Origin of the sequence: Flagellimonas nanhaiensis (assembly GCF_003382275.1) — a bacterium.
GTDB classification, from domain to species: Bacteria; Bacteroidota; Bacteroidia; order Flavobacteriales; family Flavobacteriaceae; genus Flagellimonas; species Flagellimonas nanhaiensis.
The window spans coordinates 749,244-1,210,616 of sequence record NZ_QTJX01000001.1 but is presented as its reverse complement, the minus strand read 5'-3'; the positions used below and the strand labels follow the sequence as shown (position 1 = coordinate 1,210,616).

Genomic DNA, 461,373 nt, shown 5'->3' with positions numbered 1-461,373 from the left:
CCTCCATCTACAGATTTATAAAGTCCATCCCCAACAGATACACTATTTCTGGTCCAAGTTTCACCTGTTCCAACATAAATAGTATTGTCTGGGTCATTGGGGTCTAGGGCAACCGACCCAATGGACTGGCAATAGTCGTCAAAAATGGGATTGAACGAAACCCCAGCATCACTGGATTTCCATACCCCTCCACCAGCTGAACCGGCATAAATAATACGGCTGTTGGTTGGGTGCACCGCCATGTCGTTGATTCTACCACTCATCAAGGCCGGTCCTATGTGACGCGCCTTTAGGTCTCCGAACAATTGTTTGCCCTTAATGCTTGCCAAAGTCTGCTGAGCATTAACGAACAGTCCCGCTAGCATTAAAAATGCTAGGGAAACAATATACTTTCCTTTCATTTTAGATTGATTGTTGTGATATGGTTACTCTTTTTCCTCTGCAATATCTTCTGGGAATGCAAATTCCGAAGCTTCCACAGTTGGATTGAGCTCAATGTTCTCCAGGGTCATCGTAAACATAAGATTACCATCTACATATTGCGTGGTTGAATACGGAAAATATAGACCATCAACTTCTTGATAATCGCTCATCACGGTTTTGGACATTTTGCCTTTGGCAGGACCTGTTCTAACCATTGCCTCCACAGCAATCGGTACAAAGTCTTCTGTGTCAAAATAGTAGAAAGAAACATCTTCCTCCTCGACCCCGTCAACGGTTATTGGCTCTTTTACCAATTTGACCTTAAATGTATCCGCACCTTCCATAGTTTCGGTGCCAAGTAGCTCAACGGTGTAGCCTTTGTCCTTGTAGTCCATGAAAGAATCTGGAAAATCATTGGTGTTCAATTTAAAGTTGGCTGTTTGTTCAGCGTCACTTTTCTCGGCTTTCATGGTCATGAAATTTGTGTTCCAGAGAATTTCGCCATCATAAACCCCCTGCTTGATTTCTTTTCCTTGAAATGTGAAAGAAAACATCTGTCGGCCGTCCTTGAGTTGAACCATCGAGATTGGAAATTCAAAACCCTGTTGACTACCGGTACCGTCAAATTTGAGTCCTTCCAATTGTTTGAAGTTGTCAGCGCCTCCTATGTTCTCAAAATAGTTGCTAAGGATTTCATCAACGCTTTGGGCTTGAGTAGGAGCAGCAAGTGCCAATGTTAATGCAAGAAATACAGTTTTGATTGTTTTCATTTAATAGGTTTTTATTTGAATTACATTGTTAGTAAGCTCAATATGGAAAATGTTACAATTTAAGGAATTAATGTAGTAATCGATAGTTGCTTTGCCAGTTTCCCTCTTACTTATAATCCGTAACTTTATAGGATAAAGCTTGTATATGAAATTTGGTAAGGTAGACCACCCAGAACTGATAGATTTCACGTTTCCAGAAGACCACCCGGATACCGAAGTGGTATTGGCAAGGTATAAAGATATTGGAGAAAGCAAAATATTTGTGGGCTGTGCCAAATGGAACAGACAGGATCTGAAGAATTTTTATCCAAGAGGAACCAAAGATGAACTGGCCTATTATTCCGCTCAGTTTAATAGTATTGAGCTCAATGCTACATTCTATAGAATTTTTCCTGGGGAACAATATGAGAAATGGTATGACAAAACTCCGGAAAACTTCAAGTTTTTTCCTAAAATGACCAATGAAGTAAGCCATTTGCGAAGACTTAACGATAAGGTGTATGATATTGTAGATCGCTATCTTGAGGTCACTTCACTTCTAAAAGAAAAGTTGGGGACCATTTTTGTGCAGTTGCACAACAACTTTGGGCCGAAGAATTGGGACAGGGTAGAGCAGTTCATTAAGTATTGGCCAAAAGAATTCCCTCTGGCCATAGAGTTTAGGCATACGGATTGGTTCAACGATGACAAAGTTTCCCAAGAGCTATATCATCTATTGGAGGAGAATAACATCGCAAATATTCTTGTGGACACAGCGGGTAGGAGAGATCTTATGCATATGAGACTTACCAACAATGAAGCTTTTATTAGATATGTTGGAGCAAATCATGAATCTGACTATTCCCGCATGAACGATTGGATAGACCGGCTTGAAACCTGGAAGGCAAAGGGATTGAAAAACGTCCATTATTTTGTTCATCAAAATATAGAATTGGAATCCCCTTTGTTATCAGCCTATTTTATAGAAAGACTCAACAAAAGATTGGATTGCGGGCTTACCATTCCACAAACCTTGATTCAACCCCAAAGCAAATTATTCTAATAGGATTTCGGTTTGTAATTCCTTAATCTAGGTGGAAATAATTATTTAGTTGTCACCTGCGAGTGTCGAATTATTCTAAAATGATAATTCGGTTATCATTCCAAGGTAGTTTCTATTGCAAATCTTGGTTATGGGCTAACTTTGCAGCATAATCATTGACTAAAATTTCCTGCAATGCGTTTTCATACCAGAAAATGGGTAAAACCCGAAGATTTAAATGCCAACGGTACCTTGTTTGGAGGTAAAGTACTGGCTTGGATTGACGAAGAGGCCGCACTTTACAGTATTATTCAATTGGAGAACAAAAAAGTTGTCACAAAATACATGTCCGAAATCAATTTCATGAGCACCGCCGCTGAAGGCGATATTATTGAAATTGGCATTGATGTCATCAAATTTGGGGTCACTTCAATTTCCTTGAACTGTGAGGTAAGAAATAAGATGACCCATGAGAGTATTGTTACCGTTGACAACATCATCATGGTAAACCTGGACGATAAGGGAAACCCCAAACCGCATGGTAAGACCAAAATAGAATACGTTAAGGACCGATTGGCCCAAAAGGAAAAAGAAGAGGAGGGCAGGCCTTAGTTAAAGGCCTGCCGCTATACTCTGAACTTCGTCCAAAACTCTAAGGAGGTTTTCACCCCATAGTTTGGAGATTTCTTCTTCTGTGTAACCACGTTTTACCAATTCCAAAGTAACGTTGAAGGTTTCTGAGGCATCAGACCAGCCCTCGATACCGCCACCACCGTCAAAATCGGAACTGATACCAACATGATCAATACCTATGAGCTTCACCATATAATCGATATGGTCTACAAAATCAGATACATTAACTGCAGGAGGAGCACTTGAATCTTTACTGGCAAGCTCCCTCGCCAACTTGGTGACTTTAGGATAAACTTTTATAAATGCTTCTCGTTGTTCCTTGCTCAGAGAGGAGAACTGAGAACGTTCGTACCAATCCACTCCCAAGGAATCTGCAACACTTTTATATATTTCTTTCATATGGGCTGCACGAGCTTCATGCTTTTCGGTATGCAAATAAGAACTGAATGCTACGGTCTGAACCACACCACCATTTTCTTTCAATGCCAAGAGTTGCTCATCATCCAAGTTCCTGCTGTGATTGCATAGTGCCCTGGCGGAGGAATGGGAGGCTATTATTGGGGCTTTTGAAAGTGCTATCATTTGCATCATAGATTCTTTGGAAGGGTGGGAGATATCAATCATCATTCCTAATCTATTCATCTCATTTACAGCTTTTTTACCCAGGTCACTTAAACCATTATGAAGCCAAATGCTATCTTTTTCACCGGTATTGGAATCGCAGAATTGGCTATGTCCATTATGGGACAATGAAATATACCTTGCTCCGCGGGCATGGTAATCTTCAAAATTGGCAAGATCTTCTCCAATTGGGTAGGCATTTTCAACACCGATCATGGCAACTTTTTTGCCAGATTCCGTGATTCTTCGAACATCATCTGAAGTAAGGGCAAGTTCAATTTGGTCAGGAGCATAGGTATCACAAAGTCTATGGATAGCTTCAAACTTTGCCATGGCATTTTCAGAAGCCTTTTGGTATCCTTCAGTGGTCAACGAATCTTGACCTGTGTAGACTATGAGCCAGGCTACATCCAGTCCACCTGCGTCCATCTTGGGTAGATTAATCTGTGTATCAAGGTTTTGTGTGTAATTGATACTATCAGTAAAGTTTTTCACATTGATGTCATCATGGGTGTCAATTGTGATGACTTTGTCATGTATTCTTTGCGCTTTTTCTTCAAGGGTCTCGGTTTTATCTTGTTTTTTTTCAGCGCAGGAAAATAAAAAAATAAGGGAGCAGAAAGTGTAGAGGTATTTCATGTTAAAAATTTTATACCTACAAATAAAGCAATTTGACAACAAAAAGCATGGGGTAGAGAACATTAAATTGTAATGTCTGTGTTTAATATACATTTTTAGTGTACTAATCATAAACAAAACTAGTTTGGGGGTAAGGGAATTATTGAGGTACCTGGAAAAATTGGAAATTGGATTGAGCAGTTTTTCATATGAAGAGCTGGGTATCGTAGAAGCCGGAGAGCTTAAAAAATCGTTCGAAGTTTTCAAAAACGGCCTAGAGGATAAGGTTTTTGGCATTTCTGAAGTGAGACAACTAGATCAAATATGTCAGGAAATGGGAATTGAACCTTCTTCTTCCAACAAACTTTTGGAGAGGCCCCAAAAGCAGCTAAAACCATCTGAAAAGTTATTCTCCCTGATTCAATCCTTTGAAAACACCAAGCTCACCAAAGAACAAAAAGAGTTGGTTGCCCAACTAAAATCAGTTGCTGGGGATTTAGAAAAATCCCAAGACATGGCCAATCCAGATGAAGTTGCTCGCATGGAAATAAAAGTACTGGAGACCAGAATATCATCCCAAAAAGTAAATCTTAAGCCTGTGCTGGAAGAGTGCATGGGGCAAATGGAGCTTCTGGAGGAATTCATTAGGATATACAAGCAAAACATTCTTGAATTCATTGGAAGTCTAAAATTGAATCAGGAAATGCAGAACCTTAAGGGAATCCAAGTGGCATGTCAAAAAGTAATGCCCAGTTTGCGGATGATGAATACCGTTGAACTGTTGGACATTGTTAAACAAATGGACACTACCTGCAAGTCTGACAAGGATTATAAATATTTGAAATTCCTATACGACCATTTCTTAATGGAATATCCCAAAGTGGAATCATTGCTTGATTATGAGATCAAAGCCCTGAAAAATATGTAGGGACAAACTAAACATCATGGAAGATAATACCTTACCGGCATATCACCAGAGTATCTTTCATCAGTTGTTTGAACACGCCTCTGATATAGATTGTAAACTTTTGCTCCTGGACCAGATTTTGGAATTCGGGGACGTAAAGGACCTTGCGCTTCTGGAAAAGTTGAAATCATCGGAAAATCCAAAGATTAAGGATAAAGCCCTTAAAACCTATGAAGGTTTGCTTCATAAACTCCGGGTTGCCCCTAAAGATGAACAAAAACGTTTTTCTATGGACCTATGTTTTATCTACGATGAATTCAATGTACGCCCTGCTCGAATAGACAAAGATTTAGATCTCAATTTTGAGCTGAACTTGGACATTTTTGAAACGGATGACTAGAAAATATAAAAGCCATTCTTTTATCTGGAACGTTTCACAACTCAAAATCACATTTTCACCACAAATTATTGTATAAGCATAATCTTTCAAATAGGTTTACGTTAGTAAGTAAGACCCCAAAATAAACCATAGAATACCATGTTGTACGATACCTACGGAGAAGAATATTTGGCATTTCTACAAGAATTGAACGAAATCCTAAGCGTGAACGAATTGGCTGAATTGGATTACCTATAGCAAACACCGAAAAAAGTTACCCCATGAAAAATACCAACAACGAAAACACGGCGTATTTGAACTTTATTCAGGATTTGAATAACATACTCGTGGAATCTGAGATCAACCAACTGAATTGTCCTTGACGACTTGAGTTAAGTGAATATCATAAAAAAGGGAACGTAGCTACGTTCCCTTTTTTATTTGTCTTTATCCAAGATAGGATTTTAAGATTTTACTTTTAGAGGTATGCCTTAGTTTACGTATTGCTTTCTCTCGTATTTGACGTACTCTTTCCCGTGTAAGGTCAAAAGTGCTTCCAATTTCTTCCAAGGTCATAGATTGTTGGTCACCGATACCGTAGTATAGTCTGATCACATCTGCTTCCCTTGGAGATAATGTGTCCAGAGCACGATTGATCTCCGTATTCAGGGATTGGTGCATTAGACCCCTGTCGGGTTTTGGCGAATTTTCCACATTAAGAACATCATACAAACTTGAAGTTTCGCCTTCTTTCAAGGGAGCATCCATGGAAACATGTCTTCCTGTATTGGATAGCGACTGTTTCACTTCAGAAATGGTCATATCCAGTTCCTTGGCAATTTCCTCTGCGGATGGAGGCCTTTCATGGGCCTGTTCCAAATAGGAGAACGTTTTCTTGATTTTGTTGATAGAACCTATTTTGTTCAATGGGAGTCGTACCACTCTGGATTGCTCGGCAAGTGCTTGAAGGATGGACTGGCGAATCCACCAAACGGCGTAGGAGATAAATTTAAATCCCCTGGTCTCATCAAACCTTTGTGCTGCCTTGACCAGACCAAGATTACCTTCGTTGATTAAATCGGGCAGTTTTAACCCTTGGTTTTGGTACTGTTTTGCAACGGAAACTACAAAACGTAGATTGGCATTGGTCAGTTTTTCAAGGGCAGCTTGGTCACCAGCCTTTATCCTTTGTGCCAATTCCACTTCTTCTTGGGCAGTGATCAAATCAATCTTACTAATGTCCTGAAGGTATTTGTCTAGGGATTTGGACTCACGGTTAGTGACTTGCTTGATGATTTTTAATTGCCTCATGGATATAATTATGGTTACTGGTGAATATAGCTTACATAATAGTGCATAAAATATTATTTTCCAAGCGACATTTGTTATTGTTATCAAAATGTTATCAGTAGATTGGAAATTATTTGTTGTTGTAACGAGTGTTGATAGAATCTTAATAGAATTCAAATAAAACCCCGTTACTTGAATCCAAAAAACTCCTAATTTTGTAAGGTTTGTTAATTGATAACCCTATAACCCAATTTCTTTGGAGGTAAAAAGAGCGGAAAGCAAAAAAACACTTTACGATTACCAACAAGAGGATCTTGAAAAAATTTTCAAGCACCTCAATGAACTTCCACAGGGGACCAACATTTTGTACCAATTGCCCACCGGAGGGGGAAAGACCGTGGTTTTCTCCGAAATAACCCGAAGGTATACCCAAAATACGGGCAAAAAGGTCATGGTGCTCACCCACAGAATAGAATTGAGTAAACAAACCTCCAAGATGCTCCACGGTTTTGGGGTTTCCAATAAAATTATCAATAGCGAGGTCAAGGAACTGTACGACCAGGAGGAATACATGTGCTTTGTGGCCATGGTGGAAACCTTGAACAATAGACTGCAGGAAGAAAAGGTGGTCATCAATAATATTGGTCTGGTAATTATAGATGAGGCCCATTACAACTCCTTTAGAAAACTGTTCAAGTATTTTAAGAACTCTACCATTTTAGGGGTTACGGCCACACCTTTAAGTTCCAACATCAAGCTTCCTATGAAGGACCACTACAAGCATTTAATCATTGGGGAGTCTATAAAATCCTTGATAGAAAAAAGGTTTTTGGCCAAGGCCAACCTTTATAAATACGATGTAAGTCTTAAGACTTTAAAACTTGGAATACATGGTGACTATACCGTAAAATCTTCGGATGAATTCTATGGTAACCACAGTATGTTGGGTAAACTTGTATCTGCTTATGAGGAGATTGCCAAGGGAACCAAGACCCTGATTTTCAACAACGGAATCAGTACCTCGTTGTATGTGTATGAAACTTTCAAAAAGGCAGGGTACAACATTCGTCACTTAGACAACAAGAATTCGGCCTCCGAAAGACGGGAAATATTGGATTGGTTTGCCACTACGCCCAATGCAATCCTGACTTCGGTAAGTATACTAACCACCGGTTTTGATGAACCTACGGTTCAATCCATTATTTTGAACAGGGCCACTAGGTCCTTGACCTTATATTTTCAAATGATAGGGAGAGGGTCCAGAATTTTGCCCAACAAGGATGAGTTCAGTGTAATAGACATGGGTAACAATATTGCACGATTTGGGCCATGGGATGCTGCAGTGGATTGGCAGGAGATTTTCCATTTTCCTGATTTTTATTTGGAGAACATTAAAAATGACGAGGAGATTGAGCGAGACTTCGTTTATGAAATGCCGGAAGAGCTTAGAGCAAAATTTGGCAAGTCTGAAGATATTACATTCGATGTAAAAGAGGAGTACAAGAAAATATTTGCACAAGGAAGAAAGTCCAAGGAAGTTTTGGAAAAAAGTATCGAACAGCATGCTCAAATCTGTGTGGAAAACAGTGAAGATGTTTTTGATGCAAGACTTTTGGCCAAGGAACTCAAGGATGAAATCTCCTATAGGGTAAAACAGTATTCTTATTGCATCATGAACAACACCAAAAACTATAAAGAGTGGTTGGAAGAAGATTATGAGCGTAAATTAAGGTCCAGCATCTCTAAAAAGTTTGCAGCTTTGATGTAGTAATTCTGATTTTTATATCTGCTTCCTGACACCTGAACTTAGTTGAAATGAACCCAATCCTATTGATTATCGGGCATGTGTGGCCAGAACCCAGTACCACAGCTGCGGGAAACAGAATGGAACAATTGATCCATGCTTTCCTTGATTTTGGTTTTGAGGTGGTATTTGGATCAACGGCAGCAAAGTCCAAATATAGTTTAGACCTAGTGGGAATAGGAGTGAGGGAGGTTGAGTTTAAATTGAACCATCCTAGCTTTGATGACTTCGTAAAAGAACTTAAGCCCAATTATGTGGTTTTTGACAGGTTTATGACAGAAGAGCAATTCGGATGGCGGGTTTCTGAGCAAGCACCAGATGCAGTTAAAATTCTAAATACAGAAGATCTACATTCGCTCAGGAAATCAAGGGAGGAATGCCATCGGAAAGATGAGAAATTCTCCCTAGATCATTGGAAAGATCATTCCATGACCTTGCGGGAGGTGGCCAGTATTTATCGTTCAGACCTTACCCTGATGATTTCATCTTTTGAGACACAAATCCTAGTTGATGAAATAGGTATTCCAAAGAATTTGTTGTTGCATCTACCTTTTATGTTGGAGCGTCTATCTAAAGAGGAAATCTCCAGTTGGCCAAAATTTGAAGAACGAAAGGATTTTATCTGTATTGGAAATGGAAAACACCAACCAAACATTGAAGCCATCAAAACTTTGAAGAATACCATATGGCCTATTATCCGAAGAAGCTTGCCAAAAGCTAAGCTGCATGTTTACGGGGCTTATTTGCCTCAGCAAATCATTCAGATGCATAAACCACAGGAAGGTTTTGAAATCAAAGGTTGGGCAGAGGATTTGGGCCAAGTTCTAAAAAATGGCAGATTGCTTTTGGCTCCATTGTCTTTTGGTGCCGGAATCAAAGGTAAACTGGTAGATGCTATGCAAAATGGAACCCCAAGTGTTACGACATCTTTGGGAGCTGAAGGTATGCATGATGATTTACCTTGGGGAGGATGCATTACGAATGAATGGGCAACTTTTGCACAAAGTGCCCTAGAACTTTATCAAAATAAGGACGAATGGGAGCAAAGCCAAGCCAATGGAATTGCCATAGTACAAACCCATTACCAAAGGCAATCACTTCAAAAAACGCTCTTGAACCGTTTAAAGGAATTGCAGGAACAGTTGCCCAAACATCGAACTCAAAACTTAGTTGGACGTTTATTGAGCCAACAAGAGCGGACTGCAACTAAATATATGGGGAAATGGATTCAGGAAAAGAACAAGCATTAACCCTTTAGGGTTATATCCGAGCTTTTGCAATTCAAAGATTGGGATGCACAATGCCCTTAAAAAAATCGAGATAACGGTATTGGCATTGACATCCCTATTGGTCACCAAACCTCCAATATCCAAGGCATCGGGTAATGTATGGCCTCCATTTATAATATCGTAGAATACAAAAGGGGCACCTTCGTCACAATTCACAAATTCGTATTTGGTAACGGTTGAATTGTCGTTCGAATCAGTATCGGGTAAATCTGTAACTATCGGATTTAAACCGCAGTTGGATTGTTGCGCAAAAAAAACTATTGACCCTTGGGTCGATTCAAAGGACACAGTTTTCGAACTACGGTAACGTCGTTTGATCCATGAATCATAAAAACAGGGACTTTATAAGATTGATCACAGCTTGTTTTCTGGGGCAGCTCACATCCTAGCATGACAAAAAACCTCCATTTGAAAAACCCGTGGCATACACCCGTTTTAAATCAATCGTGTAATTTTTATCCATATAATCAATAAGGTTATTTACGAAAGCCACATCTTTGGTGCCCGTACCAAATTGGGTGTCCCATTGGGTCGCCACACCTCCAAACTAGATTATTGCGAACAATTGTGGTCTTAAAGAAAGCTGACCTTTTTTAGTGTTATGTTGACTGAATCTGATTGTTTTGTGGTTTCTGGTACTACCAGTTTAAGAAGAACCATTCCGCCTGGGTTTAGTTTACCTTGTGTAGCGATCAAAAAGTTTCCAATATTATCTGATGGATAAAGCGCAAAAGAACCCAATATATTTTCTGTGCCGTTTTCAAGATGGAATACCTCAACAGCAATTGAATGCAGCTTTGGGTTGGTAACGTCCACAACTTGGATTTTTATGAATTCACTTCCCTTACCATCTTTGTCCGAACCAATCTTTTGCCGGTAGCTAAGATGCCCCAAGTTTAAATTAATGGTTTCCTCCTCTTGTGTTTCCACAATATCAACAATTTCCTGATTGGTTTTATCCGGATTAGAGCAAGATTCAACAGAATTATAAAAAAATGAAAAAATTGCAATTGCCATAATCTTGGTGACCATGCGAACTATTGTTTTGTTTCTATCTCAATTGGTGTTACTATAATTTCTAATTCATTGAGGATTAGTTTACTCAAATCCTCACTCAAAGTCCGTCCACTTATAGCCACCGGAACCAGTTGCACGGATATGGAATCATTGTCGGTCAACAACTGGTTTTGTCTCAATTTCCTAAGGGTCGGAGTAATGTTTACCAAAAAATTCGGTTGATGTCTTTTATGACCTGAACCATGAAACTCGTTACTTGTTTTATTCGTGCCAAAAAAAGCAAAACTTCCCGCAAAATGAACATCTTCAATGGATGAAGCTAGGTTTGCATCTGGCATGTTTATATAAACCCTTACAAAAAAGTCGTTTGTTGGCGGCAAGTCCTCATATTTGACGCTGACAAAAATGTTCTCTTCAAAATTCGGTTTATTCAAGATACGGGAAAAATTACTGCCAGAAATATTTTTAACACTGGAAAAAGGAGTTAACAAACTAATCGAATCTCTATCTGATAGTCGCATTCTTTGTTTGATATCCATTTTGACATTGGTTCCTTCCCGAACTCTTTTTTCAATTTTTTTGAACTCTCTATTACTGGCAATGCTAAAAGTTTCATTAGAATCTCCAATAGCACTTGTTTCATATTGATAACTGAGTAATGGTAATACCGTGGTAAGGGCTGCCGACATAGTGACAGGGTTTCCCTCACCGTCCACAAAGTGGTCCCATTCGGTCCCTCCCCATGCGGTATCGTTGGGATTGTCATTTTCCATTTCAATGTTCCATTTTGCCCAGCAATAATCAACCATACAATGGTGGTTCCAAAAAATTGGGTCCAACGGTGAGCCTCCGGTTACCATAGTTTGCCCCACTACACTATGAACTGTGTTGTGGGGAGTGCCTTCTATTTGAGAGCTGAACGTAAAAAAGTTGGTGTCATCAAAAATAGTATTAAGTGCATCATCTGAAACCGCCCAAACGTTGGAAAGGTCGTTCGTGTTTCTTGATTCAAAAAGAGCACTACTTGTATCTTGATATGCACTGTGGATGCCAGGATTTTGGTTCCAATTCCAATAGGGGAGACCAAAATCTGGATTACCTGTTAACTCTTGACAGATTTTCTCGAAAAAATATAAATATGCTCTATGCCATGAGAAGAAATGATCAGTCCCGTGCTGACATTGATTAAATCCTCCTGCGATGGTTCCATGAATTGTTGCTTGGTTAATCCAGCTTCTGGAATCAGTTGAAGGTAGTCCCTTCATCAGTTGAACCGCTTCCCTATAGGTTTCAATGTCAGCATCCACTTCTGGAGACCCTGTTCTTAATCGACGCCTAATAGGTCTATTACGTATCTTTTCCGCACATCCCTCACATCCTCCCAAGGTTAATCCTGAAACAACACCAAGACTTACCAACCCCAAACCCTTAATAAATACCCTTCTATCAAGGGAATTAATTTCGTTATTAAAATCGCCCATACCTTTTAGTTTTTTGTATACATCTTTAAGTTATTGAATTCCCTAAGTTTTGTAAGAAAAATTGTATGAATTGAACTTTTTTATGTGTAAATGGTTGTTATTTAGAGTTTTATATATTGAATAACCAGTTACCCATTTTATTTATCTTGCTCTATCTATAAGGAATTTAGATTGTCTGAAGCATGGCATCGTATAATCCACTTATGTTCTTCTCAATTTGGTTAGTGGGGATTGTGTCTAAAAAAGGGAAACGTAAAGTAATTGAAATCATAGGACAGACATGATAATCTATTAAGACTATTCACTAATAAATTAAAATTGCTTTTAATCCCATATTTTTGCTTCACTAGATAATTGTTACCATGAAGAATATTGATTGGCAAACTGCCATAGAATTTGAAGATATAACCTATAAAAAATGTGACGGAGTAGCACGTATTGCTTTCAATCGTCCGGATATACGCAATGCTTTCCGGCCTAAAACAACCAGTGAACTCTATAAAGCTTTCTATGATGCCCAGGAAGATACTTCCATTGGAGTAGTATTGCTTTCTGCTGAGGGGCCTTCTTCAAAGGATGGAAAATGGGCTTTCTGTAGTGGTGGAGATCAAAAGGCTAGGGGACATCAGGGCTATGTGGGGGAAGATGGTTACCATAGGTTGAATATTCTGGAGGTACAACGATTGATAAGATTTATGCCCAAAGTGGTCATTGCCGTAGTGCCCGGTTGGGCAGTTGGGGGCGGACATAGCCTTCATGTGGTTTGTGATATGACCCTGGCCAGTAAAGAACATGCCATCTTTAAACAGACCGATGCCGATGTCACCAGTTTTGATGGAGGATACGGGTCTGCATACTTGGCCAAAATGGTGGGACAGAAAAAAGCCCGCGAAATTTTCTTTTTGGGTCGAAACTATTCCGCTCAGGAAGCTTATGAAATGGGAATGGTGAATGCGGTAGTACCCCATGCGGAATTGGAAGATACGGCATACCAATGGGCCCAGGAGGTGTTGGCTAAATCACCAACTTCCATAAAAATGCTAAAGTTTGCCATGAACCTTACCGATGATGGTATGGTAGGTCAACAAGTATTTGCTGGTGAAGCTACACGTTTGGCATATATGACCGATGAAGCTAAAGAGGGTAGAAACGCGTTTTTGGAAAAACGAAAGCCCAATTTCGGGAAAGATAAATGGATTCCGTAGTTCAATGGCCAATAGACAATGAACAATTATAATCTTCGCTCATGAAGCAGAGCTAACGAATTTTCGAGATAATTTGTGCAATTCGTGTCCTCCTGTTAAATTAAAAGTGCCTTAAACCAAAAAGAGCCTTGCCACTTGGGTCAAGACTCTTTTACGAGAACACTATATGAAAATGAAAAAATTTACTTTCTAATTAATTACATGGTAAATGTACCACCAGTGTTTCCGTAAATGAAATTATTGTTGTGAAGTGATACTTTATTGTGGTTTGCCGTCATTTTTGGCATATCACATCGATTTAGTGTATAGATTTTACGATAGCTGACAATATTTTATTGGCATCAAATTCAGGTTCTTCTGCCAATCCAGTACGTACAACAACCAAATCCTTGGAGGGAATCACAAACACATGTTGCCCTTGATAGCCATTACATGAGAACAAATCCTTTGGAACATCAGGGTATTTCTCTTCCGCATTCAACCAAAAATGTGCTCCGTATTCCCCGTTGGAGTGTAAAGTTGGTTCGGTAATGTAATCCACCCAGCCTGCGTCAAAAATCTGTTCACCATTCCAGCTTCCTTTATCAAGATAAAGCTGTCCAAACCGTGCCCAATCCCTGGTGTTTGCCCAAGCGTATGAAGATCCTACATAATTTCCGGCAATATCAGCTTCAAGTACCATGGAGTACATCCCAATTTTATCAATAAAGGATGAGTATGGGAAATCCAGATATTCCTGATGGCTTCTAAACTGCTGCCTTAATATACCCGAAAGTAGGTTAGAGGTCCCTGAAGAATAGTTCCATATCTCGGTGGGTTTGGCAACAGGTTGTTTTTCCTTTTGCAATTGGGTCATATCGCTTTCCAAAAACAACATTCTAGTAACATCAGAAATCTTGGTGTAGTCTTCTTGCCACTCCAATCCACTTTGCATTCTTAGGAGATGGTTTAAGGTTATCTCTTTTCGGTCATCCTCCTGCCATTCTGTAATGGGAGCTGGCCAATCCATTTCAACCTTGCCTTGGTGCTCCAAGACCCCAAAACATGTGGCCAACACGCTTTTGGTCATAGACCACCCTAAAATTGGAGTTTCGGGAGTAAATCCATCAATGTATTTCTCTGCCAATAAGTGACCTTTGTAAAGAACGAGCATGGTACGTGTCTTTTGTGCTTCGGGATTGGCAAAAGCCAAAGCAAAGGCCTTATTGAGCTGGTTCACGTCCACATTGGAAAACAATGTATCCTTTGGAGTTGCCTGTCCATAGGGATAAGGCACGGTATCCAATGGTCTATTCCTATTTGGTTTGATGGTGAGTTTATTGGGTTCATATTCATCATTTATCAAAACAGTTCCCAGTCCTTCTCTAAAAACGGCCTTACGTTCCATAAATCCATAAACCTTGGATGATGCAGATTTTTCATCCTGATTTACTTCCGTATCTGCCAATTCTATCATGGGAACATTGTTGTCGTTCTGGTTCATTGACGCAGCGGAGCGTTCAGCAACAAATACACCAGAAGCCATATTTTTGGCAGCATATCCAGAAATAATGTTCAATTTGGAATAGTTTAGGTAGATAACCACTCCTATCACCACAACTAGGAGTAGGAGCGTACGCTTAAGTAGTTTCATGATCAAGATTTATCGTATTTTTCTGCTGCTAAATATAAGCATTAAACCTATGTCCAACCTTGGAATGATCATAGAAGAAAGAAGCCGTGATATCGGAGATTTTATCGTAGGCAGACTGATTCCTTTTCGAAAAAAGAGAATGATAGGTCCGTTTATATTTATAGACCACATGGGGCCTACCCAACTTGGTCCAACCAAATATATGGATGTGGACCAGCATCCCCATATTGGGCTGTCCACCCTGACCTTTATGTTGGAGGGAGAGATATTGCACCAAGATAGTCTAGGTACATATCAACCTATTAAACCTGGCTCAGTGAACTGGATGACTGCCGGAAAAGGGGTCACCCACACCGAAAGAACGCCTGGCGCATTACGCAATGGCACCACTTTTACTGCACACGGTTATCAAATATGGGTGGCTTTACCCAAGGAACTGGAAGAAATGGAACCTGAGTTCCATCATATTGAGGGTGATAAGCTCCCCAAGTGGAAAGATGGAGAAACAGAGTTTACCTTGGTAGCTGGAGAGGGTTATGGAAAAAAATCCCCAGTACCTACATATTCTCCGCTATTTATGGTGGAAGTTAAGAATGTGTCCCAGTATGCTCTTAATGTAAACGGAAAATTAAAAGGAGAAATCGGTATTTGTATTGTAGAAGGAGGCCTAAAGGCCTGTGATGAAAAAGTAGGTAAGGGAAATATCTTGGTTTCTAAGGTAGAGGACACTTGTAAATTAGAATTGGAACCCAATACCCATCTAATATTGTTTGGGGGTGAGCCCTTTCCGGAGGAAAGACACATCTACTGGAATTTTGTCTCCTCAAGTAAGGATAAAATAGAGGCTGCAAAAAAGGCTTGGAAGGACAAGACTTTTCCCATGATGAAAAACGATGATACCTATGTTCCGCTGCCCAAATAAACCAAAGAATATGTAATTTTAGAATAGCAATCATACTTTCATCCTTTTGAAGCAAATATTTCTTGGTTTCGTTCTTTTGATTTCTTGTAAGGAAGCTCCCATTCCCGAAGAAAAACCAATGAAGGAGTTAGAGTGGATAGCCCATGAAGTTACCGCCTCAGCGTACAATTCGGTAGCATGGCAGACAGATAGCATAGACCCTAACATTGCCGCTTGGGGGGATACCCTAAAACCTGGAATGAAATGTATTGCCGTGTCCAGGGATTTAATCTCTTTGGGATTGACCCACAACACCATGGTAAAAATCGATACTTTTCCAGATACGTTCTATGTAAAGGACAAAATGCACAGGAGATGGAAGAACAGAATCGATATTTACATGGGGCAAAATGTAAAAAAGGCAAGAAATTGGGGAAAGAAAAAGTTGTTCATATGTTATGCCGTTCCTTTAGATACATCTACTACAAATATTATAAAATGAAAATTAGGCTAATGTTTGCTTTTTTAGCAATGTTTTTAGTTTCGTGTTCCTCGAGTAAGTCCATTGTGGACATCCCTATACTTTTTGATGAGCAGCGTGTTGAGCTAACCAAGGAGTATTTATTGAATCGATATAACCTTCAGCAAGAATCGCCTACAATAGTCCCTAAAATGGTTGTTTTGCATTGGACCGCTATCCCAACCCTTAAAAAGTCTTTTGAAGCCTTCAACAGACCCACATTGCCCAATTGGCGACCGGACATAGAAAGTGTGAGTGGGCTCAATGTTTCTTCGCATTTTTTGGTGGATCAAGATGGAACTATTTATAGGCTGATGCCCGAAACAACTATGGCAAGGCATACCATTGGCCTTAACCATTGTGCAATTGGAATTGAAAATGTGGGCGGCACAGAGAACCTACCATTGACCCGGAAGCAATTAAAGTCCAACATTTTTTTAGTGAACTACTTAGCTTCAAAATATGACATAGAATATGTCATTGGTCATCAAGAATATACCTTATTTGAAAGTCACCCGCTTTGGCTGGAAGTGGATGATGGCTATAGAACCGAAAAAACCGATCCAGGATTGGATTTTATGAACAAAGTTCGAAAAGCAACTAAAAAACTTAACTTTAAACCCGTTCCATCAAAATAGTACTATGTTGACCAGAATACTCTTATTGCTATTGGCGATTACCACACTTAGTTCAAACGCCCAAGACCTTACTTCAAATCTATATGAAACCTATGCCACTTATAAAGAGCCTTCTTTAAATAAAAGAAGGATTAAACACCATCAAATTCAACCGTTGATTCAGAATTTTCAGGCCAATCCCAAATTTCACGTAAAAAAAGTGGGAGAATCCATAGAGGGTAGAGGATTGCATCTGATAAGTATTGGATCTGGAAGTATCAATGTCTTTTTGTGGTCGCAAATGCACGGAAACGAACCCACGGCCACTCAAGCTATTTTTGATATTCTTAATTTTTTGGACGCCCCTGAATTCGAGGAAGAAAAACAGGAAATACTTTCCAATTTAACACTACACTTTTTGCCCATGCTCAACCCAGATGGGGCAGAAGTGTTTCAAAGGCGAAATACCTTGGGCATAGACATCAACCGGGATGCTTTAAGGCTGCAGTCACCTGAAGGAAGGACATTGAAACGGGTCAGGGATAGTCTTGAAGCTGATTTTGGATTCAACCTGCACGATCAAAGCACCTATTACAATGCGGAGCTTACAGATAAGCCTGCCACCATTTCTTATTTGGCAACGGCTTTCAATTATGAAAAGGACATCAACGAGATACGCTCCAATGCCATGAAGGTCATAGTCTACATGAACAACATCATCCAAAAATATGCACCAGGACAAGTAGGTCGCTATAGTGATGATTTTGAACCTCGCGCCTTTGGCGATAACATTGCCAAATGGGGGACCAGCCTTATTTTAATTGAGTCAGGAGGGTATGCAAATGACCGGGAAAAGCAGGAAATTAGAAAATTAAACTATGTTTCTATCCTTTCCGCTCTTTACACCATAGCTAAAGATTCCTATAAAAATATACCCATTGAAGATTATGAAAAGATTCCAAGAAATGACCGCAAGCTTTTCGATTTAAAAATTGAGAACGTCACCTATGAACTCTTGGGCAAGGACTATATTTTGGATTTGGGCATACATCGACAAGAAGTTGACCTCGAAGGTCATAACCATTTTTACTACAAAAGCTCACTTGTTGATCAAGGGGATCTTTCTACCTATTTTGGATACGAAACTTTTGATGCATCTGGTTACAAAGTAGTGGCCCCAAAGATCTATCCAAGATCAATGAATACCAATACCAGGGCTTTGTGGAATGCTGAAGGAAGTCCCTTTAAATCGGGTTATGGATATTTCAAAACCGATTTCCTTCCCCCAATTCCATATTCTGAACTTCCTGGACATTTTATTTCTGATACCTATACTGTTCCGGACTTTATTCTAAAACCAGGGGTGAATCCCACATTCTTTCTGGAAAAAGGAGGTGTACTCACACATGCAGTTATAAATGGCTTCTTAATCGACCTTTCAAAGCCGATTGAAGACCAAAACTTTGGGAATGCACTGATTTTACGTTAATATCCAAATTGAATGTTCATGCTAAATCCATAAATCATCAAAAGGATAAACATGATAACTAGTGTACATACAATGGATAGGAATAGTGATAACACTAAACTTTTGTAGCCATTGGAGAGAGGTCCAATCGCACTGTTCTGAATAATTTCTTTGATTACACCCATAACATTTTCTTTGAGTTAAACCTTATTGTTGCCCTTTAAGGTGTAATTAGTTGTTGTCTATATTAATTAAACAACCGTTGGTCTAAAAACCCTACTATGTTTGGGTCTTTACTCGCTGGAATAGGACAAGATTCGTTATCTTAAAAGCTCAAATAATCTATACAAACATGAAATATCTTGTACTAGCACTTCTTAGTCTTGCATCCTTTCAAATGGGCAATGCCCAAGAAACCTCAATTGATTTGTTCAACGGCAAAGATTTGGATGATTGGGTAAAACACGGAGAGGAAAAATGGTATGTTGAAAATGGAGAATTGGTCTGTGAAAGTGGTCCCAAAGCAGAATATGGCTATTTATCCACCAAGGCCAATTATAAGAATTTTGATTTGACCCTGGAATTCAAACAGGAAAATGATGGTAATAGTGGAGTATTTTTCAGATCTACTTTTGAAGGCACTAAAGTGAGTGGATGGCAGGTGGAAGTTGCTCCGCCACAAAAACATACAGGTGGAATTTATGAATCCTATGGAAGGGGCTGGTTGATCAAACCTGACGCAGAAAAAGATAAGAATCTAAAAATGGGCGAATGGAACACCATGAGAATACGGGTTCATGGAACTAGTGTGACCACTTGGCTCAATGGAGTAGAAATGATAACCTTGGACGACGAAAAAATTGGCCAGGGGGAAGGAGCAATCGCTCTTCAAATCCATGATGGCGGAGGAATCAAGGTTAAATGGAGAAACATTAAATTGAAACCCATACAGGTTCAATAAAAAACTTAGCCGTGATTTAGTCTAGTATTTTGCAGGAGTGACTACAAAGCTTCTGTATTCCACAGGACCATGGTCTCCTTGAATCATAAAGGAACCTGGTTCCCCTTCTTTGCTGTCAAGTGCTCCACCGGTTATTCCCGGTATGGTCTGGTCATTGATAACAGTACGCCCGTTAGCCACAATGGTCACCCTACGACCTATAAGGGTTATATCGTAGGTTTGCCATTCACCTGCAGCTTTAGCAGCATTTTCATTGGGCTCTAAAAAGCCGTAGACCCCACCAAAATAGATATCCATAGGGTCCAAGCCCATGTTGTCCGCTATCTGTACCTCATATCTCCCTCTAAGATAAATTCCACTATTACTCTTTTCTGGGTAACGAAATTCTACGTGAAGTTTGAAATTTTGGAATTTTTCGTCAGAAATCAAATTTGAGCCTGCTTCAGGATTGATTAAAACTCCATCTTTGATCACCCATTGCTTTTTTTCTCCATCAGTGTGCCAACCACTTAAATCCTTACCATTAAACAATTGTATAGGCTCGCCCCAAACAGGGTCTTCGACATACGCCATTTTTGGAGCTCTAACCCCGGTCCATTGTACCACACTGCCATCGGTATAAACCATGGAACCTTTCAGGTTTCCATCTATCAATTCGCCGTTAAAGACCATATCACTGCCTTCAGGCTCCCATTGGCGTGGAATACTAAAACTGAATTTGGAGTCGCCCTCTGTCTTAATTTCTGAAATAGGTCGTGCACTTCCAAAAGCAAATACAAAACGACCGATCAAAGTTTCATGTCCTGAATGCCTAATTTCCAGCCATGATGGAACCGTTTTGCCATTGAACTCCATTTCCAAATCCCACCTGCCTTCTAAGGGATTTATGGTTTGGGCTGATAAATTCAAGGACAAGCTTAGAAATACAATAGCGATAAAACGGTACAAAGTCATGTTGTGAAAATTTAGAAGAGCCCCAAGATACGGGATATTTGTACAACCCCATAACTCAAAGATCAGAAAACAACACTATTCACACCCTCCAATAAAGTCATTGGCAGAAAACTTGGTTTGGACCGCTCCTTGGAGGCCTCCGTGAGTTAATTGAATGACCAGATTGTTGTCCCCGCTACCATCTCGTTTAGGGGTACAATACTCGAACAGGTAAAAGCTATTGGCCTGTTCTGACACACGCTGGGATATCTGGTTGAATGTAGCTTCTAACTCTTCCTTGTTATTGGCAAATACACTAGCGGTCTTCCCAATTTCCTCCAATATGCCCGTGTCAATTTCTGCACCAAGCCCAATGGTGAAATAGGAAATGTTTCTATTGGCATTGTTGACAGCACGAAGAGCCTCGGCTTGAGTAAATCTGGAAGCTTGGTCAGTTCCATCTGTAAACAGCACAATCGATGCTGCTCCAATTATGGAATTCTCGTTGTTGGATTTTATTAACCCCTCAGCAATAGCTGTGGATTTGATTACCGCACCGTACAGGTCCGTGGAAGGGTCGTTGCTAATATTCGTGTCAATTCCGTTTATAGCGGATATTAATTCGGTAGCGGATGAAGTTGGTTCATTTAGAAGATGTAGTTCATCTTCACCATCAAACCAATAAATTGCCATTTTAAAGGAATCCGGTGTAGAATCGGGCATAACGTTGTCGATAAAACTCGTAGAAGCGGATTTTAATTGCTCCAAACTTCCTTGCAGAACACTATTGCTTAAGTCCAACACAAGTAAGGTGTTATTTTGAAAAACTTGGGAATTGGATGAAATTCGAGCCTTAGATTCGGAAGAGGAAATAGTTTTGAAACAATCATCGTTTCTTCCTTGCTCATAAATTTTGAACTCATCAGCGGTCAATCCTGAAATGGGGTTCCCTGACACATCGGATACTTTAAAAAGTATGGATACTTTCCCGGGTAGGGTAGTGTATTCATCCTGGATGGACAACAACAATTCGTTTTGTTCAAAACCAAGACAGTCATCGGGTTCTTTGCCCAATCCCAGTTCGCGTTGATTGATATCAAAACTGACATCGTCATCCGCATTACCACAGGAAAAAACGGAAGCTACCAAAAGAAGTGCAATGAACTTGCGTACATTTTTCATTTTCAAAGAATTTGAGGTTCTTCTTGAAAAACGTTGAATTTCTGTGAAAATTACCTAGAGATTGAGTAATAGCTTTAAAGAAACGTTAAAAAAAGTTGGTCCTTGTTAAAAAAAACGCACTCAGTTCAAATTTTGGTAACTTCAACAAAACTAAAACTCAATTCGACAACTATGCCAACGTATCAAATCAAAGTCAATGGAACTTCCAAAACAGTTGATGTTGCGGAAGACACTCCGGTATTATGGGTGCTAAGGGATCATTTAGACCTTGTGGGCACCAAATATGGATGTGGAATAGGCCAATGCGGAGCCTGCACCATCCATGTTGATGGAACTGCTATGAGAAGTTGTTCGCTGACCTTGGCCCAGATTGATGGAAAATCCATAACCACAATTGAAGGATTATCCGAAGATGGAACACATCCGGTGCAAGAAGCCTGGAAAGAAGTGGATGTTCCTCAATGTGGATATTGCCAAGCAGGTCAGATTATGACCGCCTCAGCGTTTTTGGAGAGCAACCCAAACCCCAGCGAGGAAGACATTGAAAATGCCATGCACGGTAACATTTGCCGTTGCGCCTCCTACACCCGTATCAAGAATGCAGTCAAGATTGCTGCGGAAAACATGGGTTGATCAAACCATTAACTTTTACTTAAAAACTCAAAAATGTCTACAAATAAAAACAAAACATTAAGCAGAAGGGCCTTCATGCGAAACACTTCTCTGGCCGGAGGAGGGTTGGTCATAGGCTTCAATCTTTTCCAGGCGTGCAAACCTAAGGTAGTTGCTGAACCTACCATTGACTTGGCCTCCCTAGATTACAATGATTTCAATGCTTTCATAAAGATTGCGGACAATGGTGCAGTCACTATTTTCTCTCCCAACCCTGAGGTTGGTCAAGGGGTGAAGACCTCTATGCCCATGATTATTGCCGAAGAGCTAGATGTGGCATGGAAAGATGTATACGTAGAGCAGGGAATCTTGGATACTGAAAATTACACAAGGCAGGTTGCCGGAGGTAGCCAATCCATTCGCTTTGGGTGGGATGCTCTACGTCAGACCGGAGCGGCCGCCAAACAGATGTTGGTAAGTGCAGCCGCAGCCAAGTGGGGCGTTGACCCATCAGAATGTTCAGTAAGTGAAGGTGTAATTACCAACGCAGCAGGGGAGACCTTGGGCTATGGTGATGTGGTGAATGAGGCTTCTTTGTTAGAAGTTCCAGACCTTGAAGAAGTTGCGCTCAAGTCGCCCAAAGATTATAAGATTATTGGCAAGGACGCATCCAATGTGGATATTGACAAGATCATTACCGGAAAGTCCTTATATGGAATGGACTACAAAACGGAAGGAATGCTTTATGCAGCTGTTCTTAGACCTCCCGGATTTGGTCAAACATTGGTTTCCTATGACGATTCCAAAGCTAAAACTATGCCCGGTGTGGTCGATATCATTAAAATTGGGGAGAAGTTGAGGGGACTCTTTGAAAAGGACCAAGGATTTAGCAGTAAAATATCTTCAAGTGATAAAGTTGTTGTGCTTGCCGAGTCAACCTGGCAGGCCCTAAAGGCCAAAGAGGCCATCGTTGCAGAATGGAAGGACGATACCACCATGGAAAGCACCGAAAAGCATGAAGAAATATTGACCGACCTATTGGATAATGGTAAGTTTGAGACCAGACGCTCCGATGGAAATATCAAAACAGCATTTGCGCAGGCCGACCAAATTTTGGAACGGACGTACGAGTCTCCTTTCTTGCCTCATAGCTGTATGGAACCTATGAATTTTTATGCCAATGTTACCAATGAAAAAGTGCACTTGGTAGGTCCCATACAAACTCCAGAATGGAAAGCAGGGTTGGTTTCCCAGATGTTGGATCGCCCCCAGGAAGAAATCCTTATGGAAATGACTCGTATTGGTGGAGGTTTCGGAAGAAGGCTTTATGGGGATTTTGTTATGGAAGCCGCTGAAATCTCAGATGCAATAAGAAAACCGGTCAAGGTTGTTTACAGTAGGGAAGATGATATGAATGCGGGGGTGTACAGGCCTGCCATCAAATACAGGATCAAAGCTGGTATTAAAGACGGCAAAATCACAGCATACCACCTTAAGGAAGCTGCCATAAATGATAATATGTATGGACTTATTCCTAATTTTTTCCCAGCAGGTGCCATAGAAAATTATCAGGTCGATTCGGTTGCTTATGATAGTAATATCACAACTGGAGCTTGGCGTGCACCTTATACCAACTTCCTTGCTTATGCAGAGCAGAGTTTCTTTGATGAATTGGCAGAATTGATGGAAGTCGATAAAATCCAAATGAGATTAGACCTGCTCGATAAGGTAAAACCGGAGGAAGACGAGCGCATACAGTACTCACCAGAACGTATGAAGGAGGTAATCAACGTAGCTGTTGAAAAATCAGGTTGGGGAACCAAACCTTCAAACGTCTATCAAGGTTTTGTAAACTATTACTGCCATAACTCCCACGTAGCCGAAGTAGCTGACGTAGAAATTGAAAACGGAGAACCAGTGGTCAAGAAAATAACCTGCGTGGTTGATTGTGGAATAGTCATCAATCCTGTGGGTGCACTGAACCAAATTGAAGGAGGGGTTCTAGATGGAGTAGGGCATTCCATGTATGGGGAACTTGCATTTGCAGATGGGAAACCTGTTGCAACCAATTTTGATAGATATAGGCTGCTCAGAATGCGTGAGGCTCCCGAAGTGGTGACCTATTTAATAGAAAATGAACACTCTCCAACAGGTTTGGGAGAACCAACGTTGCCACCAGCAGGAGGTGCAATTGCCAATGCACTTAAAGCAGCAACAGGAAATAGACTTTATAAACAACCATTTATCAATACACCTGAACTTTTAAAAATACCAGAAAAAGAAATTATAGGTTGATTAAATGACGATACTCTTATTTGGAATTACAAAGGACATCGTGGGAAGTCCCACGTTGTCCGTTCCAACATCCAATATTTCAGGAAAAAAAGTCCCAAATACAGTCAAAGAACTCAAAACTTATTTGGGAAAGAACTATCCTGAACTTAATAAATTATCTTCTTTGGCTGTAGCTGTGAACAATTCTTATGCTGAAGATGATACAATCATCAATTCTTATGACGAAATTGCGCTTATCCCTCCAGTTAGCGGAGGATGATAGCGGGGCAAAATTTTAGAAGATTTATGCTGATAGACAATCACGGAAGAAAAATCAATTATCTGAGACTTGCGGTTACAGACCGATGCAATCTTCGTTGTAATTATTGTATGCCCTCAGAAGGTATTGATTTTGTGAAGAACGATAGGTTGCTCACCATACCTGAACTGATTCAGACCAGCAGGGTTTTGGTTTCTCAAGGCATTGACAAAATCAGAATAACCGGAGGTGAGCCTTTTGTACGAAAGGATTTGATGATTTTATTGCGAGAACTCAGCCAGATGGATGGGCTAGATGAAATTTCGGTCACTACAAATGCCACCTTGATTGGTCCTCATATAGACGAACTCAAGGAATTGGGGATTAAGAACGTGAATGTAAGTTTGGATTCCATCAATAGGGAAACCTTTGAACGCATTACCCGAAGAAAACAATTTGACACGGTCCACAATAACCTCATAAGACTAATTACGGAAGGGTTCAATGTCCGGATTAATTTTATAGTACTGGATGGTCAGAACGAACAGGACATAATTCCGATTTTGGAACTTATGAAACATTACAATGTGTCTGTTCGCTTTTTGGAAGAAATGCCATTTAATGGCGGGTCTAAGGAATTCAACCAGATTAAATGGAACTACAAGGCCATTCTGAAACATATTGCTTCGCAATACCCTGATTATAAAAAGATTGAATCTCCGAAGACTTCAACCTCCATCAACTATAAGATAGATGGACATAAGGGAACTTTCGGAGTGATTCCATCCTTTAGCAGAACCTTTTGCGGAAGTTGCAATAGACTTCGAATAACTGCCACAGGGGATGTCATCACTTGTCTATACGGGAAACCTAAGGCCAATCTCCGTGATATCATCAGAAAGGAAAAAAATGATGAAAATATCAAGGATACCATTCTCAAAGTAATTGGCAACAGGGCCAAAACAGGTTTTGAAGCCCAAAATGAACACACCAATACCGTATTCCATAATTCAATGACATCAATAGGAGGCTAGTTGTATCGGCAAAAAGGCGTAATTTGGGGAGATGAAGGGAGAAAATGATATGATTATGAAAAACAACACGCCAAAACTTAATGGTTTGGTGCTAGCTGGGGGCAAAAGCACCCGGATGGGGTCTGACAAAGGTCTATTGACTTATCATGGGGTTCCACAACAAGAATATCTGTACAAATTACTGGAACAAATCTGCGACAACGTTTTTCTCAGCATTCGCCATGAACAAGAAGCGTCTGTCCCAGAAGGCTTTAATGTAATCCCAGATAAAAACGAATACCGAGGGCCTTTTAATGGAATTTTGAGCGCTCACGCTCATGACCCAGATGCAGCTTGGTTGGTCCTTGCTTGCGATCTTCCGCTAATAGACCTAGAGACGTTACAACAATTGGTTTCTGAAAGAAACAGTAACAAAGTCGCCACTTCATTCGCAACAAATAAGACAAAGCTTCCGGAACCATTGATTACCATCTGGGAGCCCGATAGTTTAAAGAATGCCATCGAGTACCTTAAATCGGCAGAGAGCAGTTGCCCGAGGAAGTTTTTGATCAATTCGGAAACGGAACTTGTTCATCCTGAAAAGGATGAGGTGCTTTATAATGCCAATTCCATTTCTGATTATGAGTTTGTAAAATCTAAAATTGTCTGACCTATGGACTCCAGGTATATCCGACAGACCCAATTGAAAGATTTTGGTCCAAAAGCCCAAGAAAAGTTGGCCAACAGTAAAGTGTTGGTTGTTGGTTTGGGCGGATTAGGGATACCTGTGCTGCAATACCTCAATGCCATGGGAGTGGGCACAATTGGTCTAATGGACCAGGATGCGGTGGAGCTGCATAATTTACAGCGCCAGGTGCTCTATACCGAAAAGGATTTGGGAAGAATGAAATTGGAGGTGGTCCATGAAAAATTGACGCATCAAAACTCTCAGACCCAATTTGTTTTGCATGATAGCTTCCTAGTTAAAAGCAACGCATTGGAAGTAATTAAAGATTACGATGTGGTAATCGATGCCACGGATAACTTTCCTACACGGTATTTGATCAATGATGCCTGTGTTGTACTCAATAAACCGTTCATTTATGGCGCATTGCATGGTTTTGAAGGTCATGTAAGCGTGTTTAATTACAAGGATGGACCAACATATCGTTGTCTATATCCAGATATGCCGGGAGATGAGGAAGTACCCAATTGTAATGAAAATGGGGTTTTAGGGGTGGTTCCCGGTATTATTGGAACACTGCAAGCCCTTGAAACGGTAAAAGTACTTGCGGAAATAGGAGATGTGCTATCCGGAAAATTGTTGGTTTTTGATGGATTAAACCATCAATTTGCGAAAATTGCTTTCAAGACAAAAGTGGAAAATAAGGCCATTAAAGAACTTCAAGAGTCTTATGATATTTCAGACTGTGATATAGTACCAACGATTGACCCGGAATCTTTTCTTTCCGTAAGAAAAAAAGATGGTCAATATCTATTGATAGATGTAAGAACGACTCAGGAGTTTGAAGAAAATCATTTGGAGGATGCCATTAATGTACCATTGGACCAAATAGATTCGTGTGCATCGGTTCTAGAGAAAAAGAATACCGTTTATGTAATCTGTCAGTCTGGAAAACGTAGTAAACTTGCGGTAAAGAAATTACAGGCTGGTTTCCACAATGTCAGTTTTTACCATATTTCTGGAGGAATGAACAAAATGACAAGCCTATGTCCTTAACACCTGGCGATTTTGTATTGCTCACATTGGCTTTCTTTGTGGTAGCAACCTTGTACTCCGCGGTAGGTTTTGGGGGAGGGTCAAGTTATTTGGCTATCCTCACCTTGGTTATAGCGAGTTTTTTCGCAATACGTACAACAGCATTGCTGTGCAATCTTGCGGTAGTTTCGGGAAGCTGTCTTCTTTATTATAAAAATGGACATCTACAGTTCAAGAAATTTCTTCCATTCATTATAACCAGTATTCCCATGGCATTCTTAGGTGCTGCGTTCCGATTGAAAGAACAGGTTTTCTTCATTCTATTGGCAATGGCCTTGATTGTTTCGGCGGTTGCCCTTATCTATCAAACTTTAGCACTTAAAACCAATTTAAGTGTCAAAAAATATCCCGTTTTCACTCCTTATGTCATTGGAGCCGGAATAGGCCTGCTATCTGGTTTAGTGGGTATTGGGGGCGGAATTTTCCTGGCCCCGGTACTGCACCATATGAAATGGGACAAACCCATAGTGATAGCTTCGCTGGCCAGCTTTTTTATTTTGGTCAATTCCATTTCCGGTATTGGAGGATTGTTCGTAAGCGATTCCTTTGAGATATTTTGGCCCGAAATCTTAGGGTTGCTTTTCGCGGTCCTACTTGGCGGACAGCTGGGCGTAAGGTTGAGCATCAGCAAACTATCAGCTAAACGAATTAGAATGTTGACCGCTTTCTTGGTACTTTTTGTGGGAACAAGGGTATTATTGAAAAACGGATTGCAAATAACCCTCTTTACATGATTTCTTTTGAAGAAGCGTTGCAAAAAGTGCTTGCTTTAACGGCCAGTTATGGAAATGAAAGCATAAAGCTCGAACATTCCTTGGGGAGAATTTTGGCGGAAACCATTGTGGCCGATAGAGATTTTCCTCCATTTAACAGGTCTACCAAGGATGGTATCGCAATAAATTTTGATGGGCTGAAATCCCAAAATCAACAACTGAAAGTAGAAGGAATAGCTCAAGCGGGGAATCCACAACTCAGTTTGAAGGATACTTCAGCCTGTATCGAGGTAATGACCGGAGCTATCGTTCCGAACAATGCGGATACGGTGGTCATGTATGAGCACACGTCCAAACAAAAGGACGGCTTTTCAGTTGATAAACCCATTGCCAAGGGACAAAATATTCATCCTCAAGCAAGCGATATCGCCATGGGTGAAGTTTTATTGCATCCAGGTGAAATCGTGACAGCTGCGGAAATTGGAGTTTTGGCTTCTGTTGGCAAAGCAGATGTAGTTGTAAAAAAGACGCCAAAGATTGCCGTAATTTCTACAGGAAATGAATTGGTTGATGTTTCTGAAGTTCCTGAACCGTACCAAATTCGAAAATCCAATTCCCATACCGTTGCGGCACTGTTGCAAAAAGAAGGAATCCTGGCAGATATCCATCATATCTTGGATGATCCGGCCACTATAAAAGAAAGGTTGGCTTCCTGTATTCATGGGTATGATGTCCTGATTTTAAGTGGAGGAGTTTCCAAAGGAAAATATGACTATTTACCAGAGCTATTTGAAGAATTGGGAGTAAAAAAAATATTTCATAGGGTACGACAGCGTCCCGGAAAACCATTTTGGTTTGGAAAGCAGGATCAAACACAAACCACCGTTTTTTCTTTTCCAGGAAATCCAGTATCCACCTTTGTAAATTACCAGGTCTATTTTAAACCATGGCTTAACAAAACTTTGGGAGTGCAAACACCGCAATTTGCCGTAATTTTAGAAGGTACAATTACAAATAAAATCGACCTTACCGTTTTTGTGGGAGTAAAAACCACTTTAAAAAATGGAACGTTATACGCCCAGCAGGTATCTACAACAGGATCTGGAGATTTGATTGGATTATCTAAAATAGACGGAGTGGTTCAACTTAATCCAAATGAAGCCAAGGAAAAAGATGATATAGTTCCCTTTATCCCCACCAAAAGTATCTTTTGATATGACACATGAATTAAAGAATATCATCCAGCAGTATCAACAAAGAAAACACGAACAGGCTGTTTTGGCAACTGTAGTGGCTTTGGATGGGTCTTCCTATCGTAGACCCGGAGTTAGAATGCTCATTTTTGAAAATGGGGACATGGTAGGTGCGGTCAGTGGGGGATGTGTTGAAAAGGAGGTATTGAGACAGGCCCAGGCCGTGTTTTCAAATGGGGTTTCAAGAATAATGATATACGATGGAAGGTATCGCTTAGGGTGCGAAGGAATACTCTACATTCTCCTGGAAGTTTTTGAGCCTAGCGAATCCTTCATAACCCAATTTTGGAAAACCATTGAAAAACGGGAATCATTATTTATGAGTTCATACTACAAAAAGGAGTTAAGCGACCATAAAGATTATCATACAGTATTTAGATTTAATGATAAGATGTTTCCTGTTTCGGAAAGAAAAGTGGCTAACAACCCTGAACTTTTGATTTTTGAACAGGAATTAGACCCTTGTTTTCAATTGATTATTATTGGAGCCGAGCATGATGCCGTCCAATTATGCAAATTTGCGTCAATGACAGGTTGGGAAGTCACGGTTGTTGCCAATCCAAGGGAGGAAAAGACAGAAAACGATTTTCCGGGAATCCACAAATTGGTTCTTGTCGAACCGGAGGCCTTCAGTCCAGAACTGGACGATCAAACCGCGGTAATGGTAATGACCCATAGTTTTGTAAAAGACCTTCAATATGTTATTTCGCTCAAAGAGCAAAGAGGAGCTTATATAGGATTGTTGGGGCCATTCAAAAGAAGGGAAAAGTTATTTCAAGAGCTATTTGAACGTCATCCAGATATTTCCGAAGATTTTTTAGAGAGCATTCATGGTCCCGCAGGTATGGACATTGGCGCGGAGACCCCGCAAGAAATATCTATATCCATTTTATCCGAGATTTTATCTGTCGTCAATAAAAAGGAACCTAGTCTACTAAAGCATAAACTGGGGAAAATCCACACTTGATTCATGGCGGACTCCATAGCTATTTTGATTTTGGCAGCGGGTTCATCTTCAAGAATGGGAGATGAAATCAAACAACTGCTACCCTGGAAAAACTCCACTTTTCTGGGACATGCCATAGCTCAAGCTAAACAGGTGACGGATTCTACATATGTTGTGTTGGGGGCTAATATGGACCTGATTAAAAGAAAACTTCCTCAAGGAACTTCTACAATAGAAAACCCAAATTGGAAAAATGGAATGGGAAGTTCCATCTCAATAGGAGTGGAGTACATACTAAAACAAACGCGAGACCTTGATGGACTGTTGATCATGACAGTGGACCAACCGCTGCTGGATGCAGAATATTTGAATGAAATGATAGCCAATTTTAAAACAAAGGAGTATAAAATTGTAGCTACTTCCTACGGTAAGCGCGCTGGGGTACCAGCAATATTCCATAAATCTATGCTGAAGGAGCTTATTTCACTACATCAAGATTATGGCGCCAAACATGTTATTTCTGAAAACATAGCTCAAACCAAAATGATGTCGGCATCAGGTAAGGAAATCGATATTGACACTTTAACAGATTATCATAATATAATAAACTGATTTACAATATGATGAAATCTTACATCTTTACTTTTACTTTAGCATTTTTCTTTTCTAATTTTTCAGGCATTTCCCAAGAAATGGGTTTTGAAGAATATAATCCAACATCGACTCTCAAAGTATCTGAAAACCCTGTAGAACGAGCCAAATTCACTTTCATAGACGTGCATAGCCACCAGTTTAGGATGGCCACACAGGATCTTTCAACGTTGATAAGGGATATGGACCAACTCAACATGGGGATTATGGTGAACCTAAGCGGTGGTTCCGGAAAAGAATTACGGGACAAGTTAAAGAATGTAAACACGCATTATCCCAATAGGTTTGTGGTTTTTGCTAATGTAGATTTTAGCGGCGTAGGCAATTCCAATTGGGGAGAGCAGGCTGCTGCCCAACTGGAGTTGGATGTTAAAAGTGGTGCTAAAGGCCTAAAAATCTATAAGAGCCTCGGTCTCAGAAATAATGATGTTAATGGGAATCGTATTGCCATTGATGACCCGCGATTGGACCCTGTTTGGGCCAAATGTGGTGAGCTTGGAATTCCTGTATTGATTCACGCTGCGGATCCAAAATCATTCTGGGACCCAATGGACAGCAAAAATGAACGCTGGTTGGAGTTAAAAACTAGGCCACGTAGAAAACGTTCAGACGATAATCCGGCACCATGGCAGCAAATTATTGATGAACAACATAGAATGTTCAAAAAACACCCCAAAACAAAGTTTATCAATGCACATATGGGTTGGTACGCTAACGATTTGGACAGGCTAGGGGAGCTGCTCGATGAAATGCCGAACATGTCGGTTGGTATTGGTGCCATTATTGCGGAATTAGGACGTCAACCTAGAAGAGCAAAGGAATTTTTCATTAAATACCAGGACAGGATTCTATTTGGCAAGGACAGTTGGAAACCCGAAGAGTTTCCAACCTATTTTAGAGTTCTGGAAACAGCGGATGAGTACTTTCCATACTATAAAAAATATCATGCATTCTGGGCAATGTATGGGCTGGATCTACCCGATGAAGTTTTGAGAAAAGTGTATTTTGAGAACGCATTGAACCTTATCCCAGGTCTGGATAGATCATTGTTCAAGGGCTGATGAATTTCCTCGAGGCGTTTTTTTAGAATCCAGATTTAGGGTTTCCAAATCTTGAAAAATACCACATGAAACCTGCTTTTTGACCAATGTTCGGGTTTTCTTTCGCTTGACAAGGGCTTCTATTTCTTTGTTTAGGAATTGCATAAAAGCGTTTTAGCTTCAAACGGATTTTTAGGGGACTTATTTTCGGTCCAATCTACTTTCAACGTATTCCAATACTGCCATCCAACTCATCTTCAAGATCAATGCAGCAGCAGGCAGGTTGTCTTCTTCCAATGCCTGTACAATGGCTTCATTCTGATTGTTCAAAAGTGAATGGAAAGAAGAATCCTCTCCAAGCCCACGTTCGTAGAACAGGAGTCTCATCTTTAAATCTTCAAGGATTTGTAGCAAAACTTTGTTTTTACAATTTTGGACAAGAAGACCATGAAATTCGAATCTATGTGAGATAGCATCCTTAGAGTTGCCTGCAATCTCCATCTTTTTGTGATGAGTTCTTAAGGTGTTCAAATCCATTTTTGAAAATGAAGAGGCTTCTAGGGCCATCATTTCCAGCTGTGCTGTCATCTCGTAGAGATCTCTGGCTTCTTCCTTGCTCAATCGGGTTACCAAGAACCCTCTTTTGGGGACCGCTTTTATGACCCTAGCATGCTCCAACTGACTGAGCGCTTCTCTAATAGGCGTAACGCTTACCCCAATTTCCCTGGAAAGTTTGGCCAAGTTTATTGTTTTTCCAATAGGAAGCTCGCCTTTTTGTATTTGCCCGAGTAAATAATCCTTTACCGAGTCCCGAAGCACCAAAGATTGTGTCATATCCAAATATACACAATCGTATACGATTCATACATAAACTGAATCTTAGGGTCTGGTTATTAATAACTTAGGGCAAACAGCAAAAAACACTATTATGAAAACTACCATCCGACTGAGTTTATTTTTATTTCTTTTTTCCGGTATTCTATTCGCATGCAGCAACAAATCTGATGATTATGAGCCCCCACGCGAGGAGGAAGAACAACAGATAGCAATGGACAGCATAAATTCTGCTGAATCACGTAGGATTGAATTGAGCAATTAAATCTTTATTACCTTTTTTGCCCTAGATCCAAATCTTCATGTCTGTAGCCAAAGTGTATTCATCTATATGAACATCCGGATGGGTATTCCCTAAATCAATGCCTGACCGGAAGCCATAGGTTTTGAAAATATTTCCTTATTTTTCCTAAACCTAATTAGTTGAACACTATAAATCCCTTCGATTCTATGAGACTGCGATACCTTTCGGTTTTTTTATTCCTTCTTTTTTCCTGTAAACAAAGTGAAACTGTACAGATTACAAGTCTATATGACACGCAATTGTTCAAAGATGTGCAGCTCTCATCAATTTTTGAAGACTCCAAAACCTTTGTGGATCTAGTCCCAAAAAAGAATTTTAGAGAGTTGGAAGCTCTTTATTTAGATGAGAAGGACAATCAGGATTTTAGTTTGAAGGATTTTGTGGATAGAAACTTTGAAGATCATTCCATGAAAGCCTTGGAATTTGAAACAGATACCACAAATACTATGTACGAGCATATTGCGCTTATGTGGGACAAATTGACCAGGGAGCCCGATGCCCATATTCCTAATTCCTCCAGAATCCCATTACCAAAAAAATACGTGGTTCCAGGTGGTAGGTTTCAGGAAATCTATTATTGGGATAGCTATTTCACCATGGAAGGGCTTTTGGCGGATGGCCGAGATGATTTGGCAAAAAACATGGTGGACAACTTTAGCTTTTTAATCGATTCCATTGGGTTTATACCTAATGGTACACGCGATTATTATCGAACTAGGTCACAACCACCTTTCTATGCCTTAATGGTGGATGCTTTGTCCAGAAAAGATGAAAACGTGGTACTGTACTATTTGCCAGAACTCGCCAAAGAATATGATTTTTGGATGCAGGGCAGTGAAAATGTTGTTCAGGCAAGGCCACAAAACCATGTGGTGGACTTAGGAATAAATGTGTATTTGAACAGATACTGGGATAAAGGAGATTCACCCAGGCCAGAGGCGTATAAAGAAGACTTGCACTTAGCGAGTTCAATGGAGTCGGACACCTTGAAAAAAGCCCTCTATAAAAATTTAAGGTCTGCTGCAGCTTCAGGATGGGATTTTAGCTCAAGATGGTACGGTAAAAAAGATGAGTTCAATTCTACCGAGACCACATCGATCCTACCAGTGGATTTAAATTGCTTGACGTACTTCATGGAGCATATGTTGTACAGGGCAAGTTTGCTTAAAGGTGATGATGAGGCTAAAAACGAATTTTTCCAAAGATCTCAATCAAGGAAGGCGGCCATCAGACAATATTTCTGGAACGAGGATACTGGATATTTCCATGATTACAATTTTGACCGGGAATCCCTCACGCCAGAAATGACCTTGGCAGGGGCGTATCCCTTATTTTTTGGCTTGGCAACAAAAGAACAGGCTGAAAAGGTTAAAAATGTATTGATGGAAACCTTTCTAAAAGATGGGGGATTGGTGACTACCTTAGAACATACCGGGCAGCAATGGGACGCTCCAAACGGTTGGGCTCCCTTACAATGGGTAGCTGTTAACGGGCTCCTGCGCTATGGTTATCAAAAAGAGGCCTCCGAAATAATGCAACGATGGTTGGCACTCAATGAAAAAGTATATAAGAACACCGGAAAAATGATGGAAAAATACAATGTGGAAGACCTTACCTTACTTTCTGGTGGTGGCGAATACCCTAACCAAGATGGATTTGGTTGGACCAACGGTGTGGCAGTGGGATTCAAGAAAATCTTAAGCGAATTGGAGGCACAAAACAATTAGTACGGAGTGTAAGTTTCGTGTTTTTAGGTAGACTGATTTATTCAACCCATCAATCAAAAAATGGCAAAGTCCCTTTTGTTCATTCCTGACATTTCTGGATACACGAAGTTTATCCAAACTACCGAAATTGAACATAGTCAACATGTAATTTCTGAACTTCTTGAAGTTTTGGTCAATGCAAATACTCAAGAATTGAAATTGGCTGAAATTGAAGGGGATGCACTCTTTTTCTATAAAGAAAACGAAATCCCTTCCCAGGAAAATCTCCTCGCACAGATTGAATCCATGTTCACTGCATTCTATAGCCATCTCAAAATGCTGGAAAAGAATCGCGTGTGTCCCTGTAATGCGTGTGCTACAGCTCCCAATCTTCAATTAAAAGTGATTGTGCACAGCGGGACCATTCAACATATAGAAGTCCAGGGAAACAGAAAACCTTTTGGCAAACAAGTTATAGAGGCCCATAGGTTGCTTAAAAACTCTGTTGAGAGTGATAATTATACTTTGATTACCAGAAGTCTAGCATTGGATATTATGCTTTCACCATATTATTCAAGTAAGATTTTCAGGTTTAGGCAAGGTTCTGACTCCTATGATGATGCACAAGTGGAATATATATATTCCATTATTGATCCCAAAGAACTAAGACTTAAAACGTTTCCGGAACCCAAAAAGCTACATTTTGATTACCCTCCCCATTTAGTTGTGAAAAAGGATTTTCCGATCACTTCGGAAAAACTTATGGAATACGTGACCAATTATTCATATAGAAAATATTGGCAAGATGGGGTGGACAAAGTGGAATATGACGGAAATGAGGTAACCCGATTGGGCACTGAGCATACTTGCGTAATCAATGGGAAGCATCTGAATTTTATAACGGTGACAAAAGATGTTCCAGAAGATGTATTGGTATACGGAGAGTTGGCCACGAGTCCTATATTTTTTGATGAACTGGTACAGTTCTATGTATTCAAACAAGTATCTGAAAATGTGTGCGAGCTTTCAGTTGAAACCTTTTGGAAGGTTAAGTCGCATATAAAAAGGATATTCTTGATGCCTATGATCAGAAAATCGTTCCGTAAAAACCTAAACCATGGTTTAGAGGGTTTGTACAGCTTTGTTGTAAAAGAAATGGGTGAAATTGATTGATGGCATCCATTCTACCACCTCAATTTTATTTCCTGAACATTCATAAATTAGATGGAATTAAAAGCAACTGTAATTTTGACGGAATCAGCAGGATACTCCAAAACTCCCTTAGCCAAGAAATTGGGAATCAAAGAGAATTTTAAGATTGTTCTCTATAATTCTCCATCACATTATTGGGATTTGTTCTCGGATTTACCAGAAAATATTCAAATCATTAAAAAACCGAAGGAGCAGACCATTGACTTCGTACATCTATTCTGTACTTCACATAAAGAACTTATCAAAACCGTCTCCAAGTACCATGTTTCAATCAAGAAAACTGGTATGTTATGGGTAAGTTGGCCCAAAGGAACATCAAAAATCAAAACAGACCTTAAGCGTGATATGATAAGAGAGCACCTTCTTTCAGTTGGGTTGGTGGATATAAAAGTAGCTGCTGTCGATGAGGATTGGAGCGGACTAAAATTTGTATACAGGTTGAAGGACAGAAACTAATCCATTCTTTTTCTGCATTGTACGACTTTTTTCACATTTTTTTTAGAATTAAGGCAATCCCTTTTGGTTATCTTTCACTGCTAATTCAACCTAAAATTCATTGTATGAAATTACACTATCTTAAATTCTGCTCTTTTCTTCTTTTAACCCTTACTTTTCTATTTCAAATTCAAGCCCAAAAACCAGATTCAACTACGTTCAGTGGATTGGAATTTAGGAGCTTGGGTCCTGCTTTGACCTCTGGTCGTATTGCAGATATAGCAATTCATCCCAAGGATGAAAGTGTTTGGTATATTGCTGTTGGTTCAGGAGGAGTTTGGAAGACCATCAATTCTGGTACAACCTGGAAACCAATTTTTGACAAACAAGCTACTTATTCAATTGGCTGTGTTACCGTTGACCCCAACAATCCTAGCACCGTCTGGGTTGGTACAGGGGAAAATGTAGGAGGAAGGCACGTAGGATTTGGAGATGGTATCTATGTTAGTCACGATGAAGGAAAAACTTGGAAGAACATGGGGCTTAAAAAGTCCGAACACATTTCCAAGATTATTGTACACCCAGAAAATTCCAATATTGTTTGGGCTGCCGTTCAAGGCCCGCTTTGGAGTAAAGGTGGAGAACGTGGTCTATACAAATCCGCAGACGGAGGAAAAACCTGGAACAAAACACTGGGTAACAATGAATGGACCGGTGTTACCGATTTGGTGATGGACCATACAGACCCGAATACTATCTACGCTGCTACTTGGGATAGACATCGCACTGTGGCTGCCTACATGGGTGGGGGACCTGGCTCTGGAATCCATAAAAGTATAGATGGTGGGCAGACCTGGACTAAATTGACCAATGGTATTCCAAAATCAAACCTTGGAAAGATTGGATTGGCTATTTCACCTTTCAACAATGAAATAGTTTATGCGGCCATTGAGTTGGATCGTAAAAAAGGTGGTGTCTTCATGTCATCAAACCAAGGGGCATCATGGAGCAAGCAATCCGATGCCGTTTCCGGAGGTACAGGACCACACTATTATCAAGAACTGTATGCATCTCCACATCAAAATGGAAAATTGTATTTGATGAGCAACACCGTACAAGTCTCCAATGATCACGGTAAGCATTTTGAATTCATGAACGAAGATAAAAAGCATGTGGACAGTCATGCCATGGCATTTAAGAAATCCGACCCGGATTATGTACTTTTTGGAACTGATGGAGGTTTGTATGAATCATTTGACCTAACCAAGACATGGAGGTATTTTGGAAATCTTCCACTTACCCAATATTATAAAATTGCTGTTGATGACGCTGCACCATTCTATAACATTTATGGAGGTACGCAGGATAATGGTTCTCACGGAGGACCTTCCAGAACAAAGAGTAGTTTAGGCATTCTAAATTCTGATTGGTGGATTACCTTGGGAGCAGATGGACATCAATCGGCTACCGAACCTGGCAACCCGGACATTACCTATGGTGAATTTCAACAAGGTTGGCTATGGAGAATAGATCAGACCACTGGCGAGACCGTGTACATACAACCACAACCGTCTGCTGGAGAACCTCATGAAAGGTTTAATTGGGATGCTCCAATTTTAGTGAGCCCACACAACCCAAAACGCCTTTATTTTGCTTCTTACCGTGTTTGGAAATCAGATAACAGAGGGGACGATTGGACCGCAATTTCTTCGGATTTGACAAGAAATGAGGAAAGATTGGCATTGCCCATTCTGGGTAGACAGCAAAGCTGGGACAATCCTTGGGATGTTGGAGCAATGTCCAACTACAATACCATAACATCACTTGCAGAATCTCCTTTGCAGGAAGGACTGATTTATGCCGGAACTGATGATGGAATCCTTCAGGTAACCGAAGATGGCGGTAGTAGCTGGAGAAAAATAATGTTGGGTAGCATAAAAGGAGTGCCCAATAGAGCTTTTGTCAACGATGTTAGGGCGGACCTCTATGATGCCAATACAGTTTATTTGGTACTGGACAACCACAAAGAGGGTGACTTTAAGCCCTATCTACTAAAAAGTTCAGACAAGGGAAGAACATGGACCTTCATGAATGGTAACCTTCCTAAAAAATTGATTGCCTGGAGAATCGTTCAGGATCATGAAAAGAGAGGTTTGCTGTTCGTTGCTACGGAATTTGGGGTTTACTTTACCCAAAATGGTGGTTCTAGTTGGACAAAATTGGATGGTGGCCTACCAACTATTTCCTTTAGGGACATTACAATTCAAAGAAGGGAAAATGATTTGGTAGCAGGTTCTTTCGGACGGGGAATTTATGTATTGGACGATATGTCCGCATTAAGGGAAGCTGATGCATCAACGTTGGCTAATCCAACCCTGTTCAAAGTAAGACAGGCATATTGGTATATGGAAAAAGACGGTGTATATGGACAAGGTAACTCTCAGTATGTAGCGGACAACCCTCCGTATGGAGCTACGTTTACCTATTACCTTCCTGAAAAACTAAAAACCCTGAAGGAATCCAGAAAAGAGAAGGAAAAAAGTCTCAACAAAGCAAAAAGCAATGTCTCCTTCCCAGGTTGGGATGCTTTGGAGGATGAGACCAATCAGGAGAAACCTGCGATTGTTTTGTTGGTGAAAGACGGCAATGGCAATGTGGTTAATACGGTAAGCGGAAAGAATAAGAAAGGATTCAATAGAGTTTCTTGGGATCTAACCTATGCGAATAGAAGCGGGATATCCCTGGATGCATCGCCAAGGGGAGGGGACAACTTCCTAGGTTCACCCTATCTGGCTACTCCAGGAAATTACTCCGTGGAACTTTATCAACGTCTAGATGGAGAGCTAAAACTGCTCTCAGGACCTCAAACTTTTGAGGTGAAACCCCTTTCAAAAGGAGCTTTACCTTCCAAACCAACTTCCGAAATTGATAATTTTAGAAATCAGTTCCAGGATTTCCAGCAAGATTTGACGGCAACTACACATGTTTTAGACAATCATCTATTAAAAGTAGACGCCATGAAACGCGCAATGGACGAAGCTCAAAGACCCACAGCAGCACTTTCTTCTAAGATTTACGCGGCTAAGCAACAGTTGTTGGAGATCAACAAGCAGCTTAAAGGAAATCCGGCCAAAAATGAAATAGGGGAACGAAATTCGCTATCTGCACAAGATGGAACTTTTATTGGAATTGTTGCGTTGCGGAACACCTATGGACCTACAGGAAACCAAAAAGCGGCTTTCCAAAGAGCTTCAAAACAACTGCAGGATCTTAAAAAGGAGCTTACGGTATTGGTAAAGAATACTATACCTGGACTAGAGTCTGAGCTCAAAGCGGCCGGCGCACCTTGGATTGAAGGTCAAGGTTTGATAGAAGACTAGTCTTTTTATGAACTCTGTATCAATGATTATATTCCTTTTCATGTTTTCGGTGTTTGGGCTATCCGCCCAATACACCGAAGCTGATTGGGAGGACAGGGATACGTGGATGAAAACAGATTTTTTGTTACAAATGGCCGGAGTAGAGGCCGGGCATAAAGTAGCTGATATTGGTTGTCATGAAGGCTATTTAAGTATCCGTCTTGCTGAAAGAGTACGTGATAATGGCAGGGTTTATTCCGTTGATGTGCGCTCCGACCGTCTTGAAAAACTTCGTACAAACGCAAACACGAGAAATCTAAAGAACATCGTTACCATTTTAGGAGATTACGACGATCCTAAACTACCTGAAAGGGAATTGGATTTTGTTTTTATTATCGACACATATCATGAAATGGAGTCGTACAATAAAATCTTGGGACATGTGAAAAAATCCCTTAAACCTGGAGGTAAATTGATGATTCTGGAAAAACTAAAGGATTGGGTCAGGAATAAATCACGGAAGGAGCAAGTAGCTTCGCACTCCCTAGGACCCGAATATGTCCGTGAAGAACTGGAAGAAGCCGGTTTTTCCTTGATCTCAGAGATACAGGACCATGGTGACTGGGAGAAAGAAAACAATAAACAGATGTGGGTTATTCTGGCAGAAAAACCAAAATAATATTATCCCTTAAGGTCTTTTTGTGTAAACAAAACTTTGGATGCCAGGCAAATCTTCACCAACATCGTTCACCAGGGTTCCGTTTAAGATGCTAAAGGTGCCCAACACACTACTTCCGGAGAAAACAACCTGTGCATTGTTGGCCGTCCAAGTACCCGATACTGATGTGGAACCCGAGCACTGTGCAATAAATTGGCCATTGGTCAATTCGGTAACGGTAATGGTCGTTTGTTCATAACTGTACGATAGGTCGCCGTCTATCAACAAGGTGCCTGAAATGCAATCTACTTCATCCACAAGGTTGGCAGATGATGTGCCATCCATATCTACATCCTGAGCTGAACTCACGTTGACTTCGGTTAAATCCCAAATGCCTGCAACATCCAGGTTAACATTTTGAGCGTTTCCACCATCATCATCGCTACACGAGACGGCAAGTGACAAAAGTGCTGTTAACAGAAAGATATTCCTTAGGTTTTTCATAGCTGCAAATTTTACTATTGTAAAATAACACAATTCCGACCAAAAATTTTTAAGTGATCTGTTATTTTATCGATTAAACATTAAAAAAAGTACTAAAGCAATACAGCTTACGTTATTGGAGCGTAACCCAAAACTAAACATTATGAACAGACTGCTGTATAATTTCTGCTCCGTGGCAATGATTGGTCTTGCGCTATTCTTCATACAATCCTGTAGTGAAGATGCAAAAGCATTGGAAGATGATGCGCAACTTTCCCAAACAGAATTAAGGACAATTTTGGAAACTGATGAAATTTCTGGCGTCGCAGATAACGCATTGGCGGAACTTTTTGCCAACAATTCTATATCCGGAAAGTCCATCAATACCAACGAATGCTATACTGCAGAATATTCAGAAACCGGTTTTGTAGCCACATTCAACAATTGCGTGCTCAACGGAACTGATAATGTGAATGGAACCTTGACCGTAACCTATGAAATGAGCAATGAAACCATTTCTTATATAGCTGCCTATGAAGATTTTTATGTTGGTACCATAAAAATAAATGGGACCCGTAGTTTTACCATAAATGGTGATCTGAATCAGAACATGATTTCTTTTTCAGTAACCAGTGCTATTGAGGTGGAGATGGAAGATGAAAGCATAATCACTGAAAACGGGACCAAGACCTTTGGTTTTTCTTTTAGTGAAGATTTAGAGAATACCCAATTCACCATTGCTGGTAATTGGACAGTGGTTTATGATGGAAATACGTATTCCATAGAGACAGTAAATGATTTACAAGGTTCGCTTACTTGTGAATATTTGACCACAGGCAGCATGATCGTTGAAAAGAATGGACTTGAGATCACTGTGGATTTTGGAGATGGAGAGTGCGATGACCAAGCTACCGTAATCTACCCTAATGGCGCAACAGAGGAGATAACGCTATAACAAAACCTGCTATGAAATTGTAAGGCACCGATTTTATCGGTGCTTTTTTATTTTTAAGAAAGATAGTTTCCCTAAATCTGCCAATATTTTCTTTTACTGGTTTGGTTATATTTATGGAATTGATTTTGACAGTATGATTAAAGAGATTGTGCAAGCGCAGAACGCTTTTTTTGACACCCAACAAACTAAGGATGTTGCTTTTAGAAAACAGTATTTGAAGAAGCTGAAAAGGGAAATACTTTCTCAAGAGGATGCTATTTGTGATGCACTTTATGCTGATTTTAAAAAACCAAAGTTTGAATCTTTGGCCACGGAGACCCAAATGGTGTTGGCTGAATTGGGTACTGCCATAAAGAATGTGCAGTATTGGAGCAAACCGGAAAGGGTAGAGGGGTCTTGGACCCATTATCCGTCTTCGGATTGGATTTATTCAGAGCCTTACGGTAAAATATTGATTATTTCTCCTTGGAACTATCCCTTCATGTTGACCCTTGCACCTTTAATAGGCGCGTTGGCTGCAGGAAACACTGCTGTCCTAAAACCATCAGAATTTAGTTCCAATACCTCAAAAATTATAGCACAGATAATTAAAAACGTCTTTCCGCCAGAATATGTGACCGTAGTGGAAGGTGGGGTATCTGTTTCTCAAGAGCTTTTGGCTCAACGTTGGGAATATATCTTCTTTACTGGAAGTACTAATGTGGGTAAAATCGTGTACAAAAGCGCTGCTGAGCATTTAACACCGGTGACATTGGAACTCGGGGGAAAGAACCCGTGTATTGTGGATGAAACAGCTTCTATTAAGCTGGCCGCTAAACGAATAACCTGGGGAAAACACATCAATGCCGGCCAAACTTGTATTGCTCCCGACTATATCTTGGTTCACACTTCCAAGAAAGAAGCGTTGACAGAAGCTTTGAAGCAAAACGTTGCACGATTTTATGGGGAAGATGTTCAAAAATCCGCTGACTTTGCACGTATCACTACCGAGAAGCATTACTTAGGACTCAAAAAGATGCTCGAAGGGCAGAAATTGCTATTCGGGGGACAATATAATGATGATGAACGCTACCTAGAACCCACTTTGGTAGATGAACCTGATATGGGCAGTACTTTGATGCAAGGAGAAATCTTCGGGCCAATATTACCTATCATTTCATATGAAACCGATGAAGATTTGCACAGGTATATTTCCCATTATGAAAAACCGTTGGCGCTCTATGTGTTTTCCAACAATGGAAAATTCAGCGAGCGAATCATAAACAAATATGCCTTTGGTGGCGGAACCATTAATGACACCGTTGTACAGATCAGTAACAAGAAATTACCGTTTGGCGGTGTGGGTCACTCCGGTTTTGGGGGATATCACGGGAAACATTCCTTTGATTTGTTCTCCCATAAAAAAGGTGTGGTAAAAAGGGCAACTTGGTTGGATGTGCCCTTGCGCTATGCACCTTATGGCATTCCAGAGCGATTTATAAAACTCTTTAAATACTTATTTTAAATGTTATACTTATTATAATCAAAAGTTAAACACCTAGGAAATAACAGTATTCCTACTATATCTTTAAGGAGATTGATTAAGTAACCTAAAATTGCAGTATGAATACGAAAAAAAACAAATACCAGATTTTGGTATTATCCGACCTTTCTCCCGATTCTAATATTTCTCTTCTAAATGCCGTAGAGCTTGCCAGGACAATTAATGCGTCTGTGGAAGTTCTTCATGTAAAGGCTCCTCTTGATGTTGTAAAGGGCGATAACCAGTTATCTGCCATTCGCACTATCCACAAAGACAACAGAAGTACAGAGTCTAGGCTTCGGTCACAGATTGAAGACGTAGTGGCAAAGGCAAATATAGCCGTAGCCCACAAAATTGCCTATGGTAATGTAAAATCAACCATTAAAAATTACTTGTCCGAAAAACAACCAGATATCGTAGTCCTTGGAAAACCCCAAACTGTATTGGGAAAACTATTGGACAAAGGAGTCACGAATTTTGTGCTTAACGAGTGCAATGTCAATGTTCTTATTTCTGGAGATGAAATCAAACAAGGAGGGTTTAAAGATCTTTCACTTGGCTTTTATGGTAGGAGTATTTCTGATATGAATCAATCAGAACTTCTGGATGACCTAAACAAGCAAACTACTAAACCCTTACGAATGTTCAGTGTAAATGATGGGCAAAACGCATCTGAAGAAAATAGTACCGAAGGTGAGAGAAGGAATATAGTTTCCTATGTTTTCTCAGAAGGTAAGAATGCTCTTGAAGGAATTGTTTCCTATGTCAAGAAAACCAATACTGAGTTGTTTTGTATTTCATCGGAGAGTGCCAAAGGAATTGGTCTTATGCCTAACACTACCAAACAAATGGTTAGGCGTTTGAACATACCCATCTTGGTGATGCGCTAAAATAATCTAGTAACCATTAGTAGTATTTCCCCTGGTCGTTTAGTCTTAAGTTGATGTGAATTAATTTTTTAAAGACTTAGTTGATTAAGATATAATTTCTTGTTATTTTTATATGTTCAAACATATGAACATAATAATATGAATATAGACCATACAAGTTCTGTTCCTTTACATGCGCAGGTAGAGCAGCTGTTACGTGAGCTTATTAAGGAAGAACGATACATTCAGGGAGAACCCTTGCCCAAAGAAGTCGATTTGTCCAAACTATTGGGGGTGGCAAGAAATACCATTAGGCAAGCCACCAATAAATTGGTCTATGAAAATGCTATTGTAAGAAAAAAGGGGGTAGGGACTTTTGTGGTGCCCAACAGTCTTAGCACCAAACTAGACAATTGGTCCAGCTTTACTGCGGAAATGACCCAAATGGGAGTACAGCTCAAGACTTACAGGATGGAAGCCTCTTTTGTAAAAGCAGATGTTGAACTTTCCAAAGTATTAAACATTAAAGAGGACAAGGAAGTTCTTGAACTTACTCGGTTGCGAGGTGATGAAGATGGCCCCTTCGTTTTGTTTTATTCATACTTTCATCCGAGGGTGGGATTAACGGGCAAGGAAGATTTTAGCAAACCGCTTTATCAAATACTTGAAACAGATTATGCTACCCGTGCAGTTACCTCTCAAGAAGAGATCAAGGCGATAGCTGCCGATGAATTTCTCTCACAAGAACTCCAAATACCATTTGGAGCACCATTGCTTCTAAGAATCAGAAAAGTACTCGACCCCGGAAACCGAATTATTGAATACAATCTGTGCTATTACAGAAGTGACAAGTTCACCTACACCATTGATATCCATAGAAACCAATGAGTGAACAAAAAAGAAAAACCACACAGTTCCTTGTTCCGGATTCCGTAATGGCATCAGATAAGGGACGCTACGACATATACCCTTGCTTTAAACTTGATGCCGGCCAAATTCATATCGGATATGAGCAGTTGGCATCGTACATGCTCAAGCATAAAACCATTGTTATTGATGGGTATGTAGGTGTGTTCTGGGATGATTTGTGTAGTGGGCTCAACTCATATTTCAAGAAAAAGGGAATCCATGTTCGGTTTCATGATGTTGCTTCGGCCTTAAAGGAGAGCTCCCAAATAGATGCTTTAATTGAACCGTTTTTAGGAGGAAATGACCCAATTTTTGGTACAAGAACCTCGCTAGATATTCTTGATTTCTTTAACAAGCAAGATTTGGAGGCCATAGTTCCCGACCCGGAAGCTCAGCTTAATATAATTTACGGACCTGGGGCTGCCTTGTGTCAATGGAATGCTCCATTAGTTTATGTGGACATCCCTAAAAACGAGCTTCAATTTAGAATGAGGGCAAAGGCCATTGCCAATCTTGGTGCTGAAAAACCATTGGACAACCCCAAAGAGATGTACAAACGCTTCTACTTTGTGGACTGGATTGTACTCAACAAGCACAAACAGCAGTTGGCAAACCATATTGATGTGTTTGTGGATGATCAAAAACCACAACAGCCTATGTGGACCAAAGGGGAAGCTATGCGAACTGCTCTAAAGGAGATGAGTCAAAATTTCTTTAGGGTCAGGCCATGGTTTGAACCAGGGGCCTGGGGAGGAACTTGGATGAAGGACCAGATTCCAGGGTTAAGCCAAGATGTTCCCAACTATGCATGGTCTTTTGAGCTCATTACCCCAGAAAATGGATTGTTATTGGAGGACGATGGCAAAATATTGGAGTTGTCTTTCGATTTCTTGATGTTTCAAGAGTACGAAAACGTACTAGGAGAGGCTGCGAAGTATTTTGGATATGAATTTCCAATCAGATTTGATTATCTGGACACCTTTGATGGAGGAAATCTGTCCATTCAAGTACACCCACAACAAGATTACTTTGTAAAAGAGTTTGGTGAGAATTTCACTCAGGATGAATGCTACTATATTCTGGACGCAAAAGAGGATGCCAAAGTCTATTTGGGTTTCAAAGAGAGAATAGAGCCTGCCAAGTTTAAGAACGAACTAGAAACAAGTCAAAAACGTGGCAATGTAGTGGAGATAGCCAATTATGTCCACTCCATGAAGGCGGAAAAGCATGATTTATTCCTTATTCCAAACGGCACCATTCATGGTTCTGGAAAGAATAACATGGTTTTGGAGATTAGCGCTACGCCCTACATTTTCACTTTTAAATTATATGATTGGTTACGGGTTGATTTGGATGGAAAGCCAAGGCCCATCAATATTGAAAGGGGCTTTGATAATTTGGACTTCACCCGCACGGAATCAGTAATAGAAAGAGAGTTTATCTCCAAACCTCAAATAATCAATCAAGGAAAAAATTGGAAGATAATCCATTTACCAACCCATAAAGAACACTTCTACGAAGTGTATCGATATGAATTTGAGGATACAATGGAAATCAATACGAACAATCAATGTCACGTGCTTTCAGTTGTGGAAGGTACTTCCGTAATGCTGGTTACATCCAAAGGAATAAAACAACGGTTCAATTATGCTGAAACCTTCGTGGTTCCTGCTGCGTGTGATTCCTACAGCTTGATCAATGAGGGAGAATTGCCTTGCAAGGTGGTGAAAGCATTTGTGGATATCGGAAAAATACAATTCCAAAGGAATTGAAAAACATACTGTTTAAAATATCAACTGCAAAAACACTAAGAAATGGAAAGGAACAGGTTTAACTTTAAAGTGTATACACTGCTTGTATGCATATTCACATTAACTAATACGATTACGGCTCAAAAAGATTATTTTGCCGGTTATGATGAGGCAATAGCAGGAACAAACTTTGCCTATCACTCACCAAACTCCTCCAGTGATCAAGCTTTATTACTAAGGGCTGATAAAAATTTTGACGCCTTGGAGTGGAAAACGGAAGCAATTCCGCAGGATTATAAAAACAAGACAGTTTCCTTTATTTGGCTCTATGCCTTTGACGTTCGGCCAGATGCAAAAACATTCCATTTATCTGTGCAAGGAAACAAATTGCTCTCTTTTTCAGGTCCCACCAACAATGATGTTGAAGATGTGGAAATCCAAGGAGCCAATAAGAGCCGACTTGTTTTTAGACGTACCATGGAGGACCGACATGGAGATCAAATGGGTTTTGCCATTTTAACGCTTCCTACCAAAACCATAGAAAAAGGAAAACCTGTAACTATTAAAGTTAGCGCTACGGACGCTCAGAGCAATGCTTGGTATATGACCTATAAAGTTGCTCTAAGTGATAAGTCTTCTGCCTTTCAGCTGAATACTGTAAGCAAAAAGGATGGCGATTTATTCAGTACCATCCGATTTAACATCATTCATCTAGGGCCACCCACCAGTGTGGACATTATGGTGGACAATGACCAAAAACAGTTTCCCTTGAAACCGGGATTGAATGAACTGGATTTTACAATCCCTAGGGTTCAACAGCCTTCGACTGCAGTAGCAAAAATAACCAGAGGCAATAGGGTAGAGGAAAAGGTAATTGACTTAAAACCGGTAAAAGAATGGACAGTTCATCTGGTTCAACATAGCCATACAGATATTGGATATACCCGACAGCAATCTGAAATCCTGGCAGAACACCTAAGATATATTGATGATGCGTTGGATTTTTGTGACCAAACCGATGATTATCCTGAAAATGCAAAATTTAGATGGACCTGTGAGGTTTCATGGACGGTCAGGGAATATTTAAACAGTCGCCCAGCTGAACAAGTTGAGCGATTGCTCAGGCGAATTCGTGAAGGTAGGATAGAGGTGACTGGGATGTTCTTCAATTTCTCCGAAATTGTGGATGAGACAGCCCTAGCAATTCAAACACAGACTATAAAACAATTCAAGGAGCAAGGAATAGATGTCACTGCTGCAATGCAGAATGATGTGAACGGGATTGGTTGGTGCATGGTAGATTTCTATCATGACACTGGAGTAAAGTACCTTACCATGGGGCAACATGGACATAGGGCACATGTTCCGTTCAACAAGCCAACCTCGTTTTGGTGGGAATCCCCATCGGGAAACAAATTGCTTGCCTTTAGGAGCGATCATTATATGCACGGGAATACTTTGGCACTTACTTCAGGAAATATGGATGTGTTCCGTAACAATTTATCAGAATATCTATTTGACCTAGAATCCAAAAACTATCCTATGGATAGGGCGGCACTTCAATTCTCGGGCTACCTAACAGATAATTCGCCTCCATCAACAAAAGCTTGTGATATTGTGAAAGCATGGAATGAAAAATACGAATGGCCCAAGCTCAAGCTTTCTTTGGATAGTGAGTTCATGGTGTATTTGGATAAGAATTATGGGGAACAGCTGGATACGAAAAAGGTGGCGTGGCCAGATTGGTGGACCGATGGCTTTGGCTCTGCCATGAATGAGACCAAGACAGCAAGAAAAACTCAGGCCAATATGATAGCCACTATGGGGTTGATGACCATGGCCCAGGCTTCAGGTGCCAAAATTTCAGAAGAAGTGCTCAACGACATGTATCAATGCTATGACAACCTGTTGTTCTATGATGAGCACACCTTTGGAGCGGACGAAAGCATCTCCAATCCTGACGGGGAAAATTCCATAAACCAATGGCGGCAGAAGCTATCCTATGTTTGGTCTGCCAACCAACAATCCAATTTGTTGCGAGAAAAGGCAATCGGCTTGATTCAACCTTATGTAAAAAAATCAAAGGAACCTAGCATAACAATATACAATACACTCAACTGGGAACGTTCCGGAGCGGTGGAAGTATATATCGACCATGATAAACTGCCACTTGATAAAGAGGCAAAAATTGTAGATGAAAATGGAAATGAGGTACCTGCACAATTACTAAGAAGTAGAAGTGATGGAAGCTATTGGTCCATTTGGGTCAAAGATGTTCCTCCGCTTGGATTTACCACATATAATATTGAAGTAAATGACAATCCACTTAAGAAAAAAGCGGAGGAGGTACCCGCTTCCAATATTTTTGAAAATGACTTTTATAGAATTACGTTAGACCTTTCCCAAAACGGAATTGCTTCTATGTACGATAAGGTATTGCAGCGTGAATTGGTTGATAAGGGCAGCACATACAAGTTGGGAACTTTGATTTACGAGCTTTTGGCAGATCGCCGTGAAATGGAAAGATTAACCTACCAGCTGAGAGATACCGTTTACAAACCCCTCAATAAAGAAATTTTGACCTTGTCCGATTTGAAGGTTACCGGAAGCAAAAATGGGAGTATTTGGAAAAGCCTTTTCCTTAATGGACAGATTCCTAAATGTGCAGATGAAGAAGGATTGGATATTGAGTTGAGGCTTTACCATCAAACCAAAAAAATGGAGCTTCTGTATAGAATGAAAAAGCTTGAAAACACCAATGCGGAAGGAGTGTTCATTGCATTTCCGTTCACCTCTCAAAATGAAGGTAAGCTTTTGTTCGAAGTACAGGGAGGTGTAGTAGAACCAGGGGTGAACCAACTGGAAGGTACTGCATCGGATTGGAATACCGTGCAAAATTTTGCAACTGTAAAGAGTAATGATAGTCAGATAGTTTTCTGTACCGGGGATGTGCCTTTGGTACATTTTGGTGGAATCAACACAGGGCGATACTATTACAAGCGCCCATTGCCAAACAGCCATATTTTCTCTTGGGTATTGAACAATTATTGGGTGACCAATTTTAAGGCAAGTCAAAAGGGAGAGTTAAAGTGGAAGTACCAAATTACTTCCTCAGAAGACAATTCCTCGTCATTTGCAACCCGATTTGGAATAGAAAATCGTGTTCCCATGATTGCACGGGCCTATTCGGCCGGAACGGAGAAAGGTTCCAAACAATCTGCAGAATCTATAATTGATCTCAATTCACCCAAAAACCTGTTGTTGGTTAACTCTAGACCTTTTGAAGATGGAAAAGGAATCTTATTGCAAGTACGAGAAACTGAAGGAAAATCTGCAGTGTTGGATTTGGCCAAGGTTTTGAACAATCCCAATATTACTTCGGCAAAAGAGGTCAACAGTTTGGGAGAAGAAATACAGGAGCTACAAGGTTCGGTTAAAATGGAGCATTTTGAGACAAAGTTCATTGTTCTGGAGTTAAAATCTTAGTAAAATGGCATAACTATAAGAGGGTAGAAGTGGAGCGATTAACCTAACGGGGCCTTGATTCTATTGTAAATGATGTATTTAATCTTTACATTGCTTATATGAACAAGCATGTACACCGGGAGATTACACCATTATCACAAGATGATAGTTTTTTGGTTTTTGACAGGGTCAAATCACACTTTGATTTCCCTATCCACTTTCACCCGGAATATGAGCTTAACTTTATCTGGAACGGCAAAGGTGTCCGTCGGATAGTGGGGGACAGCATGGAGGAGATTGACAATATTGAACTTGTATTGGTAGGACCCAATCTAGAGCATGGGTGGCAGACCCACAATTGCAAAAGCGATAAAATCTACGAGATCACCATTCAGTTCCATAATGACCTGTTTGATGAAAAGCTGCTCTCAAGAAGAATATTTAAGTCCATAAAAGAACTTTTACAACGTTCCAATCGTGGGGTGCTTTTTTCCAGCAAAACAGCTAAAGATTTGAAAACAAGAATCTTGTCTCTTTCTAAAATAGACAACATGGACTATTTTATGGAGTTGTTGTCCATATTACAGGATCTTGCCACGTCTAGGAATCAGGTACAGTTATCCACCTATAGCTCTTCCATGAACGATGTGTTTGAAAACAGTGACCGTATTAAAACGGTCTATGATTACATACATCAAAATTTTGGACGGAAAATTACCCTTGCGGAGATTTCCGAATTGGTGAATATGAGCCCAGTGACCTTTAATCGATTCATTAAAAAACGTACTGGCCGCACCTTTATTGAATATACCAATGAGACCAGAATCAGTTATGCTTCAAGATGGTTGATTGAATCAAACATGAACATTGCTGAAATTAGTTACAAATGCGGGTTTAATAACATTGCCAATTTCAATAGGATTTTCAAAAAGATCAAGAAATGCACCCCTAGTGAGTTCAAAGAAGAGTTTGAGGGAATCAAAAAGGTGCTTTAGCCTAACAGTTTAATCAAGAAGCCGTATTCAACATAATGCAAGCCCTAGTAGAATGATAAGGTGCTTTCCACATGCTTACTTTGTCTTCCTCTGTATAGGGATTTCCATTCTCATCAACCCTAAAATGCCATTCTCCATTTTTATGATCGATCAAATGGTTTTTGGTAAATTCCCAAATGGATAGGGAAGTGGAAATGTATTTCTCGTTGTCTGTAAGCTCGTAGACATACTTTAAACCAACCATGGCTTCCAGTTGTGGCCACCAATGTCTGTCGGTATCCACTTGGCCATTTTTTAAGTTTTTTTCATTGATAACACCACCATCCGAAGCAATGGCTTCCTTCATGAAAGTATCAGCTACCTTTATGGCCGTCTGCTCAACATTATCCAATAATTGATTATTCCCCAAACGTTTTGTAGCTTCTATCACCAACCAGGCCGTTTCAATGTCATGTCCATATGAAATGGTGCTACTCAATAGATTCCAATTAAGATCAAAGAATAGTTCGTAGTGATTCTCTTTGTTCAAGAATTTTTCCTGGAATAAAAGAACAAGGTCGTAAAGTGATTTTTTAAGCGAGTCACTGTTATGAATGTCCGCGAGTCTAGTGTAGGCCTCAAGAATATGTAAATGAGTGTTCATAGTCTTGGCAGCATTCATATCCTTTGTGCTCAGCCTCATATCAGAAATTGGAGACCAATCTTCATTGAAAGCCTCCAAGTACCCGCCATTCATTTCATCCTTTGCAGTTTTTTCTATCGTTTCAAAAAGCTCTATGGCCCATATTTTGGAATCTTCATCTTTAGAAAAAGTATAGTACTCTGAAAGTGCGTAAATGGCAAAGGCCTGGGCATAAATCTGTTTGCGACCGTTAATGGGTGCTCCGGTATAGTCCAATTCCCAAAAAACACCATTTTGAGCACTGTCCTTGAAGTTGGTTTTTAGGTAGTGATAAGCCCTATCGCAAACAGCTCGGTATTTATCTGTTCCTAAATAGTTGGATGCTGCACTAAACGACCAAAGAATCCGGGTGTTCAGAATGATTCCTTTCGGGGATTTGGTAATCACTTTGTTAGTATGGTCAATTCTGCCCAGAAATCCATCATGTTCCCGATCAATAGTTTCATTGGCCCAGTACTCTAGAATGCGGTCCAGCTCTGCTCTTAATTCGGATTTAAGCTGTTTGTAAGCATTAATCATCAATACAAAACCCTTTGTTTTTTTCAATCAATTCAAGAACGGTCTTCACTGAATTTGCAGAAGTGAATTTATCCTCTGGAGAGTTCATCACATAATCCACTAGTTTGTCTACCGTGGAGACAGCTACGTGCATTCTGGTATCTGAAGAAGCATAATAAATGTATACCGTGCCATCATCATCGGCTATCCAACCATTGGCAAATAATACATTGGAAACATCTCCTGTGCGTTCACCATTGATTGGTGCCATAAAATGACCTGCAGGTTGATGGCTGACTTTTGAGATATCCTCCAGTTTGGTCATGAACATGTACAATGTATAGCGCAAACCAGCGGCGGTTTTACGAACTCCATGGGCCAAATGCAGCCAGCCTTTCTTTGTTTTGATGGGAGCTGGTCCCTGACCATTTTTTAGTTCATAAACCGTATGGTACCTTTTATTATTTATGATTTTCTCATTTTTTACTACTGGGTTGGTCATGTCATCAACATACCCCAATCCAATTCCACCTCCGCTTCCCACGTTGATAAATCCGTCCTGAGGCCGGGTGTAAAGCGCATATTTTCCATTTACAAATTCAGGGTGCAATACTACGTTTCGTTGCTGCCCTGAATCTGAGACCAAATCGGGCAACCTTTTCCAGTTTTTGAAATCCTTTGTACGAACTATCCCCGCATTTGCAATCGCCGAGCTAGTGTCCTCCGACGAAGCGTTGGGGTCTTTTCTTTCAGTACAGAAAATACCATAGATCCAACCATCTTCATGCTCCGTTAGCCGCATATCATAGATATTGGTATCGGGGTTTCCCGGAATTTCGGGAATAACGAATGGCTTATCCCAAAACCTAAAACTATCAATTCCATTAGGGCTTTCTGCCATGGCAAAAAACGATTTGCGGTCATTACCTTCAACTCGCAAGCACAAGAGATAAGCTCCATTACGTTTTATGGCACCCGCATTAAATGTGCTATTGAACCCAATGCGCTCCATCATAAAAGGATTGGTCCCTACATTGAGATCGTATCTCCAATTCAGTGGTATATGATCTGGTGTCACAATAGGGAATTCATATCTATAGTATATGCCATTTGACTTATTTAACGGTATATTCTTTCTTTCCAGAAGTCTTTTATGTTCTTCTTTCAACTTTTCGAAATAGTCTTGAGGGGCTATGTTCATATAAAATTTTAATCTAGTTGTTGGTTTAATCTATTCCACCAGTATTTTTTGAGCAATACTATACATATTGCCAAAATCACCAATGAAACATACATTTCAGTGTTTTTCCTAAAAATTAAATACATAGGAATTATGACCAGGGCAGTTTGCGCTACAATTCCGATAAGTACATTGAACATATCCCTGCCAAATTCAGTATTCTTGGAAATATCTGGATTTTCTTTGGCCACTTTCTCATGAATTGGTTTCCAAAACCCCCATGGCCTTACATTTATATAAAAAGATGTGAGGGTTTTCTCGTCTGTTGGTGGCGCGGAATAGGTGCCGATGATACTTCCGACCAAAGAGGCGAATAACAATATGGGAAACAAATATAGCTCCAGGACATCTGGAAAAAGTTCTGGAATGATAGCTGCACTGACAAGACCTGCCACCATTCCCCAGAAAAAGCCCTCTCCGTTAAACCTCCACCAATGCCATTTAAGAACATTAGCCCCAACATAACTCCCATATAATACGGAAACGATCCATTGAAGCACGGCATTAACATCTTCCGCGAAAAACCCTAAAACTATGCTGATTATCACCACGATTATACCAAAGAAGTAATTCATGTTCCTTATTTTCTTGCTGGATGCATCAGGATTTTGATACTTTAAGTATATATCATTTACCAGATAAGCCTGCGCAGCATTGAGTGTTCCGGCAAAGGTTGACATAAATGCAGCAATCAATCCAGCAAGCAGTAGTCCTAGAAGACCCATTGGAACAAATTCGATCATTGCTGTGGGTAAAATCAATTCAAAATCTATATTCCCGGCTGCATTCATCAAATCCAGTCTTTCATAATATATCAATGCCAAAGCAGCAAAACCCGCAATCATGAGATAACGTATAGGCATTAAAACCACTGAAACAAAGGCACTCATCTTTGATGCTTCTGCAGGAGATTTTGTTGAAAGAATCTTTTGCATATCGTAGTTGGGTGCAGGGCCGGCAACACTGACCAATATTCCTTTAAAAACCATCATCATAAAGAATATGGTGAAGAGCCCGAAACCATCAGATCGTATTTTGTCGTTTACTTTGGGAATAATATTGGTCCAATCCAGGTTGAGTTCCCAACCGAAGAATGGATTCATCCAGCCATCGGGCACGTTCAAAGGATTGCTTCCAACTGCCTGATAGCCTATGTATGCTATAACCAAGCCAGAAACGGTCATGATACTGAATTGTACCACGTCGGTCATCACAATTCCGGACATACCTCCCAATAAGGAGTAGAAAACAGCAAAAAAAGTAAAAATGGTACCATAAAAGTGTGGCACGTATTCAAGTGGAATATCAAACGGTATGTAACTACTTATGGACTCCCATGGGACAAAAATCTCAATGAACTTTCCGAGACCAATAAATCCATAGGCCAAATATCCCAAGCACATGATCAATGCGAAGACCACAACGATCAAATGCGAACGCTTGGCACCTTTACCAAACCCAAATCGGGTTCCAATCCATTCTGCTCCTGTGGTAACGTTAGAACGTCTTAACCATTTTGAAAGGTATACCATCAAGAAAATCTGGTTGAACACCGGCCATAACCATGGGATCCAAGCACTTTTGATTCCATAGACGAACATTAAGGTCACCAACCAAATAGTCCCCGAAATGTCAAACATCCCAGAGGCGTTCGACAATCCCAGCATGTACCAGGGAATGGATTTTCCTCCCAACAGATAAGCATCCTTGCTTTTCTGGGCATTTTTTTTAACGACGAGTCCGATGACCACAGTGGTCAATAAGTAGACTGCAATTATGACGATATCACTTGTAGAGAGCACTGATCAATACTTTTTAGATGCTTGTAAATCACGTAACAATAAGATTTCTGGAAATTTACTGAATCTCAAGAAGTCTGTTCCGCTTACATGTCCAGGATACGGAACATAATGATGGGTCTTATTGGCATTTCTCCAAAAAAGCACCCACGCAATCCCAGATGATCCAATTTGCGGATAGAGTACCTGGGTGAACCATTCTTCATTAGGGATTTTCTCAAACCCTGTTTCGGTAAAGGCGTAAAGTTTGTTTTTATCTGCAGCTATCTTTTTGAGTATTTTAATGTTGCCTTGAAGATTTTCTATGTACTCGTCCGAATCGTTATGATCATAAATATCAATCCCCAGAATATCAACATATTCGTCCCCGGGATAGTATTCAAGATAAGTTTCTTCACTGTCAACTATATTAGGAGAATAGGTGTAGAGAATTTGATTTAAATCATGATGGTCTCTTAAAAGCGTGACCGTTTTCCTCCATAAAGAAATATAATCCTGTACGGAACAACTGGCTTCTCCCCACCAGAACCAATCTCCATTCATTTCATGAAAAGGCCTTAAAACAATGGGTATGGGTCTTCCTCTGTATTTCAAGGATTTAATGAAATTGGCCAACTGACCGACCCAATCTTCATATTTTTTCCAAACCTCTTGGTTTCTTAAGATTTGGTCTACTGCCGGCTCCACGTCCCAAGAATCACCATCTGTGACAGGATTGTCCAGATGCCAACTAATTGTGATTATTCCCTTTTTAGAATACGCCTCAATAATCACTTCCTGAATGGCCTTGAAAGAAAGTGAATCAAGATTGTTTCTAAGGCCATGTTCAATATGTCCCAAGTCAAAGCCATATACTGCAGGGAAATCACCTGTTGTCTTTTGAACGTCGCTTTCAAAAATTTTGGATCCTACGTTGTATTTCCAACCAATACCGTATCCAGGAGAATCTTGGTGACCCAATAGGATTCCCTTTTTTGATGAAAAAAAGAGTTTTTTATGAAGCTTTTTGGTGGTCCTGGAAGGTTTGGCGTCGACCAAATCAGGTTTAGTGTACACCTCATTATAAAGTGGCTTGCAAGAGCAGACCCAAATTAAGACCATTGGTAAGATCAGAATCTTTCTTGAATAAATTTTGAATGACATACTAGTTTCATTGTGGTTGGTTGGTGTTCAGTAGAGCTCACAATATATGAATCAAATATACGTAGGGCCAGTAAAAACTAATGATATTATTTAATCAAATAAATAAAGAATATTTTCAGGTTATCATATCCAATCTTCGAAGATATAAAACATAAACTTTGTTTATACATCTGTATATCAATGATATAAATACTTTGTTTTTGATTTAGAGCCGTGCTTTTTTTAACATGATATCATCTTTTCATCCCAAATGGACAACCAAAATAGCATCTTGTATCACTTTATTATGAAATAGATTTTATCCACAATAGCAATAAAAAGGGACTAAAATGTATGGTATGTTATTTATTGGCTTAGTAATCATGTATTTCATTCACACTTTTTCCTTTTGATGATTATTTGAACATGATTGCCGATTAACAAAATATTATACTATAAAATGATTAAATAGTATTATTCGGAGTCAAGGGGTTAAAATAAATTTGTTTGTGCAAAGCACTTGATATTTAACAATACCATAGTTGCATTCATCGAAAATTACGAACCAAACAATTTTGACTCAATGATTATGCGAAATTCTAAATTTAAAAAGGATATGGCGCCTAGCGTCTATATCGTCTTTATTTTATTTGCATTATTGTCCCAAATGGCTCTTTCCCAGAATAGGGTTAATGGAGTTATTACCGATGCCAACAACATGGGGATTCCGGGTGCGAATATTATAGAAAAAGGCACTTCCAATGGTGTCGTCTCCGACTTTGACGGAAACTATACAATCGAGGTTGGTGACAATGCCACTCTTGTAGTAAGTTATGTTGGGTTTGTCACCAGAGAAATCCAAGTGAATAACCAATCAACAATCAATGTTGTGCTAAATGAGGATTTAGAACAGCTTGATGAGGTAGTGGTAATTGGTTATGGCACACAATTGAAAGAACAGATTTCTGGTTCCGTGGCCTCTGTGAAAGTTGAGGAGCTAACCAAAATACCGCAGGTAAGTGTTGACCAGTTGATTCAGGGTAGGGCAGCAGGTGTGGCCATTACCCAAAACAGTGGTCGACCCGGAGGGTCTGTATCTGTTCGTATTCGTGGTGTGGGTTCCATCAACGCCTCTTCGGAACCTCTTTACATTATCGACGGTGTTCCTGTTTCAGGTGACGCCAATAATCTATCAGGAAGTGGTATAAGTGTCGATAATAGTTCGGGTCCATTATCATCCTTAAACCCAAACGACATCCAATCCATTGATATTTTAAAGGATGCCTCCGCAACGGCAATATATGGTTCAAGGGCTTCCAATGGGGTGGTTATTATTACCACCAAGAGTGGTCGTAAAGAATCTGGAAAGTTGACCTATAACGGATATACGGCGTTTCAACAACCAACCAATATTCTGCCAGTACTCGATTTACCTGGGTATGCAGAGTTACAGAATGAAATGCGACGGGTTTTTCAGCAACAACCCAGATTGGAATTTGCCGACCCAAGTATATTGGGTACAGGCACCAACTGGCAAAAAGAGATTTTCACCGATGCCATTTTGCAAAACCATCAACTGTCTTTCTCAGGAGGTTCTGAAAAAACACAATACTACATGTCTGCTTCTCTAACAGATCAAGAGGGTATAATAGAAGGTAGTGGTTTTCAAAGGGGCAGTGCCCGCGTCAATTTAGATACCCAGATTTATGACAACCTAAAGGTTGGTGTTAATATAACAGCAAGCAGGACCGATGAAGATTTGGTTGCCAATGGAAACTCAAGAGGACTTGTTGCGCTTGCACTAAGAAATAACCCAGAGACCGCCGTGTTTAATCCTGATGGTTCTTTTGCAGGTCCAATAACAGCAGAGCAGATAGCTTTGGCCGTGCCTAACCCCATTGCACAACAGCGAAGTTTAGAAAATGACCTTAGAAGAGATGTTATTTTGGGAAGCGCATATGCGGAATGGGGGTTTGCAAAAAACCTAAAATATAAGATTCAGGTTGGGGGTAACTTCACCCGTGAGAAAAACAGGCAATTTCAAAACTCTTTTTCATATGGGGCCATTAGCCTGAATAATCCACAACTTACTGAACAGACTGTTGACAACACTTATTCCATTGTAACAAATACTTTAACGTACAACAATAGATTTGGAGACAAGCACGACTTAACATTATTGGGAGGTCACGAAACACAACGAAGCTCCTATGACGGAATAAGAGCATTGGGTATTGGTTTTGTTGATGAACGATTTAGTACACTCAATAATGCTCAAACATTCAACTCAACTCAATTTAAAGGAAGTAGTGCTCTAGAATCATATTTTACCAGGGCTATTTACTCTTTTGACAGCAGGTATAACATTACCGCTTCATTTAGGGCGGATGGTTCGTCCAAGTTTGCGGAAGGAAACAAATGGGGTTATTTCCCGTCGGTTTCGGCGGCTTGGAGACTTTCAAATGAGTCTTTCATGGATGGCTTTGATGCTATTCAAAACATAAAAATTTATGGAGGGTATGGAGAAGTTGGTAACCAAGATTTGCCCAACAATCCAGATTTATCCTTATTAGGACCTACCATTACAGATTTAGGAACTGGATTTAGGGTCACCAGCTTCGGAAACCCGGATGTAAAATGGGAAACTTCCAAGCAGATCAACCTTGGTCTTGATTTTTCTTTGTTCAATGGCAATGTAAATACCAGTGTTGAAGTATATCGGAAATTAAGTAGTGACTTCCTGTTCAGGTTGGCACTTACAGATTTTGTCCTTGGAGGAAACTCAAACCTCAACGCGGGATCAGTCCTACCGCCATTTGTAAATCTTGGAGAGATGGAAAACAAGGGAATCGATGTAACACTAAATGTAAATGCAATAACCACGGAAGACTTTTCTTGGAACTCTACACTGACTTTCTCCCACTATAAAAACGAAGTTCTTGACCTTAATGATGTAACCGCTTTTGGTAATGCCAATCTAGATGATACCGTAGAGACCCTTACCAGGACGGTTGTTGGTGAGCCCATCGGAGTTTTCTACGGCTATAAGGTCGAAGGGCTTTTTAGGTCATTGAACGATTTAAACAATGCCCCTGTACAATTTGGCCAGCCAGTTGGTGATGCTTCCTCTGTGGGCCGAACATGGTTGGGAGATATAAAATTTCAAGATGTCAATGGTGATGGGGTAGTGGACGGCAATGATCGGACTGAAATCGGAAATCCTCATCCAGACTTCACCTTTAGTATGCAAAACAACTTCAGTTATAAGGGATTCAATCTTGGAATCTTTTTACAGGGCTCATATGGCAATGAAATTTTCAATGCAATAAACAGGTCGCTTACCGGTACCAATTTAACCTTCCGCAATCAACTAGATTCGGTATTGGATTATTGGACCCCGGCTAATCCTGATGCCACCCATCCAAGATATACCTTGAACCAAACCCCTAACATTTTTATTTCAGACAGATACATTGAAGATGGTTCATATTTACGGATTCAAAATGTACGGCTTGGATATACGTTCCCATCAAAACTATTGGAGAAAACTTTTTTCAGCAGTTTAAATGTATACGGATCGGTTCAAAACCTATACACATTTACCAACTATTCAGGATATGATCCTGATGTAGGGTCATTGGGGCAGAATCCAATACTTGCAGGTATCGACAATGGTCGTTATCCCTTGCCCAGAACGTTCACTTTTGGTGTTGATGTAAGCTTTTAACAAAATAAAAATCGCTATTATTATGAAAATCAGTTTACTTAAGTCTTTGTCTGTTTTCCTTGTTGCTACAATGATGTTGATATCTTGTAGTAAGGAATTCCTTGATCGTCCACCGGAGGACACACCCAGTTCAGCAGACTTTTTTCAAACAGAAGCACAAATACAAACCTCTACCAATGTGCTTTACAATGTGCCTTGGTTTGATTTTGTAACAAATTCGGCTTGGTGTATCGGAGATCTTTCCGGGGGTACCGGAAGAACTTGGGACCCTAGAAACCAAAGTTTTGAACTATTTGACGTAACTGGAAATCTAAATACGTTACAAAGAGCCTGGGGTTCCCTTTGGGCTGTTGTCGCACATGCCAATACGGTGATCAATGAGGTTCCTGAAAGGGCAAATGCAGATGTCCCCCAAGCGGTAATAAACAATGCAGTAGGCGAAGCCAGGGCTATGAGGGCCATCTCTTATTTTTATTTGGTAAGAATATTTGGTTCTGTACCCATTATAGAAGATAACGTAGAATTGGTGGATGACACCTACATTCCAAGACATTTGGTTTCCGACGTCTATACTTTTATAAAAAATGACCTCAATTTTGCCATAGATAACATTTCGCATAACAAATCAAGTGAACCTGGCAGAATATCCAGCAATGGAGCAAAAGCTATGCTTTCTAAGGTACACTTGACCTTGGGTGAATATTCATTGGCCTACACACTTTCTTCGGAGGTTATAGCTTCCGGTGAGTTTAAACTTTTGGGGGGAACCGCAGAAGATGGCACTTCAGGGAGCTACAATGACCTGTTCTTGACAGCCAATGATAATAATCTGGAAAGTATTATCGCCTTGCAATGGACGGGCAGTGGCAATTTTGGAGAAGGCAACGGCGTACAAAGTCTCTACGCATTATCTGGAATCACGGGATTCGACGATGGCTGGTCCGCAGTTGGACCTTCTTTGGACCTTCAAGATACCTATGAAGATAAGGTTGTAGATCAGCGTTACAAGGCAACCATTATGGATCCAGATTCCTTTTACCCAGATTTAAACGGAGGATATACTGCACCTGGTCCAGCTGGCTGTAATGCACAAGGAACCAACGTGGCCATCAAAAAGTATGTTGTAGGAACACCAGCCAATAATGGTGGTGGGGTGAGAAACAGTTATGCGAACAATACATATCTTCTGAGATATGCGGATGTTTTGTTGATTCACGCAGAAGCAATCATTCAAGGAGGAGGAGGTTCTGTTGCCGAAGCAGAAAGCTCTGTGAATAAAATAAGAAACAGGGCTGGACTTACATCAATTTCCAATCCAACATTTGAAGATGTATTTAAAGAACGTAAGCTCGAATTTGCTTTTGAAATGGAGCATTGGTACGATGCCATTAGAAGGTCGGATGCTACAGCCTATTTGTCCTCTATCCAACGTGGTTGGTTCAATGATACTGATAGAGGGGCCTCAGGTGGAATAACGGATAGGTTTGTGAATGTTACAGAAGACAAACTGATATTCCCCTATCCAACAAATGAAACCATCAACAACCCAGGGCTTTTAGACCCGCCTGTTCCTTACTTTAATTAAAAAATTATGAAAACTAGAAAAATTCCATCGGTATGTATCTTGGCCATGTTGTTGATTTTGGGTCTGGGATGCAGCAATGAATTCAACCAACCTGACCCCATAAATCCAGGGGATAGTGGACCCCCTGTTATTAATTCCGTAACGGACGTGAACAATAGTTCAACCGTACAGACCGGAGTTTTGGGCAACACCATAAATATTAAAGGGCAAAACCTCAAGGATATTGTGTCCGTAAAATTCAACGGATTTGAAGCTACGGTTAATCCCAACTTTGCCACTCAAAGTGTCATTGTACTTAGCGTTCCTCTTGGAGCTCCGGTAATTGGCTCAAACAAACTCATCGTAGAAACATTGCACGGAGTAGCTGAATATGACTTCTCTCTACTGAACATCTCAAGTTTTTCAGAACAAATCATTGATGGAGTCAGTGCCGTAATTCTTGAAGGAGGAGATTTTAGCGGAGCGTCTTCTGCAGCTTTTGTAAATGGCGTTGGTGTGGACGGACCGTTTGAAGAAATCAGCACGGACATTATAAGCGTTTCAGAAGAGCAACTTACCATTGCAGTTCCAGGCGGAATTGTTCAAGGGTTCGTGCAAATAGAAGTTAATGGTGCCATAGCACAGTCAACTTCATATGGCTTTAATTATCCCATTTTTACGGATGCAATCATCAATGATTGGGACCTTGGAGGTTGGGATGGCACCCAGGTACTTTCCGATGAAGTTACCCTAGGGTCTACATCAATTCGTAGAGATAGTAACAATTGGGCCGGACTTACGTTCACGGCAACTGATGCTACAGAAACATTGAGAATAGCTGATTTTAGTGCGCTAAACTTTCAGATATTTCCAGGCAATGACCAGACCGTAAGGGTTGCCTGTGCCCTCAATGATTTTGATACCCAAATAGTTCTTGATTTGGTTCCAGGAGAATGGAACAGTTTCAGTATTCCCTTGACCGATTTTTACGCACCAGGTACTGCTCCTGAAACCATTACCAGAATTGATTTTCAAGAATTCTCGGGAGGAACCGCACCATTCCTGTTCTACTTGGACCAATTTGGACTGATTCAATAAGGAGGACTCAAACATTAATAAGATGATTATGAAATATATCAAGTATAACAAAATAGCAGCCTTATTTGCCGTTGGAGCGGCGCTCCTAACATTTAGTTCTTGTGAAGACGATGAAGAGGTGTTTCCGCAGTCAAGTACACCAACGGAGAACATTACCCAAATATTGGCTCGCACTTCTGAAGCATCAACACTGTTGGGAGCTTTGGAACAATTTGATTTGGACGATGTCCTTGCCAATAGTACTACATTCACACTGTTTGCGCCAACCAATTCGGCATTTAGTGGAGTAGATCTAACCGCAATGAACGACAGTATTTTGAGAAATACATTGTTGAATCATGTGTGGAATACCAATACCGCGGATTTGTCATCAAATCTTCAAAAAGGGTACAGGCTGACCATGGCAACTGGGGTAGATGGAAGAAACCTTAGTTTCTTTGTCAATACGGATAGTCCAATGACGTTCAATGGTGTAGCCTCTCCAGTACAAGGAATGTTTGACCTGGGTGCAACCAATGGAGTAGTCCATATGGTGGACAATGTACTTTTAACTCCAGATGTGGTGGACCATGTATTGGCCAACCCTGAATATTCTTCCTTGGCTGCCGCTTTAGCCCAAGTCGAATTGGTAGAAACCTTAAAAGGAGGAGGACCTTTCACAATTTTTGCTCCCGATAATGCAGCTTTCGAAATGCTCATGGCTCAATTAAATGCAGCATTTGGTTGGACTAATTTATCTGATATACCCGATGAAATATTAACAGATGTATTGCTCTATCATGTTGTTGTGGGTGGTAATGTTACTTCCAATGAAGTTGACGGGGAAAGCTTTGAAACAGCACAAGGGGAGTCATTTTCAATCGATGGAACTTCTATCGATGATGCGTCTGAAACAAACGCAGAGATCAATCTGGTAGATGTTCAGGCCACAAATGGTATTGTACACGGAACGGACAAAGTTTTATTGCCTGATACTGTATTTCAACAAGTGCTCGGCGCAACCCTTGATTTAGCTGCAAGGTCAGAGGACCGAGGGTTTACTTCCTTATTGGCAGCAGCAGAGCTTGCTGGTCTTGCTGAAAGCTTAACCACGGAAAACCTTACGGTCTTTGCTCCAAACAATGAAGCCTTTGACGCTCTGTTTGCAACCATAGACAATTTTAATTCTCTGGACGATTTTGATACCCCAGAAGAAATTGAAGCACTAAGAAAACTATTGGAATATCACCTATACGTCGGCACATTGGTAGAATCAGAACTTACGGATGGTAGCTCTGTAACTACTTTACTTGGAGACACTTTTAGTGTAAGCGCTACAGATGTTATTAGGCTAAGCCCATCATTTACTGATGCTATCCCTTCCCAAGTGGTCAATGCCAATATTGGAGCTACCAACGGTATTATCCATGAATTGAACAGGGTCCTTGTTCCTGTTGAATTATTGGATGCCCTCGGTATTGAAGTTGCTGGTGATTGCGATGGTCCACATCCGGTCACAGACGTGGATTTGGTATTCTTTGATTGGGATGGTAAAGACCCATGGTGGGGTAATGTACAAGCAGAGAATGATGGTTCCATTTCAAATGATGGCTCCAGTTACGGTAGGGCCAACTTCCAAACCGGGGGTACAGGATGGCAAGATTTATTTTGGAGAAATGACCCAAGTACGTTCAACGGTGCAGCCACAGTGGGCAGTAATCTGAATGATTATGTACTGAAATTTGATATCAATGTGTTAGAACCCATAAATGCGGGAATGTTCAGGATAAGGTTCAATTCAGGTGGCAATGGAGGAGTAGATTCTTTCTACGATTGGGCGCCTTGGAACGATACCGGTCAGCCATTTGACACAGACGGATGGCAGACCATTGAAATTCCGTTGACAGAACTGGGCCAACCTGATTTTAGCTTGGTAGATAACGAGTTTGGGATGGCATTTGAAGGTGCCGACATTCTATTGAACTTTGCTATTGACAATGTTCGATTTGACGAACCCGGTTACCAGTGTGGTGGGCCAGACCCCGTAGATGACCCAAACTTGGCGTTCTTTGATTGGGATGGTAAGGATCCATGGTGGGGGAATGTACAAGCGGAGAATGATGGCGCCATATCTTTGGATGGATCCAATTATGGTAGGGCCAACTTCCAAACCGGAGGTACGGGATGGCAAGATCTTTTCTGGAGGAACGATCCAAGTACTTTTAACGGAGCAGATGTTGTTGGAAGCAATCTGAACGATTATGTTTTGAAATTTGATTTGAATGTACTTGAGCCCATAGATGCTGGAATGTTCAGGATAAGGTTCAATTCAGGCGGCAATGGAGGAGTAGATTCTTTCTATGATTGGGCCCCTTGGAACGATACGGGGGAACCTTATGAAACAAACGGCTGGATTACGGTGGAAATCCCCTTAACCGATTTGGGACAACCCGACTTCAGTCTTGTGGACAACGAATTTGGAATGGCGTTTGAAGGTGCCGATATCCTATTGAACTTTGCAATTGACAATGTTAGATTTGAAGAAAAATAAGAGTTGAGTTAGTTTAATTTTAAGGATTCCCACAGGATTTTTGTCCGTGGGAATCTTTCATGAAACCCTCTATGAAGACGATTACCTCGTTTTTTTTGATTCTTTGCCTAGCCGTTGGATGTTCTTCATCCGAAGGAAAAGGTATGGAACAACCCATGGACGACGTCACAGGGGAAAATGAAAACCCAGATGGTAATGGTCAGGACCCAGACGGACCAGATACGGGTAATACAGGCTCCTTTTTATCCGTTGTAGAAGAATTTGGTCAATTGTCCGTAACCGGAAATAAAATGGTGGACCAAAACGGAAATTCCGTTCAACTTCGAGGAATGTCCTTGTTTTGGAGTCAATGGATTGGAAAATATTATACTCCAGAAGTTGTAGCCTGGTTAAAAGATGACTGGAGGTGCACAGCGGTAAGAGCAGCTCTGGCAGTTGAGCATGAAGGATATTTGGAAAACCCTGAGGTAGAAAAACAAAAGATTTTTGCCGTGGTTGATGCGGCCATTGCCAATGGACTTTATGTCATTATTGACTGGCATGACCATCATGCAGAGGACCATTTAGAAGAATCCGTGGCATTTTTTGGCGAGATGGCAGAAAAGTACGGTGACTATCCAAATATTATTTACGAAACCTACAACGAACCTTTAAACGTGTCTTGGAAGAATGTATTAAAACCTTATCATGAAGCAGTGATATCTGAAATTAGAAAGTATGATTCGGATAACTTGATAGTATGTGGCACGCCAAATTGGTCCCAGGATGTTGAGGATGTGATTTTTGAAAAGCTAGATGACCCAAATGTCATGTATACCCTGCATTATTATGCAGCAACCCACAAACAGGAACTTAGGAACAAGGCGCTGCTCGCCATCAATAATAACATCCCAATCTTTGTTACGGAATATGGGGTTAGTGAAGCCTCGGGTGATGGTTCCATAGATGGCACTGAGGCAGAAACATGGTGGAATTTCTTGGATGAGTACAACATATCACATCTGAACTGGTCCATTGCAGATAAGGAAGAACTTTCCGCAGCCTTAAAACCAGGGGCAAGTACAATAGGGGGATGGGCCTTAGACGACCTAACTACTTCTGGAACAATGGTACGTGAGCATCTCAGAGAGAAAAACAAAGCTTATTAAGATGACGAATCATTCGAACTTAATGAGGCAATCCGTATTAACGCATAGCTTTAAGTATGTGGTTTCGTTCTTTTTGATTCTTCTCAGCTTTTCATGCTCCAAAGAACCAGATGAAGAAACCTTTTTAAGTGGCAATAAGTCCTTATTTTCATTCTCGATAAAAGAATTACCGGACCTGGACTTTTCAGGACTGAACCAGAACCAACTGGAGGCCAGTATGACCAATCATTCCGATATGACCAAATTGACAGCCGTATTTGAAGTTTCTAAAGGTGCCACGGTCTATATTGGCGAAACGGTTCAGCAATCTGGGGTTACAACCAATGATTTTAGCAACATGGTCACCTATAAAATAAAGGCGGAAGATGGAAGCACTACTACTTTTAATGTTTCCATTCAACCCTATATTAACCAAGCACCTACAGCTGATGCTGGTAGTGATTTGGTTTTATATCTGACCACAGGGGCAAGCACGGCATTGGTAACATTGGATGCTTCGGAATCCACAGACCCTGAAAACCACGAGTTGACCTATGAATGGATTCTCGATAACAATCTGATTGCGGAATCCAGAACAGCAGAAATCTCATTAGGTTTGGGTGTTCATGAGGTAACTCTGAAGGTGATCGATAACGAGGGAGCATCACATACCGATACTGTTACCGTTGAAATTCGACAAATGGGGGATTATTTACCAATTGATTCCAATGCAACCCAACAAACCAAAGATGTTTTGAACAATCTTGCGGCTCTGGCCATGGGAGATACATTTGCCTTTGGGCAAGAGTTCCCACTTTCCTTCCAGTTGAATGCTTTGAACTATGATTTGAGCACCTCTGATTGTAAGGATGTATCTGGAGACCATCCGGCTGTGTACGGTATTGACCCACATTACATGCTCTACAAAAGTGCATCGGAAAGGCAATTGCATATAGACGAAGCAAAGGCTGCGTATGAAAACGGTTCTGTGGTCACTTTCGACTTTCATCAAAGAAGCAAAACCGATGGTGAAATTTATTTTAATCAGATTACATCGGAAACCGATAAAAGCCTCATGCACGACATTGTTAACGACATGAACAACGCCAGAAGCTGGTATTTTGGAGAACTGGATGAGATTCTTGACATTATCAACAATGAATTGGACTTTACCATAGTCTTTAGACTATTTCATGAAATGAACGGAGGCTGGTTTTGGTGGGGAACCCAAGCAACCAATCATTCTCCTGCTCTATATGTCGACTTTTATCGTCTTACGGTTGACTATATCAAAGAACGATCAAATCATGTGCTTTTTGCTTGGTCACCAGATAAAACCCTGGATACTTCATATTATCCAGGAGACAGCTATGTTGATGTTGTTGGAATCGATTTCTATAATCCAAATAACATCGACCTAAAACAAAGGTTGATCGAATTGACAGATTTTGCCGAACAGCACAACAAAGTGGCTGCCCTTACCGAAACAGGTCAGCAACAGTATGTTTCCAACAACCCCGATTTTTGGACGGACAATATCCTCTCTGTAATAGAAGAGGGGGGAAGCGAAATAAGAATTGCATGGGTGTTGGCATGGTTCAATGCTCCATGGGATGGTAGCCAGGATAATTTGTTCATTCCAAATGCTCAGAGTTCACAACAAGTGAAAGACGACTTCATTACGTTCAAAAATAATCCAAGGACTTTGTTTCAAGAGGACATAAAAGCATTGAACATCTATGGTCCTGCTAACAGCAATTAGCCAAAAGTGGTTAGTTGATTTCTTCTACTCCAATTTCAATTGACGATTGTGTTTTAAAGATTTGGAGAGGTCCATTATTATTTCCAACAAGTAAATAGGGGATTCCTCGTAGATTTATCTTTTTTATCACCTTGGTGTTTTCATCCAAATGAAAATCTTTACTTGGTGCAGGAACCAACTTGCCTTTGTTGTTTAACAAAATATATCCAGAATTACCGTCATATCGAATGGTTTCCACCTCAGTTTCATGAATGGCCCCAACACCAATCACATCCAGGTACCCATCTTTATTGAGATCAACCACTTCAAAATCTAGAGTGGGTCCTTTTTGGGCTGCATTCGGAAGACTTTTCAATTCAAAATTTCCATTTCCGTTATTGATCAGCAAGCTGGAATGAAAAGTTTTCGCTTCGGCATGATAGCTTTTTTCTAGAATATCGGCTCCATAAATATCCTGCAATGAAGAATTGGCAAAAGCTTTGTATGACTTAAATTTTTGATCGAGGAATGGGTTTTGTTGGGTTGAGCATTCCTTACCTCGGGTAGGTACAAGCCTCCCTTTGTATTCTTTGCTCAAAATCATATCAAAGCTTTCATTGTCATCAAGGTGGCTGGCATAAACATGTAACGGTTTTTCAGCGGTAGGATGAAATTTGTTGTTCTTTCCCAAATTCCCAATCAAATAATCATCATCTCCATCGTTATCAATATCCAATATTTCAATACTTTGCCACCACCCCTGCGAAACTTTTACTCCATCAATAGGCAACAAGGAAAAGTGACCGCCTGTGTTTTCAAAAACTGAAATGGGCATCCATTCTCCAACTACAATCAAGTCTTTGTCACCATCCTTATCGTAATCGGAAAAAACCATATCGGTAATCATACCAACGGTTTCAAGTTCTGGAGCTATCCTTTGAGTAGCCTCGGTAAAAACGCCACTGTTATTTTCTAAAATGTATGACTTTGGTGGTAAGGGATATTTTTTGCCTATCAAGCGTCCGCCAACAAATAAATCCAAATCCCCATCATTGTCGTAATCAATTGATATTACCTTTTTTGTAGCAATGAGCATTTGGGGTAGGGTAGTGGTCGTTGAAAAATTACCTAAACCATCATTTTTGTAGAGTACATCCTGCAAAGAAGGGTCATTTTCATCAAATTCATAGCTTCCGTTTGTGGCGTAAAGGTCTAAATCACCGTCACCATCACAATCAAACAAATGCAGTCCCAATGTTTCCTGTTCGGCATGTCGTTCAAAATCCGGAGTCTTTTTCTTCCTGAACAGACCATTTTTTTCTTGAGTAAATAATACAACCGATTGCCCTTGAGCCCCAGAGACAATGACATCATCCAGTTCATCATTGTTTACATCTCCCACTTCAATATCTGGCCCTAATTGTGAAAGTTTCTGAGGCAACAGCACTTGATTTTTAAAGTCATCATAGATTGGTTCAGTATGCTCAAAATCAATTTCTAGTGCACTTTTATCAATAGCTTTCAGATACTCTTTTCTAACTAGATTGTTGTTCTGACGTGAAGGTTCCATAGCATTTTTCTGATGCACTACAAGGATTTGGTTTATTCCTTGATTCTGAAGAGTTGAAATGGTGCTGTCTGGCCATTCAACCACAATGGACTGTACTTTATCCACATTCCCCAAACCAAAATGCAAAGCATCTTTCATTGCGGATTGATACCCTCGGGCAAAGTAATTTGTTTTGAGCTGATGCCCATTTTTCGTGACAATCTTAACCTTTGCCCCAATGGCATCAACATTCTTTTGTTTTCCTTTTAAGGACAGCTTTATAAAATTGTGCTCCTCTGAATTATTTTTGAAGATAGAAGCTACATCCGAAGAATTATTGAGGACCAGGTCAAGGTCGCCATCATTGTCCAGATCTCCGTAGGCCGCTCCGTTGGAGTTCATGGGAATGTCAATACCCCAGTGTTCAGAAACATTTTCAAGTTCAAGTTCCCCTTTGTTCTGAAAGATGTAATTGGCCATTTTTTCTCCTGGCATAAGTTGCTCCAGCTCCTCGATACCCATGCGTGGATTAGCCTGAATGGTAGGGCGGAGGTTCACCCGGAAATCTTGATTTCCCAAGTCCTTTTCAATACCATTGCTGATAAAAATGTCTTTATAGCCATCATTGTCAAAATCTGCAATCAAAGGCCCCCAGCTCCAATCTGTTTTGGAAATTCCAGTGAGTTGTGCAACTTCACTAAAATTACCTTTGCCTAGATTTAATTGTAATACATTGGACATGTAAGGGTAGTGGTAGTTGGATTCTACCATATACTGGAACCCACGGCTATCCATGGTCGCCATATTTTCCTTACTTCGTAAATGGTCCTCTGCCAACATATCCAGCACCACCAAATCTGGCAAAAGATCGTTATTGATATCAGCATAATCTGAACCCATGCTGTTGTAGGAAATGTGATCGAACATCCCCAGTACATCATCGGTGAAAGTGCCATCTTGATTATTGATATAAATATGATCGGGTTGAATAAAGTCATTGGCAACATAAATATCTGGCCAACCATCCTCGTTAAAATCTCCAATGGCCGCACTAAGTCCCCATGCTTTGTTTCTCAGTCCTGATTCTTCAGTGACATTGGTGAAAAATCCATCATCATTTCTAAACAATTGGTCTGAAAATTCATCGATATAGGCCCAATTGACCTTTGAATCAATTTTTCGAACATTGTTGAAATCAGATCGATGATTTACCAAATACATATCCAAATCCCCATCCTTGTCATAATCAACAAAGTAGGATTGAATGGAAAATCCTGAGTGGTCAATTCCCCATGCCTCGGCCTCATCTTTAAACGTAGCATCACCCTGATTGATAAAAAGCTTGTTTTTTCGCAAATTGGAATCTTGCAACGCGCCTGATTTGCAAACGTATATGTCCAGATGCCCATCATTGTTGAAATCCATAACATTCACGCCGGTGGTCCAGCCCAATTCATCAGAAACCCCAGCCCGAACGGTAACATCTTCGAACTCAAAATCGCCCTGATTCAGGTATAGTTTATTGGAATTTTGGTTGGATGTAAAATAAATATCCAACAACTCATCATTGTTAAAGTCACCTAGAGCAACCCCACCACCATTGAAAATATCGAGATAATTTAAAAAATTGAATGTATTGGTCTGTTTGACCTTATTGATGAAATCTATACCGGTTTTAGAGGCTGGCAGCAGTTCAAAACGAGGAGTGGACGATGCATTTTTTGTTTCATTGGATTTTTCGCAGCCAAAAAAGACTGTCATCAACAAGACCGAAAAAAGGCAAACTCGCTTCAAGGTCATGACAAATAATTATTGGTAGCTATTAAACTTTTGTTTAAAGAACTTACCTTGCCTAGATGGGGTAAACTTTTTGTCTGTATACATGTTCGGTGCCCAATCCATATCAAATACCCAAACTACATAGGAAATTTGCCTTTGATCGCAATATTGGGTAATTGCCGTTCCGTAGGATTCGTCGCTGATTACAGGCACATGGGCTCCAGGATCTTCAGGGCCGCAAAATCCCATTTCGGTCAATATAATAGGGTAGTTGTTCTTTGCGAACCCCCAATCGCGTGTCCATTTTTCCTCCCAGGGTTTCGCCCTTTTTTGAGGGTAAGGGTGGCTCACATAGCCAATTCCTTCTATATCTAGTGGGCTGAATTTCAAAGGGGTTAGATCGTATGCCCAATTGAACCCCGCAACCAAGGGAATGCCTTCTCCGCCATTGGCTCTGATAATAGTAATGGCCTGTTTATTAAAGGCTTTCCATGAATCCCAATCAAGTGCGCCAAATCTGTTCTGGTCCGTAGTGGGCTCATTGAAAATCTCATAAAAAGCTACAGTGGTGTTTTTACCGTATCGTTGGGCAATGGTACGCCAAAAATTGAATGTTTCTTTTTGGGTCGTATCATAAATGTCCAAAAGATAAATACCAGTGTAAAGATTACCGATACTATGCCAGTCTATTACCACATAGATCCCAAGTTCACCAGCCCATTTTATGCCGTCATCGAGTAGTTTCAAGTACTCCTGCAATCCTCTGTCCCGAACTCGTTTGGGGTGTACTGGAAAGCGCACCAAATTTGCTCCCCAGTCCTTGATTTCTTCAAAGTACTGCTTAGTCCACAAACCATCGTTCTTGAGCTTATCGGGATCGCTGGAGCTCATTCCTCGAAATACAATAGTATCTCCCTTTTGATTAACAAAACTGTTCCCTTTAACTGTAATACGGTCCAAACTCTGTTGGGCTAAAATTGTACTAAAAGACAATAAACTTGTACATGCTAAAACGAATAGTTTTAAATGAAGTCCCATTTTGCTGCAGAATTGATTACAATCAAAGCTAGCTAAAAATGAAACTGTTAGACGATACTATTTTGTCATTTTGACATCGAAAATTTATCCTTGCCCAATTATTCTGAGCCAATAACAACAGAGACAAGACCGGTTTCAGCTATGAATCTGTCGATTGTAACAAGGAAGATCTTATCGGCAATTGTCGAATCCGTTTACCAGTTGCCGCATAAACTGCGTTAAGAACTGCTGGAGCAACCCCTGGAACACCCACTTCTCCTGTTCCACTGGGTGTATCCGTACTTTCCACAATATGAACATCAATCTCCGGAGCATCTGAAATCCGCATTAAATCGTAGGTATCGTAGTTACTTTGCTGTACGTGACCATGTTCCACGGTAATTGCATCTTTTAATGTAGCTGAAAGGCCCCATAAAATACTGCCTTCAATCTGGGCCTTCACCTGACTTGGATTCACAGCCAGACCACAATCAATCACAGCAGTAACCTTGTGTACTTTAACTTGATTATTTGTCATGGATATGTCCGCTACCATGGAACAGTAGCTTGTGTTGTAGCTTATGGCCGAAACACCCTGATAAATTCCTTCACTTTTTTTGCCCCAATTGGACTTTTCTGCTACCATTTCCAAGGTGTTTTTTAGTTTTTCAGGATAGAAGTCATCACCCACCCAGGGCAATGCCTTCTGTTCAACTATTTTGGCATTTTCCAATAATTTGATTCGAAATTGAAGCGGGTCCTCCTGGGCATTATGCGCCAGCTCATCCATAAAACATTCCATGCCCAACCCCCAAGGATGCGCATAGACGCTACGCCAGGAAGCTCTCGGCAACAACCAATCATCTTTGTATTTCAAGTAGTCATAAAAAGCAATGGGCACACTGTATGGGTAACAGCGATAGCCGCCAGGTCTACTAATAGAGCCTCGGTATTTAATGGCAGTGGGAAAGTTGTTAGTGTCTAACGATGCTTGCCAATAATCCTTGCAAATAGGATGGTATTTGGAGGTCAAAAAGGTATCCTCACGACTCCAGGTAACTTTAACCGGAACCCGAACTTTTTCAGATAGAATTACAGCTTCCTCCACATAATCGCAGAAATAACGTCTTCCAAAAGCACCACCAGAGGGCTGATTATTTACTGTTATTGCTGCTAAGGGTAATTCCGTAAGTTCCGCAATGCGATCTCTTGTCAATTGAGGAGATTGGGTGCCGGCCCAAACCTCTACTTTATGTCCGCGATGATAAGCCGTTGCATTCAATGGTTCCATGCAGGCATTGGCTTGATGCGGGGAGTCGTAGGCTGCAGAGAAGACTTTTCTACCTCCCTCAAACAAAGCAGTGGCATTTTGGAGATCTACATTGGCCTTGCTATTGGTTTTGTAGTCATCCTCTAGTTCTTTTTGGACATCTTGACTGGATTTTAGTCCATTTATACCCATTTCCCATTCAATCTTCAGGGCTTTTTTACCTTCAAATGCAGCCCAGGTGCTTGTAGCCAATACTGCAACTCCTGGTCGTACACCTCCTCTGTAATCTGTTGCTTGAACTTCAGTTGGCTCAACCTCCAAAACTTCAACCACACCAGGAACTTTTAATGCCTCCGAAGCATCAAAAGAAGATAGTGAGCCTTTCCAAACAGGACAGCGTTCAATGGCCGCATATAGCATATTGGGCAATTTCATATTGATGGAGTAGGGGGTTGTACCGTTTACGGCCATCCTTGTTTTGGGGCCTTTTATTGGTTTTCCGATGTACTTGAAATCACCAAACTCTTTCAGTTTGATTTCCCGCGGAGCGGATAATGTTGATGCAATGTCCAAAACGTCCCCGAAAGCAAGTTTTTCTTCATCATTTTTTCTATGGATAAATCCATCCTCACAATAACATTCATCAGTGTCAATTTGCCATTTTTGTGCTGCTGCAGCAATCAAAAGTTCTCGGGTTGTAGCCATTGCTTCTCTAAGAGAAGACCATACAATTCTGAGTCCATTGCTTCCTCCGGTATCTTGCAAATTGCCGTAACGCTCGGCACTTCCTTGCCCAAATTCTATTTTTAATGTATCCATGGACGCACCCAGTTCGTCAGCAGCAACCATGGCCAGTCCTGTAGAAGTGCCTTGGCCCAATTCGGATTGGCTACAAATAAAAGTCACGGTATTGTCCGAACCAATTCGGATAAAAAAGTTAGGCTCCCAATCAAATGCCGATTCTTTGGTGGTTGTGCATGCCAGTGGAAGGTAAGTGCTCAGTAGAAGGCCTCCACCGGCCAAGGAAGTAATCTTGAAAAAATTTCTTCGTTCCATAATACGTTTTTCCTAGTTATTGTTTTGGTCTAGACTGTCGGCTGCATTTTTTATAGCCTTCCGAATACGGGTGTAGGTGCCACATCTGCACAAGTTTCCATTCATGGCCATATTGATGGCCTCATCATTGGGATCACTGTTTTTGGAGAGCAGGGCAGCGGCACTCATCATCTGACCACTTTGGCAATACCCACACTGGGGTACATCAGCATGGTACCAAGCTTCTTGAACGGTTTGAAGAATGGGGTTTCCTTCGGCACCTTCTATAGTAGTAATCTCTTTTCCCTCCAACGCACCAATGGGAGTGATGCAGGAACGAACCGCTTCACCATCTATATGCACTGTACAGGCACCACAAAGGCCTTTTCCACATCCATACTTGGTTCCGGTCATATCCATAACATCCCGAAGTGCCCAAAGAAGGGGCATGTTGTCATCCGCATTTACCTGCAGTAGTTGACCGTTAATCTTTAAATTTTTCATAAAAAATTGAGAAGTGATTTAACGTTTATGATTGAAATTATAAATTGAGCGCGTTAATCACCCAAGGTCCTTCACAAAGGAAAAGGATAAGCAGTCCCAAAGGTTTTTTTAGGACTGTTAGTTTTTTCGGATTCCTTGAATCTGAAATAAATTTTGATGGATCTTGATACAACCATAAAACATGGATATCTGGAGAATCATTATTGCCGTTGTCTGCGGAATAGCCATTTGTCAAGGTCTATTTCTTAGCTTTTATATTTTGGCAAAGAATACCAAGAAGTTTACGCCGATTGTTTTTTTAAGTTTGATGCTTTTGGCATTGACGCTACGGATATCAAAGTCGTACTATTACTATCTATTTTCGGAAGTGCCTTTTTGGACCGTGATGTTAGCTTTGGCGGGGCTTTGGGCCATAGGGCCTTCGTTTTGGCTGTATACCTTGTCCAGCAAACCCAGTAAACTCCGGAAGGCAGATTATTTTCATTATCTGCCTGCAATATTATTGGTGATAAGCAGCTTTTTTTCCGATTCCAGCTGGAAGGTGATTTCGTTGTACAAAATAGGAGCGTTACTTGTGTTTTCGTACGCAGTGACCAGTTTTATATTCTTTAAATATGGAGATTGGAACGGCAACCGAAAGCGGTTTATCCTCTTCGGAAGTAGTGTAGGGGCTATAGCTTTGATTTTTGTTTTTCAGTCTTATCTAGCTAACATTCAGGGATATACCATCGGGAATATCCTGACCTTGGTTATCCTGTATGTAATCAATTTTATGCTTTTGAAGGACCGTAAGTTGTTGCAAATCAACAGGAAACCAAAAAAGGAACAGTCCGAAGTGTTGGACAGTATTTATGAAAAGATCACTGTATTATTTGATAAAGAAAAGGTTTACCGCAGAAAAGGGTTGACCTTGACGAATCTATCCCAAGAACTGCAACATCCAATATATTTGATTTCACAAGCCATTAAGGAACACCGAGGTGTTAAGTTCAATTCATTTGTGAATTCATATCGAGTTATAGAGGTTAAGAACAGACTGCAAGACTTGGAGGCCAACGATAAGATTGAAGTCATAGCCAAGGAAGTTGGTTTTAGCAGTACATCGTCTTTATACAAAGCATTTAAGGAACAAACCAATGTAACGCCACAAGCTTATCGCAAAGAGCATGTGAACTTGGCACAAACTCAATGCAAGTAGATATATAACATAAAAATATGGAGGAGAAGTTTATCGTGGGGTTTTCCAGGTTATAAATATTCTATTTGACATAATACAAATTATAGTACAAATGTATTGTTTTGGTTTCTCAGCTGTTTATCCATTTGTAAGCTATAATTCTATTATGTAAAATATCCCTCAACCTTTCGTCATTTATGGGAACTATGAACAGGGTCATGAAACATTCCCTAGCGGTCGGCTAACGCCGCATCTTTTCATTTGTATCTATAATTTGCCGTTATGTAAAATAGCCGCTCGGCCAACAGCATATTGCTTTCATAAAAAGTAAATGCCCTTGCATTTATTTTTATACGCAATTCTCAGCCACTTGGCCAGTGCCATTAAAAGCTCAGCTTTTCGTTTCTATTAAAACCTTTGGTTTACTGGAAAATTTGAAGAAGAAAAATTTCACGGACTGTTCGTTAGCATGTCGCAAAAGCTAAAATTTTCTCTTTGAGCAAAATTCTTAGCACTTGCTCACATCCTCATTTGTTTATCTGTAAATAAATTTGTTTCTTAAAGTAAGAATTCCTTTATTTAAGTATCCCTCATATTTAATCTGAAAAACCATTTTAATAAAGCTTATAGATATGAGATTTAGCACTTTTTTATTAATAATCTTCTTCTTTGTCTCTTCAAAAGGAATATCTCAAATCCGAACTGTAAAAAAGACAAAAATACCCTTGTCTAAATTGAAATGCTCACAGAAAGTTATTGATTATTCTTCCAATTTTAAAGAATTTAAAGATGATTTAAAGTACTTTAAATGGAATGAGTTCACCGGAGATAAATACCAAGACCAGTTAAACTATGGCATGATTGATTTATATGTTTTTCCAGATGGTAATTTTAGTGCAACAATACCTTATACAGCTACAGCATATTCATTTGGCGCGAGGCATAGTAAGCCTTATTTCATAATAGGTCTTGTATTTTTTAATAGTAAAGGAAGAAAAATAACAGAGAGCGATGCAAATGCCTATATCGTTAACTGTGGTTCAGGTGAAATCAAATTAACTGGCAATATTGAACCCAATTTTTACGATTTGATAGATGATGTAAATCTTTCTACAAAAGGTTGCTTTTTTGTCTGTCGTTGAGATTTGTCAGCAGAGTTTCTCCAAAATATATTATTAGATACACATATTTTTCTTTCATTTTTGTAGTAATTATCCTTATATTTATAGTCATAGTTTAATTCCTCCCCCAATAATAAATCTATAAATATGAAAGTTTACGATTTCCCTAGTATGGAGGGTTATGAGGATGATAATGCTGATTATTTAAGTGAGGAAAAAGGTGAAGACATTACCTCGAATAGCATAAACACTTTTACATATTCAGTAGACAAATCCAATTCAATATGGATTGTAACATTTAATAACGCCGCCAAAATCAGACATCACACTTCAAAGCTTTTTGTGCCATTTTCAATTTATAATGTAAGACCAAATGATAAAGCTAATGTAAGGCCTAATCAATGGCTGGAAGCGTATATATTTCACAATAATCGTTGGATTTGGTCTCTGTTGGGTGATGCAGACCATAGGTGATTTTACCTTTATTAGATTAAAAAATATAAATTATGTCGGACAACAAAAATTCAACATGTATTTACAATGGCAAGGAGTACTCTGATGGCTCTACGGTATGTCAAGGTGGGACTTTACATCAATGTAGAGATGGTCGATGGGATAATCTAGGTACCGCTTGCAAGGAAAATACTGATGGTTAGTCATTCTTTTTTCTTGATAAAAAAGAAACAAAAAATCAAGAAGAAAATATGCTTCCTCGCTCCCTTTGTGTCTTCATAGCTTCGCTATGTGGGCATTTCATGCTCCAACACAAAGCCGAGGGCAATCGCTCTTTGTGTTAGCCACAAATTCACTCCCCTACTCGCCCGCATTTTCTTCTAGCCATCGCTTCATTAATTCTAAATACAGAAGTATCTTAAACCCTGTAATAATTTACTTATATTTTATTGGCTAACCAAAGTATGTAATTGATGTTAAATCAATCCTTCACAAAGGAGACATTCCAAGAAATTTTTGACAGAGAAAATCGAAAAGGAAAGAACATTGAAAAACTTTTCAAAGAGGAATTTTCCGATAGTCTGGAACAATTGAAATTGATTCAAGCAAAAACATTGGAAATTAGAAATTCTACTGATTCCGAACATAAAAAGCTACTTTATCAGGAAAGAAAAACACTAAGAAGTGACCGTGATGCCCTAATTAAGAAAATTCTGGACGAGTCAACTAGAGATTTACCGGTGAAGATTAATAATATTCAAATGAACCATGGCCCTAGACTCGGAAAACCCACCTTTATATTGGAAAAAAATCTAGAAAACTATTTTATGTCCAAAAAGGTTCAATGGAATTTAGCTAGAACATACAAGGTAAAACAAGCAAACAGATATGCTATTGTAAGTCAACTGATAAATACCTTAGAGGATAAATTTCCAAAATATGTTGTAAGAACTGACATAAAATCCTTTTACGAAACCATACCGCAAAAACCTCTCCTTTCAAAGATAAATGATGACCATTTGCTCAGTGTGCTTTCAAAAAAATTCATTAATAAAGTTATTGAAGAGTATAATAGATTAACTGGTCAAGTTGGAGCTTCTAACCCAAAAGGTGTTCCTAGGGGTGTTGGCATAAGCCCTTATTTATCGGAGCTTTACATGCGTATTATTGACAATGAAATCAGATTGCTTGATGATTTAGTTTATTATTCTAGATATGTTGATGATATCATCGCAGTTTTTGTTCCAGCGGACAAAGCAATCTCAAATTTGCAGCTAGGAAAATATAAAACTAAACTACTACAAGTCATTAAAAACAGGCATCTAGATGTAAATATCGAGAAAACACACAGCTACAATTTAACAAAGGGCATCGATATGCTAAATCTTAGGAGCTTTGAACTTCTTGATGACAGAATTATAGCCAAAACGATTAAGGCGAATCCCAAATCAATCAACTATTTAGGATGCAGTATAGGGTCTGTAAAAAACTTATACAAATTTTCGGATCCGACAAAGAGAGAAAGAACTACAATAGAATTGTCCGTAGACCTGTCCGAAAAGAAAATTTTGAAATACAAGGAAAAGATAAAAAGTGCTTTTGATGATTTCAAAAATAAACGATTAAAAAATGAACGTCGTGCGTTTAAACTATTGAAAACGCGAATTCAATTTTTGTGTACTAATACCAAATTAAGAAATAATAAGGCCAATGTATTGATAGGTATATATTACTCTAATCCATTTGTTAATAATCCATCCTCCTTTGATATTCTAGATAAATATTTTTATTGGCATATATACAGAGCGGGTTTACTACTTGACCAAAAAAACGAACTAAAGAAGTTAAATTTTAAAGAAGGCTTTGACTCTAAACGCTTCATCAGATACCCATTAAAAAAAGAGGTTTACAAAAATCATAATGCAAAAAGAACTGATGAAACCAATAAAACAAATAGAGGCATAATAAGATTTGGTTTGAAAGAGATTAATTCAGTTTGGAAAAAACATTGAGCTGTGAAAAAGTCCAGACAACATATCGGATACAAAAAAGAAAGAGTGGTAATATCTGATGTTCTTCCATATGAGGTGCCACCATTTTTTTCGAATAGACATTTCTATGATTTTTTGACCAAACACAAAGTTGAGTTGGCAAATGTCAACAATGGAATAGAACTAAGATTCCAAAAAAATTCATCTAAAACGCTTGAGAGAATTGTAAAAATTGTATTTGGTCTCGGGTTTCAAAAAGTTGTAAAGTATAATGACGAAAAAAAATATAGGTATTACAAATTAAGAATAGAAGAACTTCAAAAAATTCCCTACAAGTTCAGGATTTCTCATAAAAACCATGATTATAGGGAACTAGCAGTAATACACCCTATTAATCAATTGATGTTGGTGTCTTTTTACGATAAGTACAAAAATGACATTTTATATTATTCAAATAGAAGTAAATACTCTCTTAGAAAACCTGATAAAGTCGCTTCTTTGAAATATTTCAGAGACCCTACCTTTTCAAAAAACAGAATCAAGAATCCAGAAATTGAAATAATAGAAACTAGTGATAAAGAGTACAAAGGACTTAAAACATTTTTCTCATATCAGACTTACAGCAACATATATAAGTTTTACGAATCAAATGAATATCATAGGGCTGAAAAGAGATTTAACAAGCTCTTAAAATTCGATATTTCTAGATGTTTTGACAGTATTTATACCCATTCATTGTCTTGGGCATTGACAAATAAAAAAATTGTCAAAGACAATCTTTCCCCAAACAAAAATACTGTTGGTGGTGTATTCGATAAGCTAATGCAATTAATGAATTACAATGAAACAAACGGTATTTTAATAGGGCCTGAATTTTCTAGAATTTTTGCGGAATTAATTTTACAAAAAATCGATGAATTAATAGAAAAGCAACTGCAATACACCTATAAAGTCGAATACGATATATATCGCTATGTTGATGACTATTTTGTATTCTATAATGAAGACAGAGTTAAGGATGAAATACTTGAGTTGTTTAAACTTGAATTGAAGGAGTTCAATTTGTTTTTTAATGAGTCGAAGACCGAAGAGATTGAAAAACCAATCATAACCAATATAACCATTGCAAAAGAGAATATTAGGGAATTAATAGAAAACACTGTCATTTTCAAATTTCTTGACGCGGATGATATACCGAGAACCGGAATCAAGTACTACGAATCTAGAGATGTAATTACCAATTACAAAAAAATCTTGGCTTCTACTAATACGTCGTATAAAGACCTTCAAAACTATTTTTTAGCAACAATTTTCAACAAAACCAAACAACTAATTAGAAAGTTTCAGTCAGAAGAAAGAAAGTTGATTAATTATTTAATCAAAGAAAAAGAGCTGAGACAAAGCTTGGACAATCCAGAAAATACAGATGAGGAAAAAAATAGAATTCGTGAAGAGATTGGTACGTTAACAGAAAAAAAAGAACCTCTAAAAAAAATAATTGAAAAGTATCATAGACAGCTTTTAAAAAAATTCCTTGAAATTATTGAAATAACCTTTTTTGTCTATTCAGTTTTACCAAGAGTCAGTTATTCAATTAAAGTTTGCCATATCATATTCAGAATTATTGATTTTGTCAAAAATCAAGAGAAAACAAGAATTGGCCTATTGCAGAAAACCGAATATTCCTTCATATTGGATGAAATCATTATTGCTTTCAGCTTTGATAATAAACATACCATATACAAAAGTATTTATGATGGAATAAATATTGTTCTAAATAAAAATCGCTCAACTGTCCATTCCGAAATTGAAACCCTTTATCTCCTGGCAGTTTTAAATGAATTAGGAGAAAATTACGAGTTATCGGAAAAGACTTTACTGAATCATTTTAAAAAAGAGATTGAGGGTGGAATGTCATATTTCTTAATAGTCTCATTATTACATCACATTCAAAAAAAGACTAAATATGATGGTCTAAGAAATATTTTAAAAGAGAACATAAAAAAGAAATTTAATAGTTTTGAATCAAGAAAAGCTGAGGATACTTTGCTTTTAATCGACGTTCTTACTTGTCCTTTTATAGGTAGTTCAGACAGGGATACAATTGAGTTCCGAAAAGAGGTTTTGGAATCGATTAAATTTTTTGAGTCAACCCTTTCGGAGCCAGAAAAAGAGTTAATTGTCAATGAATTGAGCTCATTTCAAGCTAACTGGTATGCAAAATGGGAAGGTTCTGACTTGGGTAGAGAGCTTAATACCAAAAGAGGGCATAACGTATATTAAAATATATGGCGCAATATCAAATTTGATTATTTGATTGCTCTAAAACCGTTATTTACTAATTGAGGAATTAGCACACACAAGCGCCTTAAACTTTTTTATAAGGTTTTGAAGGCAGGGGTTGAGTCCCTGCCTTTTTTTGATTCAACACACTCAGATATATTAAGCTTTGAGTACAGAAAGTCTAGAAGATAATTTCAATAAAAAATTGACATGAACAACTGTTTGAGACACACAATCGAAAATGTGCTTTTTAGATAAGCCCAATACTTTGTTTTCGATACTGCCAGATAGCATTCCTTGCAAACCATCTACGTGGCCTTCCAGAGAATTTACATCGAAGTAGTCATCAATTATGGCAATAATTTCTAGAATTGCTTCCTTTTGTTTTAAGTCTTCTACGTTAAGTTCCTTTTGTAATTGTTGATACCATTCATCATGGATTTGGTTTTTTCTTGTAGACATAAAGAAAATTTTAAATGCGGAGTCACCCCGTCAGCCCTGTCTACACAGTCTAGGACTGGAAGCGGTACTTTCGTGGCCGCTGGACTTGTGAGCGACTCCTTATCGATAAATAATTGTTTTAGAATTTTCCTAAAACCGTGTAGACGTAGTAAAGATACAAATGTTTATTATATCCCATTCCACACACATTACCCTCCCCTCCTACCTCGGGTCGTGTAAAAAGTGTTCCATTGCTTTTTTAAAGAAGCTCTTAGAAGAAATTTTTCAGGAGATTCTCGGTAAACTTTCGCTTTTACCAAAGCTCAAGTTACATAACGCTGTACATTATGAAACATTAATATTCCATAATTAGCCATTATGTAAAATTGCTTTGAAAGTCGTTTCTTATTTGAGATTCCTTACATTATGTACAAATGATAAAAATCAACCCCAGAACAAGTCTGGGGTCGTTAAAATCTTTCTATGCTTTATGTCCTGTAAAATCAATTTAGTTTTTGGCAAATGCTGGTACAACCGTTTCAAAAATGGGTTTCATGATTTTGTCATCATCCCGGTCATAACCTGATATCACAATAGTTAAATCAAGTTCTTCTACAACTATCACACGTTGTCCACCACCACCCCAAGCCAAGGTCATATCATAGGTTTTGTTTCCAACCTGTACTGGGGTATAGTACCAAAAATAGCCATAGAGATAATTTTTGGGCATCCAATCTATTGCCGGCCTTACTATACCACTGGTAGCTTTTTCCAGATAGGCTTCAGAAATAAACTGCTCTCCATTAAGTTTGCCCCTGTTTTGCACCAAATGTCCAAATTTGAGCATATCGCGAGATGTGATTCTGGCCTGCCACCCTGCTTGCGGTAATCCACTTACGTGTTTTGACCATTCATAATCGGTAATGCCAAGGGGGTCAAGTAACTCCTTTTTAATAAAGGCCTCAGCTGATCCTGGCACCACTGCATCGATTACCGTCATGACCAACATGGGGTTAAAATTTCCGTACAAATAGCTTTGAGTTTCATCAGTAATAGGTTCAGAGTGTTCAAGTAAGGTTTGAACCAACCCCTGCCCTTTCAAGCGAATGGAATCATTTTCAATTTCTTTCCATTTTTCTCTGTCTATGGTCAATCCCCCTTGCATGGTCAACGCTTTGTGCAGTGTGATTTTATCAGCTCCTGGTGTGAATTTTGTAAGGTCGAGGTCTTTCAAGAAATGGATCAAAGGCTTGTCGAGATCGTCCATACTTAAATATCCCATTTCAATGGCCCTACCCAACACCAAACTGGTATACCCCTTTACGGCTGAGGCTTGTCCGTGTGGCAAATTAATACGCCCCTTTTTGTAATAGGATTCATATACCAATTTGTTCTTATGTGAAATAAGTAATGCATCGTAATTACCATATTTGCCCTCAAAAATCTCTTGGGATACTTCTAGAATGGTGTTTTGGTCTTTGTTGCCTACCGATAATTTTCCAACAGAAAGGCCATCTTTTCTATCCTCTGGAGCTTGATTAATATAGGGGTTGTTTAAGAGCGGAATGGACCAGAATGAGATGTCGTTGTCATCACTTGCAATAGGATTCAATGCAGATGACAACCAAGAAACACTGCGAACCGCTGTCATAGGGAATGCCCCACTATGGCTGCCATTCATCACTTCTTTTAATACGGACAAACCGCCATCTCTTCTATCATTCAACAATTTAACAAACTCGTCGATGGGTTCAGTCACCGATTCGTCCTCTAATGAGCCATACGCAATAAAAACATTGGCATTTAGGCTCGAGTTTCTATTTGAAGACTCGTAAGGTCCAATCTTGGTGTTTAGTTCCTTTAAGTATTCCAATTCATCTTTAACCGTTGGACTACCAATGATGTAGTTGTTAAAGGTATCAGGCTGACTCATTAGTATATAGGCGCCAAATTCACCACCTAGTGAGTATCCAAAATAAGTGCGACTGTTTGGGTCCGTGCGATACGTTTTGTCCACATATGTAATGACCTCATTGCGGATAAAATCGAGATGATTATTGGCTTGGCCCAATTGGTATTTTTCTTGAATTTCAGGATTGCTATGTTCGCTCATCGAGTAATCACGAAACCTGCTCACATGCGCTCCCCTTTCGTTTTTCAAATCTTCATTGATATCCAATTGCCAGGAAATTCCAACTAGAATAATATCTTCCAACAGGTATTCTGTAGCACCAGACAGCATTTCTAGATGCCACACGGCATCGGTATAATAAAGGACAGGATACTTTTTATCAGGGTTCTCGGCATAATCTTCTGGCAACTCTATATAAAGTTCATAGTTCCGTTCTGTTTTTGTGTCTTTTATAGGGACCACCCGAATTTGGGGTAATTCTAAAGAAGATCCTGCCGTTTCGTTTACACTATTTTTCTGTGTAAACACATTGTTTGTTGTAATAAGAAGTAGTACTAGTAACCCTTTGGTTATGCTTTTCATTGTTTATTATTTATAACTGCGCGATAAAAGTATCCTATAAACCATACCTTGTACCGTAAACAGGATAAGCATAGCAATTAAATGATGAAATCATTTCGTCATTGATATAGGCGGCTCATAAGAAATTATGAGAGTTTGTATTGCAACGCAGTACTTTTGTTCTTTATTAATGGGATTCATGATAAAAAAGTCTTTGAAGAATACCATACTCATCAACCTGGGTGCCTTTTTGTTGGTGCTAATCCTGGAGCTATTAGGTGGATGGATGCTTGTAGATAAATATGACACGCTTTATTCCTTTTATTTATGGGGACTTGGTTATACTATCAGTATTATGACAGTTATATGGATAAATCATTTTGTTCTTATCCCATATCTTTTTGATAGGAAAAAATATGTTTTATACGGATTCCTGCTTATTGGAGCCATATTTCTAGGAGTCAGTATAAAAATATATCCGAAGTTCAGCTGGATTGGTATTACTAAAATGTCTTCTTTTCTTATTTACACTACAGGTACCGGTATGGCCGCTTTCTTTTTAAGGAGAAGTGCACTCATGCAAAGACAAAAGGAAGAAAAAGAAAAATTGCAACAAGAATTGGAATTGAACTACCTAAAGGAACAGGTAAACCCACATTTTTTATTCAATTCATTGAATAGTATTTATGCTCTTTCCAGACAGCAATCCAAGGAAACTCCAGAGGTTGTCATGCAACTTTCAGAATTAATGAGATATCAATTGGAAAGTGCTAAAAAAGACTTTGTTTCACTTAAAGAAGAGTTGGAGTTTATTGAGAATTATTTATTGCTTGAAGAAAAACGGTTGAGCAAACGGTGTGCCATTGAATTTTTAATTGAGGGAGAATCATCAAACTATAAAATAGCGCCGATGCTGCTCATACCTTTTGTTGAAAATGCGGTTAAACATGGGGCCCAAGCCACCAATGCGCAGAGCACTATTGATGTGAATGTTTCCATAAAAAATTCCACGCTTCACGTTCATGTTGTAAATTCAAAACATAATGTAGCATCCCAATCGACAAGAATGGGAACGGGACTCGAAAATGTGCAGCGGCGTCTGAATTTATTATATCCGAATGCCCATGTTTTAAAGATCAATGATACGGAGACAGCCTATCATGTAAATTTAACCATTAACATAACGGACTAGTTGGAATGATTAAAATTGCCATTGTTGATGATGAACAGTTAGCACGTGAAGTGCTAGAGGAGTATTGTTCCAAAATAGACAACTTTGATTTGGTCCTAAGTACCGGGAACCCTATTGAGTTCGTTAATTTTATTCAGCAGCATAAAGTTGATCTCGTTTTTTTGGACATTGAAATGCCTGAACTCAATGGCATGGGAATTTTGCGTTCTATGATACAATCACCTAAGGTGATTTTAACAACAGCATATTCTGAATATGCCTTGGAAAGTTATGACTTTGGTGTGGTGGATTACTTATTGAAACCAATAAAACTTGAGCGCTTTTTACAAGCAATAAACAAAGTTACAGCTTCAACAATAGCAGAACCCAAACGGAATAAGAAACAAGAAGAACTTCCCATAAAGCATGATGGATTACCGATTACCATTCCGCTGAAATCAATTCTCTACATTCAAAGTTTTGGGAATTATTTAAAAATTTTTACTGATACCAGAATGTATCTTATTACCGAGACCCTTATTAATATCACAACCTTATTATCTGAAAATTTCCATCGTACACATAAATCTTATATTGTCAATTTGGACAGAATTACAAAAGCTACCCGAACGTATTTATTGATTGAGGATAAAAAGGTTCCTGTGAGTGCTATGTATAAGGTGGTGGTTTTTGAAAAATTGGAAGCTTTAGCAAAGCTGTAAATACTGATTCTAAAGCGTCATTCCATACACATTACCCTCCCCTCCTACCTTGGGGTCGTGTAAAAAGTGTTCCATTGCCTTTTTTGAAGAGAGTTTTCAGAAGAAATTTTCAGGAAGTTCGGTTCAAAATTTACCAACGCTACAGCTGGCTCCTACCTCAAAAGGCCACAAGACCTTTTTCATCCTGCCGTATCAAAACTCAAGTTGTATAACGTTGCACGTTTTATAGTACACGATTTACCGGTAAGTAAAGAGGAGGTTTTCAATTGAAAGCCTTATTTATGAACCAAGAGCGCATTGTTATGAATCCTGCAAATGACATTTCAAAAAGTACAGTCTAACATTTTAAAATGTACAAGTAACATCAATTTCCAATCTATAATTTGACAAAGAGAATTTACCGGAACAAAAAAATAAGAAAAATTTAATGGTTTGCTCTGATTTCCCTTAAAAAGCTTCTGTTTGAAATAAGATTCCAATTTTCTCCATTTTCTGGATCATTTTGTGTTTCTCTTTTTAAGTTTGGAGCCAGGCCCTCGCTTTTTTGTCAATCTGATTAACTAGACCGCTCAAAAACTTTCCAGGACCAATTTCAATAAATTCAATAGCTCCATCCTCTATCATGTGAAGAATGGTATGGCGCCACATTACAGGCGAGGTTAATTGATCAATTAAATTTTTCTTTATTTCTAAAACATCATTTACAGGTCTACCTGCTACATTCTGATAGATAGGGCACGTCGGTTTTCTGAAATTTGTTTTTTCTATAGCTTGAGTGAATTCATGAACTGCAGGCTCCATGAAAGGTGAATGAAAAGCACCATTGACTGTTAGTTTAAGAACTCTATCAGCACCATGCCTTAATTTTTCGCTGACTTCTTCCAATGCTTTCATTTCGCCAGAAATTACTACTTGGTTCAGGGTATTATAATTTGCTGGTACTACAACACCATCAACTTGTTTACATATGTTTTTCACAATAACATCATATAGACCAACCACCACTACCATGCCAGTGTCTTTAACGTTACATACTGATTGCATAGCAGATGCGCGAGCCTTGATTAGTTTCAGGGCTGATTCAAAGTCTAAGGATGACACTACAGCTAAGGCAGATATCTCACCTAGGGAATGACCTGCGACCATATCGGGTCGAAAATTAGCCCCTAAGATTTTTGACTGGATATATGAATGCAAAAAAATAGCAGGTTGCGCAAATGTTGTCTGTTTCAATTCTTCAGCCGATCCATGAAACATAGCTTCAGTAATTGAAAAGCCCAAGAGCTTATCAGCATGTCTAAAATATTCTCGTGCTAGGGCTGAGCTTTCGTACAACTCCTTTCCCATACCTGGGAACTGAGTTCCTTGCCCTGGAAATAAATAAGCACGCATAAATACAATTGATAATTACAATAATGTTGATACTTGCTTAAAATTTAAAATTTATTCGACAAAGACCTGATAAAGAATGTTGTAAAGAAAATTCTACCGAAGTATAAATCTTATCCAAAACTCTTATGCTGATTCATTCCATACAATTTCTCCCCCCCACTCTGCAAGTTCATGAAAAGGTTTTTCAGATCTTCCCTTTTAATGGTGTACCAAAGCAAAATTACATAGCACGAAAACATTATAGTTCAAATGTATTTCATCCATTAAGACACTCATAATGTGGTTTTATTTGGGCAATCGGTTCTTTATGGTTGCGATTTGCCCCATATGATTGGCCGAATGTTCCATTACGTGATACCAGATATAATGGTAGTTGAGTCCCTCTTCTATATTTGAAGCAAACCAATCATCATCTTTGGTTTTGAGCTCTTTCAAGGTTTTTTCCCTGATTTCATCCCATAAATCTAAATAATGCTTAATAGGTTTACCTTTAAGTATATTTCTTACTTCTTCGTTAAGTTCACCTGCAATACCAAATCTCACAAGCTCATCTTCTGTCCATTCCCGCCCCTTTAATGTCGCGGTCTGATAATAAGATTCCGTGGACACCAAATGCATAATCAATGATCCTATGCTATTGGCATCAGCATCATACAAAAAATCAATTTCTGATTGGTTCAGGTCTTTAACTTGTTGGGTAATTCTATCTTTTAAATCTTCTAGCATGTAGACCATTAAGCCAATCTTTGGCGAATAACCCTCGACTGATTTCAGCTCCCCTTGGGCGTTCAAAAGGATTATTGGCAGCAATAGTAGTATGGATGCGACTTTTGTTTTCAGGGATCTCATAGAGCTATTTTCAAATCAATATCTATTTCAAAGATATTATATAATCCCTCCATATAGTACAAATGTATTGTTCAGTATACGGTACAGAATATTTTTTTAATTTTCCTCTAGGGAATTAAGAAAACAAATGAACATTCAAATTCAGAGCAAATTATTCATACGAACAAATCAAATAAAACAAGAAAGACAATCCATTTGGTTTCTTCATGGGTTTGCTGATTCTGGGTTGGCTTATAAGGAAGTGTTCGATTCCCCACTTAACGAAGACTTCAACATCTATGTAATTGATTTGCCAGGGTTTGGTGTTAGCCCAATCAATTCAGATTATGTTTCAATTAAAGAGCAAGCCAATCTTATATCGAACATAGTGGAGAAAGAAACATCCAATCAAAATAAAGTGAATTTGGTTGCCCATTCTTTAGGAGCATTAATAGGTACATGGACATGCCAAAACCTACGAGAAAAAGTAAACTATTACTTCAACATTGAAGGGAACCTGACAGAGGCGGACAGTTATTTTTCAAGTAAGCCTACCAAATTTGAATCTGAAGCGGAGTTTGTCGAGTCGTTCAACAAAGAAATATTTGAGAGGGCAAAATCTGAAGAACGGTATAAAAGGTATTATTGTAGTTTAAGGCTTGCGGAACCAGATGGGATGTGGAATTGGGGCTTGACCAGTCAAGAACACACAATAGGTAACAAGTGTGGAATTGAATTCAAGGAATTAGCGTGTAAAAAAGTCTATATATGGGGTGATGTTGATACTCCCAAAGAAACCCAAAAATTCATCAAAGAAAATGAAATTCCAAATCGATTGTACAAAGGTATCGGCCATTGGCATATGGTGGAAAATCACACACAATTATACAACGACATAAATGAAAAATTAAAAAGTGCTTAGGCCAAGTGTGAAGTGTTCATGTATCCATACAGGCTCACTCCATTTAATTGAACAATAGTAATTAAGTGGGATAATGTTATCAATGGTAAAAAGGACCAACAGCTAAAGCGGGAGACTATTGCTCAGGTACCAGGCGGATAAGTCTACCAGGACCTTCTACTGCAATATAGAGGTAACCGTCCAATCCCATTTGGGCGTCACGTACCCTGCCGATACCCTCCAACAGCTCTTCATGACTTATAACTGTGTTACCATTCATCTTTAGACGATGGAGGTATTCGAATTTGAGTGAGCTGACGAACAGGTCATTTTTCCAATTTCCATAAAAGTCGCTTGATACAAATGTCATTCCGCATGGAGCAATGGAAGGGGTCCAGTAATAAACGGGCTGTTCCATGCCATCCAACTCCGTAAGATCTGTAAAGGTAGTGCCATCATAATTGATTCCGTAGGAAATAACCGGCCAACCATTGTTATCCCCTGCTTCCAAAATATTGATTTCATCCCCTCCTTGGGGTCCATGCTCGCCTTCCCATAGCGCTCCGGTTTCAGGATGTAAGGTCATGCCCTGAGGATTGCGTGTTCCGTAGGTAAAAATGGAATTGACGGCTCCGGCGGTGTTATAAAAGGGATTATCGGTAGGAATTTGACCATCGTCATGGATACGGTGTATTTTTCCATGGGCATTGCCTAAATCCTGGGGGTAAGCATCCCTATTCCCACGATCACCTACGGAAACATATAGATAACCATTGTTATCAAATACCAATCTTGAACCATAATGGTGAGAACTGTTGAGATACGGAAGTGCCGTAAATATGTTCTCCACATCAACCAGATTGTTACCTTCAAGCCTACCTCTTGCCACCGCTGTTGTCCGCTCGGATCCATTGTCGGGATTGATACGGGAATAAGATAGATACACTAATGCATTGTTTTCAAAATCTGGATGTATCAGTACGTCCAACAATCCTCCCTGCCCTTGTGAAGCAACAGCTGGGACACCAGAAACTTCTGTAAGTTCCTTATTGTTATTTACCAAGAACAACCCTCCCCCACGCTCGGTAACCAAAATTTCGCCTGTAGGCAATTGTTCTATCCCCCAGGGAATGCCGGGAATCTCATCGGTTATGGTTTCCAATCGGAAAGTAAGGTCATCGGATGAGATCAAACCTGATAAATCTGGGTTCTCCTCCTCCAACATTGCTTTGGTTTTCCCATCGATTTCGGTAAGTATGTAGTTGGTCAAATCTTCAATGGCCTGCTCGCCCAATGCAGACCCATATGCCGGCATACCATTGCCTGCATACCCATCCGTTATAGAATTTATAATATCTTCCATAGAATCACCGTAGGTCCAATCGCGTTCCACAAATGAACCCAGGTCTTGGCCATGGCAACCTCCACAGTGGTTTCTATAATTGAGGGCTGCATCTCCTAAATCAACAATTTCATTGTCAGGATCCTCTTCGGGTACCTCGGGATTCTCCGAATTGTTACAGCTTAACACGATTGACAAAAACAACAGCAATACCAATTTCATTGTTGTTTTTAACCATTTGAAGACATACTTTAATTGGAAAGTTATTTCAGAAAACTGATTTGAGGTGATTGGGGCCATAACACTTTGTGCATCAACGTTACATTAATGTAACGTTGATTATTAAAATAAAGTATGGGATTGCAAGTCGAAATACATTCAACATCAGCAGATTACGTGAGCTACAACAAGATATATTTTACTAGAGCTTGTTTTTAATCTCAACTAAAACCGCTTTCAATTCTTCATAACGTTCCATTACATCTTTGCCAATGGTTTGATCAGCACCATTCACCATATTATAGAGATATGAGATTTGTGCTATCAACATTTGCTGTGGATAGGCTCCTTCTTCATTCTTAAGCTGTTTTAATACTGTTTTTATATCTTCCAATCTCTCACTATTGGTTTTAGTCTCCAATTCTTTGGATTCTTTTTCCAAGCTATCTTGCAATAACCGGGCCTCGGTCAAAAGCATAATGACCTTTTGCTGCATATCATATTGTTCATCAAGTGATGAGGCGGTCATACCACTCTCTTTTACCCTAGGGTCCAGCAATACTTCAAAGTCCTGGCTCATACTTTTGTCTCCTACTGTAAGTTTTGCTGTATAGCTTCCTGGAGGTAGCATAGGTCCGTTTTTGTAACGCTTTTTCTTCTCTTTGTGCCATGCTCCTTTTCCAAGCAGATTCCATTCAAACCGATTTAGGCCTTTCTTAGCTTCCAATTTTTTGTTGACATAACGAAAGGTGGAACTCAAGTTCATGTCCTCCTCTTCACTTACTGAAGATTTCAGCTGTGTGCTATCACTTAAAACCGTAGCAACCAATGCTTTCTTGGCATCAAAAATTTCCAGTTTCAAATCTTTTGCAGATTCAGGCAAATAATAATCAATATAAACCGCTGTTCTGGGATATTTAGGAAAGGTATTGCCTGAACGTACCTTAGGGTAGCGATATCGAATAGTGGTATCTGGTTTAAAAAGATGTGGATTTTCTCCTAGCTTGGACATCACTTCATCACGCAGACCGGTGATGTTATCCAAAATCCAAAAACCGCGCCCCATAGTGCTTATGATTAAATCACCCCTAAAGATTTTTAGATCGGTGATCGGTGTCACGGGAAGGTTTTGTTGAAAAGACTGCCAGCTATTGCCATCATTGAACGAAACATACATACCATATTCAGTTCCGGCATACAGCAAACCTGGTTTTACAGGGTCTTCGCGCAACACTCGAGAAGTATGATCATTAGGGATTCCGTTGGACTCCGTACTCAATAAAGTCCAAGTGGAACCATAATCATTGGTTTTATAGAAATATGGTCGAGGATCACCCAATAGATGCCTATCCACAGCAATATAAGCTGTGGCTACATCATGTTTTGATGGTGCAATGGACTCTACCCTACCTCCTTTTGGTAATTTCTTCGGAGTTACATTCTGCCATGTTTTGCCCCCATCTTTGGTCAATGAAACCACGCCGTCATTGGACCCAGTCCAAATGAGGCCTTCTTGTATACTGGATTCTCTAATGGAGTACAAGGTGCTGTAATACTCCTCTCCTGTAATATCTCGTGTTATCGGACTTCCGGAAATTACTTGTTTGTCCGCTTCAAAAGCGGTCAAATCTGGAGAAATGGTTTCCCATGAATATCCATCAGAATCGGTTTTGTGTAGAAATTGTGATCCATGGTACACCACATCGGGGTTATGTGGCGAAACATGTACTGGAGCGACCCTTTGAAAGCGGTATTTCAAATCCTTCGGATTGTGTCCGTATATATTGGTTGCACCTACATAATAGCTCTTTTCTACCCCGGTTAATTTATTAAAGACTCCAAAACGCCCTTTACAATTGGCATAGACTATATTGTGATTTCCTGGTTTGGGTACCGCGGGACCTGTTTCACACCCGCCTGTATTTATTATCCAAGCTGAACCAAGATTTTGTACTGCGCTGGGCGGAAAGCTGGGTACCGCAATGGTAGTATAATTGTCTTGCTGACCGGCATATAACCAATATGGGTATTGGTCATCCACTTCAACCTGATACAGTTCTGCTGTAGGTTGGTTAAACTGTGTAGACCAGGTTTTGCCACCATTGAAACTTACATTGGCCCCACCATCATTCGCCTGAATCAATAATTGAGGATTGTTCGGATTCAACCAAATGTCGTGGTTATCGCCATGGGGAACTTGCATTTCTTTCCAAGTTTTCCCGCCATCTGTTGATTTGATCAGTGGATTGGCATTGGAATATACGATATCCGGGTTTGTGGGATCCAACTCCACATTGGTATAATAAAATGGTCTGTTCACCAAGCGAATATCATCGGAAATATGCTTAAACGACTTTCCTTGATCTACAGATTTATAAAGTCCTTGTTCTCCCTTAGGTGCTTCAACAACGGCATATAGGATGCTAGAATTGGCAGGAGAAACCGCCAAATCTATCTTGCCAATGGTATTCTTGGGCAGTCCATTTTCAAGTTTTGTCCAATCTTTACCTCCATTGACGGATTTGTATACGCCCCCCTCCTTTTTCGAGCCTCCCGATATAATCGTCCAAGGCTTACGTTGGGCCTTCCATGCTGCGGCATAAATAACGTTAGGGTTCCCCGGTAATAATTCGATGTCTGAAAAGCCCACTTCATCAGAAACGAACAGCACCTTTTCCCAGTTTTCCCCTCCATCTGTAGTTTTAAATACACCCCGCTCAGGATTGCTCTTAAAAGCATTGCCAATGGCAGCAACCCAAACTACATTACTGTTGGTGGGGTCTATTTCCACAGCACCGATTTGACCTACATTTTTAAGTCCAATATGTTCCCATGTTTTACCTGCATCAATCGATTTGTATATGCCCTTTCCACTAATGACATTACTACGCAATCCATCGGAACCTGTACCTACATACACAATGTTTGGGTCGTTTTCCGCTACTTGTATCGCCCCTATGGATGGAGTGTCAAAAAATCCATCAGAAATATTGTTCCAAGTGGTTCCGTAGTCTTCTGATTTCCATACACCACCACCTGAAGCGCCTAGATAAAAAGTGCCAGGTTGCATTGCTACTCCAGTTACTGTTGTAACGCGGCCACCTCTGGCCGGCCCTACCGTACGATATTGAAGGGCTTCAAAATCTTGTGAAAACAAGGTTGCACCAGTGGTAAGAAATAATACCAAGAGTAATTTTAGCTGTAGAGGGAGGTTTGTTGCAGTCATGAAATATGTTGTGGTATGTCTTTTATTCTATTGATACGGGTTACTTTTCCAAAGGACTTTAAAAGCTCTTTTCTTGATTCTAAGGCTTCAAGTATACAATATAACTTTATTGTGTATTTGAACGGAGTTAAATTCTTGATTTTCAATCTTCAATAATATAAGTCATGGCGTAAATATCATCAATAAGCGAGATAGAAACGTCAAGATCAATATAACAAACATAATTCATATACATCAGTCTTCTTTTAAAAGAGGGTCGTTTCTTATTATTAGAGTTTGTACTTGTTTTTGACCTTCTAATTGTAAGGTGACTTTAAGCTCGCCTTCGGTAGCCTTAGCGAGTCCCAACGAAGAATCTACCTCGAGTGTGTTTAACAATTGGCTTATAATTCGCCTTTGAACTACTATAGAGTCTTTCGCATTTTTAAATTTCTCAATTGTATTTCTAAGCCTCGAGCTTGTTGAGTTCTGTAGAACTTTATCAAAAGCCGTATTGAGTTGTGTCAACTCATCCTCAGTATATTCCATAGCATCGAATTCTCGATTCCATAAAAATTTATTGAACCCGGGTTTTGCCTTAAGCTTCTTAGTGAATTTTCGTCCTTCGCTATCCTCAATCATCAGCTGTAAATCTTTATTGGCATGAGCCTCATTTACGTAATAATAAATCAATGCATCCACTTCAAAACGCGCTCGAGGAAGAGAGGATACCGGACGGATAACTTCCGGATTGTCACCCCCAAACCAAAAATGACCTCTTTGACCACCCCTACTCACATTTTCCCAAAGCGTACTTGTGGGTTGTTCAAAAAGATAAAAATCAGAATTGATGACATCAGTATTCAATTGTTGTAGCGCATGGATATTATCCATTACAAAAAGACTTCGTCCATGGCTTCCGGCAATTAATGAGTGATCTCTTGGGTGAATTGCTAAATCATAAACACTTACCGTAGGCATCTCTGGCATGAATTTAAACCAGTTCAATCCTCTATCTATAGAGGCCCATACTCCGGTTTCTGTGCCAATAAACAGCAAATTCGGATTTACCAAATCCTCACGAACTACTCTTATCACCATATCAGATGGTAGACCGTTGGTTATTCTGTTCCAGGTCTTTCCAAAATCTTCGGTTACAAACAGATACGGTTGGTTATCATCGCTTCGGTGACCGTCAAAAGAAAGGTATGCTCTACCCGCTTCATGGGAGGAAGCCTCAATTCTGCTTACCCATGTGCCCTCTGGAACACCTTTTATGTTGGCTCTAAGCGGCTTCCAATCGACCCCTCCATTTTGGGTAAGGTGAACAAGGCCATCATCGGTGCCTGCCCAGATAATACTTTCATCAATTGTGGATAACGAAAGTGTACTTATAGTACAATGAGTTTCTGCTCCGGAATTATCGGGGGTTAACCCTCCACTTGCTCTGTATTTTGTTTTTTCAGGGTGGTTGGTTGAAAGGTCAGGGCTTATCAAGTTCCAACTTTTGCCATCATCGACCGATTTAAACAAATGATTACCTGCCAAGTATAAATTCTTGGATTTTAAATCCATCTGGAAAGGAGCCGCCCAATTGTACCGAAATAAGCGCATTGTATCTATTTCTTCTTTTGAGTAGTAGCTTTCAAGATTTGAGATTGTACTTTTCCTGGGTTTAATACTCGATATTCTATGTGTTACGGGATCGTACTTGTTTAAACTTCCATTCTCAGAAGAAGTATATAGTTTGCGCCAATCGTCAGGGTCAGATTCAGTATACTGCCCATCACCCCAATGCACTTTCCAATTGGAATCGTTTAAAATACCTCGTATGTCCCTTGAAAAACTGGATGTGGCATAAAACCCGTTATCTTGGAGTCCTCCATAAACATAATAGGGATCTCGGTAATCAAACCCAATTCTATAGAATTGGGCAATTGGAAGATTGTCGAATAATTGGAATTTTTCTCCATGATCATGGGTAATCGACATTCCTTTGTCAGCTCCTAAATAATACCTGTCGGCATCTGTAGGATCGAGCCACATAGCATGAAAATCACCATGTACTTCTTCATCTTTGCTGCCATTTCTGAAAGTTTTTCCTCCATCCTCAGAAACCCTGTAAGATGTAGTCAGTAAATAAACCCGTTGATCATCATTAGGATTGATTCGGATCTGGCTATAATAGAAAGGTCTGTTATTATAGGTATTGACATAGGTCCAGCTTTCACCTCCATCTTCGGATCTGTAGACTCCCGAGCCTGGCTTTTGCAAATCATCTGTTTTTTCAGCTTCAACCAAGGCCATCAAAATTTTTGGATTCTTTCTATAAATGGCCAATCCTATCCTACCTGTTGCCCCTGATGGAAGTCCATTTTTCAATTTCTTCCATGTCTTTCCTCCATTTGTTGTTTTGAAAATACCTCCATTGTCCCCTCCACTTTCAAAATGCCATGGCTGTCGCAATCGCTCATAAAAAGCAGCATACATAATGTTGGGGTCATTGGGATCTATGATTAAATCCGTACAACCTGATTTTTTACCTTTAGGTAATCCCTTTTTTATCTTTTCCCAAGTTTTCCCTCCATCCTTGGTTCTAAACAAGCCTCTTTCGCCATCATATCCCCATAAATGTCCAATGGCACAAACACAAGCTTCCTCTGGTTTGTTAGGAATGGTCTGGATTCTGGCAATTTGATGTGTATCGTTCAAACCTACATTTTGAAAAGTTTTTCCACCGTCTTTTGACAGGAATACACCATCGCCCCACGAGACACTATTCCGATTGTTGGCCTCACCGGTGCCTACCCAAATAATGGAAGGGTCTTGCTGGTAAACCGCAATATCGCCAATTGATGCAGTTGAATAATTATCGAAAATTGGCTTCCAGGTAGTCCCGGCATTTTCGGAATACCAAACCCCACCCGAACCTGTGGCCATGAACACTTTTCTAAATTGATTGTCCAGGGCTTCAATATCAACAATTCGTCCTCCCTGATTCGCAGGACCGATATTTCGCCACTTAAAAGTAGCATCAATGCCTTGTACAGATTGGGAAATCGAAGTAAATGAAATACTGAATAGCAGGATAACGAGGTAAATTTCTCTCATGGCGGACAGCTAGAATTAGTTAGGGTTATTTAGTTTGAAAGCTGACAAAAAAGATAGTTATTCTGAAGGCATAAAAGCATTCCAATTTTAAATGTTTTTGCAATCCAATTTCTATCGTGCTACCCCTCTTGATATGCCCTTTACAATTACACAATTGGTTTAAGGTGATGGGACATGCAATGTGAACAATAAAACAGTCAATAGGAATAAAATATATTAAATTCGTGCAGCAGATATTATATGAATAAATGAAGAAAATAACTTTATTGTGTTTGGCTGTTGGAGCTGTATTTATGAGCTATTGTCAGACAAATGTCATATCGACTTCTTTTTATAAAGATGTCACAAAAACAAATTTACCCTACCAAGATTTGCAGGCGTTGTCCATGGACGCCGGAATTGCTGATTTGGACAATGACGGGGATATGGACATTCTAATTGCCAATGAGCATAAACCCAATATTTTGCTTATCAATGATGGCACTGGAAAGTTTACCAATGAAAGTGCCCTTCGGATACCACAAGTTGATCATGATAGTGAGGATATTGGGTTTGCCGATTTTGATTTGGATGGAGACTTGGATATTATCATAGTAAGTGAAGACGATAAGACCAACGAGTTATATTTGAATAACGGAGACGGTACTTTTACAGATGGAGGAAGTCGGATTCCTGTTACGGGCACCTCCAATTCTGTAGTTGTATTTGATATCAATAAAGATGGTGCTGCCGATATCCTGATAGGAAACAATGGTCAAAACAATCTTTTGATCAATGATGGAAAGGGATTCTTCAATGATGAAACTACCCAACGATTTGGTGAATTTGTTGATGTTACTCAAGACCTTACCCTTGCCGACATAGATAATGATGGAGATCAAGATTTGTTGGTGGGCAATGAAGATGCCAATCGTATATTGATCAATGATGGGAATGGTTTTTTTGCAGATCAATCCTTGGATAGGTTGCCGTACCGCTCGGAACCGGAGGAAACCAGAGAGGTAGATGTAGCAGATATCGATGGTGATGGTGACCTGGACATTTTATATGGAAATGTTGAAGCTTTTGTAAATAATGCACTGCGTCAGAACCGATTGCTCTTAAATGATGGAAATGGATTTTTCTCGGATATAACCAAAACCCATTTACCAAAAGATAACAACCGTTGTTTTGGAGTCGCTTTTTTAGATATAGACCATGATGGGGATACTGATATTATGACCGGAAACACCAACGGCCCTCAATTTGGAGGCAATTCCCCTTTTAGTGTCTATCTGAATGACGGAAATGGAAAATTCAGTGATGCCACTGGTAAATTAATTCCCGAAAATATTATAGGAAAAGGTTTTGATATAGATTTTGTGGACTTAAACGGAGATGGTATCAAAGATCTGTTCCTGAGTAACCGTGGGTCACAGGATTTTCTGCTTTTTGGAAAATAAATAACCATCGTTTCCATATAAAACGAAATCGGGCAGAATGAATTAGATAACTCTTAGGAAAAGTCGTTTGAGGACAATTCTGCGGTCAATTTCTCGAGCATTTTCACCCCTTTTTCCAATTGCTCTTTAGCAATATATTCGTCAGCACGGTGCGCCTGTGCTATGGAGCCAGGTCCGCAAATAGCTGATTGAAATCCTTCATTGGCAAATTGCCCAGCTTCCGCGGCATAAGAAACAGTGTCCCATTTAGAATTACCGGATATACGTTTAATTAAATCTACTACATCATCATCTGCTTTGGTATCCAAATGAGGTACAGGAGGATGGTGTTCAATGGTCTTGATCTCGAATCCTGGGAAAATCGCATGCAACTCTTGTTCACGTTGTCGACAATAGGCTTCAAATTCATCAACTATGGATTGTATATCGTCCATAGGAATAGTGCGCAGGTCCCAATAAAAATGTGCTTTGTCCGCAATCACGTTGGGAGCAATCCCTCCGTTGACTAAACCAATATGGATACTGGAGTGCGGTGGATGGAAACGGTCATCCAAACGTTTATCAGCAATCAATTGGTCCATCTTCGCTTCCAACCAGAGAATTAAACGAGCAGCTTCGTGAATAGCACTCACTTCTTGTTTTATTCGACTACTGTGTCCAGCAGAGCCATTGACGTAGGTCTCTAAAATATAAATCCCTTTTTGACCCACAATGGGTTCCATCAAAGAGGGCTCGCCAATAATGGCATATTTTGGTGTCTCCCGATAATGAGTGTTGATTGCCCTAGCCAATTCCGGTGCTGCCAAACAACCTACTTCCTCGTCATAGGAAAAAGCAAAATAAATGGGTTTTTTTAAGTTGGCGTTTACCATCTGGGGTAATGCAGCCAAGCAGCAAGCTAAAAATCCTTTCATATCGCAGGAGCCTCTACCATATAGTTTTCCATCGCCTTTATCCGTAAGGGTAAAGGGATCGGTGGTCCACTCCTGCCCTTTCACCGGAACCACATCAGAATGACCGGAAAGAATGACACCCCCATCAACTTCTGGTCCAATTCGGCAATGCAAAGAAGCTTTGTCACCTTCTTCATTGGGTACTAAATTTACTTCGATACCATAAGATTCAATATGGTCTTTTATCCAATGGATAATACTTAGATTACTCTCGCCTCCAAGCACAGGAAACGAAACCAATTTTGCAAGAATACTTTCAACGGTCATATTAACTATAATTTGTTGCCACAGCTACTATCAGGGCCAAAAAGGCAATACCAAACAGGCTGATTAAAACGGGAAATATAAAACGAATCCATCTGTCAATGGGTACACGACACATACTGAGCATGGCAATAAGTCCACCTAAAGTTGGATTGACAAGATTGGACAATCCATCTCCTATTTGAAAAGCCAGAATGGTAATTTGTCGGGTAAGGCCCAAAGATTCTCCCAAGGGAAGCATAACAGGCAAGGTGGCCAATGCCTGTCCACTACCGGATGGGATAAAAAAGTTGATTACAGTTTGGGATATGGACATACTTATGGCTGAAGCATATAAAGGTAGATCCTGTAACAAAACCGAGAGTTGATAGGAAATGGTATCGCTTATGTTGCCCATTTCCATAAGCACTTTGATTGATGTTGCAAAACCTACCATAAAAGCACCAGGTGCTGCCAACCCCACAGCTTTTAGTAATGTCTCACTCATATTTGTAGCACTCATTCTTGACACCAGACCACAGAGAAGGGCAATAACCAAGAAAACCGCAGAAAGTTCATTGATGTACCAATGCAGATTGAATACTCCATATAAAATGGTCAACAGGCCTGTGACAAAAATGGCTATCACCAACCAATTTTTTCCGCTCAATCGATATTCATTTATGGGTCTTGACAACGTAAGTTCTGATACATCGAGCCCTTGACCCAAACTTTTGGAAGAATCTATTGAAATCTTCTTGAAATACCTCACATTATAATAAGCCATGATACTAAGTGCGGTGAAACAAAGTGCACTACGAAGTAAGGCTCCAGAAAACATGGGAAGCTCCGCGATTTTATGTCCTGTTCCTACGGTGTATGGGTTTATCGGCGAAAGTCCAAAGCCTATGGTCATGGCCCCAACCGAAATACCCGCGGCAAGAATCAAATCCCCTCCCAGAGCAAGGCTCAATACTGCTGCAATGGGGACCATGGCAATGTTGTTTTCATATCCTACGGCAACACCTAATATTCCATAGATAAAGGTCATGATCACAATAATCGTGAACTTGTTTTTCAAACCCATTTTGTTCACCAAGGTGCCAACGGCATTCTCAACTGCCTTGGATTTTTCCATAAAACCGAACATGATTCCACCTGCAAGGACAATGAAGATAATCTCAACCGCTGCTTTAAACCCTAGGGGTATGGCTTTGAACATGTCCAGAAATCCAACAGGTGTTGAAGCAATGGTTTTGTATGAATTGGGAACCACGGTATTTCGTCCATCAACTAAAACCCGTTCATAGGTTCCGGCCGGAAGGATATAGGTTAAAATTGTTACCAATACAATAATGCTGAACAGCATGGTTATGGCATGGGGAATACGTTTAAAAAATGATAGACTTTTGGGCTTCGGTTTGCTCATATATCGATTCAGAAAACTATTAATTAAGGCTTAGGATTGACTGTGGAAGATCTTTATGGTGTATAATCAATATCCAGCTGCTTGCCCATCTTTGCGACTTTCGGAAGCTCCATGATACACCTTGTTTTCATCATCCCATAAGATTGCCTGATAACCACCATAGATACCACGGGCGGTACCGATTTTATGGCCTTTATCCATCAGACCTCGTAATGTTGAATATGGTATTCCCGATTCAACCCTTATTAAGCCGGTATCTTCTGTAGTTTTGCCCATTGGACTGGCTCCTCCGGTATGGTCCCATCGTGGGGCATCTCCAGCTTCCTGAATGTTCATGCCAAAATCCACAAGGTTCATTACAATTTGCGTATGGCCCATAGGTTGAAAATCACCACCCATCACCCCAAAACTCATGAAAGGTTTACCATCTTTGGTAATAAAGGCAGGAATAATGGTATGGAAAGGACGTTTACCTGGTTCGTATGTGTTGGCTTGACCACGCTTTAGACTGAAAAGTTCTCCTCGGTCTTGCAGCATAAAACCCAATTTTGGTGGCGCCATGCCTGACCCCATACCACGATAGTTACTCTGTATCAAGGAAATCATGGTACCCTCTTTGTCCGCTACTGTCATGTAGATGGTTTCTCCTGAAGAGATTTCTCCGGCAGTATATTTTCCCGCACGTTTCCCAATTTGTTCTCTTCTATCTTTAGCGTATTCATCCGAAAGCAACTCCTCTACTGGAACATCAAAGAAATCCATATCTGCATAGTACTTTGCACGATCTTCAAAGGCCAATTTCTTGGCTTCGGTAAAAAGGTGAAGGTGTTCCGTACTTCCAAATTCTATGTTAGAAAAGTCATAACCTTCCAATATCTGTAGCATTTGAAGTGCCGCAATGCCTTGTCCGTTCGGAGGCAATTCCCAAACATCGTACCCCCGATAATTAATGGAAACTGGTTCTACCCATTCCGATTTATGTACCGCAAGGTCCTTCGCAGATAGGAAACCACCTTGTTCTTTTATGAACTTTCCGATGGTTTTTGCGATATCACCTTTGTAAAAAGCATCACGCCCTCCTTCAGCAATTTTTCTATACGTATTGGCCAAGTAGGGGTTCTTATAGATTTCCCCTTCATTGGGCAGTATTCCACCATTTTGGGATTTATAGGTGTCCTCAATGTTCGGAAACCCTTTGGATTCAAAAAAAGGAACTGTACGCTGTATGTACCAGGCAATAAGCTCGGTCAAGGGAAAACCTTTTTCAGCATAATCAATTGCCGGGGCCAGAATTTCTGTCATGGGTCTTGACCCAAATTTTTCATGTAGCTCAAACCAACCATCGACTGCTCCGGGCACACTGACAGGCAAGGGACCGTGCGACGGAATCTTGTCCATTCCTTGTTCTTCAAAATAGTCCAAACTAAGTTTTTGTGGTGAACGTCCACTAGCATTAAGGCCATACAACTTTTTGGTTTTTGCATCCCAAACAATTGCAAATAAATCTCCTCCTATTCCACATCCTGTGGGTTCCATAAGTCCCAATGCAGCATTAGCTGCAATAGCTGCATCAATGGCATTACCTCCACTTTTAAGGACATCAAGTCCAATTTGGGTGGCCAGCGGATGGCTTGTGGCAACCATTCCATTTTGTCCCAATACTACAGAGCGTGTTGCAAAGGTTTCACCGGTAATCCGGTCTTGGGCAATTGAATATTGAAAAAAAAGAAAGGAAGAAAGCAGATAGAGGTAAATGTTTCTCATCGTTGTTTTTTAGAGCTTCCTAAAATACAAAAATCAGAAATGAAACTCGTCCAAGAATTTTAATCATTAAAAGACTTTGTTCCTATTGACCATTATTTTAATCACCGCTTACTATATGAAGAGGGTGTTGTTCCCTCGAATTTTTTAAAGGCACTGTTAAAGGAAGATAAACTACTAAAGCCCGAATCAAATGCAATGGTCGATATCTTGTAGTTTTTGCCAGCATCACCCAAAAGCATTCTTTTTGATTCCTGGATCCTGTGATAGTTTATAAAGTCATTAAAGTTTTGTTTGGCGTATTGGTTGATTACTTCAGAGGTTTTTTGAGTGCTTTTACCTATCAATTTACTTAAGCTAGAAAGTGAGATATCTGCTTCCAGAAACATTTTATCCTCTACAACTAGTTTTGATATTTGGGCAAATAATTGGCTGTCATCATTCTTTTTAAAAACACTTCCATCAATATCGGTCACTTTTAATTGGAACGCCTTAAAACTCAAAAAATACACCACCATGGAATACATAATGGGCCCTACAACATAGGGAACTGCATCCTCTATGATATTCAAAAAATAGGATACCCAAATAATAGCCAAACCAATGACCAATAGCCTTAACCATGAGATGATTACCTTCTGGGATTTGGTCTGTTGTTCCTTGGGATGGTTTTTCTTTACTTTTTGCACTAATCGATTGGCAACCAAAATGTAAAACGCAAAATGTAAATAAATAAAAATTAGTACACTTGAAAAGACAATAATGACCCCTTTACTATTCGTCTCAAACCAATTTTTGGTTACAAAAAAGCTGGATATAAACAATAGTATGAAAGGAGCTAGTTCCAAAAGATAGTACTTTGGCAATTTAAAGTTCACCTCTGTCATTCCTGAAACATACCATCTTACCAAGGGACCTATCAACAATAGAAAGGCCAATCCCGCAAAAATGAATATTGGTTCTAAATCTTCACCAAAATTCAACATAACGGACTTCCCAATCCTAAAAGCCATAAAGACCAGAATCAATGCAAGAAGATAATTAGCTGTTGTTTTCTTCTTTTTTAGAAAGCCTAGATAAATAGCAAATGCAAAACCGTGTAAAAGTCCTGCACTGCTAATAATAACAAGAAGTATATCTGAAAAATTCAACAGCTAGTTTCTTCAAATTTAATTAAATCTCGTTTCTTCTAGATTCACATTTTTTTGCATAAGACACTAACCCAATCATGTTGAAGAATTGCCCAACCTCACCTTTCATGGCAGAAATTATGCTATGTTTTGCTATTAAAACTCTATTTAAAGGTTTCTTTTCTTCAACCATTATAGCCTCAAGCAGTTCCCTTGCCTTTTGTTTGCCTTCGGTTTTGTAAACAGAAAGAACTTTTACAGCATTTTCCTCATCAGTCTTGGCCCTGGGCTTTGGAGTATATCCCATTTGTTTTATCATACTTTCGGCCAAGCTCCACGTTGACCACGGGTTTTGGCCTGTAATCAAATTCTTGTCATGGCTGATTTTTTCCAGATACATAGCACCTTCATCAAAATTAGCTCCGCGTTCAGTCAATTTATCCTGCAAAAGAAATGGGAATATGGATTCTGCATCTGATATTAAAAGTAATTCCTCTTTGTTGGTGAATCCGCTTACATTTTTGTTTTCCAAGAGCGGGCGTCCGTTATCCAAGGTTACATTGACCAATGCAGATGGCCCATGGCATACCGCCCCGATAACTTTGTTTGATTGATAGTAGTTTTTTAGTAGGGACTGAATTGATTTGTTATCCGGAAAATCAAACATAGCTCCTTTTCCACCAGCAAAAAATACCGCCTGATAGTCCTCGGGTACTACATCTTCCATTTTAATGGTATGCCTGGTTTTGTATTGAGCAATTGAATCGTTTAAAAATGCGTAATCAAAAGCTCCCATATCTTCATCATCAATAACTACAGGTGGCTCCCCTCCTTCTGGGCTTGCAATGTCCACTTCAAAACCATTAGCCTTGAAGATATAATAGGCGCGTGCCAATTCGGTTAGTTCATACCCTGTGGTTTTACCGCTGTTGCCCATCGTCCCTGCACTTGTGACCACCGCCAATATCTTACCTCTAACTGGTATAATATTTTCTGATAAATAAGATAAATCTTCTACTTGGGATAATTCTATTTTGGCATCTCTGGAGGGTATTAAGCTTTTAAACCAGAATCCAAAGGAAACTATGATTACAATTAAACTGACTATAAAAATGGATGCCCATTTCAGAATTCGATATTTTTTAAACATAACAGATTATTTAAGATTCTTGGCTAAATAACCCCAAGAAGCCCATAAATACTGTCTGAATGATAATTCCGTCAGAGTAAAAGGTCATTTTACCGAATCTGTCCCATATCTATCTCTCCAACTTTTCCAAATTGGAAAAAACCATATTTACGTTTTCATCTACAAGTACGTGCATGCAACCCCTAAAGGGTTTTATTGTCTTTTTGAAAGGAAAATTAAGTACGGATATTTAAGATGTCTAAAGACGTATGCTGCTTTATCCTGATAAAAAAACAATACAAGAGTAGTATGACACAAGAGATAATAGATGGACTAGTCTTGTAAACTAACCCGAACAGCATTCATGCCTTTCTGGCCTTTTTCCAATTCAAAGGTCACTCTATCGTTCTCATTGATTTCATCGATAAGGCCAGAAATGTGTACAAAATATTTTTCTTGAGTTTCTGAATCGGTAATAAACCCGAAACCTTTAGAATGGTCAAAAAAAGCAACCTTGCCCTTACGAACTGGGTCAAGTTCCTCCTCGCTTTCTTCTTTTTGGGGAATACCCAACACTATCTCAGAAGCATCAATCTCCTCTTCCCCTGTTGGTTCAGGGGGTGTTTCCGTAAGATTGCCGAATTTATCAACATAGGCAAAGGGTATGCCCGCGTCGCCTTCTTTGGCTTCCGCCCTTCTGGCTTCTTTCTTTTTTTGTTTTTCTTCGCGCTTTTTTTGCCTTTTCTTTTCTTTCTCTCGTTTACTAAAAGTTTGTTGCGATTTTGCCATTTATTAATTTATGCCGTTAAGGTAGTTGATTTATTTACTAATTCGGTATTCTTGGAAATAAAAAAGCCCATCTATTTAGATGGGCTTAAAAAATTTGGAATATATGTCTTTAGATGACCCTTACGTTTACCGCATTCAATCCTTTTTTTCCTTGTTCTAAATCAAACTCAACTTGGTCACCTTCGCGAATTTCGTCGATTAATCCAGAAACATGTACAAAGTGCTCTTTGTTTGCACCTTCTTCACTAATGAAACCAAAACCCTTGGTGTCATTGAAGAACTTTACTGTTCCTTTACTCATTGTTATTATTTAAGATTAAAGCACAAAGGTGAGGCTAATTATCCGGTATTCAGCTATTTCTTATTGAATTAATTTGATTATTTCTAAAAGTCATAACCATTCATACTATATATTGATAAGCTTTCGGGTAGGTTATAATTCTCCATCTTGAAATGTACTTGGCAAAAAATAAACATCTAAGAAATTGGGAACACTACTGTAATTCTTATTTTTAGAAAAAACAATCAAATGGTCCGAACCACTCTTTTAGCTTTTCTAATATTGATGCTGTGTATGGCTTCCTGTAAAACGGATAAAAAAACAGAAAGTCCCACCTGGCGGACCAAAAAGTTGGCGAAGGAAAACCAAGTGCATAATCAGCTAATGGATATTGAAAAGGAACAGGGCTGGGCACTACTATTTGATGGTGAGACCTTAAATGGTTGGCATCTATACAATAATCCGGATTCTACACGACTTTCCGCATGGGAAGTACGGGATGGCAATCTTTTTTGCAATGCCACCGATGAAACCAAAGTTTTTGGGGATTTGGTAACCGATAAAGAATACGAAAACTATGAACTGGTATTTGACTGGCAAATGTCCCTCAGGGGAAACGGAGGTGTTTTTATTAATGTACAGGAATCACCAGAATACAAGGCTACTTATCAGACCGGACCAGAATACCAGTTGTTGGAACCGGCCCATATGGATACCAAAACTCCCCTGAAACGTCCTGGCTGTCTCTGGGGGTTGTCGCCACAATTGAACGAAGTGGAGGCCAATGCAACAGGACAATGGAATACGGCTAGAATTGTGCAAAAAGATGGAAAAATTGAATTCTATCTTAATGGAAAATTAACCGCCAAAGAAGATTTTACTTCTGAAAATTGGAAAAATAAAGTCGCAGCTTCTGGTTTTAAGGATTCACCTGGATTTGGCAAAGCTACTCGTGGTAGAATAGCTCTTCAAAACTGGTATTTTGAATCTTGGTTCCGCAATATGAAGATTAGGGAGCTGTAATTATATTTTGAGGAACACATTGAACAATTGGTCTAGTAGACCCCATAAAGAATTGTGTTTAAAGAATATTTTCAGAAATAAAATTGTAGAATTCTGAAGCTTATTTTATTCCTATTTTTGAGCCAGTAAAATGAAAGAAAGACCAAAAAACCTTAAAAAATTTGGAACCTTTGGCGGGGTATTCACCCCTACCCTGTTGACCATTCTAGGGGTCATCATGTACCTGCGTCTTGGATGGGTTGTTGGCAATGCCGGGCTTTTGGGTACATGGCTCATTATTGCCATTTCATTTTTGATCACACTTTGTACCGCACTATCCATGTCTGCCATTACCACTAATATTCGTATTGGTGCCGGTGGAGCTTATGCTATCGTATCACAAGCCTTAGGGCTTGAAGTTGGAGGCAGCCTGGGCATACCTCGTTATATTTCACAAGGTCTGGCCGTGACCATGTACATTTTTGGTTTCAGGGAAGGTTGGATGGGCATTTTTCCCGACCATAATGCCTTTCTTGTTGACATCATCGTATTTGCCATACTGATTGCCATCGCCTATATCAGTGCCAATTTGGCCATTAAGACCCAATTTATCATCATGGGGATTATTACGCTCTCTCTAATTTCCATAGTTATTGCCGCTTATGAAGGCTCTATGACCATACCCACAAGTGATGCCCTAAGTTGGGGGTCGTTTAAGGGCTCCGTTGAAAATGGATTCACAGGCAGTGATTTTTGGCTGGTCTTTGCCGTCTTTTTTCCAGCCGCTACGGGAATAATGGCCGGAGCCAATATGTCCGGAGAATTAAAGGACCCTAAACGAAGCATTCCCACAGGTACGCTTTGGGCCATTGGGGTAAGCTTTGCCATTTATATGTTCGTTGCTTTTTGGATTTCTAGAAGTGCTTCGGAAGAAGAATTGTTGAACAACTACTATATTATGGTCGATAAGGCCTTTTTTGGTCCCTTGATCATAGCAGGAATTCTAGGAGCTACTTTTTCTTCGGCCTTGGCCTCCATTGTGGGTTCTTCGCGTATTCTGTATGCTATGGGCGAACATAAGGTACTCCCCTTTTCCAAGTTTTTGGCCGGGCAAAGCAATAATGGGCAGCCCAGAAATGCCATGATGGTAACGGCGACGCTAATTTTTATCACACTTTTACTCCGAAACATCAATGCGGTCGCCCCGTTGGTAACCTTGTTCTTTTTGATTACCTACGCAATGATCAATATTGTGGTCATCATAGAACAGCGATTGGGCTTGATCAGTTATCGCCCTGTTTTTAAAATACATAAGCTGGTGCCCTGGTTTGGGCTTGTCTCTTCGGTTTTTGCCATGTTTATCATCAACCCTAGTGTAAGTTTGATTTCCATCGCCATTGTTTTGATGGTCTATTGGTACTTATCAAGACAAAATCTAGAAACCCCTTTCGAGGATGTTCGTTCAGGTCTGTTCTTTTCGTTTGCGGAATGGGCTGCCAAACATACTTGGGGGATGAAAAAAATGCAGCAACGGGCATGGAAGGCCAATTTAATGGTTCCTGTTCGAGATGTTAACGGTCTCCGGGGAACTTTTGAGTTTTTGCGAAACATTGCCAAACCCCGAGGTTCAATAAAACTATTGGGAATTGAAGGCTATTCCGAACAAAGTACCTTGGCAAATGAGTTGGAGTCCATTTCAAAATCGTTTTACCAGAAGGGTGTATTCTCATCCTCTGCTGTCATTCATACCGATGAATTTGCCAAAGGAATCAATTATAGCAGCCAAGCACTACAGGGAGCCTTTTTTAGACCCAACATCATTTTCTTGAACCTGCAGAACCATGATGATTATGAAAACGAATTGTGTCCTGTCATAGTAGAGTCCATTCGATTGGAAGTTGGGGTGCTTCTATTTTTAGCACATCCAAAGGCGCTGTTCGGGCAGCGGAACATCATCAATGTTTGGGTAAGCGATCGAAGATCTAATTGGGATTTAGGTTGGGATATTGGAAACCTGGACCTTTGCATGCTCATCGCCTATAAACTAAAAATGAATTGGGGGGCACGGATTCGAGTTATTACGGTAATCAAAAACCCTAAGGAGAAAGCAAATGCCACTAAGTTTTTGCATAGATTGGTGAATTTGGCTCGACTTCCCGAAACACTTACGGAAGTACATGTGGGCGATTTCAATACGATCGTGAGCAATGCCCCTACCGCCGACCTGAACATTTTTGGGATGGACGCCGACCTTAAGTTCGAGTTTGTAAAGACCATGTCGGACAAGACCCAAAGCTCCTGCTTGTTCGCCCGGGATTCCGGTCATGAAAGTATCCTAGCCTAAAAAACCTCGTTGAGCAATTGCTGTAAACTGGCCCACGATTTTTGGTCAGCTTCCGCGTCATAGGCCAATGGCAATTGAAACTTTTCCCCGTTGGCATCGGCTGCTTTGGACGTAAAGCTATGCTTTACACCCGGGTACGAAATATATTCATAGGTGGCACCGATAGAATCCATAGCCGACGTAAATGCCGTAATGGACTCTGGGCTTATAAAAGGATCATCCGCACCATTGCAGACCAATACATGGGCTTTTAAATCTTTATTTGGCATAACTGGCAAGGTAACACCACTATGAAAAGCTGCAACAGCATCAAGGTCTGCACCGCTATTGGCCATGGTCAATACCACACTTCCTCCAAAACAATACCCAATGGCGGCCATTTTTTCAGCATCCACGGACTCGTGCTGCTTTAGCAGTTCAACCGCCGCATTGAAACGTGCCGTTGCCTCGGGCAGGTTCTGCATTACGCTCATGGCAAACTTTCCCGCGTCATCAGGGTGGTCCGCCTGTTTTCCGTCCCCGTACATATCCACGGCAATGGCGGTGTAGCCAAGCTCGGCCAACATATCGGCGCGTTCCCTAACATATTCATTATGGCCCCACCATTCATGTACTATAAGTATTCCTGGGCGCTTTCCCTCCAGGTTCTCGTCATAGGCAATATAGCCTTTGAGATTGGTAGAATCTGAAGCATAGGAAACTTCAACTCCCTTTACTTTAACGGCCAGTGTTTCTGGCTCGCTCTTAGGTTCGGTTTTCTGCTTACACGAAGCGATAAGTACAAGGGCAACAAATACAATGGAAGTGGCAAATGGTTTCATTATGAAGTGGTTTTTATGTTATAAAAGTAGTGATTGCCAGCAATAGATGCGGTGTAAATTACCTTAAATTGACCGTGCCCTCTTTTTTAAGGATAGTTTATGTATTGAAAAGCCCCTTGCATTATTCCCCCAGTTCCCTTAAATTTCGGGTCGCCTACCAAATCGTATATTTACAACCATGAACGTTAGACTCACCAAGGAACAGAAGATCAAGGTGCTCAACTCCGAGGACATTTTTGCCATTATGCAGCAGGTGCTGCTGCGCGAGAACAAGATCCGCCGCAACCAGGAGCATTTTTGGGTGGTGGGCCTCAACAGTCTCAACAAGATCTTGTTTGTGGAGCTCATTGGCCTGGGCGCCCATAACCGGGTGAGCGCAGAACCGCCCGATGTCTTTAGAATGGCGATCTACAAACTGGCGGTAAAACTGATCTTGGTGCACAACCACCCCAGTGGCTCCTACCGGGCCACGGACTCTGACATTACCTTTACTGACCATATGCTCAAAGCGGGCAAACTACTGCAGGTGGAAGTACTGGACCATTTGGTGATCACTGAAACGGGCTATACCAGCTTTGCTGACCAAGGCGTGATGGACCAACTATTAAAATCTGGCCTCTTTGAGATCATGGGGCCGGAACGCCAAGAACTGGAAGCCTTTAAACTGGAAACGGAGCGCAAACGGGCCGAAAAGGAAAAGGCTTTGGAGATTGCTAAATCTTTAAAAGCAAGTGGCATGTCCGATGCCGATATCAAGAAGCATACGGGATTGAGTATGAAGGTGATTGGGGGGATGTAGGAATCAGATTAAGTCCGAAAAATACCGCCGGTCGTTTCAAAATAACTATTTGTCAGCTTTCATCTTTACGGAATTTAAAGGAAAATATTTACCTGTAGGATCTTCATGGTTATAGGTCTCTATAATACCCTTTTCCTCCAATTTATAAAACATGTCCCAGCTACTGCTAATATCATAACCTCTGTCTGCAAGTACTTTTTCAACTATAAATCTGGAGCCTACAAATCCATTTTCCCTTTTAGCTGCACTACTTAAACACTCTTTCAACGTAGCTAGAAAAATGGCTTCGTCTGTAATTCTATAACCACTTTCGGCAATAGCCTCTGAAAGTTCAAATTGCTCATTAAAAACACTTTTAAAACACATCTTGAACTTTTCCTCCTTTCTGATCTCTTTAAATATTGGCCATTCTTTATACTTTAATTTATCAATTTCGTCACTCTGCGAGCCTAAACGAGACATACTTAGATAAGCATTCTCATAATCATTTTTCAAAACTTGGGTAGCAAGTTTAAATACGTCATTACATGCTGACCAATCTTTTTCATCTAAAATTTTAGCACATTGTTGGGAATCTCCCGACCATTTATAGGCTTGCGCTCGATTCAATAATAGGCGCAGCTGAAGGTCTTGTGAACTATAATCCTTGATATATTTATTGAAAAAGTCCAGTATTCTTATAGCAAGTTCATATTCTCCTTTATGAATCAATTCATATGAAAGATTCACAATGCTTGAATCAGCTTCTTCCAAATTTTCAGGCAAAAATTTTCGCCAAACTGTTTGGGCTAGTAGAACACCTATTTCGAACACACATTTGAAAGCTTTTTCAAAATAACTCGGCCCTACCAATAGATTATCTTCTAGTTTAACTTCTTCCTCAAACTTAACACCATTCTCATGACAAACTCTAAGATATTGATTTGTGACTTTCCCATTATTATGAACAAACAGATTTCTTCTCTCTGTCAGTTCAATAAAGTCTGACCAACTACTAATTTTATCTCTTATTTTTCCTATTTTGTTTTCAAACCAAGTCAACTGATTACTGTGTGACCCTCTTAAAATAGCATCAATTTCTTTCTCTATGATAAAATCTCGGGCTTCCTGAACACTCCCCAAGTCAACCAAATTGGAAAATGTCAATTTTTTATCAGATGCATCTATTAATTCCGGCTTAACAAAGTACATTGCTCTTATTAGTCCACCGAGAAATGAATCGTATTGACTTACCAGAGATACAATGAAGTTACGCTGAATAATTTGATGAGCAATATTTGAATAGTTAACCTCTTTTCTGAGCTTCTGGTTACGCCTTAAATGTTCTTGCTTTACAATATAGAATGTCTTTCCGTTCTTTTTCTCCTTCTTACAATTTCTTTCCAAAAAATCTTGATGAATTTTTAGACTTTTCTTAAGCGTTTCTTCTATTGTTCCTAAAACTATAGGGAGATTAATTGACAAACTTTCAATGTTTTCAACAAATACTTCAATGTTTTTATTGAAAGAATGCTTTTCATGGGTCTGAATATCTTGATTTTCCAAAATGTGAGTATAGTTAACCTCTATAAACCTATTAAAAAACTTTCGTAATTTCATAGTTTTTCCTACAAAAACAAAAAAGTCCATTTAACATTCCAATACAAAAAACCCACCTAAAAGATGGGTCGTAAAACGTAGCTTTCCTATGCAATCAGGATTTTAAGATCTGTATGGCGGTATCGGCCAGGGCTTCATTAAGCCCCACCGTGGCACTGGGCTGTACCAATTTGGCCTTCATGGGGGCCGGGAGGCTGTTCAACGTCTTGTCATCATCAATGATCACAAAGTGATCTTCGTTCCTTTTGTTCCACCACCGTATAAGTTCTTCCTTTCTGTTCAGGTGCAACGTATTTGTCCTGAGCTTTTGGATGTTTACGTTGCGCAGACCTCTGGTGGAGAATATGTTCCGCCATTTTTTTATGGGATAATTGGACTTGTGCGATGTGGTCAATAGAATCCCCGCGCCTGTTTCAGAAATTATTTTCTGCAGGCTATTGGTCGCCTTACTGCTGAACCTTGGAAAACCATCATCCTCGAATTCGGGCCTTTTCCAATTGCTGTTGGGAACCATTACTCCATCTATGTCCAATAATATCAACATGTTGCAAAGTTAATCCATATTTTATAAATCGTCGAAAGTACTTTCATCCACACCATTCAATTCGGCATCCCTTTTATTATGTTCCTTGATCTGGTCCTCATCTTCATAATCTTCCTCAACTATATTGATTTTTGACCATTCATGATCCATCGCGCTTTTGGGTATTTCCCATTCAATCTGTTCAATTTCAATCTTGACCAGTTGGGAACAGATGTATCGGTGGTGGCCGTTCACAATACGGGAACCTTTCACCTGTATTCCACCAAATTGTATTCCAATCTTCATCTTTTTATATATCCTTTGTAAGATGGGCAGGCACAGTGCCCCTTGTGTCGCTGTCAGGCTTAACGAATTGGAATTCAATAGCTTTTTAACGGTGTGTAGGTCAATTTCTTGCATTCGGGACGGATTGAAGTTCTCAATATATGCTTTTTGAGCTAATTTTTTTCATCAATCCAATTGTTTTGGGTGCTCTCCCTCTATGTTGGAGTTGACCACCCATTTCTCCTCATACATGGAAGAATACTCGATCAGTATAGCAAAAGGAAACTCGTAGGACTCAGTGATATTTAAATACTCCTTAATTTCATCTTCGCGGTTCTGGTTGTACTCATAGGTAAAGAGTCCTATGGTCTCCGATGCGGGTACAGCCTCCCCCACTTTTAGTTCTGTGACCTGGGAAAAGACCCCATATTCCTTTAGTTTGGGATATACCTCATCAAAAAACGTGATAATGTTATCGTATCGCTGTCCTTTATCGAGTATGTTGTTCGATTGAACTATGGCAGGTCCTAATCCATCATTACGTACGGTCAAGCTCAAATTAATCCTAACGGAACTAACAGAATCTGTGGCACTCATGGTCACGGTCTTGTTAATGGTCTTGCTGAAAGTCAACCTAGGTCTTACAGATAGCCTGCTCTGTTCTTTCAACAAGTTGGTTTGATATAAAAAAATGAACAAGGTCAATAAACTGATCAATATAGCGGATAGCCCTATCAATCTATCCGCATTAAAGCTGGTCTTTTTTTTCATGGTACAGAATGGCACTTATGTAGCTAATATACTTAAAGAATCCGTACCCTTTTTCTGCTTTGGCGTATAGATCAGCAAGTGTTTATTCTTTGCCCTTCTTGGGCAGGATCTCACTCAGGGATTTTAACCGCAGTTCTTTTAAAAGGGTGGTCAGTGCGGCCACCTTTGCGGTGTTCACGGCCTTAAAGTCCTTGTATATAGTGTAGGGCACGCCTCCCACAAATGCCAAGGCCTCATCTGGCCCCACTATTTTTTGGGTGGAGCTTCCATCATTCATATAATACAATTTCATAAAATGAAATTCTATAAGCTCCAATAAGGTGTAATAGTTTTCTATCTTTTTGTTCCCGTTCCTGTCCTTTAGATACGTGTTCAATTTTTTATATCGTGAAGGCGAGTTTTTTTGGTTCATGTCCGCAGACAATTGATTGATAAGGGAATTAAACCCAATGGTCAAAAAAATATAACTCTTGTTCACCTCATCCACAGCTGTGGCATCCTGTATGTTTTTGTCTGCATAAATTACGGCCTGTGGGGCGTAATGCTGTATCAAGGTCAAATAGGAGACCAACCCAATTTTTTTGGATTCTTCGTAGATGTCCAGAGTTTCAATGTTACTTTGGGCCATTGAAGCAAGGCTATGGAAAAGAATCAGTGCACAGAAATATTTTTTCATTTTTGATGGTTTAATTCGTTGGATATCAATTGTAGAACATTACTCAATGTACTATCTCCACAGTCATGTCGGCAATGACCTCATCGCCACAGAAGACTGTGACCTGGGTATAGGGCACATTGTGCATTTTGTCGTACCGAACAGGTTTCCAGACCATTACTCTTGGCCAAATACCGGGTTTTTGATGCAGAAACAGATCTAGCAACAAAATTTGGGGATTGATTCCCTGGGGCTGTTTGGGAATGAGTATGGGTTCCACGCCCGGATTTGGCACCAAAACCTCCCCGACCACGTGAAAATCATCCGGGGGTGGCGGCATTTTGTTGACCCATGCATACCAATCCTTTGATTCTGCTCCATTGCAGGGAATTACCAAACTTTCTGTTTTTTCTTCTTCCATGATGTTGAATTTTAATTACGTTATTTCATTTTTCGACTAAAAATGACCTGTGCTACTTCAAGTCCATATTGACAGCATTGTCCAAACATCCAATTCCAGAAGAAAGTGGACCTTAAACACATGCCATACTTGGACAATTATGGTGTTGGGGGAAGAAAATTAAGTGTAAGCACCTGACAGTTAAATATATAGATTAGTTTTAAAAATCCATTATAGGGAAACCTTAAAAATTCTGGGGTTTTTCTGCAGTTTCAAGCGCTTTGCCACTCCTAACTCTTACGGATTGACAAAAAGTGGGCTATAATCATTCATCTCGGGTAAAGGGCACAAACCGAACGGCCATCAGGTTCTTTTTAACAATCTTGTTTTTCTTTTTAGTTACCAGCACCAAATTACGGACACGGTTGTGTGGTCCCACTGGAATAATCAGCCTACCCCCCACTTTGAGCTGATCAATCAAAGGTTGGGGAATGTATTCGGCACCTGCTGTCACCATAATGGCATCAAAGGGGGCTTTTTTAGGCCAGCCGTTGTAACCATCCCCACTCCGTACCATCACATTGGTATATTCCAAACGAGCCAACGTCTCTTTGGCCCTTTGGGCCAGTTCGTCAACAATTTCAATGGTATAGACGGAGTCCACAATCTTACCCAACACAGCAGCTTGATATCCTGAGCCCGTCCCGATTTCCAAAACCCTATGTTTTCCTTTTAGTTGGAGAGATTGGGTCATAAAGGCCACGATATAGGGTTGGGAAATGGTCTGTCCCATACCAATGGGTAACGGATTGTCGTTATAGGCATAGGGTTTCATTTCTTCCGGAACAAATTCATGCCTGGGTACGTTTAACAGCGCATAGAGCGTTTTGTAATCCACTATACCCCGAGCCTTGATCTGGGCATCCACCATCTGTTTTCTTTTGGATGTATAATCTTCCTGGCCCAAGATGCTATTGAACACTAAAAAAACAAACAGTACAATGACAGTCAACTTGTCCATAGCCTTTAAGTTACAAAAACCAGGCTCCCAAGTCAATGATTTAGAGCATAGACAATCGGATTACTCTACAAAATCATTGGGCAGTAGATAATATCCAAATATAGCCCCAGAAATAAACAACAGTACCTGCCATAAAATCGCTTCAAATACATCTTTATAAATACTACCGAAAATCACCAGAAAACTGGTTATCAGCAATACTGCAATAACCTTGTTCAAACTTGAAATGGTGTTCATTTTCTGTACGCGGGGAAAGAATATCTGAGCTGTAGCCAGTCCCCATAACCATGTGACGACAAAATATTGGTGGGCTGCAGCCTCATGAACAATCAAACTGAACGTTGGAAATTCATCCTCTTCGTTGATTACAAAAAGTACGTCAAGTGCAATAACAAGCACAAATATGATAATCACGATACGCTGTACCCGCTTTAAATTATCATGTAATAAGAAGGTTTTTACCCTTTGGTTGATATTTTCACCTACATTTTTTGACATGGCTATGGATTATAGTTCATAGAAAAGAAAAAATGGCCAAACAAAATGCCAAATACCAACAACAATAGTTGGTGCTTGGCCTTGATCTTGAATTTGATCAATCTGCCAATCCCAATTAAAATGAGTGACATCGCAATAATGGCCGCTACACTCCATTCGGTTTTTTTGATGATGGGGTTTTCGGAACCGAAAAAGAAATGGCCGGTAAGTACACCCCACAAAAATGTTATGAAAAATAGTTTTCCATAAGCCCATTCGCGTAGTCGGGCCTTTACGGTGTCCCCTTCAACGTCATTGGTATTGAGGAAAAATTCCATGCCCATCAAAAAAATCAAAAGTGCCAATAGAATGGATGGGACCAAGGAATCAAGCTCTCGAAAAATTTCAGTTCTTTCCATTTGATGGTTGTTTTATTGTTTAAAACCTTCCCAGTTTGTTCTTCAAAAAATTGGGGCTGCTATCAACCTCTATTTCGAGCCAAACGGGTAAGTGATCACTCATTTGATTTCGCTTCCAATACGTGTTGAAATACTTTTTAAAAGCTGCATCGGAGGTCAAGGTTGATGGATCATCTTTGTGTTCTAGCATTAAATCATGGTATTTGGCTATTTCCGCATCAGTATTCTTGTACACATAATCAAACAAGTGGAATACATCACCTCTTTCATTTCCCGCCTCATCGGTACTAATAGTAAAATAATCGTGTACATTCAAAAAGATGCGATCATAAATCTGGTTAAGACTAGTGTTGGTAAACTTTCCATGGAGTCCATCGCTTTCCAAAAAACCTTTATCGGTAAATAGGTCCACAATATCATCGTCATCTTCGTACAGATTAGTATCACCTAGGATAATCATGTTGCGGTCCTCAAATGGTGCATTTTCCAGTTTTTCTTCCAATAGATCTAATAGCAATCTGACTTCCTCCTTACGTATCTCTTTGTCATCGCTTCCATCTCCAGGATGCAAATGCAGGCTTACAATTGAAAATTTTCTCCAACCGCTTTCAAATCCCGTAAAAGCGGGTGTCCTCTTTAATTGTTTAATAGCGGGATTATCGGTTATCATTTCCGGAGGAATTACCAACTCTCCTGCCAAACCGGAGTGCGTAACCCTTCGGGAGTCGTAAATGAAACCAAATCGCTCATCGTTGCCGGCACTACCTTCGGTAACATCACTGATGGTATATTTCCAATCGCTACCGAGTAGTTTCATTACTTTTTTAAACTGCTCCAAATCACCATTGATTTCCTGTATGGCCACAATATCAAAAGCATTGATAATCTCTGCGATGTAATACAGGGATTCTGAGGTACGATCTAACAGTCTTCCGAAGTTTTTTATGTTCCATGAGGCGAGCAACAAATTTCGGTCCACTGTTTTACTGGGAATTTTGTCCAGAATTCCCTTTTTCAGTTCAAGAATGTTGGCTATGGTCCGTTTTTTGTCCTTATCCGTCATTTCCCGTTCATAATTGTTATCCGGATCTAACATAATCAGGGAATACCGGTCGTTGGTCAATTCTATATCCGGTCTTAGGTCATTGTACCACATGATTCCATTTTTTAAGGTTTATTGATGAAGTTTATTAGCTCGGCGTTTGCCTTAATCAAGGCAAAGTGTTTGGGGGAAGAGAACAACACTCTTTATCGCTTGCTTAAATATACATTTTGAAGATCAAATACAGTTACACAAAAGCCTTAGAATTTCTGGGGTTTTTATTTAGTGTCTCCTTTCTTGGCACATGAACATCAGTGTACGAGTTTTTGGTTAAATTTTGGCTATGTTTATATCCAAAGTTTTACCATAAATATTCAACTCAAATGAGAAACCGATTTTTAATATTCCTGCTGGTCCTTACCAATTTGGCAACCGCACAGTTCAATGCAACCGAAAAAAGAATAATCACGGCTGTTGATAAAAGTAATGATGAAGGCATAGAACTCTTAAAAACCATTGTGAACATTAACAGTGGCACCATGAATTTTGAAGGAGTAAAAGAGGTTGGAAAAGTATTGATCGATGAATTTCAGGGTATGGGAATGCAGGCAGAATGGGTAGATGGCTCTGATTTTGGAAGAGCTGGCCATTTGGTTGCAAGACAACAGGGAAAAGGTCCAACATTTCTTTTAATTGGACATTTGGACACTGTTTTTGAACTGTCCAGCCCGTTTCAAGAATATAAAATGCTGGATAACAATGTCATCAACGGACCCGGCGTCAGTGACATGAAAGGTGGGGATGTGGTCATTGTTCAGGTATTGAAATCACTAAGAGACGCCGGAGTACTGAAAAAAATGAACGTTGTCGTAATTATGACGGGCGATGAGGAACTTAGTGGAACACCCATTGAGTTGTCCAAAAAAGATTTGGTAGATGCAGCAAAGGAAGCTGACATAGCTTTGGGTTTTGAAAATGGTGACGGAAAATTGTCCACAGTAAATGTCTCCAGAAGAGGGTATACCGGATGGCAGCTTACCGTAGAGGGAACTCCAGCACATTCTTCCAGAATATTTAGCCCCTCCGTTGGCTCAGGGGCAATTTTTGAAGCTTCAAGAATACTCAACCAGTTCTACGAAAGTTTATCCAAAACAGAGTTTTTGACCTTTAACCCAGGTATGATGCTGGCCGGTACATCCGTAGATCATGATCAAAAAATGGATGGAGGAAATGCCTATGGCAAAAGCAATGTAGTGGCCAAATATGCTGTGACCACTGGAGATATAAGAGCACTTACACCAGAGATACATGATAAGGCCATGTCCACCATGAGAGACGCAATCAATGAAAACCTTCCTGGAACTTCTGCCAAGTTGCAATTTGATATCAGCTACCCTCCTTTTGCTCCCACTGAAGGCAATAAAATGTTAATGGGCTACCTGTCTGAGGTAAGCAAGGAAATGGGTGTTGGAGAAGTTTCCTTTGTGGACCCAATGGACTCAGGTGCTGCTGATATTGCCTTTGCGGCTCCCTATGTTAAAATGGCAATTGACGGTCTGGGCTTTGGAGGTGGTGGGGATCACACCTATGATGAGTTCGGCAATCTTGATACCTTGCCTATACAGACAAAAAGAGTGGCCATTTTAATGTACAGACTATTCTCGGGAAAATATAAGCTTCAATAGTGTCTTTACTCAATACACTATGAGAAGCTGAAAGTCAAATTAAAAAATAACCTTGATTCCGTTACTCAACATCTGTACCGCCATCATAACCAATAGCATGCCCATTAGCCTTTCTATGGCGGCCAAACCACGCTCTTTGAGTATCCTGTATAAAAAGGGCGCCATGAGCAACAAAATAGCTGTCATTGCCCACGCAATGATGACAGCAAAAAACCAATTGGTAATCTGATGTGGTTCATTTTTGGTCATTAGAATCAACATGGCCAATACTGAAGGGCCCGCTATCATCGGGATTGCAATAGGGACAACAAATGGCTCTCCCGAAGGCTGTTTTCCAATTACGCCTTCAGAACGGGGAAAAATTAAACGAAGCCCAATTATTAGTAGTATAATACCCCCCGCTATAGTAACCGACTCCTGCTTGATATGCATGAAATCTAGAAGTGCCTCACCGGTAAACAAGAACAAAATCAAGACCCCTAGGGCAATGAAAAGCTCTCTCAAAATAATTATTCTTTGCCTTTTTGGACTAATTCCCTTGAGTACCGAAAGAAGGATGGGGATATTACCTAATGGGTCCATTAGAAAGAACAATAACACAGCTGCCGCCCATATAGAACCTCCTAGATTTTCCATATAAAAGTTATTATTAAGTCTATTTGGCAACAAATGTACAGATTAGTTGTGGTACACCAATCAGGGTCAGAATATTATGCAATAAGAAAGTTTAGAGTATAATTTAAACGGATTTATAAGTGTTTAGATGGCAATCAATTCATTAAAATTGGCCATGTAGTTCTACAAAACGCTCAAGAATCTTTTGAGGCACAGGGGTATCAACCTGTCTAGCAGCTTCAATCAGTCTATTGGCTTCTTCTGGTTTAAAATAGCCATGGTTTTTATACGTCTTAATACGTAACTCAAATTCTTTGGCATCCGCCTCAGGATGAAATTGTGTCGCGTAAATGTTTTTCTTGACCCTAAACATCTGCACTGGACAAGGGCCAGAAGCACATAGTAGTATGGCTCCAAGAGGAATGTCGTCACAGGCTTCCTTATGCCCTACCCTTGCTATGAACTGATCGGGTAGGCCTTTTAAAAGAGGGTCGTTTGCCCCTTCTTCTGTTATCGTGACTTTTACACTGCCTATAGGCTCTGCATATTTCTCTGAAATGACAGCGCCGCAATAATTTCCCAATAGTCCGTTGCCAGAACATGCTCCCAAAAATGGAAAATCCCTGGAAACTACTTCATCAAACAAGTTCTTGTAAAATGCCTCTATAGCCTTTTGTGTCTCGCTTTTTAGTTCTGGGTCCAAACTAATATCGAAAGGACTTCCTCCCGCGATTATTGCACTATACTCGTTGAGGTGCACGGTTGGTATTCCTTGCTCCAATCTAACCCTATCGACTTGGTTTTTATGAAGTCCGCCTACTCGTAATATGGCCTTGAACTCGCTATCGGCAGTTGCGTCTTCGGGTCGCATTTGTAAAATGAGAATCTTTTTCATAGTAAGAATTGACCAAGTGAAGGAGGTTCACTATAAGATAAGCAATATTGAACAAATAGATAGGAATGGGTCTTATTGCTGCGCCAACGACTTAATATGGGCAAATATGGAAACTCCATTGATAACGGTTTCCACCTCGGTATCCATCATTTTTATACCTTTTACATCATTGACCTTGCCTTTTGGAGACACAGCTATGATATTGTAAAACACCCCTTCTTTGGAAATAGCCCGTAAATGAACAAGGTTTCCGGACTTGCTTACCCCTTTAACATCCCAAATCTCTCCATCTTTGGTAATAGCCTTGATGTCAATGATAGTACCATCGTTATCAATGGCTTTAACGGGATAAAAACGATCTCCTTGCTTGACTATCAATTTTATAGGGAGTCTTTCCCCATTAACAAGGGCCTTTACATTTAGGAAGCTGGTGTCATCATAGGTTTGTATTGCCTTAACATCGTGTTTTGTTCCGTTTTTATCTATGGCCTTGATATCAATAAACTTTGCTTGTGGCCGAAAAGCTTTGACATGCCAGTATATTGGAAATTGTTCCTCTTCTTTTTTTTCAATTTGAGCATTTATGGAGGGTACACCTAGGCAAAAAAGAATCAAATAGGCAAGACCTCGTGTAACTAAGGTTTGTTTGTTGACATTCATGATTAGCTGTTTTTGAAACTAATAAGATATCAACCTTATCATAGATTTCATATGACAAAAGTCATTCTGAATCCTGCTTCCCCACTACTCCAAGGTCTGTTTCCATTTGGTCAAGAATCAAAAAACAAGAAACACCCCTTTAAAAGGGGTGCTTCATTCAAACAACTGCCAAATTTAGCCCTAGGGCCAAAATCTTTAAAAATTCAATATACTATGGATTCGTTCCAACAACTCTTTTAGCATGGAGTCCTCTAAGCTATAATCGTTTAAACTCATCCTTGGGTCTTGAAAGCTGATACTTGTACCCTCTTCCATATCCTGCAATACTATCTTCATGGGAATGTCATTGATGGCCAACGGATCTAATTCCATTATCTGAGCAATATACTTGGGTTCAAAGAACAGCAACTGCCGTAATGCAGGAATAGTAATCCCGTGTTTGGCCACAATTTCTTGAGTGTTTATTTCATGAAGGAGTAAAAAACCCTCCTCTACAATTCTTTTTTTGATTGTCTCGTATACCTCATTAAAAGCAATGTTGGACATACGGTGTTCTATTGTTGATTTCATTTGTTCTAGTTGAAAATTTTATGCTACATACCCATACTATTGTTCCAACGAGAATTAGTTGTCCATGAAAATCATATGGTGCAATATGTAGATTGATTAACTATGCCATGGCTCTGGCAAAGCCGACTGTATCTCTGTATGTTTTTGGTGAGATATCAGCATTGTTCTTGAAAAACCTACTAAAGTAGTGCTCATCATCATACCCCAAACCATAGGCAATTTCCTTAACGGATTTGTTAGTAAGGTAGAGCTCCCGCTTGGCTTCGATAATTATCCGTTCCGAGATTAGATTGGTCATGGTCTTATTGAAATGACTCTTGGTAATCTTGGCCAACGCTTTAGGGGTGATGTTCAACAACTCGGCATAGTCCCCAGCGGAATGTTTTGTCTTATAGTGGGTCTCAATGAGATTCTTAAGTTTTTGGAGGATGAAAGGCTCTTTGTTATCCGGAAGGGCTTCTAGCTCCTCTGGTTGTTGTTTGGCCTTGGCTCGTGATGCTGTAATCAAAAATATTTTAAGATAGGACACCAATAGCTCGTACTGGGCCAAATCGGCTTTCTGAATTTCAGCTCCCATTTGGGAAAGCAGCATTTCAATTTGCCCCCTAATATCATCTGTAATGCACAACATGGGCGGATTATAGATGTTATTGAAGAGCACTCCATTGCATGCCACTTGTTCATGATGCTTATGGATGCAGAAGAAATCTGGATGGAAATTTAACACAACACCTTCAACATGTTCTTTTTCAACAAACATAAAAGGTTGATAGGGTGTTATAGCGAACATGGTATTGGATGTAAACTCAAATTCCGAAAAATCAATCTTGGCCACTCCACTGCCTTTTTTTATCCAAACCAATGAATAATAGTTCAATCTATTTAGGTGATCGAACTGGCAATTATCTTCAAATGTGTTGAGGCTAAAAGCAAGATTGCCGGTCTGTTCGTTTATTAGGGTGTTGGTGTTAAAAATATCCATGTGCTACTTCTGGTTATAATCTCCTGTCTTTTTCATCAATGGCCAGGTCATTTATGCTGGCATATCGTTTTTGCATTAGGCCGTTTTCGTCAAACTCCCAGTTCTCGTTGCCATAAGCCCTGAACCACTGACCATCTTCATTTTGGAATTCGTATTCAAATCGTACTGCAATTCTGTTTTCGGAATAGGCCCAAAGTTCTTTTTTGAGTTTATAGTTCTTTTCGGTCTCCCATTTTCGAGTTAAAAAGGACACTACTTCTTCTCTTCCGTTCACAAATTCCGATCTATTTCTCCACTCTGTATGAGTCGTGTAGGCTTTGGAAACCTTAACAGGGTCTTGACTGTTCCATGCATCTTCTGCAAGTTGTACTTTCTGCTTGGCCGTTTCTTCTGTAAACGGAGGTAATGGAAATTTTTTCTCTACTGCCATGTTTTCCTTTGTTATATTAAAAAAATAAGGGCAAGACAGTTAAACCATCTTGCCCAATTGTTAAGCTGTTTAGCTATTTTTTACTTTTGGCCAGTTGGCATGTGCTGCTTTTTGCAGCTCGCTGGTACGTGAATGCCAATCCAAAATAGTGTTGAAACGCTCTCCGTTGAAAGGTGCGTTAAAGAACAGATAAAGTTTTCCGTCAATGATGTCAAAAGACTCTGGATCTACTGGAAATTTTGCTGATTTAGCTCCTACACCCCAGGCGCAAAACCCTCCAAATTGAGGCATATAGTTCTCTGGGGCTTTGGTGAATGCAGACCTATTTTCTTTGGTGAAGAAATAATAGGTAACTCCTTTGTGTTTAGCTGAAAAGCTTTCAAATCCTCGTTGTGGTGTTCCTGTGAAGTAAGATACCACATCGTAACCTCCAATAGCCACATTATTGCCATCAACTGGTGCAATTTGGGCTTGAGCAGCGGCTCCAACAAAAAGAAGCCCTGCGAAAATGAATAATTGTTTTAACGTTTTCATTTGTCCTGATTTTAATTATTATTGATTGTAATTAAACTGTTTTGGCTTCAACCAATGGAAAATCCACTTCGGTATTGGCCGTATTATTTAAATAGTTGGTAAGAATGTTTAATGATACATGAGCTATTATCTCTCCAATTTCGCCATGGGTATACCCTGCTCTCTTGATTGCCTCCACATCACCGTCACTAACCTTTCCATTTTTTGCTATTAAAGCCTTGGCAAAAGTTAACGCCGCTTCAATTTTAGGGTTATGGCTACGACCTTCTCTAGCTAATTTTAGGCTGTCAACACCTATGTTGGCTATTTTTTCTCCTATGAAGGAGTGGGCCGACAGACAGTAATTACAACCATTTGATTCAGCGACGGCCAGTGCAATCAACTCTCTCAGTTTTACTCCCAATGAACCTTTTCCAAGTGCATCACTGAATTTAATGTATGCGTCCAGTACAGCAGATGAATTGCCCATGGTCCGCATCATGTTCGGGACCATTCCCAATTTTCCTTCTATCTCCTCGAACAATTCTTTTGTCTTGCTGTTCGCCTCTTCAAATTTTAAAGCTTTCAAACGCATTGTATACTGTTTTGTAATTGGAGTTTGATTCTATCCAGCGTGGCTGTCGTGTTATCAAATGAATGGTCGAGTATCACAAATTGGATGTGTTTCCTTTGGAAAAGGCAAAGGGCAGACCTAGGTCTAACCCCTTGCCGTTCAACCTCACCATCATCAAACTACTCTTATTTCATTTGGTAATTCTTGAACTCATCCACCAATTCTTTGGTAGTGAATAATTTGCTGGAAATCATTTTGTAATTGGTCTGTGCAGCCTGGTCGCCATCCAATCCTGGTAATTTAGCAGAAGCTGTAGCATCCCCTACAACGGCAACTTCAAAACCATTTTCTACCAATTCACGCATATGGGATTCAGCACAGAGGTTACCTGACATTCCGGCCAAGATTACCTTGTCTATCTTCTGTTTTCTCAACTGAAGTGCCAGGTCATTGGATTCTGAACCAAAGACCTTGTGTGGACTGGTAACCACTACCCTATCCTTTTCAATGTACTTTTTGTATCTGGGCAGCCAATCCGCTCCAGAGCCTTCAAAGCCTTTAACATTGAGTTGATCTCCGCGATCGAACATGCTAATGTTGTGCATCAACTTTTCAAGAGCCCCTTCAAACTTCCAAACATGGTCATGCTCGTAGTAGTAATGGGGAGAGATGAATACTGGAATGTTGTACTTTTCACCCAACTTGAAGATCGTCTCCAAATTTTCGATAGTGTTGTTTTCCTTAACACTTTGTCCTACCGCTCCCCAGGCCACACCTTGTGGGCTTAGGAAATCGTTCTGCGGGTCTGTGATCACTATTGCTGTATGTTCGTCAATAGTGAATCCCGGTTCTGGTAATTGGGCAAAGACGCCCGTAATTCCTGTAGCAAATACTACAAATGTCCTGATCAAATTTTTCATGGTGCTATATTTAATTTGTTAAACAATTTGTCTGGTACAAAGGTGAGGTGATATAGCTCCGTAAAAAATGGACGGTTTACGCCACTGCATGGACAATTTTCCAATTGATGCTGTTATAAAGAAAACTTAGGTATGTTTTATGGGGTTTTGTAGTTAGCAATGAACATCAATCAATTCAAAAGGCACATCCATCAATCCAAATAGCAGTTCTATCAATTTTATGTCCAAGATGGACGCTAACAGTAATAGATTGTGATTTGAAAGAAAATACCATGATACAATCTATAAAATTCCTACAGATAGTATGCGCTATCACCGTCGCTCTAATACTTTACCTCCTTGGCTTCTTACATGGCTCCTATTGGAAAAAAAAAATAGGTATTAATTGAATAGGTATGGACAACTTCAAGACGAAGCAGAACCTTGTTCTTTGTGGCAATCATGAATACATAGTTAAGGTAGATCAGCTATACAATAAGAAGATTAGATATCTCTGCTGGAAACGGCCAAAGACTTTTCTAAATGCTCCAGACTTAATCCTGCTAAATGGAGAAATTAAAAACCCAAGAAAGAAAGGTAGTCTAGAGATTGTATTTTCATGCGGTACATGGATTTATACTATTGAAAAAATCCAAACAAAGTTCACGGTCCACATTTTTTTTGAAACCAAAAGAAACGATGGACTATGTCGTACATGGAAAATGAGTGATTTGGGTTCTTCAAATAGTCTCCAGAGCAGGTTATGGCTCAATAGTTGACCACCAACTTATTCTCCATAAGTCACTCTGTAAATAGCATCGCCTACATCATCAGAAATCAGCATAGATCCATCTTCTAGAAAAAGTAGATCTACAGGTCTTCCAAAAGCTTCTTGTTTTTCTTCGTCCAGCCATCCATGTATAAAAGGCTCGTAGCTCACAGCTTCGTTGTTGGACAACTTTACCATAGTGACCCGATACCCTACTTTGGACGACCTATTCCAAGATCCGTGCTCAGCAATGAAAGCATACTCTTTATATTGTTCAGGGAACATGGAGCCTGTTACAAATTTAACGCCCAAGGGGGCTACATGAGCTCCCAAGGACTGCACCGGAGGAACAAAATCCTCACAAGGGAATTGATCTCCAAATTCAGGGTCCTTGATGCTGCCTGCATGGCAATAGGGATACCCAAAATGTTGGCCAGACTCGGTAATACGGTTTAGCTCACAAGGTGGTATATCATCCCCCATCATATCCCTTCCATTGTCAGTGAACCACATATCTCCCGTTTCAGGGTGCCAGGTAAACCCAACCGTGTTTCGGACACCTTTGGCATGAATTTCCCTATTGCTCCCATCTTTGTCCATTCTAGTTATGGTCGCATAGCGTTCATCCTCATTGCTACGCTCACAAATGTTGCAAGGCGCGCCCACAGGGACATAAAGCTTATCATCTGGTCCAAAAGCAATGTACTTCCATCCGTGGTGAAATTCAGTTGGGTAATCCTCATAGATGACTTCGGGCTCAGGCGGGTTGGAGAGTTGCTGTTCAATATTATCATATCGGAACAAACGACTTACCGCCGCAACGTACAGCGAACCATCTTTGAATGCCACTCCGTTTGGTTGTTCCAAATCTTCATCGATTACAAATACTTTTTCTGCTTTAAAATCTCCATCCAAATCCTGAAGAGCGTAAACTTTGTTCTCGTTTCTTGTGCCCACAAAGAGCGTCCCATTTTCTCCCATTGCCATTGAACGCGCGCCCTCTATTACTTCTGCATAAGTATCAATTTTAAAGCCATTGGGGAGGTTCAAAAGTTGTAGCGGCAAAGCGGATTCTGTTGTGGGCTGTTCTTCTTGTTCAGTTTCTTGTTTTGAAGTCTTTTCTTTCTTTCCATTACAGGAAAACAAAAACAATAAGCTTACTAAAGGTAGAATCGATTTCAATTGCATGTGTAACATTTTATCGTGGATGGTTTATCGGAGGGATAAAACTATATAAAAAAATGGATTTCTTGTAAAGCTGACTTATTTCTCAACTTCTCCTGATGCTTCAGGAACATACTCAGAAAGATATCCGGAGTACCATATCGTGTTTCTGTGTGAACTAACAATGGTTATAGTGCTTGAAAGGGAAGGATACAATAGCGCAGTGACCCTGAAGGATTCTCCATCCTCTGTAATGCTAAAATCCATTATTTGAGCTTCGGATTTTGAATCTGATATAATACTGAAGTCTTCGGGAATACCTTCAAACTGAATTCCAATCTTGTTTAGATTATAAACACCTCCCATTTGTCTTTCTCCATAATACGGTAGCTGAGCCTTTACACTATCTCCCAAAACTCTTAAATAACTTGCCGTTCCTGTAATATCGATTCTATTCAAAGTACTACCGGGAGGGATCAAACCTGCATTGCCAATGGCATTCATGGTTCGAGTAGCCATGGGCCTTGCCCAATTGGCATTGATTTCAAAACTTTTACCCATAACCAAGGCATTGAGGTTCTCAATTTGGTCGGGGGTGGATTTATGCTTGGGATTTGAAGCACATCCAACAGCTAGAACCATGATCAGCACACAATAAAATTTTAAAATTGTAGGCATTTCCTATCGGGTTAAAAGGCTATTATTCCAGTTACTTAAGTTACGCATCATTTCCGATTTAAGCATTATATTTAACACCGAATCAGACCAAACTTTATGAAAAACCTCGTAAGAAAAGTTCTTTTTCTTTTCGTCACGTTCAGTATTTACATCCTTCAAGCTCAACAAGAAAATCCACAAACTCCCACAACCGACAGACCAGAATATTACGCTACGGTCATAGATCAAGATCCAGAAATTGATGGAGAGATTATAAATGACCCCGTATGGCAGAAAATCCCTGCCATCACTGATTTGATACAGCTGCGTCCAAACTTCGGCGCTGCTGTTTCTGAAAAAACCGAAGTTCGGATTGCATACTCGCAAACCACTTTTTATGTTTCCGTGGTCTGCTATGACAACGACCCTTCAAAAATTGTGGTCTCGGATTCACGGCGTGATGCTGACCTTAACGACGAGGACAGCTTTCTTTTTATTATTGACACCTATCATGATCAACAAAACGGTTTCCTATTTGGTACCAATGCCCAGGGTATGGAATATGATGCCCAGATTGACAATGAAGGAAAGGGAAACTTCAATGCAAACAGGCAACAAGGTGGTGTAATTGGTGGAACCAACATTAACTGGGATGCCACTTGGCAAGTGCAGTCGCAAATTGGTGAATATGGCTGGAGTGCAGAATTTGCCATTCCCTTTAGATCATTGCGTTTTGCCTCTGGAAAGAACCGAACATGGGGTTTGAACTTTAGAAGAAACATCAGTAAGAACACTGAAATTGCTTATTGGACTTCCTTGCCGTTAGGTTTTGACATGAAGAGGCTGTCCCTAGCAGGAAAACTAAATGGTCTAAACCTGAAAAATCCAGGCAACCTTAAACTTATTCCTTATGTGTTGGGGCAACATGTGAATGATAAATCGGTATCACCCAATGAAACGGATACAGATTTTGATGCAGGAGCCGATATCAAGTATAGTATTACCCCAAGTTTGACACTTGATTTAACGTATAATACAGATTTTGCCCAGGTTGAGGTGGATGATCAACAGGTGAATTTGGACAGATTTAATCTGTTTTTTCCTGAAAAAAGAGCCTTCTTCCTTGAAAATGCAGGGCAATTTGGCGTGGGTAGTCCTGGCGAAGTTGACTTGTTCTTTAGTAGGCGAATTGGTATTGGGGATGAAGGTGATTTGGTTCCAATCATTGGTGGAGCTCGTCTTTCTGGTAAAGTTGGGCAGACCAATGTTGGTTTCTTGAGCATGTTCACGGATGATGTAGTTGATGCGGACATTGAAAAGAACAATTTCACCGTAGCCCGGGTAAACCATGATTTTCAGGGTACCCGCTCCTCTCTAGGCGGAATCTTTATCAACAGGGCCGGACTGGGTGATACAGATGATGATTACAACAGGGTGTTTGCCATGGATGGAAAATGGGGAATTGGCAACAAAGCAGAAATCAATGGATTTGTGGCTAAGAGTGTTACCCCTGGAATTGAAGACAATGATCATGCTTTCAAAATTTTGGGTAACTATAACTGGGACGGCTGGGATCTTAGAGCTGGTTATACCGAAGTTGGTGAAGGATTCAATCCAGAAGTTGGTTTCTTGCAAAGAACAGCTTTCCGAAAACCAGAGTTTTTAGTACTTAAAGCACACCGATTCCAAAATGCGGGGAAACTTTTGGAAATCCGCCCCCATGTATCGTATAGAGGATATTGGAATTTTGATGATCAGTTGATTACAGGTTTTCTGCATGTGGACAATCACTGGGAATTTAAAAGCGGGTTCGAGGTACACACCGGAATCAACTTTACCACGGAACGTGTAGTTGAGGATTTTAACATATCTGATGTTACGGTACCGATGGGCAACTATAAAAATGAGGAACTTCAACTTATCATTATCACCAATCCCAACACAGCATTTTCCTTTGATACCAGAACCATTATTGGAGGCTACTTTAATGGGCATCAAATCTCAAATAGTGGAACTGCCAGGTATAGAATTGGCGATCGATTCAATAGTTCCTTGACTTTTAGGCATAGTGACATTCAGTTGGACACTGGAAATTTAACAGCCTTGGTAGGTGGACTACGTCTCTCCTACTCCTTTACTCCAAGAATATTTCTGCAAAGTCTCATCCAAAGAAATAACATTTCAAATGTTACATCTGTAAATGCACGTTTTGGTTGGTTACAGAATGCAAATACCGGCCTGTTTGTAGTTTTTAACGTGGTTAAGGACGATGACCTTATTGATGGTATTGATAACCAGGTATTGACCATTAAATACACGCATCGTTTTGATTTATTGAACTAATTAGACGGCTTTTTTTGTCTTGTTATGATATAAACTGCACCCAGTAGGGCAAAGCCCGCGCAGCAATAAAACGTATTTGGTATTCTTGGAACAGCTCCTTGGTAATACCATCCAGAGATAAGGGCTCCCAATCCAATTCCTACTTCCAAAGCAATGTACATGGTTGCCATGGCATTTCCTTTTTTGCCCGGTGCACTTAAATCTATGGTCCATGCATGTATAGCCGGGGTTACCACTCCCATGGCCAGGCCATACAACCCTGCACCAACAAGAAATCCTGATTCACTTTGGAATTGACCCAAGTAAAACAGTGCAATTACCAATAGCAACAATCCGATCAGTATCACCTTCGTCCTTCCATACCGGTCTGAAAATCTTCCCGCCACAATACGAACGAGTAAGGAAAAAATGGTAAAGACAATAAAGAATGTTCCCTTGTTTTCAAATCCAACGGCTTCGGTCCAATCAGGTATGAGTGTCAGTATTACTCCAAAACTTATGTAGGCAAGAAAGTTGATGATTGCAGCAGGAAAAGCTTCTTTAGCTATGATTTCTTTTCTAGATATCCGTAAAGCCTTCCATGTAAATGGCGCAACAGCATCCAAGGTTTCTTTGAGGTTTACAATCAACACCAAAGCAATTAAAGCCATTGCAGACGAGCTATAGAACAATATTGAATATGAAAAATGGAGTTTGATCAGACTACCGAGTGCAGGTCCTAGGGCCATTCCGGTACCAAAAGCAATTCCATGAATGCCCATAGCCTCCCCCAACCTTTCTTGCGGCACCACATCGGAAACAAAAGTTGAAGCCGCTGTTGGGGTAAATCCTGTGGAGAAACCATGGAATAATCGAAGTAAAAGAAAACCGAATACCGTGTTCATGATAGGATAAAAGAATCCGCAGATCAAACAGACCATTGCGCCAAACAGCATTACGGGCCTTCTTCCAATGGTGTCGGTCAATCTTCCGCTAAACGGTCTGGAAATTCCAGCGGTAAAGGTGAACAGTGCAATGATCAGCCCAATATATTTTGCCCCACCCAAACTGCTTAAATATGATGGCAATTCGGGAATCAACATATTGAAACTTGCCGAAAAAAAGAGCGACCCCAAGCAAATTTGAATAAACTTGGGCGTATACATTCGTTGCCCTGTCCATGATTTCCTATTCTTTATGATTGTACCCAAAACTGCTATTTGTAACTTTAAGCCAAAGAAATTGGTTCTCTGTTTCACTTAAAAGGACATTTGTCCCATTGACCCAAAAATGATTAGATCTAATCCGGAATTGACAGCCTACATGGATAAACTCTTTGAAAGGGGTGTCCATGACATACGGGAAGAAGAATTTAGGGCAAAGCAATTAATAATTGAACAGGACCATCGGTACCATAATGTTTATGTGATTAGGGAAGGAATTGCCAAATGTTACATTACCGATGAGAATGGAAAAGATTTTATCCAGGAGTTTTTAGGTGCCGGAATGGAGTTTGGTGAATTGGAAGTCTTCAATAATAAGCTCACTATTTGTTCGGTGGAAACCATAACCCCGCTAAAAACGTACTCGCTATCTCATAAATCTTTCAATGTACTATTAAAAGAGGATATGGAATTCAACAGATTGATCATGAAAGCCCTGGCGGATAAAATTCGGTACAAAGCTCCACGACATTCCTATCAACATTCGTATCCCATTGAAAACAACATTCTACGCTTAAAACAACTGTTTCCAGAACTTACCGACGTAATTTCAAAAAAAGATATTGCCAATTATATTGGGGTAACAACCCGAAGCCTCAACAGAGCGCTAAAAGAGCTGAATGAAAAATCAGGGTAACGTTATCTTTTGAAACGCTCAAATAGGGCAAGGGTCTTTTTGGTGTTGATAAAATAAACCCCTGTTAAAAGAATAACCGCTGCCACTATAGATTGAGCGGTAATGCGTTCATCCAAGAAATACCATCCAAGAATCAGTGCTACAATAGGATTGACATAGGTAGAAGTGGCCACCTTTTCTGGAGATACTGCCTTGAGCAGATAATTGAAAGAAGTGAAAGCCACAATACTGCCAAAGAGCACCAAAAGCACCATCACCAACTGAACCTTTCCGCTCCAAACCCATGGAACCGACCAGGTTTCGCCAAAACCGACGCTCATTAGTGCCAGAATCAACCCACCCGTGAACATCTGATAACCGGTGTTCACAAAATAATTGGTAGGCAGGTCTGCCTTGGAAACAAAAATGCTGGCATAGCCCCAGCTCAGCATACAGGCAAAGATCATTGCAATGCCTACCATGGTACCTTCTTTGGTGACAATCTGTTTTTGGCTAACTAAGAGATAAATTCCAATGAAGCCCAATATTACTCCTATGACAGACATAGGCTGAATCTTTTTTCCCTGAAGTATGCGCATCATTAGAAGAATGATCAAGGGTTGTGCAGAAATTTCAAGAGCAGCAAAACCACTGTCCACATATTTGAGTGCCCAAACCGCCAGACCATTTCCTAAACTCAAAAAGAGGAATCCTGCCAAAATGGTGTTTCTCAATTGTCTTCTAGAAATGGCAATGGGGATTTTCATAAGCTTCGCCCAGGCAAAAATGAGAGCACCCGCAGTAACAAACCTAAATGAGGCAAGCATGAACGGAGGTAGTTCAAAAACTGCAATTTTATTGAGGAGGTACGTAGACCCCCATATTACATAAATGGCAAAGAAGGCAAGAATTACCAGTGCGGAGTTTGAGGACTTTCCCATTTGGACAAATTTATTGTCCTGCAATATTACGGATGTTTACCAGAGTAAAAAATAGATAAGACTGGAACCTTATTATGTTTGTTCCATGGTCAGCAAATACGCTGCTATTTCTCGTTGGAGTTCCTTGAACCGGTCTAAGTGCAACTGAATGTCGTGCTTTGAAAAATTGACTTCTCCCTTTTGTTTTGCGAGTTCCATAATTCGATTTTGTTCGCGTGCAAATGCTCTAAAATCTTGTTTTAGCCCATAGAGCTTCTCAAAATGGTTTGGATTCTTAGGTTCGCACGTATAGGAATTGAGCCTTTTATTGAGTCGCGGTACAATGTGGTTGCATCGTTCCAAACGAATCAATAACTCCTGAATTTTTAAATCGCTATGGTCAATTGTATTTTCCAAATTAGTAGACAGGCATTCAAATTTTTCAACTTATCTCAAATTACTACTTATCCTACATTCTTTGACATAAAGAAACTTCATTTTTTTGTTAATTAACATTTTGTGGTTCTCTACAGCATGTCAGGTACAAAAAAAGCCCGATGAATCCATCGAGCTTATTTTATTGGAATTGAAAAATCTACCCTTTGGTTTTTTGGTAGGCTTCTTCCTTAAGTTCATCACTGGCAACAATCGCCAATTCAACACGTCTATTTTTAGCCTTGCCTTCGGAAGTTTCATTGCTTTCACGTGGCTGGGTCTCCCCGTACCATTTTGTAGTAAACCTACCGCTGGAAATTCCTTTTGCAATTAAATAACTTGTTACTGACTCTGCTCTTTGTTGGGATAGTTTCCAATTGTATTCATCGCTTCCGGCACTATCAGTATGTCCTTCTACCAAAATATTGGATTTTGGGTATTCTTTGAAGATACCTGCCAACTTATCCAAAGTTGCAGCTGAAGTTCCTTTAACGTCAGATTTGTTGGTATCAAAATAAACCCCTGCTTCTTCATTGAAGGTAACGTTGATTCCCTCTCCCACTCTTTTTACTTCTGCACCAGGGATTTCCTCTTCAATTCGCTCTGCTTGTCTATCCATTCGGTTACCGATATAGCCTCCGGCCGCACCACCAACAACAGCTCCAATAATAGCTCCCAAAGCAGTATTTCCCTTTCCTACATTATTTCCTATTACTCCTCCTATTACCGCTCCACCGGCAGCACCGATCACAGCTCCTTTTTGGGTGTTATTTGCATTTCTTGTTGCATCACAGCCTACAATCAGTCCGAATGTCAATACAATGGCTGCGCTTTTCAATACTATACTTCTCATGTGGTTATTTTTTTGTGAATTCATAAACTATGGTTACCGGTTCACCATCTACGGAAACATGGGATTTAAGGGTCATGGCCTGTGCCGAAATGCTAGCAATATTCAAGCGATAGCCTACCCCTCCAGAGATATCCTTTCTTTTTTCATCAATAAATTTGAATTGTAGCTGGCTGCTATAATTCTGTTGTGGCTCTACTACTGACCATCTGAAAAAACGATCACCACCTTGGCAAAATGTACTTTGTGAAATGGTATATCTTCCCGTGCTGTTGTTGTCCCTGAAGAACCAGTCGCTTCCTTCAAAGCAAATATCTTCTGCGTCATTGAAGATTACCGATTTAAAATTTCCTGTGTTGTTTTCATAGGAAATATTGTCAAGCGTCCAAGAACCGCTAAAAAGGTTCCTCTGATCTCTAGCAGATTTGGAAACCGAGCACGACGTGAGCAGCAGCCCCGCCAATGCAACAAATAAGAATGCTTGTTTCATCATAAGAATTGGTATTTAGATCTTTATATATACGTATGAGACACTTTTTGGACCCCGAGGTCATGTTAAAAAATGTTAAAGTCTCAAATTAGTATGCCACTAGTTCCAACAGGGCATTTTCAAAACGTTGTTGTGGCAGATAATTCTTTTCCAATTCTCTGGCAAATGGCACCGGAGTTTCCAGGCTTCCCACTCTTTTTATCGGGGCATCCAGGTACTCAAAACAGTTTTCCATGACCATTGCGGAAATATCACTGGCTATTCCACCAAACAATGTATCTTCTTGTAAAATGATAAGCTTGCCCGTTTTCTTCACTGAAGCATAAACGGCTTCTATATCTAGAGGTTGAAGTGTACGCAAATCTATAACATCTGCATCAATTTCCGGGTGTTTTTTCAAAGTTTCTATAGCCCAATGCACCGCTGCACCATAGGTTACCACCGAAACTCCTTCACCTTCTTCCAGCAAGTTTGCCTTTCCTAAGGGTAAAGTATAATAGTCGGTGGGTACATCTCCATACACACTGCGATATAACCCTTTATGTTCAAAGAACAACACTGGGTTCGGGTCATTTATGGCGGTATTCAATAGCCCTTTGGCATCGGAAGGAAAGGCAGGGTATACCACTTTTAATCCGGGTGTCTTGGTAAACCATGCCTCGTTGGTCTGGGAATGAAAAGGTCCGGCACCTACTCCACCCCCACAGGGCATTCTTACAACCACATCTGCATTTTGCCCCCAACGGTAGTGGACTTTTGCCAAATAGTTGACGATAGGATTGAAACCAGAGCTCACAAAGTCGGCAAATTGCATTTCCATAACTGCTTTCATTCCATTTATGGACAGTCCCATAGCTGCTGAAACTATGGCCGACTCGCAAATGGGTGTATTCCGTACTCTTCGCTTGCCAAATTTTGAAGTAAAACCTTCGGTAATCTTGAAAACCCCACCATATTCGGCAATATCCTGACCCATAATGATCAATTCGTTATGACGCTCCATGGACTGCTCCAATCCTTGGGAAATGGCATCTACAAATCTAATATTTTCCGAGTTTTCATTCGGAATAACTTCTTCGTAATCAATATCTTGGTATACTTCTTCTAATTCTTTGCTTTCATTAAAAGAAACAGTAGGTTCATCAAAAGCTTTTTTTAGGTTTTGATTTATTTCTTCAGTGATTTCGGCCTTAAATTGATCAATCTCTTCTTGTGCAATTACACCTTCTTCCAACAAGAAGGCTTCGTAATTTGAAATAGGATCTTTTTTAGCCCAGTTTTTCATTAATTTTTCAGGAACATACTTGGTACCACTGGCCTCCTCGTGTCCTCGCATTCGGAAAGTCTTAAATTCCAAAAGTACAGGTCTTGGCCTTTTCCGTATAGCTTTGGCCAACTCATCTACTTTGGTGAAGACCTCCAAGATATTGTTGCCATCAATAATTCTGGATTCTATACCATATCCTTTGGCGCGATCTGCCAAATGTTCACAATTAAACTGCTCATTAGTCGGGGTTGAAAGCCCATATCCGTTGTTCTCAATACAAAAAAGCACTGGGAGATTCCAAACAGAAGCAACGTTCAATGCTTCATGAAAATCTCCTTCGCTGGTCGCCCCTTCTCCTGTAAAAACAGCTGTCACTCGTTTGTTTCTTCGTAAGATATCCGCAAGGGCAATACCATCAGCAACACCCAATTGAGGACCTAAATGGGAAATCATTCCCACGATTTTATAGTCCTGGGTCCCAAAATGAAAACTACGGTCCCTACCTTGGGTAAACCCATTCATTTTACCCTGCCACTGCGAAAAGAGCCTATCCAGAGGGACATTTCTAGAAGTAAACACCCCCAGGTTTCTGTGCATGGGCAATATATACTCGCTCTCCTTAAGTGCATTTGAAACACCAACGGCAATAGCTTCCTGACCAATTCCACTGAACCACTTGGAAATTTTCCCCTGCCGAAGCAGAATCAACATTTTTTCCTCTATCATTCTGGGCTTTAACATCCCCCTGTAAAGGTTAATCAATTGGTGTTGGTCCAAATTACCAATGTGGTATCTCATATCTTCAAAATTCGATGGGTAAAAGTAGTAAAAATGACTTCCATGGCATTCCAAAATCTGCAAAGGTTTAGCATAATTCATTACTTTTGGCAGTAAACAAAAACTAAAATCATGAGTTCAATTCCCAGTGCAGACCTAGAGGATTTTATCTCAGGAGACCCGGCCCGTAAAGAGAAATTTGTTAAAGAAATTGGAGGGGCATTTGAAAATATAGGCTTTGTGGCACTCAGTGGCCATTTCCTTTCTGATGAACTCGTTGAGAACTTATACTCGGAGATTAAAAAATTCTTTCAATTACCCCAAGAGACTAAGGATAAATATGAGATCGAGGGTATTGGCGGTCAACGGGGCTACACATCGTTCGGGAAAGAACATGCCAAAGGAAAAAAGGAAGGCGATCTAAAAGAATTCTGGCATTTTGGACAGTATGTAGACAACAATCCGAAGCTTGAGGCCGAATATCCTGATAATGTTTCAGTGGGAGAGCTTCCAGGGTTTAATACTGTTGGAAAAGAAACCTATAAAATGTTGGAAAAAACCGCTAAATATGTTTTACGCGCCTTGGCCCTTCATTTGGGATTGGATGAACTCTATTTTGACCAATGGATCAAAAATGGAAATTCCATTCTCCGCCCCATACACTATCCTCCAATAACAACGGAACCCAAAAATGCAGTTAGGGCGGCGGCTCATGGAGACATCAACTTGATTACCCTGCTCATGGGCGCACATGGAAAAGGACTTCAGGTACAAAATCATGAAGGAGAATGGGTTGATGCTATTGCCAAACCAGATCAGCTGATGATCAATGTTGGTGATATGCTTTCTCGTTTATCCAACAACAAACTAAAATCCACCATACATCAGGTAGTGAATCCGCCGAGGGAGCTGTGGGGAACATCCCGGTACTCCATTCCCTTCTTTATGCACCCGGTTAGCGAAATGCCTCTCAATTGCCTTGAAAACTGCATAGATAAGGACAACCCTAAAGGATTTGAGGACACAACAGCTGGTGAGTATTTGCACGAAAGGTTGATTGAGCTAGGTTTGGTAAAAGAGTAGCATGGATTTACAGGATCAACTCAAAAACCTTTTTCCGGACCATATTCCTGAGAATACTGATTCAGCGGAAGAAAAAAGTCCAACCTACTGGATGCAGGAAGAGCCGATCCTTTGCAAATATGAAAAGAGAAAAGGCAAACCCATCACCATTCTTGAGGGATACAACGGAGCGGATAAGGATTTTAAAGCGCTTACAAAAGATTTAAAAACCCTGTTAGGTGTAGGTGGCAGTTACAAAAAGGATATAATTATTATCCAAGGGGACTATCGTGACAAAATCATGGCCCATTTAAAAGAACATGGTTTTGCTGTAAAAAGAGTTGGGGGCTAAATCCAGTCTAAAGGATGATTTCATTGCATACTTGTTAAAACTAGACATTGAAAACCAATGTTTTACGAAAAAATTTTTATCTTCTTGGTATAAGTCTTACTTTTAATATTCCTTAACCAACGAAAACTGAACTGAAAATGAAATCACTGTTGCACATAACCAACGGGGACGCTTTCACTTCTAAACTGCAATCATTGAATCTAAAGGGGGATATCATCACATGGCGTGAAATGCTGTGTGAGGGCAAAACCCTATGTGCGGTTGGCAGCGAATCTTTTTGGAAAACACGATTTGAATTTCTTAGCAAAAACTACAAGGTCTCAAAATCGTGGTTTGTTGAAAAAACCCTGAAAGAATATAGATCTCTTTGCAATCATAAGCAACAAGATCAAATAGTTCTATGGTTTGAATATGACCTCTTCTGCCAAATCAATATGCTGGCGGTCCTCAGTTGGCTAAAAACACATAGAAGACATGCAGAGATATCACTTGTATGTAGTGGAAGTGAAGATGAAAGTGCCAAGCTCTATGGTTTAAATGAGCTTGATAATGATAAACTACTGGACCTTTATAAGAACAGAACGGTTTTAACTCAAGACGATATTGAGTTTGCGGATTATGTTTGGCAATTGTACTGCAGTGATAACCCTATTAGGTTAGAAAATTTAATAGCTCATAATGGATTCCAGTTTGAGTACCTTTCCGAAGCCATAAAAGCACACTTGAGAAGGTTTCCAACCATTAAAAATGGTTTAAATGAGTTGGAAAATCGAGTTTTGGAGACTGCAGAGAGTGAAAATCCTAAGTCCAGAAAGGAATTGCTTGGCAAATTGCTGACCAATCAAGGGTACTATGGATTTGGCGATACGCAGTACGAGCGTATTGTTACCTCCTTAAAACCTCTTTTCAATTCGTTCAACCCAGTCAAATTGACCAAAAAAGGTCGTGAGGTTTTGAATAATCAAACAAATTATTATTCGCAAATACGTGATAATCAATTATATCTAGGTGGTTCGTTAAAGTATAACTTCTTATATAATACAGCCACTGACCGTATATTAAAACTTTAAAATATGCCCATAGGCGACTCAGAGCTTATTCTGAACCCTGATGGCAGTATCTACCATCTCAACCTTCTTCCGGAAGACATTGCGACTACAATCATAACTGTTGGGGACCCCAATCGGGTTAGGCAGGTGTCCAAGTTTTTCGATTCTATTGAACTTCAGAAGGAAAAAAGGGAATTCATTACTCATACAGGCCACTATCAAGGAAAAAGAATCAGTGTGATTTCCACAGGAATCGGAACCGATAATATTGATATTGTTTTTAATGAATTGGACGCCCTGGCCAATATAGATTTTAAAACTAGAGAGGTTAAAGAGAAAAAAATACCGTTAGATATTATACGGATTGGTACATCTGGAGCGATACAACCTGATATCCCAATCGACTCATTCGTTCTTAGTGCTTCAGGTATTGGTTTGGACAGTTTGTTGCACTTCTATGATGCTGGACAAGTGCGAAACCTTGAAATGGAGAAAAAGCTAAACGACCATTTGGGCTGGAAACAGTATAATATCACCCCATATGCGGTTGATGCTGATGAAAATCTTGTTGAAATATTTAGCTCAAATCGTATACAATTAGGTATAACAGCTACTAATTCAGGGTTTTATGGACCACAGGGTCGGACTCTTAGACTACCTCTTAGAATTCCGGATTTTCATGATAAACTGGCGTCCTTTTCCTTTGGAAAACACCCAATCACCAACCTTGAAATGGAAACTTCCAGCATGTATGGCTTAGCCAAATTGCATGGACACAGGTCCGTTTCGCTCAATGTGATATTGGCCAATAGACCCACCCGTGAATTCTCCAAACAAGGATACAAATCAATAGACAACCTCATTGAATATGCCTTGGAAAAACTTATTGCTAACACTTAAAATCTGTAATTCCCTCTTATCTTGAGTGGTCATTGTTTCATAACTTAAATACGCTTTATATAACAAAAGAAATTGATGAAACGAGTTAAGATTATCGGTGTCCCTGAGCATTTCAATCTTCCTTGGCATCTAGCCATTGAAGAAGGAGCATTTGAAGACCGAGGAATCAAATTGGAATGGACAGACATTCCTGAAGGTACCGGAAGAATGTCACAAATGCTTGAACAAGGTGAAACCGATTTGGCCATCATACTTACCGAGGGTATTGTGAAAAGCATTTCATATGGCAATCCATGCAAAATAGTCCAAGAATATGTCTCCTCTCCTCTACTTTGGGGAATACATGTTGCATCGGATAGTACAAAAGAATCCGTTTCAGAACTAAAGAATGATGCAATTGCCATTAGTAGGATGGGAAGTGGAAGCCATCTTATGGCCTACATCAATGCCCAAAACCAGGGATGGAGTACTGAAAATCTAAAATTCACCATCATCAACAATCTTCAAGGGGCAGTAGAAAATTTAAGTAATGGCTCAGGGGCTTACTTTTTGTGGGAACACTTCACCACAAAACCTTTGGTGGATCAAGGAACTTTCAAACGCCTTGGAGACTGTCCCACTCCATGGCCATGTTTTGTAATTGCTGCAACCAATTCCTTTCTGGAGGAACACGCAAGCCTATTGGACCACATTTTGGATGTCATAAACACTTACACGATTGAATTTAAGCAGATTCCAAGTATAGATAGGACCTTGGCCAATAGATACAACCAAAAACTGGAAGATATCCAGAATTGGCTCTCCAAGACAGAATGGGGACAGCAACAAATCTCAGAGGAAACGCTCGAAGAGGTTCAAAACAGATTGGCCAGCTTAGAATTAGTTGAAGAGGTTAAGGGCCCCAATACATTTTTGCACGAGGACTAAAATTTGACTGGACTACCAATCTATTCCCGGTTTACCCATTTTTGCCAACAAATCATTGGCTTTGCTGAAATGCTGATTTCCAAACCATAACCCTCTATTTGCACTTAACGGAGACGGATGGCCAGAGGTTAAAATGTGGTGTTTGGACTTGTCGATCAATGAAGATTTCTTTTTGGCAAATCCGCCCCATAACAAGAAAACAACCCCTTCAAGTTGACTGGAGATGGTTTTGATTACCGCATCGGTAAATTGTTCCCAGCCTTTATTTTGATGGCTCCCTGCCTGATGGGCTCTAACCGTCAAAGTAGCGTTTAATAGCAGCACCCCTTGTTCAGCCCATCTCTCCAGATTACCGCTCTTAGGGTAAGGTTTTTCCACATCCACTTTGATTTCCTTGAAAATATTGACCAAGGAAGGTGGATGCGGAATACCATCCTTAACCGAAAAACAAAGCCCATTGGCCTGATTGGGACCATGGTACGGGTCCTGCCCTATAATTACAACTTTTACCTCCTGAAAAGGACAGTGGTCAAACGCCGAAAAAATATCTTTCCCTTTGGGATAACAAGTATATTGACGATATTCTTGTTTTACGAATTGAGTCAACTGTTCAAAATACGGTTGCTCAAATTCATGAGTCAAATGTGTCTTCCAACTGGGCTCAATACTAACCTCCATAGTTAACCTACTTTTTTTTGTTCATTTTGCACAACAAATAAGCAATCCCTACAACAAAATGTAATATGATTACAGCTGCAATAATATAAATTAAAGTATTGTTTTCCCGCATGAAAAAAGATTTGAAGGATTGAATTCAAATTTAGTAAGTAGGTTCTATATTTGGGGTCTCAAAATAAGATTTTAGGAATGAAGGTAGCTTTTGAAATCCATTACCTTAAAAAAAGGTTTCCACTGCGCATAAGCAGAGGGGTTAGAGATGGGCAGTACAACCTATTTGTTTCAGTAACCGATGGCGAACATACAGGATGGGGAGAGACGTCACCCGGTGCTTCAGAAGGAGCGGCAACGGCCGAGGAAGCCCAAGAACAGCTGGAAGCTTTCCTAAAAAAGGAACCTAACCTGAATTCACCTCACGATACGTATGACCTGGCCCTAAAATACGGCTTAGCTCCATGTGCTTTGGCCGCTTTGGATATTGCTTTATGGGACTTATTGGCAAAAAAGGCAAATATGCCCTTATACCAAATGTTGGGGTATTCAAAACCCACTAAACCCACCTCCATTACCCTAGGAATAATGACCCCGGAAGAAGCGACTGAACGACTTCCCCTGATCTTGGAGCAGGATGGAATACGAACCCTTAAGGTTAAGTTGGGAAATCCCGAAGGCATTGAAGCGGATAAAGCCATGTACCAATCCGTTCTTGAGTATCATAAGACCTACCCTATTTCCATTAGAGTTGATGCTAATGGAGGCTGGAATGTTAAGGATGCCAAGCACATGATGCAATGGTTGTCTGAACGAAATTGCGAATATGTGGAACAGCCCTTAAAGGAAGGAAAAGAAGCATATCTGCCAGAACTCTTTAAAAATAGGCCCCTGCCCATTTTTGTGGACGAAAGCTGTCGTTTTGCCACGGACATTCCCAAATGGGCGCATGCCGTTGATGGTGTCAACATGAAGCTCATGAAATGTGGGGGTGTTACTGGAGCCCTACGTATCATTTCCACGGCTCATGCATTTGGGCTCAAGACTATGATAGGTTGTATGGGAGAAACTTCAATTTCCATAGCTGCAGGAGCAGCGGTTTCCGGAGCGCTGGATCATATCGACTTGGATTCCCACCTAAACCTCAATCCTGACCCTTGTGAGGGTGCTCCCCTGGTAAATGAAATCACTATGCCCATGGACGTTCCCGGACATGGAGGGAAATTCAAGGCCTAAGACCTAGATTAAAAAATTCATCAAACTTTAATTTTATGATGATGGACCAGAACAAAAGAATCTGTTTGTATATGGAAGGCGCATTGGACAATGATTCTGGGAAAATGGGCTTTGGCCTTATGCGTTTCTCCAAACATCCCATAGCATGTGTGATAGACTCCAAGTATGCTGGAAAAACAGTGGATGAAGCAGTGGATTTACCATATAACATTCCGGTGGTTGCCTCAGTAAAAGAAGCTATTGCTATGCAATCAGAAATCATGGTATTGGGAATAGCCCCAAGTGGAGGCCGTTTTCCCATGGAATGGGATGAACCCGTCTCCCAAGCTTTGACACATGGTCTTTCACTGATCAATGGATTGCATGACGATCTTAATTCCCGCTTCGGTCACCTTTTGAAACAAAACTTCATCTGGGACGTGCGAAAACCAAAACCGTCCTACCCTATTGCGACCGCCAAAGCTGCCGAACTAAAGAACAAAAGAATCTTAATGATCGGCACGGACATGGCAGCAGGAAAAATGACGGCCGGCCTAGAACTTTATGCAGAACTGCAGACCAATGGAATAAAAACCGGATTTGTACCTACCGGACAAATAGGTATTACCCTTATGGGTAATGGTATTCCCCTTGATGCCATTAAGGTGGACCAAGCTGCCGGAGCAGTAGAAGAAGCTGTTTTGGAACAGGCCAACAACGATATCATCATAATTGAAGGGCAAGGTTCTTTGGCCCATCCGGGAAGTACTGCTACCCTTCCCTTAATCCGAGGCTCCCAACCCACACATTTTATCTTGTGCCATAAGGCCGCCCACGCAAACCTGCGATATCCTGTTTCCCATATAGCCATACCTCCTATTGATGAGTTTATTAAGCTTAATGAGGCCTTGGCCAGTGTCTGTGGCTCGTTACAACCAGCGAAAACTATAGGAATCGCGTTGAATACTGTAGGTCTCACAAAAGAGGAAGCCCAAAACAAGATAGCCGAGATTGAACAACAAACAGGAATCCCCACCACTGATATGATTCGTTTTGGGCCCAAAAAATTGGTCAAAGCCGTTCAAGAGATTTGAAGTTTCTACTTTTCATTACTATGATTGCCCATAGAAGCTAACAAAGACAAATCCCCTATCTTTGCCTGGCTATTAAAAGAAAATGCAGCGCATACATCCCAAAACACTCCAAGATTTAGAGTTTCCAACGGTATTGCAGCAACTTTCATTACGTTGCAACACCGAATTGGGCAAGGAAAGTGCACTCCAGATTCAACCCTTTCAGGACAAGGATTTGTTGATTGACATTTTGGGTCAAACTTCGGAGTATTTAGCCTCGTTTTCCAATGAAAACCGAATTCCAAATCACGGATTTGACAACGTCAATCCGGAATTAAAGCTACTCTTGATCGAAAACACCACATTGGAGATTCCTGGTTTCAGAAAAATTGGGAATATCTGCAAGACCGTGGCCATCCATCAAAAGTTCTTCAAGAAGTTTAAGGAATATTACCCCCTACTTTTTGAAAAAGTCAATGAATTAGAGGTCAACTCGGAGATTCCATCTTCCATAGACAATGTTATTGACAAATTCGGTGAGATTAAGGACAATGCCTCCGATGAACTTAGACATATCCGGAGGCAAATTGGTGAAGTTCGAGGGAAAATCAATCAAAGCTTTGGAGCCGCATTGGCCAAATATCAATCTCTCGATTTTTTGGATGACATCCGGGAATCGGTAATGGAAAATAGAAGAGTGCTGGCAGTTAAGGCCATGCACCGCCGTAAGGTTAAGGGAAGCGTCATGGGCAGCTCCAAGACTGGAAGCATTGTTTACATTATTCCTGAAACTACGGTTGGATACACTAGAGAACTCTCCAATTTGGAGTTCGATGAAAAGGAAGAAATCCAACGAATCCTGAACGAGCTTACCGACTCTATCCGACCTTTTCAGCCATTAGTTTTAGCGTACCAGACCTACTTGACCCACATTGACATTACAGCCTCAAAGGCCAAGTATGCATCGGAAATGAACGGTTTACTTCCAAAAATCAATGAAAACAACCAGTTGTTCCTAAGAGATGCGTACCATCCGCTACTTTATCTGGCCAACAAACAAAAAAATGAAAAAACCTGGCCACAGACCATAGAGCTTCAACCGGAAAATCGAATCATAGTCATATCAGGCCCTAATGCAGGAGGAAAAAGTATAACCCTAAAGACCATCGGGCTACTTCAGGTGATGTTTCAAAGTGGGCTGCTTATTCCAGTTCACGAACGTAGTTCCGTATGCTTTTTTGATAAGATACTTACGGATATTGGAGATAATCAATCCATTGAAAATCATCTAAGTACGTATAGTTATCGATTGAAAAACATGAACCACTTCTTAAAGAAGTGTAATGACAAAACCTTATTCTTGATCGATGAATTTGGAACTGGAAGTGATCCCGAGTTGGGAGGTGCCTTGGCCGAAGCATTTTTGGAAGTTTTCTATGAGCGTGAAGCCTATGGAGTAATCACCACCCACTATGCCAATTTAAAAGCATTGGCCGATGAGCTGCCCCATGCTACAAATGCCAACATGCGTTTTAATTCCAAAACTTTGGAACCGACTTTTCAACTCGTACTGGGCGAAGCCGGAAGCTCCTTCACTTTTGAGGTGGCCCAAAAGAATGGAATCCCCTACTCTTTGATCAATAAGGCAAAGAAAAAGATAGAACGCGGTAAAGTACGGTTCGATGCCACCATTGCCAAGCTACAAAAGGAACGGAACAAAATGGCACAAACCGGCTCCAGACTGCAGGAAGAAGAAACCAAAGCAAGAGAAGAGGCCAGTAGACTAGAGGAATTGAACACAAAAATCAAAACCAAACTTGAAAGCTACCAAGAGCTTTATGACCATAACCAACGTATGATCCAGTTGGGCAATAAGGTGAACACTGTAGCCGAGAGATACTTTGTAGACAACAAGAAAAGACCGTTGATTTCTGAGTTGCTTCGCATTGTGGAAACAGAGAACAGTAAGCGTAAAAAAACCAACGCCAAAAAAGTAAAGGCCAAACAAGAAAAGCAAAAACAAGTGGCCCAAGAGCTGGAAAAGAAGATTGTAAAAGTCCGCAAAGAAAAAAAGGCTGAAAAGAAAAAAGCCATAGAAAAAGAAAAGAACAAACCCAGACCGGTTTTTAAGATTGGAGATAGGGTTCGTTTGATGGATGGCAAAGCCGTGGGAAGTATTGACACTTTGGAAAAAGGGAAAGCTGTTGTCAACTATGGCATGTTCACTACTAATGTGAGTGTAGACCAGTTGGAGCTTGTAGAGGCCAAAAAGTAAATCCATGTCAGGTCGAGCGCAGTCGAGACCTAAAAAAAGATTCCCGCTTTCGCGGGAATGAGAAATCAGAATAAATAACAGCCGGCATCAAGTTGTTGAACCCAACCTGAGCGGCCGACTGTTGACACTATTAGTTACAGCTAATTGGCGTTAAGAAAATCTGCAGAATCAAATTGTTCGTCACTTCAAAACACTTTTGACTACTGATGTAGTTATACGATCGTGGACTTCCCAGTGCCCGCCACACAAAAGCATCTTGAAACTGGAACTCCACTTCAACATCATGTGCTCCATTCGGTGGACTTTTTACCGACCGCTGGCCATTGTTTACCACATTGTAGCTACCAATCACGGTGTTGTTTGTTCCAGGGTTCTTATAAACAAAACGATATCTTACATCAAAAATGGAATTGTTGTCCACATCCACACTCTCATGGTCATAGTTAAATGTTTGACAGTTTTCTACCCTGTAATCCGTGGTATACCCCATTTTAGCCAAACTGTTATCTTTTAGATACCTAATGGTATAGGCAATGGGCACTCCTGGATTATCACGACTATATACCGCATTTTCTCCGGTTATAACGCTGTTCAAGGATCCGAATCCCGATTCAATATCAGCCAGATTGATAGCCTCCGAAGCCGCTTCTGCATTACCCCCGATGGTTACCACAGTAATGTTGGATGTTTTTAGAATGGCATCATAGGTAGAATTAACAGTTCCTACCCCACTAACACCTCCAGCATACTCCAGCACTGCATCCAAGTCAATGGAAGTGCTCATATTGGTTGTCTCCATACGGACCATAATGATTCTTCCATAAGAAACAGAGCTTACATAAGCTGGCGGAGTAGCAGAACCAATGGCATTTTGCACCTGGGCATTGGTGACCGAAGAATCAAAAACGCTTCCTGGAGAACTTGGGGTATCCATGGTAACGGTATAAAAAACTTGCTTAAACACCAGGCCGGCGTACCTTTTTTCAGTATTGCTCTCGTAATTGAACTGAGAGGCCAAAGATCCTGTAGCCCATTCCAAGTTTAATCCAACATCCAAGCTAAATTGCTTTGAGGAATAGGATGTGGAAGCTTGGTAGGTGGAATTTGACGCGTTTACATAACCTTCTTGATAGGCATTGGCATTCCACCACTCCAGAGCGTTGTCTATGCCAGTTTGCACTGCTGAATTGGATGATGGGTCATCCACCACAATAGTTCCCTGCGCTCCAATTCCAGGCAAATCCAAACGTAATGTTGCCGGAGACCTGTCCAAGGTCAAAGGATCAGGAGCACCATCCAACATACCTTCGTTCCCTATGACCAGTGCTCCAGGGAATACTACTCCGTTTGTTGGTCTTAAGATCGCAACGTCTTCAAAATTGGATTCTAGACTATAATCCTGGGTCCTACACTCAAACAGCTGGCCTTGAGTAGGACCAGTATTTGTTGTGTTATCATTATTCAATATTCTTTCTGAAGGAGCACCACCCGTGTCCTGCACATTTAAGAGCTCATCTGGACTGTAGGTAAGACTCGCAATAGTGGAATTGATTTCCTCAAGATTATTGTTGTTCTCACCTCCTGAGTTTTCTCCGCCATTGTTTTCACCTCCGTTTTCGGTTGGCGGTTCGGGGCTTTCTTCTGTACTGCAAGAAACAGTAATGGACAACGTCATGGCCATAACCAGTATGGACCATACGTTGATTTTTTGGATAATTGTTTTCATAACTTCTTGGTTTTAAGGATTCAACACCTCAAACCTAGAAGAGAATATCCCCCATCCCTAATTTTTAATATGGACAAAGTATGGACAAGGGGTATAGATTGACTCCAAAAACGGCATGGACGGGCTTTTAAGGCCGACACACCTCTTTTTGCTAGTAACTATTTAATTTTCAACTAGTTAAGTAAATATTTTTACGAAGAAAAAACAATAAAAAACATGGACAATGTATGGACAAGGGGGTTTGTCCTTATGGAATCCCGTGCGTTTTCAATGGATATATTAGGTATCTTGGTGAAACAATCAACCTCTCATGAAAACAATATACTTCTTTTTAGCTGCGGCAATACTTTGTCCAATCTTTACATTTTGTCAGCTTCAAGGCCAACAAAGAATAGACAGCCTATTGACCAAGTATGAAAGTTTGGAAGACGGCATTCCTAAAATAAAAGTCTTAGAAGAACTGTACTATGCAGAAGTTTATAACAATCCTGAAAAAGGACTGGAACATGCCAAAAATGCACTAGATCAGGCAAAAAAGATTGAATACTGGTCCGGAATAGGTGTTGGCTATTACCACATTGGGGTATACCATAAATTGACCGGGCAATTGGATTCTGCCAAGCATTATTATCACAAATCATTGAAGGTTTGGGAAAAGCATCCCAATATAAAAAACCACGCCACTGCCCTATCGTCAATTGCCCGTATAGAATTTGATAAAGGATTTATTGATAAGGCCATTGAGCTGGAAAAGGAGGTTACCGAAATTTATAGGGAGAATGGCTTTTGGCTCAATTACGGAAATGGGTTGATGAGTGTTGGGGGAATGTACCAAAACAAGGGTAGCTATAAAATAGCTATGGATTACACACTTAGATCTTTGAAAGTACTGGACACAGTTCCAGAAGAACCTTGGCGAGATGCGGATGCCCTTGTGCAATTGGGAAACATTGAATATGTAAGGGGTAATTTTCAAGAATCATTGGGCCATTATGAAAAGGCCCTGAAGGTTTACACCGAAACCAATGACAATATTTACAAAGGACACACCTTGGTAGATATGGGAACAGCCCTATTTGAAATGAAAAAATACGATGAGGCCATCGCTACGTATAACCAGGCACTGGAAATAAGCCGGGAAATAAAGGTTAACGACATGGAAGGGAATTGCCTAAGCAACTTGGGCATGGTCTATATCAGAAAAGGTGATTATGATATCGCCATTGACTACCTCCAGAAAGCCTTGAAAATAAATCGGACCAAAAACACCCATCAAAACCTAATCAACAATTTAGGGGAGTTGGGGCATGCCTTAAGCTTAAAGGGGAATGTGGATGAGGCCATTCCATACCTAAATGACGCGGTGACCATGTCGGATTCCATAGGCGCCTTAGATTTTAAAAAACTGGCCCTGATATATAGGTCAAAGGCATTTAAAAACAGCCAACAATTTGAAAAAGCTTTTGCAGATATAGAAAAGTCCCAAGAAATCAACGACAGTCTTTTCAATAAATCAAAGTCCCAACAAATAGAAGAGTTAAAGACCATCTACGAAACCGAGAAAAAAGAAGCGGCTTTAGCCCTACAAGAAGAAGAAATCAATACCCTGAACGAAAAGGCCAAGGTGGACAAACTTACCAAGGGACTTTATGCAGGAGGCATGGCCTCTGCCCTGGCCTTGTTTGGACTGTCCGTGTTTGGATACAGACAAAGAATAAAGAGAAACCGTATTGCCAGAGAGAAACAGGAAGAGATCTACAAACAGGAAATAGCCCATAAAAAGAAGGAACTTGCCAGCCAGACCCTGCATTTGGTACAGAAGAACACTTTTATCCAAGAACTAAAAGAGAACTTGGAAAACCTAAAAAACTCACCGGAAAAATTCAAGGTGGAGTTTCGGCGAATTGTGATGTTGCTGAAGAAGCAAAATGCCTCGGACAAGGATTGGGAGGTCTTTAAGACCTATTTCTCTGAAGTGCACAACGACTTTGACCAAAAACTAAAGACCCTCTACCCCGACATTTCAGAAAAAGAAATAAGGTTAGCGGCCTTTCTACGCATGAACCTGACCACCAAGGAAATAGCCGCCACCCTAAATGTATTGCCCGATAGCATCCTGAAATCCAAGTATAGGTTGAAAAAGAAATTGGGCTTGGATAAGGAAACCGACCTGACCACCTTTTTGAACACCTTGTAATCCCAAATTGAAAAAAGGCCCTTTAGGGCCTTTCCTTTTTATTGCTCAATAGCTTGTATGCACTCCCAAAGTCCCTTTACACTATACAGGGCCGTTTTTTCCTCCTCATCCAACGGAATCTCGGAATGGTAGATGACCACATCATGGAGGAGTTTTAGGGCGTTGACCAAATCTGGGCCGTCCAGATAATTAGCAAATTGTAAGAGTTCCACTTGGGCCGGGGTGAGCATTTGGGAAATTCTAGGGGCGCATTGCGCCTCCTCCGCAGGCAGTGCCGCCTTACAGTGCTGACATGGCTTATGACTTTTCTCATTAGACATATGTTAATGGTTTAAGTTAAGCCTAGAATGTGCTGACCAAGCTAAGATACGCTTTCTATAAAAAACAGATTTCCAGTGGTTTGTCCACGGCTATCGGCTATTGTTGATAAGTTTTTCTAGGTTAAAGATTGTGTGCTATTATTTTTTGAAGGAAATTTCTGTAAAACTGACAAAGTAGTTTTTTATACCAAATCCATTTTATTTTAACATAACACTTAATAAAACCACAGAAATGAAAAATATAATTTACTTTACCTTGTTTTCTTTATTTTCAATTTCATTATCATTTGCTCAATGGACGGATAATGGGACCCATATAACAACAACTGATAATGTTGGGATTGGAACTACAAATCCTATAGCACCTTTATCAGTTAAATCCAATAGCTCCAGCTCCAGTAATAGTGGCTTTATTTTAGAAGCAAACAACTCTGGCAATGCTCTTGCCAAAATAGCAGAAAAGTCAACAAACGGCGCAAGATTTCACATGTATGAAGAAGGGGTTGAGAAAGTTGCTTTTTATACAGATGGCACTAATAATCATATTTCAGCTGGAAATCTAGGAATTGGAACAAGTGAACCCAAAGAAAAATTCCATCTGGAAGGTAACATGTTAATCGATTCTTATAATTTGGGCGATGATAACGGAATCTTTTTCCGGGAAAATTTTAGCTCAGCAAATAAATATAACCTTTCCATTCTTTTATATGACCATTCTAATTCTGGTGCAAGTCCTGATGGTCTAAGTTTGAATGCCTACGATGGAATAAGTTTTTCTACTGGATCTAATAATCGAAATGAAAGAATGAGAATCACCCAAAGTGGTAATGTTGGAATTGGCACAACAAATCCTGATATGAAATTGACCGTTAAAGGAAAAATACATGCTGAAGAGGTAAAAATTGATTTAAATGTTCCCGCTCCAGATTATGTATTTGATAACGATTACGATTTGATCACTCTGGAACAAGTCGAAAATTTCATTGCCAAAAACAATCATCTTCCAGAAATTCCGTCTGCAAAGGAATTTGAAGAAAATGGAATTCTACAGGCGGAAATGGATATGAAACTTCTTAAAAAAATTGAAGAGCTGACACTTTATACCCTACAGCAACAAAAAGAAATCGAAGAGCTGAAAACTCTTGTTGAAAGATTACTTGAATCGAAAAAATAGCAACCCACTCCCTCCAGCTAGTATCTTGTGGGGCAATCCTCTGCACTTTATGTGTCCAAGCCGCATAACCGTAACCCATTCGTCATTTCGACATGAGATGCATAGCATCGATTGAGAAATCTTTGCAGATTCATTAGATTTCTCGCTGCTCCGCTCGCTCGAAATGACAAACCACCTTCATTACCGAAACGCATCTTGTGTGTTATCATCCATGACCAAGCCGCGTAACGGCAACCCATTCGTCATTTCGAAATGAGGAGTGCAAGGACGATTGAGAAATCTTTCCAGATTCATTAGATTTCTCGTCGCTACGCTCGCTCGAAATGACAAATAAATTATGTACTTTGGAGCCTAAACCCACTCGCAATGAAACCACTACGCTTTCTTTTATTTCTAATTTCTTTACACGCTTTTTCCCAAGGGTATGAGTTTAAAAAGGTAGTAGATCTAGAGGCCACCCCGGTCATCAGTCAAGGTAGAACGGGCACCTGCTGGAGTTTTAGCAGTACCTCTTTTTTGGAATCGGAAATTATTCGGCTAACGGGCAAACAGATTGATCTCTCCGAACTGTACACCGTTAAAAAGACCTATCCCGCCAAGATGGAAAATTACATCATGCGCCAAGGTAAGGCGCAATTGAGCGAAGGAGGTCTGGCCCATGATGTGCTGAATGCGGTGAAAAAATACGGCCTCGTCCCCAACCAAGTTTATTCCGGATTGGTCAATGTAAATCAAAACCGTCATGACCATAGCGAATTGATCGCGGTGATCACGGCCCTTGGCGAAACCTATGCCAGTAGTAAGTCGGGAAGGTTGAGCAACAAATGGAAAGCGGTCACCGAAAGTGTTTTGAACACCTATCTGGGCAAGGATGTACCGGAGTTTACCTATGAGGGCAAAAACTATACCCCCCAGTCTTTTTTGGAGATGACCACATTGAATCCCGATGATTATATCTCGTTGACCTCGTTTACCCATAGGCCATTTTACAACAATTTTATCCTCAATATTCCAGATAATTGGAGCAATGGCAGTTTCTACAATATTCCGCTGAATGAACTTATGCAGACCATAAACACGGCCCTGGAAAATGGGTTTACCGTGGAGTTGGATTGTGATGTCAGTGAAAATACCTTTTCCAGCAAACATGGGGTTGCCGTAATCCCCAAACTTGCCAGTGATGCAAAAAAGGCAATGACGCAACCCGTTGCAGAGAAAACCATTGACCAGAACTACAGACAAGAACAGTTTGAAAACTATGCCACTACGGATGACCACTTAATGCACATTACGGGCATACTCAAGGACCAAAACGGCAATACCTATTACATGGTCAAGAACAGTTGGGGCACCGATGAAAGTCGTACCACCTATGGCGGCTATGTCCATTTTAGTGAAAGTTATATGAGACTGAAGGCCATTAGCGTTACCATTCATAAAGATGCGCTTCCTAAAACCTTGGCGGAAAAACTGTTTTAAAAACCTGGACAATTGCAAACCCCGGAGTGCCCCGCACCCTTCCCCTATTATCTTGTGGGGCATCAGTCACGTTTAACAGACGGAACAACCGTTCGTCATTTCGAAATGAGATGCAGGGCATCGATTGAGAAATCTAAAGATTTCTCGTCGCTACGCTCGCTCGAAATGACAAACCACCTCCGATTTCCGCAAGATTGCATTTTATGGCCTAGATTATGAATCATATAATTGGTTTTGATTAACTTGACAACAAAGTTATACTTTGAAAAAAAGAGAGATTTATTGGTTATTGGGAACGCTGGGGTTTGGGTTCCTTGTTATACTTCTTCTCTTTGGAGTGGACGGTTTTCGGCATGATTCTCTCCTTGATATCAATATCCATGATACGTACTTTGTTTTCCCATATTTCTATTTAGCTATACTCCTTTTTGTGTTGCTATTGTTTGGTGTGTACCTTTTTAGAACAATCCAAGCCAGTTTTAAAAATTTGACCGCCAACCTTGTTCTCATGGTTGCCCTTATTTTTATGATTATGGTGTTGGGCGGCTTCACTTCTCTGTTGGAAACCTTTAGTCAGCCCTATAGTACCTTGGAAAACGGAACAGTGGAAAGGGAAAGAACCCCAGTGGAAAGTTTAATGGCAATACTATCAATGATACTCGTGGGGCTCCAACTTGTACTTTTGGTCTTCCTTGCTTATTGTGGTTATAAAACAGGGCGTAATTATGCATCAAAATAACACCTCATTCACGCATAACGGCAAACCCTGGTCATTTCGAAATGAGTTCGCCAAAGGCGGACGATTGAGAAATCTAAAGATTTCTCGTTGCAAACCAATGTCATTTCGACAAGAGGAGTGTAAGGACGATGGAGAAATCTTTTCAGATTCATTAGATTTCTCGTCGCTACGCTTGCTCGAAATGACATACGCATCGCAAATAAATTGGCAGAACTGTTTCTTGGCCCGTACCGGCAATGAGCACTATCTTGCACCAAGCAACCAATTCCAAATACCCCTAACATGATTCGAATTGTATACACTTGGCAGGTACCTCCGGAAAACTTGGAGCTTTTTATTGAAACCTGGAAAATAACCACCACTACAATCCATAAAGAGGTAAAAGGAGCACGGGGTAGTTTTATGCTTCAAAGCGATACAGACCCAGGACAAATAAAGACCATTGCAAGATGGGACAAAATTGAAGATTGGGAGAGATTTTGGCAGAACAGTAAACCTAGTCAAATGAAGTCCATGCATGATTTGGGAGAACGAGTCTCTGTGGAAATATTTAAGGAAGTGGATGATTTTACAAAGTAAAACATCACTACAACTTCCCCCCTTGCCCTCCAATATTTTGACCAATTGAATTCCTCTTCTCTTAGAGCGTAAACTTCTCGATTGCTCATTGAGTCGTACAATTTGCAACATGGACCAAAATAATCAGTCCTTCTTTGCAAATACGAACTTCTATGCAATACCTCAGAAGCTGTCTGTCTGTCTTTATTACCCTTCTATCAGTTACTACAACTTTTTCCCAAACCAACTTTACATGGCCAGAAACACCAAGCTCAAAAGTCTTTCAGGACTTTATTAGAGCTTACAATACTGGGCTACAAATAGAAATCAAAACATTTGCCAAAACACATTATGCAAATACTGACAGTGCCTATCTAGATGAAAAAACAGAATACTGGATGGACATCTATCACAGATTTGGTCCGGTAAAACTACATTCGCTATCCATAAATAAACCCAATGACCTTGAAGTCTGGCTTCAAGGTACCATGAGCAAAGCCTGGTTTGCGCCTGAATTTATCTTGAATTCCGATAATCAAAAGATTAAGGCTGTGGGCATGTTATTGGGAATGCAGCCACCCAATACTTCCACTCCCGCACCTTCAAATGAAGAGTTTCTGGACAGGTTGACCAATTACCTTACCCTTAATGAGCAACACAATTTGTTTCAGGGATCGGTTTTACTGGCTCAACACGGAAAAATCATCCATAGCAAAGCGTACGGATTTAAAAATATTGAAGAAAACGAGCTGAATACTCTAAGTACAAGGTTTGATATTGTTTCGATTACCAAACCGATTACGGCCATAGCTATTTTACAATTGGTTCAAAATGGAAAACTTGATCTATTTGCTCCCATCGAAAAGTATTTACCTGAACTGCCCAAAAACATTTCCGAAAAAATTACAATCTATCAATTGTTGACCCATACCTCTGACTACAAATTGAAAAATATTGATGGATTCAGGGAGCAAATCGAAAAAACAAACTCCCTAAAAGAGGTATACGATATCCATCTTGAACAATTACCAAAGTGGGACAGTTTTGGCGATTTCAACCCTTCTGGGAAATGGAATTATTCCAACCAAGGATATGACTTGTTAGGGGTTATTATAGAGAAGGTTACAGGGTTAAATTTGGAGCAATACTTCAAAATAAATGTTTTTGAAACAGTTGGAATGTCCGACACATCTTTTTCTAAAGCAGGGACTGCAAATCCATATCGCTATGACCTTAAACATGGTGGGCTTAAAGATTATTCCGAATATCCCTCTTTCTTTGGAAGAGTGAGTGCCGCTGCTCAGTTAAATAGTACCGTAGATGACCTATACAAGCTTTTTGAAACTATAAAAAATACAGATGATCTGTTGGATGAAGCACATAAAGGTTTGTTGTATGCTCCACTTGTTAAACGAGGAGGAGACGATTTTCAGGGTCTTGGGTTGGAAGTTAATTATGAGTCCATCCTAAACATTGGACATAGTGGTGTAAATGTTGGGAATACTTCAGAGCTGATTTATTTTCCCGAATCCGATTTAGTACTCGTTGTATTGTGCAACAACCGATCGGGGGCGCCAAACTTATATAATTTTTTAAAAAACAATATCCCAAAAAAATAGTAAAATGGAATAAGCATATATATTGTTCTAAATATTAATCGTAAATTTGCGATAAGCAATATGAAGAGAAGTTTAGAACAAATAGCCTACGAACCGGACACCGAAGCCTTGGCCAAATATGCCAAAGCTTTGGGGCATCCTACCCGTATTGCCATTTTAAAGCTTCTTGAAAATCAATCGTGCTGCTTTACTGGGGATTTGGTGGACTTATTACCGATTTCCCAGTCCACAGTTTCACAACATTTGAAAGAATTAAAAAATGCCGGGCTTATTCAGGGTGAATTAAAGCCACCGAAAATAAAATACTGCATCAATCAAGAAAACTGGAAAATTGCCAAAGTCCTTTTCCAACAATTTTTTGATTGATATTTTTTTTGCAATCAAATCGTTTATTTGCGATAAACAAATTAATGCACATGAGCACAACAATTAAAATTTTAGGCACTGGCTGTCCAAAATGTAAAACAATGACAAAGGTCGTTCAGGAAGTTGTTAATGAAAACCAGATTGATGCCACTATAGAAAAGGTGGAGGACCTAATGGACATAATGAAATTCAATGTAATGCTCACGCCAGCACTGGTAATCGATGATGTAATTGCCCTTAAGGGAAGAGTTCCAGGCAAGAATGAAGTATTGGAACTTTTAAAAACCAAAGAAACCGGACATATGTACAATTCAAGTCGTGGTTCCCAAAACAATTGCTGTTAACAGCTAACCATGTTTGATTGGATACAAAACCTAGCTGACTGGTTGGTCTACGAATTGTTGAATTTGAACAATGGACAACATTTGGCCGAAGCCCTCAACTTCTTTATCTATGACACTGTCAAGATTTTAATCTTACTTTTTGTTGTCATTTTTTTCATGGGCATTGTCAATAGTTATTTTCCAATAGATCGGGTCAAGAACTATCTCTCACGAAATAAACTATTCGGGTTGGAATACCTCATGGCAAGTCTTTTTGGAATAGTAACGCCTTTTTGTTCGTGTTCATCGGTTCCATTATTTATCGGTTTTGTAAGGGGTGGTATTCCATTGGGCGTAACCTTTTCTTTTTTGATCACTTCTCCCTTGGTCAATGAAGTGGCCATTGGACTCTTTGTTGGACTGTTCGGGGTAAAGACAACCATAATATATGTAATCAGTGGGGTATTATTGGGTACCATATCGGGCATCATTCTTCAAAGTTTGAAATTAGAACGCTATTTAACGCCTTGGGTAAAAGAAGTTTTGGCCAACGCCCAAAAAGAGCAAGACCTATTTCAGATGGAAAGGAAAAGCTTCAAACAACGTTTGCCTATCATCTGGAAAGAGGTTATAAAAATCCTAAAAGGTATTACCCCGTATGTTATGGTTGGAATTGCCATCGGCGGATTGATGCACGGCTATATTCCAGAAGGTTTTTTTGAAAGATACATGGACAAAGACAATCTTTTTGCGGTTCCTCTGGCCACGATTTTGGCCATCCCCATGTATTCCAATGCGTCTGGCGTACTTCCTATTGTTCAGGTGTTGGTGGCCAAAGGAATTCCATTGGGAACTGCTATAGCTTTTATGATGGGAGTGGTTGGCCTATCGCTGCCAGAAGCCCTGCTCTTAAAAAAAGTGATGACCTTAAAACTCATTGCCATTTTTTTCAGTGTCGTTGCACTCTGTATTATTGCTTCGGGGTATTTGTTCAATCTTATTCTTTAGACCAGATGTGGATACACATTGAATGTTTGGATTTAAAGAGGCTCTTAAACCTTTTATTTAAAAAAATGCCCTCTGTTGTAACATTATTCTTTTTGAGTTGTCTTCATTTCAAAAACCAAGAACAAAATGCACTTACTCAAGAGCCTGCTTTTAATCACCCCATTAGCTTGTATTATTTCCTGCAATTCCATTTCAAAGAAGCATCCATCGGCAAAAGTTGAAATTATCTTCCAAGAAGACGCTGTCAATTTTTCTGAACCACAAAAGGATTTTATCCGTGAAATAATCATCGATTCAGAAAAAGAAGTGCGGAATCTGCTACCAAATCTACCAGACAGTATTAAGGTAGTTGTTGAAAATGTGGATTGGGACCTTGATATGGTTGATGGAGTAACTGGAAGAACAGAAACAAACTTCCCTCCTATGGTCATTGTCCAAATATCACACAAATATCAAAAAGGAATAATTGATTCAATAAGTTCAGGCCTAAGAGGTACCATTTTTCACGAGTTCCATCATTTATCGCGTGGTTGGGCCATCAAGGACAACAAATTTAGTTATGGAATACCCAATGCCATGGTCAATGAAGGCTTGGCCGTTGCATTTACTGAAATATATACTGGAAACGTCCAAAAGGTTAATGCCTATACCAGCGAAGCTGATAATTGGGTTAAGGAGATCTTGGCCCTTCCTTTGGACGCAAGTTATTCCGATTGGGTAATGGGTGAGCATCCAGATGGGAGAACTTATATTGGTTATAGGGCAGGAAATTTTTTAATCAGGAAAGCGATGCTTGATTCAGGAAAAAGTATTTTGGAATTGAGCAATCTTAAGCCAAATGAAATAATAAAACTTGCTGGTTACTGATATTGTCGAACATGCGCTGCTCCCACAATGTTGCATCTTTTGGGGCAAAACTTTAAAAGCGATGTTTGAAAAAACCTGCCGGATAGATTTTCATTTCTTAGCTCTTATCTTTGCAGTGTGGAAGAGGGAAAAAAAATCATACTTTTTGATGGGGTCTGCAACCTCTGCAATGGGGCCGTACAGTTTATCATAAAAAGGGACAAAAAGGACATGTTTCGCTACGCCGCCCTGCAAAGCAAAATTGGGGAGGAGTTGGTAGCAGAACGTGGAATTGATACTTCCAAAGTGGATTCTATCATTCTCATAGAACCAGGAATGGCCTACTACACCAAGTCCGATGCAGCTCTTGAAATCGGCCAAGGTTTTGGAGGGTTTTGGAAAGCCCTGTCCTTGTTTACCTGGATTCCCAAGACTTTTCGGGATGCTATTTATGATTTTGTTGCTCGAAACCGCTACCGATGGTTTGGCAAAAAAGAGGCCTGTATGATTCCCACACCCGAGTTACAGGCCAAGTTTTTGGGTTAACTCACTTATATTACTCCTTCCCTAGCCCAGAATACCCATTTGCCTAATTATTGATTTTTTGGAGATACGTTTTGGTATAGGTTTGAATCATAACTTAAACCACACCGTTATGAAAAATCTTGTTCTACTCCTATTGTTTTTCCCATTTGTTTGTTTTGCCCATGATTCTGAAGTGCCTTCAAAAATAAAAGAGGTCACCGTATATCTAAGCGGCGCACAGATTACCAGAACTGCTAGTTGTCAACTCAAGGAGGGCAACAATCAGGTTGTTTTCACGGGACTATCCCATAAAATTGATGAAAGTAGTATTCAAATTTCTGGGCTCAATGCTGTGAGCATTCTATCCATAAGCTATGATATCAATTATCTGGACCAAAATGAAAGTAATCCCGAGGTGAAGCAGTGGGAAAACGAAATCAAGAGTTTAGAACTCAAGATTGCCCTGCTTAACAATACCATAGCCGGTTTGGAAGAAGAGCAAAAGGTGATTACCACAAACCGACTGGTAAGCACGGACAACCAAGCTCTAAGCCTGGAAAAGGTAAAGCAGATAAGCCAGTATTACCGTGAAAGGATTACGGCTATCAAAAATGAAATTTTTACTGCCAATTTGGATATCAATGCATTAAAAATGGAAATCACAGCACTCCAAAAACAATTAGCTGAGGTGAACAATGCTCCTGAAGAACAACAAGGGGAAATCATCATAAAGTTCAGCGCGCCTATAGCTACATCTTTAGATGTAACCCTGAGCTATTTGGTGCAGGATGCGGGTTGGGTCCCAAATTATGATATTAAATCCTCTGGACTTAATACCCCACTTAATTTGGCATACAAAGCCAATGTATACCAGAAAACAGGACAGGATTGGAACAATGTTAAGGTGGTACTTTCCACTGGAAATCCCAATTATAATATTGCCAAACCCCGGTTGGAGTCCAAATACCTGAATTTTGTAAGTTCTTACCAAAGAAGGTACTCCCCCGCTGCCAAGAAAAAGGGGTATGCTTTTAATCCCAATGTAAAAAAAGTGGTAGGGACGGTTACAGATAATTCCGGATTACCTTTGCCGGGTGTCAACGTAGTCATAAAGGGAACTAGTCACGGAACATCCACGGATTTTGACGGTAATTATTCTCTGGACATTCCCTTTGGACAGGAATTGGTCTTCTCATACATTGGCATGCATACCCAGGAGTTGCCCCTATATTCCTCAATTATGAACATTAGTCTGGAAGAAGACGCAGCACAGCTGGACGAAGTAGTTGTAACTGGCTATGGAGGTTTGTCTGGAAGTGCTACAGGAGTAAGAATTAGAGGAGCCAATTCATTTACCACAAGACAGGAACAAAAATTACCTCCTAAACCTCTTTACATTATTGATGGTATCCCCATGAGTGGATTTTCTGAAGGAGATCTTGATGCAAATGAAATCCAAAACATTGAGATTCTTAAAGGAGACAATGCATCGGTCATTTACGGTTCCCGAGGAGTCCATGGTGTGGTTGTAATCACCACCAAAAAAAGCCATACAAAAGAAGGTGCCACCAAAACAGAGTTTGTTATCAAAAAACCGTACTCCATTACTTCAGATGGTGATATCACTGCAATTGAAATCAACAGCTTTAAAATGCCTGCCAGTTACGAGTATTTTGCTGCACCCGTGATTGACGAAAATGTTTTTCTTACCGCAAGCTTCAAGGACTGGGAGCAACACCAACTACTACCTGGCGAAGCCAATATTTACTTTGAGGATGCCTATGCCGGAAAAACCACCTTGGACCCCTATACCACCAAAAAAGAAATGGTTCTTTCCTTGGGAATGGACAATAACATAACTGTTTCCAGACAGCAAGACCGTAATTTCAAAAGTAAATCGTTCACAGGAAGCAACAGGATTCTGGACCGAACCTACAATTTGGAAATCAAGAACAATAAAAATATATCCATTAACCTAAAAGTGATGGACCGTATTCCCAAATCCCAAAATAAGGAAATCAAGGTGGATGATATCATCACCAATAATGCGGAATTTGATTCAAAAAAAGGATTATTGACCTGGAACCTAGCCCTGTCTCCAAAAGAAAGCAAAAAGGAACAGTTCTCCTTCAAGGTTAAATACCCAAGAGGAAGGTATATTTCACTTTAAGAACATAAAAACTGGGAAATCCGAAAACTTTGGGTTTCCTGGTTTACTTTAAGTTGTTCAAGATAAAATCCAACGTTTTGTTGGTGTTCAACTTTTGGGTAAATGAATAGCATTGATGTGTAATAGGTTGAACCAATCCCAAGGTTTTTAGGTATTTGATAGTGTCCTCATTCTCCAAAGCCACCTTTCCTGTGAGTAGGACATCCAAGCTTTCTTCTTTTTGATAGCGCTTGTAAATTTTTCTGAGTCCGCTGAGGTATAAATGATCCTTGGTAAAACCTCCACCGCGATGCGCCCTTAGCGTTATACCAAAAGCCTCGTTTTTATTGAGTTTGTATTGCCCATGAATCAAATCAAAGGTATCCGAAAAAGAGTAACCTTTAATTAAACTATCGGCAGCTAAAACCCTGTAAGCTAATTCTTTTAGTCTTTTTAAAGTAAGTGCCCCTCCCATATATTCACTGAACACGGCGAGCCCCTCTTGAGTCTCCACATTTTTGGGCAATCCGTTGGAAAAAATTTTCAGGGGTTGGAGCAACCCATTATAAGTGGTAACCAAGTGCACTCCAATTTCATGATTGGCCAAAGTGAGCAATTGGTTTTTGCTGAACTTGATGTTCTTTTTGATCAATAGGGATTGAGAGCTATTACTTACCATGGCCTCAGCGGCAATGTTATGCGAAAATTTGACTTTAAGTGGAAACTCATACTGTTTTGCAGCCTCCTCAAAATATGCCCGTGCTTCTTCAGAAGAAAATGTTTTTTCCATATCCAAAGACTCAGGTTCGTCTGCAAAATGAAGGATATACCTGGCATTTTGCACATCCCGCTCGGTAGGTGTACCATAAACCCGTAGGGAGTTATAGTAAAAGTTTTTACCCTTGCCAATGGTCTCAATACATTGCACCATATTGGAATAATAATAGATGACCTCTTGGTACAATTGCCGTATCTGGTCATCCGTAATACGTTCCAAACGCTGCGAAAAGAACAAGCGGTGCAACTTATATGGGTTGAATTTAAGCTTAGGGTACTTAAAGTTTGGTGTGGCCGTATATTTTGAAGCAAAAAAACGATGTTTTTCCTTTTCAATGTTCAAGGGGTTGATGTAGCTCAACAGCTCAATCCTTCGTACCAATCGGTCCAAATTGGCGTCTATTTCAAATAGGTTACCAAACTCCTTTTGCAAATCCTGCACTTCCTCTACTCCGATCATATATTTGCTTTTTCAAATTCATCCACCATTTCCGGAATCAAAAGCTTAAGTTGCTCTTCCACAGAACTTACCACCTCTGGGTAAATGACCCCGGTATGTTCATCACAATAGATTTTGGAAATCTCAGTCGCCAAAACCAAGGTATTCTTAAAATTCTTGGTGATATATTTTAGGAAATGTCCATTCCCGTAAAAGGTATTATTAATTTTTGCCGAGGACTTTATCCCGTTTGGAAATTGAATGGCTTCCAGTTTAGAACGCCAGCTCTCAATCAACTCGCCAAATCTATCATTATCCACATTGGTGGTTCCCAAATTCCAAGTCGGAACCTCTCTTTCCCATCGTTTCCAATTGTAACTGTGCATATCAAAAACAATGACCTTCGGATATTTGGATTCCAATTTGTCAAACAGCACCTGCACAACCTCATAGAAATTATTATGTTTTCTGAGGCTTGTTTCTTTTTCATGCTCCACTAAAGGAGTTCTCCAGAGTTGTTTGCCCCAGGCAGTTTCAAAAACCGCTTCTTCAGGTGGACGATTGAGGTCATACTCAAATCGACTGTCACGCCCTGCAATGATAATGGGTTGTGTACTTACCATTTGCCTAGTGCAGGGATCTTCCTCGTACCAACGGTCATATTGGCTGTGTAAACAATTTTCCCAAAGGGATTTACGAAATTGATGCCCATCGTGTACTGCTCCACAGACAAAAGGGACGTAACTATCAATTTTTATGGAAAAAGAATAGTCTTCCGAAACTGCTTCAAAACAAGTCTCAGACTTTATGGAATTGATAATTTCTTCTAGGGTACATTTACGCATTCTCTACTTCGCTTCGTAATCTGGACCTTCTATCAAATGCTTGCAGCTTATCGAGTACTTTGCTTTCAATGAAATCAATCACTTTGCACTGCACCTTGGTCTTATAGGCTTTGTTAATATATGTGATTCCTCCAGGCGACATTACATTGACCTCTACCAGCTTTCCGCCAATCACATCAATGCCAACAAAATAAAGTCCGTCTTTGACCAGTTTAGGACCAATTTGCTTGCACAAAGCTTTTTCTTGTTTGGTCAGGGAATGTTTTGCAACCGAACCACCGGCGGACACATTGGAACGATGATCGTCGCTTCCTGGAATCCTACGCATGGCTCCTATTGGCTCGCCATTCAGCAATAAAATACGGACATCACCCTGGTCTGCACCTTCAATATATTCTTGAAGTATGACATAGTTAGAGCTTCCATCTGAGTTAGTTACATAGAAATCAAGCAAAGAATTAATATTGGACATGGCCGATCTCTCAATAAGAATAACACCTGAACCTCCATAGCCGTTCAGCGGTTTCAAAATCATCTTGTCCGCTGTTGATTCTTTAATCTGTTGTATCAGGTATCTTTTGTTCTTGGACACATGGGTCACTGGAATAATATTGCTGTGACTATCTCCAAAAGCAGCGGTGTACAGCTTGTTATTGGCTTCGCGAAGTCCTTGAATGGAATTTACAATGAACACATCGTCCTTGACTGAATCCAAGAAATTAAGCATCAAGGGGTCCAGAGGGGGATTGGCCCGCATAAAAATCACATCAAAACCCGCCAAAGGAAGCATCTCTTCCCGTGTACTCGCTTGTTTATGAAAAGTTTTTAGGCTACTGGGTACTTTTTCCATCCTGTTGATCACAGTAGAAAATGCGCTCGTTACACTATTCCGAATAGTCAGGTTGGCAGGTGTGCAAAGGGCGACTCCATGCCCACGACGCACGCATTCATGAATCAAGGCCAGACTGGTATCGTTCTCTGGTTGGATTTCCTCCCATGGATACATTAAAAAACAAATGTTCATGGCACAAAATTTTAATTATTTGACTTCATCCCAATGGTCATCCCAATCCTCTACACGAGGTTCACCTAGTTTACCAACAGATTTTGCCACTACCATGGAAACCGTGGCATCCCCAGTAACATTAACTATGGTACGGCACATATCCAATGGTCGGTCCACAGCAAAAATCAAGGCCAAACCAATGGCTAGCTTATCTGCTGGAAAACCAATAGCTTCCAACACAATAACCAGCATGACCATACCAGCTCCAGGCACGGCCGCAGAACCTATTGAGGCCAGCAACGCAGTAAGTACTATGGTCAATTGATCTGCAAAACTAAGGTCAAACCCTAGGGCCTGGGAAATAAAGACAGCCGCAACGCCTTGGTACAAACTGGTTCCGTCCATATTTATGGTAGCTCCCACGGGTAATACAAAACTAGATACTTCCTTGTCTACTCCTATATGCTCTTCCACCCTTTCCATCGTCACGGGTAAAGTAGCCGCACTGGAACTAGTGGAAAAGGCCAATAGCTGAGCAGGGCTTATTTCCTTTAAGAACCAGAACGGATTTTTCTTGGTAAAAGTTGAAACCACAATAGCATAGAACACTATCATCAATAAAAGTCCGCCGACCACAACACCAGTATATTTTAACAGGGCCAATAATAAATCTGGGTCGCTAGAGGACACCACAACTCCTGCTAAAAGTGCAAATACGGCATAAGGAGCAGAAAGCATGATCAAATCGACCATCTTTAAAACCACATAGTTCAGAGAGTCAAAAAAGTTTTTTAACGGCTTGGCCTTTTCCTCACCAATCAATAACATGGAAATACCTAGGAAAATCGTGAAGAAAATGACCTGAAGCATCAAACTGTTATCCGTCATGGCGGCCAAAGCATTGTCGGGCACCATATCGACCAAGAATTGTAGTGGTCCACTATCTTTTTGACGAGAAGCTTCCTCCAATTTCGAGGTTACCCCTGCATCACTGGCATAGGTTTCTGTAAGTTTTGTCACAGTATCCTCAGATATTCCATCTCCAGGTCGTAGCACATTCACTAAAATCAGACCAATGGTAATTGCTACCACAGTAGTTACAATATAGATTCCTATCGTACGTAGGCCAATGTCCCGAAATTTTGAAATGTCCTTAAGGTCAGAAATACCTTTTACCAAAGAAGCAATAATCAACGGAATTGCAATCAGCTTCAACAATTTCACAAAGATGGTTCCCAATGGTTGAATCCAGTCTGATACAAATCCTTGGCCCCAATCCACTTGGGTCATGACAAATCCAAATACAATTCCCAAAAGCATCCCAATCAGGATCTGCCAGTGCAGTTCTAGTTTACGCATATGTGGTTTTTAGGAAAGTAAGATACTATTTTGGACGGAAATGCCCTAACCCCTTTTTAGATTTTGTTCGATCGGGCCAAAAGCACATGGTCTGCCAAGACCAAAGCAGTCATGGCCTCCACAATGGGCACCGCCCTTGGAACAACGCATGGGTCGTGTCTACCCTTTCCTTGGGCAGTTACTTTTTCACCCTCTTTATTGATGGTTTCATAGCCTTGCAATACCGTTGCTACAGGTTTAAAAGCCACATTGAAGTAAATATCCATTCCATTGCTGACTCCTCCTTGTATTCCTCCGCTTCTATTGGTAATGGTAGTACCGTCAGGGTTGTATGCATCATTGTGTTGGCTTCCTTTCATTTTTACGCCTTCAAACCCACTTCCATATTCAAAACCCTTTACGGCATTAATGGAAAGCATAGCTTTTCCCAAATTGGCATGAAGCTTGTCAAACACAGGTTCGCCTAAACCAATTGGTACATTTTGAACTACACAGGTGATGACCCCACCAATGGTATCCCCTTCTTTTTTTATGGCCTTGATATAATCTTCCATATTCTGGGCCATTTCGGGGTCCGGGCAACGCACTGGATTAGATTCAATCTTTGAAAAATCCAAGTCGCGGTAGTCTTTCTCCAATTTCATATCCCCGACCTGACAAACAAAAGCATTGATTTTAATATTGTCCAAAAACTGTTTGGCAATGGCGCCTGCCACTACCCTACTTGCAGTTTCCCTGGCTGAACTCCTTCCACCTCCTCGATAATCACGAAAGCCGTACTTTTTATCATACACATAATCCGCATGGGAAGGTCGGTAAGAATCTTTGATATGTGAATAGTCCTTGGACTTCTGATTGGTATTATGAATAGCAAATCCTATTGGAGTACCCGTTGTCTTGCCTTCAAAGACCCCTGAATAGATTTCAACAACATCGGGCTCTTTACGTTGGGTAACTATTGCAGATTGACCCGGTTTTCTTCGATTTAATTCCGATTGGATTTTTTCAATATCCAGGTCAACACCAGCTGGACAGCCATCCAGCACTCCACCTATGGCCACTCCATGCGATTCACCAAACGTTGTAAGTCTAAAAAGTTGTCCAAAAGAGTTTCCGGCCATTGGTAATAATTTCAGTAGGCCCAAAGGTAGATGTTATCGTCCGATTTCAAAAACCAGCCCACCACTTAATGTTTATATAACATATTTCTGTCAGGGTTGATGATTTTTTAACCATATCCTCATGAATAATTGATTTGGAATTGATTTTCAGTTTATTCTTACGTTTTTATTTTGCATTTAAACCTATACGATTGAAAAAAAGGAAGATAGAATTGGCAGTGATTTCGGATGTCCATCTTGGGACATACGGTTGCCATGCAGATGAACTCATCGCTTATTTAAATAGCATTCAACCTAAGAAGCTCATTCTAAATGGGGACATCATTGATATTTGGCAGTTCAGTAAACGTTATTTCCCTTCTGCCCACCTAAAGGTGCTCCGTAAGGTAATCGGGATGGCTTCAAAAGGCACAGAGGTTTACTATATCACTGGAAATCATGATGAAATGTTGCGTAAGTTCAGTGACACTTCAATGGGAAATTTTAAAGTGACCAATAAATTGGTGCTCAATTTAGATGGTAAAAAAGCATGGTTTTTCCATGGAGATGTGTTTGACATGTCCATTCAAAATGCCAAATGGTTGGCCAAGCTTGGTGGATATGGTTATGATCTACTCATCCTGATCAATAGTTTTGTAAACTGGTGCTTATTAAGAATCGGAAGAGAAAAATATTCGCTGTCCAAACGCATAAAAAATAGCGTCAAGGGGGCGGTTAAATACATCAATGATTTTGAAAAAACCGCAGCAGATCTGGCCATAGAGAACGATTATGACTATGTGATCTGCGGCCATATACATCAACCCAAGAAAGAACGGTACGAAAACAAGAACGGAAGTTGTATTTATCTCAACTCTGGGGATTGGGTTGAAAACCTGACGGCTTTGGAGTACTCATTTAAACGATGGAGAATCTACCACTACAACCATGACCGACTATCTCCATTCTTTGCAGATGAAGACCTTAAAGAAATGGACATGAACGAACTCATTGCCTCTATTACTGATAAACAGATTGAAGAAGATTCGGTGATTGAGGGCCATCTAAACGGCGTTCAACAAGATATACAACCAAACCCTGAAATGGAACGTCAAAACGAAAAATCTTTAGACGACCAAAGCTTGTCGCAGGATTGAAACCGGGTGCAACGCATCTTTTTCAGTCCCATCTTTAATTTGATGTCTACAACTAGTACCATTGGCTGAGATGATTGTACCTTCAGGAGCCTTTTTTACCGCTGGGAACAATTTTAACCCTCCAACTTGCATACTGGTACTATAGTGTTCTTTTTCATAACCAAAGGAGCCTGCCATTCCACAACATCCTGATGGAATAATGGAAACTTTATAATTAACCGGTAGATTGAGTACATCAAAAGTTACTTTTTGATTGCTCAAAGCTTTTTGATGACAGTGGTTGTGAACCTTAATGGTTCGCTCTTCTTTGGTGAAACTATCGGAAGTAATATGTCCATTGGCTATTTCATTGGAAAGAAACTCCTCAATCAAAAAAGAACTCGACGACAATTTTGCCAAGAGCTCCTTATCATCATGGAGTCGCTGGTATTCATCCCTAAAGGACAATATAGCCGAAGGCTCCAGCCCTACAATTGGAATGTTTTGTTCCAATATAGGTTCCAAATTGGCTAGGTTCATGGCAGCAAGTCTTTTAGCTTGTTTCAAAAAGCCTTTGGAAAGATATGTCCTGCCGCTTTCAGCATAAAACAACTCCACATCATAACCTAATCTAGACAAAAGCTCTATGGCATCTTTTCCCAAATCAACATCCAGATATTTGGTGAACTCATCCAAATAGAGGACCACTTTCTTACCAGTCTTATTAGTTCCGCTGGCCCGTTGTTGGTCAATGTATTTTTCAAAATTGAATCGATGGACTTTGGGAATACTTCTTTCCGAAGCTATCCCAGTGACTTTTTTCAACAGTCCACTTAGCAAACTGGAATCATAAATGGCATTGGTAAGTTTTGGAAAATTACTACCTAAAGCATTGAGCTTGGTATTGTACGCAAAAAGTTTACTCCGCCAGGGGTATCCATTGCTTTCCTGATATTGATAGAGAAATTCAGCCTTCAGAGCAGCAACGTCCACATTACTTGGACATTCGCTGGCACAAGCCTTACAGCTCAGGCATAGGTCAAAAACCTTCTTCAGTTCATGATGGTTAAATTGATTGGCCTTTTCTGAGTTGGTCAAAAATTCCCGCAATGCATTGGCCCTTCCCCTGGTTGTATCTTTCTCATCTTTGGTGGCATGATAACTTGGGCACATTCCCCCAGCCATATGATGGCTTTTTCTACAATCCCCACTACCATTACATTTTTCAGAAGCTTTCAAAATCCCTTCACTATCCGAAAAATCCATCAATGTGGTAATCTCAGGCTCAACTCGGTCAATTTCATACCTCAGGGATTCGTCCATTGGAAATGCATCCACAATTTTCCCGGGATTGAAAATATTCTGTGGGTCAAACGTGCTTTTAACCCTTTTAAGGAGTTCATAGTTGGCTTGGCCTATCATTAAAGGAATGAATTCGGCACGAACTATTCCATCCCCATGCTCCCCACTAAAACTACCCTTGTACTTCTTGGTCAATTTGGCAACATCCGTGGTAATTGCACGAAACAAACTTACATCCTCGGACTTTTTTAGGTTGAGTATGGGGCGTAAATGAAGTTCACCGGCCCCAGCGTGGGCGTAGTATACTGCCTCTTGACCATACCCTTCCATAATTTTGGTGAATTCGCCAATGAAATCCTTTAAGTCCTCAAGGGCAACGGCAGTGTCTTCAATACAAGCAACAGCCTTCCTATCTCCTACCATGTTTCCCAACAATCCAAGTCCAGCTTTTCTTAGTTCTATGGCCTTGTTGATATCGCTTCCCTTTAAAACCGGGCTGGCATAACTCAATCCCGATTTTTCGATAGCTGCCAACAGCCCATTCAATTGCTCTTGTAGTTCGGTTTCGGTTTCAGCCCGTACTTCCAACATTAATATGGCAGCTGGATCTCCCTCCACGAAGAACCTATTGGCCAATTGGGCCCTATTGTTCTTGGTACAGTCCAAAATTACCTTGTCCATCATCTCGCAGGTGTGGAGATTATGCTGCATCACAAGTTCCACATCAGCCAAGGAGTCCTGAAGCGTATGATAGTGCGTAGCCACCATCGCGGACAATGCCGGTGGCAGATCATCCAGTTGAACGGTTATTTCCGTTGAGAACGCTAAGGTGCCTTCACTTCCAGCCAGCAGTTTGCACAAGTTGAAATCCTCTTCATATTTCCCAAAAAGGTTGTTCTTCAACAATTCATCCACCGCATAACCCGTGTTTCTTCGGTGGATGCTAGGTTTGGGGAATTCTGCCTCTATTTCTTTTAGGTTTTGTTGGTTGGATAGTTCACCATACAGACTTTGATATATTTTTCCCTCTAGGGAACCTTCATTCTTTTTTGCTTCAAAAACGTCCGGAGATACATCAGAAAAGGAAACTTCGGAGCTATCGGATAAGATACAATCCATGGCCACCACTTTGTCCCGAGTAACACCATATTGGATGGAGGTTGTACCCGAGGAATTATTTCCGACCATCCCCCCTATCATACATCGATTTGAGGTAGAGGTGTTTGGACCAAAAAATAAACCGAAAGGTTTTAGGTATTGATTAAGCTCATCCCTGACCACCCCAGGTTGAACCTTGATTTGTTTTTTTTCTTTATCCAAATGCAGGATTTTGGTAAAGTGTCTGGAAACATCCACCACAATACCATCTCCAACACATTGCCCTGCCAATGAAGTGCCAGCAGTTCTTGGAATAAGCCCTACACTATTCTCTCTGGCAAAAGAAATTAGAGCTTTTATATCATCTGGATTCTTCGGATAGGCAACGGCAGTAGGTAGTTTTCTATATACAGAGGCATCCGTGGCGTAAATTGCCTTACTCAACTCATCGTACAACAGTTCTCCCTGCAGCGTATCTGAGAGGCTTTTTAATAAAGATTTATCCAACCTGGAACAATTTTTGGTGACTAATTCTGTTAAAAAAGTGTCACAAGACAATACAAAGCTATCTCTATTTTTTAACTAAACGAGAAACTTATGAAGATTACAACATTATTAACAACACTCTTTTTGTTTGCAACAGCTTCCATGAGCGCGCAGGACATTTCTGAACATGCACTGGGATTGCGTTTGGGAGACAGTGATGGATTTGGAGCCGAAATTTCCTATCAAAAATCAATAGCCCGTTACAACCGGGCCGAGTTCAACCTGGGATGGCGGGACAGTCGGGATTTTGATGCCTTCAAACTATCAGGGGTTTACCAATGGGTTCACCCTCTTGATGGCAATTTTAATTGGTATTATGGCGTTGGAGGCGGTCTTGGAAATGTAGATTTTGACCCAGCTCCCGGATTTGACGATGACGATGACGGACTTTTCGTTTTTGCGGCAGGTGACATCGGAATCGAATACAATTTTGATATCCCATTGCTCTTATCACTTGATTTCAGACCTGAAATTGGCTTATTGGGCTATGATGGTTTTGACAATGATTTTGATTTTGATATTGCTTTAGGAATACGTTATCAGTTCTAAGCAACCATCAATAAAGACCAAGAACCCAAGGTATTTTCAAAAGGCCTTGGGTTTTTTTATGCCATATGGAATGAATACCTTAGCAACTTAAACTTGAAAGAATGAAAAAAGTACTTGTGCTTGCCCTAGGAATTGTTTTCTTGATGTCGTGCGATTCCAAACCAGCCGGATTCAGTCTAAACGGAACAGTAACCGGAGACCTTGACAATGGCACCCAAATCTTCCTAAAAACTACCGACTCGTTGAATCAATTGATAGATATTGATACTACCACAGTTGAAAATGGCCTTTTCAATTTTGAAGGTGCCCAGACTCAACCCAAACTTCATTACATTTTTGTTGAATCTGGAAGAGGTAGTGTACCTGTGGTTTTGGAAAACGGAGATATAGAGGTGAGATTTCAGAAAGACAGCATGAATTTCGCCAAACTAAAAGGAACGCCGCAAAACGATCTTTTCATGAGCTTTCTTGAAGAGTCAAGAAAATTGAACCAACGGGCAATGTCAATGCAAAATGATATGCGCGTAGCTTCCATGGAAAGGGATACTGCCACCGCGACTGCTTTAAGAGAAGAATTCATTGAACTACAAGATGAGGTAAAGAACTTCAATATCAGCTATGCAAAGGAAAACCCAAATGCACTGATATCCGTTTTGATCATTGGTAGTTTAATGTCCACAAAAGCACTACCCAGTGATGAGGTCAAACAAATGTTTGATGCGCTTACCCCTGAAATGAAAGCTTCAGAGCCGGGAGAAATGCTCAAGAAAAGACTGGACGAAATAAAGTCAACCGATATAGGAGCCAAAGCTCCGGAGTTCTCAGCGCCAACACCTGAAGGCTCCGTATTGGCACTTAGCGATGTCAAAAATAACAGTAAACTTACCTTGGTGGATTTTTGGGCCGCATGGTGCAGGCCTTGCCGGGCAGAAAACCCAAACATCGTTTCAGTGTACAATAAATATCGCGACAAGGGTTTCAATATTATTGGAGTTTCCTTGGACACAAGAGCTGAGGATTGGAAAAAAGCCATTGAACATGATGGTTTGACCTGGAACCATATTTCCAATCTTAAACGTTTTCAAGATCCTATAGCCAGATTATATAACATCAATGCTATTCCTGCAGCATTTCTATTAGATGAAAATGGGGTGATTGTCGCCAAAGACCTAAGAGGTCCGGCACTGGAAGCAAAAGTAGCTGAGCTACTCAATTAAAAAAACAAGCATTTTAAGAAAAGGTCCATGATTTCATGGGCCTTTTTTGTTGGGTTATATTTTCCCCATCTTCTCCAGAACAAAAAGAATAATAATCGGAATAGCCAGGAGGATCACAATCAATGTATCAGTTACGAACAAATCCGGTTTAAACAGCAACGTGGTCACATAACCTCCAATAGCGCCTCCAAAATGGGCTGTGTGCCCAATATTTCCATGCCTACTTTTCATACCGTAAATGGAATACAGCAGATAGGCAATCCCCAAAACATAGGCAGGCAAAGGAATAGGGATAAACATGATTCCCAGTTGCATATCTGGCCTTAACAGAATAGCCGCATACAAAATACCGATTACCGCGCCACTGGCCCCCACTGCACTATAATGAGGTTCATTTTTATGAAAAAAAAGTGCAAGAAGACTCCCAGCAATCAAACTAATAAAGTAAATGATCAAAAATTTTCCCGGACCAAACCAATTTATCACCACATTGGCAAAAAAATAGAGCGTGAACATGTTAAGAAAGAGATGCGAAATATCTACATGTAAGAAACCGGAGGTCACTGTGCGCTCTCGCTGTCCAGCTCTAATTCCACTGATACTGAATTTGTAACGTTCAAAAAAAGTAATATCGCTAAATCCTCTCAAGGATACCAAGACATTGGCAGCCATAATGGCAATTGTGGCAATATGTAAATTGTACATGGCAACAAGATTTGGATTCAAATATAGCTATATTTGCACACAAGAATCGTATATGCAACTGGTAGTATTTATTCTTGCTTACCCCCTACTCTGGTTGGTTTCCAGACTTCCTTTCAGAATCATTTACATCCTTTCGGATGGAGTGTATTTTTTGCTGTACCATATTATTGGGTATCGAAAAAAAGTAGTACGGGAAAATTTGGCCTTGGTTTTTCCGGATATGGATACAAATGAAAGACTTCGGATAGAGAAGAAATTCTACAAGCATATGTGCGATATGTTCTTGGAGATGGCCAAGACCATGGGCATCAATGCCAAAGAAATGGAGAAACGGTTTACCTATACTAATATTGATGTAATACACCAACTGGAAAAAAACGAGAAACGAATCCTTTTAATGGCCTCTCACTATGCCAGTTGGGAATGGGTCATGTCGCTTAACGCCAGAATCTCCTTAAAAGGCTATGCCATCTATCTTAAGTTGGGAAACAAGTACTTTGATAAGTTGGTTAGGGATATTCGTAGCAAATATGGCACTACCTTGATTAGAACCAACGAAAGTAGAAAATTAATTAAACAGGCTGTTGAGGACGGAGAACAATTTATGTTGGGCATTGCCAGTGACCAATCACCCATGGTAAGTCGTGCAAGACACTGGGCACCGTTTATGAACATTATGGTTCCTGTACATATTGGAGGTGAAGAATTGGCCAAACAGCATAATCTGATTCCAGTTTTCTTGAAAGTGAAAAAGCTTAAAAGGGGACATTACCAAGGAACATTCAAGGTCCTGACCGAGAATCCAAAAGAAGTTCCTGATTATGGGATCTCAGAAATGTTCCTGTCTGAAACTGAAAAACTTATCCGTGAAGCTCCTGAGTATTATTTCTGGACCCATAAACGATGGAAACACAGAAACAAGGTTCCCAAACAGTTTCAATAAATAACCAACTGCGCTTTAAGACAACCAATTTTTCTCACTGAAAGGTATGAGAAACAGAATGTACTTCACTGTAAATCATATACTTTTCTTAAAAGCCATTAGCACTTCAAGTTAGTTTCATAAATTAAACCAATTCAAACAATCAAAAAATGAAACACCTAATCACTCTTGCCCTGGTACTTTTTGCAGGCACAGTCTTCGGTCAACAACAAAATCAAATTTCCAGTACACTTTTGCAATCCATAGAAAAAGATGTCTGGGTTCCATTTATGGAAGCGTACAATGAATCGAATTCTAAAAAACTGAAGTCCATCCATTCCAAGGATATTGTCCGTGTGACAGTAGACCACAATCAAATTGAAACAGGCGAAGCCTATTTGGACCATTTTGGGGGTTTTGTGGAAAATGTAAAGGAACGCGGTGGACAATTGGGAATCGCCTTTGCCATTCTCACCACGGCAACAAATGAAAATGGCACCCTGGCCCATCAAACCGGTTATTATCGTTTTAGTTCAAAAGGTCCGGATGACAAAGCGTTGAAGGTACAAGGTTATGGACATTTCAACGTTGGCCTTAAAAAAGAAAACGGAGAATGGAAAATCTGGCTTGATTCTGATGCCAGAACAGATATCTCCCATGATGATTTCAATTCTCAGGAGATCATTTATGAATTGGAAGGATAATTATTTCAATCCCGCTACCTCTTTTATTTCATCAATGATCTGATCGGCCAGACTATCTGCTTCCATTTGGGATTTTGCTTCGGTATATATTCGGATAATGGGTTCTGTATTTGATTTTCTTAAATGCACCCAATTCTCCGCAAAGTCAATTTTCACCCCATCAATGGTGGAAACTTCTTCATCCTTATACTTATCGTGCATGGCAGTCAGAAGGGCATCAACATCTAAATCTGGGGTTAACTGTATTTTCTTCTTGCTCATGAAATAGCTCGGATAACTGGCCCTTAGCTCTGCAACGGTTCCTCCTTTTTCCGCCATCAACATAAGAAACAAGGCTGTGCCCACTAACGCATCACGACCATAGTGGCTTTCTGGATAAATAATCCCTCCGTTTCCTTCACCTCCAATTATTGCTTCATTGGCTTTCATTTTGGCTACCACGTTGACCTCACCTACCGCCGCTGCTTTATAACTGCCTCCATGTTTTTGGGTGATATCACGGAGAGCCCTGGAAGAAGATAAGTTTGAGACCGTGTTGCCTTTTGTTTTTCCCAACACATAATCGGCACAGGCAACTAGCGTGTATTCTTCTCCGAACATTTCGCCATCATTGCTGATGAAGGCCAGTCTGTCAACATCTGGGTCTACCACAATTCCAAAATCTGCCTGCTCTTCCACAACTTTTTTACAGATGTCCCCCAAATGTTCTTTTAAAGGTTCGGGATTATGTGGAAAATGACCCGTGGGATCACAATACAGTTTGATTACTTCAACACCAAGCTCTTCCAGCAATTTGGGAATAGCTACACCACCAGTTGAGTTTACACCATCCACAACCACTTTAAAACCAGCTTTCTTAATGGTCTCCTTATCAACTAATGAAAGTTTGAGGACTTCATCAATATGAACATCTATATAGGAATCATTTTTTACTACTGAGCCCAAATCGTCCACTTCCGCAAAATCAAAATCTTCTTTTTCGGCCAAAGCAAGGATTTTGGCTCCTTGTTCAGCATCTAAAAACTCTCCCTTTTCATTCAACAATTTTAAGGCGTTCCACTGTTTTGGGTTATGGCTCGCGGTTAGGATGATTCCCCCATCTGCTTTTTCCAAAGGAACAGCAATCTCCACGGTCGGCGTGGTGGACAATCCTAAATCAATAACATCTGCGCCCAATCCAACCAAGGTAGAAACCACAAGGTTTTGAATCATCTCGCCAGAAAGACGGGCATCTCTTCCAATTACAACGGTCATCTTATCTTTTTTGGAATACTCCCGTAGCCATGTTCCATAGGCAGCGGCAAATTTTACAGCATCAACGGGGGTTAAATTGTCATTGGTCCTACCTCCAATAGTACCTCGTATTCCAGAAATTGATTTGATCAGTGTCATAATTGTTAAAAAGTTTTTGCAAATATAAACCGCCGTTCCCTATTCCATGTTTTGAATTTGTAAATTCGATATAAATAGAAATTACCCCGATGAACTTTTTGGCACACATCTATCTTTCCTTTGATGATGATGAGATTACCCTGGGTAATTTTTTTGCGGACCATATCCGTGGAAACAAATACAAGCATTTTCCAGAAAAAATTCAAAAAGGAATCTTGTTGCACCGTGAAATAGACACGTTTACCGACTCCCATCCCATAGCCAAACAAAGCAGCAAAAGGCTCCATAAAAACTATAGTCATTACAGCCGAGTAATCGTGGATATTTTTTACGACCACTTTTTGGCCAAAAACTGGAGTGATTATTCCAACGTTCCCCTAGAAGATTATGTGGAGGATTTTTATGATCTCCTAGAGGAAAACTTCGAGATTTTGCCTTTGGGCACCAAACGCATGATGCCTTATATGATTGCGGACAATTGGTTGCTGAGCTATGCAGACTTGAGTGGCATCTCAAAAGTTCTCAACGGAATGAACCGAAGAACAAAAAACCGGTCCAAGATGAACTTTGCAATTTTAGACCTGGAAGAACATTATGATGCTTTTGAAAACGAGTTCGTTAATTTTTTTGAAGAATTGATTACCTTTTCCCGACAAAAATTTATTTCTCTATGCGAAAACTAATACTTCTAATTCCCCTACTCCTTCTATTTGTACATTGTAGACAACAACCAGCAATTCCCACAGGGCTTGTAACTGAAAAAGCCATGGTGGTCTCTGCCAGGGAGGAAGCCTCAAAAATTGGCTCGGACATCATGAAAAAAGGTGGTAACGCCTTTGATGCTATGGTAGCCACAGAATTGGCTTTGGCAGTCGCTTACCCATTTGCCGGAAATCTTGGCGGAGGTGGCTTTATGGTCTATAGAAAAAGTAATGGGGACATTGGCGGATTGGATTATAGGGAAAAAGCACCTTTAGCTGCCCACAAAGACATGTATTTGGATTCCCTTGGCAATGTTATCCCTGATATGAGCACCAAAGGAGCAACATCCGCAGGAGTGCCAGGTACCGTAGCTGGTGTTATAGCTGTTCACGAAAAATTTGGTTCAATACCTTTAGAGGAGATTCTACAACCCATCATTGCACTGGCCAAAACAGGAGTGATTGTTACAGAAAAACAATCCAAAAGACTGGAATATTACAAGAAACAATTTATCGAGGCCAACGGGGACAGCACAAAATTTGCCACTAATTTTATGCCCGGAGATACTATTAAGTATCCAGAGCTGGCCGCTACCTTGGAAAAAATTCAGCAAAATGGCAGGGACGGCTTTTACAAAGGTGAAGTGGCGGAGAAATTGGCCTCATTCATACAGGAAAAGGGAGGTTTCATTACCGAGGAAGACCTAGAAAAGTACGAAGCCAAATGGCGTTATCCTGTGGTATTTGATTATAAGGACCTACGGATTATTTCCATGAGTCCTCCAAGTAGCGGTGGGGTGACCATCAATCAAATCTTCAAGATGATAGAACCTCATAAGATTTCAAAATATGGCCATAATTCTACAAAGTCCGTGCAATTGTTCACAGAAGCGGCCAGACGTGCCTATGCGGATCGCAACTATTTCCTAGGAGACCCAGATTTTGTAGATATTCCCCTGGACGTACTTTTGAGCCAAAACTATTTGAAAGAACGTATGCAGGATTTTTCCTTTGAAAATGCTACACCTTCTTCCAAAGTAAGTCATGGTAAAGTAGAAATTTTGGAAAGTACGGAGACCACACACTATTCAATCGTTGACTCTGAAGGAAATGCCATTTCAGCTACAACCACGCTTAATGGTGGCTACGGTTCAAAACTGTATTGTGCTGAGTTAGGATTCTTTTTAAATAATGAAATGGATGATTTTAGTGCTAAACCTGGTGTGCCCAACATGTTTGGACTTGTTGGGGCTGAGGCCAACAGTATAGCGCCTGAAAAGCGAATGCTGAGCAGTATGACCCCAACCATTGTTGAAAAAGATGGTACACTTTATATGGTGGTGGGCACCCCGGGAGGGTCTACAATAATTACTGCAGTAGCCCAAACCATTCTTAATGTCTATGAATTCAATTTGAGCATGCAGGATGCCGTTAATGCCCCGCGCTTTCATCATCAATGGCTACCAGATGTGGTGGTTTTTGAGCCTGAAGGCTTTTCCGAAGAACTCAAAACCGAATTGAAGTCGAAAGGATACAACATCAATGAAGAGCGAACACGTATTATTGGAAAAGTTGATGCCATTCGTATTCTTTCGGATGGTCGTTTGGAGGGCGGCGCAGATAAAAGAGGAGATGACACTGCTGTTGGATTTTAATCGTACTGAGTATGCAATTTGATGTTGTGGTGCTTACCGACCCAAGGTATCTGAACCCCAAGGATGGGAATATTTATATTGATAATGTGCTGCTAGAGGACCAATTGGTGCTTGAAGCATTGGATGCTATCGGTGTAAAAGCCACCCGCAAAACCTGGGACGACCCAAAATTTGATTGGTCTACCACAAAATATGCCCTGTTTCGTGCTACTTGGGATTATTTTGACCGATTTGAGGAGTTTTCGCAATGGTATCAAAATACCTCCAAACTTACCCAATTCATCAACTCAAAAGAATTGATAGATTGGAATATTGACAAGCACTACCTAAAAGAATTGGAGTCCAAGGGCATCAATATTCCCAACACATTGATCGTTGAAACCGGTGAACCTCTAGATTTAGCACAGGCTATTGATAAATTCAACAGAAGCTTTAGTCTGGATTGCGAGGATTTTGTACTTAAACCCTGTATTTCAGGCGGTGCCAGACATACCTACAGATTTCACAAATCAGAATGGGAAAAACATGACAACACCTTCAAAGAGCTTGTTGCCCAAGAGGCGATGATGCTTCAAGAATTTCAACATAACATTGTGTCTGATGGAGAAATTTCTCTGATGCTCTTTAATGGACAATACACCCATTCCGTACTAAAAGTTGCCAAATCTGGCGATTTTAGGGTTCAAGATGATTTTGGAGGTTCCGTTCACAACTATACCCCTTCAGAAGAAGAAATAAAATTTGCACAACGCGTAGTTGAAGCCGCTCCTGAGCTTCCCACCTATGCCAGAGTGGATATCTTCAAGGACAATGATGGTAATTGGGCTCTTGCTGAGTTGGAAATATTTGAACCAGAGCTTTGGTTCAGGAATCACCCCAAGGCTGCATCCATTCTTGCACATGCCATCAAAGAAGGTATAACAACGGAAAGCGCCTAAGCTATTTGGTAATCTGCCTTTTTAATTCTTCCATGGACTGTTGCAATTGCTTTAGCAATCCAGTTTCGGTTGTGGCTTCTACATTAAAAGTCAGTTTACTGCTCACTTCCCAAATTTCCTGGATTTGAAAAGGCTTGATGTCGTATGGAGGATAGGATTCATTCAAAGAGACCAACGTAATGTTGTTGGAATTGGGCGGACGTTCAATTTTTTTCACCATCACGGAGTCCTGAAGGACCACTACATACATTTTGTTGGGGCTAACATGGTCAATATGTTCAATGGCTCGCGCCAAAACCCAATCATCCGGCTTTAGATTGGGCAACATACTGTCCCCTTCTACCTGGAATCCACGATACGTAGCGTTACGAAATTCAGGTATGGGCATATCAAAGGCAGGAAGCTGCCTGTACCAACTTGTATCTGCAATGTTTTGAGGATATCCAGCCGCCGCCTTGGCGTTCACCAAGACCATATTGTCCTGATCAGCACTATCCACAGTTACCACCTTTGGAATAACACTTGTTTTAGAGGTATCCAAATGCTTTTGGTCACTTTCGCCAAACAACCATAGTGGATTGATCTTAAACTGCTTTAAAAGTTCTGTCACTACCCTACCCGATAATTTAGTCCGACCGCGCTCTATATCTGCAGTGGTATTTTTAACCCCCAACAATTGGGCAAACTCGGTCTGGGTATACCCTAATTCCCTTCGGATATCGGTAAATCGCTTTATGGTAAGTTCATTTTCCACAACCCAAATATAACTATTTTGGATTATTTCCAAAATTTTATATGGAATATTTCCATTTATTGGATTATTTCCATATTTTTAATTGGAATATTTCCAAGTTATGAATTTTCAACGAATACGGGAAAAATTGAATATCCTAGCCGATGCAGCCAAATACGATGTGTCCTGCGCCAGTAGTGGCAGTGATAGAGCCAATAAGGACAATGGTCTGGGCAACGCTTCGCGCATGGGTATCTGCCATAGCTACACCGAAGATGGCAGGTGTATTTCTTTGTTAAAGGTTTTGTTGACCAACCATTGTATTTATGATTGCGCCTACTGTGTTACCCGTAAGAGCAACGATGTAAAACGAGCAGCTTTCAAGATTCAGGAAGTAGTGGATTTGACCATCAATTTTTACAGACGGAACTACATCGAAGGCCTATTCTTAAGCTCGGGTATTTTTAAAAATCCGGATTATACCATGGAGCGTTTGGTTGCAGTGGCCAAAAAACTGCGTGAAGAAGAGAATTTCAACGGCTATATCCATTTAAAATCCATTCCAGGGGCCAGTGATGAATTGATGTATGAAGCAGGGTTGTATGCTGACCGCCTTTCAGTAAATATTGAAGTGCCCACAATCTCCGGACTCAAGCTTTTGGCACCGGACAAAAAACACGAAGATTTCAAAAAGCCTATGCTCAAGGTTAAAAACGAGATCATTCGATACCGTTCCGAACGAAAAGTCATCAAAAGTACCCCAAAATATGCCCCAGCAGGTCAAAGTACCCAGATGATCGTTGGAGCTTCCGGGGAAACCGACATGGATATTATGTACTCTGCCACTTATTACTATAGGGCATATCAAATGCGGCGGGTCTATTACTCAGGTTATGTGCCGGTAGCAGATGATGCCCGCTTACCTGCCATTGGTTCACAAGTACCTATGCTACGGGAAAATAGACTGTACCAAACCGACTGGCTGCTGCGATTTTACGGCTTTGCAGTTAAAGAAATCCTGAACAGTGACCATCCCAATTTGGATATGGACGTAGACCCCAAACTTTCCTGGGCGCTACGGAACCTTCATCATTTCCCGGTAAATGTGAACACGGCAGAAAAGGCAATGCTAGCCCGTATTCCGGGGATTGGTATGCAGTCCGTTGAAAAGATTCTGAAAGCCAGAAGATTTAGAAAATTGAACTGGGACCACCTTAAAAAAATGGGAGTGGCCCTCAACCGTGCCAAATATTTTATGGTATGTGATTCCCGCTATTGGGAACGCAGGGATTTGGATGCGGATAAAATCAAAGGAATGATTCTTCAGACTTCGTCTGGAAAGTATAGAAACAAATTCAGTGCACAATTGTCATTATTCAATTAACAATGGACAATTTTCAATAAACAATGAAATGTCACTTCGAACGAATGTGAGAAATCTAGATTTCTTAGTCGCAAGCTTCTTCGAAATGACCATACGGAATTAAAAATTTAAATGTCTTATGAAATCCTCTTCAACCTTAATTTACGATGGCAGCTTCAATGGTTTTCTAACTGCCATTTTTATCGCTTTTGATGAAAAAATCAATGTAGCGGACATTCAGAAGAACAACCAATGCCAGAACGGTTTGTTTTCAGAGACCGAAACCGTTTTTACCAACGTGGAAAAGGCCAAACGGGTATGGAACGGAATCCGAAGTAAAAGTCATAATGCCATTTCCAATGTCTATTTTGCCTTTTTAAGTGAAACCGAAGGCGTAGAGCTGATACTCTATACCTACATTCAGAAACTGATGAGTTCCAAAAATGGAAAGCATCTGGATTATTCAGATAATATTGTTTCGCATGTTACCCAGTTGGCTCGCAAAGTGTCAAAAGAAAAACATCGCATGGAAGCCTTTGTTCGCTTTCAACTCACCAAGGACGATGTTTATTTTGCCAATATTGAGCCAGACTATGACATATTGCCGTTGATCTCTAAACATTTCAGAAACCGCTACGCGGATCAGCAATGGCTTATTTATGATGTGAAACGCAAATATGGCATCTACTATAATCTGGACCATGTAGAACTGGTATCCCTGAACTTGCAAGAAATCCACTTCAACAAAATCCGCAAAAGTGATGTCTTTGAAGCCGAGGAGTATGATTACCAGACGTTATGGAACGATTATTTTAAAAGCACCCACATCAAATCCCGAATCAATCCGAAGCTACACAGGCAACATATGCCCAAACGCTACTGGAAGTATTTGAGTGAGAAGAAAGAGGCGGTTTAGGTTAAAATTATTCAATTCCTAATTGCATTATTATTTGCATGAGATGAAATGGAAAATCATTCTTTTTTAAGGCAGTTTTCCCTAAATTGAGGCCTCTTATTCCAACTTATGACATCTGAAACGGAAATCTTCAAAGTCCTCGATTTTATCTCAGAAAAAGCACTGCGCGAAGAGATTTTGGAATACTGTCAGGTGCTTACCTTCCAAAAGGGCGAGACCATTGTTCGGGAAGGAGAATACGTAAAGGTACTCCCCATTGTATTGTCTGGGCATATCCGAGTGTTTCAAGCCAAAGAGGATCGCGAAATCCTACTCTACTATGTAGACCCCAGTCAAACCTGTATGATGTCGCTCTCCGCTTGTTTCTACAATAATCAAAGTCCATCCCAGGCTGTTGCTGTCTCCGAGACTAAGATTTTGGCCATCCCAACACGATACATTACCCAGTGGCAAAAAAAATATAATTCCTGGAACAATTTTGTCATCAAAACCTTTAGGAATCGTTACGATGAACTTCTGGAAACTTTTGAAAGTGTCGCTTTTGACCATATAGACAAACGGGTAATGGAGTATCTAAACCACAGAAAGGAAAAAGAAGATACTTCAATCATTAAATTGTCCCACCAGCAATTGGCCTATGAACTGGGGACCACCAGAGTGGTCATTTCAAGAATTTTAAAACAGTTTGAGATGGACGGTATCTTAAAACTTCATCGGGCAGAAATAGAACTTCTATAATTTTTTTCGGCAATGGTATCTTTTGATACCGTTATCCCCTCCTATCCACCTTTAGGTTTGCACCATAATTCATTTAAACACAACAATTATGAGTGCAAGAACTTTTTATTTGGAAATGGAGCGAGAATTTGGCTCCACCAAAAATCTTCTGGATACCGTTCCAGAATCACAATTGGAGTACAGACCCCATGAAAAAGCCATGTCCTTGGGGCAGTTGGCCCTGCATGTAGCATCCATTCCTGGAAGGAATTTGAACTTTGCCAAGGACGGGCAAGTGGAGGCATCGGTAATCGTTCAACACCCCATTCCGGCTTCTAAAGAAGAAATCTTGGCTGCTTTTGAGCAAAGTGTAAAGACAGCAAAAACACTTTTGGAAAATGAAGATGCCCCATGGCTTCAAAGCAACTGGGGTCTCATGAGCGAAGGTGAGCCTATTGCCGAAATGCCAGCTTATGCCTTTGTAAGAACGTTTGTATTGAACCACTGGTACCACCACAGAGGTCAGCTGTCAACATATCTCAGGGCCCTTGATCAAGAACTTCCATCCATTTATGGCCCTAGCGCAGATGTGAATCCCTTTGCCTAATTCAATCACTTAAATAACATAACAATGAAAAAACTGAATCTTTTTTTAACTACCGTTTTACTATCTGTTTCCTATACCATTAACGCTCAACTTCCTGACCCTGGGTTGGTCATAGACGAACACACTGCTATTGTAATCACCGATCCACAAAACGATTTTTTGAGCAAGGATGGCGTAGCCTGGGGACTAGTAGGACCCAGTGTGGAAAAAAACAACACCATTGACAACATTGAGACTTTGTTTAAACTGGGAGAGCAATTCAACATCCCCGTCTTTATATCCCCTCATTTTGTATTTAAACATGACCAAAAATGGGATTCAAAGGGATCCATGATCCAATTTGCCCACAATGTGAATTTGTTTTCAAAGGAGGACCCCATCGATAACAGGAACTACGATGGTTCTGGGGCCGACTTTTTGAATCAGTACAAGAAGTACATCAAAAAGAGTAATGTAACCGTTACATCGCCCCACAAAGTGTTTGGACCTGAGTCCAATGACTTGATCCTTCAACTTAGAAAGCAAAAGATCAACAAAGTGGTCTTGGCCGGAATGTTGTCCAACCTCTGTACTGAAGCCCATCTTCGTGAGCTGATGGAACAAGGTTTTGAGGTAGGCGTGGTAAAGGATGCGACCGCTGCGGCAATATTACCGAACATGGATGGTTATGAAACCGCTTTGGTCAATTATGCGCTTATTGCCAGTCATGTATTCACTACAGAAGAAGTGAAAAGCGACATTGTGAACTTTTATTCAAAATAGGGATGTAAAGAAGAAACGGAGGCACTTTGTGCCTCCGTTTTAATTATGGGTTATGGTACAAATCATCAGACTTCATAGCATTGTCCTCATCCTTTGTAGCCTAATTGGATTTATTGGTCACTTTTTACAGTTTGGTGTAGCACGAATCACCCCTTGGATACCAGCCTCTGTAGGCATGATTTTAATGTTTTTCACCCTAGTTCCGAACAAAAAAATTGCACGCTACCTATCCTTCTTTTTAATTGTTAGCTTCGGTATTCTGGTAACCAATATGTTATTCACTTTTTGGAACCAAGACTTTCAGCCTATACGAAAGAAGCTTATATTCCTTGCCATGTCCTTATCGTCTTGGGTATCCATATTAGTCTTCATTTTAAAGAAGAAGTTTAGACATTAACCTTTGCGTTCGCCAACAAATTGATCGCTCTTGTTTTTGAACAGCACATTAAAGCTGGTCAAACTACCATAGATTCTGGTGATATATTGTTGCAAATCTACCTTTTCCTGATCGTCAAGGTTTTTACTGCTATTTATCTTTTGCTCCATCACCCGAATTCGGTCCCGAACCATGACAATCTTATGGAAGAAAGTTTCAATGGGCATTTCTTTATTGGCCAAAGCATCACCCGGTTCCAAAATCAATTTGCCTCCTTTCCATTTATCTGCCAAGGCCACCTTTTCATGTGTATCGCTCCATTTTTCCAAGATTTTTACCAAGGAACGTTCAACATCAAAAAAACTGACGGTATCCACTTCGTCTTCAACCCCTTCAATTACTTCAAATTCAGAATCCAAATCGATGGTTTCCAAACCATTCTCCAAAAAAGTAACCCAATAATGTCTTGAGGATACATTGGTCACCACCCCTTTTCCGTACTCGGGATGATCAATTCTAGAGCCTATGCCCAATACTTTCATAACGTCAAATTTTAGTGCTTCCAAAAATAGGCTATCCTTTACAAAATGAAAATAGCACTGACTTCATTTTTAATTTCCAAAACCGTATTTTAGCATCTTGTGCTATGATCAACTACGAAGAAAATATTGAAGTCAAGGGGGCCAAGGTCCATAACCTAAAAAATATTGATGTTACCATTCCCAGAGAAAAACTGGTGGTCATTACCGGACTATCTGGAAGTGGAAAATCCTCATTGGCTTTTGATACCATTTATGCCGAAGGTCAACGAAGGTATATTGAAACTTTCTCGGCCTATGCCAGACAATTTTTAGGTGGTCTTGAACGTCCAGATGTAGACAAAATAGATGGGCTTTCACCGGTAATCGCCATTGAACAAAAAACAACCTCAAAATCGCCACGATCTACTGTGGGCACCATTACCGAGGTCTACGATTTTCTCCGTCTTCTTTTTGCAAGGGCAGGTGATGCCTACAGTTACAATACTGGTGAAAAAATGGTCAGCTATAGCGACGAGCAAATCAAAGATTTGATTATTGATGCGTATCGCGACAAAAAAATCAACATTTTGGCCCCTGTGGTCAAATCTAGAAAAGGACATTACCGAGAGCTTTTTGAACAAATTGCAAAGCAAGGTTTTGTAAAGGTCAGGGTTGATGGTGAGATAATGGATATTACCAAGGGCATGAAGGTAGACCGTTACAAGACCCATGATATTGAAATTGTAATTGACCGTTTGAAAGTTGTGGAGACCGAGGATTTTCACAAACGCCTCAATGAAACCATCAATACTGCCATGTACAGCGGTAACAATGTACTCATGGTGCTTGAAGAAGGTGAAACTGTGCCACGATACTTCAGTAGGGACCTAATGTGCCCATCAACGGGAATTTCCTACCCTACTCCGGAACCGAATACATTTTCCTTTAATTCTCCCAAAGGAATGTGCCCAGAATGCAATGGATTGGGACATGTGCACCAAGTCAATGAAAACAAGATAATCCCTGACAAAAAAGTGTCCATCAAAGCAGGTGGACTTGCCCCTCTTGGAGAGTATAAAAAGTCATGGGCCTTCAAACAATTGGAGACCATTGCCCAGCGGTATGGTTTTGATCTTGCCGACCCTATTGGAAAAATTCCTGAGGAAGCCATGCAGGTAATCCTAAATGGTGGCAAGGATAGTTTTGAGGTGGATTCCAAAACTCTTGGGGTAAAAAGACATTATAAAATTGATTACGAAGGAATTTCGAACTTCATCAAAACCCAATTTGATGAGGCCAATTCCACTTCCATTAAACGTTGGGCCAAAGATTTTATGGATAAAATCCAATGTCCCAGTTGCAATGGGTCCCGCCTAAGAAAAGAATCACTCTATTTCAAGATTGGAGAAAAGAACATTGCAGAGCTTGCCAAAATGGACATAGCGGAGCTTGCTGATTTTTTTGACCAATTGGAAAGTACTTTGGAAGGCAACCAACAAAAGATAGCCGAAGAAATCATCAAGGAGATCAAAACCCGAATACGATTCTTATTAGATGTAGGGTTGGACTACCTCTCTTTAAATCGAAGTTCCAAATCATTGTCAGGAGGAGAAGCACAACGTATCCGGTTGGCCACCCAAATTGGATCTCAGTTGGTAGGGGTTCTTTACATTTTGGATGAACCTAGTATTGGATTGCACCAAAGGGACAATGAGCGCTTGATTCATTCGTTGGAATCCCTTCGGGATATTGGAAATTCGGTTATTGTTGTGGAACATGACAGGGACATGATCGAGCATGCGGACCATGTTATCGATATTGGTCCAAAAGCTGGAAAACATGGTGGAGAAATCATCTCAGAAGGTCCTCCGGCTGAGCTTAAGGAACATCCTACCCTTACAGCCCAATATATAACCGGAGATCTGGAAATTCCGGTTCCGGCCAAACGAAGAAAAGGAACAGGGAAGAAAATTGTCCTTTCGGGATGCACAGGTAACAATCTCAAAAATGTTACCGTGGAAATCCCGTTGGGTAAGTTAATAGGGGTTACCGGAGTTTCTGGTAGTGGAAAATCCACTTTGATCAATGAAACGCTCTACCCTATCATGAACGCCCACTATTTTAATGGTGTAAAAAAACCTATGCCCTACAAAAAAATTACCGGGCTACAACATATTGACAAGGTCATTGACATTAACCAATCTCCCATAGGACGGACTCCACGGTCCAACCCTGCCACTTATACTGGGGTTTTCAGTGAAATAAGAGCCTTGTTTGCAAAGACCACCGAGGCTACCATTCGAGGCTACAAACCAGGCCGTTTCAGCTTCAACGTGGCTGGCGGGCGATGCGAAACATGCCAAGGAGGCGGATTAAAGGTCATTGAAATGAATTTCCTCCCAGATGTTTATGTGGAATGTGAAACCTGTAATGGAAAACGTTTCAATCGGGAGACATTGGAGATTCGGTACAAAGGAAAATCTATTGCCGATGTGTTGGAGATGACCATTAATGAAGCAGTGGATTTCTTCGAAAACATTCCAAAGATCCATCGCAAACTAAAAACAATAAAAGATGTAGGATTGGGTTATATATCATTGGGGCAGCAGTCCACTACCCTTTCCGGAGGTGAGGCGCAACGCGTAAAGCTGGCAACAGAACTTTCAAAGCGTGATACCGGAAATACATTTTATATCCTCGACGAACCCACAACTGGCCTACACTTTGAAGATATAAGAGTGCTCATGGAAGTACTCAATCAACTGGTGGACAAAGGGAACACCATTTTGGTCATTGAACACAATATGGACGTGATCAAAATGATGGATCATATTATAGACATTGGTTATGAAGGAGGACGTGGAGGTGGAATGATCGTTGCAACAGGTACACCGGAGGAGATATCCAAAGACGATAAAAGTTATACCGCCAAGTTTCTCAAAAAGGAACTGGAGAACACAAAACAAAAGATAGCAAGAGCAGTATAAAACTAACACTATGCAAATGCGAAAAGAAAAACATCACAAAGGTTGGAATGAAATCAAGACAAATGATTCATGGGCCATTTTTAAGATAATGGGGGAATTTGTCAACGGATTCGAAAAAATGAGTGAAATCGGTCCGTGTGTTTCCATTTTTGGTTCTGCAAGGGTCCGTCCAGGACAACCCTATTATGACCTTGCCGTAAAAGTAGCACAAAAGGTGGCCGAAGCAGGTTATGGTATTATTACAGGAGGAGGCCCCGGAATAATGGAAGCTGGTAACAAAGGTGCCAATTTAGCCGGAGGAACATCCGTTGGGCTCAATATTGATCTTCCTTTTGAGCAACACGACAATCCCTTTATAGATGGCGATAAAAGCCTTGATTTTGATTACTTTTTTGTTAGAAAGGTAATGTTTGTCAAGTATTCCCAAGGTTTTGTGGTAATGCCAGGGGGATTTGGTACTCTGGATGAATTATTTGAAGCTATTACACTGATCCAAACACATAAGATCCATACGTTTCCCATTATTTTAGTAGGCACCGAATTTTGGGCAGGTTTGATAGATTGGATAAAGGACGTAATGCTAAAGGCTGGAAACATCAGCGCAAAGGATTTGGACCTCATACAAATAGTGGACACCGAAGATGAAGTGGTCAACATTATTGATGCGTTCTACAGGAAACGTGATCTAAGCCCAAACTTTTAATCTAAACCGTATTGCTCTCCCCACGTTGCTTCATATGGTCCGTTCTGCTTCTACTGGTGTTATCACCATCAGTACGAGGTCAGCACAGAAACGAAGTGACAGCTACACTGGACAACAAAACCAAGGAGGTAAAAATAACCCAACGATTTACTTATGTAAATACACATGGAAGTGGACTTTCCAGATTATACTTTAATGATTGGAACCATGCCTATGCCAACAAGAATACCAAACTCGCCAAACGATTCGCAGAAGAGTTCAACCGTAGTTTACATTTGGCCAAGGACAGGGAACGTGGAAATACCAGAATACGCAGCATTGTTGATGATGCCTATGCAGGATTGGAATGGGAAAGACTTGGTAACAAAGACATCATAGCCATTGATTTGAACAAGGTTTTAGAGCCGGGAGAATCAGTCCAACTTTTCTTCACCTATACCCTTAAATTACCAAGTGCAAAATTCACATCATATGGATTTCATGGCAATGGAGATTTCTACCTCAAGGATTGGTATTTAACCCCGGCGGTTTACGATGGGGAGTGGAAACTGTATGACAATGCAAATCTGGACGACCTCTATACAGACACCGCGGAAACTATTATAAACTTCACTTATCCCAGTAGGCTGTTCTTAAGTTCCAATTTTGATTCTCAATCAGAGACTACCTTTCCGGGTGGGCAATACGTGCAACTTCACGGAGTGAATAGAAAAAATTGTGAAGTGATTTTGAGTGGAAGTAAACGATTCACCACGCATGTAACTGGCCATGGCACCGTTATCTCCGATCTTGAATCCAATAAATATGATATCGTCTCACAAGGGCTTTCTATCAACAAAATCACCCAGTTTTTAAATGAAAACCTTGGGGAATATCCGCATGCAAATCTATTGGTAAGTGAATTTGATTATAACAAGAACCCTCTCTATGGCATCAACCAGCTACCGCCCTTTATAAGGCCATACAACCAAAGGTTTCAGTTTGAAATGAAATTCTTGAAAACGGCAATCCGAAGCTTTCTTAAAGAAACTCTATTTTTGGATTCCAGGAAAGAACGTTGGGTACAGGATGCCATCGGTTATTATCTAATGATCAAATATGTGGAGGAATATTATCCAGATCAGAAACTAGCTGGAAAACTTTCCAAAATTTGGGGTATACGAGGATTTCATCTGGCTCAAATGGATTTTAATGAGCAGTATGCACTTTTCAGCATGCTCACCATTAGGAAAAATATTGATCAGGCACTTAGTACACCTAATGATTCCCTGATCAAATTCAATCAGAAAATTGCCAATGGATATAAAGCAGGACTGGGAATGTCATATCTGTCCGAATATCTTGGCGAAAACAAGGTTGACAGTAGTATCACCTCTTTCTACAAGGATTATAGTCTTAAATCCAAGGTCAATGCCAATGACTTTAGAGAATCCATAAAACATTTTGCCGATAAGGATGTTGATTGGTTCTTTAATGAATATGTATCCAAAAGCAAAAAAATAGACTTCAAAATAAAGCGGATAGAAAAGAGCGAGGATTCCATCTCGGTGGTCATAAAGAACAAAAGGGGAACAAATGTTCCCATATCACTCTTTGGATTACAAAAGGACTCTGTAGTCTCTCACTATTGGTTTGCTGATATTGATACTTCACGAACGGTGACCATTCCCAGAATGGGGGCTGATCGCTTGGTATTGAACTACGATCAAAAAATTCCCGAGTTCAATCAAAGGGACAATTGGAAGACACTAAATGGGTTTTTCGCCAGTAACAAAAAACTAAAGTTCCAGTTCTTTAAGGATACCGAAAATCCATATTACCATCAAATTTTTTATGTCCCCATTCTTAATTTCAATGTATACGATGGTGTAACACCGGGGCTTAGAATCTACAACAAGACCTTTTTGGAGAGACCTTTTCAGTATGACGTTTCTCCTACCTACTCGTTTTTGGAACGTACCTTGGTTGGTAGGGCCAGTCTCAGGTATAGAAAATACCATAAAAAAACCGGGCTATACGTTTCAAACTATTCTTTCACCGGTTCAACATCGCATTATCAAACAAACTCTCGTTTTTCCACGCTAACCCCAGCAGTAAGCCTTAGTTGGAGACCCAATGACCTGCTCTCAAACAGAAGGCAGACCTTATTGATGAGATACAGAAGCGTTTTTAGAACTGTTGACCCGAGCATTGCGGATGAGATTGATACCGAACCGGATTATGGCGTCCTCAACGTTAGATATTGGGACGTGGACAATGATATTCTGAACTATACCTCTTGGTTTTTGGACGCACAGCATTCCAGTGATTTCTCTAAATTGGCTTTTGAACTTGAATACAGGAAATTATTCCAAAGCAATAGGCAGTTCAATCTAAGACTCTATGCCGGAAAGTTTCTAAGGAACAAAACCAATTCCGACTTTTTCAGTTTCGCCCTTGACAGACCTACCGATTATATGTTTGATCTGGCTTATTTGGGTAGATCGGAAGATTCTGGAATCTACAGTCAGCAAATTATTATTTCAGAAGGAGGTTTCAAATCCCAATTGGAAAACCCCTTCGCCAATGATTGGATTGCTACTACCAATGCAAGTACCAATATTTGGAGATGGGTTGAAGCTTACGGTGATTTGGGATTTATCAAGAACAAAGGAAGCAATGCAAGATTTGTTTACGACTCCGGCGTTCGGTTAAACCTGGTTACTGATTATTTTGAGCTTTATTTCCCTGTTTACTCCAACAGAGGTTGGGAAATTGCCCAAGACAATTACGGGCAGCGAATACGTTTTGTAGTGACGATCAGTCCAAGAACCCTTATAGGGCTCTTCACAAGAAAATGGTTTTGATTTTTAGCATATTCGCAAAACGAGTCTTCATTTCACTTCTGTTTTTACTTTTTGTTTACTTTTTAATACACTTTTTTATCATATTGTTATTTTATTAACAATAGTTACGGTTGACATTTTGGATGGATTTTAGTATTTTTGCACCAAATTCTGCCATAGCCCATGAAACCCAACCCAAGTACTAGTAACGATATTTCCTTCGATGATTTCCAGTCACAGATTCTTCAAGATTATGAAATAGCGGTAATTAGCAGGGAGTGTAGTCTCTTGGGAAGACGTGAGGTTTTATCCGGAAAAGCCAAATTTGGAATTTTTGGTGATGGAAAAGAGTTGCCACAACTTGCCATGGCACGGGCATTTCAAAATGGGGATTTTAGAAGTGGGTATTATAGGGACCAGACCTTTATGATGGCTCTTGGACTACTAGATGCAAAGGAGTTTTTTCATGGTCTTTATGCCACCACCGACCTTAAGCAGGAACCTATGAGTGCTGGACGACAGATGGGAGGTCATTTTATGACACACAGCATTAATGAAGATGGTTCCTGGAAGGATCTTACCAAACAAAAGAACAGTAGTGCAGATATTTCGTGTACGGCAGGGCAAATGCCAAGACTCTTGGGACTTGCCCAGGCTTCAAAGATATATCGAAACCTAGAAGAAGTAGACCAAACAAATTTCTCCAACAATGGAAATGAGGTAGCCTGGGGAACAATAGGAAATGCCAGTACAAGCGAAGGTCATTTTTTTGAAACCCTAAATGCCGCCGGGGTAATGCAAGTGCCCATGGTCATAAGTATCTGGGATGATGAGTATGGAATCTCTGTTCCCTCTGAGTTCCACACTACTAAGGGAAGTATCTCTGAAGCCCTAAAAGGACTTCAAAGGGACGAAGACAGTCTAGGATTTGAAATTCTCAAGGTAAAGGGCTGGGATTATACTGGACTCATCCATACGTTTGAAAACGCCTCCGATATTGCCAGGGAAAACCATGTTCCTGTTTTAATCCATGTAACAGAGCTTACCCAACCTCAAGGGCATTCTACTTCCGGCTCGCATGAAAGATACAAGTCCGCGGAAAGATTGCAATGGGAGCGTGAAAACGATTGCAACAAAAGATTTAGGGAGTGGATTCTGGAAAATAACATCAGTACAGAAGCTGAGCTGAAGAATCTAGAAAGGGAAATCAAACAAAAAGTCCGTAATTCAAAAAAGGAAGCTTGGGCTGAGTTCTTAAGACCCCATCATGAATCTAAAAAACAACTGATTCAATTATTGAACAGTGTTGCCGCTAAAAGTTCCAACAGGAATTTTATTGAAAAAATAAAAAACGACCTCATTGCAATTGAGGAACCGTTAAAAAAAGATTTAGCTTCCAAATCCAGAAAAGCATTGCACTATTTGGTTGGCGAGGAGTTCCAAGAGAAAAAACAGCTTCAGAAATGGATCAATGATTTCTTGAAAAACACGCAACCCAAATTCAGCTCTCACCTTTATGGTGAAAATGCCAATGTTGCCACTAATGTTGAAACCATACTTCCCTCCTATTCCAATGAAGGCGAAGAAGTGGATGGAAGGATTATTCTGAGGGACAACTTTGATGTACTGTTCGGAAAATATCCCCAAGCCATGGTATTTGGTGAAGATACTGGAGGTATTGGTGATGTAAACCAAGGGCTTGAAGGTCTCCAAAAAAAGTATGGTGAACTGAGGATTGCAGATACAGGCATCCGTGAAACAACCATTATAGGACAAGGAATTGGATTGGCCATGAGAGGTTTAAGGCCCATTGCGGAAATACAATACTTGGATTATATCCTCTATGCCTTGCAAACCCTCAGTGATGATTTGGCAACCCTCTTATACAGAACCGTGGGTAAACAGAAGGCTCCTTTGATCGTTAGAACCCGAGGACATCGTTTAGAAGGAATTTGGCATTCCGGGTCACCCATGGGAGGCCTGATACATCTGTTAAGGGGAATGCATATTCTGGTACCCAGAAACATGACCCAAGCAGCAGGTTTTTACAACACTTTAATGAAAAGTGATGAACCCGCCCTGGTCATAGAAAGTTTGAACGGTTACCGCTTAAAAGAAAAAAAACCGACTAACCTAGGTGAATTTTGCACTCCAATTGGCAAAGTCGAGACCCTAAAAGAAGGTACTGATATCACGTTGCTTTCCTATGGCTCTACCCTTAGGATTGTGGAAAAGGTGGCAATTGAACTACAGGAAGTTGGTATTGATGCGGAAGTAATCGATGCCCAATCCCTATTGCCGTTTGACCTCGAACATGATGTAGTCAAAAGTCTTAAAAAGACCAATAGACTATTGATTATAGATGAAGATGTACCCGGAGGGTGTTCTGCCTATCTATTACAGGAAATCCTTGAAAAACAGGGAGGCTATCAATATTTGGATAGTGCACCACAAACACTTGCTGCACGGGCACACCGTCCTGCTTATGCTTCCGATGGAGATTATTTTTCAAAGCCCAATGCTGAGGATATTTTTGAAAAGGTCTATGAAATCATGAATGAGGTAGACCCAAAGTCCTATCCTACACTGCGATAGCCTTTTTTAGAAAAATATCAATTCAAAGTGGACATTTGTCCATTTAGTATTGTTGTCATTGAAACATTATTTTTACTTTCACGTAAATAAAATTCCCCATTTATGAAAAATAATACTTTGGTCCACTTGGGACTTGCCCTTTTAAGAATCCTGCCATCTGTGTTTATGCTCACCCATGGGTATCCTAAACTTCTAAAACTGATTAATGGCGATACGGAGTTTATCAACCCCTTAGGTATTGGTGAAGCTCCAACACTGTTTTTGGCCATTATAGGAGAATTTATCTGTCCACTTCTTATAATCATCGGTTTCAAAACTAGATGGGCCGCAATTCCTTCGGCCATTACCATGTTTGTAGCAGCATTTATGGTTCACTCGGCAGACCCTTTTGGAACAAAGGAAAAGGCGTTACTCTTTTTGGTCATCTTTGTAGTTATATTTCTTCTGGGGCCTGGTAAGTATAGTGCCGATAGAAGATAGTAAACCTGATTATATGATTTTTACAAGGAGTTCTTTTAACAGGTCAGCTTGTGCCATGTTGCTGGCTCCGACCCCTTTGCTCTTTAGATCCAAATGTCGAAGATTGGAAATGATACCACTCACTTTTTTCATGGGATAGTTTCTGGCGGCAGTGGTAAACTCCTTTACAAAATAAGGGTTCACACCCAATACTTTGGACACATTCCCCGGTGAATGATCATTTAAACCATGGTACTGCAGCAATTGGGTGAAAAAGGTATTAAGAAGTGTTATGGTAACTACAAAAGGATTTTCTTTTGGGTTTTGAGCAAAGTAGTCAATGATTCGCGAAGCTTTGTGCACATCCTTTTCTCCAATCGCCTTTTTTAGCTCAAAATTGTTAAAGTCCTTACTGATACCTATATGCTCCTCTATTAACTCTGGGGTAATTTCAGTAGTGTTGTGAACAACAATGGCGAGTTTTTCCAGTTCATTGTTGATCTTGCTCAAATCTGTTCCCAAGAACTCCACCAATAACATGCAGGCCTTGGGCGATATTTTATATTTCTTAGAGGCCAATATCCTTCGTATCCAATCCGCCACCTGATTTTCATAGAGCTTTTTGCTTTCAAAAAGTTCCCCATTCTTCTGGATGGTTTTGTACAATTTCTTGCGCTTGTCCAGTTTTTTGTATTTATAACAAATTACCAGTACCGTTGTGGTCTGCGGATTTTCGGCATAGACTGTCAACGCTTCAATACTTCTGGAAAGATGTTGGGCTTCTTTGACGATTACTACCTGATGGTTTGCCATCATTGGGAAACGTTTGGCGTTGGAAACCACTTCGTCCACGCTGGTTTCCTTTCCGTAAAGAACCATTTGGTTGAATCCCTTTTCATCCTCGGTAAGCACATGATCGGCAATATATCCAGAAATCTTATCGATATAGTACGGCTCCTCCCCCATAAGAAAGTAAATGGGTTTCGGATTTCCCGAATCTATTTTTGCTACAATTTCCTTGACCTTATCCATTCAGAAAAAATCATCAAATTTGTCCAATGCAAGCATTGAACTTTCCAAAGTATCAGTTCAGAATCAAAAGTAGCGAAAATAGCCTCTACATTTTTGACGTTATCCGCAAAAAGTTTGTCCTTCTTCAACCTGAAGAATGGGTCAGGCAGCACGCATTGCTTTTTTTGATGGAAACAAAAAAATATCCGAAGAGCTTGATAAATGTGGAAAAGCAACTGGAAGTAAACAACTTGAAAAAACGATATGATATTGTGGTGTTTGCGCCAGACGGAAGCATTCAGGTTTTGGTGGAGTGCAAAGCTCCAGATATAAAAATTGACCAAATGACCTTTGATCAAATTGCCCGATATAACCTTAGTTTAAGATCCAATTACTTGATGGTGACCAATGGTATGGACCATTACTATTGTAAAATGGACTTTGAAAATGAAAAATATCGGTTTTTGAAGGAAATTCCTGATTTTAGCCGTTAATTTGCTCCCGTTTTGAAAGTAGCCGTAGTCATACTCAACTGGAACGGGAAGACATTGCTCCAAAAATTTCTTCCTTCTGTTTTGGACCATTCTACTGGAGCCGACATTTATGTCGTTGACAATGCCAGTACTGATGGCTCCATAGAATTCATTGAAGAAACCTATCCGATTATTGGAGTGGTGCAAAACCAATCTAATAGTGGATTTGCCAAGGGCTACAATGATGGGTTGGCCAATATTGAAGCGGACATCTTTTGTCTTCTCAACTCTGATGTGGAGGTTACACCCAATTGGATTGAACCTATTTTGGAAGTGTTCCGCTCTCGCCCTGAAACTGCGATTGTACAGCCAAAAATATTGGACTTAAAACGCAAAGATTATTTTGAATATGCCGGTGCGGCCGGTGGGTTCATTGACCAGTTGGGCTATCCTTTCTGCCGAGGAAGAATATTTCAAGCTTTGGAAAAAGATGAGGGGCAATATGATGATGTAAAAGAGGTCTTTTGGGCAACAGGTGCCTGTATGTTCATTAAATCATCCGTTTTTAAATCCCTTAAAGGTTTCGATGAGGATTATTTTGCCCATCAAGAGGAAATTGACCTGTGCTGGAGAGCAAAAAATGCAGGACATAAAGTACTCTATGTGGGAAAGAGCCATGTGTATCACTTGGGAGGATCCACACTCAATAACATGAACCCAAAAAAGACTTTCCTCAATTTTAGAAATTCCCTCTACTCCATAACCAAGAACCTTCCCCGGAAAAAAGCGTTCCCAATCATCTTAGCAAGACTTTTGCTGGATGGTATTGCCGCACTTAGATTTATTTTTCAATTAAAAGTCAATCATTGCTGGGCTATTTTAAAGGCGCATCTTAGTTTTTATGCTAACTTTAGAAAGATGTACAGAAAAAGGGAAAAAGCTAATTTTGTATTAAAATATTACGCCACAACATCCATAGTCTGGTCCCATTTCGTACATCAAATAAAGAATTTTAACATTTTAGTAAAAGATTAACGATGACGAAATATGCAAGCCTTGCTTTTTACCTAATTTTGATCGATGAACTTTTACTTTACTATATCTAACAATCTTTAATATACTCAGAATTATGAAAAAAGTTTTCCTAGGAACATTGGCGATGGCAGTTTTGTTGTCTTCATGTGTATCGCAGAAGAAATATGCCGACTTGGAAGCCAAACAAAAAGAAACCCAAGATCTATTGAACTCCGCAACGGTTAAACTCAACGATTGTTTGGAAGAAAAGGCTACGGCTTCTTCAAGATTGAAAACCCTTGAAGATCAAAATGCTTTTCTTAAAGCTAACAATCAGGAGTTGATCAACAACATGGGCAACCTTACCACCCTAACAGCAAAAGGGGCTGAAAATCTTGAAAAATCACTTGAAAGTTTAAGGGAAAAAGACCTTACTATCAGGAAATTACAAGATGCGGTTACCCGTCGTGATTCTGTTAACCTAGCTTTGGTACAAAGCCTAAAAGGTGTTCTTGGAAACTTGGATGATGAAGACATAGAGGTAAGTGTTGAAAAAGGAGTGGTATTTGTCTCCATTTCTGATAAGCTTTTGTTTAGAAGCGGAAGCTACAATGTAACCAATGCAGCTAAAGAGGTGCTTGGTAAAGTAGCAAAAGTGGTAAATAACAAACCTGATTTCGAATTTATGGTAGAAGGCCATACCGATAACGTACCTTACGCAAGTGGAGTGTTGTTGGACAACTGGGATCTAAGTGCAAAAAGAGCAACTTCTATTGTTCGCATCCTTCAAAAGGATTTTGGTGTAGATCCTAAGCGTATGACTGCAGCTGGAAGAAGTTATTATGTGCCATTGGCTTCCAATGACAGCGCTGGAGACAGAGCCAAGAACAGAAGAACCAGAATTGTGGTACTTCCAAAAATCGATCAGTTCTACAACATGATCGAGGAAGGAATGAAAGACCCAGCTATTGGTGGTTCTGGAAACTAATGAAATAAAGATTTCTTAAATGATAAAGCGGCCTAAAGGCCGCTTTTTTTATGCTATAAAGTAAAATCTAAAAAATATCCAAACTCCCCTTGCCTTCACGGATCACCTCTGGAACGCCATCGGACAAATCCACTACTGTTGAGGCAATATTTCCGCCATATCCCCCATCAATTACAACATCTACTAGGTTCTTCCACTTTTCGTAAATGAGTTCTGGGTCCGTGGTATATTCCAAAATATCGTCCTCATCTCTAATCGAGGTTGAAACTATTGGGTTCCCGAGTTCCTTCACTAATGCATGCGCAATAGTATTGTCCGGAACTCTGATTCCCACTGTTTTTTTCTTTTTAAAGTCTTTAGGAAGGTTATTGTTGCCCGGTAAGATGAACGTATATGGACCTGGCAGTGCTCTTTTCAGGATTTTAAATGTACTGGAGTCTATTTGTCGTACATAATCTGACAGGTTGCTCAAGTCGGCACATACAAAAGACCAGTTGGCTTTTTCCAACTTTACCCCTTTTATTCTGGCAATTCGCTGTAAGGCTTTGGTATTTGATATATCACATCCAAGGCCATAAACGGTGTCCGTAGGATAAATAACCAGTCCACCCTTGCGTAAAACCTCCCCCACTCTTTCAATTTGTCGAGGATTGGGATTTTCCTCATAAAGTTTGATAAACTCTGCCATAGTGATGTTTACTGATTTTTCGGTATTCCAAAGGACCTTTAATTCCGCAAGTTAAAGAAGATTTCTCTTCTCCATAATTAAAATCTAAAAAAACCACAAGGTATTGAATACCAAATTTGTAAACCTTCAAAAATGGATTTATCAAATCAAATCTTCCATGCATCAAATGGAATGGTTCATCAATCCATTTAGGGACCAGGAAGCATATAAAAAGCTACAATTTTGACGTAAAAGATTAATAACCCTATACAAAATGAAAGCAAAATATTTTATTGTACGTGGCACCGTACTTCTTATTCTGGGCACATTTTTTATTTTCTCAAATTGTAAAAATCAAAGAAAGCAAACCATTTATCCTAAACATGGGCAACAAATCATTGACTCCTTGGATAGTCTATTTGAACAACTTGAGCTATTAAATTCCAATTCAATTGATTATCCTGAATCTGCTGTCTCAACGAACGAAAAAATCAGGAAGGTTGTTGAGCACATCCGTACTCCGAAACTTTTAAAAGAAATGCTCACTTCCTATCAAAATAAGAAGGAACACAATTTTGGTCTTGTAGATTCCCCAGACAAGAAAGTTGCGGTTGTTTCATGGCAAACCAGATTGCCAAAGCCAAAATCCAAGGTGAAGAATATTGCCCTATACGCAAAGGGAGACAAAATAATCCCTACTTCATTGTATGGTGAGCCAATCCACTATACCGAAATACATACTATTGAATCCAAAAAGAAAGACACAATATACATATTGGTTGGCAAAGATGAGCTTTCCAAAACATCATGTCAATTCTCAATATACGCATATTCCATTACTAAGGCAGGGCTGGAAGGAACTTACATATTTCCCAAAAAACAAAATTATCTAGAGTTTGAAGTAGGAACCACTAGTTTAAATTCTTTGGAACACCACCATCTCATGGTGGAACAAAATGGGATGCGGATAATCTTACCCTCAATTACCAAGTCAACAACGAGTTACGATATGCTATCGTTCAATGGAGAAAAATACGTTTCAGAGCAGATTAAAGGCCCAGAAGCGGTCAAATAGTTTGTCAACCGACCTCTCAACCAAAGTTTTTATAGCATTCCGATTAAAGAGAGCGGTGTAGAGACTCTTCAAATGCATGATAAAATACCATGTTTCATCAATCAAAGGTAATAATCTGATACAAAAGTCGTTATCTACGTATTACAGCTGAAATCCAAATCTTACATATGAATACCATAAGGGGACGTGTATTACTTGCATTTTTAGTTTTGTTCCTACTTATAGGACCCTTCCTTTTCTTTGCCTTCAATAGCCTAAAAAAAATTGATAATGCTAAATCGTTCCGAGAAAGTATTGCTGTTTTTGATGGTAATCGTTTAAAAGCCGACAGTGAGTTTTTCTATATTCTTGATTTTGATGCAAAACTGGATTCCTTCTACATTGAAAAATCCACCCACAGTATTCGTAAATACCATAAATACATAGAAAATTCCAAAAATGCACTGGAAGATGTTCAATTGGCAAAAGGAAATTCTGATGGCTCGATTAACAAAAAGCTCGGTAGAATCTCAAAAGATCTGGATAGTCTAAATTCTAAAATAATCCATACCCTGGGGCTAATGCAGCATAGGGGTTTCAGAAATTTTGGAACCATTGGAAAAATGAGGGAATACATCCATGAGCTAGAATCTGGCCACAATGATATCACCCTCACGGAAATTCTTCAGTTACGCAGAAGAGAAAAGGATTTCTTCTTGAGAAATGATTACAAATATGCCCAAGAACTGAACAAATTGTGTGATGTGCTCATAGGAAGATTGTCCACAAGCCCTAATCCAGACAAAAAGACTTTGGAACTACTTATGGGGTACCAACAAAATTTTAACCTCATAGTGCATCTTAAAAGGGAAATTGGAGACGTAAATTCTGGTCTGGTCAACGAGATAAAACATATACACGGTAGTCTCAACGCAAAAATCGATGAGCTTTATGCGATTGTTGATTCAGATTCTGAAAAAATGATAGGAAGCATGGAGTCATACCTAGCTCTTTTCCTTGTCATTACCATTGTGTTTGCCATATTATGTGCTTTTGTATTCTCTGGTCATATAGCCACCCCAATAAAAAAATTGATTTCAGATATGGACTCCATTGTCCAGAATAATTTTGAAGGCCAGCTTACCAGAAATAAAGGACCCAAGATTGATGAGATTGAAAAACTGACAGGCACCTATAATGGCCTGGTAAACAAAATACGTTCCCAGATTGATAGCCTTAGCGAAAAGAACAAATCGTTGAGTAGCTTGAATGGTTTGTTAGTAGAGTCCGAAAACGAATTAAAAGAAGCCTCGAGGATAAAAGATAAATTCTTCTCGATCATATCCCACGATCTAAGGGGGCACGCTGGTAATGTCCTTTCCTTGGCCACTATGCTAAAGGAAGACAACGGCAATCTGGCAGATGATGAGAAAAAGGTATTTGTTAAATATATCTCCGATGCATCCCAAAATCTACAATTGTTGTTGGACAATCTCCTAAACTGGGCCAAAACACAAATGAACGACCATAATGTTCATAAAAGGATGTTCAACGTAAATCAAATCATTGAAAAAAATGTTGGCCTTTTCAGGGAGAATGCATTGCGTAAAAACATTTCAATTCAGCATACCGTGAAAGAGCTTCCGAGTGTATATGCTGATAAAAATATGATTGATTTCGTAGTTCGGAACCTTCTGTCCAACGCGCTTAAATTTACACGAAGCGGAGATATCATAACATTGGACGTGGAAGAACATGACCATCATATTGAAATTAAAGTAAAGGACACTGGTGTTGGTATGAAACCGGAACATAGAAAAGCCCTACTTAAATCGACCAAGGAAAATATCTCTACCAGAGGTACCGACAATGAACAAGGTACGGGCTTAGGGTTTGCCATCTGCAAGGATTTCATCAATAGAAACAACGGTACGGTTGAAATTGAGTCCGAAGTAAACAAAGGAAGTACCTTTTCTTTTACATTACCTACTAATTTGAACAGGGACAGTATCCTTAAGGTGTCCTAATTAAAATTAATCTTTAAGTACTTCGAGTTTAGCAAAACGTAAAAGCAGTTTCTTTATATCTCCTTTTTCAAATTGAATTTCAGCTTTCTTGTCATTGCCCACACCCTCTATTTTCAAAACTTTTCCTCTACCAAAACGGGTATGGTTGACCATGCATCCTTCCACTAAATCCGGATTTACTGAATGTGTGCTTTTTGAGGGAGAGGAAAGTTCTGGTTTTAGCTTTCTAAGCCTCCTGAGCTGATTTTCGTTTGGGCGTTGAACAGCAGGAGGAGTGCCATTTTTTGGTTTTATTTGACGTAGTTTGCTTTTGTCTACCTCACCAAAAATATTGGCATCAATCATAGATTTATAGCGATAACCATCATTGACCGGAGTAAGATTTTCCACATATTGCTCATCAATCTCCTCCAAAAATCTGCTTGGTTCTGCATCAATCAACTTGCCCCACCTGTACCTGTTTTGTGTGTAGGTTAGAAATGCCTGTTTTTCCGCTCTGGTAAGGGCCACATAAAACAATCGTCTTTCCTCTTCCAGTTCGCTACGCGTATTCATGCTCATGGCAGAAGGAAACAAATCTTCCTCCATACCTACCACATACACATATGGAAACTCAAGTCCCTTGGCCAAATGTATGGTCATCAAAGCAACCCGGTCATCATCCCCTACATCCTTGTCCATATCCGTGGCCAAAGCCACATCCTCTAAAAATTCGGTTAGGTCTCCTGTAGCATCAGCGAGTTCCTTTTGACCTTCAACAAAATCCTTGATTCCATTTAAAAGTTCTTCAATGTTTTCCATTCGGGCTATGCCCTCAGGAGTCCCATCTTTTTTAAATTCCAGAAGAAGTCCTGTTTTTTTGGCAACATGCTCCGAAAGTGTAAAAGCATCCGCCTCCTGATTCATGATCTGAAAACTTTTGATCATGGTCACGAAATCTTCCAATTTGCGCTTGGTACCTGCATTGATTTTTAAATCAAGCTTATCCAAGTTTTCCATGACCTCATAAATAGACCTGCCATAATGATTGGCAGCTACGGTAAGTTTGTCCATGGTGCTTTGCCCAATTCCCCTGGCCGGAAAGTTGATGACCCTTTTAAGGGCTTCTTCATCCTTTGGGTTTACAATGAGCCGTAAATAGGCCAGAACATCTTTGATTTCCTTTCGTTGATAAAAGGAAAGTCCTCCATAAATCCGATATGGAATATCCCTTTTCCTCAAAGCATCCTCAATGGCCCTGGATTGGGAGTTGGTACGGTACAATACCGCAAAATTGCTGTTCAAAAGCTGCTCTTGCATCTTCAGCTCAAAAATGGAGCCGGCTACGTATCTGCCCTCCTCGGCATCAGTAACACTTCTATGAATCTTTATTTTATTTCCCTCATCATTTGAGGTCCATACCACTTTTTGAAGTTGATCTCGGTTTTTTTCGATTATCGAATTAGCCGCATTGACAATATTCTTGGTGGAACGATAATTCTGCTCCAACCTGTAGACCGCCACATCTTCATAATCTCTTTGAAAATTCAGGATGTTGCTAATGTTGGCCCCTCTAAACGAATAGATACTTTGTGCATCATCCCCTACCACACAAATGTTCTGATAACGGTCTGCCAAGGCTTTCACAATCAAATATTGGGAATGATTGGTATCTTGATACTCATCTACCAAAATATATCGGAACCTATCCTGATATTTCATCAACACTTCAGGGAAACGGGTCAGCAACTCATTGGTGCGAAGCAAAAGATCATCAAAATCCATGGCACCCGCCTTAAAGCAACGATCTACATAATTTTGATAGATTTCACCCAATCTTGGCCGCTTGGCCATGGCATCGGCTTCCACCAGCTCCGGGTTCTGAAAATAAGCCTTTACCGTGATTAAACTGTTCTTGTACGATGAAATCCTATTCTGTATCTGCTTGTACTTATAAATATCCTTGTCAAGCCCCATCTCCTTTATAATGGAAGCTATCAACCTTTGGGAGTCTTGTGTATCGTAGATGGTAAAATTGCTGGGGTAGCCCAATTTGTCACCATCAAAACGCAAGAGTTTGGCGAATACCGAGTGGAAAGTACCCATCCATAGGTTCTTTGCTTCAGAATCCCCAACAATGCTGGCAATCCGTTTTTTCATTTCCCGAGCTGCCTTATTGGTAAAGGTCAGGGCCAGAATATTGAAAGAATCCACACCCTGTTGCATTAAATGGGCAATACGGTAGGTCAAAACCCTGGTTTTTCCAGAACCTGCTCCTGCAATGACCATAAGAGCACCATCTTTGTGGAGCACTGGGGCACGCTGCGCATCATTTAATTCATCCAAAAAATTGTCCAACCGCTCAATTATTTAAAAAAGTAAGCGTGAAATTAGCCAATAATGGTCTCATGCTAAAATCATCCTTTCAATACTTATAAACACAAACTGTCTATTAATTGGAATTTGAATATATTTAAAACCTCAACTAAACATTTTTATGAAATATAACTTCCTTGTGATCCTAAGCTTCGTCTTGGTTTATAGCTCCGGATCAGCGCAAGAAAAACAGGCGGGTCCAATCATTGAATCTTACGGAAAAGTCTGGAACATTGAAAATCCCGATTTTAAAACTGATAAAACGGCTGAATTCAAAGTAGTCTTCGACATTATGAAAAGTCCGGAATCCCATTCCGAAATCAATAGGACCATTGAAACTGCCGCTCGCTTTTTGAACATGCATGCCCAACACGGAATTCCTGCTTCCCAATTAAAAGTTACTCTGGTAGTGCACAACAATGCCTCCAAGGACATCACACATAATGAAGCATACAAAGCCAGATATGGTGTAGAAAACCCCAACTACGACATGGTAAAGGATTTGATGGATGCCGGGGTTGAGGTCATTATGTGCGGACAATCATCAAGGTCTAGAAATTTTCCAAAGGAAGACCTTATTCCCGGAACCAAAATTGCACTTTCTGCCATGACTGCTCTAATACAATTGCAAAACAACAATTACCGACTAATTAAATTCTAACTCAAATAATATGCAAAGATTAATTACTCTAGCTATCCTGTTATCAGGATTGTCCATGTGGTCCCAGAATTCAAAACTGGAAAAGGACTGCCAAGCCATTGAAGACAAAGTCATTGAATGGCGCCGTGATATCCATCAAAACCCCGAATTAAGTAACAGGGAGTTTAAAACTGCTGAGAAAATCGCAAAACACTTGAAGTCCTTGGGAATAGAAGTACAAACTGGTGTTGCCCATACGGGAGTTGTTGGACTTTTAAAAGGAGACCAACCCGGTAAGGTTGTAGCCCTAAGAGCAGATATTGATGCCCTTCCGGTTACTGAACGAAACGACCTGCCTTTTAAATCCAATGTCACCTCAGAATATCTTGGTCAACAAGTCGGAGTAATGCATGCCTGCGGACATGACACCCATGTGGCCATTTTAATGGGTGTTGCCGAGGTGCTTTCCAAAAACAAGGATAAAATCAAAGGCTCTGTGAAATTCGTTTTCCAACCCGCTGAAGAAGGTGCACCTCCCGGAGAAGAAGGTGGAGCTGAACTTATGGTCAAAGAAGGTGTACTTGAAAACCCTAAAGTAGATGCCATTTTTGGTCTTCATATAGGTTCTTACCTTCCTGTTGGACATATTGCATACAAACCAGGTGGAGCTTTGGCCGCTGCACAGCGTTTTGTGGTAAATATAAAAGGGAAACAATCACATGGCTCTCAACCATGGGCTGGTGTTGACCCAGTTCTTGTAGCCGCTAAAATTATTGATGGATACCAGTCCATTGTTAGTAGGGAATTGGAACTTACTAAGGAGGCAGCTGTCATTACGGTAGGAAAGGTTAGCGCAGGTGTTCGCAACAACATCATCCCTGAAAGTGCTGAACTGATAGGCACCATCCGTACCTTGGATTATGATATGCAGAAACAGGTAAACGCACGTATGAAAGAAATGGCCGCAGATATTGCCAAAGCCTATCGTGCAGAGGCTACTGTGGAAATAGCCAAAGGTGTGCCAATTACCTACAATGATCCTGAACTAACGGAAAAATCCTTGCCCAGCCTAAAGAATGTTGCCGGGGAAGAAAACGTACATCTCATCAAGGCTATCACGGGAGCTGAAGACTTTTCTTTTTATCAAGAAAAAATACCTGGGTTCTTTTTTGTCTTGGGAGGAAAAGACCCCAAAGCTGGTCCAGATGAACACTTTCCGCACCACACTCCAGATTTTAAAATTGACGATAGTGGATTGTTATTGGGGGTAAAAGCAATGACGAACATTGCTTTGGATTATCTGAACATGTAACATGGAAACAGTATTGGGATTTTTGGAAAATGTTCCTTGGTGGGCATGGGTCATAGGACTTCTGTTCCTAGTAGCCTTAAGGGATATCTTTTTTCAAAAATCCCATACCATAAGCCATAACTTTCCAATAGTTGGACATTTAAGGTATTGGCTGGAAAGCATAGGTCCAGAAATGCGTCAATATTTTGTGGCCAACAATCGGGAAGAGCTTCCTTTTAATAGAATTGAGCGTGGCTGGATATACGCTTCTGCCAAAAAGGAGAACAATTATGAAGGTTTTGGTACCGATCGTGACATTTATGCGCATCAGCACATTTTCGTAAAAAATGCCATGATCGGCTATCAAATGTCCGAAGACCACCCAAATAGATTGGATTACTGTTTTTTACCTTGTGCCAAGGTCATTGGAGCATACAACAAACGTAAAAAACCTTATAGACCGGCATCCGCCATCAATGTTTCAGCGATGAGCTTCGGGTCTCTTTCAGCAAGGGCCATTGAGTCTCTGAACAAAGGCGTTGAAAAATCTGGTGCCTACCACAATACGGGCGAAGGCGGTTTATCTCCTTACCATAAGCAAGGTGGAGATGTCATATTCCATTTTGGAACAGGGTACTTTGGAGTGCGCTCCAGAGAAGGGAAGTTTTCAATGGAAAAGTTAAAAATTTTGGTGGATGAAAACCCGTGCATCAAAGCAATTGAAATAAAACTTTCTCAAGGTGCAAAACCTGGCAAAGGTGGGGTGCTTCCAGGTTCCAAGATTACTCCTGAAATTGCCGAGATTAGAGGGGTTGAAGTTGGGAAGGATGTCCTCTCCCCTGCTACGCATACGGCTTTCAACTCTATTCCAGAACTGCTGGAACTGATTGAATCCATTGCAAATGAGACGGGGCTTCCAGTAGGCATAAAAGGAGCTATTGGCAAATTGGACCAATGGAAAGAACTGGCCGATTTGATGAAAAAAAACGGAACAGGCCCTGATTTCATCACCGTTGATGGCGGCGAGGGAGGTACCGGAGCAGCTCCGCCCAGTTTTGCAGACCATGTTTCCCTTCCTTGGGTCTATGGATTTGCCTCCGTTTATAAAATATTTCAAGATGCCGGATTGACCAACCGGATAGTGTTCATTGGAAGTGGCAAATTGGGATTCCCAGCAAAAGCGGCCATGGCTTTTGCCATGGGAGTTGACTGTATCAATGTGGCTCGGGAGGCCATGATGAGCATTGGTTGCATTCAAGCGCAGGTGTGTCACACCAATCGATGTCCTGCTGGAGTGGCCACGCAAAGCAAGTGGTTGCAAAAAGGCATCAACATTCCTTTGAAATCGGAGCGATTGGCTCAATATTTCAAGACTTTCCGAAAGGAATTGTTGGAAATAAGCCACGCCGCAGGATATGAACACCCATGTCAGTTTACAATGAACGACATTCAGGTCAACGTGGATGACGATTACTTGAGCAGTGACCTTGAAGCTGTATATGGGTATCAAAAAAAAGAGGTGCCCTTTGAGTCCATGCAAGCACTTTACGACTGTCAATATTTGGGAGGAAAGCCAATTCTGGAAAAAACATCCTAATTTAGTCCCATTATTGTATTGATTTAATATTACTACTTATGTTAAGAAGATTACCCTTTCTATTGTTTCTTTTGATAGGCTCCATGGCCTTTTCCCAGAAGAAAAGTGAACTTTTTGCCCAAATTGACGAATTAAAATCAGAAAAAAGTGCTGTTGAGCAACAACTTGCCGAAGCCAAACGAGAAATATCCTCCAGCAACGCCAAGGCAGAAACCCTGGAAGTAGAAAATGAAGGTTTAAGGGATGCCAATGCCACCTTGCTCAAAAATTTGAGCAGCTTTTCCCAACTCTCTAAGCAAAATTCAGAGAATGTAAACAAAGCCATGGCTGCCCTGGAGCGAAAAGAAAAGCAACTCAGTGGCATAAATGATATGATTTCTAGCAATGACTCCGTAGCGGTAGTCTCCCTAGCAAGAATTCAGCAAATGCTGGGTGAAAATGGCAAGGTAAATGTTACCGAAGGTATTGTCATCATATCCAATAGTTTAAACAACCTCTTTGGTTCAGACACCGGTTTGGAACTTACAGAACCTGGCAAGTTGTGGTTGAGCAATGTGGCCAAAATCATAGTGGCGAATCCATCCTTTACGGCCGAGATAGAAGGGCTAAATATTACAGGGGAATTTGGACCGACCTTTGACCAGGCTTCGGCCATAGCCAAAGAGCTAGTGGGTGCGCATAGAATACCAAGTGACAAACTTAATGTTGTTGCCAAAGACGGAAACTTTCGTGAAGGTATCAACATCAAACTTCACCCTGACTACAAGGGATTCTACGATAAGGCGAAGGAGAGTATAAAAGGGACTCAATAGCTTCATATAATATTGAGCATTTCATCGATACTTTTTATTGGTTTGTTGCGTTCTTGTTTCTATAAAATCAATAAAACCAAACTTTCTCATGAGTGGAGATGATATCCTTCAGCTTTTCGCCTATTTGTTGCCTGCCGTAGTAACGGGAGCCGTGGCTTTTTACTTTTTTAGATTGCACACCAGAAACGAGGATGGCCGTAGACGCTTCCTTTTACATAAAGAATCGCAAAAAGACACCTTGCCAGTTCGTCTGCAAGCCTATGAGAGAATGACCTTGTTCTTGGAACGGATAACCCTGAACAATCTAGTAGTTAGAGTTGCCCCTAAGGGAAAAAACAAAGGGGATTATGAAAACCTTCTCACTAAACAGATAGAGACCGAATTTGAGCACAATCTTTCGCAACAGATCTATATGTCCGATGAATGTTGGAACATTATCAAAGCAGCTAAAAATGCTACCATTCAAGCCATTCGTTCTGCAGCTATGAGCGAAACGGATTCGCCAGATAAATTGCGGGAAGACATACTAAACCAGACCATGGAAAAACAATCGCCTTCTTCTACAGCATTGGCCTTTGTTAAAAAAGAAGTGAGCGAATTGTGGTAACTTATTCCTGATGCTCAGGATCTATAGGACTGGTTTCCTCATTTTTATTCTTGGCATATAAATAACCCCTTTTCCACCACATGGTCATTCGCTCTTTGTTGAAAATGAGCGAATTTGTGGTCAAAACAGTTGGGGTATAATAGAAGTTGATAATAGCATCCTTTTGGTTGGCCACCAACTTTCCTATCCTCACATTTTGATTCTCGATTCTATCCAGCATAAAGCTGAAAATTGTGGTGATCAATTCAAACGGATTACGAACCGGCATCCTGTTTAGATAGTTGACCTCTGTATGTAAAACAACAACGTCTACCTCTGTTGCCCCTCGTTTTAGAGCCTCTTCAATAGGAACCAGACTACCCAATCCGCCATCAGCATATTCGCATCCATTTTTCTTGACCAAGCTCATGAAGGGCGTGTAGTTGGAGGATATCCATATCCAATCGCAAAATTCGTCGTAAGTACAATCATTGATGGATTTATACTCGACCTGATTCAACGAGAGATTGGACACCGTGACCACAACATCAACAAAACTCTGTTTGAGCTCATTGAACTCTTGTACAGTTATGGAGTTACGAATTAAGTCCCTTAGATTTTCGCTTTCCCCAAAAGTCTTTTTTCCTCTGATGAAGTTCCTAACCACATTCCAGTGATTAATGGCAATGGTCTCAATACCATGTTTCTTTTTGATGGTGAAAGGACAATTATTGAAAATACTTTCCTGGTCAACAGAGGAATAAATCTCTTTGATTTTGTCCAATTTGTTCAAGGCCAAGTGCGAAATCAACAAACTCCCTGTTGAAGTGCCTACAAAAAGATCGTACTTGTGCTTGGCCTCTTCTATTAAGAACTGTGCCACTCCACCAGCAAAAGCTCCTTTACTACCTCCACCGGAAATGACCAATGCCCTCATTTACCCAATGTTTTGTTCAAATATTGTTGTTCCTCCCAATCCAAGGACGGATAAAGCGCTTCCACCCTTGCAACATTACCCTCTTCTTTTAGAAATTCCTTCAAAACCTTTCTACAAGTTTTTTTGAAATGCCATACATGATGGCTACAGGCCTCAATAAGATTCTTTAGGGTTTCATCATTGAATCCTCCAATATTTTTTAAGTATTGAAAAGCCAATAGTCTGACTTCAAAATGATGTTCTGGACCGGTATAGGAATTCAACTCCTGGAAATATTCGGGTTTTAACGTGGTTTTGTAGTCTGGAGTTATCAAGGCCAAGGTCAGCCACAACATACGAATGTTTTTATTGGGAAGTCCAAGAATTTCGTCGGTAAGGTCCAAATATTTGTGCTGGCTCTCCGGAAAATCAGTCCAAAGCCTATATAGAGTAGATTCTAGGGTAACGTAACTTTTGTCCTGCAATAAGGTTTCGAAGGGTTTTTGAATTTCCTCTGAGATTTTTTCCACTGATAATACCACTGCCTGTCTTACCTTTTTTCCTTCTGATTCCAAAATAGTTTGGACAAAGCTAGGTGATAGCTCATTGCCATAATCCAATATCAAATGATGCTTTAACAAATCGGAATTTAGTTTTGGCCACTCTCTCTTCAATATTTTTTCGGCTTGGTTCAACTCCACTCCAATTTTAGTTCTGATTTCAAAATACGTTTTGATTGAAGTGCTATTTCTAATCAAAAAATCCTTTGCCGTTTCAAACGGAAATTCAGATTTCTGCAACCATGCCGTCTCAAAATCGGAAAGTTCCATACCCGAGACCTTTTCCATCTCCTCCATGAAATTGGAAATGGTAACATTTTTGTAGGCATATTCGGTAAGGTAACTTTTTATCCCTTGTTTAAAATTGGATTCCCCTACCCTTTCCTTGAGCATGGCCAAAGCCCAAGCACCTTTTTCATAAAAAGTAAGGCTCCCTGCATTGGGACTGGTCAAGGCCTCTCCATTTCCTGCACCGGAAAAATTGGACAACGCCCTTGCCGTTTCCAACAGGTGCCAATAAAAATAGTCCTCTCCAAAAATGTCCTTTTCGGCCAGATAAGCGTAATAGGTGGCAAAGCCTTCATGGAGCCAATGGTGGGCACCACTCTGTTCCGTAACCAGGTTTCCGAACCATTGATGGGCCATCTCATGGGCATTGACGTTCACATAATTTTTATCAAAAAAAGCAATGGAATCCACCACAAAAGTGTTGGAAAAAGTGGTAGCTGTGGTATTCTCCATTCCAGCGTATAAAAAGTCTTGAACGGGGACCTGCTTGTAATTTTGCCACGGATAGGGAATTCCTATTTCCTCTTCCAAAAAATCAAAAATTCGTTTAGAATATCTATAGGTGGGCTCCACCTTAAGACTGTCCTTGGGTTCATAATAGAGCTCTATGGGAATCCCTGAGGTAGAATGGAGCACCTGTTTTTCAAAATTGCCTAAGGCAAATGACACCAAATAGCTGCTCATGGGTTTTTTCATATCAAAGGTTGTCACAATACCTCCGCTGTGATTGCTTTTTACTTTGACGATTTTTCCATTGGCAATAAGCTCACCTATATGTGGAAAGGAAATGTTCAGGTCAAATTCCACTTTATCATTCATATCATCCAGACTTGGGAGCCAATGGCTTGTGTATTTTCCTTGGCCCTGGGTCCAGATTTGCTCGTTACCTTGGATGTTATCGTCCCATCCAAGAAAATAAACCGTCTGCTCAGGTTTGACCTTGTAAGTCAATACTAAAAAATGGGTGTCCCATTGTTTTAGCTTCTTATGAATTATGATTTTTTCTCCATCATTAGTATACTTCACTGGTTTTTGGTCAAGTAACACGGAGGAAAATTCCATTTTCTTCGCATCCAAAAAAATGGAGTCTGTGTTACTGATAACATGAAATTTGTATTGAATAGTGCCATCAATCCTTTTTTCTTCAGGCTTCGGAGTAATATGGACCTCTGCATGTGTAAAGTCAACCTTATCCTGGGTTTGGCCAGAAAGCAATTGTACTAACAGGATAAAAAAGAGAAAAGAGACTGGCTTCATGCTATCAACATATCAAAAGTCTTTCCAAAATACATATTTTAGTTTGATGAATCCCAATTTTCTACAAACTCCCATTCCCTATCTCAAAGGTGTAGGTCCAAATCGGGCAGATGTCCTAAGGACAGAATTGGGAATTGAGACCTACAGGGACTTGCTTCATCTATTTCCAAATAGGTACTTGGATAGGACTTCCTACTACAAAATCAATCAATTGCAACCTAGCGGTGCGGATGTACAGATTGTTGGAAAAATCGTCCATATAAAGACGGTGGAGCAAAAACGCGGAAAACGTTTGGTGGCCACATTTGTGGACGAAACAGGCCAGATGGAATTGGTTTGGTTCCGCAGTCACAAATGGATCAGGGAAAATTTAAAATTGAATGAGCCTTATGTAGTATTTGGACGTATAGCACGATATGGCAGCAATTTTTCTATGGCCCACCCAGAAATGGAACTACTGTCCGAGCACCAAAAAGGGCTGAAAATAGCCATGCAACCTATTTATCCTTCAACAGAAAAGTTGAGCGCTAAGGGTATCACAAATAGGGTGCTTGGCAAAATGATGCAACAGTTATTTTTGGAGTCTAAAGGGCAGTTTCCGGAGTCCTTGTCCAAAAACATTCTTGAAGAGCTAAAGCTGGTTTCAAAAAGTGAAGCGCTCTTTAACATTCATTTTCCAAAAAACCAGGAACTGTTAGCAAAGTCGCAGTTTCGATTGAAATTTGAAGAGCTCTTTTTTGTCCAACTGCAATTGATTTCCAAAAAACTGCTGCGCAAACTAAAAATAAAAGGCCTCCCCTTTAATCAAGTTGGTGAATACTTCAATACCTTTTTTCAGCACCATCTTCCCTTTCAACTAACCAATGCACAAAAGAAGGTAATCAAAGAAATCAGGACAGATTTGGGCAGTAATGCACAAATGAATCGTCTTCTTCAGGGAGACGTAGGTTCTGGAAAGACCATCGTGGCACTTATGTGCATGCTCTTGGCCATGGATAATGGTTTTCAGGCCTGTTTAATGGCCCCAACAGAAATATTGGCCAATCAACATTACAATGGACTAAAGGAACTGTTGGGCAATATGGGTGTTAAGATGGCCTTGCTGACCGGCTCCACCAAAAAGTCAGAACGGACCCTGCTGCACAACCAGTTGGAAAATGGAAACTTAAACATTCTGGTAGGAACCCATGCTGTACTCGAGGACAAAGTCCAGTTTAAGAACCTAGGGTTAGCTATCATAGATGAGCAACATCGGTTTGGCGTGGCCCAACGATCTAAACTTTGGCACAAAAACGAACTCCCTCCCCATATTTTGGTCATGACCGCCACACCCATTCCGCGTACTCTGGCCATGAGTCTGTATGGCGACCTGGATATTTCCGTAATTGATGAACTACCTCCGGGCAGAAAACCGATTAAAACAGTACATCGATTTGATAGTAATCGACTCAAGGTCTTCCAATTCATCAAAGATGAAATAAAAAAAGGAAGACAGGTTTATATGGTTTATCCTTTGATACAGGAATCTGAAGCTTTGGACTTTAAAGACCTTATGGATGGCTATGAAAGCATTTCAAGGGACTTTCCCATGCCCGAATATCAAATTTCCATTGTACACGGTAAGATGAAACCAGCGGACAAGGATTATGAAATGGAACGTTTTGTGAAAGGAGAAACCCAAATCATGGTAGCAACCACTGTTATAGAGGTTGGAGTCAATGTTCCCAATGCTTCTGTCATGATCATAGAGAGTGCAGAGCGATTTGGTCTTTCACAACTGCATCAGCTTCGTGGACGTGTAGGTCGTGGTGCCGAACAAAGTTTTTGCATTTTAATGACAGGAAGTAAGCTCTCCGAAGAGGCCAAGACCCGGTTACAGACCATGGTGCAGACCAATGACGGTTTTGAAATTGCCGAAGTAGATCTTAAGCTTCGAGGTCCTGGAGATTTAATGGGTACCCAACAAAGCGGACTGCTCCATTTGAAGATTGCTGATATTGTAAAGGACAACCAGATCCTAAAAACAGCGCGCTACCATGCTCTTCAATTGTTAAAAGAAGACCCCAGGCTCGAAAAAGAAGAAAACTTACCCATTCTTTATGCCTATTCCAAAATGATGCAGAACAAAGAGATCTGGGGATATATTAGTTAAAAGAAAATGCCCAGCTTTCGCCGGGCATTCCAAAAATGTTAATGATATACTAGGTTTAGTTGATTCCTTCTCCTTTTTCGGCTTTTTCAATATTGGCCTGTACCCTATCTCGGTTGGCCTGCGCCGGGGCATTTTGCAGTGCAATCTTTAAATGTTTAACGGTAGATTTGTGATCTCCCTTAGCGGAATATCCTCTGGCCAGACCATAATGTACTGGCCATGTTCCCTTGTGGTTCTTTTCATTCCATTTAAAGACCTCCAAGGCTTTGTCCGCGTTTCCTTGTCCAATTAGTTGTCTACCATATCCATGGACTTCAAAAACAGTTCCAAGTGGCATAGCCTCCTGCATTAAAGCATCAGCTTCTGCCGTTTTGCCTTGTTTAGCCAAAATACGCGACTTAATGCTCAAATTGTTGAATGTTTTTTGACTGAAAAACTGTCCAGCTATTGCTGCATCAATCCATCCCATGGCCTCATCCAGGTCACCATCATTGTTCAATGCATAATTTGCGGCCTGCTCCCAGGTTTGTCTACTAAATCCTGGTGAAGTCTGCAATTTTTGACGGATATCGGCCAATATATTATTGGTGACATCAGTTTCTACTTTAAAGGGAATCTGCTTCTTTTCCCAACTCAAAGAAACAACAGCAGATGTGGCATCTACTTCGTTGAACATATAGGTGAGCTGCTCTACATGCGCGCCCTCTTTGGTCTCAACATCTACCCGTAGGGCATCGTCTTTTGGGTCGTAGAAGTAGCTTCCCCATGCATCGTGATTTTTAGAGAAAATTATCGTTGCCGTATTGTCCTCATTGACGATCATATGCAAACCATACTTTCCCGCAGGTAATGTTTTGCCACCAATGGTAAGGGCATCCGAAGTTTTGAAAATAGTATTCTCATTTGCTCCCGCCCTCCAGGGAGATTCAGTTGCGGTTCCAAAGCCAAGGTTGTTCATACCATAAGGCACCAAAGCACCCCAAATTTCACGGTCGTTAACACTGGGACGTGAATAGATAATGGTAACATCTGTATTGCCAATTCGCTGCGAAACCTTCGCCATTTGACTACCTCGAGGCAAAAATGTCAACTGGGAATAGGAACTGGTGGAAACGCATAGTATTGCAATGAGAATCATGGTCGAAATGACCGAGTAGCTTTTTTTCATTTGTTCGTTTTTGATTTGTTAATGAATAAACTTTCTAGGTTGAGTGCCTAAAGTAGAAAGTTCACGGCTCCCATAGCGTTACAACAATGTTAAAACAGAATGAAACATGTTAAAATTCAGGTATTTACATTTAAACCCCTAAAAACCAATAGGTAAATAGGGGTATTTAATTCATTAGAGTGGTAAAAACTCTTCGGGTAAGAGCTTACTTCCAAGAAAAATCTAATACTCGCATATTACCTCAGTATGATAATTAACAATTGTAATTCTTTTTGTGCCAAATATTCAAGAGCTGCCATTGAACCCTGTTCTACTCATCAAAAAGCGTCTTGAACATCGTAATTTTACACGCAATTTTTCACACGGAATTATTCCATGCTTTAAATTTATCCGCTTAAAAAACATTCAAGAAATAATGAGCAAGACACTCTTTGATAAAGTTTGGGATTCCCATGTTGTTCAACATATTGAAGACGGACCCGATGTGCTTTTTATAGATAGGCATTTGGTGCACGAAGTGACCAGTCCTGTTGCTTTTCTGGGACTCAAGAACAGAGGCATCAAGGTGCTTTATCCTGAAAGGACCTTTGCCACTGCAGATCATAATACTCCTACCCTAAATCAACATTTACCTGTAAAGGATGAGTTGTCCGCAAATCAGTTGAAGGCTTTGGAAGAAAATTCCAAGGCACACGGTATTCCATATTGGGGTCTTGGGCATGAGAAAAATGGTATTGTCCATGTCATAGGACCAGAGAACGGAATTACTGTTCCCGGAGCCACCATAGTATGCGGAGATTCACATACCTCCACCCATGGCGCTTTTGGAGCCATTGCATTTGGAATTGGCACCAGTGAAGTGGAAATGGTACTTTCCACGCAGTGCATCATGCAACCTAAACCCAAAAAGATGCGCATCAATATAAATGGGAGTCTAAGCACAGGAGTTACCCCAAAAGATGTTGCACTCTTTATTATTTCCAAGTTGACCACCTCTGGAGCTACTGGATATTTTGTAGAGTATGCGGGTGATGTTTTTAAAGCTATGTCCATGGAAGGCAGGATGACCGTATGCAACCTGAGCATTGAAATGGGTGCCCGCGGTGGTATGATTGCTCCGGACGAGAAAACATTTGACTACGTTAAGGGCCGCGAGTATGCACCTAAAGGTGCTGATTGGGACAAAGCCATGGAATATTGGAAAACCCTTTACTCTGATGAAAACGCCGTATTTGACCAGGAAATTTCCTTTGATGCTTCAGAAATAGAGCCCATGATCACTTATGGGACCAATCCTGGAATGGGAATGGGGATTCAGAATAACATTCCTTTGGCTGATGCTGTGGAAGGAGGAAATGCTACCTATAAGAAATCATTGGATTATATGGACTTCAACGAAGGAGAGACTATGATTGGAAAACCTATTGATTTTGTGTTCCTAGGAAGTTGCACCAACGGAAGAATTGAGGACTTTAGGGCATTTGCTTCCGTAATCAAAGGAAGAAAAAAGGCTCAAAACGTTACCGCATGGTTGGTTCCTGGCTCCCACAAGGTAGAAGAAGCTATAAAAGAGGAAGGGATCCTCGACATTTTACATGAGGCTGGCTTTGAACTTAGGGAGCCTGGCTGTTCTGCTTGTTTGGCCATGAACGATGATAAAATTCCAGCAGGCAAATACGCCGTGAGTACCTCAAATAGAAATTTTGAGGGGCGTCAAGGACCTGGGGCCAGAACCTTATTGGCAAGTCCGTTAGTAGCAGCTGCAGCTGCGGTTACTGGAAAAGTGACCGACCCTAGGGAATTAATGGAAGAAGTGGTAGCATAAAAATTAAAGAATACAAGAAAATGGCATACGATAAATTCAACATACTAAAAAGCTCTGCGGTCCCACTTCCAATTGAGAATGTGGATACCGACCAGATTATACCGGCACGATTTCTTAAAGCCACAGAACGTAAGGGCTTTGGGGATAATCTATTTAGGGATTGGAGGTACAATTCAGACAACACTCCAAAAGAGCATTTTGTTTTGAACAATCCCATTTACAGCGGAAAAATATTGGTTGGAGGGAAAAACTTTGGTTCCGGTTCCTCTAGGGAACATGCTGCCTGGGCAGTTTATGATTACGGTTTCCGTTGTGTGGTCTCCAGTTTTTTTGCCGATATCTTCCGAAACAACTGTTTGAACATTGGAGTTCTTCCGGTTCAAGTAAGTGCCGATTTTTTGGATAAGATTTTCAAGGCAATTGAGAAAGACCCCAAAACCGAGTTGGAAATCAGCTTGCCCGAACAAACCATTACCATCTTGGCCACTGGCGAAAGCGAAACCTTCAACATCAATGGGTATAAAAAGGAAAACATGCTTAACGGGTTTGATGATATCGATTATTTGTTGAACATAAAAAAAGATATTGAGGTGTTTGGTCAAAAAACACCACTATAATTCCTGTTCAATCCAAAGAGCAACGCTATAATCTCCGGGAATGAAGAAAAGAACCATTGAAATAATGGACACTACCCTACGCGATGGGGAACAAACATCAGGAGTATCTTTTTCTGCCTCGGAAAAGCTTACCCTGGCCAAACTTCTTTTGGAGGAGCTGAAAGTTGACCGCATTGAAGTGGCCTCTGCAAGGGTCTCCGAAGGGGAATTTCAAGCTGTCAAAAATATTACGGACTGGGCTGCTTCTGAAGGTTATCTCTCCAAGGTTGAAGTATTGACGTTTGTTGACGGTGGGGTTTCCTTGGATTGGATGCAAAAAGCTGGCGCCAAGGTCCAGAACCTATTGACAAAAGGCTCCCTAAACCATTTGACCCATCAGTTAAAGAAAACCCCGGAGCAACATTTCAAGGATATTGAAACCGTAGTTGCCAAGGCTCAAAAGTTGGGGATTGAAACCAATGTCTATTTGGAAGACTGGAGCAATGGTATGCGAAATTCCCGCGAGTATGTTTTGCAGTTTCTAGATTTTCTTACAACGCAGCCAATAAAACGAATCTTATTACCAGATACCTTAGGTATCCTTACACATTTTGAAGCTGGAGAGTTCATTAAATTAATTGTGGAACGCTATCCAGATACCCATTTTGACTTCCACGGGCATAATGACTACGATTTAAGCGTCGCTAATGTCATGGAAGCCCTTCGGGCAGGATGTCATGGTTTGCACCTAACCGTCAATGGTATGGGTGAAAGGGCCGGTAATGCCCCACTGGCCAGTGTGGCTGCAGTAATAAATGATTTTTTACCTGAAATCTCTATCGGAGTAAAAGAATCTTCTTTGTATAAAGTAAGCAAATTGGTCTCCGCATTTACAGGTTTTGGCATTCCAGACAACAAACCAATTGTAGGAGGAAATGTTTTTACTCAAACTGCTGGAATACATGCTGATGGAGATAGCAAAAAGAATCTTTACTTTAATGACTTGCTTCCGGAACGATTTGGAAGAAAACGCGAATATGCCTTAGGCAAAACATCAGGAAAAGCCAATATTCAGAAGAACCTTCAGGAGTTGGGATTGACATTGAATGAAGAGGAACTGAAAAAGGTTACGGAGCGTATTATTGAACTAGGCGATAAAAAGGAACGGGTCACCAAGGATGATCTCCCTTACATCATCTCAGATGTGCTGGATACCGACCGATTGCAACAACGAGTTTTTGTAAAATCCTATGTATTGACGCACTCCAAAGGTTTAAAACCCTCTACTACCCTATCCATAGAAATTGAAGGAAAGACGTATGAGGAAAATGCGCAAGGCGATGGACAGTTTGATGCCTTTATCAATGCGCTAAGAAAAGTCTACAAAAAAGAAAACAGGGAATTGCCCAAGCTGATAGACTATGCAGTTCGTATTCCCCCAGGGAGTAACTCGGACGCTTTATGCGAAACCGTAATCACTTGGCAAACCCATGAAAAAGATTTTACCACCCGCGGGTTGGACTCTGACCAAACCGTTTCTGCCATAAAGGCAACCGAAAAAATGCTCAATTTAGTTTGATATAGAAAAAAATAATACATGAATTTAAAAATTGCCCTTTTGGCCGGGGATGGAATCGGCCCCGAAGTAATTGACCAAGCCGTAAAAGTATCCAATGCCATTGCCGAAAAATTCAACCACAATATAGAATGGACTCCTGCACTTACCGGTGCTGCGGCCATTGACGCTGTTGGAGAACCTTATCCTGATGAAACCCACGATATCTGCCAGGCTGCGGACGCCGTTCTTTTTGGAGCTATTGGACACCCGCGCTTTGACAATGACCCATCTGCCAAAGTACGTCCAGAGCAAGGTCTTCTTAAAATGCGTCAAAAACTGGGGCTTTTTGCCAATGTACGACCAACCTTTACTTTTCCTTCCCTGATCGACAAATCCCCATTGAAACGGGAACGTATTGAGGGCACCGACCTAATCATCCTCAGAGAGCTTACGGGAGGGGTCTATTTTGGCGATAGAGGCCGTAAGGATGGCGGTGATACCGCTTTTGACACCATGACCTACCAACGGTTTGAGGTGGAGCGTTTGGCTCGAAAAGGATTTGAGATGGCCCTGAAAAGAGGCAAAAAACTCTGTTGTGTCGACAAGGCCAACGTATTGGAGGCTTCCCGGTTGTGGAGAGAAACCGTACAGGCTTTGGAAAAAGAATATCCAGAAGTGGAAGTGACCTACGAATTTGTGGATGCGGTTGCCATGCGCCTGATCCAATGGCCCAAAGGATATGACGTCATCATCACTGCCAACCTATTCGGAGATATCCTTACAGATGAAGCCTCGGTTATTTCGGGTTCTATGGGATTGATGCCCTCCTCTTCTGTTGGAAGTGAGGTTTCCCTTTACGAACCTATCCATGGATCCTATCCGCAAGCAGCTGGAAAGGACATTGCCAACCCATTGGCCACCGTATTGTCCGCAGCCATGATGTTCGAGGATTTTGACCTCAAGGAAGAAGCAGAAGCTATTCGTTCCGTGGTCAACAAATCCTTGGCCGAAGGTGTGGTCACCGAAGATCTTGCCGATGGCGGAAAAGCATACAAAACCAGTGAGGTGGGCGACTGGTTGGCCACAAACATCTAAGATTAAAAGCATCTTCTTCTAGATGCACTCCTATTTTATAATTCCCGGACAAAGTCCGGGTTTTTTTATGGGTTTAACTCCCATACCAACTCCCAACCCGCATCCGTCAATTCAGAACTGTGTCTTGTCAATTGCCCGCTCTCCTTCAGCAATTCCCTTGGTATTTTTCAAGATAAACGTAAAACACGACTTCATGAAAAAAACATTGACAATGGGCCTATTCGTTTTAGGTCTTATAGCGCATGTAGGCTGTAGCAAGGATGGTGACTGTACCGAAAAAACCTTCCATGCCGACATGGATAGGGACGGCTTTGGTGATCCCTCCAAGTCCCAAAGTGCCTGTGAAAAGCCAGAAGGCTATGTACTTGATAACACCGACCCCGATGACAACAACAAGAACATCTTTCCAGATTGTGAACAGGTTACCTATTTTGCCGATGAGGATGGGGATGGATTTGGCGATCCGCAGAACTCACAGACCCTTTGCTCAGGACAAACAAAACCTGAAGGTTATGTTACCGACAATACCGATTGTAATGATGTGGACCCCAACCAGAACCCAAATATCATGGTCACCTATTATGCCGACACGGACGGAGATGACTTTGGAAATCCCAATGAATCACAAACAATTTCCATTTGTGACATTATTCCAGAGGGTTATGTATTGGACAACACAGACTGTGATGACACTGATGACCAGATTCACCCCAATACAGAAGATATACCCAATGATGGTATTGACCAAAACTGTGATGGTAAAGACCGGGTTATATGGACGGGACCAGATAAGGTATTTACAAAAAATGCACAAGATGACTGGACCGATCCTCAATTTCAAGATGAAATTACCGAAAAGGTTGTTTTTACACGTCAAGACAACGACTACTTTTATAATCGCCAATGGTGGTTGGACAACTTTGGGCAAGATGCATTACATGTTCCCAATACTGGATCCGATGTAGCTTGGGAGTTTTGGGGGCCACCCACTCTAAGTATTAAAAATATGGGTAACATTATTTCAACGGGAGGTCCACAAGGAATTCGCTTTGCCCTTTTGGATTCTGGAGACTCCCCCAACACCCAATGGAGTCAATTCAGTCTTTACGGCACTCTTGGGGATGAGACCCATTTTTATAGTCTTCATAATATTGCCTCAATTGCCTTTCACTTAGATAACGGTATTTGGTTTCAATCCATAATAAATATTCATAACATTCAAGTATGGAATGGTCTAATTTCCGATGTCACGCCTGATGCATCAATGGAAGCCTTGGTGGGTCAAAAACTTGGAGTATGGTTAATGGAAGAGGATATCTTTTTCACACTGACCTTTACTGAATGGACACCAACAAGTGAAGGAGGTACTATATCCTACACCCGTTCTACACCAGAATTCTAACCTAACAAAACAGGAAAAGCCAAACTGCCAAACTAAAAAGCTCCCTTTAACACAGGGAGTTTTTTTATGGGTTTGACTCCCATACCAACTCCAAACGCACATCCGTCAATCAAAAAGCGGCATCGGTCAAATCCTCATCAGATAAAGGTTTTACAAAAAGTACTTTCACCTCCAAAATCAGATAGTTGGTCCAATTTTCAAGGGTAGAATTTGACATTCTTACCTCTGAAGATTCGAGCAAAACTTTATGTTAAATCTAATATTTAGGTATGGCACTCCAAGAAGAATTTGAAAAACAAGGTGTATGGTTGTTTAGGTATAGAAGTTTTCTACCCATTATCATTTTATTGATTGGCATTGCGCTATATCTTCGAACCGAAGCATACCCAGAAACATTCTTTCTTAAAGAAACTCCTTTTGAGGTTTATTATCAATTACTGTGCTTGTCTATAGGACTCTTGGGGCAATTTATCAGGGTTTATGCTGTCGGATATGCCCCTAAGAACACTTCGGGAAGAAACGTAAAGGGGCAGGTAGCGGAAAAATTGAATACCACGGGGCTGTATTCCCTGGTAAGACATCCTTTATACCTGGGCAACTTTTTTATGTGGTTGGGGCCAGCAATGTTGACAGGTAATTTTTGGTTTGTAATTGCATTTTGCTTTTTGTTCTGGGTGTATTACGAGCGTATTATGTTTGCTGAAGAGCAATTTTTAAGAAAGAAATTTGGAATTACTTACTTGCAATGGGCTCAAAAAGTGCCTGCTTTTATTCCCAATTTTACGAATTTCGTGAAACCCGACCTGCCTTTTAGTTGGAAAAAAATACTTAAACAGGAGAAGAACGGTTTCTTTAATTTGTTTACGGTATTCTTTCTTTTTGATATTTCCGGAAAGTTGGTCAACACCAACCATAATCTTAATTATTACTTCTTATCTGCCTATATCCTAAGCGGAATTGCCTTTCTCATTTTAACCTATCTAAAAAGAAAGACCTACGTCTTGGATGAGGAGGGTAGATAGTGCAAAAGCTGTATTCCCTTTTACCTCCCATTGAAGAACTTAATATCCGTCAATCCAAACCTCACATTTGTCAATTGACGCACTTTGGAGAATGATCATCTTTTTACTTTTCAACCAATCATTGTCAGTTGTCCATCCAAAACACAATCAATGATGACAAAATAAATTAACAAAAGATCATGTTTCATTTTTAACACTTAGCTATGAATACCCACAAAGATTTTAGTTTACCCAGGCCCAGACTATTCAATACAGTCATTTTTTCAGGCCTAAATAGCCTATCTAAACTGACTCTAACAATCCTTTCTCTCTTGATTCTTATCTCTTGTGGAAAGGACAAAGATTGTACTGAAAAAACCTATTATGCGGACACAGATGGGGATGGATTTGGTAATCCAAAAGTCTTCAAAAGTGAATGTTCAGAACCTACAGGATATGTCACGGACAGTTCAGACCCAGATGACAGCAACAAGCACATCTTTCCAGATTGTGAGCAGGTCACCTATTATGCCGATGAGGATGGGGATGGATTTGGCAATCCGCAGAACTCACAGACCCTTTGCTCAGGACAAACAAAACCTGAAGGTTATGTTACCGACAATACCGATTGTAATGATGTGGACCCCAACCAGAACCCAAATATCATGGTCACCTATTATGCCGACACGGACGGAGATGACTTTGGAAATCCCAATGAATCACAAACAATTTCCATTTGTGACATTATTCCAGAGGGTTATGTATTGGATAACACGGACTGTGATGATACCAATGCCACTGTATTTCCTGGAGCAACTGAAATCCCTAATGACGGCATAGACAGTGATTGTGATGGCACCATAGAAAACGTAATCTGGACAGGTCCAGACCTTGTCTTTTCCAAAGTTGCCTTTGCGGATTGGACCGACCCAGCCAACCAGGACCGTTTAACCGATTCTGTAGTTTTTACAAGACAGAATAGTGGCTCCATGTACAATTATCAATGGTGGCAAGATACTTTTGGGGAGGATGCCATTCATATAAATAGTGAAAGTTCCGACCTATCTGCCGACTTTTGGGCTGATGATATAGAAGCAATCAAAGATATCCAAACCATAAACCCTTCCGGTGGTACTAAAGGGGTACGTTGGGCTCTTTTGGATGCCACAGGAGCAGATACCCCTAATCCAGCATGGGACGACTTCCCGCTTTACGGCACTTTGGGAGACCCGACCCACTTTTATAGTTTCCATAATATCGCAACAATTATAAGGCGCCTTAATGATGGAATTCTCATTGACACAGTCCTTGATGACTTCATTGTAGGTGATGGATATAATGAAGTTGTAATGGATCAATTGGTTGGAAAAAAATTAGGGGTATGGTTGGTAGAAGAGGATATATACCTTACCCTAACCTTTACAGAATGGGGCAAAGGACAAGGAAATCCAGGAGGTACAATATCCTACACCCGTTCCACGCCACAGAACCAATAACCACTTTAACTTTAGGTTGTACTTCAGTTTGTTTGTTTTTGAGGAGCAAGGGATTTGATCTCTTGCTCCTTTTCTTTTTAACCGTTATGAGTACCATTGGAAAATTACACATTTGGACTTGTCAACGGATATCAAAAAGCCTCTTGGCCAAAACATTTTTTTCCATGTCAGGCCATAACTATACTGCTCTAGGGACGCATCAATTCCAATTCACTATTCTTTGGGCAACATACTAAAACAGTTTGAATTAGCGTTATTAAATTTCATGTAATCTTTTTCTCACTAAAATGTAATATAAAGTAATGAATGTATATCAATCCAAAATAACAGACTCTAGCACCATTAAAGACCTATCGGTGCCATTTACTCCTGACATTTTCTTTTTGTTTATCTCCCCTTCTTTTAAAAATGTTGAAGGGTTTCTTGATGAGCTACATGCAAAATTTCCAAATACCAAGTGCATTGGTTGCTCCACAGCAGGTGAAATCCTCGGAGACCAAGTGCTTGATGACACCATTGCCCTGACTGCAGTATCTTTCGATAACACACGAACTGAAATTACTTCGGTTAGTATGAAGGAATACCAAAATGACAGCTTCAAGGCCGGGAAGAAAATCAGTGAAGCTTTAATGGCAGATGATCTAAAACACATTTTTGTATTGAGTGATGGTCTTATTGTAAATGGAGCGGAATTGGTTAAGGGGCTTCATGCCAACATCTCACCAGCCGTTAGTATTACTGGTGGATTGGCCGGTGATGGTTACGATTTTGAAAAAACATTCATTGTCCACAATGACAAGGTCATATCCGAACAAATTGTGGCTTTAGGTCTATATGGAGATCAGCTCAAAGTAGGTTTTGGGTCCAAAGGCGGATGGGACAGTTTTGGAATAGAGCGTACCGTCACTAAATCAAAAGACAATATTCTTTATGAGCTTGATGGTCAGCCTGCCCTAGAACTCTACAAATCCTTCTTGGGCGAAAAAGCCAAGGAACTTCCGGGGTCTGGACTTCTCTTCCCCTTGAGTATGAGAGATGAGGAAAATAAAATTCCGGTGGTACGGACCATTTTATCCGTAAATGAAGAGGAACAAAGTCTAACATTCGCAGGAAATATTCCCCAAGGAGCTTATGTACGCTTGATGAAGGCCAATATTGATAGAATTATCAGCGGTGCCGAACAATCGGCCCAAATCAGTAAGAAGGGAGCGGAAGATGAACATCAATTGGCATTTCTGATCAGTTGTGTTGGACGAAGGTTGGTTATGAAGCAATTGGTAGAGGAAGAGGTTGAAGCCGTCAACGAAGTGTTTGGGAACAACATTTTCACAACCGGATTCTATTCGTATGGTGAGATTGCCCCTTTTGACAAATTTTCGGCATGCACCTTACACAACCAAACCATGACCATTACCACTTTTTCAGAATGAGTAAACAACACAGACTTTTACAGCGGCAAATAAAAAAGGCCGGCTTCGATGAAGCTGCCCAGAAGAAGCTTGCAGATTTCTTTTCATTGATCGATGAGGCGTATAGGTCTTTTGACAACGATTTGAGCCATATTGAAACCGTTTTGGAAAAAAGCTCTCAAGAGCTTTTTCAGGCCAATCAGCAACTAAAAAGCAATGTAGAGACAATCAGCGACCAGCTTTCCAGAGTGGCAGGAAACATTACCGAAGTTATTTTTGAAGCTGATCTTGAGGGAAAATGGAGTTATTTGAATCCGGCCTGGGAAGATCTTTTGGGCTATTCCACAGAAGAAAGCTTGGGGCGACCCTATTATGAATTCATTAAAGATCTTAATGGAAAGCCATTTGAGGAACTAACCATTTTGCAAAAGTCTGATTTTACCTCTACCAAAATTAGTGTAGAGACCTTGACCGCCAATAATGAAAAAAAGTGGCTCGACATTTCAGTGAAAAGGCTAAACTCCAGAGAAGGAAAACCTGAAGGTTTTATTGGAACCATGGCCGATATCACTGCGCAAAAACAGGCAGAATTTGAGCTCATTGAAGCCAAAGAAAAGGCAACCATGGCCAGCAAGGCCAAAGATGATTTCTTGTCCACAATGTCCCATGAAATCAGGACACCTTTAAACGCCGTCATAGGGGTAAGCAACTTGCTACTTCTTGAAGACCCAAAAAAGGAACAATTGGAAAATCTACATGCACTCAAATATTCTTCAGAGCACCTACTGGAGCTTGTGAATGACATTTTAGACTTCAATAAAATTGCGTCTGGCTCGATAGAACTCGAAGAGACAGATTTTAATCTTGATAGGATATTGGATGGCCTGAGAAGCATTTTTCACCATAAGGCCAAAAGCAAGGATATCCGATTTACCATTAAAAAGGATAGTGCCCTACCCTCCATGCTTGTTGGGGACAGTACTCGAGTCACCCAAATTCTGTCCAACCTGATCAACAACGCCATAAAGTTTACCGAAGAAGGTAAAGTTGTGCTGGACATTGAACTTGAGCACGAAAATCAGGATTTTGCAATGATTCGGTTTGAAATCAAGGACACCGGCATAGGAATATCTGAGGACAAGCAAGAAAAAATATTCCAGTCGTTTGCCCAAGCAGATTCAAACACTACCCGAAAATATGGAGGAACCGGACTAGGCTTGGCCATATGCAAGAAATTGGTGGAGCTCATGGGCGGCGAGCTTTGGGTTGAAAGTACCGAAGGTAAAGGATCTACCTTTGGTTTTGTACTTGAATTCCTTAAGAGCAAGGTTGAGGAAGATGAGCGTGAGGAAGATCAATCATCTGAATCATTTAACATGGATGATGTGGAAAGCCTTAAGGGAATAAAAATCTTGGTAGCCGAGGATAATCACCTTAACATACTTGTAATCAGTAAATTTCTTGCCAAGTGGGACGTCATCTTTGAAATAGCCGAAAACGGTAAGCGGGCCGTAGAAATGGCAGAGGAAAATTGCTACGACCTGATTTTAATGGATCTTCAAATGCCAGAAATGAGCGGATTTGATGCCACAAAGATTATAAGACAAGGCAATAACCCTTTAAATAAGACCCTTCCAATTTATGCGCTTTCTGCTTCAGCTGGCATAGACATCAGAAACAAAATAAAGCATTATGGCTTAAACGGTTTAATATGTAAGCCTTTCAATCCCAAGGAATTGTATAGAACCTTATCCAAGATTGTTCACGAAGGAAGCCCTGCCGCATAGCGGATTTTGACAGTGGTCAAGATTACAAAATATAATCGGTGCTCAAAAAGTTGCTCACTTTGGCCTCCAACAATTGTTCTATGGTTTCATTATTGAGCTCATTGTCCTTAAAGGCCACAAAGGTCCTAACCGAAAAGGAACGTAGGGCATCATGAACACTTAAAGTTGACTGGGCAGAGTCCTTGCGCCCTGTAAACGGGTATACGTCGGGTCCGCGTTGACAGGAACTATTTAGGTTCACCCTGCACACTAAATTGGCCAAAGTATCGATTAGCGGTGATAGGGTATACACATCCTTTCCAAATAAACTTACTTGCTGACCATAGTTGGATTCTGCCATATCATCCAATGGTTCTTCTATATCCTTGAAAGACAACACCGGAATAATGGGACCAAATTGTTCTTCTTCGTAAACCCGCATGTCCTTGGTTACTGGGTATAGTACTGCAGGCCAGATGAAGTTGTCAAAATGCTTGCCGCCTTTTTTATTCTTCACTTTGGCACCTTTTTCCTTGGCATCGTCCAACAGCTCTTGGATGTAAGCCGGTTTTCCCGGTTCTGGCAGAGGGGTCAGTTTAACGTCTTTGTCCCAAGGGTTACCAAATTTCAAAGAATCCACCTTTGCAGAAAATCGTTTTAAAAATTCTTCTTTGACATCTTCATGCACATAGACCACTTTTAAGGCAGTACAACGCTGTCCATTGAAGGAAAGGGTGCCTGCTATACATTCGTTTATGGTAAGGTCCAAATCGGCATCTGGAAGTATGATGGCGGGATTTTTAGCCTCTAGGCCCAAGACCAGACGAAGTCTGTTGCTCTTGGGGTGTTGCTCTTGCAAGGCATTGGCAGATTTACTGTTTCCAATCAATGCCAAAACATCTACTTTTCCTGTTTTCATAATTGGACCAGCCACTGCCCTACCCCGTCCAAAAAGAATGTTGACAACCCCTTTGGGAAAACTGCTCTGAAAAGCTTCCAATAATGGCGTTATCAACAATACTCCGTGTTTGGCCGGTTTAAAAATGGTAGTGTTCCCCATGATGATTGCCGGAATCAACAAAGCAAAAGTTTCATTCAATGGATAGTTGTATGGGCCCAAGCAGAGTACCACGCCAAGTGGACCTCTTCGAATATGGGCATATACGCCATCATGCTTTTGAAACTTAGCCGAGTCACGGTCTAGCTGCTTGTAATCTTCAATGGTATCATAAATATATTCCACCGTGCGATCAAACTCTTTATAGGAGTCCGGCATCGATTTACCGATTTCCCACATTAAAAGTTTGACGACCTCTTCACGTTTCTCCTCCATTTTTTTCACAAAAGACTCCATACATTCAATGCGGTCCTTTACCTTCATGGTGGGCCAAACTCCCTGTCCATTATGGTATGCAGAAATGGCCGCATCCAGAGCCTCCATAGCTTCGGGTTCTCCCATGTCAGGTATACTTCCCAATGGCGTGTGTGCGTATTCTTCCGTGGAAGAGATGGTGGAAATCACAGCTGAGGTGTTGCCACTCCACTCCCTTAGTTCTCCGTTGATCAAATAGGTTTTCTGATGGATTTCCTCTGTAATACGAAATGCTTCGGGAATTTCTGTTCTGGCAACTGACATATGCTAAATTTTTAGTTTTCTATTTCCTCAAAATGAATCTAATTTCATCCAAAATTAGGGCAAAAAACATTGGAAACCTCTTCATTTTCAAAGGTTTTACATCGAAAACGATTGAGTTGCCCTTTTATCAAATCAAGGACGGGATTTGTTATGGGGTTCACACCAAATATTGGAAGAGATCGGGCTTATCGTTCAAATAATCCCCGTAAAAATTATTGGCCTTCATCCGCTCCACCAAGGGTTCCAAATCATCTGGAGATTTCAGCTCAATCCCGACAACTGCTGGGGCATTTTCCCTGCTTGACTTTTTAGAATATTCAAAATGGGTAATGTCATCCGTAGGTCCGAGAATATCGGCCACAAACTCCTTTAACGCCCCGGGACGTTGCGGAAACCTGATGATAAAATAGTGCTTCAATCTACTGTACAATAGTGCTCTTTCCTTGATTTCTGCCGTACGGGTTATGTCATTATTGCTTCCGCTTATGATGCAGACCACATTCTTGCCCTTGATTTCTTCTTTAAAGTCATCCAAAGCAGCAATGGTCAAAGCACCTGCCGGTTCCACTACAATGGCATCACGATTGTACAACTCCAGTATGGCTTGACATACCTTACCTTCAGGCACGGTTTCCATGGCATATAGATGGTCCCTGCAAATTGGAAAAGTATATTTCCCAACTTTTTGTACCGCAGCCCCATCTATGAACTTATCAATATCTGAAAGCTCGACCAATTCCCCTTTTTCAATGGACATCTTCATGGAAGCTGCGCCTTGTGGCTCAACACCAATAATCTTTGTTTTTGAGGATAAAGCTTTAAACACTCCGCAAAGCCCCGAAGCCAGTCCACCTCCCCCAACTGCCACAAAGACGTAATCTATGGGTTCTTTGAATTGTTTCAATAGCTCTAAACCAATGGTACCCTGCCCTTCAATCGTTTTAGGGTCGTCAAAAGGGTGTACGAATGTTTTTTGATGTTCTTTACAGAACCGCTGGGCTGCTTTATTGGAATCGTCAAAAGTATCCCCGTTCAATATCACCTCTACCCATTTCCCTCCGAACATTTTGGTCTGTTCTATTTTTTGACGGGGTGTTACGGAAGGCATAAAGACGGTCCCTTCAACTTGTAAGTGGTTACAGGCAAAAGCCACTCCTTGTGCATGATTGCCAGCACTGGCACACACTACCCCTTGTTGAAGCTCTTTTAAAGAAAGGGCGCTTATTTTATTAAACGCCCCCCTTATTTTATAACTGCGAACTCTGTGAAGGTCTTCCCGCTTCAACAACACATTGGCCCCATATTGCTTTGAATACCGGATACTCTCCTGTAATGGGGTTTCTTCAGCTATCTTGGAGATTGTCCTTGCTGCTTGCTGGACATCTGATAGTTTTGGAAAATATGTCGCTGCCTTTGTATCCATAAATCAAAGACCTCCTTCATTTTGCTTTAGGCAATAGGTTTCATAGCAGTCATGGAAGCCCTTAGTCTAGCGCCAACAACTTCTACATCGTGTTCTCGTATGGCTTTGTTCACCGAAATCAGTTTGACATTGTCCACTCCGTTGTCCTGGCCTTCTCCAAAAGTCTTACCAACAACATCTGTGTCTATGTTTTTCATGAAATCAGTCAAAAGCGGCTTACAGGCATGATCGAACAAATAGCAGCCATACTCTGCAGTATCTGATATAACCCTGTTCATCTCAAACAATTTCTTCCTTGCAATGGTATTGGCAATCAAAGGAGTTTCGTGCAGAGATTCATAATACGCAGATTCGCCAATGATTCCTGATTCTGTCATGGTCTCATAGGCCAACTCCACACCAGATTTCACAAAAGCAACCATTAGCACACCATTATCATAGTACTCCTGCTCTGAAATATCATCATTCCCTGCAGGGGTCTTTTCAAATGACGTTTCCCCAGTCGCAGCTCGCCAATCCAAAAGGTTCTTATCGCCATTGGCCCAATCTTCCATCATGGTTTTGGAGAAGTGGCCGCTCATGATATCGTCCATATGTTTTTGGAAAAGAGGTCTCATAATACCTTTGAGCTCCTCAGCAAGGTCAAAAGCTTTGATTTTTGCTGGATTTGACAAACGGTCCATCATATTGGTGATTCCACCTTGTTTTAATCCTTCGGTAATGGTTTCCCATCCGTATTGGATCAATTTGGAAGCATAACCAGCATCTATCCCCTTCTCAATCATTTTATTAAAGGAGAGTATAGATCCTGTTTGCAATAAACCGCATAAAATGGTTTGTTCTCCCATTAAATCAGACTTTACCTCCGCTACAAAGGAAGACTCCAATACGCCAGCTCTATGGCCTCCGGTTGCGGCAGCGTATGCCTTTGCTTGTTCCAACCCTTTACCTTCAGGGTCGTTTTCTGGATGTACAGCTATCAATGTGGGAACTCCGAATCCTCTTTTGTATTCTTCCCTGACCTCAGAACCCGGGCTTTTTGGTGCAACCATGATTACCGTAAGGTCCTCTCTTACTTGCATCCCCTCTTCCACGATATTGAAACCGTGCGAATAGGAAAGCGTTGCTCCCTTTTTCATTAGCGGCATCACCGTGCTTACTACATCAGTGTGTTGTTTGTCGGGAGTAAGGTTTATCACCAAATCAGCTGTAGGGATCAATTCATCATAGGTGCCTACATTAAAATTATTTTCCTTGGCATTTTTAAAGGATTGGCGTTCTTGTTGAATGGCGGCCTCTCTTAGTGCATAAGAAATATCAAGACCGGAATCTCGCATGTTCAATCCTTGATTAAGCCCTTGGGCACCGCACCCAACAATTACAATCTTTTTTCCTTTTAAGGCTTTTACCCCATCTGCAAACTCACTGGATTCCATGAATCTACATTTTCCCAATTGGGTCAATTTCTCGCGAAGTGGCAGCGTGTTGAAGTAATTTGTCATTTTCTGTTTTTTGGTTTATGCTTTATTGTTCTTGAAATTCTGCTAAAATACTTGTGATTGGCATTTCCGCTTTTGTTACCGCAATCCTTCCCGATCTAACAAATTGCATAATACCATAGGGTTCCAGGGCGTCATGCATTTCGTCAATTTCATGGCGTCTACCCGTCTTGGCCAACACAAAAAAGTCTCGGCTAACGGTAACTATCTGCGAGTTGCTCTCTTTGATGATGTTCTGAATCTGACGTTCATCAAACAACAAACGAGAAGCTATTTTAAATAGAGCAGACTCTTGATAAATGATTTCATCATCTACGTGATAGAAGGCCTTTATCACCTCAATTTGTTTCTCTATCTGCCCTACTATTTTTCTTGTCCAGTCTTCAGTGGTATAAACCACGATAGTGAATTTTGAAACATGTTCAATTTCTGATTTAGAGACATTTAAACCTTCTATATTAATGTGTCTCTTTAAGAATATTCCGGAAATTCTATTGAGTAGTCCCACATTATTTTCCGCATAGACCGAAATGGTGAACCATTGTTTTTCCATAGTGTTTTTATCCTATTGCCATTCGATTCTAAAGGTCAATCCTAGCAATTTCGAATGGTACAAGTTTTTCAATTATTTTAATCTAATATCAGAAACCGAAGCTCCGGAAGGAATCATTGGAAATACGTTGTCTTCCTTTTCAACCTTTACTTCCAAAAAGTATGGTTCTTTGGAAGCCATCATTTCTTCGATGGCATCTTTTAATTCTCCACGCTCCGCTACTCTCCTCGATTTGATATGATATCCTTCCGCAATTTTTACAAAATCTGGGTTGGTCATGACCGTAGAGGCATACCTGCTCTCAAAAAATAGTTCTTGCCATTGACGAACCATTCCCAAATGATCATTGTTCAGGACCACAATTTTAACGGCTAGATTGTGCTGAAAAATCACCCCCAATTCCTGAATGGTCATCTGATACCCTCCATCACCTATGATTGCAACCACTTCTCTCTCCTGAGCGCCCATCTTAGCTCCGATAGCCGCAGGCAGGGCAAATCCCATGGTCCCAAGCCCACCGGAAGTAATATTACTCTTGGATTGTTTGAATTTGACATATCTGCAAGTAATCATCTGGTGTTGCCCAACATCCGTAACAATAACTGCCTTATGCTGGGATGCTACGTTGATTTGCTCCACAACCTCACCCATGGTAAGGCCTTGTTTTGTAGGGTTTATGTCTTTTTGGATGACCTCGTCATATTCTATTTGATATTTTTTATCAAACTCGGCCTTCCACTCCTTATGTTCGTTTGGCTGAACAAGTGGCAATAACAGATCTAGGGTTTGCTTGGCATTTCCAAGCACTGCCACGTCTACTTTTACATTTTTGTTGATTTCAGCAGGGTCTATTTCAAAATGAATGACTTTGGCCTGTTTGGCATACGTATCCAGGTTACCTGTAACCCGATCATCAAATCGCATACCTATGGCTATAAGTACATCGCATTCATTTGTTAAAACATTTGGCCCGTAGTTTCCGTGCATTCCCACCATTCCCACGTTCAAAGGGTGGTCCGTATCCAAAGCAGATAGCCCAAGAATGGTCCAAGCCGCTGGAATACCTGCTTTCTCCACCAAAGCTTTCAATTCCTCTTCAGCATGTCCTAAAATAACTCCCTGACCGAAAACTATATAAGGTTTCTTGGCATTGTTGATCAACTCTGCTGCTGCTTCAATGGATTTTAAATCTGGCTCTGGAACGGGTTTATAGCTTCTGACACCTGTACACTTTTCATAAACGAAGTCCAATTCTTCAAATTGGGCATTTTTAGTGATGTCCACCAAAACCGGACCCGGCCTACCTGATTTGGCTATATAAAAAGCTTTGGCCATAATCTCAGGTATCTCACTGGCCTTGGTAACCTGATAGTTCCATTTAGTGACCGGAGTAGAGATTCCGACAATATCGGTTTCTTGAAATGCATCTGAGCCCAGCAGATGACGCGGTACCTGTCCTGTTATGCATACAACTGGCGTAGAATCAATCTGTGCATCCGCCAAACCGGTTACCAGATTTGTCGCTCCCGGCCCCGAAGTGGCCATAGCCACCCCTACTTTTCCGCTTACCCTAGCATAACCTTGTGCCGCATGGGTGGCACCTTGCTCGTGTCTTGTCAAGACATGAGTCAGTTTATCCTGAAACTTATAAAGTTCGTCATAAACTGGCATGATCGCACCTCCGGGATAGCCATAGATTAAATCTACCCCCTCGGCCAATAGGCAATGAATTATGGCTTCTGCGCCAGTAATTTTAATTGCCTTTTCCTTTTTTTTACTTTCTTTTTGTGCTTTTAATGTTTCCATAAGCCCAAGTTTTAAAACAATACCTTCTAGATTAAATCGGTAACACAACCTTCTGAGGCAGATGAAACCGTTTTGGCATATTTATATAAACTCCCTTTTTTTACTTTCAAAGGAGGTTGAACCCAATTCTCTTTTCTTTTTTCCAGCTCTTCATCGGAAAGTGCAACTGAAATGCTATTTTTCTCCGCATCAATAGTGATAACATCCCCATCTTCAACCAAGGCTATTGCCCCTCCATCCTGTGCTTCCGGAGCTATGTGCCCAACAACAAAACCATGCGTTCCACCAGAAAATCTACCATCCGTGATCAAGGCGACTTCTTTACCCAATCCGGCTCCCATAATAGCAGCAGTAGGTTTCAACATTTCTGGCATTCCAGGCCCTCCTTTTGGGCCTTCGTACCTTATTACAACAACATCACCTTTCTTTACCAAGCCATTTTTAATACCGTCATTGGCTGCAAATTCTCCTTCAAAAACCTTGGCTGGCCCTGAAAAAAACAATCCTTCCTTACCAGTAATCTTGGCAACAGCACCATCTTTAGCCAGATTTCCGTGGAGTATTCTTAGGTGGCCCGTTTCTTTAATAGGATTGTCCAAATCCATGACCACTTTTTGGTTATCATCCAAATCAGGAACATTTGCCAGATTTTCAGCTACCGTTTTACCTGTTACGGTGAGACAATCTCCATGAAGCATTCCTTTTTTCAGCATAAATTTCATTACCGCAGGTATCCCTCCAACGTTGTGGAGATCCTCCATCAAATATTTTCCACTAGGTTTTAAATCTGCCAAAAATGGAGTTGAATCACTTATTCGTTGAAAATCTTCCAATCCAAAGTCAATGTCCGCTGCTTTGGCAATCGCTAAAAAGTGAAGGACCGCGTTGGTAGAACCTCCCAAGACCACCACAAGACGAATTGCGTTTTCAAGGGATTTTTTGGTGATGATATCACTAGGTTTTATGTCGTTTTCCAATAAGTGTTTTAAAGCTTTACCCGCAGCGATACAGTCCTTCTTTTTGTGGTCCCCTTCGGCGGGATTGGACGAGTTATAAGGCAAAGCCATTCCTAAGGCCTCTATAGCTGAAGCCATGGTGTTAGCGGTATACATTCCTCCGCAAGCACCTGCTCCCGGGCATGCATTCTGAATTACATTTTTATATTCGCCTTCATTCATAGTTCCAGCGACTTTCTCGCCCCAAGCTTCAAAAGCTGAAACAATGTCCAACTTTCTATTGTTATGGCAACCTGAAGCTATTGTGCCTCCATATACCAAAATGGATGGCCTGTTAAGACGAATCATAGCCATGAGTGCGCCGGGCATATTTTTGTCACAGCCAACCACAGTAATCAGGGCATCATAATTCATGGCCTGAACCACCGTTTCCATTGAGTCAGCAATAATATCACGGGAAGGTAGAGAATAACGCATGCCATAGGTTCCCATGGAAATTCCATCGCTTACCCCTATGGTATTAAAAATCAACCCTACTAAGTCGCCTTCTTTTGTACCGTCTTTTACGTAGGTTGAAAGTTGGTTTAAGTGCATGTTACATGGGTTGCCCTCATACCCTGTGCTTCCAATACCTACCAAAGGTTTTTTCAAGTCATCTTCAGTCAACCCTATTGCATAAAGCATAGCTTGAGCAGCGGGTTGGGTAGGGTCTTGGGTCACATTTTTACTAAACTTGTTCAATTCCATTTTCTAATTGCATTCAGATGGTGGATTCGGTTAAATCTGCTCTGTAATTCAAATATAGATGTTAAAAAAGCCCTGTATTTTCAACAATTTTGGGGGTTCTAAATCCATTTAAAACATTATTAATTTATCTATTTGATATACAGCGATTTATGCCGATTAAAATCCCATATCCATTTATTTTTACTACCATAAAAAAAGCCTGTATCTCAATTTGATACAGGCTTTTTTTTAATCAATAACAAGTCTGTATCATTCCCGGTCTGGGACGATAATGACTACATTAATGATTACATTTTTTAGTTTCATACTTCAATAGTACAAAAAAATTTCAAGCAGCAAAAGCTGGCCTTCAAATTTAAAAGGAAATCAGTTCAGCATATTAGCAAGATGAACCGGCGGAGCAAAGTAAACAATCTGAAAATCATGAATTACAACAGTTTGAGCATTATTTCATCTCCAAACTTTTTCTGGGCCAGTTTACAGATGGCTTCTTCTGAAAGTTGAAGTATTCTGGGGTACCCACCTGTGGTCTGCCCATCTTTCATAAGAATGATCATCCTTCCTGCTGGTGTCAATTGAACCGTTCCGGGCAAGGTCCCTGATGTAAGCATGGAATGGGTGTGTCCCGGGATCAACTCGGAGAGTTGATAGGCCATTCTGTTGTTTTTCTCTGAAACTGTAAAGGGTTTTGAAAAAATGGCAGCCAATTGACTATCTGACAACATAGAAAACTCTGGGCCTCTTTGAACTTCTATTTCACTGCCATCAAAATGGTCTGGAATTTTAATTTCGGAAATTGCGGGAATAAAGGAAGTTGTTTCCTCATAAGCAATCTCTTCTTCTTTTTGCAAACATTTGTTTTTGGTCACAGGAACATACAAAGATCTACTTCCTAAAACCTCAGGGGTTTTAAAGCCTCCTTTAATTGCCAAATAGCACCTAAAACCACAGTTCAGTCTTCCAAAAGATAAAGTATCCCCTTTGGATACCTTTACCACTTGATAGTTTTGAACAGGCTCTTGGTTTAGCAATGGAGAAATATCGGCTCCGGACAAACATATATAGGTAGGAGCTTCAAACTGGAGTGTTGGACCGGTCATGGTAATTTCCAATACCGCAGCATTTGCTTGGTTTTCCAACAACTGATTGCCCTTTTTTACAGCAAACTTATCCATTGCCCCGGAAACTGGAACTCCGTTATCACGATAACCGAATCTGCCCAAATCCTGAATGGTGGTGAAAAAACCGGATTTTAGAACCTTAAGCATCTATTGTAAGTTTCTCTAGTTTATAAATTCCTACCTCTGCTTCAATGATTCTTAGATCATACTCTGCTTTTGATATTTCATAGAACTGAACCTTATCCCCTACGGAAACAAAACAAGGGGTCTCTCTAGAAGAATCAAAAAGAGGTATGGGGCAATTACCGATTATGTTCCATCCTCCTGGAGAATCTTGCGGATATATTCCGGTTTGTTTTCCAGCCAGTCCTACAGAACCCTTGGATACATTTAGTCTTGGTTCTGCCCTCCTTGGAATTTCAAGGGACGAAGGCAACCCTCCCAAATACATGAATCCAGGTAGAAACCCAATGCCATACACTATATATTGTTGAGAAGTATGCTGATCTATAAGTTGTTCTGGTGATAAGTTCAAGGTTTCAGCGACCTCGTCAATATCTATCCCAAATTCTCTTTCGTAACAGACAGGAATACGCCATAAATACCGTTCTTTCTTTTGATTTTCAGCTTTTGGCTTTGAATGGCACTCCAAAATGAGCTCTTTGATCTCTCCAAAATCCAAAATCCCATCATTTTGAATCATGGTAATGGAGTTATAGGCGATTACCAACTCCCAACCTTCTAGCTTTAGAGCCCGAAAATTGTTGGCAAATTCCAGAATATCTTGAAGAATGGATTCCTCTACTTGATTTGGCCATGCAACCAGTACAGCACTTTTCCCGAAAGGCTCAATGTGGATGGGGTAACTTTTCACGGTCTTAATTGTACCTTGTGTTTGGGTAACATTTGTGAAAGATACGTTAATATTTCCAAAGCAGAAGCGGTGTCACCATGCACGCATAGGGTCTCCGTTTGAATTTGTATTGGTTTCCCCGTCGTAGCAAATACTTTTCCTTCTTTTATCATGGGAAGTACGTGCTCCAGTACTTTTTTAGGTTCTTTTATAAGCGCGTTTTCTTGTTTTCGGGACACTAAACTTAAATCTTCATTGTAACTCCGATCTGCAAAAGCCTCGTACCAAACAGGAAAGCCCCTTTTCTTGGCTTCTTTTGCTATTACAGACCCATAAGGAACATACAATAGCACTACCTTGTTGTATTGTTCCACTGTATCCAAATAGGTTTTGGCCAACCCCAAATCTTTGGCGGTTTGGTTATACAGTGCGCCATGTGCTTTAATATGATGCAGTTTTCCTTGCTGTTGTTTCAAAATCTCATCAAAGGTCACGAGTTGTTCGGACAAACTTTTTTGGAGTTCCATAGACGAAATATCCATGACTTCCCTGCCAAAATTCTTTTTATCCGGATAAGACGGATGCACACCAATTTTGACTCCATTCTGAGTAGCCAACTCTATTATCTCGGACATACTCTGAGAATCACCTGCGTGACCTCCACAAGCTATATTGCAAGAGCTTATCAGTGGAAACAGTTCTGCCTCGTTCCCAACCCCTTCACCAACATCACAGTTGATATCTATTGACCATGTTCCCATTTGGTTTATCCAATTACTTTTATGATACTTTTTATGCCCAGAAACAGTGTAAATGCCACAATGGCTATTCCCAAGGCATTTTGTACAAACGAATTTCTGAATTTACCCATCACCGATTTTTTATTCACCATCCAGAGCAATAGCATTGCAATGACCGGCAGTAAAATCCCATTGGCTACTTGTGCAAATTGAATGACCTCAATCGGTTTTATGTCAAAAGACAAAAAGAACACACCAAAAAACAGCACAATGATCCAAACCAGTTTGAATCTTTTATCCTGCATTCCACCTTCCCATCCAAAACAGCTACTGGCAACAAAAGACGCAGCAAGTGGAGCGGTAATGGCTGATGTTACTCCCGCGGCCAAAAGTCCCAGTGCCATAAAATATGTAGCTCCTTTCCCAAATAGTGGCTCAAGGCCTTTGGCCATATCGCCGGCGGAGGTTACATCCTCAATAGGCGCAGCGGAAGCGGTGATCAAGATGGCTATGGAGACCAATCCACCTACACCAATGGAAATTGCAGTATCCCACCTTACCTTTTTGAGATCGGAATGTGATTTCCATTTTTCCTTCACGAGTGAGGCATGCAAAAACAAATTGTACGGAACAACAGTGGTACCTACCAAGGCTATTACCGATAGTAAACTTCCCTCGGGCAATCTTGGAATAAGGGCTCCTTTAACTATTTCCATTACCGAAGGTTTTGTGATTATGGCACAGACCAGAAAACACACTCCCATAACGCCTACCAGCACCATGAATACTTTTTCAAGGGTTTTGTATGTTCCAAACCATAGCAGCAGAAAAGCCAGTGCTCCAAGCATGGAAGGATAAAAGGGTTCCAGTTGACTAGATTGGAACAATTGTTCCAATCCTAAGGTTGCTCCACCAATGTTGCCGGCTTCATAAGCAGCATTTCCAACTAGTATGGCACCAAGTATTATTGTAATTACAAAACCCTTCACCCATGGATTGTGCAATTCTCTTTTGATGATATCTGCTAACCCTGTCTGGGTAACCACTCCTATTCTACTGGCCATTTCCTGCAGAAGTATGGTCGCCAGCATGGAAACCAGAATGGCCCAAATCAATGCATATCCAAAATGAACTCCGGCCAAAGTACATATTGTGATGGTTCCCGGTCCGACAAACGCGGCGGCTACAAGAATTCCTGGACCAATTTTTTTAAACATAAACAGGTGTTTTGTAATTATTCGGGTATAAGATAATCAGTGCATTTCATCCAAAAAAATGCATTTCATCTAAAAGTGGTGTGTTTTACACCGATAAATTATACGAATCTTGGAAACCAAAAGTTATAATAGTCCCAAATCATACTAAGACCTAAACTTGACCCAGACTTATGACATGTAAGGATTGTGACAAAAGTATTGGATATCAACAACACAAGGAATCCATGGATTCTTTGGGAGTTGAGCTGTGCGCACGGCACACCAAACTTATCAAAAAAGTTATCCTAGATAACAATACCCCACTGGAAGCCATTCAATTATTTTACGCCTTAAAAGAAGTTGGTGCTAACCCTATGTTGGAATGGTGGGATGGAAAAAAATCCGTCGATATTGCCATCTCTAGAGTAAAACTCAATATTGAAATCGATAAAGATTACAATATGATTACCCATGAACAGGCCATTAATGATCTAGAGGAAGCCATGCATTCCTTTAAAAACGGATTTACAACCATTAGAATTCCGCATTTGGCAGTCAAATACTATCTAGAAGATACAGTGCAGAACATTCTGGGAATAATCGCTGGTTTAAAGGCCAATATAAAGGCGATTTAACCTTTTTATCAACCCAACCATCCTTCCCTATCCAGACTGCGGTATTGGATAGCTTCGGCAATATGTTCTGGGGAAATATTCTCTTGGTTATTTAAATCAGCTATGGTCCTGGAGACCTTCAAGATTCTGTCATAAGCCCGCGCAGAAAGATTAAGCCGCTGCATTGCATTTTTCAGCAATTCCAGAGAAGTTGGGTCAAGCACACAGAACTCCCTAATGTGTTTTGTTCCCATTTGGGCATTGTAGTGTACCTGATTTAAATTGGAAAATCTTTGGGATTGGATATTCCTGGCTGCCACTACTCGTTCTCTAATTTGTTTACTGCTCTCCCCCCCTCTTTTTTCTGAAAGTTTTTCGAATGGAACTGGGGTTACCTCAATATGAATATCAATTCTATCCAACAAAGGGCCTGAAATCTTTCCCAAATACCGTTGCATTTCCGCTGGTGATGAAGTCACAGGAGCATCGGGGTCGTTAAAGTACCCACCTGGACTTGGGTTCATGCTAGCCACCAACATAAAACTGCTGGGATAGGTCACTGCGAATTTGGCCCGTGCTATGGTCACTTCCCGATCTTCCATGGGCTGTCGTAGTACCTCAAGCACTCGTCTTTCAAACTCTGGAAGCTCATCCAAAAACAAAACCCCATTATGAGATAATGAAATCTCTCCGGGCTGTGGGTAGCTACCTCCGCCTACCAGAGCAGCACTACTGATGGTATGGTGCGGACTTCGAAAAGGTCTTTGGTGCATCAACCCCATATTCTTCACCTTACCCATTACACTATGGATTTTAGTGGTTTCCAGAGCTTCTTGCACTGTCATTGGAGGCAAAATGGAAGGCAGCCGTTTGGCCAACATAGTCTTACCAGCTCCAGGCGGACCAATCAAAATGATGTTGTGTCCACCAGCTGCAGCAATCTCCATGCAGCGTTTTATGCCTTCCTGCCCACGTACATCAAGAAAATCAAATTCAGGAAAATCTTGAAATGTCTGGAATTCTTTCACCGTATCAACTTTGGTCCGTTCCAAGGGAACTTCCTCATCAAAAAAATCGATTACCTCTTTGATATTTTTGACGCCATAGACTTCAAAATTATCTACAATAGCTGCCTCCTTGGCATTTTCCTTGGGTAAAATGAATCCTCTAAACCCTTCTTCCTTGGCTTTCAAAGCAATGGGCAGGGCTCCTTTAATGGGTTGAAGACTTCCATCCAAAGAAAGTTCTCCCATAATTATATACCGATCTATGTTAGTTGACCGTATCTGATTTGAAGCCGCCAGGATACCCAATGCCAAAGTAAGGTCATAGGCAGAACCTTCCTTTCGTAAATCCGCCGGGGCCATATTAATGGTAATTTTTTTGCCCGGAACCTTATATCCAATATTCTGAAGGGCGGCAGCAATGCGGTAGTTGCTTTCTTTGACTGCATTGTCGGGGAGGCCTACCAAATGATATCCAATACCCTTGTCCACATTGACCTCAACCGCAATTGTGGTGGCCTCTATGCCAAATACAGCACTTCCATAAACTTTACTGAGCATAATCGTCTAAAAGAAAATCTTGATGAATATGCTCGAAAATAGGTAATCCTATTCCACGACAAGCTTCTCTTTGACGGATACCGGGTTTCCATTTGACGTAAACCCTTCCAGAACCAACTCGTACACTCCTGGCACATCCGAAGTATAGAAAATTATTTCATTGGACCCCGTAGAAAGGTCCAGGTTTGGTTCCCAGAAAAGTTGATGCCTAAAATCAGGAATGCGTTCGTGATTTCCATTTTCATCATATTGTTGAATATGATAGTCTTTTCTGGACTGGGGCTTGAACAAGTCCAGATTAACAATATGTGGAGTATAGAAATCACTATAAAAATCGCCTTCAATGGTCTCTAGGGACACTACCCCTTGGAACATTTGAGATCCAACTAGAACTTTATCCCTTGAAAACTTTATGGATTGTATTTTTTTGGCGCTATATCCCATGATATCCTCATGTCTCCTTATAAAAAGTCCATCCACAAAAACAATGGGCAACAAGCTATTATCCGTAAAGCCTTCTCCTGGCCTTACCTCAAAAACGCGCTCCCCGTCATTCAATTTTCTTATAGAAACCTGATCCACCACTTCTACTATGGTTTCTGGAATACCATTAAAACGGGTATAGTCATCCAAGTTGTACACTTCGGTAAACCTTCTATAAAAAGGTGTTACGTGTTGGGCTGGAACCATAGAATCGGACCTTGCCTCGCGATATACATTTTCAATTTGGTTATGAATACTCTTTCTAAGGATATAGTCTTTCATGTTCTTGGAAAGTGTAAAACCTGAAAACTCCAAATTTTCGTATTCCTTGCTATACTCATCAATACTTATTTGATATCGGTCCCAATCTGTTGATAGTACTTGCAAGGCTGCTTTGGTATTGTCATATTCCCTATTTACTATAAACCGAAACTTGCCTTCATTGTTTGAAGTAGCCACGTTGAACAAATATTTGTCTCCTGGAAGGGACAGAGATATTCTCAAATTTTCGACCGGTTCTTGGGACTCTTTATCCAAAACAGTTCCAGAGATTACTTCACCTCTAAGCTCTGGTAAATCTATTTTATTTGCACCTACATTATTTTGACCCAATCTTAGAAAACTGCTTACAAAGGCATCCGATGTCATTTGAGACGGGGCCGGAAGCGAATCAACCTTTCGTACAGATATTGAATAACTACCGTTATTTACCGATCCATTGGTGCTGGTAACCTTTAAGGTCACTCTTTCTCGCTTGCCAACCGTGGATCTATCAACAGCCATATTTGCAAATACACTTTGTTTGGAAGGCACCTCTGGTAATACCAAAGGTTTTAATGGTAGTGGTATGGAATCTATCAAAGTATCCACTGGCTGCTCTAAATGAATGCCAGATGTAGTCTGATATGGATTTACGATATAGATGTCACTCTGAAAAAAGTCTTTTTGGCCAAAATTTTGCATCCATTCTGAATACCCCAAAAGTTTATAGCTTCCAGTGGGTATGGAGGTTGGAACAAAAAAGTCGCCACTCCCTGAGCCGGAATTCAACCTTATCTTATGTTTAAAAACTGTATTACCATCTTCACCCACCAAGGCTATATAAGCCATCTTGCTCAGACTGCTCAGCTTTCTTTCAGCATTGTCCATACAATATACTTTGTACAGCAAATGTTCTCCGGAAAACAGCAATGATTCGCTAAAATGGACATAAACGTGTTCTTGTGGAATCGATTTGAATCCCTGAACATTCTCACCGGATTGCGCTTTGGTGACAAAAGAAACCAAAACTGCCAAAATAAAAGTAATACTGTTTTTTTTCATAATGTTTTATCTAATCTATCCAAAATTCAGGTATTTCTGAGCTACCCAAAACCGTACAGTCACCACAAACCTCAGGGACTGTAACGTAAGGCCCTGCACCAGGAAACTCCCCTTCGTTGTCTCTAACATATTTTACAAGGTCCCAACGTACCAAATCTATCAACCCAATACCTGGAGCGCCCTCTCGGCATGGATCCACATAAGGAGGCAATCGTTCTCCTGGAAAAAAGTCCTCATAATTAAAGAAAATTCGTTTCTCATCCACGTTTACCACATTGAAATACCCTAGAACCTTTTCATCCTGGTTTCCTATAGGTGAAATATTTCCTTCCAAAAAACCTGGCTGTGTTTCGGAAAACAAACTTTCTGAGTTTGAGAAATTGTTCAGGGTTTCATAAAAATCATGCGCCCTTGTGGATTGCGAGTATTGTCTAACCAAAATACTATATCGATGTGATAGTATGTAATTATTACGGTCAACAAAATGAACCATAAAGTTGGAAATCCTTCCTTCGTTAAGGTTTTCTGTGCTTGCCAGAATAATTTTATTTGAAGAGTTTGATCCATAGCAGACCCTTTCGCCCAAGGACCTGGTAGTAAAAAAGATTCCCGGCGGGTCTATTTCTTCGTCTACATCCAACTCTACTGGATTCCATTCCGGTGCGATTATCTTGTAGGTTTCCTCATACTCATACCTGTAAAAATTGGTGTCAGAATCAAGATTGGAAGCATTTAGGAACATGCCCATACCCTCTTCTCCAAAGTCATTGCTAACTCGCTGTGCATATAAACTATCTATTTTCGAGGTTCCAGAAGTGCGAGCTATATCAGAAGTATATTCTTGACCATCTTTGGTACCAACCAGAAGGGTATATCCAACATTGGTTTGTGCAGCAAAGACTTCGCTCGAAACATAGGTGCCAGAATCAGTTTCTGTAAAATCATATCTAGATCCATCTTCCGAAACCACCTGTACCGTTGCCCCTGAGACCCCAGCTGCTCCTTCATCTTCAAACCTGTATGTTCTTGAAATCAAGATCTTTTGTTGTTTGAGTTCGTTGGTCAAGGTGGCATCGATGACCAAGGCACTCTCAAAATCCCTGAAGGTCACTTCAAAAGGTTCAATACAGGAACTTAAAAGACAGCCCGTAAAAACAGGAAGCAAACAACGATATGTTATACTTGTCCTTCTCATTCCTTCCAAAAATCTGGCATTTCAGGGCTACCCAAAACTGTACAGTCTCCACAAACTTGAGGTACTGTGATGTAAGGTCCTCCCCCTACACTTCCATCATTTTCATTGATGAATTTGACTAAATCCCAACGTATCAAATCTATTAATCCTGCTACGGGTGCTGCATAAACACAGGGATCTATATAATCCGGCAGTCTTTCCGTAGGGAAAAAATCCCGATATCCAAAAAAGATACGTTTTTCCGAAACCGCGACAATATCAAAAAAACCGAGCACCTTTTCACTAGAATCATCTTCTGACGAAATATTCCCTTGCAAAAACCCTGGTTGAGTTTCTGAGAATAAGCTCTCTGAACTAGAAAAACTGTTCAGGGTCTCCAAAAAAGTATAAGCAGCAGAAGTATGGGAATATTGACGCACCAAAATGCTGTAGCGGTGCGTAGTCACAAAGTTATTCTGTTCGATGAACTTCACCATGAAATTCTCCACCTGGCCAGTATCAAAATCATTGGTGTCAGTCAAAATTATTCGGTTTGAGAGATTGGTCGCGTAGCACACACGCTCGTCCAAAGATCTAGTTCCAATATAAATTGATGGCGGATAAGTGTCCTCATTGACTTCCAATTCCCTTGGAGCCCATTCAGGGGCAATTATTTTATAAGTCTCCTCATATTCGAATCTAAAAAAATTGGGAGTTCCATTTGTATTTAGAGAACTGGTAAAAATACCAATTCCCTCTTCTTCAAAATCGTTGATAATTCTTCTGGCGTAAAGGCTATCAATACCGACTTCACCTGCCAACTTTGATGAAGCTGAGGAATAGGAACGTCCATCCCCAGTAATAATGGATAAGGTGTAATCCACTCCTTCTTCAGCTGCAAAATCAACAGTGGACAAGTATGTTCCTTTCTCCATTTCCTCAAATACAAACGAGCTACCATTACTGCCAGCAACCATAACAGTTGCCCCGGATTCTCCTGTGAGACCTTCATCCTCAAACTTATAGGTACGCGACAGAAGAATCTGCTGTGGTTTCATTTCGTTGGTGATCATCGCTTGAATTACCAAAGCGCTCTCAAAATCCCTGAAGGTCACTTCAAAAGGTTCAATACAGGAACTTAAAAGACAGCCCGTAAAAACAGGAAGCAAACAACGATATGTTATACTTGTCCTTCTCATTCCTTCCAAAAATCTGGTACTTCTGTAGTCCCCAACACCAAACAATCCCCACATACGCGGCTTACAACCAAATAAGGCCCCTCGTTCGGACCGATTGAAGGGTTATCTCCAGCATATATTCCAGCTCCACTCTCAATGATTGGTCTTAAAACACAACCTCCCATATTGGCTATTACCGGCGTGCTTGGGTTACAAGGTTCCACATATGGCGGGAGATCTTCCCCAGGGTAAAAATCTTCATAGTTGAAGAAAATCCGCTGTTCTGAGACTGAGCTTACATCAAAAAAACCAAGAACCCTTTCATCTCTGTCGCTTTCCGAGAAAACATTTCCCTCCAAAAATCCTGGTTGTATCTGGGAGAACAGACTTTCAGAGCTTGAAAGCTCATTTAAAGTCTCGTAAAATGTAAATGCCTCATTGGATTGCACCAGCTGTCTTACCAAAATACTATATCTATGGGAGATTATGTAATTGTTTCTGTTGACAAAACGAACCATAAAATTTTCAATCCTATTTTCCGCCAAATCATCTGTAGAGGCAAGAATGATCCTATTGGACTTCTCCGTTCTATAGCAGACCCTTTCGTCGGTTGTGTTGGGCACTTTCAACACATTGCAGCCCCCTTCCGGATCTCCAATCAAGGAAACAGGGTTCCATGTGGGAGAAATTATCCTAAAGGTTTCCTCGTATTCATAGCGAAAGTTCTTTGCATTCCCGGTTGGGTCAGAAGTGTCGACCAAAATGGCCAGACCATCTTCTCCCAAATCCGTAGTTATTCGTTCTGCAGAAACATCACCTATGGCAACCGATGGTGAAAGCTGTACCATATTGGACAGATATCTTCTGCCATTTTGCGTTGTTACCGAAAGTTGGTACTGTCTATTGGGCTGGGCCGCAAAAGACTGAGTAGAAACGTATATCCCATCTCCCGTATCCTGAAAATCAAACGAATTTCCAGCGTCATCACTAATGGTTACATTAGCATTGGATTCTGGCGAAGGACCATCTTCCTCGAACTCATAGGTTCTAGTTATAAAAACCCGCTGCTGTTTTGTTTCATCCGTTATAACCGCTTCTATTACCACAACACTTTCAAAATCTTCAAAAGTGCCTTCAAAAGGTTCTATACAGCCATAAAGAATCACAGCCATAAAGGCTATTACTAAATTGATATTATATCTACTCTTATTCAGTTTCATTCCTTATTTAATGTTCCATCATTCCTCGGTCCAAAAATCCGGAGGGTTGGGGTCAGCAAATCCCGTAAGATCTCCACAAAGCGTAGGCACAGTAAAAAATGGCCCTTCATTATCACCATTACCTCCGTTATTGTCCACAAAGCGCACCAAATCATTTTTAACCAAATTGCTTAAAACACATACTGGTGGCACACCTCTTGAAAGTACGGGAGCACTCACCTGACATGGAATTGCAAATGCGCGAACGTCATCAGCCGGATAAAAATCTTCATAATTGAAAAAAATACGTTGTTCTGTTACCGAGGCGACATCAAAGTAACCCAGTACTTTTTCACTACTGCTCAAATCTGAAGAAATATTTCCTTCCAAAAAACCAGGTTGGGTCTCGGAGAAGAAACTTTCATTCCCAGAAAATTCATTCAAGGTCTCATAAAAAGTAAATGCCGCATTGGATTGTACAAATTGTTTTATCAGAATACTGTAGCGGTGGGAAATGATATAGTTATTTCTACTAATAAAGCGGACCATGAAGTTGCTCACTCTATCTTCTTCCAGGTCTTTTGTACTGGTCTGGATTATGGTATTTGATGAATCAGATGCATATCCGGTCTCCAAAGATGAATCATCAAAAATTGCACGTACCTCGCAGGGTACCGTGGCTTCAGCGGCCGGAACTACCTCTAAACCACGTGGAGTCCAAAAGGGTGCTACAACCCTATAAGTTTCCTCATAAGTATATCTGTAGTTTTCTGAAGTTCTTGTTGGGTCAAAGCTATCTACAAAAATACCTATCCCATCTTCTCCAAGGTCTGTTGTAATTCTTTCCGCTCTTACCTCATCAATCTGAGTTTGAGCCGGTAGTATGGTTTCTTCGGAACTATAAGTTCTTCCATCCTGAGTTTGAATCTGCAATTGATACGCAGTATTGGCCTGGGCTGCAAAAGCCTGTTGCGAAACGTACACCCCTGGCGAGCTTTCTACAAAGGTATAGCTGGAACCACCACCTTGTACTCGCACACTGGCATTTGATTCTGGAGTGGGACCTTCTTCCTCAAATTCATAGGTCCGAGATAAAAATACCTGTTGTTGGACCAATTCGTTGGTTATTGTTGCTTCAACTACCAAAGCACTTTCGAAATCCTCAAAAGTAACTTCAAAAGGTTCTAGGCATCCTTGCATCAGGACAACAAAGATGACACTCCACAATACATTAATAGTTCTTTTCAATAAGAAATTCATTCTTTTTATTATTGGTTAATCCTCCACCCAAAATTCCGGTGGTGTTGATTGTGCAATATCCGAGCAATCCCCACAAACTTTGGGCACGACAAGAAAGGGGCCTTCATTAGGTCCTTGCCCACCATTGGCATCTACATATCTTACCAAATCGTTCTCCACCATAGCGCTCAATACGCATACAGGTGGATTTCCTCTAAACAATACTGGGGCATTTGGGGTGCATGGTTCCACATATGGCGGGAGGTCTTCTCCTGGATAAAAATCTTCGTAGTTAAAAAATAACCGTCGTTCTGTAACCGATGACACATCAAAGTAACCTAGCACTTTTTCATTTTCATTAGTGTCCGAAGTAACATTCCCCTCCAGGAAACCAGGCTGGGTTTCAGAGAAAAAACTTTCGTTTCCGGAAAACTCATTCAGAGTTTCATAGAAATTAAATGCTTCATTGGACTGTACAAATTGCCTGACCAAAATGCTGTATCTATGCGAGATAATATAGTTTTCGCTACTGATAAACCTTACCATAAAATTATCGACCCGGTCTTCTCCCAAATCACTGGTGCTGGTTTGAATTATAGCGTTTGAGAAATCAGTTCCGAATCCGGTTTCCAAGGATTTGTTATCCGGAATGACCCTTACTTGACAAATCTCGGTAGCCTCATCAAATGGTACCTTTTCCAAATCTTCAGGGGTCCAATAGGGTGCAATGACCCTATAGGTCTCTTCATATTCATATCTGTAGTTGATAGAATTACCGGTAGGGTCAAAACTATCCACAAAAATTCCAATTCCATCTTCCCCTAAGTCTGTTGTGATTCTCTCTGCCCTTAAGTCATCAATTTGGGTTGATTGTGGAAGAGTCATCTGGCTAGAACTGTAAGACCTGCCATCCTGGGTCTGAACCAGTAATTGATATTCGGTATTTGATTGAGCGGCAAAGGCCTGCTGAGAAATGTAAACCCCTTGGGCTCCTTCAACAAAAGTGTATGTAGTCCCACCTCCCTGTACACGCACCACCGCATTGGATTCTGGAACAGGGCCGTCTTCTTCAAATTCAAATGTCCGGGTCAAAAGAACCCGTTGTTGCTGCATCCTGTTGGTTATGGTGGCCTCTATCACGATAGCGCTCTCAAAATCCTCAAAAGTTGTTTCAAAGGGCTCTATACAACCATAGAAAAACACCACGGCCAAAAATCCGCAGAAAGAAATTTTATGTTTATTTAAATCCGACTTCATTCTATCCAAAATTCTGGTCTTTCTGTTTTTCCCAAAACTGTACAATCTCCACACTCCCTTGGAACCACTTTATATGGCCCTTCCTCAAAAGGAGGGTCTTGATTCTCGTCATAATAGCTTACTTGATTCTCATCCACCATGGCGCTGAGTACGCATCTAGCCCCTCCTTGACTTATCAACATAGGAGCGATTGTGTTACATGGATTCACATAGGGCGGTAGGTCCTCTCCTGGATATAAATCTTCATAATTGAAGAAAATCCGTTTTTTGGAAACCGCGCTTACATCAAAATATCCCAAGACCTTTTCATCTTGGTTGGTCTCAGAAAAAATGTTCCCACTCAAGAAACCAGGTTGGGTCTCGGAAAAAAGACTTTCTGAACTTGAAAACTGGTTCAATGCATCAAAAAATGAGTAGGCTTCATTGGATTGCGTATACTGGGTCACCAAGACGCTATATCGATGGGAAATAATATAGTTTTCTCCGTCTATAAAGCGTACCATAAAACGATCTACCCTATTTTCTTCCAAATTGGAGGTATTGGCCAGGATTATTCTGTTTGAAGCTTTGGAAGCAAAACATGTTTGGTCTTCTTTTGTTTTGGGAACAACATCTACCCCGCATTCAATTCCTGTACTTAAGAGATCCTCAGGCCTCCATTTTGGAGCAATTATCTTATAAGTTTCCTCAAACTCATACCTGAAATTCTGTGAATTCCCAGTCGGGTCAAAGGCATCTACAAAAATTGCGACGCCATCTTCCCCAAAATCATTGGTTATCCTTTGTGCATACACACTATCCAGTGCCACGTTTTGAGGCAATTGAGCAGGACGGGATGAGTACGAAATCCCATTGGTCGCAACAATTTTTAACGTATAAGCCCTACCCTCTTGGGCGGCAAAAGGTACAGAAGACCTATACGTTCCAGGTATGACCTCATCAAAACCGATAGCTGCACCAGAATCATCAGACAATGTTATCTGGGCTCCTTGCTCCGCAGTGGATTCCGATTCAAACCTATAGGTTCTAGTTAGGTATATGGTATGATTATCCATTTCGTCCGTTATGGTAGCATCCACTACCAAGGCGTCCAAAAAATCCTCTGTCTCCACATCAATGGGTTCAATGCAGGATACCACTGTCATTGATAGGACAAGGACTTTAAGAAACCATATGCCTTTCTGGACGAAATTCACCTTCTAGAACTTAAAATTATAGGTTATCGTTGGTACGGGTATTGCAAATATGGAGCTTTGATAAGCTTTTATATCCCCATCTTCGGTAACAAAAAATACCGAATAAGGGTTGTTTCTCCCTAGCACATTGTAAATGGAAAAACTCCAAAAACTGTGCGCAAATTTCTTGATCTTATGGTTCCCTTCCATATTGAAGCTAAGATCCAATCTATAATAATCAGGGATTCGGAATTTGTTTCGGTCACTGTAAAAAACAAACTCGGAATTATTAAATGAAAAACTTCCTATTGGGAAGGTAACCGGCCTACCTGTTTGATAGACAAAATTAGCAGAGGCACTAAACCTTCTTGTAAATTTATAATTGGCAACAAGGCTTATGTCATGCGGCTTATCAAAATTTGACGGGAAGAATTCACCATTATTGACACGTTCTTCGCTAAACTCGCTATCTAGTTTTACAAAGGAACGGGAGTAGGTATACCCTAACCATCCATTGAGTTTTCCTTCATTTTTCTTGATCAAGAATTCCACTCCATAAGCTTTTCCATCACCTTGCAGCACCTCTGTTTCAATGGCTTCGTTAAGAAGCAACTGGGCACCAACTTTATAATCAAGAAGGTTCTTTTGTTTTTTGTAGTAACCTTCCAGACTCAATTCGTACTTATTTCCTTCAAAGTTCTTGTATAGCCCAAGCGAAGCTTGATAAGCCTCTTGAGGTTCTATGTTCAAATCGGAGAGCTTCCAGGTATCAGTTGGTGAAACCGTGGTATTGTTTGATAGGGTATGAATGTATTGATAGGCATTGTTCAAACTTGCCTTGATCGAAAAATCAGGAGCCAAGAAGTACCTTGCCGAAAAACGGACTTCAGGACCACCGTAGGTCTCAATGAATTCGTTTTCATCAAATGTTTGGGTCTCCACAAGTGTACCACTATTCTTTGGTGCATTTTCTTGGTAGATTCGTTGGTCACCCGCACCCAATGCCGCATAGAACGAGTACCTAAGTCCAAGGTCTATCAACAATTTATCGTTGACCTCATAGCTATCGGAGATAAAAACGGCCGATTCTAGTCCCCGCTCTTTGGGAATGGTCAATGCCGTTACATCCGAGTCCAGACCTAACGGATCTATATTTCCAGGATTAACAACATATAGTTTGCTCGAAAGTCCAAAATCAAACTTATGCTTCCCTCCGGGAAGGTATTTCATTTTATACTTGAACTCGGTTTCATTGTTTTTATAGCCCAAATCGAAATCATCGTTGGACTCTCCGTCAAATTCGATTCCAAACTGATATTCACTGTTGGAAAGAATCAAGCTACCTGTAGTCTTTTCGCTAAACTTATGATCCCAGCCCAAAGAAACCAATCTGTTGCTGTAATTAAAAATAGAATCCGAAGTAATGCTGAACTCGTCTCTACTGTAATATCCAGTAGCTTTAATTTCGTTGTTCTCATTGATGGTGTGGTTGTACTTGGCCAAAACATCAAAAAAGGAAGCGGTGCTATTGCTCAATTGCTCATCATCAAGAGCTCCAAGAATCCAATCAGAATAGGTGGCCCTTCCACCAACCATAAGTGCCGATTTATCTTTGATAATAGGCGTTTCAAGAACAACATTACTCGTAACCGGTCCAATGGATGCTTCGCCAGAAAACTTTTCTGTATTTGCGTCTTTGGATTCAATATCGAACACAGAAGAAAGTCTTCCTCCAAATTCGGCAGGAACATTTCCCTTATAAATTTCCGCAGAGCCCGTGGTAAATGGGTTTATAGCAGAAAAGATTCCGAAAAAGTGCGAAGGGTTATAGATTACCCCATTATCCAATAGAATCAGGTTTTGGTCTGTTCTACCTCCCCTAACGTTATATCCAGAAGCACCTTCACCTGCAGTGGTAATCCCTGGTAAAGTAATCGCGGCCTTTAAAATATCGCGCTCACCCAAAACCAATGGAATATTCTTGATTTTTTCTACTTCTATAAGGGTGACCCCGGTAATTGCTGTCTCCACATTTCTGTCCCTATTTCCTTGAACGACCACCTCATCCAATGCCTCTACGCTCTCATTCAATTGGAAATTATAGCTGCCATCATTATATAATATGATTTTGGTTCTTGATTCTTGGATACCAAGCCCTCTGGTAGTGATTACATTTTCTCCTATGGGAAGTTCCAAGGAATAGTTTCCGTTGGCATTGGTAGAAGTACCTATATCCTTACCTTCAACAATGATCGCCAAATCTGGAATTGGCTGTCCGTTTCTGGAATTCAATGCCCTCCCACTTAGCGTGAAGGTCCTTCTTCCACTGTTTCTATTCTCCTTTCCAATTTTGACCACCTGTAGTCCTCGTGTTCCACTGTCATCGCTTTCCAGAAATAGTGGTCCAATATCTTGCAGTTGATCGTAATTGGGAAAATCATCATCGGACAACTGATTTTCGGCACCAAAAAAGTCATCCGGTAAGGAGTCGTATATCTGGTTGTTCTGCATTAGAAAAATCTGCTGCGAATCCATGATGAAATAATTGAGTACCGTATCCTTGAAAATATTGTCCAAAACAACATTGACCGGGGTATTCTGATAGTTTCCTGTCACTCGGATTTTTTCCAACCATTCTTCTAAATAGAAGAACTTATACCCTGTTTTATCCTCAATCTCGCCAAGTGCTTCTTTTACCGGAGTATTGGCAAATGAAACAGAAATGCTCGGGATTTGTTCTTGTGACATGGCGTACTTCATGCCCACAACGAGCATGGCTACAACAAAAAATCTTTTCATTCTTCTATAGGTTTGGATTGGTTGAGGAGAATTTCAATTCGTCTTAGCAGACTAACTTGAAATCCATTAGGATCGGATTTTCTTAAGCTCCTGGCTATACCATAAAACTTGTCTATATCTCTTTTTAATTCTGGAAAGAGCTGCACGGCGTCCTTTTTTGAATTTAGGGTGTGGTACGCGCCATTGTAAAGCAATACATGCTCACTTGGACCATCCAAAAATTCGTAGTACACGGAGCTTCTATCTTTTCTCTCAAAATCTTTTTTATTGTATTTGGTATACAGGGTGAATATTGAACTCTGCAAGGCAACAGCATAAAATCCATACGCATTTAAAGAGGGTATATCCTTCTCTTCTATCTTAACAAAAGAAGTTCCATCTATTTCAAAGCTATCCACATACTCCTTGAACAGTTTGATTGTTCCACCTCCTGCTTTGGTAATCAGTTTGAGTAAAACCTCATCTTCAAAAACATCATATTTTAGGTCTAGGTCATAATAACACTGCCCATCATAACAAACATGACCTTTTAAAAAGTCCCTGGTTTTAAAAAACTGTGTTTGTTCATTGATGGTCCTATACTTTTCCAAGTAGAGGATTCCTTGATACAGCCCTGTGTTTTCAATGCCTACTTTTTCGTCAAAGGCATTGTAATATTCCACTTGTGCCTGGTCTTGTGCAAAAGCGCAGAAAATCCAGCCAAAGGCCAATGCTAGAGACAGATAAGTCTTTTTATTGCATACCATATTTCTCGAGGATTAATTTTGGAAGATGTTTTTTGATTGAATTAGCTCAGCCTAAAATACTATTTATTATTTGGAATTCTAAAATTTCGTTAAAAATTGGTGGTTTTCGCAATATATACGACCCAAACCAAGCAATAAAACAGTATTTATTGGGTAAAATTTGATTGTTAGAAAAATGAGAAAACTCTAGGGCTATTTTTTAGCGAATTTCAATACCGATTCTGCTGTAGTTTCAATTTCTTGTCGGTTCATCATCATTTTTCGGTACCCTCCATCATTGTATAGTTCCGCCTGGTCTTTGTAATGTTTGCTGAACGGATTTCCTGATTGTCCTGTCGGAAGGATGCTGATGCTGTTTTCTATATCTGAAAAGTCAACTATTCTTCTGGTTGATGGGCCGCTGGAGACCTTGTAATACCCTGTACTGTCATACTGGAAGGTAAGGTTGTTGATTACTTCTTGGCTGCCGTTTACCGGGTATGGTCCAACATTAAAATATTTTCGAAGCGATTCTACCTTACCAAATGGGTGCGGATGTTCCAGGGTGTGGACTTTATCCCAGGTCCATTGACTCGGGTCTGGACCAAAATCATTGGTCAGGGAGATCCAAGCTTCAGCAAAAGATTTTAGAACAACATCGTCCCTGGTCTCCACTATATCTGGGGTATTTACATTATCCCACCATTTACCGGACTTCATTTTGGCACCCCATGCAATTTGTCTTTTCAACAGGTGAGTAGACAATAATTGATTGAACTGCTCTTCTCCCAGTTCATCTTCCAAGGTATTTTTCAACATATGGTATGTGCTACGATGGAACAATGTTGGATTGGAACTCTTCAAAGAGTAACGACCATCCCAGTTTTTAAGGGAATCAACATAAATCAACTGTTCTTCGCTTAAATTGGAAACATCCAGAAGCTTTATTAGTTCAGTAATCAAGTCCGGATTCACGGATGAGGTCACATCCAATGCCATTTCAGCTGTGGATTCCTTGTCCCAATCATCTTTGGCATCCAATAGCTGTACAATTCTTTTTGCCCGATTCTCTGGAAGATAATATCCCGGATAGAGCATTCCGGCAATGGAATCGGGTTGATTGTTTGCTGAATACACATAATGCCAAGGAGGGTTGATAGCACTAGGGTTTTCACTAAAATCCAAATAGCGGATGGGTTCTTCTTCACCTGAAGCTCCATTGAGCACAAATTTAGTAGATACACTATCCGGCATTTGAAATAATTTGGCTGTAGCCCACCAAGCAACATTTCCTTTGGCATCCCCATACATTACATTAAGCCCTGGTGCGTGAATCTTGGGCAAAGCCTCCTCGAAACCATTGATATCCGCAGCATGGGAAATGCCATAAAGGGCATGCATAACCTCATTCCTTATCTTGGTGTACATCCAATCCATGGCTATGGGCCCATCTCCAGTAATCTGCTTTGCTATTCCGTTTAATACAGGCCCATGTCTTGTTTTCTTATAGGTAAAAGACACTGGTTCGGCGTCTTTTACTTTTATCTCTTTGGTCACATATTCGTAATCCAGCCAGCCCTCTTCGGTTTTGTATTTGGTTGAATCTGAAGTATGGGTCACCTCTCCATAAAAGTTGAGGTCATCATTTTGGAACATGGTAAGCCCATAAGCCAAATTCCTGTCATGGGCCAATAAAGGAAAGGGCACCCCGGCAAGATGGTAACCGTACTTTTCGTAGGTAGGTGTGCTCAAATGTGCCTCGTACCAAACCGAAGGTTGTGCAAATCCAATATGGGGATCGTTGGCCAAGATCACTTTGCCATTTTTGGTCTTCTCAGGTGCTATCACCCAACTGTTACTCCCTTCAAACTGGGGAATAGGCAATTTATCCAAGGCCCTAAAGACACTTGCTGTTACTGTTGAGCTAATCGAATCTACTCCAGGTTCCCTGAAATTTTTAATCCAAACTGTTGAGGTATCAGAATACACCGCCAAATCATTGATGTACTCCTCTCCCAGTTGATTTCTTATGTTGGTCAATAAAGGGTCTGTCTTATGCGCTTGGGCAAAAGTAAATGCCATGTAACCAACAGTATTGTAAATGTCCTCCAACGAAAAATGTTCTTTTTCTAGACCGGTGAGGTAGAATTCCACTGGTTTTGGTCCATTATCCACAAAGGTGTTTATGCCATCCAGATAGGCTTGCGAAAGCTTTACCATATCACTTTCCATATCCAGCTCTGCAATAGTTTGGGCCGTGTGCTCATCTATACCAAGAGAAAGGAAGAACTTGTCGGTTTCCAATAGATCACTGCCAAAAACCTCGGAAAGTTTCCCTTTGGCAACCCTTCTTATGAGTTCCATCTGCCACAAACGGTCCTGGGCATGCACATAACCCAAAGCCCTAAAGGCATCTGCTTCATTTTCTGCGTATATATGTGGAATTCCGTATTGGTCAAAGAAGACGGTGGTTTCATTTGACAACCCTGGTAAAGTCTTTTTACCAGAGTAATCCGGTTTTAGGCTTTGCACAAACAAAAACAGGCCAATGGCAATAAGCAATACCAATCCAGCGAGTACTAAAAGTACCTTCTTAAGTTTTTTCACAGGAATCTCGGTTAAGTTAATTAGTCGGTACCTAAATTACACTATTTTCCAAGAAGCGAAAAAAAGATAGGGAGATAATTACTTATTCATGGTGAGTTGATACTTTTCCAATCCAGACCTCAACCACCTTTCGTAGGTGTCAACGTCCACATATTGAACGGCATCGTTCAAAATTTCAAGATTGGGTGAAAGCAATACATAATAAGGCTGCGAAGCGGCATTGAAATTAACGGTCTGGAAAGTCCCCCATTTTTGGCCTATGGTTTCAATGGTCTTTATTCTTCCAGAATCGAATTTGAAATCAAAAATTTCATCTTCAGGGAGTTTTTTTCGATCATCAACATACAAGGATATCAGCACATATTCTTCCTTTAATAATGGATATATTTTGGAATCACTCCAAACATTTTCCTCCATTTTTCTGCAGTTTACACAGGCCCATCCCGTAAAATCCAATAAAATTGGTTTGTTGACCTCTTGCGCATGTGCAACTCCCTCTTTAAAATCCTTGAAACATTCCAACCCCAAAGGGCAATCTGTTTCGGTTTCCGTAACACTATAGAAATCTGGGGGAGGAAATCCACTTAATAGCTTCAGGTTGGTGACATTTAACAGTCCCAATACCAAATAAGTTGAAAACGCCAAGCTTATCACCCCAAAAAGCTTTCTAGTCACTGATAGATTTTTGCGATTATCTTCCTTGGTAAAATTGAATGCCCCAAAGAGGTACAGTGTCATTAGGATAAAGAGAACAATCCAAATTCCTAAAAATATCTCTCTTTTGAAGATGCCCCAATTCCCTACCAAATCAGCGTTTGATAAAAATTTGAAGGCTAGCGCAAGCTCTAGGAATCCGAGAACAACCTTTACCGTGGTCATCCAACCTCCTGACTTTGGCAATGAATTCAACCAAGCAGGAAACAGCGCAAACAAACCAAAAGGCAAAGCTAGGGCCAGACCAAACCCAACCATACCAGCGGTCAGATTTACGGCTACATCACCTTCGGCCAATGTAGTACTCCCCAGAAGCCCCCCTAGAATGGGTCCGGTACAGGAAAATGATACAATCGCCAATGTCAGGGCCATAAAGAATATCCCTAAAACACCTCCCACCTTGGAAGAGGCAGCATCCATTTTATTTGCCCAAGAACTTGGTAAGGTAAGTTCGTAGTAACCAAAAAACGAAAAGGCAAAGACCACAAAAATGATAAAGAAAAATACATTGAGCCAGATATTGGTGGCTATGGTATTCAAAATCTGTGAGTCTACAGAATCAAACAAATGAAACGGTAAACTCAACAAAAAGTATATCAATACGATGAAAAAACCGTACAGGATGGCATTTCCTATTCCTTTTGATTTTTGTTCTGACTGTTTGGTAAAAAACGATACCGTCAAAGGAATCATCGGAAAGACGCATGGAGTCAACAAGGCAATCAGTCCTCCTAAAAATCCTAGCCCTAAAATCATCCACAGGTTGGATTTTGAACCAGATTCTGCCAGCCCATTCTGATTTAACAGGTTTTTGTTTTTTAAATCGATGCGCAACGATTCTCCCATAGCAATACTCTTTTCATCCAATTGCTTTTGGGACTGTACAAAGGCATTACCATCCAAAGAAATTTCAAAAAAAGCATCTTTGGGAATACAGACCTCTTTACATATTTGATAGAACAGGTTGACCGAAATCTGACGCACCTCAGGTTTCAACAATTTTATGCGTTGGGTGAAGATGGCCTCTTTCTTGAAAAAGGTTTCTTCAACCTCAAATATCTCGCTGTACTCCTTTATAGTTTCACTTTCCAGGGTCTTGCCCACAAGTTCATAGTCCTCGCCTTCTTTTTCAAAAGTGAACTCACTTGGCAGGGAACCACCTTCAGCGGTATACTGGGAGTATACGTGCCACCCTTCCATGATTTTTCCGGTAAAGGTAAGTTCGTACTCCGTTTCCGATATTTTTTTCACCTCATGGCTCCAAAGAGCCGGGTCGGCATCAGTTTGAGCACTACTGGAGAAATTGATGAAAATGAGTCCGAAAAAAAATACTAAAAATCTCATGAAATCAGTGTAACCTTTACTATTTGTTGTGTTGACGAATCAACTTTAAAACGTTCATCTGCCCTTTTGCCCACAACCCAAACAATTTGGTCGTTAGAGCACATTAGCCATTGCTTTTCCTTGGAAATCATATCGAACTTTTCATCCTTGAAGTACTTCGATAATTTTTTCTTTCCGAGCATACCAAATGGATAAAAATAGTCGCCTTTTTCCCATTTCCTTAATTGTAACGGAAAGTTTAACTTTTCCTTATCCAAAAAAATCACATTGGCATCAGATTTTTCAACTGTTTCTACCTGCTCAAATTGCAATGAAATTGGAGTGCTGATGTTCTTGGCATCCTCAAAAACCAGAAATCTCTCAGCAATTTGTTCTTTAATTTCTGAGAGGATAAGAACATCTCTGTCCTTTAGCAACCTATGGGTTTTGGAGACAACCTCTTTACCACTCATCGCATTCAGAAGGTCTTTTACATCATTCCATTCAGTAAAACCATAATTATGAAATAATTCATACAGATAAGGTTCAATTGGATTGAGCTTTTCCAGCTTTTCAATATTGATTTTGTAGATATCCCCTTCTCTTTTAAAGAGCCCTGACCTAATCTCATCGATATGGTTTTGGACCAACACCTTGGTTTGACCCAAATGGCCCTGTGTTAACCGATAATTTTCAAGAAAAGTGGGATGTAGTTGTTTTAACTTGGGAACAATCTCTAGCCGAATCTTATTACGAAGATATTTGCTATGTTGATTGCTACTGTCTTCTCTCCAGGTAATACCATGTTTATTGGCATAGTTTACAATATCTTCACGAGAGAAAGCAAGCAATGGCCGCACAATACTATCGTTCTGCTCTGGAATACCGCTTAATCCATCAATTCCTGTACCGCGAGAAAGATTGATCAAAAAAGTTTCCAAACTGTCATCTGCGTGATGTGCCGTCAAAATGTAATCCAGGTTGTGAGATTCAAGCAGTTCTTTGAACCAGTGATACCTTAAATCCCTGGCAGCCATTTGAACCGAACCTTTGTTCTTGGACAGATAGTCTTTTGTGTTGAACGATTTGCTCCAGACTTCAACCCCCAATGCTTTCCCTAAATTCTTCACAAAGGTTTCATCTCCGTCGCTTTCCTCTCCACGCAGTCCAAAATTGCAGTGTGCCAAAGTCACATTCAATCCCATCTTTGTGCAGAGATGTGCCAATACTACACTATCCACTCCCCCACTGCAAGCGAGCAATAATCGTTTACCCTTGAGAAAGGGCAGGGAAACATCGATATGTTTTTTGAAATGCTCCAGCATTTTTCAAAATTAAGCATAAACCTTAGCCCATTTCCAAAACACTTCGCATAGCCTTGGCTTTGAGCAAACATTCTTCGTATTCTTTTTCTGGGTCCGATTTGGCTGTTATGGCACTTCCTACAGAAAATGACACATATTTGTTTTGAGCATTGTATAAAATACTCCGGATAACCACATTAAAATCAAAATCTCCATTTGGGGAAAAATAGCCTACTGCTCCGCTGTACAGGCCTCTTTTGGTTTCTTCCAGTTCTTCTATGATTTTCATGGCCGATATTTTTGGAGCACCTGTCATGCTTCCCATGGGAAAAGTCTCTTTAATCAGGCGAACTGGATTCATCCCTTCAGGCACTTTGGCTGTTACCGTAGAAACCAATTGATGCACTTGTTCATAGGTATAAACTTCACAGAGTTCCTCTACTTTTACGCTACCTTTTAGAGCACTTCTTGAAAGATCATTCCGAACAAGGTCCGTAATCATAATGTTTTCGGCTCTTTCCTTTGGGTCCTTTGCCAATGTCTCGCTTATGGCTTTATCGCTTTCAGCATTAGACCCTCTGGGTGCAGTACCCTTTATAGGCTGGGAAATCAATGTTTGTCCGTTTTTCTTTAGGTACCTTTCCGGAGAAGCGCACATAAGAAAATGTGAACCAAGTTTCATAAAGCTGGCAAAAGGCGGTTTTGAAACCGAATTAAGGTTCTTATAGGTCCTAAAGGGATCTATGTTTGTGTTTTCGGCATAAAACTCCTGACAAAAATTGGCTTCATAAATATCACCTTTCTGAATATGGTCCAAAAAAATCTGGGTCTTTTCAAAATAGGCATCCTTATGGATTCGCATTTTTATTTTCACCGGGACATGATCATCTTTTTCCTTTTTATCTTCATCGGCAATTTCAAGTAATCTGGAGAAATCGTCCTCCATCTCCCCGGCGCAAGCATCCAGATATGAAAATTTTAATTTATCCCCATCTAAAACAATGACTTTGGTAGGTTGAAAAAAGTTGATTTCCGGAAAACCTAGTCCATCAAAATTTTCGGAATCGAGGTTCTCCAGAGAGTTCTTGAAATCATACGAAAAATATCCGAACAACCAATCTTTCTGTTCATCGACAAAAAGCTCAATTTCATCGATGTTTTTAAAAGATTTAAAAGACTTATCGGTCTGTTCGGAAATAGCTAAAACAGCATCAAATGAACCATATTTATCAGAGTGCCTATTACTGTCCAGCCATACAATATGCGAACAGCTTTTTGACCATTCCAACAAGGCATCCTTAATTTTTAGAGACGGGGAAATGGAATATGAACAATGCTTGCGCAATGTGTTCTAGTTTAAAGACTTTAAAAAAGTGGCCAAAGCAGCCGCATGTTTTTCCTTCAGTTCTTGGTTCACTATGGTTTTTCCATCATAATTTTCATGGAACGATGGCAACGAAAAGATCGCCACAATTTCAGCTCCAAATCTTGGCAACATGTTTTCAATAACCTCCAGCGAACCTATAGCTCCACGTTTACCAGGCGATGTGGCCATGAGCAAAACTTTTGTGTCTTCTAAAAATTTTCGTTCCAATCTGGACAACCAATCCAACAAATTCTTGAAATATGCTGAGGGATTTCCATTATGCTCGTTCACAGAAATTATTAGCGCGTTGGCCCTGCCTATATCATTTTTTAACTCTACTAAAGAATTGGAAAATCCTTTTTCCCTCTCATCATCTTCACTGTACATTGGGAACGGATACCCAGCCAAGTTCAACAAACGGATATCATGTCCCTCTACCAAAGAAGCTGTATGTTGTACCAGTTTATAATTTATGGAAGTGGAAGAATTACTCCCAGCAAATGCCAAAATTGCAGCCATATTGAAAAAACTTTGATTGTTTCGCTAAAATACCTCAATTGGCGCTTAGATGCGAGTATTTTGCATATTTTTGCCCACAGTGACATCCAAACATGCTGTTAAACAAGTATATAGGATAATATTCACCCTTATGAGCGCCAAATCCACAAGGTTGTTTTTTATTGATGCCATGCGAGCATGGGCCATTCTTATGATGCTCCAAGGACATTTTATAGATGGGCTTTTGGACCCGGTTTTCAGGGATTCGCAAGACTCCGTGTTCACAACCTGGTTGTATTTTAGAGGCATCACGGCGCCCGTTTTCTTTACAGTGTCAGGGTTCATATTCACCTTTCTTCTGGTGCGGGTTCCACAAAAAGGATTCGACAATCCTAGGGTTAAAAAAGGAATACGACGGGGATTACAATTAATACTGATTGGTTACTTATTGCGACTCAATTTTTTTGGGCTTCTAAAAGGTCATATTTACGGCGGGTTTTATTTGGTGGATGTGCTTCACTGCATTGGGCTTTCCATCCTTTGTATTATCGGTGTTTATTTAATCTCCACCAATAGGAAAAAGTTTGTTTTTCCTTTGATCTTGGTCGGAATCACCCTCTTGCTCTTCTCTTTTGAGCCCATTTATAAGCAGTTTACCTATGGTTTCCTTCCAGAGGGAATCTCCAATTATTTTACCAAAGCAAATGGTTCCGTCTTCACCATTTTTCCATGGTTGGGCTATGCAACCATAGGTGGAGCATTGGCCATGTTATTTACCCGTTTTAAGAACTATAAATATCTATACGCTATTGCCATAGGCTCGGCAGTTGTCTTGGGCTATGCTTTGATTTTCAAATCATCCGCATTCTTTCTTGACATGTATGCGGTGACTGGGATTGAATTGTTCAAAATGATTCAAAGCAACAACTATCTCTTTATTAGATTGGGTGATGTATTCCTAGTTTTTGCCATATTCATGGTTTTTAGAAGTCTTTTGACCCACAAGACCATATTGAAGATTGGGTCAAATACGTTGACCATTTATGTTATTCATTTTGTGATTCTTTACGGAAGTTTCACGGGATTGGGTCTATACAAGTTCTTCCACCATGAATTGAGCCCCGGCTTGGCAATTTCAGGAGCAATTGTGTTTATGGTACTTTGCACCTACTTATCGCTTCAATATGAAAAATATGAGGCTGATATCAAGCTTCAGATTGACCAAGTTTTCCAAATAGCCAAGGTACAGGCTATAGGACTGCAAAAGTCTTTGGTTCCCATCTATAAGGAAATTGCACCTAAGGTTCGTTTATTCTTGCAACGAATTGTGCAGGTAGTACGTGGTTAATTCCCCAATCGGAAAATCCCATTTCAATCTCGAAAAAAGTCCTGTTTCTGGTCCGTTACACATGGATTGGCCTATCATCCGTAGCAGCAAGAGCAGCCTCTTTAACCGCCTCGGCATAGGTTGGATGTGCATGGCTCATTCGGGATATATCCTCTGCTGATGCCCTAAATTCCATAGCGGTGACTCCTTCTGTGATTAAATCTGCGCATCTGGCTCCAATCATATGGACACCTAGAACCTCGTCTGTCTTTTTATCCGCCAAAATCTTCACAAAACCATCAATGTCCATGCTTGCTCGTGCACGTCCGAGGGCACGCATTGGAAATTGCCCAACCTTGTATTCGATACCGGCTTCTTTAAGTTGTTCCTCGGTTTTGCCAACTGCAGCAACCTCCGGCCAGGTATAAACTACGCCTGGAATAAGATTATAATCGATATGCGGTTTTTGACCTGCCAATATTTCGGCCACCATGGTTCCTTCCTCTTCAGCCTTGTGGGCCAACATAGCACCGCGGACCACATCCCCGATTGCATAAATGTTTGAAACGTTGGTCTGAAGATGGTCATTCACCTCTACTCTTCCTCTTTCATCCAGTTTTACTCCAGCAGCTTCGGCATTCAGGCCATCGGTATAAGGTCTTCTTCCTACAGAAACCAAACAGTAATCCCCTTTTAGAACCACTTCCTGTCCTTTTTTGTCATCTGCCTTTACAATGACCTCATTTCCTTTACGCTCAACGGACTTCACCTTGTGGGAAAGGTTGAACTTCATTTTTTGTTTTTTCAATACCCTGGTCAACTCTTTGGAAAGTCCTCCGTCCATTCCTGGAATGATTCGATCCATAAATTCCACCACGGTGACTTCAGCGCCTAGACGCTTGTATACCTGTCCCAGTTCAAGGCCTATTACACCACCGCCTATCACAATCATGTGTTTGGGAACCTCCTTTAGCTCCAAGGCCTCGGTAGAGGTAATAATTCGTTCCTTATCCAATTCTATGAACGGTAAGTTGGAAGGTTTAGACCCAGTAGCAATTATGATATTCTTTGCTTCAATGGTCTCTTTTTTACCATCTGGCTTGGCTATTTCAACATGTGTCGCATCCTTGAAGCTACCTAATCCCTGATACACATCAATCTTATTTTTGTCCATCAAGAATTGGATTCCCTTGGTAGTCTGGTCAACCACACCCTGCTTGCGGGCCACCATTTGCTTTAGGTTCACCTTGACCTCACCAGGAATCTCAATACCGTGCTCTTCAAAATGCTTTATGGCATCTTCATAATGATGAGAAGAATCCAACATGGCCTTGGAAGGAATACAACCCACATTAAGACAGGTGCCCCCCAAAGTGGCATATTTTTCAATAATTGCTGTTTTCATTCCCAATTGGGCACATCGGATTGCCGCTACATAGCCTCCAGGTCCAGAGCCAATAACGGCCACATCATATTGATTCATAGTAAATGCTTAGAGATAATTATTTGTTCGATTATCGACCACAAAAATAACAATGTTTATCCGATACACCATGGCCGATACTTAACATATCCTTACGAAAAAGTATGGGTGAATTCTGTTTATATTTAACCTATGCGGACAGCGAGCTTAAATCGGGAACTGGAATTGTTCCTTGCGGGAGTGGGTGCCACACAGAGTCTTTGGATGGCTTTGTATTCCATTTTTGAACGAAAAAGAGATTTTAGAAACCTACTTCTTTTCATTTTCTTTATTTCGATTACGGTTCGTTTGACAAAGTCAATTCTTTGGGTTTACCTGGATCAAAGTCCATTATGGTTTATAAATATTGGTTTTGCAGCCCATGCCCTATCCGGTCCCGCCCTATTTCTTTATGCTTGGCATTTTTTGTTCGAAAAGAGGTGGTCCAACTGGAACTTGTTCCATTTTCTACCGGCCCTCATCTTGTTGGTAGGTTTTAAGTCGTTTTCGTTGGATGAATTTTGGTATGCTGGTGGGTATACTTCCTTATTGACCCATCAACTTGTTTATAGTTTATTGAGTTTAGGAATATTGATGATATATTCCTTCAATGGAAACCATAAAGTTCTGTCCAGAACTGCCTTCATGTGGATTATTGCATTGATTGTAGGTACGGCGGTTTTGCAGTTTTTATACTTTTCAAACTATATGCTGGGCCTTACTCCATATTTGTTAGGACCAATCATTTACCTTCCTTTCATTTATTTTCTGGCTTTTCTTTTGTTTAAGAATCCTACGATAATTAAACCGAATAAAGGGACCAAATCCCAGAACATCCGACTTACAGAGGGTGAACTTTCGGAAATAGCCAATCAGTTGGAAGTGTTGATGGTTTCAAAAAAAATGTACCTGGACCCAAATTGTACTTTGGGAAAAGTTGCCCATGAGCTTAGACTACCACTCTATCTAGTATCCCACACGGTAAATAATCAAATTGGCAAGAGCTTTCCCGATTTTCTAAATGGTTATCGCGTAGAGGAAATCAAGAAAAGATTGGTACATCCAGATTTTACGAATAATACCATTGCGAGTATTGCCTATGATTGTGGTTTCAACACTCTATCTTCTTTTAATATCGCCTTCAAAAAAACTACTGGAACCACACCGACCAGATTTCAGAAAAAGAACAAAACCGTTTAGTTTTTTATAAATCCCTCATACCTATTTATTAATTAAAAAGGTATTTGGAAGTTGAACATTCAACTTTAGAGCTCTAAAAAGGGGCTCTTATGCGCAATCTCTTCAAGGTTAGACTACTTCATCAAATCGGGCAACAGAACAAAGAACAGCTCAAAATTGTAATCTGTTCCTGCATCTATTTCTTTAGTCTGTTGTGCTCGTACTTTATTCTTAGACCTGTAAGGGATGAAATGGGTATAGTTAATGGGGCCGTAAATATGCAATGGCTCTTTACAGGAACTTTTGTTGCCATGTTATGTGTAGTTCCATTATTTGGTTTCTTGGTGTCAAAAAGACCGATAAAAAAGGTACTGCTCTATTCTTATTCCTTTTTTGTAGGGACCATTTTACTTTTCTATTTCCTCTTTATCGTTTTTGGAATTACCCGAATCTGGGCCATAACTTTCTTCATTTGGTTAAGCGTGTTCAACCTGTTTGTAGTGTCTTTGTTTTGGAGTTTTATGGCCGATATTTTTTCAGGAAAATCCGCCAAGCGTTATTTTGGCATAATAGCTTCTGGAGGGAGTTTGGGGGCCATTACGGGTCCTTTTATTGCCAAATACCTGAGTTCATCCCAATCCATAGGCCCACTGTTATTGACAGCAGTCTTGTTCCTGTTGATAGCGCTAGGTTGCATTGTTACAATCTTAAGATTGATTCCTGAAAAAGACCGTTTCAAAAAAAATCGGAGTGAATCCAAAGTAAAGATGGCCGACTTGCTCGAAGGGATACGGGACATGGCAAAATCCCCTTACCTTTTGGGCATTGTAGCTTTTATTCTATGCTACACCGCCATTTCCACGGTACTTTATTTTGAACAGGCCCATATTGTGGAAAGCACGTTGAAAGATTCTTCGGACCGAATCGCTTATTTTTCAAACATTGACTTTTCCGTGAATACCATCGCAGTTTTGGGCCAATTTTTTCTGACTGCTGGAATCATCCGTAAAATTGGGCTTTCCATGGTATTGGCCTCTATCCCTTTTTGCATAGGAATGGGATTGATTGTTTTGGGGTTAAATCCTTCCTTGGGTTTTGTTGCAATTCTCATGGTCATCCATAGGGCTGGAAACTTCATGCTACTTCGTCCCGGAAGGGAAATACTGTTCACCGTAACCTCCCATAAAGAGAAATACAAAGCCAAGAATTTTATTGATACAGCCATATATAGGGGCGGTGATGCTCTAGTTGGGTGGATTTTTGCAGGGCTATTGGCATTGGGTTCTGGATTGGGCACAATTGCCTTTTTGGCAGTTCCTGTGGCATTTGCATGGGGGTTTACCGGATTTCGTCTTGGTAGACTTCAGCAGAAAAGAGAGAAAAGATTAACTTTAAATACACCAAGCCATGAAAGTGATATACAATCGTAGAGAAATATTAAAATTGTCCGTTTTGGCCGGAATCGGTTTGTCTTTCAGGACCGTGGATACTCTTATGTTTGATTCCAAAGTACTGACCAGACCGATACCATCTTCGGGAGAATCTTTGCCCGCCGTAGGATTGGGTACCTGGCAGACATTTGATGTAGGTAGTTCTTCAGAACAACGAAAAATACTGAGTCAGGTTTTAAAAGAATTACATCGTTTTGGAGGTGCCGTCATTGACTCCTCCCCCATGTATGGTTCATCAGAAAAAGTTGTTGGTGACCTCACCTCAGAATTGAATTTCAAGGACCAGTTGTTCTATGCCACAAAGGTTTGGACATCTGGACAAAGGTCTGGGGTAGCCCAAATGGAAGCTTCCATGAAAAAAATGGGACGTTCAACCATGGATCTAATACAAATCCACAACTTGGTAGATTGGAATACCCATGTAAAAACACTAAAACAATGGAAAGAGCAAGGAAAAATCCGTTATTGGGGCATTACCCACTATGTGGATTCTTCGCATGCATCGCTGGAAGCCATCATCAAATCTGAAAGACCGGATTTTGTTCAATTCAACTATTCCATTCTTTCCAGACATGCCGAAAAATCACTTTTTGACACAGCAAAAAAATATGGCGTGGCCACCATCATCAATCAACCTTATGCCGGCGGCTCTTTGTTTAGAAAGGTAAGAGGGAAAGAGTTGCCAGATTGGACAAAAGAATGGGATATTAATAGTTGGGGACAGTATTTTCTGAAGTTTATCCTATCCAATCCTGCCGTTACCTGCGCAATTCCAGGCACTTCTAAGCCTCATCACATGATAGATAATATGAAGGCTGGTTTGGGCAAAATTCCTGATGAAGCCACAAGAATGAAAATGGTTAAGCACTTAAAATCCTTATAGGATTATATTGGTGCTAACGGAAATTTATTGGCACCGTAACTACCCAACCATACTCCTCCTAAGAGGGATAAATGAAGACCGGATTCAAACCACATGGGTCCACTCCAATGATCGCAATGCATAAGTAAAGACATCTTCACCAAAATAAATAAGGATATTAACAAATGTGGCCAATAATTATCTCTGACGACAATCAACGAGGCAATGAATCCAGAGACCACCGCCGAACCAAATATGGCCATTCCCCCAATAGCCAGTTCAGAACTGGTGGAGGTACAAAAGCTCAATCCTTTAAAGATGATATCTTGGGACAAGGTAGTGTAGAGTATTAAAGATAGTGTGCCCACTACAGTTGCCAGTACCGTGAGTAAAATTCGTGTACGGGATTTCATGACGCTAAAAGCTGTTTTTTGATGGTATTCGTTTCTTGATCTGGTCAAAAATTAGGAATATCTTCCCGATACCGTCTTCCTTTTAACATCCTTTTACGTTAAACTTTGCTAAATATGAACTGCTGGGGTATTCTTCACCTCATTAATTACAAAGGAGCTGTGGGTGTTACCAATATTATTGATTGCGGTCAGCTTAGTGACCATGAATTCTCGATAAGCTTTCATATCTTCCACATTCACAATGATGATGTAATCATAGTCGCCCCCCACATGAAAACATCCGTTTACCTCATTCAACCTTAATATTTCACGCTCAAACTTTAGTACGTTCTCTTTGGTATGCTGTACTAACCTAATGTGACAAAGCACTGTAAAATCCCGTTTCACTTTTTCTTTGTCAACCATAGCCACATAGTTTGTAACGATACCTGTTCGCTCCAAACGGCGAATTCTTTCATATACGGCAGTTTTTGAAAGTTTTAGGGCATCTGCATATTGTTTGGTGGTCTTTTTACAATCTTCCTGTAAAAGCTGCACCAACTTTTTGTCTATAGAATCCAAATCCATGCTGAAAAAAATTCATTTACAGTTATACCATGATATAGTTTTTAGAACATTGTTCTAAATATTCTTATAATAAAGAACAAAAATCTAAATATAACATTTATCATTGACATAAAGTCCTATCTATCTTAATTTTATCGGAAAAATAACCCAATGGACTACAAAGCAACGGAAAACATTCAAGACTTACAGTATTTTGGAGAATTTGGTGGGGTAAATCCCTCAATATCAGATTCATCTACCTATACATTCATCTCAGCAAAGACCATGTTCGACACCTTTGAGGGGAATACGGAAGGATGCTATTTGTACAGTAGACATTCCTCACCATCCAATCTCTATTTGGGTGAAGCTATGGCCCAGCTGGAAGGAACTGAAGCTGCTAACGTGTTTGCAAGTGGCATGGGAGCAATCAGTTCAGTAATTTTTCAATTGTGTGATAGTGATGAGCATATTGTTTGCAGTCGAACAATTTATGGCGGCACCTATGCTTTTCTAAAGAACTTTGTAAAAAAGTTCAATATCTCAACCTCCTTTGTGGATATTACCAACTTGGAAATGGTTGAAAAGTCCATTACCGCAAAGACCAAAATGATTTATTGCGAGGCCATTAGCAATCCGTTGCTTGAGGTGGCGGATATTAAGGCCTTGTCCAAACTCGCTAAAAAACACGGCATCCCTTTAGTGGTAGATAATACATTTTCTCCCCTCAATATCAATGCGGCTAAACTTGGAGCGGATATCGTTGTGCATAGCCTCACAAAATTCATAAATGGAAGTAGTGACTGTGTTGCCGGAGCAGTTTGCGCTTCAATAGAATTTTGTCTTTCCCTAAAAGATGTCAACGATGGCGCCGGTATGCTCATGGGAAGTACATTGGATAGTCTCCGGGCAGCATCCATCCTTAAAAACATGAGGACCTTGCATATCCGAATCAAAAAGCACAGTGAAAATGCATTCTATCTAGCTAAACAGTTTGAGAAAGACGGACTAAAAGTGGTTTACCCAGGGTTGGAAAGCCATCCTGGTCATGAGATCATGAAATCCCAAATGAACAAAGAATATGGTTTTGGAGGATTGCTCACCCTAGATGTCGGTTCTGTGGAAAAAGCCAATGCACTTATGGAACTGATGCAAAAAGAAAAGCTGGGCTATTTAGCGGTTAGCTTAGGATTTTACAAAACTCTCTTCAGTGCTTCTGGAACGTCGACTTCCTCTGAAATTCCTATGGAAGAGCAGGAAGAATTAGGACTTTCACAAGGATTGATTCGTTTTTCGATTGGGTTGGATAACGATATCCATAGCACCTATTCCTCAATGCGAAAGTGCATGGAAATGCTGGACATCTTGGAAAACAATACCACCTTGGTTTAATGGGCATTACTAGATCTGGTTTGGAGAACAAGGTTCAAAATTGTAATATTACCCATCGACAAAACAGACCAGATGCCGAAAAAAGAGGAAAAACCCAAGTATAGACAAAACGAAAACATCATAGATAATAAAGAACTGAACATTTGGGAAGCTTTGCTTCCCGTTTTTGCGTTGGTTGCCATGTTAGCGTACAACGTTTACGTTTTTGGCGATGACGCGCTGAGCGGTTCCAATCAGTTTATCTTGCTTTTAGGTGGTGCTGTAGCTGCCATTGTTGGGTTTTTCAACAAGGTTACTTACAAACAAATGTTGGCAGAGGTTGCGGAGAATGTTCGCTCAACAACAGGTGCACTCCTCATTCTGCTCATGGTAGGCGCGCTCTCTGGAACATGGCTGGTAAGTGGTATTATTCCGGCCATGATTTATTATGGACTGCAAATACTCAATCCCACCATATTTCTGGCAGCTTGTGTTATCATTTGTGCTATAATTTCCATTGCCACGGGAAGCAGCTGGACCACAGCCGCCACTGTTGGTATTGCTCTAATTGGAATCGGTGATGCTCTAGGCATCTCATTAGGTATGACGGCAGGTGCCGTACTTTCAGGAGCCTATTTCGGGGACAAAATGTCTCCCTTGAGCGACACCACCAACCTGGCTCCCGCTATGGCAGGAGGCGATTTGTTCTCGCATATCAGGTATATGGCCTTTACCACGGTACCCACAATTAGCGTTACGTTACTGGTTTTTATAATTCTTGGATTTACAATTGATACTTCTGGAGTCGCAGATACTGGGGCCATTCTAGAAAATATCAGTGCCGCCTTTAACATCAACGGTTGGTTGTTCATTGTCCCTGTGGTGGTAATCCTGCTTATCATAAAAAAAGCTCCTCCCCTTTTGGCACTCTTAATTGGAACATTGCTTGGCGGAGTTTTTGCATTGATCTTTCAACCAGACATTGTGGCCACCATTGGAGGCAGCGATACTTTAGACTTTGAATCTGGCTATAAAGGAATCTTAAACGCCATAACTGTGGATACATCCATATCCACTCAAGACCCAGCTCTAAACGATTTATTCTCCTCAGGAGGAATGGCAGGTATGCTGGGCACTATTTGGTTGATTGTGTGCGCCATGGTCTTTGGTGGCATTATGGACGGTATTGGAGCTTTAAAACGAATTACCCAATCCCTCTTGAGCATGGCCAAAACTACATTTGGACTTTTTGCCAGCACAGTTGGAAGCTGTTTGGCGCTTAATGTAACGGCATCGGACCAGTATCTTGCTCTTGTTGTGCCAGGTAAAATGTTTTCCAAAGCTTATGAAGAGCGCGGGCTGGCTCCTGAAAATCTTAGCCGGACCCTGGAAGACTCGGGTACCGTAACGTCCGTGCTGGTTCCATGGAACACCTGTGGGGCCTATCACAGTGGTGTCCTTGGAGTAAGTGTGGGAGAGTATTTTGTATACGCCATTTTTAACTGGCTGAGCCCCTTTATGACACTGTTGTTCGCAGCTTTCAAGATAAAAATCAAGCAACTGGTCACTAAATAAGATTGGGGGCTTTTTGTTGATTCAACCCAAGGTTGATTTAATAATCAGCAAGGAAATAATCCAGATTTTACCAAATCAACATCTCTCTTGTTTAAAATCCTAGGAATCCCTAACAAAAAATCTTGATTTTTATAAAGACAATAATAAGTTTGATTCATTCCAAATTCAGTTCAAAATAGTGACAAAACTTTACCACAATCCGTAAATTTGTCAGCCCAAAAAGCAGATAAATTATGACATTAGTTGGTAAAAAATTTCCAAACATGGAGGTCAACGCGATTGATAAATCCGGGGCCAATTTCAAACTCAACATCTTAAAAAAAGCACAAGAACTGAACAAAAAAATTGTGCTGTTCTGGTATCCCAAGGATTTTACTTTTGTATGTCCTACGGAATTACACGCTTTTCAGAATGCTTTGGAAGAATTTGAAAAAAGAAATACCATGGTAATTGGAGCTTCCTGCGATACGGCTGAGGTTCATTTTGCCTGGCTGAATACCGAAAAGAAAAATGGAGGTATTCAAGGTGTTTCTTATCCCTTGTTGGCGGACAGCAATAGAAACTTGGCCTCTACCCTAGGTATTTTGGACATTACCAACGAAAAATATGACGAGGAAACAAAAACATTTACCGTTGAGGGAGATAATGTTACCTATCGCGCCACTTATCTTATCGATGAGGAAGGAACTATTTTCCATGAAAGCGTAAATCACATGCCTCTAGGCAGGAACATTGCCGAATTCCTTAGACTAATTGATGCCTATACACATGTACAGGAAAAAGGTGAAGTTTGCCCAGCCAACTGGCAAGACGGTAAAGAAGCCATGAACGCCGATAGAACCGGAGTGGCCGAGTACCTTTCAAAGCATGCCAACTAGAGATCATCTCTTTAGCAAAAGAATCGCATACATAATTTTTGAAAATAGCCCTACTGTTGGTTATTTTTAGAATAGATAAAAGAAAGCCTGTTTGAAAAATCAAATGGGCTTTCTTTTCGGTTCATCTTTTTTGGATTATTTAGTAACTTCATCCTCTTAAATCAAGATAAGCTATGGCATCAATAAAACTTGGTGGAAACCCCGCCAATACTCTAGGCGAACTTCCCACAAAAAATACAAAAGCTCCAGATTTCACATTGACCAAATCTGACCTTTCCACAGTCTCGTTTTCAGATTACGAAGGACATAATTTGGTCTTGAACATTTTTCCGAGTGTAGATACAGGCACCTGCTCTCAATCTGTAAGGCAGTTTAACCAAGAGGCTGCCAATATGAAAGATGCTAAAGTGCTTTGCATTTCCAAAGACCTTCCATTTGCCCAACAAAGATTCTGTGGAGCAGAAGGAATTGAAAATGTTGAAATGCTTTCAGACTACAAGACCGGCCAATTTGGAGAGGATTATGGGGTTACTTTTATCGACAGCGCTTTTGAAAGTCTACTCTCTAGATCCGTAGTGGTCATCAATAAAAAAGGTGAAGTGGTTTATACCGAACAGGTCCAGGAAACCGCAGATGAACCAAACTACGAAGCTGCCATTGAAGCTTTAATGCATGCCTAAGGAATCATTTCTTAAAAATAGAATCCGGAGCGTTGGCTATGCCTTTAAAGGCATGTTCTTGCTTCTTTGGACAGAGTCGAGTATTAAGATTCAATTTGTAATTGCCCTGGTGGTTACTGCCGCCGGATTCTATTTTGAAATATCCAGCACTGAATGGGCCCTTCAGTTAATAGCCATAGGAATGGTAATGGGTACAGAGGGTGTCAATACCGCTATTGAAAAGCTTTCGGATTATGTACAGCCCAATGAAGATCCAAAAATTGGCTTGATCAAAGATATTTCGGCCGGAGCAGTAATGATCGTATCCATCATTTCCTCCATAGTGGGACTCATCATTTATGTCCCAAAAATCATCTGATCAACATCCGCTTCCATAGGAAGCAACGTAAATTTGTAAATTAGCCCCAGCATTTAAAAGAGCAATGGCAAAAAAGAGGACAAAATCCAAATCTACTTCCTCCAAAAAAGGTTTTTCATTTAAACCTTCGAAGCAAAACAAAATTATTTTTGGCAGTCTTCTGATTGTCCTAAGTATTGCCCTCTTCTTCTCCTTTATGTCCTTCTATTTTACCTGGCAAGAGGATCAAAGTTTGCTTTCACAATTTGGTGACAGAAATGCCCAGGCCAGCAATTTATTGAACAAGTTTGGTGCAGCCGTTAGTCATTTCTTCATGTACAAGGGTTTTGGATTGGCCTCATTTGCCTTTCCCTTACTTCTAGCGGTAACTGGACTGTATTTGTTTCTGGGGTTAAATGGAAAAGGATTGATGAGCAAATGGATTTGGGGCTTGATCGGGGTGATATGGATTTCTGTGGCCTTGGGCTTTTTTGCAACGGAACAACCTTTGTTGGGAGGTCTCATCGGGTATGAAATGAACGACTTTCTTCAGGACTATGCAGGGAAAATAGGAGTTTTTCTATTATTGATTTTTGTGTTGATGGTGATTCTGGTACGTCTTTTCAACTTCTCTCCAGAAGGTTTGGGGAATTTTTTACGTTCACAGAGAAACCAGTTTAAATCTGATCTTAAAAAAGAAAAAGATACACCACTTGATGAAAAACCGTCAGATTCAGACGAGAGCAGCATAGAACTGAGTATGGAGACCGACACTCCTGTAGCTGTAGACACTTACACCCATAAAAATGATATCCCTCCTTTAAAAAGCGAAGCTGGATTGGACGTTAACCTACCTGAAGATGACGAACCCACTTTAGACTTAAAAGTAGAAGAGGTTACCCAAGAAAAGGAAGAAAGCGAAGTCAAGGCTGCAAAACTGGTTAAAGATTTTGGTGAATTTGATCCCAAACTGGAATTGGGAAATTATAAATTCCCCCCTCTCGATCTATTGGATTCCCATGGAGCTTCAAAAGGTATCACCATAAACCAGGAGGAGCTTGAGGAGAACAAAAACAGAATCGTTAGCACCCTCAAGAACTATAAAATTGGAATTGCCCAGATCAAGGCAACCATTGGTCCTACCGTGACCCTCTATGAAATTGTGCCTGAAGCAGGTGTCCGTATCTCCAAGATTAAAAATCTTGAGGACGATATAGCACTTTCTTTGGCTGCATTAGGTATACGAATTATAGCTCCCATTCCTGGAAAAGGAACTATTGGTATTGAAGTGCCCAACAAGAATGCCACGGTGGTTTCTATGAGGTCGGTAATTGCTTCCAACAAGTTCCAAAAGGCAGAAATGGAACTTCCTGTTGCCTTTGGCAAGACTATTAGTAATGAGACCTTTGTTGTGGATCTCTCCAAAATGCCTCACTTATTAATGGCCGGTGCCACTGGACAAGGTAAATCTGTTGGATTGAATGCGGTAATCACCTCCCTACTCTATAAAAAGCATCCGGCAGAGGTGAAATTTGTATTGGTTGACCCCAAAAAGGTAGAACTCACCCTGTACAACAAAATAGAGCGGCACTTTTTGGCCAAACTTCCGGATTCAGAAGAAGCAATAATCACCGACAATACCAAAGTGATCAATACACTGAATTCACTTTGTATTGAAATGGACAATCGATACGAGTTATTGAAATTGGCCATGGTCAGAAACATCAAGGAATATAATGCCAAGTTCAAGGAGAGGAAACTCAATCCAAATGACGGGCATAAATTCCTTCCCTACATTGTTCTGGTCATAGATGAGTTTGCCGATTTGATCATGACCGCTGGCAAGGAAGTGGAAACGCCCATTGCAAGATTGGCACAATTGGCCCGTGCCATTGGTATTCACTTGATTATTGCCACCCAAAGGCCATCTGTCAATGTCATCACAGGTATCATCAAAGCCAATTTCCCAGCAAGGATAGCCTTCCGGGTAACCTCAAAAATAGACTCAAGGACCATTTTGGATGCACAGGGGGCTGACCAATTGATAGGTAGAGGAGATATGCTCTTCACACAAGGAAACGATGTGACCCGTCTACAATGTGCCTTTGTGGACACCCCGGAAGTAGGTAAAATAACAGAATACATAGGTTCACAACGCGCATATCCTGAAGCACATTTACTTCCAGAGTATATTGGCGAAGATTCTGGCACGGGTATTGATTATGACATTTCGGACAGGGATGCCATGTTCCGAGAAGCTGCTGAAGTAATCGTTACCGCACAACAAGGTTCCGCCTCCTTGATCCAAAGAAAATTAAAATTGGGATATAACAGGGCGGGAAGAATTATTGATCAGTTAGAAGCCGCCGGAATTGTGGGGCCCTTTGAGGGCAGTAAGGCACGTCAAGTATTGGTTCCGGACATTTATGCCCTAGATCAACTTTTACAAAATGAAACAAAATAACATCATGTTCAAAAAACAAATCCTCCTTATAGCATTAACAATTATTGGTCTGTCATCTTACGGACAGAATTCCTCCAAGGCTAAAGCCTTACTGGATGAAGTCTATACCAAAGTGATGAGCTATGACAATATTTATATTGATTTTTCATCTGCTTTAGAAAACACTGAAGCCAATCTCAAACAGGAAACCAACGGAAACGTGACCATGGATGGAGACAAATATGTTCTAAATTATTTTGGGGCAAAACAACTCTACGATGGAAAGAAAGTGTACACCGTAGTTCCAGAAAACGAGGAAGTCACCATTGAGGATGTAAATGAAGACGAGGACAATGTTAGCCCTTCCAAGATGCTTACATTTTATAAGTCCGGTCATAATTACCAATGGGATATTCTTCAAAACGTAGGAGGACGAAAAATCCAATACGTGAAACTTATTCCCATTGATTCCAATACCGAGATTAAATCTGTGCTCTTGGGTATAGACACCCAGACAAAACACATCTTCAAACTCATCCAAACGGGAAATAACGGTACAAAAACCACCATTACCGTTAATTCTTTCAAAACCGACCAGCCTCTTTCAAGCAGTCTGTTTACCTTTGACGAGAAAAAATACGAGGACCAAGGGTACTACATCATAAGAAATTAGGCATTGAAAATACTAGACCGGTATATATTATCCAGATTCTTATATAATTTTTTTAGCTCTTTCTTTATCCTGATAGTCATATTCATTTTTCAAGGGATATGGCTGTTCATAGATGATTTGGCAGGTAAGGGTCTTGGAATTGTCATTATTGGGAAGTTCATCTTCTATTTCATACCCACGCTGGTGGATAAAGTATTGCCTTTGACGGTCTTGCTCTCATCCATCTTAACCTTTGGTACATTTGCCGAAAACTATGAATTTGCCGCCATGAAGGCTTCGGGCATATCATTGCAACGGGGCATGCGAAGTCTCATTGTTTTTGTGCTCTTCTTAGGAGTGGTCACCTTCTTCTTTGCCAACAATATCATTCCAAAATCGGAGCAAAAAATGTTCAACCTCCGTAGGAATATTGCCAAGGTTAAGCCGGCGGCAGCAATCACCGAAGGTGTTTTCAGTGATTTTGAAGGAACCGGTCAGGGGATGAACATCAAAGTAGAAAAGAAGTATGGCGAACAAGATCGTTTCCTGGAAAACGTCATCATACACAAAAAGACCAAGCAGAGTGTGAACAACACTGTAATCAAGGCCAAATCAGGGGAATTGATCAGTAGCGAGGATTCAGACATTATTCAACTGGTTTTGAAGGATGGCAATTATTACGAGGAGCTTAAACCTAAGAACGCCAAAGAAAAAAAGAAACACCCGTTTGCCAAGTCAAAATTTGAAACCTATACCATCAATATAGATATCTCCGAACTCAACGAGCAAAATTTGGAGGAAGACCAGAACATCACCACGGATAAAATGAAAAATGTGTTCCGTTTGGTAAAGGATATTGATTCTTTAGGAAAAAACAATGTGGAGAAGGTAGAAGCTTTTTCCAAGAACATTGTGACCAGAATGGGCGGCTTCCCTATTTCCATAGAAAAGGATAGTCTTAAAATAGCTGCGATACCTGGGGTGCCTGTGGACACTTTGATGCAAAAAGATACCATTCTCAGTGTAGAGGATTTGCTTGGCACTTTAAAAGAGTGGCAGGAGATGCAAGTGGTCAGTAATGCCAAAAATTCTGTTACCGGGATCCTGAACACGGTAAAGTCCAAAAAAGACGAGCTTCAAAAAAGATTCAAGTTTTATAATAGCCATATCCTCTCCCTGCATAAAAAGTACGCCCTTGCTTTCTCATGTATTATTCTATTTTTTGTGGGAGCACCGTTAGGGGCCATCATCCGAAAAGGTGGTCTTGGTCTGCCCATGGTAATAGCCATTATCCTATTTTTGAGCTATTATTTTATTGGAGTATTTGCGGGAAACTATGCCAAGGAAGGTAATATTAGTTCGGTTTTGGGCGCGTGGCTTTCTACTTTGATTATGCTGCCAATGGGTATCTCACTTACCAGAAGGGCCACGGCGGACAAGGGTCTAATAGGGATTGGACATATTATTGATGGTATTAAACAGTTTTTTATCAACCTAAGAAAAAAGCTTTCAAAAAAATAAATGGTGACCAAGGATAAGAAAATCAAACTAAACACAATAGAAGAGGCCATCGCCGATATCAAAAAAGGAAAGGTCATCATTGTTGTAGATGATGAAAACCGTGAGAATGAAGGTGATTTTTTAGCGGCTGCCGAATTGGTCACTCCTGAGACCATCAATTTTATGGCCAAGCATGGCAGGGGTCTTATCTGTGCCCCTCTTACTGAAGGTCGTTGTAAAGAACTGGGATTGCATATGATGGTTACCCATAATTCCGATCCTCTGGAGACAGCTTTTACGGTTTCCGTGGACTTGAGGGGAAAAGGGGTCACTACTGGAATTTCAGCTTCAGACCGAGCCAAGACAGTCTTAGCGTTGACAGATGCTGAAACCAAGGCACACGAGTTGGCAAGACCTGGTCATATTTTTCCTTTGATAGCCAAAGAAGGTGGGGTATTGCGACGTACCGGACATACTGAAGCGGCCATTGACTTTGCTAGGTTAGCCGGATTGCAGCCAGCCGGTGTAATCGTTGAGATTATGAACGAGGATGGAAGCATGGCCAGATTACCCGAACTTGCCAAAGTTGCAGAAACATTCGACCTGAAGATTGTTACCATTGAAGACCTGATTGCCTATAGGATGGAGCATGACAGTCTTATTGAGCTCAAAGAAACGTTTGACATCAATACACGTTTTGGCGAATTTAGACTACGTGCTTACAAGCAAACCACCAACGATCAAGTGCACATTGCACTGCTCAAAGGAAAATGGAAAAGTGGAGAGCCAGTTTTGACCCGAATCAATTCAACCTTGGTCAACAATGACATGCTGGGCACCTTGACCAACAATCCAGACAAGGTCCTTATTAGAATGTTCGAAGCATTGAATTCCGAAGAAAAAAGTGCGATGATTTTTATTAACCAAGGAAATCAGTCCATGAACCTTTTGAGCAGATTGTCGGAGTTCAAAAAACTACAGGCACAAGGAATCACCAAAGCGCCAAAAATTGAAATGGATTCCAAAGATTTTGGTATCGGAGCGCAAATTCTTCATGATTTAAACATCTCCAAAATTCGGTTATTGACCAATTCGCAACAAACCCGACGTGTCGGAATGGTGGGCTATGGACTTGAGATTGTGGATTATGTGAACTACTAAACCAGTTCCTGAATTGTACTGACCATTTTCTGGGCACGAAGCTTCATCTCTTCTTTGGACCACCCCAATTTGATCAAACAAGAAATGGTTCTACCCATCCATTTATCCGAAGCCGAAAAATCCGCTTGAGAATAATCAGGTAGGCTGTCGAGGATTTCCTGCGGAAGTTTCCCCAAAGATTTTAACTGGGTCAAATGTTCCCATTTTTTGTAATAATGCCAGTTATTGTTGTACCAATAAAAGCAGCCGTCAATACCATTAGCACCCAATGCTTGATGGGCTTTTTGCGTCAGTTCTTCCGAAGGAAGAAAGAAACTCAAGAACGAATAGTTCTCTTCTCCCCCTTCAGGAACTCTTCTAAATCTTATTTCCGGGATTTCTGACAAGGATTCCCGTAAAATGGTATAGTTTCTTTTTTGAATGGCCAAAAATTCATCCAATCTGGAAAGTTGTGCCAGTCCAACCGCCGCATTGAGCTCAGAAATACGAAAATTATACCCCAAAAACGGATGCGCCTCCGCTCCCCTATCGTTTCCTATATGATCATGACCATGATCTGAATATTTATGGGCATTCTCGTAGTAGGTTTCAGAATTGGTAATTACCGCACCGCCTTCTCCGCAGGTAATGGTCTTTACATAGTCGAAAGAAAAACAACCCAAGTCACCAATACTTCCCAAAGGTTTTCCATGGTAACTTCCTCCAATGGCCTGACAGGCATCTTCCAGCAACAGCAAACCATGCTGGTCACATATTTGCTGAAGGGCATTTAAATCTGCCATAGAACCACACATATGAACCGGCATTACCACTTTGGTTCTTTCAGTGACAGCTTTCTCCACAGCTTTGGGGTCCAACGTCAACGTATCATCAATATCAACCAAAATAGGAATAGCCCCAAGGGCCAAAATGGATTCAAAACTGGCCACAAAGGTAAAAGTGGGCAGAATCACCTCGTCCCCTGCTCCAACCCCGGCACTGGACAAGGCTACCGTTAAGGCCGCCGTTCCACTACTGACTGCATGGGCGTATTGCGATTGCATTCTGGAGGCCAGTGCAACTTCCAGTTCCTTGGTTTTCCAATGGCCGTTTCGCATACCGTCGAATCCATAGCGCATTAGCACTCCAGAATCCAGCACATCTTGTACCTGCTTTTTTTCCTTGTCTCCAAAAAGTTCAAAACCCGGCATACCTTCTTATTTTTCTATTTAAAAGAACCACAACTTTATAGCCATGGCAATCACTGCTACTACCAAAAAAGTCTTGATGAAACCATCACCTTTCTTGACTGAAAATCGGCTAGCCACCCATGCTCCGGAGCCGTTTCCAATGGCCAAAATAAGGCCCATCTTCCAATTGACCTTATCATTGAATGCAAACACGGCCAAAGCAGAAAGCATATAGATAAATACCACGGCCACTTTGGTGGCATTCACACGTACAAGGTTCATGCGATTGTAATAATGCATGAACAGAATCATTAAAAACCCTAGCCCGGCATTAATGAAACCTCCGTAAATCCCAAAAAGGAAAAACACGATGATACTCAACCATAAGTACTTTCCGGTGAGCCGTTCCTCCAACTCCTTTGCCCTCATTTTAGGCTTAAAAATAATAATGAGGACCACGGCAAGCATTACCATGGCCAAAATCCTATTAAAAGTCTCACCTTTAATATCAATGGCTATCCAGGCACCTATTATTGAGCCCAAAAAAGCAGAAATTCCCAAATACACATTAAACGGATAGGTAGAAACTCCTTTACTTTTAAATCCAGCTGTGGCCAGAGCAGTTTGAATGATAATGGCAACTCTGTTGGTGCCGTTGGCTACCGCCGGTGGAAGTCCTAGAAAAATGAGGGTCGGTAAAGAAAGTAAGGACCCTCCTCCCGCAACGGTATTGATGAAACCTACGGCAAATCCTACCGCTACCAAAAGTACATAGTGGTACCATGCATCCATGGGTGCAAAAGTAGTTGGTTAATTGGGATTGCAAGGGTATTGGAAATTAAAGTTTACAAACTTTTATAGAACCAAAAAAGCTTTATATATTTGCACCCGCTTAGGAGGAATGGCAGAGTGGTCGAATGCGGCAGTCTTGAAAACTGTTGAGGGTCACACCTCCGGGGGTTCGAATCCCTCTTCCTCCGCAATCAAGTGTAAAGCTTGAAATAAAAAACCGCAGGGTTCTCTCTTGCGGTTTTTTTCATTTAATGGCATAGGCATTTTCAAAATTTGATAAGAGGGATTTTGTTCCAACCTCCCTCTTTCTCAACAGAAATAACTACAAAGCCCCTAAACCAAGGACTACTATTTTTCCAAGTGCCTAAACCGTCTCTTTTTCAAACAAAACTTCATTTATACATCCATGTAAGCAATACAAGTTTGGATAGCATAAAACCCTTTAATGATTTTGAGGCATCAAATAAAAACCTCCAAATCATAGGTTTATGCCTATCTTGGGGGATATAGATGTATTTAACATCTATACAAACAAGTTGCGAGGCAGTAAAAAACAGACGAAAGCAAATAATGAAACGAACAATTGGTTTTTTAGGTTTGGTACTTTTGACCTTTTCGGCTTGTAATTACAAAGCAAATAAATCGAGTTCCCAGCAACACCAGGAAAGTAAAATGAAAGAATTAAAAATAGAAAGACATTTTGACGTTGAACCTGAGAAGGTTTATAGCGCATTTACAAATCCCAAGGATATGGTTGTCTGGTGGACGCCTGATACTGAATTTGATATTGACCTTCGTGTGGGAGGACAGTATACAATAACCAGAGAAGAGAATGGAACAAAGTTCGTTATGACAGGAAAATATTTAGAAGTTAAACGTCCATACAAACTCAAATATACCTGTGGAATGCCAGACTTCTCACCTGTTATTGATACTATTACAGTTGAAATTCAAGCTGACACAAAAGGTGGCTGCCAATTGACATTTATTCAAGTAGGCGAAGGCATTCATGAAGAATTAAAACAACTTCCTGAAGGAACTGTTTCTGAAACTGAAAAAGGTTGGAACTACGGGTTTGAATTAATGGAAAAATCTTGGAAAGAAAACAAATAGTAAAAGCCAGCCGTACAACAAGGCACACAATTAACTAACCTGATAAGCTGGTCTGGAGGGTAGCGGTTTGAAAGATTTGTGAGCAGAAATTCGTTACTACCTATACACGTGACCCACAAAGTAAAACAAACGAGATAAGACATTGAGAAAGTTCATTTTTGAAAAAAGAAAGTACGGTTTTGAACTACTGATGGATTTGCACACGTTTGAGAACAATCCAAACGTTTTTTTTGATCCTAATCCACATACGTGCGACTTTTTTGAAATCATGATCTTCCAAAATGCTTCCGGGACCATAGATTTAAACGGGCAGTTATTGGAAGTAACTGAGAACAGTTTTTTTTTCATCTGCCCTTTTCAAAAGAAATCATGTAAGATTCCTCTAGATGGCGTCAAAGGTTTTCATCTTGTATTTCAGAACGATTTCCTATCTGATTTCTTTGATGACAAAATGTTCGCTTATCGAATGCAATATTTTTACAACTCGCAACAACCACAATACTTACGATTAAAAAGTGAAGATTACCAGATTGTTCAATCCGTTTTAAATGAGATAATATCCGAAATAAATAATTATCAAAATGATAGTTCCCACATCATACGCTCGCTTTTGTATTTCTCCTTATCAAAACTCAATCGGCTGTATTCAAAATTCTATAACATCTCACCAGACACACAATCCAATTCAAGGGTTCACAAATTCAAAGAACTACTTGAATTGAACATCCGAACAGTACATGCTGTAAATGACTATTGCGATTTACTACAGACAGACCGGCATAAACTAAATAGGTTGGTAAAGGCCCATACTGGGCACACCGCAAAACAAATAATCAACAACAGACTATTGCAAGAAGTCAAGACGGAGCTTCGCTACTCCAATAAGACCATAGCGGAAATAGCACACGAGTTGAATTTCAGTGAACCCAACAATTTGACCAGATTTTTTAGAAAAATGGAAGGCACTAGTCCGGCCACATACCTAAAGAACGCTCAAAATGATAGTATTCAGTAGTAAAATGATATAGTGTCATTGCCGAAGAGCGCGGATATTTGGAAATAAAAAATCATGACAAAAATTCTTTCCGCAGCCATCGCAATATGTAGCCTTCAACTTGCCCTTGGACAAAACCCATCTGTAAAAGTTGATATGCTTGATTCCAATTGGATTGTACCAAAAGATGCTCTTTTTGAAAATTTTGACAATAGGAAAACGCTACTTTTAAAAGGTGGAAGAGCTACAGTAAAAAATCTACAGCTTACCAACGGGACGATTGAAGTGGATATATATGCCAATTCCGTTAGAAGTTTTGCCGGCATCACCTTTAGAAAACAACATGACACTATGGAAGAAGTGTATCTGAGAATGCACAAATCCAGTCAGGTAGACGCCGTTCAGTATACCCCTATCTTCAATAATGAATCCAACTGGCAGTTATTTCGTGAATACCAAGCACAGCTTACTTTTAAAAATGAAGGGTGGAATACCCTCAGAATTGAAGTTAAAAATAATAGTGCCGAGGTTTTCGTGAATAATCAGAAGGCAATAACTGTTGATAACTTAAGAACAGGACATGACATAGGAGAAATTGGACTTTTTGCTTTATTCTCCAACAGGTTTTCCAACTTTAGGGTTACACCCAAGGATGTTGTGGATAAGATAGAATCAAATAGCAAATCTGTGGCCGATCCATCCACCATTACAAAATGGGAAATCACCAAATCCGCCCTCTATGATGCAGAAGAACTAGATTTCGAGAAGTTTTCAAACGAGGAATACATGACAGTTGAAACTGAAGCATCGGGACTCCTACCAATTTCCAAATATGTCAAAAAATCCTCTTCCGGTAACTTTGAACAAAATGCAGAGGACTATATTGTGGCCTCTACCAGCATACACATAGCCAAAGACGAAACTAGACTTTTTTCATTTGACTACAGTGATAAAATAATCGTTTACCTAAATGGTAAGATATATTTTGAGGGGAACAATTCCTTTAGGGCAAAGGGAGTGCAGTACATGGGACATGTGGGTATTAACACCAACAAATTACACCTGCCACTCAAAAAAGGGATCAACAAAATACACTGCGTGGTTATTGACAAAGCAAACGGCTGGGGGCTAATGGCCAAACTAGAATAGTACGCACGCTTTTTCTGGAGAAAAATATTCTCCCGTCTGGGTTAAAATTGAGCAATTTGAATCCTGATTTCGTATTGCCCAATATCGCCTTATGGACTATTCTTTGGATATCGTACAATTCGTATCATTCCCATTGATTTATGGTATAAAAAGCGTTAATTTTAATGTGCGGACAACTCAAAATTTTTACTCTTTTTGATTTAATGATAACTGACTGGTGTTCAAAATCTTGAAATACCTTGAAGTTTTGATTGGGTTGCGTTGCAAAAGCTTGTACTGAATAAAATCTCAATCACAATGAATAAAAAAATCAGCCTGTTGTTTCTTGCTCTCATTCTGCTTTATGGGTGCAATCAGAAAAAATCCGAACTAAGTGTTTCCTCTCCAAACCAAACCAATCAGATTGTCTTTGGTCTAACGGAGGAAGGTCGACCTTTTTACAAGGTATTGCACAACAATAACATAGTTATTGACACCTCATATCTGGGGTTCGAGTTTAAAAATCATACCCCCTTAAAATCCAATCTTGGTATTGTGGGTTCCAATACGGCATCATACAATGAAACATGGCAAATGCCCTGGGGGGAACAGCTTAATGTAGAGAATCATTACAAAGAACTCGTTGTGCAATTGGAAGAACAAACCGAGTCTCGACGTAAAATCAATATCCACTTTAGAGCTTTTGATGATGGTATTGGGTTCCGTTATGAGTTTCCAAAACAAGAGGGCATGGAGGAATTGACCATTACTGATGAGCATACGGAATTTGCACTTACCGGAGATCACAAAGTTTGGTGGATTCCAGGTGACTGGGATATTTATGAGCATTTGTATTCGGAAAGCTCGCTTACCAAAATCGATGCCCTCTCCAAAAGAGACCACCCCAATCTTAGTGCTACCTATATTCCAGAAAATGCGGTGAACACTCCGGTAACCATGAAAACCGATGACGGACTATATCTTAGTTTTCATGAAGCGGACCTGACAGATTATTCTGGAATGACCCTAAAGGTGGATGCGGATAACCTGACCATGGTCAGTGAATTGGTAGGTTCTGACAATTTGGAAGCCAAAGCCAAGATCAGTTTGCCATTTAAAACGCCTTGGCGTACAATTCAAATAGCGGAAAAAGCCGGTGATCTTATTGAATCAAAACTGATTGTAAACCTTAATGAGCCTAATAAACTAGGTGATATTTCCGATTATTTCACCCCAAGGAAATATGTGGGTATTTGGTGGGAGATGCACTTGGGCGTGGCCACTTGGGATTACGAAGCCACCCAGGATATGTCCACCTACACCGAGGGGAGCGCCACATCAAGAAAACATGGGGCCACTACTGAAAATGCCAAAAGATATATCGACTTCGCTGCAGAAAATGACATGAAAGGATTGTTGGTGGAAGGGTGGAACACTGGCTGGAACCAATGGCTCAGTGGAGATCGGGAAGGGATTTTTGATTTTATGACCCCCTACCCCGATTACAATTTTGATGAAGTACTGAATTACGCCAAGGAAAAGGGAGTAGAGCTCATCATGCACCATGAAACCTCCGCCGCACCTAGAACCTATGAAAAGCAAATGGACGAAGCCTTCAACTTTATGAAGGAAAATGGAATTAATTCGGTAAAGACGGGATACGTGGGTGAGATTATTCCCGATGGGGAATACCACCACGGACAGTGGATGGTGAAACATTATCATAAGGTATTGGAAGAGGCTGCCAAGAAAAAAATTGCCGTAAATGCCCATGAACCCATCAAAGCAACGGGCAAGCGAAGAACCTATCCCAATGCCATTGCAAGAGAGGGGTTACGAGGTCAGGAATTCAATGCTTGGTCCATTGAAGGAAATCCTCCAAACCATCTGCCTACGGTAGCATTTACCAGAATGTTGAGTGGACCTATAGATTTTACTCCCGGGGCATTCAATATCACCTTCGACGACATTCCAAATAAAAGCGGAAATAGAATCAATACCACCCTGGCGCACCAATTGGCTTTGTATGTGGTCATTTATAGCCCATTGCAAATGGCCTGTGACCTTCCCCAACACTACATGAAAGATGGTAAAATTCATCCCATGTTCCAGTTCATCAAAGATGTTGGGGTAGATTGGCAACAAACCAAGGTTCTGGATGGCGAAGTGGGCGAATTTGTCACTATTGCTCGTCAAGAGCGAAATACCGGCAACTGGTTTATTGGAGGCATCACCGATGAGAATTCAATAAATCAAACCATAGATTTTAGTTTCCTTGATGAAGGAAAAGCCTACAACGCCACTATTTACAGAGATGGTGAAAATGCGGATTGGGAAAATAATCCCATGGATTATATAATTGAAGAAATGAAGCTGACCAACTCTGATTCACTCAACATAAAATTAGCTCCTGGAGGTGGGTTTGCCATTAGCCTTCATGAAGCAAAGTGACTCGATAAAATAAACCTAAGGCACCTGTTCCCATGACTTTTTATGGTACGATCGACCCGAAGTCCGAGGACAGGTGCTTCTTACAAATATGCCTTTTCACTTCTGGGCCTTAGACCATCTCAAAGAGCTCTGCCATAGGTTTACGCACTTTTTTTCTAAACTGGGTATGATCATCATTGGACCTATAACCTACGGGCACAATTACGCAAGCATTCAATCCCTTTTGCCCCAATCCTAAGATTTCATTGTATTTTTCTGATTCAAACCCCTCAATTGGGCATGCATCTATTTTGAGCTCGGCGCATGCAGTCAAGAGGTTGGACATAGCCAAATAAGTTTGCTTCTGAGACCAGCTTTGCCATTCATCATCATTTTTACTGCCCAAGCTTTGTTTAATGAGATTTTGATATCCCTCCAACTTTTCCATAGGGGTTTGCTGAATATCCGAAACGGCCTTTATGTAGTCGTCCACATGTTTGTCATTCCGTTCTGAATAGTTGCAAAACACAAAAAGGTGTGAAGCATCCGTAATTTGTGATTGGTCCCAGGAAACCGTCCTGAGCTTCTCCTTTAGTTTCTCCTCAGAAATTATAAGCACCTTGTACAATTGAAGTCCGTAGGATGACACCGCCAACTGAATGGCTTCTTTTAATTTTTCAAGGTCTTCATCATTAACTTTTTTTCCAAAATCAAACTTTTTGGTGGCATAGCGCCATTTTAAATTTTCAAGTAACTCCATCTCAATGTTTTTAAATTATTCTTTAAGGTTATTTTTTGTTGATCAATAAAATACCAATGGTCATTGCAGTTACGCCCAGTATTCTTTTGAATTCAAAAGGTTCTTTGGGCAGGCCAAACCATCCAAAGTGACCGGCAACGGTTGAAAAAACCAATTGTCCGAAAAGTCCAAGAGAAATCATGGTGGATATGCCCAGTCTTGGAATTGTATGATAGTAAAGTGATATTCCCAGCACACTAAAAAAAGCTCCAGAGAACCAGAGGTAGATAGGTACACTCTTGAACAAACTTATGTCCACCCCTCCTTTTAGGCTTGATGCCACTATTACCAAAGCAAATAACGAACTAAAGACAAAGGCAACTAAAGTGGCAAGGACTGGACTTTTTAGATGCATTCCCAGTTGGGCATTAAGGCCTCCTTGCATGGCAAGAAAAACACCTCCTATTACGGCCAAAAAAATATTGATTCCCTGATTCATTTTTGATTCTATTAATCATGGACAAAGCTAGGAGCAAGGAACCAGAAAAAAATTAAGGTATCTTAAGTAATTGAGATCAAATCTTCTACAACATCCAATTTGTGAAGCACTTGGACAGAAATACAAGTGGCCCTCAACTCATCCCTTAAATATTCCTTGGTCTCGGGCAACTTTTGATTTGCTTCGGAAAGAATTTGTGGGTTTGGCCAAAGGGCATAGGCTATAAAAGTACCATTCTCATCGGAGTGCAATCTTGATCCCATGCTTCCGGAAAATTCCAGATAGGCCCCGGTAAGCTTTTTCCAGGCCATCTTGAACTCCTCCACACGACCTTTTTTTACATCAAACTTATAAATGATAGCATGCATAGTGATTGTTTCTATTTGCTATTTTGAAATCTTACAATGAATAACTTTCCAAGGTGCCAAAAACCTTGAATCCCAATTTGGTATATATCCTCTCCCCTGCCTTTGATGCAACCAAATAGATTCTCGGGCTATTATTTATTTTGGCCTGTCTCATCAAAAATAGGGTCATCTTTTTGCCTAATCCAAATCCCCTATACTCGGAAAGTGTCCCGATCATGTGTAATCCAGATATCCCGTTCCTATCCAAAAAATGGATTCCACAACTGGCATAGTCATCTCCGTGCTTTCCCAAAAAAAGTGAGAATGATGGATGGCCGTATAATGAGGACACCGTGGCTTCCATGACCTCACAGCCAAATGATCTAGATGCTACTCTTGCAAAGACTTTGGATTTTTCAACGGAATCTACGGGAACAATCCCAAAGTCTTCTGAGTTGCCGTTCCAGCCATCCACATCTTCAAATGCCATTGCATTGATTGAAGAAGTCTTGGTAAACCCTGAATCTTTCAAGCCTTGTTCAGGGATTCCACCCCCATGAACACCAATGGAGTTTGGGAATGTTCCATTTTTGATTCCTTCTTTTAACTTGGTCAAATCCGTTTCTGATGATACTTCAAACACTTTACTGGGCCAAGAATCCCCGCTGGGTTTGGAGAATTTAAAATCTGATTCCCTACCCAGAAAACCACCACTGTCCGCAATCTCTTCCCAAAACCCAAAAAGGTTGTCCACTATCTGCTGATTCATATTAAAAATATTATCAAGGAGAGGACAATTTCCACCTGCCACATGACCACTTCATTTGTCCAACTCCTATTTGAATGGCACAAAGATATTTCTGGAATTTAAGATTGGACTTAAGCTATCTTAAGAAAGTAGCCTATTTTAGGTTCTTTCTCAGGAAACTCAAAAACTCGGGTGTAATACCCAAATAGGAAGCAACCATGTATTGTGGAACCCGTTGCTCAATATCCCTGTATTTTGACCGAAAATCCAAATACCGTTCTTCTGCTGTTCTACTCATAGAATTGAGTGTCCTGTCTTGCAAAGCGGTATAGGCTGATTCGTATTTTATCCTAAAAAAACGTTCTATCTGTGGAACCTTATTGAACAAATCATTTAGGGAATCCCGATGAATCTGCACTACTGTGGTAGGTTCCAAGGCCTGAACAAATTGTTTGGCCGGAGTCTGTGTGAGATAGCTGTACAAATCGTTTACCCACCAGCCTTCTATGCCAAACTGGACAATATGCTCCTTGGCTTCTTCATCCAAATAATAGGCCCTTAGACAACCTCCTGCAATGAATCGCATATGGGAAGACACCTCCCCAGCCTGCAACAACACCTCTTTTTTCACTAGCTGTCGCTCTTGGAAGCTTTCCAATATCTGCTCTTCTTCCAATGGTGTTAAGGTTACTACTTCTTTCAAATGGTTTATGAGCTTTGCCCTCGCTTCCAAGATATCTGGTTTTGAGTTTCAAGGTATAAAAAAAGCGCTGACCAATGTCAACGCTTTCCCTTGTTTGAACGATTTGTAACTAATGGCTATTTTCCAAGCTTCAAGGATGCTCCAACGGCAACCATGGATGTGGTCATATCATAAGACACTTCACTACCAGGAATGGCTCCATAGGGCGGAAAGTTCTGTGCAAACTGTGGATTCAACAGCTGTCCAGAAGTAGCATCTCCACTAGAACCATAATGGTAAAGGGCATCAAGTGTAAACCTGTCGCTTATTTCATAGCTAAACCCAACTTGGAATGCATTCTTTATAATAGCTGTAGCTGGAACATTGAAAAAGGCCACATCACTGTTAATTGGATTTGAACTGTATGTGTATCCCACCCTAATTGGGAATTTATCCACTCCTTTATATTGGATACCTGCGGAAATGATATTGATGTTCTCCCAACCAAACCCTGCTACGGAAGCGGTTTGAGTCCATCCAACCTCAGAAAAACCATCAGTATTCTCATAGTCGACCATTCTATAATCCACAGCCAAATCGATATTTCCTAGAGAATATCCCAATCCAAGCGATAAGATGGCGGGGTAATCCATGTTGAAGTCATTAGTCCCTTCAGAATTATCCAGATAGGTGTTTTCCAGTTCAAAATCTCCAAAATATTGGGTGGTTTTATAGGAAACTCCGGCTTTAAATCCAGCACCAGAATCATAAAAGAGTCCTATCTGTCCTCCAAAACCAATAGCCGAAGCTTGGTCGGCGGTGGGATATCCAGCTTGATTGGGATTGGCCGTTGGGTTAGGTTCCAACTCCAAACTGGCATAATCCAATGTGGGTTGCAATCCTATAGAAAACTTATCCGAAAGCTCATATGCCCATACAAAGCCTACTTGAAGTAGCATATAGTTGGATTCTATCCTGCCAAACCCTCCCATACTTTGGGGCATTGTAATTGGGTTTGTGGTACTCTCTGGGAAGGTAACTCCAAATCCACTGATGCCAAAAGCTGAAACACCAAAGGTGTGTTTGCTATCTGGCTTGCTCCAAACCATGGCAAGTGCTGGCATCGGCGATAGCCCACGGTCATCTTCGGTAACCCCACTAAAAAAGTTCCCTGTGGGTTGACCATCACCACCAAATTCTGGAACCGTTGAACTTAGTTCAGGTGATGAAAAGAAAAGTCCAACATCCAGCTTTATGATATTATCGTCAAAGGCAGATATTGTTGCTGGGTTCCAATGGAGTGCACCGGAAATATCCAAAGGCTGCGCTGTTGCGGCCCCACCCATGGACATGTTAACGGAACCTACTCCTTGCATAATGTGTCCGGCTTGGGAGAACATAGCAGCAGAAAAAAATAAAGTACAGATTGTAAAGAAATAATTTTTCATACGCTTGAGTTTTGCGCAACGAAGATTCTACACAAAAAGCATCACGTCAAGAACCTATGAATCGTTGCTAAGTTGATTTTCAATACAAACCTAAGCACAACAAAATCAATTATTTATGACAATTGTCATGGCGCAAAAACCCTTTATACAAGGGTGCTTAGCGTTATACTCGATTGAAACTCAATTTTGTTTTGTGACACATGACGATTCAATGCCTTAAAAGCCTGATTTCTGTCATACCATACATTGGTTTGGGTCCATACCTTCTGTAACCAAAACTGGAAGGGTTATGTCCAAAGTTTACTGGAGTTCAATATTGTCAATAATAATTATCACCTTTCTTCTGGCTCTTGGCTGTCAATCCCAGAACTATCCACCATATGAATATCAACAACCCAAATTCATTGATGATGGTTTGACAACTGGTAATTTAGGGGACGTTGGATTAGATACTATTCTGATATCAAAAGGAGTGGAAAAAATCCGCCGTGGTAAGTTCAACGAAATCCACGCCCTGTTAATCTATATAAATAATAAGTTGGTGTTGGAAGAATACTTTGATGGCCACACCTATCAATGGGATCAACCTAATCATCATGGTGAATTGATAAAATGGGACAGGGATATGCCACATACAATTATGTCCAATACCAAAAGTATAACTTCTGCTTGCGTTGGAATAGCCATAGAAAAAGGTTTTATAGATTCGGTAGATCAATCCATTTTTGATTATTTACCGAATCATGCCCATTTAAAAACCGATGACAAGGAACATATAACCATTGAACATTTGCTCACCATGACCTCCGGACTGGAGTGGAACGAGTGGATGGAACCCTACAGCAGCCCAGAAAACCCGATTATTGGCATTTGGTATGCCGAAACTGACCCTGTCTCATTTATTCTGCAAGGGAGATTGATCCAAAGCCCAGGCACCTATTTTTCGTATTACGGGGGTAGTCAAATTATTTTAGGGGAAATCATCAAAAATGCCACAGGCATGCCCATTGACTCCTTCTCACAAAAATATTTGTTCGATCCCTTACAAATTGAAAATGCCACATGGTCTGCAAGATTCAAAAATGGAGTTATTGAAGCAGCTGGAGGTCTAATGTTGAAGCCCAGGGATATGGTAAAGGTGGGTGCTACCTTTTTGAACGACGGAAAATGGAAAGGAAATCAAATCGTATCATCGCAATGGGTAGATAAAAGTACTCATCCCTACAAAAACAATTTAGGTATTAGGATACCAGGCGAAAGTTCCGGAAAAAAGGGATACTCCTATTCTTGGTGGATTAATGAATTGGACTTTAATGGCCAGAACATATCTGCCTTTCATGCCGAGGGTTGGGGAGGGCAAAAAATAATTGTAGTTCCCAAACTGGATGCTGTGGTAGTCTTTACAGGTGGTGACTATACCTCAAAAAACCGGAATTTTAAAGTATTGAACAGCTATATTCTGCCTTCTTTTAAATGAATTGGCATTTTCAGCATCCCAATTATGAAGTTATTTTTCAAAAGTTTTTGCGACCAAACCTAAAATCTTCAAAAGGCAAGGATGAAAACAAGAGCAATAACAGATTGGGTATTGAGGATAATTCCTGCAGCCATTCTTATTCAAACGTTATACTTCAAGTTCACCGCAGCACCTGAATCAGTTTATATTTTTGAAACCTTAGGTTTGGAACCTGTTGGGCGAATAGGCATAGGCGTGGCCGAATTGATAACCGCCATACTTCTTTTGATTCCTAAAACCACCTGGTTAGGCAGCCTGTTAGGTATTGGCATTCTCGCTGGGGCCATTTTTTCCCATTTAACTCAACTGGGCATTGTTGTACAAAATGATGGTGGGACACTTTTTATATTGGCTATGGTCACCTTCTTCTTCTGTTTTGTTCTAGCATGGAGAAACCGAAAGCGGATTCCTATTTTAGGCCGAATACTTATTAAATAAGTCGCTTTTTTTGATACGAAAAGAGTTTAGCAAACTTGTTGCTTTTTACAATTTGTTGGTTTTCAGCGGATAAAACGTAAAAAACATCGTTGATTTGCATTTTAGAGAATTTCAATATGTTAAATAGCTAAAATATTTTCGATGAAATGCATTTTTTTATCGCTAAAATTCAAAACCTATGAAAAATTCATAAGTATTTCTCAGAATTCTTCCCTGATATTTGTGATGTATTAACCCCCAAATCCAAATATCATGACACGATCAATTACCTATAGTCTAGCTATTTTAACTTCTCTTCTTTTTATTCAAAATAGCTTTGCCCAAAAGCCAAACCCCATGAAGTTTGAAACCATGGAGGAACTTAAAGCCAATGATCTCATGGAAGGTAGTCTTTCTACCATCGATGGTTATGTTCCTAACATGTCTGTGACAGAAGATGGCAACACTGCATATTTCAGCAAAACCTCACACCAAAAGCCGCTATACGGTGTATTCTCCAAAAAAGAAGCTGTGCATGAAATCTATAGAGCTGAAAAGATAAACGGGGAATGGAAAAATATTACCAAATTGGAAGTTTGCCCAAAATATGCCTCTGCCAAGCACCCTACAATTTCAGAGGATGGAAAAAGATTGTTCTTTGCGTCCAACATGCGAGGGAGCTATGGGAAATATGATATTTATGTAGCTGACATCAAGTCCGATGGGTCTCTTGGGGTTTCTAAAAATCTAGGCCCAAAAGTGAACACCAAAGAAGATGAGCTATATCCCAATTTGTACAATGGTACCTTGTTGTTCTTTGCTTCTGAAGGACGGGACGGCTATGGTGGATTGGATCTATACGCCACACAAGTGGCCCACAACACACTTACCACCTCTGTAAACCTGGGAAGCCACATCAACAGCAAACGTGATGATTACGCTATCCAATTGACCCCTGAAAAAGGTTTGGGCTATGTTGTCTCCAACAGAGGACAAAACCACACTATTGCTCAGTTCACCGTTGCTTATGGAAAAATGAACCAAGAACGTGAGATGATAGCCGACAATAACGAGAATTTCCAAACTGTAATGAACGATGCTTCGTCTTACGAGTTTGCCAGCACATCTTTTGACGACGAATAAATAAGGAATCGGTCAACTACCTGAGGGTTAATCTGATTTTATTGAATAGCCGAGATTCTAAACACTATTGACCCATGATAAGAAAGACAGGGGGAACTGACAGATTATCATAGATGCGGGTTGTATTATTTCAATCTGACCGATTTCCAGAATAGGATGCTTTACTTAAAGCATCCTATTTTTTTTTGTTTTAAACTCGCCGTAAACCAATCTTAATCAAGTATTTGGGTTTTAAATAGCCAAAAAATTACAAGAATAGAAAAGTGCATTTGAACGAAAAACATTACAAAAAATTCTCTGGGACCAAAAAAAATTCTAATTTGATTCTTGAAATAATGCAAACCCAAATCTTTTTACAATGAAAAAACTACAACACTCAAAAAAGCAAGGACCCCCTAAAACTATCGTGGACTTACTTTTCTGAGACCCTAAAAACCTTTTCTAAACTTTTTTGATCCAATCCCTAATGGGATTGTACCCAGTTTGTTCAATCTATTTGGAGAAACAGTCATTGTATTGGACCTATTAAATCCAGTTACATTTGATTTGCTCTCTAGTGTCCAACAAGCTGTGGAGAGGACTTTTTTTGCCCATTTTTGAAGGCAGAAAAATAAAATTTAGAAGCTAAAATTCAGATTAACCCCCAAATCTATTATCATGAAGATCAATCCTTTAAAGGTTGCTTTCATTGATTCCGATGAAAGTCTTCATCTAACGTACCAATCTTATTTTAAAGATGTTCCGGACTATGAACTATGCGGAACCTACAAATCGGTACATGAATTATTATCCAATTTTGGAAGAACAGAACCCGACGTCATTATTACCGAAATTTCCCTCCCGGGGATATCGGGAATAGAAGGCATCTCCTATTTTAGAAAAAGGAGTGAGCGTGTGAATATTTTGGTCATGAGCCAAAACAATGATTTCACTCTCATTAAGGAAGCCTTTAAAAAGGGTGCAAATGGTTATCTGGTTAAACCTTTGACCATTGAAAGACTGTTAAATGCTTTGAATGCTCTTCAAGAACACGGTATAGCTCTGGAACATGAAGTTGCCAAAAAAATCATTAGTTCTTTTAGGACCAAAAGCTATGAATCCTTTTCAAAAAAGGAGAATCAAATTATTGAGCTCCTTACCCAAGGTTTCACTTATAAAATGATTGCGGACAAACTCTGTGTGACACCAAGTGCTGTAAATTTTCATATTCAGAACATCTACGTGAAGTTGAATGTGAATTCAAAATCAGAAGCATTGCAGAAGTTAAAGGAGTTGGAAATACGGCAACTGAACGCCGCGTGATACAATTGGACAAAAAAAGCCCCAACATATGTTGGGGCTTTTTATTATAATAATGCTATGTTACTTCACTTCTTCAAAATCAACATCCTCAACATTGTCTCCTTCATTGGAACCGTCACCGGCAGCACTGTCAGCTCCAGCTGAAGCGTCATCACCGTTAGCCTGGGCAGCTTCTGCCTGAGCCTTGTACATTTCCTCTGAAGCAACTTTCCAAGCCTCATTAATTTTTTCCAAGGCAGGTTCAATCACAGCTACATCCTTGGTTTCATAAGCCTTCTTCAATTCTTCCAAAGCATCTTCAATAGGCTTTTTCTTATCATCGGAAAGCTTATCTCCAAACTCCTTCAATTGCTTTTCGGTCTGAAAAATCATTCCATCTGCTTCATTCAATTTGTCCGCTTTCTCCTTGGCCTGCTTATCTGCTTCGGCATTGGCCTCGGCTTCAGCTTTCATCTTTTGGATTTCCTCATCGGTCAATCCAGAAGAAGCCTCAATTCTAATATCCTGAGTTTTGTTCGTAGCCTTGTCCGTAGCAGAAACCTTGATGATACCATTGGCATCAATATCAAAGGTTACCTCAATTTGAGGTGTTCCCCTAGGTGCGGGTGGAATACCATCTAAATGGAACCTTCCGATGGTCTTGTTATCTGCTGCCATAGGACGCTCTCCTTGTAACACATGGATTTCAACCGAAGGTTGATTATCTGCTGCCGTAGAGAATACTTGCGATTTTTTGGTAGGAATCGTCGTGTTGGCTTCAATCAATTTTGTAAAAACACTTCCCATCGTCTCAATACCCAATGAAAGTGGAGTCACATCCAAAAGAAGTACATCTTTTACATCTCCAGTCAACACACCACCTTGAATGGCAGCTCCAACAGCCACTACCTCATCTGGGTTAACCCCTTTTGATGGTTTTTTGCCAAAGAATTTTTCTACAGCTTCTTGAACCGCTGGAATACGGGTAGATCCTCCTACCAAAATGATCTCATCGATATCGCTTTTGGAAAGTCCCGCAGAATTAAGTGCAGTTTCACAAGGAGCAATGGTCCTTTTTACCAAATCATCGATTAATTGCTCAAACTTGGCTCTAGAGAGTGATCTCACCAAGTGCTTTGGCCCAGAAGCCGTAGCTGTTACATAGGGCAAATTGATTTCTGTCTGGGCAGAGGAAGACAATTCAATTTTTGCCTTTTCCGCAGCTTCTCTAAGGCGTTGAAGGGCCATGGCATCTTCACGAAGATCCATGCCTTCATCATTTTTGAATTCTTCGGCCAACCAATCTATGATTTTTTGGTCAACGTCATCACCTCCCAAGTGGGTATCACCATCTGTGGCCAATACTTCAAAAACACCATCACCCAATTCCAAAATGGAAACATCGTGCGTACCACCTCCAAAATCGAATACCACAATTTTCTGATCGGTATCCTTTTTGTCAAGACCGTATGCCAAAGATGCTGCCGTAGGCTCATTGATGATTCGCTCTACAGTAAGACCCGCGATCTCACCGGCTTCCTTGGTAGCTTGTCTTTGTGAATCGTTAAAATATGCAGGTACCGTGATTACCGCTCTGGTCACATCTTGACCTAGATAATCCTCGGCTGTTTTTTTCATTTTTTGAAGAACCATAGCAGAAAGTTCCTGTGGCGTATACATTCTACCATCAATGTCCACTCTAGGTGTGTCATTGTCTCCTTTTACCACTTTATAAGGAACTCTGTCCACTTCCGTTTTAGATTCTGAGAACTTGTTCCCCATGAATCTTTTTATGGAATAAATTGTTTTATGTGGGTTGGTAACCGCCTGTCTTTTTGCAGGATCTCCCACTTTAATCTCTCCGCCTTCCACAAAAGCAATTACAGAAGGAGTAGTGCGCTTGCCTTCGGCATTTGGAATTACCACTGGCTCATTTCCTTCCATAACAGAGACGCAGGAATTGGTCGTACCCAAATCTATACCTATAATCTTGCTCATCTTATCTTAAAGTTATTTCAGTTGAAAATTCTATTTTATCTCGCTCTTAGAATGTCAATGATCATGCCATCGCCTAGAATATGACAAGGTGTCAGCCTTTTGAATTGATAAAAGAAATATTCAACCACCCTGTCTCCAACTCTATCTCTAACATCAGTGGTTATATTTTTGAAGAGATACCCTCTAGCTTGTTATATTTGAAATCTAAACCGTTTTCATGGAATGCATCAGCGTTTTTGATATGCTAAAAATTGGTGTTGGACCATCAAGTTCGCACACCCTGGGGCCGTGGAAGGCGGCCGCACGTTGGATTGACGAAATGAACACGCAAAGTGTTTTGAACGAAATCATCAATGTGAAGGTCCTTCTTTTTGGGTCCCTATCGCTTACAGGAAAAGGCCATGCCACGGATATAGCTGTGATCATGGGGTTATTGGGAACCGACCCAGAAACCGTTCCTATTGACAGTATCAACGAGCTCATAGAAAATGTGAAGGTCAATGGGAAATTAAGCTTGAATGGAACGCATGAAATCATCTTTGAATTTGAGCGGGACTTAGAATACAAAAAGGAATTCTTGCCCTTCCATGCCAACGGAATGCAATTTATTGCCCATCTGGAAGACGGAAGGGAACTTACAGAGACCTATTATTCCATCGGTGGAGGTTTTGTGGTAAAAGAAGGCATGCCACATTCCAAGGAAAACAAAGAGACTTTCAAAACGTTTCCTTATCCCATTAAAACTGGAGATGAGTTATTAGAGTACTGTCAACTTCATAAGAAATCCATTTCTGAAATTGTGATGGAAAATGAACTTTCCCTCAAATCGGAAACAGAAATAGAACAGGGGTTACAACAAATATGGAACACTATGCTCGAGTGCATGTATATCGGTTGCCATACCGAAGGTGTTTTGCCTGGTGGGCTCAATGTACGTCGTCGTGCATTTGATATGCATCAAAAATTGAAGGGACCCCTTCCCTACTCCAACCCAAGTGAATGGTTAAACGTTATACGTAAAACCAGGGTTAAGTTCAGGGCAATTCTAAAATGGGTAAGTTGCTTCGCGCTCAGTGTAAATGAAGTTAACGCATCTTTGGGTAGAGTGGTCACTGCTCCAACCAATGGAAGTGCAGGAGTTATCCCAGCGGTTTTAATGTACTATATGGTCATTGAAAACCACAAGGCCAATTTTGAGCACATCAAGAAGTTTTTATTGGTTGCTAGCGAAATCGGAAGCATTTTCAAAAAAGGAGCCACCATATCTGCCGCCATGGGAGGATGTCAAGCAGAAATTGGTGTTTCATCTGCTATGGCCGCTGGAGCCCTTACAGAACTATTGGGAGGAACACCGGACCAAGTCTTAGTGGCTGCAGAGATAGCCATGGAACATCACTTGGGCCTTACTTGCGATCCTATTGGGGGACTTGTACAGGTGCCTTGCATAGAAAGAAATTCCATGGGTGCCATAAAGGCCATTAATGCAGCTGAACTGGCATTGGACACCAACCCAGAGGAAGTTAAAGTGCCTTTGGACAAAGTAGTGAATACCATGTGGGAAACCGCCAAGGATATGAACTCAAAATATAAGGAAACCTCGGAAGGGGGCCTTGCAGTTGGGGTCTTTTTAAGCGATTGTTGATTTATTTCATAAAATTTTAGAACTTACGGTAGATTTCGACCTCTATGACCTTCCGTAGATTCTACAGATATTTACTTGTCTTTTTCATAGTTATATCTTTTTCATTCGCTTCCAGAGAAGTTGTTGACAGTTCGTATAAATTGGTTCTTTTTGAAGGTTCTGACTGGTGCGTTAACTGTATCCGTTTTGACAAGACCGTACTAAAGAACACCTATTTCATCGAGTTTATGGAAAGTCAAAACATTGCCGTCGAAAGAGTGGATTTCCCCCAACGAAAGAAACTGACCCCCGAAATACAGGCGCATAATGCCAGCATGGCAGAAAAATATGATTTTCAAGGTATTTTCCCCACTATCCTTTTAGTAAAACCTATTGGCAATGAAGTTATCTCCCTTGAATATCATGATCAAGGCGCTTTGGAGTTTATCAAACAAATTAAAACCAACATCGCTGTCGAGTGAACCGCTATATCAGAAAATGTAGGTTGATGGGGTGCTCCTTTGAATTGGGCATCGTATCAAGTGAAGAAACCATAGCGCAGCATTTTCTTGGAGAGGGTGTGAAAGAGATACAACGCATAGAAAATCTTCTTTCAGAGTTCAAATCTGAGTCCCAAATTTCACAGATAAATCAAAATGCAGGAGAATCCCAAATAAAAGTGGACCCTGAGGTTTTTGATTTGCTAGCAAGATGCTCTCAAATATCAACAATTTCAAAAGGCTACTTCGATATTTCTGTTGGGCCGCTAAAGCGGCTTTATCGTTTTAAGAATGATGATTTCACCCCTCCGGACAAAAGGAAAATCGCGGAAACTTTGAAAAAGGTGGGGCATCATTTTATCAAATTGGATAAAACTGAACAATCCGCCGGCCTTAAACGCAAAGGAATGAAAATAAGTTTGGCAGCAATAGGCAAAGGATATGCTGCTGATGTGGTGCGAAGGAAATGGAAGGAAAATAACATTGCCGGAGGATACATTGACGCTAGCGGCGACCTAACTGCCTTTGGGAAGGATGAAAATGGAAATCCTTGGAAAATAGGAATCGCCAATCCAGATAATCAAGACAGAACCTTGTTCCATATCCCATTAAACGATGCCGCGGTAGCCACATCAGGAGATTATGAACAACACTTTATACACAAAGGGAAGCGTTATTCGCACAATATCGACCCAAAAACCGGCTTTCCGGTAATCGGAATAAAAAGCGTCTCTATATTCTCGCCAAGTGCAGAACTTTCTGACGCTTTGGCCACGGCTGTTTACGCCATGGGCATACAGAGAGGTATCGCGTTCCTAGATCAATTGCCCCAAACACATGGCATCATAATAAATGATGAAAACAAAGTATTCTTTTCCAAAAAATTACAATATGAGTCGATTTCTGCGTAGTTGCTTTTTTGTGACGGTCTTAGGTGCTCTTTTGGGGTCTTGCGCCACTAACCTAAAACCCTATGAAAGGCAATATATCAATGATCCAGAAATGTCCATGGCGGGTTCAAGCGTGGTTAAATTTCAGCATTATGTTTGCACCATTCGCGAAGGGTCCTTGGTAGCTGAAGGAAACAAAGGCAGTGGAGGCTGCGGTTGCAATTAATACTGACCTATGAACAAAAGAACGCTTCTTGTTGGCAGTCTTGCATTTTCTCTCTTTTTCTCAAAAGCGCAAACCAAAAAATCAGAAACCTTTAAAGTCAACGAAACAGAGGTTGAACTTTTATACAATCACTATGTACAGAATGGGGACAATTCCGCAGTTACAGGAGGTGAAGGTACGGAACGACTCATCGTATACGGCCCAACCTTTAACTATAAAAAGAAATTTGGGAAAAATGCTCTTGACTTTCAGATTGGGGTAGATATAATTTCTTCGGCTTCAACGGACAATATTGACCGTATAGTGTCCTCCGCTTCGCGTTTGGATGCACGGACCTACTCGAACGCACATTATACCCGCTATTTTGAAAAAAGTAAAATGTCCATTAGCCTTGGACTCGGAGCTTCCGTAGAATCGGATTATTTTTCCTTTGGAAAGTTCCTTGGTTTTTTCAAGACCTCAAAAAATGACATGCGCACTTATACAGCGCAGCTACAAATTTTTAATGATGACCTACGTTGGGGAAGATTGGACGGTGGATTTCTTCAAAGTCCACAGTTCTTGATCTATCCTGTTGAACTCCGATTTCAGGAATGGTATGATGAGTATAAACGAGATTCTTATAATCTTAACCTTGGATTTACCCAAGTTGTAAATCAAAGAAATACCGTAGGTTTATTTACCGTGCTAAGTCTACAAAAAGGCTTATTGGCCACACCTTTTCATAGAATTTACTTTTCGGACAACTCCAGGGCGGTGGAACAATTCCCGGATGAACGCTACAAAGCGGCGCTCTCTTTAAAATGGAACAGTTTTGCTTCTGGAGGTGTCATCTTCAAAAATAAGTTGGGTGGTTATCTGGACAATTTTGGGATTTTAGGACTTACCATTGACAATGAAACCGCAATCAAACTTAGTCCAAGGTGGACATTGCTCCCCAGTTTTAGATTTTACACCCAGCAAGCATCCAAATATTTTGCACCTCGAGGAGAGCACAACCCCTCTGAAAGGTATTATACATCGGACTATGATTTTTCTTCACTGAGCTCATATAGATTTGGTATGGGATGGAGGCACTGGCCTGCGGCAAGAAAAAATAAAGGCCTTCACATTTTTTCGGTACAATACTTCTATTATTCCAGGTCTAATGGATTAAAAGCACATACGTTGTCCACCTCCTTTAATTTTCTGAAAAAACGTAGGGTCAGAAGAAAGAAATCTAAATAAACAGTTGACAATACTTTCAGTTGAATTGGTGTGAGCTACCATTTATACCTTCTAAAGAGCAATACACACAACTACCTGATTTACTTATATTTATATTAGGTACCTTGCCCTACTTTAAAATTAACAACACCGAGAACCTTATGAAAACTAAATTAGGCATTGCCTTAATTGCAATGGGATTGATTGTGCTTGTACACCACTTTGCCAAAGATTCCACCGCCAAAAATTTGAAAAATCAACAGAACGCATCATTCAATTTTATTAAATGTACTCCCACAACCTATTTATTGGATGTTGTGGATTCCACCCAACAAATTTCTCCTCTATTTGAAAACCTAGGTGATTTGACCTATCCTATCACCACCGCGAGTGAGCGAGCCCAAACTTTTTTTGACCAAGGTTTGAGATTGACCTATGCTTTCAACCACGCCGAGGCACATCGTTCGTTCATGGAAGCTTCCCGACTTGATCCAAATTCGGCCATGACCTTTTGGGGACAAGCTTATGCCTTGGGGCCCAACATCAACGACCCATTGCCACCTGAAGAACGAAAAATCAAGACCAACGAGGCACTTGCAAAGGCCGTCAAACTTTCACAAAAAGGCACAGCCAAGGAAAAAGCTTTGATCAGTGCCCTAGCCGCCAGGTATAGCGAAGACCTCACTAAGGATGTGGCCGAGCTGAACATCGCATATATGAATGCCATGGCCAAAGTATTAAAACAATTCCCTGAAGATGCTGAAGTCCAAGTATTATATGCTGCTTCCGTAATGAATACCGTACCATGGAACTACTGGGACGAAGAAGGAAATCCTTCACCTAACATCCCTGAAGCTAAATTGGCCCTGGAAAAGGCAATGGAACTCAATCCAAATAATCCAGGAGCACATCATTATTATATCCACATGGTGGAATTACCGCAACCGGATTTGGGTGTGGCAAGTGCCGATAAGTTAGGTAGTCTCATGCCAGCCGCTGGGCATATAGTTCATATGCCGTCACATATTTACATTCGAGTGGGTCGCTATTTGGATGCTGTCACTGCCAATCAAGCTGCGATATTGGCCGATGAGGATTACATTTCCCAATGCTATTCCCAAGGCTTATATCCTTTAGGATATTATCCTCATAATATTCATTTTTTATGGTCCGCAGCAAGTTTGCTCGGTGATAGCGGAATCGCCATTGATGCAGCTAAAAAAACAGCAGAAAAAGTACCTGTTGGGGAGTTCATCACCATGCCATTTTTACAAGATTTTGCTTCTACACCAATGCTATCCTATATCCGATTTGGCAAATGGAATGAAATTTTGACTATTCCAGCCGCGAACAAAGACATTAAGCATCTAAATTTGATACGACACTATGCCCGTGGGATGGCTTTTGTGCGGAAAGGCAACGCAAAAGAAGCCCAAGAAGAATTGGAAGCCATTGCAGCATTGAAAAGTGACCCAGATTTGGAAGAACTAATCGCCGCGGCACATAATCCATCAGTAAACATCGCCAAAATTGCATATGAAGTGGTTGCTGGCGAACTTGCTTCATTGAACGGAGATACCGCAAAAGCAATTGCTCATTTGGAAAAAGCCGTTGAATACGAAGATCAATTGACTTATACCGAGCCTGCCGCTTGGCATGTACCTACGCGTCAAAATTTGGGTGCAGTACTCATGGAAGCCAAAAAGTATGAAGCTGCTGAAAAAGTCTATCGAGAAGATTTGGATGTACTACGTCAGAATGGATGGTCACTGATGGGGCTGCACAATAGCCTTAAAGCACAAGGCAAAATGGACGAGGCCGTAAAAATCAAAACTGAATTTGATAAAGCATGGGAACACGCAGACATCGAAATCAATACCTCAATATTATAAAAGACATGAAATCTCCAAAATGGGGTAATCTCTTCAAATTGCCCATGGCCCTTTTGGCCATGGGTATTTTGACTTTCCTTTTATTTGAATTCCTTAATCGTAATCAGTTACCTGTTTTAGGGCCAAAAGATTTTAGTCCAGAATTGGTCGATTCACAGCTAACGAATACTGAAAATGGGCACTTAGTGTCCGATTTTAGTCTTATCAATCAAAACGGTTTAACGATTACCCAAGAAACCTATGCCAACAAAATCTATGTTACGGATTTCTTCTTTACACGATGTCCAAGTATTTGCCCAATTATGAGCAATAACATGGAGGCATTGCAGGAGACCTTTATAGAGCAAGATGAAGTGATGTTTCTCTCCATGTCAGTGACCCCAGAATTGGACAGTGTTCCTGTGCTAAAAAAATATGCGGACAGGCATGGTGTCATCGACTCAAAATGGAATATTACCACAGGCGACAAATCCCATATTTATGATTTGGCACGTAAAAGCTACTTTGCAGTAGTTGACTATGGCGATGGAGGGCTGCAAGATTTTATACACACCCCAAATTTCATTTTGGTGGACCAGCAAAAGCAAATCCGTGGCGTATACAACGGCACCGCTTCTGAGGACATCGAACGTTTAAAGAAGGATATAGAATCTTTGCTTCAATAATGTCTATTTGACACCACAGTCGGCCCTACCTCTTGTATCGATAAGATAAATGATTTTCCAATCGCCATCAAAATTGACCAATTGGAAGGAATTGATTCCGCAATGACTGAACTCGTCGTTCAACCAGAACTCATAACCAACCCACGCATTGGCCATGGTACGGTCCACTTGAATGGAAAATGATGTCAGTTTTTCTTGAAACTTCACACTGTCTGGAATACTGGTAATTGATTGGATGAATTTTTGAAATTCTTCATTTCTAAACCTTGTTTTACCCTCTTTGTCCCTTCCTGTGGTCTGAAGCACTACATGGTCCGCCACCGTACCATTGATGATTGTTGAATCCTGTTTGTGAAAACCATCAAAGAAGGTTTCAATAACTTTTTTGACCGCTGCTTTGTCTTGCTCATAACCATCTGCGTTTGGGCCTTGAGCGGAAAGCTGGGCAAATGCAAGAACTGAGAGCGAAAGTGTTAGAATTTTTTTCATTTATATCGTTTTTTGATTTCGGGTGAATTTAATCAAATCTGCTTACATTTAACCGGTAAAACAGAATCTAAATGTCAGTCGCAAAAAAAGAATACAAAAGGGTTACCGTTAAATCATTGATTGAAATGAAGGAAAGCGGTGAAAGAATATCAATGTTAACCGCTTACGATTATTCCATGGCCAAAATTGTGGATTCTGCCCAGGTAGATGTAATTCTCGTAGGGGACTCAGCAAGTAATGTCATTGCCGGACATGAAACCACCTTGCCCATTACCTTAGATCAAATGATCTATCATGCCAGTTCGGTAGTCCGCGCGGCCAAAAGAGCATTGATTGTTGTTGATATTCCTTTTGGAAGCTACCAGAGCGATTCAAAGGAAGCTCTCCGTTCTGCAATACGGATTATGAAAGAAAGTGGCGCCCATGCTGTGAAAGTTGAAGGAGGGGTCGAAATCAAGGAATCGGTAAGCAGGATTCTTCATGCTGGAATCCCTGTGATGGGGCATTTGGGACTCACACCTCAATCCATATACAAATTTGGCACCTACACGGTTAGGGCCAAGGAGGAACAGGAAGCCGAGAAGCTAAAAGAAGATGCAAAGATGTTGGAGGAACTGGGGTGCTTTGGCATTGTACTCGAAAAAATACCTGCCAAACTGGCCAAAGAAGTTGCAGAAAGTGTTTCAATACCAGTCATTGGAATTGGAGCCGGTAACGGAGTTGATGGCCAGGTGTTGGTAGTGCATGACCTTTTGGGGATGACACATGAATTCAACCCTCGTTTCCTTAGAAGATATATGAATCTCTACGAAGAAATGGGCAGTGCCATTTCATCTTATGTCAATGATGTAAAGTCGAGAGATTTTCCCAATGAAAATGAACAGTATTGATTGGTCCTCCATCATCTACTAAAAAACCCAATTTTGTCGGATAAATCCAACTCAAGCAATCTCCAAGTCCTTTATGAGGACAACCACTTGATTGTTGTCAATAAACGTCCTGGAGATATCGTTCAAGGAGATAAGACGGGCGATACCCCGTTGAGCGAGGTGGTGAAACAGTTTATCAAGGCCAAATACAACAAACCCGGTAATGTATATTTGGGCGTAGTCCATCGTTTGGACAGGCCAACGTCTGGAGTGGTTTTGTTTGCTAAAACTTCTAAGGCATTACCTCGGTTAAACAAGCTTTTTTCTGAAGGAAAGACCAAAAAAATCTATTGGACACTGGTTAAAAATCGACCTGAAACGGACGACGGACAACTGGTTCATTGGTTGGTCAGAAATCCCAAACAGAACAAATCTTATGCTTACCCAAAAGAGGTTCCAAATAGTAAAAAGGCTATCCTGAAATATCGTATCCTAAAAGAACTGGACAGCTATTTTCTGTTGGAAATAGACCTTAAAACTGGTAGGCACCATCAGATTAGGGCCCAACTGGCAGCGATTGGATGTCACATCAAAGGTGATTTAAAGTATGGGGCACAGCGAAGCAATAAAGATGGGAGCATACACCTGCATGCAAGACATTTAGAACTTGAACATCCGGTGAAGAAAGAATCTATAGGTTTTGTTGCTCCACCACCCGAGGATTCCTTATGGAATGCATGCGTTTAGCGGGTAACTGCCAATGCCTTCTCGCGAATGATCTGTGCAACCGGTTTATTCTGAAGGTGACTCTCCAACCAGGAAAGTATATCTAAATAGAGGAAAGCTCTTTTCTCATAAGGGTGATTTTCATACTTCTTGAGCTCATTGTACAACTTCTGAAATTCACCTTTTAGTTCATGGGGATAGATGTCACCCAACCCTCTAAGGAATTTGATCATTTCTTTTTGAACGGCATGTAAATCGTTCATTTTCAATAAAAATTTGTACGTACTCTTAAGTTGCACTTCAAGATGATAATCCATTCCCGCCTCGTAGTGGGCAACCAAGCTAAGTACCCTAGCAAAGCACATTAGGTCTTCCCTCATCTTTAGATTCTTGTTGGATATAATCTTCTTTAAATAGACAATACAGTTTTTATTGTCCCCAACCCCAAAATACAAGCAGGCAATTTTGTAGTACAAGAGCATAATGTGGTGCTCATCTATCCTACCCCTGTGCTTTTTGATTCCATATTCAATGATATTCACAAGGTATATCCCCTTTTCAAAGGTGCCTTCCAAAAAATGCAAGTTCAACTTACTTGAATTTATATAGAGAAAGGCCAGAGAGGTAATATTATCGTTTTGCGGAAATTTGGGACGGGACACTTCTCTTTCAAGACGCTCCAAAGTTTCCTTAAACTGCGAACCGTATTTCACAAAAAATAAGGACTCAAGTAAATAGTGGTTTCCTTTTAAAAAGAAAACCGGGTTCAACAAGATCATTTCCTCATTTTCATAGAATAGATCCACCCATTTGCTGGCATATTTATATGCAGACAAAAAGTCTTGTGTAAGCAGGCTGTACCAAAGATGTGCCTTGTAAAGCCATAGTTTTTCCCTAAAACCTAGGTTATCCAATTTATACTTTGGCAATTGACCATCAAAGTAACGTTTTACCCTTTGCAAATCCTCATCGTTCCTTACATAGCCAACCTTGAGCATCATGCTGTACAACTGCAGGGAAAGATTGGAAAGTTTGCTGGTCATGACATTGTCCTCCGAAAGCTGTTTGGCTTGGAGTGCAAGCTCATCCGCTCTATCAGGAATACTCCGGGTGATGTACTGGGTCTCTATTATTTTTTCAAGCTCTACAATCTCATAGGCAACGTTTTTCTCCTCGTGCTCAATGGCAAAGTTTTTAGCCTTGTCCAGTATTTTCAAACTTTGTTTGTACAACCCTTTTTGATAAAGGATAGTGGCAAAATCCAACTGTTCCCGAATCTGTACACGAATGTTTTGGTTCACCGGATTCAAACGTAGACTAACCAGAATCTGTCTGTATAAATGAGCCTTTAAATTGGAAAGTTGGGCCTTCTTTACAATTCCACTATCCAAAATCTGACGTTCATCGTACATCTTCATTTTATCCAAAAGATTAAAGAGCGCCAAAAATTTGGCATCCGTATTGACTCCTAAACGGCCCACATACAGCTTAAACTGGCGCTTTTCAGATTTGGATAATGACTTTATCAGTACAAACAATGCATCCCTATGAACATTTGTCATCGTAAAAAAAATAATTTAAATATTTGTAAATCAACAACTTAAATCTTATGAAATACAAATTAACGTTGTAACGCGGTTGACCCCAATATTTATCTTGACCTCCCCTATTCTATCTTCGTATAGTTTAGTTAAAACCGACAAAACTAATGGGTAAAGATAAGGTACAAATTTTTGATACGACACTAAGGGATGGAGAACAAGTCCCAGGCTGCAAGTTGGATACCAAACAAAAGTTGGTCATTGCAGAACGACTTGATGAACTGGGAGTCGATGTCATTGAAGCTGGCTTTCCAATTTCAAGTCCAGGTGACTTTAAGTCGGTGCATGAAATTGCCAAATTGGTCAAAAATGCAACGGTCTGTGGGCTAACACGTGCCGTGAAAAAAGATATTGAAGTTGCTGCTGAAGCAATCAAAATTGCCAATACTCCAAGAATCCACACCGGAATTGGCACTTCTGATTCACACATAAAGTTCAAGTTCAATTCCACTAGAGAGAAAATCATTGAGCGAGCTGTGGAAGCAGTTTCCTATGCAAAATCCTTTGTGGAAGATGTAGAATTTTATGCGGAAGATGCAGGACGTACGGACAATGACTTTTTGGCTCAGGTCTGTGAGGCCGTTATAAAAGCCGGAGCTACCGTACTTAATATTCCCGATACGACAGGCTACTGTTTGCCTGAGGAATATGGTGCCAAAATGAAATATCTCAAAGAAAATGTAAAAGGTATTGACAAAGCCATTCTCTCCTGTCATTGTCATAACGATTTGGGCTTGGCCACCGCCAACTCCATCGCAGGGGTAATCAATGGGGCCAGACAAATAGAGTGCACCATCAATGGCATAGGTGAGCGCGCTGGAAACACTTCTTTAGAAGAAGTAGTGATGATATTAAGGCAACATCCATATCTAAATTTGGATACCGACATCAACAGCACTTTGCTCTTGGATACCAGCCAAATGGTTTCCCAAAAAATGGGAATGCCCGTCCAACCCAACAAGGCCATTGTGGGTTCCAATGCTTTTGCACATAGCTCAGGAATACACCAAGATGGCGTTATCAAAAAACGGGAGACCTATGAAATCATAGATCCAAAAGATGTAGGAGTTAGCGAGTCTTCCATAGTACTTACCGCAAGAAGTGGTAGAGCAGCTCTGGCCTACCGAGCCAAGAATGTGGGGTATGAGCTTACCAAGCTCCAATTGGATGTGGTCTATGAAAATTTCTTGAAGTTCGCGGACCGCAAAAAGGAAATTGTCGATGATGATATTCATCAAATTATTGAGACTAGCAACATAAGTATCCAAAGTTTGGCCTAACTTTGACTTAAGAGTCCATTCAAACCGCGCCTTTCATGAATTTAAAACTTGCTTTGCTTCCAGGAGATGGCATTGGGCCAGAGGTGTTGGCGCAGGCGGTAAAATGTCTGCAAGCTGTTGAAGAGGCTTTTGGACATAATTTTGTCTACAGGGAAGCGGTTGTAGGTGCTATTGCCATTGATAAAACAGGAGACCCACTTCCTCAGAGTACCTTAGATTTATGTCAGGAAGCTGATGCGGTTCTTTTTGGAGCAATCGGTGATCCAAAGTTTGATAATGATCCCAACGCTAAAGTAAGGCCAGAACATGGGCTCCTAAAGCTCAGAAAAGAACTTGGGCTTTATGCCAACATAAGACCTGTTCAAGTCTTTCCTACTTTAATCGATAACTCTCCATTAAAAAAAGAGATCATTACAGGAGTCGATTTTGTAATCTATAGAGAGTTAACTGGAGGGATATACTTTGGTGAAAAGAAAATAAATGAAGCGGGGACAGTGGCATCCGATCTTTGTGAATATTCAGAATTGGAAATAGAGCGTATAGCCCATTTGGCTTTTAAAGCTGCCAAGAACAGAAAAAAAAGGTTGACACTGGTTGATAAAGCCAATGTGCTGGAATCCTCGAGACTATGGCGCAAAGTTGTCACAAAAATTGGCCAAAGTTATCCAGAGGTGACCTTAGACTTTCTTTTTGTTGACAATGCTGCCATGCAGATCATTCTTAATCCTGCGCTATTTGATGTAATTCTCACCGAAAATATGTTTGGGGACATTCTTTCTGATGAGGGAAGTGTAATTGGAGGCTCGATTGGCCTTCTTGCCTCAGCCTCTATCGGTGAAAATAACGCGCTTTTTGAACCTATCCACGGTTCTTTTCCACAAGCCAAAGGCAAAGACATCGCAAATCCTATAGCTTCAATCCTCTCTGCTGCTATGCTTTTGGAACATTTTGGACTTTTTGAAGAAGCCATGTTGGTACGCCATTCAGTAGATAAATCGTTGGAAAAAGGGGTTGTTACTCCAGATTTGAACAACCTCAGTGAATATACAACCAGTCAGGTAGGCGATTTTATAGCTCACACAATTGAAGAGAGCGATGACGATTTTAATATGAACGACGAGAACATAGATCTAGGAAAATCCACAATCATTTAGATTCAACCTCTTCAGTGGTCAAACCATTTATTGTTTCGGCAAATTCCTTTTTAAACTCCTCATGCTTTTCTCCCGTAGCAGGACCATTAAACCCTGTATGGATTTTTTGAACATCTCCTTTCTTATCAATATAAATTGTTGTGGGATAAGATAAGATATGGTTCAACATGGGCAGTTTCTCATTGGCCTTTTGTTTGTTGGAGGTTCCAAATTGTGCCAATAGGATAGGGTAATCTGCTCCTACCCTTTCTCTTAGCCGTGAAATTCCCTTAAAAGCTTGTTCTTCCGTTTTAGCATACTCAAAGGCCAGTGCTACCAATTCAACATCAGTAGAAGGGTTATTTTCAAAATAATCTATATAAAACTTTGTTTCGTCCAAGCAATTGGGACACCATGTTCCCATAATCTGCACCAACACCGGTTTATCCTTGAATCTTTCATCGGACAGGCTGACCATTTTACCATTTTCATCGGGAAATGAAAACTCGAACCGGTCGTATCCTTCTCTAAGGAAAGTCAAAGTATTGGCGTCGGGAAGTTCAAAGGCTTCATTTCTAATCCCCATAAAATCCTCGACAGAGTGATTGCCACTAAAAAACTTTCCTTCCAATGTACTGTCGGTTACCTTGGCTGTGAACAAGAAAACATGGGCGCCATCAAAAGCAGAAATTTTAAGGCTGTCTTGATCCACTACTCCTTCTAAAAATCGATAATCCCCAGTTTTTGTCCTGAAGGTTCCCTTTACTCTATTCCCATCCTGCATAAAAATTCCCTTGGCCGGATATTCTTCATTGGTGTTTACCTTAAAATAGGTTTCCCATACCCCAGAAATATTTACTTGTGCATCTCCCTTTGCTTCAAAACGGTCATGTTTTCCATACACAGCATTAAAAGGAACTATACGGTCCAGACTTTCCTTTATAAAGTTGCCTTTGATCTCATTCGCAGAAAAAGTTCCTGAAATATACCCTTCAAAGATGGGCATTTGTATTCTTATGGAATCTCCATCAATTTTTATTTCATCCACGGTGACCACTTCATCGGCATTGTACATCTCCATATTGTAGTCTCCTTCTTCGTTCTTAAAAAGATAAAAGTTGAACGGGAGGACATCAGTGGAGGACACATCCATCTTGCCCCACCAGTCTCCAATTGCCAACTCTTTTTCCTTATCCTTGCATGAAGTCAACAACATAATCACAGCGCAAAAACAAAACCAAGTTCTTCTCATTTAGTGAAAGATTTTTCTTAAAAATAGGAAATACTGATCAAAAGGAGCTATATCCACCACACTACGCACATTTTCGATTGAATCTGTTACCCTATTGTTTTATATTTGTCCACTTTAAATTTGGGGTATGAAGATTTCTTACAACTGGTTAAAGCAGTTTTTGAAAATTGATTGGACTTCGGAAAAGACCGGGGAACTTCTAACGGATCTAGGTCTTGAAATTGAAGGCATTTCCAACTTTGAATCTGTTCAAGGAGGTTTAAAGGGTGTAGTGGTCGGCCATGTTCTAACCTGTGAAAAACACCCAAATGCAGACCGCCTTAAATTGACCACCGTTGATGTAGGTGATGCCTCTCCACTTCAAATTGTATGCGGCGCTCCCAACGTAGCTGTTGGGCAAAAGGTTCCTGTTGCCACCATCGGAACCAAACTTTACTCCAAGGAAGGTGAAGCCTGGGAAATCAAAAAAGGTAAAATACGTGGTGAAGAAAGCCATGGTATGATCTGCGCCGAAGATGAATTGGGACTTGGTGATAGCCACGATGGTATCATGGTGCTTAGCGATAATTTAAAGCCAGGAACACCTTGTGCCGAAGTTTTTGAAATTGAAAGTGATGAAGTTTTTGAAATCGGCCTTACACCCAATCGCGCTGATGCAATGAGCCATTATGGGGTAGCACGTGATCTAAAAGCTGGTTTGGAACAACTGGAAATCCAAAAACAATTGGTTACCCCGTCTACCAGTAATTTCTCCATTGACAACCGGTCTCTTAAAATAGATGTTGAAGCTGAGGACGCTCAATTGGCCCCAAGATATTGTGGTGTAACCATAAGCAACCTAATTGTTCAGGAGTCACCAGACTGGCTCAAGAATAGACTTCGGGCCATAGGATTATCTCCAATAAATAATGTGGTTGATGTAACCAACTACGTGCTTCACGAACTTGGTCAACCCTTGCATGCTTTTGATGCAATGAAAATAAAGGGTAATAAAATTGAGGTGAAGACTCTTCCTGCCGGAACAAAGTTTGTCACTTTGGATGAAGTAGAAAGAGAACTTCATGAAGAGGACCTGATGATATGTGACAGCGAAAAGCCCATGTGTATTGCCGGAGTTTTTGGAGGAATCCATTCTGGAGTAAATGAACACACTACGTCCATTTTCTTGGAAAGTGCATATTTCGACCCCATTTCAATACGTAAAACCGCCAAGAGACATGGTTTAAATACCGATGCATCCTTTAGGTTTGAACGCGGTGTGGATATCGATATCACGGAATATGCTTTAAAAAGAGCAGCATTGCTGATACGGGAGATCGCAGGTGGGGACATTAGTTCTGACGTGGTTGACCTTTACCCTAAAAAGGTTCAGGAAAGACAGGTTTTCTTGACTTTTGATAAAATCAACTCCTTGATCGGTCATGAAATTCCTAGGGATACCATCAAATCCATATTGGCATCTTTGGAAATCAAAGTAAACAATGTTACCGAATCTGGATTGGGGCTTACCATACCCAACTACCGAGTGGATGTTGAACGTGAGGTTGATGTAATTGAGGAAATCTTAAGGGTCTATGGCTATAACAACATCGATGATAAAGAAAAACTGACCGCTTCCATAGCAACTACCTCTAAATTTGAAAACCACAAGGTACAGGATGTTATCGGTACCATGTTGGCTTCTCAAGGTTTCTATGAAATTATGACCAACAGTTTGGTTGCAGCTGGGTCCCATGAGCTATTTGGGAGTACAAAAAGTCCAGTCAAAATGTTGAATCCACTGAGTGCCGACCTATCGGAACTCAGGACCTCAATGCTGTATTCCGGGCTGCAAATAATTGCTTATAACCTGAATCGACAAAGTTCTGATTTGAGGTTGTTTGAGTTTGGAAAGACTTACCATACAAAAGATGGTCAGAATCTTGAACAACAACATCTTTCCCTATTCATTACAGGTAATCGTGCAGAGGAAAGCTGGGCCCTAGATTCCAAAAAATCTGATTTCTTCTTTTTAAAAGGAGTAATGGAATCCTTGCTTATGCGCCTAGGGTTAACGGATATTACAACTAAACCAGCTTCTGATTCCATTTTTTCCGAAGGATTGACACTTTCTTTAAATGGACAGGAATTGGGCATTTATGGAGTTGTGAGCAAGTCACTTCTTAAGAAGTTTGATGTTAAACAAGAGATTCTCTTTGCCGATTTTGACTGGGATGTTATTCTTAGCGCCATAAATACCAAGAATATTGCATTTAAGGAAATTCCGAAATTCCCTGAGGTAACCCGGGATTTCGCCTTGTTACTGAATGAGGGGATTACCTATCAGCAGGTTTATGATATAGCCTGGGAGACCGAAAAGAAGTTGCTCAAAGAGGTAAGCCTATTTGATGTTTATACCGGGAAAAATCTACCGGCTGGGAAAAAGTCCTATGCTGTGAGCTTTACGCTTTTGGACGAAAACAAAACCTTGACCGATAAACAAATCGATAAGATAATGGGCAAGTTATTGGCACGTTTCCAAAAAGACCTGGGCGCCGAACTTCGTTGATTACATTTGTACGGGTAGAATTACGCTGTCAATTTCGTGGATGACACCGTTTTTTAGATTTAGGTCAGCAGTGGTGATTCTTGCTGTATTCCCCACTGGGTCAGTCAGAACAATATCCAATCCTTCCATATGGGCCAACAGTTTTTTCCCTTGAATGGTAGTAAAGCTAGCTTTTCCGTTACCCTTGCACATGGCACGCAAGATTCGTGATGCAGTCAGGTTACCAGCCACGATGTGGTAGCTCAACAAGGATTTCAACTCACTTTTATCCTGGGAATTTATCAATTGCTGAATCTTGGAACTTGAGAAACGTTCAAAAGCAGCATCAGATGGAGCAAAAACCGTAAAAGGTCCAGATTTTTCAAGAACATCGTCCAACTCCGTAGCTTTTACAGCCGCCATTAAGATTTTATGTCGTTCAGAATCAATTGTGTTGTTACTTGTGGATTGTAAGGGCTGATCATTTAAATTCTGAGCAGATATTGTTGCAGAAAGGACCAAGCAAAGACCAAATAAGATTGAGGTTAGGGGGCTTTTCATTGTTAAGTTCTCGGCTTTGGGACGTTTTTAGTTAGTATGGTTATACGATTAAATACCAAAATCGTCGATAAGATACATCTTTTTGATAAAATCTTCGATTCTTTTTGAAAGTGAAAATTTTATTTAACACAATGTTAACATTTGAGTTTTTTCACAATTTCAAATTCACTGACACAATTACTTAAATTTGAATGGATTGCTAAGAAAAATGGATATGATATTTGAAAAGACCAACATAGAAAGTAAACTTCAGAAAGTTAGAAAAAAGCAAGAGAAGCATCAAGGAACTGCTTCAGGATTGGAAGATTTCCTTAATGGTAATTCCATGAAACAAGCTAAGATTTCAGCAGAACTTGCATCGAAGAGTAATGCAACTGATAACAGATTCAATTTGGACTTGCTGGAAACCACCAAAATCTATCATTTAGACCAAATCAAGGAAATCTGCATCGATTATCGACTTCGCTTTTTAGACAGTAGCTATTTCAAGGGGGAAATTCCCAAAACAGCACTCAAAAAAATACAACAGCTGGAAAGAGAACACGAAGTGGAAATCAAAGGATACAAAATTATGGCTCCTTCTAAACTCTTTAAATTGGAAGACAAGGACGACCCTCTACTTTTCGCTCCAATCGGTAACGACTATTTTTATTTGATACACAAGTGGGGTAACGACTTACACCCTTTAAGAAAGCTATTGGTATGGCCTTTTAAGAACATTGGAAACCTTGTCTTGTTTGTTCTGCTGATAAGTTATTTGACCACTCTTTTAATACCCGATGGACTATTTTCCAAGAACAATTCGTCTGCAGAATTTTGGCTAATTTTCTTTTTTATGTTCAAATGGATAGCTTCTCTAGTTATTTTCTACGGATTTGCTCGGGGAAAGAATTTTAACCCCGTCATTTGGAACAGTAAATACTTTAATGCTTAGGACTAAACCGTTTCTACGGCATACATTTTTTCCCGTTGTTCCTTAATGGACTTGTCAGACATGTAATCGTCAAAGGTTAAATAGCGATCAATACAGCCCTTTGGGGTAATCTCTATGATTCTATTGGCGACTGTATGTACAAATTCATGGTCGTGCGTTGTTAGCAAAACCGTTCCTTTAAAATTCTTCAAGGAGTTGTTGAATGCCGTGATACTCTCCAAGTCTAGGTGATTTGTAGGTTCGTCCAACAAAAGTACGTTGGCCCTTAGCATCATCATTCTACTCAACATACATCGTACTTTTTCTCCACCTGAAAGCACCGTACATTTCTTCAGTGCCTCTTCCCCACTGAAGAGCATCTTGCCCAAAAAGCCTCTAATGTATACTTCTTCGCGCTCCTCTTCCGTTTTGGCCCATTGACGTAGCCAATCCACTAAATCGATATCCTGGGTAAAATATTCGGAATTATCCGCAGGCAAATGCGATTGAGTTGTGGTAACCCCCCACTGGTATGTTCCACTATCCGGTTTGGTCTTTCCCGTAATTATGTTGTAAAAGGCAGAAGTTGCCCTGGAATCTTTAGACAATATGGCCACCTTATCACCTTTAGCGAGATTGATGTTTACATTCTGAAACAACAAATCACCATCCTCAGAAGTTGCTGAAAGTTTTTCAACATTCAAAATTTGATCTCCCGCTTCGCGCTCGCGATCAAAAATAATGGCAGGGTATCTTCTACTTGAAGGTTTAATGTCCTCCACCTTAAGTTTTTCGAGCATTTTTTTTCTGGAAGTAGCTTGTTTGCTCTTCGCCACATTAGCACTGAACCTTTGAATAAATTCCTGAAGCTCTTTGGCTTTTTCCTCAGCTTTTTTGTTTTGCTGGGCACGCTGGCGTGCTGCCAACTGGCTACTTTCGTACCAAAATGTATAGTTCCCGGAGAACAGATTGATCTTCCCAAAGTCAATATCCGCGATACTGGTGCAGACTGCATCCAAAAAGTGTCGATCGTGAGACACCACTATCACCGTGTTGTCATAGTTGGCCAAAAAGTTTTCCAACCAATTAATGGTTTCATAATCCAGGTCGTTGGTAGGCTCATCCATGATCAGCACATCAGGATTTCCAAAAAGTGCCTGGGCCAACAATACCCTGACCTTTAGTTTGGAATCCATGTCCGCCATGGTGGTATAGTGCAATTCTTCCGTAATCCCCAGATTGGACAAGAGGGCGGCAGCATCACTATCGGCGTTCCATCCGTTCATTTCTTCGAACTGAACCTGCAGTTCCCCAATTTTTTCAGCGTTTTCATCTGTATAATCGGCATAGAGTGCATCTATTTCCTTCTTGATGGTATACAAAGGTTTATTGCCCATTACCACGGTCTCCAGAACTGGATATTCATCATATGCATTATGGTTCTGCTCCAAAATGGACATCCGTTTTCCAGGCTCCAAATGAACATGCCCCGAAGTAGCATCCAATTGCCCAGATAAAATCTTTAAGAAAGTGGATTTCCCGGCACCATTGGCCCCTATAATTCCATAACAATTTCCTTGGGTAAAGGTTACGTTGACCTCATCGAACAACACGCGCTTTCCAAACTGTACCGATAAATTGGATACTGATAGCATGAATAAAATTTTTGCAAAAATAGCTAAAAATGGATTTTTTACTAGCAATTAAAAAACACATTGTCAAACTACACGAAAACAAGGTTTTACAACATTTAACTAGCCATTAACAAAGGAGACTTTTTGGTATTGCTATTTTTGTGTCAAACATGACGGTTCCCTTTATATGGTAAGATTTTTACTCGGTCTATCTTTCCTTACAGTTCTGGCATGCTCACAAAAGCATGGTGAATGCCCATCAGTGTTCTTTGGGGGCGAGATAGTAAATCCCACCAGTGATTACGTCGTACTTTACAGAAATGACACCTACATTGATTCCGTAAAGTTGAATGACAACAATAGGTTTTCATTTAATTTGCAAGGAATTGAGGAAGGGCTCTATCACTTTGACCACAGCCCAGAGTTACAATATGTATACTTACAAGAAGGAGACAGTCTTCTGATCAGATTGAATACCATGGAGTTTGATGAATCCCTGGTATTTTCTGGAAAGGGCAGTGAAATCAACAATTTTTTGGTTGAGATGTTCTTGGCCTACGAAGAAGAGGAACCGTTGATCTACAGTTACTACAAGCTAAAACCAGATGCTTTTAAAGCAAAAATAGATTCTCTACGTACGCAGAAAATCAAACATCTGGAAGAACTTATTGTGGAGGACGGTCAATTGTCCAAAAAAGTTGTGTCCATGGCCATGGCTTCTATAGACTACAATAGTTACATCTATAGTGAAAAATATCCTTTTTATCATAAAAAGAAAACTGGAGAGGAAACCATTCATGAGCTTACGGACAATTTTTATGATTACCGAAAAATGGTTGACCTAAACAGTCGTGACCTCACCTATTTTAGACCGTACTATGATTACATGAAGTATCACTTTGGCAATTTGTCCTATATGGCTTGCATGGAGGATTGTAGCAACGGAAAAATGTCTATGGCCAGCCATCTGCACTTTAATAAGCATAAGCTTCATTTGGTGGATAGTTTGGTGAAAGATGAAGACCTAAGAAACCTGCTCTTCAGAAATATTGCCATGGATTATCTACTCAAGGAGCATAATCCCAACAAAGAATGCCAAATTTTCATTGATAAGTTCCGTAAACTTTCCACCAGTGCCTCGCACAAGGAGGAAATCACGCATTTGTACGAAGGCATTCAAAACCTTCAGCCCAATAGAACACTTCCAAACCTATGGGTAAAGGACATCAATAACGAATCGCATTCATTAAGGGACATAAGCAAAAATGAAAAAACCGTCTTTTATTTTTGGGCTGGATCACAGAAGAGGCACTTCAAAAATATCACCAGACACATCAACAAACTAAAAAAGAAGCATCCAGACTTAAATTTTGTGGGTATCAATGTTAGGACAAGCCATCCTCAATGGTTAAGTATGATGGAAGAAAATCAATTGGACAAGAGCAGTCAGTTCTACGGTGAGGATTTTAAAGAAATACAGACCACCATGATCATTGATGGCCTTAACAAGTGTGTCATTGCCAAGGATACTCTAATTGTTGATGCCTTTGCCAACCTTTACTACTCCTTCTAAACAAAAAACCCTGAGAAAAATCCCAGGGCATGTTTTCAAATTCTTTTATCGTCTTTCTTAGCTTAGGAATTTCCCTTTCTATAGTCAGCTAAGAACTTTTCAAGTCCAATATCTGTAAGAGGGTGTTTCAACAATCCGTCTATAGCGGACAATGGTCCAGTCATTACATCAGCACCAAGCTTGGCACAATCAATTACATGCATGGTATGACGAATGGAGGCTGCCAAAATCTGGGTCTCAAAACCGTAGTTGTCATAGATCATCCTAATTTCAGAGATAAGGTTCAACCCATCTGTGGAGATATCATCCAATCTTCCCAAAAAAGGAGAGACATAAGTGGCTCCTGCTTTAGCAGCCAATAGTGCCTGACCTGGAGAAAACACCAAAGTACAGTTTGTGCGTATACCATTGTCAGAAAAATATTTTAGAGCTTTTACCCCATCCCTGATCATCGGCACCTTCACCACAATTTGCTCATGCAACTCAGCAAGCTCGTGTCCTTCCTTTATCATGGCGTCGAATTCTGTGGCCACAACCTCAGCTGAAACATCACCATCCACGATGTTGCAGATATCCACATAGTGTTTCAAAATATTGTTTTTCCCTGTGATTCCTTCCTTGGCCATTAATGATGGGTTGGTGGTAACCCCATCCAAAACTCCCAGCTGCTGTGCCTCCGCTATTTGATCCAAATTGGCGGTATCAATAAAAAATTTCATGTATACGCTGTTTTAAGTTGTACTAGAATTGGTTGCGAATTTACAATATTAACCAACCCTATACCCAAATTTGGACAAAATTCTACGCACTTAGTCCACCACCTGGATCACAAAATCCCTAACAGCAGAATCAGAACAGGTTGGACTTCCATCATAACCGTAGTAATCATACGATTCAACAAACAGTTCAACCCTAAATCTGTAATTACCTGTTTCTTCAGGAATTCCGAAAAATTCAATGGATCGTCGGTTGATGTCGTAAAATACCCCTGGCGGAAGTTCACCATAGATTTCAAAATCGTAGTCGTAGTCGTTGTCGTTTACCTCATTGCTTATTTCAGCAGTGACAATACCATAGTACCTTTCACCAACTATACCTAGCTCCAAAGGTCTATCATGAATCTCTGGTTCAATATTGAAAATACACTCGTAGACCTCATCGCAGCCCAGGGTAAAAAATGTAACCAAAACTGCAAGGCCAAACCCTAAAATTCTTTTGTTCGTTTTCATGCTTTCCTATTCTCAAAAAACATGCCACGCAATAATTTAAAGCTTGTAATGGTTGAGCAAAAGTTTTTCGTAGACCTTTCCTGGAAGGATTTTTTTCAAGAGCAGCGAAACCTTTTGCATAAATTCTCCAACTGGGTAATGAATCTTAGGTTTCTTCTGTTGGATAATGGCATATACCTTTCTGGCTACTTCCATGGGGTCTCCACCAGCATCCACATGTTCGTTCATTAAATCGAGGCTTTTCTGGTACACCTCCTCATAAGCTGAATCTTTTAGAACTGGAGCATGATAACGCCCCGCAGCTATATTGGTGGCAAAATCGCCAGGTGCCAAATTGGTGATGGAAATACCAAAGCTTTTGGTTTCCATTCTGAGTGCTTCGGTAACAAGTCCCAATGCTCCTTTGGTAGCCGAATAATACCCCCGGAAAGGAAGCCCCATATATCCAGCTATGGAAGTAATGTTAATGATCAGTCCTCCCCCCTGTTTTCGCATTTGGGGCAACACTGCTTTCATCATGTGAACCGGACCATGAAAGTTGGTATCAAAAACATTAAGGATCTCTTCATGTGGGGTTTCCTCTATGGGACCTGTTATTCCCATTCCTGCATTGTTGATCAAAATGTCCAGTTGACCTTCCAACGAAACTACCTCAGAGACACAATCCAGAACACTTTGTTGGTCCTTCACATCAAGAGTAATCAATTTAAAGGCATCAAAATCAGGATATTTTTCAAGATTCCTTGTGGTTCCGCACACCACATACCCTTTTGAGGTAAGGTAGGTTCCAATGGATTTTCCTATTCCCGAGGAACCGCCGGTGATCAAGACAACTTTTTTATCCATGTTCACAGTTTACTTTTGGAAGGGAAAGATACATGATCATGAGAATTTAGGGTACAAAAAAAGGCAAGCTACCTACATCGCACCGCTACGACCACATACCCTTGCTGCGTTCCCGCCCTGGGGGATTCTGCAGGAGCTGGTCGTGTAGGACTTGCCAAATGCAAATATACGACCTTTTAAATTTGCCGCAATCCTATTTCATCCTTAATTTCGATGATTAAGTATGCTAACTATGAAACATGCCCTAAAGACAATGGTCAAGTTATTATCAATATTCAGCTTTTTACTTTTTTTTCTAGGATGTGGTGGCGAAAATGACCCATCCAAGCTATTTTCAATTGAATTGGAAGGCAACAAGAACAAACTGGTCCATGGCCAGGAAGTAGCTGTGTCCATAAAGAACAAAGGAGACATTCCCGTAACCGAGGTCCACTATTTTATGGACGGGGAAGAAATTCCGGTGGAAAACGGAAAGCTTACCCTCAACCCAAGAACCCTAGGCAACAAAGAACTTACTGCCCAAATCAAATATGGAGAACAATCTGTTGAGATTCGTGAAAATCTTCGATTGTTATCCGCTACTGCACCGGAAATCTATACATACGAAATCCTGAACACCTATCCACATGATACTTCTGCCTATACCCAGGGATTGGAGTTTTATGAGGGTGTGCTGTATGAAAGTACTGGAAAGAGAGGGTTATCCACAGTGAGAAAGGTAAATTATGAAACTGGCGAGATCATTCAAAGAATAGATTTGGAGCAAACCGTTTTTGGCGAAGGCCTTACCGTTCTGAACAATAAACTGTACCAATTAACCTGGCAAAGTGGTTTTGGGTATGTCTACGACCCTTCCAACCTGGAAAAGCTACAGAACTTCAGTTATGGTGAAAGCAGGGAAGGTTGGGGACTGTGCAATGATGGAACCAAACTTTTCAAAAGTGATGGCACTGAAAGAATCTGGTTTTTGGATCCCAGCACGCTTGAAGAACAAGGCTATATTGAAACGGTCACCAACAAATCCATCTTTAACAAGGCCAACGAACTGGAATATGTAAATGGAAAAATTTACGCCAACGTGTACCAAAGGGAGAGCATGATGATCATTGATGCCGTTTCGGGTGCCATTGAAGGCGTCATTAACTTTGGAGGATTAAAGAGCAAGATCAAAAAGAGTCAGGACTGGGACGATGCCAATTCTGTGCTCAATGGGGTGGCCTACCATAAAGAAAGAGGTACCTTTTTTGTAACGGGCAAAAACTGGGACAAGCTCTTCGAGGTAAAAATCCTTAAGAAAAATTAATGCAAACCTATAGTGAGGTCCTAAAAGTTACCGAGGAAGATCTGGACGAACTGGACCATGTAAACAATGTCAGATATGTGGAATGGATCCAGGAAATCTCTAAAAAACATTGGATAAAGGCAACCACACCCCAGATTCGTGACGAGGTGGTATGGGTGGTCAAAAACCATAATATTTCCTATCATAGGTCTGCCAAATTGGGCGATACACTCCAACTAAACACCTATATACAAGAAACCAAAGGCCCGCTATCCATAAGGATAGTGGAAATCAAGGACAATAAAACGAACAACCTTATAGTTAAGGCTTGTACGGAGTGGTGCCTTTTGGATGCCAAGACATTTAGGCCCAAGCGTGTACCGGAATCCGTTCAAAAACTGTTTCAGGAATAGTGCAACGTTCAAGAATAAAATGGTTGGCAACAGGGTTGGTATTGGGCCTCCTGATTCTTTCAGCTTCATGCCGGGAGGATTTTGAGTATGCCCCAAGTTCTGGAAATCTTGAATTCTCCAAGGATACCGTATTCCTGGACACCATTTTTTCCAATATCGGCAGCAGCACCTATTCTTTAAAGGTCTACAATAGAAGCAGCGAGGACATCCTTATTCCTTATGTTGGTCTGGAAACCGGACAGCAAAGTAGCTACCGCCTCAATGTAGATGGAATGGCGGGAAAAGAGTTTCAAGATATCCCGCTTTTGGCCAAGGACAGCCTTTTTGTTTTTATTGAAACCACTTTTGATGCCACTGGGCTTCCCGAAAATGAATTCCTATATATTGAGGACCTTTTATTTGGAGAAGGTTCTGCAATACAGCAGGTGCCGCTGGTTACTTTAGTAAAAGATGCGGTGTTTCTCTTTCCGGCAACGCTCCCAAATGGAAATAAAGAATCTTTGGTTTTGGGAACAGATGAAAATGGTGGTGAGATTCGGGTAGAAGGGTTTTACCTTGAACCGGATGAATTACTCTTCACCAATGAAAAACCTTATGTGATCTACGGCTATGCCGCCGTAGCTGATGGAACAACCTTGAGCATGGAACCAGGAACTAGGGTACATTTTCATCAAAATGCAGGACTTGTAGTCGATTCAGGAGCTTCGATTATGGTCAATGGAGCATTGAGCGAAGACCAAGAAGAACTTGAAAATGAGGTCATCTTTGAAGGAGACCGATTGGAAACCACTTACGCACAAGAACCTGGGCAATGGGGCACTGTGTGGATCAAAGAAGGGAGTACCGGTAATCATCTATCCCATTTAACCATTAAAAATGCCACCACGGGCCTTAGAGTAGATGGTGACGGACAACTGGCAACCCCTACCCTAACCTTAACCAATACCCAAATATATAATAGCGTAAACGACAATCTTTGGGCAACTTCTGCCTATATCACTGCCAAGAATACGGTATTGGGCAATGCAGGTGGTGCTTCTGCCAGAATAGACCTGGGAGGTAATTACAGTTTTGTGCACTGTACCCTGGCCAATTATTGGAGCAATGGTTTTAGAAGTGGTCCCACCCTTACCATAGGTAATTATGATGGAGATACCACCCAAAACCTGGAACAGGCCGATTTCATCAACAGTATTGTCCATGGAACCTTGCCTTTGGAACTTACCCTACTTCAAGACCCGGCGGCCGACTTCAATTTTAAGTTTTTGAATTGTCTGTTGCAATTTGATGATTCCAACAACAGCTTCGCCAATGATCCGCTTTACGATTTTGGGGATACAAACAGCTATGAGAATATAATCCTGAACCAATCTCCAGAGTTTTCCCTTCCTTTTGATAACCAATTTCAAATAGGATTCAATTCTGCCGCCCTGGATGCAGCAACTCCTGATCTAATCGACCCGATTCCTTTCGATATTTTGGGTATAGATCGCACCCAAAATCCGGATCTGGGTGCTTACGAATTTGTCAACGAAAATTAACATTTTAAGAAAAAAATATAGGGAATCGTAAGAAAACTTCCTGATTTTGAGGGAAATCCCCAGTTTTTTTAAGGCAAATCTGCAACGAGTTTTTTTCGGCTGTTAGTAAATTGCACCAAGGATTTTATCCATGGAATATACTTATGTGATCATTGACGCCGACGCCTCCTCAAAACTGCAGTTGCAACTTTACCTGCAGGAGCATGGAGATTTTATCTGTGCGGCAACGGCACAAAGTTCGGAAGAAGGACTCGATTGCATCCTAAAACACACCCCCGAAGTTGTCCTGGTCAATCTGAACCACGACAGCATGTCCTATTTTCAGATGATATCCGAACTCAACCAATACATTCAGACGCTTCCTATTATAATTGGCTTCTCCACATCTAAACAACATGCCTACAACGCTATTAAAAGTGGCTTTTTCGACTATTGGATCCTCCCTCATAATGAGTTTGACATCCGCAAGACCATTATGCGCCTTCGCAAAAGGCACCCCAAGCAGCTTCTGCCCTCCACCATCTGCTTAAAATCATATAATGATTATAGGTATCTGGACACCAGTGATATCCTATACCTAAAATCTGACAACAATGCTACGGACTTTGTTATGAAAGACGGCAACGTGGTCAGTGCCTTTAAAACTCTAAAGTCCTTTGAACAAAGACTCCCCAAGAGTTTTGTACGTATCCATCAGAGCTATATTCTCAACAGCAGGTACGTTTCCCGTATCAATTATGGCAAGAATATATGTACCCTGCGCAACGACCGAGAAGAAGAACTCCCGTTCTCCAAAACCTATAAGGACAAGATAGATGCCCTAAAGGATATGCTCTCAAAAAGTGCTATACGCGCCCTTAATTGAACAAATTCTCGTAGATTCCTGTAAAATTCTAATAGAAATGGGTTAACTACTAAATATAGGCCCGCTTGCTGTACTCTCTTTTTACGGTTGAATAATTTGGTGTCACTAACCATAATCTTTAACCAATTAAACTAAATTATTATGAAGAAAGCAGTAAGCATCTTGGCAATTGTAGCGATGACTATGGGAATGATCTCTTGCGAGACGGACACTGATGTGCAGGAAACCGTGGACCTTTTTGAGACTTTAGATCAAGAATCAACAGATGGTCACGAGACAACCGAAGACGGCAGAAACGACAACTAATGACTTTAATTAGATTGTACCATTTGGGTACAGTTATTGTCATGCTTACATTATGTTTAGGACAATATATGTATACCCAAAACGAAAGAAGTAACAGCACTGCCATATCGAGCATTGAATCTGAAGCAATAACTTCTCCAAATACATATCATAAAAGTCAATCGCGACTTAACAACGGGGATTTTGATGTTGATTCACTTAATGACGAAAGGCAATTGTAGAAGTAATTGAAATAGAAACATAGCCCCATCACCTTTTACGGTATGGGGCTTTTTTAGTACCTTGTAGTAAAAGAAAGCAAAAACGTATCGGTTTTTATTACAACCTATTGAAATATAGTTATTTAATATTGATTTTTGGCCTTATTGCAGCTTGCAACGGGCCTACCCGAACTGACCCCATTGGTACAGATTCGCGGTCCCAACAAATCAAAGAGTTGGTTCGAATTTGTCGGGACAGTACCCAACTTCCTATGGAAGAACGCAGGCGATTTCTGGTCCGGGCTAGGAACATAGCCTTTGAATATTCTAACGACACCCTGAAACTAGATCATCTTTCCCGGATTTCATTGGCTTATAAAAACTTGCCAGATTCTTTGGGTTTTAGAAAAATAAATCAGGAGGTCATAGAACTGTCAGAAGATGCTAATATGTATATGACCCTAGGGGAATCCCATTGGGATTTGGCCTATTTTTTTCAATCGTATAGCGTACTGGACAGTGCCTATTTCCATCTTAAAAATGCGCATCAAAGTTTTACCCAACTTCCCGTAGATTCCACCTCCCGTTCCCTAAAGGGAAGAATGCTTTACAGTATGGGACGGATTCAGGATTCCTATAAAGATTATTTGGGGGCCGAGACCAGCATTTCAGCAGCTCTAAAGATTTTCAATGATTTAGAAGATTACAAAAGAATCTACAACAGTTATAATGTTTTAGGTGTTATCGCCAGTGGCATGAAAAATTCCAAAAAATCCCTGGAATACTATGAGAAAGCCGGTTCTTACCTAAATAAATTAGACACTTCGGAGAAAACCAGACTGGTCTGGCAGAACCAAAATAACGTTGCAACCGAGTATATGGCCATGGAAGACTACTCTGCCGCAGAAAAAATCTATAGCTCCGTGTTGAAAGATACAGGTTTGGAATCTGCAAACCCAAGATTGTACTCCAGAGCTATGGTGAGTCATGCACATACCCTGTTTAAAACAAGCGGTGATTATGAACGAAGTAAACAGCTTATAGAGCAAGGTGTACGAATCAATGACAGTTTGGGCTATCTATATGAGCAGGCCCGGGCCAAACAATTTTATGCGGAGATATTGGCAGCAGAACAGGACACGGCCCAAGCTATACAATATGCCCTGGAGTCAAAAGCATTGGCAGAACAGACCCTTAACAATGACCGTCGTTTGGAGGTGCTCATGCTCCTTACCCAATTGGACAGCCCTAATGCCGTAACCTACTCCAATGAATACTACCAACTTAATGAGACCATACAGGAAGAAGAGCGTACCAAACGGGACAAGTTTGCGCGCATACGTTTAGAGACTGACGAAGTAATCCAGGAAAACGAGGTATTGGCCCGTCAAAAACAAATTTGGATCGCGGCTGCTTTAGGATTGGTACTTTTAGGTTTGGCCTTACTCATTATTGTATCGCAGCGCGTGCACAACAACAGGCTTAAATTCCAACAAAAGCAGCAAGAGAGCAATCAGGAGATCTACAATCTTATGTTGGCCCAACAAGGAAAGTTCAAGGAAGGGCAACAATTGGAGCAAAAGCGAATTTCAGAAGAGCTCCACGATGGCATTTTGGGACAAATGCTAGGTATTAGGTTGATTCTTGGCGGATTGAACGAAAAAGATGACGAAGCTTCAATGGAGCAGCGGGCAGATTTCATTGAAAAACTTCGGGAAGTTGAAGAAGAAATTCGTTCTATATCCCATGAACTTAGTGATGCCTCTTACCAAAAAATTCATAATTTTATCGTGTCTCTGGAGGAGCTTATCAACAACATTGGCAAGTCCTCCGGTATTTCTTGTTCTTTTATATACAACCCAGATGTTGACTGGGACAGCCTACAGGGAGATGTTAAGATCAATATCTACAGGATTGTTCAAGAGTCAATGCAGAACAGTGTAAAACATGCCCAGTGCAAGAACATGGCCATAGATTTTGGAATCTATGACAACGTGTTAAGGTTGAGTATCTCGGATGATGGTGTTGGGTTTGATGTTGGCAAGGGAAAACGCGGAATTGGTCTGCGCAATGTGGCCTCAAGGGTAAAGAAGATCAAAGGAGTACTAAAAATAGAGAGCAAAAAAGGAGACGGAACCACCTTAACGGTGGATATTCCCGACAGTTATTTGGGACTGACCAAAACTGAGCGCGTAGAACAACCCGAAAAAATGATAAAGGCATAACTTGGATACGATCAGCAAAACGGTAGACATGAAGACACTTCGGATATTGGCGGTTGATGATCACGAAATGATCATACTGGGGTACAAGTTTATCTTGGAACGCATAGAGTTTGATGGATACAGTATTATTGTGGATACCGCCACTACCTATGAAGCTGGAAAGAAAATCATTGAGGATTCCGTTACCTCCTTTAAGTACGACATCATGTTTTTGGATGTTCAATTGTATCCACCAAACGAAGAACAACCTTTTAATGGCGAAGACCTCGGTCTTTTGGCGCGCAAGCTGGTTCCTGAGACCAAGATTGTCTACATGTCATCCTATAGCGACAATTACAGAATAAACAGTATTCTAAAATCTGTAGATCCAGATGGGTACCTGGTAAAAACGGACATTGACCCCAAGACCTTAGAAGATGCGGTAAAGACCATAACCCTTAACCCTCCCTATTATTCCTCAAAAGCATTGGGTGCCATCCGCAAGAAAATGTCCAATGATATTGAACTGGACGAAAAGGACAGGCAAATATTGTATCATTTGTCTAAGGGTACCAAGAATAAAGATTTGGAAAAACACATCCGTTTGTCACCTTCCTCCATAGAAAACAGAAAACGCCATTTAAAGATTCTTTTTGGTACCGAAAACCAAAATGATCTAGCCTTGATATTGGCCGCAAAGAACAGGGGATTCATTTAATCTTTTTAAAATACTTTATAAGGTCGGTCTTTCTATTTTATTTACTTTTTTCACTCGTTTTGACGCAAAAACCCTACAAATTGTGGAAAAACCCCAGAATTTTTAAGGATTTCCTGTAATTCAGAGAAAAAGATTCCTCTTAATTTTATTACAGGTAACCGCAAAAAAGCTGAATTATGTCGTTTCTGGAAAATGCTGACCCCAATTTTGACGGAGTAAAAATCAATCATTTGGTGAACGGCCTAGCCGATTTTACCAGTACCCTCGAAAAGGACTTCTTTGCCGAAGTCGAAATCCAAACCCGATATTATACCGAGAGCAAACGTACGGATTTGGTATTGGATATTTACTGTAATTATGGAATTACGGAAAGTTTGCACTATTTCAACATTGGTAATTGGGGAGGTTTTAAATTTTCCAATGAAGGTGTAGAACTCGAATCTTCTTTTCAAACAGCCTGCGAGGAGCTAAACAGAAAGAACAATAATAGTGTTGATATTGTGGAGGCCTCAGTTCATTTTAAGGATACCTCCATTATTATATCCAGACTGCACCAGCGCAGTATTTCAGAGCAGATCGGAAAAATCATGTGCACGGTCAGTGAACATTTCGTTTACTTTACCAAAGGACTCACCCAAATGCCCTACGAGATATTTATAGCGGTCTACGAAGAGAAAAGGCTGGATAGTTTTGAGCTGGAAAAGAGCAGGGACAACTATTTCAACTATTGGGGCCTTTATTTTGAGGACCTACAACAACACTGTGTTATGGTCTATGACCTTAACCGTAAAAAACTCTTTAAGGAACACCTGTTCCTTTTTGAATAACTCGGCTTAAATTTAGATTGAAGTACCCATTATTACTTCGCATTGAACAAAGGTCGTGACATCATCATGTCATTGACCTTTTGTTTTATCTGCGCTATTTTACTTTCGTTCTCAGGGTCCAAAATCACTTCATCTATAAACCCGACAATAGTTTCCATGTCAGTTTCTTTTAGACCTCTAGTGGTTATGGCCGGAGTTCCAAACCTTACCCCTGAAGTAATGAATGGTGACTGGTCATCAAAAGGCACCATATTCTTATTGGCGGTTATAGCAGCTAGTTCCAATGCTTTTTCGGCATCCTTACCTGTGATGTTCTTGTTTCTTAGGTCGATTAACATCATGTGGTTGTCCGTTCCGCCGGAGATTACTTTGTAATCTCGCTCAACAAATGCCTTGGCCATTGCATCCGCATTTTTCTTGACCTGAAGCATGTAATGAAGAAAATCATCGGAAAGCGCTTCTCCAAATGCCACAGCTTTGGCCGCAATAATATGCTCCAACGGACCTCCCTGATTGCCCGGGAACACTGCAAGATCCAACAAACCGGACATTTTTCTAAGGTTTCCGTTCTTAAGTCTAATCCCAAAAGGATTCTCAAAGTTCTCGCCCATCAAGATCAATCCACCACGAGGACCTCGCAACGTTTTGTGTGTGGTAGTGGTAACAATATGGCAATGCGGAATGGGGTCGTTCATGATGCCTTTAGCGATCAATCCAGCCGGATGCGATATATCGGCAACCAAAATAGCGTTTACACTATCCGCTATCTCCCTAAATCTTTTAAAATCCATATCCCTGGAATATGCCGAGGCCCCAGCAATGATCAATTTGGGTTTTTCCTTATCGGCCATTTCCTGCACCTTGTCATAATTTATGGTACCGGTCTCCTCATCCACCCCATAAAAAACAGGGCGATACAATTTTCCTGAGAAATTTACAGGCGAACCATGGGTCAAATGCCCTCCATGCGAGAGGTCAAATCCTAAAATAGTGTCTCCAGGCTTAAGGCAAGCATGATACACCGCTGCATTGGCCTGAGAACCAGAATGCGGTTGAACGTTGGCATAAACTGCTCCAAAAAGATCTTTCGCGCGATCAATGGCCAACTGCTCCACTTCATCTACCACCTCGCAACCACCATAATACCTTTTACCGGGGTAGCCCTCGGCATATTTATTGGTAAGCACAGATCCTGCAGCTTCCATAACCTGCGGGCTTGTGAAATTTTCGGAGGCAATCAGTTCAATCCCCTCGATCTGTCTTTTTCTTTCTTGCTCAATAAGCTCAAAAATCTGGTGGTCTCTTTGCATTTTTCCTAGAATTAAGAAGTGCTAAAATTACAAATAGAATGTCGAACTCAAACCAAAAAAATTACGCGGGATTTTGATTTTATCAAACAACAATTAACAATGGTTGTCTAGAGCAAGAAACTCTAAAAAAAGGCTTGGTTTTAGGTTGTTTGCCGATAATATACTACCGTTTGTCCTTTTTCGTTAATAACATGATGGCTTTTGGCACAGCTATTGGAAAACCATAATCAACCAATAAAATCAGAAAACCATGAAAAAAGTATTACTCTTCGGAATGTTGGTCTTGCTTGCCGCATGTAGCGGGGTTAAAAAGACCCAAGAAGCTTTGAACAGCGGCAACTATGTTGCTGCCATGAACAAGGCCATAAAAAATCTCACGGAAAACAAAACCAAAAAGGGACATCAAGACTATGTACTTTTATTGGAGGAAGCCTTTTCCAAGAATGCGCAAAGAGAGCGGGAACAGATATCGTTTTTGAAAAACGATGGGAATCCAGCAAACCTGGAGACCGTTTACAACAAATACCTTCAATTGAAGCAGATTCAACAACGAATCAGGCCTTTGCTTCCCCTGCCGATCTACGATCAAGGGCGAGATGCTTCATTTGACTTTGTCAATTATGATGGTCAAATTCTGGCCACCAAAAACGACCTGTCACAATATCTGTACAGCAATGCCTCTTCCCTATTGGCCTCTGCCAGGGAAAAACATGACTTTAGAGCAGCCTACGATGACCTTAAATACCTTCAGGAAATCAATCCGGGCTACAAGGACGTTCTTGCCAAGATGGATCAGGCATATTCCAAAGGTTTGGAATATGTAAGGGTTGAGATTGGAAACGAGACCCAGCAAATTATTCCAGAAAGATTGGAAAACGAGCTTCTGGACTTCAACAGCTACGGCATTGACAACTTTTGGAGGGAATACCATACCAATCCACTAAGTCAAGTTAAATATGACTATGCATTGAACGTGGATTTTATGGAGATCAACATTTCTCCTGAACAAGTTCGAGAAAAACAAATTGTAAAAGAAAAACAGATTAAGGACGGTTACGAATATCTGTTGGATGAAGAAGGAAATGCGGTAAAGGACAGTCTTGGCAACAGAATCAAGGTAGACAGATTCAGGACGGTTCAGTGTAGTTTCTACCAATTTACGCAGTTCAAGGCAGCCCAGATTGGTGCAAAAGTTCGGTTGACCGACTTGGCCAGTGGACAGGAAATTAATTCCTACCCTCTATCCAGTGAGTTTGTCTTTGAGCATATATATGCCAACTACAAAGGTGATAAAAGGGCTCTGGAGCCAGACCTGATTACTCTTTTGGATGTAAGAGCGGTTCCTTTTCCAACGAACGAACAAATGGTATTTGATGCAGGAGAAGATTTAAAACTGCGACTGAAGAATATCATTTCGCAAAATCATTTTATGGCCCAGAACCATTTTAATGATTAGAAGCATATAAAAAGTTATAACGGGAACCATGGTTCCCGTTATTTTTTGCTTTAAATATAGTTTTCCAAATCCGCATCCGTGATTGCCCCATGAGAAGCATGAAAAGCCGCTTCACCATCTTTAATGATCAAAAGTTGTGGAGATTGGTGCAAAACCTGGAATTGTGATGCCACTGCATTTGAAACATCTCTGTGGGCGTGTAGATCCAAATAATAAAGATCCGCATCTTCACCTACCGTATAGTGATCAGAAAACATCCTAAGGACCATATTACTAATTCCACAGGTAGTGGAATGTTTAAAAATCAATTGTGTCCTCGATTTGGAGTGATCAACAATCTCTTCCAGTTGGTCCACAGACACCAAAGGTATCCAAGGTAGACTTTCCTTTTCTTCCTTAACCTCTTTTTTACCTCCAAATAAACTATTGAATATTCCCATGCGCTAAATTTACATCTTATGTCGGTTAAGCTCCAAAAGCTTACAAACTGACGAAATGTCTTTTGTTTTCAAGGTTTTAGCGACATTTTGACGGTATTTTACCAATGGTAAGGTTGTTGAAATAGAGAGGTAAAAAAACAATTGGACATGAATTTCAACAATTTTACTATAAAATCACAGGAGGCCGTTCAACGGGCACAACAACTTACTCAGGAGTACGGCCATCAACAAATAGAAAATGAGCATTTGTACAAGGCCATCACCGAAGTGGACGAAAATGTTCTACCCTTCATTCTGAAGAAATTAAACGTTAACACTGCCATGCTCTCCCAAATTTTGGATAAAGAGCTTGAAAGCTTTTCCAAAGTTTCCGGAGGCGATATCATGCTATCAAGAGATGCAGGACAAACCTTGAACGAAGCAAGCATAATTGCCAAAAAACAGGGTGATGAATTTGTTTCCATTGAGCATCTATTGATGGCTATCTATAAATCAAAAAGCAAAATTGCCCGGATTCTCAAGGATCAAGGGGTAACAGAAAAAGATTTGAAAGCTGCTATCCAAGAATTACGCAAAGGGGGCAAGGTAACTTCCCAAAGTGCCGAGGACACCTACAATTCATTGGATAAATACGCCAAAAACCTAAATCAATTGGCCGATAGTGGCAAATTGGACCCTGTAATCGGAAGGGATGAAGAAATACGAAGAGTTCTGCAGATCCTGTCCAGAAGAACCAAGAACAACCCTATGTTGGTTGGGGAACCCGGAGTAGGAAAAACAGCGATAGCTGAAGGTTTGGCCCATAGAATTATTCAAGGAGATGTCCCAGAAAACCTGAAAGATAAAACCATCTATTCTCTGGATATGGGTGCATTGATTGCGGGAGCAAAATACAAAGGTGAGTTTGAAGAACGATTGAAAGCTGTTATAAAAGAGGTAACCTCATCTGATGGCAGCATTGTATTGTTCATTGATGAAATCCACACCCTGGTAGGTGCCGGAGGCGGTCAAGGAGCCATGGACGCAGCCAACATTCTTAAACCAGCACTCGCAAGAGGGGAACTAAGGGCTATTGGTGCCACCACTTTGGATGAGTACCAAAAATACTTTGAGAAAGACAAAGCTCTGGAAAGACGGTTCCAAAAAGTGGTGGTGGATGAACCTGATACCGAGAGCGCAATTTCCATCCTTAGGGGAATCAAAGAAAAATATGAGGCCCACCACAAGGTTCGTATAAAAGACGAAGCTGTCATGGCCGCCGTAGAACTTTCGCAACGGTACATTACCAACAGGTTCCTTCCTGACAAGGCCATTGACCTTATAGACGAAGCGGCTTCCAAACTACGTATGGAAATCAATTCCAAACCAGAGGAGTTGGATGTTCTGGACCGTAAGATCATGCAGTTGGAAATTGAGATAGAAGCTATAAAACGGGAAAATGATACGGCCAAACTACAAACGCTGAACCTGGAGCTGGCCAATCTCAAAGAAGAGCGCAATGAAATTTTTGCGCAATGGGAAAGTGAGAAAACCGTGGTGGATGAAATCCAAAAAACCAAACAGGATATTGAAACTTTTAAATTGGAAGCAGAGCGTGCCGAACGAAACGGAGACTATGGAAAGGTGGCCGAGCTGCGCTACGGAAAAATAAAGGAAGCCCAGGAAAAACTGGAAAAACTACAGGAAGATCTTGCTCAACAACAACATGCGGGAACTTTGATCAAAGAAGAGGTTACCAATGAGGACATTGCCGAAGTTGTGGCCAAATGGACCGGTATACCTGTGACCAAAATGATGCAGAGTGAGCGTGAAAAACTGTTGAAATTGGAAGATGTGCTGCACCAACGTGTCGTGGGGCAAGAAGAAGCTATTGTTGCCGTATCCGACGCCATTAGGCGGAGCAGGGCTGGGCTTCAAGATGCTAAAAAGCCCATTGGTTCATTCCTTTTCCTAGGAAATACCGGGGTAGGTAAGACAGAATTGGCCAAAACCCTTGCCGCCTATTTGTTCGATGATGAGAATGCCATTACTCGAATAGACATGAGTGAATATCAAGAACGTCATTCTGTTAGTCGCTTGGTAGGAGCACCTCCTGGATATGTGGGCTACGATGAAGGTGGGCAATTGACCGAGGCCGTGCGAAGAAAACCATATTCTGTAGTGCTTCTGGATGAAATAGAAAAAGCTCACCCGGATACATTCAATATTTTATTGCAGGTTTTGGATGAAGGAAGGCTAACGGACAACAAAGGCCGTGTAGCAGATTTCAAAAACTCAATAATTATAATGACCAGTAACATGGGCAGCCAAATCATTCAAGAGAAATTTGAAGATGCCATGGATGTAGAAAGTGCTTCAGAATCTGCTAGAATTGAGGTAATGGGGTTGTTACGAAAAACCATACGCCCAGAATTCCTCAACAGAATTGATGACATTATCATGTTCACCCCTTTGAGCAAATCCGACATCAAAGAGATTGTTGGCCTGCAATTAGATCAATTGAAAAAATTGGTTGGTAAGCAGCACATCACACTGGATGCTACCGAGGAAGCCATTAACTATTTGGCCGCAAAGGGATATGACCCCCAATTTGGAGCAAGACCCGTGAAAAGGCTCATACAAAAAGAGGTGTTGAACAGCTTGTCAAAAGAACTATTGGCAGGGACCATAAAATCGGACAGTATTGTTTTACTGGACTCATTTGATGATCAGTTGGTCTTCAGAAACCAAAGTGAACTTGTGAATTAAATAAACATTACAAATAGTCACAAACCCTTCTTCATTAATTTGAGGAAGGGTTTATTTTTTCATTCCTAACAACAAAGAACCTCAATGCACAGAAAACTGTACCAAAACCATAAGTTTAAATCCTTATTTTAGTGGCTTTTAAAAAAATCATATGCCAATCATCATTGCCATCATCGGTATTTTTCTCCTCTTTTTATTAATCGCCAAACTTAAGCTTAACGCCTTTCTAGCTTTCATCATTGTATGTCTCTTTGTGGGTATTTTCCAAGGGATGGAGCTGGATAGCTTAGTCAAATCAATTCAACGTGGTATAGGCAATACCCTAGGGTTTTTGGTACTTATATTGGGGTTGGGCGCCATGCTTGGAAAGTTGGTGGCAGATAGTGGAGCCGCACAGCAGATCACTACACAATTGGTGTCCAAGTTTGGTGTAAAACATGTACAGTGGGCCATGGTCATTACAGGTTTTATTGTGGGAATTCCAATGTTCTACTCTGTAGGTTTTGTTATTCTTATTCCCTTAGTTTTCACCGTGGCCATTTCAACAGGACTTCCGTTGTTGTATGTAGGTTTACCTATGTTGACCTCTTTATCCGTTACCCACGGATACCTTCCGCCTCACCCTGCTCCTACAGCCATTGCAGCTATGTTCAACGCAGATATTGGCAAAACCCTGTTGTACGGTCTTATCATAGCAGTTCCTGCCATAATTGTAGCCGGACCGCTATTTGCAAGGACCATTAAAAAAATTGAAGCCAAACCTCTGGCGGAATTCTATAATCCAGAGGTAATCCCAAAAGAAAAACTGCCTTCCACATGGGTGAGCATCTTAACAGCACTATCTCCCATAATCTTTATCGGGGTGGGCATTGCCGCAGAACAATTTTTGGAAGATGGCCTTTTGAGAAACATCTTAACTTTTATTGGAAATCCAGTAATTGCCTTATTGATTTCTGTTTTGTTGGCCATTTATACTTTGGGAATTGCCAAAGGCAAGGATATGAAAACTGTCATGAACTCTTTATCCACTTCAGTTTCCAGTATCACCATGATTTTGTTGATTATTGCTGGAGCTGGAGCATTGAAAGAAGTATTGATAGATAGCAAAGTCAGTGAATATATTGCCGAAGGGCTCAAGGGCTCAAGCATATCTCCATTAATTCTGGCCTGGCTCATTGCCACAGTAATCAGGGTTAGTGTAGGGTCAGCCACCGTTGCAGGTTTGACTGCCGCAGGAATTGTGCTCCCCATTGCTATGAGTGCCGATGTGAGTGCAGAACTTATGGTTCTGGCCATTGGATCTGGAAGTTTAATGCTTTCCCACGTAAACGACACTGGGTTTTGGATGTTCAAGGAGTATTTCAATCTCTCTGTAAAGGATACCCTATCTACTTGGACAGTCATGGAAACCTTGGTTGGAATTATGGGGCTTCTTGGTGTTTTGGCGTTGAACATGATAATTTGATGAGTATGGATAAACCCTCAGAACAAGTAAAAAAGTTAAACCTACGCTTTCCTCCCGCTCCCAAACCAGTAGGAGTTTACAGGCCGATTTTGGTTGTGGACAATTTTCTTTACGTGTCCGGTCAAGGACCTGTTGATTTCGATGGTTCAGTGATGAAGGGTCGTGCGGGGGATGACCTGAATGCGGATCAGGCCAAACAGGCCGCAAGGCAGGTAGGACTTACCATGCTTTCTACCATTGTCACCCATTTTGGAAGTTTGGACAAAATCAAAAGAGTAGTGAAAGTATTGGGCATGGTGAATTGTACCCCTGATTTTGAGAAACACCCTTATGTAATCAATGGTTTTAGCGAACTATTTGCTGATGTTTTTGGGAAAGAAAACGGCATTGGTGTCCGAAGTGCTGTAGGCATGATGCTTCCCAACAACATTCCCGTTGAGGTTGAAGCTATGTTTGAACTCCATCAATAATATTCTATGTTTATTTTTGATGCGCATTTGGACCTTGCCATGAACGCCATGGAATGGAATAGGGACCTTACTCTACCTGTTTCCCAAATCAGAGCAATGGAAAAGGGTATGCGGGATAAGCCCGATCGCGGAAAAAATACGGTCTCCCTTCCCGAAATGCGCAAAGGTAACATTGGACTTTGCGTCGCTACCCAGATTGCACGGTTTACGGAAAAAAGCAATCCATTGCCGGGTTGGAATTCCCAACAACAGGCGTGGGCCCAAACGCAGGGACAATTGGCATGGTACAAGACCATGGAGAAGATGGGCGAAATGGTCCAGATTACCAATTCAGAAGAATTGATCGGGCATTTGCAGCTCTGGGAAACTACAACAGAAGAGCACAAACCTATTGGTTATATATTAAGTCTAGAGGGGGCAGATTCCATAATTGATATGGAATATTTAGAAAAGTCCTATCAATTAGGTCTCAGGGCCATCGGTCCTGCGCACTATGGTCCGGGGGTATATGCGCATGGTACGGATTCTGAAGGAGGGATTGGCACTAAAGGACGTACCCTTCTAAAAAAAATTGAAGAGCTCAATCTTATTCTGGACGCCACGCATCTTTGTGATACGAGTTTTTGGGAAACCATGGATGTGTACAATGGTCCTGTCTGGGCAAGTCACAACAATTGTAGAACATTTGTAGATCACAACCGTCAGTTTTCGGATGAACAGTTGAATGAATTGATTCAACGTAAAGCCGTGATAGGGACAGCATTGGATGCCTGGATGATGGTTCCCAATTGGATAAGGGGTAAGTCGACACCAGAAGAAAAAGGTGTTACTCTGGAAATTATGGCCAACAACATAGATCACATCTGCCAATTGGCTGGAAACTCAGAACATGTAGGCATCGGAACTGATTTGGACGGAGCTTTTGGGAAAGAACAATGTCCTACCGATTTGGAAACTATCGCCGATTTGCAGAAGGTTCCTCACTTATTGTCTCAACGGGGATATACAGAAGAGGATATCAAAAATATCACGCATCTTAATTTTATCAAGTTTCTAAAAAGAATCTGGAAATAAGTGCAATACTAAAGACCAACTATCTTTCATTAAAACTATTCCTTTAACCAAAAGGTGTTAAAAAAAGGGGTTTTACTTTGTAAAATACCATACAGTATGCGTTTTTTTATATATTAGTTGACCCCTAAACCAACCGGACCACTATGAGCAAAAAAGCAGAAAGAACCACTGCATATATCATTGAGACCGTAGCCCCCCTCTTCAACAAGTTTGGCTACGTAGGGACCAGTATGAGCGATATGACCGAAGCTACCGGTCTTACCAAAGGAGCCATTTACGGGAATTTTGAAAATAAGGAAGCCCTTGCTCTTGCGGCTTTTCAATACAATAGAACCAAATTGTTGGACATCATTGATGAAAAACTCAACATTGAAGGCGATGCGATGGAAAAATTATTTTCCCTCATGGGTTTTTATAAACAATATGATGTGTTTACACTTTCTTTAGGGGGATGTCCCATTTTAAATACCGGTGTAGACGCTCAAGGAAACAACAAATTGTTGACTGCAGCCGTAAAGGAGACGGTCCAGGAAATAGAGGGGAAAATTGCACTTGTCTTGGAAAATGGTGTGAATAAAGATGAGATTCGATTGCCAGTACCTCCCCTTCAATTCGCCAAACAATTGTATACGATGATTCAAGGGGCGGTTGCTATGTCTACCATGACGCGGGACCGCAAATACTTGATCAATACCATTGCTTATTTGGAGCACTTGGTACAACGTGAGACAAAAAAATAACTACTCCATTCTTACTTTACCCGGAAGATCCAGGTTTTTTTGAGCATATAATATTACCTATTCTATTAGTTGACTCTTAAAATAGTCGGACTATATTGCCTAAAATCTGATGGCAGGGTTCGCTCCTGAGACCATCCATAGATGACAAATGTGAAACATAGTAAGCAACTGAAAACCCTAGGCATATGTGAAAATAAAAATTAAACGTTACTTTTAGTCCAAATTAGCCGAAAAACATAATGGGATCAATACCATCAAGTATGCGAATGATCAGACTTTTTACCGTAATAGCACTCGTTGTTCTTAATCTAGGGTGCAAAGAAGAAGCCAAATCAGAACCTATTGTCTCCACATTCTACTTTATAAGACATGCAGAAAAGGACAGGACAGATTCTGAAAATCACGATCCAGAACTGAACCAAGATGGATTAGGGCGTGCAATACGATGGGCAGAGGTGTTTGACCCTATAATGTTAGATGCAATTTATTCCACCAATTATGAGCGTACCACCATGACGGCCGCGCCTACTTCGGTAAAAAAGGATATCCACGTACAATACTACGACCCCAATGCTGTAAATATTGAGGAATTTAAAACTTCAAATGAAGGGTTCAATGTATTGGTAGTTGGCCATAGCAATACCACACCAGATTTTGTAAACAAGATGATAGGCTTTGAAAAGTATGAATCTATGGATGATACTGACAACAGCAGTCTCTTCATAGTTCGCATCATAGACGGGGTGGCAACGGATTTCCGTTTAAAAATGGATTAACCCTGGTCAACTTTTATGTCCTTTAGCTCAATTTTGGACAATTCTTCCAGATCACCACGCTCAAAAAGTTTTCCAATATCGAAAATGGATGACCCTTTTTTCTTGGGTTTATAATTGATGTAGTCCACAAAGCGAACACCGTTGACATATCTTTCATTGTAGGCTACCCTAAATCGCTGCCCTCCTCCATTTACATGGAAATCATATGCCAAATAATCAACCTTAAAGGTTGTTTTGTTAAACCAGTAGACATACGTATCATCAAAATCCTTGCCCCCTCCATCTTGGCTAAAAGTCACCTTTACTTTGTAGTATGGAGTGCCTTTCAAAGTTTCCTCACCCAACAATTCCTTCTTCACTGCGCCATCATTTAGCCCATACGGTAATCTGGCAAAGTAATGGACGGAGTTTATCGAATTTGAATATCTGTTTGCAATGGAATCGGAAACCTTAACAATGGAATCGTTCATATAGCGCTCAAAAGAAGAATTGGTCATTACATCTTTGATGACAACGGTATCCAAAAATGTAATTCGCTTCAGGATTTTTTTCTTGTCCACATTTTCAGAAATGTATTTCTTATCCCTAAAAACAAAGGATGTATTGTGGTTCCTGTACTTCTCTCCTCCACTATCTTTAATGGATTTGTCAACAATTTCCTGAGGTGTTATTGCTGTTTTGGGCTGTTCCTTGCAGGCAAGTACCATCAGAATAATAAGTCCAACAAAATATCTTTTCATGAATTTGGTTTAATGGATAATCGTAAAATGTAACGTAACATTACAATTTTCTTGGAGAAGAGTCATTATTTTTGCCCTCAATGCTGAAAAATATTAACATAAAGAACAAAAGAGCCCGTTTCGACTATGAAATTCTGGACACCTATACTGCCGGAATTGTATTGGGAGGAACGGAGATAAAATCCATTCGTTTGGGAAAGGCTTCACTATCCCAAAGCTTTTGTGAATTCAACGATAAGGGTGAACTCTTTGTAATCAACATGCAAATTGACGAATACAGTCACGGTGGATATTACAATCATAGACCCAAGGCAGAACGCAAATTGCTCCTCAACAAAAGGGAACTCAAAAAGCTCCACAAAGAAGTAGCTACCTCCGGACTCACCATAATCCCACTCAATCTTTTTATCAATGAAAAAGGTTTGGCCAAGGTAAATATCGGTCTTGCGAAGGGTAAAAAGCTTTATGACAAACGTGAGACCATAAAAGACCGCGACAACAAGCGAAATCTTTCACGAATCAAAAAGGATTTCAATAACTAGTTCTTGTTTTCCACTAGGGGCACAAACCTAAAATGCCCTAACTCCCTTTTTTCAAACTCTTTTTCGGACTTCCGGATATACAAGGTCATAATTTGGTCATCTACTCCAACAGGAATTACCAACCTACCTCCCACCTTTAACTGGGACATTAAGGCTTTGGGTACTTCTGGAGCTCCTGCCGTCACAATAATACCATCAAAAGGGGCATTTTCTGGAAGTCCCTTATACCCATCTCCAAAAATGACCTTTTTAGGGCGATAGTTCATTTTATTGAAAAACAATTTGGTCTTCTTAAAAAGCTCCTGCTGACGCTCAATGGTATACACTTTTGCTTTCAGGTGAAGTAAAATTGCTGTTTGATAGCCGCTTCCCGTACCAATTTCCAAAATAGCATCGTTTGGTTTTACTTGAAGTAGTTCTGTCTGAAAAGCAACGGTATACGGCTGGGAAATGGTCTGGTCTGCATCAATGGGAAATGCTTTGTCCTGATAAGCGTGATCCTCAAAACTGCTGTCCAAAAAAAGATGTCTGGGCACAGCCCTGACGGCCTCTAATACGTTAACATCTTTTATCCCCTTGGCCACCAGAAGGTCTGCCAATTTATTTCGCATACCCTGATGCTTCAATGTGTCTTTCATTCTCTTTGGTCTGGTATACGAATTTACAAGTTCTATGAAAATTTAGCGGGAGGTTCAGCTCTTATTTTTATGGAAGAGTGGTACCATATCCTTATTTTTGACAAAAACTGAAAGTATGCTAAAAGTTGGTGTCCTTGGAGCCGGACATTTGGGCAAAATTCATTTGAGGCTGCTAAACCAATCCGAAAAATATGAACTGGTGGGGTTTTATGATCCCGATGAGATCAATGCCAAAAGAGTGGCTAAAGAATTTGGGTATACCTACTTCGAAAACATCAATACACTTATTGATTCTGTGGATGTAGTCGACATAGTAACACCTACTCTGTCCCATTATGATTGCGCCAAAAAATCAATTGAAAAGGAAAAACATGTTTTTATTGAAAAACCTGTGACCAATACCATAGAAGAAGCTGAAAATTTGCTTCAATTGGCAAGCAAATACAATGTAAAAGGACAAGTGGGGCATGTAGAACGTTTTAACCCTGCTTTCTTGGCGGTGAAGGACAAAATTGAGACTCCCATGTTCATTGAAACCCACCGTTTGGCCGAGTTCAATCCTAGGGGAACAGACGTCCCTGTTGTTCTTGACCTTATGATTCATGACATTGATGTCATACTCAGCGTGGTCAAATCCGAGGTCAAACAAATCAATGCCAGCGGGGTTTCGGTGATTAGTAGCTCGCCTGACATTGCCAATGCCCGGATTGAGTTTGAAAATGGATGTGTGGCTAACCTTACCTCTAGTCGGATTTCATTGAAAAACATGAGAAAGTCCAGGTTTTTCCAGCGTGATGCCTATATCTCCGTGGACTTCCTTGAAAAAAAGGTTGAAGTTGTCAAAATGAAAGATGCGCCGGAAAATCCAGGGGACTTTGACATGATTCTTCAAAATGCGGAAGGTGAAAAAAAGCAGATCTATTTTGAAAATCCTGAAATTGAGGTCAACAATGCCATTCTAGATGAACTGGAAACTTTCGCTGATGCAATAAACAATGACACTACTCCAGTTGTCACCCTAGAACAGGGAACCAAGGCGTTGAAAGTGGCCCTTCAGATTATAAAATCGTTTAAAAAATAAAAACGGATCTAGCATCCGTTAAAATTGATACCCTCAAAATTTCATAGAATGAAAAATATTGCAGTAATAGGCGCAGGAACCATGGGAAATGGAATAGCCCATGTATTTGCCCAATGTGGATTTAAGGTTAATCTTGTGGACATTGCCCAAGCGTCTCTTGACAAGGGAATGGCTACAATTTCAAAAAACCTGGATCGCATGTTGGCCAAAAATGCCATTTCTGAAGCAGATAAAAAATCTACCCTAGATAACATCACAACCTTTACCAATCTTGACCAAGGGGTCTCCAATATGGATTTGGTGGTGGAGGCCGCTACCGAAAACCTGAACATAAAACTTAAGATTTTTGAAGACTTGGATCGTATTTGCCAACCCAATACCATTTTGGCTACCAATACATCTTCCATTTCAATCACGCAGATAGCAGCAGTTACCCAAAGACCGGATAAGGTTATTGGGATGCACTTTATGAACCCTGTGCCCATTATGAAATTAGTTGAGATCATTAGAGGATATAGCACTTCTGCTGAAGTGACCCACACCATAATGGAGCTTTCCAAAAAATTGGGCAAAACCCCAACGGAAGTAAATGATTATCCTGGGTTTGTGGCCAATCGCATTCTAATGCCCATGATCAATGAAGCCATTGAAACGCTGTACAACGGTGTAGCAGGGGTAACAGAAATAGATACGGTGATGAAATTGGGAATGGCTCATCCCATGGGACCACTTCAATTGGCAGATTTCATTGGTCTGGATGTGTGCCTTTCCATTTTAAATGTAATGTACGATGGCTTCAAAAACCCAAAGTACGCCCCCTGCCCGTTATTGGTGAATATGGTGATGGCCGGAAAACTTGGAGTAAAATCCGGAGAAGGGTTCTATGATTATTCCGAATCCCGAAAAGCAGAAAAAGTAGCTGCACAATTCAATTGATTTCCTATGGCGCTCGTAAGACCATTTAAAGCTATCAGACCTGCAAATGATAAAGTATCATTTGTGGCTTCGCGGTCCTATGAGGAATATTCCAAAGGAGAACTTAAATCTGTACTTAAGTACAACCCTTTTTCTTTTTTGCACATTATCAATCCTGGGTTCAAGTTTGAAAAAAGTATTACCGGCAAGGAACGTTTTCGATTGGTGCGTAACAGATACCTCGAATTTTTGGAGGACCATGTCTTTTTAAAAGATGAAGAGCCTTGCTTTTATCTTTATCAAATTGGAAAAGGTGATTTTAAAAGTCTAGGTTTTTTCTGCGCTTGTAGTGTAGAGGACTATCGCAATGATGTCATCAAAAAGCACGAAGACACCATACGCAGAAGGGAGCAGCTGTTTGCGGATTACTTATATACCGTAGGCTTTAATGCCGAACCTGTTTTAATGACCTATTCGGACAACGACAGGGCCAGCGAGCTTTTTAAGAAAGAAATACAGAGACAACCCGAGTATCATTTTACCACTACCGACAGGGTCAACCATACCCTGTGGAAAATATCCGACCCAGATACCATTGCAGAACTTGAAGGTATTTTTGGTCAAATGGAGGCCCTTTACATTGCGGATGGGCATCACAGAAGTGCCTCTTCCAATCTGTTGGCACAAAAAATGGAAAAAGAGAATTCTTCGCACTCCGGAGAAGAGGCCTACAATTTCTTCATGGCTTATCTGATTCCCGAGTCGGAAATCAAAATTTATGAGTTCAATCGTATGGTCAAAGACCTTAATGGTCTTTCCAAAGAAGAATTCCTTATTAAGCTTGATGAGCACTATAGAATAGAAAAGAGAGAGGACGGGTTGTACAAACCCACCAAAAAGCATCATTTCAGTATGTATCTGGAAGGTGAGTTTTATTCGCTTTACCTCAGAAAAACAAAATATCACTTTACAGATGCACTGAGCAGTTTGGACACCCAAATCCTATACAAGACCATTCTGGAACCTATTTTGGGCATCAAAGACCTACGAAATGACAAACGAATCAGCTATGGATACGGTAAACACAATCTAATTAAAATGAAAGATAGTGTGGACAATGGAGACTTTGCGGTGGGCTTCAGTTTGGTCCCCATTGTAATGGATGAAATCAAAGCCATAGCCAACGCAGGATTGGTAATGCCTCCTAAAAGCACATATATTGAACCCAAACTTCGTAGTGGACTCACTATTTATGAGTTTTGAAAACCTTTGTTAATCCGAAAACAAAAGCAATGTCCCTTAAAGACAATCTAAATAATATAAAAAATACTCTTCCTGAGAATGTTACCCTGGTTGCAGTTTCCAAAACCAAGCCCAATGAAGCCATTATGGAAGCTTACGAAGCCGGGCATCGGGTTTTTGGAGAGAACAAAGTACAGGAAATGGTCCAAAAATGGGAAGGTCTGCCCAAGGACATCGAATGGCATATGATCGGTCACGTTCAGCGGAACAAGGTCAAGTATATGGCTGAATTTGTTTCCATGATCCATGGGGTGGACAGTCTTCGACTTTTACAGGAAATAAACAAACAAGCCCTAAAACATAGTAGGGTCATTTCATGTCTTCTACAAATGCACATTGCTGAGGAGGATACCAAATTTGGGCTTGATTTTGAAGAACTGGAAGCTTTGATTTCATCGGGAGAATTCAAGGCCATGCAACACATTAAAATTGTAGGTTTAATGGGCATGGCTACCTTCACCAACAATGAAAATCAAGTTAGAAAAGAGTTTAAATACCTGAAAACGGTTTTTGACAACCTGAAACAAAAGCTCCCCAATATTTCTATACTTTCCATGGGCATGAGCGGTGATTATGGCATAGCCATTGAGGAAGGAAGTACCATGGTACGCATAGGAAGTAGTATATTTGGAGCACGCAACTATACGTAAAACAGCAAGATTTTTCATGTACGCCATTCTTGACATTGAAAGTACCGGAGGAAAATACAATGAAGAGGGCATTATGGAAATTGCTGTGCATAAGTTTGATGGGCACAAGGTTGTGGACACTTTCATAAGTTTGGTCAATCCTGAGCGTGAAATCCAGCCCTTTGTATCAAAACTTACTGGAATCAACAACAAAATGCTTCGGACTGCCCCAAAGTTCCACGAGGTGGCCAAGCGGATCATAGAAATTACGGAAGACGCAGTACTCGTTGCGCACAATGCCCAGTTTGATTACCGTATTCTTCGTACGGAGTTTAGAAGGTTGGGATATGAATTTCAAAGAAAAACACTTTGCACAGTTGACCTTTCCCAAAAATTACTTCCCGAAGCAGAATCTCATAGTTTGGGAAAACTGGTTCGATCGCTTGGAATTCCTATGAGCGATAGGCACCGAGCCAATGGAGACGCTGTAGCTACCCTTAAGCTTTTTAAACTACTGTTGAACAAGGACACGGACAAAAGCATTCTTAAAGAAGTTGTTCGTGAGGAGGAACACGGGGAACTCTCCCCCACCCAACTTGATATTGTTTCGGCCTTACCTTCAGAAACAGGGGTCTATTATATGCACGACAAAGAAGGGGAAATCATATTTCTGGGCAAGACCAAGGACATAAAAAAAAGAGTAAATCAGCATTTCACCAATGTAGGTTCTTTGGGGAGAAGGTTGCAGAAGGAGACCAAAAAGGTAAGTCTGGACCGAACCGGTAGTGAGCTGGTCGCCATTTTAAAGGAATATGAGGAATTACAAAGGTTGAAACCGCGGCATAATTCCGTCGCCCGGAAAAAATTGTTCTCCCATGCCATCAATTTTTCCCGTAACGGAACGCCCCATATAATTCCCGAGGTTGTGAAAAGTAAATTTCAAAAGGGCCAAAGTTTAGGATTCAATGGTTTTCCATCCGCCCATAATTTCTTGAGAAAAATCAGCGGAGAATTCGAACTATGCCCCAATTCATTGGGTGTAGAACTACCTTGTGATAGAGAAGAAGGTCCATGTACAGAAAACTGTATTGACATCAAGGATTCTGAACGTTACAATCAAAAAATAGCTGATGTCCTTGATAAATATAGCCTTAGAGGAAAGAATGTAGCACTGTTGGACCGTGGAAGAGAAACAGGGGAACAAAGCTTTATCCTAATCAAAGATGGCAGACTTCAGGGATATGGTTATGCGGAGCTCAATCATCAAATTAATAATATTCATATATTAGAAAACTTAATCACCCCTTTAAAGGGTGATGACAACACCACATACATCATTGAATCCTATTTGAGAAAAAAGAGTAGGATCAAAATTTTGGAGTTAACCCCTACCCTTTGAAGAAACATAAGGTACAAACTGGTTGGAAGAAAAAGATTCATGAAATCATTTATGAAGCGGACACTCCCTCGGGCAAAGTGTTCGATATCATGCTTTTTGTGCTCATTGTCATCAGCGTTATTCTGGTAATGCTGGAGAGTATTGAAGAGGTTGATCAGAACTACCATCAAACTTTATTGACCCTGGAATGGGTAGTTACCATTTTCTTTACGTTGGAATATATTGCTCGGCTTGTAAGTATAAAAAAACCGTGGAAGTACGCCCTAAGTTTTTATGGCATCATAGATTTTGTTTCCACCATTCCATTGTACTTATCCTATATTCTAGCTGGGTCCCAGGTTCTTTTGGCCGTCCGTGCATTCCGATTACTGCGAATCTTTAGAATATTGAAGCTGGTCAAGTTTATTGGAGAAGCCTCACAACTGCAGGCAGCCATGAGGGCCAGCAGAACTAAGATTGCGGTTTTCATTTATGTGGTGCTTATCCTGTCCGTGATTTTGGGAACCTTAATGTATCTCATTGAAAGCGATGAGGCTGGCTTTACCAGCATTCCGCGAAGTATTTATTGGACTATTGTTACCCTCACCACTGTAGGCTATGGGGATATAGCTCCGCAGACCGATTTAGGGCAGTTTTTCGCCACTATTATCATGATATTGGGTTACGGTATCATAGCTGTTCCAACTGGGATAGTTACCGTAGAATTTTCAAAACAAAATAGAGAAAAGAATAATCAGCACGACATCGTTCATCTGAACACCCAGGCCTGTACCAATTGCTCTGCGGAAGGACACCGAGACGATGCCTCCCATTGTTACAACTGTGGCCATCCGTTATGAAAACAAAAGTTTTGATTGCGGTCGTTGGCCCTACGGCCATTGGAAAAACATCCTTGGGCATTCTTTTGGCAAATCATTTTGGAGCCGAGATCATTTCCGCTGATTCACGTCAGTTTTTTAAGGAAATGAACATTGGGACTGCCGTTCCCTCCACAGAAGAATTGAATCAAGCCCCACATCATTTTATTCAGCATAAGAGCATATTTGAGCCTTATTCAGTTGGTGACTTTGAGAAAGAAGCCATAGAAAAACTGGATTCCCTTTTTAAACTAAACAACATAGCCATCGTGGTTGGCGGCAGTGGACTTTATGTGGATGCTCTGGTCCATGGTTTGGATGAATTCCCCGAGGTAGACCCATCGCTTCGGGAAAAACTGAACCTACAACTTGAGGTGGAGGGATTGGAAAGTATTCAAAAGGAATTGAAACTACGGGACCCCGATTATTATGAAATTGTGGATACAGATAACCCGCACAGGCTGATTCGGGCTTTGGAAGTTTCCATAACAGCAAATAAGCCTTATTCCTCATTTCTGAATCAGGAAAAGAAAAAAAGAGCTTTTCAACATGGCTATGTGGGCATGCAGGCTCCACGGGAAATCATTTACGAGCGTATCAATACCAGAGTAGATGTAATGATGGAAAACGGGCTTTTGGAAGAAGTGCGGAAATTGTATCCCCATAGGGATTTAAATGCATTACAAACCGTTGGGTACAAAGAACTTTTTGAATATCTTGACGGCCATTGCTCATTGGATTTTGCTGTTTCCGAAATCAAAAAGAATACCAGGCGTTTTGCCAAAAGGCAGCTTACATGGTTACGGAAAAATCCGGAAATCCTTTGGATTGACCATAATGCCAGCCCTGAAGATATGATAAATAGAACCGTAGAATTCGTCAAAACCATACAACATGCCTGACGGTAAAAGAATACTTGTGGTAATGGGAGTAAGTGGTACCGGAAAATCAACCATTGGTACACTACTCGCAGAAAAATTAGACTACCCCTTTTTTGATGGGGACGACTACCACCCAGAGGAAAACATCAAAAAAATGAATTCAGGTATTCCACTTACCGATGACGATCGCAAAGGGTGGCTTTTGAAACTGAACCAGATTGCGTTGGAAAACCGTCACACCGGAGGTGTAATAGCGTGTTCTGCCTTAAAAAATACATATCGGGGGATTTTAAAGGCTGGAGTAGGAAGCTGTATGGAATTTGTTTACTTGGAAGGTTCTTTTGATGAAGTGAAATCACGACTGGAAAGTCGTGAAGGGCATTTTATGCCTATTGAGTTGCTACAATCCCAATTTGATACATTGGAGCCACCTTCCAATGCCACAACAGTTTCTATAATGCTAAGCCCTGAAGAAATTGTGAAGAAGATTGTCAAACAGGTTCATCTTCCAAAATCACATTAAAACAAGCTGAATTAAAGCCATAAAAAAAGCCACCTTTTAGGTGGCTTTTATATATTTAATGGTCATCTACTCATTTTCTGCTTTAACAACCAGCCTGAATCCTTCTCCATGAATATTAAGGATTTCTACCACATCATCTCTTTTAAGGTATTTCCTTAGTTTAGCGATGTACACGTCCATACTTCTGGAAGTGAAATAATTGTCGTCTCTCCAAATCTTGGTCAAGGCCAACTCACGTGGCATCAAATCATTTTCATGAAGGGCCAACAAACGTAAAAGCTCGTTCTCTTTAGGAGAAAGTTTAATGGGCTCCTCATCCTTGTATTTTAGGAAACGTAATTTGGAATTCAGGTGGAAATTGCCAATTTGAAATTCAAATTGCTTGCTGTCCGCCAATGTACTGGAGGCTTTTCTTTGAAGTATTGCTTTAAGCTTCATCAACAGCACTTCAGAATCAAAAGGTTTGTTCAAATAATCATCCGCTCCTGCCTTATATCCTTTCAAAACATCCTCTTTCATAGTCTTTGCTGTAAGGAAGATAATCGGAACATTTTCGTTTTTCTCCCTGATTTCTTTGGCCAAGGTAAACCCATCCTTATATGGCATCATTACGTCCAAGATGCAGACATCATAGTTGTCTTTCTTGAACTTTTCGAAACCTTCCATCCCATTTTTGGCAAGAACCACATCAAAATCGTTCATGGATAGGTAATCCTTAAGGACAATTCCAAAGTTTGGATCGTCCTCTACCAGTAATATTTTCTTCTTTTCTGTTTCCATACGTTCGTACTAAATTAAAGGGAGTTTTATAAAGAAAGTACTGCCTTTGCCTTTTTCGCTCTCTGCATAAACCTCTCCTTGATGATCTTCTATAATTCTTTTTACGTAGGCCAATCCCAATCCATGGCCTTTTACATTATGTATATCTCCGGTATGTTCCCGGTAAAATTTCTCAAACACTTTTTTAAGGACCGCTTTGCTCATTCCGGCTCCTTGATCCTCTATTTTAACGACGATGCTGTTTTTGACCACCTCCGTGTGCACATCTATCTTGGGAGATTCCGGTGAATATTTAACCGCATTGTCCAAAATATTGACCAACACATTGGTCATGTGCATTTCGTTGGCCAGAACTTCCGATCTTTCCGCATCTAAATGCGAATTGACATATCCTCCGCGGTCCGCCACAATCAACTCAATATGGGCAAGAGCATCCCCGATCAATTCATGAACATCAACCCGATCTTTGCTGATATCCAATTGATTTTTTTCAAGTTTAGATATCCGTAACACGTTCTCTACTTGTGCATGCATCCGCTTGTTTTCATCCCGTATCATTCCCAAATAGCGCAGTACCTTGTCCTTGCTTTCTATAATCTGCGGGTTTTGAATGGCTTCCACAGCTAGATTAATGGTTGCGATAGGAGTTTTAAACTCATGCGTCATATTGTTGATGAAATCTGACTTTATCTCGGATATCTGCTTTTGTTTGATAAGCTGATAAATAGCACTTGAATAAGCTATCATGATTACCAAGGTGAAAATCAACGATAAAAACGCCATCCCCATAATAGACCTAAAAAGGAACTTCTTCATTGTTGGAAATGTAAGCAGCAATGAAAAATTGGTGTTCCCTTCGCTATCCTTAAATATGGGCGCTTTGTACATTTTCTCTTCAGAAAACTTAAACCGTTTAGATTTTACTTTTGTTGGATATCCCTGGCTATAGACCCCGTACTCGTAATCAATATCAATTCCGCGGTTTTTTAGCTCCTGACTTAGAAGTAATTCCAGCTCCTGTTTGCTCAACCTTTTGTGAATGGGTCTGCTTTTGGCATACTCCATAAAGACATCTTCCCAAGCAGCTTTGTCAATACTGGACAATCCACCTATTTTCTCTGCCCTTTGGATAGGGGTCAGACTATACCTTTTGCCATCTAGGCCATACTCTTCCTTAAAAACGGCTTTTGTACGTTTACTGGTATAGTTTTTAAACGTGGTGGTATCGTCCTCGTTTTCTATGTTATCAAAGAACGTTGATGTAATATTGTAATCTTCTTCTAGAATCCCGTGGGAGTAAAAGAGAATCTCGTCCGAGTTCAAATCCCTGTCGACAAACAAGAAATTTCTAAACTGTGTAGTTTTTGGTTGTCCAATACTATCAACCAGTGAAGCCAAACGGTCTGAATAATCCTTCATCTCCCTTTTCTCCACCCTACTGGCAACCTTGTCCAGTATATCCGTAACCGTTCTTGAGAATTGTTCTTCTTTGTCGTCTATAGATGTTCTTATCCAATAAACCTGCACGAAAATTATCCCGGTCAGGGATAAGCTCATAAGAATGACCAGAAGAACAAATAACTTCTTGTTCATTGGGGTAAAATTAGAAATTTAACATTTAGCCCTTTTATCGTTTAACCTAACCTTAACAAAAATGTTAAAATCATTGGTTGGCAAGCACCATAAGCCTTGCGTGAAGTTCACTGACCCTTTTTTTGGTCTCTTCCATTTCTATGTTGACAATACAAAAGTTGGCCAGGTCGGCCTTTTTATTGTCATCCATTTGGTTTTTCATTCGATCTAGCACTTGTTGGATGGTTGCATTGTCCCTTTCCACCGTCCGTTGTATCCTTAGTTCTAGAGGTGCGGTAATCAAAATAGTATAGTCGTACTGCTCCTGAGCCCTATTTTCAAAGATCAAAGCAGTTTCCTGAACTACATATGGGGAAGTCTGACTTTCTGCCCACTTCAAAAAATGTGTTTTTACCGCAGGATGCACAATAGCATTGAGCGATTGTAATTTCTCCTTATCATTGAAAACCTTTTCAGCAATATATGCTCTATTAAGAACATCCTCCAGATAAGCCTCATCACCCAATAAATTGACAATGGCCTCTTTTATTTCCAAAGATTCGGACATTAATTGCTTGGCTTCCAGATCAGAGTCATAAACTGGCACCCCCAATTCTCTGAACATCTTGGCCACAGTACTCTTGCCACTGCCAATACCACCTGTCAGCCCTACTATCTTCATAGTTGTTCCAAAACAAAGTTTACCCTGTTCTCCAATAGTTTTACGTCATAAACCCCTTCAGGTTCTTGAACCACTTGCAGGAACAACATGTTGTTTTCCGGTTCTCGGACCATGCGGTAGTCAGCCACAACTTCAAAATCAGTGCTGGACAATCCTTTCAGTTGCTCAATGGTTGCTTTACAAAGCACGGAAACCAAATTTGGAAAAGTCTTGACTTGGTAGCCTTCAGGGAAGTTCACTACTTTGACAGGTACTTCAAAAACCTTTTCCGAAAATTTGACCACCTTTCCCGAAACTGTGACCCTATTTACAGAAAATATTGTGTTGTCCAACCCCTTTGGAAAGGCAAGGGATATCTCTTCGGAAAAATCATCGGAAACATTCTCCAAGGAAATCGCCGAAGTCGTTATTTGCTTAAGTGTATCAATCTCGGAACCCGGCCCCTTCACCGTAATGTGTGTTGGTGAAATTACGAGTTCACCCTCCATGATGTAGTTTGGTTCGTATTGAACGTTCAGGTTTGCACTAACTGGAATCTCCCTTGATGCTACCTGATATAAATCCACCACTAATTGATTCCTATCCAAATCCAACAGCGATATATTCTGGGAAAGTTGTTGATCTATTTGTTTTTTCAGGACATCTTCTGTCAATACATATCTCCCATTTTGTAGAGTTGCCTTGGATACATCAATATTGACCCTCTTTTTCACAAAATTGTAATACAGAAACTGGAATCCACTTGTTCTTAACTTAGCCTCAAATTCATCAATGATATTTTTTCCCAACAGCAACGTATCCGGAACGTTTCTATAGTTTACGGTAAATTTAGTTCGAGACTCGTATGATTCAGATAGGTTACTCAAAAACCAGGCAAATAAAGAGCATGCCAGAAAAAGTAAAAACACTTTTACTTTTCGTTTATTGAGGTCTTGTAATAACTTTTTGAACACTATTGCCTTCGCTTGAAAAACAGTTTAGGAAACAGGCTTTCTGCATCCTTGTTACTAAAATTAAGCAAGATTGTGGACTTTAGAAAGCCCATTCCATATCCGGTAAACTGGGTAAGTGCCGCAAAAATTGACAAAAACGCCACTACAAAGCTTTTGTTTTTGATAAAGGCATCCATAAACAGTATCACAAAATAGATGAGATAGATGGCCAACGGCAGTAGGATACCAAAAAAGGCTATTACTATTGATGCCAAAAGCCCCAGCGTAAAAAAGGATGGAAACCAATAAGTGACTTTAGCAGTTCCAGGATGCCATTTATTCAGTATTGGTCTAACACTTCCAAATTTGTTTACCTGGATATAAAATTTGTTCCAATCTATTCTACGTTTGTGATAGACAAATGCCTTTGGAAAAAGTCTTGAATCAAATCCAGCCTTCCAAATACGGAATGTCAAATCAGGATCCTCTCCCGGATGAATTCTACCAAATCCCCCAGCCTTTTCAAAGGCTTCTTTTGAAATCCCCATATTAAAACTTCTAGGCTGAAACTTTCCAATAGATTTTTCACCCCCACGTATGCCCCCGGTGGTGAAAAAAGAAGTCATTACATAGTTTATGGCTTTCTGAACCGTGGTAAAGGATTTGTCCGCGGCATCAGGCCCACCAAAACAATGAACAAACTCTTTTTGGAGTTCTTTATTGACTTCGGTGAGATATTGTTTTGGCAAAATACAATCTGAGTCAAGGATAATGAAATAGTTTCCCTTGGCCTTTTGCATTCCATAGTTTCGGGAATCTCCTGGGCCCGAATTCTCTTTGAAATAATAAGAAATCTGTAAGCCATCCCGGAACTTCTCCACAATTTCTTCCGAGCTTTCAGTAGAGCCGTCCTCAATAATAACCACCTCAAAAGCTGAGTTAAAATCCTGAACTTTCAGGCTTTCCAAGAGCTCCCGAATTTCATCAGGTCTATTGTAAACAGGTACTATTATAGAAAGAGATGTGTTCATTTTAAATAGAAAAGCCATCCAATAAGGATGGCTCGTTTATACATTTCTTAAAATTAGGGAGCAAATTCATCAATGACTTCTTGACTGACCCCCGTGTTAGAGAACCCACCGTCATGGAAAAGGTTCTGCATGGTTACTTTTTTGGTCAAGTCCGAGAACAAGCTCACCGTGTAATCGGCACAGTCGTCCGCAGTTGCATTGCCCAAAGGAGACATCTTTTCGGCATAATTGATAAACCCATCAAATCCTTTAACACCCTGACCTGCTGTGGTTGGAGTTGGGGATTGAGAAATAGTATTTACCCTTACTTTTCTTTCCTTGCCAAAGAAATATCCAAAACTTCTGGCCACAGATTCCAAATAAGCCTTGTTATCTGCCATGTCATTGTAATCTGGGAAAGTACGTTGGGCCGCCATATAAGTAAGCGCTACAATGCTTCCCCATTCATTCATAGCCTCTGCCTTGTATAGTGTTTGCATTACCTTATGAAAAGAGAGTGCGGAAACGTCCCATCCTTTTGCAGTGAAATCATAATTCTCATCCGTGTAGGCCCTACCCTTTCTTACATTGACGGACATTCCTATGGAATGAAGGACAAAATCCAGTTTTCCGCCCAATATTTCCATGGCCTGATTAACCAAATTCTCTAAATCCTCTTCTTTGGTAGCATCGGCAGGAATTATCTCTGAATTGGTCTTGGCTGCCAAATCTTTTATTTGACCCATTCTCATAGCAATAGGTGCATTCGTCAACACAAACGTGCCTCCTTCTTCATGTACACGTTCAGCTGTTTTCCATGCGATGGAATTCTCATCCAGAGCTCCAAAAATGATTCCTTTCTTTCCTTTTAAAAGATTATATGCCATAGTTTTTATTCTATTGTTGATTGTGCGACAAAGATATTTATTCTATTTAAAGTTTTTAGTATTTGTGGACTCTATGATTTTTACCTACTAACTATTGAAGTAATTGACGTGCATGGGCCATTGCCGATTCAGACAAGGTCTTCCCTCCCAACATTTCTGCCAATTCCTGTACCCGCTCATTTTCATTTAATTTTCTCATCAGAGTGCTGGTCCCAAGTTCACTCTCTTCCTTGTAAACCTTAAATTGATGCTGACCTTTTGAGGCCACTTGAGGCAAATGGGTAATGGAAAATACCTGCATGGTGTTGCTCATTTGCTGCATAATCTCGCCCATTCGATTGGAAATCTCACCCGAAACCCCTGTATCAATCTCGTCAAACATCATGGTGGGCAGTTGTTCGTAAGAAGCTAAAATTGACTTGATGGTCAGCATTATTCTGGACAGTTCACCTCCAGAAGCTACTTTCTTAAGCTCTCCAAAATCCGACCCCTTGTTCGCAGAGAATAAAAAAATCAGGTCATCCTTTCCATTGGATTTAAAAGTTTCCGAGGGATTAACCTCGATTTTAAAACTTGCCGAAGGCATCCCCAATGCATACAAATTCTCCTGCAGCATACTCTTTAGTTTGGGAATGACCGCATTTCTTGCACTCCGAATTTTTCCTGCCCATTTCTCAAGTTTTTCCACAAGTAGTGAAACCTCCTCGTTCTTTTGCTCAATTTTGGCTTCAATATTGGCTACGGTCTCAACTTTTTTGGATAGATCGTCCTTTATCTTGATAAGTTCCTCAACCGTGGCGACATGGTGCTTCTTTTGCAAGTCATATAGCTGCTGTAGTTGCCCGTTTATGGTCTCCAGCCTCCTTGGGTCAGCCTCCACTCCATCCTTTAAGCGTTCAAGCTCGGAGGCTATGTCATCAATTTCAATGAAAACAGATTCTATTCTATTGTTCAACGCTTCATAAGAAGGTCCAAAGTCGGTTAAACTCTGCAAATTACGTCTCAGGTCGGCCAGTCGTGCCAAAATACCCAATTGGTCTTCATTCAACAATTGGTAGCCTGTGCCCAACTGCCCCATTATCTCCTCTACATTGTTCAGTTGCTCGTATTCGGTTTCCAATTCTTCTTGCACACCTTCTTTTAAAGGAGTTGCTTCCAGCTCTTGGAGCAAAAAGGTATTGTAATCGTGTTCGCGATCGGCATTAGCTTGAAAATCCAAAAGTTCCTGCAATTCTGTTTGAGCTATTTTGTTCTCATTTAACAAGGACTTGTAGCTCGTCAAGTTTTTGGCATTGTCCGCCAAGGCATCCACAACCTTTAGCTGAAAATCGTTTTCCGTGAGCTGAAGGGTCTGATGTTGGGAATGCACATCCACCAATTGATCTCCCAGTTTTTTAAGCACATCCAACGTCACTGGGGTATCATTGACAAATGCCCTTGATTTTCCACTGGGAAGGATTTCTCTACGAAGAATGGTAGCCGACTCATAGTCAAGGTCGTTTTCTTCAAAAAATTTGCTTAGATCGTATTTTGAAATCTCAAATTCAGACTCAATAATGCATTTTTGAGTCTTGTCTTTTAAAGAGGTAAGGTCTGCACGCTTTCCGAGGACCATGGAAAGTCCTCCTAGCAAAATTGATTTTCCGGCACCGGTCTCCCCAGTAATGGTCGTAAAACCATCCGAGAAGCGTACGTTCACGTCATCAATCAATGCGTAGTTCTTAATGGAAAGATTTGTTAGCAATGCCGAAGATTTTCTCCGTAAAGATAAATCTCTTTGGAGAATTTGGCTAGTAATTTATCTCGTTCCAGGTATTGGAATAAAATGGGGCCACTTTGTTCAGGGTTTCCTTGAGCCTAACAATGTCAATTTTAGGTCCGTCAGAGAAAATGTTTTGGATTTCCTCGGCCTTGGCATCAAAAAAAGTCTGAATTAAAAATGCATTGGGCCTACGGTTGATCAAGGTCTCAAACAGTCTCATGCTTCCGGCTATTATCTGCTTTCCGGTACTGTTGTTATCACCAAGTACATCCAATCCTTTCCTATGGTAATTGTACATGGCTATCCGATATTCCCTAAAAGAGTTACTGAGCAGATTATCTACAAGTTCAAATCTGGTACGCTCTCCGGTCTGCTGACTCCAACCGGTAAAATTGGAACTTTGAGCCTGCGTAACAATATTTTGTGCCTTTCTGAACAGGTCATCTCCCCCTTCAAGCGAAAATGTATCTGCATCCAACCCTAGAATAATATAAACGTAGTACGAAATAACGCCGACCAAGTTGGAATCAAAAACATTTTCGTTGTATACCAAAGGTTGAAATTCTTGATATTGGAAGTTGAACGCATTGTCCTTATAATTGAACACCGGACTTTCGTAGGAAGTATTGAAAACCGGTCTGGAAGATTGAATTTGGATATTAGCCTCGAATCTATCCGATTCATACTGGGTTACGGTAATGAACATCCTGGCATTAACACGTTCATTTTCTCGGTACACCCTGTTTGTCCATTTGTTTTTATTGACAAAATCGTTCAGAGACCGCTCCAAAGTTTTAAATATCTGCTGGTTGGTCTGGCTTACCTGATCGGAATTGACAGTGACCAGGCAATTAAGCTCTTGTGCCAAAATAGTGATGGGCAGAGCACATAAAAAAAGGAGCAATATGAGTTTACGCATGAATCCTGGAGATAATTTCTTCCCAAATATCCGAAGCCACTTCGGACTTCGTCTTCAATGCAAACGTTTTTATGTCCAAATTCTTATCAATGAAAGTGATTTTATTGGTCCCCTTGCCAAATCCCGCACCTTCATCCTTTAAGGAATTTAGAACTATGGCATCCAAATTTTTGCGTTTGAGCTTCCCAGTGGCATTTTCAATTTCATTTTGGGTCTCCAGGGCAAATCCAACTAGAAATTGTTTTGTCTTTTTTTCGCCCAAGGATTTTAATATGTCAGGGTTTCGCTCTAGTTCAAGATTCAGGTCACCTTCTTTTTTCTTGATTTTTTCTGAGGATGCGTGTTTAGGTCGGTAATCGGCCACCGCAGCTGCACTTATGGCCACATCCACATCCGAATAATTCTCGTGGCAAGCTTCATACATTTCTTGCGCTGAGACAATTCTTTTCAGCTCTATATTTCCATGTTCCGTTGTCAAGTTGGTTGGACCAGCTATGAGAATCACTTGGGCTCCCAGGTCAGCGGCCTTTTCCGCAAGTTCAAAACCCATGGTTCCGGAAGAACGGTTTCCAAGAAAACGAACGGGGTCAATTGCTTCATGGGTAGGTCCAGCGGTAATAAGAACCTTTTTCCCTTTTAAGGGAAGTTGGTCCGACAGGTCTTCTTTGATAATGTTTACAATGGTCTCTGGTTCTGCCATACGTCCTTCTCCATGAAGGCCACTTGCCAACTCACCTGATTCTGGGGGAATCATAATGTTGCCAAAGGACTCCAGTTTTGCAATGGAACTCTTGGTGGTAGGATGTTGGTACATATCCAAATCCATGGCTGGAGCAAAGTAAACCGGACATTTGGCAGAAAGGTATACCGCCATCAACAGGTTGTCGCAAATACCATTTCCCATTTTGGAAAGTGTATTGGCGGTAGCGGGAGCAATAATCATGATGTCTGCCCATAACCCAAGTTCTACGTGATTGTTCCACGACAGACTCCCATCTTCTTCATTGATAAAATCCAACAAAGCTGGATTCTTGGACAGCGCGGAAAGTGTAAGTGGAGAAACAAAAGAGCTGGCACTTTGGGTCATAACAACTTTGACCTCCGCACCAGCTTTTATCAAAAGCCTGACCAAAAAAGTGGTCTTGTAAGCGGCAATTCCCCCGGTAATGCCCAAAAGAATATTTTTACCGCTCAACATATTTAGGCGTCTTTCTCGGTATTCCTATAGTAGATTTTGTCCTCTAGCCACTCCAATACTGCCAAAGCATGTGGCTTGGGCAATTTTTCATAAAACTTGGATACTTCAATCTGCTCCTTGTTCTCAAAAACTTCCTCCAAGCTATCGCTATAAGTTGCAAATTCTTCCAACTTCTCCAACAACTCCTTCTTTATTTCGGAATTGATCTGTATGGCGCGCTTTGAAGCAATTGAAATCGCCTCATAGATGTTATCTGTTTTTTCATCAAACTCGTTTCTGTTGTGGGTAACTGTAGAAACTGGCGCTTTGGTGTTTTTCAAATCTTGCATATGCTTATTGTCTACTTTAAAACTTTTATTTGGAATCTGAGGTGGTGTTGTAGTCACTCAATTCCTTTTGAATTTTTTCGGATAGGTTATCCGCTTTCTTCTTAAACTTTGTATCGGGAAAATAACGGTACAAATTATTGTACGAGCTCAATGCTTCCTCCAGACGTTCCTTTCTTCTTTTCTCCGTACTGTTCAGCGCCAAGTTGGTAGCTGCCTCAATGCGGTAATATAGAGCTTCTTCCCTATAAACAGAACCAGGATTGTCCGAAATGAAATTGTCGAGGGCCTTAATGGCAGAAATCAAAATCGGATAGTTGAACTCACCCAACTTGTTGAACTGCTTGGCAATCTCTATTTGCTTCTTTTCTTTTTTCGTGGTCAATTCCCTTGCCATGGAATTGGCTTCTTCAAAATATTCTGATTCTGGATACGTATTGATGAAGGTCTGCAGTTTTGCCAATGCCTTGTCCGTATCTGTTTGATCTAGAGAATATGCAGGTGAAAGCTCATAATAACTCTTTGCACCTAGGAAGCTTGCCTCCTGAATCTTATCACTTTTGGGATAAGATTTCATGAAACGTTCAAATTGATATCCTGAAAGGTAATAGTCTCCAGTTTGGAAATAACTATTGGCAAAGAAAAACATGACCCGTTCTCCTTGAGGTCGACCAACATATTTTGGAGCGATCTGCTCAAACAATCGCTTTGCTCTTTTGTAATCACCTTCATCATAGTATTTTTCGGCCAAATCGTATTTAGCTTTGACATCTTCATTCTTGAGTACTTTTTGATACTCACTACAGGATGAAAGAATAACAACCGAGAAGGATAACAGGAGAATCTGCCTCATTTTCAAAAACATTTTGCAAAATTAGTGATAATGAACGGATTTAAAAAATAGATTTATCCCCCCAAAAGTAATGGTATTATTGACCCCAATCCAAGCTTTTGGCCTAGATTTAACGTATTTAGGCGTGGGCTTTTTCCAAAGATTCCAGAAAGGTTCCAATCTTGTTCTTCAATTTTGGGGAAGCTTCTACCAAAGGTAGTCTTACTTTGGCGCTGGCAAGGCCGATGTTCTCAAAAATACTTTTGATTCCAGCTGGATTGCCCTCCTCAAAAATGAGTTGCATCAATGGCAATAATTCATCATGTATCTTCTGTGCTTGATCTTCCTCATTCTTAAGGCCTAGAGAAATCATTTTGGAAAATGCTTCAGGAAGTCCTTGTCCCAAAACTGATATTACTCCAGCACCACCAGCCATTACTGTGGGCAGCGCTGTGAAATCGTCTCCTGAAATTATCAGAAAATCCCCTGGTGCAGAATTGATGATTTCGGCAATTTGATTGATATCTCCCGAAGCTTCTTTGATCGCAACAATGTTTTTAGAATCATTTGCCAACCTTAAAGTGGTCTCTGGAAGCACATTGCTCCCGGTCCGCGATGGTACGTTGTACAAAATAATGGGTTTCGGCGCCACCTCAGCAATTGTCATAAAATGTTGATAGATGCCCTCTTGGGTGGGTTTATTGTAGTAAGGTGAAACGGACAATATAGCTTCGAACTCGGACAGGTCCAACGATTTGAGTTCTTCGATTATGGCGGCAGTGTTATTTCCTCCAACACCAAGGACTAAAGGCAATCTCCCTTTGTTGGTAGCGATTACCGTCTCCATGACCTGCTGCTTCTCTGTTTTGGTAAGCGTAACCGATTCGGCTGTAGTTCCCAGAACTACCAAATAATCCACTCCCCCACTAATGCAGTATTCCGCAACTCGCTCCAGTGCGCCTACATCAACAGAATTATCTTGTCCAAAGGGAGTAACAAGGGCTACTCCAGTACCCATTAAATTCTTCATTACAGCTCGTTTAACACTTTTAAATACTTCTTAAGTTCACTTTTGAACAAAGCAAAATCGTTTAACGGAGTGTTCAGAATCAAATCGTTGATTTTTGGGTCCAATGCACCCAAACCAACTTTTATTCTTGCTTGCGTCTTAACGGACAGCAACTTCATCATTAAATTGTCCTGGTCATAATAATTGATCAACATATCGTATTCCCTACCCAAAAACTCCAACACATAACCATTCTCTATCTCCCCTTTCCATCCAAGGTCCTTATCGGAATAAATCTGAATGGCATATGGAGAGTTTTTATCATACTCCCTTTTATAGCCAATGATTTTTATGGCATTGGGCCTTAAGGAATACTCATCAATTAGGTCATAAAACACCTCTGCATTCTGAAAACTGTCTACATCAACTATACAACCAATACTACTGACTCCTTTCTCCCTGGTCACTTCTGTAGGAGGTTTTTGCATTTCCTCCTGTAAAAATTTTTGACCCGATTTAACTTTAAATTTATCTTGGAGCCCCTTGAAAAACATATTTTTTTGTGCATTTTTACAAAGGTAATTATTCTACCAAGATTACTTATACAAAGATAACCGAGTGAATGATTTAAAAATTAAACAAATTGTTATTTTTATAACTTTTTGTTTTTTGCTTTCCTGCAAACAAGAGAAGGGAGAACTCTCCAAAATACAAGGTCAACAAATTCAGATAGATTCTGTTCTTAAATCGGTGGATTCGATTGAGTCGTATGTTGCCCCTTACCGGAACAGAATCAACCAAGTTCTCGATAGCACTTTGGCATACGCCCCAAAATCGCTCTTATTGGATGATGGCATCCGAAATATGTCTATGGGGAACCTAATGGCCGACATCGTTCTTTGGGAAACAACTCCCCTTTTCAATAAACGAACAGGTAAGGAATTGGATTTTGTTGTACTTAATAGAGGAGGCATCCGTTCAATTATTTCCGCAGGAAACGTCAATGCCAGAACTGCTTACGAAGTAATGCCCTTTGAAAATTACATCTCAGTGGTTGAACTTAGCGGTACTGCGGTAAGGGAGCTCATTAATTTTGTTTGCTCTGCAAGCCGGGTACACCCCATTGCTGGAATGCAAATTGTTCTGGATAAAAAAGGGGGATTGGAATCGGTAAACATACAGGGGAAGCCTTTTGATGAAAACCGCACCTATTTTGTGGCCACATCGGACTATTTGGTACAGGGCGGTCCCAGCATTGGTTTTTTTAACGAGATTATTTCCACAACGGATACGGGTTACCTTTTACGAAATGCCATTATTGACCATTTTAGAAAAGTGGATACCCTGACCGCCAAAGTGGATGATAGATTTATACAATTACAATAGATGAGGAGAAGGGATTTTTTGACGAACACAGTGGCCGCTTCCACTTTAGTGGGGCTTGGTGGGCTTGGACTAAGCTCGTGCTCCAACCTTGGAGGAAAACATATTACAATACTACATACAAACGATGTGCACAGCCATATTGACCCTTTTCCGAGCTCGCACTCGCGCTATGCCAATCTGGGTGGGGTGGCCCGTAGGGCCAGTTTGGTGGAAAACATCCGTAATGAGAATCCGAATACGTTGCTGTTTGATGCCGGGGACATTTTTCAGGGCACGCCCTATTTTAATTTTTATGGTGGGGAACTGGAGTTTAAACTGATGAGCAAACTCAAGTACGATGCCTCTACCATCGGCAACCACGATTTTGACAATGGGGTGGATGGCCTCTTGGCCCAAGTCCCGCATGCCACTTTTGAACTGCTCTCCGCCAACTACGATTTTTCCAATACCGTGATGGATGGTTTTGTAAAGCCATTCAAAATCTATTCTGTTGATGGAATCAAAATTGGAGTGTACGGCCTTGGAATCGCCCTGGACGGATTGGTGACCAAACGCTTGTACAAGGAAACCGTATATCTGGACCCCATGGAAATTGCCCTGGATATGGAGCGCAAACTTAAGGAAGAGGAGCAATGCGATCTTATCGTGTGCCTCTCCCACCTGGGTTATGATTATGAGAACCCCGAAAGACCGTGCGACACCCGATTGGCGCAAAACACCTATCACACCAACTTGATCATTGGGGGCCATACCCATACCTTTTTGGACAAACCCGATGTGCGTATCAATAAAAATGGGGATTCCGTATTGGTGAACCAAGTGGGGGCCTATGGCATTAATTTAGGACGAATCGATTTTTATTTTGATGCCAAAAAGAACGCCTCTGCCCAAGGAGTGAGCATTACGGTTTAGGTGACAATGATCAATTGACAATTAACAGTGGACAATTGACAATGATCAATTATCCATGGACAATGTACGTGTCATTTCGAGCATAGCGAGAAATCTTTACTATAGACAATATGTCATTTCCCTACCATGGGATTCCGAAACAAGTTCGGAATGACATTCAGCCTGGTTTCTACTATAAAAAAACACCGGAAAGCCATGGCCAACCGGTGTAGAATACGTTTGCAATGGGTTCTTTTTCCCATTAACGTGTTTTTTTAAACTATCAAAGTTCTGGACAGAGTTCATCGCCTATGATGTTCCATCCTTTGACATCTATTAAAGACGTTCTTGCAGACATTCCTTCTAGGTTACAATATACTAGACCTAATGCCCCAAACTCAATACCATTTGGAACCATATTCTGACTTTCCCAACCAATTAGAGTAATATCATAATTTAAAGATGAAAGCCCTGTATTGTCCAACATATGTTGCATAGTGGTCACAGAGCTGATATCCCAACTTCCTAGATTTTGATCAAAGTCTGTGGCCTCTCGGAACATATAGGACATGTCCGTTACATTGCCCACATTCCAATTGCTCAAATCCCTGTTGAACGAAGGTGCGTAATTGAACATTCCTTTGACATCAGTTACATTATCAACATCCCAACCACTGATATCAGCATTAAAGGAGGCTGCCCCCTGGAACATTCCCTTCATATTATTAACATTGATCACATTCCAGTTGCTGATATCCCCATTAAATGCAGATGCTTGATTGAACATGAATCCCATATCTGTGACTTCTCCCACATTCCATGAATTAAGATCTTGGTTAAAGGATTCAGCATATTCGAACATGGAGCTCATATTGGTTACCTTATCAACATCCCAACCTCCAATATCTTGGTTAAAGGATTCTGCATCATAAAACATAAAAGACATGTCCACAACCTTAGTTACGTCCCAAGTACCAATATCTCCGTTAAAAGCCGTAGCTCCAAAGAACATGCCGGACATATTCGTTACTTGGGACAGATCAGGAACATCTGTGGCATTATACACCATATTCGAACAACCGCTGAATGCTTTGTACATTGTCGCCCATTGTATCGCTCCCCATTGTTCTATGCTCATTAACTTGGTGGCTGAGGGATTCTGGTACATGTTGATTACCGGAAACTCCCCTTTAATGGCCACGGTGTACGTGCCCGCATTGTCGTAGGTATGCTCTGAGGCATTGTTCCCAACAGTGCCATCTCCCCAATCAATAGTATAGTCATACGTATAACCTTGATGCAGACCAATGGTTATATCCTCCCCATCGGTATCGGTCTTAAACGTGACGATGAACGCATCTGGATCCTCCGCCAAGAATTCAATGACATTCTCCACAAATATGGTCACCTGTGCCTCAACAGCGTCCATGCCATCGCTCACGCTTATCTCTATTGTGTACTGTTCCTCAGTTTCATAATCAAGGATTGCCCCTTCCTGTAAACTTATTTCTCCATTGGGCGTAATCTCAAAAAGGTCACTGTCGGTCACCATGGCAAAGGTGAGTTCATCGTTTTCTGGGTCAGAGGCCTGTACCGTTCCGATAATGTGGTCGGCAGGGATATTCTCCTCGGCCGAAAATTCCTGGTCCTCCATTGCAGGGGCTTGGTTCACCGGGTCCACCTCGGTCACCTTGATGGTGATCGTGGCAGTGGCCGTATCGGTGCCGTCGCTCACCTGTACCACTATGGTATAGGTGCCGGCATCCAAGCTCTTTCCTGGGGCCACGGTCAACTGTCCGCTCTGCGCATTGATCGCAAAGCGATCGTTATCGTTGGTCTTTATCGTATAGGCTAGGTCGTCGCCGTCCTCATCACTGGCCGTGACCGTGCCGATGCTGTTGGAATTTTCGGATACAGTAAAGGTCTTCGGTGTAACGGTAGGGGCCTGGTTGGCCGGTTTGGAATCGTCATCCTTGCTACAGGACACTATGGCCAAGGCGAAAATGACCATATAGAGCAATTTTTTTGCTTTCATTTTTTTGGGTTTTATCATTGATACCCTGCAAGTTGTCCCTATTTAAATGGACTTGCCGGGGTGATCTGACCAATACCGCTTTTGGATTGATGAGGACAGGTTGGGGGTTGATTTAAAGAAAAGACGCTGGGCATCAATAAAAAAACACCGGAGGTGAATTTTCCGGTGTTGTCAGTTAAAACTATGCTACACATTAATTGATGGTTACGTTTGACATCCCCCTAAATCACCTTCAATAGTCCACCCTTTAACATTGGTTAAAAATTCCTTTGCGTCATCAGCTTCAGAACCACAAGTAAAAAGATTTTCAGCACCCAGAGTGATATTATGAGGGGTTGTAGGTGCATTGCTCCAACCTATCAATGTAGCTCCGTAGTCATAATATTTAAGTCCAGAATTGTCAAACATCCCTTCCATGTTGGTCACACCACTTAGATTCCATCCTCCCAGGTCTTGACTAAACTTTGTTGCATAATTGAACATAGCATTCATTTTGGTGACCTTTTCTACATTCCAACCTTCAATATCTTGGTTAAAAGATTCTGCATGTTCAAACATACCACTCATACTCGTAACATTGTTTACTTTCCAATCACTGATATCCCCGTTAAAAGAAGTTGCTCCAGAGAACATATTGGACATGTCCGTGACATTGGTAGTTACCCATCCGCTAAGATCTTGGTTAAAGGATTCTGCATTTGTGAACATTTCACTCATATTCACAACACTGGTCACGTCCCAGGTAGTGATATCCCCATTAAAAGAAGTTGCCCCTGCAAACATTCCCTTCATGTATATTACATTACCGACATCCCAGTTGCTCAAGTCTCCATTGAACTGGCTTGCATTGTGGAACATATATCCCATAACAATAACTTGGGTCAAATTGGGCGCATCCGTTGCATTGTAGACCATGTTGTTGCAGCCTCCGAACGCTTGGAAGAAGTATTTCCAGACCACGGCACCCCATTGTTCTATACTCATTAACTTGGTGGCTGAGGGATTCTGGTACATGTTGATTACCGGAAACTCCCCTTTAATGGCCACGGTGTACGTGCCCGCATTGTCGTAGGTATGCTCTGAGGCATTGTTCCCAACAGTGCCATCTCCCCAATCAATAGTATAGTCATACGTATAACCTTGATTCAGACCAATGGTTATATCCTCCCCATCGGTATCGGTCTTAAACGTGACGATGAACGCATCTGGATCCTCCGCCAAGGATTCAATGACATTCTCTACCAATATGCCCACCTGTGCTTCTACTGTTTTCACGCCATCACTCACACTTACTGTTATTGTATGACTTTCTGCTTCCTCAAAATCCAGACTTTTTCCTTGAGCAAGGCTCAGTTCCCCATTTTCCAATCCGATTTCAAAGAGATTGTTATCGTTGGTCGTGATACTATAAGCAAGCTCATCACCATCTACATCAGTAGCGGTCAAAGTAGCAATCACCTCGGTATCATCAATGTCCTCCTTCACGGTTATGGACCGGCCATTGAATACAGGGGGAGTGTTCTCTTCAGGTTTAGAATCTTCGTTCTTACTACAGGACACTATGGCCAGGGCAAAAATGGCCATATAGAGCAATTTTTTTGCTTTCATTTTTTTGGGTTTTATCATTGATACCCTGCAAGTTGTCCCTATTTAAATGGACTTGCCGGGGTGATCTGACCAATCCCCTTTTTGAGTTGATGGGGACAGGTTGGGGGTTGATTTAAGTGAAAGGATGAAGGGGCGAAGGTGAAGGGATTTTGGTTTTTGGGTAAGATGACACTAAAAACAACGTGTATATAATTTTAGGAAAGATTTTCCTCAACCAAAATTTTGAACTCTTCCTCCAGACTGTATTTGGGAAAAGGCTGTCCTGCCTGCCTGTACCAGTATCCTGCATTCCACTCATCCCCTTCCTTTCGGTGTAGGTAAGCATGAATCCAACTACCCATTGGAGTGTGAATTTCTTGAGCAATGTCGTGGGAAGCATTCCAATCTCCTTTAGCATCCCACCAAAGAGATTTTAGTGCAGCCGGCCATTGATTTGATGGAATCGGTTCCTTCAGGGTTTCTTGGAATTTTTCAAAGGTTGTGGGAATCATATGCTCAGTTTTTCCAAAAACTCTTGTTCCGAAACAATAGGTACTCCCAAATTCTCAGCCTTTGTTCTTTTACTAGGTCCCATATTTTCTCCTGCTACCAAAAATGATGTTTTTGAGGAAACCGAAGAAGCTACTTTGCCCCCATTATCCTCAATAAGCTTTTTGAGATCATTTCTACTGATAGATTCAAAAACCCCGGATACCACAAAGGTCTGGCCTTTTAATTTGTCGGTCTGGTTTTCCAATTGCTCTTCTGAAAGTGAAAACTGAAGTCCATAAGATTTTAACCGCTCCACCAACTCAACATTTGATGCTTCTGCAAAAAATACGACCACACTTTGTGCAATTCGTTGCCCAATTTCATCCACGGCAACGAGTTCCTCTTCCGAAGCAGCCATCAGGGCATCAATATTTTTATATGCTTTAACCAACTTTTTGGCTACTGTTTCCCCAACATATCGAATTCCCAAAGCGAACAACACCCTTTCAAAAGGAATGTTTTTGGATGCGGTAACTCCATTCACTAGGTTTTCAGCGGATTTTTCCGCCATTCGTTCCAAGGGCATTACTTGTTCCTTGGTCAGGGTATACAAATCTGCATAATTGGCAATCAATCCTTCTTTGAAGAGTAGTTCCACAGTCTCACTTCCCATGCCCTCAATGTCCATTGCCTTGCGAGAGATAAAATGCTGGATTCGACCTGTAATCTGAGGCGGGCATCCCGAATCATTGGGACAAAAATGCTGGGCCTCACCTTCTTTTCTGATCAATTCCGTTCCGCATTCGGGACAACGCTCAATATATTGGGTTCTTTCTGAGTTTGCTTCCCGTTTAGTGAAATCCACTGAAATGATCTTTGGAATAATCTCTCCTCCTTTTTCAACAAAAACAGTATCGCCTTCCCTTACATCCAATTTTTCAATCTGGTCCGCATTGTGCAATGAAGCGCGCTTAACCGTGGTTCCGGCTAAAAGTACTGGCTCTAGATTTGCCACAGGTGTTATGGCCCCGGTGCGACCCACTTGATAGGTGATTTCATTTAAAACCGTAGATACTTGCTCGGCCTTAAATTTATAGGCCATGGCCCATCTTGGGGATTTGGCCGTGTACCCCAACTCATCTTGATAGCGAATGGTATTGACCTTTATTACCACCCCATCCGTTTCATAGGGCAAATCATGCCGTTTCACTTCCCATTCATCAACAAACTTCATGACCTCATCCGTGGTCTTACAAAGCTTGGCCACTGTGGGTACTTTAAATCCCCAGGAACGTGCTTTCTCCAATACTTCAAACTGAGTAGAGATTTCTACGTTGTTCCCAACTATACTATAAAGCAAACATTCCAATGGACGTTGCGCCACCAAGGCACTATCTTGAAGTTTAAGACTACCGGATGCAGTGTTTCTCGGATTCATATAAGGGTCCTCTCCTGCCTCAATACGTTCTGCGTTCATTTTGGCAAACCCTTCCAAGGTTAAAATAATCTCACCACGAATGTCAAACTTTGGAGGATAATCTCCTTTTAGCTGCAACGGTACAGATTTTATGGTTTTGATGTTAGTGGTAACATCATCGCCTTGAAAACCATCTCCTCGAGTTACTGCCCTGACCAATTTTCCATCCTCGTATGTCAGGCTAATTGAGGCTCCATCATATTTAAGCTCACAAGTAAACTCTACGTCAACATCGCCCAATATCCGTTGAATCCTTTTTTCCCAATCTTCCAGGTCTTGTTTGGAATAGGAATTGTCCAGTGAGTACATTCGGTGTTCATGTACCACTGTTTCAAAATTTTTGGTGACTGCTCCCCCTACCCTTATTGTTGGAGATGCGGCATCATAAAACTCCGGGTGTTCCTCTTCCAATTTTTGAAGCTCCTTGAGCTTCATGTCAAATTCAAAATCTGATATTGTAGGTTGGTCCAGCACATAATATTTATAGTTGTGCTCACGGAGCTCTTCACGGAGTGAAGTTATTTTTTTCTGAATATCGGTCATCTACGTTTGTTCTTTTTTAATCCACTTTGGCGTGAATGCAGGTTGATATGCCACCATCTTGTCCAAAAGACCGCTGCAGGATTCATCTATCAAAAGCATGTCTCTATGATGCTGCTTCAAGAATCCTTTAGAAACCATGGAGTCTATGAAATGTAGCATTTCATCAAAGAAACCATTTACATTTAATATTCCAATGGGTTTTTGATGCAGTCCAAGCTGTCCCCAGGTAATCATCTCGAAAAGTTCTTCCAGTGTCCCGAAACCTCCGGGAAGTGCAATAATACCCTCTGACATCTCATGCATTTTGGTCTTGCGCTCATGCATGCTCTCCACCACGATCAGTTCAGATATGCCGTCATGGAATATTTCTTTGGACTTTAAAAAATCAGGAATTATTCCAATGACTTCTCCACTTTCGTCCAGGGCCCCATCGGCAACTCTTCCCATAAGTCCGACCTTGGCTCCGCCATAGATCAGCGCCATGTTGTAATCTGATAGGGTTCTGCCCAATTGGTAGGCCTTTTTGACAATTTCTTTATCATTGCCATCGCTACTTCCACAAAAAACAGCTACACTTCTCATTTAAAGTTCTGCTTTTACCATTCTGTAATTACCAAAGATATCTTTTCGAAGTTCAATTTCAGAAAAATTATGGGCTTCCAAAAGTGCATTCATTTCTTTGGACAGATATTGATTGATTTCAAAATAAAGCTTTCCGCCTTTCTTAAGGTTTCCCTTGGCAAAATCCACAATTGCCCTATAAAACTTCAATGGATCTTCATCGGGAACAAAAAGGGCAAGTTCTGGTTCAAAGTCCTTTACGTTAGTATTGATTTCTTCTTTTTCCAATTCCCTGACGTAGGGTGGATTGGAGACGATAATGTCAAATTTTGGTTCAAATTTTATTGTAGAGGGTTCAAGGATGTTGCCTTCCACAAAATCAACCTCAACCTTGTTATCCTTAGCATTTTGTTGCGCCACCTTCAAGGCACTTTTTGAAACGTCAAGCGTATGCACTTTGGCATTGGACAAATTACTGGCCAAAGCGATGGCAATACACCCACTTCCAGTGCCAACATCAAGTACTTTTAGATCTTGGCCGTGCTCAACCTGAAAATCCTCAAGAACCCATTGAACCAGTTCCTCCGTCTCAGGCCTGGGAATCAACACATCCTCATTCACCGCCAACTCAAAATCCATAAAATAGGTCTTTCCCAGAATGTACTGTATCGGCTTTTCCAATTTGAGTTGTGCCAAGGTTTCAAATAGGGGCTGTTCCTGTTGCTTTGTAATGGTGAAATTGGGCTGGAGGACGAGAACAAACCGCTCTAATCCTAAATAGTGCTCTATGGTTCGATAAAAAAAAGAATCCACTTCTTCTGAAGCGTAAATCCCATCGAGTTCTTTGTGAAATATGGTTTTGATCTCGCTAAGAAGCACCTTATAATTTTTTGAGCATCCAAACTGGACATGCCACATGCCCGGTATTGCCCATAGGGGCATCTATATATTCAAATCCGTTTTTCTGATACAGTTTTTGGGCAGCCTTCATGTAGGGCATGGTCTCCAAGTAGCATCCCTCAAAACCATATTCCTTGGCTTTCTCCAAACAGATGGAAATCATTTTTGTGCCCAGTCCCTGTCCCCTGGCCTCTTCCAAAAAGTACATTTTTTGCAGCTCACATACATTTCCCTCGTAATTGTCCAACTTGGCAATCCCTGCACAACCGATAATCTTTCCTCCCTGTTCAACAACATAATAGATGGCCTTGGGCACATCATAAGCAGTATACATATCGTTCAAAGCCTTATCTGCATAAGCGGAGCCAACTTTGGGAACACCGAAATCCACAAGAATCTTCCGGATGAGCTTAGTTACCTGGGCATTGTCCCCCGGTTTGATTTCCCGAAATATGGCCTCCTCCTTATTGTGCATATTATCCTATTTTTGCGATTGTGAAGATACACCAAAAATACATCCTCAGGTGCATTCAATTAGGTGAAAAAGGATTGGGGACCACCGCCCCAAATCCCATGGTGGGCTGTGTTGTTGTGCATGATGGAGAAATCATTGGTGAAGGCTATACAAGTCCTTATGGCGGATCCCATGCCGAAGTCAACGCCATTAATTCCGTGAAAAACAAAAAATTGCTTTCCAGTTCCACATTGTATGTAACTCTAGAGCCTTGTTCCCATCATGGAAAAACACCCCCATGTGCCGATTTGATCGCAGCACATAAAATACCTCATGTGGTCATTGGCCTTAAAGACCCCCATAGTAAAGTAGCTGGAAAAGGAATAGAAAAACTGAAGCAATCGGGTTGTGAAGTAACCGTCGGAGTACTGGAAAAAGATTGTAGGTGGCACCATAAAAGATTCTTGAGCTTTCATGAGAAAAATAGACCTTTTGTTATCTTGAAATGGGCAGAAACCGAAGATGGTTTCATCGCTCCCGAAAGCAATAAACGTAATTCTGAACCTGAACCTTTTTGGATTACCAATACCTACTCTCGGCAACTAGTACATAAATGGCGAAGTGAGGAACAGGCTATCTTGGTGGGCACAAACACTGTTTTGGAAGACAATCCGAAACTGACATCCAGGAACTGGAACGGAAAAAATCCCATAAGGGTTGTTCTGGACCGAGCACTTAGACTTGATATTGACCATCATGTATTTGACAAAACTGTGAAAACCATAGTAATTACGGAAGTCAAGGAAAGTAGGAAGTATATAGAAGGAGTTGATTATGAAGTGATTGATTTTTCAGAATCAATTGCAAAGCAGGTTTGCGAAGTACTTTATTGGCACTCCATTACCAGTGTTTTGATTGAGGGAGGCCGTATGACGCTTCAAGCATTCATTCATGAGAATTTATGGGATGAAGCACGTATTTTTAAAGGTAGCTCCCAGTTTGGTAATGGTGTTACGGCCCCAAAAGTTTCTGGAAGTGTATGGAGCATCCAACAAATTTTATCCGATCAGTTAACAATAATGACCAATGATTAAAAATATTATCCTGGATTTTGGGGATGTGCTTATCAACCTTGATAAACCGGCAACTGCTCGGATAATGGAAAGGTACGGTTTTAATCAGGTGACCCCTGAGATGGATTTTTTACTTAAGAATTATGAAAAGGGACTCATTTCTACCTCATATTTCATTGAGAAAACGTCCGAACTTTTTCCAACGGCTTCGGAGACAGATTTGGTACATGCGTGGAATGCTATTTTGTTGGACTTTCCGGAGGAACGGATTCAGTACATTGAAAATATAGTCTCAGAAAACAAGTATCGGCTCTTTCTTTTGAGCAACACTAATGAACTTCATATAGATTTTGTAAAACAGCAAATGGGGATGGAACAATACCATCGTTTTAAAAACCTCTTTGAAGTGTTTTACCTGTCCTATGAAATGGGTATGCGAAAACCGGATGCTGAAATTTATGAGTTTGTGCTGAGCAAAAACAATCTGGCTCCTTCTGAAACACTATTCGTTGATGATACCAAGGAGAATACCGATACTGCCGCCGGAATCGGAATCAATGTATGGAACCTTCAAGTTGGCAAGGAAGACATTACACGTTTAAAACAATATTTATAAATGATTTATTTAGCATTAAGCGTTCTTAGTTCCACTTTCATTTTTGTAGTGTTTAAGTTGTACGATGTGTACAAAATCCAAACGTTGTATGCCATCATTGTAAATTATGTTGTGGCCTGTATAGTGGGACTGTTGCTTTATGAAAATCCAATCCAGCCCACCCAGATTGTTGAATCCTCCTGGTTTTGGGGCCCTGTTGCTTTGGGGGTTTTGTTTATTGTAATCTTTAATTTGATGGCCCGTACGGCCCAGGTTGCGGGAGTTTCTGTAGCTTCGGTGGCCACAAAAATGTCATTGGCCATTCCGGTGGTGGTCGGGGTTGTCTTGTATCAGGAGAAATTATCACTCTACCAGATTTTTGGTATTCTACTGGCACTTGTCGCCGTCTATCTGGCCTCTATAAAAGGGAAAAGTGTAAGCATCAACAAGAAGGATTTGCTTTTACCTTTATTAGTATTTATAGGCTCTGGGATAATAGACACCAGCATGAAATACTTTGAAGAAAAACATCTAGCACCTCAGGAGGTCGCTATTTTCTCATCCATGATTTTTGGATTTGCCGCTTTCACCGGTCTACTTTTCATTCTTTTACAGATTAGAAAAAAACCACTCAAGTTGAATCTTAAGAATGTAGCAGGTGGAATTGTGTTGGGAGTTCCCAACTACTTTTCCATCTTTTTTCTAATTAAAGCACTGCAATCTGATATTCTTGGTAGTGCGGCCGTTTTCACTTTGAACAACGTGGCCATTGTATTGTTCTCTACTTTGATAGGAATATTGCTTTTCAAAGAAAAACTGACCACCAAAAATTGGAGCGGGGTTGGACTAGCTATATTGAGTATAATCTTGGTGGCCCTATTTTAATGAAAGAAGAAGATGTTTACCATACCATAGAAAAGGTCTCTCCTGAAATTCTGTTCAAGGACCGGAAAAGCAAATTCTATGGGCAGGCATTTCCCATACGGTCCGAAGAGGAGGTAAAACCCTTAATTGAACAATTGCGAAAAAAACACCACACTGCCAACCATGTATGCTATGCATGGCAATTAGGAGAACATACCCATTCATACCGAGCAAATGATGATGGCGAACCCAATAATTCGGCCGGCATGCCCATTTATGGGCAAATACAATCCTTTGGCCTCACCAATATTCTGGTAACCGTAACCAGGATATTTGGAGGAACCAAACTTGGTGTTGGAGGGTTGATAAGCGCCTACAGAACAGCAGCACAAATAGCTCTGGACAGTTCGGATATTGTAGAGAAAACCATTGAGACCATTTTTGATCTTCGTTTTGGTTATCCCGAAATGGACAAGGTTATGCGAACGATCAAGCAAAAAGGAATTTCGGTGGTTGCTCAAAAGATGGAAATGGATTGCGCTATGACCATTTCAATAAGAAAGAGCGAAGCAGATACTGTTTTCAAAATTTTTGATGACCTCCCAAACATCAAAATAAGCCGCTTGGATTAAATCTCAAGCTTCGCAAGAATGTAATCCGGACATTTTATTGGTTTGTTGTTGTTTTTATCCATAAATGCCAAAACCGTATTGGCCGTCGCCAAAAGCTCTCGGTTTTCATTATAGATTTCATAATCAAACTCAATTTTGACCTGAGGGATTTTTTTTAAACTGGTCTCTACGGTGATCAAATCATCGTAAAGTGCAGATTTTTTATAGTTTATATGTAAGGATATTACGGGTAGCATAATTCCATTTTCCTCCATACTTCTGTAGGTGACCCCAAGAGCCCTCAACCATTCCACTCTGCCCATTTCCAAGTATTGTGCATAGTTGCCATGGTATACTACCCCCATTTGGTCAGTTTCTCCGTAACGAACCCGAAAAGAATGTGAATTTAACCACATATTTTAAATGAAAAATTATATATTTAGAGGCTTGGTTAACATTAGGGCAACATGCGAAAAAAAAATAGAAAATTCAACGGCAAAATCATTTTTTTTTTCAAAGATTTGTTCACATATTTGTCGCATCCAATAAGCATCTATTAACCCCCGGGTGTTTGATCTAAAGCATTATAGCTAACCAACTAAACAAGGAAAACTTTTATGAGTGTTACTGCAAGTTCCGTATGGAAAAATTGTTTGGCTTTTATCAAGGATAATATCCAACCGCAGGCATTCAAAACATGGTTTGAACCTATTAAGCCCATCAAGTTAACGGACAAAGCTTTGAGCATTCAGGTTCCCAGTAAATTCTTTTACGAATGGCTTGAGGAACATTATGTGAAGCTTTTAAAAGTTGCTCTTACCAGAGAGCTTGGAAACAATGCCAAGCTTATCTACATTATTAAAATGGAAAATAAGTACGGGAATAAAGAACCCTTTACTGAACAGATTCCAAGTTCCAATAGAACGGCCATGGCGCCACAGGAACTGGACGTACCAATAACATCTAAAAGTCCGGAACTGAAGAATCCCTTCGTTATTCCGGGAATTAGAAACATTAAGATAGAGTCCCAGTTAAACCCCAACTACAATTTTGAGAATTTCCTGGAAGGAGACTCCAACCGATTGGCAAGGTCTGCGGGTATGGCCGTGGCCAACAAGCCTGGAGGCACATCCTTCAATCCTCTATTGATATTTGGAGGAGTAGGTTTGGGAAAAACACATTTGGCCCACGCCATTGGAGTTGAGATCAAGGACAAATATCCAGAAAAGACAGTTCTTTATATATCCGCTGAAAAGTTTACCCAACAATACATAGAGTCGGTAAAGAAGAACACCCGAAACGATTTTATCCATTTTTACCAACTTATCGATGTACTCATTATTGATGATGTACAGTTCTTATCTGGTAAATCTGGAACACAGGATGTGTTTTTCCACATATTCAACCATTTGCACCAAAATGGCAAACAGGTCATCCTAACATCGGACAAGGCACCTGTAGATATGCAGGATATTGAGCAACGTTTGCTCTCCCGTTTCAAATGGGGTCTTTCTGCAGAATTGCAAAGTCCGGACTATGAAACAAGGGTTTCCATTTTAAAGAACAAACTCTATAGGGATGGTGTAGAAATGCCTGAAGACATCATCGATCATGTTGCCAAAAACATCAAGACCAATATAAGAGAGTTGGAAGGTGCCATTATCTCCCTGATAGCCCAGTCATCTTTTAATAAGAGAGAGGTTACTTTGGAATTGGCACAACAGGTGGTCGAGAAATTTGTGAAGAACACCAAACGTGAGGTTTCTATCGACTATATCCAAAAAGTGGTTTCGGACTATTTTGAAATGGATGTAGCAACCTTACAATCCAAGACCAGGAAAAGGCATATTGTTCAGGCAAGGCAATTGGCTATGTTCTTTGCCAAGAAATTTACCAAAGCTTCGCTGGCAAGCATAGGTTCACAAATAGGAAAAAGAGACCATGCCACTGTACTACACGCATGTAAGACCGTTGACAACCTTGCGGAGACGGACAAACAATTCAGAAAATACATAGAGGACCTTAATAAGAAGTTCTCTTAATCCATTCATTTGATGAAAACCAAAGTTTTGATGGTCTGCCTAGGCAACATTTGCAGATCTCCTTTGGCCGAAGGTATTCTGAAATCCATGGTGGACCCCAACAAAGTTTTGGTGGATTCTGCGGGTACAGCAGGATATCATGTAGGGAACCCTCCTGACAACAGATCTATAATCGTTGCCCGAAAATATGGTATAGATATCAGTGCCCAGCAGTGTAGAAAATTCTCCGAAATTGATTTTTTGGAATTTGATCATATCTACGCAATGGATAGAAGCAATTTGTCCAATATTATGAAATTGGCCCAAACAGAAAAGGAGGCGGAAAAGGTTCGTTTGCTTTTGGATGAAGTGGACTTGGGCCTCAAAGAAGTCCCTGATCCCTACTACGGAGGTGATGATGGGTTTGAAAAGGTATATCAACTCATAGAAAAAGCCTGCCTGTCCATTGCCGAAAAATTAAACTAAATGGAAGATACAAAACCGGGCCTGGTCCTAGGAAAAGTTTATTTGATCCCAACCACTCTTGGAGACAATGCTCCCTTGGAGGTTCTTCCTATTTCCATTAAGCGAACCATTGAAAACATTGATCATTATATTGTAGAGAACGAAAAAACGGCCAGACGTTTCATCAAAAAGGTGTCCCCTAGCAAGCCCCAGCCAAGCCTTCAAATTGAAACTTTGAACAAATACACAGATCCAGCGGTTATTCCATCCTATTTAGATCCATGCATTCAAGGAAAGAATATTGGGGTCTTGTCGGAAGCAGGCTGTCCAGGAATTGCAGACCCAGGTGCTGACGTGGTTCGGGTTGCCCACGAAAGACGAATTCAGGTTGTACCCTTGGTTGGCCCATCCTCTATTTTAATGGCCATGATGGCCAGCGGCATGAACGGTCAGAATTTTGCCTTTAATGGCTACCTGCCCATTGACAATACAGAACGTAAATCCATGATAAAACAGTTGGAGCGGCTTTCAAGGGAAAAAGGTCAATCACAAATTTTCATGGAAACCCCCTATAGGAACAATAAGCTTTTTCAGGAGTTGATCAAAACGCTTCAAAAGACCACTCGTTTGTGTATAGCTGCCGACATTACCCTTTCTACGGAATTCATAAGAACCAAAAGTGTACGGGAATGGAAAGAACCCGGCACGGATTTGGACAAAAGACCCGCTATATTTATAATTCAAGCATAAAAAAACCTGGAATAACTCCAGGTCTTTTACAATACTTTATTAATTACAAAGGTTAAACTTTGGCATTTCTTTTTTGTTTGATAGTCGAAGTATCAAATCCTGCAAATTTCTTGATGTAGTGCGAAATACTACTTCCGTAGGCGTCAGACACATCATTTTTTCCGTAGGAACGTAGGTACTTCTTCACATTTCCTGCTCCCGCTAAATGCGCTGCAGCCAAAATACCCGATTCAGTAATCTCTACACCTCGGATTCTTTTCCCTACAAATCTTTTGATATCCCTTCGGAGTATCCATTTGTTCCGGGCAATATTGGTATCAAAAGTCTTTTCTTGAAGTATGGGGCTATTCAAGAAAGCCTGGGCACTGTACACACCCATCAAGTTCAATGTTCCCAATCCAAATTGATATTTACCCATATAACCCAATGTGTTTACCACATCGTACCTTCCTTGGGATTCCTTGAAGGCCAAAACCTCTTTAAATCCAATATAGGAGTTTCCTAAAAAGGGTGGGGAAATTATTGGGGTACTGGGTTCACTAGCGAACTCAAGGGCAACTGAATGTTCCGTCCCGTTGACTACACTTAGTGATTCAGGTACATTTTGACTCGTTTCTTTTACCAAAGTATACGAACCAAAACTGGTTAAGATCACAATCATGGCAAGATGCAGAATAAAACCTATCCATCTTCTCATAATGTTCATTTTTAAACTCCACAGCTTTAAAAAAAGTGAAGTCAAATTTGGGCGGCAAATATAGGGGGAGACTTTTTTTTAACAAGTATAAAGCTCTTAAGTTTTTCTTAAATGAGGCTTAAATTACGTTAAAGTGCTGAAAATTAACGGCAAAGAGTATTATCGTAGCACATTTTGAGAATTGAGCCATCTGACGTACTGTACCTTATTTCGGTTATGTTGCGCAAGAGTTTTGGCAAACTTGTGGTAGCCAAAATTGGAAACATCAGCGACGAAATACAAATAATCATGCTTTTCTGGATTCAGGACCGCATCTATGGAAGAGATGTCAGGCATTGCTATTGGTCCAGGTGGAACTCCGGCATATTTATATGTATTGTAGGGGGAATCCATTTCTAGGTCACGAAAGAGTACTCTTTTAATAATGGTATCGTAATTACCTGTTTCTTTTTTTATTGCATAAATGACGGTAGGGTCTGCCTGCAATAGAATTCCCCTTTTAATCCGGTTTAAATAAACTCCGGCCACCCTGGGGCGCTCCTCAACCTTCACTGTCTCTTTTTGCACTATGGCAGCAAGAGCAATAACTTCAGTAGGATTGAGTTTTAGTGCTTGTGCCTTGTTCAATCTGTCTTCATTCCAAAATCTCTTGTATTCTTTTAGCATACGATCACGAAAACCCTGTGCATCCGTATTCCAGAAGAATTCATAGGTGTTGGGTAGATACATTCCCAATTTACTGTCCTCATCAAAATCTGCTTCATTCAAAAACTCAGAATCATTGAAAGATTCCAAAAGTGAAATGCTATCAGCCTCAATTTGCTCTGCTATTCTTCCTGCCAAAGCCTGCAAAGATTCCTGATTGTTGAAAGAAACTTTTACGGGCAGGTTTTTACTTCGTAGCGTATTGATGATGTCATTATTGTTCATGTCTTTTGATAGGGCATACTTTCCACCTTTAATGTTGGTGGTGTACCCTTTTCGCTTGGCGACAGCTTCAAAAGTATATAAGTCTTTGAGCAAAGGTTCCAACACTTCCTCCACATCTGAAAATTCAGCATTGGAAGGAATGTAAACATATGCCTTTTCGTTATTGAACTGCGTATTGGGACTAAAAATGGCTGTGTAGATTTGATAGGCAATAAATCCGCAAACCAAAAGTCCTAAGAGGGCTGCCGCCCAAAGTACTTTTTTAAGATACATTGGTATTTTTTATCTTTTGAAACATTATTTCATTCTTGAACCCTTCGCTGGTTCTTATCCATTCTTTCTTTACCCCAATTTTTTCAAAACCCATTTTTTGAAACAGGTTGATGCTAGCTTTGTTGTCTTCCAAAATATTGGCATACAACTGATGCAGGTCCAATACGGAAAATACGTAATCGCACAATAGAGAAATGGCCTCTGCCCCAATTCCCTTGTTTCTTTGATCAGGGTCTGCTATTACAATTCCCATTCCCGCTCTGCTATTTTTAGGATCAAAATCGAATACATCGATCAAACCAACACAACTGTCCTCCTTATTGCAGATGCACAAACGCAATTGCTTTACATCATAAATATCTCTATGGGCATTTTCCAAATAAAGCTGAAGTACTTTCTTGGAATAAGGCTTCACGGTTCCACTGATTTCCCATATGGCCGTATCGTTTTCCAATTGGTACAGAAAATCTAGATCTTTAGGTTCCAGGGCCCGTAAATAAATCTGCTCCCCTTTTAAGCTCAACATGTTATTTCTCCTTTAAAAACTTGAATGGCTGGACCTTGTAAATGGATATTGCTATAAGTACCATTTTCTTGGTCAAAACTGACATTTAAATCCCCTCCGGGTGTACTTATGTTTACTTTTTTCGATGAAGTCTTTCCAGAATTGTGCATTGCCAGAGCCACAGCGGTAACACCAGTGCCACAGGACAAGGTCTCATCCTCCACTCCCCTTTCATAGGTTCTTACCTTGAAAGAATCAGGTGCCTGTTGCTCCACAAAATTAATATTGCTCCCAGATTCGCCATAAAGACCATATCGTAATCGGGAACCTTCATGTTTTACCGAAAATTTGTCCAGATTTTCCACCAACTGAACATGATGGGGAGAGCCAGTGTCCAAAAAAAGATGCCGTGTTCTTTGGTGGACTTCGGACACGTTGGACATTTTGAGTGTAACAACCTCACCATCTATGGTGGCTTCATGCAAACCATCTATAGCCCTAAATGTAGTCTTGTTGCCTATCATCCCTAAAAACTTGGCAAAAGCAACCGCACACCTACCCCCATTTCCACACATACTTTGGCTAGCATCGGAATTATAGTAATCCATATTAAAATCAGATTCACTATCTTTTTCAAGAAGGATCAGTCCATCTGCTCCAATTCCAAATCTACGGTCGCAGATCTGACCGATTAATTTGGTATTGTTTTTGGGGAAAATATTTTGTCGGTTATCAATAACCACAAAATCGTTTCCAGTTCCTTGATATTTGTAAAACGGTATCTGCATATTCCTTTGCAAAGGAACAAAGATAGCGTATTCTTTAAGGATTTTTTTGGAGTTAAAAACGAGTTAAACAAACAAAGCCAGAGTTGAATTCATTTACTTTTGTTAGTGCTGAATGTTAAAAAATTATTGAATTATGAAGAGAATAGCCAATTTGTTTTTGGTTTCTGTATTTGCCGGAGCAATAACCTTGGGAGCCTACAAACTATTTTTTGAAAAAGATAATTATACCGTGGTAACCTCGGAACAACCAATGCCTGTTTTGAGCACCAGTAACTTACCAGTATCCGCAAAAGGCGCAGGAATCAATGAAGTTGATTTTACCCTGGCTGCAGAAAAAACAGTAAACGCAGTTGTTCACGTTAAAAATTTGACCACCAATAAGGGCCAGAGAAGTCTTTCTGATTTTTTCTACGGATTTGAACGTCAACAAACTCCTCAAATAGGAACTGGTTCGGGAGTTATTATTTCTCCTGATGGCTATATCGTAACAAACAATCACGTGATTGCACAATCAAGTCAGTTAGAAGTCACCCTAAACAACAACAAAACTTATGAAGCAGAGGTTATAGGTGCTGACCGCGACTCTGATATTGCCCTTATCAAAATAGAAACTGAAGAGTCATTGCCCTATTTAGCATTTGGTGATTCTGATAATGCACAGATCGGGGAATGGGTCTTGGCTGTTGGGAACCCTTTCAACCTTACTTCTACAGTAACCGCAGGGATCGTAAGTGCCAAAGCAAGGTCTTTAGGAAGAAACCAATCCTTTATTCAGACAGATGCGGCTGTGAATCCAGGAAACAGTGGTGGCGCCTTGGTGAACACTAACGGAGATCTCATAGGAATAAACACGGCCATTACCTCTCAAACAGGTTCTTATGTTGGATATGCCTTTGCCGTACCAAGCAATATTGCGAGAAAAGTAGTGGAGGATATTATGGAGTATGGAAATGTACAAAAAGGACTTTTGGGCATCAGAGGAGGCGATATTAACCCTAGGGTTGCTACGGAAATGGGCTTGGATGAAACGGAAGGAGTCTATATTTCAGAAATTACCGAAGACTCAGGTGCTGCAGATGCAGGACTTCAAAGAGGTGATATCATCAAACGAGTGGACAATATTGAAGTGCATAAATTTTCAGAGCTATCCGGTTATCTGTCTTCCAAAAGACCAGGTGACGTTATCGATGTTTTATTGGACAGGGACGGAAAAAGCATAACCAAAAAGGTAACCCTCAAAAAACAACAGACGGTTAGTCTTCCTTATACCGGTTTTACGGTGAAAAATCTATCAGAAGAAGACAAAAAAACCTTTGGAGTCTCTAAAGGAGTAAAGATAATTGATGTGCCGGAAGGCTATTCTAGATACAATCTTGAGAATAAGATAATCACAGAGGTTGATGGCAATGAGGTCAATAACATTGACGATGCCAAAGAGCATTTTGGATCTATTTCCAGATATGGAAGAACCAGCTTTACCATGATCAATGAAAATGGCGAAAAAGAACGACTTATTCTTCAATAATATATAGTGCAAAGCATTTTAAAAAAGGCGCTCCGATGTGAGCGCTTTTTTTATTGCCAATACTTGTACGAAAACGTTTGAAATATCTATTTTTGCCCAAAATTTTGAAAATAACCGTAACCGTTATCCATGAGCGACATAAAGTCTTACGAAAAGGAACTTGCATTTCAGGCAGATAGAAGAAAAGCTACTACCGAATTTATTAAGATCATCAGTGACCTATGGTACGATAAGGCCATAGAGGTGGTTCTGTTCAAGAACCAAATCATTGATAAAAATGTCAGTGACATCATCAATCTTCATGAGTATGCTGGAGAGTTTGTTCAAAAACCTATTTCCATCTTCGATTCAGTGGAAATACTTCGTGCTATAAACGATATTAACCTTCCTCCTGCCAAACTTGATATCGGAAAGCTCACTTATGAATATCATTTTGAGGACAACAACCATCTCAATGTAAAGGCTTTTGTAATAGAAAAATTAAAGGACGCCCAGGCCTCCAAGGAAATCAAGCCAAAAGATGTGGTGCTCTATGGTTTTGGAAGAATAGGTAGGCTCGTTGCCCGTGAGCTAATGGCCAAAACTGGACGCGGAAACCAATTAAGGCTAAAGGCCATTGTGGTGAGGGGTGAACTTACTGAAGAGATTCTGGAAAAAAGAGCCGCTTTGCTCAAGACCGATTCTGTTCATGGTCAGTTTATGGGAACCGTAGATGTGGATGTAAAAAACCATGCGCTTATCATTAACGGGACCACGGTAAAATTCATTAGTGCCAACAAACCGGAAGATATTGACTATACCAAGCACGGAATCTACAACGCCCTTATTATAGATAATACGGGAGCGTTTAGAGATAAAGAAGCACTGTCCAGACATTTGGAGGCCAAAGGGGCCAGCAGGGTATTGCTTACTGCTCCAGGAAAGGAAGTTCCGAACATTGTACACGGAGTTAACCACAAAGAGTTTAGTCCGGACAAGACCAAAATCTATTCAGCGGCATCGTGTACTACAAATGCCATTACCCCAGTATTGAAAGTTATTGAAGACTCCCTGGGTATTAAAAAAGGACATTTGGAGACCATCCATGCCTATACCAATGATCAAAATTTAGTAGATAACATGCACAGCAAGTACCGTAGAGGTAGAGCTGCCGCTTTGAATATGGTAATTACGGAAACAGGAGCTGGAGCTGCTGTATCTAAAGCCCTGCCTGCCCTAAAGGGCAAATTGACCTCTAATGCCATTCGTGTCCCTGTTCCCAATGGTTCGCTGGCCATTCTTCATCTTGAAGTGAAAAACAAGACCACCAAGGAAAGCCTTAACACGATTCTTAAAAAGTATGCTTTGGAAGGTGATCTAGTAGAGCAAATTAAATATTCACTCAGTAACGAGCTGGTTTCTTCCGATATAGTAGGGACCTCCGCTCCTTCAATATATGATAGCAAAGCCACATTGGTCTCCGCAGACGGAAAAAGCATCGTGCTCTATATTTGGTACGACAACGAATACGGGTATTCCCATCAAGTTATACGTCTGGCCAAATACATTGCCAAAGTAAGGCGCTATACCTATTATTAATAAGTGCTTGAACAAGCAATTGTGATTTTCTTTTGATTTTTGGTTTATTGGTGTAATTTCGCTTTACCCTTAATCTATATTAAACAAGAACATTGACCATGAAGCGATTACAAATTTTATTTGCCCTGGCCGTACTGGCCCCAGTATTATCAATATCAGCTCAACAACAGGAAGCTCCAAGTGAGAATGACCAAACTCTGGTTGGGCAATTTCAGGAATTGGAAAGAAAATCGGGAAACTATAGGGCCAATGGCATCCGATATGAGGTAATACGCTTGGTCGATCTTAATAGAATCAAAAGCAACATATTTGATTCTGTCAATACGGCCAACAAATCCATTAAGGACCTATCAGCGACCATCACAGCCAATAGAGCAGAAATAGAGGACCTCAATACCAAACTACAGGGTACTACCAATAAACTCAATACGGTAACCTCCGAAAAAGACAGTATTTCCTTTTTTGGGGCCTCTGTGGGCAAAGGCACCTATAAGCTGATTCTCTGGGGAATCATCTTTACGCTGCTGTTGTTCTTACTTTTCTTCATATATAAGTTTAGAAATAGTAATTTCTTGACCCAGCAGGCCAAAACGGCCTTAACGGATTTAGAAAAGGAATATGAAGACCATAGAAGACGAGCGCTGGAACGTGAACAAAAAATCAGTCGCCAACTCCAGGATGAGCTCAACAAGCAAAAAAAATAACAAAGAGGCTTCCATCAGGAAGCCTTTTTAATGAATAAACCCTTGGGATAGGTTAAACCAAAACCAAACAGAAGATGACCATTAGAAAAGCCAGTCTTTCAGACCTTGAACTTATAGTTCCTCTTTTTGATGCCTATCGGGTTTTTTACTCGCAAGTTTCAGATATTGAAGCCGCCCGAGCGTTCATAAAAGAACGCTATGAGCAAAATGAAACCGTCATCCTTCTGGCATTGGAAAAAGATAAACCCGTAGGGTTTACGCAATTGTACAAGACCTTTTCGTCTGTCTCCCTAAAACCATTTTATATCTTAAATGATCTTTATGTTTCTTCGGACCATCGAAAAAAAGGAGTTGGAGAGGCATTGCTCAATGAAGCTAAGAAATATTGCGAATCAAAGAATTTTAAAGGTCTGGCCTTGGAGACGGCAACCGATAATCCTGCGCAAAAACTTTATGAAAGGTTAGGTTGGAAAAAGGACGAGGCCTATTTTCATTACTTTTGGGAGAATTCCAAATTCAAAGAACCTGTTTAGTTCCAATTTTCCAGCTTATGCGGATTGATATTATTACCGTACTTCCTGAACTTCTTAAAAGCCCTTTTGAAGCTTCCATATTAAAAAGGGCCATAGAAAAAAAATTGGTGGAGGTCCATTTTCATAATCTTAGGGATTATTCCACGGGCAATTATAAACAAGTGGACGATTATCAATTTGGTGGAGGTGCAGGCATGGTGTTGATGGTTGAGCCCATAGACAAGTGTATATCCCAACTTCAACAAGAACGGGAGTATGATGAAATCATCTATATGACCCCAGATGGAGCGACCTTGAGTCAAGGTACCGCCAACGAAATGTCGCTCAAAAAAAACCTGATCATTCTATGTGGTCACTACAAAGGAGTGGATCAAAGGGTAAGAGATATGTTCGTGACCCGGGAAATTTCCATTGGAGACTATGTTTTATCTGGAGGAGAACTGGCAGCCGCAGTTTTCTGTGATGCCATCATCAGATTGTTACCAGGTGTTCTAAATGATGAAACATCGGCGCTGACCGATACTTTTCAGGATAACCTATTGGCCCCTCCGGTATATACCAGACCATCAGAATACAAAGGAATAAAAGTTCCCGAGATTCTATTGAGCGGGGATTTTCCAAAAATTGAAAAGTGGCGGGAAGAGCAAGCCCTGGAAAGAACTAAAAAACGAAGACCTGATTTATTATAACAACTATGGAAACCAATCACACATTTTTTTTTGCAGCAGGAGGCGTCCTTAATGGTATCGCCCAACTTGTAGTACTTATAGCTTGCATTATTCTGGTCATTAAGCAGAAAAGTGGTTCCACTATTATGATGTTGGTGGCACAAATACTGGGAATATTTGTATCCGTTGGTGGTTTTACTTGGACTGCACTTTCAGCTCAGGTTGACCCTGAATCGGTTTTAACAGCAAGTAAAACAATGGCTTTATTGGGTCCACTTCCCCATATTCTCTTTGCTATCGGACTAATATGGTTCGTATACAGCAACGTAAAAAAAAGAGAAAGCATCGAATAAGTTTCTCAAAAAGCACAAAAGGTCTTGCCATTTCTAAATATTGCATTACTTTTGCAATCGCAAAATCAACCTCTGACGAAATCCGTGAAAGTTGGTCTTGATAAACGCTAAAAAAATATACAATGGAATCCTTAGTAAAATTTGTTGAAGACGAATTTGTTCCAAAAAAAGATTTTCCAAACTTTTCTTCAGGTGATACCATTACGGTATACTATGAAATTAAGGAAGGTGAAAAAACCCGTACACAGTTCTTTAAAGGAGTTGTGATCCAACGAAGAGGCAGTGGTGCTACAGAAACATTCACTATCAGAAAAATGTCAGGTACCGTTGGTGTGGAAAGAATTTTTCCAGTCAATATGCCTGCCCTTCAAAAGATTGAAATAAACAAAAAAGGTAAGGTACGTAGATCCAGAATCTTTTATTTCAGGGGTCTTACAGGTAAGAAAGCCCGTATCAAGGAAGTTAGGAAGTAAGCTTCATTACCTAGATAGCATTAAATTAAGCACCTTATTAGGTGCTTTTTTTATGAACAATTGTTAATAACCATAGTTCATATTTTGTTGATTTTAAATCGGTTATAAAATTTGGATATCTAAGGGATTATTCTAATTTAGTCGTAGAAATAATGAAGATGATTTATCAGATTCTTGTTTCTTTTAAAGTTGACGTTCTTTAAAACTGATGTTTCCCTTTTTAATTGGTAACACTACTAATCACAAAAGGAATTTCGAAGAAGAGGGAGTTTCGGCAAACTTGGATGAGAAATAATAAATTTTATGTGCGGATGGAGAAGCAATTTTCCATTTTGATAAAATTTAGGAAATGTTTGAAACACTTTACAAGATGCAGTTTAGTTGAATAATTAAAGGCAACGTGTGGAGTAAACGTCAAAGGGGCAACGGATGCAACCTCGAGTTGCAGTTTCGTGGCAACATGAAGCGAAGTCCTTTAGCCCTTTTCAGAAAGCCATATCAATGTTCGCACATAGATATGGCTTTTGTTTTTATTCTTCTTTTTTACCTACCCTCCACTTTTAGTTGATTCCTTCGCACAGCACCGTCCATAAGTTGTATATTTGCACCGCTCAAACAAAAATAACTTAATGGCTAAGATTTTTTACACCAAGACTGATGAGGCCCCTGCCTTAGCTACACAATCCTTTCTACCAATTGTCAAAGCATTTACCAAAACTGCCGACATTTCCATTGAAACAAAAGACATATCCCTTGCCGGTAGAATTGCTGCTGTATTTCCAGAATACCTAACCGAAGATCAAAAAATTTCCGATGATCTTGCACTTCTTGGGGATTTGGCCAAAACCCCAGAAGCCAATATCATTAAACTACCCAACATTAGTGCTTCCATTCCCCAATTAAAAGAAGCTATTGAAGAGCTGCAGGGAAAAGGATATAACCTTCCCAACTATCCTGATGAGCCAAAATCCGAAGAGGAAAAATCAATAAAGGCCAGATACGATAAAATTAAAGGTAGTGCAGTAAATCCGGTTCTTCGTGAAGGAAACTCCGACAGAAGAGCCCCAAAAGCCGTAAAAAACTACGCCAAGAAGAACCCGCACACCATGGGAGCATGGTCTTCAAATTCCAAGACCCATGTTGCAACCATGTCAGAAGGTGATTTTAGAAGCAACGAGAAATCCCTTACCATGAAAAGTGCGGGGGATGTACGAATTGAATTGACCGATTCCAATGGAGGAACCACCGTTCTAAAAGATAAAGTTGCCCTTCTAAAGGGAGAAATCATCGATGCAACAGTGATGAGCAAAAACGCACTGGTAGACTTTCTTTCCAAAGAAATTGCCGATGCAAAATCCAGCAACTTGTTGCTTTCCCTTCATTTTAAGGCAACCATGATGAAGGTTTCGGACCCCATAATCTTTGGGCATGCCCTAAAAGCTTATTTTTCCGAGCTTTTTGAAAAATACAATGGTACCTTCGACCAGTTGGGAATTAACCCGAACAATGGTTTAGAAACTCTTCTGGATAAATTAGAGCAACTTCCAAAGGAGCAATGTGAAGAAATTGTTCATGCCATAAACCAAACCATAGAAAATGGTCCAGATTTGGCCATGGTAAACTCGGATAAAGGAATTACCAATCTTCATGTTCCCAGTGATGTCATCATTGATGCCTCCATGCCTGCCATGATCAGGAATTCAGGTAAAATGTGGGATAAGAATGGAGAGCTTCAAGATACCAAGGCCATTATTCCTGATAGCAGCTACTCAGGTATTTACCAGGCAACCATAGATTTTTGCAAAGAACATGGCGCTTTTGATCCAACTACCATGGGTACAGTACCAAATGTTGGACTTATGGCCCAAAAAGCGGAGGAATATGGCTCGCACGACAAGACTTTTGAAATTCCTAAAGCAGGTACCGTAAAAGTGGTCGACAATTCAACAGGAAACACCCTATTGGAACATACAGTTGAAGAAGGTGATATCTGGAGAATGTGCCAGGTGAAAGATGCCCCGGTACAGGATTGGGTAAAATTAGCAGTTTCCCGAGCACGTGCCACTAATACTCCGGCCGTATTTTGGTTGGATGAAAACAGGGCACACGATTCGGAACTCATCAAAAAAGTAAACGAGTATTTGGGACACCATGACACAGCAGGGTTAGACCTTAGAATCCTCTCCCCTATTGAGGCTACCAAATTCACCCTGGAACGGATAAAAGATGGAAAAGATACCATTTCCGTTTCTGGAAACGTGTTAAGGGATTACCTCACTGATCTGTTCCCAATTTTAGAGGTAGGTACCAGTGCCAAAATGCTTTCCATAGTGCCATTAATGAATGGCGGAGGGCTATTTGAAACTGGAGCAGGAGGTTCCGCGCCAAAACATGTTGAGCAATTTTTGGAAGAAGGCCACCTTCGGTGGGATTCATTAGGTGAATTCTTGGCATTGGGTGTCTCTTTGGAGTTCTTTGGTGAAAAAAGCAACAACAAAAAAGCAATGGTCCTTGCCGATGCTTTGGATGCGGCCACCGAGAAGTTTTTGGACAACGACAAGTCTCCTTCCCGAAAAGTAAATGAATTGGATACTCGAGGTAGTCATTTTTATTTGGCACTTTACTGGGCGGAGCACTTGGCCCAGCAAGATGAAGACCAAGAGCTAAAATCCATTTTTGAAAAGGTTTCAGAAGAGTTGTCCTCAAACGAAAAACAAATAGCCCAGGAATTGATTGATGCCCAGGGGTCGGCCACTGACATTGGAGGATATTATCTTCCAGATGCGGAGTTGGCTTCCAAAGCTATGCGCCCCAGCGACACGCTGAACAAGATTTTGAGCGCTATTGGCTAACACTGCATAGTTTTCGGTAGTAGATTTCAAGGGATATATATCCAAAGTTGTTATATATATCTAAACCAACAACTATTGTGGTATTTTTCCACTATATGGGTTGTATCTCTTTTTTGGGTCAGGGATAATATGTATTTTTAGGAAAAATCTTCAAATGCCAAAAAGACACATTCTCCTTTTGTTTGTCTTGACAATACTTGGCATTTCCCTTCAGGCCCAGAAAAAATATACCTTAAGTGGTACTGTTTCAGAAGCAAATAGCAATGAGACCCTTATCGGGGTTACCATTGCATTTCCAAGTTTAAAGACTGGGGTCACCACAAACGAATATGGGTTTTACTCCATAACACTTCCAGAAGGGGAATACAATGTTGTTGTCAGTTATTTAGGGTTCCAGGATATCAGGGAAACCATAAACCTGAGAAGGGACATCAAGAAAGATTTCAGTCTTTCGGAAGCTGTAGAACAACTAGAAGAAGTAGTTGTTACCGATGATGCCGAACGATTGGATATCAGAAAGCCACAGATGAGTGTGAATACTCTAGCTGCCCAGACCATAAAACAGATTCCTGTTGTCCTGGGCGAAGCGGACGTTATAAAGTCTCTGCTGTTGCTTCCCGGTGTTACCAATGCAGGTGAAGCTTCCTCCGGTTTTAATGTCCGGGGAGGTGCCGTGGACCAAAATCTCATCCTATTGGATGAGGCCACAGTTTTCAACTCTTCGCACTTGTTCGGTTTTTTCTCGGTTTTCAATCCAGATGCCATCAAGGATGTAAAACTCTTCAAAGGCGGAATTCCTGCAAGATATGGCGGAAGGGTTTCCTCGGTTCTGGAAATATTTCAGAAAGAGGGAAACAGTAAAGAATTTAAGGTAAATGGCGGAATAGGGGCTGTTGCCAGCAGGTTGCTGTTAGAAGGCCCCGTAATTAAGGATAGGACTGCCTTTCTTATAGGTGGAAGGGCCTCGTACGCACATTTGTTCCTTCCACTTTTTGATGTGGACAACAAGGCATACTTCTATGACCTTAATACCAAGATCAACCACAAAATAAACGATCGTAACAGCATTTTTCTCTCTGGATACTTTGGGCGTGACCTCTTTAGTATTTCCGATAGTTTCATAAATACTTATGGAAACGCAGTCGGAAATTTTAGATGGAATCATTTGTTTTCGGATAAGCTGTTCTCCAATCTTTCCCTCATCTATTCAGATTATTTTTATGGGCTAGAGTTGGATTTTGTGGGCTTTGATTGGGATTCGGGAATCCAAAATTTCAATCTGAAGTATGACCTTAAACATTATATCAATGACAAATTGCAGTTGAACTACGGGTTACACAATATCTACTATGTGTTCAATCCCGGAAAAATACGTCCCAACAGTCCCGACTCTGGTATTGTGGAGGAGCAATTGACCAAAAAATATGCAAATGAAAATGCAGTTTATATAGATGTTGAGCATAAGATTTCTGAAAGCCTGAGTGTGGAATACGGCCTCCGCGCGAGTCAATTTAATCGTTTTGGGCAAGACGAATTCTTTGTTTATGAAAACGACAATCCGGTGATTTTTGACCCGTTCACTTTATTGTACAGGGAAGCAGAACCTATAGATACCATAAGCCCGGGAAGAGGTGGAACATTGAAAAAGTTCTTCAATTTGGAGCCCAGGGTTTCCCTATCCTATAACTTTAATGGAAAAAGCTCGATAAAAGCCAGTTACACCCGTTTGGCTCAATACCTACATTTATTATCAAATACAAGCTCCCCCACTCCATTGGATGTTTGGACCCCAAGTGGCCCTTTTGTGGAACCACAATTGCTCAACCAATATGCAATGGGCTATTTTAGGAACATTGATGAAGGCGCCTATACTTTTGAGACAGAAGTGTTTTTCAAGGATATAGAAAATAGAATTGATTACATAGATGGGGCCGACCTCATAGCGAACAATGCCATTGAACAGGTAATTCTTAACGGCGAAGCAAGAGCTTATGGGATTGAATTTTTAATCAGAAAAAACGAAGGTCCCTTCACAGGATGGCTGGCCTATACCCTCTCCAGATCAGAGCAACGCACTCCTGGTAGAGATCTCGGAATTGATACAGGAAGGTCAGATATAGAAACAGGAATCAACCAAGGGCAATGGTATAGCACTCCATATGACAAAACCCATGATCTTTCCCTTTATGGAAGTTATAAAGTAAATGACCGATGGAACATTAATGCCAATTTCGTTTACCAGACCGGTCAACCCACTAACTACCCCGTTGGACAATTTGAATTTCAGGGTTTGGTGGTTCCATTTTTTGGTTTGAGGAATAAAGAACGACTACCTGATTATCATCGTTTAGATTTTTCGGCAACGTTGACACCCCGTAAAAACAAAGGAAGGAATTGGCAGTCGGAGTGGGTATTTAGCGTTTACAACGTCTATAGCAGGAAGAATGCAGCCTCAATCAATTTTAGAGAGAACGATGATACAGGTAGAAATGAAGCTATCAGAACTGCTATTTTTGGGATTATTCCGGCCATAACCTATAATTTTAAATTCTAAAGCTATGAAAAAGGCAATTTTGGTTTCGGTTTTGGGGTTTTTGGTATTGTCTTGCGAGGATGTTATTGAGGTTGATTTACCAGAAGTTGAACCAAGGCTCATTGTTAATGCTATTTTTAGGGTTGACCTGAATGAGGAATTCGTTCCTGTTGAAGTCAAGGTTACTGAAGCAAGCAATTTTTTTGAAGAAAATACAGTAACAAGTCTTGAAAGTGCCTTAATCAGATACGGTATGCCACTTGAAGGTTCCCCGGACATAATTCAGGACCCACCTGGCTTCTCTTCATTAGCAGAATCAGAGCCTGGAAGCGGTATATACATTCCTGATCCAACTTTTGATGCTGACCAAAGAATACGGACGAGCTCTTTACGACCAGGAATGATCTTCCAGTTATTCCTTACCCATAAAAATAGAAGGTATTTCGCAAGCACATCATTCCAGTTCACTGTGCCCATTGAAAGTCTTGAACAGGGTACAAACACTTTGTTTAGTGATGATGATACCGAAATCATCGTAACGTTTACCGATACGCCCGACCAAACCGATTATTATGTTTTCGATTTTGATTTTGGAAACTTTCTCACATTGGATGATCAATTCTTTGATGGCCAACAATTTGAATTCTCCTACTTCTACGATGCCAATATGAAAACCAGAGATGAAGCTGAAGTTAGCATTTTGGGTGCAGATCAAGAGTTTTTCAACTATATGAGCCTACTAATTGAACAGACTGAAGATGATGGTGGTGTATTTGACACTCCAGTAACCACGGTTAGAGGAAATATCTTCGACGTGACCGGGTTGGACAACACCAATATTTTTGACAATGCCAATAGACCTGATGAGTTTGCATTAGGGTATTTTGCGGTTATTCAAGAATTTAAGCAAACCATAGTTATAGAATAGCACAATGGACGCTTTTAGACAGCTAAACCCAAGTATTGGATTCAAAATAACAACAATACTAGGTCTTTTCTTTTGCTGTCTGTCCTGCGAAGACGTAGTAGATGTAGACTTACCCCCAACAGATACAAAACTTATCATTAATGGTATTGTTCGTGTTGATACCACACAGGAATTCCTTCCGATAAAGATAAAAGTTACTGAAACCACTGACTTTTTTAGCGAACCAACCATTGCACAGTTAGAAAGTGCAGTAATCCTTGTTGGAGAGCGGGACCCCGATGATCCTTTCAGCATGAGTTTTGGCACTTCAATTCTTAAAGAATTTGAGCCAGGTACTGGAATATATGAACCAGATACTGTGGGCTTGGTAGATGAAAGGATCAGAACAGAATTTTTGAATCCAAATACGGTCTTTTTTCTCGTTATTGAGCACAAAGGGAAAAGGTATGCAGCGGAAACCAATTACTCCCCTGCTGTGCCCATTGATGACCTACAACAGGGAGATGAAACTTTATTCGATGATAATGATACCGAATTGCAAATAACCATTACCGATATTCCCGAGGAGAAAAACCATTATGTGTTTGACTTTGGTGGTGGTGAATTTCTCGCATTGGATGATGAGTTTATAGATGGTCAAGAATTTGGATTCTCTTACTTTTTGGAACGTGATTTAATGGTCGGTGAAGAATTGGAAGTCAGTATTCTTGGTGCTGACCAGCAATTTTTTAATTATATAGATTTACTTGTTGAACAAACTGAAAACACTGGCGGTGTCTTTGAAACACCTTCAGCTACTGTTCGGGGTAACGTTTTTGATGTTACTGGGCTGGACAACATCAATATTTTTGATAATGTGGAAAGGCCCAATAGCTTTGCGCTAGGCTATTTTGCCGTGGTACAAGAATTCACCAGTACAGTGGTTATTGAATGACTTGATTCTCTATAATATTAAGTACAGCAATAGAATTATAGAAATTCCTACAACACCCTGAAGTAAGGTGCCCAGAGTATGCCCTCGTAGAGAAGTTTTCACGTTCATATTTGAAAATTGGGAAACCACCCAGAAATAACTGTCATTAATGTGGGACACGGTCATGGCTCCTGCACCAACCGAAAGGACCGCCAATGCCTTATCAGTAATCGATAATAATCCAAAGGTTTCCAACAATGGGGCAATAATTGCTGAGGTAGTAATAATGGCAACAGTAGACGAGCCTTGAGCTGTTTTTAGGACCGACGCGATTACAAAAGCAATCAAAAGCCCTCCTATTCCAGAACTTGATTCCAAGTTGATCAATGAGGCAATATCAATGGTTCTTAAAATGGCGCCAAAAGCTCCGCCCGCCCCTGTAATCAACACAATGGAACCAGCTTGTTTAAATGCTTCTGCCACCCAGCCTTCTTTTTCTTTGCTTGGGGTTTTCCTGCCGAGCATAAATGCAAAAAACACTCCGATCAGTAACGCAATGATTGGGTTTCCTAGAAAATCAAAAAAATGAAAAGCCCACGTTTTTCCTAAAGGAAAGGTCGGGTAATTCACTACAGATTTCATGGCAATAAGCACTATAGGAACCAAGAGCGGTAAAAAAGCTTGAACTGGTGTTATTGAAGTTCCCACTTCCTCCCTTTCCAAAGTCTCTTCTGTTGACGCCTTTTCCTCCACTAGGGATTTGCCAATGACCCTGGCCCAAAAGTAACCCGTTAAAGATACCGGAATCGATACCGCCAAACCCAACAATAGTACTAAACCCAAGTCAGCTTCCAGAATTGCTGCAGCTGCCAATGGTCCCGGAGTTGGAGGTACAAATACATGGGCCGCATACAATCCCGTTGCCAATGAAATGGCAAAGACCAACAACGGAATCCCTGTCCTTTTACTTATGGCTTTGTTCAATGACGAAAGTATAATAAACCCTGAATCGCAAAACACCGGGATTGAGATGACGTATCCGGCCAAATTAATCGCCAAGGGAGATCGTTTCAATCCAATGAGCTTTAAAATGCTATTGGCTAAAACCTGTGTACTCCCAGTCTTTTCCAAATAAATGCCGATTACTGTCCCAAAAGCAATTACCAAACCTATTCCAGATAGTGTTTTTCCAAAGCCCTCGCCAATAGTCGACATAATTTCCTTTGGAGAGAGCCCCAACATAAATCCAGAGGCAACAGCAGCCAAGGTCAGGGAAAAAATTGGGTGCATCTTGAATTTAACCGTGGCTATAATGATAAAAAGGACAACTACGGCCAAAACAAGTATTTCCATGCTTAAATTTTGTATGATAAGCATTAAATATAAGCTAATATTCCTACTTTGGTCCTATGAAGCGAACCGACAAGGAACTTTTGGTCAAAGGTTTAAAATCCTTCGGATTTACGGTGTTGGCCATGTTTATGGGCCCCTTTTTGATCTATGAAGCTTTCAAAAACGAGGACAACATATTGTTCTATCCTGTTTTGATCCTAGGTCTGCTGATTGCGGCATTGGCGATATATTTAGGTTTTCGTTCCGTAAATATTGTCATGGATGCCGTTTTCGGGAAAAAGAAAAAGAATTAATTCTTCTTGTTTTCAGCAGTACCGTTTTTCCATTTGTTACTCAGTTGCGCGTAGTCATAATCCAAAACGGATTTCTGTCGCTCCAATCTATTGGATGCAAACGCACGTTGTAAAATATCCTCTATTAAGTAATCTTCATGGATGGACTCTGGATGAAATTCCTCTTTAATATTGATTTTAAAAGCCTTGGCCGTGGTGTTGTACCAAAAGGCACGCCAACCGCTCCGGAGCTCCTTTACCAAATCAAAGGCAGTTTTGCCTGTCTGCCTATATATTAATTTAACCAATATCTGACCTTCGGTACGAGTCAGTTTTTTGAGTTCTGCAGAGAATTCTTCTTCTATGTATTTCTGTACTTTTTTGGTGTACTTTTTTCGGTGTCTCTTTTTCTTGATATGCTGCAGACTATCGGTCAGTTCTACCAATCTTTCCGCTGCCATTTTAGCATAGGGATACACTTTTAAGGTCTTTCTCCGCAAAATGTAATACCTGAGCTTTTCTTTTTTGTTGGCAAATTCAAGTTTACCGAAAAGATAGACCTCGTCCAATTCAATCGAACTGTATAAAATGGAATCACCCTCAAACCTAACCCAATAGTCCGCAACGGAGTCCTTTTCAACCGAAAGGGAATCGTTTTCCATAGTTTGGGAAAATCCAAGTGTATGAAACAGTAAAAAAACTATGGAAACACTATAGCGAAGCATGCGGTTAAATTCTCAAAAGTCCTGCCAAAATTAAGGATAAAGGTAAGATTTGGCTATTAAATAAAAGTGAATATTGTTATGTTTGTGGACTAAATAAAACACATGGCAGCATCAAAAATCATCAACGCAAAGTCACTCAAATTTTTTGAAAAATACTTGAACAATGCCTCTCCTACCGGCTATGAATGGGAAGGACAAAAGATTTGGATGGACTACATCAGGCCTTATGCAGATGATTTTATTACAGATACCTATGGTACCGCTGTTGCGGTTATCAACCCAAAGGCGAAATACAAGGTTGTCATTGAAGGACATTCTGATGAGATTTCCTGGTATGTGAACTACATTACGGATAACGGCCTTTTATATGTCATCAGAAATGGGGGGAGCGACCATCAAATCGCACCATCCAAATGGGTAAATATCCATACTAAGAAGGGAATTGTCAAGGGTGTTTTTGGATGGCCCGCCATCCATACCAGAAACCGAGCCAAGGAAGAACCTCCAAAGCTTGAAAATATCTTTATAGATATAGGGGCCAAGGACAAAGCCGAAGTTGAGAAGATGGGCGTACATGTAGGCTGTGTAATCACATACCCGGACGAGTTTCAAGTTTTGAACAAGGACAAATTTGTTTGTCGTGCCCTGGATAACCGCGCGGGTGGCTTTATGATTGCAGAAGTAGCCCGATTGCTCCATGAAAATGGTAAAAAACTGCCCTTCGGGCTGTATATTACCAATTCGGTACAAGAAGAAATTGGATTGAGAGGGGCTGAAATGATTACGGAAACCATCAAGCCTAATGTGGCCATAGTTACGGATGTAACGCACGACACCACTACCCCAATGATAGAAAAAAAGACCCAGGGAGATTGTTCCATGGGTAAAGGGCCGGTAATTTCCTATGCACCTGCGGTGCAACAAAAACTACGGGAACGTATTATTGAAACCGCCGAAGCCAAAAAAATTCCTTTCCAAAGGCAAGCTTCTTCACGATTTACCGGAACGGATACCGATGCCTTCGCATATAGCAACGGAGGTGTGGCTTCTGCACTGATTTCGCTACCGCTACGGTACATGCACACCACTGTGGAAACCGTTCACCGCGATGATGTTGAAAACGTAATCAGGTTGATTTACGAAACCTTGTTGACCATTAAGGAGGGAGAGACTTTTAGCTATTTTGATTAACGAGACTAATGTCATTTCGAACGCATGTGAGAAACCTTAAAAAGAGCTCGGAAAGTAGATTCAGATTTCTCGTGTTCACTCGAAATGACATATCAATTATTCAAAGCAATGGATGAACTGGTGGACATTCTGGACGAAAACGGAAAACCCACTGGAGAGTTCTGTTTAAAATCGGAAGCGCACCGCAAAGGGCTTTTTCATCCCACTGTGCATGTTTGGTTTTATACTGAACAAGGTGAAATACTGATTCAACAACGCGGAAAAGATAAAGCTACCCATCCCCTACTTTGGGACGTGTCGGTTGCTGGCCATGTTTCTTCTGGAGAGAAAATCGAAACTGCTGCTGTACGGGAAGTCGAGGAGGAAATAGGGTTGGACATTACCGAAGATGACTTGGAGCGAATTGGAACATTCAAAGAAATCCATAAGATTTCCAACAATTTTACCGATGCTGAATTCCACCACGTGTTTCTATCCGAATTACATGTTCCTCTGCATGATTTAACCAAACAGGAAAGTGAGGTTGAAGCCTTGGGCTTGATTGCTGTCCGTCAGTTTGCTGAGGAGACCTTGGATTTGGTATATAGTGCCAAATATGTTCCTCACGGGACGGACTATTACAAGTCTATTATCCAGGAAATCAAAAAACGTCTTTAGTTTATTTCAGCGGCAAACTCTGTAGCATTCTCCAAAGTATAGGCTTTTTGGTCTCCCGTTTCCATGTTTTTCACTACAAAAGTACCTTCGGTAAGTTCTTTTTCACCCAATAGAATCACATAGGGAACTCCTCTTTTGTTAGCGTATTTCAGCTGTTTTTGAAACTTAGCTGCCGTAGGGTACAAATCGGCCCGAAGTCCTAAATTTCGCAGTGCAGATACCAATTTCAACGATGCTAGACCTTCTCTATCTCCAAAATTAAGGCATAACACATCCAAAGAAATGTCTAAACTTTTTGGAAATAGATCCAATTCTTCTAAAACCAAATAAATACGGTCCAGTCCAAAGGAAATGCCCACTCCGCTGACATCTTTCAATCCAAAAATACCTGTAAGGTCATCATAGCGTCCCCCGCCCCCAATGGAGCCCATTTTTACACCATCAGGTGCTGCTACTTCAAAAATGGCACCCGTATAGTAGTTGAGTCCCCTGGCCAAAGTCACATCCAACTCTAGCTTTGCAGATTGAAGGCCAATGGTATCAATAGTATTCAGAATTTCTTCCAGCTCTGCCACTCCTTCCAATCCAATTTCCGAGTCTGTCAATAAATCCTTTAGCTGACCCAACTGTTCTGAAGCTGAACCGGACATACCAAATAAGGGTTGTGCTTTAGCAATGGCATTTTCGGAGATCCCCTTTTCCAACATCTCGGCCTTAACTTTTTCTTCCCCAATTTTGTCCAACTTATCCAACGCCACCGTAAAATCTATCAAAAGATGTTTAGCCCCGATTACTTCTGCAATACCTGAAAGCACCTTTCTGTTGTTGATTTTGACAGTGGTTCCCTTCAAACCCAAATCAGTAAAAACGGCATCATACAGCTGCACAAATTCTACCTCTTGCAATAAAGAGTTGGCGCCGACCACGTCAGCATCGCATTGATAAAACTCGCGAAAACGCCCTTTTTGGGGTCTATCTGCTCGCCAAACGGGTTGAATTTGATATCGTTTGAATGGAAAATCAATTTCATTCTGGTGCATGACCACATAACGGGCAAAGGGCACAGTAAGATCGTAACGTAGTGCTTTGTCTGAAATCTTTGGTGTTAACGAACCTGATTTTTTGGAGCTGTAGGTTACATCATCAACCTTGGAAATAAAATCACCAGAATTCAAAATCTTAAAAATCAAGCGATCACCTTCTTCTCCATATTTACCCATAAGAGTATCAAAATTTTCAAAAGAAGGAGTCTCTATGGGCTGAAAACCATAGGTTTTAAAATGCTTTTTGATAATCTGGATAATATAGTTGCGCTTGGCTACCTCTGCGGGAGAAAAATCCCGTGTTCCTTTGGGTATGCTTGGTTTTTGTGCCATGTAATATAATTCTCGTGCAAATATAGGGGGTTTGGTTGTGATTCTAGAGCACAAGGTCTGTTAGACCAACTAGAGAGGAAAGTGGAACTTTAGATTGTGTCGTATTATCAACTAAGAATTAACAAGATTTGTCCTACTGATAAATATTGATTGAGAAAGACGGGAGTGTGGTCAATCCAAATAAGGTATCCATCAATCCACTACAATTTGAGCATTCCCATTAACATACATTTGCCTCCATTGATAACCCTTTTAAATTAAACAACATGAAACTAAAAGCATTTTTATTATTGGGCTGCGCACTTGTAGCCATATCCCTTATCTCTTGTTCAGGTGAGGATGGAGAACAAGGGATTCAGGGAGAGCAAGGGATTCAAGGTGAACAAGGACCACAAGGTGAGCAGGGAACACAAGGCGAACAGGGACCGCAAGGTGAACCTGGACAGGACGGCAACGCCAATGTGCAGAAGCTCGTAATTGATGTCAGTAGCATAAACGCTGTTTCCAATGTTGGAATAAGTGTGCCAGAATTAACCCAAGAGGTTCAAGAGAACAACACATTGATCTTCTTTTTGGAATATGATTTTGGTGGTAATACCTATTATGTGCCCATACCTGGAATCATACAATATTGGGGAGTGCATTGCGCGGTTGAAGTATCTGACTTCCCAGGCAATGAGGTTGTATTGAACCTGTATAACCTCGTAGACGGGTCCGCAGGAGACTGGGTCGAAGGCGAAATGTCAAACTTGCATATAACCCTTATTGAAAATACCGGTTCCCTTACCGGCAAAGCTGCCCAAGAAGATGTACTAAAATCCTTAAAAGCCAAGGGAGTTGATGTTGCAAATTATCATGAGGTAATGCAGTATTTTGGACTGGAATAAACCTGATGGCTTACAATCACATAGACTTTCATAGTTCCTTATAAACTTAAGCCCCGTTTAACCGCGGGGCTTTTCTATGCTATTTTATTCCATTATCTGTTCAAACCACTGGTATAGTTCACCTTTGGTGATTACTGCACCTTGCTCTATTAGTTTAAACTTATCCACATTTTTATCCTCGCCATAAGCTTTGGAAGCGGTCAAATACTCTACAAAATCAGATTGGAAATTCCGTTTGAACCAACCAAATCCTTCCTGGGTGCGAAGGTCTATCTCTGGGTTCATCACTTTGACGGAAAACAATTTCATTTCTTTATCGGTAAGGTGAAACAGATGCATATGGAGTTCGGAGATGTTTTCCAGGTATTCTACTTTGGACAATACTCCTTCCCAAATCAAGTCGCTGAACACATCCAATTCTTCTTCGGCCACTTGCGGCTTTTCTTCCTTTATGGTCTCCCACTCATCCGCAGTTATGGATTGTGTCGCCAAAAAATTAATGAACTCTGGATGCAATTCCTCCAACTGCTGTTGTGTCAATCGTCTATACTTCATCCCGCAAAAATAAAAAAAGGCCATGCTTTTGCATGACCTTTTTCATCAGAATTGATTCGTACTAGTTAAAAATATAGCGAACACCGAATTGAGCTTGCCATCTTGACAAAAGACTGGTGTCCGAACTAAAGGTTTCTGTTAAATTCTCATCGAAAGTATAGGTTGGAACATTGTTTTCGTCCACTGATACACCCAATACCTGTTGGTTGGTAGGAATCTCAACAATTCCCCAATCCGAACTGATCAAATTCCCCACATTCAACACATCCAAACTTAACTGAATGGTGTTTTTGTTAGCAAATTTAATGTCTTGAAGGACTTTTAAGTCCCATCTTCCTCTCCATGGAGCTAAAGCTCCATAGCGTTCTGCATAGGAACCTCGGTTTTCACTCAGATAATCATCTTGTTGAATAAAGGCTTCAAAAGCTTCGGCTTGACCAGTACCACTAAAATTCATCTGGCTAACTTCTGAAGAAGTTGGGATATAGAGCAAATCGTTAATACTTGAACCATCACCATTGATATCACCTCCATAGATGTAGTTGAAACGTCCGCCTTGGGCATATTCAAAGAAAGTGGAAACGGTGGTTCCAGTTTTGAATGCCTTGGAGATTACCCCAACAAACCTATGGGTATCCCCATATCTTGAATAGGAAAGTACATCATCGTTGGCGTTTCCAGATATGGCATTTGCCACGAAAGCATCACCTGTGATTTCCGCTTCAATGGAGTTTACATCTTTGGAATTCAAATAGCTGTACGCCAAGCTTGCATATAAGCCATTATCCCAAGTTTTTTGTCCTTTTAATACTGCATTCCAAATTCTTCCTTTATCAGAATTGGAGAATACATAGGCATTATTGATCAAATCATCTGCTCCGTAAACAGGTCTGTTGTCCACACCCTGCAATGTTTCTGAAGGAGGCAACAATCCCCAGTTCTGTACGTGCGGCCCATTTACATCCTTGGAGTATGAAAGGTCAGCAGTCAATATTACCCCATTTTCCAATTGATAATCTGCACCCAAACTAGTTCTCCAAACCTGTGGCCATTTAAAATCTGGATCAACCACTTGATAGAAAAATACATTGGGGTTGGCAATCTGGTTGCCCAACCATACAAATGGGAATCTTCCCGTAAATACCCCCGTTCCACCTCTAATCTGTAAGGTAGCATCATTATGTACATCCCAATTGAAGCCCACTCTAGGAGAAATCAACCAATCATTGGTAGGCAACTCGGTTGAATCAAAGAAAACGGTCTCTCCCGTATTAGGATTATTATAGGGAATCCCTGGTACATATGCTGGAGCTACATCGATTACGTCCTGTGCCTTCTCTGCAGAATCAAAGTACAAGGGTTTGTCAAAACGGATACCGTAGGTCAGCTTGAAATTTTCTGTCGCGTTCCATTCGTCTTGTAAATAAAATGCCATTTGTCCTACATTGGTCTCTGCCAATGCCCAACCACCAGCATTTCCTTCTCCTGCTGCATTCAAGGCACTATCAGCTGCTCTGGCAGCATTGAAAGCTCCCTGATAAAACGATACCAAAGCCGCTTCACCAGCTGCATCAAGGTTTCTAAAGTCAGTTATGGAACCTGTTGGGAAGAATACTCCTTGGGCACCGTAAACCCCTAGATTGAAAGAGTTGTCAAATTGGAATTTCTCGAAAGAAAAACCAACCGTGAACGTATGATCTCCCTTGAAGAAATTCAGATTATTGGTCAACTGAAATACTTTTTGGTCCAATCGATTATTGATGGAGAAAGGTTCATGTCCCGCTATAATATAATTGGAACTTCCATTTTCGTCCAAAAGCGTAATGGTTGGCGCTGGTGTGGACTTCGGATTTCTGAAATCATCAAAATGAGTGTAGCCCAACTGCAATTTATTTATCGCTTCATCTGAAAGAGTTGAATTCAACTCTAATTGTACGGATTGAATCCTGTTGTTGATTTCGTACCCGGCATTCTCAAACTGCAATGTAGTAAGGTTTGGCCCCCTAAAGCCCAATGCTGTAGGGTGAGCTGGCTTTTCCTTAGAGGCATCCAAAAAGTTATAGATAATTGCCAGTCTGTTGTTATCGTTGATATTCCAATCCAATTTGAAAATTCCCTTGGTGGATTCTTGGTCAAAATTGAACCCTTCAAATCTTCCTGGGTTATAGAACTCTCCGTTTCCGATAGAAACTTGGCCCAAAATATTGGACACCAATTCAAAATCCGACGCCAAAACTCTGGATTCATTTGCAGCTCCACCTCCTCTATTAGGAACAAAACCTGATCCAAGATCCGTTCTATCGTCCTTTTCAAAATTGGCAAAGAAAAACAGCTTGTTCTTAATTATTGGTCCTCCAATACTGATTCCGTATTGTTTTTGGCTTAAATCTGCCTTGAAGACGTCATCTCCCTTGACTTTTCCTCCGGTAAGGTCCTCATTTCTGAAAAATCCATAAACCGTTCCGTAGAACTCATTGGTACCACTTTTGGTAACCGCGTTGACCGATGCTCCTGTAAAACCGGATTGGGTAACATCATAAGGTGCTGTGGTTACTTGGATTTGGTCAATAGCATCGATGGAAATTGGATTTGCATCAGTTTGGCCTCCAGGTTGTGCGGCATCCAACCCAAAAGGGTTGTTAAAAATCGCTCCATCCAAGGAGAAGTTGTTGAATTGGTCGTTTCGCCCTCCAAAAGAACCTGCACTGGCCGTCGGCTCCAAACGGGTAAAGTCATTGGTAGACCTTGAAATGGTGGGCAATCTGGTCAATTCTCTTCTTCCTACACTGGTTTCCGCTCCAGTTCGGTCACTTCCGAAAGTCCCGGTCTGGTCTCCAACCAAAATCACCTCATCCAGTTGCTGGCTATCTGAAACCATAGCAACATTATGATTATAGGTCTTTCCCAAAGTCAGGAAAATGTCATTTTTTACACTGGTCTTGAATCCTACATAGGATACTGTAACCTCATAAGGTCCTCCAACCCTAAGGTTCAATAGGTTGTACCTACCTTCCTCATTGGTAATGGCTCCGTAACGTGTACCTGTGGGGGTATGTACCGCCACTACATTGGCACCCAACATGGGAGTTTGCTGATCATCTACGACAGCACCTCTTATATTGGATGTGGTGACTTGGGAAAAGGCTGATGAGAACACCATAAAACACAGTATTCCCAAGGGTAGAAATTTCTTCATAATTAGTGAGTTAATTAGTTTAGAGTATCTACAAACTTAGACAAAAAAAAGAGCTATGCACGCATAGCTCTTAACAAGTTATTAACCGAAACTTAATGGTTATTTCGCCTCGGCCACCACTTCAAAAGGAAAATCCACAACCACTTCTCTGTGCAGTCTGATTTGGGCATCGTACGGCCCAACCCTTTTAATGGTTCCACCTTTTATATTGATAAACTTTTTATCTATTTGATGTCCTTCTTTGTCCAAAGCGGCAGCCAAATCTATATTGTTCACAGATCCGAACAATTTATCTCCAGCTCCTACCTTGGCAGAAATCTTGATTTCCAATTGTTTTAAAGCCTCTGCTTTTGTATTGGCTTCATCAATGATTTTCTTTTCTTTATGGGCTCTTTGCCTTAGGTTCTCCGCCAATACCTTTTTGGCAGATGGCGTTGCTAAAGCGGCCAACCCTTGAGGGATAAGGAAGTTTCTTCCATAACCGTTCTTAACAGTTACGATATCATCCTTAAAACCTAAATCCTGTACGTCTTCTTTTAGAATAAGTTCCATGCTCCAATAATTTTTTATTTCAACATATCGCCAACATACGGCATTAGGGCCAAATGACGAGCGCGTTTAACGGCCTGGGCCACTTTTCTTTGATACTTTAATGATGTACCGGTAAGTCTTCTTGGAAGCAATTTTCCTTGTTCATTTACCAATTTCATTAGAAAGTCTGGATCCTTGTAATCAATGTACTTGATTCCTGACTTTTTGAACCTACAGTATTTTTTCTGCTTGTTGGTCTCAATGTTCAATGGGGTCAAATATCTGATTTCCCCATCTTTTTTAGATTTTGCCTGTTGTTCTATAGATGACATACCCTATGCTTTTGTTTTTAGTTTTGTTCTTCTTTTCTCTGCCCAAGCAATTGCATGCTTGTCAAGCCTCACAGTCAAAAAACGCATAACGCGTTCATCTCTTCGGAATTCCACCTCGTAAGGGCCAATTGCCTCTCCGGGGGCTGTAAATTCGAACAAGTGGTAAAATCCACTTTTCTTGTGCTGAATGGGATATGCCAACTTTTTTAGTCCCCAATCTTCCTTGGAGACCATTTTGGCACCATTCTTAATCAAGAAATCCTCAAATTTCTTGACTGTTTCCTCTATCTGAGTCTCAGATAGAACGGGATTCAAAATGAAAACAGTTTCGTAATGGTTCATATATTATATTTTAAAGGAGCGCAAAATTAGCAATATTTCCTTCCCCCCGCAAGAAAAGCTAAAAAACTTCGTTTAAAGTACAAGAGTTATTAACAAAAATGAACCCAATAAACCTACGTAACGTATATGGTAATATACACAACAAAATAGACCATGTTTACATCTTTTGTTGCTGTTAAACGTCTTTTTTGTGTAATTTGCCGATGATTTAAAACCCTACAAATCACCCCATTCTATGAAATTAAAAAGTATAATTGTAGACGACTCCTCCATGCAGCGGATGGCCGTTGCAAAATTGGTCAACAATCATCCACATCTTGCTCTTGTTGCTGAATACAGTAATGCCATTGAAGCAAAGAATGGTCTTAAGAACCATGATATAGATTTGATCTTCTTGGATGTTGAAATGCCAATCATTAGTGGTTTTGACCTTTTGGAGGCCCTGGAGAACCCTCCACAGGTTATTTTAATCACTGGAAAGCCTGACTATGCGCTCAAGGCTTTTGATTATGATGTGACCGATTACCTTCACAAACCCATCACTTTAGCCAGATTTGAAGCTTCCGTGAAAAGAGCGGTTGCCAAATATGAGCAGTTGAACAGAGTAGATGAGGATGAAGAGCATATATTTGTAAAGAGCAATCTGAAAAAGCGCAAGGTTATCCTTAACGATATTAAGTGGATAGAAGCACTTGGAGATTATATTAAATTGGTTACGGATGAAGCCAATATCGTAATCCTATCCACCATGAAATCTTTCGAAAAGCAATTGCCGGCCGAAAAATTTCTAAGAATCCATAAATCCTACATTGTGAATCTGGAAAAGATAGAAAAATTCAACAGCAAAAATGTTGAAGTGGGGGGCAGACAGATTCCTTTAAGTAGAAACAAAAAGACAGAACTGGCTGAAGCACTGGCCAACGTATAATATTATATGTGATCTACATTGTAGATCAGTCTTACACTTTTATACTTGGAAATAGCATTAAAAGATTTTTCAATCCTTTTAATGCTATTTTTTATTTGGGGTGCCGACTGGCTCCTTGGAATCTTGATAAGTATGTTCTTAAGGTAATCCCTTCGTATCCTAGCCACTGGGGGATACTCTGGACCCAAGACCTGCAATCTCAATACATTTTTCAATGAATCAGTCAACCACTGAGCGGCCTCGTTCAATTTATTAAAATCCTTATCCTTTAAGGTAATCTTGATAATTCGCACCACTGGAGGGTATTTGAACTGCTCACGCTCATAGTATTGTTCTTCAAACATTTTTTGATAGTCATTAGTAGTGACTTGCTGCAATATTTGATGATAAGGGTTATAGGTTTGAATAAGGACCTTACCTCTTTTTTGTGTTCTCCCTGCCCTGCCTGCAACCTGGGTCAACATCTGAAAGCATCTTTCATGGGCTCTATAATCAGGGTAGTTCAACATGGTGTCCGCATTCATGATTCCCACCAAACTCACATTTCTAAAATCCAGTCCCTTGGTTACCATCTGTGTTCCAACCAGAATATCCATTTCTTGATTCTCAAAGGAAGATATCAGCTTTTCATAGGCATACTTTCCGCGAGTAGTGTCTAAATCCATCCTCCCTACCACTACTTCGGGGAAAAGTTGCTTCAATTCCTCTTGAATTTGCTCGGTACCAAATCCTTTTTTGTCCAGAGTATTGCTTCCACAGGCCAAACAGGCTAACTGTAATGCCATGTTATACCCGCAATAGTGACATCGCAGCTGGTTTGGACGTTGGTGATATGTTAGACTAACATCACAATTTGGGCATTGTGCTACGTGTCCACAAGTGGTGCATTCAACCACAGGAGCAAATCCCCTCCTGTTCTGAAACAGGATTATCTGTTCTCCCAGTTCCAAAGCTTCGGTAATTGCGTTAATCAAAGTTTCAGAAAAATGCCCCTTCATTTTCTTTTTCCGGGATGCTTCCTTGATGTCCACCAAATTGATATCAGGCAGCATTACATTTCCATACCTACTGTGAATGGCTGCATACCCATATTTCCCCCTTTTTGCATTGTCCATGCTCTCTATACTGGGTGTAGCCGAACCTAATACGGTATTGGCTTTGTGATAAGAGGCAAGGACAAGAGCTGTGTCCCGGGCATGATATCGCGGTGCAGGATCAAATTGTTTAAAAGAATTCTCATGTTCTTCATCCACTATGACCAATCCTAGCTTAGAAAAGGGAAGAAACAAAGATGATCTAGCACCAATAACAATCTGGGCCTTTTCCTCATTGTTCAGCACATTGTTCCAAACCTCAACCCGTTCATGGATACTATATTTTGAATGATAAACCGCAACCTTGCTTCCAAAATATCGGCGTAATCTATTGATCAACTGCAAGGTCAGGGCTATTTCCGGCAATAGGTATAGTGCTTGCTCACCCTGGTCCAGGCATTGCTGAATTAATTTGATGTACACTTCGGTCTTTCCAGAAGAAGTAACCCCATGAAGCAAAACAGGTTTATTTTGTTCAAAGTTGGACTGTATCGCGCCAAGAGCTTTGGTTTGATGTTCATTCAAGACAACCTTGATAGATTCGTCCTGTTCTTCATCATAGTTTACCCTATCCTTTCTGATATGATATTCCTTAAGAACCTTTTTGTCCACAAGAGATTTTATCACTGCCCTGGAAGTACCACTTTCCTTTTCCAACTTTGAAATGGGAACTGGCTTTTTACTTTCCGCTTTAATTTGAAATAGTGATAATACTACCTGACTCTGCTTTGGAGCCCTAGAAAGTTTTTCCAACAACATTTCCAATTTGGACTCATCATCATATTCCTCAGAAAGTTGAATATATCTGACCAATTTGGGTTTATAGGCATCAAACAACTCCTCCTTTTGGACCACAACCCCTTTTTGCACCAGTCTGTTTACTAAGGAGAGTACATGCTTTTTATCAACAATATCACTTATTTCCCCAATTTTCAATGCTGTTTGATGTTGTAGCGCCTCAAAAATCAAAAATTCATCATCAGCCAACTCCATTTCGTTGACTTGGGCCTCTTTGTTGGGAAGGACCAGAGTTTCACTTTCCAATAAAAAAGCACTTGGCAGGGCACTCCTTATTACCTCTCCCAATGTACACATATAATACTGTGCAATCCATTCCCAATGTCTCAATTGGGTTGGATTCACCAATGGTTTTTGATCTAAAATTTGGAAGATTTCCTTGGCATCATAGGCCACTGGGGCATTGTCATGTACGTTATAGGCAAGGGCCGTATATATCTTAGATCGGCCAAACGGGACCGCTATCCTCATTCCCGGTTTTATGAAATCTGCTTCTTCAGCAGATATTTTATATGTGAAGAGCCTTTCTAAGGGAATGGGCAATACCACATCCAAAAAAAAATCCATATCGCTACTCTTCTATTACCCTATACCAGGTTTGGGTCCTGTACAAAAAAGCCAGATATCCCCTCACCTTTAATTTGTTGTTGTCTTTTGGATCTAACCATATCTTGCCCCTAAAGGTCATTCCGTGCTCTGGGTCCAACATATTACTGCCTTTATACTCCCCTTTGTTGTTCTTTCTAAGGTCGTTCATAATTTTCATGCCCAGAACTGGTTTGTTCTTCAGCTCCCCTTTACATTTGGTACACAAAGCATTCTCACTGCCCTTTTCTACAATTTCAATAATCTTTGCCTGCAAAAGGTTATTTTCCTTGTAAATTTCTACAATAGCCTTGGCCATTCCATTCCTGTCATCAATAGTTTTCCATTTTCCAAAAACCGTTTGCGACCAACCTGTCTTAAAAACAAATAAGCTGATCAACAACACCGATCTACGGAATATCTTGCCGCTTTTCATGCCTCTTCTTTAGTGAGTTCAGGGTCGCATTAAGTTCAAAACCCAGTAACAAGATATTGGAATTTAACCAAATGAAGACCATTAGGATCAAAAGCCCTCCCAGCGCTCCATATAGCTCGTTGTACCGAGCGAACTTTTCCACATATACCCCAAAGAGATAGGAAGTGAGCAAGAACAACAAGGTTGTCATGAGTGCCCCAGCAGAAAAGAAGCGGGCCTGTCTACCTTCAGCTGTACCAAAATAGTATAGGATGGCCGTGGTTAGATAGGAAAGTAACATAAAAAACAAGATTTTGGTAATCTGGATACCTATGGTATCTCCTTTTTCCACATCATATCCCAAGGTCTTCCCAAAATATTCGCTGGTATACTCTACAATGTAAAACTCAAAATATACGAAGGCCACAGCTCCTATAATCAACAGAATGGACAATAACAGTCCCACCATTAAGGCATAGGCATATTGTCGGAAAAAATTTCTCGTAAGCTCCACATGATAGGAATTCTCAAAACCTGAGAAAATGGCATTTACTCCGTTTGCCACTAAAAATATGGATAGCAAAAAAGCTGACGAAAGCAACCCACCTCGTTTTTGGTCTTTTATCTGTTGATAGATCTCGCCAAAATAGTCGCTGGTTGCCGTAGGCAAGAAAGATTCCAAAAAAATCAGGAACTGGGAGTCAAAATTTTCATTGCCAACACTTACATAGGGAATGATAAAAGGAATCAGGGTTACCATAAAAATGAGCAACGGAAACAATGCCATAAAAAGACTAAAGGCAATAGAACTTGCCCTTGTAGAAAGGGTCCCCTTTACTATCCCAACCAAATACATTTCAATGAGATCGTAGAAAGATAGTCCTTCAAAGGCTTTAAGCTTGATTTTTTTCAACAGCCTAACCAACCAGTTGATCACTGGTATTTTTTCCAATTGCTCTTCTATGGCTACTGACATTAGACCGCTTTTAGGCTTAAATCCATGTTGTAAACGGAATGCGTCAACGCCCCAGATGAAATATAATCCACACCACACTCCGCATAGTGTCGGATTGTGTCTTCATTGATTCCACCGGAAGATTCCGTGAGACATTGGTCGCCAATCACTTCTACTGCTTTTCTGGTATCTTCATAGTTGAAATTGTCCAATAAAATGCGATAAACTCCTCCTGACCTTAGAATCTCATCCACTTCATCCAAATTCCTGGCCTCCACAATGATCTTTAAGTCCTTTTCATTATCAGTCAAATATTGTTTTGTTTTTTGGATGGCTTTGGTAATTCCCCCAGAAAAATCAATATGATTGTCCTTTAACATGATCATGTCATAGAGGGCAAACCTATGGTTCTCCCCTCCTCCAATCTTAACCGCCCATTTCTCCAGAGCTCGAATTCCGGGTGTGGTTTTTCTTGTATCCAAGATCTTGGTGCCCGTGCCTTCCAATAAGGAAACATATTCATTTGTCTTGGTCGCTATGGCACTCATACGTTGCATAGCATTGAGCACCAAACGTTCCGTCTTTAAAATGCTCTGGGAACTCCCCTCTACGTAAAAGGCAATATCTCCGTATTTAACAGGACTTCCATCGGTTATAAGTACTTCAATTTTCAGGTTTTTGTCTACTTGTTGAAAAACTTGCTGGGCAAACTCAACACCGGCAATAATACCCTCATCCTTTACCAGAAGCTTAGCTTTTCCGGTAGCTTCAGCAGGAATACAGGCCAAGGAACTATGATCGCCTTCCCCTACATCTTCACGGATGGCATTTTCTATAATTAGCTTGAGTTCTTTTTGAAATTGTTCTTCGGATATCATCCAATTGGGGTTTTAACGAAAATAATAAAAACATTGTTCGTTATCCATGAATTTTATATGGTTATTGTTCGCCCTGAAACATTTATTTTTGAGCATGCAGATTACCTTGATTGCCATTGGAAAAACCGACAGTACTGACCTTGAACGACTTATTTCTGTCTACGAGAATCGATTAAGGCATTACATCAAATTCAAGTTTCAGATTATTCCTGACCTCAAAAACAGTAAAAACCTATCCGAGGCGCAACAAAAGGAAAAAGAGGGCGAACTTATTTTGGGCCAGTTGCAACCTTCTGATGTTTTGGTCCTATTGGATGAAAAAGGAAAGCAGTTCTCCTCGGAAGATTTTTCACAATTCCTTCAAAAGAAAATGAACAGCGGCATTAAAAACTTGGTCATGGTAATCGGCGGACCCTACGGTTTTAGTGAAGCTGTTTACAAAAGAGGTAATGAAAAAATAAGTCTCTCCAAAATGACCTTCTCGCATCAGATGGTCCGTTTGTTCCTCGTAGAGCAACTATATCGCGGATTCACAATCCTTAGGAATGAGCCTTATCACCATAGGTGATTTTAGTAGAGCACCCTAAATTTGATGGTGTTTTCAACACTTTTAAGCGCCTTGACCACTTCTTTGTTATAATCCTTATCCAAATCGGAAATAACATAACCTACTTCGCTGTCTGTTGACAAGTATTGTCCGGTAATGTTCATTTCATATTCGGCCAAAACCTTGTTGATCTTTGCCATAATACCTGGTACATTTTTATGGATATGTAAAAAGCGGTGCGCATTGTTCTGTTTGGGCAACCTAATATTGGGGAAGTTGACTGCATCAACTGTATTCCCGGAATTGATATAATCCATGATCTTATTGGGAACAAACCCGGCAATATCTCGTTGTGCCTCTTCCGTGCTCCCTCCAATATGAGGTGTAAGGATTACATTGGGAATTCCCTGAAGGTCCGTAACAAAATTACCGTTGCTCCTAGGTTCAGAAGGGTAAACATCTACGGCAGCCCCTCCCAATTTTCCACTTTTAAGTGCATTGGCCATAGCAGCAATGTCCACAACAAAACCTCTGGAGAGATTGATGAGAATTGCCCCATCCTTCATTTGATTGATCTCTCGCTCACCGATAAAATTCTTATTGGCCTTGTTATCATCCACATGAAGACTGACCACATCGGACACGGACAATAAATCCTCCAAGGTGTTGCACCTTACAGCGTTCCCCAATGCCAATCGGTCCATAACATCATAATAGTAGACCCGCATTCCAATAGCCTCTGCCAAAACAGATAGCTGCTTACCTATGTTGCCATAACCGACAATACCTAAATTCTTTCCTCTTACCTCTCGGGAGTTTATAGCGGTCTTGTTCCATTTTCCTTCATGGATTTCGGAACTGCGGGGAAAAATGCTACGCATCAACATGATTATCTGGCCTATGGCCAATTCCACCACCGACCTTGTATTGCTATAAGGGGCATTGAAAACCACAACGCCCTTCTTTTTGCTGTATTCAAGATCAATTTGTGTTGTACCGATGCAAAAAGCTCCAATTACCAACAATTTATTGGCTGCATCCAGCACTTTCTGGGTCACCTGGGTCTTGGAACGAATTCCGAGTACATGAACCCCCTTGATACGCTCAATGAGTTCATCTTCGGATAAACTATGTTTTACCAGCTCCACAGAAAATCCGTCGTTGGAAAGATTCTCAAACGCATCTGGATGCACATTTTCAAGTAACAGAATCTTAATCCTGTTCTTAGGGTACGATATTTTCCTTGGTAAATCGTTCACAAAAAGAAATTCATCCAAATTAGGTGTTACGTGGTCCGCGTTGTTAGCCGCTTTTTCACGGTGTACATTTTCAGTATACGCAAAAAACTTATCGGCTATTCCAGCTTCCCGCATCACATAGTCGCTATACCCATCGCCTATCACCTGGACTTCTCCATCCAAATCAAGGTTTTTAAGGCACTCTATCTTTCCATTGTGGGTTGCAAGCACATTGGTTTCGTCAAATCCGACAATATTTCCCTCTTCATCAAACTTAAAGGTATTGGCATATACCCTATCGCTGGGAATGTTATACTCTTCTACAATGGGATCTATGAATTCTTTGAAACCACATGAAATTACATAAATATCCTCAGAAAATTCATGAAAAAACTCCTTGTTGGACTCAATGGATTTTGAAATTTTTTGGCGAAGCTCCTCAACAAGTCCTCCCAAATCATCTTTATGGGCCTTGATGAGCTTTATTCTTTTCTCCAACGATTCGGTAAATGAGATATCCCCATCTATTCCAAGATTAGTTATCTCCTGAATCTCCTCTATTACCTGTTCCCGATTTGACCTGCCCTGAAGGGTAATCTCTGCCAAAACATCCAATGCCTCCACCCGGGTCAAGGTACTGTCAAAATCAAAAACATACTTACGTCCAGCTTCCACCATGGGTTTTTCAAAAAATTAAGCCCTAAAATTAAAAATTAATTCCATCCTCAAAGTTAGAACCCTTCAAAATCAATCCATAAATGCGGATATTTCAAAAATCTGCTGAAAAATGTTTTAAATAATAGATCAATATGGAAAAAAAGGAGGGAAATTGAACTAAAACCAGCGTCGGGTCTCCTTGCAATATGTTCTGTATTCCTTTCCAAAAAGTTCTTCCAACGCTTTCTCCTCAAATTTAATCTGAAAGTGGTTCATGTAGTATACAAAACCTACGGCCAAAAGGGTGTTGAATGCATTGCCCAACTTTAGGCCCAAAGCCAAAAGAAACAACAACATTCCCAAATACATGGGGTTGCGGGTATATTTATAAATTCCCTTCTTCACTAAAAAGCTTGTTTTCTTCAGGTTGATGGGGTTGGTAGTTGTTCTGGCCAATATAAATTGAAGGAGGCCCAAAAACATTACCAGAACTCCCAGGCCAAACAAAAAAACTGCAAACTCCTTTCTACCAAAAAAGTCAAAATCCCCAAATGGGAGAAATTCGGCCAAAACGTACATGAGTACGCCAAAAATCAGCATTACGATTGGGGGCAGTATCATGATTCGCATTCTTGAAAGGTTGTACCCTAAATTACTACATTTGGCTCTCATTTGAATCTTTTCCATTTTGAAGCTCGTTTTTGCCACCCACAATCCACATAAACTGAGGGAAGTCCAGCAGTTATTGCCATCATCAATAGAGCTGTTATCTTTAACGGATATTGGTTGTACCGAAGAAATTCCGGAAACTGGGAACACTTTGGAAGAAAATGCCAAGTTGAAGGCTGACTTTGTTACCACAAACTATGGATTCAACTGTTTTTCTGATGATACCGGGTTATTGATCGATGTTCTTGATGGCAGACCGGGAGTTTTTTCTGCCCGCTACGCTGGACATGAAAAAAACGACAATGACAACATGTCCAAAGTGTTGAGTGAAATGCGAGATGAAAGAAATAGACTCGCCCATTTTAAAACGGCCATCCATTTGAATCTACAAGGAGAAAGTCATGTTTTTAGCGGGATTGTAGAGGGTACTATTACCGAAAAAAGATATGGTGACGGCGGATTTGGCTATGATCCGATCTTTAAACCTCTCGGATACGAAAAGACGTTCGGTGAGCTTCCCTCCGAAACCAAAAATGCCATAAGCCACAGAGGCAAGGCAATCCAAAAACTTGTCAACTTTCTAAAAAATGTTGCTACATAAGCGTCAGGGACCAAATTTGACGTACCTTTGCCGCTTTGTTAATGCCGCCGGTATGGGCACCGTGTTGCCAAGAGCTTAAAGCGTAGTATAAAAATCGCTCACTGCAACACAGCATATTTGCGATTTAAATACACCTTTATGACTAAGTTTGAAGCCCTGGGGTTGGATCAACCCCTATTGGATGCTATTTCCGACCTCGGATTTGAATCCCCCTCAGAAGTACAAGAAAAATCTATCCCAGTTCTTTTAGAAAAAGACACCGATTTGGTAGCACTGGCCCAAACAGGGACAGGAAAAACTGCTGCGTTCGGTTTTCCAATGATTCAAAAAATACAGGCAGAAAGCAGGACCACCCAAGGTCTTATTCTTTCTCCTACCCGTGAGCTGTGCCTTCAGATCACCAATGAGCTCAAGCTCTATTCCAAATACGTAAAAGGAATGAACGTTGTGGCCATTTATGGTGGTGCCAGCATCACTGAACAGGCAAAACAGATAAAACGGGGGGCTCAAATCGTGGTAGCCACTCCGGGACGTATGAAGGATATGATCGGTCGAAGGATGGTGGACATTTCAAAGATTGATTTTTGTGTGTTGGACGAAGCTGATGAAATGCTCAATATGGGCTTCTATGAAGACATCAAGGACATTCTTTCCAATACACCTGAAGAAAAATTTACCTGGCTTTTTTCCGCAACCATGCCCAAAGAAGTTGCGACCATTGCCAAAAAATTCATGCACAACCCTGTTGAAATCACAGTAGGGACCAAAAATGCTGGTGCCACTACGGTGCAACACGAATACTATGTAGTTGGAGGCAGAGACCGCTATCCCGCCCTTAAAAGACTGGCGGATGCCAATCCTGGGATTTTTTCGGTTGTTTTCTGCAGGACCAAACGTGACACCCAAAAGGTAGCTGAGAAACTTATTGAGGATGGTTACAATGCTGGTGCCCTACACGGAGATCTTAGCCAAAACCAGCGGGACTTGGTGATGAATGCCTTTCGAAAGAAACAAGTGCAGATGTTGGTAGCAACAGATGTTGCTGCAAGGGGAATCGATGTAGACGATATAACCCATGTCATCAACTACCAATTGCCAGATGAGATTGAAACCTACACACACCGAAGTGGTAGAACAGGTAGGGCTGGAAAATCAGGTGTTTCCATGGTTATTGTAACACGCTCCGAGTTGAGAAAAATCAATTCCATTGAGAAAAAAATCAAACAGGATTTCCTTTCCAAAAAGATACCTACGGGAATCGAAATTTGTGAAATCCAATTGTATCATTTGGCCAACAAAATCAAGGAAACAGAAGTCAATTCAGAGATAGACAATTACCTTCCTGCCATTAACGATGTGCTTGAAGGAATTGATCGAGATGAGCTCATCAAGAAAATTATTTCTGTTGAATTTACCCAGTTTTACAATTACTACAGTCGAACCAAAGACCTTAACAGTTCGGAAGGCTCTAGAGAACGTGGCACAAAAGGAGAAGCTTCTTCTAACGGCTCTGTGAGATACTTTATCAACGTTGGGGAACGTGATGGTTACGATTGGATGTCGCTCAAGGATTTTCTTCGGGATACATTGAGCTTGGAAAAAGAAGATGTCTTCAATGTGGACACAAAGGACAGCTTTTCCTTTTTTAACACAGATGCACAACTCACAGAATTTGTTCTTCAGACTTTTACGGACTTTAAGGTAGACGGCCGTTTTATCAATGTGGAAGTTTCCAAAAAGCCCGCCAGCGGTAAGGGAGGTAAAAAAAGAGACCGAAAACGAGGACACAGAAAAGGGGATAGTAACAGGTCTTTTAAAGGACGAAGAAAAGGTAACTCAGGAAAGAGGGGGGGCAAAAAACGTCCAGGTTTTTATTAGTTAATTCTGTATTAAAAAGTGAGGGACTCCTGTTTATTTTCCTTTGTTTAGTATTTTTATGCTTACAAAGATTGCATGAGAAGAATACTACTTTTACTTTTTTTCCTTTCTTCATTGTCCATTGTTGCTCAAAATGAAGATGATACCGTGGTGGGGGAACTTACCGCCACCGTTGTAAATGCGCAGAGCGGTTTTCCGATGGTTAGCGTACACGTAATCAACCTAAACAAAGTAGTGGGTACCATTACGGACCAAAAAGGAAAATTTACCATCAGTGCCACAGTTAATGACACCCTTTACCTTTCTTTTTTAGGCTTTAAATCCCAAAAAGTTCGGGTAACGAACGATATGTTCAAATTTGAGGATACTGAAATCGCTTTGACGGAACTGGCCTATGCCTTGGAAGAAGTAATTGTGCGACCTTATCAACTTACGGGCTACTTGGAAATTGATGTCAAAAACTTACCTATCAATAATGCCTACCAGTACAGTATTTCAGGTCTGCCCACAAGTTATGAAGGTGGAAGCAAAAGCCCAAGTGCGGTGACCAAGGTACTGGGAGCAATCTTGAACCCGGCCGACCTCTTGCGGAATCTTTTTGGAAAAAAACCAAAACAAATGCGGAAACTACGGCAGATGAAGGAGGACGATGACATACGGAACCTTTTGGCGTCAAAGTTTGATCGTGAGACCCTCACTGAACTGCTTCAATTGGAAAAAGTTGATATTGAGGACATCCTCAACAACTGCAATTACTCACGTTCCTTTATCAACACTGCCAACGACCTGCAAATTTTAGATGCCATCTCAAGCTGCTACGAGGAATACAAAGTATTGAATCGCAAATAGATAACCCGTTTCAGGGTAACTCTTGCCTCAAATAAAGGCATCTAAATAAATTTCCGATTTACGTATTCATTTTATAGCTTTAGGCAAAATCCCAATTCATGAAAAAGCTACTTGCTATAATTAGCATAACCTCCATTTTTGCAAGTTGTACGCAATCCCCAAAAAAACAAAAGAAAGAACCCCGAGTAGTTGCGGAGCAAACTCTCAAGAAAGACCCCCCTTTTGTTTGGGAGAGTGCCAATATTTATTTTATGCTCACCGATCGTTTCAATAACGGGAATCTTGAAAACGATATCAACTTTGAAAGAAACGAAGAGACAGCTGTTTTAAGGGGATTTGAAGGTGGAGACCTTCAAGGAATAACACAAAAGATAAAAGACGGATATTTTACCAATTTAGGTATTAATGCCATCTGGTTCTCCCCTATTGTGGAACAGATTCATGGGCCCACAAACGAAGGTACAGGAAATACATACGGATACCATGGGTACTGGACCAAAGATTGGACAGCCATTGACCCAAATTTTGGTACTCGTAAAGATTTGGCCGCATTGGTGAAAACGGCGCATGCAAATAATATTCGAATCATAATGGACGTAGTCCTTAACCATACCGGTCCCGTAACTGAAACGGACCCTGTTTGGCCAGAAGACTGGGTAAGGACCGGACCCAACTGCCAATACACCAATTACGAGAATACAACGGCTTGTACTTTGGTTGAGAACCTTCCGGATATCTTAACAGAATCCGACGAACCCGTAGAGCTTCCCGATGCCCTCTTGGCCAAATGGAAAGAAGAAGGCAGGTTAAGTCAGGAATTGGATGAATTGAACTTGTTTTTTGAACGTACCGGCTATCCTAGGGCACCAAGATTTTATATCATAAAATGGTTAACAGATTATGTCCATGACTTTGGCATAGATGGATTTAGGGTGGATACCGCAAAGCATGTCAATGAAAATGCCTGGTCAGAGCTTCGCAAGGAAGCAGATTATGCTTTTGAGACCTGGAAGAAAAAGCATCCCAACCAAATTCTTGATGACAATGGTTTCTATATGGTTGGTGAAGTGTACAACTATGGTATTTCTTCAGGAAGGGATTTTGATTTTGGAGATAAGAAGGTGGATTTTTTCAATTATGGGTTGGATGGCCTAATCAATTTTGAACTCAAATCAGATGCCACCAAAAACTATGAAACCATCTTCAAGAAATACAACAAGTTACTCAATACCAAATTGAAGGGTCAGAGCATTCTAAACTATCTTACATCACATGATGATGGTGCGCCCTATGATAGTGAGCGGAAAAAACCGTACCGTACCGCCAATGTACTTTTGTTGACCCCTGGAGCTTCACAAGTCTATTACGGAGATGAAACTTCCAGAAGCTTGATCATAGAGGGAACCGAAGGTGATGCTACCTTACGTTCCTTCATGAACTGGAAAGACCTGGATAGCCTACCGGAGATTCAAAAAATTCATGAGCATTGGCAAAAATTAGGTCAATTCAGAAGAAACCACCCAGCCGTTGGTGCCGGAAAGCACAAAAGACTGGGAAAATCACCCTATGTTTTCTCCAGAACCTATGTTGATGATGAGTTCAAGGACAAAGTAGTGGTGGGACTAGACCTTCCCAAGGGTAAAAAATCCCTTTGGGTAAAAGGATTCTTTGGAGATGGAACCAAACTATATGACACCTATTCGCAAACCGAGGTTACGGTGAACAAGGGCAAGGTCATTCTAGAAAATAATTATGATATCGCTCTGCTTGAATTGGCAGAATAACCAAAATCAAAACAATACATAAAGTACCAAAAAATGAAAAAAACTAGGCTTTTTAAATTAATGCCTCTGTTTGCCATACTATTTGTGGCAATGGTTTCTTGTAAAGAACAAAAGAAAGAGGCTACGGATGAGTTGGCAAAAGTTGAGTACCAATGCCCCATGGATTGCGAAGATGGCAAAGTCTATGAATCCGAGGGGACCTGCCCCATTTGCAAAATGGATCTTGCTGCTGTTGGACACACCAAAGAATGTCAATGCGGTAAAGATGGAGAATGCAAATGTGAAAAAGGAAAGTGCAACTGCGAGAAATGTAAAGAACACAAGAAAGGACACGCCTCAAAATGCAATTGCAAAGCGGATGGCGAATGTAAGTGCGAAAAAGGTAAGTGCAACTGTGAGGAGTGCAAAGCCCACAAGGGAGAGTGTCTTTGCAAATCAGATGGAGATTGTAAGTGCGAGGAAGGCAAGTGCAAATGCAATGGCTGCCCTGTCCATAGTTGATATTACTCTGCTCCAATGGACTTGATGTTGAAATCATAAATAAAAACAGGCCCAAGTTTGGGCCTGTTTTTATTTTGTTGAATACTAAAACTATTTCCTGGAATGCAGGGCTACCCTGTTCCCCTCTGTATCCTCAAATAAGGCCATATACCCCACATCTGGACTAATCTGGGTTTTAGGTTTTAGAATTTTTCCGCCTTTATCAACAATTCGGTCCAACTCAATTTGTACGTCCTCACTTGAAAAATAGATGAGTACACCATCATTATTGCTCGGTCTATATTCCGAATGGAATATCAGCGAACCTGAAGCACCAGCTTTACCTTCGGACCATGGAAAAAAGCCCATTAGTGTTCCAGCAAAATCCTGAACCTGTATTTCTATTTGAAAAACCTGGTCATAAAATGCCTTGGCCCGATCCATATCCGTTACAGGAATCTCGAACCAGCCCACCATATTCTGTTCCATATCTTATTTTTCCAAGATTTCCTTTAAACTCGATAAGCCTTCCTCAAAATCCTTGCCCACGGCTTTGTCCATGTTCATGAACAGCATCATTATGCTAAACGGGAACTTGTTCTTACCGGAAAACCCCCAGGTTACCTTGGTTTTATCCTTATCAATTTCTTCAGTGACCAAATATGCATCTGAAATGGACTTCCAAGGTTTAAGAAAGCGGAGTTCAGACTCAATACGCTCCCCATCCACAATCTTGGTGATTTCCTGCTCGCCTTCACCAACATCTTTATTGCCGTTCCAATAGCTGGTTGCTCCCACTTCCCCATCCGTGCCGGTGAATTTCTTTTCCATATTGGGGTCTTTCTTGTTCCAGGGCGACCATTGATCTTGGTTTTTCAGGAACCGTAGATTCTCAAAAACGGCCTTTTTGGAGTTTCCAATCTCAATAGACCTGGAAACATCGTAGGTCTTCGGGGCAATAAGAGCTAAAAAGAGAATAAGCACCACAATGCCCACTAGAATGTAAAGTAGTATTATCATTTGTTTTTGAATTGGTTAACAACTAAAAATACAAAAACTTTAGTCGGCGAGGTATCTGCTGATAATTCCTTCCACATCCTTGATGGATTTTTTGGTCCAATCTAATCTTTTCTCAAGTACCTCAATGTCTGATAATTGCCAATCAATTCTTGAGCTCCTAACCTTTTGGGACAGCTCTTGGATGATGATTGCGGCCGAAACAGAGACATTCAAGCTTTCCGAAAAACCAACCATGGGAATCTTAAGAAAACCATCTGCTTTTTGCATCACTTCTTCGCTTAATCCCTCTTTTTCAGTCCCAAAAAACAAGGCTGTTTTGGTGTTTGGGTCAAAATCGGACAATAACCTGGAATCGTTATGCGGAGTGGTGGCCATGATCTTATAGCCCATATCCTTTAATTTGGATATACATTCCGAGGTAGTTCCATACCTATTCACATCCACCCACTGCTCTGCTCCCATGGCAATATTCTTGTCCAATCGTTGTTCAAATCGATCCTCGATAACATGCACTTCTTGAACTCCGAAAGCATCGCAACTTCTTAGGATAGCACTGGTATTATGTAGTTGGAATACATCTTCAATGGCAACGGTGAGATGCTTAGTACGATTCTTTAATATTTCATCAAAACGTTGTTTCCTCTCTTCTGTTAGGAAGCCTTCCAAATATGTCAACAAATCGTAATTAAACATATTAAGGACAAGATAGCGAAATTTGAATTTCCTATTTTTGATAGATGGGCAAAAAGAAAGTAGTTGTACTTACCGGAGCAGGCATGAGTGCCGAAAGTGGTTTAAAAACCTTCAGGGACGAAAATGGTCTTTGGGAAGGGCATGATGTTATGCAAGTGGCCTCTCCTCAAGGTTTTGCGGCAGATCCTGAATTGGTACTTGAATTTTATAACCAAAGACGGAGACATCTTTTGGAAGTATCTCCCAACGAAGGACATAGAGCCTTGGTAGACCTGGAAGGTCATTTTGATGTAAGCATTGTTACCCAAAACGTGGATAACCTGCATGAACAGGCGGGAAGCAGGCATGTGGTGCACTTACATGGCGAGTTGTTCAAAGTGCGAAGCACGGTTAATGAAAACCATATTCTGGAATGGAAAAAAGACCTAGTTCTTGGTGATCTGGATGAAAAGGGGCATCAATTGAGGCCACACATAGTGTGGTTTGGCGAAATGGTCCCCATGATGGAAACTGCAGTGCAAATCACTCAACAGGCTGATATTTTGGTCATTATAGGTACTTCCATGCAGGTATATCCGGCCGCTGGATTAATCAACTATGTGTCCCAACAAACACCCATTTACTTTGTTGACCCCAAACCAACCATTAATTCCTCGGATTTTTACAATCTAACGGTGATTGCCGAGACCGCCGTGGAGGGAGTGCCTAATCTTGTTCGTCAGCTATCTCATAGTTAGATCTGAGCTGTTTGGCCCAATCGATTAGAAGTTTTTTCTGGTCTATAAAATAGTATTCCCACTAACACGACCAACACTATAATTCCTATTTTTTTTGCTAATTTCATATCCCCGTATCTGTAATAAAAATAAGCTTTTGTGACCGAAGCACAACTTCATGCCGCACTTAGTTCTGGGAGGATTTCCAAAGCGCAGGTTGACCTACTGGTAAGCGAGCTAACCCTACAACCAGAGCTTACAAAAGCTCTTTTTAATGAGATCTTGTTGGAGGACAAGGAGGGAACGTTCAATGCCAGCTGGACCTTTGACCATCTCATGAGAAAAAAGCTGGTGTACCTATTACCCATTTTTGATGAATTCATCAAAGGTTTGTCCCTGTTGAAATCAGAATCCTGTATTCGTCCGTTGGCGCATGTATGTGAAATGGTGACCGAAGCCTACTTTAAAAAGAAAGACCCTGTTTTTGTAAAGAATGTTTCGGATGATCAATTGGAGAAAATCATGACCCTTTGTTTTGATTGGCTGATAAGTCCTATGAACATGGCGCCCAAGGTGTTTTCTATGACCAGTCTCTATTATTTAGGCCTAAAATTTGACTGGGTGCACCTGGAACTCAGGTTGGTCCTAGAAGATACCTTTGCATCTGGAACCGCTGGTTACCAAAATAGAGCTAAAAAAACATTGGACAAGCTGGCCAAATTAGGCCATTAAACTCTTTGAGTTTAAGTATCTTTGAAGCTTTCAAAATTGTTGATGACAATGTCCGTAACCGAACTCAATGCCATTTCACCCATCGATGGCCGATATAGAGGTAAAACCGAAGCTTTAAAGGATTATTTTTCTGAAGAGGCCCTGATTAAGTATCGGGTGCTTGTTGAAATAGAATATTTCATTGCGCTTTGCGAGATTCCGCTTCCACAGTTAGCCGATTTTGATGCCACTAAGTTTCCAGAGCTTCAAAAGATTTATTCTGATTTTTCGGCCGAGGACGCAAAAGCCATCAAAGAGATTGAAAAAACTACCAATCACGATGTAAAAGCAGTGGAATATTTCATCAAACAACAATTTGATGCGTTGGGATTGGAAAAATATAAGGAGTTCATCCATTTTGGATTGACTTCTCAGGACATCAACAATACTGCTGTTCCCTTATCCATTAAAGAGGCCATGAACGATGTGTATGTGCCGCTATACTTTGGGGTTTTTGAAAAATTGAAGGAATTGGCCAAGGAATGGGAGAACATCCCTATGCTGGCACGCACTCATGGGCAACCCGCCTCCCCTACCCGATTGGGTAAGGAAATTGAAGTATTTGTAGAGCGATTGAAAGAGCAATTCAATTTATTGAATGATATTCCCAGTGCTGCCAAATTTGGAGGTGCCACAGGAAACTACAATGCCCATCAAGTAGCTTATCCCGAAAATGATTGGAAAGCTTTCGGGAAACAATTTGTCCAAGAGAAATTGGGATTGCACCACTCTTTTCCAACCACTCAAATTGAGCATTATGACCACATGGCAGCTTTGTTTGACTGTCTAAAACGTATCAATACCATCTATATTGATTTCAATAGGGATGTTTGGACCTATATTTCCATGGACTACTTTAAGCAGAAAATCAAAAAAGGGGAAGTTGGGTCTTCGGCCATGCCGCACAAGGTAAATCCTATTGATTTTGAAAATTCTGAAGGGAATTTGGGTCTGGCCAATGCCATTTTTGAGCATTTATCGGCTAAACTCCCCATTTCCAGATTGCAGCGTGACCTTACGGACAGTACCGTATTGCGTAATGTTGGCGTTCCTTTTGCGCATACTTTGGTTGGATTTCAATCTACCTTAAAGGGATTGAACAAATTGGTCTTGAACCAGGAGAAGTTTGAGCAGGATTTGGAGGACAATTGGGCCGTAGTGGCCGAAGCCATACAGACCATTTTGCGCAGGGAAGGATATCCCAATCCGTATGAAGCCCTAAAGGGCTTGACCCGTACCAATGAGAAGATTACCCAAAAATCCATTGCTGACTTTATTGATACTTTGGAAGTGTCGGACACCATCAAAAGTGAACTTAAAAAAATAACCCCAGCGAATTACACCGGGGTTTAGATTCCCTTTTATTATGATCCATTTTCAATCCACCAGAAGGATTTTGTACACTGGACCCAAATTTGTTTCAATGATCACTGCATAGTACCCGGTAGTCAAATCCCTGACATCTACGGTAACCGAGAGCTCTCCTGGATACTGAAAAGTCAAGCTCTTTTTTGGGATTTGTTGTAATTGCGCATATAGTGTAACACCAAGAATCCTTGACGGTACTTCAATATCAGGCGATTGAAGGGGTGCTATGGCAATGTTGACCTCTTCAGAAGCTATGTTTGGGTAAATGATTACCCCATCTGATTCATCGGAAGTACCGGGCACAATGTCTAAATCTGTGTCAGGTTGTATCGGAATTCCACCTCCTCCTCCCCCATCTCCAGGGCCAGCGTGTTTTACCCAGAGTAATCTTGCCGGGCCCGCACCACAATCGTTTATTCCCATAAGCTGTACATAACCATTATCCTTGCCATATCCTGTAAAGACGTGGGCACTTTGATAACTTGTTGCGGTCTTCTTTATTTGCCAATTGTTTCCAAAAATATCAAACTGGTTAACGCGATCAAAGGGATAGGGCAGTCTCCACTCGTAGCTATCCGCCCCTACAGCAGGCCCTCCAAAATAACTCACCAGAGCCCCGGTCAGCACCACTTCTGGGCCATATAAATTTGAGGGTTGCGAAGGCCTGCCCACCTGTAGCACTTTTTCCAGCACCACGGGATCGCCCCCACAGGCTTCAGAGGTCAAGGTTGCAGTTATGGTGATTTGTTGGCTAAAGCTATTGGGTGGTGTGATAAAAGATGTCGCAGGACTATTGGGGTCCGTGGGCATGGCAGCATCCGGGTTGCTCGAGCTCCATTGTACCTCCGTGTCTCCCTTCACTTCAACAAAATACAATTCCTCTTCGCACAACAGTTTATTGCCCTCAATTTCTGAAGATTCGCAAAGAAAAGAGCAGTCAAACGAAGTGGCCATCTTATTGAATTCATTGGCCAGCCAATCCCCATTTTGCCGATTGAACGAAATGTGTTCCGCATTATGTCCCGTTACGTTATATGTAGTGGCATAATTGTGAAAAGGAATGGCCAGATCTGGAGAAGGTGGGCTTTCCACGGAATATATGTTCAAATAGTCAGCAATCGTCAATTGGGCATTACCGCTGCCCACATCCAAAGCACTCGTAACGGGAATAAAATTAATGTCTGGCGTGGTCTCAAGGCTAAGATTATAGCTTGCCAAAACATTGCTTTCGTATTCATCGAATTCATCTATAGTGCCAATAAAAGGCATGGCCCCACCAGGAAAATCATCCAAGCGCAGTGTCTCCCCTGGAAATGTAACGGTCTTATTGGTTATTGTTCGTGTTATTGGTAGCACCCAAAGGTTCTTTTTCTCATATTGAATCCACCCCTTGTACAGCCAACCTTCCTCTCCACCTGGAAAGGCCCAGATATGAAAATCGGTCTTGAGCTTGGCCTGTCCTGGTAAAAATCCAAGCAATATGGTAGGGATATCCCCAAATGCGACCCCAATAGAACCACCTACAACAGGTGCAATAAAAGATATAAAATCACCAAATAGTTTTGTAGAACCTGTGCCATTTAACCTTGCCAAGGTTTGGCCGGGCTGTATGCCGTACGTTTGTGCACAATGGCTGCCGTTGCTGAGGGCTATATTTCGGGTCTGTTGTGGATAGCCCATGGCCTTGAGTTCATTTTGCCAAGCCTCGTGCTCTTCCTTGTTGATTTTGTAATTTACATCCACCCAGTTGATCAAAAGCTGCCTTACTGCAGGCTGATCGATCAATTTTCTGGCTTCATGCACCGGTACCTCCCCACTTGCCATGGCCACCAAAATATCACCGACCGGGGTGGTGATCAATTCGTTGAGGACATGACGGACCATGTACAGTGCCCCTGGTGGTACGTGGGCCCCTTGGTGCGGAGCATCGTGACTAACGTACAAACTGGTATCATGGTCCTCGTTATTGTTCTCCATATCCCGCAGGGCGTAGCGTGCCAAAACCCCGCCCATGCTCTGACCCAAGATGACATTGGGTGCTGCATCGTTCTCCTTGGTTTGGTTCACCCAACGTATTACTTCCTCCAACACATAGGCATTGCGCTGCAACCAGTCCGTACCATTGTCCCAATTGACATAGATGATGTCAAAACTTTCTTCGGTATCTTCTGTAATCAAATCCTTAAGTTTGTCGTTGTCAGACTTGTCAACTCCCTTAAGAAATGTTCCAATATCCATATCTCCAACTTTGTCAATTTCTGATAATAGTCCAGTATCAAAACCCTCTACCACAATCAAGGGTTTGTGTATTTTTTTGCATTCTTTTGCGGGCGCTATTTGCAGCTTGGCCACTCCTTTTACCCCCATATAAGCTTTGGAAGCCGTTATGGTCTCTTCCCATGGCTCGTCAACGCAGGCCGGATTCCGTGCCGTCAAAGTCTGTCGGGTGGCTTTTCCTGTAATCTTTACGGGAGTGCGGCAATACCTAAAGGTATTGTCGGTAAGTTTGAGCCGAAAGGTCCACACATAATCCCCATCCTCGGTAAATTGATGTTCGAGAGTTTCCCCCAGTTCATACGGATGAAAACCGCCCCCATCCCCAAAATCCACCTCAAAGCTCTGCACTAAAGTCGCCTGGTTGGTGCGCCATTCGGTGTCCTCCAACAATAGGGATATGGTGGAACTGCTAATACGGGTCTGCGGCAAAGTTATGGCAAACACTTCCAAGGTTTCATAGGGGTTTTTCCATTGGGTATTTTCGTATACATCCTTATAGTACTTATCGTCCACTACCTCAATAAGTCCCAGGTCCAAGGCATCAGGCCGAATACGAGAGTAGTGGTAATACAATCCGTTGAGTGTTATGGCCGTGGTAAAGGGCTTTTTGCCAAACTTGGCAGCATGGGACTTGGCCATGCTCTTCCAATCTTGCTCCAGGGCAACAGGGTCTACCAGTTCGGGCACAACTAAGGAGGTGCGCATGGAGACCACACTGTTATAGAGATCCCGGTATGTGGAGGGGACAATGTAGTTGTTGTCGCGCAGCACGCCATCATAATTGGTCACGTCCACAAAATCGTAGCCATAATCCAGTAACATGCTGTGGGGAATCTTGCTTTTGTCCAACGGGCCAAAGACCTCGTTGGTCTTATTGGCTACCTCAAGGTCAATATGCAATTGGGCTTGGGCCGAAAGACAGCATAGGAACATAAAAAGGTAGAGGGGTAAAAGGAGAAGGGTTGTAAGTGTTTTTTTCATTTTCAAATGGATTAAAGTTTATGGGTTTGGGGTATGCTTTTTTAAGTTTTGAATGCTGAATTTTGAGTTGTTTAAAATTTTAGGTCGAAACGGCCGTCGGTAAAGTTCAGGGTCTTGCCCTCGTCGTCCTTGACCGAAAACTCAAAAGTGCCTGAAACGATAAATTCCTCTAGATCAAAGCGGGTAATTATTATCTGTCCGGGAAGTTGATTAGTGGTTTCTATCCTTGAATCCAAACCTCCTCTTTCTAAATATAAAGCACTGTATTGTCCTTCCAACCTAGATTCTAATGGGAATTGTCCTTCAGAAACGTCACCTTCTATTTCCAATCCAGTCAAAATTATTCCTGTATCACTTCTATTAAAGCCATATATAGTTAATGTGTTAAAAACATAATCAACACCACGTTCATCTTTATTAGAAAAAAATGGTTTCCCATTGATCAGGCAGGCAAAGGTATTCTCGCCTGTTTGGGTAATGGGCGGGAGGGCGTCCACGGGGTTTTTGGGTCCATCGTCGTTGCTACAGGAGACCAGGGTGAAAAGGTAGAAGGGTAAAAGGGTAATGGGTAAAAGGCGAAGGGTCGCAGGTGTTTTTTTCATTTTAAATAGATTAAAGTTTATGGATTTGGGGGATCTGTCTTAATTATATTATAGGTTATCCGATTGCATTCATTATTTCTTAAATGAACAAACAGGTTGCCAACAGGTGTATGAGACAAGAAAAAAGTCCCTACCCAAGGAGGTTGAAAATGAGAGGTTGAAAAATTTTCAATGAGGTTATCTGCTTGGCAGAATTGAAAATTAATGACCTTATTATTGGAACCTGAAAGAAGTCCCAAAAGGCTTTAGATGTTTAAATGTAGTATTTTTATTGTTATAGCAAAGGTGTCAATCCAATTTATGCAGTTTTTTTACACAAAAAAAGCCCCAACCTTTATGTTGGGGCTTCATTTTTTCAGGTCTTTTTCTTCTTCTATCCCTCTTTATGGATTTCCACCTGATGTGGATAAGGAATTTCAATTCCGGCTTCATCCAGTGCCAATTTACAATTTTCGTAGGTTGAGAAATAAACGTCCCAATAGTCTTCAGGTTTACAGAAAGGACGTACCGCAAAGTTCACCGAACTGTCCGCCAACTCCATCACATTCACCGAAGGAGCAGGGTCCTTTAACACCTGTGGATTGGAGGTAAGTACTTGTAACAATACTTCCTTGGTCTTTTTAATGTCCTCTCCATAGCCTACCCCTACAACGGTGTCCACACGAATTTTACCTTCCGCGGTATAGTTGACAATATTGCCATTGGCCATAGCTCCATTGGGCACAATAGCCAATTTGTTTTCAGGAGTGGTCAACTTGGTGGTGAAGATCTCAATCTCTTTTACCACACCCAATACCCCTTGGGCCTCAATGAGGTCCCCTATGCGATACGGCTTGAAAATCATCAACAATACCCCACCCGCAAAGTTGGACAGCGACCCCTGCAATGCCAAACCTACGGCGAGACCCGCTGCGGCAATCACAGCTGCAAAAGTGGTGACATCCACTCCAAGTCGAGAAATAACAATAATTATCAGAAATACTTTGAGGGACCACGACAAAAGGTTCAATAGAAACTTCTGTAGGGATTCTTCGTATTTGCTTTTGGACATTACTTTTTTGGTAGCGCCAGTTATTTTCTTGATCAACCACGAACCTATAATATAAATGAGGATGGCTGTAATCAGTTTGGGCCCGAATTCCTTGGCAAGGTCTAGCCCGTAGTTCATCCATTCTTGTGCTTTTTCCATACTGCTTTCTTGATTTGTTAGTGTTTTCAAAAGTGAGACACTAAGATAACAAGAAGGTCACAACAGCACATTGATCCATTAGTATTGGACATAAAAAAACCTGGGCAAAAGCCCAGGTTGTGTTTATTGGATGGTCTATTTTGGCTATCCTTTCAGAAACTCTCCGATCTCTCCCAATCCTTCTCCTTTGTAATCTGATTTTTGAATGGCTTGCATAAGCTGGACAATGTGGGCTGGATTCATGTCCTTCCCTAAAACCCGTACCACGGCAAAGCCTTTGTCCTTGCTGTCACCGTAAATAATTACCTCATCAATGGCATCTTCCTCTCCCAAATATTTGATTACACCTCTGCCATATTGCGAGTTGATCTTCATGAGTTCAACAAAATCCTCTCCCTTCAAAATTTCCTTAATCTTGCTTTTTTCCGATTTGTACTCAGCTATATTATCCGCTGTCTTTTTGAAAGCGAGCAGATTAAACTTCCGCAAGGACTCCACAGCTTCTTTTTGGGTAGGGGTCAAATCCACTTCTCCCATATTCAAAATACTTGCCGGAACGTCTACCGTAATGAAGTTGGGGTTTTCAGAATTGTCCACATAGTACTCCTGCAAACTCTGTTGTGAAGAGCAGGAAGCGAAAAGGACAACTCCCAATACCATTATGCTTTTTACTATATATTTCATCTGTACTTTTTTTGATTGATTGTTTTGATGATCTATTGTTATATGTAAAGTTATTGCCGGATTTGTTACGATCCAGCAATAATCTTTTACTCTTTATCTAATTTATGAAGTCCTTTGTGAAGCTTCATTTTCTTGGTCAAGGTTCCCACCTGTGCAAGATCGATATCTCCAGTGATTGTCAGCAGTACTGTCTCAGGCTCAAAGTAGGAATCATGCTTTCTCTTTTCATCTATTCCTTTTGCGAACATCAACAGTTCTTTTACATGGTCCTCGTCCTTACCATATCTAACATAAAAGTTTAGATTGGTATCTCCATCTCGCACTTTCATCAACTCTTCAAGCTTTGCCGACTTTACATATTGTTTCATCGTCACTGCCATATCTTCTGCGGCATCTTCATCCTCGGAAAGAAAGATTTTGATTTTATTGATTCGATTAGCGATTTCAATAAATTCTTGGCTTTCCGGGTCCGAATCGTTCTCCATTATTTTGGACACAATGTCCAACATCCCTTTATTTATGGTTATGGACCCTATTCTATCCGAGTCCTCAAACTTATCGAAGATGGACTGGGAAGTTCCCAAAAAGGGTATACAGGCCAGTGCAATTAAAACTACTATCTTTTTCATTTCTGCTTAGTTTCCTTTTTTACCGGCGTTGTTCAGTTCCTCGGGCAGGTTCATTTTTTTGGTCAATGAATTGATTTTGTTCAAATCAATATCCCCTGTCAATGAAAGTAGTACGGTTTCAAATTCCCTACCATCTGCTTCGACTTGCTTTAAATCGGTCACCAACATTAACAACTCACTTACATGGTCATCATCTTTTCCTTGCTTAATGTAAAACTTAACATTGGCATCCTTATCCTTTACGCGCATAAGCTCTTCCAGTCTAGCGGACTTTAAATAGCTTCCTACGGAAGATTTCATCTCTGCACTGATTTTTGGATTGTCAGTAGTAAAGACCTTTAAGCTTTTAAGGCTACTGGCAATGTCCATAAAATCTTGGGCCTCTGGGTCATCTACCTCCACATCTATCTTAGCTAACAGATTGAACATGCTTTTGTTCACCACCACCGAAGTGACCTCGTCCATATCCTCGAACTTATCGAACATCGATTGCGAAAACCCGGAAAGTGGCAGTACAGCGATCAATAAGATTAAAATATTCCTTTTCATTTGTTTACGATTTTAATTGTTGTTGTAAATTTTTTGTTTTGCGGCTTCAAACTCTTGTAGATAAGCTACCTTTTCGGTGCCTTTTCCAAAATTCTCCGCTAAGAGCTCAAACGCCTTTTTGGTTTCATTGTAGGCATATTCTGCCTGTTTTCTTTCTCGGTACTCGTTACCAAAATAGATGCCGAAAGACAAAACCGCTACTGCTGCAATGGATACCCACTTATAAAAGTCTTTTCTAGGTTTTAATGGGACCTGCTTGGTGTACCGTTCTTCCTTGGCCATGGAAAAGTAATTGAACATGGGTCTGTACTGCTCCAAATGTGTTGCCACATCTTCTTGTGAGAAATATTCTCTGAGCATCTTCTCCTCTTCCACCGTAGTGGTGGCCTCAAAATACTTTTCCAATAATTTTTCTATGTTACCCAATTCCATAGTTATGTTTTTTAATCAATTCTTGTCTAACTGCTTTGCGTGCCCGGGACAGTGTCACTCTAACTGCTGTAGGTTTCATGTCCAATAGTTCGCATATTTCTTCAAAATCATATTGTTCCACATCTCGGAGCTGTAATACCATTTTTTGCTGTTCTGGAAGCTCTTCCATGATCTTTTCCATCCAATTGATACTGTCCTCAACTTCTAATTGTTTTTGTAACGATGTGTTTTCGTCAGTATAATTGCTATGGACCAGCTTCAAATTACCTGCTTGTTTGGATTTTAATCGGTCCAAGCAAAAGTTCTTGGTCATGGTCATGGCAAAGGCCTCAACATTTTTATATTCTCCCATGGTCTCGTTTTTGGACCATAGTTTCAATAAAATTTCCTGCGTAGCATCCTCTGCCTCTTCCTTTGAGACCAGCAAGCGTTTAGCAAGTCTGTACAGCTTATCCTTGAAAGGCATCACAACATTCAAAAATTCAGCTTGTTTCATTTGGTTGTCTCAGTTGTTTTTGGCCAATTTTATGGGCCTATATTAGCACGACGACACATATCGAATTTTGTTACAAAAAATTTGTAATCTCCTTGAATGTACCTATTTTGTACTTCAAAATTGTTAGAATTTAGAAAATTTACCGTCTTACTGTCTAGCCTCTCGTTATTGTGGAACAAAATTTGATGTGCCTTAATTAAAATGCTATGAAGAAATACATTTTCCTATTATTGGGCTTGTCCCTTTTCGTTTTTGCATGTAGTAATGACGATGGAATTTCCAACGGAGATACCCCAGACCCTACACCAGGAGCCAATGTCACAGTCCAAAACTTTATGTGGCAGGCCATGAACCTTTGGTATTTTTGGCAAGAAGATGTGGACGTCCTTTCGGACACCAATTTTAGCAGTAATGAAGATTATACCAACTTCTTACAGGCCACACCAAATCCTGAAGATTTCTACTTTGATGTGTTGTTGTTTGGAGATGACCGTTTCAGTTTTTTGAATGATGACTATTCCGAGTTGGTCAACAATCTTTCAGGGGTCTCCAGAAGCAATGGATTGGAATTCGATCTAAACTTGTTTGATGATGAGTTCAATGTTTTTGGTTTTGTTCTGTACATTTTGCCCAATTCGGACGCTTCTACAAAAACCATTAAAAGAGGAGATATCTTTACCAGAGTAGATGGCCAACAATTGACCGTAAACAATTACAGAGACCTCTTGTTTGGAGAAAACAGCACATATACCCTAGGGTTGGCAGACATTGTCGGAACTCAAATTGTGGACAATGATACCGAGGTCACACTCACCAAAATAGAAAATCAAGTTGAGGACCCCATTTTGGTTGCCGAGACTTTAGATGTTAACGGAACCAAGATTGCCTATCTCATGTACAACCGTTTTTTGAGCAGCTTCAACGTTGAGTTGAACGATGCGTTTGGGAAGTTTGTTGAAGACGGGGCCACAGAACTGGTTTTGGATATGCGTTATAATCCTGGTGGGTCTGTAAACACTTCACGTCTTTTGGCAAGTATGATATATGGTACAAATACCAGTGATTTATATATCCGACAACGTTGGAATAGTAAAATTCAAGCCCAACTGAGTTCAGGGAATCTAGAGGATTATTTTGCCAGTTCTTTCAAAATCAATCCAGATGATGAGGAATCCATACCCGTCAACACTTTGAACTTGCAAAAGATATATGTCCTGGCCACTGGAAGTTCGGCCTCAGCAAGTGAGCTGGTGATGAACGGATTAGCCCCTTATGTTGACATTGTACATATTGGAAGTACCACCCGCGGGAAAAACGAATTTTCCATCACTTTGGTAGATGATCCAGAGAATAACTTCCCATTCTTATATTCTTCGACCAGAGAGGCTTCTATTAACCCGGACAATAGCTGGGGGCTTCAGCCACTAGTGGGCAGAAACGAAAATGCCAACGGATTTTATGATTACACGAACGGCCTTGCGCCCAATATTATCCTAGAAGAGGATTTGGCGAATATGGGAGTTCTTGGCGACCCCAACGAGCCTCTTTTGGCCAAGGCCATACAAGAAATTACAGGTGCCTCCAGCAAGAAAGGTTTCTCGGTACAAATGCCCGCGAAGTCTTTTATCAGCTCCAGGCTACAAACGCCATTGCGTGACAATATGTATCTGGATAAACCTCTGCATATAGAAATAGAATAATAAAAAAGCGGCCTAAAGGCCGCTTTTTTATAAGCTCAGTTTCATTCCTAATCGGAGGTTTCTACCTCGGGTGGAATACCCAAATATTTCTGTATAGTCTTCATTGGTAATGTTGTTCAATGAAGCAAAAAATCCAATCGTATCATTCAGTTTGTGGCTCAGATAAAAATCAAGCAATCCAAATGAATCTAGGGTAACAGGAGAAGCTAAAAAGGTGTTTGGGTCAAAAAAGATGTCTTGTCTGTCAGAGCTATGCTCATACGCCAAAGATGCAAAAGTATCTTCACTGAAATTATATCCTACTAAAATATTGAAGACATTTTCAGGAATTCTAGTGGGTAACCCTCCATCACCTTTGACGTAGGTGTAGTTGGCCTTTAGTGAAAGGTTTTTCAAAGGTTCGGCTTCAAGCTCTACTTCAATACCGTTAAAATCGGTGGTAGCAGAACTGTTCCTGTACTGACTTTCAAAAGTGTCGGGGTCGGTAAAAAATATGATTCTGTTCTCTTCTTTTCTATCAAAATAAAGAGCACTCAACCGTAACGTATTAAAAGGCCTATACTCTACCCCACCTTCATAGGTAGTGTTTTCCTCAGGGTCCAAATCAGGGTTTGGACCGAAAGGACCAAAAAGTTGAGATAGATTGGGGGCAATAAAAGAAGTAGCGTATGATCCAAAGAACTTTAGATAGCCTTCATTTATCTTAATACTGTACGAAGGATTAAGATTGTAGATAAAGTGCGAACCGTACTCACTATGGTTGTTCAACCGTCCTCCCAGGTTCAGGTTTAGCCCAAAATCACTCACATAGACCACATTGGCATAGGGATCGTAGGAAGTGGTGTTCTGTTCCTCAGTGAACAGGGTCTCATGATTGATAATATTGAGTCCAACTATGGTATACCATTCAGAATTGAAATTGTACTTGTTGAAAACATCCAAAACCAAAGACTCTGAGTCAAAGCTTGATGGAAAATTGGACTGAAATTCACGGGTAATCTGGTTCAGGGCCACATTAGCAGTTAAGCTTCCATTTTTATAGGCATAAACCGAAGACAGGCCAAATCGTGATTGCTCGCCCCTAAAACTGAAGTCGGCATCTTCAATGGGAAAACCATTATCAAAGTCTGAATTCAATTTGTTATAAAATGCAGATGCGGTAACCTTTAGCTTCTTTGAGAATTCGTACCCAATTTTAAGACTTCCATCAATACGGGAAAATGCATCGGGTTCATCACCCAATGCCGCAGAAAGTCCATCTGTAAATTGATGCCCGCCCGAAGCCAAAATAGAAAATCCCTTTTGTTTGGCACTAATGGAGACCGTGTTACTGAAATCGGACAAATTGTATTCCTGTTCATCTTGGGACTGATTTGTACCCAAACTTGAGAGGACATTCAGTGAAACCCCATCATTTGAGGCCTTTTTTGTGGTAATATTGATCACTGCAGTTGCAGCCGAGTTACCATACAAAGTACTTGCTGCACCTTTTAAAATCTCAATACTCTCAATTTGTGAACTGTTCAGTAAACGAAGGTCGTATTCGCCATCAACACCGGAGGGGTCACTCACCTGAATACCATCAACAACCACCAAAACCTGTCTGTTGTTACCTCCTCGGGCAAAGACAGAAATATTCTGTCCGGCATTGCTCCTGCTTCCATTTACAGTAATACCAGCCTGTCTGCTAATAATTTCTGCTATTGATTTTCCCTGATTGCGCTCCAATTCCTCCGCCGTAATCTTAATTACGGTTTTACCAGAGTTTTCCCTTTTTAAAGCAAACCTTGAGTCACTAACCACAACTTCTGAAAGTTGTTGCACCTGAATGGAGTCTTCCTGTATTTCCTGAGCAGAAAGTCCCTTTGCCACCAAAACAGCGGCACATGTCCATAAAATTTTTTTGTTCATTACGTTTACAGAATAAACGGGAGAGTTGTATGATGCCCATACGCAAACTTTTATCCCGAAAGTTTAACATTGTTTGTTTGAAGTTGGCAGGTCTCCTGACTTGTTTTTATGCTGCGCTACCTTCCCATCCGACCTTGCGAACAGTGGTTTTAGAAGAAGCAACATCCTTGTTACAAGGTGTCAAACTTAGTTTGACATTAACTTACAGTTGCGGGAACAGTTCCGGACTTTCACCGGATTCCCTTTTAATCACACAACCTGAAATTGTATGAACCAAAATTCACTGCGAAAGTAATCATTCTGTTTAATCTTTTTTTGTAAAAATTAAATAATCTTACTTTTGGTCCCATGACCTTACAACAGCTTTCAACACTTCTGTGCTCTGTATTTTTTTTGACCATTCTGGGTTCTTGTGGTAAAAAGAACAAGTCTGCGCACATTGAACAAAATAACACACCTTCAAACATTCAATATGCCAAAGGTTTTACAGTTCAGAAAAATAAGGATTTCACCGTTATAGAGGTCCATTCGGCATGGCCTGGAGCAGAGGTAAGCTTCAAATACGCATTGGTTCCCAAAGAAAAGCTGGCTTTTATTTCTCTTCCCAGTGATGCCTATACTGCCATAGTGGCCACCCCAGTGGAACGCTTGGCGGTAACATCGACTACACATATTCCTTCACTAGAAGCTCTGGGAGAGCTAGAGGCCATAGTTGGATTTCCCGGCACTGACCATATCTCTTCAACAAATGCTAGGGCGCTTGTGGACAACGGTAGTATTGTTGAGTTGGGTTCCAATGAAAATATCAACACCGAAATCATCCTGGAACTCAAACCGGAAATGGTCATGGGGTTTGGAATCAACGATACCAACAAGGCGTACAAAACTGTGGAACAATCAGGCATACCTGTCATCTATAATGGGGATTGGGTAGAGCAAACACCTTTGGGCAAGGCAGAATGGATTAAATTCTTTGCCCCTTTCTTTCAGAAAGAAGCGAAAGCGGATTCCATTTTCTCTCAAATCGAGAAATCATATAATGAAGCCAAATCATTGGCCAAAAAAGCTAAACAAAAACCAACCGTATTAACAGGTGGACTCTATAAAGATGTATGGTACATAACGGGAGGAAAAAGCTGGATGGCCCAATTTTTGAAGGATGCCAATGCCGATTATATTTGGTCGCACACGGACGAAAATGGAAGTATCGGCATGAGTTTGGAATCCGTATTGGAAAAAGCACAAAATGCTGACATTTGGCTAAATCCTTCCATGCACACCTCATATGCAGAACTAAAAAATGCCAATGCGCACCATGAACAGTTCAAAGCTTTTAGGGAGAAAAAAATATACTCCAACGCCATAAAAAAAGGAGCTACTGGCGGATTGATATTTTATGAGTTGGCTTCGCAACGGCCTGATCTGGTCTTAAAGGATATTATTTCTATTTTGCATCCTACCTTAGTTCCAGATTATGAACCTCATTTTTTTATGCCCCTGCAATAGATGAATTCACCAAGATCATATCGCATAGCTTTTGTGATGATTCTGATCGCACTTTTTTTTGCGTGGCTCTTGAATGTATCATCAGGGTCGGTTTCCATTCCTTTTTTTTCTACCCTTGCCACCTTATTCGGGCAAAATGTAGAGGTTGATTCTTGGCAATATATTATCTGGAACTATAGAATTCCAAAGGCTTTTACTTCCATTTTAGTAGGAGGCGGTCTCTCATTGAGTGGCCTGCTTATGCAGACCCTGTTCCGAAATCCCTTGGCAGGACCTTTTGTTCTGGGGATAAGTTCCGGGGCTAGCTTGGGCGCTGCTCTACTCTTAATGGGAACATCCTTGCTAACGGGGGTCACTTCACTTGCCTTTTTTCAGGATATTTCGCTGGCGGTCGCGGCAAGTGTTGGAAGCTTCCTAGTGCTTATGGTGGTAATAGGTGTAGCCCAACGCATCAAAGATACCATGGCACTATTGATCATTGGTTTAATGTTTGGGAGCATCACTTCGGCATTGGTGAGTATACTGGCTTACTTTTCCAATGCAGAAAGCCTACAACGATTTATTTTTTGGTCCTTTGGGAGTGTTGGGAACCTTTCCACTTTGCAAGTATACATTTTAGCTGGAATAGTTTTTCTGGGTATAGTATTGAGTGTGCTCTCCATAAAACCGCTGAACGCATATCTATTAGGTGAAAACTATGCCCAAAGTCTTGGGGTTTCCATAAGGAAATCCAGATTTGTAATCATTATTGCGACAGGACTGCTTGCAGGGGGCATTACGGCTTTTGCCGGACCCATTGCGTTTATAGGATTGGCAGTCCCCCATCTTACGCGGCAAATATTTGACACCATGGAACATAGGGTCCTTATACCTGCAGTATTCCTTTATGGTGCCATTCTCATGTTGTTATGTGATACATTAGCACAATTGCCCAATTCAGCCCAGGTTCTACCTATAAATGTGTTGACCTCATTGGTTGGGGCTCCAGTGGTGATTTGGTTACTGGTGAGAAAACGAAAAATGATATTCTGATGTCCCAACAAGAAAATCACATCATATCCGTCAAAGAACTTTCCATAGGCTATGGGTCCAAAAAAGTGGCCGAGAACATCAACTTTTCTATGGAATCGGGTATTCTTTGTGGTATTGTGGGAATCAATGGAATTGGCAAATCCACTTTACTAAGGACCTTGGGAGCATTTCAACCCAAGCTGCAGGGAAGCATCAACATGGGGCATTTGGCATTGGAAGACCATAGTGCTTCGGAACTTTCCAAAAAAATCAGTGTAGTGTTGACGGAGCAACCCGCTTCCAAGAACCTTACCGTGCAAGAACTAATAGCCTTGGGTAGACAACCTCACACCAATTGGATGGGTTCTTTGACCCATCAAGATAAAAGGCATATCCATGAAAGTCTGAATACCTTTATGTTGGATGAACTGAGGCAAAGAAAATGTCATGAGCTCAGTGATGGACAGTTGCAACGTGTTTTTATTGCTCGGGCCATGGCACAGGATACCCCAATAATTCTTTTGGACGAGCCCACAACCCACTTGGACCTTTACCATAAGGTACAGATTTTAAGACTGCTCCAACAACTGGCCCATCAAAAGCAAAAGACCATTGTTTTTACTACCCATGAAATTGATTTGGCCATTCAGCTGTGTGATAAAATCCTAATTCTAGATGGTGTTGAAAATCCTTTTGGAGACCCTTGTGAACTGATTGACCAAAAGCGTTTTGAAAAAATATTTCCTTCGGAAATGGTGAAGTTTGATTCAAAAACCGGGTCGTTCAAAATAAACAGGTAAGCACATTTTAAATTCTGCCATCTTTAGGAATCCTTTATCTTTATCCGAACAAATCAATACATGAGTACTGAACTGGTTTATGTTATCGTTGGAATTGTTACCCTAGTATTTGGGGTACTGATAGGCATGTATGTCCAGAAGTTGAGGACCAAATCCAACGAGAGTGTTTGGGGGGAACGTGAACAACAATTGAATTCCTCAATAAAATCCTTGAATGATAAACTTTTGGAGGCCGACCAGGAGAAAAAGGGGTTGCAATCCGAAAAAGAACAGCAAAGCAATCAATTGGTGCGATATCAGGCCGATCTTGAAAATTTACAGCGCATCAATACCGAGCAAAAGGAAGAAGTAGAAAAATTGCAAGAAAAATTTGCCAAAGATTTCGAGAACCTAGCAAATAAAATTTTAGACGATAAGAGCGAAAAGTTCACCAAAAAGAACAAAGAGAATATTGAAAACATCCTTAATCCGCTGAACAAAAAAATCAAGGAGTTTGAGGAAAAAGTTGAAAAATCCCAAAAAGAGAACATCAGTATACATTCTGCTCTTAAAGAGCAGCTGCTCAACCTTCAAAATCAAAACCTAAAAATTACCCAAGAGGCGGAAAATCTCACCAAAGCGCTTAAAGGGGATAGCAAAACCCAAGGGAACTGGGGAGAACTGGTGCTGGAACGGGTACTGGAAAAATCTGGTTTGGAAAAAGATAGGGAATATAGTGTTCAGCAGAGTTTCAGTAGAGAAGATGGCAGTAGGGTAATGCCAGATGTTATCATCCATCTGCCCAATGGTAAAAAAATGATTGTGGATTCTAAGGTTTCCCTTACTGATTACGAACGATTTACGAACGCAGATGAGGATGACAAACCCAAATGCTTAAAAGACCACATCAATTCGTTGCGGAAACACGTAGATCAGCTTTCCGCCAAGAAATACGAAGACCTTTACGAGATTGAGAGTCCAGATTTTGTGCTCATGTTTGTACCCATTGAGCCTGCCTTTGCCATAGCCATAAACGAGGACAACTCTCTTTACAACAAGGCTTTTGAACAGAACATAGTGATTGTAACCCCTGCAACGCTGTTGGCAACACTCAGGACCATAGACACTATGTGGAGCAACGAAAAACAGCAAAGAAATGCCATTGAAATAGCGCGTCAGGCCGGAGCGCTGTATGACAAGTTTGAAGGTTTTGTTTCCGACCTCACTAAAGTGGGCAAAAAGATGGATGAGGCCAAAAATGAATATCGAGGCGCGATGAACAAATTGGTGGAGGGTCGCGGTAATATTGTGACCAGCATTGAAAAACTGAAAAAAATGGGGGCCAAAGCCAAAAAATCAATTCCGGAACCCATTTTGAAACGCGCCCAAGAGGACGACTACGAGGAGCCTAAATTGGAATTGTAAACTCAGCGGAAAATTATCGAGGGATTAGTTTTTGCTTAATCCAAAAGCAGCTTTCTCATCCAAAAACCAAATCAAATTTCCAGATTTTGGATTGACCAAGGATGCCGGATAGGCCTCAAACCCTTCCGTCTTTTCTGAAATAGCCTTCACTTTCTCAGCTTTTGAAGAACCCGTGACCAAAAAGGCCACTTCTTTAGCCATGTTGATGACTTTTCCATTTATGGAAACCCTTTTCTGACCTGTATCAGGATGTGTTGCGACCACGCAATGGTCTTGGGCGTTCCAAAGTTCAATCTCATGGGGAAAAATGGAAGCGGTATGACCATCATCGCCCATGCCAAGGATGACCAAATCAAATTGGGGAACGTCCTCCACCCTATCGAGATTAATTTCCAGTAGGTTTGCATACCGCAGGGCTTCTCTATTAGGATCGTTCTCTCCTAAAATTCGATGGATATTTTCCTGAGGCACTGCAATTTTTGAAAACAAGTGCTCCACGGTCATTTTGTAATTGCTCTGTTCATCGGTTGGAGGCACACACCGCTCATCTCCCCAATAAAAGTGTATGTTCTTCCAAGCAATTTTTTCTGAAAAGTTTTGGGCAAGTACATCAAAAACTATTTTGGGCGTACTGCCTCCGGACAAGGCTACATGGAATGTCTCGGCTTTATTGACCTTCTCTGCAAAATAGTTGGAAAATTGCTCAGCAACTTCCTGTTTGTCCTTGTATACTCTTAAATCCATGAATTTTTAAATCTTTTACGTATTTCCTTTTGTTCTGGACAACACCCAGGCTGATATCTGAGCTTAACAAATTACACAATAACCAGGGTCATCTGCCAAATTCTCTCCAGGGTTTCGCCAAAATCCATTGTCATCTATAAGGTCATCTGCATTTTCCGGCCCCCAAACTCCAGCTGCGTATCCATACATGCGTACATCCTTTCCATTTTTCCAATAATCCAAAATAGGATCTACAAACTCCCAGGCTGCCTCTACCTCGTCAGCTCTTGCATATAAAGTGGCATCTCCCTGCATGGCATCCAAAAGCAGCCGTTCATAGGCATCCATTACATAGGTTTCGGAAAGACTGGAATAGTAAAAATCCAGGTTTGCCCTTTCCACTTTAAAACCTTGACCGGGAACCTTCACCCCGAACTTCACTAGTATACCCTCATCAGGCTGTATTCTAACTATGAGCTTGTTATCCTTGCTGTTGACACCCGAATCCATAAAAATTTGGTGGTGCGGGGTCTTAAAATGTATAACGATCTCTGTAACTTTTGTGGGCATTCGTTTTGCGGTCCGTACATAAAATGGCACTCCGTGCCAGCGCCAATTGTCCACATAGAATTTTATTGCGGCAAAGGTCTCCGTGGTAGAGCTTGGGTCTACCCCATCTTCCTGTCGATAGCCTTTTACCTCCTCACCTTTCACTTCTGAAGCCACATATTGCGCCCGTATCGTATTATCAAAAAGTGTCTGTTCATCTCGCATGATACGTAACGATTTCAGCGCCTTCACCTTTTCATTTCTGATTTCTTCAGGGTGATTTCCTATAGGCGGCTCCATTACAACCAACGAAACGATCTGCAACAAATGGTTCTGGAACATGTCTCTAAGGGCACCCGATTTATCATAATACCCCCCTCTTTTTTCAACCCCAACGCTTTCGGCATTGGTTATTTCTACATGCTTGATATAGTTGCGGTTCCATAAGGGTTCAAAAATGCTATTGGAAAAACGGGTTACCAGAAGGTTCTGTACCGTTTCCTTGCCTAGATAATGGTCTATCCTATAAATTTGGGGTTCCGTGAAATATTTCTGGAGCCCTTGATTCAGCTTTTTAGCAGTCTCCAAACTATACCCAAAAGGTTTTTCCACAATCAACCGTTTCCAACCATTGTTCTGGGTGTTCATTCCTGACTCTGAAAGTCGCCTAGCAACGGTTTCATAAAGTGTTGGAGGTGTGGAAAGGTAATAAATGATGTTTCCTGAGGTATTAAAGCTTTTTTTCAGGCTTTCCACCCGTTTTCTCAGCTTGCTGTATTCCGTATCGTAGGTTCCTCCCAAATCCTCGTAAAAAAACCTTTGTGAAAAGTCATGGAGAAGCTTCTCATCTATTTCAGCACCATTTCCATTTAGATAAGAGCTTTTGAGCAATACTTTGTCCCGAAATTCCTCATCGGACATATCACTACGACTAGCTCCCAAAACCACAAAGTTTTTAGGAAGTTGTTTGGCTCTATACAGATTGAACAGAGCGGGTATGAGCTTTCTTGCCGTTAAATCTCCCGATGCTCCAAAAATTACAAGTATCTGGTCTTCAATCTTTTTCATAGTGTCGTGGATGTCCAATGTAAAGTGGCTTTAACCAACCCTTTTTCATTATGTACAATATTTTGTTTTGAGCTTAACGAATATAACGTTTATTTTAGGTTCGAATTCCGACTAATAGCTTACTCAATATTGAGTTGATAGCATATATAAAAGAAAATTCAGATGGCAGATATTTACGATTTTGGCCTCGTGGGCCTTGGTGTAATGGGACGAAATTTCATTTTGAACGTAGCGGACAATGGGTTTACTGCCTTCGGAAATGATTTGGATGAAGAAAAGGTAAATGCGCTGATTGAAGAAGGCGGAGACACAACCAAGGTTAATGCCTCTATGGACGCTGCCGCCTTTGTGCAAGCATTGAGTACCCCACGAAAAATCATGTTGCTGGTACCTGCGGGAAAGGTTGTGGACATAGTGATTGAAAGCCTTTTACCGCATTTAGAGCAAGGCGACATCATTATTGATGGAGGAAATTCATTTTTTACAGATACCGATAGACGCGAAGCCTACCTCAAGGAAAAAGGAATCAATTTCTTTGGGGCCGGAGTTTCCGGAGGAGCCAAAGGTGCCAGAAAAGGGCCAAGTATTATGCCCGGGGGCTCTCGAGAAGCTTACCAACATGTAAAACCCATTTTTGAAGCTGTTGCCGCAAAATACCAAGAAGAACCTTGTGTGGCCTATTTAGGGCCCAAATCGGCAGGGAATTACGTTAAAATGGTGCACAATGGTATTGAGTATGGGTTGATGCAGTTGACTTCGGAAATCTACGATTTATTGAAAAAAGCAGGAGGTCTCACCAATGAAGAATTACAGCAAACATTCGCAGATTGGAATCAAGGGCGATTGCAATCCTTTTTGGTAGAAATCACCTCCGATATTTTTTCGCAAAAGGATGAACTGGCAGAAGGACACCTGGTTGATAAAATATTGGACAAGGCAAAACAAAAAGGAACTGGAAAATGGACATCCCAAAATGCCATGGACCTTGGTATCCCCGTACCTACAATCGATATTGCCGTAAGCATGCGGGAAATATCTGCCTTAAAAGACGAACGAATTTTAGCAGATGAAATCTATGATCGCCCAACTGTTGCAAAAATTGAGAAGGATGTATTGATCGAAAAAGCGGAAAAGGCCTTGTATTTTGCCTTTATCATCACCTATGCCCAGGGAATGCATCAATTGGCAGATGCTTCCAAAGAATACGGTTACGAACTTGATTTAGGTGAAATAGCAAAAATATGGCGTGCAGGATGTATTATCCGAGCTGCTCTATTAGCGGATATTACGGAGGCGTACCGAGCCGATGGAACACTACAGAACTTATTATTGTCTCCTACTTTTGCTGAGAAAGTAAGGGAAACCGTAGGAGCGGCCCGCGAGCTTGTGGCTCACGGAGCAACTAATGGCATTCCTCTTCCGGGGCTGACCAATGCACTGACTTATTTTGATGCGTACACCAGCAGCAGATTACCCTTGAACCTTATTCAAGCGCAACGTGATTATTTTGGTTCACATACGTATGAGCGCTTGGATCGGGAAGGGATTTTCCATACCGGATGGGAAGAATAAATGGTATGATGTATCGAAGATAAAGCCTTAGATTAAAATCATGTCGGAACAACTGTATACCCATCTAAACAAATACATTTCTGTTGAGGCGCATGATTTCAAAAAGATAAATTCGTATTTCAAACCCAAAAGAGTACTTAAAAAGGAAATTGTCCTTGAGGCAGGGGAATTTTGCCAGCACCTATATTTTGTTGAAAAGGGCTGTCTTCAACAATATTTTATAACGGATAAGGGTACTGAGCGCACCGTACAGTTTGCTATTGAAAATTGGTGGATGACCGACTTTTTGTCCTACCAAAACAAAACCAGAACAGATTTTTACATTCAAGCTGTAGAAAACACACGATTGCTCGTTATTGATCGCCAAGACCAAGAGCAACTTTTGCAAGAATTCCCAATTCTTGAACGCTATTTTAGAATGGTTTACCAGATAGCCTATGGTTCCTCGCTCATGAAGATGAAATATCTGTTCAACTTCTCCAAAGAAGAATTGTACTTCCACTTTACGGAACATTTTCCCGAGTTTGCCCAAAGAGTGCCCCAATACCTCATTGCTTCATTTTTGGGACTTACCCCAGAATATGTAAGTGAAATCAGGGCCAAAAAACGTTCTTAAACCCGTTTAAGTTTTTTACGGTTTTGGGTGGATACCTTCGCTCAGAATTCTTAATAAAACAACATGCAAAACAGAATTAAAATCGACCAGTTGGAACCTTTGGCGTACGAGGCCGTATTTGGATTGGAAAGTTATATGCAACAGGCAAAACTGAGCAAGGCGCATTACGAGCTTATCAAAATCAGGGCTTCGCAAATAAACGGATGCGCTTTTTGCATCAACATGCACACAGAAGAAGCCATTAAAATGGGAGAGAAACCCAAACGCCTCTTTTTGTTGGATGCCTGGAAACATGCCCAAATATTCACCGAAGAGGAAAAAGTAATACTTCAAATAACAGAGGAAGTCACACTGATCCACGAAAATGGACTTACCGATGAAACTTACGACAGAGCCAAGATAATTTTTGATGACCACTATATAACCCAAATTATTATGGCCATTGCAACCATAAACGTATGGAATAGACTTGCTATCAGTACACTTAAACCCATTTAGGTTATTATCAATGGTCAACCAGCCCCTAAAGGGGCTTTTTTTATGGATTGTTTGAAAAAAAATTCGATTTTGCTGGAATTCTGGATAATTTCCTATTATTTCGTTACCGATAAAAACCTTTAATTCGTTTAATCAACCTTTTCCCAATAGTCCATTAAATTATGAAAACCGGTACCGCCCTCTTGTTAGCCCTTTCCCTATCCCTTTGTTTCACTTCCTGTATTGATTTTAAAACCAAAAAGAAGGAGGTCACCGCGACCGAGGTGGCCGGAGAGGATTTTAATCAAATTGAGGTAAATGGTGAATACCGCTTGAGTCTTCCCAAATACATGCGTAAAACGGACAATCTTAATGAAGAAGCTTCACTGCAATATCAAAATATCTTTAAGGAGACCTACACCATTGTGATAGATGAATCCAAAGACGATTTTATTGAAATGTTCACCGAACTTGGAGAATACGATGAAAACATTTCCGTAATCAAAAACTATAGGGATGTACAACAGCAATTGTTTGCGGAAAGCATGTATGTTGACAAGGAAAGTAGTCCAATAGCTTTGGAAATAAATGGAATGGAAGCCGAAATGGTGGACATAGATGGTCGGGTAGACGGAATTGACGAGGATATCACCTATTTTTTGACCTTTGTTGAAGGAAAAGAAAAAGTTTATATGATCATGTCATGGACCATGACCAGTAGAAAGGATACCTATGAATCTACTTTTGATGGTATTGCGAAGTCTTTTAAGCTGATAAACTGATACTCTAGTTTTTGATACTCCCTATTCTCTAGCTCTAATAAGCTAAATTCAAAAGAAATACCGATTGCATGGTACCGAAACTGCTTACCATGGTGAGATGCTTGGAAAACAAATAATCGGTAACCTAAAAAGGCAATATTTGGTAAAGAAAAATATTTATCTATATTTGTAGTGTACTAGTTATCTAATACACTATATATGTTACAAGTCAAAAACTTAGATTTCAACTATCCAAACCGAGGATTTGTTCTTCGGTCTGTTGACTTAGAGCTTAAGCCAGGAAACATATATGGCCTATTTGGTAAAAACGGGGAAGGAAAAAGCACATTGATTAAAATAATGGCTGGGCTACTGTTTCCAAAGTCTGGAATATGTAACTTGAACCACACTCAGACCAAAAAAAGAAGTCCAAAGACTTTACAAGAAATATTCCTTGTTCCAGAGAATTTTGAATTACCTGCCCTACCGATCAGCACGTTTGAAAAAATCAATTCCTCATTCTATCCAAATTTTTCAAATGAACAGTTTTATGGACTTTTAGAAGAATTTCAGCTTCATCCTTCCAATAAGATATCTACATTGTCTTTTGGGCAAAAGAAAAAAGTGCTTATTGCCTTTGGCATAGCTACCAACACCAAAATATTGTTGATGGATGAACCCACCAACGGGTTGGACATTCCATCAAAAAGTCAATTTAGAAAAGTCATGGCTTCTGCAGTGGACAAAGGCCAATGCATTGTGGTTTCCACGCATCAGGTTAGAGACCTTCACAGCTTGATCAATCATGTAATCATTCTGGACAACTCCAAAGTAATTTTTGATCATCCATTGGAGATAATTTCAAAAAACCTTTGGTTTGGGCGGGCAACACAAGATATGGGTGAGGTCATTTATTCTGAAGGGCCTTTTGGAGGCAGGTCTATTTTGACACGTAAGAATCTTGACGAAACTGAAGTAGATCTTGAACTGCTTTTTAATGGAGTGCTTCAAGAAACACAAAACATCAATCAAGCCATAAAAAAGTAGGATGAAGCAGGATTTTAACTTACAACGGGTAATACACTTCATAAGACGAGATGTAACATTGCTGAAAGGTACTTGGACAACTGGTTTTTTAGTGGTCATTGTTGCCCTTTTCCTCTTTAGCATGCTAAACATGGTATGGGATAAAGAACTGGCATCAGAAGAGTTTTTGGGAATTTTTGGTTTGTGTTATATTCCCTTGGGATTGGCCTTTACCTTTTCTGTTTTCCGGGAGTTTGGACATTCAAATACGGATCAGCTGTATCTTGCTCTTCCAGTTTCTATCCCAGAACGTCTGGTGTCCAAGTGGTTTTCCACAACTGTGTTGTACACCATAGCTTTTTCATTGGTCGCCATAGTTGTTGGAGTTTTCGCGGTAACCGTTGGCATTATTTTGTTTGGTGTAGACTTTAGTTTTTCCGCTATTTTCTCTGAAAAGTATTGGACAATAGTTGGCACCTACTTCATAATTCAACCCATATTTATGGTAGGAGCCATAACATTCTCAAAGAACAAAATTGGTAAGACCATATTATCCATTGGAATATTGTTTTTAGGGTTCTTCCTATTCAATTTAGTGCTTTTTGTCTTGTTTAATCAAGGATTGGGTGTGTTTTCCAATGACGGACTGGGTTCAGTGGCTTTTGATAGAGCCAGTTCCGATTTTTCCCTGATAGGTCGATGGTTCTATGGTATTCTATTTGGTCCACTGTTATTGGTAGTGGCCTATTTTAAAATGGTGGAAAAGGAGGTGTAGAATGGATTTTGACAACAGCAAACCCATTTATTTACAGATAGTGGATTTCTTTTATGAAAACATACTAGTTAAACAATGGAAGGAAGGTGCAAGAATTCCTTCGGTGCGTGAAGTTGCCATGATGGTAGAGGTTAATCCAAATACAGCCATAAGAGCATTCAACCATTTACAGGACCTTGAAGTAATCTATAATAAACGAGGCATTGGCTACTTTGTAGCTGAGGATGGATATGCTAAAGTATTGGACATTAAACGAAAAGAGTTTATAGAACAGAACTTACCAGATGTATTCAAGAAGATGGGCTTGCTGGGCATAGGATTGGAAGAACTGAAAAACGCTTATAACCAACATAAGAATGAAAAAAAGTAATCTCATTTTGCTAGGAGGCTTGGCTTCCATTTTCTTCTTTTCGTTGATTTTTCAACTTAGGGTACACAGCTACGTCAAAGAAGAAAAAAAGAACCAAAAAACCGTTCAGATTGTACTGGATAAACGCGATGTGCCACACTTTACGTCCATTTTGGCGGAAGGCAGAATGAAGGTTGTGTTCAATCAACAATCAGAACAAAAGTTGGAAATACATGCGCCAAACTATGTACTGGATTCCATCTCCACAAAAGTCGCGAACCAAATTCTCAAAATAAAATTGGGAAAAGGTCTTAAAAAGAAAGATAGTATCATCCTGCATGTTTCCCAAGAACAACTTCATGGTATAGCACTTAAATCCAATGTCCATTTTGAGACCGTTGGTCAAGTTTATGGAGATAGTATTTCCATCGACATCAATGATGAGAGTTCTGCCAACCTGAATCTGGCCTTTAAACACGTAGCCTACGGGAATTCATCTTCTGGAGAGGTAAATCTAAAAGGGGAAATAGCAACAATTGAGATAAAAACAAATCAAGAAGAAGAATAAACACAATCAAAAAACGAACAGTCTTAAAATCATCATCAATCATCATCAATCATCATCAATCAAAAAACGAACAATCATGAAAACAAACCTTAAAGCAGGAAGAACCATTGGGTTATTATTATTTCTGATCATTGCGGCAGGAATTCCATCATTGAACCTTAGAGGCCTATCTACAGAACTTACTTCCAATCCAGAATTTCTAGCGATAGTTTTTGAAAATACCTTACAAACCAAGTTGGCCATAGTTTTGGACACCTTGGCCAGCACACTATGGTTGGTCATTGCTATTCTGATGTATCAAAAAATGTCTGAATACCGTCTAGGATTGGCCTTGGCGTTCTTTGGACTTTGGATTATAAATCTTGGCATTATCATCTATAGCAATATTGCCAATTTATCCTTGCTTTCATTATCTGAGGCCTTTGTTTCCAATATACAAATGGATTCCCTAACGTTGCATAGCCTGGGCTATTTGAAAGTAGAAGATTATTATTGGGCACATTTTATGGCGCTCATCACCTATGCTTCAGCGGCATTTGTCCTTTTCTATTTTCTATTTCGTACCAGGTTGGTTCCAAGACTATTGTCCATATGGGGTATGTTGGCCATATCCTTGGTTTTTTTTGCTACCTGGGCCAACATTTTCAAGATTAATGTAAGCTTTCATTTTTATACGCAAAATGGAATCCATATGATCGCTTTTATGGGTTGGTTGATTGCCAAAGGTTTCTCATCAAAACCTGATCTAAACCAGTCCCTCCAATAATTATTTCATCAATCAAAAAACGAACAATCATGTCAACAAGATCAAATGTGCTTACCGTTGGTAAGCAATCCGTAATGTGGCCAAACAAAATTTTGAATTATTCGGCCCGTCTATGGTTCATTATTACAGTTATTGGCCAAATTCTCTTCGCCATCTATGTAGCGCTTTTTTATGGTGGAGCCGCTATGGAAGGAGATTTTATGCGTTGGAACCGGGTATTACCGCATGGCTATGTTGAGGGAGAAACCATGGGTAATTTAGCTGTTGCAACCCACTTACTTTTTGCGGTTGTTGTTCTATTTGGTGGACCTATACAATTCATACCGAAACTTAGAAATAAGTTTCCCCTCTTTCACAGATGGAACGGTCGAATATACCTGTCCGCAGCTCTTCTGCTAAGTATAAGTGGATTGTATATGGTCATTTCCAAAGGAACCATCAGCGGACTTGTAGGTGATATCAGTGTAAGCCTTAATGGTATCCTTATTCTCCTGTTTTCAATATATGCATTGACCACAGCCATGAAAAGAAAAATTGTCGTTCACCGTAAATGGGTACTACGATTGTTTCTTGCCATGGGAGGCGTATGGTTTTTTAGGATAGGACTTATGTTTTGGCTTCTTGTTAATGGTGGTCCGGTTGGATTTGATCCTGAAACCTTTAGAGGCCCCTTTCTAGTTTTCCTCGGATTTGGGCAATATCTTATTCCTCTGATACTATTGGAATTCTATTTTTGGTCCCAGAAAAAAAGAAAGGCAGCAACAAAATTAACCATGGCCATGACCTTGTTTATTTTCACCATAATCACGGCCATAGGTACTTTTGCAGCCACCATGGGCATGTGGCTTCCCAGACTGGGATAAGTCTTTAATCTTTTATTTACTCAAATACATTTTTCTACGGGAGTAAAGATTATAGAAGTCGTCATCTTTTAGACTGTCGATGAACAGGATACTTTCTCCCGTACTTTTCATTTCCGGTCCCAAGTTTTTATTGACATTGGGGAATTTGTTGAAAGAGAAAACCGGTTGCTTTATGGCATATCCGTCCAAATGGGGTTTAAAATCGAAATCTTTTATCTTCTTTTCGCCCAACATCACCTTCGTTGCATAATTCACGTAAGGCTCTCCATATGCTTTTGCAATAAATGGTACGGTACGTGACGCTCTAGGGTTTGCTTCAATGATATACACGATATCATCTTTGACTGCAAACTGGATGTTGATCAATCCCACAGTATTTAAGGCAAGAGCAATTTTTTTGGTATGGTCCTTTATCTGTTGCATCACAAATTCACCCAGGTTGAAAGGTGGCAAGGTTGCATTGGAGTCCCCGGAATGTATTCCACAAGGCTCTATATGCTCCATTATTCCAATTATACGAACTTCATCTCCATCACAAATAGCATCTGCCTCAGCCTCAATTGCACCATCCAAATAGTGATCCAACAACAATTTGTTATTCGGAATCTTACGTAGCAAATCCACAACATGAGCCTCCAATTCCTCTTTATTGATGACAATCTTCATGCCTTGACCTCCAAGTACGTATGAAGGACGTACCAACAACGGAAAATTAAGTTCATCTGCCAACTCCAAAGCCTCATCCGCTGTTTCAGCAACTCCAAACTTCGGATACGGTATATTGTTATCCTTTAGAAGTGTAGAGAAACTTCCCCTATCCTCCGCCAAATCCAAGGATTCGAAACTCGTTCCAATGATATTGATACCGTATTTATCCAATTTTTCAGCTAGCTTCAATGCAGTCTGGCCTCCCAATTGGACAATGACTCCTTCTGGTTTTTCATGCTTGATGATATCATAGATATGTTCCCAGAAAACCGGCTCAAAATAGAGCTTGTCCGCGGTATCAAAGTCTGTTGAAACAGTTTCAGGGTTACAGTTTATCATAATGGTTTCGTAACCACACTCTGCCGCTGCCAATACCCCGTGCACACAGCAGTAGTCAAACTCAATCCCTTGTCCAATCCGGTTTGGACCCGAGCCCAAAACCACTATTTTCTTTTTGTCGGTGACCTCACTGTCATTGGCTACATAGCGTTCTCCATCTGCTGTTTCAATCTCCTCCTCAAATGTTGAATAATAATAAGGGGTTACCGCCTTAAATTCTGCAGCGCAGGTATCCACCAACTTGTAAATCCTATTGATACCCAGGTCAGTTCGTTTGATATGCACCTCACTTTCCCAACAATCCAACATATGGGCTATTTGACGGTCGGCAAAACCTTTTTGCTTGGCCTCCAAAAGCAAAGCTTTAGGCAAGCTTTGTACGGTATGTTTTGATATTTCTTGTTCTAGGTAGTTCAATTCCTCGTATTGTTTGAGGAACCACATATCTATTTTGGTGATATCATGGATTCGTTTTAAAGGAATCCCCAATTGAATGGCATCATAGATGACAAATACCCTGTCCCAACTGGGTACTTTTAGTTTTTGGATGATTTTATCGTAGTCTTTGTATCCTTTTCCATCTGCACCGAGACCGTTTCTTTTTATTTCCAAAGATTGGGTGGCCTTGTGCAGGGCTTCTTGAAAAGAACGCCCAATTCCCATGACCTCTCCAACAGATTTCATTTGGAGTCCAAGGGTACGGTCAGAACCTTCAAACTTATCAAAGTTCCATCTTGGAATCTTAACGATCACATAGTCCAAAGTAGGTTCAAAAAGCGCTGAAGTAGATTTAGTTATCTGATTATCAAGTTCATCCAACGTATAACCAATAGCCAGTTTAGCAGCAATTTTGGCTATAGGGTATCCGGTAGCTTTGGATGCCAACGCTGAAGATCGGGAAACCCTAGGGTTGATTTCGATGGCGATAATATCTTCTTTTTCATCAGGGCTAACCGCAAATTGAACGTTACATCCTCCAGCAAAATCTCCAATGCTTCGCATCATATGGATCGCCATGTCCCGCATGCGCTGAAAAGTTCTGTCCGAAAGGGTCATCGCCGGCGCAACGGTAATGGAATCACCTGTATGGATTCCCATAGGATCCATGTTTTCTATGGTACAAATGATGACCACATTGTCATTCTTATCACGGAGTAATTCCAATTCGTACTCCTTCCACCCCATTAGGGCCTTATCGATCATAACCTCGTGAATAGGCGATACTTCAAGGGCATGGCTCAATTGATTGTCAAACTTTTCAGGCTCATATACAATAGAAGCCCCTGCTCCACCCAAGGTAAAAGATGCCCTTATCACTAATGGAAATCCGAACTCTTGCGCAATTTCCTTTCCTTTAAGGAAAGATGTGGCAGAAGCCTGTGGTGGCATTCCAACCCCAATTTTCAACATGAGCTCCCTAAACTTCTCTCTGTCTTCGGTAATGTTGATAGCGTCGATGTCCACACCGATTATCTCTACGCCAAAATCTTCCCAAATTCCCTTTTCATCCGCTTCAATACAAAGGTTCAATGCAGTTTGTCCTCCCATGGTGGGCAGTACAGCATCTACATTGGGGTGGTTTTTTAAAATCTCAACTATTGACTTTGTGTTCAATGGTTTCAAATAAACATGGTCTGCCATTGAAGGGTCGGTCATGATGGTTGCAGGGTTGCTGTTGATCAAGATGGTTTCGATACCATCTTCTCGTAAGGACCGTAATGCTTGGGAACCAGAATAATCAAACTCACATGCCTGGCCAATGATAATGGGGCCAGAACCTATAATCAAAATGGACTTGAGATCTTTTCTTTTCGGCATTCTTTTTTTGTTAGTTATACTTCAATCGTTAAAAATAGGTCAAAAAAAAGGTGCTAAACTCGGAAAGTAGCACCTTTAATTAAAAGTTATTGACAGCACATTATTTTTTGTGTCTTGGCTCAGATGAAACAGATAATTTCTTTCTTCCTTTAGCTCTTCTTCTGGCAAGAACTTTTCTGCCATTGGCAGTCGCCATGCGCTCTCTAAAACCATGCTTGTTTCTTCTCTTCCTCTTTGACGGCTGATACGTTCTTTTCATTTCGGAACTATTTTAAAGGATTTTATTGTTGGGAAGAATTCTTCCCTGAAAATTCTGGGCGCAAATATACGAAGAGTTTTTACTTTGACAAGTGGAAAGGAAAAATATTTAAATTAGTTTTTAGTACTTTTGCCTGCTCTTAATCTTAGCTAAATCACCTTTAGAAAATATGTTCAATAAAAATATCAAACTCATTATAGCCGCTTTGATTATTGCCTATGCCGTATATCAATTTATTGAAGGATATGTTGGAAACGGCATTGCGTTGATACTGCTTTCCCTGGTTTTTATTTTTCTATACTTCCGAAATGAACTTATCCTTTTGGCTTTCCTTAGAATGCGCAAACAGGATATGGAAGGTACCCAAAGGTGGTTGGAAAAAATTAAGAACCCTGAATCGGCATTGATCAAAAAACAACAAGGGTACTACAACTATCTTCACGGGATCATCTATTCCCAAAAGAACCTTACCCAGGCCGAAAAGTATTTTAAAAAGGCCTTAAAGTTTGGACTTACCATGGATTACGATGTAGCTATGGCCAAATTGAGCCTTGCCGGTATTGCCATGCAGAAACGTAGAAAAAGAGAAGCCACTCAATTATTGCAGGAAGCCAAAAAGTTGGACAAGAACAACATGCTTACTGAGCAAATCAAAATGATGCAGCAACAGATGAAGAAAATCTAAGCTGGCAAAAACCCTTTTATCTACCTTTTTCTTTTATTACTTTTTTCTGCGTGCATCTAATCATGCGTGCCATTGGTTCATTTAGTCTGGATTTTCACATTAAAATCCACTAACTTCACTTATCTGTACTGAACTTGTTTCAGCATCGGTCGATATAGGTCATTAAAGCAAGACCATATCTTAAACACTGTATGCAATATTACCTAATCAAGAAAATGAAATATAGATATTTGATTTTTTCACTTTTTCTAATCACAACGTTGAGTTGTGGAAATCCATATTCTAGAGCAATTAATGAATTAAAAAACACGGAATTCAAAAATGATTCGGAATTGTTGACTGCTAAAAAAGCAATTGGTTTTATTAAAGAAAATCAATTGGATAGTTTAAAGTCGATGTTTCCAGAAAAAATAATTGCTACAGCAACAGATAGTATTTGGAGAGACATAATGGAAAAAGGGCAAAAAGCAATTTCCGAATCTAAATTTCCTTCTGATAGTCTTGTGCAAATATCAAACACCATCAATATTTTAGAAGACAAAAAGCAGATTTTCGCGAAATTGAGTTTTCCATTTACAGACGAGAAAGATTCTTCACAATTTATAAATATTATAACCTCTGAAAATCAACTTTATGGATTGAATGTTGGAGACTACCCTTTTGGTAGAAGAATCATTGAACCAGAACATTCAGAACCACATTTGAGCTATCATAATATTGTCTATGACTCTATAAATTGGTTTAGAATATGGTATGGCAGCGGATTTAAGAAAAATGATTTTGGAGACAGCTATGGATATTATGCTGTTTCCGGAGATAAAGAGAAATTAGACAAACTGGAAATAAGACCAATCCTAACTGAGATATTTGAGCTCATAAATTCGGCAAAAATTGATTCGACAGATTTTAATTATCTACGACCGAAACGAAATGGAGACTCGGAATATATTTACTTACGATTTAAGATGCTTAACGAGCCTTATAAAGATTTTGGGGAATTTACAATCTATTACATATTAGAAGAAGAAAACGGAAAACCTGAAGAATTATCTGACTTTATTACAATCAAACATTCAAAAAAATCAAGATACCTGTATAATAAATCAAATAATTTAAAGCTTGTGGAGAAACTTAAGGAGTTAACATATAAAGATTATGGACGTCATCAAGAAACAAGATGGCACTAAAAAAATGGCTTTCGGTCACTTTTTTATTTATAAACACATCATATAAGCCGTGATAGCGTCCTTTTCGTCCTTGGTCAGTTTCAGTTCCAGGACAAGATTGAAAAATTCCGTGGCATCATCCAAAGTGGGCAATCGGTCATCGTGCAAATATGGCGGAGTGTCCTTTATTCCCCTTAAGGGGAAAGTCTTTATGGGACCTTCCGGCCTTCCAACGTAGAAGCGCTCCACCTTAAGATCGTGCATATAATCATCCACAAAGGCAGGACCGTAATGACAAGAGGCACATTTGGCCTTTCCCCTAAACAATTTCTGCCCCCATAGTTCTTGTTTGGTGGATTTTTCAGGTATTAAATCTCCCATGGCATTCAGTTTTGGAGCCGGTGCAAAGTCTAGGATTGCATTAAAATCACCCATGCGGTTGGTAACCGAACGTTGTTGGCTACGCGGACCTATATGTTGCTGCATCCCAGGGTCTCCATCAAAATATTCCTCTACCTCTGCAAAATGGTCCATACTTCGTATGGATCGTTTGGAAGACAATTGCATCAGGTTATAATTTCCACGCATTGTTGGAGTTCCCACTCTCAGTCTGGCTAAGTTTGGACGGCTATCCGGGCCCAATTCAAAAGCACCATT

At 40.6% G+C, this 461,373-nt stretch carries 413 protein-coding genes, 1 tRNA gene, 1 other RNA gene, 1 pseudogene and 1 riboswitch (2 of these 417 running past the window's edge); of the genes and pseudogenes, 230 read left to right on the top strand and 186 right to left on the bottom strand.

The window, feature by feature from the left end:
* Both DX873_RS05500 and DX873_RS05495 read right to left on the bottom strand, forming a co-directional pair.
* Positions 1-401: the 5' end (the start) of a WD40/YVTN/BNR-like repeat-containing protein gene (locus tag DX873_RS05500; protein ID WP_232520866.1), read on the bottom strand. Its footprint begins 2,632 nt before the window's first position; only the first 401 of its 3,033 coding nucleotides appear in the window; the start codon lies at positions 399-401; the stop codon falls past the left edge of the window.
* 24 nt (positions 402-425) lie between these two features.
* Positions 426-1,193 carry a LolA-like protein gene (locus DX873_RS05495; RefSeq protein ID WP_116183490.1) on the bottom strand — a complete coding sequence of 256 codons (768 nt, stop codon included), beginning with the start codon at positions 1,191-1,193 and terminating at the stop codon, positions 426-428.
* A gap of 145 nt (positions 1,194-1,338) precedes the next feature.
* Between DX873_RS05495 and DX873_RS05490 the strand changes: the two genes are divergently transcribed.
* Positions 1,339-2,235: a DUF72 domain-containing protein gene (locus tag DX873_RS05490; protein ID WP_116183489.1), complete on the top strand. Its 897-nt coding sequence runs from the start codon at positions 1,339-1,341 to the stop codon at positions 2,233-2,235.
* Between the two features lie 174 nt (positions 2,236-2,409).
* On the top strand, positions 2,410-2,826 hold the full coding sequence (locus DX873_RS05485; protein ID WP_116183488.1) for an acyl-CoA thioesterase: 417 nt from the start codon (positions 2,410-2,412) through the stop codon (positions 2,824-2,826).
* Here DX873_RS05485 and DX873_RS05480 read toward each other — a convergent pair whose 3' ends face one another.
* The gene (locus tag DX873_RS05480) at positions 2,827-4,107 is read right to left on the bottom strand and encodes a dipeptidase (protein WP_116183487.1); all 1,281 of its coding nucleotides are present in this window, start codon (positions 4,105-4,107) and stop codon (positions 2,827-2,829) included.
* A gap of 124 nt (positions 4,108-4,231) precedes the next feature.
* Between DX873_RS05480 and DX873_RS05475 the strand changes: the two genes are divergently transcribed.
* On the top strand, positions 4,232-5,014 hold the full coding sequence (locus DX873_RS05475) for a hypothetical protein (protein WP_116183486.1): 783 nt from the start codon (positions 4,232-4,234) through the stop codon (positions 5,012-5,014).
* Positions 5,015-5,030: 16 nt separating this feature from the next.
* The gene (locus DX873_RS05470) at positions 5,031-5,393 is read left to right on the top strand and encodes a hypothetical protein (protein WP_116183485.1); all 363 of its coding nucleotides are present in this window, start codon (positions 5,031-5,033) and stop codon (positions 5,391-5,393) included.
* Between the two features lie 426 nt (positions 5,394-5,819).
* Here the strand turns inward: DX873_RS05470 and DX873_RS05465 are convergent, their stop codons facing one another.
* Positions 5,820-6,683, bottom strand: a complete 864-nt coding sequence (locus DX873_RS05465) for a sigma-70 family RNA polymerase sigma factor (protein ID WP_116183484.1) — start codon at positions 6,681-6,683, stop codon at positions 5,820-5,822.
* Positions 6,684-6,918: 235 nt separating this feature from the next.
* On the opposite strand from DX873_RS05465, the gene DX873_RS05460 reads away from it, so the two are divergent.
* Entirely contained in the window at positions 6,919-8,430 is a 1,512-nt protein-coding gene (locus DX873_RS05460) for a DEAD/DEAH box helicase (RefSeq protein ID WP_116183483.1), read from the top strand.
* Between the two features lie 47 nt (positions 8,431-8,477).
* Positions 8,478-9,716, top strand: coding sequence for a glycosyltransferase (locus DX873_RS05455; protein ID WP_116183482.1), 1,239 nt, complete (start codon positions 8,478-8,480; stop codon positions 9,714-9,716).
* A gap of 612 nt (positions 9,717-10,328) precedes the next feature.
* Here DX873_RS05455 and DX873_RS05450 read toward each other — a convergent pair.
* Together DX873_RS05450 and DX873_RS05445 are read right to left on the bottom strand one after the other, a co-directional pair.
* On the bottom strand, positions 10,329-10,787 hold the full coding sequence (locus DX873_RS05450) for a hypothetical protein (RefSeq protein ID WP_116183481.1): 459 nt from the start codon (positions 10,785-10,787) through the stop codon (positions 10,329-10,331).
* A gap of 5 nt (positions 10,788-10,792) precedes the next feature.
* Positions 10,793-12,253 (bottom strand): tyrosinase family protein, encoded by a 1,461-nt coding sequence (locus tag DX873_RS05445; RefSeq protein ID WP_116183480.1) that lies wholly within the window; start codon positions 12,251-12,253, stop codon positions 10,793-10,795.
* 362 nt (positions 12,254-12,615) lie between these two features.
* Here DX873_RS05445 and DX873_RS05440 point away from each other — a divergent pair, with 362 nt between their 5' ends.
* Positions 12,616-13,458: a 1,4-dihydroxy-2-naphthoyl-CoA synthase gene (locus tag DX873_RS05440; RefSeq protein WP_116183479.1), complete on the top strand. Its 843-nt coding sequence runs from the start codon at positions 12,616-12,618 to the stop codon at positions 13,456-13,458.
* 298 nt (positions 13,459-13,756) lie between these two features.
* Here DX873_RS05440 and DX873_RS05435 read toward each other — a convergent pair whose 3' ends face one another.
* Positions 13,757-15,091 (bottom strand): serine hydrolase domain-containing protein, encoded by a 1,335-nt coding sequence (locus DX873_RS05435; RefSeq protein WP_116183478.1) that lies wholly within the window; start codon positions 15,089-15,091, stop codon positions 13,757-13,759.
* A gap of 49 nt (positions 15,092-15,140) precedes the next feature.
* Between DX873_RS05435 and DX873_RS05430 the strand changes: the two genes are divergently transcribed.
* The 5 genes from DX873_RS05430 (at position 15,141) to DX873_RS05410 (ending at position 19,558) form a co-directional block, all read left to right on the top strand.
* Positions 15,141-16,013, top strand: coding sequence for a pirin family protein (locus tag DX873_RS05430; RefSeq protein WP_116183477.1), 873 nt, complete (start codon positions 15,141-15,143; stop codon positions 16,011-16,013).
* A 118-nt stretch (positions 16,014-16,131) separates the two neighbouring features.
* Positions 16,132-16,494, top strand: a complete 363-nt coding sequence (locus DX873_RS05425) for a 3D domain-containing protein (protein ID WP_116183828.1) — start codon at positions 16,132-16,134, stop codon at positions 16,492-16,494.
* The gene (locus tag DX873_RS05420) at positions 16,491-17,150 is read left to right on the top strand and encodes a peptidoglycan recognition protein family protein (protein WP_116183476.1); all 660 of its coding nucleotides are present in this window, start codon (positions 16,491-16,493) and stop codon (positions 17,148-17,150) included. Before DX873_RS05425 ends, DX873_RS05420 begins: the two co-directional genes overlap by 4 nt.
* Positions 17,151-17,154: 4 nt before the next feature.
* Positions 17,155-18,618, top strand: a complete 1,464-nt coding sequence (locus tag DX873_RS05415) for a M14 family zinc carboxypeptidase (RefSeq protein WP_116183475.1) — start codon at positions 17,155-17,157, stop codon at positions 18,616-18,618.
* Positions 18,619-18,949: 331 nt separating this feature from the next.
* Positions 18,950-19,558, top strand: a complete 609-nt coding sequence (locus DX873_RS05410; protein WP_116183474.1) for a 3-keto-disaccharide hydrolase — start codon at positions 18,950-18,952, stop codon at positions 19,556-19,558.
* 21 nt (positions 19,559-19,579) lie between these two features.
* Here DX873_RS05410 and DX873_RS05405 read toward each other — a convergent pair whose 3' ends face one another.
* Both DX873_RS05405 and DX873_RS05400 read right to left on the bottom strand, forming a co-directional pair.
* On the bottom strand, positions 19,580-20,512 hold the full coding sequence (locus DX873_RS05405) for a 3-keto-disaccharide hydrolase (protein WP_116183473.1): 933 nt from the start codon (positions 20,510-20,512) through the stop codon (positions 19,580-19,582).
* A gap of 75 nt (positions 20,513-20,587) precedes the next feature.
* The gene (locus DX873_RS05400; protein WP_116183472.1) at positions 20,588-21,673 is read right to left on the bottom strand and encodes a vWA domain-containing protein; all 1,086 of its coding nucleotides are present in this window, start codon (positions 21,671-21,673) and stop codon (positions 20,588-20,590) included.
* 171 nt (positions 21,674-21,844) lie between these two features.
* Between DX873_RS05400 and DX873_RS05395 the strand changes: the two genes are divergently transcribed.
* The 11 genes from DX873_RS05395 to DX873_RS05345 are packed head-to-tail and all read left to right on the top strand — an operon-like array spanning position 21,845 to position 32,235.
* Complete coding sequence (locus DX873_RS05395; protein ID WP_116183471.1) at positions 21,845-22,306, top strand: (2Fe-2S)-binding protein; 462 nt, start codon at positions 21,845-21,847, stop codon at positions 22,304-22,306.
* A gap of 33 nt (positions 22,307-22,339) precedes the next feature.
* Positions 22,340-24,580, top strand: a complete 2,241-nt coding sequence (locus DX873_RS05390) for a xanthine dehydrogenase family protein molybdopterin-binding subunit (RefSeq protein ID WP_116183470.1) — start codon at positions 22,340-22,342, stop codon at positions 24,578-24,580.
* Positions 24,581-24,584: 4 nt separating this feature from the next.
* Positions 24,585-24,839, top strand: a complete 255-nt coding sequence (locus tag DX873_RS05385) for a MoaD/ThiS family protein (RefSeq protein WP_116183469.1) — start codon at positions 24,585-24,587, stop codon at positions 24,837-24,839.
* Positions 24,840-24,865: 26 nt separating this feature from the next.
* Positions 24,866-25,852 (top strand): GTP 3',8-cyclase MoaA, encoded by a 987-nt coding sequence (moaA, locus tag DX873_RS05380; protein WP_116183827.1) that lies wholly within the window; start codon positions 24,866-24,868, stop codon positions 25,850-25,852.
* A 55-nt stretch (positions 25,853-25,907) separates the two neighbouring features.
* The gene (locus tag DX873_RS05375; protein WP_116183826.1) at positions 25,908-26,501 is read left to right on the top strand and encodes an NTP transferase domain-containing protein; all 594 of its coding nucleotides are present in this window, start codon (positions 25,908-25,910) and stop codon (positions 26,499-26,501) included.
* 3 nt (positions 26,502-26,504) lie between these two features.
* Positions 26,505-27,572: a HesA/MoeB/ThiF family protein gene (locus DX873_RS05370; RefSeq protein WP_116183468.1), complete on the top strand. Its 1,068-nt coding sequence runs from the start codon at positions 26,505-26,507 to the stop codon at positions 27,570-27,572.
* Positions 27,563-28,345 carry a sulfite exporter TauE/SafE family protein gene (locus tag DX873_RS05365; RefSeq protein ID WP_116183467.1) on the top strand — a complete coding sequence of 261 codons (783 nt, stop codon included), beginning with the start codon at positions 27,563-27,565 and terminating at the stop codon, positions 28,343-28,345. Before DX873_RS05370 ends, DX873_RS05365 begins: the two co-directional genes overlap by 10 nt.
* The gene (locus tag DX873_RS05360) at positions 28,342-29,538 is read left to right on the top strand and encodes a molybdopterin molybdotransferase MoeA (RefSeq protein ID WP_116183466.1); all 1,197 of its coding nucleotides are present in this window, start codon (positions 28,342-28,344) and stop codon (positions 29,536-29,538) included. Before DX873_RS05365 ends, DX873_RS05360 begins: the two co-directional genes overlap by 4 nt.
* Position 29,539: 1 nt before the next feature.
* Positions 29,540-30,544, top strand: coding sequence for an XdhC family protein (locus tag DX873_RS05355; RefSeq protein ID WP_116183465.1), 1,005 nt, complete (start codon positions 29,540-29,542; stop codon positions 30,542-30,544).
* 3 nt (positions 30,545-30,547) lie between these two features.
* Positions 30,548-31,135: a nucleotidyltransferase family protein gene (locus DX873_RS05350; protein WP_116183464.1), complete on the top strand. Its 588-nt coding sequence runs from the start codon at positions 30,548-30,550 to the stop codon at positions 31,133-31,135.
* A gap of 8 nt (positions 31,136-31,143) precedes the next feature.
* Positions 31,144-32,235 carry an amidohydrolase family protein gene (locus DX873_RS05345; RefSeq protein WP_232520865.1) on the top strand — a complete coding sequence of 364 codons (1,092 nt, stop codon included), beginning with the start codon at positions 31,144-31,146 and terminating at the stop codon, positions 32,233-32,235.
* Positions 32,236-32,415: 180 nt separating this feature from the next.
* Here DX873_RS05345 and DX873_RS05340 read toward each other — a convergent pair whose 3' ends face one another.
* Positions 32,416-33,048, bottom strand: a complete 633-nt coding sequence (locus DX873_RS05340) for a GntR family transcriptional regulator (protein ID WP_116183463.1) — start codon at positions 33,046-33,048, stop codon at positions 32,416-32,418.
* A 94-nt stretch (positions 33,049-33,142) separates the two neighbouring features.
* Here DX873_RS05340 and DX873_RS18835 point away from each other — a divergent pair, with 94 nt between their 5' ends.
* From DX873_RS18835 to DX873_RS05315, 6 genes are all read left to right on the top strand, one after another.
* Positions 33,143-33,313 carry a hypothetical protein gene (locus DX873_RS18835; protein WP_181899442.1) on the top strand — a complete coding sequence of 57 codons (171 nt, stop codon included), beginning with the start codon at positions 33,143-33,145 and terminating at the stop codon, positions 33,311-33,313.
* Between the two features lie 185 nt (positions 33,314-33,498).
* Positions 33,499-35,079: an alpha,alpha-trehalase TreF gene (gene treF, locus DX873_RS05335; protein ID WP_116183462.1), complete on the top strand. Its 1,581-nt coding sequence runs from the start codon at positions 33,499-33,501 to the stop codon at positions 35,077-35,079.
* Between the two features lie 60 nt (positions 35,080-35,139).
* Positions 35,140-36,231 (top strand): DUF2652 domain-containing protein, encoded by a 1,092-nt coding sequence (locus tag DX873_RS05330; RefSeq protein ID WP_116183461.1) that lies wholly within the window; start codon positions 35,140-35,142, stop codon positions 36,229-36,231.
* A 51-nt stretch (positions 36,232-36,282) separates the two neighbouring features.
* Positions 36,283-36,726 carry a DUF3052 family protein gene (locus DX873_RS05325; RefSeq protein WP_116183460.1) on the top strand — a complete coding sequence of 148 codons (444 nt, stop codon included), beginning with the start codon at positions 36,283-36,285 and terminating at the stop codon, positions 36,724-36,726.
* Between the two features lie 104 nt (positions 36,727-36,830).
* Positions 36,831-40,085, top strand: a complete 3,255-nt coding sequence (locus DX873_RS05320; protein ID WP_116183824.1) for a WD40/YVTN/BNR-like repeat-containing protein — start codon at positions 36,831-36,833, stop codon at positions 40,083-40,085.
* Positions 40,086-40,107: 22 nt separating this feature from the next.
* A complete protein-coding gene (locus DX873_RS05315) occupies positions 40,108-40,743 on the top strand; it encodes a class I SAM-dependent methyltransferase (RefSeq protein WP_232520864.1) in 636 nt (211 codons plus the stop codon).
* Positions 40,744-40,752: 9 nt separating this feature from the next.
* Here the strand turns inward: DX873_RS05315 and DX873_RS05310 are convergent, their stop codons facing one another.
* Positions 40,753-41,226: a hypothetical protein gene (locus tag DX873_RS05310; protein WP_116183458.1), complete on the bottom strand. Its 474-nt coding sequence runs from the start codon at positions 41,224-41,226 to the stop codon at positions 40,753-40,755.
* Between the two features lie 142 nt (positions 41,227-41,368).
* Between DX873_RS05310 and DX873_RS05305 the strand changes: the two genes are divergently transcribed.
* The 7 genes from DX873_RS05305 (at position 41,369) to DX873_RS05275 (ending at position 51,671) form a co-directional block, all read left to right on the top strand.
* Positions 41,369-42,160 carry a hypothetical protein gene (locus DX873_RS05305; protein ID WP_147296608.1) on the top strand — a complete coding sequence of 264 codons (792 nt, stop codon included), beginning with the start codon at positions 41,369-41,371 and terminating at the stop codon, positions 42,158-42,160.
* A 133-nt stretch (positions 42,161-42,293) separates the two neighbouring features.
* Complete coding sequence (locus DX873_RS05300; RefSeq protein WP_116183456.1) at positions 42,294-43,664, top strand: aldehyde dehydrogenase; 1,371 nt, start codon at positions 42,294-42,296, stop codon at positions 43,662-43,664.
* Between the two features lie 98 nt (positions 43,665-43,762).
* Positions 43,763-44,572, top strand: a complete 810-nt coding sequence (locus tag DX873_RS05295) for a universal stress protein (protein ID WP_116183455.1) — start codon at positions 43,763-43,765, stop codon at positions 44,570-44,572.
* A gap of 138 nt (positions 44,573-44,710) precedes the next feature.
* Positions 44,711-45,439, top strand: a complete 729-nt coding sequence (locus tag DX873_RS05290) for a GntR family transcriptional regulator (RefSeq protein WP_116183454.1) — start codon at positions 44,711-44,713, stop codon at positions 45,437-45,439.
* A complete protein-coding gene (locus DX873_RS05285; RefSeq protein WP_116183453.1) occupies positions 45,436-47,232 on the top strand; it encodes a class I mannose-6-phosphate isomerase in 1,797 nt (598 codons plus the stop codon). The genes DX873_RS05290 and DX873_RS05285 overlap by 4 nt, the downstream gene beginning before the upstream one ends.
* A gap of 42 nt (positions 47,233-47,274) precedes the next feature.
* Complete coding sequence (locus DX873_RS05280) at positions 47,275-50,697, top strand: glycoside hydrolase family 38 N-terminal domain-containing protein (protein ID WP_116183452.1); 3,423 nt, start codon at positions 47,275-47,277, stop codon at positions 50,695-50,697.
* Positions 50,698-50,795: 98 nt separating this feature from the next.
* Positions 50,796-51,671, top strand: coding sequence for an AraC family transcriptional regulator (locus tag DX873_RS05275; RefSeq protein WP_116183451.1), 876 nt, complete (start codon positions 50,796-50,798; stop codon positions 51,669-51,671).
* A 13-nt stretch (positions 51,672-51,684) separates the two neighbouring features.
* On the opposite strand, the gene DX873_RS05270 is transcribed toward DX873_RS05275, so the two are convergent.
* From DX873_RS05270 to DX873_RS05255, 4 genes are read right to left on the bottom strand one after another with little or no spacing between them, the layout of a single operon-like run.
* On the bottom strand, positions 51,685-52,899 hold the full coding sequence (locus DX873_RS05270) for an AGE family epimerase/isomerase (protein ID WP_232520863.1): 1,215 nt from the start codon (positions 52,897-52,899) through the stop codon (positions 51,685-51,687).
* Positions 52,865-54,052, bottom strand: coding sequence for a glycoside hydrolase family 130 protein (locus DX873_RS05265; protein WP_116183449.1), 1,188 nt, complete (start codon positions 54,050-54,052; stop codon positions 52,865-52,867). The genes DX873_RS05270 and DX873_RS05265 overlap by 35 nt, the downstream gene beginning before the upstream one ends.
* A gap of 8 nt (positions 54,053-54,060) precedes the next feature.
* Positions 54,061-55,893 (bottom strand): sodium:solute symporter family protein, encoded by a 1,833-nt coding sequence (locus DX873_RS05260; protein WP_116183448.1) that lies wholly within the window; start codon positions 55,891-55,893, stop codon positions 54,061-54,063.
* A 3-nt stretch (positions 55,894-55,896) separates the two neighbouring features.
* On the bottom strand, positions 55,897-57,033 hold the full coding sequence (locus DX873_RS05255; protein ID WP_116183447.1) for a glycoside hydrolase family 26 protein: 1,137 nt from the start codon (positions 57,031-57,033) through the stop codon (positions 55,897-55,899).
* A 568-nt stretch (positions 57,034-57,601) separates the two neighbouring features.
* Here DX873_RS05255 and DX873_RS05250 point away from each other — a divergent pair.
* The 6 genes from DX873_RS05250 to DX873_RS05225 all read left to right on the top strand — a co-directional run bounded on the left by DX873_RS05250 (position 57,602) and on the right by DX873_RS05225 (position 68,820).
* A complete protein-coding gene (locus DX873_RS05250) occupies positions 57,602-60,739 on the top strand; it encodes a SusC/RagA family TonB-linked outer membrane protein (RefSeq protein WP_181899441.1) in 3,138 nt (1,045 codons plus the stop codon).
* Positions 60,740-60,761: 22 nt separating this feature from the next.
* Positions 60,762-62,324, top strand: coding sequence for a RagB/SusD family nutrient uptake outer membrane protein (locus DX873_RS05245; RefSeq protein ID WP_116183445.1), 1,563 nt, complete (start codon positions 60,762-60,764; stop codon positions 62,322-62,324).
* Between the two features lie 6 nt (positions 62,325-62,330).
* A complete protein-coding gene (locus DX873_RS05240; RefSeq protein ID WP_116183444.1) occupies positions 62,331-63,401 on the top strand; it encodes an IPT/TIG domain-containing protein in 1,071 nt (356 codons plus the stop codon).
* 28 nt (positions 63,402-63,429) lie between these two features.
* Positions 63,430-65,931, top strand: a complete 2,502-nt coding sequence (locus DX873_RS05235; protein WP_181899440.1) for a glycan-binding surface protein — start codon at positions 63,430-63,432, stop codon at positions 65,929-65,931.
* A gap of 71 nt (positions 65,932-66,002) precedes the next feature.
* The gene (locus tag DX873_RS05230) at positions 66,003-67,079 is read left to right on the top strand and encodes a glycoside hydrolase family 5 protein (protein WP_232520862.1); all 1,077 of its coding nucleotides are present in this window, start codon (positions 66,003-66,005) and stop codon (positions 67,077-67,079) included.
* Position 67,080: 1 nt separating this feature from the next.
* Positions 67,081-68,820, top strand: a complete 1,740-nt coding sequence (locus DX873_RS05225) for a glycosyl hydrolase (protein WP_116183442.1) — start codon at positions 67,081-67,083, stop codon at positions 68,818-68,820.
* Positions 68,821-68,830: 10 nt separating this feature from the next.
* On the opposite strand, the gene DX873_RS05220 is transcribed toward DX873_RS05225, so the two are convergent.
* The 4 genes from DX873_RS05220 to DX873_RS05205 form a co-directional block, all read right to left on the bottom strand.
* Positions 68,831-72,148 (bottom strand): VCBS repeat-containing protein, encoded by a 3,318-nt coding sequence (locus DX873_RS05220; protein ID WP_116183441.1) that lies wholly within the window; start codon positions 72,146-72,148, stop codon positions 68,831-68,833.
* Between the two features lie 9 nt (positions 72,149-72,157).
* Positions 72,158-73,165 carry a glycoside hydrolase family 5 protein gene (locus DX873_RS05215; RefSeq protein WP_116183440.1) on the bottom strand — a complete coding sequence of 336 codons (1,008 nt, stop codon included), beginning with the start codon at positions 73,163-73,165 and terminating at the stop codon, positions 72,158-72,160.
* Positions 73,166-73,304: 139 nt separating this feature from the next.
* Entirely contained in the window at positions 73,305-75,470 is a 2,166-nt protein-coding gene (locus DX873_RS05210) for a xanthine dehydrogenase family protein molybdopterin-binding subunit (protein ID WP_116183439.1), read from the bottom strand.
* Between the two features lie 12 nt (positions 75,471-75,482).
* On the bottom strand, positions 75,483-75,953 hold the full coding sequence (locus DX873_RS05205) for a (2Fe-2S)-binding protein (protein ID WP_116183438.1): 471 nt from the start codon (positions 75,951-75,953) through the stop codon (positions 75,483-75,485).
* Positions 75,954-76,134: 181 nt separating this feature from the next.
* On the opposite strand from DX873_RS05205, the gene DX873_RS05200 reads away from it, so the two are divergent.
* From DX873_RS05200 to drt3b, 6 genes are all read left to right on the top strand, one after another.
* On the top strand, positions 76,135-77,151 hold the full coding sequence (locus tag DX873_RS05200) for a helix-turn-helix domain-containing protein (protein ID WP_116183437.1): 1,017 nt from the start codon (positions 76,135-76,137) through the stop codon (positions 77,149-77,151).
* A 611-nt stretch (positions 77,152-77,762) separates the two neighbouring features.
* On the top strand, positions 77,763-78,272 hold the full coding sequence (locus DX873_RS05195) for a hypothetical protein (RefSeq protein ID WP_116183436.1): 510 nt from the start codon (positions 77,763-77,765) through the stop codon (positions 78,270-78,272).
* Between the two features lie 126 nt (positions 78,273-78,398).
* Positions 78,399-78,725 (top strand): hypothetical protein, encoded by a 327-nt coding sequence (locus DX873_RS05190; RefSeq protein WP_116183435.1) that lies wholly within the window; start codon positions 78,399-78,401, stop codon positions 78,723-78,725.
* Between the two features lie 32 nt (positions 78,726-78,757).
* Entirely contained in the window at positions 78,758-78,907 is a 150-nt protein-coding gene (locus tag DX873_RS05185) for a DUF1496 domain-containing protein (protein ID WP_116183434.1), read from the top strand.
* 270 nt (positions 78,908-79,177) lie between these two features.
* On the top strand, positions 79,178-80,716 hold the full coding sequence (drt3a, locus tag DX873_RS05180; RefSeq protein WP_116183433.1) for an antiviral reverse transcriptase Drt3a: 1,539 nt from the start codon (positions 79,178-79,180) through the stop codon (positions 80,714-80,716).
* Between the two features lie 3 nt (positions 80,717-80,719).
* Positions 80,720-82,978 carry an antiviral reverse transcriptase Drt3b gene (drt3b, locus tag DX873_RS05175; RefSeq protein ID WP_232520861.1) on the top strand — a complete coding sequence of 753 codons (2,259 nt, stop codon included), beginning with the start codon at positions 80,720-80,722 and terminating at the stop codon, positions 82,976-82,978.
* A 159-nt stretch (positions 82,979-83,137) separates the two neighbouring features.
* On the opposite strand, the gene DX873_RS05170 is transcribed toward drt3b, so the two are convergent.
* Together DX873_RS05170 and DX873_RS05165 are read right to left on the bottom strand one after the other, a co-directional pair.
* Positions 83,138-83,440 (bottom strand): hypothetical protein, encoded by a 303-nt coding sequence (locus DX873_RS05170; protein WP_116183432.1) that lies wholly within the window; start codon positions 83,438-83,440, stop codon positions 83,138-83,140.
* 487 nt (positions 83,441-83,927) lie between these two features.
* Positions 83,928-85,913: a serine hydrolase gene (locus DX873_RS05165; RefSeq protein WP_116183431.1), complete on the bottom strand. Its 1,986-nt coding sequence runs from the start codon at positions 85,911-85,913 to the stop codon at positions 83,928-83,930.
* 178 nt (positions 85,914-86,091) lie between these two features.
* Here DX873_RS05165 and DX873_RS05160 point away from each other — a divergent pair, with 178 nt between their 5' ends.
* Both DX873_RS05160 and DX873_RS05155 read left to right on the top strand, forming a co-directional pair.
* The gene (locus DX873_RS05160; protein WP_181899439.1) at positions 86,092-87,084 is read left to right on the top strand and encodes a sensor histidine kinase; all 993 of its coding nucleotides are present in this window, start codon (positions 86,092-86,094) and stop codon (positions 87,082-87,084) included.
* 5 nt (positions 87,085-87,089) lie between these two features.
* A complete protein-coding gene (locus tag DX873_RS05155; RefSeq protein WP_116183429.1) occupies positions 87,090-87,785 on the top strand; it encodes a LytR/AlgR family response regulator transcription factor in 696 nt (231 codons plus the stop codon).
* Positions 87,786-88,301: 516 nt separating this feature from the next.
* Here DX873_RS05155 and fabD read toward each other — a convergent pair.
* A complete protein-coding gene (fabD, locus tag DX873_RS05150; protein ID WP_116183428.1) occupies positions 88,302-89,177 on the bottom strand; it encodes an ACP S-malonyltransferase in 876 nt (291 codons plus the stop codon).
* Between the two features lie 285 nt (positions 89,178-89,462).
* Entirely contained in the window at positions 89,463-90,026 is a 564-nt protein-coding gene (locus DX873_RS05145) for a DinB family protein (protein WP_116183427.1), read from the bottom strand.
* A gap of 127 nt (positions 90,027-90,153) precedes the next feature.
* Between DX873_RS05145 and DX873_RS05140 the strand changes: the two genes are divergently transcribed.
* Positions 90,154-90,927 (top strand): alpha/beta fold hydrolase, encoded by a 774-nt coding sequence (locus tag DX873_RS05140; protein WP_116183426.1) that lies wholly within the window; start codon positions 90,154-90,156, stop codon positions 90,925-90,927.
* A 115-nt stretch (positions 90,928-91,042) separates the two neighbouring features.
* On the opposite strand, the gene DX873_RS05135 is transcribed toward DX873_RS05140, so the two are convergent.
* From DX873_RS05135 to DX873_RS05125, 3 genes are all read right to left on the bottom strand, one after another.
* A complete protein-coding gene (locus DX873_RS05135) occupies positions 91,043-92,470 on the bottom strand; it encodes a PQQ-dependent sugar dehydrogenase (RefSeq protein WP_181899438.1) in 1,428 nt (475 codons plus the stop codon).
* A 199-nt stretch (positions 92,471-92,669) separates the two neighbouring features.
* On the bottom strand, positions 92,670-95,693 hold the full coding sequence (locus DX873_RS05130) for a WD40/YVTN/BNR-like repeat-containing protein (RefSeq protein WP_116183424.1): 3,024 nt from the start codon (positions 95,691-95,693) through the stop codon (positions 92,670-92,672).
* A 234-nt stretch (positions 95,694-95,927) separates the two neighbouring features.
* Positions 95,928-98,783 (bottom strand): VPS10 domain-containing protein, encoded by a 2,856-nt coding sequence (locus tag DX873_RS05125; RefSeq protein WP_116183423.1) that lies wholly within the window; start codon positions 98,781-98,783, stop codon positions 95,928-95,930.
* A 248-nt stretch (positions 98,784-99,031) separates the two neighbouring features.
* On the opposite strand from DX873_RS05125, the gene DX873_RS05120 reads away from it, so the two are divergent.
* Positions 99,032-100,225: an FG-GAP repeat domain-containing protein gene (locus DX873_RS05120; RefSeq protein WP_116183422.1), complete on the top strand. Its 1,194-nt coding sequence runs from the start codon at positions 99,032-99,034 to the stop codon at positions 100,223-100,225.
* 53 nt (positions 100,226-100,278) lie between these two features.
* Here DX873_RS05120 and argE read toward each other — a convergent pair whose 3' ends face one another.
* The 7 genes from argE to DX873_RS05085 form a co-directional block, all read right to left on the bottom strand.
* Positions 100,279-101,445: an acetylornithine deacetylase gene (gene argE, locus DX873_RS05115; protein ID WP_116183421.1), complete on the bottom strand. Its 1,167-nt coding sequence runs from the start codon at positions 101,443-101,445 to the stop codon at positions 100,279-100,281.
* 1 nt (position 101,446) lies between these two features.
* Positions 101,447-102,850, bottom strand: coding sequence for a YfcC family protein (locus tag DX873_RS05110; RefSeq protein ID WP_116183420.1), 1,404 nt, complete (start codon positions 102,848-102,850; stop codon positions 101,447-101,449).
* Between the two features lie 66 nt (positions 102,851-102,916).
* Positions 102,917-104,614 (bottom strand): gamma-glutamyltransferase, encoded by a 1,698-nt coding sequence (gene ggt, locus DX873_RS05105; RefSeq protein ID WP_116183419.1) that lies wholly within the window; start codon positions 104,612-104,614, stop codon positions 102,917-102,919.
* 101 nt (positions 104,615-104,715) lie between these two features.
* Positions 104,716-105,762 (bottom strand): AraC family transcriptional regulator, encoded by a 1,047-nt coding sequence (locus DX873_RS05100; RefSeq protein ID WP_116183418.1) that lies wholly within the window; start codon positions 105,760-105,762, stop codon positions 104,716-104,718.
* Positions 105,763-105,784: 22 nt separating this feature from the next.
* Positions 105,785-106,891: a type 1 glutamine amidotransferase domain-containing protein gene (locus tag DX873_RS05095; protein WP_116183417.1), complete on the bottom strand. Its 1,107-nt coding sequence runs from the start codon at positions 106,889-106,891 to the stop codon at positions 105,785-105,787.
* Between the two features lie 312 nt (positions 106,892-107,203).
* On the bottom strand, positions 107,204-107,659 hold the full coding sequence (locus DX873_RS05090; protein ID WP_116183416.1) for a cold-shock protein: 456 nt from the start codon (positions 107,657-107,659) through the stop codon (positions 107,204-107,206).
* Positions 107,660-107,768: 109 nt separating this feature from the next.
* A complete protein-coding gene (locus tag DX873_RS05085; protein WP_116183415.1) occupies positions 107,769-107,960 on the bottom strand; it encodes a cold-shock protein in 192 nt (63 codons plus the stop codon).
* A gap of 228 nt (positions 107,961-108,188) precedes the next feature.
* Between DX873_RS05085 and DX873_RS05080 the strand changes: the two genes are divergently transcribed.
* Together DX873_RS05080 and DX873_RS05075 are read left to right on the top strand one after the other, a co-directional pair.
* On the top strand, positions 108,189-108,962 hold the full coding sequence (locus DX873_RS05080) for a 3-keto-disaccharide hydrolase (protein ID WP_116183414.1): 774 nt from the start codon (positions 108,189-108,191) through the stop codon (positions 108,960-108,962).
* Positions 108,963-109,092: 130 nt separating this feature from the next.
* Positions 109,093-111,285 carry an amino acid permease gene (locus tag DX873_RS05075; protein WP_116183413.1) on the top strand — a complete coding sequence of 731 codons (2,193 nt, stop codon included), beginning with the start codon at positions 109,093-109,095 and terminating at the stop codon, positions 111,283-111,285.
* Here the strand turns inward: DX873_RS05075 and DX873_RS05070 are convergent.
* Positions 111,282-112,106: a dienelactone hydrolase family protein gene (locus tag DX873_RS05070; RefSeq protein ID WP_116183412.1), complete on the bottom strand. Its 825-nt coding sequence runs from the start codon at positions 112,104-112,106 to the stop codon at positions 111,282-111,284. The two genes, DX873_RS05075 and DX873_RS05070, sit on opposite strands and share 4 nt — an antisense overlap.
* A gap of 178 nt (positions 112,107-112,284) precedes the next feature.
* On the opposite strand from DX873_RS05070, the gene DX873_RS05065 reads away from it, so the two are divergent.
* Positions 112,285-112,905, top strand: a complete 621-nt coding sequence (locus DX873_RS05065) for a JAB domain-containing protein (RefSeq protein ID WP_116183411.1) — start codon at positions 112,285-112,287, stop codon at positions 112,903-112,905.
* Positions 112,906-112,950: 45 nt separating this feature from the next.
* Here the strand turns inward: DX873_RS05065 and DX873_RS05060 are convergent, their stop codons facing one another.
* The 10 genes from DX873_RS05060 to DX873_RS05015 form a co-directional block, all read right to left on the bottom strand.
* Positions 112,951-114,504 carry a hypothetical protein gene (locus DX873_RS05060; RefSeq protein ID WP_147296606.1) on the bottom strand — a complete coding sequence of 518 codons (1,554 nt, stop codon included), beginning with the start codon at positions 114,502-114,504 and terminating at the stop codon, positions 112,951-112,953.
* A 94-nt stretch (positions 114,505-114,598) separates the two neighbouring features.
* Complete coding sequence (locus DX873_RS05055; RefSeq protein WP_116183409.1) at positions 114,599-115,048, bottom strand: HAD domain-containing protein; 450 nt, start codon at positions 115,046-115,048, stop codon at positions 114,599-114,601.
* A 21-nt stretch (positions 115,049-115,069) separates the two neighbouring features.
* A complete protein-coding gene (locus DX873_RS05050; RefSeq protein WP_116183408.1) occupies positions 115,070-115,447 on the bottom strand; it encodes a hypothetical protein in 378 nt (125 codons plus the stop codon).
* 51 nt (positions 115,448-115,498) lie between these two features.
* Entirely contained in the window at positions 115,499-116,083 is a 585-nt protein-coding gene (locus tag DX873_RS05045) for a hypothetical protein (protein ID WP_116183407.1), read from the bottom strand.
* 82 nt (positions 116,084-116,165) lie between these two features.
* Positions 116,166-116,759, bottom strand: coding sequence for a hypothetical protein (locus DX873_RS05040; RefSeq protein WP_147296605.1), 594 nt, complete (start codon positions 116,757-116,759; stop codon positions 116,166-116,168).
* Between the two features lie 43 nt (positions 116,760-116,802).
* A complete protein-coding gene (locus tag DX873_RS05035) occupies positions 116,803-117,159 on the bottom strand; it encodes a hypothetical protein (RefSeq protein WP_116183405.1) in 357 nt (118 codons plus the stop codon).
* 304 nt (positions 117,160-117,463) lie between these two features.
* A complete protein-coding gene (locus DX873_RS05030) occupies positions 117,464-118,159 on the bottom strand; it encodes a protein-L-isoaspartate(D-aspartate) O-methyltransferase (protein WP_116183404.1) in 696 nt (231 codons plus the stop codon).
* Between the two features lie 60 nt (positions 118,160-118,219).
* Entirely contained in the window at positions 118,220-118,657 is a 438-nt protein-coding gene (locus tag DX873_RS05025; protein WP_116183403.1) for a hypothetical protein, read from the bottom strand.
* 2 nt (positions 118,658-118,659) lie between these two features.
* A complete protein-coding gene (locus DX873_RS05020; RefSeq protein ID WP_116183402.1) occupies positions 118,660-119,055 on the bottom strand; it encodes a hypothetical protein in 396 nt (131 codons plus the stop codon).
* 19 nt (positions 119,056-119,074) lie between these two features.
* A complete protein-coding gene (locus DX873_RS05015; protein ID WP_116183401.1) occupies positions 119,075-120,211 on the bottom strand; it encodes an endonuclease/exonuclease/phosphatase family protein in 1,137 nt (378 codons plus the stop codon).
* Between the two features lie 269 nt (positions 120,212-120,480).
* Between DX873_RS05015 and DX873_RS05010 the strand changes: the two genes are divergently transcribed.
* On the top strand, positions 120,481-121,782 hold the full coding sequence (locus DX873_RS05010) for a M20/M25/M40 family metallo-hydrolase (RefSeq protein ID WP_116183400.1): 1,302 nt from the start codon (positions 120,481-120,483) through the stop codon (positions 121,780-121,782).
* A gap of 39 nt (positions 121,783-121,821) precedes the next feature.
* Here the strand turns inward: DX873_RS05010 and DX873_RS05005 are convergent, their stop codons facing one another.
* From DX873_RS05005 to DX873_RS04965, 9 genes are all read right to left on the bottom strand, one after another.
* Positions 121,822-122,418 carry a MarC family protein gene (locus tag DX873_RS05005; RefSeq protein WP_116183399.1) on the bottom strand — a complete coding sequence of 199 codons (597 nt, stop codon included), beginning with the start codon at positions 122,416-122,418 and terminating at the stop codon, positions 121,822-121,824.
* Positions 122,419-122,560: 142 nt separating this feature from the next.
* On the bottom strand, positions 122,561-123,292 hold the full coding sequence (locus tag DX873_RS05000) for a glutamine amidotransferase (protein ID WP_116183398.1): 732 nt from the start codon (positions 123,290-123,292) through the stop codon (positions 122,561-122,563).
* Positions 123,293-123,364: 72 nt separating this feature from the next.
* On the bottom strand, positions 123,365-123,952 hold the full coding sequence (locus DX873_RS04995; protein WP_116183397.1) for a DUF7486 family protein: 588 nt from the start codon (positions 123,950-123,952) through the stop codon (positions 123,365-123,367).
* Between the two features lie 195 nt (positions 123,953-124,147).
* A complete protein-coding gene (locus DX873_RS04990; RefSeq protein WP_116183396.1) occupies positions 124,148-124,522 on the bottom strand; it encodes a DUF302 domain-containing protein in 375 nt (124 codons plus the stop codon).
* Between the two features lie 100 nt (positions 124,523-124,622).
* Entirely contained in the window at positions 124,623-125,504 is an 882-nt protein-coding gene (locus DX873_RS04985; protein ID WP_116183395.1) for a helix-turn-helix domain-containing protein, read from the bottom strand.
* A gap of 13 nt (positions 125,505-125,517) precedes the next feature.
* On the bottom strand, positions 125,518-125,934 hold the full coding sequence (locus DX873_RS04980) for a nuclear transport factor 2 family protein (RefSeq protein WP_116183394.1): 417 nt from the start codon (positions 125,932-125,934) through the stop codon (positions 125,518-125,520).
* 69 nt (positions 125,935-126,003) lie between these two features.
* Positions 126,004-126,468: a YHS domain-containing (seleno)protein gene (locus tag DX873_RS04975; protein ID WP_116183393.1), complete on the bottom strand. Its 465-nt coding sequence runs from the start codon at positions 126,466-126,468 to the stop codon at positions 126,004-126,006.
* A 31-nt stretch (positions 126,469-126,499) separates the two neighbouring features.
* Positions 126,500-127,042 (bottom strand): carboxymuconolactone decarboxylase family protein, encoded by a 543-nt coding sequence (locus tag DX873_RS04970; protein ID WP_116183392.1) that lies wholly within the window; start codon positions 127,040-127,042, stop codon positions 126,500-126,502.
* A gap of 164 nt (positions 127,043-127,206) precedes the next feature.
* Positions 127,207-127,941 (bottom strand): cysteine hydrolase family protein, encoded by a 735-nt coding sequence (locus DX873_RS04965; protein ID WP_116183391.1) that lies wholly within the window; start codon positions 127,939-127,941, stop codon positions 127,207-127,209.
* Positions 127,942-128,336: 395 nt separating this feature from the next.
* On the opposite strand from DX873_RS04965, the gene DX873_RS04960 reads away from it, so the two are divergent.
* Positions 128,337-128,699 carry a hypothetical protein gene (locus DX873_RS04960; RefSeq protein WP_116183390.1) on the top strand — a complete coding sequence of 121 codons (363 nt, stop codon included), beginning with the start codon at positions 128,337-128,339 and terminating at the stop codon, positions 128,697-128,699.
* 8 nt (positions 128,700-128,707) lie between these two features.
* On the opposite strand, the gene DX873_RS04955 is transcribed toward DX873_RS04960, so the two are convergent.
* Positions 128,708-129,877, bottom strand: coding sequence for a PQQ-dependent sugar dehydrogenase (locus tag DX873_RS04955; protein ID WP_232520860.1), 1,170 nt, complete (start codon positions 129,875-129,877; stop codon positions 128,708-128,710).
* Between the two features lie 75 nt (positions 129,878-129,952).
* Positions 129,953-130,531, bottom strand: coding sequence for a DUF4251 domain-containing protein (locus DX873_RS04950; protein ID WP_116183388.1), 579 nt, complete (start codon positions 130,529-130,531; stop codon positions 129,953-129,955).
* 96 nt (positions 130,532-130,627) lie between these two features.
* On the opposite strand from DX873_RS04950, the gene DX873_RS04945 reads away from it, so the two are divergent.
* Entirely contained in the window at positions 130,628-132,853 is a 2,226-nt protein-coding gene (locus tag DX873_RS04945) for a DUF5916 domain-containing protein (RefSeq protein WP_181899437.1), read from the top strand.
* On the opposite strand, the gene DX873_RS04940 is transcribed toward DX873_RS04945, so the two are convergent.
* Positions 132,850-134,091, bottom strand: coding sequence for an MFS transporter (locus DX873_RS04940; RefSeq protein WP_232520859.1), 1,242 nt, complete (start codon positions 134,089-134,091; stop codon positions 132,850-132,852). The two genes, DX873_RS04945 and DX873_RS04940, sit on opposite strands and share 4 nt — an antisense overlap.
* Before the next feature lie 31 nt (positions 134,092-134,122).
* Between DX873_RS04940 and DX873_RS04935 the strand changes: the two genes are divergently transcribed.
* A complete protein-coding gene (locus tag DX873_RS04935; protein WP_116183387.1) occupies positions 134,123-134,692 on the top strand; it encodes a Crp/Fnr family transcriptional regulator in 570 nt (189 codons plus the stop codon).
* 2 nt (positions 134,693-134,694) lie between these two features.
* On the opposite strand, the gene DX873_RS04930 is transcribed toward DX873_RS04935, so the two are convergent.
* The 5 genes from DX873_RS04930 to DX873_RS04910 all read right to left on the bottom strand — a co-directional run bounded on the left by DX873_RS04930 (position 134,695) and on the right by DX873_RS04910 (position 139,431).
* Positions 134,695-135,612: an EamA family transporter gene (locus DX873_RS04930; RefSeq protein ID WP_116183820.1), complete on the bottom strand. Its 918-nt coding sequence runs from the start codon at positions 135,610-135,612 to the stop codon at positions 134,695-134,697.
* A 72-nt stretch (positions 135,613-135,684) separates the two neighbouring features.
* Entirely contained in the window at positions 135,685-136,008 is a 324-nt protein-coding gene (locus tag DX873_RS04925) for a hypothetical protein (RefSeq protein ID WP_116183386.1), read from the bottom strand.
* Positions 136,009-136,186: 178 nt separating this feature from the next.
* A complete protein-coding gene (locus tag DX873_RS04920) occupies positions 136,187-136,879 on the bottom strand; it encodes a YiaD family glycine zipper/OmpA-like lipoprotein (protein ID WP_116183819.1) in 693 nt (230 codons plus the stop codon).
* A gap of 4 nt (positions 136,880-136,883) precedes the next feature.
* On the bottom strand, positions 136,884-137,369 hold the full coding sequence (locus tag DX873_RS04915) for a lipocalin family protein (protein ID WP_116183385.1): 486 nt from the start codon (positions 137,367-137,369) through the stop codon (positions 136,884-136,886).
* An 85-nt stretch (positions 137,370-137,454) separates the two neighbouring features.
* Positions 137,455-139,431, bottom strand: a complete 1,977-nt coding sequence (locus tag DX873_RS04910) for an alpha-ketoacid dehydrogenase subunit alpha/beta (RefSeq protein WP_116183818.1) — start codon at positions 139,429-139,431, stop codon at positions 137,455-137,457.
* Positions 139,432-139,542: 111 nt separating this feature from the next.
* Here DX873_RS04910 and DX873_RS04905 point away from each other — a divergent pair, with 111 nt between their 5' ends.
* The 5 genes from DX873_RS04905 to DX873_RS04885 all read left to right on the top strand — a co-directional run bounded on the left by DX873_RS04905 (position 139,543) and on the right by DX873_RS04885 (position 143,700).
* Positions 139,543-140,493, top strand: a complete 951-nt coding sequence (locus DX873_RS04905; protein WP_116183384.1) for an isopenicillin N synthase family dioxygenase — start codon at positions 139,543-139,545, stop codon at positions 140,491-140,493.
* A 1-nt stretch (position 140,494) separates the two neighbouring features.
* Positions 140,495-140,824: a translation initiation factor gene (locus tag DX873_RS04900; RefSeq protein WP_116183383.1), complete on the top strand. Its 330-nt coding sequence runs from the start codon at positions 140,495-140,497 to the stop codon at positions 140,822-140,824.
* A 137-nt stretch (positions 140,825-140,961) separates the two neighbouring features.
* Entirely contained in the window at positions 140,962-141,894 is a 933-nt protein-coding gene (locus DX873_RS04895) for a DUF1835 domain-containing protein (protein ID WP_116183382.1), read from the top strand.
* A gap of 3 nt (positions 141,895-141,897) precedes the next feature.
* Positions 141,898-142,773, top strand: a complete 876-nt coding sequence (locus DX873_RS04890) for a nucleoside phosphorylase (RefSeq protein ID WP_116183381.1) — start codon at positions 141,898-141,900, stop codon at positions 142,771-142,773.
* Positions 142,774-142,848: 75 nt separating this feature from the next.
* Positions 142,849-143,700, top strand: coding sequence for a substrate-binding domain-containing protein (locus tag DX873_RS04885; RefSeq protein ID WP_116183380.1), 852 nt, complete (start codon positions 142,849-142,851; stop codon positions 143,698-143,700).
* Between the two features lie 12 nt (positions 143,701-143,712).
* On the opposite strand, the gene ung is transcribed toward DX873_RS04885, so the two are convergent.
* A complete protein-coding gene (gene ung / locus DX873_RS04880; protein WP_116183379.1) occupies positions 143,713-144,378 on the bottom strand; it encodes a uracil-DNA glycosylase in 666 nt (221 codons plus the stop codon).
* Positions 144,379-144,567: 189 nt separating this feature from the next.
* Here ung and DX873_RS04875 point away from each other — a divergent pair, with 189 nt between their 5' ends.
* The 3 genes from DX873_RS04875 (at position 144,568) to DX873_RS04865 (ending at position 148,932) form a co-directional block, all read left to right on the top strand.
* Positions 144,568-145,605 (top strand): dipeptide epimerase, encoded by a 1,038-nt coding sequence (locus DX873_RS04875; RefSeq protein ID WP_116183378.1) that lies wholly within the window; start codon positions 144,568-144,570, stop codon positions 145,603-145,605.
* 35 nt (positions 145,606-145,640) lie between these two features.
* Positions 145,641-146,678, top strand: coding sequence for an N-acetyltransferase DgcN family protein (locus tag DX873_RS04870; RefSeq protein ID WP_232520858.1), 1,038 nt, complete (start codon positions 145,641-145,643; stop codon positions 146,676-146,678).
* An 82-nt stretch (positions 146,679-146,760) separates the two neighbouring features.
* On the top strand, positions 146,761-148,932 hold the full coding sequence (locus DX873_RS04865; protein ID WP_116183377.1) for an endonuclease MutS2: 2,172 nt from the start codon (positions 146,761-146,763) through the stop codon (positions 148,930-148,932).
* A gap of 130 nt (positions 148,933-149,062) precedes the next feature.
* Here DX873_RS04865 and DX873_RS04860 read toward each other — a convergent pair whose 3' ends face one another.
* Positions 149,063-150,658 carry a thiol-activated cytolysin family protein gene (locus DX873_RS04860; RefSeq protein ID WP_116183376.1) on the bottom strand — a complete coding sequence of 532 codons (1,596 nt, stop codon included), beginning with the start codon at positions 150,656-150,658 and terminating at the stop codon, positions 149,063-149,065.
* A gap of 310 nt (positions 150,659-150,968) precedes the next feature.
* Here DX873_RS04860 and DX873_RS04855 point away from each other — a divergent pair, with 310 nt between their 5' ends.
* On the top strand, positions 150,969-152,855 hold the full coding sequence (locus tag DX873_RS04855) for a tetratricopeptide repeat protein (protein ID WP_116183375.1): 1,887 nt from the start codon (positions 150,969-150,971) through the stop codon (positions 152,853-152,855).
* 38 nt (positions 152,856-152,893) lie between these two features.
* Here the strand turns inward: DX873_RS04855 and DX873_RS04850 are convergent, their stop codons facing one another.
* Positions 152,894-153,175: a hypothetical protein gene (locus DX873_RS04850; RefSeq protein ID WP_147296604.1), complete on the bottom strand. Its 282-nt coding sequence runs from the start codon at positions 153,173-153,175 to the stop codon at positions 152,894-152,896.
* A 232-nt stretch (positions 153,176-153,407) separates the two neighbouring features.
* Between DX873_RS04850 and DX873_RS04845 the strand changes: the two genes are divergently transcribed.
* From DX873_RS04845 to DX873_RS04795, 11 genes are all read left to right on the top strand, one after another.
* Entirely contained in the window at positions 153,408-154,349 is a 942-nt protein-coding gene (locus DX873_RS04845; RefSeq protein ID WP_116183373.1) for a tail fiber protein, read from the top strand.
* Between the two features lie 366 nt (positions 154,350-154,715).
* Positions 154,716-155,828, top strand: a complete 1,113-nt coding sequence (locus DX873_RS04840) for a C1 family peptidase (RefSeq protein WP_116183372.1) — start codon at positions 154,716-154,718, stop codon at positions 155,826-155,828.
* A 262-nt stretch (positions 155,829-156,090) separates the two neighbouring features.
* Entirely contained in the window at positions 156,091-156,567 is a 477-nt protein-coding gene (locus DX873_RS04835; protein WP_116183371.1) for a hypothetical protein, read from the top strand.
* A 282-nt stretch (positions 156,568-156,849) separates the two neighbouring features.
* Positions 156,850-157,146, top strand: a complete 297-nt coding sequence (locus DX873_RS04830; protein WP_116183370.1) for an antibiotic biosynthesis monooxygenase family protein — start codon at positions 156,850-156,852, stop codon at positions 157,144-157,146.
* Between the two features lie 152 nt (positions 157,147-157,298).
* Entirely contained in the window at positions 157,299-158,744 is a 1,446-nt protein-coding gene (locus tag DX873_RS04825) for a serine hydrolase domain-containing protein (protein ID WP_116183369.1), read from the top strand.
* Positions 158,745-158,804: 60 nt separating this feature from the next.
* A complete protein-coding gene (locus DX873_RS04820; protein ID WP_116183368.1) occupies positions 158,805-159,110 on the top strand; it encodes an ArsR/SmtB family transcription factor in 306 nt (101 codons plus the stop codon).
* 44 nt (positions 159,111-159,154) lie between these two features.
* Positions 159,155-159,454 carry a thioredoxin family protein gene (locus tag DX873_RS04815; RefSeq protein ID WP_116183367.1) on the top strand — a complete coding sequence of 100 codons (300 nt, stop codon included), beginning with the start codon at positions 159,155-159,157 and terminating at the stop codon, positions 159,452-159,454.
* 9 nt (positions 159,455-159,463) lie between these two features.
* Positions 159,464-160,441 (top strand): permease, encoded by a 978-nt coding sequence (locus DX873_RS04810; RefSeq protein WP_116183366.1) that lies wholly within the window; start codon positions 159,464-159,466, stop codon positions 160,439-160,441.
* Positions 160,442-160,567: 126 nt separating this feature from the next.
* Positions 160,568-161,308 (top strand): DUF2268 domain-containing putative Zn-dependent protease, encoded by a 741-nt coding sequence (locus DX873_RS04805; RefSeq protein ID WP_116183365.1) that lies wholly within the window; start codon positions 160,568-160,570, stop codon positions 161,306-161,308.
* A 117-nt stretch (positions 161,309-161,425) separates the two neighbouring features.
* A complete protein-coding gene (locus DX873_RS04800) occupies positions 161,426-161,833 on the top strand; it encodes a thiol-disulfide oxidoreductase DCC family protein (protein WP_116183364.1) in 408 nt (135 codons plus the stop codon).
* Positions 161,834-161,942: 109 nt separating this feature from the next.
* Positions 161,943-163,982 (top strand): mucoidy inhibitor MuiA family protein, encoded by a 2,040-nt coding sequence (locus tag DX873_RS04795; protein WP_116183363.1) that lies wholly within the window; start codon positions 161,943-161,945, stop codon positions 163,980-163,982.
* A 43-nt stretch (positions 163,983-164,025) separates the two neighbouring features.
* Here DX873_RS04795 and DX873_RS04790 read toward each other — a convergent pair whose 3' ends face one another.
* Genes DX873_RS04790 through aroC form a run of 5 tightly spaced genes read right to left on the bottom strand, consistent with a single transcriptional unit; the run spans position 164,026 to position 169,508 of the window.
* Positions 164,026-165,198: a flavohemoglobin expression-modulating QEGLA motif protein gene (locus tag DX873_RS04790; protein ID WP_116183362.1), complete on the bottom strand. Its 1,173-nt coding sequence runs from the start codon at positions 165,196-165,198 to the stop codon at positions 164,026-164,028.
* Positions 165,195-166,022, bottom strand: coding sequence for an N-formylglutamate amidohydrolase (locus DX873_RS04785; protein ID WP_116183361.1), 828 nt, complete (start codon positions 166,020-166,022; stop codon positions 165,195-165,197). Before DX873_RS04785 ends, DX873_RS04790 begins: the two co-directional genes overlap by 4 nt.
* Positions 166,015-167,046 (bottom strand): glutathione synthase, encoded by a 1,032-nt coding sequence (gshB, locus tag DX873_RS04780; RefSeq protein WP_116183360.1) that lies wholly within the window; start codon positions 167,044-167,046, stop codon positions 166,015-166,017. Before gshB ends, DX873_RS04785 begins: the two co-directional genes overlap by 8 nt.
* 15 nt (positions 167,047-167,061) lie before the next feature.
* A complete protein-coding gene (locus DX873_RS04775; RefSeq protein ID WP_116183359.1) occupies positions 167,062-168,387 on the bottom strand; it encodes a dicarboxylate/amino acid:cation symporter in 1,326 nt (441 codons plus the stop codon).
* Positions 168,388-168,443: 56 nt separating this feature from the next.
* A complete protein-coding gene (gene aroC / locus DX873_RS04770) occupies positions 168,444-169,508 on the bottom strand; it encodes a chorismate synthase (protein ID WP_116183358.1) in 1,065 nt (354 codons plus the stop codon).
* A gap of 191 nt (positions 169,509-169,699) precedes the next feature.
* Between aroC and DX873_RS04765 the strand changes: the two genes are divergently transcribed.
* Positions 169,700-170,644, top strand: coding sequence for a UDP-2,3-diacylglucosamine diphosphatase (locus tag DX873_RS04765; RefSeq protein WP_116183816.1), 945 nt, complete (start codon positions 169,700-169,702; stop codon positions 170,642-170,644).
* Here the strand turns inward: DX873_RS04765 and DX873_RS04760 are convergent.
* The gene (locus DX873_RS04760) at positions 170,615-173,530 is read right to left on the bottom strand and encodes an FAD-binding and (Fe-S)-binding domain-containing protein (RefSeq protein WP_116183357.1); all 2,916 of its coding nucleotides are present in this window, start codon (positions 173,528-173,530) and stop codon (positions 170,615-170,617) included. The genes DX873_RS04765 and DX873_RS04760 overlap by 30 nt on opposite strands.
* Positions 173,531-173,620: 90 nt before the next feature.
* Between DX873_RS04760 and DX873_RS04755 the strand changes: the two genes are divergently transcribed.
* Positions 173,621-174,118 (top strand): hypothetical protein, encoded by a 498-nt coding sequence (locus DX873_RS04755; protein WP_116183356.1) that lies wholly within the window; start codon positions 173,621-173,623, stop codon positions 174,116-174,118.
* 101 nt (positions 174,119-174,219) lie between these two features.
* Positions 174,220-175,335: a TlpA disulfide reductase family protein gene (locus DX873_RS04750; protein ID WP_116183355.1), complete on the top strand. Its 1,116-nt coding sequence runs from the start codon at positions 174,220-174,222 to the stop codon at positions 175,333-175,335.
* Positions 175,336-175,389: 54 nt separating this feature from the next.
* Here DX873_RS04750 and DX873_RS04745 read toward each other — a convergent pair whose 3' ends face one another.
* Complete coding sequence (locus DX873_RS04745; protein WP_116183354.1) at positions 175,390-176,040, bottom strand: rhomboid family intramembrane serine protease; 651 nt, start codon at positions 176,038-176,040, stop codon at positions 175,390-175,392.
* Here DX873_RS04745 and DX873_RS04740 point away from each other — a divergent pair.
* Positions 176,039-176,983, top strand: coding sequence for a lysophospholipid acyltransferase family protein (locus DX873_RS04740; RefSeq protein WP_313777741.1), 945 nt, complete (start codon positions 176,039-176,041; stop codon positions 176,981-176,983). The genes DX873_RS04745 and DX873_RS04740 overlap by 2 nt on opposite strands.
* 149 nt (positions 176,984-177,132) lie before the next feature.
* On the top strand, positions 177,133-177,666 hold the full coding sequence (locus DX873_RS04735; RefSeq protein ID WP_116183353.1) for a YybH family protein: 534 nt from the start codon (positions 177,133-177,135) through the stop codon (positions 177,664-177,666).
* Here DX873_RS04735 and glmM read toward each other — a convergent pair whose 3' ends face one another.
* On the bottom strand, positions 177,667-179,058 hold the full coding sequence (gene glmM / locus DX873_RS04730) for a phosphoglucosamine mutase (RefSeq protein WP_116183352.1): 1,392 nt from the start codon (positions 179,056-179,058) through the stop codon (positions 177,667-177,669).
* A gap of 89 nt (positions 179,059-179,147) precedes the next feature.
* Between glmM and DX873_RS04725 the strand changes: the two genes are divergently transcribed.
* The 3 genes from DX873_RS04725 to DX873_RS04715 are packed head-to-tail and all read left to right on the top strand — an operon-like array spanning position 179,148 to position 182,352.
* On the top strand, positions 179,148-179,741 hold the full coding sequence (locus DX873_RS04725; protein WP_116183351.1) for an acyl carrier protein phosphodiesterase: 594 nt from the start codon (positions 179,148-179,150) through the stop codon (positions 179,739-179,741).
* Positions 179,729-181,414, top strand: a complete 1,686-nt coding sequence (ggt, locus tag DX873_RS04720; protein ID WP_116183350.1) for a gamma-glutamyltransferase — start codon at positions 179,729-179,731, stop codon at positions 181,412-181,414. Before DX873_RS04725 ends, ggt (DX873_RS04720) begins: the two co-directional genes overlap by 13 nt.
* Before the next feature lie 11 nt (positions 181,415-181,425).
* The gene (locus DX873_RS04715) at positions 181,426-182,352 is read left to right on the top strand and encodes an ATP-grasp domain-containing protein (protein WP_116183349.1); all 927 of its coding nucleotides are present in this window, start codon (positions 181,426-181,428) and stop codon (positions 182,350-182,352) included.
* Between the two features lies 1 nt (position 182,353).
* Here DX873_RS04715 and DX873_RS04710 read toward each other — a convergent pair whose 3' ends face one another.
* Entirely contained in the window at positions 182,354-183,106 is a 753-nt protein-coding gene (locus DX873_RS04710; protein ID WP_116183348.1) for an XRE family transcriptional regulator, read from the bottom strand.
* A 100-nt stretch (positions 183,107-183,206) separates the two neighbouring features.
* Between DX873_RS04710 and DX873_RS04705 the strand changes: the two genes are divergently transcribed.
* From DX873_RS04705 to DX873_RS04685, 5 genes are all read left to right on the top strand, one after another.
* Positions 183,207-184,469 (top strand): putative DNA modification/repair radical SAM protein, encoded by a 1,263-nt coding sequence (locus DX873_RS04705; RefSeq protein WP_116183347.1) that lies wholly within the window; start codon positions 183,207-183,209, stop codon positions 184,467-184,469.
* Positions 184,470-184,587: 118 nt separating this feature from the next.
* On the top strand, positions 184,588-185,364 hold the full coding sequence (locus DX873_RS04700; protein WP_116183346.1) for a TIGR03915 family putative DNA repair protein: 777 nt from the start codon (positions 184,588-184,590) through the stop codon (positions 185,362-185,364).
* A gap of 108 nt (positions 185,365-185,472) precedes the next feature.
* Entirely contained in the window at positions 185,473-186,102 is a 630-nt protein-coding gene (locus DX873_RS04695; protein WP_116183345.1) for a Crp/Fnr family transcriptional regulator, read from the top strand.
* A gap of 88 nt (positions 186,103-186,190) precedes the next feature.
* Positions 186,191-186,688, top strand: a complete 498-nt coding sequence (locus DX873_RS04690; protein ID WP_116183344.1) for a DinB family protein — start codon at positions 186,191-186,193, stop codon at positions 186,686-186,688.
* A 24-nt stretch (positions 186,689-186,712) separates the two neighbouring features.
* Positions 186,713-187,450, top strand: coding sequence for an isochorismatase family protein (locus tag DX873_RS04685; protein WP_116183343.1), 738 nt, complete (start codon positions 186,713-186,715; stop codon positions 187,448-187,450).
* A 393-nt stretch (positions 187,451-187,843) separates the two neighbouring features.
* On the opposite strand, the gene DX873_RS04675 is transcribed toward DX873_RS04685, so the two are convergent.
* Complete coding sequence (locus tag DX873_RS04675) at positions 187,844-188,368, bottom strand: hypothetical protein (protein ID WP_116183341.1); 525 nt, start codon at positions 188,366-188,368, stop codon at positions 187,844-187,846.
* Positions 188,369-188,472: 104 nt separating this feature from the next.
* Between DX873_RS04675 and uvrA the strand changes: the two genes are divergently transcribed.
* The 5 genes from uvrA to DX873_RS04650 all read left to right on the top strand — a co-directional run bounded on the left by uvrA (position 188,473) and on the right by DX873_RS04650 (position 197,937).
* Positions 188,473-191,334: an excinuclease ABC subunit UvrA gene (gene uvrA / locus DX873_RS04670; RefSeq protein WP_116183340.1), complete on the top strand. Its 2,862-nt coding sequence runs from the start codon at positions 188,473-188,475 to the stop codon at positions 191,332-191,334.
* Between the two features lie 16 nt (positions 191,335-191,350).
* Entirely contained in the window at positions 191,351-192,037 is a 687-nt protein-coding gene (locus DX873_RS04665) for an LOG family protein (protein WP_116183814.1), read from the top strand.
* Between the two features lie 56 nt (positions 192,038-192,093).
* Positions 192,094-194,883, top strand: a complete 2,790-nt coding sequence (locus DX873_RS04660; protein WP_232520856.1) for a gluzincin family metallopeptidase — start codon at positions 192,094-192,096, stop codon at positions 194,881-194,883.
* A gap of 162 nt (positions 194,884-195,045) precedes the next feature.
* Positions 195,046-197,457: an alpha-ketoacid dehydrogenase subunit alpha/beta gene (locus tag DX873_RS04655; RefSeq protein ID WP_116183338.1), complete on the top strand. Its 2,412-nt coding sequence runs from the start codon at positions 195,046-195,048 to the stop codon at positions 197,455-197,457.
* 102 nt (positions 197,458-197,559) lie between these two features.
* The gene (locus tag DX873_RS04650) at positions 197,560-197,937 is read left to right on the top strand and encodes a DoxX family protein (RefSeq protein WP_116183337.1); all 378 of its coding nucleotides are present in this window, start codon (positions 197,560-197,562) and stop codon (positions 197,935-197,937) included.
* Positions 197,938-197,946: 9 nt separating this feature from the next.
* On the opposite strand, the gene holA is transcribed toward DX873_RS04650, so the two are convergent.
* Positions 197,947-198,948, bottom strand: coding sequence for a DNA polymerase III subunit delta (holA, locus tag DX873_RS04645; protein WP_116183336.1), 1,002 nt, complete (start codon positions 198,946-198,948; stop codon positions 197,947-197,949).
* Positions 198,949-198,974: 26 nt separating this feature from the next.
* On the opposite strand from holA, the gene DX873_RS04640 reads away from it, so the two are divergent.
* The 3 genes from DX873_RS04640 (at position 198,975) to DX873_RS04630 (ending at position 201,402) form a co-directional block, all read left to right on the top strand.
* Complete coding sequence (locus DX873_RS04640; protein ID WP_116183335.1) at positions 198,975-199,421, top strand: type I restriction enzyme HsdR N-terminal domain-containing protein; 447 nt, start codon at positions 198,975-198,977, stop codon at positions 199,419-199,421.
* A gap of 12 nt (positions 199,422-199,433) precedes the next feature.
* Positions 199,434-200,435 (top strand): glycosyltransferase family 2 protein, encoded by a 1,002-nt coding sequence (locus DX873_RS04635; protein ID WP_116183334.1) that lies wholly within the window; start codon positions 199,434-199,436, stop codon positions 200,433-200,435.
* Between the two features lie 94 nt (positions 200,436-200,529).
* Positions 200,530-201,402, top strand: coding sequence for an OmpA family protein (locus DX873_RS04630; protein ID WP_116183333.1), 873 nt, complete (start codon positions 200,530-200,532; stop codon positions 201,400-201,402).
* Between the two features lie 67 nt (positions 201,403-201,469).
* Here DX873_RS04630 and DX873_RS04625 read toward each other — a convergent pair whose 3' ends face one another.
* Positions 201,470-202,090: an L-threonylcarbamoyladenylate synthase gene (locus DX873_RS04625; protein ID WP_116183332.1), complete on the bottom strand. Its 621-nt coding sequence runs from the start codon at positions 202,088-202,090 to the stop codon at positions 201,470-201,472.
* 253 nt (positions 202,091-202,343) lie between these two features.
* On the opposite strand from DX873_RS04625, the gene DX873_RS04615 reads away from it, so the two are divergent.
* Both DX873_RS04615 and DX873_RS04610 read left to right on the top strand, forming a co-directional pair.
* Entirely contained in the window at positions 202,344-203,144 is an 801-nt protein-coding gene (locus DX873_RS04615; protein ID WP_116183330.1) for a hypothetical protein, read from the top strand.
* Between the two features lie 167 nt (positions 203,145-203,311).
* Positions 203,312-205,150, top strand: coding sequence for a sensor histidine kinase (locus DX873_RS04610; protein ID WP_116183329.1), 1,839 nt, complete (start codon positions 203,312-203,314; stop codon positions 205,148-205,150).
* Positions 205,151-205,156: 6 nt separating this feature from the next.
* Here DX873_RS04610 and DX873_RS04605 read toward each other — a convergent pair whose 3' ends face one another.
* Positions 205,157-207,487 carry an ATP-dependent helicase gene (locus DX873_RS04605; protein ID WP_116183328.1) on the bottom strand — a complete coding sequence of 777 codons (2,331 nt, stop codon included), beginning with the start codon at positions 207,485-207,487 and terminating at the stop codon, positions 205,157-205,159.
* Between the two features lie 139 nt (positions 207,488-207,626).
* Between DX873_RS04605 and DX873_RS04600 the strand changes: the two genes are divergently transcribed.
* The 5 genes from DX873_RS04600 to DX873_RS04580 all read left to right on the top strand — a co-directional run bounded on the left by DX873_RS04600 (position 207,627) and on the right by DX873_RS04580 (position 212,452).
* Complete coding sequence (locus DX873_RS04600) at positions 207,627-208,166, top strand: DsrE family protein (protein ID WP_116183327.1); 540 nt, start codon at positions 207,627-207,629, stop codon at positions 208,164-208,166.
* A gap of 10 nt (positions 208,167-208,176) precedes the next feature.
* Positions 208,177-209,457 (top strand): amidohydrolase, encoded by a 1,281-nt coding sequence (locus tag DX873_RS04595; RefSeq protein ID WP_116183326.1) that lies wholly within the window; start codon positions 208,177-208,179, stop codon positions 209,455-209,457.
* A gap of 1 nt (position 209,458) precedes the next feature.
* Positions 209,459-211,033, top strand: a complete 1,575-nt coding sequence (locus DX873_RS04590; RefSeq protein WP_116183325.1) for an FMN-binding glutamate synthase family protein — start codon at positions 209,459-209,461, stop codon at positions 211,031-211,033.
* Between the two features lie 38 nt (positions 211,034-211,071).
* On the top strand, positions 211,072-211,845 hold the full coding sequence (locus DX873_RS04585) for a hypothetical protein (protein WP_116183324.1): 774 nt from the start codon (positions 211,072-211,074) through the stop codon (positions 211,843-211,845).
* Positions 211,846-211,933: 88 nt separating this feature from the next.
* Complete coding sequence (locus DX873_RS04580; protein ID WP_116183323.1) at positions 211,934-212,452, top strand: DUF7935 family protein; 519 nt, start codon at positions 211,934-211,936, stop codon at positions 212,450-212,452.
* A gap of 1 nt (position 212,453) precedes the next feature.
* Here DX873_RS04580 and DX873_RS04575 read toward each other — a convergent pair whose 3' ends face one another.
* Together DX873_RS04575 and DX873_RS04570 are read right to left on the bottom strand one after the other, a co-directional pair.
* Positions 212,454-213,368 (bottom strand): patatin-like phospholipase family protein, encoded by a 915-nt coding sequence (locus DX873_RS04575; RefSeq protein WP_116183322.1) that lies wholly within the window; start codon positions 213,366-213,368, stop codon positions 212,454-212,456.
* Positions 213,365-215,452: a M1 family metallopeptidase gene (locus tag DX873_RS04570; protein ID WP_116183321.1), complete on the bottom strand. Its 2,088-nt coding sequence runs from the start codon at positions 215,450-215,452 to the stop codon at positions 213,365-213,367. Before DX873_RS04570 ends, DX873_RS04575 begins: the two co-directional genes overlap by 4 nt.
* 46 nt (positions 215,453-215,498) lie before the next feature.
* Between DX873_RS04570 and recG the strand changes: the two genes are divergently transcribed.
* Complete coding sequence (gene recG, locus DX873_RS04565; RefSeq protein ID WP_116183320.1) at positions 215,499-217,604, top strand: ATP-dependent DNA helicase RecG; 2,106 nt, start codon at positions 215,499-215,501, stop codon at positions 217,602-217,604.
* Positions 217,605-217,659: 55 nt separating this feature from the next.
* On the opposite strand, the gene DX873_RS04560 is transcribed toward recG, so the two are convergent.
* Positions 217,660-218,772, bottom strand: a complete 1,113-nt coding sequence (locus tag DX873_RS04560; protein ID WP_116183319.1) for a DUF2911 domain-containing protein — start codon at positions 218,770-218,772, stop codon at positions 217,660-217,662.
* A 415-nt stretch (positions 218,773-219,187) separates the two neighbouring features.
* Between DX873_RS04560 and leuC the strand changes: the two genes are divergently transcribed.
* The 9 genes from leuC to DX873_RS04515 all read left to right on the top strand — a co-directional run bounded on the left by leuC (position 219,188) and on the right by DX873_RS04515 (position 230,941).
* Positions 219,188-220,597, top strand: a complete 1,410-nt coding sequence (gene leuC, locus DX873_RS04555) for a 3-isopropylmalate dehydratase large subunit (protein ID WP_116183318.1) — start codon at positions 219,188-219,190, stop codon at positions 220,595-220,597.
* Positions 220,598-220,617: 20 nt separating this feature from the next.
* A complete protein-coding gene (gene leuD / locus DX873_RS04550; protein ID WP_116183317.1) occupies positions 220,618-221,214 on the top strand; it encodes a 3-isopropylmalate dehydratase small subunit in 597 nt (198 codons plus the stop codon).
* A gap of 40 nt (positions 221,215-221,254) precedes the next feature.
* A complete protein-coding gene (locus DX873_RS04545; protein WP_116183316.1) occupies positions 221,255-222,772 on the top strand; it encodes an alpha-isopropylmalate synthase regulatory domain-containing protein in 1,518 nt (505 codons plus the stop codon).
* Positions 222,773-222,790: 18 nt separating this feature from the next.
* Positions 222,791-223,846 carry a 3-isopropylmalate dehydrogenase gene (leuB, locus tag DX873_RS04540; RefSeq protein WP_116183315.1) on the top strand — a complete coding sequence of 352 codons (1,056 nt, stop codon included), beginning with the start codon at positions 222,791-222,793 and terminating at the stop codon, positions 223,844-223,846.
* Positions 223,847-224,039: 193 nt separating this feature from the next.
* Positions 224,040-225,248 carry a MopE-related protein gene (locus DX873_RS04535; RefSeq protein ID WP_116183314.1) on the top strand — a complete coding sequence of 403 codons (1,209 nt, stop codon included), beginning with the start codon at positions 224,040-224,042 and terminating at the stop codon, positions 225,246-225,248.
* Positions 225,249-225,517: 269 nt separating this feature from the next.
* On the top strand, positions 225,518-226,270 hold the full coding sequence (locus tag DX873_RS04530; RefSeq protein WP_116183313.1) for a methyltransferase family protein: 753 nt from the start codon (positions 225,518-225,520) through the stop codon (positions 226,268-226,270).
* A 203-nt stretch (positions 226,271-226,473) separates the two neighbouring features.
* A complete protein-coding gene (locus tag DX873_RS04525; RefSeq protein ID WP_116183312.1) occupies positions 226,474-227,745 on the top strand; it encodes a putative metal-binding motif-containing protein in 1,272 nt (423 codons plus the stop codon).
* Positions 227,746-228,047: 302 nt separating this feature from the next.
* Positions 228,048-229,175, top strand: a complete 1,128-nt coding sequence (locus tag DX873_RS04520) for an FIST signal transduction protein (protein ID WP_116183311.1) — start codon at positions 228,048-228,050, stop codon at positions 229,173-229,175.
* Positions 229,172-230,941 (top strand): PAS domain-containing hybrid sensor histidine kinase/response regulator, encoded by a 1,770-nt coding sequence (locus DX873_RS04515; RefSeq protein ID WP_181899436.1) that lies wholly within the window; start codon positions 229,172-229,174, stop codon positions 230,939-230,941. The genes DX873_RS04520 and DX873_RS04515 overlap by 4 nt, the downstream gene beginning before the upstream one ends.
* A 22-nt stretch (positions 230,942-230,963) precedes the next feature.
* Here the strand turns inward: DX873_RS04515 and DX873_RS04510 are convergent, their stop codons facing one another.
* The 10 genes from DX873_RS04510 to DX873_RS04465 all read right to left on the bottom strand — a co-directional run bounded on the left by DX873_RS04510 (position 230,964) and on the right by DX873_RS04465 (position 243,471).
* On the bottom strand, positions 230,964-232,556 hold the full coding sequence (locus DX873_RS04510; protein WP_116183309.1) for an NADP-dependent glyceraldehyde-3-phosphate dehydrogenase: 1,593 nt from the start codon (positions 232,554-232,556) through the stop codon (positions 230,964-230,966).
* Positions 232,557-232,713: 157 nt separating this feature from the next.
* Positions 232,714-233,979 carry a threonine ammonia-lyase gene (ilvA, locus tag DX873_RS04505; protein ID WP_116183308.1) on the bottom strand — a complete coding sequence of 422 codons (1,266 nt, stop codon included), beginning with the start codon at positions 233,977-233,979 and terminating at the stop codon, positions 232,714-232,716.
* Positions 233,980-234,005: 26 nt separating this feature from the next.
* Positions 234,006-235,481, bottom strand: a complete 1,476-nt coding sequence (gene ilvC, locus DX873_RS04500) for a ketol-acid reductoisomerase (protein ID WP_116183307.1) — start codon at positions 235,479-235,481, stop codon at positions 234,006-234,008.
* A gap of 22 nt (positions 235,482-235,503) precedes the next feature.
* Positions 235,504-236,031, bottom strand: coding sequence for an acetolactate synthase small subunit (gene ilvN / locus DX873_RS04495; RefSeq protein ID WP_116183306.1), 528 nt, complete (start codon positions 236,029-236,031; stop codon positions 235,504-235,506).
* 72 nt (positions 236,032-236,103) lie between these two features.
* A complete protein-coding gene (ilvB, locus tag DX873_RS04490) occupies positions 236,104-237,837 on the bottom strand; it encodes a biosynthetic-type acetolactate synthase large subunit (protein ID WP_116183305.1) in 1,734 nt (577 codons plus the stop codon).
* 26 nt (positions 237,838-237,863) lie between these two features.
* Positions 237,864-239,540: a dihydroxy-acid dehydratase gene (gene ilvD / locus DX873_RS04485; RefSeq protein WP_116183304.1), complete on the bottom strand. Its 1,677-nt coding sequence runs from the start codon at positions 239,538-239,540 to the stop codon at positions 237,864-237,866.
* 428 nt (positions 239,541-239,968) lie between these two features.
* Positions 239,969-240,808, bottom strand: a complete 840-nt coding sequence (locus DX873_RS04480) for a 5-oxoprolinase subunit C family protein (protein WP_116183303.1) — start codon at positions 240,806-240,808, stop codon at positions 239,969-239,971.
* A complete protein-coding gene (gene pxpB, locus DX873_RS04475; protein ID WP_116183302.1) occupies positions 240,801-241,535 on the bottom strand; it encodes a 5-oxoprolinase subunit PxpB in 735 nt (244 codons plus the stop codon). Before pxpB ends, DX873_RS04480 begins: the two co-directional genes overlap by 8 nt.
* Entirely contained in the window at positions 241,532-242,275 is a 744-nt protein-coding gene (pxpA, locus tag DX873_RS04470) for a 5-oxoprolinase subunit PxpA (RefSeq protein ID WP_116183301.1), read from the bottom strand. Before pxpA ends, pxpB begins: the two co-directional genes overlap by 4 nt.
* A 5-nt stretch (positions 242,276-242,280) precedes the next feature.
* Positions 242,281-243,471 carry an Nramp family divalent metal transporter gene (locus DX873_RS04465; protein ID WP_181899435.1) on the bottom strand — a complete coding sequence of 397 codons (1,191 nt, stop codon included), beginning with the start codon at positions 243,469-243,471 and terminating at the stop codon, positions 242,281-242,283.
* 170 nt (positions 243,472-243,641) lie between these two features.
* Here DX873_RS04465 and DX873_RS04460 point away from each other — a divergent pair, with 170 nt between their 5' ends.
* Complete coding sequence (locus tag DX873_RS04460) at positions 243,642-244,085, top strand: hypothetical protein (protein WP_116183299.1); 444 nt, start codon at positions 243,642-243,644, stop codon at positions 244,083-244,085.
* An 8-nt stretch (positions 244,086-244,093) separates the two neighbouring features.
* Here DX873_RS04460 and DX873_RS04455 read toward each other — a convergent pair whose 3' ends face one another.
* The 15 genes from DX873_RS04455 to DX873_RS04385 form a co-directional block, all read right to left on the bottom strand.
* Positions 244,094-245,629 carry a YifB family Mg chelatase-like AAA ATPase gene (locus DX873_RS04455; protein WP_116183298.1) on the bottom strand — a complete coding sequence of 512 codons (1,536 nt, stop codon included), beginning with the start codon at positions 245,627-245,629 and terminating at the stop codon, positions 244,094-244,096.
* A gap of 48 nt (positions 245,630-245,677) precedes the next feature.
* Positions 245,678-247,435 (bottom strand): hypothetical protein, encoded by a 1,758-nt coding sequence (locus DX873_RS04450; protein ID WP_116183297.1) that lies wholly within the window; start codon positions 247,433-247,435, stop codon positions 245,678-245,680.
* Positions 247,436-247,445: 10 nt separating this feature from the next.
* Positions 247,446-248,630 carry a DUF4249 domain-containing protein gene (locus DX873_RS04445; RefSeq protein ID WP_116183296.1) on the bottom strand — a complete coding sequence of 395 codons (1,185 nt, stop codon included), beginning with the start codon at positions 248,628-248,630 and terminating at the stop codon, positions 247,446-247,448.
* Positions 248,627-249,808 (bottom strand): DUF4249 domain-containing protein, encoded by a 1,182-nt coding sequence (locus DX873_RS04440; RefSeq protein ID WP_181899434.1) that lies wholly within the window; start codon positions 249,806-249,808, stop codon positions 248,627-248,629. The genes DX873_RS04445 and DX873_RS04440 overlap by 4 nt, the downstream gene beginning before the upstream one ends.
* Entirely contained in the window at positions 249,805-251,007 is a 1,203-nt protein-coding gene (locus tag DX873_RS04435) for a DUF4249 domain-containing protein (protein ID WP_116183294.1), read from the bottom strand. Before DX873_RS04435 ends, DX873_RS04440 begins: the two co-directional genes overlap by 4 nt.
* Before the next feature lie 18 nt (positions 251,008-251,025).
* Positions 251,026-252,246 carry a DUF4249 domain-containing protein gene (locus tag DX873_RS04430; RefSeq protein WP_116183293.1) on the bottom strand — a complete coding sequence of 407 codons (1,221 nt, stop codon included), beginning with the start codon at positions 252,244-252,246 and terminating at the stop codon, positions 251,026-251,028.
* Between the two features lie 15 nt (positions 252,247-252,261).
* Entirely contained in the window at positions 252,262-253,482 is a 1,221-nt protein-coding gene (locus DX873_RS04425) for a DUF4249 domain-containing protein (RefSeq protein WP_116183292.1), read from the bottom strand.
* Entirely contained in the window at positions 253,479-254,627 is a 1,149-nt protein-coding gene (locus DX873_RS04420) for a DUF4249 domain-containing protein (protein ID WP_116183291.1), read from the bottom strand. The genes DX873_RS04425 and DX873_RS04420 overlap by 4 nt, the downstream gene beginning before the upstream one ends.
* A gap of 54 nt (positions 254,628-254,681) precedes the next feature.
* Entirely contained in the window at positions 254,682-257,456 is a 2,775-nt protein-coding gene (locus DX873_RS04415; RefSeq protein WP_116183290.1) for a TonB-dependent receptor, read from the bottom strand.
* Positions 257,453-258,202: a hypothetical protein gene (locus tag DX873_RS04410; RefSeq protein WP_116183289.1), complete on the bottom strand. Its 750-nt coding sequence runs from the start codon at positions 258,200-258,202 to the stop codon at positions 257,453-257,455. Before DX873_RS04410 ends, DX873_RS04415 begins: the two co-directional genes overlap by 4 nt.
* 192 nt (positions 258,203-258,394) lie before the next feature.
* Positions 258,395-260,788 carry a penicillin acylase family protein gene (locus tag DX873_RS04405; RefSeq protein WP_116183288.1) on the bottom strand — a complete coding sequence of 798 codons (2,394 nt, stop codon included), beginning with the start codon at positions 260,786-260,788 and terminating at the stop codon, positions 258,395-258,397.
* 78 nt (positions 260,789-260,866) lie between these two features.
* Entirely contained in the window at positions 260,867-262,846 is a 1,980-nt protein-coding gene (locus DX873_RS04400; protein WP_116183287.1) for a protein-disulfide reductase DsbD family protein, read from the bottom strand.
* Positions 262,843-264,150, bottom strand: coding sequence for a tRNA lysidine(34) synthetase TilS (gene tilS / locus DX873_RS04395; RefSeq protein ID WP_116183286.1), 1,308 nt, complete (start codon positions 264,148-264,150; stop codon positions 262,843-262,845). Before tilS ends, DX873_RS04400 begins: the two co-directional genes overlap by 4 nt.
* 22 nt (positions 264,151-264,172) lie before the next feature.
* The gene (gene pabB / locus DX873_RS04390; RefSeq protein WP_116183285.1) at positions 264,173-265,474 is read right to left on the bottom strand and encodes an aminodeoxychorismate synthase component I; all 1,302 of its coding nucleotides are present in this window, start codon (positions 265,472-265,474) and stop codon (positions 264,173-264,175) included.
* Positions 265,475-265,480: 6 nt separating this feature from the next.
* Positions 265,481-266,014 carry an NADPH-dependent FMN reductase gene (locus tag DX873_RS04385; RefSeq protein WP_116183284.1) on the bottom strand — a complete coding sequence of 178 codons (534 nt, stop codon included), beginning with the start codon at positions 266,012-266,014 and terminating at the stop codon, positions 265,481-265,483.
* A 130-nt stretch (positions 266,015-266,144) separates the two neighbouring features.
* Here DX873_RS04385 and DX873_RS04380 point away from each other — a divergent pair, with 130 nt between their 5' ends.
* On the top strand, positions 266,145-267,341 hold the full coding sequence (locus DX873_RS04380; protein ID WP_116183813.1) for an acyltransferase family protein: 1,197 nt from the start codon (positions 266,145-266,147) through the stop codon (positions 267,339-267,341).
* Positions 267,342-267,396: 55 nt separating this feature from the next.
* Here DX873_RS04380 and lpdA read toward each other — a convergent pair whose 3' ends face one another.
* Complete coding sequence (gene lpdA, locus DX873_RS04375; protein WP_116183283.1) at positions 267,397-268,803, bottom strand: dihydrolipoyl dehydrogenase; 1,407 nt, start codon at positions 268,801-268,803, stop codon at positions 267,397-267,399.
* A 132-nt stretch (positions 268,804-268,935) separates the two neighbouring features.
* On the opposite strand from lpdA, the gene DX873_RS04370 reads away from it, so the two are divergent.
* The 3 genes from DX873_RS04370 to DX873_RS04360 all read left to right on the top strand — a co-directional run bounded on the left by DX873_RS04370 (position 268,936) and on the right by DX873_RS04360 (position 272,295).
* Positions 268,936-269,982: a helix-turn-helix domain-containing protein gene (locus DX873_RS04370; protein ID WP_116183282.1), complete on the top strand. Its 1,047-nt coding sequence runs from the start codon at positions 268,936-268,938 to the stop codon at positions 269,980-269,982.
* Between the two features lie 89 nt (positions 269,983-270,071).
* Positions 270,072-271,391, top strand: a complete 1,320-nt coding sequence (locus DX873_RS04365) for an NTP/NDP exchange transporter (RefSeq protein WP_116183281.1) — start codon at positions 270,072-270,074, stop codon at positions 271,389-271,391.
* The gene (locus DX873_RS04360; RefSeq protein ID WP_116183280.1) at positions 271,369-272,295 is read left to right on the top strand and encodes an aldo/keto reductase; all 927 of its coding nucleotides are present in this window, start codon (positions 271,369-271,371) and stop codon (positions 272,293-272,295) included. The genes DX873_RS04365 and DX873_RS04360 overlap by 23 nt, the downstream gene beginning before the upstream one ends.
* Before the next feature lie 2 nt (positions 272,296-272,297).
* On the opposite strand, the gene DX873_RS04355 is transcribed toward DX873_RS04360, so the two are convergent.
* Both DX873_RS04355 and DX873_RS04350 read right to left on the bottom strand, forming a co-directional pair.
* Positions 272,298-272,687 (bottom strand): hypothetical protein, encoded by a 390-nt coding sequence (locus DX873_RS04355; protein WP_116183279.1) that lies wholly within the window; start codon positions 272,685-272,687, stop codon positions 272,298-272,300.
* Between the two features lie 108 nt (positions 272,688-272,795).
* Positions 272,796-273,254 (bottom strand): Lrp/AsnC family transcriptional regulator, encoded by a 459-nt coding sequence (locus tag DX873_RS04350; protein ID WP_116183278.1) that lies wholly within the window; start codon positions 273,252-273,254, stop codon positions 272,796-272,798.
* A gap of 150 nt (positions 273,255-273,404) precedes the next feature.
* Between DX873_RS04350 and DX873_RS04345 the strand changes: the two genes are divergently transcribed.
* The 9 genes from DX873_RS04345 to ribB all read left to right on the top strand — a co-directional run bounded on the left by DX873_RS04345 (position 273,405) and on the right by ribB (position 283,830).
* Positions 273,405-274,625 (top strand): aminotransferase class I/II-fold pyridoxal phosphate-dependent enzyme, encoded by a 1,221-nt coding sequence (locus DX873_RS04345; protein ID WP_116183277.1) that lies wholly within the window; start codon positions 273,405-273,407, stop codon positions 274,623-274,625.
* Between the two features lie 72 nt (positions 274,626-274,697).
* Positions 274,698-276,179 carry a Na+/H+ antiporter NhaC gene (gene nhaC / locus DX873_RS04340; protein ID WP_116183276.1) on the top strand — a complete coding sequence of 494 codons (1,482 nt, stop codon included), beginning with the start codon at positions 274,698-274,700 and terminating at the stop codon, positions 276,177-276,179.
* 233 nt (positions 276,180-276,412) lie between these two features.
* Positions 276,413-277,057, top strand: a complete 645-nt coding sequence (locus DX873_RS04335) for a peroxiredoxin (RefSeq protein ID WP_116183275.1) — start codon at positions 276,413-276,415, stop codon at positions 277,055-277,057.
* Positions 277,058-277,230: 173 nt separating this feature from the next.
* Positions 277,231-277,737 (top strand): thiol peroxidase, encoded by a 507-nt coding sequence (tpx, locus tag DX873_RS04330; protein WP_116183274.1) that lies wholly within the window; start codon positions 277,231-277,233, stop codon positions 277,735-277,737.
* Positions 277,730-278,095: a diacylglycerol kinase family protein gene (locus tag DX873_RS04325; RefSeq protein ID WP_116183273.1), complete on the top strand. Its 366-nt coding sequence runs from the start codon at positions 277,730-277,732 to the stop codon at positions 278,093-278,095. The genes tpx and DX873_RS04325 overlap by 8 nt, the downstream gene beginning before the upstream one ends.
* A 64-nt stretch (positions 278,096-278,159) precedes the next feature.
* Positions 278,160-280,538: a DNA translocase FtsK gene (locus DX873_RS04320; protein WP_116183272.1), complete on the top strand. Its 2,379-nt coding sequence runs from the start codon at positions 278,160-278,162 to the stop codon at positions 280,536-280,538.
* A gap of 4 nt (positions 280,539-280,542) precedes the next feature.
* Entirely contained in the window at positions 280,543-281,190 is a 648-nt protein-coding gene (gene lolA1, locus DX873_RS04315) for an outer membrane lipoprotein periplasmic chaperone LolA1 (protein WP_116183812.1), read from the top strand.
* A gap of 3 nt (positions 281,191-281,193) precedes the next feature.
* Complete coding sequence (locus DX873_RS04310; RefSeq protein WP_116183271.1) at positions 281,194-282,690, top strand: LptF/LptG family permease; 1,497 nt, start codon at positions 281,194-281,196, stop codon at positions 282,688-282,690.
* Complete coding sequence (gene ribB, locus DX873_RS04305; protein WP_116183270.1) at positions 282,691-283,830, top strand: 3,4-dihydroxy-2-butanone-4-phosphate synthase; 1,140 nt, start codon at positions 282,691-282,693, stop codon at positions 283,828-283,830.
* Here the strand turns inward: ribB and DX873_RS04300 are convergent.
* Entirely contained in the window at positions 283,827-285,020 is a 1,194-nt protein-coding gene (locus DX873_RS04300; protein ID WP_116183269.1) for a DegT/DnrJ/EryC1/StrS family aminotransferase, read from the bottom strand. The genes ribB and DX873_RS04300 overlap by 4 nt on opposite strands.
* 18 nt (positions 285,021-285,038) lie before the next feature.
* Complete coding sequence (locus DX873_RS04295; protein WP_116183268.1) at positions 285,039-285,791, bottom strand: sulfite exporter TauE/SafE family protein; 753 nt, start codon at positions 285,789-285,791, stop codon at positions 285,039-285,041.
* Positions 285,792-285,894: 103 nt separating this feature from the next.
* On the opposite strand from DX873_RS04295, the gene DX873_RS04290 reads away from it, so the two are divergent.
* The 5 genes from DX873_RS04290 (at position 285,895) to DX873_RS04270 (ending at position 291,477) form a co-directional block, all read left to right on the top strand.
* A tRNA-Ser gene (locus DX873_RS04290) sits at positions 285,895-285,979 on the top strand.
* Positions 285,980-286,361: 382 nt separating this feature from the next.
* Positions 286,362-286,904 carry an SRPBCC family protein gene (locus tag DX873_RS04285; RefSeq protein WP_181899433.1) on the top strand — a complete coding sequence of 181 codons (543 nt, stop codon included), beginning with the start codon at positions 286,362-286,364 and terminating at the stop codon, positions 286,902-286,904.
* A gap of 142 nt (positions 286,905-287,046) precedes the next feature.
* Complete coding sequence (locus DX873_RS04280) at positions 287,047-287,919, top strand: AraC family transcriptional regulator (RefSeq protein ID WP_232520854.1); 873 nt, start codon at positions 287,047-287,049, stop codon at positions 287,917-287,919.
* A gap of 54 nt (positions 287,920-287,973) precedes the next feature.
* Complete coding sequence (locus DX873_RS04275; protein ID WP_116183265.1) at positions 287,974-289,047, top strand: 3-keto-alpha-glucoside-1,2-lyase-like domain-containing protein; 1,074 nt, start codon at positions 287,974-287,976, stop codon at positions 289,045-289,047.
* 297 nt (positions 289,048-289,344) lie between these two features.
* Positions 289,345-291,477: a glycoside hydrolase family 97 protein gene (locus DX873_RS04270; protein ID WP_116183811.1), complete on the top strand. Its 2,133-nt coding sequence runs from the start codon at positions 289,345-289,347 to the stop codon at positions 291,475-291,477.
* Positions 291,478-291,586: 109 nt separating this feature from the next.
* Here the strand turns inward: DX873_RS04270 and DX873_RS04265 are convergent, their stop codons facing one another.
* From DX873_RS04265 to DX873_RS04240, 6 genes are all read right to left on the bottom strand, one after another.
* Positions 291,587-292,216: an NAD(P)H-dependent oxidoreductase gene (locus DX873_RS04265; protein ID WP_116183264.1), complete on the bottom strand. Its 630-nt coding sequence runs from the start codon at positions 292,214-292,216 to the stop codon at positions 291,587-291,589.
* A 28-nt stretch (positions 292,217-292,244) separates the two neighbouring features.
* A complete protein-coding gene (locus DX873_RS04260; RefSeq protein ID WP_116183263.1) occupies positions 292,245-292,694 on the bottom strand; it encodes a DMT family transporter in 450 nt (149 codons plus the stop codon).
* A gap of 62 nt (positions 292,695-292,756) precedes the next feature.
* The gene (locus DX873_RS04255) at positions 292,757-293,062 is read right to left on the bottom strand and encodes an antibiotic biosynthesis monooxygenase (protein ID WP_181899432.1); all 306 of its coding nucleotides are present in this window, start codon (positions 293,060-293,062) and stop codon (positions 292,757-292,759) included.
* 31 nt (positions 293,063-293,093) lie between these two features.
* Positions 293,094-293,810, bottom strand: coding sequence for a GNAT family N-acetyltransferase (locus DX873_RS04250; protein ID WP_116183262.1), 717 nt, complete (start codon positions 293,808-293,810; stop codon positions 293,094-293,096).
* A 133-nt stretch (positions 293,811-293,943) separates the two neighbouring features.
* Positions 293,944-294,522, bottom strand: a complete 579-nt coding sequence (locus DX873_RS04245; protein WP_232520853.1) for a Crp/Fnr family transcriptional regulator — start codon at positions 294,520-294,522, stop codon at positions 293,944-293,946.
* A gap of 86 nt (positions 294,523-294,608) precedes the next feature.
* Positions 294,609-295,919, bottom strand: coding sequence for an OmpP1/FadL family transporter (locus tag DX873_RS04240; protein ID WP_116183260.1), 1,311 nt, complete (start codon positions 295,917-295,919; stop codon positions 294,609-294,611).
* A 289-nt stretch (positions 295,920-296,208) separates the two neighbouring features.
* On the opposite strand from DX873_RS04240, the gene DX873_RS04235 reads away from it, so the two are divergent.
* The 4 genes from DX873_RS04235 to DX873_RS04220 all read left to right on the top strand — a co-directional run bounded on the left by DX873_RS04235 (position 296,209) and on the right by DX873_RS04220 (position 300,297).
* Positions 296,209-297,396: a serine hydrolase domain-containing protein gene (locus tag DX873_RS04235; protein WP_116183259.1), complete on the top strand. Its 1,188-nt coding sequence runs from the start codon at positions 296,209-296,211 to the stop codon at positions 297,394-297,396.
* Positions 297,397-297,477: 81 nt separating this feature from the next.
* Positions 297,478-297,873 (top strand): DoxX family membrane protein, encoded by a 396-nt coding sequence (locus DX873_RS04230; RefSeq protein WP_116183258.1) that lies wholly within the window; start codon positions 297,478-297,480, stop codon positions 297,871-297,873.
* A 252-nt stretch (positions 297,874-298,125) separates the two neighbouring features.
* Positions 298,126-298,995 (top strand): TolB-like translocation protein, encoded by an 870-nt coding sequence (locus DX873_RS04225; protein ID WP_116183257.1) that lies wholly within the window; start codon positions 298,126-298,128, stop codon positions 298,993-298,995.
* Positions 298,996-299,652: 657 nt separating this feature from the next.
* On the top strand, positions 299,653-300,297 hold the full coding sequence (locus tag DX873_RS04220) for a response regulator transcription factor (RefSeq protein WP_116183256.1): 645 nt from the start codon (positions 299,653-299,655) through the stop codon (positions 300,295-300,297).
* 60 nt (positions 300,298-300,357) lie between these two features.
* Here the strand turns inward: DX873_RS04220 and dnaK are convergent, their stop codons facing one another.
* Complete coding sequence (gene dnaK / locus DX873_RS04215) at positions 300,358-302,274, bottom strand: molecular chaperone DnaK (protein ID WP_116183255.1); 1,917 nt, start codon at positions 302,272-302,274, stop codon at positions 300,358-300,360.
* Between the two features lie 217 nt (positions 302,275-302,491).
* Here dnaK and DX873_RS04210 point away from each other — a divergent pair, with 217 nt between their 5' ends.
* From DX873_RS04210 to DX873_RS04180, 7 genes are all read left to right on the top strand, one after another.
* Positions 302,492-303,916: an L-serine ammonia-lyase gene (locus tag DX873_RS04210; RefSeq protein ID WP_116183254.1), complete on the top strand. Its 1,425-nt coding sequence runs from the start codon at positions 302,492-302,494 to the stop codon at positions 303,914-303,916.
* Positions 303,917-303,960: 44 nt separating this feature from the next.
* The gene (locus DX873_RS04205) at positions 303,961-304,377 is read left to right on the top strand and encodes a thioredoxin domain-containing protein (protein WP_116183253.1); all 417 of its coding nucleotides are present in this window, start codon (positions 303,961-303,963) and stop codon (positions 304,375-304,377) included.
* A gap of 26 nt (positions 304,378-304,403) precedes the next feature.
* Entirely contained in the window at positions 304,404-305,306 is a 903-nt protein-coding gene (locus DX873_RS04200; RefSeq protein WP_147296603.1) for an FAD:protein FMN transferase, read from the top strand.
* Positions 305,287-305,511 (top strand): DUF4266 domain-containing protein, encoded by a 225-nt coding sequence (locus tag DX873_RS04195; protein WP_181899431.1) that lies wholly within the window; start codon positions 305,287-305,289, stop codon positions 305,509-305,511. Before DX873_RS04200 ends, DX873_RS04195 begins: the two co-directional genes overlap by 20 nt.
* A 9-nt stretch (positions 305,512-305,520) precedes the next feature.
* Positions 305,521-306,738 carry a DUF3570 domain-containing protein gene (locus DX873_RS04190; RefSeq protein WP_116183250.1) on the top strand — a complete coding sequence of 406 codons (1,218 nt, stop codon included), beginning with the start codon at positions 305,521-305,523 and terminating at the stop codon, positions 306,736-306,738.
* Positions 306,739-306,878: 140 nt separating this feature from the next.
* Entirely contained in the window at positions 306,879-308,609 is a 1,731-nt protein-coding gene (locus tag DX873_RS04185; protein ID WP_116183249.1) for a tetratricopeptide repeat protein, read from the top strand.
* Positions 308,567-309,274, top strand: a complete 708-nt coding sequence (locus DX873_RS04180; RefSeq protein ID WP_232520852.1) for an SCO family protein — start codon at positions 308,567-308,569, stop codon at positions 309,272-309,274. The genes DX873_RS04185 and DX873_RS04180 overlap by 43 nt, the downstream gene beginning before the upstream one ends.
* A gap of 3 nt (positions 309,275-309,277) precedes the next feature.
* Here the strand turns inward: DX873_RS04180 and DX873_RS04175 are convergent, their stop codons facing one another.
* Entirely contained in the window at positions 309,278-309,763 is a 486-nt protein-coding gene (locus DX873_RS04175; protein ID WP_116183248.1) for a nuclear transport factor 2 family protein, read from the bottom strand.
* Between the two features lie 71 nt (positions 309,764-309,834).
* On the opposite strand from DX873_RS04175, the gene panB reads away from it, so the two are divergent.
* A complete protein-coding gene (panB, locus tag DX873_RS04170) occupies positions 309,835-310,653 on the top strand; it encodes a 3-methyl-2-oxobutanoate hydroxymethyltransferase (RefSeq protein WP_116183247.1) in 819 nt (272 codons plus the stop codon).
* A gap of 33 nt (positions 310,654-310,686) precedes the next feature.
* Positions 310,687-311,379 (top strand): RluA family pseudouridine synthase, encoded by a 693-nt coding sequence (locus DX873_RS04165; RefSeq protein WP_116183809.1) that lies wholly within the window; start codon positions 310,687-310,689, stop codon positions 311,377-311,379.
* Here DX873_RS04165 and DX873_RS04160 read toward each other — a convergent pair.
* On the bottom strand, positions 311,376-312,920 hold the full coding sequence (locus tag DX873_RS04160) for a hypothetical protein (RefSeq protein WP_116183246.1): 1,545 nt from the start codon (positions 312,918-312,920) through the stop codon (positions 311,376-311,378). The two genes, DX873_RS04165 and DX873_RS04160, sit on opposite strands and share 4 nt — an antisense overlap.
* 146 nt (positions 312,921-313,066) lie before the next feature.
* On the opposite strand from DX873_RS04160, the gene DX873_RS04155 reads away from it, so the two are divergent.
* A complete protein-coding gene (locus DX873_RS04155) occupies positions 313,067-314,239 on the top strand; it encodes a 2-isopropylmalate synthase (RefSeq protein WP_116183245.1) in 1,173 nt (390 codons plus the stop codon).
* A gap of 35 nt (positions 314,240-314,274) precedes the next feature.
* A complete protein-coding gene (gene leuB / locus DX873_RS04150) occupies positions 314,275-315,393 on the top strand; it encodes a 3-isopropylmalate dehydrogenase (RefSeq protein WP_116183244.1) in 1,119 nt (372 codons plus the stop codon).
* Here the strand turns inward: leuB (DX873_RS04150) and DX873_RS04145 are convergent.
* Positions 315,386-316,624, bottom strand: coding sequence for a peroxiredoxin family protein (locus DX873_RS04145; protein WP_116183243.1), 1,239 nt, complete (start codon positions 316,622-316,624; stop codon positions 315,386-315,388). The two genes, leuB (DX873_RS04150) and DX873_RS04145, sit on opposite strands and share 8 nt — an antisense overlap.
* A gap of 127 nt (positions 316,625-316,751) precedes the next feature.
* On the opposite strand from DX873_RS04145, the gene pheT reads away from it, so the two are divergent.
* On the top strand, positions 316,752-319,172 hold the full coding sequence (gene pheT / locus DX873_RS04140) for a phenylalanine--tRNA ligase subunit beta (protein ID WP_116183242.1): 2,421 nt from the start codon (positions 316,752-316,754) through the stop codon (positions 319,170-319,172).
* On the opposite strand, the gene DX873_RS04135 is transcribed toward pheT, so the two are convergent.
* Positions 319,173-319,712 carry a fasciclin domain-containing protein gene (locus DX873_RS04135; RefSeq protein WP_116183241.1) on the bottom strand — a complete coding sequence of 180 codons (540 nt, stop codon included), beginning with the start codon at positions 319,710-319,712 and terminating at the stop codon, positions 319,173-319,175.
* Between the two features lie 214 nt (positions 319,713-319,926).
* Here DX873_RS04135 and DX873_RS04130 point away from each other — a divergent pair, with 214 nt between their 5' ends.
* On the top strand, positions 319,927-320,646 hold the full coding sequence (locus tag DX873_RS04130) for a hypothetical protein (protein ID WP_116183808.1): 720 nt from the start codon (positions 319,927-319,929) through the stop codon (positions 320,644-320,646).
* 2 nt (positions 320,647-320,648) lie between these two features.
* Here DX873_RS04130 and DX873_RS04125 read toward each other — a convergent pair whose 3' ends face one another.
* Positions 320,649-322,280: an ABC-F family ATP-binding cassette domain-containing protein gene (locus tag DX873_RS04125; protein ID WP_116183240.1), complete on the bottom strand. Its 1,632-nt coding sequence runs from the start codon at positions 322,278-322,280 to the stop codon at positions 320,649-320,651.
* A gap of 166 nt (positions 322,281-322,446) precedes the next feature.
* Between DX873_RS04125 and DX873_RS04120 the strand changes: the two genes are divergently transcribed.
* The gene (locus tag DX873_RS04120) at positions 322,447-323,832 is read left to right on the top strand and encodes a TlpA family protein disulfide reductase (protein WP_116183239.1); all 1,386 of its coding nucleotides are present in this window, start codon (positions 322,447-322,449) and stop codon (positions 323,830-323,832) included.
* Positions 323,833-323,894: 62 nt separating this feature from the next.
* Here the strand turns inward: DX873_RS04120 and fsa are convergent, their stop codons facing one another.
* The 4 genes from fsa to ffs form a co-directional block, all read right to left on the bottom strand.
* Positions 323,895-324,551 (bottom strand): fructose-6-phosphate aldolase, encoded by a 657-nt coding sequence (gene fsa / locus DX873_RS04115; RefSeq protein WP_116183238.1) that lies wholly within the window; start codon positions 324,549-324,551, stop codon positions 323,895-323,897.
* Between the two features lie 90 nt (positions 324,552-324,641).
* Positions 324,642-325,061 carry a hypothetical protein gene (locus DX873_RS04110; RefSeq protein WP_116183237.1) on the bottom strand — a complete coding sequence of 140 codons (420 nt, stop codon included), beginning with the start codon at positions 325,059-325,061 and terminating at the stop codon, positions 324,642-324,644.
* 36 nt (positions 325,062-325,097) lie between these two features.
* Positions 325,098-325,907 (bottom strand): SDR family oxidoreductase, encoded by an 810-nt coding sequence (locus DX873_RS04105; RefSeq protein ID WP_116183236.1) that lies wholly within the window; start codon positions 325,905-325,907, stop codon positions 325,098-325,100.
* 58 nt (positions 325,908-325,965) lie between these two features.
* An RNA gene (gene ffs / locus DX873_RS04100) (signal recognition particle sRNA small type) lies at positions 325,966-326,064 on the bottom strand.
* A gap of 75 nt (positions 326,065-326,139) precedes the next feature.
* Here ffs and DX873_RS04095 point away from each other — a divergent pair.
* The 8 genes from DX873_RS04095 (at position 326,140) to DX873_RS04065 (ending at position 334,263) form a co-directional block, all read left to right on the top strand.
* Positions 326,140-327,210, top strand: coding sequence for a glutaminyl-peptide cyclotransferase (locus tag DX873_RS04095; protein ID WP_232520851.1), 1,071 nt, complete (start codon positions 326,140-326,142; stop codon positions 327,208-327,210).
* A complete protein-coding gene (locus tag DX873_RS04090) occupies positions 327,210-327,602 on the top strand; it encodes an acyl-CoA thioesterase (protein WP_116183235.1) in 393 nt (130 codons plus the stop codon). Before DX873_RS04095 ends, DX873_RS04090 begins: the two co-directional genes overlap by 1 nt.
* A complete protein-coding gene (locus DX873_RS04085) occupies positions 327,602-329,143 on the top strand; it encodes a hypothetical protein (RefSeq protein WP_232520850.1) in 1,542 nt (513 codons plus the stop codon). Before DX873_RS04090 ends, DX873_RS04085 begins: the two co-directional genes overlap by 1 nt.
* 130 nt (positions 329,144-329,273) lie before the next feature.
* Entirely contained in the window at positions 329,274-330,008 is a 735-nt protein-coding gene (locus DX873_RS04080; RefSeq protein ID WP_116183234.1) for a LytR/AlgR family response regulator transcription factor, read from the top strand.
* Between the two features lie 141 nt (positions 330,009-330,149).
* The gene (locus DX873_RS18830; RefSeq protein WP_181899430.1) at positions 330,150-330,314 is read left to right on the top strand and encodes a hypothetical protein; all 165 of its coding nucleotides are present in this window, start codon (positions 330,150-330,152) and stop codon (positions 330,312-330,314) included.
* A 436-nt stretch (positions 330,315-330,750) separates the two neighbouring features.
* Positions 330,751-332,739 (top strand): tetratricopeptide repeat-containing sensor histidine kinase, encoded by a 1,989-nt coding sequence (locus DX873_RS04075; protein ID WP_232520849.1) that lies wholly within the window; start codon positions 330,751-330,753, stop codon positions 332,737-332,739.
* A gap of 28 nt (positions 332,740-332,767) precedes the next feature.
* Positions 332,768-333,436, top strand: a complete 669-nt coding sequence (locus DX873_RS04070; protein WP_116183232.1) for a helix-turn-helix domain-containing protein — start codon at positions 332,768-332,770, stop codon at positions 333,434-333,436.
* 176 nt (positions 333,437-333,612) lie between these two features.
* Complete coding sequence (locus tag DX873_RS04065) at positions 333,613-334,263, top strand: hypothetical protein (protein WP_116183231.1); 651 nt, start codon at positions 333,613-333,615, stop codon at positions 334,261-334,263.
* Positions 334,264-334,295: 32 nt separating this feature from the next.
* Here DX873_RS04065 and glyA read toward each other — a convergent pair whose 3' ends face one another.
* The gene (gene glyA / locus DX873_RS04060; protein WP_116183230.1) at positions 334,296-335,573 is read right to left on the bottom strand and encodes a serine hydroxymethyltransferase; all 1,278 of its coding nucleotides are present in this window, start codon (positions 335,571-335,573) and stop codon (positions 334,296-334,298) included.
* A 250-nt stretch (positions 335,574-335,823) separates the two neighbouring features.
* On the opposite strand from glyA, the gene DX873_RS04055 reads away from it, so the two are divergent.
* The gene (locus tag DX873_RS04055; RefSeq protein WP_116183229.1) at positions 335,824-337,029 is read left to right on the top strand and encodes a hypothetical protein; all 1,206 of its coding nucleotides are present in this window, start codon (positions 335,824-335,826) and stop codon (positions 337,027-337,029) included.
* Between the two features lie 50 nt (positions 337,030-337,079).
* Here the strand turns inward: DX873_RS04055 and ytxJ are convergent, their stop codons facing one another.
* Complete coding sequence (ytxJ, locus tag DX873_RS04050; protein WP_116183228.1) at positions 337,080-337,469, bottom strand: bacillithiol system redox-active protein YtxJ; 390 nt, start codon at positions 337,467-337,469, stop codon at positions 337,080-337,082.
* A gap of 147 nt (positions 337,470-337,616) precedes the next feature.
* Here ytxJ and clpB point away from each other — a divergent pair, with 147 nt between their 5' ends.
* The 6 genes from clpB (at position 337,617) to DX873_RS04020 (ending at position 344,742) form a co-directional block, all read left to right on the top strand.
* Positions 337,617-340,217 (top strand): ATP-dependent chaperone ClpB, encoded by a 2,601-nt coding sequence (gene clpB, locus DX873_RS04045; RefSeq protein ID WP_116183227.1) that lies wholly within the window; start codon positions 337,617-337,619, stop codon positions 340,215-340,217.
* A 151-nt stretch (positions 340,218-340,368) separates the two neighbouring features.
* Positions 340,369-341,682 (top strand): gluconate:H+ symporter, encoded by a 1,314-nt coding sequence (locus DX873_RS04040; protein ID WP_116183226.1) that lies wholly within the window; start codon positions 340,369-340,371, stop codon positions 341,680-341,682.
* A gap of 5 nt (positions 341,683-341,687) precedes the next feature.
* Positions 341,688-342,152: a RidA family protein gene (locus DX873_RS04035; RefSeq protein WP_417935325.1), complete on the top strand. Its 465-nt coding sequence runs from the start codon at positions 341,688-341,690 to the stop codon at positions 342,150-342,152.
* Positions 342,153-342,158: 6 nt separating this feature from the next.
* The gene (locus DX873_RS04030) at positions 342,159-343,226 is read left to right on the top strand and encodes a dipeptidase (RefSeq protein WP_116183224.1); all 1,068 of its coding nucleotides are present in this window, start codon (positions 342,159-342,161) and stop codon (positions 343,224-343,226) included.
* Between the two features lie 143 nt (positions 343,227-343,369).
* Entirely contained in the window at positions 343,370-343,966 is a 597-nt protein-coding gene (locus tag DX873_RS04025; RefSeq protein WP_116183223.1) for a TetR/AcrR family transcriptional regulator, read from the top strand.
* A gap of 260 nt (positions 343,967-344,226) precedes the next feature.
* Entirely contained in the window at positions 344,227-344,742 is a 516-nt protein-coding gene (locus tag DX873_RS04020) for a histidine phosphatase family protein (RefSeq protein WP_116183805.1), read from the top strand.
* On the opposite strand, the gene DX873_RS04015 is transcribed toward DX873_RS04020, so the two are convergent.
* Complete coding sequence (locus DX873_RS04015) at positions 344,739-345,482, bottom strand: DUF6503 family protein (protein WP_116183222.1); 744 nt, start codon at positions 345,480-345,482, stop codon at positions 344,739-344,741. The two genes, DX873_RS04020 and DX873_RS04015, sit on opposite strands and share 4 nt — an antisense overlap.
* A gap of 80 nt (positions 345,483-345,562) precedes the next feature.
* Between DX873_RS04015 and smpB the strand changes: the two genes are divergently transcribed.
* Positions 345,563-346,024, top strand: a complete 462-nt coding sequence (smpB, locus tag DX873_RS04010) for an SsrA-binding protein SmpB (protein WP_116183221.1) — start codon at positions 345,563-345,565, stop codon at positions 346,022-346,024.
* On the opposite strand, the gene DX873_RS04005 is transcribed toward smpB, so the two are convergent.
* Positions 346,021-346,662: a protein-L-isoaspartate(D-aspartate) O-methyltransferase gene (locus DX873_RS04005; protein WP_116183220.1), complete on the bottom strand. Its 642-nt coding sequence runs from the start codon at positions 346,660-346,662 to the stop codon at positions 346,021-346,023. The genes smpB and DX873_RS04005 overlap by 4 nt on opposite strands.
* A gap of 115 nt (positions 346,663-346,777) precedes the next feature.
* On the opposite strand from DX873_RS04005, the gene DX873_RS04000 reads away from it, so the two are divergent.
* The 8 genes from DX873_RS04000 to DX873_RS03965 are packed head-to-tail and all read left to right on the top strand — an operon-like array spanning position 346,778 to position 354,249.
* The gene (locus DX873_RS04000) at positions 346,778-347,743 is read left to right on the top strand and encodes a Gfo/Idh/MocA family protein (RefSeq protein WP_116183219.1); all 966 of its coding nucleotides are present in this window, start codon (positions 346,778-346,780) and stop codon (positions 347,741-347,743) included.
* 48 nt (positions 347,744-347,791) lie between these two features.
* Positions 347,792-348,679, top strand: a complete 888-nt coding sequence (locus DX873_RS03995; RefSeq protein WP_116183218.1) for a 3-hydroxyacyl-CoA dehydrogenase family protein — start codon at positions 347,792-347,794, stop codon at positions 348,677-348,679.
* 6 nt (positions 348,680-348,685) lie between these two features.
* On the top strand, positions 348,686-349,921 hold the full coding sequence (locus DX873_RS03990) for a DUF1015 domain-containing protein (RefSeq protein ID WP_116183217.1): 1,236 nt from the start codon (positions 348,686-348,688) through the stop codon (positions 349,919-349,921).
* 29 nt (positions 349,922-349,950) lie between these two features.
* Entirely contained in the window at positions 349,951-350,610 is a 660-nt protein-coding gene (locus DX873_RS03985; protein WP_116183216.1) for a YggS family pyridoxal phosphate-dependent enzyme, read from the top strand.
* Between the two features lie 16 nt (positions 350,611-350,626).
* Positions 350,627-351,988, top strand: coding sequence for an exonuclease domain-containing protein (locus DX873_RS03980; protein WP_116183215.1), 1,362 nt, complete (start codon positions 350,627-350,629; stop codon positions 351,986-351,988).
* On the top strand, positions 351,985-352,827 hold the full coding sequence (locus DX873_RS03975; protein ID WP_116183214.1) for an ion transporter: 843 nt from the start codon (positions 351,985-351,987) through the stop codon (positions 352,825-352,827). Before DX873_RS03980 ends, DX873_RS03975 begins: the two co-directional genes overlap by 4 nt.
* Positions 352,824-353,747 (top strand): tRNA (adenosine(37)-N6)-dimethylallyltransferase MiaA, encoded by a 924-nt coding sequence (miaA, locus tag DX873_RS03970; protein ID WP_116183213.1) that lies wholly within the window; start codon positions 352,824-352,826, stop codon positions 353,745-353,747. Before DX873_RS03975 ends, miaA begins: the two co-directional genes overlap by 4 nt.
* Positions 353,740-354,249: a gluconokinase gene (locus DX873_RS03965; RefSeq protein WP_116183212.1), complete on the top strand. Its 510-nt coding sequence runs from the start codon at positions 353,740-353,742 to the stop codon at positions 354,247-354,249. Before miaA ends, DX873_RS03965 begins: the two co-directional genes overlap by 8 nt.
* 66 nt (positions 354,250-354,315) lie before the next feature.
* On the opposite strand, the gene DX873_RS03960 is transcribed toward DX873_RS03965, so the two are convergent.
* The 13 genes from DX873_RS03960 to DX873_RS03900 all read right to left on the bottom strand — a co-directional run bounded on the left by DX873_RS03960 (position 354,316) and on the right by DX873_RS03900 (position 366,712).
* Positions 354,316-355,029: a response regulator transcription factor gene (locus DX873_RS03960; RefSeq protein WP_116183211.1), complete on the bottom strand. Its 714-nt coding sequence runs from the start codon at positions 355,027-355,029 to the stop codon at positions 354,316-354,318.
* Positions 355,030-355,038: 9 nt separating this feature from the next.
* Positions 355,039-356,622: a sensor histidine kinase gene (locus DX873_RS03955; RefSeq protein ID WP_116183210.1), complete on the bottom strand. Its 1,584-nt coding sequence runs from the start codon at positions 356,620-356,622 to the stop codon at positions 355,039-355,041.
* 70 nt (positions 356,623-356,692) lie between these two features.
* On the bottom strand, positions 356,693-357,283 hold the full coding sequence (gene coaE / locus DX873_RS03950) for a dephospho-CoA kinase (protein WP_116183209.1): 591 nt from the start codon (positions 357,281-357,283) through the stop codon (positions 356,693-356,695).
* Positions 357,280-358,149, bottom strand: coding sequence for a CdaR family protein (locus DX873_RS03945; protein ID WP_147296600.1), 870 nt, complete (start codon positions 358,147-358,149; stop codon positions 357,280-357,282). The genes coaE and DX873_RS03945 overlap by 4 nt, the downstream gene beginning before the upstream one ends.
* 86 nt (positions 358,150-358,235) lie before the next feature.
* A complete protein-coding gene (locus tag DX873_RS03940; protein ID WP_116183804.1) occupies positions 358,236-359,246 on the bottom strand; it encodes a glycosyltransferase family 2 protein in 1,011 nt (336 codons plus the stop codon).
* A 53-nt stretch (positions 359,247-359,299) separates the two neighbouring features.
* Complete coding sequence (locus DX873_RS03935; RefSeq protein ID WP_116183207.1) at positions 359,300-360,112, bottom strand: enoyl-ACP reductase FabI; 813 nt, start codon at positions 360,110-360,112, stop codon at positions 359,300-359,302.
* Positions 360,113-360,203: 91 nt separating this feature from the next.
* The gene (recN, locus tag DX873_RS03930; protein WP_116183206.1) at positions 360,204-361,856 is read right to left on the bottom strand and encodes a DNA repair protein RecN; all 1,653 of its coding nucleotides are present in this window, start codon (positions 361,854-361,856) and stop codon (positions 360,204-360,206) included.
* Between the two features lie 46 nt (positions 361,857-361,902).
* Positions 361,903-362,793 (bottom strand): type IX secretion system protein PorD, encoded by an 891-nt coding sequence (gene porD, locus DX873_RS03925; protein WP_116183205.1) that lies wholly within the window; start codon positions 362,791-362,793, stop codon positions 361,903-361,905.
* Complete coding sequence (gene coaBC / locus DX873_RS03920; protein WP_116183204.1) at positions 362,786-363,991, bottom strand: bifunctional phosphopantothenoylcysteine decarboxylase/phosphopantothenate--cysteine ligase CoaBC; 1,206 nt, start codon at positions 363,989-363,991, stop codon at positions 362,786-362,788. The genes porD and coaBC overlap by 8 nt, the downstream gene beginning before the upstream one ends.
* A gap of 2 nt (positions 363,992-363,993) precedes the next feature.
* On the bottom strand, positions 363,994-364,320 hold the full coding sequence (locus DX873_RS03915) for a DNA-directed RNA polymerase subunit omega (protein ID WP_116183203.1): 327 nt from the start codon (positions 364,318-364,320) through the stop codon (positions 363,994-363,996).
* Positions 364,321-364,345: 25 nt separating this feature from the next.
* On the bottom strand, positions 364,346-365,182 hold the full coding sequence (locus DX873_RS03910) for an outer membrane protein assembly factor BamD (protein ID WP_116183202.1): 837 nt from the start codon (positions 365,180-365,182) through the stop codon (positions 364,346-364,348).
* Positions 365,183-365,288: 106 nt separating this feature from the next.
* Positions 365,289-366,179, bottom strand: coding sequence for a 4-hydroxy-tetrahydrodipicolinate synthase (gene dapA, locus DX873_RS03905; RefSeq protein WP_116183201.1), 891 nt, complete (start codon positions 366,177-366,179; stop codon positions 365,289-365,291).
* Positions 366,179-366,712, bottom strand: a complete 534-nt coding sequence (locus DX873_RS03900; RefSeq protein WP_116183200.1) for a DUF6913 domain-containing protein — start codon at positions 366,710-366,712, stop codon at positions 366,179-366,181. Before DX873_RS03900 ends, dapA begins: the two co-directional genes overlap by 1 nt.
* Positions 366,713-366,827: 115 nt before the next feature.
* Here DX873_RS03900 and DX873_RS03895 point away from each other — a divergent pair, with 115 nt between their 5' ends.
* Positions 366,828-367,544, top strand: coding sequence for a 5'-nucleotidase C-terminal domain-containing protein (locus DX873_RS03895; RefSeq protein WP_116183803.1), 717 nt, complete (start codon positions 366,828-366,830; stop codon positions 367,542-367,544).
* Entirely contained in the window at positions 367,545-368,456 is a 912-nt protein-coding gene (locus tag DX873_RS03890; protein ID WP_116183199.1) for a metallophosphatase, read from the top strand.
* 262 nt (positions 368,457-368,718) lie between these two features.
* On the opposite strand, the gene DX873_RS03885 is transcribed toward DX873_RS03890, so the two are convergent.
* From DX873_RS03885 to DX873_RS03860, 7 genes are all read right to left on the bottom strand, one after another.
* The gene (locus DX873_RS03885) at positions 368,719-370,470 is read right to left on the bottom strand and encodes a BspA family leucine-rich repeat surface protein (protein ID WP_181899429.1); all 1,752 of its coding nucleotides are present in this window, start codon (positions 370,468-370,470) and stop codon (positions 368,719-368,721) included.
* A 204-nt stretch (positions 370,471-370,674) separates the two neighbouring features.
* Positions 370,675-372,078, bottom strand: a complete 1,404-nt coding sequence (locus DX873_RS03880) for a BspA family leucine-rich repeat surface protein (protein ID WP_181899428.1) — start codon at positions 372,076-372,078, stop codon at positions 370,675-370,677.
* 194 nt (positions 372,079-372,272) lie between these two features.
* Positions 372,273-372,569 carry a hypothetical protein gene (locus tag DX873_RS03875; protein WP_116183196.1) on the bottom strand — a complete coding sequence of 99 codons (297 nt, stop codon included), beginning with the start codon at positions 372,567-372,569 and terminating at the stop codon, positions 372,273-372,275.
* Positions 372,566-374,569 (bottom strand): NAD-dependent DNA ligase LigA, encoded by a 2,004-nt coding sequence (gene ligA / locus DX873_RS03870; protein WP_116183195.1) that lies wholly within the window; start codon positions 374,567-374,569, stop codon positions 372,566-372,568. Before ligA ends, DX873_RS03875 begins: the two co-directional genes overlap by 4 nt.
* Positions 374,570-375,151: an LOG family protein gene (locus DX873_RS18825; protein WP_181899427.1), complete on the bottom strand. Its 582-nt coding sequence runs from the start codon at positions 375,149-375,151 to the stop codon at positions 374,570-374,572.
* Positions 375,152-376,009 (bottom strand): peptide chain release factor N(5)-glutamine methyltransferase, encoded by an 858-nt coding sequence (gene prmC / locus DX873_RS18820; RefSeq protein WP_181899426.1) that lies wholly within the window; start codon positions 376,007-376,009, stop codon positions 375,152-375,154.
* A gap of 1 nt (position 376,010) precedes the next feature.
* Positions 376,011-376,505, bottom strand: coding sequence for a GNAT family N-acetyltransferase (locus DX873_RS03860; RefSeq protein ID WP_116183194.1), 495 nt, complete (start codon positions 376,503-376,505; stop codon positions 376,011-376,013).
* 20 nt (positions 376,506-376,525) lie between these two features.
* On the opposite strand from DX873_RS03860, the gene ribD reads away from it, so the two are divergent.
* From ribD to DX873_RS03840, 4 genes are read left to right on the top strand one after another with little or no spacing between them, the layout of a single operon-like run.
* Positions 376,526-377,578, top strand: coding sequence for a bifunctional diaminohydroxyphosphoribosylaminopyrimidine deaminase/5-amino-6-(5-phosphoribosylamino)uracil reductase RibD (ribD, locus tag DX873_RS03855; RefSeq protein ID WP_116183193.1), 1,053 nt, complete (start codon positions 376,526-376,528; stop codon positions 377,576-377,578).
* A complete protein-coding gene (locus DX873_RS03850; protein WP_116183192.1) occupies positions 377,571-378,173 on the top strand; it encodes an HAD family hydrolase in 603 nt (200 codons plus the stop codon). Before ribD ends, DX873_RS03850 begins: the two co-directional genes overlap by 8 nt.
* A complete protein-coding gene (locus DX873_RS03845) occupies positions 378,174-379,037 on the top strand; it encodes an EamA family transporter (protein ID WP_116183191.1) in 864 nt (287 codons plus the stop codon). It begins immediately after the preceding gene.
* Positions 379,037-379,648, top strand: coding sequence for an IMPACT family protein (locus DX873_RS03840; protein ID WP_116183190.1), 612 nt, complete (start codon positions 379,037-379,039; stop codon positions 379,646-379,648). The genes DX873_RS03845 and DX873_RS03840 overlap by 1 nt, the downstream gene beginning before the upstream one ends.
* Here the strand turns inward: DX873_RS03840 and DX873_RS03835 are convergent.
* Positions 379,645-380,043, bottom strand: a complete 399-nt coding sequence (locus DX873_RS03835) for an acyl-CoA thioesterase (RefSeq protein ID WP_116183189.1) — start codon at positions 380,041-380,043, stop codon at positions 379,645-379,647. The genes DX873_RS03840 and DX873_RS03835 overlap by 4 nt on opposite strands.
* A 201-nt stretch (positions 380,044-380,244) precedes the next feature.
* On the opposite strand from DX873_RS03835, the gene dnaA reads away from it, so the two are divergent.
* Genes dnaA through DX873_RS03820 form a run of 3 tightly spaced genes read left to right on the top strand, consistent with a single transcriptional unit; the run spans position 380,245 to position 382,863 of the window.
* A complete protein-coding gene (gene dnaA / locus DX873_RS03830; protein ID WP_116183188.1) occupies positions 380,245-381,669 on the top strand; it encodes a chromosomal replication initiator protein DnaA in 1,425 nt (474 codons plus the stop codon).
* 12 nt (positions 381,670-381,681) lie between these two features.
* A complete protein-coding gene (locus tag DX873_RS03825) occupies positions 381,682-382,134 on the top strand; it encodes a low molecular weight protein-tyrosine-phosphatase (RefSeq protein ID WP_116183187.1) in 453 nt (150 codons plus the stop codon).
* Positions 382,135-382,863, top strand: coding sequence for an SAM-dependent methyltransferase (locus tag DX873_RS03820; RefSeq protein WP_116183186.1), 729 nt, complete (start codon positions 382,135-382,137; stop codon positions 382,861-382,863).
* 52 nt (positions 382,864-382,915) lie between these two features.
* On the opposite strand, the gene DX873_RS03815 is transcribed toward DX873_RS03820, so the two are convergent.
* The 4 genes from DX873_RS03815 to dapF all read right to left on the bottom strand — a co-directional run bounded on the left by DX873_RS03815 (position 382,916) and on the right by dapF (position 386,056).
* Positions 382,916-383,560, bottom strand: coding sequence for a hypothetical protein (locus tag DX873_RS03815; protein WP_116183802.1), 645 nt, complete (start codon positions 383,558-383,560; stop codon positions 382,916-382,918).
* Positions 383,561-383,719: 159 nt separating this feature from the next.
* Entirely contained in the window at positions 383,720-384,763 is a 1,044-nt protein-coding gene (gene mltG, locus DX873_RS03810; RefSeq protein ID WP_116183185.1) for an endolytic transglycosylase MltG, read from the bottom strand.
* Entirely contained in the window at positions 384,753-385,289 is a 537-nt protein-coding gene (locus DX873_RS03805; RefSeq protein ID WP_116183184.1) for a GNAT family N-acetyltransferase, read from the bottom strand. The genes mltG and DX873_RS03805 overlap by 11 nt, the downstream gene beginning before the upstream one ends.
* Positions 385,283-386,056: a diaminopimelate epimerase gene (gene dapF / locus DX873_RS03800; protein ID WP_116183183.1), complete on the bottom strand. Its 774-nt coding sequence runs from the start codon at positions 386,054-386,056 to the stop codon at positions 385,283-385,285. Before dapF ends, DX873_RS03805 begins: the two co-directional genes overlap by 7 nt.
* Positions 386,057-386,189: 133 nt before the next feature.
* Between dapF and DX873_RS03795 the strand changes: the two genes are divergently transcribed.
* From DX873_RS03795 to DX873_RS03745, 11 genes are all read left to right on the top strand, one after another.
* The gene (locus DX873_RS03795) at positions 386,190-387,581 is read left to right on the top strand and encodes a trypsin-like peptidase domain-containing protein (protein WP_116183182.1); all 1,392 of its coding nucleotides are present in this window, start codon (positions 386,190-386,192) and stop codon (positions 387,579-387,581) included.
* 129 nt (positions 387,582-387,710) lie between these two features.
* Positions 387,711-389,159 carry a glyceraldehyde-3-phosphate dehydrogenase gene (locus DX873_RS03790; RefSeq protein WP_116183181.1) on the top strand — a complete coding sequence of 483 codons (1,449 nt, stop codon included), beginning with the start codon at positions 387,711-387,713 and terminating at the stop codon, positions 389,157-389,159.
* 98 nt (positions 389,160-389,257) lie between these two features.
* The gene (locus DX873_RS03785) at positions 389,258-389,863 is read left to right on the top strand and encodes a tRNA (guanine-N1)-methyltransferase (RefSeq protein ID WP_116183180.1); all 606 of its coding nucleotides are present in this window, start codon (positions 389,258-389,260) and stop codon (positions 389,861-389,863) included.
* Positions 389,864-389,937: 74 nt separating this feature from the next.
* Positions 389,938-390,396, top strand: coding sequence for a GNAT family N-acetyltransferase (locus DX873_RS03780; RefSeq protein ID WP_116183179.1), 459 nt, complete (start codon positions 389,938-389,940; stop codon positions 390,394-390,396).
* Positions 390,397-390,413: 17 nt separating this feature from the next.
* Positions 390,414-391,085, top strand: coding sequence for a tRNA (guanosine(37)-N1)-methyltransferase TrmD (gene trmD, locus DX873_RS03775; RefSeq protein WP_116183178.1), 672 nt, complete (start codon positions 390,414-390,416; stop codon positions 391,083-391,085).
* Positions 391,086-391,090: 5 nt separating this feature from the next.
* Positions 391,091-391,417: a hypothetical protein gene (locus DX873_RS03770; protein WP_116183177.1), complete on the top strand. Its 327-nt coding sequence runs from the start codon at positions 391,091-391,093 to the stop codon at positions 391,415-391,417.
* 122 nt (positions 391,418-391,539) lie between these two features.
* Positions 391,540-391,890, top strand: a complete 351-nt coding sequence (gene rplS / locus DX873_RS03765; RefSeq protein WP_116183176.1) for a 50S ribosomal protein L19 — start codon at positions 391,540-391,542, stop codon at positions 391,888-391,890.
* A gap of 629 nt (positions 391,891-392,519) precedes the next feature.
* Positions 392,520-394,742: an NADP-dependent isocitrate dehydrogenase gene (locus DX873_RS03760; protein ID WP_116183175.1), complete on the top strand. Its 2,223-nt coding sequence runs from the start codon at positions 392,520-392,522 to the stop codon at positions 394,740-394,742.
* A gap of 154 nt (positions 394,743-394,896) precedes the next feature.
* Positions 394,897-397,296, top strand: a complete 2,400-nt coding sequence (locus DX873_RS03755) for a TonB-dependent receptor (protein ID WP_116183174.1) — start codon at positions 394,897-394,899, stop codon at positions 397,294-397,296.
* A 4-nt stretch (positions 397,297-397,300) separates the two neighbouring features.
* On the top strand, positions 397,301-398,203 hold the full coding sequence (locus tag DX873_RS03750) for a DUF4249 family protein (RefSeq protein WP_116183173.1): 903 nt from the start codon (positions 397,301-397,303) through the stop codon (positions 398,201-398,203).
* 4 nt (positions 398,204-398,207) lie between these two features.
* Complete coding sequence (locus tag DX873_RS03745) at positions 398,208-399,137, top strand: DUF4249 family protein (RefSeq protein ID WP_116183172.1); 930 nt, start codon at positions 398,208-398,210, stop codon at positions 399,135-399,137.
* A 9-nt stretch (positions 399,138-399,146) separates the two neighbouring features.
* On the opposite strand, the gene DX873_RS03740 is transcribed toward DX873_RS03745, so the two are convergent.
* Entirely contained in the window at positions 399,147-400,469 is a 1,323-nt protein-coding gene (locus DX873_RS03740) for a GntP family permease (protein WP_232520846.1), read from the bottom strand.
* Between the two features lie 56 nt (positions 400,470-400,525).
* On the opposite strand from DX873_RS03740, the gene DX873_RS03735 reads away from it, so the two are divergent.
* A complete protein-coding gene (locus DX873_RS03735) occupies positions 400,526-400,762 on the top strand; it encodes a DUF6095 family protein (RefSeq protein WP_116183170.1) in 237 nt (78 codons plus the stop codon).
* Here DX873_RS03735 and DX873_RS03730 read toward each other — a convergent pair.
* On the bottom strand, positions 400,759-401,466 hold the full coding sequence (locus DX873_RS03730) for a DUF4294 domain-containing protein (RefSeq protein ID WP_116183169.1): 708 nt from the start codon (positions 401,464-401,466) through the stop codon (positions 400,759-400,761). The genes DX873_RS03735 and DX873_RS03730 overlap by 4 nt on opposite strands.
* A gap of 102 nt (positions 401,467-401,568) precedes the next feature.
* Between DX873_RS03730 and DX873_RS03725 the strand changes: the two genes are divergently transcribed.
* On the top strand, positions 401,569-402,657 hold the full coding sequence (locus DX873_RS03725) for a M42 family metallopeptidase (RefSeq protein WP_116183168.1): 1,089 nt from the start codon (positions 401,569-401,571) through the stop codon (positions 402,655-402,657).
* An 84-nt stretch (positions 402,658-402,741) separates the two neighbouring features.
* Entirely contained in the window at positions 402,742-403,314 is a 573-nt protein-coding gene (locus DX873_RS03720) for an NUDIX hydrolase (protein ID WP_313777739.1), read from the top strand.
* On the opposite strand, the gene hisS is transcribed toward DX873_RS03720, so the two are convergent.
* Positions 403,311-404,690, bottom strand: coding sequence for a histidine--tRNA ligase (gene hisS / locus DX873_RS03715; protein ID WP_116183167.1), 1,380 nt, complete (start codon positions 404,688-404,690; stop codon positions 403,311-403,313). The genes DX873_RS03720 and hisS overlap by 4 nt on opposite strands.
* A gap of 266 nt (positions 404,691-404,956) precedes the next feature.
* Here hisS and DX873_RS18815 point away from each other — a divergent pair, with 266 nt between their 5' ends.
* Positions 404,957-405,577: a collagen-like protein gene (locus tag DX873_RS18815; RefSeq protein ID WP_181899425.1), complete on the top strand. Its 621-nt coding sequence runs from the start codon at positions 404,957-404,959 to the stop codon at positions 405,575-405,577.
* An 84-nt stretch (positions 405,578-405,661) separates the two neighbouring features.
* Here the strand turns inward: DX873_RS18815 and DX873_RS03705 are convergent, their stop codons facing one another.
* The 5 genes from DX873_RS03705 to rpsF form a co-directional block, all read right to left on the bottom strand.
* The gene (locus tag DX873_RS03705) at positions 405,662-406,132 is read right to left on the bottom strand and encodes a DUF6495 family protein (RefSeq protein ID WP_116183166.1); all 471 of its coding nucleotides are present in this window, start codon (positions 406,130-406,132) and stop codon (positions 405,662-405,664) included.
* 61 nt (positions 406,133-406,193) lie between these two features.
* On the bottom strand, positions 406,194-409,328 hold the full coding sequence (locus DX873_RS03700; protein WP_116183165.1) for a TonB-dependent receptor: 3,135 nt from the start codon (positions 409,326-409,328) through the stop codon (positions 406,194-406,196).
* A gap of 99 nt (positions 409,329-409,427) precedes the next feature.
* Positions 409,428-409,880, bottom strand: a complete 453-nt coding sequence (rplI, locus tag DX873_RS03695; RefSeq protein WP_116183164.1) for a 50S ribosomal protein L9 — start codon at positions 409,878-409,880, stop codon at positions 409,428-409,430.
* A 14-nt stretch (positions 409,881-409,894) separates the two neighbouring features.
* Positions 409,895-410,191 (bottom strand): 30S ribosomal protein S18, encoded by a 297-nt coding sequence (rpsR, locus tag DX873_RS03690; protein WP_054557866.1) that lies wholly within the window; start codon positions 410,189-410,191, stop codon positions 409,895-409,897.
* Between the two features lie 3 nt (positions 410,192-410,194).
* Entirely contained in the window at positions 410,195-410,533 is a 339-nt protein-coding gene (rpsF, locus tag DX873_RS03685) for a 30S ribosomal protein S6 (RefSeq protein ID WP_116183163.1), read from the bottom strand.
* A gap of 235 nt (positions 410,534-410,768) precedes the next feature.
* Between rpsF and DX873_RS03680 the strand changes: the two genes are divergently transcribed.
* Positions 410,769-411,461, top strand: coding sequence for a LytR/AlgR family response regulator transcription factor (locus DX873_RS03680; protein WP_116183162.1), 693 nt, complete (start codon positions 410,769-410,771; stop codon positions 411,459-411,461).
* Between the two features lie 2 nt (positions 411,462-411,463).
* Here the strand turns inward: DX873_RS03680 and priA are convergent, their stop codons facing one another.
* From priA to nadC, 4 genes are read right to left on the bottom strand one after another with little or no spacing between them, the layout of a single operon-like run.
* Positions 411,464-413,920 (bottom strand): replication restart helicase PriA, encoded by a 2,457-nt coding sequence (priA, locus tag DX873_RS03675; RefSeq protein WP_116183161.1) that lies wholly within the window; start codon positions 413,918-413,920, stop codon positions 411,464-411,466.
* 4 nt (positions 413,921-413,924) lie between these two features.
* Entirely contained in the window at positions 413,925-414,374 is a 450-nt protein-coding gene (locus tag DX873_RS03670) for a DUF2147 domain-containing protein (protein WP_116183160.1), read from the bottom strand.
* On the bottom strand, positions 414,349-415,329 hold the full coding sequence (locus DX873_RS03665; RefSeq protein ID WP_116183159.1) for a YihY/virulence factor BrkB family protein: 981 nt from the start codon (positions 415,327-415,329) through the stop codon (positions 414,349-414,351). Before DX873_RS03665 ends, DX873_RS03670 begins: the two co-directional genes overlap by 26 nt.
* Positions 415,329-416,186 carry a carboxylating nicotinate-nucleotide diphosphorylase gene (gene nadC / locus DX873_RS03660; RefSeq protein WP_116183158.1) on the bottom strand — a complete coding sequence of 286 codons (858 nt, stop codon included), beginning with the start codon at positions 416,184-416,186 and terminating at the stop codon, positions 415,329-415,331. Before nadC ends, DX873_RS03665 begins: the two co-directional genes overlap by 1 nt.
* A gap of 94 nt (positions 416,187-416,280) precedes the next feature.
* On the opposite strand from nadC, the gene rlmH reads away from it, so the two are divergent.
* Positions 416,281-416,754, top strand: a complete 474-nt coding sequence (gene rlmH, locus DX873_RS03655) for a 23S rRNA (pseudouridine(1915)-N(3))-methyltransferase RlmH (RefSeq protein ID WP_116183157.1) — start codon at positions 416,281-416,283, stop codon at positions 416,752-416,754.
* A 2-nt stretch (positions 416,755-416,756) separates the two neighbouring features.
* Here the strand turns inward: rlmH and serA are convergent, their stop codons facing one another.
* On the bottom strand, positions 416,757-418,649 hold the full coding sequence (gene serA / locus DX873_RS03650; protein ID WP_116183156.1) for a phosphoglycerate dehydrogenase: 1,893 nt from the start codon (positions 418,647-418,649) through the stop codon (positions 416,757-416,759).
* Between the two features lie 156 nt (positions 418,650-418,805).
* Positions 418,806-419,315, bottom strand: coding sequence for a methyltransferase family protein (locus tag DX873_RS03645; protein ID WP_232520844.1), 510 nt, complete (start codon positions 419,313-419,315; stop codon positions 418,806-418,808).
* A 1-nt stretch (position 419,316) separates the two neighbouring features.
* Between DX873_RS03645 and DX873_RS03640 the strand changes: the two genes are divergently transcribed.
* The 6 genes and pseudogenes from DX873_RS03640 to DX873_RS18810 all read left to right on the top strand — a co-directional run bounded on the left by DX873_RS03640 (position 419,317) and on the right by DX873_RS18810 (position 424,935).
* A complete protein-coding gene (locus tag DX873_RS03640) occupies positions 419,317-419,898 on the top strand; it encodes a non-canonical purine NTP diphosphatase (protein ID WP_116183155.1) in 582 nt (193 codons plus the stop codon).
* Positions 419,899-420,036: 138 nt separating this feature from the next.
* On the top strand, positions 420,037-421,776 hold the full coding sequence (locus tag DX873_RS03635) for a DEAD/DEAH box helicase (protein WP_116183154.1): 1,740 nt from the start codon (positions 420,037-420,039) through the stop codon (positions 421,774-421,776).
* 75 nt (positions 421,777-421,851) lie between these two features.
* A complete protein-coding gene (locus DX873_RS03630) occupies positions 421,852-422,625 on the top strand; it encodes a carboxypeptidase-like regulatory domain-containing protein (RefSeq protein ID WP_116183153.1) in 774 nt (257 codons plus the stop codon).
* 98 nt (positions 422,626-422,723) lie between these two features.
* Positions 422,724-424,409, top strand: a complete 1,686-nt coding sequence (locus DX873_RS03625) for an alpha-amylase family glycosyl hydrolase (protein WP_116183152.1) — start codon at positions 422,724-422,726, stop codon at positions 424,407-424,409.
* Between the two features lie 33 nt (positions 424,410-424,442).
* A pseudogene (locus tag DX873_RS19135) lies at positions 424,443-424,628 on the top strand (heavy metal-binding domain-containing protein); the annotation flags it as partial.
* Positions 424,629-424,641: 13 nt separating this feature from the next.
* Positions 424,642-424,935: a hypothetical protein gene (locus DX873_RS18810; RefSeq protein WP_181899424.1), complete on the top strand. Its 294-nt coding sequence runs from the start codon at positions 424,642-424,644 to the stop codon at positions 424,933-424,935.
* Positions 424,936-425,000: 65 nt separating this feature from the next.
* Here DX873_RS18810 and DX873_RS03615 read toward each other — a convergent pair whose 3' ends face one another.
* From DX873_RS03615 to DX873_RS03605, 3 genes are read right to left on the bottom strand one after another with little or no spacing between them, the layout of a single operon-like run.
* The gene (locus tag DX873_RS03615) at positions 425,001-425,378 is read right to left on the bottom strand and encodes a VOC family protein (RefSeq protein WP_116183150.1); all 378 of its coding nucleotides are present in this window, start codon (positions 425,376-425,378) and stop codon (positions 425,001-425,003) included.
* A 3-nt stretch (positions 425,379-425,381) separates the two neighbouring features.
* On the bottom strand, positions 425,382-425,909 hold the full coding sequence (locus DX873_RS03610; protein WP_116183149.1) for an SRPBCC family protein: 528 nt from the start codon (positions 425,907-425,909) through the stop codon (positions 425,382-425,384).
* Between the two features lie 39 nt (positions 425,910-425,948).
* Positions 425,949-426,602 (bottom strand): TrmH family RNA methyltransferase, encoded by a 654-nt coding sequence (locus DX873_RS03605; RefSeq protein WP_116183148.1) that lies wholly within the window; start codon positions 426,600-426,602, stop codon positions 425,949-425,951.
* Positions 426,603-426,646: 44 nt separating this feature from the next.
* On the opposite strand from DX873_RS03605, the gene DX873_RS03600 reads away from it, so the two are divergent.
* The 3 genes from DX873_RS03600 (at position 426,647) to purB (ending at position 429,442) form a co-directional block, all read left to right on the top strand.
* Positions 426,647-427,339 (top strand): SIR2 family NAD-dependent protein deacylase, encoded by a 693-nt coding sequence (locus tag DX873_RS03600; protein ID WP_116183147.1) that lies wholly within the window; start codon positions 426,647-426,649, stop codon positions 427,337-427,339.
* Positions 427,340-427,477: 138 nt separating this feature from the next.
* Positions 427,478-428,050: a hypothetical protein gene (locus DX873_RS03595; protein ID WP_116183146.1), complete on the top strand. Its 573-nt coding sequence runs from the start codon at positions 427,478-427,480 to the stop codon at positions 428,048-428,050.
* A 48-nt stretch (positions 428,051-428,098) separates the two neighbouring features.
* Entirely contained in the window at positions 428,099-429,442 is a 1,344-nt protein-coding gene (gene purB, locus DX873_RS03590; protein WP_116183145.1) for an adenylosuccinate lyase, read from the top strand.
* Between the two features lie 24 nt (positions 429,443-429,466).
* Here the strand turns inward: purB and DX873_RS18805 are convergent, their stop codons facing one another.
* From DX873_RS18805 to DX873_RS03550, 8 genes are all read right to left on the bottom strand, one after another.
* A complete protein-coding gene (locus tag DX873_RS18805; protein ID WP_181899423.1) occupies positions 429,467-432,715 on the bottom strand; it encodes a T9SS type A sorting domain-containing protein in 3,249 nt (1,082 codons plus the stop codon).
* Between the two features lie 71 nt (positions 432,716-432,786).
* The gene (locus DX873_RS03580) at positions 432,787-433,317 is read right to left on the bottom strand and encodes a Riean_0653 family protein (RefSeq protein ID WP_116183144.1); all 531 of its coding nucleotides are present in this window, start codon (positions 433,315-433,317) and stop codon (positions 432,787-432,789) included.
* Between the two features lie 373 nt (positions 433,318-433,690).
* Complete coding sequence (locus DX873_RS03575) at positions 433,691-434,506, bottom strand: mechanosensitive ion channel family protein (protein ID WP_116183143.1); 816 nt, start codon at positions 434,504-434,506, stop codon at positions 433,691-433,693.
* Positions 434,507-434,650: 144 nt separating this feature from the next.
* The gene (locus tag DX873_RS03570) at positions 434,651-435,190 is read right to left on the bottom strand and encodes a DUF4252 domain-containing protein (RefSeq protein ID WP_116183142.1); all 540 of its coding nucleotides are present in this window, start codon (positions 435,188-435,190) and stop codon (positions 434,651-434,653) included.
* Between the two features lie 86 nt (positions 435,191-435,276).
* Entirely contained in the window at positions 435,277-435,819 is a 543-nt protein-coding gene (locus DX873_RS03565) for a DUF4252 domain-containing protein (protein WP_116183141.1), read from the bottom strand.
* A 6-nt stretch (positions 435,820-435,825) separates the two neighbouring features.
* Positions 435,826-436,368 (bottom strand): DUF4252 domain-containing protein, encoded by a 543-nt coding sequence (locus DX873_RS03560; RefSeq protein ID WP_116183140.1) that lies wholly within the window; start codon positions 436,366-436,368, stop codon positions 435,826-435,828.
* Between the two features lie 12 nt (positions 436,369-436,380).
* On the bottom strand, positions 436,381-436,800 hold the full coding sequence (locus DX873_RS03555; protein ID WP_116183139.1) for a hypothetical protein: 420 nt from the start codon (positions 436,798-436,800) through the stop codon (positions 436,381-436,383).
* Entirely contained in the window at positions 436,787-437,296 is a 510-nt protein-coding gene (locus DX873_RS03550) for an RNA polymerase sigma factor (protein WP_116183138.1), read from the bottom strand. The genes DX873_RS03555 and DX873_RS03550 overlap by 14 nt, the downstream gene beginning before the upstream one ends.
* A gap of 206 nt (positions 437,297-437,502) precedes the next feature.
* On the opposite strand from DX873_RS03550, the gene DX873_RS03545 reads away from it, so the two are divergent.
* Complete coding sequence (locus DX873_RS03545) at positions 437,503-438,996, top strand: S41 family peptidase (protein ID WP_116183137.1); 1,494 nt, start codon at positions 437,503-437,505, stop codon at positions 438,994-438,996.
* A 27-nt stretch (positions 438,997-439,023) separates the two neighbouring features.
* Here DX873_RS03545 and DX873_RS03540 read toward each other — a convergent pair whose 3' ends face one another.
* Entirely contained in the window at positions 439,024-440,907 is a 1,884-nt protein-coding gene (locus DX873_RS03540) for a TonB-dependent receptor plug domain-containing protein (RefSeq protein WP_116183136.1), read from the bottom strand.
* A gap of 68 nt (positions 440,908-440,975) precedes the next feature.
* Positions 440,976-441,200: riboswitch (cobalamin riboswitch) on the bottom strand.
* A 55-nt stretch (positions 441,201-441,255) separates the two neighbouring features.
* Here DX873_RS03540 and DX873_RS03535 point away from each other — a divergent pair.
* From DX873_RS03535 to DX873_RS03520, 4 genes are read left to right on the top strand one after another with little or no spacing between them, the layout of a single operon-like run.
* Positions 441,256-442,413: an ABC transporter substrate-binding protein gene (locus tag DX873_RS03535; protein WP_116183135.1), complete on the top strand. Its 1,158-nt coding sequence runs from the start codon at positions 441,256-441,258 to the stop codon at positions 442,411-442,413.
* Entirely contained in the window at positions 442,414-443,445 is a 1,032-nt protein-coding gene (locus DX873_RS03530; protein ID WP_116183134.1) for a FecCD family ABC transporter permease, read from the top strand. It abuts the gene before it with no gap.
* Positions 443,445-444,224: an ABC transporter ATP-binding protein gene (locus DX873_RS03525; protein ID WP_116183133.1), complete on the top strand. Its 780-nt coding sequence runs from the start codon at positions 443,445-443,447 to the stop codon at positions 444,222-444,224. The genes DX873_RS03530 and DX873_RS03525 overlap by 1 nt, the downstream gene beginning before the upstream one ends.
* 60 nt (positions 444,225-444,284) lie before the next feature.
* A complete protein-coding gene (locus DX873_RS03520; protein WP_116183132.1) occupies positions 444,285-445,628 on the top strand; it encodes a DNA recombination protein RmuC in 1,344 nt (447 codons plus the stop codon).
* Between the two features lie 24 nt (positions 445,629-445,652).
* On the opposite strand, the gene pgl is transcribed toward DX873_RS03520, so the two are convergent.
* On the bottom strand, positions 445,653-446,372 hold the full coding sequence (pgl, locus tag DX873_RS03515; protein ID WP_116183131.1) for a 6-phosphogluconolactonase: 720 nt from the start codon (positions 446,370-446,372) through the stop codon (positions 445,653-445,655).
* Positions 446,373-446,435: 63 nt separating this feature from the next.
* A complete protein-coding gene (gene zwf, locus DX873_RS03510) occupies positions 446,436-447,968 on the bottom strand; it encodes a glucose-6-phosphate dehydrogenase (protein WP_116183130.1) in 1,533 nt (510 codons plus the stop codon).
* A 162-nt stretch (positions 447,969-448,130) separates the two neighbouring features.
* On the opposite strand from zwf, the gene gndA reads away from it, so the two are divergent.
* The 10 genes from gndA (at position 448,131) to DX873_RS03460 (ending at position 455,741) form a co-directional block, all read left to right on the top strand.
* Complete coding sequence (gndA, locus tag DX873_RS03505; RefSeq protein WP_116183129.1) at positions 448,131-449,540, top strand: NADP-dependent phosphogluconate dehydrogenase; 1,410 nt, start codon at positions 448,131-448,133, stop codon at positions 449,538-449,540.
* A gap of 40 nt (positions 449,541-449,580) precedes the next feature.
* Complete coding sequence (locus tag DX873_RS03500) at positions 449,581-450,156, top strand: Crp/Fnr family transcriptional regulator (protein WP_116183128.1); 576 nt, start codon at positions 449,581-449,583, stop codon at positions 450,154-450,156.
* Positions 450,157-450,219: 63 nt separating this feature from the next.
* A complete protein-coding gene (locus DX873_RS03495) occupies positions 450,220-450,654 on the top strand; it encodes a carboxymuconolactone decarboxylase family protein (RefSeq protein ID WP_116183127.1) in 435 nt (144 codons plus the stop codon).
* 161 nt (positions 450,655-450,815) lie between these two features.
* A complete protein-coding gene (locus DX873_RS03490) occupies positions 450,816-451,415 on the top strand; it encodes a hypothetical protein (RefSeq protein WP_116183126.1) in 600 nt (199 codons plus the stop codon).
* Positions 451,416-451,613: 198 nt separating this feature from the next.
* Entirely contained in the window at positions 451,614-452,441 is an 828-nt protein-coding gene (locus DX873_RS03485; protein WP_116183125.1) for an ABC transporter ATP-binding protein, read from the top strand.
* 1 nt (position 452,442) lies between these two features.
* Positions 452,443-453,195, top strand: a complete 753-nt coding sequence (locus tag DX873_RS03480; protein ID WP_147296598.1) for a hypothetical protein — start codon at positions 452,443-452,445, stop codon at positions 453,193-453,195.
* Position 453,196: 1 nt separating this feature from the next.
* A complete protein-coding gene (locus tag DX873_RS03475; protein WP_116183123.1) occupies positions 453,197-453,565 on the top strand; it encodes a GntR family transcriptional regulator in 369 nt (122 codons plus the stop codon).
* The gene (locus DX873_RS03470) at positions 453,552-454,112 is read left to right on the top strand and encodes a GIN domain-containing protein (protein WP_116183122.1); all 561 of its coding nucleotides are present in this window, start codon (positions 453,552-453,554) and stop codon (positions 454,110-454,112) included. Before DX873_RS03475 ends, DX873_RS03470 begins: the two co-directional genes overlap by 14 nt.
* A gap of 76 nt (positions 454,113-454,188) precedes the next feature.
* Positions 454,189-454,878, top strand: a complete 690-nt coding sequence (locus DX873_RS03465; protein ID WP_116183121.1) for a DUF4386 domain-containing protein — start codon at positions 454,189-454,191, stop codon at positions 454,876-454,878.
* A 29-nt stretch (positions 454,879-454,907) separates the two neighbouring features.
* Positions 454,908-455,741: a DUF2306 domain-containing protein gene (locus DX873_RS03460; RefSeq protein WP_198412962.1), complete on the top strand. Its 834-nt coding sequence runs from the start codon at positions 454,908-454,910 to the stop codon at positions 455,739-455,741.
* A gap of 12 nt (positions 455,742-455,753) precedes the next feature.
* On the opposite strand, the gene carB is transcribed toward DX873_RS03460, so the two are convergent.
* Both carB and rpmH read right to left on the bottom strand, forming a co-directional pair.
* On the bottom strand, positions 455,754-458,606 hold the full coding sequence (gene carB / locus DX873_RS03455) for a carbamoyl-phosphate synthase large subunit (protein ID WP_116183120.1): 2,853 nt from the start codon (positions 458,604-458,606) through the stop codon (positions 455,754-455,756).
* A gap of 100 nt (positions 458,607-458,706) precedes the next feature.
* Entirely contained in the window at positions 458,707-458,865 is a 159-nt protein-coding gene (gene rpmH, locus DX873_RS03450; protein ID WP_084598129.1) for a 50S ribosomal protein L34, read from the bottom strand.
* 169 nt (positions 458,866-459,034) lie between these two features.
* On the opposite strand from rpmH, the gene DX873_RS03445 reads away from it, so the two are divergent.
* Both DX873_RS03445 and DX873_RS03440 read left to right on the top strand, forming a co-directional pair.
* The gene (locus tag DX873_RS03445; RefSeq protein ID WP_116183119.1) at positions 459,035-459,550 is read left to right on the top strand and encodes a DUF2892 domain-containing protein; all 516 of its coding nucleotides are present in this window, start codon (positions 459,035-459,037) and stop codon (positions 459,548-459,550) included.
* 215 nt (positions 459,551-459,765) lie between these two features.
* On the top strand, positions 459,766-460,737 hold the full coding sequence (locus tag DX873_RS03440; protein ID WP_147296597.1) for a hypothetical protein: 972 nt from the start codon (positions 459,766-459,768) through the stop codon (positions 460,735-460,737).
* A gap of 27 nt (positions 460,738-460,764) precedes the next feature.
* On the opposite strand, the gene DX873_RS03435 is transcribed toward DX873_RS03440, so the two are convergent.
* Positions 460,765-461,373, bottom strand: partial view of a cytochrome C gene (locus tag DX873_RS03435; protein WP_116183798.1) — the final stretch only. It continues 879 nt past the right edge of the window; the window shows 609 of its 1,488 coding nt (coding positions 880-1,488); its start codon lies off the right edge, out of view — the gene reads right to left on this strand; the stop codon is at positions 460,765-460,767.

Excerpts from the sequence above, each read along its gene's own strand:
- DX873_RS05495 (WP_116183490.1), bottom strand. The coding sequence starts at position 1,193 with ATGAAAACAATCAAAACTGTATTTCTTGCATTAACATTGGCACTTGCT.
- DX873_RS05490 (WP_116183489.1), top strand. The coding sequence starts at position 1,339 with ATGAAATTTGGTAAGGTAGACCACCCAGAACTGATAGATTTCACGTTT.
- DX873_RS05485 (WP_116183488.1), top strand. The coding sequence starts at position 2,410 with ATGCGTTTTCATACCAGAAAATGGGTAAAACCCGAAGATTTAAATGCC.
- DX873_RS05480 (WP_116183487.1), bottom strand. The coding sequence starts at position 4,107 with ATGAAATACCTCTACACTTTCTGCTCCCTTATTTTTTTATTTTCCTGC.
- DX873_RS05470 (WP_116183485.1), top strand. The coding sequence starts at position 5,031 with ATGGAAGATAATACCTTACCGGCATATCACCAGAGTATCTTTCATCAG.
- DX873_RS05465 (WP_116183484.1), bottom strand. The coding sequence starts at position 6,683 with ATGAGGCAATTAAAAATCATCAAGCAAGTCACTAACCGTGAGTCCAAA.
- DX873_RS05455 (WP_116183482.1), top strand. The coding sequence starts at position 8,478 with ATGAACCCAATCCTATTGATTATCGGGCATGTGTGGCCAGAACCCAGT.
- DX873_RS05450 (WP_116183481.1), bottom strand. The coding sequence starts at position 10,787 with ATGGTCACCAAGATTATGGCAATTGCAATTTTTTCATTTTTTTATAAT.
- DX873_RS05445 (WP_116183480.1), bottom strand. The coding sequence starts at position 12,253 with ATGGGCGATTTTAATAACGAAATTAATTCCCTTGATAGAAGGGTATTT.
- DX873_RS05440 (WP_116183479.1), top strand. The coding sequence starts at position 12,616 with ATGAAGAATATTGATTGGCAAACTGCCATAGAATTTGAAGATATAACC.
- DX873_RS05435 (WP_116183478.1), bottom strand. The coding sequence starts at position 15,091 with ATGAAACTACTTAAGCGTACGCTCCTACTCCTAGTTGTGGTGATAGGA.
- DX873_RS05430 (WP_116183477.1), top strand. The coding sequence starts at position 15,141 with ATGTCCAACCTTGGAATGATCATAGAAGAAAGAAGCCGTGATATCGGA.
- DX873_RS05425 (WP_116183828.1), top strand. The coding sequence starts at position 16,132 with ATGAAGGAGTTAGAGTGGATAGCCCATGAAGTTACCGCCTCAGCGTAC.
- DX873_RS05420 (WP_116183476.1), top strand. The coding sequence starts at position 16,491 with ATGAAAATTAGGCTAATGTTTGCTTTTTTAGCAATGTTTTTAGTTTCG.
- DX873_RS05415 (WP_116183475.1), top strand. The coding sequence starts at position 17,155 with ATGTTGACCAGAATACTCTTATTGCTATTGGCGATTACCACACTTAGT.
- DX873_RS05410 (WP_116183474.1), top strand. The coding sequence starts at position 18,950 with ATGAAATATCTTGTACTAGCACTTCTTAGTCTTGCATCCTTTCAAATG.
- DX873_RS05405 (WP_116183473.1), bottom strand. The coding sequence starts at position 20,512 with ATGACTTTGTACCGTTTTATCGCTATTGTATTTCTAAGCTTGTCCTTG.
- DX873_RS05400 (WP_116183472.1), bottom strand. The coding sequence starts at position 21,673 with ATGAAAAATGTACGCAAGTTCATTGCACTTCTTTTGGTAGCTTCCGTT.
- DX873_RS05395 (WP_116183471.1), top strand. The coding sequence starts at position 21,845 with ATGCCAACGTATCAAATCAAAGTCAATGGAACTTCCAAAACAGTTGAT.
- DX873_RS05390 (WP_116183470.1), top strand. The coding sequence starts at position 22,340 with ATGTCTACAAATAAAAACAAAACATTAAGCAGAAGGGCCTTCATGCGA.
- DX873_RS05385 (WP_116183469.1), top strand. The coding sequence starts at position 24,585 with ATGACGATACTCTTATTTGGAATTACAAAGGACATCGTGGGAAGTCCC.
- moaA (WP_116183827.1), top strand. The coding sequence starts at position 24,866 with ATGCTGATAGACAATCACGGAAGAAAAATCAATTATCTGAGACTTGCG.
- DX873_RS05375 (WP_116183826.1), top strand. The coding sequence starts at position 25,908 with ATGAAAAACAACACGCCAAAACTTAATGGTTTGGTGCTAGCTGGGGGC.
- DX873_RS05370 (WP_116183468.1), top strand. The coding sequence starts at position 26,505 with ATGGACTCCAGGTATATCCGACAGACCCAATTGAAAGATTTTGGTCCA.
- DX873_RS05365 (WP_116183467.1), top strand. The coding sequence starts at position 27,563 with ATGTCCTTAACACCTGGCGATTTTGTATTGCTCACATTGGCTTTCTTT.
- DX873_RS05360 (WP_116183466.1), top strand. The coding sequence starts at position 28,342 with ATGATTTCTTTTGAAGAAGCGTTGCAAAAAGTGCTTGCTTTAACGGCC.
- DX873_RS05355 (WP_116183465.1), top strand. The coding sequence starts at position 29,540 with ATGACACATGAATTAAAGAATATCATCCAGCAGTATCAACAAAGAAAA.
- DX873_RS05350 (WP_116183464.1), top strand. The coding sequence starts at position 30,548 with ATGGCGGACTCCATAGCTATTTTGATTTTGGCAGCGGGTTCATCTTCA.
- DX873_RS05345 (WP_232520865.1), top strand. The coding sequence starts at position 31,144 with ATGATGAAATCTTACATCTTTACTTTTACTTTAGCATTTTTCTTTTCT.
- DX873_RS05340 (WP_116183463.1), bottom strand. The coding sequence starts at position 33,048 with ATGACACAATCTTTGGTGCTTCGGGACTCGGTAAAGGATTATTTACTC.
- DX873_RS18835 (WP_181899442.1), top strand. The coding sequence starts at position 33,143 with ATGAAAACTACCATCCGACTGAGTTTATTTTTATTTCTTTTTTCCGGT.
- treF (WP_116183462.1), top strand. The coding sequence starts at position 33,499 with ATGAGACTGCGATACCTTTCGGTTTTTTTATTCCTTCTTTTTTCCTGT.
- DX873_RS05330 (WP_116183461.1), top strand. The coding sequence starts at position 35,140 with ATGGCAAAGTCCCTTTTGTTCATTCCTGACATTTCTGGATACACGAAG.
- DX873_RS05325 (WP_116183460.1), top strand. The coding sequence starts at position 36,283 with ATGGAATTAAAAGCAACTGTAATTTTGACGGAATCAGCAGGATACTCC.
- DX873_RS05320 (WP_116183824.1), top strand. The coding sequence starts at position 36,831 with ATGAAATTACACTATCTTAAATTCTGCTCTTTTCTTCTTTTAACCCTT.
- DX873_RS05315 (WP_232520864.1), top strand. The coding sequence starts at position 40,108 with ATGATTATATTCCTTTTCATGTTTTCGGTGTTTGGGCTATCCGCCCAA.
- DX873_RS05310 (WP_116183458.1), bottom strand. The coding sequence starts at position 41,226 with ATGAAAAACCTAAGGAATATCTTTCTGTTAACAGCACTTTTGTCACTT.
- DX873_RS05305 (WP_147296608.1), top strand. The coding sequence starts at position 41,369 with ATGAACAGACTGCTGTATAATTTCTGCTCCGTGGCAATGATTGGTCTT.
- DX873_RS05300 (WP_116183456.1), top strand. The coding sequence starts at position 42,294 with ATGATTAAAGAGATTGTGCAAGCGCAGAACGCTTTTTTTGACACCCAA.
- DX873_RS05295 (WP_116183455.1), top strand. The coding sequence starts at position 43,763 with ATGAATACGAAAAAAAACAAATACCAGATTTTGGTATTATCCGACCTT.
- DX873_RS05290 (WP_116183454.1), top strand. The coding sequence starts at position 44,711 with ATGAATATAGACCATACAAGTTCTGTTCCTTTACATGCGCAGGTAGAG.
- DX873_RS05285 (WP_116183453.1), top strand. The coding sequence starts at position 45,436 with ATGAGTGAACAAAAAAGAAAAACCACACAGTTCCTTGTTCCGGATTCC.
- DX873_RS05280 (WP_116183452.1), top strand. The coding sequence starts at position 47,275 with ATGGAAAGGAACAGGTTTAACTTTAAAGTGTATACACTGCTTGTATGC.
- DX873_RS05275 (WP_116183451.1), top strand. The coding sequence starts at position 50,796 with ATGAACAAGCATGTACACCGGGAGATTACACCATTATCACAAGATGAT.
- DX873_RS05265 (WP_116183449.1), bottom strand. The coding sequence starts at position 54,052 with ATGAACATAGCCCCTCAAGACTATTTCGAAAAGTTGAAAGAAGAACAT.
- DX873_RS05255 (WP_116183447.1), bottom strand. The coding sequence starts at position 57,033 with ATGTCATTCAAAATTTATTCAAGAAAGATTCTGATCTTACCAATGGTC.
- DX873_RS05250 (WP_181899441.1), top strand. The coding sequence starts at position 57,602 with ATGCGAAATTCTAAATTTAAAAAGGATATGGCGCCTAGCGTCTATATC.
- DX873_RS05245 (WP_116183445.1), top strand. The coding sequence starts at position 60,762 with ATGAAAATCAGTTTACTTAAGTCTTTGTCTGTTTTCCTTGTTGCTACA.
- DX873_RS05240 (WP_116183444.1), top strand. The coding sequence starts at position 62,331 with ATGAAAACTAGAAAAATTCCATCGGTATGTATCTTGGCCATGTTGTTG.
- DX873_RS05235 (WP_181899440.1), top strand. The coding sequence starts at position 63,430 with ATGAAATATATCAAGTATAACAAAATAGCAGCCTTATTTGCCGTTGGA.
- DX873_RS05230 (WP_232520862.1), top strand. The coding sequence starts at position 66,003 with ATGAAGACGATTACCTCGTTTTTTTTGATTCTTTGCCTAGCCGTTGGA.
- DX873_RS05225 (WP_116183442.1), top strand. The coding sequence starts at position 67,081 with ATGACGAATCATTCGAACTTAATGAGGCAATCCGTATTAACGCATAGC.
- DX873_RS05220 (WP_116183441.1), bottom strand. The coding sequence starts at position 72,148 with ATGACCTTGAAGCGAGTTTGCCTTTTTTCGGTCTTGTTGATGACAGTC.
- DX873_RS05215 (WP_116183440.1), bottom strand. The coding sequence starts at position 73,165 with ATGGGACTTCATTTAAAACTATTCGTTTTAGCATGTACAAGTTTATTG.
- DX873_RS05210 (WP_116183439.1), bottom strand. The coding sequence starts at position 75,470 with ATGGAACGAAGAAATTTTTTCAAGATTACTTCCTTGGCCGGTGGAGGC.
- DX873_RS05205 (WP_116183438.1), bottom strand. The coding sequence starts at position 75,953 with ATGAAAAATTTAAAGATTAACGGTCAACTACTGCAGGTAAATGCGGAT.
- DX873_RS05200 (WP_116183437.1), top strand. The coding sequence starts at position 76,135 with ATGGATATCTGGAGAATCATTATTGCCGTTGTCTGCGGAATAGCCATT.
- DX873_RS05195 (WP_116183436.1), top strand. The coding sequence starts at position 77,763 with ATGAGATTTAGCACTTTTTTATTAATAATCTTCTTCTTTGTCTCTTCA.
- DX873_RS05190 (WP_116183435.1), top strand. The coding sequence starts at position 78,399 with ATGAAAGTTTACGATTTCCCTAGTATGGAGGGTTATGAGGATGATAAT.
- DX873_RS05185 (WP_116183434.1), top strand. The coding sequence starts at position 78,758 with ATGTCGGACAACAAAAATTCAACATGTATTTACAATGGCAAGGAGTAC.
- drt3a (WP_116183433.1), top strand. The coding sequence starts at position 79,178 with ATGTTAAATCAATCCTTCACAAAGGAGACATTCCAAGAAATTTTTGAC.
- DX873_RS05170 (WP_116183432.1), bottom strand. The coding sequence starts at position 83,440 with ATGTCTACAAGAAAAAACCAAATCCATGATGAATGGTATCAACAATTA.
- DX873_RS05165 (WP_116183431.1), bottom strand. The coding sequence starts at position 85,913 with ATGAAAAGCATAACCAAAGGGTTACTAGTACTACTTCTTATTACAACA.
- DX873_RS05160 (WP_181899439.1), top strand. The coding sequence starts at position 86,092 with ATGATAAAAAAGTCTTTGAAGAATACCATACTCATCAACCTGGGTGCC.
- DX873_RS05155 (WP_116183429.1), top strand. The coding sequence starts at position 87,090 with ATGATTAAAATTGCCATTGTTGATGATGAACAGTTAGCACGTGAAGTG.
- fabD (WP_116183428.1), bottom strand. The coding sequence starts at position 89,177 with ATGCGTGCTTATTTATTTCCAGGGCAAGGAACTCAGTTCCCAGGTATG.
- DX873_RS05145 (WP_116183427.1), bottom strand. The coding sequence starts at position 90,026 with ATGAGATCCCTGAAAACAAAAGTCGCATCCATACTACTATTGCTGCCA.
- DX873_RS05140 (WP_116183426.1), top strand. The coding sequence starts at position 90,154 with ATGAACATTCAAATTCAGAGCAAATTATTCATACGAACAAATCAAATA.
- DX873_RS05135 (WP_181899438.1), bottom strand. The coding sequence starts at position 92,470 with ATGAAATTGGTATTGCTGTTGTTTTTGTCAATCGTGTTAAGCTGTAAC.
- DX873_RS05130 (WP_116183424.1), bottom strand. The coding sequence starts at position 95,693 with ATGACTGCAACAAACCTCCCTCTACAGCTAAAATTACTCTTGGTATTA.
- DX873_RS05125 (WP_116183423.1), bottom strand. The coding sequence starts at position 98,783 with ATGAGAGAAATTTACCTCGTTATCCTGCTATTCAGTATTTCATTTACT.
- DX873_RS05120 (WP_116183422.1), top strand. The coding sequence starts at position 99,032 with ATGAAGAAAATAACTTTATTGTGTTTGGCTGTTGGAGCTGTATTTATG.
- argE (WP_116183421.1), bottom strand. The coding sequence starts at position 101,445 with ATGACCGTTGAAAGTATTCTTGCAAAATTGGTTTCGTTTCCTGTGCTT.
- DX873_RS05110 (WP_116183420.1), bottom strand. The coding sequence starts at position 102,850 with ATGAGCAAACCGAAGCCCAAAAGTCTATCATTTTTTAAACGTATTCCC.
- ggt (WP_116183419.1), bottom strand. The coding sequence starts at position 104,614 with ATGAGAAACATTTACCTCTATCTGCTTTCTTCCTTTCTTTTTTTTCAA.
- DX873_RS05095 (WP_116183417.1), bottom strand. The coding sequence starts at position 106,891 with ATGTTTAAAAAATATCGAATTCTGAAATGGGCATCCATTTTTATAGTC.
- DX873_RS05090 (WP_116183416.1), bottom strand. The coding sequence starts at position 107,659 with ATGGCAAAATCGCAACAAACTTTTAGTAAACGAGAGAAAGAAAAGAAA.
- DX873_RS05085 (WP_116183415.1), bottom strand. The coding sequence starts at position 107,960 with ATGAGTAAAGGAACAGTAAAGTTCTTCAATGACACCAAGGGTTTTGGT.
- DX873_RS05080 (WP_116183414.1), top strand. The coding sequence starts at position 108,189 with ATGGTCCGAACCACTCTTTTAGCTTTTCTAATATTGATGCTGTGTATG.
- DX873_RS05075 (WP_116183413.1), top strand. The coding sequence starts at position 109,093 with ATGAAAGAAAGACCAAAAAACCTTAAAAAATTTGGAACCTTTGGCGGG.
- DX873_RS05070 (WP_116183412.1), bottom strand. The coding sequence starts at position 112,106 with ATGAAACCATTTGCCACTTCCATTGTATTTGTTGCCCTTGTACTTATC.
- DX873_RS05065 (WP_116183411.1), top strand. The coding sequence starts at position 112,285 with ATGAACGTTAGACTCACCAAGGAACAGAAGATCAAGGTGCTCAACTCC.
- DX873_RS05060 (WP_147296606.1), bottom strand. The coding sequence starts at position 114,504 with ATGAAATTACGAAAGTTTTTTAATAGGTTTATAGAGGTTAACTATACT.
- DX873_RS05055 (WP_116183409.1), bottom strand. The coding sequence starts at position 115,048 with ATGTTGATATTATTGGACATAGATGGAGTAATGGTTCCCAACAGCAAT.
- DX873_RS05050 (WP_116183408.1), bottom strand. The coding sequence starts at position 115,447 with ATGCAAGAAATTGACCTACACACCGTTAAAAAGCTATTGAATTCCAAT.
- DX873_RS05045 (WP_116183407.1), bottom strand. The coding sequence starts at position 116,083 with ATGAAAAAAAAGACCAGCTTTAATGCGGATAGATTGATAGGGCTATCC.
- DX873_RS05040 (WP_147296605.1), bottom strand. The coding sequence starts at position 116,759 with ATGAAAAAATATTTCTGTGCACTGATTCTTTTCCATAGCCTTGCTTCA.
- DX873_RS05035 (WP_116183405.1), bottom strand. The coding sequence starts at position 117,159 with ATGGAAGAAGAAAAAACAGAAAGTTTGGTAATTCCCTGCAATGGAGCA.
- DX873_RS05030 (WP_116183404.1), bottom strand. The coding sequence starts at position 118,159 with ATGGACAAGTTGACTGTCATTGTACTGTTTGTTTTTTTAGTGTTCAAT.
- DX873_RS05025 (WP_116183403.1), bottom strand. The coding sequence starts at position 118,657 with ATGTCAAAAAATGTAGGTGAAAATATCAACCAAAGGGTAAAAACCTTC.
- DX873_RS05020 (WP_116183402.1), bottom strand. The coding sequence starts at position 119,055 with ATGGAAAGAACTGAAATTTTTCGAGAGCTTGATTCCTTGGTCCCATCC.
- DX873_RS05015 (WP_116183401.1), bottom strand. The coding sequence starts at position 120,211 with ATGTGGTACAATGACCTAAGACCGGATATAGAATTGACCAACGACCGG.
- DX873_RS05010 (WP_116183400.1), top strand. The coding sequence starts at position 120,481 with ATGAGAAACCGATTTTTAATATTCCTGCTGGTCCTTACCAATTTGGCA.
- DX873_RS05005 (WP_116183399.1), bottom strand. The coding sequence starts at position 122,418 with ATGGAAAATCTAGGAGGTTCTATATGGGCGGCAGCTGTGTTATTGTTC.
- DX873_RS05000 (WP_116183398.1), bottom strand. The coding sequence starts at position 123,292 with ATGAAAAAGATTCTCATTTTACAAATGCGACCCGAAGACGCAACTGCC.
- DX873_RS04995 (WP_116183397.1), bottom strand. The coding sequence starts at position 123,952 with ATGAATGTCAACAAACAAACCTTAGTTACACGAGGTCTTGCCTATTTG.
- DX873_RS04990 (WP_116183396.1), bottom strand. The coding sequence starts at position 124,522 with ATGAAATCAACAATAGAACACCGTATGTCCAACATTGCTTTTAATGAG.
- DX873_RS04985 (WP_116183395.1), bottom strand. The coding sequence starts at position 125,504 with ATGGATATTTTTAACACCAACACCCTAATAAACGAACAGACCGGCAAT.
- DX873_RS04980 (WP_116183394.1), bottom strand. The coding sequence starts at position 125,934 with ATGGCAGTAGAGAAAAAATTTCCATTACCTCCGTTTACAGAAGAAACG.
- DX873_RS04975 (WP_116183393.1), bottom strand. The coding sequence starts at position 126,468 with ATGAAAACGTTAAAACAATTATTCATTTTCGCAGGGCTTCTTTTTGTT.
- DX873_RS04970 (WP_116183392.1), bottom strand. The coding sequence starts at position 127,042 with ATGCGTTTGAAAGCTTTAAAATTTGAAGAGGCGAACAGCAAGACAAAA.
- DX873_RS04965 (WP_116183391.1), bottom strand. The coding sequence starts at position 127,941 with ATGAAAAATTTGATCAGGACATTTGTAGTATTTGCTACAGGAATTACG.
- DX873_RS04960 (WP_116183390.1), top strand. The coding sequence starts at position 128,337 with ATGGACAACTTCAAGACGAAGCAGAACCTTGTTCTTTGTGGCAATCAT.
- DX873_RS04955 (WP_232520860.1), bottom strand. The coding sequence starts at position 129,877 with ATGCAATTGAAATCGATTCTACCTTTAGTAAGCTTATTGTTTTTGTTT.
- DX873_RS04950 (WP_116183388.1), bottom strand. The coding sequence starts at position 130,531 with ATGCCTACAATTTTAAAATTTTATTGTGTGCTGATCATGGTTCTAGCT.
- DX873_RS04945 (WP_181899437.1), top strand. The coding sequence starts at position 130,628 with ATGAAAAACCTCGTAAGAAAAGTTCTTTTTCTTTTCGTCACGTTCAGT.
- DX873_RS04935 (WP_116183387.1), top strand. The coding sequence starts at position 134,123 with ATGATTAGATCTAATCCGGAATTGACAGCCTACATGGATAAACTCTTT.
- DX873_RS04930 (WP_116183820.1), bottom strand. The coding sequence starts at position 135,612 with ATGGGAAAGTCCTCAAACTCCGCACTGGTAATTCTTGCCTTCTTTGCC.
- DX873_RS04920 (WP_116183819.1), bottom strand. The coding sequence starts at position 136,879 with ATGAGAAGTATAGTATTGAAAAGCGCAGCCATTGTATTGACATTCGGA.
- DX873_RS04915 (WP_116183385.1), bottom strand. The coding sequence starts at position 137,369 with ATGATGAAACAAGCATTCTTATTTGTTGCATTGGCGGGGCTGCTGCTC.
- DX873_RS04910 (WP_116183818.1), bottom strand. The coding sequence starts at position 139,431 with ATGAGATACCACATTGGTAATTTGGACCAACACCAATTGATTAACCTT.
- DX873_RS04905 (WP_116183384.1), top strand. The coding sequence starts at position 139,543 with ATGAGTTCAATTCCCAGTGCAGACCTAGAGGATTTTATCTCAGGAGAC.
- DX873_RS04900 (WP_116183383.1), top strand. The coding sequence starts at position 140,495 with ATGGATTTACAGGATCAACTCAAAAACCTTTTTCCGGACCATATTCCT.
- DX873_RS04895 (WP_116183382.1), top strand. The coding sequence starts at position 140,962 with ATGAAATCACTGTTGCACATAACCAACGGGGACGCTTTCACTTCTAAA.
- DX873_RS04890 (WP_116183381.1), top strand. The coding sequence starts at position 141,898 with ATGCCCATAGGCGACTCAGAGCTTATTCTGAACCCTGATGGCAGTATC.
- DX873_RS04885 (WP_116183380.1), top strand. The coding sequence starts at position 142,849 with ATGAAACGAGTTAAGATTATCGGTGTCCCTGAGCATTTCAATCTTCCT.
- ung (WP_116183379.1), bottom strand. The coding sequence starts at position 144,378 with ATGGAGGTTAGTATTGAGCCCAGTTGGAAGACACATTTGACTCATGAA.
- DX873_RS04875 (WP_116183378.1), top strand. The coding sequence starts at position 144,568 with ATGAAGGTAGCTTTTGAAATCCATTACCTTAAAAAAAGGTTTCCACTG.
- DX873_RS04870 (WP_232520858.1), top strand. The coding sequence starts at position 145,641 with ATGATGATGGACCAGAACAAAAGAATCTGTTTGTATATGGAAGGCGCA.
- DX873_RS04865 (WP_116183377.1), top strand. The coding sequence starts at position 146,761 with ATGCAGCGCATACATCCCAAAACACTCCAAGATTTAGAGTTTCCAACG.
- DX873_RS04860 (WP_116183376.1), bottom strand. The coding sequence starts at position 150,658 with ATGAAAACAATTATCCAAAAAATCAACGTATGGTCCATACTGGTTATG.
- DX873_RS04855 (WP_116183375.1), top strand. The coding sequence starts at position 150,969 with ATGAAAACAATATACTTCTTTTTAGCTGCGGCAATACTTTGTCCAATC.
- DX873_RS04850 (WP_147296604.1), bottom strand. The coding sequence starts at position 153,175 with ATGTCTAATGAGAAAAGTCATAAGCCATGTCAGCACTGTAAGGCGGCA.
- DX873_RS04845 (WP_116183373.1), top strand. The coding sequence starts at position 153,408 with ATGAAAAATATAATTTACTTTACCTTGTTTTCTTTATTTTCAATTTCA.
- DX873_RS04840 (WP_116183372.1), top strand. The coding sequence starts at position 154,716 with ATGAAACCACTACGCTTTCTTTTATTTCTAATTTCTTTACACGCTTTT.
- DX873_RS04830 (WP_116183370.1), top strand. The coding sequence starts at position 156,850 with ATGATTCGAATTGTATACACTTGGCAGGTACCTCCGGAAAACTTGGAG.
- DX873_RS04825 (WP_116183369.1), top strand. The coding sequence starts at position 157,299 with ATGCAATACCTCAGAAGCTGTCTGTCTGTCTTTATTACCCTTCTATCA.
- DX873_RS04820 (WP_116183368.1), top strand. The coding sequence starts at position 158,805 with ATGAAGAGAAGTTTAGAACAAATAGCCTACGAACCGGACACCGAAGCC.
- DX873_RS04815 (WP_116183367.1), top strand. The coding sequence starts at position 159,155 with ATGCACATGAGCACAACAATTAAAATTTTAGGCACTGGCTGTCCAAAA.
- DX873_RS04810 (WP_116183366.1), top strand. The coding sequence starts at position 159,464 with ATGTTTGATTGGATACAAAACCTAGCTGACTGGTTGGTCTACGAATTG.
- DX873_RS04805 (WP_116183365.1), top strand. The coding sequence starts at position 160,568 with ATGCACTTACTCAAGAGCCTGCTTTTAATCACCCCATTAGCTTGTATT.
- DX873_RS04795 (WP_116183363.1), top strand. The coding sequence starts at position 161,943 with ATGAAAAATCTTGTTCTACTCCTATTGTTTTTCCCATTTGTTTGTTTT.
- DX873_RS04790 (WP_116183362.1), bottom strand. The coding sequence starts at position 165,198 with ATGATCGGAGTAGAGGAAGTGCAGGATTTGCAAAAGGAGTTTGGTAAC.
- DX873_RS04785 (WP_116183361.1), bottom strand. The coding sequence starts at position 166,022 with ATGCGTAAATGTACCCTAGAAGAAATTATCAATTCCATAAAGTCTGAG.
- gshB (WP_116183360.1), bottom strand. The coding sequence starts at position 167,046 with ATGAACATTTGTTTTTTAATGTATCCATGGGAGGAAATCCAACCAGAG.
- DX873_RS04775 (WP_116183359.1), bottom strand. The coding sequence starts at position 168,387 with ATGCGTAAACTAGAACTGCACTGGCAGATCCTGATTGGGATGCTTTTG.
- aroC (WP_116183358.1), bottom strand. The coding sequence starts at position 169,508 with ATGGCCGGAAACTCTTTTGGACAACTTTTTAGACTTACAACGTTTGGT.
- DX873_RS04755 (WP_116183356.1), top strand. The coding sequence starts at position 173,621 with ATGAAGATTACAACATTATTAACAACACTCTTTTTGTTTGCAACAGCT.
- DX873_RS04750 (WP_116183355.1), top strand. The coding sequence starts at position 174,220 with ATGAAAAAAGTACTTGTGCTTGCCCTAGGAATTGTTTTCTTGATGTCG.
- DX873_RS04740 (WP_313777741.1), top strand. The coding sequence starts at position 176,039 with ATGGCAACAAGATTTGGATTCAAATATAGCTATATTTGCACACAAGAA.
- DX873_RS04745 (WP_116183354.1), bottom strand. The coding sequence starts at position 176,040 with ATGTACAATTTACATATTGCCACAATTGCCATTATGGCTGCCAATGTC.
- DX873_RS04735 (WP_116183353.1), top strand. The coding sequence starts at position 177,133 with ATGAAACACCTAATCACTCTTGCCCTGGTACTTTTTGCAGGCACAGTC.
- glmM (WP_116183352.1), bottom strand. The coding sequence starts at position 179,058 with ATGACACTGATCAAATCAATTTCTGGAATACGAGGTACTATTGGAGGT.
- DX873_RS04725 (WP_116183351.1), top strand. The coding sequence starts at position 179,148 with ATGAACTTTTTGGCACACATCTATCTTTCCTTTGATGATGATGAGATT.
- ggt (WP_116183350.1), top strand. The coding sequence starts at position 179,729 with ATGCGAAAACTAATACTTCTAATTCCCCTACTCCTTCTATTTGTACAT.
- DX873_RS04715 (WP_116183349.1), top strand. The coding sequence starts at position 181,426 with ATGCAATTTGATGTTGTGGTGCTTACCGACCCAAGGTATCTGAACCCC.
- DX873_RS04705 (WP_116183347.1), top strand. The coding sequence starts at position 183,207 with ATGAATTTTCAACGAATACGGGAAAAATTGAATATCCTAGCCGATGCA.
- DX873_RS04700 (WP_116183346.1), top strand. The coding sequence starts at position 184,588 with ATGAAATCCTCTTCAACCTTAATTTACGATGGCAGCTTCAATGGTTTT.
- DX873_RS04695 (WP_116183345.1), top strand. The coding sequence starts at position 185,473 with ATGACATCTGAAACGGAAATCTTCAAAGTCCTCGATTTTATCTCAGAA.
- DX873_RS04690 (WP_116183344.1), top strand. The coding sequence starts at position 186,191 with ATGAGTGCAAGAACTTTTTATTTGGAAATGGAGCGAGAATTTGGCTCC.
- DX873_RS04685 (WP_116183343.1), top strand. The coding sequence starts at position 186,713 with ATGAAAAAACTGAATCTTTTTTTAACTACCGTTTTACTATCTGTTTCC.
- DX873_RS04675 (WP_116183341.1), bottom strand. The coding sequence starts at position 188,368 with ATGAAAGTATTGGGCATAGGCTCTAGAATTGATCATCCCGAGTACGGA.
- uvrA (WP_116183340.1), top strand. The coding sequence starts at position 188,473 with ATGATCAACTACGAAGAAAATATTGAAGTCAAGGGGGCCAAGGTCCAT.
- DX873_RS04665 (WP_116183814.1), top strand. The coding sequence starts at position 191,351 with ATGCGAAAAGAAAAACATCACAAAGGTTGGAATGAAATCAAGACAAAT.
- DX873_RS04655 (WP_116183338.1), top strand. The coding sequence starts at position 195,046 with ATGAAACCCAACCCAAGTACTAGTAACGATATTTCCTTCGATGATTTC.
- DX873_RS04650 (WP_116183337.1), top strand. The coding sequence starts at position 197,560 with ATGAAAAATAATACTTTGGTCCACTTGGGACTTGCCCTTTTAAGAATC.
- holA (WP_116183336.1), bottom strand. The coding sequence starts at position 198,948 with ATGGATAAGGTCAAGGAAATTGTAGCAAAAATAGATTCGGGAAATCCG.
- DX873_RS04640 (WP_116183335.1), top strand. The coding sequence starts at position 198,975 with ATGCAAGCATTGAACTTTCCAAAGTATCAGTTCAGAATCAAAAGTAGC.
- DX873_RS04630 (WP_116183333.1), top strand. The coding sequence starts at position 200,530 with ATGAAAAAAGTTTTCCTAGGAACATTGGCGATGGCAGTTTTGTTGTCT.
- DX873_RS04625 (WP_116183332.1), bottom strand. The coding sequence starts at position 202,090 with ATGGCAGAGTTTATCAAACTTTATGAGGAAAATCCCAATCCTCGACAA.
- DX873_RS04615 (WP_116183330.1), top strand. The coding sequence starts at position 202,344 with ATGAAAGCAAAATATTTTATTGTACGTGGCACCGTACTTCTTATTCTG.
- DX873_RS04610 (WP_116183329.1), top strand. The coding sequence starts at position 203,312 with ATGAATACCATAAGGGGACGTGTATTACTTGCATTTTTAGTTTTGTTC.
- DX873_RS04600 (WP_116183327.1), top strand. The coding sequence starts at position 207,627 with ATGAAATATAACTTCCTTGTGATCCTAAGCTTCGTCTTGGTTTATAGC.
- DX873_RS04595 (WP_116183326.1), top strand. The coding sequence starts at position 208,177 with ATGCAAAGATTAATTACTCTAGCTATCCTGTTATCAGGATTGTCCATG.
- DX873_RS04590 (WP_116183325.1), top strand. The coding sequence starts at position 209,459 with ATGGAAACAGTATTGGGATTTTTGGAAAATGTTCCTTGGTGGGCATGG.
- DX873_RS04585 (WP_116183324.1), top strand. The coding sequence starts at position 211,072 with ATGTTAAGAAGATTACCCTTTCTATTGTTTCTTTTGATAGGCTCCATG.
- DX873_RS04580 (WP_116183323.1), top strand. The coding sequence starts at position 211,934 with ATGAGTGGAGATGATATCCTTCAGCTTTTCGCCTATTTGTTGCCTGCC.
- DX873_RS04575 (WP_116183322.1), bottom strand. The coding sequence starts at position 213,368 with ATGAGGGCATTGGTCATTTCCGGTGGAGGTAGTAAAGGAGCTTTTGCT.
- DX873_RS04570 (WP_116183321.1), bottom strand. The coding sequence starts at position 215,452 with ATGAAGCCAGTCTCTTTTCTCTTTTTTATCCTGTTAGTACAATTGCTT.
- recG (WP_116183320.1), top strand. The coding sequence starts at position 215,499 with ATGAATCCCAATTTTCTACAAACTCCCATTCCCTATCTCAAAGGTGTA.
- DX873_RS04560 (WP_116183319.1), bottom strand. The coding sequence starts at position 218,772 with ATGAAAAAAAGCTACTCGGTCATTTCGACCATGATTCTCATTGCAATA.
- leuC (WP_116183318.1), top strand. The coding sequence starts at position 219,188 with ATGAGCAAGACACTCTTTGATAAAGTTTGGGATTCCCATGTTGTTCAA.
- leuD (WP_116183317.1), top strand. The coding sequence starts at position 220,618 with ATGGCATACGATAAATTCAACATACTAAAAAGCTCTGCGGTCCCACTT.
- DX873_RS04545 (WP_116183316.1), top strand. The coding sequence starts at position 221,255 with ATGAAGAAAAGAACCATTGAAATAATGGACACTACCCTACGCGATGGG.
- leuB (WP_116183315.1), top strand. The coding sequence starts at position 222,791 with ATGAATTTAAAAATTGCCCTTTTGGCCGGGGATGGAATCGGCCCCGAA.
- DX873_RS04535 (WP_116183314.1), top strand. The coding sequence starts at position 224,040 with ATGAAAAAAACATTGACAATGGGCCTATTCGTTTTAGGTCTTATAGCG.
- DX873_RS04530 (WP_116183313.1), top strand. The coding sequence starts at position 225,518 with ATGGCACTCCAAGAAGAATTTGAAAAACAAGGTGTATGGTTGTTTAGG.
- DX873_RS04525 (WP_116183312.1), top strand. The coding sequence starts at position 226,474 with ATGAATACCCACAAAGATTTTAGTTTACCCAGGCCCAGACTATTCAAT.
- DX873_RS04520 (WP_116183311.1), top strand. The coding sequence starts at position 228,048 with ATGAATGTATATCAATCCAAAATAACAGACTCTAGCACCATTAAAGAC.
- DX873_RS04515 (WP_181899436.1), top strand. The coding sequence starts at position 229,172 with ATGAGTAAACAACACAGACTTTTACAGCGGCAAATAAAAAAGGCCGGC.
- DX873_RS04510 (WP_116183309.1), bottom strand. The coding sequence starts at position 232,556 with ATGTCAGTTGCCAGAACAGAAATTCCCGAAGCATTTCGTATTACAGAG.
- ilvA (WP_116183308.1), bottom strand. The coding sequence starts at position 233,979 with ATGGATACAAAGGCAGCGACATATTTTCCAAAACTATCAGATGTCCAG.
- ilvC (WP_116183307.1), bottom strand. The coding sequence starts at position 235,481 with ATGACAAATTACTTCAACACGCTGCCACTTCGCGAGAAATTGACCCAA.
- ilvN (WP_116183306.1), bottom strand. The coding sequence starts at position 236,031 with ATGGAAAAACAATGGTTCACCATTTCGGTCTATGCGGAAAATAATGTG.
- ilvB (WP_116183305.1), bottom strand. The coding sequence starts at position 237,837 with ATGGAAACATTAAAAGCACAAAAAGAAAGTAAAAAAAAGGAAAAGGCA.
- ilvD (WP_116183304.1), bottom strand. The coding sequence starts at position 239,540 with ATGGAATTGAACAAGTTTAGTAAAAATGTGACCCAAGACCCTACCCAA.
- DX873_RS04480 (WP_116183303.1), bottom strand. The coding sequence starts at position 240,808 with ATGCTTAAGGTTCTAAAATCCGGTTTTTTCACCACCATTCAGGATTTG.
- pxpA (WP_116183301.1), bottom strand. The coding sequence starts at position 242,275 with ATGGGAACATGGTCAATAGATATCAACTGTGATGTTGGTGAAGGGGTT.
- DX873_RS04465 (WP_181899435.1), bottom strand. The coding sequence starts at position 243,471 with ATGTTTAAAAAAATTGGTCCAGGAATTCTTGTAGCCGCCGCGTTTGTC.
- DX873_RS04460 (WP_116183299.1), top strand. The coding sequence starts at position 243,642 with ATGACATGTAAGGATTGTGACAAAAGTATTGGATATCAACAACACAAG.
- DX873_RS04455 (WP_116183298.1), bottom strand. The coding sequence starts at position 245,629 with ATGCTCAGTAAAGTTTATGGAAGTGCTGTATTTGGCATAGAGGCCACC.
- DX873_RS04450 (WP_116183297.1), bottom strand. The coding sequence starts at position 247,435 with ATGAAAAAAAACAGTATTACTTTTATTTTGGCAGTTTTGGTTTCTTTT.
- DX873_RS04445 (WP_116183296.1), bottom strand. The coding sequence starts at position 248,630 with ATGAGAAGGACAAGTATAACATATCGTTGTTTGCTTCCTGTTTTTACG.
- DX873_RS04440 (WP_181899434.1), bottom strand. The coding sequence starts at position 249,808 with ATGAGAAGGACAAGTATAACATATCGTTGTTTGCTTCCTGTTTTTACG.
- DX873_RS04435 (WP_116183294.1), bottom strand. The coding sequence starts at position 251,007 with ATGAAACTGAATAAGAGTAGATATAATATCAATTTAGTAATAGCCTTT.
- DX873_RS04430 (WP_116183293.1), bottom strand. The coding sequence starts at position 252,246 with ATGAATTTCTTATTGAAAAGAACTATTAATGTATTGTGGAGTGTCATC.
- DX873_RS04425 (WP_116183292.1), bottom strand. The coding sequence starts at position 253,482 with ATGAAGTCGGATTTAAATAAACATAAAATTTCTTTCTGCGGATTTTTG.
- DX873_RS04420 (WP_116183291.1), bottom strand. The coding sequence starts at position 254,627 with ATGACAGTGGTATCCTGCATTGAACCCATTGATGTGGAGACAGAGGAT.
- DX873_RS04415 (WP_116183290.1), bottom strand. The coding sequence starts at position 257,456 with ATGAAAAGATTTTTTGTTGTAGCCATGCTCGTTGTGGGCATGAAGTAC.
- DX873_RS04410 (WP_116183289.1), bottom strand. The coding sequence starts at position 258,202 with ATGGTATGCAATAAAAAGACTTATCTGTCTCTAGCATTGGCCTTTGGC.
- DX873_RS04400 (WP_116183287.1), bottom strand. The coding sequence starts at position 262,846 with ATGAGATTTTTAGTATTTTTTTTCGGACTCATTTTCATCAATTTCTCC.
- tilS (WP_116183286.1), bottom strand. The coding sequence starts at position 264,150 with ATGCTGGAGCATTTCAAAAAACATATCGATGTTTCCCTGCCCTTTCTC.
- DX873_RS04385 (WP_116183284.1), bottom strand. The coding sequence starts at position 266,014 with ATGGCTGCAATTTTGGCATTTGCTGGGAGTAATTCTTCCACTTCCATA.
- DX873_RS04380 (WP_116183813.1), top strand. The coding sequence starts at position 266,145 with ATGAGCGCCAAATCCACAAGGTTGTTTTTTATTGATGCCATGCGAGCA.
- lpdA (WP_116183283.1), bottom strand. The coding sequence starts at position 268,803 with ATGAATCAATATGATGTGGCCGTTATTGGCTCTGGACCTGGAGGCTAT.
- DX873_RS04370 (WP_116183282.1), top strand. The coding sequence starts at position 268,936 with ATGCGGACAGCGAGCTTAAATCGGGAACTGGAATTGTTCCTTGCGGGA.
- DX873_RS04365 (WP_116183281.1), top strand. The coding sequence starts at position 270,072 with ATGCGCAATCTCTTCAAGGTTAGACTACTTCATCAAATCGGGCAACAG.
- DX873_RS04360 (WP_116183280.1), top strand. The coding sequence starts at position 271,369 with ATGAAAGTGATATACAATCGTAGAGAAATATTAAAATTGTCCGTTTTG.
- DX873_RS04355 (WP_116183279.1), bottom strand. The coding sequence starts at position 272,687 with ATGAAATCCCGTACACGAATTTTACTCACGGTACTGGCAACTGTAGTG.
- DX873_RS04350 (WP_116183278.1), bottom strand. The coding sequence starts at position 273,254 with ATGGATTTGGATTCTATAGACAAAAAGTTGGTGCAGCTTTTACAGGAA.
- DX873_RS04345 (WP_116183277.1), top strand. The coding sequence starts at position 273,405 with ATGGACTACAAAGCAACGGAAAACATTCAAGACTTACAGTATTTTGGA.
- nhaC (WP_116183276.1), top strand. The coding sequence starts at position 274,698 with ATGCCGAAAAAAGAGGAAAAACCCAAGTATAGACAAAACGAAAACATC.
- DX873_RS04335 (WP_116183275.1), top strand. The coding sequence starts at position 276,413 with ATGACATTAGTTGGTAAAAAATTTCCAAACATGGAGGTCAACGCGATT.
- tpx (WP_116183274.1), top strand. The coding sequence starts at position 277,231 with ATGGCATCAATAAAACTTGGTGGAAACCCCGCCAATACTCTAGGCGAA.
- DX873_RS04325 (WP_116183273.1), top strand. The coding sequence starts at position 277,730 with ATGCCTAAGGAATCATTTCTTAAAAATAGAATCCGGAGCGTTGGCTAT.
- DX873_RS04320 (WP_116183272.1), top strand. The coding sequence starts at position 278,160 with ATGGCAAAAAAGAGGACAAAATCCAAATCTACTTCCTCCAAAAAAGGT.
- lolA1 (WP_116183812.1), top strand. The coding sequence starts at position 280,543 with ATGTTCAAAAAACAAATCCTCCTTATAGCATTAACAATTATTGGTCTG.
- ribB (WP_116183270.1), top strand. The coding sequence starts at position 282,691 with ATGGTGACCAAGGATAAGAAAATCAAACTAAACACAATAGAAGAGGCC.
- DX873_RS04300 (WP_116183269.1), bottom strand. The coding sequence starts at position 285,020 with ATGCCGGGTTTTGAACTTTTTGGAGACAAGGAAAAAAAGCAGGTACAA.
- DX873_RS04295 (WP_116183268.1), bottom strand. The coding sequence starts at position 285,791 with ATGGATGCATGGTACCACTATGTACTTTTGGTAGCGGTAGGATTTGCC.
- DX873_RS04285 (WP_181899433.1), top strand. The coding sequence starts at position 286,362 with ATGAAACGAACAATTGGTTTTTTAGGTTTGGTACTTTTGACCTTTTCG.
- DX873_RS04275 (WP_116183265.1), top strand. The coding sequence starts at position 287,974 with ATGACAAAAATTCTTTCCGCAGCCATCGCAATATGTAGCCTTCAACTT.
- DX873_RS04270 (WP_116183811.1), top strand. The coding sequence starts at position 289,345 with ATGAATAAAAAAATCAGCCTGTTGTTTCTTGCTCTCATTCTGCTTTAT.
- DX873_RS04265 (WP_116183264.1), bottom strand. The coding sequence starts at position 292,216 with ATGGAGTTACTTGAAAATTTAAAATGGCGCTATGCCACCAAAAAGTTT.
- DX873_RS04260 (WP_116183263.1), bottom strand. The coding sequence starts at position 292,694 with ATGAATCAGGGAATCAATATTTTTTTGGCCGTAATAGGAGGTGTTTTT.
- DX873_RS04255 (WP_181899432.1), bottom strand. The coding sequence starts at position 293,062 with ATGCATGCTATCATTTATAAGTTTGATGTAAAAAAAGGTCGTGTGGAG.
- DX873_RS04250 (WP_116183262.1), bottom strand. The coding sequence starts at position 293,810 with ATGAATCAGCAGATAGTGGACAACCTTTTTGGGTTTTGGGAAGAGATT.
- DX873_RS04240 (WP_116183260.1), bottom strand. The coding sequence starts at position 295,919 with ATGAAAAATTATTTCTTTACAATCTGTACTTTATTTTTTTCTGCTGCT.
- DX873_RS04235 (WP_116183259.1), top strand. The coding sequence starts at position 296,209 with ATGTCCAAAGTTTACTGGAGTTCAATATTGTCAATAATAATTATCACC.
- DX873_RS04230 (WP_116183258.1), top strand. The coding sequence starts at position 297,478 with ATGAAAACAAGAGCAATAACAGATTGGGTATTGAGGATAATTCCTGCA.
- DX873_RS04225 (WP_116183257.1), top strand. The coding sequence starts at position 298,126 with ATGACACGATCAATTACCTATAGTCTAGCTATTTTAACTTCTCTTCTT.
- DX873_RS04220 (WP_116183256.1), top strand. The coding sequence starts at position 299,653 with ATGAAGATCAATCCTTTAAAGGTTGCTTTCATTGATTCCGATGAAAGT.
- dnaK (WP_116183255.1), bottom strand. The coding sequence starts at position 302,274 with ATGAGCAAGATTATAGGTATAGATTTGGGTACGACCAATTCCTGCGTC.
- DX873_RS04210 (WP_116183254.1), top strand. The coding sequence starts at position 302,492 with ATGGAATGCATCAGCGTTTTTGATATGCTAAAAATTGGTGTTGGACCA.
- DX873_RS04205 (WP_116183253.1), top strand. The coding sequence starts at position 303,961 with ATGACCTTCCGTAGATTCTACAGATATTTACTTGTCTTTTTCATAGTT.
- DX873_RS04200 (WP_147296603.1), top strand. The coding sequence starts at position 304,404 with ATGGGGTGCTCCTTTGAATTGGGCATCGTATCAAGTGAAGAAACCATA.
- DX873_RS04195 (WP_181899431.1), top strand. The coding sequence starts at position 305,287 with ATGAGTCGATTTCTGCGTAGTTGCTTTTTTGTGACGGTCTTAGGTGCT.
- DX873_RS04190 (WP_116183250.1), top strand. The coding sequence starts at position 305,521 with ATGAACAAAAGAACGCTTCTTGTTGGCAGTCTTGCATTTTCTCTCTTT.
- DX873_RS04185 (WP_116183249.1), top strand. The coding sequence starts at position 306,879 with ATGAAAACTAAATTAGGCATTGCCTTAATTGCAATGGGATTGATTGTG.
- DX873_RS04180 (WP_232520852.1), top strand. The coding sequence starts at position 308,567 with ATGGGAACACGCAGACATCGAAATCAATACCTCAATATTATAAAAGAC.
- DX873_RS04175 (WP_116183248.1), bottom strand. The coding sequence starts at position 309,763 with ATGAAAAAAATTCTAACACTTTCGCTCTCAGTTCTTGCATTTGCCCAG.
- panB (WP_116183247.1), top strand. The coding sequence starts at position 309,835 with ATGTCAGTCGCAAAAAAAGAATACAAAAGGGTTACCGTTAAATCATTG.
- DX873_RS04160 (WP_116183246.1), bottom strand. The coding sequence starts at position 312,920 with ATGACAAATGTTCATAGGGATGCATTGTTTGTACTGATAAAGTCATTA.
- DX873_RS04155 (WP_116183245.1), top strand. The coding sequence starts at position 313,067 with ATGGGTAAAGATAAGGTACAAATTTTTGATACGACACTAAGGGATGGA.
- leuB (WP_116183244.1), top strand. The coding sequence starts at position 314,275 with ATGAATTTAAAACTTGCTTTGCTTCCAGGAGATGGCATTGGGCCAGAG.
- DX873_RS04145 (WP_116183243.1), bottom strand. The coding sequence starts at position 316,624 with ATGAGAAGAACTTGGTTTTGTTTTTGCGCTGTGATTATGTTGTTGACT.
- pheT (WP_116183242.1), top strand. The coding sequence starts at position 316,752 with ATGAAGATTTCTTACAACTGGTTAAAGCAGTTTTTGAAAATTGATTGG.
- DX873_RS04135 (WP_116183241.1), bottom strand. The coding sequence starts at position 319,712 with ATGAAAAGCCCCCTAACCTCAATCTTATTTGGTCTTTGCTTGGTCCTT.
- DX873_RS04130 (WP_116183808.1), top strand. The coding sequence starts at position 319,927 with ATGATATTTGAAAAGACCAACATAGAAAGTAAACTTCAGAAAGTTAGA.
- DX873_RS04125 (WP_116183240.1), bottom strand. The coding sequence starts at position 322,280 with ATGCTATCAGTATCCAATTTATCGGTACAGTTTGGAAAGCGCGTGTTG.
- DX873_RS04120 (WP_116183239.1), top strand. The coding sequence starts at position 322,447 with ATGGTAAGATTTTTACTCGGTCTATCTTTCCTTACAGTTCTGGCATGC.
- fsa (WP_116183238.1), bottom strand. The coding sequence starts at position 324,551 with ATGAAATTTTTTATTGATACCGCCAATTTGGATCAAATAGCGGAGGCA.
- DX873_RS04110 (WP_116183237.1), bottom strand. The coding sequence starts at position 325,061 with ATGAAAACGAACAAAAGAATTTTAGGGTTTGGCCTTGCAGTTTTGGTT.
- DX873_RS04105 (WP_116183236.1), bottom strand. The coding sequence starts at position 325,907 with ATGGATAAAAAAGTTGTCTTGATCACCGGCGGTTCCTCGGGAATAGGA.
- DX873_RS04095 (WP_232520851.1), top strand. The coding sequence starts at position 326,140 with ATGAAACATGCCCTAAAGACAATGGTCAAGTTATTATCAATATTCAGC.
- DX873_RS04090 (WP_116183235.1), top strand. The coding sequence starts at position 327,210 with ATGCAAACCTATAGTGAGGTCCTAAAAGTTACCGAGGAAGATCTGGAC.
- DX873_RS04080 (WP_116183234.1), top strand. The coding sequence starts at position 329,274 with ATGGAATATACTTATGTGATCATTGACGCCGACGCCTCCTCAAAACTG.
- DX873_RS18830 (WP_181899430.1), top strand. The coding sequence starts at position 330,150 with ATGAAGAAAGCAGTAAGCATCTTGGCAATTGTAGCGATGACTATGGGA.
- DX873_RS04070 (WP_116183232.1), top strand. The coding sequence starts at position 332,768 with ATGAAGACACTTCGGATATTGGCGGTTGATGATCACGAAATGATCATA.
- DX873_RS04065 (WP_116183231.1), top strand. The coding sequence starts at position 333,613 with ATGTCGTTTCTGGAAAATGCTGACCCCAATTTTGACGGAGTAAAAATC.
- glyA (WP_116183230.1), bottom strand. The coding sequence starts at position 335,573 with ATGCAAAGAGACCACCAGATTTTTGAGCTTATTGAGCAAGAAAGAAAA.
- DX873_RS04055 (WP_116183229.1), top strand. The coding sequence starts at position 335,824 with ATGAAAAAAGTATTACTCTTCGGAATGTTGGTCTTGCTTGCCGCATGT.
- ytxJ (WP_116183228.1), bottom strand. The coding sequence starts at position 337,469 with ATGGGAATATTCAATAGTTTATTTGGAGGTAAAAAAGAGGTTAAGGAA.
- clpB (WP_116183227.1), top strand. The coding sequence starts at position 337,617 with ATGAATTTCAACAATTTTACTATAAAATCACAGGAGGCCGTTCAACGG.
- DX873_RS04040 (WP_116183226.1), top strand. The coding sequence starts at position 340,369 with ATGCCAATCATCATTGCCATCATCGGTATTTTTCTCCTCTTTTTATTA.
- DX873_RS04035 (WP_417935325.1), top strand. The coding sequence starts at position 341,688 with ATGGATAAACCCTCAGAACAAGTAAAAAAGTTAAACCTACGCTTTCCT.
- DX873_RS04030 (WP_116183224.1), top strand. The coding sequence starts at position 342,159 with ATGTTTATTTTTGATGCGCATTTGGACCTTGCCATGAACGCCATGGAA.
- DX873_RS04025 (WP_116183223.1), top strand. The coding sequence starts at position 343,370 with ATGAGCAAAAAAGCAGAAAGAACCACTGCATATATCATTGAGACCGTA.
- DX873_RS04020 (WP_116183805.1), top strand. The coding sequence starts at position 344,227 with ATGCGAATGATCAGACTTTTTACCGTAATAGCACTCGTTGTTCTTAAT.
- DX873_RS04015 (WP_116183222.1), bottom strand. The coding sequence starts at position 345,482 with ATGAAAAGATATTTTGTTGGACTTATTATTCTGATGGTACTTGCCTGC.
- smpB (WP_116183221.1), top strand. The coding sequence starts at position 345,563 with ATGCTGAAAAATATTAACATAAAGAACAAAAGAGCCCGTTTCGACTAT.
- DX873_RS04005 (WP_116183220.1), bottom strand. The coding sequence starts at position 346,662 with ATGAAAGACACATTGAAGCATCAGGGTATGCGAAATAAATTGGCAGAC.
- DX873_RS04000 (WP_116183219.1), top strand. The coding sequence starts at position 346,778 with ATGCTAAAAGTTGGTGTCCTTGGAGCCGGACATTTGGGCAAAATTCAT.
- DX873_RS03995 (WP_116183218.1), top strand. The coding sequence starts at position 347,792 with ATGAAAAATATTGCAGTAATAGGCGCAGGAACCATGGGAAATGGAATA.
- DX873_RS03990 (WP_116183217.1), top strand. The coding sequence starts at position 348,686 with ATGGCGCTCGTAAGACCATTTAAAGCTATCAGACCTGCAAATGATAAA.
- DX873_RS03985 (WP_116183216.1), top strand. The coding sequence starts at position 349,951 with ATGTCCCTTAAAGACAATCTAAATAATATAAAAAATACTCTTCCTGAG.
- DX873_RS03980 (WP_116183215.1), top strand. The coding sequence starts at position 350,627 with ATGTACGCCATTCTTGACATTGAAAGTACCGGAGGAAAATACAATGAA.
- miaA (WP_116183213.1), top strand. The coding sequence starts at position 352,824 with ATGAAAACAAAAGTTTTGATTGCGGTCGTTGGCCCTACGGCCATTGGA.
- DX873_RS03965 (WP_116183212.1), top strand. The coding sequence starts at position 353,740 with ATGCCTGACGGTAAAAGAATACTTGTGGTAATGGGAGTAAGTGGTACC.
- DX873_RS03960 (WP_116183211.1), bottom strand. The coding sequence starts at position 355,029 with ATGGAAACAGAAAAGAAGAAAATATTACTGGTAGAGGACGATCCAAAC.
- DX873_RS03955 (WP_116183210.1), bottom strand. The coding sequence starts at position 356,622 with ATGAACAAGAAGTTATTTGTTCTTCTGGTCATTCTTATGAGCTTATCC.
- coaE (WP_116183209.1), bottom strand. The coding sequence starts at position 357,283 with ATGAAGATAGTAGGGCTGACAGGTGGTATTGGCAGTGGCAAGAGTACT.
- DX873_RS03940 (WP_116183804.1), bottom strand. The coding sequence starts at position 359,246 with ATGAACACATCTCTTTCTATAATAGTACCTGTTTACAATAGACCTGAT.
- DX873_RS03935 (WP_116183207.1), bottom strand. The coding sequence starts at position 360,112 with ATGGCATATAATCTTTTAAAAGGAAAGAAAGGAATCATTTTTGGAGCT.
- porD (WP_116183205.1), bottom strand. The coding sequence starts at position 362,793 with ATGCGTAAACTCATATTGCTCCTTTTTTTATGTGCTCTGCCCATCACT.
- coaBC (WP_116183204.1), bottom strand. The coding sequence starts at position 363,991 with ATGTTGAGCGGTAAAAATATTCTTTTGGGCATTACCGGGGGAATTGCC.
- DX873_RS03915 (WP_116183203.1), bottom strand. The coding sequence starts at position 364,320 with ATGCAAGATTTGAAAAACACCAAAGCGCCAGTTTCTACAGTTACCCAC.
- DX873_RS03910 (WP_116183202.1), bottom strand. The coding sequence starts at position 365,182 with ATGTTTTTGAAAATGAGGCAGATTCTCCTGTTATCCTTCTCGGTTGTT.
- dapA (WP_116183201.1), bottom strand. The coding sequence starts at position 366,179 with ATGAAGAATTTAATGGGTACTGGAGTAGCCCTTGTTACTCCCTTTGGA.
- DX873_RS03900 (WP_116183200.1), bottom strand. The coding sequence starts at position 366,712 with ATGTTTTTCAAGGGGCTCCAAGATAAATTTAAAGTTAAATCGGGTCAA.
- DX873_RS03890 (WP_116183199.1), top strand. The coding sequence starts at position 367,545 with ATGAGGAGAAGGGATTTTTTGACGAACACAGTGGCCGCTTCCACTTTA.
- DX873_RS03885 (WP_181899429.1), bottom strand. The coding sequence starts at position 370,470 with ATGAAAGCAAAAAAATTGCTCTATATGGTCATTTTCGCCTTGGCCATA.
- DX873_RS03880 (WP_181899428.1), bottom strand. The coding sequence starts at position 372,078 with ATGAAAGCAAAAAAATTGCTCTATATGGCCATTTTTGCCCTGGCCATA.
- DX873_RS03875 (WP_116183196.1), bottom strand. The coding sequence starts at position 372,569 with ATGATTCCCACAACCTTTGAAAAATTCCAAGAAACCCTGAAGGAACCG.
- ligA (WP_116183195.1), bottom strand. The coding sequence starts at position 374,569 with ATGACCGATATTCAGAAAAAAATAACTTCACTCCGTGAAGAGCTCCGT.
- DX873_RS18825 (WP_181899427.1), bottom strand. The coding sequence starts at position 375,151 with ATGAGAAGTGTAGCTGTTTTTTGTGGAAGTAGCGATGGCAATGATAAA.
- DX873_RS03860 (WP_116183194.1), bottom strand. The coding sequence starts at position 376,505 with ATGCACAATAAGGAGGAGGCCATATTTCGGGAAATCAAACCGGGGGAC.
- DX873_RS03850 (WP_116183192.1), top strand. The coding sequence starts at position 377,571 with ATGATTAAAAATATTATCCTGGATTTTGGGGATGTGCTTATCAACCTT.
- DX873_RS03845 (WP_116183191.1), top strand. The coding sequence starts at position 378,174 with ATGATTTATTTAGCATTAAGCGTTCTTAGTTCCACTTTCATTTTTGTA.
- DX873_RS03840 (WP_116183190.1), top strand. The coding sequence starts at position 379,037 with ATGAAAGAAGAAGATGTTTACCATACCATAGAAAAGGTCTCTCCTGAA.
- DX873_RS03835 (WP_116183189.1), bottom strand. The coding sequence starts at position 380,043 with ATGTGGTTAAATTCACATTCTTTTCGGGTTCGTTACGGAGAAACTGAC.
- dnaA (WP_116183188.1), top strand. The coding sequence starts at position 380,245 with ATGAGTGTTACTGCAAGTTCCGTATGGAAAAATTGTTTGGCTTTTATC.
- DX873_RS03825 (WP_116183187.1), top strand. The coding sequence starts at position 381,682 with ATGAAAACCAAAGTTTTGATGGTCTGCCTAGGCAACATTTGCAGATCT.
- DX873_RS03820 (WP_116183186.1), top strand. The coding sequence starts at position 382,135 with ATGGAAGATACAAAACCGGGCCTGGTCCTAGGAAAAGTTTATTTGATC.
- DX873_RS03815 (WP_116183802.1), bottom strand. The coding sequence starts at position 383,560 with ATGAGAAGATGGATAGGTTTTATTCTGCATCTTGCCATGATTGTGATC.
- mltG (WP_116183185.1), bottom strand. The coding sequence starts at position 384,763 with ATGTATCTTAAAAAAGTACTTTGGGCGGCAGCCCTCTTAGGACTTTTG.
- DX873_RS03805 (WP_116183184.1), bottom strand. The coding sequence starts at position 385,289 with ATGTTGAGCTTAAAAGGGGAGCAGATTTATTTACGGGCCCTGGAACCT.
- dapF (WP_116183183.1), bottom strand. The coding sequence starts at position 386,056 with ATGCAGATACCGTTTTACAAATATCAAGGAACTGGAAACGATTTTGTG.
- DX873_RS03795 (WP_116183182.1), top strand. The coding sequence starts at position 386,190 with ATGAAGAGAATAGCCAATTTGTTTTTGGTTTCTGTATTTGCCGGAGCA.
- DX873_RS03790 (WP_116183181.1), top strand. The coding sequence starts at position 387,711 with ATGAGCGACATAAAGTCTTACGAAAAGGAACTTGCATTTCAGGCAGAT.
- DX873_RS03785 (WP_116183180.1), top strand. The coding sequence starts at position 389,258 with ATGAAGCGATTACAAATTTTATTTGCCCTGGCCGTACTGGCCCCAGTA.
- DX873_RS03780 (WP_116183179.1), top strand. The coding sequence starts at position 389,938 with ATGACCATTAGAAAAGCCAGTCTTTCAGACCTTGAACTTATAGTTCCT.
- trmD (WP_116183178.1), top strand. The coding sequence starts at position 390,414 with ATGCGGATTGATATTATTACCGTACTTCCTGAACTTCTTAAAAGCCCT.
- DX873_RS03770 (WP_116183177.1), top strand. The coding sequence starts at position 391,091 with ATGGAAACCAATCACACATTTTTTTTTGCAGCAGGAGGCGTCCTTAAT.
- rplS (WP_116183176.1), top strand. The coding sequence starts at position 391,540 with ATGGAATCCTTAGTAAAATTTGTTGAAGACGAATTTGTTCCAAAAAAA.
- DX873_RS03760 (WP_116183175.1), top strand. The coding sequence starts at position 392,520 with ATGGCTAAGATTTTTTACACCAAGACTGATGAGGCCCCTGCCTTAGCT.
- DX873_RS03755 (WP_116183174.1), top strand. The coding sequence starts at position 394,897 with ATGCCAAAAAGACACATTCTCCTTTTGTTTGTCTTGACAATACTTGGC.
- DX873_RS03750 (WP_116183173.1), top strand. The coding sequence starts at position 397,301 with ATGAAAAAGGCAATTTTGGTTTCGGTTTTGGGGTTTTTGGTATTGTCT.
- DX873_RS03745 (WP_116183172.1), top strand. The coding sequence starts at position 398,208 with ATGGACGCTTTTAGACAGCTAAACCCAAGTATTGGATTCAAAATAACA.
- DX873_RS03740 (WP_232520846.1), bottom strand. The coding sequence starts at position 400,469 with ATGGAAATACTTGTTTTGGCCGTAGTTGTCCTTTTTATCATTATAGCC.
- DX873_RS03735 (WP_116183170.1), top strand. The coding sequence starts at position 400,526 with ATGAAGCGAACCGACAAGGAACTTTTGGTCAAAGGTTTAAAATCCTTC.
- DX873_RS03730 (WP_116183169.1), bottom strand. The coding sequence starts at position 401,466 with ATGCTTCGCTATAGTGTTTCCATAGTTTTTTTACTGTTTCATACACTT.
- DX873_RS03725 (WP_116183168.1), top strand. The coding sequence starts at position 401,569 with ATGGCAGCATCAAAAATCATCAACGCAAAGTCACTCAAATTTTTTGAA.
- DX873_RS03720 (WP_313777739.1), top strand. The coding sequence starts at position 402,742 with ATGACATATCAATTATTCAAAGCAATGGATGAACTGGTGGACATTCTG.
- hisS (WP_116183167.1), bottom strand. The coding sequence starts at position 404,690 with ATGGCACAAAAACCAAGCATACCCAAAGGAACACGGGATTTTTCTCCC.
- DX873_RS18815 (WP_181899425.1), top strand. The coding sequence starts at position 404,957 with ATGAAACTAAAAGCATTTTTATTATTGGGCTGCGCACTTGTAGCCATA.
- DX873_RS03705 (WP_116183166.1), bottom strand. The coding sequence starts at position 406,132 with ATGAAGTATAGACGATTGACACAACAGCAGTTGGAGGAATTGCATCCA.
- DX873_RS03700 (WP_116183165.1), bottom strand. The coding sequence starts at position 409,328 with ATGAAGAAATTTCTACCCTTGGGAATACTGTGTTTTATGGTGTTCTCA.
- rplI (WP_116183164.1), bottom strand. The coding sequence starts at position 409,880 with ATGGAACTTATTCTAAAAGAAGACGTACAGGATTTAGGTTTTAAGGAT.
- rpsR (WP_054557866.1), bottom strand. The coding sequence starts at position 410,191 with ATGTCATCTATAGAACAACAGGCAAAATCTAAAAAAGATGGGGAAATC.
- rpsF (WP_116183163.1), bottom strand. The coding sequence starts at position 410,533 with ATGAACCATTACGAAACTGTTTTCATTTTGAATCCCGTTCTATCTGAG.
- DX873_RS03680 (WP_116183162.1), top strand. The coding sequence starts at position 410,769 with ATGAAATTAAAAAGTATAATTGTAGACGACTCCTCCATGCAGCGGATG.
- priA (WP_116183161.1), bottom strand. The coding sequence starts at position 413,920 with ATGGATTTTTTTTTGGATGTGGTATTGCCCATTCCCTTAGAAAGGCTC.
- DX873_RS03670 (WP_116183160.1), bottom strand. The coding sequence starts at position 414,374 with ATGAAAAGCGGCAAGATATTCCGTAGATCGGTGTTGTTGATCAGCTTA.
- DX873_RS03665 (WP_116183159.1), bottom strand. The coding sequence starts at position 415,329 with ATGTCAGTAGCCATAGAAGAGCAATTGGAAAAAATACCAGTGATCAAC.
- nadC (WP_116183158.1), bottom strand. The coding sequence starts at position 416,186 with ATGATATCCGAAGAACAATTTCAAAAAGAACTCAAGCTAATTATAGAA.
- rlmH (WP_116183157.1), top strand. The coding sequence starts at position 416,281 with ATGCAGATTACCTTGATTGCCATTGGAAAAACCGACAGTACTGACCTT.
- serA (WP_116183156.1), bottom strand. The coding sequence starts at position 418,649 with ATGGTGGAAGCTGGACGTAAGTATGTTTTTGATTTTGACAGTACCTTG.
- DX873_RS03645 (WP_232520844.1), bottom strand. The coding sequence starts at position 419,315 with ATGGAAAAGATTCAAATGAGAGCCAAATGTAGTAATTTAGGGTACAAC.
- DX873_RS03635 (WP_116183154.1), top strand. The coding sequence starts at position 420,037 with ATGACTAAGTTTGAAGCCCTGGGGTTGGATCAACCCCTATTGGATGCT.
- DX873_RS03630 (WP_116183153.1), top strand. The coding sequence starts at position 421,852 with ATGAGAAGAATACTACTTTTACTTTTTTTCCTTTCTTCATTGTCCATT.
- DX873_RS03625 (WP_116183152.1), top strand. The coding sequence starts at position 422,724 with ATGAAAAAGCTACTTGCTATAATTAGCATAACCTCCATTTTTGCAAGT.
- DX873_RS03615 (WP_116183150.1), bottom strand. The coding sequence starts at position 425,378 with ATGGAACAGAATATGGTGGGCTGGTTCGAGATTCCTGTAACGGATATG.
- DX873_RS03610 (WP_116183149.1), bottom strand. The coding sequence starts at position 425,909 with ATGATAATACTACTTTACATTCTAGTGGGCATTGTGGTGCTTATTCTC.
- DX873_RS03605 (WP_116183148.1), bottom strand. The coding sequence starts at position 426,602 with ATGTTTAATTACGATTTGTTGACATATTTGGAAGGCTTCCTAACAGAA.
- DX873_RS03600 (WP_116183147.1), top strand. The coding sequence starts at position 426,647 with ATGGGCAAAAAGAAAGTAGTTGTACTTACCGGAGCAGGCATGAGTGCC.
- purB (WP_116183145.1), top strand. The coding sequence starts at position 428,099 with ATGTCCGTAACCGAACTCAATGCCATTTCACCCATCGATGGCCGATAT.
- DX873_RS18805 (WP_181899423.1), bottom strand. The coding sequence starts at position 432,715 with ATGAAAAAAACACTTACAACCCTTCTCCTTTTACCCCTCTACCTTTTT.
- DX873_RS03580 (WP_116183144.1), bottom strand. The coding sequence starts at position 433,317 with ATGAAAAAAACACCTGCGACCCTTCGCCTTTTACCCATTACCCTTTTA.
- DX873_RS03575 (WP_116183143.1), bottom strand. The coding sequence starts at position 434,506 with ATGGAAAAAGCACAAGAATGGATGAACTACGGGCTAGACCTTGCCAAG.
- DX873_RS03570 (WP_116183142.1), bottom strand. The coding sequence starts at position 435,190 with ATGAAATATATAGTAAAAAGCATAATGGTATTGGGAGTTGTCCTTTTC.
- DX873_RS03565 (WP_116183141.1), bottom strand. The coding sequence starts at position 435,819 with ATGAAAAAGATAGTAGTTTTAATTGCACTGGCCTGTATACCCTTTTTG.
- DX873_RS03560 (WP_116183140.1), bottom strand. The coding sequence starts at position 436,368 with ATGAAAAGGAATATTTTAATCTTATTGATCGCTGTACTGCCACTTTCC.
- DX873_RS03555 (WP_116183139.1), bottom strand. The coding sequence starts at position 436,800 with ATGGAATTGGGTAACATAGAAAAATTATTGGAAAAGTATTTTGAGGCC.
- DX873_RS03550 (WP_116183138.1), bottom strand. The coding sequence starts at position 437,296 with ATGAAACAAGCTGAATTTTTGAATGTTGTGATGCCTTTCAAGGATAAG.
- DX873_RS03545 (WP_116183137.1), top strand. The coding sequence starts at position 437,503 with ATGAAGAAATACATTTTCCTATTATTGGGCTTGTCCCTTTTCGTTTTT.
- DX873_RS03540 (WP_116183136.1), bottom strand. The coding sequence starts at position 440,907 with ATGAACAAAAAAATTTTATGGACATGTGCCGCTGTTTTGGTGGCAAAG.
- DX873_RS03535 (WP_116183135.1), top strand. The coding sequence starts at position 441,256 with ATGACCTTACAACAGCTTTCAACACTTCTGTGCTCTGTATTTTTTTTG.
- DX873_RS03530 (WP_116183134.1), top strand. The coding sequence starts at position 442,414 with ATGAATTCACCAAGATCATATCGCATAGCTTTTGTGATGATTCTGATC.
- DX873_RS03525 (WP_116183133.1), top strand. The coding sequence starts at position 443,445 with ATGTCCCAACAAGAAAATCACATCATATCCGTCAAAGAACTTTCCATA.
- DX873_RS03520 (WP_116183132.1), top strand. The coding sequence starts at position 444,285 with ATGAGTACTGAACTGGTTTATGTTATCGTTGGAATTGTTACCCTAGTA.
- pgl (WP_116183131.1), bottom strand. The coding sequence starts at position 446,372 with ATGGATTTAAGAGTATACAAGGACAAACAGGAAGTTGCTGAGCAATTT.
- zwf (WP_116183130.1), bottom strand. The coding sequence starts at position 447,968 with ATGAAAAAGATTGAAGACCAGATACTTGTAATTTTTGGAGCATCGGGA.
- gndA (WP_116183129.1), top strand. The coding sequence starts at position 448,131 with ATGGCAGATATTTACGATTTTGGCCTCGTGGGCCTTGGTGTAATGGGA.
- DX873_RS03500 (WP_116183128.1), top strand. The coding sequence starts at position 449,581 with ATGTCGGAACAACTGTATACCCATCTAAACAAATACATTTCTGTTGAG.
- DX873_RS03495 (WP_116183127.1), top strand. The coding sequence starts at position 450,220 with ATGCAAAACAGAATTAAAATCGACCAGTTGGAACCTTTGGCGTACGAG.
- DX873_RS03490 (WP_116183126.1), top strand. The coding sequence starts at position 450,816 with ATGAAAACCGGTACCGCCCTCTTGTTAGCCCTTTCCCTATCCCTTTGT.
- DX873_RS03485 (WP_116183125.1), top strand. The coding sequence starts at position 451,614 with ATGTTACAAGTCAAAAACTTAGATTTCAACTATCCAAACCGAGGATTT.
- DX873_RS03480 (WP_147296598.1), top strand. The coding sequence starts at position 452,443 with ATGAAGCAGGATTTTAACTTACAACGGGTAATACACTTCATAAGACGA.
- DX873_RS03475 (WP_116183123.1), top strand. The coding sequence starts at position 453,197 with ATGGATTTTGACAACAGCAAACCCATTTATTTACAGATAGTGGATTTC.
- DX873_RS03470 (WP_116183122.1), top strand. The coding sequence starts at position 453,552 with ATGAAAAAAAGTAATCTCATTTTGCTAGGAGGCTTGGCTTCCATTTTC.
- DX873_RS03465 (WP_116183121.1), top strand. The coding sequence starts at position 454,189 with ATGAAAACAAACCTTAAAGCAGGAAGAACCATTGGGTTATTATTATTT.
- DX873_RS03460 (WP_198412962.1), top strand. The coding sequence starts at position 454,908 with ATGTCAACAAGATCAAATGTGCTTACCGTTGGTAAGCAATCCGTAATG.
- carB (WP_116183120.1), bottom strand. The coding sequence starts at position 458,606 with ATGCCGAAAAGAAAAGATCTCAAGTCCATTTTGATTATAGGTTCTGGC.
- rpmH (WP_084598129.1), bottom strand. The coding sequence starts at position 458,865 with ATGAAAAGAACGTATCAGCCGTCAAAGAGGAAGAGAAGAAACAAGCAT.
- DX873_RS03445 (WP_116183119.1), top strand. The coding sequence starts at position 459,035 with ATGTTCAATAAAAATATCAAACTCATTATAGCCGCTTTGATTATTGCC.
- DX873_RS03440 (WP_147296597.1), top strand. The coding sequence starts at position 459,766 with ATGAAATATAGATATTTGATTTTTTCACTTTTTCTAATCACAACGTTG.